At 36.0% G+C, this 461373-nt stretch carries 421 protein-coding genes, 3 tRNA genes and 2 other RNA genes (2 of these 426 running past the window's edge); 217 read left to right on the top strand and 209 right to left on the bottom strand.

The window, feature by feature from the left end; genetic code table 11:
* The 4 genes from lon to K1I41_RS11215 all read left to right on the top strand — a co-directional run.
* Positions 1-467: the 3' portion of an endopeptidase La gene (lon, locus tag K1I41_RS11230; RefSeq protein ID WP_220640435.1), read on the top strand. The gene continues 1984 nt to the left of window position 1, outside the view; 467 of the gene's 2451 nt are visible here — the last part of the coding sequence; its start codon lies beyond the left edge, outside the window; it ends in the stop codon at positions 465-467.
* A gap of 115 nt (positions 468-582) precedes the next feature.
* On the top strand, positions 583-1599 hold the full coding sequence (porQ, locus tag K1I41_RS11225; protein ID WP_220640434.1) for a type IX secretion system protein PorQ: 1017 nt from the start codon (positions 583-585) through the stop codon (positions 1597-1599).
* 69 nt (positions 1600-1668) lie between these two features.
* Positions 1669-2352: a (d)CMP kinase gene (cmk, locus tag K1I41_RS11220; protein ID WP_220640433.1), complete on the top strand. Its 684-nt coding sequence runs from the start codon at positions 1669-1671 to the stop codon at positions 2350-2352.
* An 87-nt stretch (positions 2353-2439) separates the two neighbouring features.
* Positions 2440-3813 (top strand): nucleoside permease, encoded by a 1374-nt coding sequence (locus tag K1I41_RS11215; protein ID WP_220640432.1) that lies wholly within the window; start codon positions 2440-2442, stop codon positions 3811-3813.
* Between the two features lie 88 nt (positions 3814-3901).
* Here K1I41_RS11215 and K1I41_RS11210 read toward each other — a convergent pair whose 3' ends face one another.
* Positions 3902-7207, bottom strand: a complete 3306-nt coding sequence (locus K1I41_RS11210; RefSeq protein WP_220640431.1) for a T9SS type B sorting domain-containing protein — start codon at positions 7205-7207, stop codon at positions 3902-3904.
* Positions 7208-7541: 334 nt separating this feature from the next.
* On the opposite strand from K1I41_RS11210, the gene rpsA reads away from it, so the two are divergent.
* Positions 7542-9308 carry a 30S ribosomal protein S1 gene (gene rpsA, locus K1I41_RS11205; protein ID WP_220641879.1) on the top strand — a complete coding sequence of 589 codons (1767 nt, stop codon included), beginning with the start codon at positions 7542-7544 and terminating at the stop codon, positions 9306-9308.
* 349 nt (positions 9309-9657) lie between these two features.
* Here the strand turns inward: rpsA and K1I41_RS11200 are convergent, their stop codons facing one another.
* Positions 9658-10710, bottom strand: coding sequence for a glutaminyl-peptide cyclotransferase (locus K1I41_RS11200; protein WP_220640430.1), 1053 nt, complete (start codon positions 10708-10710; stop codon positions 9658-9660).
* Positions 10711-10798: 88 nt separating this feature from the next.
* On the opposite strand from K1I41_RS11200, the gene ffs reads away from it, so the two are divergent.
* Positions 10799-10897, top strand: an RNA gene (gene ffs, locus K1I41_RS11195) — signal recognition particle sRNA small type.
* Positions 10898-10953: 56 nt separating this feature from the next.
* Here ffs and K1I41_RS11190 read toward each other — a convergent pair.
* Positions 10954-11904 (bottom strand): bestrophin family protein, encoded by a 951-nt coding sequence (locus K1I41_RS11190; RefSeq protein WP_220640429.1) that lies wholly within the window; start codon positions 11902-11904, stop codon positions 10954-10956.
* 219 nt (positions 11905-12123) lie between these two features.
* Here K1I41_RS11190 and K1I41_RS11185 point away from each other — a divergent pair, with 219 nt between their 5' ends.
* Both K1I41_RS11185 and fsa read left to right on the top strand, forming a co-directional pair.
* Complete coding sequence (locus K1I41_RS11185) at positions 12124-12939, top strand: SDR family oxidoreductase (RefSeq protein WP_220640428.1); 816 nt, start codon at positions 12124-12126, stop codon at positions 12937-12939.
* 44 nt (positions 12940-12983) lie between these two features.
* A complete protein-coding gene (gene fsa, locus K1I41_RS11180) occupies positions 12984-13640 on the top strand; it encodes a fructose-6-phosphate aldolase (RefSeq protein WP_220640427.1) in 657 nt (218 codons plus the stop codon).
* 78 nt (positions 13641-13718) lie between these two features.
* On the opposite strand, the gene K1I41_RS11175 is transcribed toward fsa, so the two are convergent.
* Positions 13719-15539, bottom strand: coding sequence for a chloride channel protein (locus K1I41_RS11175; protein ID WP_220640426.1), 1821 nt, complete (start codon positions 15537-15539; stop codon positions 13719-13721).
* A 116-nt stretch (positions 15540-15655) separates the two neighbouring features.
* Positions 15656-16240 (bottom strand): acyl carrier protein phosphodiesterase, encoded by a 585-nt coding sequence (locus tag K1I41_RS11170; RefSeq protein ID WP_220640425.1) that lies wholly within the window; start codon positions 16238-16240, stop codon positions 15656-15658.
* Between the two features lie 141 nt (positions 16241-16381).
* On the opposite strand from K1I41_RS11170, the gene glmM reads away from it, so the two are divergent.
* Complete coding sequence (gene glmM / locus K1I41_RS11165) at positions 16382-17773, top strand: phosphoglucosamine mutase (protein WP_220640424.1); 1392 nt, start codon at positions 16382-16384, stop codon at positions 17771-17773.
* Positions 17774-17832: 59 nt separating this feature from the next.
* On the opposite strand, the gene K1I41_RS11160 is transcribed toward glmM, so the two are convergent.
* The 7 genes from K1I41_RS11160 to K1I41_RS11130 form a co-directional block, all read right to left on the bottom strand.
* Positions 17833-18573, bottom strand: coding sequence for a YdcF family protein (locus tag K1I41_RS11160; protein ID WP_220640423.1), 741 nt, complete (start codon positions 18571-18573; stop codon positions 17833-17835).
* Positions 18574-18658: 85 nt separating this feature from the next.
* Positions 18659-22594, bottom strand: a complete 3936-nt coding sequence (locus K1I41_RS11155; RefSeq protein WP_220640422.1) for a choice-of-anchor I family protein — start codon at positions 22592-22594, stop codon at positions 18659-18661.
* A gap of 264 nt (positions 22595-22858) precedes the next feature.
* Positions 22859-23611, bottom strand: a complete 753-nt coding sequence (gene tpiA, locus K1I41_RS11150; RefSeq protein ID WP_220640421.1) for a triose-phosphate isomerase — start codon at positions 23609-23611, stop codon at positions 22859-22861.
* Entirely contained in the window at positions 23611-24117 is a 507-nt protein-coding gene (locus K1I41_RS11145; RefSeq protein WP_220640420.1) for a TlpA family protein disulfide reductase, read from the bottom strand. The genes tpiA and K1I41_RS11145 overlap by 1 nt, the downstream gene beginning before the upstream one ends.
* 72 nt (positions 24118-24189) lie before the next feature.
* Positions 24190-25266, bottom strand: a complete 1077-nt coding sequence (locus tag K1I41_RS11140; RefSeq protein ID WP_220640419.1) for an ABC transporter permease — start codon at positions 25264-25266, stop codon at positions 24190-24192.
* Between the two features lie 7 nt (positions 25267-25273).
* Positions 25274-26257, bottom strand: a complete 984-nt coding sequence (locus K1I41_RS11135; RefSeq protein ID WP_220640418.1) for a MauE/DoxX family redox-associated membrane protein — start codon at positions 26255-26257, stop codon at positions 25274-25276.
* A 69-nt stretch (positions 26258-26326) separates the two neighbouring features.
* Complete coding sequence (locus K1I41_RS11130) at positions 26327-26869, bottom strand: DUF1599 domain-containing protein (protein WP_220640417.1); 543 nt, start codon at positions 26867-26869, stop codon at positions 26327-26329.
* Positions 26870-26948: 79 nt separating this feature from the next.
* Here K1I41_RS11130 and folP point away from each other — a divergent pair, with 79 nt between their 5' ends.
* A complete protein-coding gene (gene folP / locus K1I41_RS11125; protein ID WP_220640416.1) occupies positions 26949-27773 on the top strand; it encodes a dihydropteroate synthase in 825 nt (274 codons plus the stop codon).
* A gap of 54 nt (positions 27774-27827) precedes the next feature.
* Here the strand turns inward: folP and rlmH are convergent, their stop codons facing one another.
* From rlmH to rpsF, 6 genes are all read right to left on the bottom strand, one after another.
* Entirely contained in the window at positions 27828-28301 is a 474-nt protein-coding gene (gene rlmH / locus K1I41_RS11120) for a 23S rRNA (pseudouridine(1915)-N(3))-methyltransferase RlmH (protein ID WP_220640415.1), read from the bottom strand.
* Positions 28301-30301, bottom strand: a complete 2001-nt coding sequence (gene ligA / locus K1I41_RS11115; protein WP_220640414.1) for an NAD-dependent DNA ligase LigA — start codon at positions 30299-30301, stop codon at positions 28301-28303. The genes rlmH and ligA overlap by 1 nt, the downstream gene beginning before the upstream one ends.
* Positions 30302-30411: 110 nt before the next feature.
* Positions 30412-30879 (bottom strand): DUF6495 family protein, encoded by a 468-nt coding sequence (locus K1I41_RS11110; RefSeq protein WP_220640413.1) that lies wholly within the window; start codon positions 30877-30879, stop codon positions 30412-30414.
* A 143-nt stretch (positions 30880-31022) separates the two neighbouring features.
* Complete coding sequence (rplI, locus tag K1I41_RS11105) at positions 31023-31466, bottom strand: 50S ribosomal protein L9 (RefSeq protein ID WP_220640412.1); 444 nt, start codon at positions 31464-31466, stop codon at positions 31023-31025.
* 15 nt (positions 31467-31481) lie between these two features.
* On the bottom strand, positions 31482-31778 hold the full coding sequence (gene rpsR, locus K1I41_RS11100) for a 30S ribosomal protein S18 (protein ID WP_188619714.1): 297 nt from the start codon (positions 31776-31778) through the stop codon (positions 31482-31484).
* 3 nt (positions 31779-31781) lie between these two features.
* Complete coding sequence (gene rpsF, locus K1I41_RS11095) at positions 31782-32123, bottom strand: 30S ribosomal protein S6 (protein ID WP_220640411.1); 342 nt, start codon at positions 32121-32123, stop codon at positions 31782-31784.
* A gap of 180 nt (positions 32124-32303) precedes the next feature.
* On the opposite strand from rpsF, the gene K1I41_RS11090 reads away from it, so the two are divergent.
* Complete coding sequence (locus K1I41_RS11090; protein WP_220640410.1) at positions 32304-33011, top strand: LytR/AlgR family response regulator transcription factor; 708 nt, start codon at positions 32304-32306, stop codon at positions 33009-33011.
* Here K1I41_RS11090 and priA read toward each other — a convergent pair.
* The 4 genes from priA to nadC all read right to left on the bottom strand — a co-directional run bounded on the left by priA (position 33005) and on the right by nadC (position 37782).
* A complete protein-coding gene (priA, locus tag K1I41_RS11085; RefSeq protein WP_220640409.1) occupies positions 33005-35452 on the bottom strand; it encodes a replication restart helicase PriA in 2448 nt (815 codons plus the stop codon). The genes K1I41_RS11090 and priA overlap by 7 nt on opposite strands.
* A 96-nt stretch (positions 35453-35548) precedes the next feature.
* On the bottom strand, positions 35549-35977 hold the full coding sequence (locus tag K1I41_RS11080; protein WP_220640408.1) for a DUF2147 domain-containing protein: 429 nt from the start codon (positions 35975-35977) through the stop codon (positions 35549-35551).
* A gap of 21 nt (positions 35978-35998) precedes the next feature.
* Positions 35999-36925: a YihY/virulence factor BrkB family protein gene (locus tag K1I41_RS11075; RefSeq protein WP_220640407.1), complete on the bottom strand. Its 927-nt coding sequence runs from the start codon at positions 36923-36925 to the stop codon at positions 35999-36001.
* Positions 36925-37782 (bottom strand): carboxylating nicotinate-nucleotide diphosphorylase, encoded by an 858-nt coding sequence (gene nadC, locus K1I41_RS11070; RefSeq protein WP_220640406.1) that lies wholly within the window; start codon positions 37780-37782, stop codon positions 36925-36927. The genes K1I41_RS11075 and nadC overlap by 1 nt, the downstream gene beginning before the upstream one ends.
* Positions 37783-37947: 165 nt before the next feature.
* Between nadC and K1I41_RS11065 the strand changes: the two genes are divergently transcribed.
* Positions 37948-38409, top strand: a complete 462-nt coding sequence (locus K1I41_RS11065; RefSeq protein WP_220640405.1) for a hypothetical protein — start codon at positions 37948-37950, stop codon at positions 38407-38409.
* Between the two features lie 92 nt (positions 38410-38501).
* Here K1I41_RS11065 and K1I41_RS11060 read toward each other — a convergent pair whose 3' ends face one another.
* Both K1I41_RS11060 and K1I41_RS11055 read right to left on the bottom strand, forming a co-directional pair.
* Positions 38502-39419, bottom strand: a complete 918-nt coding sequence (locus K1I41_RS11060) for a bifunctional metallophosphatase/5'-nucleotidase (protein WP_220640404.1) — start codon at positions 39417-39419, stop codon at positions 38502-38504.
* Between the two features lie 3 nt (positions 39420-39422).
* On the bottom strand, positions 39423-40214 hold the full coding sequence (locus K1I41_RS11055) for a 5'-nucleotidase C-terminal domain-containing protein (RefSeq protein ID WP_255566927.1): 792 nt from the start codon (positions 40212-40214) through the stop codon (positions 39423-39425).
* 45 nt (positions 40215-40259) lie between these two features.
* Here K1I41_RS11055 and K1I41_RS11050 point away from each other — a divergent pair, with 45 nt between their 5' ends.
* From K1I41_RS11050 to K1I41_RS10985, 14 genes are all read left to right on the top strand, one after another.
* Positions 40260-40769 (top strand): DUF6913 domain-containing protein, encoded by a 510-nt coding sequence (locus tag K1I41_RS11050; protein WP_220640403.1) that lies wholly within the window; start codon positions 40260-40262, stop codon positions 40767-40769.
* Position 40770: 1 nt separating this feature from the next.
* Positions 40771-41652, top strand: a complete 882-nt coding sequence (gene dapA / locus K1I41_RS11045) for a 4-hydroxy-tetrahydrodipicolinate synthase (RefSeq protein WP_220640402.1) — start codon at positions 40771-40773, stop codon at positions 41650-41652.
* 192 nt (positions 41653-41844) lie between these two features.
* Positions 41845-42651 (top strand): outer membrane protein assembly factor BamD, encoded by an 807-nt coding sequence (locus K1I41_RS11040; protein WP_220640401.1) that lies wholly within the window; start codon positions 41845-41847, stop codon positions 42649-42651.
* Positions 42652-42662: 11 nt separating this feature from the next.
* Positions 42663-42980, top strand: a complete 318-nt coding sequence (locus K1I41_RS11035) for a DNA-directed RNA polymerase subunit omega (RefSeq protein WP_220640400.1) — start codon at positions 42663-42665, stop codon at positions 42978-42980.
* Positions 42981-42990: 10 nt separating this feature from the next.
* Positions 42991-44202: a bifunctional phosphopantothenoylcysteine decarboxylase/phosphopantothenate--cysteine ligase CoaBC gene (gene coaBC, locus K1I41_RS11030; RefSeq protein WP_220640399.1), complete on the top strand. Its 1212-nt coding sequence runs from the start codon at positions 42991-42993 to the stop codon at positions 44200-44202.
* Positions 44195-45079, top strand: coding sequence for a type IX secretion system protein PorD (gene porD, locus K1I41_RS11025; protein ID WP_220640398.1), 885 nt, complete (start codon positions 44195-44197; stop codon positions 45077-45079). Before coaBC ends, porD begins: the two co-directional genes overlap by 8 nt.
* 29 nt (positions 45080-45108) lie before the next feature.
* Entirely contained in the window at positions 45109-46761 is a 1653-nt protein-coding gene (gene recN, locus K1I41_RS11020; protein ID WP_220640397.1) for a DNA repair protein RecN, read from the top strand.
* Between the two features lie 54 nt (positions 46762-46815).
* On the top strand, positions 46816-47628 hold the full coding sequence (locus K1I41_RS11015) for an enoyl-ACP reductase FabI (protein ID WP_220640396.1): 813 nt from the start codon (positions 46816-46818) through the stop codon (positions 47626-47628).
* Positions 47629-47909: 281 nt separating this feature from the next.
* Positions 47910-53291, top strand: a complete 5382-nt coding sequence (locus K1I41_RS11010) for an Ig-like domain-containing protein (RefSeq protein ID WP_220640395.1) — start codon at positions 47910-47912, stop codon at positions 53289-53291.
* A gap of 322 nt (positions 53292-53613) precedes the next feature.
* A complete protein-coding gene (locus tag K1I41_RS11005; protein ID WP_220640394.1) occupies positions 53614-58950 on the top strand; it encodes a GEVED domain-containing protein in 5337 nt (1778 codons plus the stop codon).
* Positions 58951-59076: 126 nt separating this feature from the next.
* On the top strand, positions 59077-60075 hold the full coding sequence (locus tag K1I41_RS11000; protein ID WP_220640393.1) for a glycosyltransferase family 2 protein: 999 nt from the start codon (positions 59077-59079) through the stop codon (positions 60073-60075).
* Complete coding sequence (gene coaE / locus K1I41_RS10995; RefSeq protein ID WP_220640392.1) at positions 60072-60659, top strand: dephospho-CoA kinase; 588 nt, start codon at positions 60072-60074, stop codon at positions 60657-60659. The genes K1I41_RS11000 and coaE overlap by 4 nt, the downstream gene beginning before the upstream one ends.
* A gap of 71 nt (positions 60660-60730) precedes the next feature.
* Positions 60731-62275, top strand: coding sequence for a sensor histidine kinase (locus K1I41_RS10990; protein ID WP_220640391.1), 1545 nt, complete (start codon positions 60731-60733; stop codon positions 62273-62275).
* Positions 62276-62279: 4 nt separating this feature from the next.
* Positions 62280-62993: a response regulator transcription factor gene (locus K1I41_RS10985; protein WP_220640390.1), complete on the top strand. Its 714-nt coding sequence runs from the start codon at positions 62280-62282 to the stop codon at positions 62991-62993.
* Between the two features lie 74 nt (positions 62994-63067).
* Here the strand turns inward: K1I41_RS10985 and K1I41_RS10980 are convergent, their stop codons facing one another.
* From K1I41_RS10980 to K1I41_RS10945, 8 genes are all read right to left on the bottom strand, one after another.
* Entirely contained in the window at positions 63068-63814 is a 747-nt protein-coding gene (locus tag K1I41_RS10980; protein WP_220640389.1) for an acyl-[acyl-carrier-protein] thioesterase, read from the bottom strand.
* Positions 63814-64731: a tRNA (adenosine(37)-N6)-dimethylallyltransferase MiaA gene (gene miaA, locus K1I41_RS10975; protein WP_220640388.1), complete on the bottom strand. Its 918-nt coding sequence runs from the start codon at positions 64729-64731 to the stop codon at positions 63814-63816. Before miaA ends, K1I41_RS10980 begins: the two co-directional genes overlap by 1 nt.
* Positions 64732-64736: 5 nt before the next feature.
* The gene (locus tag K1I41_RS10970; RefSeq protein WP_220640387.1) at positions 64737-65543 is read right to left on the bottom strand and encodes an ion transporter; all 807 of its coding nucleotides are present in this window, start codon (positions 65541-65543) and stop codon (positions 64737-64739) included.
* 51 nt (positions 65544-65594) lie between these two features.
* Positions 65595-66959 (bottom strand): exonuclease domain-containing protein, encoded by a 1365-nt coding sequence (locus K1I41_RS10965; protein WP_220640386.1) that lies wholly within the window; start codon positions 66957-66959, stop codon positions 65595-65597.
* Positions 66960-67093: 134 nt separating this feature from the next.
* The gene (locus tag K1I41_RS10960) at positions 67094-67759 is read right to left on the bottom strand and encodes a YggS family pyridoxal phosphate-dependent enzyme (RefSeq protein ID WP_220640385.1); all 666 of its coding nucleotides are present in this window, start codon (positions 67757-67759) and stop codon (positions 67094-67096) included.
* 34 nt (positions 67760-67793) lie between these two features.
* Positions 67794-69020, bottom strand: coding sequence for a DUF1015 domain-containing protein (locus tag K1I41_RS10955; RefSeq protein WP_220640384.1), 1227 nt, complete (start codon positions 69018-69020; stop codon positions 67794-67796).
* 85 nt (positions 69021-69105) lie between these two features.
* Complete coding sequence (locus K1I41_RS10950) at positions 69106-69990, bottom strand: 3-hydroxyacyl-CoA dehydrogenase family protein (protein ID WP_220640383.1); 885 nt, start codon at positions 69988-69990, stop codon at positions 69106-69108.
* 32 nt (positions 69991-70022) lie between these two features.
* The gene (locus K1I41_RS10945; protein WP_220640382.1) at positions 70023-70988 is read right to left on the bottom strand and encodes a Gfo/Idh/MocA family protein; all 966 of its coding nucleotides are present in this window, start codon (positions 70986-70988) and stop codon (positions 70023-70025) included.
* 167 nt (positions 70989-71155) lie between these two features.
* On the opposite strand from K1I41_RS10945, the gene K1I41_RS10940 reads away from it, so the two are divergent.
* Positions 71156-71797, top strand: a complete 642-nt coding sequence (locus K1I41_RS10940; protein WP_220640381.1) for a protein-L-isoaspartate(D-aspartate) O-methyltransferase — start codon at positions 71156-71158, stop codon at positions 71795-71797.
* Between the two features lie 14 nt (positions 71798-71811).
* The gene (locus K1I41_RS10935) at positions 71812-75561 is read left to right on the top strand and encodes a transglutaminase domain-containing protein (protein ID WP_220640380.1); all 3750 of its coding nucleotides are present in this window, start codon (positions 71812-71814) and stop codon (positions 75559-75561) included.
* A gap of 27 nt (positions 75562-75588) precedes the next feature.
* Here K1I41_RS10935 and ytxJ read toward each other — a convergent pair whose 3' ends face one another.
* On the bottom strand, positions 75589-75984 hold the full coding sequence (gene ytxJ / locus K1I41_RS10930) for a bacillithiol system redox-active protein YtxJ (protein ID WP_220640379.1): 396 nt from the start codon (positions 75982-75984) through the stop codon (positions 75589-75591).
* A gap of 128 nt (positions 75985-76112) precedes the next feature.
* Between ytxJ and clpB the strand changes: the two genes are divergently transcribed.
* The 7 genes from clpB (at position 76113) to smpB (ending at position 84194) form a co-directional block, all read left to right on the top strand.
* Positions 76113-78725, top strand: a complete 2613-nt coding sequence (clpB, locus tag K1I41_RS10925; RefSeq protein ID WP_220640378.1) for an ATP-dependent chaperone ClpB — start codon at positions 76113-76115, stop codon at positions 78723-78725.
* A gap of 607 nt (positions 78726-79332) precedes the next feature.
* Positions 79333-79515, top strand: a complete 183-nt coding sequence (locus K1I41_RS10920; protein WP_220640377.1) for a hypothetical protein — start codon at positions 79333-79335, stop codon at positions 79513-79515.
* A gap of 105 nt (positions 79516-79620) precedes the next feature.
* Positions 79621-80058 carry an SRPBCC domain-containing protein gene (locus K1I41_RS10915; protein ID WP_220640376.1) on the top strand — a complete coding sequence of 146 codons (438 nt, stop codon included), beginning with the start codon at positions 79621-79623 and terminating at the stop codon, positions 80056-80058.
* Positions 80058-80912 (top strand): aldose 1-epimerase family protein, encoded by an 855-nt coding sequence (locus K1I41_RS10910; RefSeq protein WP_220640375.1) that lies wholly within the window; start codon positions 80058-80060, stop codon positions 80910-80912. The genes K1I41_RS10915 and K1I41_RS10910 overlap by 1 nt, the downstream gene beginning before the upstream one ends.
* A 76-nt stretch (positions 80913-80988) precedes the next feature.
* A complete protein-coding gene (locus tag K1I41_RS10905; protein WP_220640374.1) occupies positions 80989-82146 on the top strand; it encodes an ABC transporter ATP-binding protein in 1158 nt (385 codons plus the stop codon).
* 11 nt (positions 82147-82157) lie between these two features.
* Complete coding sequence (locus K1I41_RS10900) at positions 82158-83675, top strand: hypothetical protein (protein ID WP_220640373.1); 1518 nt, start codon at positions 82158-82160, stop codon at positions 83673-83675.
* 63 nt (positions 83676-83738) lie between these two features.
* Positions 83739-84194: an SsrA-binding protein SmpB gene (gene smpB / locus K1I41_RS10895; RefSeq protein WP_220640372.1), complete on the top strand. Its 456-nt coding sequence runs from the start codon at positions 83739-83741 to the stop codon at positions 84192-84194.
* A 59-nt stretch (positions 84195-84253) separates the two neighbouring features.
* Here the strand turns inward: smpB and fahA are convergent, their stop codons facing one another.
* Positions 84254-85537, bottom strand: a complete 1284-nt coding sequence (gene fahA, locus K1I41_RS10890; RefSeq protein ID WP_220640371.1) for a fumarylacetoacetase — start codon at positions 85535-85537, stop codon at positions 84254-84256.
* Positions 85538-85646: 109 nt separating this feature from the next.
* On the opposite strand from fahA, the gene glyA reads away from it, so the two are divergent.
* The 3 genes from glyA (at position 85647) to K1I41_RS10875 (ending at position 89078) form a co-directional block, all read left to right on the top strand.
* Positions 85647-86921, top strand: coding sequence for a serine hydroxymethyltransferase (gene glyA, locus K1I41_RS10885; protein ID WP_220640370.1), 1275 nt, complete (start codon positions 85647-85649; stop codon positions 86919-86921).
* Between the two features lie 146 nt (positions 86922-87067).
* A complete protein-coding gene (locus K1I41_RS10880; protein ID WP_220640369.1) occupies positions 87068-87511 on the top strand; it encodes a hypothetical protein in 444 nt (147 codons plus the stop codon).
* Between the two features lie 127 nt (positions 87512-87638).
* The gene (locus tag K1I41_RS10875; protein WP_255566926.1) at positions 87639-89078 is read left to right on the top strand and encodes a sodium:solute symporter family protein; all 1440 of its coding nucleotides are present in this window, start codon (positions 87639-87641) and stop codon (positions 89076-89078) included.
* An 11-nt stretch (positions 89079-89089) separates the two neighbouring features.
* Here the strand turns inward: K1I41_RS10875 and K1I41_RS10870 are convergent, their stop codons facing one another.
* The 6 genes from K1I41_RS10870 to K1I41_RS10845 form a co-directional block, all read right to left on the bottom strand.
* On the bottom strand, positions 89090-89764 hold the full coding sequence (locus K1I41_RS10870) for a response regulator transcription factor (protein WP_220640368.1): 675 nt from the start codon (positions 89762-89764) through the stop codon (positions 89090-89092).
* Positions 89761-90564, bottom strand: a complete 804-nt coding sequence (locus K1I41_RS10865; RefSeq protein WP_220640367.1) for a sensor histidine kinase — start codon at positions 90562-90564, stop codon at positions 89761-89763. Before K1I41_RS10865 ends, K1I41_RS10870 begins: the two co-directional genes overlap by 4 nt.
* Positions 90522-91169: a hypothetical protein gene (locus K1I41_RS10860; RefSeq protein ID WP_220640366.1), complete on the bottom strand. Its 648-nt coding sequence runs from the start codon at positions 91167-91169 to the stop codon at positions 90522-90524. The genes K1I41_RS10865 and K1I41_RS10860 overlap by 43 nt, the downstream gene beginning before the upstream one ends.
* 21 nt (positions 91170-91190) lie before the next feature.
* Entirely contained in the window at positions 91191-91526 is a 336-nt protein-coding gene (locus tag K1I41_RS10855) for a hypothetical protein (RefSeq protein WP_220640365.1), read from the bottom strand.
* A 647-nt stretch (positions 91527-92173) separates the two neighbouring features.
* Positions 92174-93022, bottom strand: coding sequence for a hypothetical protein (locus K1I41_RS10850; RefSeq protein WP_220640364.1), 849 nt, complete (start codon positions 93020-93022; stop codon positions 92174-92176).
* A 182-nt stretch (positions 93023-93204) separates the two neighbouring features.
* Positions 93205-94041, bottom strand: coding sequence for a universal stress protein (locus K1I41_RS10845; RefSeq protein WP_220640363.1), 837 nt, complete (start codon positions 94039-94041; stop codon positions 93205-93207).
* A 200-nt stretch (positions 94042-94241) separates the two neighbouring features.
* Here K1I41_RS10845 and mnmE point away from each other — a divergent pair, with 200 nt between their 5' ends.
* The 8 genes from mnmE to K1I41_RS10805 all read left to right on the top strand — a co-directional run bounded on the left by mnmE (position 94242) and on the right by K1I41_RS10805 (position 107514).
* Positions 94242-95639 carry a tRNA uridine-5-carboxymethylaminomethyl(34) synthesis GTPase MnmE gene (mnmE, locus tag K1I41_RS10840; RefSeq protein WP_220640362.1) on the top strand — a complete coding sequence of 466 codons (1398 nt, stop codon included), beginning with the start codon at positions 94242-94244 and terminating at the stop codon, positions 95637-95639.
* A 25-nt stretch (positions 95640-95664) separates the two neighbouring features.
* The gene (locus tag K1I41_RS10835; RefSeq protein WP_220640361.1) at positions 95665-96993 is read left to right on the top strand and encodes an alpha/beta hydrolase; all 1329 of its coding nucleotides are present in this window, start codon (positions 95665-95667) and stop codon (positions 96991-96993) included.
* A gap of 313 nt (positions 96994-97306) precedes the next feature.
* A complete protein-coding gene (locus K1I41_RS10830) occupies positions 97307-98545 on the top strand; it encodes a HEAT repeat domain-containing protein (protein WP_220640360.1) in 1239 nt (412 codons plus the stop codon).
* A 101-nt stretch (positions 98546-98646) separates the two neighbouring features.
* The gene (locus tag K1I41_RS10825) at positions 98647-100047 is read left to right on the top strand and encodes a glycosyltransferase family 2 protein (RefSeq protein ID WP_309508850.1); all 1401 of its coding nucleotides are present in this window, start codon (positions 98647-98649) and stop codon (positions 100045-100047) included.
* Positions 100040-102925, top strand: a complete 2886-nt coding sequence (locus K1I41_RS10820) for a tetratricopeptide repeat protein (protein ID WP_220640358.1) — start codon at positions 100040-100042, stop codon at positions 102923-102925. The genes K1I41_RS10825 and K1I41_RS10820 overlap by 8 nt, the downstream gene beginning before the upstream one ends.
* A gap of 45 nt (positions 102926-102970) precedes the next feature.
* Entirely contained in the window at positions 102971-105076 is a 2106-nt protein-coding gene (locus K1I41_RS10815) for a DUF4838 domain-containing protein (RefSeq protein WP_220640357.1), read from the top strand.
* Between the two features lie 19 nt (positions 105077-105095).
* Positions 105096-105665, top strand: a complete 570-nt coding sequence (locus K1I41_RS10810) for a DUF1573 domain-containing protein (protein ID WP_220640356.1) — start codon at positions 105096-105098, stop codon at positions 105663-105665.
* A 76-nt stretch (positions 105666-105741) separates the two neighbouring features.
* Positions 105742-107514: a MutS-related protein gene (locus tag K1I41_RS10805; RefSeq protein ID WP_220640355.1), complete on the top strand. Its 1773-nt coding sequence runs from the start codon at positions 105742-105744 to the stop codon at positions 107512-107514.
* A gap of 133 nt (positions 107515-107647) precedes the next feature.
* Here K1I41_RS10805 and dnaN read toward each other — a convergent pair whose 3' ends face one another.
* The 5 genes from dnaN to K1I41_RS10780 form a co-directional block, all read right to left on the bottom strand.
* A complete protein-coding gene (gene dnaN, locus K1I41_RS10800; RefSeq protein WP_220640354.1) occupies positions 107648-108766 on the bottom strand; it encodes a DNA polymerase III subunit beta in 1119 nt (372 codons plus the stop codon).
* Between the two features lie 94 nt (positions 108767-108860).
* Complete coding sequence (gldG, locus tag K1I41_RS10795) at positions 108861-110564, bottom strand: gliding motility-associated ABC transporter substrate-binding protein GldG (protein WP_220640353.1); 1704 nt, start codon at positions 110562-110564, stop codon at positions 108861-108863.
* Positions 110564-111289: a gliding motility-associated ABC transporter permease subunit GldF gene (gene gldF, locus K1I41_RS10790; RefSeq protein WP_220640352.1), complete on the bottom strand. Its 726-nt coding sequence runs from the start codon at positions 111287-111289 to the stop codon at positions 110564-110566. Before gldF ends, gldG begins: the two co-directional genes overlap by 1 nt.
* Before the next feature lie 45 nt (positions 111290-111334).
* Positions 111335-111631: a putative quinol monooxygenase gene (locus K1I41_RS10785; protein WP_220640351.1), complete on the bottom strand. Its 297-nt coding sequence runs from the start codon at positions 111629-111631 to the stop codon at positions 111335-111337.
* A gap of 32 nt (positions 111632-111663) precedes the next feature.
* Positions 111664-112524 carry an SAM hydrolase/SAM-dependent halogenase family protein gene (locus K1I41_RS10780; RefSeq protein ID WP_220640350.1) on the bottom strand — a complete coding sequence of 287 codons (861 nt, stop codon included), beginning with the start codon at positions 112522-112524 and terminating at the stop codon, positions 111664-111666.
* Between the two features lie 104 nt (positions 112525-112628).
* On the opposite strand from K1I41_RS10780, the gene K1I41_RS10775 reads away from it, so the two are divergent.
* From K1I41_RS10775 to K1I41_RS10765, 3 genes are all read left to right on the top strand, one after another.
* Positions 112629-113576, top strand: a complete 948-nt coding sequence (locus K1I41_RS10775; protein WP_220640349.1) for a PhoH family protein — start codon at positions 112629-112631, stop codon at positions 113574-113576.
* Between the two features lie 147 nt (positions 113577-113723).
* A complete protein-coding gene (locus K1I41_RS10770; RefSeq protein WP_220640348.1) occupies positions 113724-114671 on the top strand; it encodes a phosphoribosylaminoimidazolesuccinocarboxamide synthase in 948 nt (315 codons plus the stop codon).
* Between the two features lie 225 nt (positions 114672-114896).
* Positions 114897-115301: an ankyrin repeat domain-containing protein gene (locus K1I41_RS10765; protein ID WP_220640347.1), complete on the top strand. Its 405-nt coding sequence runs from the start codon at positions 114897-114899 to the stop codon at positions 115299-115301.
* An 88-nt stretch (positions 115302-115389) separates the two neighbouring features.
* On the opposite strand, the gene K1I41_RS10760 is transcribed toward K1I41_RS10765, so the two are convergent.
* Entirely contained in the window at positions 115390-116478 is a 1089-nt protein-coding gene (locus tag K1I41_RS10760) for a M42 family metallopeptidase (protein ID WP_220640346.1), read from the bottom strand.
* 83 nt (positions 116479-116561) lie between these two features.
* Here K1I41_RS10760 and K1I41_RS10755 point away from each other — a divergent pair, with 83 nt between their 5' ends.
* The 3 genes from K1I41_RS10755 (at position 116562) to K1I41_RS10745 (ending at position 120001) form a co-directional block, all read left to right on the top strand.
* On the top strand, positions 116562-117221 hold the full coding sequence (locus K1I41_RS10755) for a DUF4294 domain-containing protein (protein ID WP_255566925.1): 660 nt from the start codon (positions 116562-116564) through the stop codon (positions 117219-117221).
* 108 nt (positions 117222-117329) lie between these two features.
* Positions 117330-117695 carry a hypothetical protein gene (locus K1I41_RS10750; protein WP_220640345.1) on the top strand — a complete coding sequence of 122 codons (366 nt, stop codon included), beginning with the start codon at positions 117330-117332 and terminating at the stop codon, positions 117693-117695.
* Positions 117696-117841: 146 nt separating this feature from the next.
* A complete protein-coding gene (locus K1I41_RS10745; RefSeq protein ID WP_220640344.1) occupies positions 117842-120001 on the top strand; it encodes a T9SS type A sorting domain-containing protein in 2160 nt (719 codons plus the stop codon).
* Between the two features lie 115 nt (positions 120002-120116).
* On the opposite strand, the gene K1I41_RS10740 is transcribed toward K1I41_RS10745, so the two are convergent.
* The 3 genes from K1I41_RS10740 to rlmD are packed head-to-tail and all read right to left on the bottom strand — an operon-like array spanning position 120117 to position 122796.
* Positions 120117-120863 carry a DUF6048 family protein gene (locus K1I41_RS10740; RefSeq protein ID WP_255566924.1) on the bottom strand — a complete coding sequence of 249 codons (747 nt, stop codon included), beginning with the start codon at positions 120861-120863 and terminating at the stop codon, positions 120117-120119.
* Entirely contained in the window at positions 120829-121362 is a 534-nt protein-coding gene (locus tag K1I41_RS10735) for a DUF6452 family protein (protein WP_220640343.1), read from the bottom strand. The genes K1I41_RS10740 and K1I41_RS10735 overlap by 35 nt, the downstream gene beginning before the upstream one ends.
* Before the next feature lie 21 nt (positions 121363-121383).
* Positions 121384-122796 (bottom strand): 23S rRNA (uracil(1939)-C(5))-methyltransferase RlmD, encoded by a 1413-nt coding sequence (gene rlmD / locus K1I41_RS10730; protein WP_220640342.1) that lies wholly within the window; start codon positions 122794-122796, stop codon positions 121384-121386.
* A 68-nt stretch (positions 122797-122864) separates the two neighbouring features.
* On the opposite strand from rlmD, the gene K1I41_RS10725 reads away from it, so the two are divergent.
* From K1I41_RS10725 to K1I41_RS10690, 8 genes are all read left to right on the top strand, one after another.
* Complete coding sequence (locus K1I41_RS10725; RefSeq protein WP_220640341.1) at positions 122865-123428, top strand: DUF1697 domain-containing protein; 564 nt, start codon at positions 122865-122867, stop codon at positions 123426-123428.
* Positions 123429-123516: 88 nt separating this feature from the next.
* Positions 123517-123933 carry an OsmC family protein gene (locus K1I41_RS10720; protein WP_220640340.1) on the top strand — a complete coding sequence of 139 codons (417 nt, stop codon included), beginning with the start codon at positions 123517-123519 and terminating at the stop codon, positions 123931-123933.
* A 102-nt stretch (positions 123934-124035) separates the two neighbouring features.
* The gene (locus K1I41_RS10715; RefSeq protein WP_220640339.1) at positions 124036-125001 is read left to right on the top strand and encodes a helix-turn-helix transcriptional regulator; all 966 of its coding nucleotides are present in this window, start codon (positions 124036-124038) and stop codon (positions 124999-125001) included.
* 61 nt (positions 125002-125062) lie between these two features.
* Entirely contained in the window at positions 125063-125560 is a 498-nt protein-coding gene (locus K1I41_RS10710) for a DinB family protein (protein ID WP_220640338.1), read from the top strand.
* Between the two features lie 188 nt (positions 125561-125748).
* Entirely contained in the window at positions 125749-126999 is a 1251-nt protein-coding gene (rocD, locus tag K1I41_RS10705) for an ornithine--oxo-acid transaminase (RefSeq protein ID WP_220640337.1), read from the top strand.
* 25 nt (positions 127000-127024) lie between these two features.
* Positions 127025-127483, top strand: coding sequence for a hypothetical protein (locus K1I41_RS10700; RefSeq protein WP_220640336.1), 459 nt, complete (start codon positions 127025-127027; stop codon positions 127481-127483).
* Between the two features lie 92 nt (positions 127484-127575).
* Positions 127576-127761, top strand: a complete 186-nt coding sequence (locus K1I41_RS10695; RefSeq protein WP_220640335.1) for a hypothetical protein — start codon at positions 127576-127578, stop codon at positions 127759-127761.
* On the top strand, positions 127754-128305 hold the full coding sequence (locus K1I41_RS10690) for a DUF8465 domain-containing protein (protein ID WP_220641874.1): 552 nt from the start codon (positions 127754-127756) through the stop codon (positions 128303-128305). Before K1I41_RS10695 ends, K1I41_RS10690 begins: the two co-directional genes overlap by 8 nt.
* Before the next feature lie 57 nt (positions 128306-128362).
* On the opposite strand, the gene K1I41_RS10685 is transcribed toward K1I41_RS10690, so the two are convergent.
* Entirely contained in the window at positions 128363-129379 is a 1017-nt protein-coding gene (locus tag K1I41_RS10685) for a hypothetical protein (protein ID WP_220640334.1), read from the bottom strand.
* A gap of 113 nt (positions 129380-129492) precedes the next feature.
* Here K1I41_RS10685 and K1I41_RS10680 point away from each other — a divergent pair, with 113 nt between their 5' ends.
* Positions 129493-130641 carry a cysteine desulfurase family protein gene (locus K1I41_RS10680; RefSeq protein ID WP_220640333.1) on the top strand — a complete coding sequence of 383 codons (1149 nt, stop codon included), beginning with the start codon at positions 129493-129495 and terminating at the stop codon, positions 130639-130641.
* A 59-nt stretch (positions 130642-130700) separates the two neighbouring features.
* Entirely contained in the window at positions 130701-131333 is a 633-nt protein-coding gene (locus K1I41_RS10675; RefSeq protein ID WP_220640332.1) for a porin family protein, read from the top strand.
* 74 nt (positions 131334-131407) lie between these two features.
* Here the strand turns inward: K1I41_RS10675 and K1I41_RS10670 are convergent, their stop codons facing one another.
* The 8 genes from K1I41_RS10670 to K1I41_RS10635 all read right to left on the bottom strand — a co-directional run bounded on the left by K1I41_RS10670 (position 131408) and on the right by K1I41_RS10635 (position 140967).
* Entirely contained in the window at positions 131408-132094 is a 687-nt protein-coding gene (locus K1I41_RS10670; RefSeq protein WP_220640331.1) for an OmpW/AlkL family protein, read from the bottom strand.
* Between the two features lie 134 nt (positions 132095-132228).
* Positions 132229-133020 (bottom strand): DUF2207 domain-containing protein, encoded by a 792-nt coding sequence (locus K1I41_RS10665; RefSeq protein ID WP_220640330.1) that lies wholly within the window; start codon positions 133018-133020, stop codon positions 132229-132231.
* On the bottom strand, positions 133017-133547 hold the full coding sequence (locus K1I41_RS10660; RefSeq protein WP_255566923.1) for a glycine-rich domain-containing protein: 531 nt from the start codon (positions 133545-133547) through the stop codon (positions 133017-133019). Before K1I41_RS10660 ends, K1I41_RS10665 begins: the two co-directional genes overlap by 4 nt.
* A gap of 87 nt (positions 133548-133634) precedes the next feature.
* Positions 133635-135023 (bottom strand): dihydrolipoyl dehydrogenase, encoded by a 1389-nt coding sequence (gene lpdA, locus K1I41_RS10655; protein ID WP_220640329.1) that lies wholly within the window; start codon positions 135021-135023, stop codon positions 133635-133637.
* Between the two features lie 73 nt (positions 135024-135096).
* Complete coding sequence (locus tag K1I41_RS10650; protein WP_220640328.1) at positions 135097-137400, bottom strand: AAA family ATPase; 2304 nt, start codon at positions 137398-137400, stop codon at positions 135097-135099.
* Between the two features lie 58 nt (positions 137401-137458).
* The gene (locus tag K1I41_RS10645) at positions 137459-139219 is read right to left on the bottom strand and encodes an ABC transporter ATP-binding protein (protein ID WP_220640327.1); all 1761 of its coding nucleotides are present in this window, start codon (positions 139217-139219) and stop codon (positions 137459-137461) included.
* A 14-nt stretch (positions 139220-139233) separates the two neighbouring features.
* Positions 139234-139968, bottom strand: coding sequence for a tRNA pseudouridine(38-40) synthase TruA (gene truA / locus K1I41_RS10640; protein ID WP_220640326.1), 735 nt, complete (start codon positions 139966-139968; stop codon positions 139234-139236).
* Between the two features lie 84 nt (positions 139969-140052).
* Positions 140053-140967, bottom strand: a complete 915-nt coding sequence (locus K1I41_RS10635; RefSeq protein WP_220640325.1) for a hypothetical protein — start codon at positions 140965-140967, stop codon at positions 140053-140055.
* Between the two features lie 85 nt (positions 140968-141052).
* Between K1I41_RS10635 and K1I41_RS10630 the strand changes: the two genes are divergently transcribed.
* The 3 genes from K1I41_RS10630 (at position 141053) to K1I41_RS10620 (ending at position 142524) form a co-directional block, all read left to right on the top strand.
* A complete protein-coding gene (locus K1I41_RS10630) occupies positions 141053-141553 on the top strand; it encodes a metallophosphoesterase family protein (RefSeq protein ID WP_220640324.1) in 501 nt (166 codons plus the stop codon).
* A gap of 97 nt (positions 141554-141650) precedes the next feature.
* Positions 141651-141929, top strand: a complete 279-nt coding sequence (locus K1I41_RS10625; RefSeq protein WP_220640323.1) for a hypothetical protein — start codon at positions 141651-141653, stop codon at positions 141927-141929.
* Between the two features lie 16 nt (positions 141930-141945).
* Complete coding sequence (locus tag K1I41_RS10620) at positions 141946-142524, top strand: hypothetical protein (RefSeq protein ID WP_220640322.1); 579 nt, start codon at positions 141946-141948, stop codon at positions 142522-142524.
* 43 nt (positions 142525-142567) lie between these two features.
* On the opposite strand, the gene K1I41_RS10615 is transcribed toward K1I41_RS10620, so the two are convergent.
* Together K1I41_RS10615 and K1I41_RS10610 are read right to left on the bottom strand one after the other, a co-directional pair.
* The gene (locus K1I41_RS10615; RefSeq protein WP_220640321.1) at positions 142568-143836 is read right to left on the bottom strand and encodes a DEAD/DEAH box helicase; all 1269 of its coding nucleotides are present in this window, start codon (positions 143834-143836) and stop codon (positions 142568-142570) included.
* Positions 143837-143984: 148 nt separating this feature from the next.
* A complete protein-coding gene (locus K1I41_RS10610) occupies positions 143985-145016 on the bottom strand; it encodes a formimidoylglutamase (RefSeq protein WP_220640320.1) in 1032 nt (343 codons plus the stop codon).
* 103 nt (positions 145017-145119) lie between these two features.
* On the opposite strand from K1I41_RS10610, the gene K1I41_RS10605 reads away from it, so the two are divergent.
* Both K1I41_RS10605 and K1I41_RS10600 read left to right on the top strand, forming a co-directional pair.
* On the top strand, positions 145120-145995 hold the full coding sequence (locus K1I41_RS10605; protein ID WP_220640319.1) for a DUF8428 domain-containing protein: 876 nt from the start codon (positions 145120-145122) through the stop codon (positions 145993-145995).
* A 120-nt stretch (positions 145996-146115) separates the two neighbouring features.
* Positions 146116-146661 (top strand): hypothetical protein, encoded by a 546-nt coding sequence (locus K1I41_RS10600; protein WP_220640318.1) that lies wholly within the window; start codon positions 146116-146118, stop codon positions 146659-146661.
* Positions 146662-146701: 40 nt separating this feature from the next.
* Here the strand turns inward: K1I41_RS10600 and hutI are convergent, their stop codons facing one another.
* Entirely contained in the window at positions 146702-147940 is a 1239-nt protein-coding gene (hutI, locus tag K1I41_RS10595) for an imidazolonepropionase (RefSeq protein WP_220640317.1), read from the bottom strand.
* Positions 147941-148008: 68 nt separating this feature from the next.
* On the opposite strand from hutI, the gene corA reads away from it, so the two are divergent.
* Positions 148009-149091 (top strand): magnesium/cobalt transporter CorA, encoded by a 1083-nt coding sequence (gene corA / locus K1I41_RS10590; protein WP_220640316.1) that lies wholly within the window; start codon positions 148009-148011, stop codon positions 149089-149091.
* Here corA and K1I41_RS10585 read toward each other — a convergent pair.
* On the bottom strand, positions 149088-149585 hold the full coding sequence (locus tag K1I41_RS10585; RefSeq protein ID WP_220640315.1) for a GNAT family N-acetyltransferase: 498 nt from the start codon (positions 149583-149585) through the stop codon (positions 149088-149090). The two genes, corA and K1I41_RS10585, sit on opposite strands and share 4 nt — an antisense overlap.
* A gap of 75 nt (positions 149586-149660) precedes the next feature.
* A complete protein-coding gene (fumC, locus tag K1I41_RS10580; protein ID WP_220640314.1) occupies positions 149661-151058 on the bottom strand; it encodes a class II fumarate hydratase in 1398 nt (465 codons plus the stop codon).
* A gap of 211 nt (positions 151059-151269) precedes the next feature.
* Between fumC and K1I41_RS10575 the strand changes: the two genes are divergently transcribed.
* Positions 151270-151431, top strand: a complete 162-nt coding sequence (locus tag K1I41_RS10575; RefSeq protein WP_220640313.1) for a hypothetical protein — start codon at positions 151270-151272, stop codon at positions 151429-151431.
* A 54-nt stretch (positions 151432-151485) separates the two neighbouring features.
* Here the strand turns inward: K1I41_RS10575 and K1I41_RS10570 are convergent, their stop codons facing one another.
* The 5 genes from K1I41_RS10570 to trhA form a co-directional block, all read right to left on the bottom strand.
* A complete protein-coding gene (locus K1I41_RS10570) occupies positions 151486-151569 on the bottom strand; it encodes a DUF3037 domain-containing protein (protein WP_220641872.1) in 84 nt (27 codons plus the stop codon).
* Between the two features lie 153 nt (positions 151570-151722).
* Positions 151723-153321 carry a L,D-transpeptidase family protein gene (locus K1I41_RS10565; RefSeq protein WP_220640312.1) on the bottom strand — a complete coding sequence of 533 codons (1599 nt, stop codon included), beginning with the start codon at positions 153319-153321 and terminating at the stop codon, positions 151723-151725.
* A gap of 20 nt (positions 153322-153341) precedes the next feature.
* Positions 153342-154403 (bottom strand): agmatine deiminase family protein, encoded by a 1062-nt coding sequence (locus tag K1I41_RS10560; protein ID WP_255566922.1) that lies wholly within the window; start codon positions 154401-154403, stop codon positions 153342-153344.
* Positions 154393-155268, bottom strand: a complete 876-nt coding sequence (locus K1I41_RS10555; RefSeq protein ID WP_220640311.1) for a carbon-nitrogen hydrolase — start codon at positions 155266-155268, stop codon at positions 154393-154395. The genes K1I41_RS10560 and K1I41_RS10555 overlap by 11 nt, the downstream gene beginning before the upstream one ends.
* Before the next feature lie 94 nt (positions 155269-155362).
* The gene (gene trhA / locus K1I41_RS10550; RefSeq protein WP_220640310.1) at positions 155363-155998 is read right to left on the bottom strand and encodes a PAQR family membrane homeostasis protein TrhA; all 636 of its coding nucleotides are present in this window, start codon (positions 155996-155998) and stop codon (positions 155363-155365) included.
* 82 nt (positions 155999-156080) lie between these two features.
* Between trhA and K1I41_RS10545 the strand changes: the two genes are divergently transcribed.
* Complete coding sequence (locus K1I41_RS10545; protein WP_220640309.1) at positions 156081-156974, top strand: aldo/keto reductase; 894 nt, start codon at positions 156081-156083, stop codon at positions 156972-156974.
* Positions 156975-157376: 402 nt separating this feature from the next.
* On the opposite strand, the gene K1I41_RS10540 is transcribed toward K1I41_RS10545, so the two are convergent.
* Positions 157377-157919 carry a GNAT family N-acetyltransferase gene (locus tag K1I41_RS10540; protein WP_220640308.1) on the bottom strand — a complete coding sequence of 181 codons (543 nt, stop codon included), beginning with the start codon at positions 157917-157919 and terminating at the stop codon, positions 157377-157379.
* A 158-nt stretch (positions 157920-158077) separates the two neighbouring features.
* Here K1I41_RS10540 and fabG point away from each other — a divergent pair, with 158 nt between their 5' ends.
* Together fabG and K1I41_RS10530 are read left to right on the top strand one after the other, a co-directional pair.
* On the top strand, positions 158078-158824 hold the full coding sequence (gene fabG, locus K1I41_RS10535; protein WP_220640307.1) for a 3-oxoacyl-[acyl-carrier-protein] reductase: 747 nt from the start codon (positions 158078-158080) through the stop codon (positions 158822-158824).
* Positions 158825-158868: 44 nt separating this feature from the next.
* Complete coding sequence (locus K1I41_RS10530) at positions 158869-160896, top strand: hypothetical protein (RefSeq protein WP_220640306.1); 2028 nt, start codon at positions 158869-158871, stop codon at positions 160894-160896.
* A gap of 8 nt (positions 160897-160904) precedes the next feature.
* Here the strand turns inward: K1I41_RS10530 and K1I41_RS10525 are convergent, their stop codons facing one another.
* Together K1I41_RS10525 and K1I41_RS10520 are read right to left on the bottom strand one after the other, a co-directional pair.
* Positions 160905-161309 carry a glyoxalase gene (locus K1I41_RS10525; RefSeq protein ID WP_220640305.1) on the bottom strand — a complete coding sequence of 135 codons (405 nt, stop codon included), beginning with the start codon at positions 161307-161309 and terminating at the stop codon, positions 160905-160907.
* A gap of 76 nt (positions 161310-161385) precedes the next feature.
* Complete coding sequence (locus K1I41_RS10520) at positions 161386-162681, bottom strand: OmpA family protein (RefSeq protein WP_220640304.1); 1296 nt, start codon at positions 162679-162681, stop codon at positions 161386-161388.
* A 164-nt stretch (positions 162682-162845) separates the two neighbouring features.
* On the opposite strand from K1I41_RS10520, the gene K1I41_RS10515 reads away from it, so the two are divergent.
* Entirely contained in the window at positions 162846-164198 is a 1353-nt protein-coding gene (locus K1I41_RS10515; RefSeq protein WP_220640303.1) for an NAD-dependent succinate-semialdehyde dehydrogenase, read from the top strand.
* Positions 164199-164276: 78 nt separating this feature from the next.
* Here K1I41_RS10515 and K1I41_RS10510 read toward each other — a convergent pair whose 3' ends face one another.
* From K1I41_RS10510 to uvrA (K1I41_RS10495), 4 genes are all read right to left on the bottom strand, one after another.
* Positions 164277-166682, bottom strand: a complete 2406-nt coding sequence (locus tag K1I41_RS10510) for an alpha-ketoacid dehydrogenase subunit alpha/beta (protein WP_220640302.1) — start codon at positions 166680-166682, stop codon at positions 164277-164279.
* Positions 166683-166878: 196 nt separating this feature from the next.
* Positions 166879-169623: a gluzincin family metallopeptidase gene (locus K1I41_RS10505; RefSeq protein WP_309508847.1), complete on the bottom strand. Its 2745-nt coding sequence runs from the start codon at positions 169621-169623 to the stop codon at positions 166879-166881.
* A 223-nt stretch (positions 169624-169846) separates the two neighbouring features.
* On the bottom strand, positions 169847-170572 hold the full coding sequence (locus tag K1I41_RS10500) for an LOG family protein (protein WP_220640301.1): 726 nt from the start codon (positions 170570-170572) through the stop codon (positions 169847-169849).
* Between the two features lie 27 nt (positions 170573-170599).
* Positions 170600-173431: an excinuclease ABC subunit UvrA gene (gene uvrA, locus K1I41_RS10495; RefSeq protein ID WP_220640300.1), complete on the bottom strand. Its 2832-nt coding sequence runs from the start codon at positions 173429-173431 to the stop codon at positions 170600-170602.
* A gap of 142 nt (positions 173432-173573) precedes the next feature.
* Between uvrA (K1I41_RS10495) and K1I41_RS10490 the strand changes: the two genes are divergently transcribed.
* Positions 173574-174611 (top strand): restriction endonuclease, encoded by a 1038-nt coding sequence (locus tag K1I41_RS10490; protein WP_220640299.1) that lies wholly within the window; start codon positions 173574-173576, stop codon positions 174609-174611.
* A gap of 107 nt (positions 174612-174718) precedes the next feature.
* On the top strand, positions 174719-174931 hold the full coding sequence (locus tag K1I41_RS10485; protein WP_220640298.1) for a hypervirulence associated TUDOR domain-containing protein: 213 nt from the start codon (positions 174719-174721) through the stop codon (positions 174929-174931).
* Between the two features lie 70 nt (positions 174932-175001).
* Here the strand turns inward: K1I41_RS10485 and K1I41_RS10480 are convergent.
* The 10 genes from K1I41_RS10480 to K1I41_RS10435 all read right to left on the bottom strand — a co-directional run bounded on the left by K1I41_RS10480 (position 175002) and on the right by K1I41_RS10435 (position 183300).
* A tRNA-Ser gene (locus K1I41_RS10480) sits at positions 175002-175086 on the bottom strand.
* Between the two features lie 147 nt (positions 175087-175233).
* Complete coding sequence (gene ribB / locus K1I41_RS10475) at positions 175234-176376, bottom strand: 3,4-dihydroxy-2-butanone-4-phosphate synthase (protein WP_220640297.1); 1143 nt, start codon at positions 176374-176376, stop codon at positions 175234-175236.
* Positions 176376-177872 carry an LptF/LptG family permease gene (locus K1I41_RS10470; RefSeq protein WP_220640296.1) on the bottom strand — a complete coding sequence of 499 codons (1497 nt, stop codon included), beginning with the start codon at positions 177870-177872 and terminating at the stop codon, positions 176376-176378. Before K1I41_RS10470 ends, ribB begins: the two co-directional genes overlap by 1 nt.
* 7 nt (positions 177873-177879) lie before the next feature.
* Positions 177880-178539, bottom strand: a complete 660-nt coding sequence (lolA1, locus tag K1I41_RS10465) for an outer membrane lipoprotein periplasmic chaperone LolA1 (RefSeq protein WP_309508846.1) — start codon at positions 178537-178539, stop codon at positions 177880-177882.
* Positions 178529-181003 carry a DNA translocase FtsK gene (locus K1I41_RS10460; RefSeq protein ID WP_220640294.1) on the bottom strand — a complete coding sequence of 825 codons (2475 nt, stop codon included), beginning with the start codon at positions 181001-181003 and terminating at the stop codon, positions 178529-178531. Before K1I41_RS10460 ends, lolA1 begins: the two co-directional genes overlap by 11 nt.
* A gap of 34 nt (positions 181004-181037) precedes the next feature.
* Positions 181038-181415, bottom strand: coding sequence for a diacylglycerol kinase family protein (locus tag K1I41_RS10455; RefSeq protein WP_374106911.1), 378 nt, complete (start codon positions 181413-181415; stop codon positions 181038-181040).
* A gap of 9 nt (positions 181416-181424) precedes the next feature.
* Positions 181425-181922 carry a thiol peroxidase gene (gene tpx / locus K1I41_RS10450; protein ID WP_220640293.1) on the bottom strand — a complete coding sequence of 166 codons (498 nt, stop codon included), beginning with the start codon at positions 181920-181922 and terminating at the stop codon, positions 181425-181427.
* A gap of 163 nt (positions 181923-182085) precedes the next feature.
* Positions 182086-182346 carry a DUF6952 family protein gene (locus tag K1I41_RS10445; protein ID WP_220640292.1) on the bottom strand — a complete coding sequence of 87 codons (261 nt, stop codon included), beginning with the start codon at positions 182344-182346 and terminating at the stop codon, positions 182086-182088.
* Complete coding sequence (locus tag K1I41_RS10440; protein WP_220640291.1) at positions 182327-182641, bottom strand: thioredoxin family protein; 315 nt, start codon at positions 182639-182641, stop codon at positions 182327-182329. Before K1I41_RS10440 ends, K1I41_RS10445 begins: the two co-directional genes overlap by 20 nt.
* Before the next feature lie 20 nt (positions 182642-182661).
* Entirely contained in the window at positions 182662-183300 is a 639-nt protein-coding gene (locus tag K1I41_RS10435) for a peroxiredoxin (protein WP_220640290.1), read from the bottom strand.
* 260 nt (positions 183301-183560) lie between these two features.
* Here K1I41_RS10435 and K1I41_RS10430 point away from each other — a divergent pair, with 260 nt between their 5' ends.
* Positions 183561-184724 carry a THUMP domain-containing class I SAM-dependent RNA methyltransferase gene (locus K1I41_RS10430; RefSeq protein WP_255566921.1) on the top strand — a complete coding sequence of 388 codons (1164 nt, stop codon included), beginning with the start codon at positions 183561-183563 and terminating at the stop codon, positions 184722-184724.
* Positions 184725-184773: 49 nt separating this feature from the next.
* Positions 184774-185007, top strand: a complete 234-nt coding sequence (locus tag K1I41_RS10425) for a hypothetical protein (protein WP_220640289.1) — start codon at positions 184774-184776, stop codon at positions 185005-185007.
* A gap of 63 nt (positions 185008-185070) precedes the next feature.
* Here K1I41_RS10425 and K1I41_RS10420 read toward each other — a convergent pair whose 3' ends face one another.
* From K1I41_RS10420 to K1I41_RS10395, 6 genes are all read right to left on the bottom strand, one after another.
* Positions 185071-185250: a hypothetical protein gene (locus tag K1I41_RS10420; RefSeq protein ID WP_220640288.1), complete on the bottom strand. Its 180-nt coding sequence runs from the start codon at positions 185248-185250 to the stop codon at positions 185071-185073.
* Between the two features lie 24 nt (positions 185251-185274).
* Positions 185275-185706, bottom strand: coding sequence for a hypothetical protein (locus K1I41_RS12455; protein WP_255566920.1), 432 nt, complete (start codon positions 185704-185706; stop codon positions 185275-185277).
* Positions 185703-186041: a PadR family transcriptional regulator gene (locus tag K1I41_RS10410; RefSeq protein ID WP_220640287.1), complete on the bottom strand. Its 339-nt coding sequence runs from the start codon at positions 186039-186041 to the stop codon at positions 185703-185705. The genes K1I41_RS12455 and K1I41_RS10410 overlap by 4 nt, the downstream gene beginning before the upstream one ends.
* 305 nt (positions 186042-186346) lie before the next feature.
* A complete protein-coding gene (locus K1I41_RS10405) occupies positions 186347-188518 on the bottom strand; it encodes a S9 family peptidase (protein ID WP_220640286.1) in 2172 nt (723 codons plus the stop codon).
* 211 nt (positions 188519-188729) lie between these two features.
* Positions 188730-189842 carry a DUF6920 family protein gene (locus tag K1I41_RS10400; RefSeq protein WP_220640285.1) on the bottom strand — a complete coding sequence of 371 codons (1113 nt, stop codon included), beginning with the start codon at positions 189840-189842 and terminating at the stop codon, positions 188730-188732.
* A 128-nt stretch (positions 189843-189970) separates the two neighbouring features.
* Positions 189971-191170, bottom strand: a complete 1200-nt coding sequence (locus K1I41_RS10395) for an aminotransferase class I/II-fold pyridoxal phosphate-dependent enzyme (RefSeq protein WP_220640284.1) — start codon at positions 191168-191170, stop codon at positions 189971-189973.
* A 178-nt stretch (positions 191171-191348) separates the two neighbouring features.
* Here K1I41_RS10395 and K1I41_RS10390 point away from each other — a divergent pair, with 178 nt between their 5' ends.
* A complete protein-coding gene (locus K1I41_RS10390; protein WP_220640283.1) occupies positions 191349-191807 on the top strand; it encodes an Lrp/AsnC family transcriptional regulator in 459 nt (152 codons plus the stop codon).
* Positions 191808-191909: 102 nt separating this feature from the next.
* On the opposite strand, the gene K1I41_RS10385 is transcribed toward K1I41_RS10390, so the two are convergent.
* Together K1I41_RS10385 and K1I41_RS10380 are read right to left on the bottom strand one after the other, a co-directional pair.
* A complete protein-coding gene (locus K1I41_RS10385; protein WP_220640282.1) occupies positions 191910-192608 on the bottom strand; it encodes a DUF2490 domain-containing protein in 699 nt (232 codons plus the stop codon).
* Between the two features lie 118 nt (positions 192609-192726).
* Positions 192727-193356, bottom strand: coding sequence for a metal-independent carbonic anhydrase family protein (locus tag K1I41_RS10380; RefSeq protein WP_220640281.1), 630 nt, complete (start codon positions 193354-193356; stop codon positions 192727-192729).
* 343 nt (positions 193357-193699) lie between these two features.
* Between K1I41_RS10380 and lpdA (K1I41_RS10375) the strand changes: the two genes are divergently transcribed.
* The 4 genes from lpdA (K1I41_RS10375) to K1I41_RS10360 all read left to right on the top strand — a co-directional run bounded on the left by lpdA (K1I41_RS10375) (position 193700) and on the right by K1I41_RS10360 (position 199827).
* On the top strand, positions 193700-195106 hold the full coding sequence (lpdA, locus tag K1I41_RS10375) for a dihydrolipoyl dehydrogenase (RefSeq protein WP_220640280.1): 1407 nt from the start codon (positions 193700-193702) through the stop codon (positions 195104-195106).
* 100 nt (positions 195107-195206) lie between these two features.
* Positions 195207-196496, top strand: coding sequence for an anthranilate synthase component I family protein (locus K1I41_RS10370; protein WP_220640279.1), 1290 nt, complete (start codon positions 195207-195209; stop codon positions 196494-196496).
* Between the two features lie 44 nt (positions 196497-196540).
* A complete protein-coding gene (tilS, locus tag K1I41_RS10365; RefSeq protein ID WP_220640278.1) occupies positions 196541-197857 on the top strand; it encodes a tRNA lysidine(34) synthetase TilS in 1317 nt (438 codons plus the stop codon).
* Positions 197854-199827, top strand: coding sequence for a protein-disulfide reductase DsbD family protein (locus tag K1I41_RS10360; RefSeq protein ID WP_220640277.1), 1974 nt, complete (start codon positions 197854-197856; stop codon positions 199825-199827). The genes tilS and K1I41_RS10360 overlap by 4 nt, the downstream gene beginning before the upstream one ends.
* A gap of 62 nt (positions 199828-199889) precedes the next feature.
* On the opposite strand, the gene K1I41_RS10355 is transcribed toward K1I41_RS10360, so the two are convergent.
* The 3 genes from K1I41_RS10355 to K1I41_RS10345 all read right to left on the bottom strand — a co-directional run bounded on the left by K1I41_RS10355 (position 199890) and on the right by K1I41_RS10345 (position 203067).
* Complete coding sequence (locus K1I41_RS10355; protein WP_255566919.1) at positions 199890-201242, bottom strand: CoA-disulfide reductase; 1353 nt, start codon at positions 201240-201242, stop codon at positions 199890-199892.
* A 170-nt stretch (positions 201243-201412) separates the two neighbouring features.
* Positions 201413-202288 carry an anti-sigma factor gene (locus tag K1I41_RS10350; protein WP_309508845.1) on the bottom strand — a complete coding sequence of 292 codons (876 nt, stop codon included), beginning with the start codon at positions 202286-202288 and terminating at the stop codon, positions 201413-201415.
* A 107-nt stretch (positions 202289-202395) separates the two neighbouring features.
* On the bottom strand, positions 202396-203067 hold the full coding sequence (locus K1I41_RS10345; RefSeq protein ID WP_220640276.1) for a Crp/Fnr family transcriptional regulator: 672 nt from the start codon (positions 203065-203067) through the stop codon (positions 202396-202398).
* Positions 203068-203357: 290 nt separating this feature from the next.
* Between K1I41_RS10345 and K1I41_RS10340 the strand changes: the two genes are divergently transcribed.
* The 3 genes from K1I41_RS10340 to K1I41_RS10330 all read left to right on the top strand — a co-directional run bounded on the left by K1I41_RS10340 (position 203358) and on the right by K1I41_RS10330 (position 205999).
* Positions 203358-203813, top strand: a complete 456-nt coding sequence (locus K1I41_RS10340; RefSeq protein ID WP_220640275.1) for a hypothetical protein — start codon at positions 203358-203360, stop codon at positions 203811-203813.
* A gap of 42 nt (positions 203814-203855) precedes the next feature.
* Positions 203856-204350 (top strand): hypothetical protein, encoded by a 495-nt coding sequence (locus K1I41_RS10335; RefSeq protein ID WP_220640274.1) that lies wholly within the window; start codon positions 203856-203858, stop codon positions 204348-204350.
* Between the two features lie 113 nt (positions 204351-204463).
* The gene (locus K1I41_RS10330; RefSeq protein ID WP_220640273.1) at positions 204464-205999 is read left to right on the top strand and encodes a YifB family Mg chelatase-like AAA ATPase; all 1536 of its coding nucleotides are present in this window, start codon (positions 204464-204466) and stop codon (positions 205997-205999) included.
* A 34-nt stretch (positions 206000-206033) separates the two neighbouring features.
* Here K1I41_RS10330 and K1I41_RS10325 read toward each other — a convergent pair whose 3' ends face one another.
* Entirely contained in the window at positions 206034-206213 is a 180-nt protein-coding gene (locus K1I41_RS10325; protein ID WP_220640272.1) for a hypothetical protein, read from the bottom strand.
* A 110-nt stretch (positions 206214-206323) separates the two neighbouring features.
* On the opposite strand from K1I41_RS10325, the gene K1I41_RS10320 reads away from it, so the two are divergent.
* Both K1I41_RS10320 and K1I41_RS10315 read left to right on the top strand, forming a co-directional pair.
* Complete coding sequence (locus K1I41_RS10320) at positions 206324-206551, top strand: helix-turn-helix domain-containing protein (protein ID WP_220640271.1); 228 nt, start codon at positions 206324-206326, stop codon at positions 206549-206551.
* Between the two features lie 27 nt (positions 206552-206578).
* A complete protein-coding gene (locus K1I41_RS10315; RefSeq protein ID WP_220640270.1) occupies positions 206579-206806 on the top strand; it encodes a hypothetical protein in 228 nt (75 codons plus the stop codon).
* A gap of 30 nt (positions 206807-206836) precedes the next feature.
* Here K1I41_RS10315 and ypfJ read toward each other — a convergent pair whose 3' ends face one another.
* From ypfJ to panB, 4 genes are all read right to left on the bottom strand, one after another.
* Positions 206837-207694, bottom strand: coding sequence for a KPN_02809 family neutral zinc metallopeptidase (gene ypfJ, locus K1I41_RS10310; protein WP_220640269.1), 858 nt, complete (start codon positions 207692-207694; stop codon positions 206837-206839).
* Positions 207695-207819: 125 nt separating this feature from the next.
* Positions 207820-209163 carry a hypothetical protein gene (locus tag K1I41_RS10305; protein WP_220640268.1) on the bottom strand — a complete coding sequence of 448 codons (1344 nt, stop codon included), beginning with the start codon at positions 209161-209163 and terminating at the stop codon, positions 207820-207822.
* A gap of 158 nt (positions 209164-209321) precedes the next feature.
* Positions 209322-210011, bottom strand: coding sequence for an RluA family pseudouridine synthase (locus K1I41_RS10300; RefSeq protein ID WP_220640267.1), 690 nt, complete (start codon positions 210009-210011; stop codon positions 209322-209324).
* Positions 210012-210035: 24 nt separating this feature from the next.
* On the bottom strand, positions 210036-210854 hold the full coding sequence (gene panB, locus K1I41_RS10295; RefSeq protein WP_220640266.1) for a 3-methyl-2-oxobutanoate hydroxymethyltransferase: 819 nt from the start codon (positions 210852-210854) through the stop codon (positions 210036-210038).
* 134 nt (positions 210855-210988) lie between these two features.
* Here panB and K1I41_RS10290 point away from each other — a divergent pair, with 134 nt between their 5' ends.
* Positions 210989-211453: a nuclear transport factor 2 family protein gene (locus K1I41_RS10290; RefSeq protein WP_255566918.1), complete on the top strand. Its 465-nt coding sequence runs from the start codon at positions 210989-210991 to the stop codon at positions 211451-211453.
* Between the two features lie 9 nt (positions 211454-211462).
* Here K1I41_RS10290 and K1I41_RS10285 read toward each other — a convergent pair whose 3' ends face one another.
* The 4 genes from K1I41_RS10285 to K1I41_RS10270 form a co-directional block, all read right to left on the bottom strand.
* Positions 211463-212887: an L-serine ammonia-lyase gene (locus K1I41_RS10285; protein WP_220640265.1), complete on the bottom strand. Its 1425-nt coding sequence runs from the start codon at positions 212885-212887 to the stop codon at positions 211463-211465.
* A gap of 165 nt (positions 212888-213052) precedes the next feature.
* Positions 213053-214138, bottom strand: a complete 1086-nt coding sequence (locus K1I41_RS10280; RefSeq protein WP_220640264.1) for an endonuclease — start codon at positions 214136-214138, stop codon at positions 213053-213055.
* A 76-nt stretch (positions 214139-214214) separates the two neighbouring features.
* The gene (locus tag K1I41_RS10275; RefSeq protein ID WP_220640263.1) at positions 214215-215429 is read right to left on the bottom strand and encodes an RsmB/NOP family class I SAM-dependent RNA methyltransferase; all 1215 of its coding nucleotides are present in this window, start codon (positions 215427-215429) and stop codon (positions 214215-214217) included.
* A 53-nt stretch (positions 215430-215482) separates the two neighbouring features.
* Entirely contained in the window at positions 215483-216364 is an 882-nt protein-coding gene (locus tag K1I41_RS10270; RefSeq protein ID WP_220640262.1) for a helix-turn-helix domain-containing protein, read from the bottom strand.
* Positions 216365-216459: 95 nt separating this feature from the next.
* Between K1I41_RS10270 and K1I41_RS10265 the strand changes: the two genes are divergently transcribed.
* The 3 genes from K1I41_RS10265 to K1I41_RS10255 all read left to right on the top strand — a co-directional run bounded on the left by K1I41_RS10265 (position 216460) and on the right by K1I41_RS10255 (position 219285).
* Entirely contained in the window at positions 216460-216825 is a 366-nt protein-coding gene (locus K1I41_RS10265) for a DUF983 domain-containing protein (RefSeq protein ID WP_220640261.1), read from the top strand.
* A gap of 123 nt (positions 216826-216948) precedes the next feature.
* A complete protein-coding gene (locus K1I41_RS10260; protein WP_220640260.1) occupies positions 216949-217995 on the top strand; it encodes a WD40/YVTN/BNR-like repeat-containing protein in 1047 nt (348 codons plus the stop codon).
* A gap of 54 nt (positions 217996-218049) precedes the next feature.
* Entirely contained in the window at positions 218050-219285 is a 1236-nt protein-coding gene (locus K1I41_RS10255) for a DUF2254 domain-containing protein (RefSeq protein WP_220640259.1), read from the top strand.
* Here the strand turns inward: K1I41_RS10255 and K1I41_RS10250 are convergent.
* From K1I41_RS10250 to K1I41_RS10235, 4 genes are all read right to left on the bottom strand, one after another.
* Positions 219282-219629 carry a DUF8439 domain-containing protein gene (locus tag K1I41_RS10250; protein WP_255566917.1) on the bottom strand — a complete coding sequence of 116 codons (348 nt, stop codon included), beginning with the start codon at positions 219627-219629 and terminating at the stop codon, positions 219282-219284. The two genes, K1I41_RS10255 and K1I41_RS10250, sit on opposite strands and share 4 nt — an antisense overlap.
* A 299-nt stretch (positions 219630-219928) precedes the next feature.
* Entirely contained in the window at positions 219929-221014 is a 1086-nt protein-coding gene (gene dnaX / locus K1I41_RS10245) for a DNA polymerase III subunit gamma/tau (protein ID WP_220640258.1), read from the bottom strand.
* Positions 221015-221118: 104 nt separating this feature from the next.
* A complete protein-coding gene (locus K1I41_RS10240) occupies positions 221119-222192 on the bottom strand; it encodes a DNA topoisomerase IB (RefSeq protein ID WP_220640257.1) in 1074 nt (357 codons plus the stop codon).
* Positions 222193-222210: 18 nt separating this feature from the next.
* The gene (locus tag K1I41_RS10235) at positions 222211-222507 is read right to left on the bottom strand and encodes a hypothetical protein (RefSeq protein ID WP_220640256.1); all 297 of its coding nucleotides are present in this window, start codon (positions 222505-222507) and stop codon (positions 222211-222213) included.
* Positions 222508-222730: 223 nt separating this feature from the next.
* Between K1I41_RS10235 and rnpB the strand changes: the two genes are divergently transcribed.
* Positions 222731-223042: RNase P RNA component class A (gene rnpB, locus K1I41_RS10230), an RNA gene on the top strand.
* Here the strand turns inward: rnpB and K1I41_RS10225 are convergent.
* The 3 genes from K1I41_RS10225 to K1I41_RS10215 all read right to left on the bottom strand — a co-directional run bounded on the left by K1I41_RS10225 (position 223039) and on the right by K1I41_RS10215 (position 225282).
* Positions 223039-223797: a BRO-N domain-containing protein gene (locus K1I41_RS10225; protein ID WP_220640255.1), complete on the bottom strand. Its 759-nt coding sequence runs from the start codon at positions 223795-223797 to the stop codon at positions 223039-223041. The genes rnpB and K1I41_RS10225 overlap by 4 nt on opposite strands.
* A 103-nt stretch (positions 223798-223900) precedes the next feature.
* Complete coding sequence (rsmD, locus tag K1I41_RS10220) at positions 223901-224482, bottom strand: 16S rRNA (guanine(966)-N(2))-methyltransferase RsmD (RefSeq protein ID WP_220640254.1); 582 nt, start codon at positions 224480-224482, stop codon at positions 223901-223903.
* On the bottom strand, positions 224479-225282 hold the full coding sequence (locus K1I41_RS10215; protein WP_220640253.1) for a DUF3822 family protein: 804 nt from the start codon (positions 225280-225282) through the stop codon (positions 224479-224481). The genes rsmD and K1I41_RS10215 overlap by 4 nt, the downstream gene beginning before the upstream one ends.
* 110 nt (positions 225283-225392) lie before the next feature.
* Between K1I41_RS10215 and K1I41_RS10210 the strand changes: the two genes are divergently transcribed.
* Positions 225393-226814 (top strand): ATP-dependent DNA helicase, encoded by a 1422-nt coding sequence (locus tag K1I41_RS10210; protein WP_220640252.1) that lies wholly within the window; start codon positions 225393-225395, stop codon positions 226812-226814.
* A 17-nt stretch (positions 226815-226831) separates the two neighbouring features.
* A complete protein-coding gene (gene kdsB, locus K1I41_RS10205) occupies positions 226832-227563 on the top strand; it encodes a 3-deoxy-manno-octulosonate cytidylyltransferase (RefSeq protein WP_220640251.1) in 732 nt (243 codons plus the stop codon).
* Between the two features lie 125 nt (positions 227564-227688).
* Here kdsB and K1I41_RS10200 read toward each other — a convergent pair whose 3' ends face one another.
* Complete coding sequence (locus tag K1I41_RS10200; protein WP_220640250.1) at positions 227689-228351, bottom strand: spermidine synthase; 663 nt, start codon at positions 228349-228351, stop codon at positions 227689-227691.
* A 60-nt stretch (positions 228352-228411) separates the two neighbouring features.
* On the opposite strand from K1I41_RS10200, the gene K1I41_RS10195 reads away from it, so the two are divergent.
* Positions 228412-228963, top strand: coding sequence for a 1-acyl-sn-glycerol-3-phosphate acyltransferase (locus K1I41_RS10195; protein ID WP_309508844.1), 552 nt, complete (start codon positions 228412-228414; stop codon positions 228961-228963).
* 198 nt (positions 228964-229161) lie between these two features.
* Here the strand turns inward: K1I41_RS10195 and K1I41_RS10190 are convergent, their stop codons facing one another.
* Positions 229162-229602: a helix-turn-helix domain-containing protein gene (locus K1I41_RS10190; RefSeq protein ID WP_220640249.1), complete on the bottom strand. Its 441-nt coding sequence runs from the start codon at positions 229600-229602 to the stop codon at positions 229162-229164.
* Between the two features lie 270 nt (positions 229603-229872).
* Here K1I41_RS10190 and K1I41_RS10185 point away from each other — a divergent pair, with 270 nt between their 5' ends.
* From K1I41_RS10185 to K1I41_RS10175, 3 genes are all read left to right on the top strand, one after another.
* Entirely contained in the window at positions 229873-231036 is a 1164-nt protein-coding gene (locus tag K1I41_RS10185; protein ID WP_220640248.1) for a M14 family metallopeptidase, read from the top strand.
* Between the two features lie 61 nt (positions 231037-231097).
* The gene (locus K1I41_RS10180; RefSeq protein WP_220640247.1) at positions 231098-231577 is read left to right on the top strand and encodes an Lrp/AsnC family transcriptional regulator; all 480 of its coding nucleotides are present in this window, start codon (positions 231098-231100) and stop codon (positions 231575-231577) included.
* 134 nt (positions 231578-231711) lie between these two features.
* Positions 231712-232230, top strand: coding sequence for a DinB family protein (locus K1I41_RS10175; protein ID WP_220640246.1), 519 nt, complete (start codon positions 231712-231714; stop codon positions 232228-232230).
* Between the two features lie 48 nt (positions 232231-232278).
* Here the strand turns inward: K1I41_RS10175 and K1I41_RS10170 are convergent, their stop codons facing one another.
* The 4 genes from K1I41_RS10170 to aroB all read right to left on the bottom strand — a co-directional run bounded on the left by K1I41_RS10170 (position 232279) and on the right by aroB (position 236376).
* Positions 232279-232611 carry a hypothetical protein gene (locus K1I41_RS10170; protein WP_220640245.1) on the bottom strand — a complete coding sequence of 111 codons (333 nt, stop codon included), beginning with the start codon at positions 232609-232611 and terminating at the stop codon, positions 232279-232281.
* A gap of 7 nt (positions 232612-232618) precedes the next feature.
* Complete coding sequence (locus K1I41_RS10165; RefSeq protein WP_220640244.1) at positions 232619-233590, bottom strand: deoxyhypusine synthase family protein; 972 nt, start codon at positions 233588-233590, stop codon at positions 232619-232621.
* A gap of 23 nt (positions 233591-233613) precedes the next feature.
* A complete protein-coding gene (locus K1I41_RS10160) occupies positions 233614-235014 on the bottom strand; it encodes a type III PLP-dependent enzyme domain-containing protein (protein WP_220640243.1) in 1401 nt (466 codons plus the stop codon).
* A 294-nt stretch (positions 235015-235308) separates the two neighbouring features.
* Positions 235309-236376, bottom strand: a complete 1068-nt coding sequence (gene aroB / locus K1I41_RS10155) for a 3-dehydroquinate synthase (RefSeq protein WP_220640242.1) — start codon at positions 236374-236376, stop codon at positions 235309-235311.
* 90 nt (positions 236377-236466) lie between these two features.
* Here aroB and K1I41_RS10150 point away from each other — a divergent pair, with 90 nt between their 5' ends.
* From K1I41_RS10150 to K1I41_RS10140, 3 genes are all read left to right on the top strand, one after another.
* Positions 236467-237633 carry a proline dehydrogenase family protein gene (locus K1I41_RS10150; RefSeq protein ID WP_220640241.1) on the top strand — a complete coding sequence of 389 codons (1167 nt, stop codon included), beginning with the start codon at positions 236467-236469 and terminating at the stop codon, positions 237631-237633.
* A 50-nt stretch (positions 237634-237683) separates the two neighbouring features.
* Complete coding sequence (locus K1I41_RS10145) at positions 237684-238067, top strand: DUF4258 domain-containing protein (protein ID WP_220640240.1); 384 nt, start codon at positions 237684-237686, stop codon at positions 238065-238067.
* A gap of 86 nt (positions 238068-238153) precedes the next feature.
* Positions 238154-238228 (top strand) — tRNA-Val (locus K1I41_RS10140).
* 60 nt (positions 238229-238288) lie between these two features.
* Here K1I41_RS10140 and K1I41_RS10135 read toward each other — a convergent pair.
* Complete coding sequence (locus tag K1I41_RS10135) at positions 238289-238873, bottom strand: hypothetical protein (RefSeq protein ID WP_220640239.1); 585 nt, start codon at positions 238871-238873, stop codon at positions 238289-238291.
* Between the two features lie 253 nt (positions 238874-239126).
* Between K1I41_RS10135 and K1I41_RS10130 the strand changes: the two genes are divergently transcribed.
* Positions 239127-240296, top strand: coding sequence for a BamA/TamA family outer membrane protein (locus K1I41_RS10130; protein ID WP_220640238.1), 1170 nt, complete (start codon positions 239127-239129; stop codon positions 240294-240296).
* Between the two features lie 84 nt (positions 240297-240380).
* Here K1I41_RS10130 and K1I41_RS10125 read toward each other — a convergent pair.
* From K1I41_RS10125 to K1I41_RS10110, 4 genes are all read right to left on the bottom strand, one after another.
* Positions 240381-240454 (bottom strand) — tRNA-Arg (locus K1I41_RS10125).
* A 271-nt stretch (positions 240455-240725) separates the two neighbouring features.
* The gene (locus K1I41_RS10120) at positions 240726-242759 is read right to left on the bottom strand and encodes a M56 family metallopeptidase (protein ID WP_220640237.1); all 2034 of its coding nucleotides are present in this window, start codon (positions 242757-242759) and stop codon (positions 240726-240728) included.
* Positions 242760-242764: 5 nt separating this feature from the next.
* Positions 242765-243121 (bottom strand): BlaI/MecI/CopY family transcriptional regulator, encoded by a 357-nt coding sequence (locus K1I41_RS10115; protein WP_220640236.1) that lies wholly within the window; start codon positions 243119-243121, stop codon positions 242765-242767.
* A gap of 111 nt (positions 243122-243232) precedes the next feature.
* Positions 243233-244450 (bottom strand): MFS transporter, encoded by a 1218-nt coding sequence (locus tag K1I41_RS10110; protein WP_220640235.1) that lies wholly within the window; start codon positions 244448-244450, stop codon positions 243233-243235.
* 349 nt (positions 244451-244799) lie between these two features.
* Between K1I41_RS10110 and K1I41_RS12510 the strand changes: the two genes are divergently transcribed.
* Together K1I41_RS12510 and K1I41_RS10105 are read left to right on the top strand one after the other, a co-directional pair.
* The gene (locus K1I41_RS12510; RefSeq protein ID WP_374106917.1) at positions 244800-244856 is read left to right on the top strand and encodes a hypothetical protein; all 57 of its coding nucleotides are present in this window, start codon (positions 244800-244802) and stop codon (positions 244854-244856) included.
* Positions 244837-245340 (top strand): DUF1684 domain-containing protein, encoded by a 504-nt coding sequence (locus K1I41_RS10105; protein ID WP_374106916.1) that lies wholly within the window; start codon positions 244837-244839, stop codon positions 245338-245340. Before K1I41_RS12510 ends, K1I41_RS10105 begins: the two co-directional genes overlap by 20 nt.
* 4 nt (positions 245341-245344) lie before the next feature.
* On the opposite strand, the gene K1I41_RS10100 is transcribed toward K1I41_RS10105, so the two are convergent.
* On the bottom strand, positions 245345-246196 hold the full coding sequence (locus K1I41_RS10100; RefSeq protein ID WP_220640233.1) for an EamA family transporter: 852 nt from the start codon (positions 246194-246196) through the stop codon (positions 245345-245347).
* Positions 246197-246446: 250 nt separating this feature from the next.
* On the opposite strand from K1I41_RS10100, the gene K1I41_RS10095 reads away from it, so the two are divergent.
* On the top strand, positions 246447-248060 hold the full coding sequence (locus tag K1I41_RS10095) for a S8 family serine peptidase (RefSeq protein ID WP_220640232.1): 1614 nt from the start codon (positions 246447-246449) through the stop codon (positions 248058-248060).
* Between the two features lie 19 nt (positions 248061-248079).
* A complete protein-coding gene (locus K1I41_RS10090; RefSeq protein WP_220640231.1) occupies positions 248080-249018 on the top strand; it encodes an NAD(P)H-dependent flavin oxidoreductase in 939 nt (312 codons plus the stop codon).
* A 74-nt stretch (positions 249019-249092) separates the two neighbouring features.
* Here the strand turns inward: K1I41_RS10090 and K1I41_RS10085 are convergent, their stop codons facing one another.
* Together K1I41_RS10085 and lysA are read right to left on the bottom strand one after the other, a co-directional pair.
* The gene (locus tag K1I41_RS10085) at positions 249093-250511 is read right to left on the bottom strand and encodes an alkaline phosphatase (protein ID WP_220640230.1); all 1419 of its coding nucleotides are present in this window, start codon (positions 250509-250511) and stop codon (positions 249093-249095) included.
* Positions 250512-250664: 153 nt separating this feature from the next.
* Complete coding sequence (gene lysA, locus K1I41_RS10080) at positions 250665-251891, bottom strand: diaminopimelate decarboxylase (RefSeq protein WP_220640229.1); 1227 nt, start codon at positions 251889-251891, stop codon at positions 250665-250667.
* A gap of 362 nt (positions 251892-252253) precedes the next feature.
* On the opposite strand from lysA, the gene sucC reads away from it, so the two are divergent.
* Positions 252254-253447, top strand: a complete 1194-nt coding sequence (sucC, locus tag K1I41_RS10075; protein WP_220640228.1) for an ADP-forming succinate--CoA ligase subunit beta — start codon at positions 252254-252256, stop codon at positions 253445-253447.
* A gap of 255 nt (positions 253448-253702) precedes the next feature.
* Here sucC and K1I41_RS10070 read toward each other — a convergent pair whose 3' ends face one another.
* Positions 253703-254122: a DUF1456 family protein gene (locus K1I41_RS10070; protein WP_220640227.1), complete on the bottom strand. Its 420-nt coding sequence runs from the start codon at positions 254120-254122 to the stop codon at positions 253703-253705.
* A 153-nt stretch (positions 254123-254275) separates the two neighbouring features.
* On the opposite strand from K1I41_RS10070, the gene K1I41_RS10065 reads away from it, so the two are divergent.
* On the top strand, positions 254276-254677 hold the full coding sequence (locus K1I41_RS10065; protein WP_220640226.1) for an excinuclease ABC subunit B: 402 nt from the start codon (positions 254276-254278) through the stop codon (positions 254675-254677).
* Here K1I41_RS10065 and K1I41_RS10060 read toward each other — a convergent pair.
* From K1I41_RS10060 to K1I41_RS10050, 3 genes are read right to left on the bottom strand one after another with little or no spacing between them, the layout of a single operon-like run.
* Positions 254674-255594 (bottom strand): mechanosensitive ion channel family protein, encoded by a 921-nt coding sequence (locus K1I41_RS10060; protein ID WP_220640225.1) that lies wholly within the window; start codon positions 255592-255594, stop codon positions 254674-254676. The two genes, K1I41_RS10065 and K1I41_RS10060, sit on opposite strands and share 4 nt — an antisense overlap.
* Positions 255595-255598: 4 nt before the next feature.
* A complete protein-coding gene (locus K1I41_RS10055; protein ID WP_255566916.1) occupies positions 255599-256447 on the bottom strand; it encodes a mechanosensitive ion channel family protein in 849 nt (282 codons plus the stop codon).
* 29 nt (positions 256448-256476) lie between these two features.
* Positions 256477-258351 (bottom strand): mechanosensitive ion channel family protein, encoded by a 1875-nt coding sequence (locus K1I41_RS10050; RefSeq protein ID WP_220640224.1) that lies wholly within the window; start codon positions 258349-258351, stop codon positions 256477-256479.
* A 252-nt stretch (positions 258352-258603) separates the two neighbouring features.
* On the opposite strand from K1I41_RS10050, the gene acs reads away from it, so the two are divergent.
* From acs to K1I41_RS10025, 5 genes are all read left to right on the top strand, one after another.
* Positions 258604-260511 (top strand): acetate--CoA ligase, encoded by a 1908-nt coding sequence (gene acs / locus K1I41_RS10045; protein ID WP_220640223.1) that lies wholly within the window; start codon positions 258604-258606, stop codon positions 260509-260511.
* A gap of 5 nt (positions 260512-260516) precedes the next feature.
* A complete protein-coding gene (locus K1I41_RS10040) occupies positions 260517-260966 on the top strand; it encodes a DinB family protein (protein WP_220640222.1) in 450 nt (149 codons plus the stop codon).
* Positions 260967-261195: 229 nt separating this feature from the next.
* Complete coding sequence (locus K1I41_RS10035; RefSeq protein WP_220640221.1) at positions 261196-262041, top strand: UDP-2,3-diacylglucosamine diphosphatase; 846 nt, start codon at positions 261196-261198, stop codon at positions 262039-262041.
* A gap of 32 nt (positions 262042-262073) precedes the next feature.
* Positions 262074-262874: a hypothetical protein gene (locus K1I41_RS10030; protein ID WP_220640220.1), complete on the top strand. Its 801-nt coding sequence runs from the start codon at positions 262074-262076 to the stop codon at positions 262872-262874.
* Positions 262875-262972: 98 nt separating this feature from the next.
* Complete coding sequence (locus tag K1I41_RS10025; protein WP_220640219.1) at positions 262973-263473, top strand: porin family protein; 501 nt, start codon at positions 262973-262975, stop codon at positions 263471-263473.
* Between the two features lie 70 nt (positions 263474-263543).
* On the opposite strand, the gene ettA is transcribed toward K1I41_RS10025, so the two are convergent.
* Genes ettA through holA form a run of 3 tightly spaced genes read right to left on the bottom strand, consistent with a single transcriptional unit; the run spans position 263544 to position 266517 of the window.
* A complete protein-coding gene (gene ettA / locus K1I41_RS10020) occupies positions 263544-265235 on the bottom strand; it encodes an energy-dependent translational throttle protein EttA (RefSeq protein WP_220640218.1) in 1692 nt (563 codons plus the stop codon).
* Between the two features lie 45 nt (positions 265236-265280).
* Positions 265281-265460 carry a CAL67264 family membrane protein gene (locus tag K1I41_RS10015; RefSeq protein ID WP_220640217.1) on the bottom strand — a complete coding sequence of 60 codons (180 nt, stop codon included), beginning with the start codon at positions 265458-265460 and terminating at the stop codon, positions 265281-265283.
* A gap of 52 nt (positions 265461-265512) precedes the next feature.
* Positions 265513-266517, bottom strand: coding sequence for a DNA polymerase III subunit delta (holA, locus tag K1I41_RS10010; protein ID WP_220640216.1), 1005 nt, complete (start codon positions 266515-266517; stop codon positions 265513-265515).
* Between the two features lie 73 nt (positions 266518-266590).
* Here holA and K1I41_RS10005 point away from each other — a divergent pair, with 73 nt between their 5' ends.
* From K1I41_RS10005 to K1I41_RS09990, 4 genes are all read left to right on the top strand, one after another.
* Positions 266591-267040, top strand: a complete 450-nt coding sequence (locus K1I41_RS10005) for a type I restriction enzyme HsdR N-terminal domain-containing protein (protein WP_220640215.1) — start codon at positions 266591-266593, stop codon at positions 267038-267040.
* Entirely contained in the window at positions 267040-268044 is a 1005-nt protein-coding gene (locus K1I41_RS10000) for a glycosyltransferase family 2 protein (protein ID WP_220640214.1), read from the top strand. Before K1I41_RS10005 ends, K1I41_RS10000 begins: the two co-directional genes overlap by 1 nt.
* A 63-nt stretch (positions 268045-268107) precedes the next feature.
* Complete coding sequence (locus tag K1I41_RS09995; RefSeq protein ID WP_220640213.1) at positions 268108-268944, top strand: OmpA/MotB family protein; 837 nt, start codon at positions 268108-268110, stop codon at positions 268942-268944.
* Between the two features lie 280 nt (positions 268945-269224).
* The gene (locus K1I41_RS09990; protein ID WP_220640212.1) at positions 269225-269695 is read left to right on the top strand and encodes a PAS domain-containing protein; all 471 of its coding nucleotides are present in this window, start codon (positions 269225-269227) and stop codon (positions 269693-269695) included.
* 309 nt (positions 269696-270004) lie between these two features.
* Here the strand turns inward: K1I41_RS09990 and K1I41_RS09985 are convergent, their stop codons facing one another.
* A complete protein-coding gene (locus K1I41_RS09985; RefSeq protein WP_220640211.1) occupies positions 270005-270496 on the bottom strand; it encodes a DNA-deoxyinosine glycosylase in 492 nt (163 codons plus the stop codon).
* Between the two features lie 162 nt (positions 270497-270658).
* Here K1I41_RS09985 and K1I41_RS09980 point away from each other — a divergent pair, with 162 nt between their 5' ends.
* Positions 270659-271192 (top strand): YciE/YciF ferroxidase family protein, encoded by a 534-nt coding sequence (locus tag K1I41_RS09980; RefSeq protein WP_220640210.1) that lies wholly within the window; start codon positions 270659-270661, stop codon positions 271190-271192.
* 89 nt (positions 271193-271281) lie between these two features.
* Here the strand turns inward: K1I41_RS09980 and sucD are convergent, their stop codons facing one another.
* The 10 genes from sucD to rsgA all read right to left on the bottom strand — a co-directional run bounded on the left by sucD (position 271282) and on the right by rsgA (position 280986).
* Positions 271282-272154, bottom strand: coding sequence for a succinate--CoA ligase subunit alpha (sucD, locus tag K1I41_RS09975; protein WP_220640209.1), 873 nt, complete (start codon positions 272152-272154; stop codon positions 271282-271284).
* 92 nt (positions 272155-272246) lie between these two features.
* Complete coding sequence (locus K1I41_RS09970) at positions 272247-273299, bottom strand: hypothetical protein (RefSeq protein WP_220640208.1); 1053 nt, start codon at positions 273297-273299, stop codon at positions 272247-272249.
* 84 nt (positions 273300-273383) lie between these two features.
* Complete coding sequence (locus K1I41_RS09965) at positions 273384-273746, bottom strand: nuclear transport factor 2 family protein (RefSeq protein WP_220640207.1); 363 nt, start codon at positions 273744-273746, stop codon at positions 273384-273386.
* A 7-nt stretch (positions 273747-273753) separates the two neighbouring features.
* Entirely contained in the window at positions 273754-274686 is a 933-nt protein-coding gene (locus tag K1I41_RS09960) for a UDP-3-O-(3-hydroxymyristoyl)glucosamine N-acyltransferase (RefSeq protein WP_220640206.1), read from the bottom strand.
* 70 nt (positions 274687-274756) lie between these two features.
* Positions 274757-275323: an elongation factor P gene (efp, locus tag K1I41_RS09955; protein WP_220640205.1), complete on the bottom strand. Its 567-nt coding sequence runs from the start codon at positions 275321-275323 to the stop codon at positions 274757-274759.
* A gap of 38 nt (positions 275324-275361) precedes the next feature.
* A complete protein-coding gene (lpxA, locus tag K1I41_RS09950; protein ID WP_220640204.1) occupies positions 275362-276150 on the bottom strand; it encodes an acyl-ACP--UDP-N-acetylglucosamine O-acyltransferase in 789 nt (262 codons plus the stop codon).
* 10 nt (positions 276151-276160) lie between these two features.
* Positions 276161-277549, bottom strand: a complete 1389-nt coding sequence (locus K1I41_RS09945) for a bifunctional UDP-3-O-[3-hydroxymyristoyl] N-acetylglucosamine deacetylase/3-hydroxyacyl-ACP dehydratase (RefSeq protein WP_220640203.1) — start codon at positions 277547-277549, stop codon at positions 276161-276163.
* A gap of 11 nt (positions 277550-277560) precedes the next feature.
* The gene (gene lpxD, locus K1I41_RS09940) at positions 277561-278589 is read right to left on the bottom strand and encodes a UDP-3-O-(3-hydroxymyristoyl)glucosamine N-acyltransferase (protein WP_220640202.1); all 1029 of its coding nucleotides are present in this window, start codon (positions 278587-278589) and stop codon (positions 277561-277563) included.
* A gap of 23 nt (positions 278590-278612) precedes the next feature.
* A complete protein-coding gene (locus tag K1I41_RS09935; protein ID WP_220640201.1) occupies positions 278613-279857 on the bottom strand; it encodes an HD domain-containing protein in 1245 nt (414 codons plus the stop codon).
* A 64-nt stretch (positions 279858-279921) separates the two neighbouring features.
* On the bottom strand, positions 279922-280986 hold the full coding sequence (gene rsgA / locus K1I41_RS09930; protein ID WP_220640200.1) for a ribosome small subunit-dependent GTPase A: 1065 nt from the start codon (positions 280984-280986) through the stop codon (positions 279922-279924).
* A 287-nt stretch (positions 280987-281273) separates the two neighbouring features.
* On the opposite strand from rsgA, the gene porX reads away from it, so the two are divergent.
* The 3 genes from porX to K1I41_RS09915 are packed head-to-tail and all read left to right on the top strand — an operon-like array spanning position 281274 to position 284493.
* On the top strand, positions 281274-282824 hold the full coding sequence (porX, locus tag K1I41_RS09925; protein ID WP_220640199.1) for a T9SS response regulator signal transducer PorX: 1551 nt from the start codon (positions 281274-281276) through the stop codon (positions 282822-282824).
* A gap of 14 nt (positions 282825-282838) precedes the next feature.
* The gene (gene tsaE, locus K1I41_RS09920; protein WP_220640198.1) at positions 282839-283246 is read left to right on the top strand and encodes a tRNA (adenosine(37)-N6)-threonylcarbamoyltransferase complex ATPase subunit type 1 TsaE; all 408 of its coding nucleotides are present in this window, start codon (positions 282839-282841) and stop codon (positions 283244-283246) included.
* A 53-nt stretch (positions 283247-283299) separates the two neighbouring features.
* A complete protein-coding gene (locus K1I41_RS09915) occupies positions 283300-284493 on the top strand; it encodes an alanine dehydrogenase (protein WP_220640197.1) in 1194 nt (397 codons plus the stop codon).
* 21 nt (positions 284494-284514) lie between these two features.
* Here the strand turns inward: K1I41_RS09915 and K1I41_RS09910 are convergent, their stop codons facing one another.
* Positions 284515-285741, bottom strand: a complete 1227-nt coding sequence (locus tag K1I41_RS09910; protein WP_220640196.1) for a cation:proton antiporter — start codon at positions 285739-285741, stop codon at positions 284515-284517.
* Between the two features lie 307 nt (positions 285742-286048).
* Between K1I41_RS09910 and K1I41_RS09905 the strand changes: the two genes are divergently transcribed.
* From K1I41_RS09905 to K1I41_RS09880, 6 genes are all read left to right on the top strand, one after another.
* Positions 286049-287395 (top strand): DEAD/DEAH box helicase, encoded by a 1347-nt coding sequence (locus tag K1I41_RS09905; RefSeq protein ID WP_220640195.1) that lies wholly within the window; start codon positions 286049-286051, stop codon positions 287393-287395.
* A gap of 111 nt (positions 287396-287506) precedes the next feature.
* Entirely contained in the window at positions 287507-289435 is a 1929-nt protein-coding gene (locus tag K1I41_RS09900) for a vWA domain-containing protein (protein WP_220640194.1), read from the top strand.
* Positions 289432-290688, top strand: a complete 1257-nt coding sequence (locus K1I41_RS09895; RefSeq protein WP_220640193.1) for a dihydroorotase — start codon at positions 289432-289434, stop codon at positions 290686-290688. The genes K1I41_RS09900 and K1I41_RS09895 overlap by 4 nt, the downstream gene beginning before the upstream one ends.
* Positions 290689-290692: 4 nt before the next feature.
* The gene (locus K1I41_RS09890; RefSeq protein WP_220640192.1) at positions 290693-291145 is read left to right on the top strand and encodes a hypothetical protein; all 453 of its coding nucleotides are present in this window, start codon (positions 290693-290695) and stop codon (positions 291143-291145) included.
* Position 291146: 1 nt separating this feature from the next.
* Positions 291147-291470, top strand: coding sequence for a hypothetical protein (locus K1I41_RS09885; protein ID WP_220640191.1), 324 nt, complete (start codon positions 291147-291149; stop codon positions 291468-291470).
* On the top strand, positions 291470-292120 hold the full coding sequence (locus tag K1I41_RS09880) for an alpha/beta hydrolase (RefSeq protein ID WP_220640190.1): 651 nt from the start codon (positions 291470-291472) through the stop codon (positions 292118-292120). The genes K1I41_RS09885 and K1I41_RS09880 overlap by 1 nt, the downstream gene beginning before the upstream one ends.
* A 41-nt stretch (positions 292121-292161) precedes the next feature.
* On the opposite strand, the gene K1I41_RS09875 is transcribed toward K1I41_RS09880, so the two are convergent.
* The gene (locus tag K1I41_RS09875) at positions 292162-292665 is read right to left on the bottom strand and encodes a hypothetical protein (protein WP_220640189.1); all 504 of its coding nucleotides are present in this window, start codon (positions 292663-292665) and stop codon (positions 292162-292164) included.
* Between the two features lie 7 nt (positions 292666-292672).
* Entirely contained in the window at positions 292673-293437 is a 765-nt protein-coding gene (locus tag K1I41_RS09870; protein ID WP_220640188.1) for an MBL fold metallo-hydrolase, read from the bottom strand.
* 93 nt (positions 293438-293530) lie between these two features.
* On the opposite strand from K1I41_RS09870, the gene K1I41_RS09865 reads away from it, so the two are divergent.
* Together K1I41_RS09865 and K1I41_RS09860 are read left to right on the top strand one after the other, a co-directional pair.
* Positions 293531-294994 carry a TonB-dependent receptor gene (locus K1I41_RS09865; protein ID WP_220641860.1) on the top strand — a complete coding sequence of 488 codons (1464 nt, stop codon included), beginning with the start codon at positions 293531-293533 and terminating at the stop codon, positions 294992-294994.
* 3 nt (positions 294995-294997) lie between these two features.
* A complete protein-coding gene (locus K1I41_RS09860; protein WP_255566915.1) occupies positions 294998-295777 on the top strand; it encodes a 5'-methylthioadenosine/adenosylhomocysteine nucleosidase in 780 nt (259 codons plus the stop codon).
* On the opposite strand, the gene K1I41_RS09855 is transcribed toward K1I41_RS09860, so the two are convergent.
* Positions 295774-296577, bottom strand: a complete 804-nt coding sequence (locus K1I41_RS09855) for a DUF1206 domain-containing protein (protein ID WP_220640187.1) — start codon at positions 296575-296577, stop codon at positions 295774-295776. The two genes, K1I41_RS09860 and K1I41_RS09855, sit on opposite strands and share 4 nt — an antisense overlap.
* Positions 296578-296696: 119 nt before the next feature.
* Positions 296697-297149, bottom strand: a complete 453-nt coding sequence (gene bcp / locus K1I41_RS09850; RefSeq protein ID WP_220640186.1) for a thioredoxin-dependent thiol peroxidase — start codon at positions 297147-297149, stop codon at positions 296697-296699.
* A 34-nt stretch (positions 297150-297183) separates the two neighbouring features.
* Between bcp and K1I41_RS09845 the strand changes: the two genes are divergently transcribed.
* Positions 297184-297843, top strand: a complete 660-nt coding sequence (locus tag K1I41_RS09845) for an endonuclease III domain-containing protein (protein ID WP_220640185.1) — start codon at positions 297184-297186, stop codon at positions 297841-297843.
* 18 nt (positions 297844-297861) lie between these two features.
* Here K1I41_RS09845 and K1I41_RS09840 read toward each other — a convergent pair whose 3' ends face one another.
* The 3 genes from K1I41_RS09840 to K1I41_RS09830 form a co-directional block, all read right to left on the bottom strand.
* Complete coding sequence (locus K1I41_RS09840; protein WP_220640184.1) at positions 297862-298005, bottom strand: hypothetical protein; 144 nt, start codon at positions 298003-298005, stop codon at positions 297862-297864.
* 61 nt (positions 298006-298066) lie between these two features.
* On the bottom strand, positions 298067-298651 hold the full coding sequence (locus K1I41_RS09835) for an RNA polymerase sigma factor (RefSeq protein ID WP_220640183.1): 585 nt from the start codon (positions 298649-298651) through the stop codon (positions 298067-298069).
* A gap of 228 nt (positions 298652-298879) precedes the next feature.
* Entirely contained in the window at positions 298880-299350 is a 471-nt protein-coding gene (locus K1I41_RS09830; protein WP_255566914.1) for a YdeI/OmpD-associated family protein, read from the bottom strand.
* 100 nt (positions 299351-299450) lie between these two features.
* On the opposite strand from K1I41_RS09830, the gene uvrA (K1I41_RS09825) reads away from it, so the two are divergent.
* Genes uvrA (K1I41_RS09825) through K1I41_RS09810 form a run of 4 tightly spaced genes read left to right on the top strand, consistent with a single transcriptional unit; the run spans position 299451 to position 304142 of the window.
* Positions 299451-302240: an excinuclease ABC subunit UvrA gene (uvrA, locus tag K1I41_RS09825; protein WP_220640182.1), complete on the top strand. Its 2790-nt coding sequence runs from the start codon at positions 299451-299453 to the stop codon at positions 302238-302240.
* 18 nt (positions 302241-302258) lie between these two features.
* A complete protein-coding gene (locus tag K1I41_RS09820; RefSeq protein WP_220640181.1) occupies positions 302259-303245 on the top strand; it encodes a hypothetical protein in 987 nt (328 codons plus the stop codon).
* Between the two features lie 23 nt (positions 303246-303268).
* Complete coding sequence (locus K1I41_RS12490) at positions 303269-303910, top strand: J domain-containing protein (protein ID WP_220640180.1); 642 nt, start codon at positions 303269-303271, stop codon at positions 303908-303910.
* Between the two features lie 13 nt (positions 303911-303923).
* Positions 303924-304142 (top strand): ribosomal maturation YjgA family protein, encoded by a 219-nt coding sequence (locus K1I41_RS09810; protein ID WP_220640179.1) that lies wholly within the window; start codon positions 303924-303926, stop codon positions 304140-304142.
* A gap of 130 nt (positions 304143-304272) precedes the next feature.
* Here K1I41_RS09810 and K1I41_RS09805 read toward each other — a convergent pair whose 3' ends face one another.
* The 3 genes from K1I41_RS09805 to K1I41_RS09795 all read right to left on the bottom strand — a co-directional run bounded on the left by K1I41_RS09805 (position 304273) and on the right by K1I41_RS09795 (position 308448).
* Positions 304273-305553 carry a glycosyltransferase family 4 protein gene (locus K1I41_RS09805; protein ID WP_220640178.1) on the bottom strand — a complete coding sequence of 427 codons (1281 nt, stop codon included), beginning with the start codon at positions 305551-305553 and terminating at the stop codon, positions 304273-304275.
* Positions 305554-305568: 15 nt separating this feature from the next.
* Positions 305569-308052, bottom strand: a complete 2484-nt coding sequence (locus tag K1I41_RS09800) for a YfhO family protein (RefSeq protein WP_220640177.1) — start codon at positions 308050-308052, stop codon at positions 305569-305571.
* Between the two features lie 135 nt (positions 308053-308187).
* The gene (locus K1I41_RS09795; RefSeq protein ID WP_220640176.1) at positions 308188-308448 is read right to left on the bottom strand and encodes a DUF4834 family protein; all 261 of its coding nucleotides are present in this window, start codon (positions 308446-308448) and stop codon (positions 308188-308190) included.
* 135 nt (positions 308449-308583) lie between these two features.
* Between K1I41_RS09795 and K1I41_RS09790 the strand changes: the two genes are divergently transcribed.
* Both K1I41_RS09790 and K1I41_RS09785 read left to right on the top strand, forming a co-directional pair.
* A complete protein-coding gene (locus K1I41_RS09790) occupies positions 308584-309579 on the top strand; it encodes a transporter (protein WP_220640175.1) in 996 nt (331 codons plus the stop codon).
* Positions 309580-309586: 7 nt separating this feature from the next.
* The gene (locus K1I41_RS09785; RefSeq protein ID WP_220640174.1) at positions 309587-310705 is read left to right on the top strand and encodes a GTP cyclohydrolase; all 1119 of its coding nucleotides are present in this window, start codon (positions 309587-309589) and stop codon (positions 310703-310705) included.
* A 63-nt stretch (positions 310706-310768) separates the two neighbouring features.
* On the opposite strand, the gene capB is transcribed toward K1I41_RS09785, so the two are convergent.
* Positions 310769-312034 carry a cysteate-C-fatty acyltransferase gene (capB, locus tag K1I41_RS09780; protein ID WP_220640173.1) on the bottom strand — a complete coding sequence of 422 codons (1266 nt, stop codon included), beginning with the start codon at positions 312032-312034 and terminating at the stop codon, positions 310769-310771.
* Positions 312035-312273: 239 nt separating this feature from the next.
* Here capB and K1I41_RS09775 point away from each other — a divergent pair, with 239 nt between their 5' ends.
* The 6 genes from K1I41_RS09775 (at position 312274) to K1I41_RS09750 (ending at position 316777) form a co-directional block, all read left to right on the top strand.
* Positions 312274-312612 (top strand): TM2 domain-containing protein, encoded by a 339-nt coding sequence (locus K1I41_RS09775; protein ID WP_220640172.1) that lies wholly within the window; start codon positions 312274-312276, stop codon positions 312610-312612.
* A gap of 5 nt (positions 312613-312617) precedes the next feature.
* On the top strand, positions 312618-313028 hold the full coding sequence (locus K1I41_RS09770; RefSeq protein WP_220640171.1) for a DUF2752 domain-containing protein: 411 nt from the start codon (positions 312618-312620) through the stop codon (positions 313026-313028).
* The gene (locus K1I41_RS09765; RefSeq protein WP_220640170.1) at positions 313004-313480 is read left to right on the top strand and encodes a hypothetical protein; all 477 of its coding nucleotides are present in this window, start codon (positions 313004-313006) and stop codon (positions 313478-313480) included. Before K1I41_RS09770 ends, K1I41_RS09765 begins: the two co-directional genes overlap by 25 nt.
* A gap of 2 nt (positions 313481-313482) precedes the next feature.
* Complete coding sequence (locus tag K1I41_RS09760; protein ID WP_220640169.1) at positions 313483-314055, top strand: non-canonical purine NTP diphosphatase; 573 nt, start codon at positions 313483-313485, stop codon at positions 314053-314055.
* Between the two features lie 99 nt (positions 314056-314154).
* Entirely contained in the window at positions 314155-315930 is a 1776-nt protein-coding gene (locus tag K1I41_RS09755) for a DEAD/DEAH box helicase (RefSeq protein WP_220640168.1), read from the top strand.
* Positions 315931-316009: 79 nt separating this feature from the next.
* Positions 316010-316777: a carboxypeptidase-like regulatory domain-containing protein gene (locus K1I41_RS09750; protein WP_220640167.1), complete on the top strand. Its 768-nt coding sequence runs from the start codon at positions 316010-316012 to the stop codon at positions 316775-316777.
* Position 316778: 1 nt separating this feature from the next.
* On the opposite strand, the gene K1I41_RS09745 is transcribed toward K1I41_RS09750, so the two are convergent.
* Positions 316779-317441, bottom strand: a complete 663-nt coding sequence (locus tag K1I41_RS09745; protein ID WP_220640166.1) for a TrmH family RNA methyltransferase — start codon at positions 317439-317441, stop codon at positions 316779-316781.
* A gap of 55 nt (positions 317442-317496) precedes the next feature.
* Here K1I41_RS09745 and K1I41_RS09740 point away from each other — a divergent pair, with 55 nt between their 5' ends.
* The 4 genes from K1I41_RS09740 to purB all read left to right on the top strand — a co-directional run bounded on the left by K1I41_RS09740 (position 317497) and on the right by purB (position 320955).
* Positions 317497-318027 (top strand): RNA polymerase sigma factor, encoded by a 531-nt coding sequence (locus tag K1I41_RS09740; protein WP_220640165.1) that lies wholly within the window; start codon positions 317497-317499, stop codon positions 318025-318027.
* Positions 318027-318818, top strand: coding sequence for an anti-sigma factor (locus tag K1I41_RS09735; RefSeq protein WP_220640164.1), 792 nt, complete (start codon positions 318027-318029; stop codon positions 318816-318818). Before K1I41_RS09740 ends, K1I41_RS09735 begins: the two co-directional genes overlap by 1 nt.
* Before the next feature lie 3 nt (positions 318819-318821).
* Positions 318822-319523 (top strand): SIR2 family NAD-dependent protein deacylase, encoded by a 702-nt coding sequence (locus tag K1I41_RS09730; RefSeq protein WP_220640163.1) that lies wholly within the window; start codon positions 318822-318824, stop codon positions 319521-319523.
* A gap of 79 nt (positions 319524-319602) precedes the next feature.
* Positions 319603-320955: an adenylosuccinate lyase gene (gene purB, locus K1I41_RS09725; RefSeq protein WP_220640162.1), complete on the top strand. Its 1353-nt coding sequence runs from the start codon at positions 319603-319605 to the stop codon at positions 320953-320955.
* A 67-nt stretch (positions 320956-321022) separates the two neighbouring features.
* On the opposite strand, the gene guaB is transcribed toward purB, so the two are convergent.
* The 3 genes from guaB to K1I41_RS09710 all read right to left on the bottom strand — a co-directional run bounded on the left by guaB (position 321023) and on the right by K1I41_RS09710 (position 324556).
* Entirely contained in the window at positions 321023-322495 is a 1473-nt protein-coding gene (guaB, locus tag K1I41_RS09720) for an IMP dehydrogenase (RefSeq protein WP_220640161.1), read from the bottom strand.
* A gap of 76 nt (positions 322496-322571) precedes the next feature.
* A complete protein-coding gene (locus K1I41_RS09715; protein ID WP_220640160.1) occupies positions 322572-323435 on the bottom strand; it encodes a hydroxymethylglutaryl-CoA lyase in 864 nt (287 codons plus the stop codon).
* Positions 323436-323515: 80 nt separating this feature from the next.
* Entirely contained in the window at positions 323516-324556 is a 1041-nt protein-coding gene (locus K1I41_RS09710) for a quinone-dependent dihydroorotate dehydrogenase (protein WP_220640159.1), read from the bottom strand.
* A 132-nt stretch (positions 324557-324688) separates the two neighbouring features.
* On the opposite strand from K1I41_RS09710, the gene pepT reads away from it, so the two are divergent.
* Positions 324689-325936: a peptidase T gene (gene pepT / locus K1I41_RS09705; RefSeq protein WP_220640158.1), complete on the top strand. Its 1248-nt coding sequence runs from the start codon at positions 324689-324691 to the stop codon at positions 325934-325936.
* Positions 325937-326147: 211 nt separating this feature from the next.
* Here pepT and yajC read toward each other — a convergent pair whose 3' ends face one another.
* The 4 genes from yajC to K1I41_RS09685 all read right to left on the bottom strand — a co-directional run bounded on the left by yajC (position 326148) and on the right by K1I41_RS09685 (position 329075).
* Positions 326148-326429 (bottom strand): preprotein translocase subunit YajC, encoded by a 282-nt coding sequence (gene yajC, locus K1I41_RS09700; RefSeq protein ID WP_220640157.1) that lies wholly within the window; start codon positions 326427-326429, stop codon positions 326148-326150.
* Positions 326430-326438: 9 nt separating this feature from the next.
* Positions 326439-326918, bottom strand: coding sequence for a DUF1573 domain-containing protein (locus K1I41_RS09695; protein WP_220640156.1), 480 nt, complete (start codon positions 326916-326918; stop codon positions 326439-326441).
* 19 nt (positions 326919-326937) lie between these two features.
* On the bottom strand, positions 326938-327879 hold the full coding sequence (nusB, locus tag K1I41_RS09690; protein ID WP_220640155.1) for a transcription antitermination factor NusB: 942 nt from the start codon (positions 327877-327879) through the stop codon (positions 326938-326940).
* Positions 327880-327971: 92 nt separating this feature from the next.
* A complete protein-coding gene (locus K1I41_RS09685; RefSeq protein WP_220640154.1) occupies positions 327972-329075 on the bottom strand; it encodes a Glu/Leu/Phe/Val dehydrogenase dimerization domain-containing protein in 1104 nt (367 codons plus the stop codon).
* Positions 329076-329270: 195 nt separating this feature from the next.
* Here K1I41_RS09685 and K1I41_RS09680 point away from each other — a divergent pair, with 195 nt between their 5' ends.
* Entirely contained in the window at positions 329271-331028 is a 1758-nt protein-coding gene (locus K1I41_RS09680; RefSeq protein WP_220640153.1) for an ABC transporter ATP-binding protein, read from the top strand.
* Positions 331029-331103: 75 nt separating this feature from the next.
* Positions 331104-331475: a PUR family DNA/RNA-binding protein gene (locus K1I41_RS09675; RefSeq protein WP_220640152.1), complete on the top strand. Its 372-nt coding sequence runs from the start codon at positions 331104-331106 to the stop codon at positions 331473-331475.
* Between the two features lie 33 nt (positions 331476-331508).
* Here the strand turns inward: K1I41_RS09675 and K1I41_RS09670 are convergent, their stop codons facing one another.
* From K1I41_RS09670 to K1I41_RS09660, 3 genes are all read right to left on the bottom strand, one after another.
* Positions 331509-331841 (bottom strand): tRNA-binding protein, encoded by a 333-nt coding sequence (locus K1I41_RS09670; protein ID WP_220640151.1) that lies wholly within the window; start codon positions 331839-331841, stop codon positions 331509-331511.
* 63 nt (positions 331842-331904) lie between these two features.
* The gene (locus tag K1I41_RS09665) at positions 331905-332447 is read right to left on the bottom strand and encodes a hypothetical protein (protein ID WP_220640150.1); all 543 of its coding nucleotides are present in this window, start codon (positions 332445-332447) and stop codon (positions 331905-331907) included.
* Positions 332448-332561: 114 nt separating this feature from the next.
* Positions 332562-333494: a peptidylprolyl isomerase gene (locus tag K1I41_RS09660; protein WP_220640149.1), complete on the bottom strand. Its 933-nt coding sequence runs from the start codon at positions 333492-333494 to the stop codon at positions 332562-332564.
* A 110-nt stretch (positions 333495-333604) separates the two neighbouring features.
* On the opposite strand from K1I41_RS09660, the gene K1I41_RS09655 reads away from it, so the two are divergent.
* The 19 genes from K1I41_RS09655 to K1I41_RS09565 all read left to right on the top strand — a co-directional run bounded on the left by K1I41_RS09655 (position 333605) and on the right by K1I41_RS09565 (position 356377).
* The gene (locus tag K1I41_RS09655) at positions 333605-334411 is read left to right on the top strand and encodes a class I SAM-dependent methyltransferase (RefSeq protein WP_220640148.1); all 807 of its coding nucleotides are present in this window, start codon (positions 333605-333607) and stop codon (positions 334409-334411) included.
* A 36-nt stretch (positions 334412-334447) separates the two neighbouring features.
* Positions 334448-334897 (top strand): DUF1569 domain-containing protein, encoded by a 450-nt coding sequence (locus tag K1I41_RS09650; protein ID WP_220640147.1) that lies wholly within the window; start codon positions 334448-334450, stop codon positions 334895-334897.
* A 69-nt stretch (positions 334898-334966) separates the two neighbouring features.
* Positions 334967-335644, top strand: coding sequence for a tRNA (guanosine(37)-N1)-methyltransferase TrmD (gene trmD / locus K1I41_RS09645; RefSeq protein WP_220640146.1), 678 nt, complete (start codon positions 334967-334969; stop codon positions 335642-335644).
* 288 nt (positions 335645-335932) lie between these two features.
* The gene (rplS, locus tag K1I41_RS09640) at positions 335933-336283 is read left to right on the top strand and encodes a 50S ribosomal protein L19 (protein WP_220640145.1); all 351 of its coding nucleotides are present in this window, start codon (positions 335933-335935) and stop codon (positions 336281-336283) included.
* Between the two features lie 318 nt (positions 336284-336601).
* Positions 336602-338827: an NADP-dependent isocitrate dehydrogenase gene (locus K1I41_RS09635; protein ID WP_220640144.1), complete on the top strand. Its 2226-nt coding sequence runs from the start codon at positions 336602-336604 to the stop codon at positions 338825-338827.
* 100 nt (positions 338828-338927) lie between these two features.
* Positions 338928-339515: a Crp/Fnr family transcriptional regulator gene (locus tag K1I41_RS09630; protein WP_220640143.1), complete on the top strand. Its 588-nt coding sequence runs from the start codon at positions 338928-338930 to the stop codon at positions 339513-339515.
* Positions 339516-339894: 379 nt separating this feature from the next.
* Entirely contained in the window at positions 339895-342234 is a 2340-nt protein-coding gene (locus K1I41_RS09625; RefSeq protein WP_255566913.1) for a TonB-dependent receptor, read from the top strand.
* 68 nt (positions 342235-342302) lie between these two features.
* Complete coding sequence (locus K1I41_RS09620; protein WP_220640141.1) at positions 342303-343133, top strand: DUF4249 family protein; 831 nt, start codon at positions 342303-342305, stop codon at positions 343131-343133.
* A 115-nt stretch (positions 343134-343248) separates the two neighbouring features.
* A complete protein-coding gene (locus K1I41_RS09615) occupies positions 343249-343911 on the top strand; it encodes a thiamine diphosphokinase (RefSeq protein ID WP_220640140.1) in 663 nt (220 codons plus the stop codon).
* 97 nt (positions 343912-344008) lie between these two features.
* A complete protein-coding gene (uvrB, locus tag K1I41_RS09610; protein WP_220640139.1) occupies positions 344009-345994 on the top strand; it encodes an excinuclease ABC subunit UvrB in 1986 nt (661 codons plus the stop codon).
* Between the two features lie 448 nt (positions 345995-346442).
* Positions 346443-347051, top strand: a complete 609-nt coding sequence (locus tag K1I41_RS09605; protein ID WP_220640138.1) for a flavin reductase family protein — start codon at positions 346443-346445, stop codon at positions 347049-347051.
* 4 nt (positions 347052-347055) lie between these two features.
* Positions 347056-349368 (top strand): oxidoreductase, encoded by a 2313-nt coding sequence (locus tag K1I41_RS09600; protein WP_220640137.1) that lies wholly within the window; start codon positions 347056-347058, stop codon positions 349366-349368.
* A 7-nt stretch (positions 349369-349375) separates the two neighbouring features.
* Positions 349376-350326: a tetratricopeptide repeat protein gene (locus K1I41_RS09595; protein WP_220640136.1), complete on the top strand. Its 951-nt coding sequence runs from the start codon at positions 349376-349378 to the stop codon at positions 350324-350326.
* 15 nt (positions 350327-350341) lie between these two features.
* Positions 350342-351958, top strand: coding sequence for an AMP-binding protein (locus K1I41_RS09590; protein WP_220640135.1), 1617 nt, complete (start codon positions 350342-350344; stop codon positions 351956-351958).
* A complete protein-coding gene (locus tag K1I41_RS09585) occupies positions 351958-352386 on the top strand; it encodes an acyl-CoA thioesterase (protein ID WP_220640134.1) in 429 nt (142 codons plus the stop codon). Before K1I41_RS09590 ends, K1I41_RS09585 begins: the two co-directional genes overlap by 1 nt.
* Positions 352387-352481: 95 nt before the next feature.
* Complete coding sequence (locus K1I41_RS09580) at positions 352482-353462, top strand: carbon-nitrogen hydrolase family protein (RefSeq protein ID WP_220640133.1); 981 nt, start codon at positions 352482-352484, stop codon at positions 353460-353462.
* Between the two features lie 31 nt (positions 353463-353493).
* The gene (locus tag K1I41_RS09575; RefSeq protein WP_220640132.1) at positions 353494-354597 is read left to right on the top strand and encodes a cupin domain-containing protein; all 1104 of its coding nucleotides are present in this window, start codon (positions 353494-353496) and stop codon (positions 354595-354597) included.
* Between the two features lie 34 nt (positions 354598-354631).
* Positions 354632-355549, top strand: a complete 918-nt coding sequence (locus K1I41_RS09570; RefSeq protein WP_220640131.1) for a fumarylacetoacetate hydrolase family protein — start codon at positions 354632-354634, stop codon at positions 355547-355549.
* A gap of 75 nt (positions 355550-355624) precedes the next feature.
* Entirely contained in the window at positions 355625-356377 is a 753-nt protein-coding gene (locus tag K1I41_RS09565; RefSeq protein ID WP_309508840.1) for a maleate cis-trans isomerase family protein, read from the top strand.
* 88 nt (positions 356378-356465) lie between these two features.
* Here K1I41_RS09565 and K1I41_RS09560 read toward each other — a convergent pair whose 3' ends face one another.
* From K1I41_RS09560 to K1I41_RS09530, 7 genes are all read right to left on the bottom strand, one after another.
* Positions 356466-356663 carry a hypothetical protein gene (locus K1I41_RS09560; protein WP_220640130.1) on the bottom strand — a complete coding sequence of 66 codons (198 nt, stop codon included), beginning with the start codon at positions 356661-356663 and terminating at the stop codon, positions 356466-356468.
* A 157-nt stretch (positions 356664-356820) separates the two neighbouring features.
* Positions 356821-357858 (bottom strand): o-succinylbenzoate synthase, encoded by a 1038-nt coding sequence (locus K1I41_RS09555; protein WP_220640129.1) that lies wholly within the window; start codon positions 357856-357858, stop codon positions 356821-356823.
* A gap of 38 nt (positions 357859-357896) precedes the next feature.
* Positions 357897-358574 carry a metal-dependent hydrolase gene (locus tag K1I41_RS09550; protein ID WP_220640128.1) on the bottom strand — a complete coding sequence of 226 codons (678 nt, stop codon included), beginning with the start codon at positions 358572-358574 and terminating at the stop codon, positions 357897-357899.
* Between the two features lie 29 nt (positions 358575-358603).
* Positions 358604-359506 carry a 1,4-dihydroxy-2-naphthoate octaprenyltransferase gene (gene menA, locus K1I41_RS09545; RefSeq protein WP_220640127.1) on the bottom strand — a complete coding sequence of 301 codons (903 nt, stop codon included), beginning with the start codon at positions 359504-359506 and terminating at the stop codon, positions 358604-358606.
* Positions 359506-360993: a PH domain-containing protein gene (locus K1I41_RS09540; RefSeq protein WP_220640126.1), complete on the bottom strand. Its 1488-nt coding sequence runs from the start codon at positions 360991-360993 to the stop codon at positions 359506-359508. Before K1I41_RS09540 ends, menA begins: the two co-directional genes overlap by 1 nt.
* Complete coding sequence (locus K1I41_RS09535; protein WP_220640125.1) at positions 360983-361543, bottom strand: PH domain-containing protein; 561 nt, start codon at positions 361541-361543, stop codon at positions 360983-360985. Before K1I41_RS09535 ends, K1I41_RS09540 begins: the two co-directional genes overlap by 11 nt.
* On the bottom strand, positions 361531-362373 hold the full coding sequence (locus K1I41_RS09530) for a 1,4-dihydroxy-2-naphthoyl-CoA synthase (protein ID WP_220640124.1): 843 nt from the start codon (positions 362371-362373) through the stop codon (positions 361531-361533). Before K1I41_RS09530 ends, K1I41_RS09535 begins: the two co-directional genes overlap by 13 nt.
* A gap of 213 nt (positions 362374-362586) precedes the next feature.
* Here K1I41_RS09530 and K1I41_RS09525 point away from each other — a divergent pair, with 213 nt between their 5' ends.
* Positions 362587-363768, top strand: a complete 1182-nt coding sequence (locus tag K1I41_RS09525; RefSeq protein ID WP_220640123.1) for a serine hydrolase domain-containing protein — start codon at positions 362587-362589, stop codon at positions 363766-363768.
* Positions 363769-364006: 238 nt separating this feature from the next.
* Here the strand turns inward: K1I41_RS09525 and K1I41_RS09520 are convergent, their stop codons facing one another.
* From K1I41_RS09520 to K1I41_RS09510, 3 genes are read right to left on the bottom strand one after another with little or no spacing between them, the layout of a single operon-like run.
* Positions 364007-364837 carry a CvfB family protein gene (locus K1I41_RS09520; protein ID WP_220640122.1) on the bottom strand — a complete coding sequence of 277 codons (831 nt, stop codon included), beginning with the start codon at positions 364835-364837 and terminating at the stop codon, positions 364007-364009.
* A 50-nt stretch (positions 364838-364887) separates the two neighbouring features.
* A complete protein-coding gene (gene menD, locus K1I41_RS09515; RefSeq protein WP_220640121.1) occupies positions 364888-366546 on the bottom strand; it encodes a 2-succinyl-5-enolpyruvyl-6-hydroxy-3-cyclohexene-1-carboxylic-acid synthase in 1659 nt (552 codons plus the stop codon).
* A 39-nt stretch (positions 366547-366585) separates the two neighbouring features.
* Positions 366586-367185 (bottom strand): glutathione peroxidase, encoded by a 600-nt coding sequence (locus K1I41_RS09510; protein WP_220640120.1) that lies wholly within the window; start codon positions 367183-367185, stop codon positions 366586-366588.
* Positions 367186-367277: 92 nt separating this feature from the next.
* Between K1I41_RS09510 and K1I41_RS09505 the strand changes: the two genes are divergently transcribed.
* Positions 367278-367595 carry a potassium channel family protein gene (locus K1I41_RS09505; RefSeq protein ID WP_220640119.1) on the top strand — a complete coding sequence of 106 codons (318 nt, stop codon included), beginning with the start codon at positions 367278-367280 and terminating at the stop codon, positions 367593-367595.
* A gap of 48 nt (positions 367596-367643) precedes the next feature.
* On the opposite strand, the gene K1I41_RS09500 is transcribed toward K1I41_RS09505, so the two are convergent.
* Complete coding sequence (locus tag K1I41_RS09500; RefSeq protein ID WP_255566912.1) at positions 367644-370769, bottom strand: cytochrome c biogenesis protein CcsA; 3126 nt, start codon at positions 370767-370769, stop codon at positions 367644-367646.
* Positions 370770-371058: 289 nt separating this feature from the next.
* Between K1I41_RS09500 and K1I41_RS09495 the strand changes: the two genes are divergently transcribed.
* From K1I41_RS09495 to K1I41_RS09455, 9 genes are all read left to right on the top strand, one after another.
* Complete coding sequence (locus tag K1I41_RS09495; RefSeq protein WP_220640118.1) at positions 371059-371655, top strand: hypothetical protein; 597 nt, start codon at positions 371059-371061, stop codon at positions 371653-371655.
* 10 nt (positions 371656-371665) lie between these two features.
* Positions 371666-373600, top strand: a complete 1935-nt coding sequence (locus K1I41_RS09490; protein ID WP_220640117.1) for a M1 family metallopeptidase — start codon at positions 371666-371668, stop codon at positions 373598-373600.
* 62 nt (positions 373601-373662) lie between these two features.
* Entirely contained in the window at positions 373663-374418 is a 756-nt protein-coding gene (locus K1I41_RS09485) for a Rossmann-like and DUF2520 domain-containing protein (protein ID WP_220640116.1), read from the top strand.
* Positions 374411-374938, top strand: coding sequence for a KdsC family phosphatase (locus tag K1I41_RS09480; RefSeq protein WP_220640115.1), 528 nt, complete (start codon positions 374411-374413; stop codon positions 374936-374938). Before K1I41_RS09485 ends, K1I41_RS09480 begins: the two co-directional genes overlap by 8 nt.
* A 51-nt stretch (positions 374939-374989) precedes the next feature.
* Positions 374990-375874 carry a UbiA prenyltransferase family protein gene (locus K1I41_RS09475; RefSeq protein WP_220640114.1) on the top strand — a complete coding sequence of 295 codons (885 nt, stop codon included), beginning with the start codon at positions 374990-374992 and terminating at the stop codon, positions 375872-375874.
* Positions 375867-376460, top strand: a complete 594-nt coding sequence (locus K1I41_RS09470) for a Maf-like protein (RefSeq protein ID WP_220640113.1) — start codon at positions 375867-375869, stop codon at positions 376458-376460. Before K1I41_RS09475 ends, K1I41_RS09470 begins: the two co-directional genes overlap by 8 nt.
* A 2-nt stretch (positions 376461-376462) precedes the next feature.
* Positions 376463-376993, top strand: a complete 531-nt coding sequence (locus K1I41_RS09465) for a mechanosensitive ion channel domain-containing protein (protein ID WP_220640112.1) — start codon at positions 376463-376465, stop codon at positions 376991-376993.
* 27 nt (positions 376994-377020) lie between these two features.
* The gene (locus K1I41_RS09460) at positions 377021-379525 is read left to right on the top strand and encodes a PIG-L family deacetylase (RefSeq protein ID WP_220640111.1); all 2505 of its coding nucleotides are present in this window, start codon (positions 377021-377023) and stop codon (positions 379523-379525) included.
* Positions 379526-379697: 172 nt separating this feature from the next.
* Positions 379698-381398, top strand: a complete 1701-nt coding sequence (locus K1I41_RS09455) for a sodium:solute symporter family protein (protein WP_220640110.1) — start codon at positions 379698-379700, stop codon at positions 381396-381398.
* A gap of 75 nt (positions 381399-381473) precedes the next feature.
* On the opposite strand, the gene K1I41_RS09450 is transcribed toward K1I41_RS09455, so the two are convergent.
* On the bottom strand, positions 381474-382328 hold the full coding sequence (locus tag K1I41_RS09450; protein WP_220640109.1) for a DUF2911 domain-containing protein: 855 nt from the start codon (positions 382326-382328) through the stop codon (positions 381474-381476).
* 149 nt (positions 382329-382477) lie between these two features.
* On the opposite strand from K1I41_RS09450, the gene K1I41_RS09445 reads away from it, so the two are divergent.
* Both K1I41_RS09445 and K1I41_RS09440 read left to right on the top strand, forming a co-directional pair.
* Positions 382478-382942 (top strand): SRPBCC family protein, encoded by a 465-nt coding sequence (locus tag K1I41_RS09445; RefSeq protein ID WP_220640108.1) that lies wholly within the window; start codon positions 382478-382480, stop codon positions 382940-382942.
* Positions 382943-382954: 12 nt separating this feature from the next.
* The gene (locus K1I41_RS09440) at positions 382955-384238 is read left to right on the top strand and encodes a cryptochrome/photolyase family protein (protein WP_220640107.1); all 1284 of its coding nucleotides are present in this window, start codon (positions 382955-382957) and stop codon (positions 384236-384238) included.
* On the opposite strand, the gene K1I41_RS09435 is transcribed toward K1I41_RS09440, so the two are convergent.
* Entirely contained in the window at positions 384239-384904 is a 666-nt protein-coding gene (locus tag K1I41_RS09435) for an HAD family hydrolase (RefSeq protein WP_220640106.1), read from the bottom strand.
* The gene (locus tag K1I41_RS09430) at positions 384901-385560 is read right to left on the bottom strand and encodes an HAD family hydrolase (RefSeq protein WP_220640105.1); all 660 of its coding nucleotides are present in this window, start codon (positions 385558-385560) and stop codon (positions 384901-384903) included. The genes K1I41_RS09435 and K1I41_RS09430 overlap by 4 nt, the downstream gene beginning before the upstream one ends.
* 156 nt (positions 385561-385716) lie before the next feature.
* On the opposite strand from K1I41_RS09430, the gene K1I41_RS09425 reads away from it, so the two are divergent.
* From K1I41_RS09425 to K1I41_RS09415, 3 genes are read left to right on the top strand one after another with little or no spacing between them, the layout of a single operon-like run.
* The gene (locus tag K1I41_RS09425) at positions 385717-386259 is read left to right on the top strand and encodes an RNA polymerase sigma factor (protein WP_220640104.1); all 543 of its coding nucleotides are present in this window, start codon (positions 385717-385719) and stop codon (positions 386257-386259) included.
* 30 nt (positions 386260-386289) lie between these two features.
* Positions 386290-386703, top strand: coding sequence for a hypothetical protein (locus K1I41_RS09420; RefSeq protein WP_220640103.1), 414 nt, complete (start codon positions 386290-386292; stop codon positions 386701-386703).
* A 4-nt stretch (positions 386704-386707) separates the two neighbouring features.
* Positions 386708-387154: a sensor of ECF-type sigma factor gene (locus K1I41_RS09415; RefSeq protein ID WP_220640102.1), complete on the top strand. Its 447-nt coding sequence runs from the start codon at positions 386708-386710 to the stop codon at positions 387152-387154.
* 26 nt (positions 387155-387180) lie between these two features.
* Here K1I41_RS09415 and K1I41_RS09410 read toward each other — a convergent pair whose 3' ends face one another.
* The 11 genes from K1I41_RS09410 to K1I41_RS09360 all read right to left on the bottom strand — a co-directional run bounded on the left by K1I41_RS09410 (position 387181) and on the right by K1I41_RS09360 (position 397172).
* Positions 387181-388071 (bottom strand): Ppx/GppA phosphatase family protein, encoded by an 891-nt coding sequence (locus tag K1I41_RS09410; protein WP_220640101.1) that lies wholly within the window; start codon positions 388069-388071, stop codon positions 387181-387183.
* A 65-nt stretch (positions 388072-388136) separates the two neighbouring features.
* On the bottom strand, positions 388137-390248 hold the full coding sequence (gene ppk1 / locus K1I41_RS09405; protein ID WP_220640100.1) for a polyphosphate kinase 1: 2112 nt from the start codon (positions 390246-390248) through the stop codon (positions 388137-388139).
* Entirely contained in the window at positions 390214-390735 is a 522-nt protein-coding gene (locus tag K1I41_RS09400; protein WP_220640099.1) for a SixA phosphatase family protein, read from the bottom strand. The genes ppk1 and K1I41_RS09400 overlap by 35 nt, the downstream gene beginning before the upstream one ends.
* Before the next feature lie 91 nt (positions 390736-390826).
* Positions 390827-391471, bottom strand: a complete 645-nt coding sequence (pdxH, locus tag K1I41_RS09395; protein ID WP_220640098.1) for a pyridoxamine 5'-phosphate oxidase — start codon at positions 391469-391471, stop codon at positions 390827-390829.
* 51 nt (positions 391472-391522) lie between these two features.
* Positions 391523-392434: a ribonuclease Z gene (locus tag K1I41_RS09390; RefSeq protein ID WP_220640097.1), complete on the bottom strand. Its 912-nt coding sequence runs from the start codon at positions 392432-392434 to the stop codon at positions 391523-391525.
* 45 nt (positions 392435-392479) lie between these two features.
* A complete protein-coding gene (locus K1I41_RS09385) occupies positions 392480-392812 on the bottom strand; it encodes a ribonuclease Z (RefSeq protein WP_220640096.1) in 333 nt (110 codons plus the stop codon).
* A 34-nt stretch (positions 392813-392846) separates the two neighbouring features.
* Positions 392847-393773, bottom strand: coding sequence for an aspartate carbamoyltransferase catalytic subunit (locus K1I41_RS09380; RefSeq protein ID WP_220640095.1), 927 nt, complete (start codon positions 393771-393773; stop codon positions 392847-392849).
* A gap of 22 nt (positions 393774-393795) precedes the next feature.
* Positions 393796-394329 (bottom strand): bifunctional pyr operon transcriptional regulator/uracil phosphoribosyltransferase PyrR, encoded by a 534-nt coding sequence (pyrR, locus tag K1I41_RS09375; RefSeq protein ID WP_220640094.1) that lies wholly within the window; start codon positions 394327-394329, stop codon positions 393796-393798.
* A gap of 148 nt (positions 394330-394477) precedes the next feature.
* Entirely contained in the window at positions 394478-394870 is a 393-nt protein-coding gene (locus tag K1I41_RS09370) for a hypothetical protein (protein WP_220640093.1), read from the bottom strand.
* Between the two features lie 32 nt (positions 394871-394902).
* On the bottom strand, positions 394903-395526 hold the full coding sequence (locus K1I41_RS09365; protein ID WP_220640092.1) for a 2-thiouracil desulfurase family protein: 624 nt from the start codon (positions 395524-395526) through the stop codon (positions 394903-394905).
* A gap of 20 nt (positions 395527-395546) precedes the next feature.
* Positions 395547-397172, bottom strand: a complete 1626-nt coding sequence (locus tag K1I41_RS09360; RefSeq protein ID WP_220640091.1) for an ABC-F family ATP-binding cassette domain-containing protein — start codon at positions 397170-397172, stop codon at positions 395547-395549.
* A gap of 151 nt (positions 397173-397323) precedes the next feature.
* Here K1I41_RS09360 and K1I41_RS09355 point away from each other — a divergent pair, with 151 nt between their 5' ends.
* The gene (locus K1I41_RS09355) at positions 397324-398751 is read left to right on the top strand and encodes a TlpA family protein disulfide reductase (protein WP_220640090.1); all 1428 of its coding nucleotides are present in this window, start codon (positions 397324-397326) and stop codon (positions 398749-398751) included.
* A gap of 55 nt (positions 398752-398806) precedes the next feature.
* Here the strand turns inward: K1I41_RS09355 and K1I41_RS09350 are convergent, their stop codons facing one another.
* Complete coding sequence (locus tag K1I41_RS09350) at positions 398807-399604, bottom strand: sulfite exporter TauE/SafE family protein (protein WP_220640089.1); 798 nt, start codon at positions 399602-399604, stop codon at positions 398807-398809.
* Between the two features lie 530 nt (positions 399605-400134).
* On the opposite strand from K1I41_RS09350, the gene K1I41_RS09345 reads away from it, so the two are divergent.
* From K1I41_RS09345 to K1I41_RS09315, 7 genes are all read left to right on the top strand, one after another.
* Positions 400135-403230, top strand: coding sequence for a choice-of-anchor D domain-containing protein (locus tag K1I41_RS09345; RefSeq protein ID WP_220640088.1), 3096 nt, complete (start codon positions 400135-400137; stop codon positions 403228-403230).
* A 280-nt stretch (positions 403231-403510) separates the two neighbouring features.
* The gene (locus K1I41_RS09340; RefSeq protein WP_220640087.1) at positions 403511-408172 is read left to right on the top strand and encodes a T9SS type B sorting domain-containing protein; all 4662 of its coding nucleotides are present in this window, start codon (positions 403511-403513) and stop codon (positions 408170-408172) included.
* Between the two features lie 235 nt (positions 408173-408407).
* Positions 408408-415163 (top strand): T9SS type B sorting domain-containing protein, encoded by a 6756-nt coding sequence (locus K1I41_RS09335; protein WP_220640086.1) that lies wholly within the window; start codon positions 408408-408410, stop codon positions 415161-415163.
* A gap of 8 nt (positions 415164-415171) precedes the next feature.
* Entirely contained in the window at positions 415172-416200 is a 1029-nt protein-coding gene (locus tag K1I41_RS09330) for an endonuclease (RefSeq protein ID WP_220640085.1), read from the top strand.
* A 215-nt stretch (positions 416201-416415) separates the two neighbouring features.
* Positions 416416-420822: a RemA C-terminal-like gliding motility protein gene (locus K1I41_RS09325; protein ID WP_220640084.1), complete on the top strand. Its 4407-nt coding sequence runs from the start codon at positions 416416-416418 to the stop codon at positions 420820-420822.
* Positions 420823-420928: 106 nt separating this feature from the next.
* Positions 420929-421492: a pseudouridine synthase gene (locus K1I41_RS09320; RefSeq protein WP_220640083.1), complete on the top strand. Its 564-nt coding sequence runs from the start codon at positions 420929-420931 to the stop codon at positions 421490-421492.
* 277 nt (positions 421493-421769) lie between these two features.
* A complete protein-coding gene (locus K1I41_RS09315; RefSeq protein ID WP_220640082.1) occupies positions 421770-422249 on the top strand; it encodes a hypothetical protein in 480 nt (159 codons plus the stop codon).
* A 20-nt stretch (positions 422250-422269) separates the two neighbouring features.
* Here K1I41_RS09315 and K1I41_RS09310 read toward each other — a convergent pair whose 3' ends face one another.
* Positions 422270-423544: an NAD(P)/FAD-dependent oxidoreductase gene (locus K1I41_RS09310; RefSeq protein WP_220640081.1), complete on the bottom strand. Its 1275-nt coding sequence runs from the start codon at positions 423542-423544 to the stop codon at positions 422270-422272.
* Between the two features lie 267 nt (positions 423545-423811).
* Between K1I41_RS09310 and nfi the strand changes: the two genes are divergently transcribed.
* The gene (nfi, locus tag K1I41_RS09305; RefSeq protein WP_255566911.1) at positions 423812-424522 is read left to right on the top strand and encodes a deoxyribonuclease V; all 711 of its coding nucleotides are present in this window, start codon (positions 423812-423814) and stop codon (positions 424520-424522) included.
* A gap of 7 nt (positions 424523-424529) precedes the next feature.
* Here the strand turns inward: nfi and K1I41_RS09300 are convergent, their stop codons facing one another.
* Positions 424530-425045: a DUF6155 family protein gene (locus tag K1I41_RS09300; protein ID WP_220640080.1), complete on the bottom strand. Its 516-nt coding sequence runs from the start codon at positions 425043-425045 to the stop codon at positions 424530-424532.
* 136 nt (positions 425046-425181) lie between these two features.
* Here K1I41_RS09300 and K1I41_RS09295 point away from each other — a divergent pair, with 136 nt between their 5' ends.
* From K1I41_RS09295 to K1I41_RS09285, 3 genes are all read left to right on the top strand, one after another.
* Entirely contained in the window at positions 425182-425562 is a 381-nt protein-coding gene (locus K1I41_RS09295) for a hypothetical protein (RefSeq protein ID WP_220640079.1), read from the top strand.
* A gap of 124 nt (positions 425563-425686) precedes the next feature.
* Positions 425687-425968 carry a DUF3817 domain-containing protein gene (locus tag K1I41_RS09290; protein WP_220640078.1) on the top strand — a complete coding sequence of 94 codons (282 nt, stop codon included), beginning with the start codon at positions 425687-425689 and terminating at the stop codon, positions 425966-425968.
* 9 nt (positions 425969-425977) lie between these two features.
* Positions 425978-427225 (top strand): mechanosensitive ion channel family protein, encoded by a 1248-nt coding sequence (locus K1I41_RS09285; RefSeq protein WP_220640077.1) that lies wholly within the window; start codon positions 425978-425980, stop codon positions 427223-427225.
* On the opposite strand, the gene K1I41_RS09280 is transcribed toward K1I41_RS09285, so the two are convergent.
* Positions 427222-427614 carry an acyl-CoA thioesterase gene (locus K1I41_RS09280; protein ID WP_220640076.1) on the bottom strand — a complete coding sequence of 131 codons (393 nt, stop codon included), beginning with the start codon at positions 427612-427614 and terminating at the stop codon, positions 427222-427224. The genes K1I41_RS09285 and K1I41_RS09280 overlap by 4 nt on opposite strands.
* A gap of 144 nt (positions 427615-427758) precedes the next feature.
* Positions 427759-429735, bottom strand: a complete 1977-nt coding sequence (locus tag K1I41_RS09275; protein ID WP_220641854.1) for an alpha-ketoacid dehydrogenase subunit alpha/beta — start codon at positions 429733-429735, stop codon at positions 427759-427761.
* A gap of 130 nt (positions 429736-429865) precedes the next feature.
* Between K1I41_RS09275 and K1I41_RS09270 the strand changes: the two genes are divergently transcribed.
* The 5 genes from K1I41_RS09270 to K1I41_RS12445 all read left to right on the top strand — a co-directional run bounded on the left by K1I41_RS09270 (position 429866) and on the right by K1I41_RS12445 (position 433158).
* A complete protein-coding gene (locus K1I41_RS09270) occupies positions 429866-430384 on the top strand; it encodes a PIN-like domain-containing protein (protein WP_220640075.1) in 519 nt (172 codons plus the stop codon).
* A gap of 513 nt (positions 430385-430897) precedes the next feature.
* A complete protein-coding gene (locus K1I41_RS09265; protein WP_255566910.1) occupies positions 430898-431965 on the top strand; it encodes an IS1595 family transposase in 1068 nt (355 codons plus the stop codon).
* A 118-nt stretch (positions 431966-432083) separates the two neighbouring features.
* Positions 432084-432632: a hypothetical protein gene (locus K1I41_RS09260; RefSeq protein ID WP_220640074.1), complete on the top strand. Its 549-nt coding sequence runs from the start codon at positions 432084-432086 to the stop codon at positions 432630-432632.
* An 8-nt stretch (positions 432633-432640) separates the two neighbouring features.
* A complete protein-coding gene (locus K1I41_RS09255) occupies positions 432641-432940 on the top strand; it encodes a hypothetical protein (RefSeq protein ID WP_220640073.1) in 300 nt (99 codons plus the stop codon).
* Between the two features lie 83 nt (positions 432941-433023).
* Positions 433024-433158 (top strand): hypothetical protein, encoded by a 135-nt coding sequence (locus K1I41_RS12445; protein ID WP_255566909.1) that lies wholly within the window; start codon positions 433024-433026, stop codon positions 433156-433158.
* Positions 433159-433221: 63 nt separating this feature from the next.
* Here K1I41_RS12445 and K1I41_RS09250 read toward each other — a convergent pair whose 3' ends face one another.
* Both K1I41_RS09250 and K1I41_RS09245 read right to left on the bottom strand, forming a co-directional pair.
* Positions 433222-433641: a DUF6591 domain-containing protein gene (locus K1I41_RS09250; protein WP_220640072.1), complete on the bottom strand. Its 420-nt coding sequence runs from the start codon at positions 433639-433641 to the stop codon at positions 433222-433224.
* A gap of 711 nt (positions 433642-434352) precedes the next feature.
* Positions 434353-434718 carry a hypothetical protein gene (locus K1I41_RS09245; protein ID WP_220640071.1) on the bottom strand — a complete coding sequence of 122 codons (366 nt, stop codon included), beginning with the start codon at positions 434716-434718 and terminating at the stop codon, positions 434353-434355.
* 246 nt (positions 434719-434964) lie between these two features.
* Between K1I41_RS09245 and K1I41_RS09240 the strand changes: the two genes are divergently transcribed.
* Genes K1I41_RS09240 through K1I41_RS09230 form a run of 3 tightly spaced genes read left to right on the top strand, consistent with a single transcriptional unit; the run spans position 434965 to position 437458 of the window.
* Positions 434965-435279 (top strand): hypothetical protein, encoded by a 315-nt coding sequence (locus K1I41_RS09240; RefSeq protein WP_220640070.1) that lies wholly within the window; start codon positions 434965-434967, stop codon positions 435277-435279.
* Positions 435280-435288: 9 nt separating this feature from the next.
* Positions 435289-436368, top strand: a complete 1080-nt coding sequence (locus K1I41_RS09235) for an ImmA/IrrE family metallo-endopeptidase (RefSeq protein WP_220640069.1) — start codon at positions 435289-435291, stop codon at positions 436366-436368.
* Positions 436361-437458: a Shedu anti-phage system protein SduA domain-containing protein gene (locus K1I41_RS09230; RefSeq protein WP_220640068.1), complete on the top strand. Its 1098-nt coding sequence runs from the start codon at positions 436361-436363 to the stop codon at positions 437456-437458. Before K1I41_RS09235 ends, K1I41_RS09230 begins: the two co-directional genes overlap by 8 nt.
* Here K1I41_RS09230 and K1I41_RS09225 read toward each other — a convergent pair.
* Genes K1I41_RS09225 through K1I41_RS09215 form a run of 3 tightly spaced genes read right to left on the bottom strand, consistent with a single transcriptional unit; the run spans position 437455 to position 440150 of the window.
* A complete protein-coding gene (locus K1I41_RS09225) occupies positions 437455-438387 on the bottom strand; it encodes an alpha-glutamyl/putrescinyl thymine pyrophosphorylase clade 3 protein (protein WP_220640067.1) in 933 nt (310 codons plus the stop codon). The genes K1I41_RS09230 and K1I41_RS09225 overlap by 4 nt on opposite strands.
* A complete protein-coding gene (locus K1I41_RS09220; RefSeq protein ID WP_220640066.1) occupies positions 438388-439176 on the bottom strand; it encodes a hypothetical protein in 789 nt (262 codons plus the stop codon). It abuts the gene before it with no gap.
* The gene (locus tag K1I41_RS09215) at positions 439173-440150 is read right to left on the bottom strand and encodes a thymidylate synthase (protein ID WP_220640065.1); all 978 of its coding nucleotides are present in this window, start codon (positions 440148-440150) and stop codon (positions 439173-439175) included. The genes K1I41_RS09220 and K1I41_RS09215 overlap by 4 nt, the downstream gene beginning before the upstream one ends.
* A gap of 268 nt (positions 440151-440418) precedes the next feature.
* Between K1I41_RS09215 and K1I41_RS12535 the strand changes: the two genes are divergently transcribed.
* A complete protein-coding gene (locus K1I41_RS12535; RefSeq protein WP_508349113.1) occupies positions 440419-441426 on the top strand; it encodes a PIN-like domain-containing protein in 1008 nt (335 codons plus the stop codon).
* 110 nt (positions 441427-441536) lie between these two features.
* Here K1I41_RS12535 and K1I41_RS09205 read toward each other — a convergent pair whose 3' ends face one another.
* On the bottom strand, positions 441537-443231 hold the full coding sequence (locus tag K1I41_RS09205) for an alkaline phosphatase D family protein (protein ID WP_220641852.1): 1695 nt from the start codon (positions 443229-443231) through the stop codon (positions 441537-441539).
* 224 nt (positions 443232-443455) lie between these two features.
* On the opposite strand from K1I41_RS09205, the gene K1I41_RS09200 reads away from it, so the two are divergent.
* From K1I41_RS09200 to K1I41_RS09175, 6 genes are all read left to right on the top strand, one after another.
* Positions 443456-444406, top strand: a complete 951-nt coding sequence (locus K1I41_RS09200; RefSeq protein WP_220640063.1) for an isopenicillin N synthase family dioxygenase — start codon at positions 443456-443458, stop codon at positions 444404-444406.
* A gap of 120 nt (positions 444407-444526) precedes the next feature.
* Positions 444527-444949 (top strand): GxxExxY protein, encoded by a 423-nt coding sequence (locus K1I41_RS09195; protein ID WP_220640062.1) that lies wholly within the window; start codon positions 444527-444529, stop codon positions 444947-444949.
* 14 nt (positions 444950-444963) lie between these two features.
* On the top strand, positions 444964-445314 hold the full coding sequence (locus tag K1I41_RS09190; RefSeq protein WP_220640061.1) for a translation initiation factor: 351 nt from the start codon (positions 444964-444966) through the stop codon (positions 445312-445314).
* A 20-nt stretch (positions 445315-445334) separates the two neighbouring features.
* The gene (locus K1I41_RS09185) at positions 445335-446207 is read left to right on the top strand and encodes a nucleoside phosphorylase (RefSeq protein ID WP_220640060.1); all 873 of its coding nucleotides are present in this window, start codon (positions 445335-445337) and stop codon (positions 446205-446207) included.
* Positions 446208-446210: 3 nt separating this feature from the next.
* On the top strand, positions 446211-447056 hold the full coding sequence (locus K1I41_RS09180) for a substrate-binding domain-containing protein (RefSeq protein ID WP_220640059.1): 846 nt from the start codon (positions 446211-446213) through the stop codon (positions 447054-447056).
* Between the two features lie 27 nt (positions 447057-447083).
* Complete coding sequence (locus K1I41_RS09175) at positions 447084-448016, top strand: transglutaminase-like domain-containing protein (protein WP_220640058.1); 933 nt, start codon at positions 447084-447086, stop codon at positions 448014-448016.
* Positions 448017-448724: 708 nt separating this feature from the next.
* Here K1I41_RS09175 and ung read toward each other — a convergent pair.
* Positions 448725-449390, bottom strand: coding sequence for a uracil-DNA glycosylase (gene ung, locus K1I41_RS09170; RefSeq protein ID WP_220640057.1), 666 nt, complete (start codon positions 449388-449390; stop codon positions 448725-448727).
* A gap of 134 nt (positions 449391-449524) precedes the next feature.
* Between ung and K1I41_RS09165 the strand changes: the two genes are divergently transcribed.
* Both K1I41_RS09165 and K1I41_RS09160 read left to right on the top strand, forming a co-directional pair.
* A complete protein-coding gene (locus K1I41_RS09165; RefSeq protein ID WP_220640056.1) occupies positions 449525-451693 on the top strand; it encodes an endonuclease MutS2 in 2169 nt (722 codons plus the stop codon).
* 25 nt (positions 451694-451718) lie between these two features.
* Positions 451719-452132, top strand: a complete 414-nt coding sequence (locus K1I41_RS09160; protein WP_220641851.1) for a thiol-disulfide oxidoreductase DCC family protein — start codon at positions 451719-451721, stop codon at positions 452130-452132.
* 109 nt (positions 452133-452241) lie between these two features.
* On the opposite strand, the gene K1I41_RS09155 is transcribed toward K1I41_RS09160, so the two are convergent.
* The 3 genes from K1I41_RS09155 to aroC all read right to left on the bottom strand — a co-directional run bounded on the left by K1I41_RS09155 (position 452242) and on the right by aroC (position 456098).
* Positions 452242-453753, bottom strand: a complete 1512-nt coding sequence (locus K1I41_RS09155) for a T9SS type A sorting domain-containing protein (RefSeq protein ID WP_220640055.1) — start codon at positions 453751-453753, stop codon at positions 452242-452244.
* 122 nt (positions 453754-453875) lie between these two features.
* Complete coding sequence (locus K1I41_RS09150) at positions 453876-454775, bottom strand: T9SS-dependent choice-of-anchor J family protein (protein ID WP_220640054.1); 900 nt, start codon at positions 454773-454775, stop codon at positions 453876-453878.
* 261 nt (positions 454776-455036) lie between these two features.
* Positions 455037-456098 (bottom strand): chorismate synthase, encoded by a 1062-nt coding sequence (gene aroC / locus K1I41_RS09145; protein WP_220640053.1) that lies wholly within the window; start codon positions 456096-456098, stop codon positions 455037-455039.
* A 281-nt stretch (positions 456099-456379) separates the two neighbouring features.
* On the opposite strand from aroC, the gene K1I41_RS09140 reads away from it, so the two are divergent.
* Positions 456380-457897: a DEAD/DEAH box helicase gene (locus K1I41_RS09140; protein ID WP_220640052.1), complete on the top strand. Its 1518-nt coding sequence runs from the start codon at positions 456380-456382 to the stop codon at positions 457895-457897.
* Between the two features lie 77 nt (positions 457898-457974).
* Here K1I41_RS09140 and nudK read toward each other — a convergent pair whose 3' ends face one another.
* A complete protein-coding gene (gene nudK / locus K1I41_RS09135; RefSeq protein ID WP_220640051.1) occupies positions 457975-458562 on the bottom strand; it encodes a GDP-mannose pyrophosphatase NudK in 588 nt (195 codons plus the stop codon).
* Between the two features lie 65 nt (positions 458563-458627).
* On the bottom strand, positions 458628-459122 hold the full coding sequence (locus K1I41_RS09130) for a GNAT family N-acetyltransferase (protein WP_220640050.1): 495 nt from the start codon (positions 459120-459122) through the stop codon (positions 458628-458630).
* A 143-nt stretch (positions 459123-459265) separates the two neighbouring features.
* Here K1I41_RS09130 and K1I41_RS09125 point away from each other — a divergent pair, with 143 nt between their 5' ends.
* From K1I41_RS09125 to K1I41_RS09115, 3 genes are all read left to right on the top strand, one after another.
* Entirely contained in the window at positions 459266-460426 is a 1161-nt protein-coding gene (locus K1I41_RS09125; RefSeq protein ID WP_220640049.1) for a hypothetical protein, read from the top strand.
* Between the two features lie 194 nt (positions 460427-460620).
* On the top strand, positions 460621-461169 hold the full coding sequence (locus K1I41_RS09120) for a type 1 glutamine amidotransferase domain-containing protein (RefSeq protein WP_220640048.1): 549 nt from the start codon (positions 460621-460623) through the stop codon (positions 461167-461169).
* 90 nt (positions 461170-461259) lie between these two features.
* Positions 461260-461373, top strand: partial view of a dienelactone hydrolase family protein gene (locus K1I41_RS09115; RefSeq protein ID WP_220640047.1) — the start only. 660 nt of this gene lie beyond the right edge of the window; the window shows 114 of its 774 coding nt (coding positions 1-114); its start codon is at positions 461260-461262; the stop codon falls past the right edge of the window.

Below are 461373 nucleotides of genomic sequence, written 5' to 3'. Positions count from 1 at the left end.
GTAACTTAGGTACGGTAATGAAAGAATCTGCAACCATAGCACTCGAATATATTAAAGCCAACGCAGCCTTGTTAGGAATAAGCCCAGAAGTAATATCGAGTTACAACGTACACATACACGTACCCGAAGGCGCAACGCCAAAAGATGGCCCTAGTGCAGGTGTAGCCATGCTAACATCGTTAGTATCGTCATTCACACAAAAAAGAGTTAAAAAACAAATGGCAATGACGGGCGAAATTACCTTAAGAGGTAAAGTACTCCCTGTTGGTGGTATTAAAGAGAAAATACTTGCTGCTAAACGTGCTAATATTAAAGAAGTATTATTGTGTGAAGACAACAAGCGCGATATTGACGAAATTAAACCAGAATATTTGCAAGGGCTTACCTTTCACTACGTAAAAGAAATGAGCGATGTAATTAAGCATGCCGTAACTGACCAACCTGTAAAAAACGCAAAAACATTATAGTATTTTTGCATATATAATAGCATAAAAAACGGCTGAAATTTATTAGCCGTTTTTTTGTATAAAAATAATATCTTCGCAGTTGCGTTATAGTATGCACAAAACGTATGTAACAAGAATGTTCAAAAAAGGTTATCTTTATTTTCTTCTACTCAGTAGTACATTGTCTTTTAGTCAAATAGGAGGTAGAGCAACCTATCAGTTTTTAAGCCTTGTCACCTCCCCACGCCAAGCTGCCCTTGGCGGAAAAACGGTTACTATTTACGATTACGATGTAAACCAAGCCATATATAACCCTGCAACCATTAACCCAGATATGCACAACAGGCTCTCAGTAAATTATGGGAGTTATTTTGGCGAAGTAACCTATGGTACTGCTGCCTATGCCTATACGTACGATAGGCACGTACAAACATTCCATGCGGGTGTAACATACGTAAATTACGGTACTTTTGAAGGTCGTGACGAAGCAGGACTGTTAACAGGCGATTTTACAGGTAGCGAAATAGCACTCTCTTTTGGTTACGCCTACAACATTCCGTGGACGGATATTTACGTAGGAGCAAATGGTAAACTAATATCGTCTACGCTAGAAAGTTATAACTCCTTTGGTGGCGCAATAGACATAGGTGCATTGTATATTGACGAAGATAACGATATTAATATAGCCCTTGCCATACGTAATGTAGGTATGCAATTTACCACCTACGCAGGAGTGCAAGAGCGCTTACCATTAGAAATTATAGCAGGAATATCGCAGGAAGTTGAAAATGTGCCCATACGTTGGCACATAACCCTCGAGAATTTACAACAATGGAATATTGCCTTTTCTAACCCTAACCGTGCAGAACAAAGTATAGATGGTACGGTAGAAGAAGAAAAAGTATCGTTTGTAAATAATGCATTACGCCACCTTATTGTAGGAGCAGAACTTTTTCCAGGGAAAAGTTTTAACCTGAGAGTAGGCTACAACTTTAGGAGAGGTGAGGAGTTAAGGGTAGAGGAGCAACGAAATTTTTCTGGAATATCCGTAGGTATGGGACTACGTTTTAATAACCTGCGTTTTGATTATTCCTATTCCCGATACACATTAGCCGCAAATACCAGTTTGTTTGGACTAACCATAAAACTCTAGTAAAATAGTAGTTTCTTTGTCTACTATTTTACGTTTATCACTACTTTTGTGTATCGATAAATTTAGCACATGAAAAAAATTACTATTGCTATAGATGGTTTTTCTTCCACAGGAAAAAGCACACTCGCCAAACAACTCGCCAAACATTTAGGGTACGCATATGTAGATACGGGTGCCATGTACCGTGCTGTTACGTACTATGCAATGGAAGAGGGGTATATTGACGATAATCATTTTGATGAAAAAGCATTAGTAAACAATTTATCAAATATAAACCTTCGTTTTGTATTTAATGCTGATTTGGGTTTTGCAGAAATGTATTTGAACGGACAAAACGTAGAGAAAGTAATACGTACCCTAGCCGTATCCAGTAAAGTTAGCCGAGTAGCAGCAGTATCTGCCGTAAGGGCTAAATTAGTAGAACAGCAACAGCAAATGGGAGCCAATAAAGGTGTGGTAATGGACGGACGTGATATTGGCACAGTTGTATTTCCTGATGCCGAGTTAAAATTATACATGACGGCTAGTGCACAAACCCGTGCGCAGCGACGCTATGACGAACTTATTGCAAAAGGCGATAAGGTAACTTACGAAGAGGTGTTAAAAAATGTACAAGAACGCGATAGTATTGATTCGACTAGGGCAGACTCACCACTGGTAAAAGCAGACGATGCTATAGCCATAGATAACTCCGAACTGACCATACAAGAACAATTTGATAAAGTACTAACACTTGTAGCTAGTGTAACTTGAACTTTTGCAACTACATTACCTTAAAAATCAAATTTTATTGATAGTTTTACCGCTGTTAATTAAACGTTAATTTAAGTATTGCTTTTTATGGGGATTAAAAACCGCCTCGTTACCATGAGTTTCTTACAATTTTTTGTTTGGGGCGCATGGCTCATAACTATTGCTAATTATTGGTTTGGTACTAAACATTGGGATGGAACCCAATTTGGACTTGTATTTGGTACTATGGGAATTGCCTCTATATTTATGCCCACCCTAACAGGTATAATAGCCGATAAATGGATAAATGCAGAACGGTTATACGGTGTACTCCATTTACTATACGCAGCAGCTCTTTTTTACATTCCTCAGGTAAACGACCCTACTACGTTTATATATGTAATGCTGGTAGCCATGTGTTTTTATATGCCTACCATTGCATTAAGCAATTCTATATCCTATACTGCACTAAAACTAAACAATCTTGACGTTGTTAAGAGCTTTCCGCCCATACGGGTATGGGGTACTATAGGTTTTATTGCTGCCATGTGGATTACCAATTTAACGGATAATAAAGCTACCGAATATCAGTTTTATATTGCAGGTTTAGCGGCTGTTATTTTAGGTTTTTACTCCTTTACATTACCTAAATGTAAGCCGCAGAATACAAAAGCAAATTCCTCTTTAATAGAAGCATTGGGGCTAGAAGCCTTTAAATTATTTGGCGTATATAAAATAGCCTTATTTTTTATATTCTCCATGTTTTTAGGTGCAGCCCTACAGCTTACAAACGCTTATGGCGATGTTTTTTTAGATGAGTTTAAATTTTTCCCCAAATACGCTAGTTCCTTTGTAGTAGAATATTCTACTATAATAATGTCCATATCACAAGTTTCCGAAACCTTATTTATACTTGCCATTCCTTTCTTTCTAAAGCGTTTTGGTATTAAGCAGGTAATGCTTATTAGCATGTTTGCTTGGGTGCTTCGGTTTGCACTTTTTGCCTATGGCGATCCTGTTACAGGATTGTGGATGATTATACTATCGTGTGTTGTATATGGTATGGCATTTGACTTTTTCAATATATCAGGTTCATTATTTATAGAAACGACTACGCCCGCAAAAATACGCTCTTCGGCACAAGGTTTATTTATGATGATGACAAACGGATTTGGTGCTGTAGCTGGTAGTTTTATTTCGGGTTGGATGATTGATAAATATTTTACAAAGTCGTTTACTAGTACGACAGGTTTGGCGGACTTTTTAGAAACAGAATCTTCTAATACCGTAATGCTAAAGTTTATTGAAGAAAGAAATGTTGAAGTAGCTGCTAACGGTAGTTTTACCGATACTATTTTTATGAAAGATTGGCACAGCATCTGGCTAGCTTTTGCTATATATGCATTAGTTATTGCTATTGCTTTTGCTATATTATTTAAGCATAAACACGACCCTAAGGCAGTGGCAACTATTAGTCATTAATTGCACATACTATTTAAAAACACTAGCGGCTAAAGTATACTTTAGCCGCTAGTGTTTTATGGGGATATATATTATTTATTTCTGAATATTAGCGCACCATTGAGAAGTGCCCCTTGTATTCTTTTCCGTTTTGGCGGGTTACTACAAACCAATAGTCGGTAGCAGGAAGTTTTTTGCCATTTAGCGTTCCGTCCCAACCCTCACTACTGGATAGGAATCCAGTGATTGCTTTCCCATAGCGGTCATAAATATACACATGTAAATCAGGCTCTAGTCTGCTAAATTCAATACGCCATGTTTCATTCACACCATCACCATTCGGGGTGAAAAATTTAGGGTAGGTTAGCAGGAAAACATCTTCGGTAGCAATACCACAATCAAATTTATCACGTACGTAAACATCGTACTGCCCAGGCTCTAAACCTGTAAATGTATTGCTCTCCTGATAAATAATGCCATCTAAAGAGTATTCAAAATGGTCTAAATCGGTAGTGTTTTCCAGTATAACGGTTATAATATTATTATTTTCAGTCCAATCTTCAATAGTCACCTCATTTATTTCTGGGGCTTGTGAGTTGGTTACAGTTACTGTTTTTGTTGTTTCGCAGCCTTGTGTATCGGTTACGGTTACAGTATACTCTCCAGTTTCTTCAACTGTAATAGCTCTAGTTTCTTCTTCGGTAGACCATAGGTAACTTTCGTAGCCCGCATCAGCAACTATTCGTACACTCTTGCCTTCGCACGCCGACCATACATCTTGCATTTGTAATTGAGGTAATTCGCGTATAATTATCCTAAATGATGTTGTTGCATAACAATCTTCGGCACTTTCGTTAAACACCACCCGAGCAAAAATTTCGCTCAAACCAATGTTTGCAGTATATTCCATTGGTAGTGGTGCAGCACCCGTCTCGGCATCATTTTCATTACTGTGGTAGGTAAGTGTAACCTCGTCTAAACTTTGTCCGTTAAGTATTGTTTCATCAAAGTCAGCAAGATTATAGTTTTCTATTCCATCACCGCCTTCGTCACAAATATCAATATTATTAGGTGCTGTTGCGTTGACTAATGATGGCAATTCGGCAACATTAAAGGGCAATGTATCAAAGTTACCACAAGGGTCATCAACCCTTAACTCGTATATGGCCGATTCCAACCCTAAAAATATATTGTTGTTGCCATTACCAATGGTAAAGCTAGTGTCACCATTTTTACTAATTATGGTATAGGTAAGCGGTTCTGCACCAATAGCAGTTATTTCTACATCGGCAACGCTACCAGAGCAGGTAAGGCTTTTTATATCGGTTATGTTTAAATCGTCGAAAAACTCAAATTCATATAATATTTCTACACAGTCTTTCTCGTTAACACCATTACCAAATGACTTAAACGATTTAAGAACTCTAAAGTTGCCTGTACTAATTAGGTTAATTGTAGTAGCGTTATTGTTTACCTCTAAACTATTGTTGTTCATGGGTAGCGTACCTTCTTCATAGTTGCCGCCTGCCATTGTTGGATGCCCCCACGTATTGGTATCTGGGTCAATTAATTTTTGAAGCCAAAACTTATTAAATGCCACACCATTACTATTGTGTGCCACATTAAGATCGAATGCGCCACAGTAACGTACTTCGGAAATTTCATTACTTGTTACTTCATATCCTGTTACTGTTCCCGATATAGTCAATTCATCAGTGCAATCAGTATCTGCAGTAAAAGTATATTCGCCAGGGGGTAGGCTGTCCATATATAACGCTCCATCTCCTGCTACAAATTCAAAGGCATTAAACGGAAGCGTTTCGCTAAATGCTGCTGGTGCACTGGTAATAGTTACAGCAGTTAGTGGGAAACCGCTACCAACTCTTATAGAGCCTAAACCTATAGCACAGTCGGGGCGGGCATTGTATGTAATACCTGAAGCGCTAAATTCTGGAATTTCAATTTCTATAGGGTACACATTATCGCATTCGTCAATAACCTCAAATTGGTATATTCCTGGTGGTAACCCGTCCACTTCTACGTTATCATCATCGTTTATATTCCCCGAGAGGTCATAAGGTAATGTTTCAATATATTCGGCGGGTGCTGTAAGAATGTTACCACCTACTAATATAAATCCAGGCAATACTATTTCAGTTGTACCCAAATTATCCTCGCAATCATTATTTCTTGAATTATCTAAGGGCTGTATTTCTTCATCCTCTTCAATCAAAATAGTACCTGTTTCACTACGACCGCAGGCATCTGTAATGGTAAATTCGTAAAACCCAAAGGGTACTGGGGCATCAGAGGCTCCGTATATAACTTGTTCTCCAGCAAACGGTCCTGGATGTTGCGTATTCGCTATTTCAGGGTCAAAATCTTCTGGAAATTCCGTAAATGTTATGGTATAAGGCGCTACGTATTTGGCAACACCTATCAAAATAATTTTACCTCCGCACTCTGCATTATCAAAACCGCCATCTGCTCTAAGTTTTTGCCTAATGAGATTGTTGGGTACAGAATATATTCTGCCACAACCATCAGTAATTTCTAAATCGTAAAAATAGTCGGTATCATAAAAAAAAGGTACTTCTTGTGTTGTTTCATCTTCTACTCCTAATACATCTGTAAATATAATGGGATCGCCTCCATCTGGTGGGAATAATGTATAGGTAATATTTACAGGACCTGGTATTGGAATATCAGGGTTTTGAGGTGTTATAGTGTGGCTTATGGTTATTGTATTACAATCGGGTAACTCGGCATCAGGGAATCCTGTTCCACTTATTACCATTACCGATTCTGTAGAGATTACAGTATGCGCCTTTACAATTCCTTCGCCACAATTATCTATTACTCTTACGGTGTAGGTACCTGCGGGTACACCTTCAAATGTATTCGATTCTTGCGCTGGTGCTGTAACAGGTCCTGTAAGTATCTCGTATGTTTCAGGATTCCCCTGTGTTACAATTATGTTTATAATACCATCGTCGCCACATACAGTACTATCACTAGTTACATTGTAAATTAAGGGTTCTGTTTCATCAGCAATAATAACTTCTTGTTCGTCGCTAACGGTAGTTCCATCAATAGTTTGTGTAGCAACAACAAGGTAAGTACCATCTGTAAGGTTACTAACTATGGGGTTTGTATTATTGTAAATTGCGTTTACGGTATTGGGCAATAAGTATACTATGTACGTAACAGGGGCATCAGGATTTTGGTTACTAACAGATAGCGTTAGCTGCCCGTTACCTAGGCAAGTTTGATTGGTAACATTAACATCGAGCAAAAACTCCTGTGCAACCGTAGTGTGTGAGTACAGTGCAGACCATAGCAATATTGCACATAGTATATATAACTTACGTGCGCATTGCCTTAAAGGACTTAATTCGAAGTCAAATAACGTCATAGCAAAAATTAAGATTAATAACTTAATTTTCAGGTTTTTTTCCAGTATACTAAGGTAGTTAAAATAGTTTAAACAAAAACTATGTTAAATATGTTTATAATTAAAATATAGTTATAAGGCTTTTACCAAATAGCATTTGTGTAATTATTGTAGTAAACGGTTGCCAAAAGGAATTCTATTTGTTTGTTAATCAAAAAAATAATAGTATTTTTGCACTCCTTTTGGCAGGAATGGGTTTCCAAAAGGGTATTTATTTTTTTATGTAAAACACTTCTGTAGTTTTCTTGCTGTATGAAACCCCAAGATGCGCAGAATACAAATTTTATTATCAGCAATGTCTGAAGAAACAAAAACAAAAGAAGAATTTTTAGCAGAGTTTAACTGGCATAACTTTGAAGAAGGTATTGATCCAGTTGATGAAAGTAACCTGAAAGAATTTGAAGATTTAGTTGAAAAAACGTTTATAGATACCGACAGCGATGAGGTAGTAGACGGTACTGTAGTACGCATCACTGATAGAGATGCTATTGTAGATATCAACGCAAAATCGGAAGGTGTTATATCACTTAACGAATTCCGTTACAACCCAAACTTAGCAGTTGGGGATAAAGTAGAAGTACTTATTGATGTTCGTGAAGATAAATCAGGACAGCTTGTACTTTCTCACAAAAAAGCACGTACTATTAAAGCGTGGGATAGAGTTATTAAAGCTAATGAAACAGGAGAAATTGTTAATGGTTTTGTAAAATGCAGAACTAAAGGCGGTATGATTGTAGATGTATTTGGTATTGAGGCTTTCCTTCCAGGTTCGCAAATAGATGTGAAACCAATTAGAGATTACGACCAGTACGTAAATAAAACTATGGAGTTTAAAGTGGTTAAAATTAACCATGAATTTAAAAACGTAGTAGTATCGCACAAAGCACTTATTGAGGCTGATATTGAGATACAGAAGAAAGAAATTATCGGTCAGCTTGAAAAAGGACAGGTACTTGAAGGTGTTGTTAAAAACATTACATCATACGGTGTATTTATTGACCTTGGTGGCGTTGATGGACTTATTCACATTACAGACCTTTCTTGGAGTCGTATTAATCACCCAAGTGAAGTACTTGAACTTGACCAGAAACTTAACGTGGTTATTCTTGATTTTGATGATGAGAAAACAAGAATACAACTTGGACTTAAACAACTTAACCCACACCCATGGGATGCACTTGATGCAAACCTTGCAGTAGGCGATAAAGTAAAAGGTAAAGTAGTGGTTATTGCTGACTACGGTGCGTTTATTGAAGTTGCTGAAGGTGTTGAAGGACTTATCCACGTTTCTGAAATGTCATGGTCTACACACTTACGTTCTGCACAGGACTTTGTGAAAGTAGGTGATGAGGTTGAAGCTCAGATATTAACCCTTGACAGAGAAGATCGTAAGATGTCGTTAGGTATTAAGCAACTTACGCAAGATCCTTGGACAGATATTACATCCAAATATCCTGTAGGTTCTAAACACACAGGTATTGTAAGAAACTTTACAAACTTTGGTATATTCGTAGAACTTGAAGAAGGTATTGATGGTTTAATATACATCTCAGACCTTTCTTGGACTAAGAAGATTAAGCACCCAAGTGAATTTGTAAATGTTGGTGATACATTAGAAGTACTTGTACTTGAATTGGATGTTGACGGACGTAAACTATCGCTTGGTCACAAACAAACTCAGGCTAACCCTTGGGATAAGTACGAAGACTCTTTCGGTGTAGGAACTGTACACAATGGTCCTATTGCTGAGATAGTAGATAAAGGTGCTACAGTAGCATTTAACGATGATATTGTTGCTTTTATTCCAACAAGACACTTAGAGAAAGAAGACGGTAAAAAACTTAAAAAAGGTGAAGTAGCTGACTTTAAAGTGATTGAGTTTAATAAAGAATTTAAAAGAGTAGTGGCATCGCACACGGCTACTTTTAAAGATGAAGAAGAGAAGAATGTTAAGGCTGCACAAGAGTCTAACAGCAATGCTAACAACGCAGAGAAAACCACTCTTGGTGATATTGATGCATTGGCAGCATTAAAAGAAAAAATGGAAAAAGGAGGTAACTAATCCGAATTCATTTTAATATACAAAGCCCTCACATTGTGAGGGCTTTTTTATATTTTTAAATTTGTAAAAACATTCGACTGATATGAAGTATACTTTAAAAAGGTTTTTTCAGTTTTTGATATTAGTAATTGTATGTTACTTTCCTGGATATATATTTTTGAATGTTACTGTGTTTTCAGAAGAAACAAATCATGTATTACGTAATATAATTGTCTTAATACCTTTTATGATAATTTCTTTTATCATTATAAAAGATAGAATTAAAGCTCGATACAATGGAAATGTTGATACACGAGAATAAAAAAAGCCTCCGCAATAGAAAGGCTTTTTTGTTATAGGCATTAAATAATTACTCTTTAATTCTTATCTCAAACATTTTATCCCAGTTTTTGCCTGTTACAAAAATAGTGTTGGTTTTAGGGTTATACGCAATACCATTAAGTACATCTAATTTTGGGTGTTTGGTAACTTTGGTTTTTAAATCAGAGAAATTAATAATACTTTCAACTGCACCCGTAGTAGGGTTTATAACAGCTATGGCATCTTTTTGGTATACATTACCATATATTTTACCATCTATCCATTCCAACTCGTTTACAGCTTTTATTTTGGTATTTTTGGTATATACATTAATATAATCAACCTCCTTCATCGTTTCAGGGTCTAGCTTCCATATTTTTTCAGTACCGTCACTTTGGTATAAATATTCGCCATCGTTAGTAAGCCCCCATCCCTCTATTTTTTTGGAATAGGTAAACTCGTTTATTTTTTCAAATGTATCGGCATCATATACAAAAGCAGTAGTTTCGCGCCACGTAAGTTGGTACACTTTGTTGTTTAGTATGGTAATTCCTTCGCCAAAGTACCTGTCGTCCTGCTTTATTTTTTTATACACTTCGCCCGTTTTGTAGTTTACTTTGCGCAGGGTAGAGCCTTTGTATTGCCCAGTTCCTTCGTATAGCGTATCCCTGTAAAACTCCAAACCCTGTGTATAAGCACTCATATCATGTGGGTAGGTGTTTACTATTTCGTACTCCAATAATTGTGGTGTTATGCTCGATGTTAGCTCTACACGACCTTCAACCTCTACATTATCATTTTCAAAAAACACAAGTGCTTTCAAGTTCTGGTAGCCAAACTTACGGTTGTTTAATGCTACCTTTAGTTTTTCGTTACCCGTTACAGCACCCACGCGGTTATCATTAATATAATAAACAACAGAATCAATTACCTTATTTTTTTCGTTTATTAACGATAAGGTAAGCGCATCTTCGGGCTGATACTGTTGTTTCATAGCCGAAGTATCTAACTTAAATAAATTATTTTTTTGTTTATTATCGTCGCCGCACGAATGTAGTGCTGTTGCCAACGAAATGAAAGCGAACAGTTTAGATATTTTCATAGTATTATTCATAGTTAAGGCAATATACAATTACATTTTCTAACCGCCTATAGCCTTGCAAAAATATAAAAATAATGTATCTTTGCACTGGCAAGTCCTACACGACCAGCTCCTGCAGAATCCTCCAGGGTGGGAACGCAGCAAAGGTATGCGGTTGTAGCGGTGCGATGTAGGTCGCTTGCCTTTTTTTATTTCTTTTTTGTAGCCTAATAGGGGCTTTTTTTGTGCCTATTTGTTACTCATTTACATTAAAAAGCCATCAGGGCTGCCTCCTATAGGTGCACGTAAATTAGTATCGTTAATCATCTCTCTCAAGTCAATTTCTATGGCTCTCGAAATCGAATCGATAGGTACATCATTATAGGAACCCTCAAAAGGATTTTCGGAATAATCGCCAATTTTTTCCATCAAGAAGAATACCCATATCGTAAGCCCCGATAGCGGAATCATTATCCAACATAATTCTATGGGCATTTTGTTTAATATATCTAGCAAGCCAAAAGGTATCATTAACGAAAATATAACCGACAGCCATAATGCTGTAGAGGCATATTGGCGCGGGAAGGGGAAATTTTTAATCCGTTCGCTACGTCCTTGGTCATCATAAAAAGTAGTTAGTAACTGATGAAATTCCATGTGCCTAAAATCATCAAAATAATTCTCATCCCTAAGGGTTTGCAAATCGGTTGCTTGTGCCGCTATAATTTGTGTAGCAACATTAGCTTTACTTATACACTCGTTAAGTTCTTTATCGCTTAAAAAGGGTTGTAATTCACTACTCAGTTCTTTCAAATAGTCGTTATTAGCACTCGGAAAAATTCTTGTAAACTTTTCGGTATCATGTTCCCACTCTCTTGGCAAACGGAGTTGATAGCGCAGTGCCGTTAACCACGCAATGTGTCTGTAAATAATTCTTTTCTTTATGCTAGGAGCATCTTTACCAATTATAAACGAGTGGGTAGCTGCCCCAAACGAGCGGCTGTTGTTTACAATACCACCCCATATTTTTCGGGCTTCCCAAACCCTGTCATAACTAGCATTGTTTTTAAATCCCAAATAAAAAGCAACTGCAATACCAATTACACTTATGGGGCTCCAGGGCAACCCAATATTAATATCGTAATTGTTAATTAAAAATAGATTCAGGAAATATATGGCGGTTGCGTAGAGCATTCCGAGCCAAAAGGGTTTCATAGACCATTTAAAAGTCATTAAAAAACTATAATTCCGTTTTACATACATAGGTAGTTTGTTTTTATAGTATAGCCGTTGCACTTGGCTTTTGAGGGCATAAGATATACAATTTTATAAAAACTACAGTTGTACTACGTATACAATAAACAGATTACGGTTTGTGTAAACCTTTACATATTTATGTATTTTTGACCGATTGTAACAAACGAGCATTTTTATATGATTAATTCTGGCAATAAAATAGTTTTAATAACAGGCGGTTCTTCGGGCATCGGTAAATCGGTAGGTAATTTTTTACACCAAAAAGGCTATACTGTATATGGTACAAGCCGTAACCCCGATAAGGTAACCGATTCTGTTTTTCCACTTATCGCTTTGGATGTTCGCGATGCTGAAAGCATTACTACTGCCGTTGCTACTGTAATAGAGCAATCTGGACGTATAGACGTGCTTATTAACAATGCGGGCGTAGGGATTACAGGACCTTTAGAGGAGTTACCAGATGATGCGATTAAAAATAATTTTGAGACTAATTTGTTTGGACCCATAACGGTTATAAAGGCTGTGTTACCCCACATGCGTACACAAAAACAGGGGCTTATTATAAATGTTACCTCTATAGCGGGGTACATGGGGCTACCATACCGTAGTGTGTATTCTGCCTCAAAAGGAGCATTGGAGTTAATTACCGAAGCATTACGCATGGAGGTTAAGCCCTTTGGTATTAGTATTACTAATGTTGCACCAGGCGATTTTGCAACTAATATTGCTGACAGACGTTACCATGCACCACTTATAAAAGGTTCCCCTTACGAAGTTACTTATGGGAATACGCTTGCTATGATGGACGAGCATGTAGATGGTGGTAGTAACCCAAACGAAATGGCAGAAGCGATATATAAAATAATACAAACACCAAACCCAAAGGTGCATTATAAAGTGGGTGCTTTTATGCAAAAATTTTCGATTGTATTGAAACGCGTTTTACCCGATAAGGTGTACGAAAAACTATTAATGAATCATTATAAATTGTAGTTTTGTACCTAACACAAATACACAACACATTATAAAAAAACGATATGAAATTTTTTATTGATACAGCAAATCTCGATCAGATAAAAGAAGCGCAAGAGTTGGGCGTACTTGATGGGGTAACTACCAATCCTTCATTAATGGCAAAAGAAGGCATTACAGGTAAAGAAAATATCTTGAAGCATTACACCGCTATTTGCGATATTGTAGATGGCGATGTGAGTGCTGAAGTTATTGCTACCGATTTTGAGGGTATGATTAAAGAAGGGGAGGAGCTTGCTGCTTTGCACAACCAAATTGTAGTAAAATTACCTATGATTAAAGATGGCATAAAGGCATGTAAATACTTTAGTGATAAGGGTATTAAAACCAACGTAACATTAGTATTTTCGGCTGGGCAAGCCATTTTAGCTGCTAAAGCAGGAGCTACGTACGTATCGCCATTTATTGGTCGTTTAGATGATATTTCTACTGATGGATTAAACCTTATTGAAGAAATTCGTTACATCTACGATAATTACGCTTATAATACTGAAATTCTTGCGGCATCCGTACGCCATACCATGCACATTGTAAACTGTGCTAAAATTGGTGCCGATGTTATGACGGGACCACTATCGGCCATTACAGGCTTAATAAAACACCCCCTTACAGACTCTGGATTGGCACAATTTATTGCCGACTATCAAAAAGGAAATAACTAGTTATAATATATTACTAGAACATAAAAAAGCCTATCCAATTCGGATAGGCTTTTTTTTATATATCGTTTGTTTATACTTTTATTCAATAACCATTTCTTTTACCCGTTGCCTGTAACTGCTTAGTATTTTATCTTTAAAGATAAAACCATAGTATTTCCCTTCCTTAAGTATCGGTAAATAATCAGTATTAGCAGCATCATACTTATCCATAATCATTTCCAAAGAATCCTGAATGGTCGCTACCTCAGTAGGTACTATCATCATCTCTTCTAGCTTACTGTACTTTATCTTAAACGAGCTAAAAGCAATATGGCGTATGGCATTAAAATCAATAACGCCCAACAATTTATTCTTTTCGTCAACCACCGCAAAAATACTCTGTTTGGTTGTTGACAGTAAGTTAACCACATCCTCAGGTTTTTGCATTGTGGTTACTGTTTTAAATTCGGTGTTAACTATGGCAAGTAAATCAAGGCTTGATAGTATATTCTTATCCTTATTCCCTGTAAATACTTCGCCTTTATCGGCTAAGTGTTTCACATCCATCGAGTGATTTTCGAATTGTTTGGATACCGCAAAACTAATGGATGACACAATCATGAGCGGAACCATAAGGTTATACCCCCCAGTAATTTCGCCAATAAGGAAAATAGCAGTAAGCGGTGCATGGAATAAGCCACTAAGCAAACCCGCCATACCTACTATGGTAAAGCTGCTTACAGGTAAGTTTTTTGCTAAACCTACCATATGCATGGACTTTGCTACAAAAAAACCAAGATACGACCCTACAAATAACGATGGTGCAAAGTTACCGCCGTTACCTCCGCTCGATAGTGTTAAGGCTGCTGCAAAAACTTTTAACAGCATAGTTACCCCTGCAAAGGCGAGTAATACCCAAGCATTTTCTTTAAAGCCCTCTAATAAGGTATTATTAAGCAATTCTTCAGGGTGCGAGTTGGCTAATACTTTAATGCTTTCGTACCCTTCACCAAATAGGGTAGGCGATAGGAATATGAGTGCTGCTAATGGTAGTGCCCCATATAGTCCTTTTTGGTAATCACTCTTTTTAAGTCGAGCAAAAAAGCCTTCTACGCGTTGGAATTGCCTAGTATGGTATACCGATATAAACCCGCAGAGTAAGCCTAATATAATGTAGTAGGGTATATTATGATAATCAAAAGGATGTTGTTGCTTAAACGATAGTAGCACTTCCTCGTTAAGTACTATGGTAGAAACGATTGCGCCTGTAGCAGCCGATATCATAATTGGGATAAAGGCGGTAATAGATACATCGGTAAGTACTACTTCTATAGCAAAAAGTACGCCTGCTATAGGGGCATTAAAGGCTGCGGCAATACCCGCTGCCACGCCACAAGCAAGTAGTAATATCCTGTCCTTTTTAGAGAGTTTGTAGTTTTGTGCAAAGTTAGAGCCAAATGCTGCTCCTGTTATGGTAATGGGCGACTCCAATCCTGCCGAGCCTCCAAGCCCTACGGTTAGCGAGCTGGTTATAATTTGGGCATACATTTGCTTTCGGGGCATAATACCTCCTTTTTTAGCAACAGCATACAGTATGCGCGAACTACCTTTTTCAATTTGTCCTTTTAGTAACTTCCTAACAATAAATATGGTAAGTAGTATACCTATAATAGGGAATATACTGTTTACATAAGGTAGTTTTAAATAATTGTCTATATAATTGGCAAAGTTAAAAACACTATGCGCAAATCCTTTTAGTATAATTACGGCAAGCGATGTGGATATCGCAACCAGTATGGCCGAAACGTAAATAAAGTGCCTTTCTGAAAGCAGACTTTTAATAATAAAAAATAGTGTTTCAATACGGCGCAGGTTATTTCGGAAAAATAATCTAACTTTTGAAACGTTACGATTAAGCATTTTATACTTGTAAAATTTGATTTTTTATAAACAGAGGGCAAAGTTACTTCATTTATAAAAAAATATAGCTCATTTATACGTTTTTTACGCAAATACTAAGCAGGCGCTAGCTCTTTTTATAACGTACGTTTTTTATCCTTCACAAAAGCCCGAACATCTTCAAAAAATAAAGTAAACTCACTTTCAAAATCGGTATAAAATGCCATAAGTTCTTTTACAGCATTTGTCATCCCCGATTTTTGTTTGGTGCGCCCGTCCATTTGCCGTAATATTTCGGCAATACCTGTTGTAGTCGCATAGCTGCCCAACCAATCTTGCTGTATCATGTAGGGCATCATGTTTTTTGTCTTTTCTGTAAGCAGGCTGTAATTATCTCTAAGCAATTGGTAAAATTGTTGTGTAAAATCCTGTAAAGGTTCATCATGATATTTACGCCAGTTTCTTGCTAAAAAATGGTCGTAAATAATATCTACAATAACCCCAGAGTAATGATGATATACAGGGTGTAATCGTTTGGTACTTTGCCTAAAAATAGGGTGTGCATCAGTATAACTATCTATAAAACGATGTAAGATAATTCCTTTTTGTACTTCGGCAGGGAATGAATTAAGTACTTGCCCACGAATACCGTCTGCCATAAAATTACCAATGGTAAGTAACTCATTATTGCCCGATAGGTATATGTGTGCTAAAAAGTTCATAGGTACAATGTAGCAATTAGTTTGTTAGCAACAAAGCTATAATGTAAACTCTATGTTTTCCTACAAAAAAAGTAATATTTACTTAAAACTAGAATTATTGTAACCCTTATATTTGTTATAACCAAAAAACTAAATTTTAATATGACATTAATCAAATCAATATCAGGTATTCGAGGAACTATTGGCGGTAAAACAGGTGATAACCTTACACCTGTGGATGCCGTAAAATTTGCTTCGGCATACGGAACTTGGCTAAAAGAACATGCTGGTAAGGAAAAAATAACGGTAGTTATTGGGCGCGATGCTCGTATATCGGGACCCATGATACACAATCTTGTTATGAACACGCTTGTTGGTTTAGGGATTAACGTAGTTGATTTAGGATTATCTACAACACCTACCGTAGAGGTAGCTGTACCGTTGGAAAAGGCAGATGGTGGTATTATATTAACAGCTAGCCATAACCCAAAACAATGGAACGCTTTAAAGTTACTTAACGAGAAGGGCGAGTTTTTAAGTGGTGCTGATGGTGCTAAAATTTTGGAAATAGCGGAGGCAGAAGCTTTTGATTTTTCTGATGTAGATAGTTTGGGCGAGGTTACTACGAATGATGCCTATATGGATATTCATATTGATGAGGTATTGAATTTACCATTGGTAGATGCTGACCTTGTTAAAAAAGCAGGATTTAAAGTAGTTGTAGATGGTGTTAACTCATCGGGTGGTATAATAATACCAAAACTATTGGAGCAAATGGGTGTTGAGGTTGTAGAATTATACTGTGAACCCAACGGTCATTTTCCACACAATCCTGAGCCATTAAAAGAGCACCTTACCGATATTTGCGATCTTGTGGTAAAAGAGAAAGCACACTTTGGTATTGTAGTGGATCCTGATGTGGATCGTTTGGCATTTATATCAGAAGATGGCGAAATGTTTGGCGAAGAATACACATTGGTAGCTTGTGCCGATTATGTGTTAAGCAAAACACCTGGCAATACGGTATCGAATATGTCATCATCGAGAGCGCTACGCGATATTACTCAAAAACATGGTGGTAGCTATGAGGCTAGTGCCGTAGGTGAGGTTAATGTAGTAACCTTAATGAAGAAAAATAATGCCATAATTGGTGGCGAAGGTAACGGTGGTATTATTTACCCAGAGTTGCATTACGGTCGTGATTCGTTGGTTGGGGTAGCCTTGTTTTTAACCTACCTTGCGGAGAATAACATCAAATCAGTAGCTAATTTAAGAGCTTCGTATCCGCAATATTATATGAGTAAGAATAAAATTGAGTTAACGCCACAAATAGATGTAGATGCGATACTAAAAGGCATGGAAGCTAAATATGCTAATGAAGAAGTATCTACTGTTGATGGTGTAAAAATTGATTTGGCTGAGGAGTGGGTGCACTTGAGAAAATCGAATACGGAGCCAATTATTCGTATTTATACCGAAGCACACACACAACAACAGGCTGATGCCCTTGCACTGCGCGTTATTAACGAAATAAAAGAAATAGCAGGAATATAATATAGTATCTACTTTTCACGTAAATAAAAAATCCCAGAAGCAACTCTGGGATTTTTTATTTATTCTTTAAACCATCTGTAATACAGTATACCTACGTACTCGTGTAGTGCTTTTTCGGTTTGTTTTGCTTTAGATGTTGAAGGCCACCAATTATACAACGCTGTTTCAGGATCTTTCTTTATACTGTAATCAGCAGGTGCTGGTATGGGGTGTAACCCCTGTTTTTTAAATGTTTCCATAGCTCTTGGCATGTGCGAGGCACTTGTAACCAATATAAATTTCTTTTTAGTACCAAAGCGTTTTTTAAAGGCAACAGCCTCGTCCCAAGTAGTGGCAGGCTCGGTAAGCATAATAGTATCTTTAGCCTGCACACCTAGCGTTAACGCTGCTTTTGCCATAACTTCGGCTTGTGATACTTTGCCAATTTTGTTACTATAACCAGAAAATATTAGTGTTGTGCCCTCCATTATAGTATAAATACGTATACCCTCTACCAACCTGCTTAATGCAGGTTCCGATAGTTTGTGAACTTCATTCATATTAGCATCTTTCGTATGCCCACCTCCTAAAACTAGCACAGGCAGAGATTTAGCTATTTGTCTGTTTTTAATGGGGTGGTATTGTTGCTCTAAACCACGCAACATATATACGGGTAGTGGCGATAATGTAAATAAAAACATATTTATAAAACCGAGCATTAAAAAAAAACGGGTTGCTTTTTTACGCTTTAATTTATAGCATAAAAATGCTATTGTTATTATAATCCAGAACAATACTATAGGACTTAAAACTTTGCTCATGGTTGTTTTGTGTTTTGCGAGATTGTAAAAATAAAAAAATCCTGCCCGTTAAGGCAGGATTAAAACTAAAACTGGAAATGAAAAATTACTTAACGATTAATTTTTTCACGATACCTTCGGATGTTTTTATAATGTACATACCCGAAGCCATTTTGGTTGTGTTAATTTTTAATGCTTGTTTTGCTGAGTGTATTAACTTACCATTTAAGTCGTACACATCAACATCTGCAACACGATTGAAGTAAACAATACCATCGTTTGCTGGGTTAGGGAATATTGTAAATGTTTTAGGTGCATATTCAAAATCGGTAGTACTTAAATTAGTAGTATCTACTTCGAATATGGTAAGAGTTCCGCTAACCTCATTAGCAACAATAACGTAGTTTTTATCGTTAGGACTATCGTCGCTACTAATAAAGGTAATGCCTTCTGGTGCGTGGTCACCTTCAAATGCTGTAGTATTTCTAGTATTCTTATAATCTGCAAATACGGGGTTAGCAGGGTCGGTAACATCATATACCATTACACCACCAACGCGCTCCAGACCGATAAATGCAAAGGTACGATTTGAAATAGTTCCTAAAACAACTCCTTCTGGTTCAGGACCTTTAGCACGGCTTCTTCCTTTAAAGTTGTTTTCATCATTATCGGAATTAAAGATGGCACTAAAGTTAGGATGGTTGGCAATATACATTTCAAAATCGTCTCCACTATCAAATACGATGTCTTTAGTATCAGCATTGAATATTGAGAATGAGCGCGAACCTACACAGTAAATCTGGTCAAAGTCTGTATCTCCGTCGCTATCACCGTTAAGGTTGGATACTCTAAAACGACCTGCATTAAAATCTTGCATTAGCATTTCCGCTTGTGGGTATGCTGCTGCATCAAGCATGTAATCGTCGTTGCCAATAGTTGTTCGCTCCTCAAAGTCACCATACTCTTTCTCGTCACCTTCGTTTGCCGTAATTATGTAATTAGTGCCGTTTACATTGTATGTAGCCAAGGCATCAGGAATGTAGTAGGCTTGTACTGGCCAGTTGGCAATAAGTATTTCGCTATTTCTGTCAGATATATCAAAACCGTTACCAGGTGCATTCATATCTTTAGTACCTAACGCCCAAATGTCTACCAATGTGTTGTTGTTTAGGTTAATTACAGCAATGGCGTTGTTTTCTTGTAGTGTTATCCATGCTGTTTCTGAGTTAGCACTTACAGCAACATATTCTGGTTCTAAATCTTGTGATAATGTGCTTGCAGTATATAATTTTCTTACACCATTTGCAATAAGCGTTGCTTCTTGTGCATTGTATGCTGTAAAATCTATTGTAGTAACGTTTGCATTTGTTAGTGAAGCTATATCACCTGTTACATCTATTATGCTTACAGAACCTTCGGGGTCTATCGTATAATCTTCGTTAGGTTGTCCTTCGTTAGCTGTAAGTACTTTAGTACCGTCTGGAGTAAATACAACATTGTCGGGTAATGCTCCTACTGTTACTTGGCTTAGGAATGTACCGTCGGTATCAAAAAATACTACTGAACCATTTAGTTGTTCGTCATCATTTGGCGATGCAACAGCTACTATACCGTTGTGTACTGCTACACTGGTAATACCACCGTAAGCACTCATATCTACAGACATTACTATAGTTGGTGCTTCTGGGTTAGAGAAATCGATAATATCAAGAAATCCTTCATCGGCACTTGTTGTAAATAAACGTTGTGAACCTGCATCGTACGATACAATTTCGCATGTGCTGTTGCCTGTACCCGATGGGTCGAAACTACCAATATAATCAAGCTCAATATCTTGGCTTGGTTGTGGTGCCATACGGTCGTTATCCTTAATGTATATTGTAATTAGTGTTTCGCCAACAATTTCAACAGCGTTATTGTTTTCAAGGCTTAATACAAAGTATTCTGCTTGTTGCTCTTCTTCAGTATCGTCAATAATAGGAATACTAATGATTTGTGTTAAATTACTAGTGCCTGTAAAGTTTAGTGTTGTTGTTGTGTATGTAAAATCGGTATCGTTTGCGGTACTAAATGGCGACGTTTTTAAAACAACATCTACAGATGCTATACTAGGGTTAAGTAGGCTTAGTGTTACATTTATTGTTCCTGCATCTTCATTAACAACCATGTAATCCATATCGAAAGCTATTTCGGTATTGTATCCAAAACTAAACTCATAAGCGCATGCCATTACTAATCCAGCAGTATCTTCAACGTTATTTACCGTAAGTTGGTAATCAGAACCTACTTCGAAAGCTGTTGTATAGTTAAGCGTTACTACGTTACCGTTTACAGTGGCATTATCTAAACCAGCTATACCAGTATAGTTTACTATTGATGTAGCCGATGCCATATTTAGTTCGTTGTTGAATGTTATTTGTATTGTAGTATTGTTAACTACAGTAACTTCTTGTACGGTTGGTGCACTCGGAAAGTTCCATGTTGGCCATGTTTGTGCTGGTGTTCCAGCAGCTGTACCTACCCAGTTAGCAGGGTTGAATATTGCCATTTTAAGGTCAGGAATTAAACCTGCTTGCGTACCATTGTAATAGGCATTTACCGTATTACCCTCTACATTATCTGGAGCGGTAGAAAGGTTAATGGAGCTAACACTATCTGTAAGTCCTAAAGGTAGCATGGACTCATTGCCTCCGCATGACGTATTATCTACTAGCCAAGCGTTAGATGACATTGCCGTAATGTAGTTTGGCATTGCTGCCGAACCTGTGTATATAATAACTTGGTCGCCATTGGAGCTAAGCCCAAAGTCATTACCTGTTACTTCTCCTAAGTTTGATGTTTTTTCTCCTGTTTGTATGGTAATTACAGTTCCAGCAGGTACGCAACTTGTAGCTGTCCACATAAGGGCGTCTTCACATTGTGGTTGTGCATTGCTAGTGTATTTAGAGTCTGTAAGGAATATAAATGTACCTTCAGTAATATCAACAAAAGTAATAATAGCAACCTCATCCTCTGTAGCAGAAGCGTTCATTCTGTAAGCCACTACGGCCATATCGCCAGGAGCAAATGCTGTTTGTAATGCTATAGTATTAAATGTTGCTGCTTGCGTATCTGTTACAGCATTATCGCTCATATCCTCAACAGTGTTACCCAACAACGCAACATAGTACTGTTGGTTGTTCATTAAATTAACTGTTGGCATAATTGTTATAGTATTATTGGCATAGGTAGTTGTAAATGGTACTGCCATACCATCGGCATCATCCAAACGAAGCTCTACTACTGATGCCGCATTAGCATCTGTAATAGGCGTATCATTTATAAGTCGTACAGGCTCGTTAAAAGCAATTTCTAATGTACCATCTACTGCTACAAAATTGGCTTCATTGGCAGGGGTAAGTATAGCAAGTGGTGCTGTAGTATCGTCTACACCGTCCATAAGCGTACCCATTACGGTAAGATTGTCAAATCTGTTATTACCACTGCTTCCTGCTGCGTTTTCGCCACCAAAATCAATCTTAAAGATAAAATCAGCGTTATTTTCTACACCATCAATACCCGAAAAGTCAACAGTTACCAAACCATAATCTTCAGTAGGGAAAAAGGTAGTTGTTGTAAGCCCTGTGTTACTATAGTTATTGCCACCATCTAGGCTATAGCTATAGTACTGCTCTGTAGCGCCCGAACTTGTTCTTCTGGTAGCAAAAGCTACCGTTACGTTTTCGTAACCTGTAGTTGGGAATTCGATTACTAACGAGCGGGTATTACTTGGATTTCTAGGACGTAGCCCGTTTCCTGCGGGTGAACCGTTTTGTGCATTTAAAATATCACCTGATACCTCATCCATATAACCATCTCCAGTACCAGGGTAGGTTATTTGTGGTGTTCCAGCTACTATAGAGTAGTCGGCAGCAACGGTTTCAATTTCATCTGTTACATCATTAAAATTCCAGTAGTGCATTAATTCTTGCGCACTTGATACGAATGTTACCATACAGAAAGCCAGTAACATAAGCATTTTTTTAGTGTAGTTGTTTAACATGGTTATGTAGTTTGTTAATAATAGCCACAAATCTCCATTTTGTACTTTAACTAATTATTAGTTAAAAATAACTACTACATTAACTTACTATTACGTAATGTATATTGAATGTAAAATTCACCGCAACGGCTTTATAATTACATAACTTTACTGCTTATTGTTTGTTTTTATGATATTGATATACTGTTAAGTAATAATAGTAAACAACAAGGGAGCAACTGTAGAGTTGCTCCCTTGTTAGTATGGTATTTATATAATAACTATTTATATGGCATTTACTATAGCAATAAAATCATCTGCTTGTAATGCCGCACCTCCTATTAAACCACCATCTACATCGGGTTTAGAGAATATTTCGTTGGCATTGGCAGGTTTTACACTACCGCCATATAATATGGATGTTGCATTGGCAACGCTTTCGCTGATGTTTTCTTTTAGCAACGTACGTATAAAGGCATGCATTTCCTGCGCTTGCTCTGGCGATGCTGTTTCGCCTGTACCAATTGCCCAAACGGGCTCGTAGGCTAATACAATATTTGACCACTGATTTTCGCTAATATGAAACAAGCCTTCTTTTAACTGCGATGCTACTACATTAAAATGATTTCCAGATTGTCTGTCCGCCAACTCTTCACCAAAGCAAAATATAATAGTAAGGTTGTGTTTTAGTGCTGTATTTACTTTTTCGGCAAGTAAACTATTGGTTTCGCCAAAATAAGCTCTCCTTTCAGAGTGTCCTAAAATTACCGTATTTACATTAATGCTTTTAAGCATTCCTACTGCCACTTCGCCTGTATAGGCACCGCTTTCGGCTTGGTGCATGTTTTGTGCAGCAACAATTACATTACTTCCTGCAGTTTGCTGTACGGCAGCCTGTAGGTTAACAAATGTAGGTGCTACTACTATTTTGGTTGTAGTTTCTGCTGGTTTTTTTGCTAATAACGCCTCTAGCAAATCGGAGGTTTGCTTACTGTCATTATTCATCTTCCAGTTTCCGGCAACAATCTGTTTTCTCATTATTTAAGCTTATTTAAGGTGTTGATTATTTTTTCGTCGTCAGCCTCTTTTGCGTAGTACATAGCTATATTACGCTCTTTATCTACTACAAGGTAACGCGGAATCCAGTCTAACTCTATTGAATTTCTAAAAGCACCATTTTTATACTCATCATGCCCTAAAAAGTAGTGCTCTCCTCTTACATCATATTTATCGATACCCGTTTTCCAAGCATCGGGCGTTTTATCATACGATAAAAACAGGTAAGCCACCTCAGGAAATTGCTCTTGCAATGCTTTTACTTTCGACATTCCTTTAATACAGTCGGGGCACCACGATGCCCATACATCTATAACAATTACTTTTCCTTCGTATTGGTTCAATACATCTTTAAACGACATTTCTGTACCGTCAATGTACGTCATTTTATCCTGTAAGGCTTCTTCGGTAAAACTAGTTGGTTCTTCTTTTTTGGTACATGCTACTATAGTAAGTAGTAACATGGGTAGTAATAGCATTTTGTTCATTATTTTTTAAATTTCGATTAACCTAACAAACTTACACAGTTATTTACTAAACATCGTTATAGTTTTGTGAAATTATTGAAGGCGTATTTTAGGGTCGAGCCAAGCATAAATAACATCTACCAGAATATTAATTAATACAAACGTGGTGGCTATAACTAATACGGCACCCATAATTACGGGTAAATCCAGTGTGTTTAATGCCTCAACAATTTCTTTACCTAAACCGTTCCACCCAAAAATATACTCTACAAAAACAGCTCCTGCCAGCATGGATGCAAACCAACCCGATACGGCTGTAACTACAGGGTTTAATGCATTTTTTAGGGCGTGTTTCCGTATAATACGAATTTCGCTCAGTCCTTTGGCACGTGCTGTACGGATGTAATCCTGCCCCATAACTTCTAACAATGAGTTTCGCATTAGTTGTGTTACCACCCCAATAGGGCGAATGCCGAGTACTATAGCGGGTAGTATTAAATTTTTCCACTGTATATAAATACCTTCGCCAAAATCGTCTACTTCGTATAAGCTACCCGTCATGTTTAGGTTGGTGTATTGATGCAGTAAAAAGCCAAATATCCAAGCAAACAATATTGCCGAAAAAAAAGAGGGCAAACTCATACCCAACGTACTAATTAGGGCAATTGCCCTATCTAGCCAAGTATCTTTATTAAGTGCAGAAATAATACCGAGTAGTATACCCATAATAATAGCAATGGTAATAGCACTAAATGCTAATACTATAGTGTTGGGTAAGGTATCGCCAATTACTTGTGTTACCTTTTTACCACTTTTCTGGAAGCTCTCGCGTAAATAAGGTGTTTTTACTACTGTGGTTGTAGTACCCATTGTAAATAATGGTGCTGCGTTGTATTTTCCTTTTAATAAATAGGTATAATCGCCTTTTGTAGTACTATGGAACGAAATAGGAGATAAGTCGTTTAAATAGTACAAATACTGTGTACTTACGGGTTTATCAAACCCATATTTTTTTTTGATGATAGCTAATTGCTCCGAGTTTTCATTCTGGTCGAGCATCATACGGGCAGGGTCGCCAGGCAGTACCGTAAACAAAAAGAATATAACCGTTACTACTCCAAAAAGTGTGAGTAGTGCGTAGCCTATTTTTTGTAAAAAGTACTTGAGCAAACGAAAATTATTTTATTGCCGAAGCGGGTTTGTTTAACGATTCCATCAACTCATCGGCAACAAACTCCCTTTCGTTAATACCATCCCATTGGTTAACTACGTTACCATTCCAAAGGTAAATAACACCAGGAGTATCGTTTTCGTCGCCTAAAATTTTCCAGAAGTTTACAATATCCAATACCTTATATGGATATTCTGCGCCAGCATATTCAAAAAACTCAGGAATTAAATCGGCTTCCTCATCCATAAATAGTACTCGAATTTCAGGAAAATCTTCATTTTCGCGCTTCATCTTGGTAAGTTGTTTGGCAGTATCTTTACAATGTTCACATCCAGGTGCAAAAATGGCAAGTATTTTTTTATTTTTATCAATATTGGGGAAGTACGCCGAGTAGTCCGATTTTACTGCCGCAGGTCCATCGCCTGTTGTTACCTCTACTTCGTTGCCTTCAATTAGATTGCCTACTACAGTAGTTTGTGGCTGAATTGGGGCAAGCATAAATACCGCTAATATACTGGCAAATGTAACAGTTGTAAGTACCCAGAAGTTTCTTTGGTCGTTGCCTTTTGGTAATAATTTTTGCAAGTACACCAATAATACTATAGCAATTACATTTTTTATAATAGCTTCAATAGGCGTCATAGGTAGTAGGCTACCAAAACAACCGCAGTTACCGCTATTACCACCATTTTGAATGGTTTCTATACTTAGGTGTGCAGTAAACACTAAAAGCATTAGTATGGTAGCTGGTATAACCAGTTTTTTTAAAAAATGGGGTTGTAGCAGTAGTAATCCCAAAGCCAACTCTAACCCGATTAATATTCGTGAAAAATACGGTGCAAAACTTTCCGAGAAGCCCATTACATACAATTGCTTTACCTCGAACGTAGTAATAGCAAAATAGGGTGAAGGATACATTTTGGCTACTGCCGAAATTAAAAATAAAAATGCTACAATTATTCTTAGTAGTACAGGCAAATATTTCTTCATAGCTTGTAGGTTAATCTAAAAGTTTATCAAATATAACGCTTAATAACAGTACAACTTGTTAATGAGTTGTTATTGCCCAAAGCCCATATGGATTAAGGCAAAAACGGCATAATTAATCATATCCTGATAGTTGGCATCAATCCCTTCCGATACTAATGTTTTTCCTTTATTATCTTCAATTTGCTTTACACGAAGTATTTTCTGCAAAATTAAATCGGTTAACGAGCTTACCCGCATATCGCGCCAAGCCTCACCATAATCATGATTTTTAGCTTCCATTAAACTTTTGGTGATTTGTATTTTTTCGTCGTATAGTTGTACAGCCTCATCTGCGTTAAGGTCGGGTTGTATGGCAATACCTCTGTCCAGTTGTATTAAGGCCATTACCGAATAGTTTATTATACCTATAAACTCGCTAGTTTCATCTTCATCTACCTTGCGTATATCGTTCTCTTGTAGGCTACGTATGCGTTGTGCTTTTATAAAAATTTGGTCGGTAAGCGACGGTAAACGCAATATGCGCCATGCACTTCCATAATCTTTCATTTTCTTACCATACAGCTCCCTGCAATGGTTAATTACGCTGTCGTATTCGGCGGATGTATTACTCATTTAAGTACTATCTTTGTGTAAAAATTCAAATGTAGTAAAAAACGCTCCAAACCCAAAGGAGCAATGCAAAATACACCCTATGCTTATTAACTGTAAAGGCAACCTCATCGACCTCGCACAACCCAGAGTAATGGGTGTAGTAAATTGTACACCCGACTCTTTTTACGATGGCGGAAAATATAAGAATGAAAATGATTTTTTGAAGCAAACAGAACGAATGCTAAACGAGGATGCCGATTTTATTGATATTGGTGCGTATTCCTCCCGACCTAATGCTGACTTTGTATCTGTTACTGAAGAATTACAACGTATAGTGCCCGTAGTGGAACTTGTTTTAAAACATTTTCCAGAGGCATTAATCTCTATAGATACTTTTAGGGCTGAAGTTGCAAAAACTTGTATAGATACTGGTGCAGCTATCGTAAACGATATCTCGGCAGGCATGCTCGATGAGAAGATGCTGGAAACCGTAGGAAAACTGCAAGTACCTTATATTATGATGCATATGCGGGGCACCTCACAAACCATGCAAACCCTAACGCAGTATGATGATATTATAAAAGAGATGCTATTTTATTTTTCGGAACGTAGTGCTGCCGCCCAAAAGTGTGGTATAAACGATATTATTATAGACCCTGGTTTTGGTTTTGCTAAAACTTTAGCGCAAAATTACCAAGTAATGCAAAAACTGGAGTTATTTAAAATGACGGAATTACCGATATTGGCAGGCGTATCGCGAAAATCGATGATTTATAAGTTGTTGGAAACGAAGCCAGAAGAAGCCTTAAACGGCACTACGGTGTTAAATACTATTGCGTTAACCAAAGGTGCTAATATACTGCGTGTACACGATGTAAAGGAAGCGGTAGAAGCGATAAAGATTATGATGAATTTTGAGTTTTAAATTTTAAATTAAAAAGTCATAATTCAACATTTAAAACTCAAAATTCAGAATAATTTATTGATGATGATACGGCTCATTCCTTAAAATAGTAAAACCCCTGTATAGCTGCTCTATAAAAAACAAGCGTACCATTTGATGTGAAAACGTCATGGCAGATAATGCTATTTTACCCTGTGCTTTTTGATATACGGCATCCGAAAAACCGTACGGACCACCAATTACAAATACGAGTGTTTTAATGCCCGAATTCATCTTTTTTTGTAATTCTTTAGAGAAGCCCACGCTGCTAAAACTCTTACCATTTTCGTCCAATAGAATAAGTTGGTCAGTAGGGGACAGCTTACCCAAAATAAGCTCACCTTCTTTTTCCTTTTGCTGCGCCTCACTAAGGTTTTTTACATTCTTAATATCAGGAATTATCTCTAAATCAAATTTTACATAAAACGATAAACGCTTCATATAATCATCTATAAGCGTTTGTAAAGCCTTATTATCAGTTTTGCCTACGGCTACGAGTTTTATGTTCATTAGCTGTTTATCATTGCAATAAAATCATCTTCACTTATTATGGGTATCCCTAGTTTTTCGGCTTTCTCTAGCTTGGCAGGTCCCATATTGGCGCCTGCAACCACATAGTTGGTTTTAGAGGATATAGAGCTACCTACTTTACCACCGTTATCTTCTATAGCTTTTTTAAGTTCGTTACGCGATAGTTTTTCAAATACGCCTGATACGACCAATGTTTGACCTGCCAACTTATTACTAACTGTAGTATCTTCTGTTTCCTGTATTTCAAGTTGCACGCCATAGGTTTTAAGCCTGTCAATAAGTTCTCGGTTTTTTTCATTCGCAAAAAAGTCAACAACGCTCTGTGCAATGCGTTCGCCAATTTCATCTACCAGCACCAAATCCATAAGTGTAGCGGTGGCAAGGTTATCAATGTTTTTGTAATGTTTGGCTAACTTTTTGGCTACAGTTTCGCCCACATACCGAATACCCAATGCGTACAATACCCTTTCGAAAGGTATTTCTTTTGATTTTTCGATGCCATTGATGAGGTTCTCTGCCGATTTTTCTGCCATACGCTCCAACGGTATAACTTGCTCCTTTTTAAGTTCGTATAAATCGGCATAATTGGTAATTAAACCATTATTGAAAAGCAAAGCAACTGTTTCGCCTCCCAAACCTTCTATATCCATAGCTTTACGCGAAATATAGTGCTGTATTCTTCCTACTATCTGCGGAGGGCATCCGTAAAAGTTAGGGCAATAGTGTTGCGCTTCGCCTTCTTTTCGTATTAATGCCGTTTCACATTCAGGGCAATGCGTTATGTATTTTGTTTTGGCAGAGTTGGCAGGGCGTTTCTCAAAATTAACCTTAATAATTTTTGGGATTATTTCGCCTCCTTTTTCAACAAATACGGTGTCGCCTTCGCGTACATCCAATTTAGCAATTTGGTCGGCATTATGCAAAGAGGCACGTTTTACTATAGTACCTGCCAATTGTACAGGCTCTAAGTTAGCAACGGGTGTTATAGCACCCGTACGACCTACTTGATACGTTATGGCGTGTAATATTGTGGTGGCTTGCTCGGCTTTAAACTTATAGGCTATTGCCCATCGGGGCGATTTTGCCGTATAGCCCAATTCTTCTTGATGGTTAAGGTTATTTACCTTAACTACTACGCCATCGGTTTCGTAAGGTAATTCGTGTCGGTGTGTATCCCAATAGTCTATAAATTCAAAAACCTCATCTATAGTAGTAGCGAGTTTAGCTTCTTTAGGCACCTTAAAACCCCATTCGCGTGCTTTTTCGAGCCCCTCAAATTGGGAGGTAATAGGTAAATTATCTCCTACCATAGCATACAACAAGCAATCTAACGGACGTTTGGCTACTAATGCGCTATCCTGTAGTTTTAAACTTCCAGACGCTGTATTACGGGGGTTGGAGTAGGGTGTTTCGCCAATTTCAATGAGTTCCTGATTCATTTTAGCGAAACCTTCTAAAGGTAAAATGATTTCGCCTCTAATCTCAAAGCGCTCAGGGTAGTTTCCTTTAAGTTTTAACGGTACAGATCGTATGGTTTTTACATTATTGGTAATCTCGTCCCCTTGGAAACCATCGCCACGTGTAACGGCTTTGGCTAACTTCCCATCCTCATAGGTTAAACTAATGGATGCGCCATCGTATTTTAACTCACAGGTATAAGTAACATTATCTGTACCCAACCCCTTGTGTACGCGTTGTTCCCAATCTTGTAACTCCTCTTTGGAGTAACCGTTATCCAACGAGTACATACGGTGTTCGTGCTGTATCGTTTCGAAATTTTTAGTAATACTACCACCTACACGTTGGGTAGGGGAGTCGGCATCAAAATATTCGGGGTGCTTTGCTTCAAGCTCTTGTAGTTCTTTTAGTTTTTGGTCAAACTCAAAGTCCGTTATAACAGGTGCATCAAGCACGTAATAGTTATGGTTATGCTCACGAAGTTCATCGCGTAATGTAGTTATTTGTTGCAGAATATCCATATACTGGGGTTTGTTGCCTGCTAATTTAGCTAAACTTTATTGAATGTTAAAACGCTAAAAAAGCCAAACTAAGTGTTGGCTTTTTAACTTCTGAATATCTTGGGTTTATACTAAAACATATCTTCGAGCTGCTTGTAAAGTACACCCTCGCTTAGTATTGCACCTTGCTGTACAAGGTTGAATATTTCGGCATTTCGGTCTTCTCCAAATGGTTTTGTACCACGCGATACTTTTACTTCTTCAGCAAATATATTTTCGCTTAACCATTGTAGTCCTTCTGGCGTAAGGAAATCAGCACTTGCAGTGTGGGCATGTATAATAATGCTTTCCATTTTTTCTTTACCCATTTTAAATAAAAAAATGTGGTTTTTGGAGTAATGCTCTAACCACTCGGCTTTATCGAGTACCGCTTCCCATATCATATCGCTAAATACATCAATTTCTTGCTCGGCAACTTCTGGTTTTTCCTCCTTTAGTGTATCCCATTCTGTTTTATCTATTTGTTGTGATGCTAAAAAACGAATAAATTCTGGGTGTAACTCTTCGAGTTGTTCTTTGGTAAGGCGTGTGTATTTCATATTATGTGTTTTTAAGCCACGAATTATACTGATTACTCTAAATTTATTAGTTATAATAGGTGCGATTAAGCAGTTTTAGGCTAAAATTATATATAAAAAAAGCCTTCCCAGTTAAAGGAAGGCTTTTTATATAACACTAATAATTACTCTTGTTCGGCAACAATTTCGTAAGGAAGCTCAACGATAACTTCGCGGTGAAGCCTAACGTTTGCTGTATATTTACCAGTACGTTTTACGATACCACTTGTAATATACTTTTTATCGATACTATGTCCGTTTTTCTCTAATGCTTCAGCAATATTTGCATTGGTTACAGAACCAAATAATTTATCGCCTCCTGCTTTAGCAGTAATTTTTATCTCTAAACCTTTAAGTGCTTCAGCGGTAGTTTTTGCATCGTCTACCATTTTTTGCTCTTTAAAAGCTCTTTGCTTTAAGTTCTCAGCTAGTACTTTTTTAGCTGTAGGAGTTGCCATGTGTGCAAATCCTTGTGGGATTAAAAAGTTACGACCATATCCTGGTTTTACTGTAACAATATCATCTTTAAACCCTAAATTCTGTACGTCTTGTTTAAGTATAAGTTCCATAATATTGCCTCCTTTTTATTTTAATAAATCAGCCACATATGGCATTAATGCTAAATGACGTGCTCTTTTTACGGCTACAGATACTTTTCTTTGGTATTTTAAAGAAGTACCAGTAAGACGGCGAGGAAGTATTTTACCTTGCTCGTTTACAAACTTTAGTAAAAAGTCAGGATCTTTATAATCTATATACTTGATACCTGATTTTTTGAAACGGCAATACTTTTTAGCCTTGTTTGTCTCTATATTTAAAGGTGTAAGATATCTGATATCTCCATCTTTTTTTCCTTTAGCTGACTGCTCTATACTTGCCATAACTTAGTTTGCTTTAGCTTTTAGTTTTTCTCTTCTTCTTTCTGCCCATGAGATAGCGTGCTTATCCAAAGTAACAGTTAAGAAACGCATAATTCTTTCGTCACGTCTAAACTCAGTTTCAAAGCCAACTAAAATATCAGCTGGAGCTTTAAATTCAAATAGGTGGTAAAAACCACTTTTCTTGTGCTGGATTTCGTAAGCTAGTTTTTTTAAGCCCCAATCCTCTTTAGCTACCATCTCGGCCCCTTTTGAAGTAAGATAATCCTCAAATTTACTTACTGTTTCCTTTACCTGGGTTTCAGATAAAACGGGATTCAAGATGAAAACAGTTTCATAGTTGTTCATAATGATATATAATTAATTGTAAAAATTGGCTGCAAAAATAGTGCTTTTTATTTAAATAACAATGCGTAAAATAGATTTTTTGTAGTTATAAAAACGCTTTTTTTTTGTTTATATTTGTAATCATCCCAACCAATAAAGAATACAATTTTACTGAAACCTTTTTACTAACCGACCTGAATAATGAAACTTAACTGTGTAGTTGTTGACGACAGCACCATACATAGAATTACTATTGCCAAATTAGCTAATGAGCATCCTGACCTTGATCTTGTTGGAGATTTCTCTAATGCTTCCGAAACGCGCAAATGTATTCTGAACAAGACTGTCGATTTAATTTTTTTAGATATCGAAATGCCTGTACAAAGCGGCTTTGACTTGCTTGATGGACTAAAAACAAGACCTCAAATTGTTTTTGTCTCGGCTAAGTCAGACTATGCCTTGCGTGCTTTTGATTATGCCGCTATTGATTATTTACATAAACCTATAAAAAAAGATCGTTTTAATAAAGCGGTTGAAAAAGCTATAGAACTGCACCAAATGAAAAAAGAAACTCCTGAAGATGAAGGGGAATTTATTTTTGTGAAGAGCAATCTGAAAAATCTTAAATTATATATTGGGCGCATTAAATGGGTAGAAGCCCTTGGCGATTATATAAAGATTATTACGGAAGATGGTACGCATTTAGTACTATCTACCATGAAAGCTTTTGAAACACAATTACCTAGCGATAATTTTTTACGTGTTCATAAGTCATTCATCATTAATATCTCTAAGGTAGAGCGTTTTAATAGTAGGTTTGCCGAAATAGGAAGTACACAAATTCCGCTTAGCCGAAACCGCAAGGAAGATTTGGCAAAAGCCGTAAACAAAGCATCACAATCTCAATAAGGGTCTACGTTAACCGATATCCTTACAGCCCTATATTGCGCTACAGCCTCAAAACTCTGTAGCGCTTTACTTATTATGCCTTTATTACTTGGTAACGATGTGCCTTGTGGTACTTTTATCATTATAGTGCGTAGGTACTGGTTACGTATTTTACTTATTCTAGGCTCTTCTGGACCGAGTACGGGTACCTCGAGGTTTTGCGATAATACGTTGTACAGCCACATTGCTGCATTTTTGAGTTTCTCGTAATCTTTATGTTTTAGTGTAAGGCGTACCAGCTTATAAAATGGCGGGTATTTAAAATTGTGTCTTTCGTATACCTGCTCTTTGTACATACCATTGTAATCGCTGTTGCTAACTTGTTGTATTACATTATGTAGCGGATTATAAGTTTGTATCATTACCTTGCCTCTAATGTCTTTACGTCCTGCTCGTCCTGCAACTTGTACCATCATTTGGTAAGCGCGCTCAAAAGCTCTAAAATCAGGCTGATAGAGCATGTTATCAGCATTTAATATCCCAACAAGGTGCACATTATCAAAATGAAGCCCTTTGGCAAGCATTTGTGTACCCACCAGTATATCTACTTCTTGGTTTTTAAACGCAGTAATAATTTTCTCGTAACTGTACTTACCACGCGTCGTATCTTGATCCATACGTGCTGCATTTTTATCAGGAAATAGCGTTTTAAGTTCAGCCTCTATTTGTTCTGTACCAAAACCTTTGGTAGACAGGTCTGGCGAGTGGCATTCGTGGCAATGGGTAGGCTTAGCAATGTTATGCCCACAGTAGTGGCAACGCAATTGATTTTTGTATTTGTAATAAGTAAGGCTAACATCGCATTGTGGGCATTGGGGTACGTGTCCGCACGTTATACACTCTACCCAAGGCGAAAATCCTCTACGATTTTGGAATAGTATTACTTGTTTTCCTTCGGATAGTGTTTCGGTTATCGCCGTAATCAGCTCGTCACTAAAATGCCCTGTCATTCGCTTACGTTTGTACTTATCCTTTAAATCTACCAATACAATTTCTGGAGGCATTACATTACCGTAACGCTCTGTAAGTGCTACATAGCCGTACTTATTGTGGGTTGCATTGTAATAACTCTCTATACTTGGGGTTGCAGAGCCTAACAAAACTTTAGCTTTATGGTAGCCTGCTAATACTATGGCAGCATCGCGTGCATGGTATCGTGGTGCGGGGTCGTACTGTTTAAATGTTTGTTCGTGTTCTTCATCTATAATAATGAGCCCTAGTTTTTGGAAGGGTAAGAATAACGCCGAGCGTGCACCAATAATTACCTTTGCTTTATTGGAGCCTTGTAATGTGTGTTGCCATGTTTCAATCCGCTCGTTATTGGTGTATTTTGAGTGGAATACAGCTACTTGGTTGCCAAAATAGGCAGTAAGCCGTACTACCAATTGTGTTGTTAATGCTATTTCGGGGAGTAGGTACAATACTTGCTCTACTTTGTTAATATAGCTTTCAATTAATTTTATGTAAAGTTCTGTTTTACCGCTGGATGTTATGCCGTGTAGTAACGTTACCTGATGATTATTAAAGTTTTTTTCTACGGCATTTAATGCTTCTAGTTGTTTTGTACTTAATGTAAAAGCAGCAGTATTACTTTCAGAGAATTGGATTCTGTCTTCTGCTAGCGTATAACTTTCAAAGATGTTCTTGTCTACTAACGCTTTTATAACACCAGATGATACTCCTGACGTTGCTGCTAGTTTTTTAGTAGTTATTGGTTTTTTAGTTGTAGCCTGTAACTGAAAATAGTGCAGAATAGCATCGCGCTGTTTTTGCGAACGCGATAATTTTTCTAGTAATTCGTTTAACTTTTCAGGAGCCGAATATTCAGGCTGTAGTTTAATATATTGGGTTGTTTTAGGCCTGTATTTTTCTTTGATTTCTTCCTGTAATGCTATAGCATTTACTGATAAAAGTTTGTTTATAATAGGTAGTACCGTTTTTTTGTTCAGAATATCCGATACTTCCTGTATTTTAATGGACGATTGTTTGCGTAAGGCATCATAAATTAGGTATTCGTCATCCGTTAACGTAGCTATTTCATTATACTCTTTTACAGGCGTTATTATGGTTTCGCTTTCTAAAATATACCCTGATGGCATTGCTGATCTGTATACATCGCCAATACTGCACATGTAATACCCTGCTATCCAATGCCAATGTTTTAACTGTATTTCGGTTACTATTGGTTTTTCGTCTAGTATTTGGTGTATTTCTTTGGCTTCGTATAGCTCTGGTGGATTTTGATGCAGCCCTGTAGCCAAAGCAGTATAAATTTTACTACGTCCAAAAGGCACGGCAATACGCATACCAGGCTGTATATAGTTAAATTCAGTTTGTGTAATGGCGTATGTAAATGGCTTGGGTAAGGCTAGTGGTAGTATTACTTCTACAAAATAGGGCATACAGTAGTATTTATTACAAATATAGGCTGCAAAAAGCATAAAAAAAACACCTCATAATTACAGAAGTGTTTTTTGTATATAAGTTTATACTGTTTATTATACGCGTATCCAAGTTTGGCTTCGCCCTATAAACGAGAAACCTAAATAACCTCTAACATCAAGTTTATCTTTGCCATCTAGTTTTATGGTACAACTGTATAGTTTTCCTTTGTTAGGGTCTAGTATATCGCCATCGGTATACTCATCACCATCTTTCTCAAGTCCTTTTATAATAACAAGTCCAAGAATAGGTTTGTTTTTATCGGCACCTTTACATTTGGTACATTTTGCCTCTCTTTTAGCAGGATTTAGTATCTCGACTACCTTACCGTATATTTTGCCATCTTTCTCGTAAATCTCTACAATAGATTTTGCTTCACCTGTTTCATCATCAATAGTTTTCCATTTTCCTGTAACCCCTTGCGCAGCGGCAGAGAGTATTCCAGCGGTAAAAACCAATAGTAGTGTTAGAAAGTATTTTTTCATAATAAAATGTTTTTGATTCTGTTAAATATATAAATTTTTTCGTTTCAATTTATGAATTAATGCGTTTAATTCGAAACCTAAAAGTAAAATAAAGCAGTTAATCCACAGGTATAACATTAATACAAGTAGTGTGCCAATAGAGCCATAAAGCTCATTATATTGTGCAAAACGTACTACGTATATACTAAATAAAAATGAGGTTACGCCAAATAATACAGTAGTTAAAACGGAGCCGTAGCTAAAAAAAGCAGCCTTTCGGGTTTCTCTGGCAGCAAATTTAAATAGTAAAGATGTAGCTGTTAACATCATGAGCATTAAAAACACGTAACGCCCTATTTCTAGCAAGTAAATATCGTCTGTTAAAAAACCATCATGGTCTATAACCTGTATTAATACCTCTAAGGTAATAATGGCAACTACTGTTACAATAAGTAGTACTGTAAATAGGAGCGATAGCCCTATGGCAACCACATATTGCTTAAAATAGGAGCGTTTTACGGTAATATGCAATGACGACTGAAAACCGCTTAGTATAGCATTCATCCCATTAGACATTAGTAATATAGCCAGCAAGATACCTGTAGATAGTAGCCCTTTGTTACTGTTCTCGGTAATATCCTTTATAATATCGGCTATAGCATCAAAGGTGTTTGGGGGTACGTTATCGGCAACAAATTGCAAAAAATCGTCCTGAAAATTATCAAGCGGAATGTAAGGGATAAGGTTTAGTATAAAAAGTGCAAATGGAAATAGCGACATAAAAAAACTAAATGCAATAGCGGCTGCCTTGGTTGAGGTTTCGCCTTTAACCACACCTGTAATATAAAGCTCTAGCATATGGTATAGCGTAAGTCCATCAGACCATGGTAGCTCTATACTTTTACCAAACCGTACAATGTGCTTTACTACGGGTATGCGTTCCAGTTTATGTTCTAATTCCGCACTCATTAAAGCGCTTTTAAGCTAAGATCCATATTGTATACGGAATGGGTTACTGCCCCCGATGAGATATAGTTAACACCACATTCGGCATACCCTCGCATATTACTTTCGTTAATACCACCCGACGATTCAGTAAGGCAGTAATTGCCAATAAGCTCAACCGCTTCACGCGTTTGGTCGTAATTAAAATTGTCCAATAGTATGCGGTAAACACCCTCGTTTTTCATTATCTCCCGTACTTCATCCAAGCTACGTGCCTCTACAATTATTTTTAAGTCACGATTATTCGTTTTCAGGTAATCCAACGTTTTTTGTATGGCGGGTGTAATACCACCTGCAAAATCGATATGATTGTCTTTAAGCATAATCATATCATACAACGCAAAACGGTGATTTTCGCCACCACCAATAGTTACTGCCCACTTTTCGAGTGCGCGTATACCTGGTGTAGTTTTACGGGTGTCGAGTATTTTAGTGTTTGTGCCCTCTAAAATAGCCACGTATTTTTTGGTTTTGGTAGCAATAGCACTCATACGTTGCATGGCGTTAAGTACCAACCGCTCTGCTTTTAGTATGGATTGCGAACTCCCTGAAACATGAAAAGCTACATCGCCGTATTTTACAGCCGAGCCATCTTCTATAAATACGTTTACGGTTAAGTTTGGGTCTACATAGTTAAATACTTGTTTGGCAAAGTTAACACCTGCCAAAATACCTTCATCTTTCACTAAAAGTTTGGCTTTACCCGTTGCATCGGCAGGTATGCAGGCGAGTGAACTGTGGTCGCCATCGCCAACATCTTCGCGTACAGCATTGGTAATTATTATATTGAGTTCTTCCTGAAATTGTTTTTCAGTAATCATGTTTTTCTGGTATTTGTTATTTAATAGCTAAAATAGGGGTTTTTTTGTGAAAACAGGAAGAATTATATCTTATAAAATACCTATTAACGGGTATTTTATTTTCAATTTAATCTATTTATTTTGGCGCTATACAATCAATATATATTAAAAATAAACAATATTTTTATGACCGTTAACAACAATAAAACAATTTTAGCAGTTTGTAATGCTGGAGGTAAAGGGAAAAGCAATACCCTAAGAGCATTTGCAAATTTGCTGTTAAGTACCTATCCAACATATAAGGCAATTTTTCCAATACCAATGGTAGTTCACGCTATAACCGATATTAGAGTTGTAGTTGAAATTAATGGTGTAATAATTGGCGTGGAAAGTCAGGGTGATCCTAATACAGGTTTGCAAGGGAAACTAACTGACTTAGCAATTAATTATAAATGTGACATTATAATATGTACCACTAGAACAAGAGGTGAAACCGTACGTGCTGTTAAACATGTGGCGAATACATATGGTTACGAAACTATTTGGACATCTACTTACCAAATAGTTGATAGAACCAAGCATATTTTAGTTAATGATTTGAAAGCAAAGCACATATTAGAATTGATACAATCTTTACAATTAATTTAGTTTAAGTTTTGTAATCTTTTTAGAAGTTTTATTAATTTTCGCTATTCATAATCAGTATTTTTGAATACCATCAACTTTTAATTGAGATAAGTTTATCCCACATTTATAGTTTTACTCTCAAAGCTCTTTCTGCCTTTCTCAAAATAAAAATCAATTTGCCCAACATTAATACCGTAGCAACCTACTTGGTTTATAAGTACATCGTTACCGTTAGCGTTTTGGGCTATATACGGCTTGCTTAAAAAGGTATGTGTGTGTCCACCAATAATAAGGTCGATATCTTTAGTGTTGCGTGCTATAACTTGGTCTGATACCTTGTCACTTTTTTTACCATAACTAAAGCCAAGGTGCGATAGGCAAATAATTAAATCGCATTTTTCTTCTTCTTTAAGCGTACGGCTCATATCTTGTGCTACGCCTATGGGGTCGTTGTATTGTACTTCCTTATACAAGCGTGGGTCAACCAAGCCCTGCAATTGTATGCCTAGCCCAAAGATGCCTATTTTAATGCCGTCTTTTACAAATGCTTTGTAGGGTTTTACAATACCGTCCAGCACCGAGTTTTTAAAACCGTAGTTTGCCGATACAAAATCGAATTTTGCATGGGGTAGTTGCTTGTAAAAACCTTCTATACCGTTATCAAAATCATGATTACCTAGCGTAGCAAGGTCGTATTGCAGCATACTCATAATTTTAAACTCCAATTCGCCACCGTAGTAGTTAAAATAGGGCGTACCCTGAAAAATATCGCCAGCATCCAGTAATAACGTATTGGGGTTCTCTTTTCTAATGGCATTTACCAATGTTGCCCTACGGGCTGCGCCACCCATATTAGGGTTTCGTGGGTCGTCCATCGGTAAAGGGTCTATATGGCTGTGCGTATCGTTAGTATGGAGTATTGTAATACGCTTTACTGCATTTATTTCGGTAGCAAAACTACTTAATGGTAACCCACTCATGAGTATTGCCGACCCTGCTGCTGTTTTCTGTATAAAATCTCTTCTCTTCATGGCTTACTCAATTATAATGCGCTTGGTATTGTTTATAGGCAGGGTATCTACAGTTTTAAAATAGTCGATATACAAATTTCGCAATTTATAATCCATTTTGTATGATGCTACAGCCTCTTTAAAAAACACCATGTTATCGCCGCCATTAGCAAGATAATCGGACGTAGCTACATAGTATATTTTATCGGCTACAACGGGTTGTCCTTGTACCATTGTTTTTTTAAGGTTATTCTGCTTGTCTAACACAATTTCCATACCTGCTATTGGGTGTGCTTTTTTACCCTTAATAAAGTAAGCGGCTATATCGTTAATTTGTTCCCCTTTTAATGCCAATACAATAAGGTTATTCTCAAAAGGCATTATTTGGTATCCCGTACGTGCTGTAACTTTACCTTGTGGTATGGTAGACCGTATGCCACCATGGTTTAGCAAACAAACATCTACGTGTTTTTTTTCTCTTGCGTAAAGCAACCTGTCAGCAGTTGTAAAAGTAACATCTGCCATAAGGTTACCAATATTGGTTTGCCATTTTCCTTTGCGCTTTGTAAACGTTACGGGAGCCCAAGCCAGCGTACTATCTAGGTCGTTATTAATATGCTTACGGTAGGGGGCTATAAAACTTTCAATTTCATTATCGGTGTTGTAGGCATTATTAACGGGTACTTGTTTCCCGTTAACTTTTGTGTTTACTAACTGTTTTGGTGCACACGAAATAAAAGTGAATAAGCCTAAAAACAAGACTAATAATAGGGCTTTAATGCTATTCTTTTTGAGAGTAATTATTTGTGGTAACACTTATTTGGAGTAGTTTTGTATTCAATCAGTAAAAATACGATGTTTTTGAAGTTTATTAAAAACTTTGGCTTAAAAAAAACCATTAAGAAATCTTTAGCCAAGTATCAACCCATTGCTATGCCTGATACTGTAGTGACTGTAGGTGTACTTACCGATGAGCAGCATTATGGTAATACAAGTACTATTGTAAAAGCAATTGTTAAGCAAGGTATTGCCGAGAAAAATATAGAAGTACTAAGTTATAGAGAAAATATAAGTAGCAAAGAAGTGGTTAAAGACTGTTATTCGCTTGCCGATATAAATGCCAATGGGCGTTTTAAAACAGAGGCTGTAAATGCGTTTGTATACCGTCGTTTTGATATGCTAATTAGTTATTACGATACCGAAGATTTACCATTGGTTTTAGCCACATTAAAATCGAAAGCTAAGTTTAAAGTTGGTTTTTCGGCTGTAGATACACGGCTTAACGATTTTACGATAAATACTCCTACCAAAAAATACGAGCTTTTTGTGAGCGAACTCTTTAAATATATAAAAATCTTAAACAGAAAATAATATGCAGGCAATTACGGGTACAGGCGTTGCTTTAATAACTCCATTTAAAAACGATTTTTCGGTTGATGTTGATGCACTAAAACGCATCGTTAATTTCCAGATAGACAATGGTATCGACTATCTTGTAGTTTTAGGTACCACAGCCGAATCTGCCACGTTAAGTGTACAAGAAAAAGAATTGGTTGTAAAAACAATTATTGAAGCCAATGCAGGCAGGTTGCCTTTAGTGCTTGGTGTAGGCGGTAATAATACTAACGACGTTGTTAATGCGCTAAAAACAACCAACCTTGATGCTTTTACCGCTGTACTCTCAGTTTCGCCCTATTATAACAAACCCACACAAGAGGGGATTTATCAGCACTTTAAAGCTGTAGCTGAGGCTTCTCCACTACCCATTATACTTTATAATGTACCTGGAAGAACGGCAAGCAATATGTTGCCTAAAACAGTAGTACGTTTAGCAAACGATTTTAAGAATATTGTAGCCATTAAAGAAGCAGCAGGCGATATTGTACAGGCTATGAATTTAATACAGCATACTCCTGACGATTTTTTGGTAATATCGGGTGACGATATGATAACATTACCTATGGTACTTGCTGGCGGTGCAGGCGTAATATCGGTAATAGGAGAGGGCTTCCCGAAACAGTTTTCGGATATGGTACGTTTGGGGTTAAATAAAAACGTAACAGATGCATATAAAATACATTACCAACTTGCCGAAGCTATTGATATGATTTTTGAAGAAGGCAATCCTGCAGGAATAAAATCGGTATTTAAATCGCTTGGTTTGTGTGAGGATGTTGTTAGGCTACCTTTAGTACAAGTTAGCAATGGTTTAGCAAAACGTTTAGCCAGTTTTGTGCAGCAAACACAATCGTAACAATCCTTTTGTTGTTTAGGTACAAAACCTACACAATAAAATACATACAATAGTAGTTTATGAAGTGGATTATGCCCCATCTTTAAAAGCCTTGTAATGGCTAAAAAAAAGATTTTGTATTCCATAATTATTAACTAAATTTGCAGTTGCTTTTAAATCAGCGGTAGCTGTGCATAAATTCATATACTTGAAATGGCTCGATACCTATATATAATACTTCTTGCAGTAGTACTATCCTCTTGTAACCAATACCAAAAAGCCTTAAAATCCGATGATATTAAGGTAAAGTATGAGGTGGCAGAGTTAATGTACAATAACGGAAAATACGCTAAAGCTATTCGTTTGTTTGAGCAAATAGCACCTTCTTACAGAGGGAAACCACAAGCAGAAAAGCTGTTTTATATGTACGCATCGTCGTTATACAATGTAAAAACATATTATACAGCAGGTTACCAGTTTGAGTATTTTTCGGCAAACTACCCACGAAGCGAAAAGCTGGAAGAAGCTGCTTTTATGGGAGCAAAAAGTTACTATCAACTATCACCAAGATATTCACTAGACCAAGTGGATACCTACAAGGCATTAGATAAGTTACAACAGTTTATTGATAGGTTCCCGAACTCGCAGTTTATGCCAGAAGCAAACCAATTGGTAAAGGAACTCAACGAAAAGCTAGAGAAAAAAGCATTTGAGATAGCCAAGCAATACAATTATACTGCGGAGTATTTTGGCGATTTTAAAGCCGCTATTGTAGCTCTTGATAATTTTATATTAGATCATCCTGGTACGGTATATAAAGAAGATGCGCTTTACCATAAGCTCGATGCATCGTACAGGTTAGCCATAAATAGTGTACAAGCTAAAAAGCGTGCACGATTGCAAGCTGCAAAGCTAAATTACGAAGCATTAATAAAGTTTAAAGCCGATACGAAATACAAAGATCGTGCTGATGATATGATTAACAACGTGAATAAAGAATTAGAACTACTTTCAAAATAATAAAAGTCAATATGGATTTAAAAAAAGCTCAAGCTCCAGTTAATACAATTACCTACAACAAAACGGATATTGAAGAGCCTACAGGCAACATATACGAAGCTATTACAATTATAGCAAAGCGAGCTAACCAAATTAATGGCGAAATTAAAAAAGAGCTTATCGAGAAGTTAGAAGAATTTGCTACTTATAACGATAGCCTTGAAGAAATATTTGAAAACAAAGAGCAGATAGAAGTATCTAAATTTTACGAAAAATTACCTAAGCCACATGCTTTAGCAGTAGAGGAGTGGTTAAAAGAGAAAATATCTTTCAGAGAATCTAATAAATAGTATATAACAGATGTCGGTTTTAAGCGGTAAAAAAGTTCTTCTTGGTATTTCGGGGGGTATTGCCGCATATAAAACAGCATCTTTAGTTAGGCTTTTTATTAAGGCAGGTGCGCAAGTACAAGTTATTATGACGCCTGCCGCCAAAGATTTTGTTACACCACTCACACTATCTACACTTTCCAAAAAACCTGTGCACTCCTCTTTTTATGACGAAGAGGACGAAAATGCAGTATGGAACAACCATGTAGAACTTGCACTATGGGCAGATATATTTGTAATTGCCCCTGCTACAGCAAATACCTTATCTAAAATGGTATCGGGTAGTGCAAACAACTTATTAATAGCAACCTACTTATCGGCAAAATGCCCTGTTTATTTTGCCCCAGCAATGGATCTCGATATGTATCGTCATCCATCAACGGTTACTGCTTTTAAAAAACTACAAGAATACGGTAATATTATGATACCCGCCGAAACAGGCGAGTTAGCTAGCGGACTTTCTGGTGAAGGGCGTATGGCAGAACCTGAAAACATTATTACCTTTTTAGAGAACGATTTAGCAGCAAAATTACCACTTCGCGGAAAAAAAATACTAATAACTGCAGGTCCTACATACGAGGCTATAGACCCTGTACGTTTTATAGGTAACCATTCCTCAGGTAAAATGGGGTACGATATTGCTTTTGCCGCTGCCAATGCAGGTGCAGCCGTAGTACTAATAAGTGGTCCTACGCATTTGCAAGCCGAGCATAATGGTATACAACTTATACGTGTTACCAATGCACAGCAAATGTACGATGCCTGCCATGAGCATTTTGAAAACACAGATGTTGCCATTGCTGCTGCTGCGGTATCGGACTATCGACCTAAAGTTGTTGCCAATCAGAAAATTAAAAAGTCTGATAACGACCTCGAAATAGTATTAGAGAAAAATAAAGACATATTATTTTCGTTAGGAGAAAAGAAAACAAAGCAATTTTTAATAGGCTTTGCATTAGAAACGGAGAACGAAATAGAACACGCAAAGCAAAAGATAAAGAAAAAAAACTTAGATTTGATTGTTTTAAATTCGTTGAACGATGCAGGAGCAGGCTTTGGAAAACCTACCAATAAAGTTACTTTTATTGATAAGGAGTTTACTATAGAGCCTTTAGAGCTTAAAACAAAAGAAGAAGTTGCTAAGGATATTATTACTAAAATAAAAACGCACTACAATGTATAAATGGTTTGCAATAATGTTGGTATTCCTATCTTTTTCGGTAAAAGGGCAAGAGCTTAATTGCACCGTACAAGTAGATTTTGATAGGATTACAGATGCCAATACACAAATATTTAGAGTGTTAGAAAAATCACTTAACGAGTTTGTAAACAATACCCGATGGACGAATCGTGATTTTGCTCCAGGCGAGCGTATTGAATGCTCTATATTTATAAACGTATCAGCCTACAACTCTAATAACTTTACGGCTACCATGCAGGTGCAATCATCACGACCTGTGTACAATTCGAGCTACTCATCGCCAATGCTTAATTTTAATGATAAAGAAGTAGCATTTAGATATCTTGAAAACGAAAACCTTATATACAACCCTAATAGTTACGACTCTAACCTAGTAGCTTTAATGGCGTACTATGCCAATATTATAATCGGTATGGATGCCGATTCTTTTGCACCAAGCGGGGGTACACCTTACTACCAAGAAGCACAAAATATGGTTAGCCTTGCACAAGGTTCGGGCTATAAAGGGTGGAGCCAGCAAGACGGTAACCAGAACCGCTTTTTTCTGGTAGACGACTTACTTTCTACTACTTTTATACCTTTTAGAGAAGTACTTTATTCGTACCACAGAGAAGCACTAGATGTTATGGCAGATAATCCAAAAGAAGGAAAAGAAAAAGCTATTGAGGCTATTGATACATTAGTGCAACTAAACAAAGTACGCCCTAATGCATTTTTAATGCGTATATTTTTCGATGCCAAGTCCGATGAGGTTGTATCAATGTTCTCGGGAGGTCCTATGATAACTACTACAGGACTGGCAGATAAACTTAGCCGAATATCTCCTATGAATTCTTCTAAATGGAGTGCTATTAAATAGTACCTTTGCGTAAAACAAAGGCACACACTATGCTGCAATCGTTACAAATTAAAAATTTTGCACTGATAGAGCAGTTGCATATCGATTTTTCCGATAAACTCTCTATTATCACAGGAGAAACTGGAGCAGGAAAATCCATACTACTGGGTGCGTTAGGTTTGGTGTTGGGTAACCGTGCCGACCTTACATCGCTAAAAGATAAAACTGCTAAATGTATTATTGAGGCTAGTTTTAAAATAAGCGATTATAATTTAAATGACTTTTTTAACCAAAACGATTTGGATTATGAAGCGACAACCATAATACGTCGCGAAATACTACCCTCTGGTAAATCGCGTGCTTTTGTAAACGATAGCCCCATAACCTTACAAGTATTACAGCAATTAGGTAACCATCTTATCGATATTCACTCGCAGCAACAAACACGCGAGTTATCTGATGAGCAATACCAAATGCAAATTATAGATGCCGTTGCTAGTACGGGGGCTAGTATAGCCACTTATAAAAAACAGCTTACAAAATTAAAATCGTTACAATTAGACTTGGATACTGCCAAACAACAAAAAGCAGATTTAGCAAAAGAGCACGATTATAATACTTTTTTACTGCAAGAACTTATTGATGCTAAGCTGGAGGCAGGGGAGCAGGAAAGTTTGGAGGCTGAACTTGAAAAGCTTAGTAACGTAGAGTTTATAAAAGAATTGTTAGCAAAAGCTATTGGGCTTGCAACCGATGAGCAAATGGGAGCATTACAAAGCCTAAAAGAAATAAAAATAGCACTGCAAAAACTAAGTAGTCTTTCGGCAGAGCATAACTCTTTTTATGATAGAGTTTCGAGTTTACTAATCGAGATGGATGATGTTACGGAAGAAATATCACAAAACTTTGAAACATTGGTAGACGACCCTGCTCGTTTAACACTAATAAACCAGAAATTACAATTGCTGTACACATTACAGAAAAAACATAACGTGGCTACTGTGGCCGAGTTAATAGCCATACAAAATGAACTCGAAAGCAAAGCCGTACAATCTGACGGCATAGATGCCACCATACAAAAATTAGAAGATGCGGTTACCAAAGCTAAAGCAGCTATAGACGAAACAGCGTTATTGATATCAGACAAGCGAAAAGCTGCCATTCCTGTATTAACAAAAAAAATAACCGCCTTATTATCGCAGTTAGGTATGCCCAATGCACGCTTTCAGTTTAATGTAACGCATACAGATAATTATTATATTACGGGTAAGGATAGTATTAGTTTGCTATTCTCGGCTAATAAAGGTACTGATTTTGGGTTGCTTAAAAAAGTAGCTTCGGGTGGGGAGATGTCGCGTATAATGCTATCGGTAAAAGCAGTATTGGCAGACTACTCTAAATTACCTACCATTATATTTGATGAAATTGATACTGGAGTTTCAGGTGAAATATCAAACAAAATGGGTAATATCATGAAAGTTATGAGCAATGGCATGCAAGTATTTGCCATAACACACTTACCTCAAATTGCAGCCAAAGGCAATCAGCATTACAAAGTATTTAAAACAACGCAAGGCGAAACTACAGTATCAGAACTAAAGCTACTATCTGGAGAAGATAGAGTACGAGAAATAGCCGAAATGCTTTCGGGCAAGGATATCTCCGACTCCGCGCTTAATCATGCCAGAGCTTTACTCAATTAAATCAAAAATATCTATATATTTGTTTTATATAAACCACTAGCAAACTAAAAAAATATGCATAACTTATTAAAAGGTAAAAGAGGTATTATAACAGGTGCTCTTGACCAAAATTCGATTGCTTGGAAAGTGGCTGAAAAGGCACACGAACAAGGCGCAACATTTGTATTAACCAATGCACCTATTGCAATGCGTATGGGTGAGATAAAAACATTAGCAGAAAAAACAGGGTCTGAAATTATACCTGCGGATGCTACCAATGTGGAGGAGCTTACAAACCTTTACACAAAAGCACAGGAAATACTAGGCGGCAAAATTGATTTTATACTGCACTCTATAGGTATGAGTGTTAACATTCGTAAAAACATACCGTATACAGAGTCCAACTACGATTATTTTATGAAAGGTATCGATGTATCGGCAATGTCGCTACATAAAATGCTAAGCGTTGCTAAAAAACTAGATGCTATTAACGATGGTGGTAGTGTAGTAGCTTTAACCTATATGGCTGCACAACGTACGTATCCCTTCTATACGGATATGGCAGATATTAAAGCCATGTTAGAGTCTATAGCACGTAGTTTTGGTTACCATTACGGTACAGAGAAAAAAGTACGTATTAATACCGTATCGCAATCGCCTACAAAAACTACTGCGGGTACAGGTATAAAAGGGTTTGGTGATTTTTATGATTTTGCCGATTCTATTGCACCATTAGGTAATGCCGATGCTGAATCGTGTGCGGATTATTGTATTACGCTTTTCTCTGATTTGACAAGAATGGTTACCATGCAAAACCTTTTCCATGACGGAGGGTATTCCTCTACAGGTGTAAGTGCTGATGTAATGGATAGATTATCTAAAGAATAACTATTTAAAATACAGAATTATAACAAAGAGGGGCTTATTTAAGCCCCTCTTTGTTATATACTACTATAGTATTTGCGTTAAAATATGCGTATTCGGAATATGGATAATTATAAAAATTACTATTATTAAAACATCATTAACATAATTTAACGTTTTTATTGTGTTAAAATTATAGATTTTATGATATAAAAATATGTTTTTATCACAAAACCAATGTATTTATGTGATAATAATCATATTAATCCTATTTTTAATCACTCTTAATCAAATTATAAAATTATATGAAAAAAATTACACTATTGATTGGATTGATGCTTTGTGCCGTCACCGTAGGGTATGCGCAGGCAACATTGTATTCCTTTCAGCAATCTAACGGAACTTACGTACCCATTACAGGGGGTACTGTAATTAACTCGTCTACGGATGGTACGCCGAATTTAGATTCGTACACCTCTCCGCAGCAAACGTTTCCTGCACCTTTTCTTTTTGCAGGAACGTCTTATGATAACTTCTATGTAACTAGTAATGGTCAAGTAGGATTAGGTACAAGTTCACCCTCTACTACCAATTATACTGTATTGAGTTCATCTACAGGCGGTAATGTATTTTTAGCTCCGTTTTCGGCAGACCTTGAAGAAGGAGCCAACGGACTTGCCGAAATACGTACCGAAATGGTGGGCGATGAAATGGTTATACAATGGACTAATTTTAGAAGATATGCTAGGGCAGAGTCTTTTAATATGCAGGTAAGGCTAAATACTGTTACTGGTAATATTCAGTTTGTTTACGATGGTACACCCCCTTATGCTGCTTCAAGTTCATACCAGCCACAAGTAGGTATTAAAAGTGCAATAGGTAGTGCATTGGCACTTACAGTAGCCGCTGGTACATCTTGGGATACCCCAACACTTGTAACGGGTTCTGACGTTTCTTCATCTTCCAAAGCAGTTTTTAATGGAGCAGACGGTTTTACTAGTGGTTTAACATATACTTGGCTGCCACCCGCACCGTGTGCAGGTACACCGCTTGCTGGTACTGTAAATGGAGATACCATGCGTTACGTATGTAATGGCAGTACACCATCAGCAATTAGCGTTAGTGATGCTAGCCCATTAGTACCAGGCATATCGTACCAATGGCAAGAATCTTTAAACGGTACAGATTGGACAGATGTAACTGATGGTTCGGGTGCGGATACAGCTAGTTTTACTCCAGCCGAATTCGATGGAACATCGATACAGTACAGAATGAGTGTTACTTGTTCAGGTAGTGCCGAAACGGTATTTACTGATGCAGTAACTATTGACAATCAAATAGCACCTACAACTCAAGTTTCTGATGTTGAAGTTACGAATGTAGGTGTAACTTCGTTAACAATAAACTGGACTAATGGTAATGGTGGCAGACGTTACGTATTACTAAGCACAGTACTTGTAACAGATCCTACTTCGGCTAACGGCGTTGCAGCGTTTGATGATAACAATGAGTACAATGGTGCAGGAGAACAACTGGTTTACGACGGTACAAGTACTTCGGTTACTGTTTCAGGATTAAGCTGTAATACTACGTACTATATAAAAGTATACGAATACAACCGTTGTGGCTCTGACCCTTATGATGTGTACTTTAATACTGATGCAAGCACAAACGATGCTACAGTTACAACAGGTCCTGCTACAGCAGTAGCTCTACCTGTAGAGAATGATTTTGATGGCTTTACAGGGGCTAACCTTAGTACTGTTATTGACGGGTGGTACGAAGCTAGCGTTGACACTGATGATGGTGATGTGCCAGTAGCTGCAAACCCTGCTGGAACAAGCTCAACTTGGAGAAGTGCTACAATACTAGGTGGCAATACTACTGCAAGAATAAACTTATATACAGATAATAGAAACGAGTGGATTATTAGCCCTAAAATAGTACTTACTGAAGATTCTAGGTTGAATTTCCAAGCTGCTATAACCAATTATAACTCATCGAGTGCAGATCCTAATGGCATGCAAGATACTGATGATGAAGTAAATGTATTGATATCTACTGATGAGTGTGGTCAAACATGGACATCGTTATATACTTTTGATGCCACTACAACTACTGATTTAAGTAATACACTTACTGATTTTGAGATATTACTAAATGCGTATACGGGGCAAACAATACAAATAGCTTTCCAAGCTACAGATGGTCCTGATGATGATTCTCCAGATTACGATTTCCACATTGGTAACATCGTAATAGAAGAAGTACCATTATGTGATGTACCAACAGTAAGTACTACGGTTGCCAATATTACCAAAAATAGTGCATCAATATCTTGGCAAGCACCTGCAGTAGGAGTTCCTACAGGATACGAGTATGTAGTTTCGGATACCAATACTACACCAGCAGGTGCAGGTACAGCTACTACCGATTTAAGTGCTGATGTTAGTGGTTTAACGCCATCTACAGATTACTATATATTTGTTAGAACAAACTGTGGAGGATCGTTTAGCGACTGGACAGAAGCGGTTACTTTTGCTACATTATGTGATTATCCAGAAATTGTAACAACTACGCCAGCTACCATTTGCGGTCAGGGTACTGTTAACCTTTTGGCAACTGCCGATGGAGGAACAATATCTTGGTATGCAGATATGATGGGTGGAGATGTTTTGGCAACAGGTGAGTCTTTCACTTCAGAAGAAATTAACGAAACAACTACCTACTATGTAGTAGCAGAAGAAGTGGGTGCACCTACCAGTGGTGGCGCAAGAGCTTCTACAACATCTACATCAAACACTTCAGCCTCTAACTACGGTCTTGTATTCGATGCCTTTTCTTCATTTACACTTAACTCCGTAGATATTTATTTAACAAGTTCAAGTGCTGGAACATTAGAATTGGAGCTTCAAAATAGTGATGGCGATGAGTTATTATCAGCATCTGTTGCAGTTCCTGCAGGTAACAGTTCTAATCCAGTTGTATTTACGGTTAATTTAGGTTGGGATATTCCTGCTGGCGAAGATTTAAGAATTGTAGCTGTTTCAGGACCATCTATGGTAAGAGAATTAGCTTTAGGAGGGTATCCTTACGCAGTAGGTACAGTAGCCTCTGTAACGGATGGGTATGTTAGCGGAATAATTAACACTACGTACTATTACTTCTATAACTGGAACTATAATGGTATATGCGCAGGACCTAGAGTACCAGTAGTTGCTACAGTAACTGATGCACCAGAAATTACAGTATCTGATGACGATTCAATTTGCCCAGGCGAAAGTTCTGAGCTTACTGTAACAAGTGCTAATACAGATTATACTTATAACTGGATGCCAGGTAACCTAGATGGTGCTATACAAACCGTAACACCAACGGTTACTACTACGTATACTGTTACAGCTACCGATGCTGTATCTGGATGTGTAACAGAAGCAGAAGTTACCGTTACTGTTAATCCTTTACCATCTGCAATTGTAATAGACTCTCCAGCCACTGCATGTGTAGATACAGTTTTACCATTAGAAATTACAGGTGGAACACTAGGAGGAGTAGCTACTGTAGGTGACGGAACTAATACAACAGATGATACCGAAGAACTAACAGCATTTAGTAACAGAAGAGAAACCTATAAGAGCCAAACTATTTATACAGCTGCCGATTTAGAGGCTGTGGGCTTAGGAGCAGGTACAATAATAGCCATAGGATATGATATTATTGAAATAGGAGATTCTGCAACGAATGACGATTATACGGTAAAAATGGGAACTACTATACTGGATGAATTCCCAGATGATAACTACCTAGACGAAACTGGCTTTACAACAGTATTCAATCCTGCTACATATACCCATGCAGTTGGTGTAAATACAGTAACATTTGATACTCCATTTGAGTGGGACGGAACTTCTAATATAGTAATAAGTGTATCGCATTCGGGAGATGATGATTTATATAATGCAGAAACGTATTATACAGATCTTGGTAACAATACTACGATATACAACTATGATGATTTAGATGCTACCGATGGTATCGTTTCCACAAAAAGATTAAACGTAACATTTAGTATTTCTGGTTCAACAGATGTAACATGGTTACCTATAGATAACCTATATACAGATGAAGATGCAACAGTAGCTTATACCGAAGGTACACCTGCTACTATGGTATACTTTAAATCAGCTGATATTGCTACAACTACATATACTGTTACAGCTACTTCAGAAGCAGGATGCGCTGTAAGTAATACAGTAGAAGTTACTGTAACAGAAACAGCCGCCCCAACAGTAGATGCCGCCACAGTAACCCTTTGTAATGCAGGAACCGTAGCCGATTTAATGGCAACAGGCGATAACATCCAATGGTACGATGCCGCCACAGACGGTAACCTATTAACGGCTGAAACTGCTTTAGTAGACGGAACAAGTTACTACGCATCACAAACCATAGACGGATGTGAAAGCACAGACAGAACAGAAGTAGCCGTAACCATAAACGTTACCGCTGCCCCAACAGTAGATGCCGCCACAGTAACCCTTTGTAATGCAGGAATCGTAGCCGAGTTAATGGCAACAGGCGATAACATCCAATGGTACGATGCCGCCACAGACGGTAACCTATTAACGGCTGAAACCGCTTTAGTAGACGGAACAAGTTACTACGCATCACAAACCATAGACGGATGTGAAAGCACAGACAGAACAGAAGTAGCCGTAACCATAAACGTTACCGCTGCCCCAACAGTAGATGCCGCCACAGTAACCCTTTGTAACGCAGGAACCGTAGCCGATTTAATGGCAACAGGCGATAACATCCAATGGTACGATGCCGCAACAGACGGTAACTTACTAACGGCTGAAACTGCTTTAGTAGACGGAACAAGTTACTACGCATCACAAACCATAGACGGATGTGAAAGCACAGACAGAACAGAAGTAGCCGTAACCATAAACGTTACCGCTGCCCCAACAGTAGATGCCGCCACAGTAACCCTTTGTAACGCAGGAACCGTAGCCGATTTAATGGCAACAGGCGATAACATCCAATGGTACGATGCCGCAACAGACGGTAACTTACTAACGGCTGAAACTGCTTTAGTAGACGGAACAAGTTACTACGCATCACAAACCATAGACGGATGTGAAAGTACAGATAGAACAGAAGTAGCCGTAACCATAAACGTTACCGCCGCCCCAACAGGTGATGCTAACCAAAGTATTACTGAAAACAGCCCTGCTAACGCAACTATCGAAGATATTGTAGTTACTGGCGATAATGTAATATGGTATGCTACAGAGGCAGATGCTATAGTAGGAGAAAATCCACTACCTATTACAACAGGAATTACAAATGGTACAACATACTATGCTACACAGACCCTTAATGGTTGTGAGAGTGATGCAGTACTTGCAGTAACAATGGAGGTAATATTAAGTAGTAACGATTTTAATCGTAATAAGTTCTCTTTCTATCCAAACCCTGTAAAAGATGTTTTAACTGTATCTTACAATTCAGAAATAACATCTGTAGCAGTATTTAACTTACTCGGACAGCAAGTAATGGCTGAGCAACCTAATACAAGCGAGGTAAAACTGGATATGACTTCACTGTCAGACGGAACATACCTTGTTACTATAACAGCAGGTAATATTGTTGAAACTATTAAAATAGTTAAGAAGCAATAATATAAGCTTATGGTTTGCTGAAAAATCAGCAGCATAAAATAACTTTAAAAGCCCTGAGAATATTCTCAGGGCTTTTTTTATGCTTTTTTTGGAATATCAGTCGATTTTAAATCACTTTTTAAATCACATTAAAAATATATTGTTAACTATAATTTAACATAAAGCGAATTATATGGTATTTTGTTATAAATCTTTCATTAATAACGACTAAAAGTTGATTTTAATTAAAAATTAATTTATAATACTTTTAAATTATGTTAAAATAATTGTTATATGTATAAATTTCATAACTTTATTAACAATAATTTATAACTATTATAATATGAAAAACACTACTTTTTTAAGAAGTGCTTCGGATTATGGGAAAAATTCGAAACGCTGGCTCTTGAGCTATTTAACCCTTTTTACCCTACTTTCCATTACGGCGGTATCTGCACAAGGTACTATTGGTATTGGTTCAGGTAGTGCTACCTCGGCAAACCGAGTGCCCATCTATTCGTGCTATAACTATACTTATAGCCAACAAATTATTCAAGCTTCAGAATTTGCTACTAGTGGCGGTGTAGCTGGAGACATTACTAAAGTAAGCTACTTTTATAACTCTGGAGGTACTAACTTGGCTAACTGGAATGAGTGGACTGTATATTTAGGTCATACTACCAAAACAGAGTTTTCATCAACTACAGATTGGGAAGATTTAGCAAACCTTACAGAAGTTTATTCTGGAGCAATTACTCCAGTGGCGGGTGAGTGGTTTGAAATCACTTTTACAGTTCCATTTAATTACGATGGAACAAGTAACCTAATTATTGCAATAGATGAGAATGTACCAGGATACTCATGTACTGCTAATTTTGGTTCGTACTCTGGTAACTCTAATACTGGACTTTTCTATTTCAGTGATGGTACTAACCCAGACCCTGCTGCCCCGCCAACAGGTACGCTAACTTCAACATTAGCAAGAATTGAATTTGAAGGAGCTGTTGCGTCATGCCTTGCTCCATCTGGTTTAGCAGTAACAACAATGGGTACTAACGATGCTGATATTGCTTGGGATGCTGTTGCAGCAGCAACAGATGGTTACGAGTACTACCATAGCACCTCAAACACTACACCAGTAGAGGCTACAGTGGCTACAGGTACAGCTGCTTCAGGAGATGTATCTGCAAATATCGCAGGGTTAACATCCAATACAACATACTACGTATGGATAAGAAGTAACTGTGGCGCAGGTTCAGTAAGTTCATGGTCAGCATCAACATCATTTACAACATTATGTGATGCTACAGATGTACCTTACATGCAGGATGTAGAATCGGCTACAACACCAGGTGTACCAGCTTGCATTATAACAGAAAATGCAGGATTAGGTAATAACTGGACAACCGTTACCAATCCAGGTTATGGTTTTACAGATACTACTTTTAGATACCAATACAACAGTAGTAACGCTGCAAATGCATGGTTTTACCTACAAGGGCTTAACTTAACAGCAGGAACTTCGTACCGATTATCATATACTTACGGTAACGATTTTACTTTTTATACCGAAAAACTAAGAGTATCTTACGGTACATCGGCTGGTGCAGCAGCAATGCTAACAGAGCTTGCAGATCATCCAGATATTAGTTCCGCTTCGCCAACTACAACTTTTGTAGATTTTACACCAACAACTACGGGTGTATACTATATAGGTTTCAATGCTTATTCTGCAGCAAATCAAAACAGATTATTTGTAGATGACATATCTGTAACATTAACGCCAACGTGTGAGCCTGTTACTGGAGTTGTTGCTACAACAACCTCTTTTACAAGCGGAAACGTGGTTTGGAATGAATCTACAGATTTACCAGCAAACGGTTACGAATATTATATAAGTACTGATGCTACTGAACCAACAGGAGCTACTATTGCTACTGGCGATGTTGCTGCTGGTGTGCTTACAGCAGATTTGACAGGACTTACACAAGATACAGAATATTATGTATGGGTACGCTCGGCATGTTCGGACACTGATCTTAGCCCATGGGCAGGACCATCATCATTCGTTACAAGCTATTGTACACCTGCACCTACTAGTGTAGACAATGATGGTATTATAAATGTAGACATGGGAACTATAAGTAATGCAACAGATGCAGAAGCAGGAAACTATGCAGACTATAGTGCACAATCTACAGATGCATTTGTAGGCGCTACGGTAGACTTTGCTATTACTTATGGTACAGGTTATACGTACGGAACAAAAATATGGATAGACTGGAATGATGATACTGATTTTGATGATGATGGAGAATTAGTATATACAGGACTTTCGGAAAGTGATAACCCAACCATACTTACAGGTTCGTTTGCCATTCCAGCAGATGCAGGTTTAGTAGGTTCGCACAGAGTACGAATAGGTGGAACAGATAATAACAGTGGTGGTACACCATGTTATACAGGTTCTTATGGTAGTTACGAAGATTATTCTATAAACATCGTAATGCCACCAGCACCCGTTATTACTGAGTTTACACCAGCATCATACTGTGCTGCCGATGGCGATATTACCATAACAGGTACAGGTTTAGGTAATGCTACACTCGAAATAGGGGGAGAAGCAATAACAATAGATACCAATACAGATACTGAAATTGTGGCTAACGTAGCAGCAGGAATTTCAGGAACAGTAGCCGTAACAACAGTTGGTGGTACAGATACTACTACAGATGTGTTTGAAGTAACAACACCAGCAACATTAACGTTAAGCGGTACAGAAACCACTATTTGTGATGGAAACGACACAGAACTAGTAACAATTACTGCAGGAGCTGCTGATTTTGATGTGTACGAATGGTCGCCATCCGATAGTGTTACAGGTAATGCAACTGATGGGTACACATTTTCACCATCAGAAACTACTACGTTTACATTAACAGCATCACAATCAGCAGGAAGTTGTGTTGTAATGGTAGATTATATAGTAAATGTAAACCCTGTTCCAGACCCTGTAACCGTTACGCCAGAAACTACCGATGCTTGTTTCGGTGAAGCAATAGCACTTATGGCAGAAGGTGGAACATCTATAATACCAATAGATTATTGTGTTCCAACAGTAGGTAATACAGGTGCATCAGGAGATTACATTGGAAGTTTCTCTTTTGCAGATATCGAAAATAATGATTCTGGTGATGCAGTAACAGATTATACTTATTATAGTGATTTAACAGCTAATGTTGAAGCAGGAGAAACATACGATCTTACAGTCGATGCAGGAGGAATATTCGGACAAGGTTTCCGCATATGGATAGATTATAACATGGACGGTGAGTTTACTACTGATGAAAGCGTTTATGATTCAGGCTCATCAGGTACTGACGAGTTTACAGGTTCGGTTACAATTTCTACTACTGCATTTAACGGACTTACAAGAATGCGTGTAGGATGTAGATATAATGCAGTACCTGCAGATGCCGATGCTTGCGGACATACAGGTTATGGTGAGTGGGAAGATTATAATGTAATGGTTACAGGCGGTCAGAACGCTGTAGATTACGTATGGTCGCCAATAGAAGGGCTTTACGAAGATGCTGAGGCTACTATACCTTATACAGGTACAGGTATGCAAACAGTATATGCAATGCCAATGGCCACAGTAACCTATACTGCTACAGTAACTACAGATCTTGGATGTCCAGCATCTGATACTGCTACACTAAACATTACCTTTACACCAGCTCCAACAGGAGATGCCGAAGCTAACTTTACAACAGCAGCAACAGTTGCTGATTTAGTAGCAATGGGTACCGATATACAATGGTACAACGTTGCAACAGGCGGTACAGCATTAGCTGCAACAGACGATTTATCGTCAGGAATGTACTACGCTACACAAACTCTTGATGGTTGTGAAAGTGGTAACAGACTTGCTGTTATGGTAACAATTCCAGAAATGGATTGGGTAAACCTACAATGGCCTCCGATGATGGAGATTGTAGAAGGAACTACAGGTACAGCCTATGCACAAGGGTATGAGCCAGGTGTTACACCAGGTGCAGGACCAGGTATAGGAGTAAGCGCATGGATAGCCGTTAGTACAGAAGATACTGATCCGTCTACATGGACAAACTGGGTACCGATGGCGTTTAATACGCAAGTTGGTAACAATGATGAGTTTATGGCAGAAATAGGCGAGGGCTTAGAGCCAGGTACATATTACTATGCTTCAAGATTCCAGTACCTACAAGGACCATACAGCTACGGTGGTTATAGTGCCGATGGCGGATCGTTCTGGGACGGTGTTGATTACGTGAGCGGAATGTTAACAGTTACATGTGGTACAATGGCACCAATGGCAGATGCTAACCAAGCAGTTTGTGATGCAGGTACTATTGCAGACCTTGTTGTAATGGGAGAAAACATACAATGGTATGATGCTGAGGTTGACGGCGCAATGCTTGCAGATACCGATGCACTTGTAGATGGAATGACATATTATGCTTCGCAAACAATAGACTGCGAAAGTTTAACAAGAACTGCAGTAACAGTAACTATAAATGTAACTGCTGCTCCTATGGGCGATGCAGAACAAACTTTTGAAGACGGAGCTACAGTAGCAGACCTTATGGCAATGGGAGAAAACATTCAGTGGTATGATGCTGAAGTTGATGGAGCAATGCTTGCGGCTACCGATATGCTTGTAGATGGCATGATGTATTACGCATCGCAAACCATGAACGATTGCGAAAGCCAAGACAGACTTGCTGTTATGGCTACCGTTAACGCACCTGCTATAGACTACGTTAACCTACAATACCCAGGCGAAGTAACTGTTTCAATTGCACAATCAGCAATGATTTATGTGCAGGCTTACGAAGCAGGAGTAACAGAAGGTACAGGACCAGGTTTTGGTGTAACCGCTTGGATAGGGGTTAGCACAGAAAATACAGACCCATCTACTTGGGATACTTGGATACCAACAACATTCAATATCCAATCAGGTAACAATGATGAGTACGTAGCCGAAATAGGAGCAAACCTTGAGCCAGGTACATACTACTATGCATCAAGAGTTCAGCTACACGAAGGTTCATACATGTATGGAGGTTACAACGAGCAAGGTGGTAACACATGGGACGGTGTAATGTACGTAAACGGTGTACTTAATGTACTTTGTGATACACCAGCACCAGATGGAGCAACAGAGCAAATAGTAGCATATGCTGGTGATGCACCAGTTATAGCAAACCTTGATGTAACAGGAACCGACGTTGTTTGGTATCCAACAGCACAAGATGCTATAGATGGTACTAACCCATTAACAAGCGAGTCTGTAGTGGAAGAAGGATCAACTTACTACGCTACACAAACAATAAACGGTTGTACAGGTGTAGTTAGTCTTGCAGTAACTGTAACAGGATTACTATCAGATGGTATTTTCGATATCAATTCGTTCAACTACTATCCAAACCCTGTTAAGGATGTACTTACAATACAACATTCTTCAGACATTACATCTGTATCAGTATTCAACATGTTAGGACAACAAGTTATGGTTAAGCAACCTAACACAACTGATGCAAAACTAGATATGTCGGCACTATCAGATGGAACTTATATAGTAACCATTAACGCTGACAAAACTGTAAAAACAATTAAAGTGGTCAAAAAACAATAGTTGTAATTATTAGTTTAATTATCTGAACCGATGGTGAGAGCCATCGGTTCTTTTTTTATGTATAAGCTATCATTTTGGTAGCTTTTTTTATTGTATAAAGAGTAACTTTGTTTAAAATTATTATAAATGCGCTTTTCGCTAATTATACCCGTTTATAACCGTCCTGATGAGATAGATGAACTGTTAGAGAGTTTAACAAAGCAAACCTATACATCGGAATACGAAGTGGTAATTATAGAAGATGGTTCAACTATCCGATGCGATACTATAGTATCCAAGTATCAAAATACACTATCAATATCCTATTATTACAAAGAAAATTCAGGACCGGGCGACTCCAGAAACTACGGGATGCAACATGCAAATGGAGATTATTTTATAATATTAGATTCCGATTGCATTATACCATCAAATTACCTAAGTAACATAAACCAAAGTTTAACGCACACCTACGTTGATTGTTTTGGAGGTCCAGATGCCGCGCTAGATAGTTTTAGTGATGTACAAAAAGCAATTAATTTTACCATGACCTCTTTTTTAACAACAGGAGGCATAAGAGGAAAATCCGAGAAAATAGAAAAATTTCAGCCCAGGAGCTTTAATATGGGTATCTCTAAAAAAGCATTTCAAGCCTCAGGCGGTTTTGGTAATATACACCCTGGCGAAGACCCCGACCTTTCTATTAGGCTTTGGAAACTGGGCTACCAAACAAAACTCTTTACAAACTGTTACGTGTACCATAAACGAAGAATAGATTGGCAGAAGTTTTACAAACAAGTAAATAAATTTGGTAAAGCCCGTCCAATACTAGATAAATGGCATCCTGAGTATAAAAAAGTAACCTTTTTATTTCCATCATTATTTATACTAGGCTTTGTTTTTGCTATACTCATAGCAGTATTTGGGGTAAAATCGCTACTGTATGCGTATGCTTTTTATTTTACTGTATTATTAGTCCTAGCTACTCTTCAAAACAAAAGTCTTAAAATAGGTATATTAAGCCTAATAGCTACTTGCATACAGTTTTACGGTTACGGTGTGGGGTATATGGCATCGTTTATAAAAGTACATATGCTATCTGCACAACCAGAACAAGCATTTCCAGAATTATTCTTTAAAAAATGAAAACAAAAATTATAGGGCTTACTGGTGGTATTGGTAGCGGTAAAACTACCATAGCAAACTATTTTGCTTCGTTAGGCGTACCCGTGTACATAGCTGACGAAGAAGCTAAAAAAATACTATATATTCCAAGTGTAGTTGCTGCCATAACAACTGCTTTTGGTACTGATGTACTAACAGATGGTATACCCGATAGGAAAAAGTTGGCAGCATTGGTTTTTAATAATCCCGAAAAGTTACAACAGCTCAATACCATTATACACCCAAAAGTAGCAGAACATTTTAACAGTTGGCTTACTAGTAAAAACAACCATTTGTTTGTTATAAAGGAAGCAGCCATTTTGTTTGAAAGTGGCAGCTATAAAAATTGCGATAAAATAATACTAGTAACTGCTCCCAAAGCACTACGTATTCAGCGTGTTATAAGCAGAGATGGTAGCACTGAAGAAGAAGTAGTAAAGCGAATGAATAACCAATGGGATGATGAGAAGAAAAGGCAAATGAGCGATTTTGTTATTGATAATATTGTATTGGACGATGCAAAACAAAAAGCACATGCTATTTATAATACTCTGAAAAATATGTAATATTTTGGGTAGTTGTTAATGTTTGGTTAATATTTTTAAGCGTTAATTGTTAAAATCTTAATTTTGTTTTGATGAACAAGACTAGGTTTCGTTTGCTTGTATTTTTTATGAGCCTATCGTTGATGGGTATTATATTAGTACAGCTATATTGGGTTAATTCTTCGATTAAAAATAACGAAGAACAATTTAAATTTCATATTCAGCAAGTACTTGGTAAAGTAGCCAATAAACTCCAAGAAAACGACGGTTTAAAATTCTTGCGACTCTATAATATCTCTAAAGATAGTTTGGGAGAAGCCCCATCCAGAGAGGATATGTTACCCTACTATTATAATTCTAGAAGAAAAAATATTAAAGGGCAAAATATTATCTATTCTGATAATATGAGCCAACGCGATTATAATCTGTTTTTTGATAGAGATAGGGTAGGAGGGTATTTAGATAGTGATATGGACAATCCTATACCATTAGGCAACAATAGTAATGATACCGATACCGAATCCTCCAGAACCAGAGATATGCAGGTTTGGCAACGTTACCAGTTCCAGTTGTACATTAAAGATTTTAGAGATTTTAACCCATTAGAAACCAGAGTTTCCAAGCCTTGGTTAAATGAGATACTAAGGTCGGAACTTTCTCAAAGCGGTGTAAAAACACCTTTTGAGTTTGCTATTTACAAAAACGGGCTTGCCACAAAACTACGTTCTTCAAAATTTAAATGGGAGCAAGGTATATCTTTCCAACATCCCATTTATACTGATATTGATGGTAAATCGGGTTACAGATTATTAATAACATTTCCTAAAAAGAAAACATTTATATTTTCGTCCATTTTAGGTATAACTTCGTTATCACTAATTTTTACATTAATTATAATCATTGCGTATCTTAGTGCTATTAATCAATTAATAAAGCAAAAACAGATATCTGAAATTAAAACAGACTTTATTAATAACATGACGCACGAGTTTAAAACACCTATTGCTACCATAAACTTGGCATTAGATGCCATTAAAAATCCAAAAATATTTGGTGATCCAGAAAAAGTGCAACGTTATTTAAAAATGATTCGTGACGAGAACAAACGCATGCACTCGCAGGTAGAAAACGTGTTACAGATATCGAAATTAGATAAAAAAGAGTTAGATATAAATAAGGATCAGGCTGATGTTCATGAGATTATAGAAGATGCTATTGAACATGTTAACTTAATTATTGAAGCCCGACAAGGCAAATTAATTCGTAAATTTGAGGCAAGACGTACAACAGCATTGTTAAATGATATGCACTTTACGAATGTTTTAGTTAATATTTTAGATAATGCTATAAAATATTCTCCTGATGAACCCGTTATAGAGATACATACGGAAAATGTAAAAGATTTCATATTAATAAAAATTAAGGACAACGGCTTAGGAATGTCTAAAAATACGCAGAAGCGAATTTTTGAGAAGTTTTACAGAGAACACACAGGCGATTTACACAATGTGAAAGGACATGGTTTGGGTCTTGCTTACGTAAAAAGAGTTATAGAAGACCATAATGCCAATATATACGTAGAAAGTGAAAAAGGAAAAGGTAGTACCTTTATAATAAAAATGCATCTAATAAATTAAAAATATGGAAGAAGTAAACAAAAAGATTCTTTTAGTAGAAGATGATCCAAATTTTGGAGCTGTACTAAAAGATTATCTGTTAATTAATGATTTTGACGTTACGTTGGCAAAAAACGGAATGGAAGGCTTTGAGAAATTTAAAAAAGACAATTTTGATCTTTGTATCCTTGACGTGATGATGCCGTATAAAGATGGTTATACACTTGCAAAGGAGATTAGAGAAAAGAATAAAGAAGTGCCAATTATTTTTCTTACAGCAAAATCCATGAAAGAGGATGTGTTAAAAGGATATAAAGTGGGTGCGGATGATTACCTTAACAAGCCTTTTGACTCTGAAGTATTGCTTATGAAAATTAAAGCAATTATTCAGCGTAAAGCATCGGAAACTAAAACGGATAACACGAAGTTTGAGTTCCAAATAGGTAAATTCCATTTAAACTCTAAACTACGATTTTTAACTTTTGAGAATGAGGAGCCTGTAAAGCTATCGCCAAAAGAAAACGAATTGCTTAAAATGTTGGCATTACACGAAAACGATTTGATGCCCAGAGAGCTTGCACTTACCAAAATTTGGAGAGACGACAATTACTTTACATCAAGAAGTATGGATGTATATATTGCCAAGCTCAGAAAGTACCTAAAACCAGATGAAGATGTAGAGATACTAAACATTCATGGCGAAGGTTTCCGTTTGGTAATAAAAAATAAAGCTTCTTAAGTAAAACACGTAATACGTTACTATAAAAAAACAGCTATTTTATACTCTTTAAACGGCTGTTTTTTTATGTATTATTATTTCCAGTTAAGTGCTAAAGCAAAACTAGGTTTGTCGTTTTTTGTTACTTTAAAAAATGTCGATTTATCTTCATCTTCGGTTGTAGTATGTAATACAACATCATCGTTTAGCTTTAATTCTCGCAGAAAATTCATGTCAAAACTTTTTAGTTGCTGGCGTAATAATAGTTTGTAGTCTACAGCGTCCAAACACCACTCCAAGTACTTTACGTTATTAACATGGAATACAATATCCAAATCAGATAGAGCTACTGTTCTCTCGCTAATAGCTTTTACCTCTTTATTTAAGTCGAGTCTTGCAAAAGGCGTCTCGGTAGCTAATTTCTCAGGATATTTTTCCAAATGGTCGTGGGGTAGTGCCAAGCCTTCAGATTTTCGGAGCTTTGTATTAAAAACTACCCAGTATGTTACTGCACCAATAATTTTTTCGTTATTTAACCACACCTCCAATGCCCTTATGGAGCGCGAACCATGTAAATCGGTTATCCATGTTTTTATGGTAACTACATCCCTCCATTGTGGCATTTTTTCAATCTCTACACGCATTCTGCTTAGTACCCATGCTTGGTTGTGTTGCTGCATTTCGGTAAAACTCATGCCCCCCGTTTCGGAGTGTGCAGCGGCTGTAAGTTGCAATAAATTACAAAGCTCTGTTTGTTTTAGGTAACCATTGGGGTTGCATTGTAAAAAGTTGACTTCCCATTCTACAGAATGAATCGATTTAAAATCGGGTGCTATAGGCATTACAATTGTTCCTTTATATAATTAATAACAATATTGTGTGGCGTTTTAAAATTAAACCATTTTGTAGCTTCGTTACGTTTAAACCACGTTATTTGTCTTTTAGCAAAACGTCGGGTATTCTTTTTTATTTCTTCTATGGCAAAATCAAGCGATTGCTCTCCATCAAAATAGCTAAATAACTCTCGGTAACCTACAGTTTGTAATGCGTTAAGGTGTTTGTGTGGGTATACTGTTTTAGCTTCATCAATAAGCCCCGCATCAACCATTATAGCAACACGTTTATTAATACGGCTGTACATAACTTCGCGTTCCGCCTCCAACCCTACAATTATTGGGGTAAAGTTGCGGCTATTTTTTTTAATGTTTAAGAACGACGAATACGGCTTGCCAGCACTAATACACACCTCTAGGGCACGCATTAAGCGTTGCGGGTTCTCTTTGGCTACGTTTTTATAATGTTCGGGGTCTAATCGTTGTAATTCTTGTTGTAGGTACGATATTCCGTGTAGATTGTATTGTGTTACAAGTTCTTCCCGAACCCCACTTTTAACATCTGGGAAATCGTCAAACCCTTTTAATACGGCATCAATATAAAGCCCAGAGCCACCTACTAGTACTACTGTATCGTGGTTCTTGTACAATTCGTCAAGTAACGCAATAGCATCGCGCTCAAAATCGCCTACAGTATAGGTGTCAAAAATACTAATGTTTTGTACAAAATAATGTTTGGCTGCTTGCAGCTCTTCCTCGCTAGGCACCGCTGTACCAATACGCATCTCTTTAAAAAACTGTCTGCTATCAGCCGAAAGTATAGGGCAATTAAAATGCTGGGCTATTTGTATTGCCATAGCTGTTTTACCTATAGCGGTAGGACCAACAACGGTTATTAGCTGTTTTTTAGAGGAGTTTTTACTCATCTTTATTATTTATTGAGATTGTTACCACAGTTGTAGCAATATTTAGCTTTGTCCTTATGATGGTCGGCATTGCACACGCGACACACTTGTGTACTTTTTTGGGTACTGTCCTGCATAAATTGAGCGGTAACTAAACCTGTAGGAACAGCAATTATACCGTACCCCAATATCATAATTACTGCCGACATGAATTGCCCAAACGGTGTTACGGGGGTAATATCGCCAAAACCAACGGTGGTAAGGGTAACAATAGTCCAGTAAATACTTATGGGTATGTTTACAAATCCGCTTTCAGGTCCTTCAATAATATACATTAAAGTGCCCATAATTACACAGAGTATAATTACACCGAATAAAAATACGGCTATTTTTATCCTGCTTTTGCTCAGGGCTGTTAGTAACTGGTTGGATGCGCCTACAAAATGCATTAGTTTTAATATCCTGAAAACCCTTAACAGGCGTAAAGCCCGTATTGAGAGTAGGAAGCCTAGCCCTGGGAATAACAAATCGACGTATTTGGGTAGTGTAGAAAGTAAGTCGATTACGCCGTAAAAGCTAAAAATATAAGCTGCTGGTTTTTTTACCGATGCAATTCGGGCAATATACTCTATGGTAAAAAATATGGTAACAATCCACTCTATAATATTGAGCTCTTCACCATATACTGCTGCAATACTGGCTACGCTCTCTAGCATTACGGTTACTACACTTATTAATATAAGCAATAGCAATACTACATCAAACAGTTTTCCTGCAGGTGTATCGGCTTCGTATATTATTTCGTGAAGTTTTTTTCTGAAATTTCCAGACATATTTGCTTGTATGTGCTAAAATGCTATTAGCTCCAAAATTACTACAACTTTTTAGAATCGTATTATTTTTAAGGCTCGTTTTCTTCGGATGTAGCCTTGTATGATGTTTTTTATGTCTCTGTTATGCTCCATCGGAACAAGAATATTTTTTAATACATCAGGATTGGTTACTTGATAATTAAGATTAAAGAATGCATAGCCTTTGTAAACGCCTTTTTCTATCAGTACTGCGCTACGTTCATCTACCGCTCTGCCTTTATCAATAATAATCATGTTTTGATGATTAAAACTGTTGTAGTTAATAAACTCAGTAACACGTTTGTTGTACTCTGTTGGTGGTTCGCCACCTGCGCAAGCACCGTAACATTCGCCCATTTTGTACGGAAAGCATGTTGATTTTGCACTACTATCCAATCCACTCAACTTTTGGCACAGCTTGTACTTATCTGTTATTTTAAACAAGATATTTTTTGCCTCGTTAGTACTAGTAAATGATAAAATCTCTTTTTTGCGCCCATCTGTTTTTTTAACCGCAAGGCATAAATACCCATCCTCGTTTTTCTCGGCATATAACGAGCATGGAAAAACAGTTCTTTTTAAAGCGCGGTTTTGCGATGGTTTATTAACTTTAATTTCTTGGCACTCTTTAAGCAAAGCTATAAGCTCGCTACCTGTTTCCTCGTAACTTATGGTAAATACATCGCGTTGCAGCCGTTTTGCTTTTCGGGCTGTACTGGTAAAGTGCTGGTTGAGCCTTTTTTTAATGTTATTACTCTTACCGATGTATATTAGATCGCCATTTTCTTTATACATATAGTACAATCCAGTAATCGACGGAATATCAGTTAATAAATCAAAAAGTTTAGGTTGTATATCGAGTTTTTTATTTGATTTTATGAGGCTTTTTATAATTTCTTTTTCAACATCTTTAGCCAATAGCATTTTAAAGAGTTGTACTGTAGCTAATGCATCACCCGTGGCACGATGCCTGTCGCTCATGGGTATGCCTAGCGCACGAACCAATTTACCTAGACTGTGTGATTTTTGCTCGGGCATTAGTTTTTGCGATAACTCTACGGTACAAAGCGATTGCCTTTCGTACTTATAGCCCAATCGTTCAAACTCGGTACGGAGTATTCTGTAGTCAAACTGTGCATTATGTGCCACAATAATGCAGCCCTCAGTAATTTCTACAATGCGTTTTGCTATATCGTAAAATTTGGGAGCACTTTGCAGCATGGCATTGTTAATGCCTGTAAGTTTTACCACAAAAGGTTGTATGGGTTTTTCGGGGTTAACAAGGCTTATAAATTGGTCTATTACTTCGTGCCCGTCATACTTATAAATGGCAATTTCCGTTATACCCTCCTCATTATATTGTCCTCCTGTGGTTTCTATATCAAGTATTGCATACATACTTTAAAACCCGAAGGTGGAATTTTTATCGTAAAAGTTCAAAATGTTGTTTCTCATAAATCGTTAATATCAAATATACGAATAAAGAGACAATTATTCATAATATGCATGATTTGTACTGTATTTACGACTAATTATTTGCGGCTACCAAAAATACTGCTGCCAATACGCACCATAGTACTACCACAGTTAACAGCTATTTTATAATCTCCGCTCATGCCCATGCTTAAAATTTGGGGTTCAAAGTTTGATGTTGCAGGTTTACAATTTAGCTCATCAAATAATGATTTGAGGTGCAGGAACTCTTTTTTTACTTGCTCTTGGTTGTCGGTAAATGTAGCCATACCCATAAGACCTACAACATTTACATTTTTAAAGCTTTTAAATTCATCTGAATTTATAAGTGCTTCTAACTCATCCGTATCCATACCAAATTTGGTTTCTTCTTCGGCAATGTGCATTTGTAATAGGCAATTAACAACCCTGTTGCATTTTTTGGCTTGCTTATTTATTTCTTTAAGTAATTTAAGGCTATCTACACCATGTATTAAACTTACATAGGGTGCCATGTATTTTACCTTATTGGTTTGTACATGCCCTATCATGTGCCAGGCAATATCTTTTGGCATTTGCTCCCACTTTTCGGTCATTTCCTGTATTTTGTTTTCGCCAAATACACGCTGCCCTGCATTGTAGGCTTCCATAAGGTTGGCTACGGGTTTGGTTTTGGAAACGGCTACAAGGGTAACATTTTCGGGCAATGATGATTTTATAGTATGTAGATTATCTTTTATTGGCATAACTTTTTTTAGTACAGTTGTATGAAGTTTGTAATTATGAATCGGGCGTAATTTCATACACGACTAGTCCGTTTCTTAACTTTGGCTCTATATAGGTGCTTTTGGGTGGCATAATTAAACTATTATCTGCCAAATTTTTGATTTCTGCAATAGTAGGAGGGCAAAGCATAAAACCAACTTCAAACTCACTTTCGTCTACCATTTTTTTAATGTTGGTTATAGGGCGACTACCGGGTATGTATTCAATACGTTCATCATTACGTAAATCTATAATCCCGAGTAGGGGTCGGAGTACTTTATCGTATAATATTCGCGCATCTAGTGCTTCGTAAACGGTACTAAAATTGGTTTCTTTAAGATGTAGGGCATAAAATTCGCCATCGAGGTACATACCAAAACTAAACTTTCTGTCGGGTTTCCATAATTCCTGCTTACGATTTTTAACTGTAAAGTCTTTGCTTAGTGCGTCTAAAAATTCTGTTTTGCTTAGTTTGTTCAGGTCATGAATTATACGGTTGTACTCGTAAATTTTTAAATCGCTTTCGGGTATTAAAAAGCTCATAAAGTGATTTAAATTCTCGTTGCCACTACTTTTTTCTTGTTCGTATAGCATATTGGCTGAAGCCGAGCGATGATGACCATCGGCAATGTAAAGGCTATTAATACCTTTAAATTGTTGTTGTAACCAAGCAATTTCAGCAGGGTCTTTTATACGCCAAAGGGTGTGTTTATCCTTATTGGGCGATGAAAACAGGTACAAAGGACGTTTCTGTTTTCGTTTAACTATCCAATCTTGTAAGGCAGGCTGGTCTGGATAGGTTATGAGTACGGGTTCGGTATTAAACCCTGTTTCGTACAAATAGTCTTTAAAATACTCTACCCGATAGGATAATGTATCTTCATGTTTTTTAATGACGTTATTCCTGTAATCGGCTATAGATGCTCCTGCAATTATGCCTGTGTAGGTATTATGTTTACTTTCTATTTCGTACAGAAATAATACATTTTCTGTTTCCTTTTTTAAAACTTGTGCCTCTTTAAACTCTTCATATTTTAAATGTACTGCTTTAAATCGCGTATTAGTCGATATTTTTTGCAGGTTTACATAAGCTGGATTTAAAATATGTAGAAAAGAAAAGGGGTTGTACTCTAGTTGCGAGGCAAGCTCTGCCGGGCTATACTCATCGTAAGAGCGTGACGTTACTAAACTTACCTTATCGCGGGTAGGTCGTACGGCTTTAAAAGGAACTATTTTTGCCATAGTTGAAATAGCCCTCTAAAGCCGAAAACAGGTTTAGAGGGATTTTTTGTTTTATTAATTTGTACTAGCAAGTAATAATTGCTAATTACTTTTTGTAGGCTACTTTTTCAGCTTTTTTGCTTTCGGAATAATCATAAAAACCTTCGCCAGATTTTACACCAAGTTTGCCTGCCTGTACCATGTTTACCAATAGCGGGCATGGTGCATATTTTGGGTTTTTAAAACCATCGTACATTACGTTTAGTATTGACAGGCATACATCTAAACCAATAAAATCGGCAAGTTGTAAAGGTCCCATTGGGTGTGCCATACCAAGTTTCATAACGGTATCTATTTCATAAACACCTGCTACGCCGTTATATAGTGTTTCTATAGCTTCGTTAATCATTGGCATTAATATTCTGTTTGCCACAAAACCAGGGTAATCGTTAACCTCTACAGGTACTTTGCCCAGTTTTTCTGATAATTCCATAATGGTTTTGGTAACTTCATCAGAGGTATTGTAGCCTCTAATAATTTCTACCAGCTTCATAATAGGTACAGGGTTCATAAAGTGCATCCCAATAACTTTATCTTGCCTTGTAGTAACAGCAGCAATTTGCGTTATGGATATGGATGACGTATTGGTTGCCAAAATGGTTTTTTCGTCGCAAAAATCATTAAGATCTTTAAATATTTTCAGTTTTAAATCTACGTTTTCAGTGGCAGCCTCTACAACAAGGTCAGTATTTAAAACACCATCTTTAATATCGGTATAGGTAATAATATTACCAATAGTATTGTGTTTGTCCTCTTCGGTTATTTTACCCTTAGCTACCATTCTGTCAAGGTTAGCAGCTATAGTAGCCATGCCTTTATCTAACGATTTTTCGGATATATCAATAAGTTTTACGCTAAAGCCGCTTTGTGCAAATGTATGTGCAATACCATTGCCCATAGTACCTGCGCCAATTACTGCTATGTTTTTCATGATGTTGGTATTATTTAGTTTATTGTTTGTTTTTATTCGTTAAAACAGTCTATTATTTGATAAGCAATACGCAAGGCATCGGTACCGTCCTGTAGTGTAACAATAGGGGTAGTGTTGTTGTTTATAGCATCGGCAAACGTTTCCAGTTCATCTAGTATTGCATTGTTTGCCTCAATGTTTGGATTCTCAAAATAAATTTGCTTTTTTATTCCTTCAGCATTTTGTAATACCATATCAAAATCACCTGGTGTTTCGGGTGCATCTTTCATTTTTACTACTTCGCACATTTTATCTAGGAAGTCTACCGATATGTAGGCATCTTTTTGGAAGAAACGCGTTTTACGCATATTTTTTAAGGATATACGACTGGAGGTTAGGTTGGCTACACAACCATTTTCAAACTCAATACGTGCATTGGCAATATCTGGTGTATCGCTAATTACGGATACACCACTGGCATTAATGCTTTTTACTTTGCTTTTTACAACGCTAAGTATTACATCAATATCATGTATCATTAAATCAAGCACTACAGGCACATCAGTACCGCGGGGGTTAAATTCTGCCAAGCGGTGCGTTTCTATAAACATTGGGTTATGTATGTTGTTTTTAGTGGCAATAAAAGCAGGGTTAAACCGCTCTACGTGCCCAACCTGTCCTTGCACATTATGCTTTTTTGCTAGGCTAATTATTTCTTCAGCTTCTGCAACGGTGTTGGATATTGGCTTTTCAAGAAAAACATGTTTCCCAGCCTGTATCACTTCTTTGGCACAATCGTAATGCGAAAGGGTAGGAGTTACAATATCTACAACATCAACAACGGCTATGAGTTCTTGAATTGAATTGAATTTTTTATAACCAAATTCGCTAGCTACTTTATTGGCATTTTCGTCATTTGGATCGTAAAAACCTACCAACTCATATTTTTGCGACTGATTGAGTAAACGCAAGTGTATCTTTCCCAGATGTCCTGCACCCAATACTCCGATTTTAAGCATAAGAAATATATTTTTAACAAAAATAAGATTATTTAACCTGAAAACATAAAAAGTACTTCTAAAAATACTGCTTGTACTAACAGGTTTACAAAACCATTTGAATGTGATTTTTACTACTTGGTATTTGATTTAGTTTGTTATTTTTACCAAAAAAATAATTCTGTACGTTGAAAGATACATCAAAGCATCAGGGGCTTAGAAATCAGCTTGTTAGTGTTTTAGAGCAAAAGGGCATTACCGATAAAAACGTGCTTAATGCTATAAGTAAAATACCAAGACATTTGTTTTTGGACTCTAGCTTTGCCGATTATGCCTACCAAGATAAGGCGTTCCCCATAGGAGCAGGGCAAACCATATCGCAGCCTTACACGGTAGCATTTCAGTCACAGTTATTACAGGTAGAGCGCGACCACAAAGTGCTTGAAATTGGTACAGGGTCTGGTTACCAAACTGCCGTACTTTACATGATGGGTGCTAAAGTATACAGTATAGAGCGCCAGAATGAGCTTTTTAAAACCACATCGTTACTACTACCAAAATTGGGTATACGCCCCAAACACCTTTCGTTTGGCGATGGTTATAAAGGTTTACCCAATTACGCCCCTTTTGATAGTATTATAGTTACAGCAGGTGCACCAACAATACCACAGCCATTAATGGCACAATTAAAAATAGGAGGCAGGTTGGTAATACCTGTGGGCGATGACCCTCAGATTATGACAATGTTAGTCCGTAAAAACGAAACGCAGTTTGAAAAGCACGAGTTTGGCGAGTTTCGTTTTGTACCACTTTTAGAAAATAAAAATTAAATAAAACACGAATAATGAAAAAAATTGTACTGTTACTGTTCCTTATATCAGGTATAGTAAATGCTCAGGATACCAATAAGGTATGGGACTTATTACTTAAAAATGATAGACAAGGGGCAAGACAAGCTTTTGATACAACCTTTAAGAAGCAGAAAGACGATAGTATAGAGCTATTGGTATTGGATGCATTAATAGATAAAGAAATGGGTACCATTTATTTTGATGAAACATTTTTGAAAAAAATGACCAAGATTGAGGAGAGTGAAAATTACCTTTACCCTTTATGGTATGAAGAATATGCTTTGGGAAGCCCTAATAGTGATGGTTTTACGAGTTTATCGTACAAAAAACTTGACTTTGTTGCAGGAGTAGATAAATACAAGTCGTATCCTATAGTAATTTACAATAAAGCGATTTATGATAGAAGACGTCTTGATTTCGATGCATATAAAGAAAGTATTAATAAACTGGACGCGATAACAAAATGGCAATTTTGTGGTGTGTTTGAGAATATGAATGGTAGTGGTCTTGATATTGATTACGAACCAGAGCACTATGCAAAAAATGATAAAATGTTTAACGCTAATAGCAATGGTATTGTAAATTGGTATGTGCCTGCTATTCCGCAAAACGAAGGATATCATTTTTATTACAATGAAGCTGAGTATGGTAATGGGATTATTTACGCACAGTCGTTTATAGAGTCCGATAAAACAAGAGAAGTTGTACTGAATTTAGGAACTAGCGGTCCCATTAAAGTTTTTGTTAATGATATAGAAATTTATACTAACGATAAAGCTGTTACTACAGATTTAAATGCTTTTCATGTAAAGTTTAATTTATTAAAAGGAACAAATAGGCTACTCATAAAATCGGCTACCGATGGTAACAACGATTATTTTTATGCTGCCATAAAAGATGTTAACCAAAACACTATTCCAGCCTTAAAGTATTACGATACGTATAAGCCATATAATAAAGCAACTCTGGAAGCACTTAATGCAAATGAAATTAATCCTTTTTTTGAAGATTATCTTGTTACTAAATTGGCTAAACAACCCGATAGTGTTTTTTACACCTTATTGTTATATAATGCCTATATATACAATCATAAATATGAAAAAGCATACAAGGTTATACAAAAACTTACTGAAAAATACCCTAATAGTTCGCTATTAAAAGTCGAGTTAGTAAGCTACTATACATTAGTAGATGATAGTCAGAAGGTAGAGGAATTAAACGAAACACTTTTATTAAAAGATGAAGATTACTATTATAGTATTGCCACTAAAATTCAGGACGGTAATTGGACTAGAAAAGCTAATATTTCTGAACTTGAAAAATATAGAGATAAAGCTAAAAAACTAAACTCTGAAATATTTGGACAACTATACGACTTTATGATAACAACACGTAATGCCGATATAGATAATGCCATAAAACAGGCAGAGGAAATACTAGATGGTTCCTATGATAATGAAAATTTAGTTTACAATTTTGCTAGCTTATATTCTTCACTTAAAAAAGACAAAGAAAAAACAATTAGTATTTATGAAGATATAGTAAGTAAAAGAGAAGATATTACTGCACAAAATGCACTTATTAACTACTATCAATCTGTAGGACGAAAAGAAGATGTTAAGGCAATGGTTAAAAGTCGTATTAAGCACTATTCATATTTAAATAGTTTTTATGAAGAAATGATAGCCCTCGCAAATCAAGAAAACGATTATGAATTTGCTATAAAAAATGCTGAGATTGGACTTGCCAATTTTCCGTACTCATTTGATTTGATGGAGAAAATGGGTATGGCATACAATGCCTTAAAAGATACCAAAAAAGCAGAAGAGTACTTTAAAAAATCGTTAACCCATTATTCGTCCAATTCCACCTTACGTAAGCGACTTTATGATATTACGAAAGTACCCGACGAGATTGACCAAGTAGTTACTAAAAATATTTACGACCTTATAAAAGAACGTAGAGGTTCTGAAATGAATAGTAATTATGGTGTGAGTATATTACTAGATCAATATATTGTTAATGTGCTGCCCGAGGGAAGTAGAGAAACAAAGTCTGTGCTAGTATACCAAGTTACTGCAGAAAACGGTATAGAGGAGTTGAAGGAATTTAACTTAGCACGAGGAAATAGTCTTAACATAATTAAAGCCGAAATAGTTAAACCTGATGGAAATATAGTACCTGGCGAAAAAAATTATAATACTATTGTGTTTACAAATTTGGCTGTTAACGATGTAGTGTATATAGAATATGAGAATGCCGTTAACGGATATGGTCGTTTTTATAAAGATTTTACAGAAACCTATACTTTTAACGGGGCATACCCAGTTCATCAAGCATTATTTAGTATAATATACCCTGAAAATGTAACATTTGCATACGATGTTATGAATGGTGAAGTACCTAATACAACCCAAAAAATAAACGGGCGCAATTGTATTACTTGGGAAAAGAAAAACATACCAACTATGCCACTCTACGAGAGTTTCTCACCAGAGTATAATGATATAGCAATGCAAATACGTATTAGCAGTATAAAGTCATGGTCTGATATTTCTAATTGGTATGCCGATTTAGTAAAGAAAAATTTAGACATGGATCGTATTGCACTCGAAACGTACGACGAAATTTTTCCCAAAGGCGTAACAAACCTAACAGAAGAAGAAATTGCTTATAAAATATATGAGTATATAGAAAATAATATAACCTATAGCTCTTTAGATTTTAGACAAAGCGGTTATGTGCCTCAAAAACCATCTAAAACCATTAGCACCAAGCTAGGCGATTGTAAAGATGTTTCTACCTTATTTGTAGCAATGGCACAAAAGGCAGGGTTAAAAGCAAACTTGGTTTTAGTGCTAACATCCGATAATGGTACAGAAGGGCTTAAACTCCCCGCAATAAACTTTAACCACTGTATAGTAAAAGTAAACTTTGAGGATAAAGATTATTTTATAGAGCTAACAGATAAGTACCTGCCTTTTAAAACAATGCCCATGAGCCTGTATAATGCAAAAGCATTGGTAGTATCTTTTGATAAAAAAGAAAACGAAAAAAGTAAGGTTATTAACGTACCAGCCAACAACAAACGTCAGAATATAAAAACAACAACAACTACCATAAAAGTAGCGGATGATGTTAAGTACTATACTTCTAGGCACCAAGTTAAAGGATTAGCCAACTCCTATTACAACGAGTTATTTTCTGAAGCTACTACAGCAGATGTAAGAAACAAAGAGTTTGAAGAGAGTATTAATAGTAAACTTAATAAGGTAGTATTGTTACAAGATGCCAAACTTATTGGTAAAAATGATAAGTTTAAAGATGAAATGAACTTTGAAATACAGTTTTCGGTAACCGAAAAGTTACAATCAGTAGGAAGCCTAAAAATAATGGAAATTCCTTACCTCGATAAAGTATATACAAGAGATGTTATTGCAAAAGAAAAGCGAAACTTCGATATCCTGTACACACGCTATGAAGATGCCAACGAATACGATACAGAAGTAATATTAACTATTGAAGAGGGCAAAAAGTTTACAGAAATTCCAGAAAATAAAACACTCTCGTTTAAAAAACATCAGTACAGCATAAAATATGAGCTGGTTAATCCTACCACATTAAAAGTAACCCGAAAGGTACAATTGCCTTGGGATACCATTACAACAGAAGAATATGCTGAATATAAAAAATATGTAGAAGAAGCTATTGCAGCAGAAGAATCGATAGTAGGATTTAAATAATAAAAATACCGAAAAAACCATCTAATTTTAGATGGTTTTTTCTTTTACCACAGCAGCATTAATATCACTATGCGAACGGTGCAATACTACCTTTCCGTTTTTTATCAATAAAATTTGTGGCGACTGGTGCATAATACCAAACCTTTGGGCTATAGCATTACTAACATCTCGGTGTGCCAGCAAATCCAAAAAATAAGCTTTTGCATCATCTTCATTAATGGCGTATTCACGCTCAAAACCCTTTAACGCCATACGGCTTATACTGCACCTAGTACTATGTTTAAATACCAATACGGGCATTGTTTCAGATTCCGCTACAATAGTATCAAGCTGTTGTACGTTGGTTAATTCGTACCATTTTATGCGTGAAGAAGAAGTCTTATCACTGTCATTATTACCGAATATATTACTGAAAAAACTCATAATGCGGGTGTATTGTGACTTTTTGACACTTAAAAGGCTCTAGCTATGAGTCTTACAAGCCAAAAAGTCAGATTTTAAGTATTGGAATAGCTATTGAACAATAGTAATCAAATTTAAAAAATAAACCTATGAATTTTTCTAATTTTACTATAAAATCACAAGAAGCCATACAACGCGCACAACAAATAGCGCAAGGTTATGGGCATCAGCAAATAGAAAACGAGCATATTGTAAAAGCACTACTGGAAGTAGATGAAAACGTTACGCCGTTTATATTAAAAAAACTCAACGTAAACGTAAATCTCTTTCAGCAAGTTTTAGATAGCACCCTACAAAGTTTTGCAAAAGTAGAAGGCGCAGAAATGGGACTATCGCGTGATGCTGGCAATGCACTTAACGAGGCATCCAACATTGCCCGCAAAATGGGCGATGAGTTTGTAACTACCGAGCATTTGCTGTTAGCTATTTTTAATAGTAAAAGTAAATTAGCACAAATACTAAAAGACCAAGGCGTAAATGAAAAAGAGTTAAAAGCAGCTATTGAAGAATTGCGTAAGGGCGAAAAAGTAACATCGGCTAGTGCTGAGGAAACGTATAATTCCTTAAACAAATATGCCAAAAACCTCAATCAGTTAGCAAACGACGGAAAGTTAGACCCTGTTATTGGGCGTGACGAAGAAATTCGTAGAGTATTGCAAATTCTTTCTCGCCGAACTAAAAACAACCCCATGTTAGTAGGGGAACCCGGTGTAGGTAAAACCGCCATAGCTGAGGGATTAGCCCACCGTATTATTCAGGGAGATGTGCCCGAAAATCTTAAAGATAAGATAGTTTATTCCTTAGATATGGGGGCGCTTATAGCAGGTGCAAAATATAAAGGAGAGTTTGAGGAGCGACTAAAATCGGTAGTAAAAGAAGTAACTTCTGCCGATGGCGATATTGTACTGTTTATAGACGAGATACACACACTTGTAGGTGCAGGTGGTGGCGATGGTGCCATGGATGCCGCCAACATACTAAAACCAGCATTGGCGCGCGGCGAACTCCGCGCAATAGGGGCAACAACCTTAGATGAGTACCAGAAATATTTTGAGAAAGACAAAGCTCTTGAAAGACGTTTCCAAAAAGTAATGGTAGATGAGCCTGATACCGAAAGTGCCGTATCGATACTTAGAGGTATAAAAGAAAAATACGAAACACACCACCAAGTGCGTATTAAGGACGATGCCATTATAGCTTCGGTAGCCCTATCGCAACGCTACATTACCACACGTTTTTTACCTGACAAGGCTATTGATTTAATGGATGAGGCAGCTTCTAAAATCAGAATGGAAATTAACTCCAAACCAGAAGAGTTGGATGTACTCGACAGAAAGATAATGCAGCTTGAAATTGAAATAGAAGCTATTAAGCGTGAAAAAGATGAGGTAAAACTCAAATCGTTAGGATTAGAGCTAGCCAATTTAAAAGAAGAACGCAACGAGATATATGCCCGATGGAAAAGCGAAAAAGACATTGTTGATAATATACAGGCTTTAAAAACCGATATTGAACAGTATAAAGCAGAAGCTGAAAAAGCAGAGCGCGAAGGCAATTATGGAAAAGTAGCCGAACTGCGTTATGGTAAGATAAAAGAAGCGCAAGAAAAGCTGGATGCCATGCAACAGCAATTGCAGGAAAACCAAACAGGGCAAAGCCTTATAAAAGAGGAGGTAACTGCCGAAGATATTGCTGAGGTTGTAGCCAAATGGACGGGAATACCCGTAACTAAAATGCTGCAAAGCGAACGCGAAAAACTGTTACAGTTAGAAGATGAATTGCACAAGCGTGTAGTAGGGCAAGAGGAGGCCATAGAAGCCGTGAGTGATGCCGTAAGGCGAAGCCGTGCGGGTTTGCAAGACCAAAATAAGCCTATAGGTTCATTCCTGTTCTTGGGTACTACAGGCGTAGGTAAAACAGAACTTGCTAAAGCATTGGCATCCTACCTGTTTGATGATGAAAATGCCATGACACGTATTGATATGAGTGAGTACCAAGAACGCCATAGCGTTAGCCGATTGGTTGGTGCGCCTCCTGGATATGTAGGGTATGATGAAGGTGGGCAGCTTACCGAAGCCGTAAGGCGTAAACCTTATTCGGTAGTACTATTAGATGAAATTGAGAAGGCACATCCCGATACTTTTAATATACTATTACAAGTACTGGACGAAGGTAGGTTAACAGATAACAAAGGGCGATTGGCTGATTTTAAGAATACGATTATAATAATGACATCCAATATGGGAAGCAGTATTATACAGGAAAAGTTTGAAAATAGTAATGGTAATACAGAATCAGCTATTGAGGCTGCAAAAGTAGAAGTACTCGGATTGCTAAAACAAACAGTGCGCCCTGAATTTATTAATCGTATTGATGATATTGTAATGTTTACACCACTTAGTGCCGATAATATTAAAGAAATAGTCGGCTTACAGTTAAAAGGTGTTACCAAGTTGCTAGCACAGCAAAACATTACGCTAGATGCTACACCCGAAGCCATAACCTACCTTGCTGAAAAAGGTTATGACCCCGATTTTGGTGCACGCCCCGTAAAGCGTGTTATACAGAAACAAGTAATGAACGAATTATCCAAACAAATTCTTTCAGGTAAAATAACTACCGATAGTATTATACTTTTAGATAGTTTTGATGGGCAATTGGTTTTTAGAAATCAGGAAAACATAACTAACCAGAATAGCTAAAAAACGGCTCATAAATAAAAAAAACGCATTAGTAATTACTAATGCGTTTTTTTATTTGTTTGCAAGTGTGCTAACGTACACTTTTATAACGATAGTACTGTTTAATAGTCATTATTCCCCTATAAGTACTCTTTTTACGTTTTATAATTATATATACAACGCCCACTAGTACTAAGCAAGATAGTAATGTTATTAATACCACATTTATAAGGTAATTACTAAAATCGGTATTATTAAATTCAAAGTTATTGGTAACTAAATAACCAGTAACCAGTAATGCTATTAAAGTTAAAAAAGTATATACTATCCTCATAATTGGCAGCTATTAGTTAGTAATGATGATTTCCAATTAGTACGCAATTTCGAGATTTATATTTTTAGATTAAAGTACTTTATAACTAAATAACTTTTAATTAAATAAATTTTTGTAATCTAAAACTTGCAAAAAATTAATAGTAATGAATTTTATAGCAGTATTTCTAAATTGCAAGGCATTTATTTCAATTATAGTCGTCTAAAACTATATTTAAAGTTAAAATTTTGAAAACTATGCAGTAAAATAAACATATTAAACAGAAATTTGTGTACAAACATTAAAACAATCATTATGAATTTAAAAAGAGTTTTTGGAGCACTGTTAACGCTATTAGGTATAGGAGGAATAATTTATGCCGCTGTAGTTTTTGCTAATGGCTCCAGTATAAAAGAAGGTGCAATATACGGAGCAGTAGGACTCGTATTCTTTATATCAGGAATAAGTCTTGTTAAACGGACCAAAGACGAATCGTAGCCACCATAAAAATTCCATTAAAGTAGCGTTAAATACCTATTTATAAAAAATCACTCTTCGTAGCTTTATATCCAATATCCAAATCAATAAAAAAACTAAAGAATCATGTCACAGTCACTTATCGTAGAAAATTCCATAAGAATCGATGCACCTGTAATTAGAGTTTGGGAAGTACTCACAAAATCACATTATGTTCGCCAATGGAAAAATTTGCCAGAAGATTTTGGTGATTTTGAAGTACTACCTGCCACCGTTATAAACCTTCCAGGTTCGTCTACCATGACTATTGTAGAGTTTGAACCCAATAAAAAACTATATTACCATGTAGTATTACCCGAATGGGTAGACCAACAAACCAATATTGGATATACATACAATTTATCTACAGATGAAAATGGGCACACGTGGTTGGGTATACAGGTAGGTGACTTTGCTTTAATTACCGAAGGCAATAAATATTATGATGAAAGTGTTATGTTTGGTAAAACAGCGTCGCAAAAAATTAAAGAGCTTGCGGAAATGCACGACAATACAGTACATTAATGACGTATTCCATAAAAAGCAATTGCCTTACTGCTACATTTAATACAAAAGGTGCCGAGCTAACCTCACTTAAAAATAACAATAATAAAGAGTACATTTGGGAAGCCAATCCGCAGTATTGGGGTAAGCACTCACCTGTACTCTTTCCTATTGTAGGTGTACTTAAAAATAATAGTTATACCTATAATGGTAAAACATATACTTTATCACGGCACGGTTTTGCGCGCGATAAAGTATTTTCTGTTAAAGAACAGCATGATGATACTATAACCTTTGTACTTGCTGCTGACGAAGCTACTAAAGAAAATTACCCGTTTAATTTTGAGTTACAAATAAAGTACACCCTAGCAGCTACTACGCTTTGTATCGATTATATTGTTTCCAATAAAGGTGCTACAACAATGCCATTTTCTATAGGTGGGCATCCTGCTTTTGCACTACCCAATAATTTTAAGGATTATAGTTTACAGTTTGAAAAACAGGAAGATTTGGTTAGTACACAGCTCCAAAATGAGTTATTATCGGGTATTAAAACACCCATTAGTTTGAAAGATAGTATCTTGCCTTTAAATTATAATCTTTTTAAAAACGATGCGTTAATATTTAAGCAGTTACAATCTGAAACAATTACTATTTTAGAAGAAAACAAACCTTTTTTAAAAGTAGCATTTTCAGATTTTCCTCATTTGGGCATTTGGACAAAACCGAACTATCCGTTTTTATGTATAGAGCCGTGGCAAGGTTATGCCGACAGTGTTAACAGTAATGGTAAATTTATAGAAAAAGAGGGTAGTATAGTGTTAGCAGAAAAAGCCACAATACAAAAAGGTTTTAGTATTGAAATTTTGAACTAATTTAACGTTGGCCTATTGTTATTGTATGTAAAACAGCAAACTAAATTGATTATATTTAAAGGATATATGTGCAACAATGAACGAATTTGAGAGACAGTATTTAGAGGTTCAGGATTTACTAAAATTTGAAGATTATAGCCTTGTTTTAAAACGTATTATTGATTTTACTTTAGATACTCAGTCGATAGTATTTTATCGTAAGACCAATGCTTTACTCAACTGGATAGATGCCAACCCTGAGTCAGTAGAATTAAAAAGTAAATTATCCGAGCTGCTCAACGAATTGCACAAAGCGCTTTCCGTTAAACCTATAAGCACTAATGGTAAAATATTGGAGTGCCGTGCTGTTGCAAAAGCTTACCATGGCGGTTCGTTTACGTTGGGTCCAGTAACATTGCACCTCAATGGGGGCGATATTGTAGGGTTAGTAGGCGAGAACGGTAATGGTAAAACTACTTTGTTACGTTTATTAAGTGGTGAACTTCATACTACTTCGGGAGGCGTACATTACCACTTCCCGTACAACGATTTGTACGATTTACGCACCCAATTAGTGTACATACCCCAACGTACTGATACGTGGCGTGGCGCAATGTTTGAGAATTTGGTATTCACGGCATCATCCTACGGCTATAAACCCCACGAGATACAGCTTATTACCGAGTTAATAGTAGCTCGCTTAGGCTTAAGAAAATTCAGAAACCACAGTTGGAAAAGCCTTTCGTCGGGTTATAAAATGCGATTTGAGTTAGCACGTATGCTATTACGAAAGCCCAAGGTGTTATTAATAGATGAGCCGCTGGCTAACTTGGATATATTGGCACAACAGACCATACTGGAGGATTTTAGAGCCATAGCTAAGTCGCCTTTTCGTCCTGTAGGCATTATTTTAAGTTCGCAACAACTATATGAAGTAGAAAAAACGTCCGATCAGGTAATATTTCTTAAAAATGGACAGCAAAAAAATCTTCATAAAAAATTAAATACAGCAACAGAAGCTGAGGTGACACCATTAGTAATTGAGTTTGAAAGTAAATGGAGGCAAGGTGGGCTTAGCGAAGTATTATCGGTAATTAATTTACAATCCATACAATTTAACGGAGGTACTTTTATTGCTACTTTTTCGGAAGAAACTACAGTACACGATTTTATGCAAACTCTCATCAAACATAAAATTGATATTGCTTATTTCAGAGATATATCCAACTCTACACGCCGCTTTTTTGTATCATAATTCTCAAGCCAATGTTCAATAAAATACAACATAAACTATTACTTACTAACCCATTACTTTGGAATATCCGAATTGTTCCTGTACTTACCGTAGCGGTATTATTACATATTATATTCTTTGCTGTAGGATATGTTGATGGTGCTGTAGATTTTACTGAAGTTTACAGTTGGGGTTATGGCAACTCTTCTTTAGCTGTATTTTTTGCTGTAGCATTAGCCATAATTTTAACCATAATTTGGTTGGTATTTTATTTCCGTAATAATGCCTATAAATCATTTTATCCTATAACCAGCTCATCCTTGTTTAAGGAGTGGTTGCTCATTTTTTCAGTTTGTTTGCTAAATTGTGGTTATAGTGTTTCGTACCTGTATGCAAAAGACTTTAAAAAACGGAGTTATTTTAGTGAACAAGAATTTTCAAAACGCTTGGATGTTATTAGTATGGCATCTGTATTTGCAGGTTACAAGTACGAGAATAACGGTAATATCCGAAAAATAATTAATGGTAAAACTGTAGTTGTTACAACCGATACATTTATGTGTAAATACAATAACAGGCAGTATAGTATTAACTCCTTATTAAATAAAAAAATAGAACGGTTTTCGTATCAAAATCGTACGCGTGATTCTCTTAACGATTTTAGAGTGAAAAATTGGCTAATTCAAAATCAGAGAGACTCTGTACGTTGGGTTATGCAAGAGTTTATTAAAATAGCCAATAGTCATAACCTAAAAAGTAATATTACGGCTAATGAATGGCTAAATTTGGTTTATGATTATCCTGAGTTTACCAATTACACTAAAGTTGGAAAAATAGAAAGTTATGAGTATAATCGTAGAGACCATATATACGGCAGGCAAAATACATTACTTGAAACTAATCAGTACAACCAACTAGAGCTTAACACAATTTCAAACGATATAAAGGTAATAGGTAATACAACCTTTGTGTACCCTAAACATTACGTACCACTTATACAAATAGATAAGGCATACAATAACATAGCTAGGGCTTATACTAGCCCCAATATCAATTTACAATCGTTACTATTTAGTATCTATTTTGCATTATCACTATCATTAGCCATATTCTCGTTCAGGGTAACTTCAGGCAGAAGTTGGCTAATTGCTTTGGTTTCAGTAGGTATATTGGCGCTACTAACAGGTGTACTATCTGCTATATTATCATTAGGTAGTTTATATTCGCTTTTCTGGGCATTAATAATAATAGGGGCATTAGTATATTACTATTTCAATACTTATAAATCTCCTTCCAAAAAAAATACAGCTACAGTACTAAATAGTTTACTGTGGCTATTGCCTTGGCTAATACCAGCAATATATGCGTTTTTGACTTCACTAACTTATGTTAACAGGTACGATTCAAATATAAAAGAAGAATACGGCATACTCCACTGGTTGGATGATAATCCAACGCTAGTTTTTTATACAAACGTACTATTGTTTATAGTATTTATGTACTTTTTTACCAATATTATTAAAAGGTGGAAGGGCAAACCTGAGGCTTAATACAATTTTGATGCTATACCCGTTATTGGCACATAAAACAATTTGCGTAACTTTGCACTCCTTATGCAAAAAACAGTAAACATATTAAATAGAAAAGCTAGGTTTGAATACGAAATCCTAGATAAATATACTGCGGGAATTGTATTGGCAGGCTCCGAAATAAAATCCATTCGGATGGGCAAAGCCTCTATAGCCGAAAGTTTTTGCGAATTTCAGGGGCACGAGCTTTTTGCTATTAATACCAATATCGAAATTTACGCGTACAGCCAAAATTTTAGACATGCGCCTAAAACCGAACGTAAACTACTCTTAAATAAAAAAGAACTAAAAAGTTTGCAAAAAAGTGTTCAGAATAAAGGTTTAACCATAATCCCGTTACGTTTGTTTACTAACGAAAAAGGATTGGCAAAATTAGAAATAGGGCTTTGCCGTGGTAAGAAAAATTACGATAAGCGTGAAACTATGAAAGAACGCGATACTAAACGTGATTTGGATAGGATTAAAAAAGCATACAATTAAAATAAAAAAGCCCTTTACAATATAAAGGGCTTTTTCTATATACAGTAATTTTTAAAATATTACCTTTTACTATAGGCGGGTAGTAGTTTACTGCTTACTTCTCCAAAACCAATTCTAACATTATCGTTTTGGCAATAGCCACGCATAATAACAGTATCGTTATCGTTAATAAATTTACGCTCTGTACCATCATCTAGTGTTAGCGGTTGTTTACCACCCCAGCTTAATTCTAACATAGAACCAAAACTATCGGGTGTAGGTCCCGATATGGTACCACTACCCATAAGGTCGCCACTGTTAACACGGCATCCGTTTACAGTATGGTGCGCTAGTTGTTGCGACATACTCCAATACATGTACTTAAAGTTGGAGTTGCAAATAACATTTTCGTTACCACCTTCGGGCTGTAGTGCTACCTGTAATTTTATATCAAAAGCATGCTTTCCTTCTTGCTGTAAGTATTCCAATGGTGTAGGCTCTTGCTCAGGTCCTTCCGTACGAAAAGGTTCTAAGGCATCAAGGGTTACAATCCATGGCGACATTGACGATGCAAAGTTTTTAGCGAGGAATGGACCTAGCGGTACATATTCCCACTTTTGTATATCGCGTGCACTCCAGTCGTTAAACAACACCATACCAAAAATATGCTGCTCTGCTTCATCTACGGGTATTGGTTCGCCCATAATGTTCGAGTCCGTAGTAATAAAGCCCATTTCAAGTTCAAAGTCCACTAATTTTGAAGGACCAAAAATAGGGGTGTCATTTCCAGGAGGCAATGTTTGCCCGTGTGGGCGATGTACTGGAATACCTGATGGTACTATAGTAGACGATCTACCATGATACCCCACAGGTATATGCAACCAGTTAGGCAATAACGCATTTTCTGGGTCGCGGAACATTTTACCAACATTGGTAGCATGCTCTTTACTCGAATAAAAATCTGTATAATCGCCAATAAGTACAGGCAACTGCATTTCTACATCTTCAAGGTTAAATATAACTACCTCTCTGTGCTTAGCATTATCTCTGAGTTTAGGGTTGGTAGCATCAAAAAGCTCAGCAATACGGTTTCGTACCAATCGCCATGTCTTTTTACCGTCCGATATAAAGTCGTTCAATGTATCTTGCATGAACATATCGTCTGTAAGTTCAATACCCTCAAAGTAGTTCATTTGTTGCAAAGCACCAAGGTCTATAGCATAGTCACCTATACGTGTACCTATAGTAACAACATCATCTTTAGTTATAAAAACTCCAAAAGGGATATTCTGTATCGGGAAGTCGCTATTTTCAGGTACTTCCAGCCAACATTTTCTAGTTGGGTCGTTCGCTCTTAGTGGCATATTTTTAGTTTGTTTGTTGTATTAAATCAGTTATCAAATATAGTTTTCCGAATGGTTTTACCCAACCTTTTTTTGTATTTTTGACAGCAAATTAACAAAAAAATATAAAATGCAACGCGACGAACAAATTTTCGACCTGATACTGCAAGAACAGGACAGGCAAATACACGGATTGGAACTAATTGCATCAGAAAATTTTGTTAGCGACCAAGTGTTGGAAGCGGCAGGTTCTGTATTAACCAACAAGTATGCCGAGGGGTATCCTGGTAAGCGGTATTATGGCGGATGTGAAGTAGTGGATGTAATTGAGCAAATAGCTATAGATAGGGCTAAAACGCTTTTTGGTGCTGAGTATGCCAATGTGCAACCCCACTCAGGGTCGCAAGCCAATACAGCCGTTTTTGCAGCTTGTTTAAAACCAGGCGATAAAATACTGGGTTTCGACCTTTCGCACGGTGGGCATTTAACACACGGTTCGCCCGTTAACTTTTCAGGAAAACTATACAATCCTGTTTTTTACGGCGTAGAAAAAGAAACGGGTGTGCTTAATTACGATAAAATACAGGAAATAGCAGAGCAAGAGCAACCGAAAATGATAATTGCAGGAGCATCAGCGTATTCGCGTGATATGGATTTTGAACGCTTTAGAGTAATAGCCGATAGTGTTGGTGCTATTTTGCTTGCCGATATATCGCACCCCTCGGGGCTTATAGCCAAAGGGTTATTAAACGACCCTGTACCACATTGCCATATTATTACCACTACTACACACAAAACCTTACGCGGACCAAGAGGCGGTATGATATTAATGGGTAAAGATTTTGAAAATCCGTTTGGATTAAAGACACCAAAAGGAAATGTACGCATGATGTCGTCCTTATTGGATTCTGGAGTATTTCCAGGCAACCAGGGCGGACCATTAGAGCATATTATTGCAGCTAAAGCAGTAGCCTTCGGCGAAGCATTACAAGATGAGTTTTTTAACTACATGATGCAGGTACAAAAAAATGCTAAAGCTATGGCAGCAGCATTTGTAAAAAGAGGTTATGATATTATATCGGGAGGTACAGATAATCATATGATGCTTATTGACCTTAGAAATAAAAATATTTCAGGTAAAGAAGCTGAAAACGCACTAGTTAAAGCAGAAATAACTGTAAATAAGAACATGGTTCCGTTCGACGATAAATCGCCATTTGTAACATCGGGTATTCGTGTAGGTACCGCAGCCATTACTACTCGTGGTCTTGTAGAAACCGACATGGAAACTATTGTAACCTTAATAGACAGGGTTATTGCTGACCATACTAACGAAGAAGTTATTGAAGCTGTAGCCGATGAAGTAAATGAAATGATGAGCGAAAGACCAATTTTTGTTTTTTAAACAGCAGTTACTTATTATAAAGCTATAGTACTTAACCGTTACGTTTTTATTAATATATTATTGTTTTAGTTTTATGATTTATTTATAAAAATTCACTTTCAGAATTACTAATTTAGTGGTAATCTGAAATTTAAAAACAAGATAGTATGAAAATGAAAATGTATTTGAGTATGTTATTTTTGGTGTTTGGATTCACCCTTCAGGCACAATCGTTTGGTAGTGCTAGCATAAAGGTAGAGGGTACTTTTAATGCCAATAAAGCTATTTATCATGATTGGTTACGATTAGGCAATACGCAAGATGTAACCATGAAATTTCCGCTAACGGCACAGGGTGTAGAAGATGCCATGGACATAACCCAACAAATGTTGGTTAAAAACAGGCTATTTATTGAAAAGCCCGATGTGTACAAAAGTGTTGAAACAGGAAGTAATAAGAGCGACTCGCCACAGGAATTGCACAATGCAATACAACAACAAAAATCGAAAATTAATTTAGCCTGGTATGCCCCAGATGGTTCTACATTACATCTGTTTTTAGGGAAGTACAGCTACGAAGTTACTATATACAAAGCCTACAAACTACAGTAGTAGTTTGGTATAACAAACACACAAATAACCCGTTGCAGTTTACCTGTAACGGGTTATTTACGTATATAGTAGCGTAGGAGTTTAACTTTTATATCTTTGCTGCCGCATATTACCACAAACCCCATTTATGGATATACATTATATAGACCTCATTATTTTTATTGTTTATTTAGTAGCAATGCTCGGCATAGGATTCTACTTTATGAAACAGAATAAATCTAAAGAAGATTATTATGTTGGTGGTAGAGGTATGTCGGCAGGGCATATTGGTTTATCCGTAGTAGCTACCGATGTTGGTGGCGGGTTCTCTATCGGATTAGGCGGTTTGGGCTTTGTAATGGGATTATCGGGTAGTTGGATGCTTTTTACAGGGCTACTTGGCGCATGGATAAGTGCAGTAGTATTGATTCCTAAAATATACCCTATTGCAAAAAAGCACCAGTTTTTAACCTTTCCGCAATCTTTAGCCTTTCGGTATAATGCCAAAGTAGCTTTGGTAGCTGGTTTTATATCGTTAGTTGGTTATATTGGGTTTACAAGTTCGCAAATACTAGCAGGTGCAAAATTAGCATCGGCAACCTTCCCATCCATATCAATATTTAATGCTATACTAATAATGGGGGTTATTGCTATAGTATATACGGCGGTAGGAGGTATTAAAGCGGTTATTTATACCGATACAATACAGTGGATTATTTTAATGGCTGGGCTTATTGGTATTGGTATTCCTATAGGTTACATTCATATTGGGGGTTGGGAAGCTATTAGCAGTACGCTACCCAGCAGTTTTATGTCGCTTACCAATATAACTTTTGTACAGTTTTTTAATTGGATAATTACCATTGTTCCCGTTTGGTTTGTAGGTATGTCATTATACCAACGGATATATGCTTGTAAGGATGAAAAAACGGCTAAAAAGGCATGGCGTATAGCAGGATTATTTGAGTGGCCTATAATGGCATTTATGGGCATTGCACTAGGTTTATTTGCACGTGTAGGATATGAGCAAGGTATGTTTACCGAAATTGGTTATGCACCTGGCGTAGTGATGGATTCTGAACTTGGTTTACCTTTGTTTTTACGGAGTATATTGCCTGTAGGCTTAATGGGATTAATGCTATCGGCTTATTTTTCGGCAATCATGTCTACAGCAGATAGTTGCCTTATGGCAGCATCAGGTAATTTTTCTACTGATATTTTAGGTTTCTTTAAAGGAAAACAAAAGTACGATACTATTAAACACTCCCAGATAATAACATTATTTATAGGCGCAGTAGCTGTTTTAATAGCCACACACATGCAAAATGTGCTGGAGCTTATGTTATACTCCTATGCTTTTATGGTGTCGGGTTTATTAGTGCCTGTGCTGGGTATGTTGTTATTAAAAAAACCATCGTCGCTTGCAGCTATGGCAGCCATGATTGGCGGGGGTACTACTACGTTAGTTTTAATCCTTACTCAGGTAAAGCTCCCTTATGAACTTGATGCTAATTTTTTTGGTATTGTAGTCTCGGCACTAGCATTTGCTGTTTTTCAATCGGTAGGTACCAAACGCGTTACAGCGTAGTGCCAAAGTAATTATTCAGAAAGGTTTTCAACACTCACAAAATCATTTTGGATGGCATATATAATTAAGCCTACCATATTTTTACATTCCGTTTTACGGAGTAAGTTATTGCGGTGCCCCTCTACGGTACGTACACTAAGGTAGAGTTTATCGGCAATTTCTTGCCCACTGTATTGTTTGCATATTAGTTTTAATATCTCTATTTCCCTTTTGGTAAGTTGTTCGCCATCAAAACGGCTTTTTACTTTTTTGTTGGGTGCTATTAGGTATTCCTGCACCACCTTCATAACTTCTTCGTTATAGTAGTAGCCTACTTTTTCTACTTCATTTATTGTAGTTAATAACTCTTTTGGCGTTGTATTTTTCATTACGTACGATACTGCTCCTACATCTATCATGTTAGCAATAAACGATTTTGTATTGTAGCTAGTTAAGGCTATTACCTTAATATCAGGATATTTATTTCGAACAATTTTCGTTGCCTCTACGCCATTAAGGTTAGGCATTTTTAAGTCCATTATTATAATATCAGGTACATCGTTTTGTTGGAGTAGCTTTATGAGCTCTTCTCCATCAGAAGCCTCAAAAATTACCTCTATATTTTCCTCACGTTGTAGCATAAACGCAATGCCTTTTCTAAAAAGTTCCTCGTCGTCAGCCAGTGCTATTTTTATTACATTACTCATAGGTTGCTAAAATTAAAGCTAATGTGAGTTCCTTTATTTATTACAGAATCGATAGTTAATGAACCGTTCAGGAAAAATACTCTACTCTCTATATTTTTCATGCCAAGTCCTTTTTTATTCTTTATATCCTCAGTATCAAACCCCTTTCCGTTATCAATATAATCGCAACGTATTCCATTATTTGTTTCTTTAAATAGTACGGATATTTTAGATGCTTTTCCGTGCCTTACCGAGTTATTGATAAGTTCTTGTACAATACGAAAGATATGCAATTGCTTGTTAGGTTCAATACCCTCAAAAGAAGCTCTATTCTCGTAATCTACAGTAGTAATTTTGTTGCTATTATATTCGTAACACAACTCCTCCAATCCTGCATTCAATCCAAATTTTTCCAGCACAGGGGGGAGTAAATCGTGGGCAATTTTACGGGAATTTTCTAGTGCTTTACCCACTAAATTAATAATATTATCAGTTATTTCTGTAACTTCCTTCTCATTCAAGTCTGGCGTAGTAAGTAAATGACTGTTTAATGAGACAATATTTAGTTTTGAGCTAATATCATCATGCAAATCACGGGCAATACGTTGCCTTTCTTCTTCTTGTACTAATAATGTTGTTTGTAATAACTCTTTTTGGTAGTCGAGTTCTAAGTCTTTTTTTTCAAGTTCTTTTTGTACAATTTTCTTTTTCGAGAAATAAAAGAATAGGAGGAGCACAATACCCATAAAGAGCATTAGGAAAATAACATAAATAATTATTATCCCTGCTTCGTTACTTTCGGGTAAAACGTTACTTTCCATTCCCATAAAATTAATAATTGATACACAATAAACAAAAAAGCATTTAATTTCCAGATGTACATATTAATTTTATCGTTAAACGAAACTATAGAGGTGGCTGATGCAAATATTACGGCACTACTTACAATATAAAGGAATATACCTACTGTAGTATAGTAAAAGGGTAATTTTTTAGATAACATTTCGTACAGGTACAGTACAGCATAAATTACTAGGAGTATAGAAGTTGTTAATACACCCATTGGATTGAAACTGTTGTACAATTCGGGGTATATGCTATATTGTATAGCCAGTGCAATGACAGTAATAATTAGTACAATTTTAATTATTTGGCTTATACGCTTTTTTATGCTGCCAAATGCATAATAAAAAAATAGGCTGAGTAATATAAATCGTACCGAGAAGTAATAATTGGATAAAAAGTGGTTTTTATAACCGTTGTAGGCATAAATTTCCATAAGTGCCTGTATAATGGCAATGCCTATTAAATAGGCTACAAAAAATTTATAGGCTTTGTTATTTTTAGCAAAGCCTATAAAGTATATTACAATGTTTATACAGAGTATGCCGAGACCAACGGAAGACAATACTTTGAGTATATCCATTAAAGTAAGATTTCTTTTTTGTTAATTTAGCGGGCTTGTAACGTCACACGATGGCGGACATGGGCGCGTAAAATCGTATATTTTACCATCACTTCTATCAGGTGTCATATCTATATATGAATCTGTTGTCTCGTCGTACTTTGTACCTACAATCATAAGTTTTTCAACATTATCATCGTCTACACCTATATAAGTTCTAACAGCGTCTACACCTTCTACAAGTACTTGTGTAAGATCTTCTTTAGGAATTAAAAATGCATGTAACTCATGGTGCGAGTTATAGTTTCCTTCTTTTCTTCTCCATCTTCTAGCCCATTTTTGTGCAGTTTGTAGGGTAATAATGTTTCTAAGTCCCATAAAATTGTTGTTGATTATTGTTTTCTAATAATTCGGTCGTTCATACAAACGTAGTAAATTATTATTTAATTTTTTGGACTTTTAATGCAATATCGGTTTAATAACACGTTGTTAATAAGTATAACTGCTAAATAAAGCTGCTTATGTTTTGCAAATCAATAATTTATACAAAACCAAGTAAAATTACCTGGTAAAAAAAGGGGTATATGTACGCTATACTTATTTAAATAAGTTAAATAGCTTTGTGATAATTTAGGTAGTGTATCTATTTTCATGCTATAGCAATAGTAAATAAATACATTAAAAGTAGTATACAAAACACTATATGTTTTGTATTGATTGGAGTTATAATTTGAATAATTACTACAGTGACTTTTTATTTTTTTTAGAATACTATTCAAATTTCCAATCTGTAATGTCTGGTTTGGGGGAAGCAGACGGAGAGAGTGTAATCTTTTAAAGACTACACTCTTCTTTTTTATAGTTGATTATATGGGTTGAATCAATTATATAACGCATAACAATAAGTATACTAGCGTAAAGAGAAAAGCCTTTGTAAAAAAACAAAGACTTCTTGGCATATATAGGTTTTAGATGTAAGACTTATTTATAGTAACGATACTATACGTATGCACTTTTTTGAGATTTTAGTTAAAACTAAAGTCAACTAAATCGGTAAACATAATTTGCCATTTGCTTTTCTTTTTCCAAATACTTTTTCTAATCGATTTTACTGGAGTAAAAGCTTTTCTGGCTGGTGCTTTTGTCACTTCTTCCTCATATACAATGCTTGCAATATCAGTTTCTGGTGCAGCAATAAGTGTATACAATGTGTGCTCAATACCTTTAAAAATACGTCCCGATACCATATAATCAAGTGCTGTTTCACCACCATAAGGCATAGCATTATCTATATTCATAATGTTCCACATTCTCTTTTCCTCAAATTGCTGAAACAGTATAGCTGCGTAGTTTTTAGATGTTTTTTTGGATAGTAAATCAAAGTGCGATCCAACAATCATATACTTTTCCGCTATAATTTCAGAAAAAACTAAATCGTTAAACGTATATATAGTTTTATTGTTAAAGTTTTTAATGGTTTCTACATTAGGTCCTCCATTTGTATCTGAATCATCTTCAATCGGGTCAGATTGTACAATGCTCACCACATGAGATTTTTTTGTTTCGTAGTTGTATATGGAATATATATTATAGTTTACAGCATATCTGTAATTATCTGAAGACTTATAGTCTTTACTATAATTGCTGTACGTTAACAATAAACCATTATCAAAACGATGGATTACTTTAATTTCCTCATTAACCAGGTTGCCCTCCAAATCCAATACAACGTAAAATGCTGTACCATCTTTTTTAGCAAGTGAATAATTATCACCAAAATGGCTAATGCTATTGTACAATGTCTCTTTCGTGTTTCCGTTCTTATCAGTCAGTAATATTGTGTTATTATCTGACAATTGTACTGTAAAGTTCATGCGCTACTCGTATTAATAGTTAATAATAAGTAATAGCACAGCCTGTTAGGGCGTATAATAGTAAATAACTTTTAAAAAATAGTATTATTACGGCATAGTGGGAAAAAAAGGGGGGGGAAGCGGTTTTTATTGGCTAAAAAGCCATGTGTTATACTAATCCATTACATTAAGTTATATGTGTTTTAACTTTTAAAAATCAATATTGGTATTTTGGTATGGTATGCCATTTTTTTGGTAAGGCTACTATGAAACAATCGTTCAAAAAAGTTTCTCTTTTGTTTTAGCATTACTACCATATCCACCTGTTGGTTTTCAATAAAATCCAAAATTGTCTGTTCTACGTGCGACCCAGATATAGTAAAGAAACTCACATCGTTGTTTTTGTACTTCATTTTCCATTCAGTAGCTTTTATACCCACATCTTCAGGGTCGTCATCGTTATGTACATGCAGGCAATATATTTTTGCATTTATTTTCTCTGCTATTTTTAACAAATTTTCAAACGTTGCTACATCTTCTTCCTTATACTGTGTTGTAAACACAATATTTTTTATCTGATGATGGTTTGCTGCTGCTGTCGGGATGCCTAAAACAGGAATTTGGGTGTTTTCTATAATCGTTGCAGCATTCGAGCCTAAAAATATTTCGGCTACACCACTAGCACCAGTAGTTCCCATAACAATTAAATCTACCTCTTCATCAGCACATATCTTCTTAATATTGTAAGTAAGGTCGCCATGTTCCAACATATTGTGCAGCTTTATACCACTCATGTTTCTTTTTTCAGCAGTGTGCCCTAATTTCTTCAATTCGGCATCAAAATTCTTACGCTGATTTTCGGTTACACCATCAAATATATCTTTAGTTGCCTCTGGCATTACAGGCGCATCTATTGTAGGAAAATCATAAACGTGCAACACAATTATCTCCGCTTCAAAAATAGCTGCAAACTTTAATGCATATAAAAACGCTGCATTTGCTGTATTTGAAAAATCGGTAGGAAATAGTATCTTTTTCATAATTCAATTATTTGTTGCTTAAAACTACAAAATTTGCACTACCTTTTTTTAACTATTAGTCACAAATTAACATAACCATAATGTAACTTATCCTACATTTAGTACTAATTAGGAGCTTTAAAATACTTACTCCGTTTTAGGCTCGTGTAATGCCGTACTAAACATTACTTACTATAGTTTATATTTGTAAAAAACTATTTATGATTTTACAGGATACTATAGTGGCACTTGCTACTCCCTCTGGTGCTGGAGCAATTGCTATATTGCGCCTTTCTGGACCTGATGCTATAACTATCGCAGCAGAGGTATTCCGTTCATTCAAGGACAAAGATATTACGTTAGTTAAATCTCACACAATACATTTAGGAAATATCGTTGAAAACAATAAAATATTCGATGAGGTACTATTATCTGTGTTTAAGGCACCTAACTCCTATACAGGTGAGAATATTGTAGAAATTTCCTGCCACGGTTCTGTGTACATACAGCAACAGATTATTCAGCTACTATTACGAAGAGGTTGCCGAATGGCAAATGCCGGTGAGTTTACCATGCGTGCATTTTTAAACGGAAAACTCGATTTATCGCAGGCTGAAGCGGTAGCAGACTTGATTGCTAGCGATAATGAAGCGTCGCACCAAGTAGCCATGCAACAGATGCGTGGAGGCTTCTCCAACGAAATTGCAAAGCTCCGCGAAGAGTTGCTTAATTTTGCATCGCTTATAGAGCTTGAGCTTGATTTTGCGGAAGAGGATGTTGAGTTTGCCGACCGTACGCAGTTTAAAGAGTTATTGAACAGAATTGTATTTGTTTTAAAACGATTAATAGATTCTTTTGCTGTAGGTAACGTTATTAAAAACGGTATTCCTGTTGCTATAGTGGGCGAGCCCAATGTGGGTAAATCTACACTGTTAAATGCTTTATTGAATGAGGAACGTGCTATAGTATCGGACATTGCGGGTACTACCCGCGATACAATTGAAGATGAAATTGTAATAGAAGGAATTGGCTTTAGGTTTATAGATACTGCAGGTATCCGCGAAACGGAAGATGTTGTAGAGCGGATAGGTATTAAAAAAACATTTGAAAAAATAACACAAGCACAAGTAGCTATGTATTTAATAGATAGTTACCAATTGGTTAATGATGCCGAACAAGTATCGAGATTAAAAATTGAGATTGCAAAAATTAAAGAGCGTTTTCCGCTAAAACCACTTATTGTTTTAGCCAATAAGGCAGATAAACTTAGTGAGGCGCAAAAGGAGGTAATACTAGAACAAATTAATGATATCCACCTACTATCCGCTAAGCAGAATAGCGGTGTAGCTGAGTTAAAAGCGCAATTGTTATCGTTTGTAAATACGGGTGCCTTGCGCAATAACGAAACTATTGTTACCAATACCCGCCATTACGACTCGTTACAAAAAGCACTGGAGGAAGTACAAAAAGTACAATTTGGGTTACAATCCGATATTTCTGCCGATTTAATGGCTATAGATATTAGGCAAGCACTCTATTACTTTGGCGAAATAACAGGGCAAGTTACTAACGATGAGTTGCTGGGTAATATTTTTGCAAACTTTTGTATCGGCAAGTAATTAGTACAACTTTAAAATATAAAAGATGAAGTTTACCATTAAAGTACTTCTTATACTACTCTTAAAAGCAATATTTTGCTTGGGGCAAGAAACAGAAAGCAATTGTATACAGAACAACGTTATTAGTTTACAGTCGGATATTTTGGGGCAAGCCCGAAATGTAAAAATTCTACTACCAGAAGGTTATACCCAAAACCAAAAATACCCTGTTTTATACATAACAGATGCTAATTATAATTTTGAGGTAGCCTCATTTTATTTAAGCCAGCTTGCCAAGAGTAATGTTGTACCTAAAAGTATATTGGTTGGAGTAACGCAACAAAATAGGTATGAGGAGTTAGACCCTTTTTGGTCGGAAAAAGGAAAACAGTTTAAAGATTTTCTTTTTAAAGAGTTAGTACCACACATTAGTGCTACTTATAGTACATCGGGATTTAATGCAATAATAGGGCACTCTGATGGGGCAGAGTACAACCATTTGCTCATGATACAAAAAGATAACCCTTTTAGAGGCTTTATAAACATGAGCGAAAATTTGAATACAGACGTTACCCAAGAAATAGCAAACTATTTTAAAACATACAACGGTAAAAAAGTGTTTTGTTTTGTAGCAAGTGCTACCTATGATTCGCCTGACAGAATTGCTGCTGGTAAAGCCATACAACAAGTTTATAGTAGTAACCCAAATAATAAAATAGCTTTCCAAAATAAATTGTACAATGCCGACCACCAAACGATAGTAGCAAAGTCGTTATTGGATGGTATTACTTATATTTTTAAGGATTACAGAGAACTAACACAATATAACGGATTTAAAGATTACGCAGCCAATTATAAAACCAATATTAATAACTGTTATGGTTTTATGCCTGATGCTAACGAGGATGACATAGATTACTTTTTTGGCAAAATATTAGATGATAAAGATGTAACTATGTACGAGTACATTGTAGCCTATGCTACCGAAAATAATATTTTCCAGATTTCATCATACAATAGGTCTTGGCACTATTTTTATATGGGGGAGCACGAGAAATCTGTAGCGCAATGGAATAAAACTATTGATGATATGGAAGATACCTCACCTAAAGTATTTTACTACAATTTTGAGAAGGCTATAATTTCCTATCAAAAACTAAATAACCCTAAAGGAGCCATTACATTTTTGGAGGCATCTAAAAAAATATTACCTCAATATACATTAGAGTTTAATTATTTTATAGCCAAGGTGGCGTTGGAGCATAATATTCAAAAAACCAAAGCAAAAAGAAACATAAAGTATTGCGAGCAAAACTATTATGACAACAAATATTTTAATAAAGAAGATTTAATAAAATTGAAATCTGAACTGTAATAATATGTCGTAATTTACGTTTCTGAGAAATTACTATATAAAGAATATTCTGAATGAGGATATGAACACGAAATAAAACCTTTTATCGAAACAAACCTGCACAAAATCTATACATAAAGTCAAAAAATATAACAAACAGTATTATTTATTGAAATAAATAATTACATTTGCTTCGTAAAATAGAATTATAATAAATAAGTGAAACAATTAAATACTAAAGATATATAATTAAGGATTCAGAAATTGTTAATTACTATTTCGGCTAAACTGGGGGGCCAATTAGTTATGTTAATAAATTTAAAATCATTTAATAATGAACGATTTTCTCGATTATATCGAGCATTTTTGGATATCTTTAAGTTCTTTCCCGTTTGTAATCCAAATTGCAATATTTTTTATATTTTTTAGCTGTACTGCAACATTTACCTTTATGGTTGTTGTATTTGCTGTAAGACGTGAAAAAGCAAGACGTGAAAAAATTGTTCGAGAACTACGTCCCCGTATTTTCTCTTTCCTAAGAAACATATTAATATCTAAAGATGCTTATAGTGAAGATGAAGTGTTGGATATGTTTGTAGAAAATTTTGGTAACCTTACCAAAAAAACCTACATATCATTAATCCCAACCTTAGAAGATGTTGTAAAGCAAGAGAAACACCAATTAGAATCTCATAATTACGATAGTATTATACGAGGGCTCAATATTGATGAGTACTTGGAGAAAAGATTAGATTTCTCTAATACCCGAATCCGTTTAAGAGCTTTCCAATCACTTTCTCGATTGGATCTTACTATTTCCGATTCTAAAATACTCCCTCATACCTACTCTAAAAATGCATCACTCCGTAAAGAGTCTAGGTCATCATACGTAGGGGTAAGTAACAACGAACCCTTTAAGTTTTTTGATCAGGATAACGACCTTAACCAGTGGGACCAGATTAGTTTACTCCAACAATTTGTGCTACACCACAAGGATAACCTACCTAATTTTAGTAAATGGATAAAATATTCTGATGACGAAGAACAAATTAAGTTTTTTATAAAACTTGTTGCTTATTTTGGACAAGATACCTCTGTAGATTCGCTTTCGGAATATTTAGAGCATCCTAGCCACAGCGTGAGGAGAGAGGCAATACTTGCTATTGGTAAAATGCAAGTAAAATCCAAAGAGAATAAACTAATTAAAATGTACTTTACCCAGCCTTTAATTTGCCAAAATGCTATTATAGAAGCTATTTCGTATATCGATTCAGGTAAATCAATAGGTTTCCTTAAAACAGCATACGAAATGGCAAGTAGCCACGATACCAAAAAGCTAATAGCTGAGGTAATTTATCTTTATGGTAAATCGGGTAGGGCTTATTTTGAAGAGCTTTCCAGAACAGAAACAGGTTTTAACCTTTTAATATTAGAGCACGTAAAAAATCCCCTAATACAATCGTCCTTACGTAACCACCACGAATCCAAACAAAAAAAAGAAGGCTACAGTATGGTTGATGTTGATATAAAGACTAAAATCAATCAGGAAAATATACCCCCTATAAACCCCTGATACCAAACATATTTTTCGCACCCCAGTCTAAACCATTGCTATAATCCATGGGATTAACTTACAATTTTTTCGAATATTTCGTTTTCTTTTACGCCTCGTCCATGTTTATATGTTACTTGGTGCTAGGAGTATTCTCTTTTATAAATATTACTCGCTATCGTACCTACAACTCAAGGATAGACGATCAGTTTCTTATAGAGTCGCCCTTAACACCAGGAATATCAGTAGTAGCACCAGCTTATAACGAAGAAAAAACGATTATTGTAAACGTAAAATCGTTACTTACTTTAAACTACCCGCTATATGAGGTAATTATTGTAAACGATGGTAGTAAAGATAAAACACTGGATTTGCTTATTGAAGAGTTTGACCTTGAGGAAACACCCTATGCGTATGTGGAGCGTATTAAAACCAAACCTTTTAAACGCATATTCAAATCGAGCAACCCCAAATACAGCCAGCTAACCGTAGTAGATAAAATGAATGGTGGTACAAAAGCAGATGCCTCTAATGCAGGTATAAACGCTTCGCAATACGATTACTTTTTATGTACCGATGTAGATTGTATTTTGGAGCGTAACACCATGTTACGCATGATAAAACCCGTGCTCAACTCCAAAGTTAAAGTTATTGGTGTAGGGGCTACACTCCGCATGTCCAACAGTTGCGATATTAAAGATGGGGTTATTGAGCGTGTAAAACCACCAAATGCGCTAATACCACGCTTTCAGGAATTAGAGTACTTACGCGCTTACCTTTTTGGTAAAATGGGTTGGAGTTTGGTAAACTGTGTACCTAACGTTTCTGGAGGACTTGGACTTTTTGATAAAGAAGTAGCTGTAAATGCAGGAGGATATGATGGTGAGTCGCATGCTGAGGATATGGACTTAATGTCTAAAATGGCAGCTTACATGATTAATAATCACCAGAAATATAAAATTGAATACATACCCGTATCCTGTTGTTGGACGGAAGGACCACCTAACGTAAAAATATTATCGCGTCAGCGCATACGTTGGGCTACAGGAATGGCACAAATATTTTTTGTACATCGTAAAATACTTTTAAACCCAAGATATAAAAAGCTAGGAATGATAACATTTCCGTTTCAGCTTATTTACGAGTTTCTTGCACCAATTATAGAGTTTATAGGACTCATATATTTTATCTATCTAATATTAAAAGGCGATGTTAACTGGCCAATGGCAGGGTATATATTTTTATACTCCTATTCGTTAGCCGTAATGTTTGGTACGTTGGTAATACTATTGGATAACTTTGTAAAAAGGCAATACAAAACCTCTCGAGAAACCTTTAAACTCTGGATTATGGTTTTCCTTGAACCCTTTATATACCATCCGCTACTAATCTATTTTTCGCTAAGGGGCTACTTTAATTTTTATACCTCCAAAAAAATGGAGTGGGGTACTATGACCCGACAGGGCTATGATAATACAAACAAATCGTCAGGAATAAAAACGGATACCACTACAAATGCATAAGCAAATTTACTCTATATTAAAGTTTACTTTTACCTGTGTGCTTCTTATAAGTATATCGGGTACGGTTTTGGCGCAATCAAAAGATTTTCCTAAAACGTCTGACGATTATTTCGCGAAAGCTAAAATGGAAGTTAAAAACAACGGAAATTTTGAACGCGCTACTAAATACTGCGAAAAAGCCAACGAGCTTGCTCCGCTGGATATGGACATTAAAGAGTACTTGGGTAAGTGCTATATGGAAATTGGGCAACTCGAAAAAGCACGGGTTACCTTACTGGAAGTATTGCAACGAAGCCCGCGCCGTACTGATGCTAGACATTATCTTATTAATATCGAGACGCAAACCAAGCGTTACTCCAGCGCGATATGTTATGCCAACGAATTGTTGGAAATAACGCCTTATAGTAAAACCCTATGGATGCGTAAAATAAACCTCTACAATCTTATGGATAATCAGAGAGAGGCACATAGAGAGGTTAAACGCCTATTCCAGATATTTCCTGAAGATAATGAGATTAAAGCAATGTACAATGATGTACTTAAAGAAGATGCATTAAAAGCCAGTAAGGAAGGCGACCTTAACGGTGCGGTAGACCAATATCAGGCAGCATTAATAGCCACAAAAGATGATCCTGAATTGTACTTGAGCCTCATTAATTTGTACCTAAAACTAGGTAACACCAACGAAGCCCTGAACACAGCAGATATGGGATTGTATCATCTACCAGAAAATAGGGAAATACGCAATAAAAAAATAGGAATATTACAGGAACAACACCGTTACCAAGAAGCAATAGCTATTGTACAAGCGGAGTTGAAAAAAGGACCTTCTACCTATTATAATGATTTATTAATTTACCTAACAGCCGAATCGGCGAGGTATTACAAAAACTCAGACCCCTATGTGCTGTACGGTCAGTTATACGAGAGAGATAAAGGAAATAAAGAGGCACACGATTATTTATTAAATACTGCAATTAGTAAAGGATATTATGCTGATGCACAAGAAATACTAACACAAGATTTAAAAGCCAACCCAAACTCCAAAGAGTTATTGGCAAAACAGTTATTTGTATACGAAAGTGTGGGTAATACCAACGGTGCACGGAATACGCTAGAAAAATTATACAATTTATACCCTAACGATTATGATATTGCTACAAAGTACAATACAATGGCGTACGAGGATGCTAAAGTAGCATTTATAGATAAAAACTATAATGCAGCATTGCCCGTGTTTATCCGTTTGTCCGGCAATCCAGATTACGGGAAATCTTCTAAAAATTATATGTTTGCCATCTACGTTGCTAAGCAATCGTATGATCAAGCTATGGAGCTGATTAATGATATGATACGCCAAAACCCAGGCGAACACCAGTATGTGCTAAAAAAGATAGACCTTTTGGCTGCTATGGGCGATTATTCGGATGCGTATGATTTACTATTAGAGTACAAACAGCGTTACCCTAATGTACCTGAGTATTATTATGCCCTTAAAGATTACTCGATAGTATATATTAAGTATTTAAACGAGCGAGAAGCTTATGATACGACTAAAATGGTTGCCGATACTTTGGTTGAGGAAGACCCTAACGATATGTTAGCGTATAATTATGCTATTGGTGCGCGTATAGCTATGGGGCAATATGAAGAAGCGATGACGATGATACAAAGTGCTCGCAAAAGATTTCCTGACGATAAAAATTTTCGTTTAAAAGAAGCAGGCGTATACTCGCAAATGGGGGAGCATGATAAAGCAGTAGCTGAGTTACGCTCACTAATGGAAGATTACCCGTACAACCCCGATATTAAAGGAGCACTTATAGAGGAAATGTTTGTACAGGCAAAAGAATTCCAGTTGGACGACGAACCTTTTCAAGCTAAAGCAGTATATCACGAAATAGTATTAATACAACCCAATAATGTATTAGCGGCATCAAAATTAATAGATATTTATATTGATAGGCAAGAATATATAGAGGCAATGCTGGTAGCAGATACCGCCTTGTCATTCAAGCCAAACGATACTGATTTATTGTATAAAAAAGGAGTGATATATGAGAAAATGGGCGACTTTGAAAAAGCAAGACTGTATCAGGGTAAATATGTACCGCCACCACATAAGTATGAAGAACATTTAGAGCACTTGCGCTACTTGGAATCGAAACTACTAAAAAACCAGATTAATTTAAGTTATCTAAAAGTAACATCCGATTCTATATTTATCAATACTTCGGTCGCTACTTTAGAGTACTTACTCATTAATAAAAAAGATACTTATGTAGTAAGAGGAAATTACGCAGCACGCCCAACAGGAATAGGGGTGCAGGCGGAAGGCGATTGGTACCATACCTTTAATAATAAAACTAGTTTTAGGGCTAGTGGTGGTATAGCAAACCAGTTTTTTCCAAAAGTTAGTGCGTCGTTCTCTTTTTACCGTCCGTTTAAAAAATACTGGCGCTCGGAGTTTGGAGCGCGATACAACCGTTTGCAAGACGATAGAAACTTTTTAACAGGAATACTCGGGATAGAGCGTGAATTTGAGAGGGTTTGGCTTAATGCACGTGTATTATTTATGACAGATACTGATGATTTTTTCAACAGTATTTTTGTACAAAGTAGGTTTTACGTAAACAACGATAGAGATTACGTAATTGCAATGGCATCGGTAGGTACTGCTCCCGAAGACCAACGATTGGATTTTCAGATTAATACTTTTACTACCTACGTAAACACTATGGTGGGGGCAGGGTATTTCCACTACTTTACACACCGTACCAGTTTTGGTGTTTTGGGTAATTGGTACAATTTTCGCGTTACGCCAGATGCCTATATTAATCAATATAATCTGTTCCTAACTATTAGGACTAAATTTTAACCTTTAGCACACTGTATGATACAAAGGGTTGTAATAGTATGTATTATGCTTGTAAGTATTACTTTTGGTAATGCCCAAACTTTTACGGTATGTAAAAGTGGCGAGATAATGCCTGTTGTAACGGTTACCGATGAAGCATTGCACCCGTTAGCCGAGGACCTTTGTGATTTTTTTGAGCAAACAGTTGGTAAACGTCCTATTATTACAAACAATCCTAATAATAATAAAGTCACTATAGTATTAGATTGGCTTCCTTCAAATAATACCAATAAAAATTCGCTTTTTACTATTACGCACAAAGAGAATACGCTTACTATAAAAGCAGCTACCAAACAAGGGTTTTATAATGCTAACCGATACTTTTTTAGTACCTACACAGGTGTTAATCAATTCTCGTTACCCAAAAAACTAATTAGAGTAACAGAGATAAAAGTCCCCGTTAATCTTAACTACAAACACGTTACTGATTTTGAGTACCGAGAGCCTTATTTTCCTGATAATTTTGATAAAAATTTCCGCAGATGGAATATAACGCATACCCTTGAGGATGTATGGGGTATATGGGGGCATAACATAGGTAAAGTAATACCTGTTACCCCTGCAATGTATGCTATTGTAGATGGAGAAAAATATGAAGAACAGTTCTGTTTTTCCAGTCCAGAGCTCGAAAAAGCCCTTAAAAAATTTATAAATGGCAGCGTAACCGAAAACCCTACCAAAAGCAAATTTATGGTTATGCCTAACGATAATGCTGTGGTATGCCAATGCAACCGCTGTAAAGCTTTAGGCACTACAAAAAGCAATGCTAGCCCAGCCGTATTTACATTACTTAACAAATTGGCAACTCATTTTCCGAAGCAAGATTTTTTTAGTACCGCGTACATTACTACGCAGCAACCACCAGCCTTTAAATTAGCAGATAATGCTGGGGTTATGATAAGTACTATGGCTTTCCCAAAAGGTTTTGTGGTAGCTAACTCTAATAAAGCCGAAAAAATCAGAAATACATTTACATCGTGGCAAAACATTACCAACAAAATTTATTTGTGGGATTATGCTGTAAATTTTGATAATTATTTCGAAATCTATCCAACTGTAAGTATCGCACAGCAAAATTTACAATTTTATAAAAGTCTTGGTGTTACAGGGGTATTTATGCAAGGCAGTGAGGATCGTTATAGTGCGTTTGCTGACTTAAAATGTTATGTTTATGCCAAGCTGTTACAAAATGTAATGGTAGATGTAGATAAGGAAATAGCCTTCTTCTTCAATAATAATTATCCTAGTACCGTTAGTAAGCTACTGTATGGTTATTATAGTAAGGCCGAGGAATTATCGTTAGCATCTAAAAAAAGTATGGATATTTATGGTGGTACGGCTCCTGCCAAAAAGAAGTATTTAAATGAGTCTGATTTCAGTTCGTTTTACAATGCTTTAGTTGCATCGGTAAATAAATTAAGTGTTTCCGAACGTAAAAAAATACAACCACTGTTATTAGCAATTACGTTTCAGCAACTCGAACTATTACGTACATCGCCAAGTCAAAACGATACAGGCTATGGCATTGTAGAAAATAATGTAGCAACTATAAAACCCGACGTTATTAAATTATTACAACGATTAAAGCAATTGCATGCTGCAACGGGTATTGATATATATAACGAATCAGGATTTACGCTATCAGAATATATTAATTACTGGGATACAGAGATAATAAATACAACGTATGAGAATTTGCTATTTGGTAAAGCAGTAGAAGTAAAATCAGAGCTAGACGAAGATTATACCGATATTGGTAGGCTTACCGATGGTGCTATAGCGTTTAACGATTATTATAACAATTGGTTGCTATTTACAGTTTCTCCTATGGTAACTATAGAAGTTAGGGCAAAAGATGTGAAAGATGCTGAGTTAGTAACTATGAACTTTTTAAACGATACAAAGCACAACATATACTTGCCCGAAAGTGTATTGATAACCATTAATGGCAGGGAATATAAAACCAAGATAGATAAAACAGATGCCGTTAAATACAAAGCAGCAGTGCCTATTATACTATTACCAGAAGATAAAACAATAGTAATTACTGTTGCAAAGCAGGAAGCCTATAAAAATAAATCGATAGCTTGTGATGAGCTATTTTTCAACTAAAAATAAATAGCATACACCTATGAAATCATTTTCTAACCTTATTCGAGATAGCTATCGGTTTGCAGTACTGCTTTGTTGTGTAAGTGCTGCCTTAGTAGTGCAAGGGTGTAAAAGCGATAGGGAAAATGCTTTTTTAGATTTAACCACTATGGAAATAGAAGACCCCGTTAGGCACTACTATCCTATAGTACGTGGGTTGGAACAAAATATAGTAGTAAAAGTTACCAATACAGGCAAAAATCCGTTAAAGATCTATAAAGTACTACCATCTTGTGGCTGTACCATTGCCAAGTTCTCTACAAAAGCTGTAGCACCAGGTAACGATGCATTTATACAACTCAAATACGACAGTACTAAGAACGTAGGGAAAGTAGGGGTTTATACCACTATTTTGGCAAATACCAAAGAGCATTCGCATACCATGTACTTTGATATTAATGTAGTACCTGATGCCTTATATACTAAAGATTACGAGGAACTATACCACATTAAGCTAGAGGAAGAAGGCCTAACACAAGAGTTGGTAGAAGGTAAAACCAACCAACGTGGATATATTATAGATTCTACCAACGTACAGAAGTATAAATAACATACCCTATAAATACCAAGCACTAATAGCGTGGTTTTACGGCGCTATTGTATATTTGTTGCTTTATGTTATGTAAATGAAATTCTACACCACTCAAAAAGATACATATACCAGTATCCATAAACGTCTCAAAAAGCAATACAACACCATTAGTATTATCAGGTTTTTTATAGCAACTGCTACTATAGTATTGTTATATTTTGGTTTGCAGTCTGATGATTTTATCAAGTATACATTACCTATTCTAGGTTGCATTGTACTCTTTATCTATTTGATGAAGCTACATGCTACAATTACATATAAAAAGTTAAGAGCAGCTACACTTATAGCTATAAATCAGGATGAGATAAACCATTTGGAGCGTAAAGCAAATAATTACGACGATGGTGCCGAGTATATTGATTTTAAACATCCGTATGCCTACGATTTGGATATATTTGGGCAACATTCGCTTTTCCAACATATCAACCGTACAGAAACCTTTAAAGGCAAGGAAAAACTAGCTACTACGTTACTTAATACGCTACCACAGGAGGAAATACTTCAAAATCAGGAGGCTATAAAAGAGCTTGCCGATAAACCTGAATGGCGGCAGGAAATACAAGCCTTAGGACGTATGAAAAAAGACGGTAAGGCAACGCATAGTAAGTTAATGGCGTGGAGCAACAATTCTAATACTGCAATTAATAAAGCGAGTTCCATCTTAGCCATTATAGTTCCTGTAGTACTTATAGGAAGTTTTATTGCGTATATGATAACAGATAACGATTCGTTTTTAAGTTATTGTACCTACTTGTTCTTATTCAATTTATTTTTAGTTTCGGGTAAAGCCAAGCTATTTAAAAAAGAAATAGGCACCACTACTGCTGTTGGCGAAATACTGCACCAGTATAGCCTCATTATACGTCAAATAGAAGAAGAGGATTTTACTTCAAACAAGTTAAACAACCTCAAACAGAAATTATCGTCTGACGGAAAACCAGCAGGGCAACTAATAAAGAAATTAGCCGTACTATTTTCGCAAATGGATACAGTAAGCAATGTATTTGCAGCCTTACTATTTAATGGGTTGTTCCAGTATCATATCCATATTTTTAATGCCTTACAAAATTGGAAAAAACAACACGCATCTTCCATACCAATATGGCTCGATGTAATTGCAGAAATCGAAACGCTAAATAGCTTTGCTAATTTATATTACAATAATAAAGATTATACTTTTCCAGCACTGAATACCCAACAAAAAATAACATTCAAAGGGCTAGCACACCCGTTGCTTAACCCTGATACTCGTATAGGGAATGATATTGCTTTTAGCCCTAAATTTACTATACTTACAGGCTCTAATATGTCGGGTAAAAGTACATTTTTACGTAGCTTAGGGATTAATATAGTTTTAGCAGGTGTTGGTGCGCCAGTATGTGCTACAGACGCAAATGTGCACCCGTTACCTGTTTTAGTTTCGATGCGCTTGTCCGACTCGTTAAGCGATAGCGAATCGTATTTCTTTGCCGAAATTAAGCGTCTTAAACAAATTATGGATGCGTTGGAAACACAGCAGTCGTTTGTATTGCTTGATGAAATACTACGCGGTACAAATTCCGATGATAAACGTACGGGTACGATTGAAGTAGTTAAAAAGATGATCGCGAAAAATGCAATAGGAGTAATAGCCACCCACGATATTGAAGTGTGTAATACTACTACCGAATATCCTGAACAGCTTGTTAATCGTTGTTTTGAGGCAGAAATAGCAAACGGTAACTTACATTTTGATTATAAACTACGCGACGGTATTTGCCAAAACAAAAGTGCCACATTTTTAATGGAAAAAATTGGGGTTATCTAATTTTAGATGACTATAAAATTAAAAACCCAGTACAACTAAATGTACTGGGCTTTTTATATATAAAAGGTTGATTAAATAGCTTTTTATTGATGCTCCTAAAATCTTACTTCTTTATATTCAAACTAAAATTATTTTAGTTGTTAAGCATTACTGGCATTACTAGCATGGTAACAGTTTCGCCTTCGTCCAACCCATCAACAGGGGTAAGGATACCCGCACGATTAGGTAATGACATTTCGAGCATAATTTCATCGCTATGCAAGTTGTTCAACATTTCGGTAAGAAAGCGTGAATTGAAACCTATTTGCATATCGTCGCCTTGATAATCACACGTTAAACGCTCTTCAGCTTTGTTCGAGTAATCAATATCTTCAGCAGATATATTTAACTCTGTACCTGCAATTTTTAAGCGTATTTGGTGCGTTGTTTTATTCGAGAATATAGCTACCCGACGTACAGAGCTTAAAAACTGTGTACGGCTAATTAATAGTTTGTTTGGATTTTCTTTTGGTATAACTGCTTCGTAATTAGGATATTTACCGTCAATTAATCGGCAGGTTAATACATAATTATCGAAAGAGAAGGTAGCATTTGAGTCGTTATATTCAATTTTAACTTCTGCATCCGATGTTCCCAAAATACCCTTTAATATGGTAAGCGGTTTTTTAGGCATAATAAAATCGGCAACCTGTGATGCTTTTACATCGGTACGTGCATATTTTACTAGTTTGTGAGCATCGGTAGCTACAAATATTAATCCTTCTGGTGAGAATTGGAAAAATACACCCGACATTACAGGGCGTAAATCATCGTTACCTGCTGCAAATATGGTTTTGCTTACTGCTGTAGCTAATACCTCGGCAGGAACTAACGTAGCCGAAGGATCTTCTAACGATACGGCTTTTGGGAATTCTTCGCCATCTGCATACGCCAAAGCATATTTACCTGAATTAGAACTTATTTCTATAGTATTATTATCCTCTACAGTAAAGGTAAGGGGTTGCTCTGGGAATGTTTTTAACGTTTCTAGCAAAAGTTTTGCTGGTACAGCAACACTCCCTTGGCTTTCTGAATCAATTTCTAATGTAGCCGACATAGTAGTCTCTAAATCAGAAGCAGAAACGGTTAACGCATTATTATCTAATTCAAAAAGGAAATTATCTAATATAGGTAATGTATTACTACTATTAATAACGCTACCTAATACTTGTAGTTGTTTTAGTAAATAAGAACTTGATACTATAAATTTCATTTGGTTGGTTTATTTTAAGCGTAAAAAAGGATTTGTTTTACGTTTCACAAATATATCGTAATCCTACCGAATTGTGAAATATTTTTTATTAATACTATTTGGTATATTTTCTTTTTCGTAAGTAAGTAAAAAGTATCCCGAATATAAGTACAATTAATAGGGGTAGTCCTACGGTTATAAACTGTGCTGTAGTATAGTTATCGTATACTTTTTGTTTATCCAATAATGGTAAATCTACATCTTTACTACGGATGTTAATAAGCCCGTTATCGTCTAGTAGGTAGTTAACGCAGTTTATTAAAAACTCTTTATTATCGTACCTGTTTTTCGTCCATTTATCATAACCAAGCTCTAAAGGCTGATAGTTTTTGTCGAGTTGATTTTTTACAATATCGCCATCAGCAATTACAATCATTTTACCCTCATTACCTGTAGTTTTATAGGTTTTATTTTTAAATGGTAAGATTCTGTTTTCGTACATCGAGGTAAATTTACCCTCTAGTAGCACGGCTACGGGGATAAACCCAAAGCCTTCATAATCTTGCGGGGTAGTTTGCTCGGCAACCATACCGAGTTCCACTTCTATAGGGGTGCCTATAGGTTTGGAATATTTGGATGTAGTAAGGAGTACCTTTTTATTAATACCATTTTGTATGGTATCTATAGGGTTGGTAAATTCGAATTTAATACCACCAAGATTTTTTACAATGGGGTGATTGGCACCTTGGTACACCGTAGGGTCGGGGTACACAAATGGCGAGTAACGCCATAGGTATTGTTGGTACTGTGTTCCGCTTCCTTCCGAGCCTGTGGCGAGTTGTATGGGTGTTGCTTGCTCATCTTTAATAATATCGGCATTAATACGGAAACCGTATTTAAAAAACATGTCTGCAAGGTTTAAATCGCGCGGAAATGCGAGTGTAGTACCTGTTTCGTTGTACAGGCTATCCATATCTATTTGTACGGCATCTACCATCCAAAGCGTTTTACCACCATTTACAATGTATTGGTCTAAAACTTCCTTTTCTTCTTCTGTAAAACGTTCCGTAGGTTTTGCAATTACGGCTAAGTCGTATTCTTTTAAATCGGTAAGTGTTTTCTCAGGGTTATCTGCTACCGAATCGAGTGTAAATGGAGCTATATAATAGTTTTCGCGTACTTGCTGTAAAAAGTCTGCCATAAGCAGGTCGTGCATTTCGCCGTTACCTTTTACAATGGCAATTTTTTTCTCTTTGGCTTTTGTTACTTTGTTTAAAGCATCGGCAAAAGCATACTCCAAGTGTTGTACGGAGCTTATTACCTTCTCGGCAGTAGTAGCACCCATTTGGTTTTTTAAGAGCTGGATTTTCGCCCCTTTATCACCGTAAGAGGCTATTGCCCACGGAAAAACCATTTCTTGGGTTTGCTTTCCTTTATCGTCTACTGTTACGCTTACAGGTGTAAGCCCGTTCTGATAAAATTCTTCTATTATCTGTTGGTTACTTTCTTCATCTTCTAGCGGATTTACAAACTGAAATATAATGTTTGGGTTATACGCTTCAAACTCTTGTAGTAATTGTCTTGTTTCGTCTTGTAATCGTTTAAACTCCCCAGGAAATTCTCCTTCCAAAAAAACATCAATGTAGAGCGGTTCTTCTACACTATCTACCAATGATAATGTAGTAGGCGAGAGGGTGTAGCGCTTATCGTGTGTAAGATCAAAACGTTCAAAATAGTAATTACCTACAAAGTTGAGTAGCAGTAATACTATTACAGTTATGATAAGTTGCTTTATGCTATTTTTTTTTCCTGTTTTCATTACCATTTTAGCGATTTAAGTTTGAATACAGTAAACGATAAGAATAGTACGGCAATCGTAACAAAATAAATAATATCGCGCGTATCGAGTACGCCTCGGCTCATACTTTTATAATGCGACTCCATGCCCAATGCTGCTACTAAGCGTGATGCATAGTTAGCATACTCGGCAATGCCCTCAAAACCAAAGTAGAAGAGGAAGCAAAGTAGTATGGCTACTATAAAGGCTACAATTTGATTATCGGATAGGGTAGAGGCAAAGATACCTATGGCGGTATAACCTGCTACTAAAAATAGTAGCCCGAAATACGACCCGATGGTGCTGCCCATATCAATGTTACCTTCGGGATTTCCAAAATCGGAAATAACAAAAACGTACACAAATGTGGGGAGTATGGCGAGTGTAATTACTACTAAAGCACCTAAAAATTTACCGTTTACAATTTGCCATACGCTAAGTGGCTTGGTAAACAAAAGTTCTATTGTGCCTTGCTTTTTTTCGTCAGAAAAACTGCGCATGGTTACAGCGGGGATAAGGAAAATTAATATCCAAGGGGCAAGGGTAAAAAACGGACTAAGGTCGGCAAAGCCACTATTTAAAATATTAAAGTCGCCCTCAAACACCCATAAAAAAAGCCCGTTAAGCAATAAAAATACTGCTATAACAAGGTAGCCTATAGGCGAGCCAAAAAATGATTTTATTTCTCGTAGCAATAAAGCTTTCATGTACTATTATTAAGTCTTAAAAATATTTGTATGCCAGTAATAGTATTAATCTAACGTTACTAATTTATCTACACTCCAAGCTTGTGGCTTATTATTAAAAAGTTGTTTGGTAAATGCCCAAACTTCGTTAAAAAGCTCCGATTTACGGTAGTTTTCCAAATCACTTTCATTTTCCCAATAGCTGTATGTAAAAAATATCGAAGGATTATCCTTGTCCCTATACAATTCTAAAAAACGATTTCCAGGATAGTTTCGTATGTGCTGTTTTACTTCGTGGAAATTATCCAGAAATGCATCAACTTTATCTTCGTGAAAACTCATTTTTACAATTCTTACAAACATAGTATTTTTATATTACTTAAAATTATAGTTATTTAAATGTTTTCTTTCAGATTTTCGGGTGTTGTAAACGTAATACAAACTACATCCCTGTACTTTAACCCCAGTAGCGAGCGTGCCGAGCCTACTGTAGATGGATTGCTGCGGTACAAGGCAATTTCTAAAAAACCAGCCTCGTTAAATAGTGCTAGTTTCTCGCCCTCGTAATCTTTTAATGAAAATGGATTATTCAGTTTAAAATCAGAGTAATTCCTGTTAATACGTTTTATAGTTTTGGTATTAAAAGTTATCTCGTAATCGCGTCCAAGCCCTACCTCCTTAAACAGCTTTTTAGTAATGTTGGTTACACAGTTGCCAAAATGGTCTATATATACCACATAGCCCCTTAAAATAGTCTTATCCTTATTGCCACTAATTGTAGGCTGTAGTTGATGGATGCTTTTAATCTCGGTAATTTCTCTGCCAATAACATTAAGCAATCCGCCTTTAGCCAAATGTATGGCTACTTTTGTAAATACATCCATCTCAGTAGCATCATCCCCAAAACGGCTGTGTATGTTTATTGCTACAATTTTTTGCGGAACAATTTTTTGTGTTAAGATGCTTAAAATGCCGTTATCCGAACATATAAAATAGTGGTCGTTCCATTGCATAGCAATGTGTCGCGACTCGTTTGTTAACTCTGCATCTACACCAATTAAGTGTACAGTGCCTTTCGGGAAATTTCGGTAAGCAGCCTCAACAATATAACTTGCTTCGGGTGTATTAAATAAATCAATATGGTGCGAAATGTCAACAATAGTAGCCTCTCTAAACTCAGAGAGGATTTTCCCTTTAAGGGCACCCACAAAATGGTCCTTCAAGCCAAAGTCGGTTGTTAGGGTAATTATTGACATAAAATTGTGTAAAACTTTTATAATAGTGAGATTAAAATTTCACTAAATTTGAATGCAAAGCTAATAATTATATAGCTATTATCTTTAATTAAAAAACACTGCTTTTGAACGAAAGAATAATCGAACTAGTAGACATTGCCCCGAAAGATTTTTGGGGTACGCGTGACTCTCACCTTGAAACGATTAAAAAATATTATCCTAAACTCAAAATAGTTGCCCGAGGTACTACACTAAAGGCATTTGGAGAAGAGTCTGTACTCGATGAGTTTGAAAAAAGGTTTAAAAGACTAATGCTTCACTTTTCGCGCTACAATAACATTGATGATAATGTTATAGAGCGTGTTATACAAAGTGACCATCAGGTAGAACACATGAGTCCTAGTGATAATATACTGGTACACGGGCTTGGTGGGAAGCTTATAAAAGCCATGACACCCAACCAACAGAAGCTAGTGGATTTAATGGCAAAGAATGATATGGTTTTTGCCGTTGGTCCTGCGGGTACAGGTAAAACCTATACAGGTGTGGCACTTGCCGTTAAAGCATTAAAAGAAAAACGTGTAAAACGTATTATACTTACCCGACCTGCTGTAGAAGCAGGAGAGAACTTAGGTTTTTTACCTGGTGATATGAAGGAAAAGCTAGACCCCTACATGCAGCCTTTGTATGATGCTTTACGCGATATGATTCCGCCCGAAAAACTAGAGGACTATATACTTAAAGGAATTGTACAAATAGCACCATTGGCATTTATGCGCGGGCGTACGTTGGATAATGCTTTTGTAATATTAGATGAAGCCCAAAATACAACCCACTCCCAAATGAAGATGTTTTTAACCCGTATGGGTAAAAGTGCTAAGTTTATGATTACGGGCGACCCTGGGCAGGTAGATTTGCCACGCCGTACCATATCGGGGCTTAAAGAAGCCTTGTTGGTATTAAAAGACGTTCAGGGTATTGGTATGCTCTACTTGGACGATAAAGATGTGGTACGCCACAGGCTTGTTAAAAGGGTTATTGATGCGTATAAGGCTATTGAAAATCATGATTAAAATATAAGTTGAAAGTTTATAAAGTTTAAAAGTTTTAAGGCAGCCATTGGAGGTATATACTTTTAATGGTTTTGCTTTTTTACGTAAAAACAAAATATAGAAAGAAACTTTATTATTTTTGCAGCTTAACTACACTAACATAGCTACATGAATACGATAACGAGTACCGATTTTAATTTCCCAAATCAAAAATCAGTTTACCGCGGTAAGGTAAGAGAAGTATATAATATAAACGACGAACTTTTGGTAATGATAGCTACCGACAGGCTTTCGGCTTTTGATGTTGTTATGCCCAAGGGCATACCTTATAAAGGGCAAATACTAAACCAAATAGCAACCAAGTTTATGCGTTTAACCGAAGATATTGTACCCAACTGGTTAATTGATACTCCCGACCCTAACGTAGCGGTGGGGCACTTATGTGAGCCTTTTAAAGTAGAGATGGTAATACGCGGCTATTTATCGGGGCATGCAGCACGCGAATATGCTGCTGGCAAACGTGTATTGTGCGGTGTTGAACTACCCGAAGGGCTAAAAGAAAATGACAAATTCCCTGCGCCCATAATAACCCCTACCACTAAGGCAGCTAATGGCGAACACGATGCGGATATATCCAGAGAGGAAATTATTACCAATGGTATTGTAACCGAAGAGGATTACAAGGTATTGGAGCAATATACCCGCGATTTATTTCAGCGTGGTACAGAAATAGCCGCTTCGCGCGGATTGATATTGGTAGATACCAAGTACGAATTTGGTCGTACTAAAGATGGTAAAATTGTATTGATAGATGAGATACATACACCCGACTCTTCACGTTATTTTTATGCAGAGGGGTACCAACAACGCCAAAATAGGGGAGATGTACAAAAACAACTTAGCAAAGAGTTTGTTAGACAATGGCTTATTGCTAACGATTTTCAGGGGAAAGAAGGGCAACAAATACCCCATATGGACGATGCTTATATAGCAAGCGTATCCGAACGTTATATAGAATTATATGAGAAAATTACTGGCGAGCAGTTTGCAAAAGCTGATATTGGTGACATACATAACCGAATAGAAAAAAATGTTGTAGCTTTTTTAAATAAGTAATTTAATATAAAAAATAGCTGTAACCGCGCCACTATAGTGGCGCGGTTTTGTTTTTATATGTAAGCATAGTAAGTTTAGATTTGTTAAAGTTATGTTAAAACGATTTTATATAGTAACGATATCCTAGTTGTGGGCGTCTATTATAATGAACGGGTTAATCAGCCGTTGAAAATTAAATTAAATTAGAAATCAATCACAAATCATTAATCATCAAATCATTACATCATGAAAAAAACGATCATTTATTTAAGTCTTGCTCTAGTAGCTTTCGGAAGTACAACATTCGCATCAAATGCCAATAACGTACCAAACAGTAACAACAAAGTAGCTGTTGAAACAGTTGTTAAGTACAACGCATCAACACCATTAGCCATGGCAATTTGCAAGGGCGATGTAACTACCGTTAAAAAGTTTATTGAGTACGGAGCCGATGTAAACGAAAAGTCTAACGGTTTTACACCACTTATGTTAGCGGCACGCTATAATCGTGCTGAAATTGTAAAAATATTAATTGCCAACGGTGCAAAATTAAAAATTACTGACGATAGAGGGTTTACAGCATTAAAACATGCAGAACTTTCTAATGCAAACGAATCGGCAGTAATTTTAAAAGAAGCAATAGAGGCTTAAATTATTATTTCTTTATTAAAATGAGTTTAGTTAGTTAAAAAAAGCACCAGTAATGGTGCTTTTTTGTATTCATCTATCTTGTAAACAATTAATCGAAGTAAGAGAATGTAGCTTCGTTTTCGATGTTTAATAATGTTTCGTAAATCAATTTTATCACATTTTCAACATCATCCCTATGCACCATCTCTACAGTAGTGTGCATATATCGTAATGGTAACGATATAAGTGCCGATGCTACACCGCCGTTACTATAAGCAAAAGCATCTGTATCAGTACCTGTAACACGAGACGATGCTAATCGTTGAAACGGAATTTCGTTTTTAGTAGCCGTATCCAATATTAACTCACGTAAATTATTTTGTACAGCAGGGGCGTAGGTAACAACAGGACCGTTACCAATTTTTGTTTCCCCCTCAATATGCTTATCAATCATAGGTGTAGTGCTATCGTGGCAAACATCGGTAACAATAGCAGCATTAGGTTGTATTGTTTCCGTAATCATTTCCGCACCTCTAAGTCCAACTTCTTCTTGTACAGCATTGGTTATGTACAATCCAAAAGGCAACTTCTTTTTATTTTCGTGTAATAATCTAGCAACTTCAGCAATCATAAACCCTCCAATACGGTTATCTATAGCACGGCATACAAATTTGTTTTCGTTTAGTACCATAAACTCATCAGGGTACGTAATAACACATCCAACATGTACGCCCAAAGCTTCAACCTCCTCTTTGTTGTTACAACCCAAATCAATAAAAATATTCTCTATTTTAGGTACTACATCCTTATCCCCTTTGCGGGTATGTATGGCTGGCCACCCAAATACACCTTTTACAATACCTTTTTTGGTATGGATATTGACACGTTTAGAGGGAGCAATCATGTGGTCGGAGCCACCGTTACGAATAACGTATACAAGCCCATTATCGGTAATATAGTTAACGTACCACGAAATCTCGTCGGAGTGTCCTTCTATAACTATTTTATAAGGAGCATCGGGGTTAATAATCCCCACAGCCGTACCATAAGTGTCAGTAATAAAAGTATCAACGTAAGGTTTTAAATACTCCATCCATATTTTTTGTCCTTCAGACTCAAAACCTGTTGGTGATGGATTATTAAGATATTTTTCTAGAAATGCAATTGAATTATCGTTCAATATTGATTTTGACGCCATATTTTGTTGTATTTTTCTGCTAAAATATAAATTTGAAAACAGAGTTGTGTATAAATGTATATTTTTGAACTAAATTTTTTTCGATGGTAAAAATACGTTTGTTATTCTTTTTCGTGTTAACGTGTATGGTTACAGCAAACGCGCAAGAAGTTGTAACCGATACGGTAAAGAATGTGGTTGAAAATGACTCGATTGTTTTTAACATGCAGATGGAAGAAATTGTAATTTCTAATCTGAAAGATACCATATCCAAAGCCGAGCGAAAACGACTGTATATTTTAAGACGCAGGGTGTTAAAAGTGTACCCTTATGCTAAAATAGCTGCCGAAAGATTAACGCGACTAAATGCTACCATGGCAAAGTTGAAAACCAAGCGTGAAAAGAAAAAATACTCTAAAATTGTAGAAAAATACCTTGAAGATGAGTTTGAGGCACAACTCAAAAAATTATCTCGTAAAGATGGGCAAATACTAGTAAAGTTAATACACAGGCAAACTGGAGAAACTACTTTTGACTTAATAAAAGAATATAAAAGTGGTTGGAAAGCATTTTGGTCCAGCCGAATTGCTAAAATGTTTGATATTAATTTAAAAACGGAGTATAGCCCAGCTACGGTACCCGAAGATTATTTAATTGAAGGTTTTTTACTTAAAGCGTTTAGGGAACATAGGTTACCAGCGCAAGACCCTGCTTTCCCGATAGATTATCCTGCAATAACAGCTCAATGGCGCGAAAAAGAGTAATAATTTGTATGAATTGTTAAGGCTGATTTAACATAGTGTTACCACAATTTTAATGTACTAACTAAAAATAATTTTGAATTTTGCAGCGTTAAAAAACACTATGCAAATATGGAATTAATTACGGTAGCACCTGAGTACAATAACACTAAAAAGAAACTGAAAAATAAAGGGCTCGAACTACTACCACTTCTCGAAACGCGTACTATTGATACAAGCCGTTACGAACCCATGGGGGCATGCTTTTATCATCAATATGAAGATTGTTTTGATGCTTCTGTAATTTGTATCGATCGTGAAAAATTTATAGCGCGTGAGCCATACATCGTAAAAATTATTTTAGAAGATTTTACTGATGAGGAGTATAAACGACTGCATAAAAACTTTAAAATAATTTCAAATCCTGATTATCGTACCTACTACGATTTAAATATTAGTACGGTGTTGCTTCAAAGTGAGGTTACTACTGCTATTTAATTTTAAAATAAATCTCAGTTTTTTAAAGAATAGTAGCAAAAATAGCTAACGTATTCGCTATAATTTTAATATTATCTTATTTTTTTACAGTAGGGTAATTAACCTTACACTTGTTTATAAGTTAATAACCAAACAAATATTAACTTATGAAAAAGATTTTACTCTCCCTATTAACATTCATGCTATTTATAGCAAATATGCAGGCACAGGCAATAGCCTACCAACCTGACGATATTTTACAGTGCGGATTTGAAATTTTTGATTTATCAGCACAGACTCCCGTTGTTTTGGGTAATCAAAACTCAAACGATTTTACTGTTGCTTATTTTACCTCTGAAGAAGATGCGACAGATAACACAAACCCAATTTTAAATCCATCTGAATATATCGGTCAGCAATCCGAAATTATTTATGTAAGAGTAACTAACAATAGTGATGACACTTTTGATACAACCTCGTTTTTAATAGGTTTTGGTGTCGGCTGGGTACCGGCTATGGACGACGTTTATGCTTGCGATGGCTATGCGTTACCACCCTTGCAGTTTGGTAATTATTTTTCGGGTCCTGCTGGTTCAGGTATTATGTACGCAGTTGGCGACTTAATACAAGAAACACAGATGGTGTATGTATATTATGAAGATTTTGGTTGTTTACAAGAAGAAGCTTTTGATGTATATATTGAAAATTTGTTTATAACTGAATTACCACCTCTAGTAGGATGTGTATCGGGAGATGAAAGTACATACGTTTTCGACCTCACTTCTGTGATTCCAATTGTTTTAAATGGCATTGCCGAAGGTGATGTAGCATTTTTTACAACGGAAGAAGACGCACTGATGGGGACAAACCAAATTAATAATCCTCTGCAATATACCAGTACAACTTTAACACAAACAATTTATGTAACGCTGTACGTAAATGATTGTATAGCAGTTGCACCATTAGACTTAATAGTTGATGATAATTGTACTGGAAATACAGTATTGGGTACAATTACATACGATATAGACAATAATGGGTGTAACGCTACAGATATTCTTGCATCAGGTATTTTAGTAAGTTTAGTTAACAATAACGATGTTTATTATACTTACACCAATGCTAATGGTGAGTATTATTTTTATAATGTGCCAGATGGCGATAGCACTATTAGTGTAGCGCAATCTTCTGGTATATCGTATACAAGTGTACCATCATCATATACTATAATAGTATCTGAGGAGCAAGATCCGCTTGATTTTTGTTTAACGGTTTCAAATCCTGTTAACGATGTTGCTGTAACTTTAGTACCTACTACATTAGCAATACCAGGTTTCCTTTCATCTTACGTTATTGTTTACGAAAACATGGGTGTATTACCAGCAAGCGGTGTTGTAAGTTTAACTTTTGATAGTACTATGATGACTTTTGATAGTGCTTTGCCAGCTATGCAGCAAGCAGGAAATACATTAACATTACAGTATGATAACCTAATGCCATTTCAATCAGGATACATTGTAGTTGATTTTCTTGTGATGCAACCGCCTACAGTAAACAGTGGCGATATTTTAGATTTTGCTGCAATTATAGATGCTAATTTAGATGATGATTTTAGCAATAACATATCTGAATTAAGCCAAACAGTAGTAAATAGTTTTGATCCTAACGATATTAGAGTACACGAAGGTGAGTATATAAGCGAAGAACAAGCAGAAGAGTATTTACATTATACCATTCGTTTCCAAAACGAAGGTACAGCCAATGCAACCAATGTTCGTATTGATACGGAGCTTGATGCTAATTTAGACTGGAGTACTTTTGAACCGATAGTAGGTAGCCATAATTATGTTACTGCGCGTAACGGCGAGAACGTATCATTCATATTCAATAATATCGATTTACCATATACCGATATCGATGTACCAGGTAGTCAAGGGTATGTAACCTATAAAATTAAACCAGCCGATGGCGTTACTATTGGCGATGTTATGGAGGCTACAGCAGGTATTTACTTCGATTTTAACGAAGCTATAATTACCAATACGGCTACTACTACTGTACAGGCTACAGCAAGTAGTGCAGCCTTTGCTAGTAATGCCTTTGTAGTGTATCCGAACCCTGCATCGACCAGCGTTACATTAAAAATGGAAAATTTAAATGGTGATGCTATGGTTAATGTTACTGATATATTAGGCAAAACAGTACTTAGTACTACAGCCTCTGGTAATGAGCTAAACTTAGATATTTCGATGCTTAATAGTGGAATGTATTTTATTACACTAGAAGCAGCAGGCAAATCAATTACTAAAAAAATCGTTGTTCAATAAATTTGTTAGTTATTAGTTTTTAGGCCTCCGCAATTGCGGAGGCTTTTTTATAAACTGTTTTAAACAGTGATAAATAAAAAACGAGCTGCAATTTGTAGCTCGTTTTTTAGTATTATTAGTTATCCTCAGTTTTTTTAGTCTTTTTATAAAAGGGTATAAAATAGGAAATACTGTAGTTAAAGCCTGCTCCAAATTTACCTATATAGGTTTTATTGAATCCTGGAATATAAAGGTTATCAAAATTATCAGGTTTTGTGTCGGTTATCATATAATTAAGCCTAAGGCTAAACCCGAGGAACAAATTATCAAAAACCTCTGCCTTTATACCGCCAACAACCTCTACCCAATGGGCAGTAAGCCCGCTATATTCCGTACCCGATTCAACAGTTACAGGATCAAGGTAGCGTATACCATTAGCATCAATAACGCGGTTATCGTATATGGTATACGAGTTTAATGTTTGGCTAAACGAGGCAAAACTATAGCGCATACCTGCGTATATCATATTTTCCATATCCAGCCAATTTTCATAGGCGTTATAGTCAAAACCAATTTTTAGGTAGCTTCCGTTGGTAGTAAAATTCAACTGCCTATCATCTATAGTATAATCTTCATTACCAATTTCTCCTGCTATGTATATCTTTTTAGTTATCCTGTAATCGGCTACAAGTTCCAACCCTCTGTAATCGTCAGTATAAAAACCTTTACTTAGTCGGTGCAAATCAGCACCTACACGTATTCCGTAGCGTTCTGTTTGTACAGGAGTAGCAATGCTATCGTTAGCAGTTTGTGCACTTGCAGCTACTGCAAAAAATAGCGCGCAAAGGTTAATAATAAATTTGCACATGCGCCGATTCTTCATCTTCTACGTTATTTCGGGTTATAATTACATCTTGTATCCAAAGGTTATCAGCGGGTACAGTATCGGTAAGTGTAGGGTTTAAGTTCTCTGTAGTATCATCGTCAAGGTAAAAAAATGTTTTGTACCCACACGCACGCGATACGTATATATCGTTACGAGTATAGTTAAACTCTAAGTAATCGGTATTGTAGTTGCTGGTACCGCCTGTACCTGTAGTAATAAGGGTAAAACCCCATCGTACAGTATTTACATCGGTACGCAAGGGTACTACAATACTGTCGGTAACGCTAGGTCCAATAAGGTTTACCTCGCCATCTACATCCATAAAGTATTGTATGTTGCCTGCTTTACGCTCCGTTTGGTTATCTTGGTTAAGTAATGTAATAATTAAGTTTGGGGTAGTAGCAGTACCATCGGCACATATATCATCTTTTTCGCAACCCCAAAAGCAACATAGGGTAGCTAGTAGTAGTAATAACGAAGCGAATATTTTTCTCATAACAGTAAAGCCTGTTTTTATTTATCGTTTTTCCAAAAGTACAACATTTTCCACATGGTGCGTTTGCGGAAACATATCTACGGGGCGCACACGGGTAACCTTATAGTGTTCGTCTAATAATGCCAAATCGCGTGCCTGTGTAGCCGAGTTGCAACTAACGTATACTATACGTTTGGGTGCTATATTAATTAATTGCGCTACTACATCTTTATGCATACCATCGCGCGGTGGGTCGGTAATAATAACATCAGGTTTACCGTGTGCAGCAATAAACGCATCGTTAAATACTACCTTCATATCACCAACAAAAAACTCACAATTGGTAATGTTATTGCGTTTGGCGTTTTCTTTAGCATCTTCAATCGCTTCGGGTACAGCCTCAACACCAATTACTTTGCCTGCTTTTTTGGCTACAAATTGTGCAATAGTGCCCGTACCTGTATATAAATCATAAACGAGCTCGTTACCTGTAAGTCCTGCAAAATCGCGCGTTATTTTGTATAGCTCGTACGCTTGCGCGGAATTGGTTTGGTAAAACGATTTAGCATTAATGCTAAAGTGTAAGCCTTCCATCTCTTCCAGTATGTAATCCCTACCTTTATAAAGGGTTACGTCTTGGTCGTATATAGTATCGTTAGCCTTTTGGTTTACTACATATTGTAGCGATGTTATTTCTGGGAATTTTGCCTGAAGATGATTTAATAACAGCTCACGCTTTTCTTTATCATCATCATAAAATTGTATCAGTACCATTATTTCGCCAGTAGAGGCTGTACGTAACATTAAGGTACGCAATAAACCAGAATGCTCTCTTGGGTTGAAAAAAGCCAATCCGTTTGCATTAGCAAAATCTCTAACCTCGTTACGTATGGCATTACTAGGGTCTTCCTGTAGGCTACAATGGGTTATATCCAATATTTTATCCCACATTCGAGGGATATGAAAACCAAGAGCATTACTATTCTCAATTTCTTTATCGCTTTGTATTTCCTCTTCCGTCATCCAACGGCTATTAGAGAAAGAGAATTCCATTTTATTACGGTAAAAAAACTGTTTTTCGCTTCCAAGTATGGGTTCAAAATCAGGGAGTTCAATTTTACCAATGCGTTTTAGGTTATTATATACCTCTCTGTTTTTGTAAAACAATTGACGCTCATACGTCATGTTTTGCCATTTACAACCACCGCACGAGCCAAAGTGTTGGCATACAGGTGTTATTCTGTGTTCCGAATACTCGTGAAATTTAGTGGCTTTACCTTCGTAATAGGCTTTACGTTTTTTAAATGTTTGTACATCTACCACATCACCAGGTACCACGTTGGGTATAAAAATAACTTTACCATCGGGGGCTTTAGCTACCGATACACCTCTTGCACCAGCATCCAGTACTTCAATATTTTCAAAAATAATTTCCTCTCTTCTTTTTCTTCCCATGCGGCAAAAATAAGCTATTGCTCATTAAATTTAAATAAATTTGTGGCTAATACTTAAAAACAACTAGTATGCCTGCTTATTTAGCTTTACTTCGTGCCGTTAACGTTAGCGGACACAATATTATAAAAATGGAGCATTTACGAAAACTAATGGCTGCAAATGGTTATAATAATGTGCAAACCTACATACAAAGTGGGAATATTGTTTTTGAGTTGGAGGAAACAGATAAGGCTAAGATAGCCTACGATATAAAATTACTTTTATACAAAGAATACGGTTATGATGTAGTAGTTTATATATACGATGCTGCCGATTTAGAACAGATTATAGCCAATAACCCTTATACTGACGATGTACCAGAGCCATCGGGCAAAAAAAAGTATTTTGTAGTATTCCTTACCCACGAAGTTACACCGCAGGGCTTGGATAAAATGAAAAAATACAATCGTAGTGACGATGCTTTTAAAGCTGTAGGTAAAATAGTGTATTTAAAACTATCGCAAAGTGCAGCAGACTCTAAATTAACCAATGCTTTTATAGAGAATAAATTGGGTAACAATTGCAAGGCTACTATACGCAATTGGAACACCACATTAAAAATGCTGACTATGTTGCAAACAGTAAACGAGTAATTTTTTTGTTAAACTTCATTTAATAGCCTATACATTCCGGTAGCTATTGGCTAATTTTATGCTATTAAAAACAACAAAAACTATATTTATGAAACGAAATGCTACAGCTATTTGGGAAGGCTCTCTTAAACAAGGTGAAGGAAGACTTAGTACAGAAAGTAATGTACTTAACAACACACAATACTCTTTTAAAACCCGTTTTGAAAGCGGTAATGGTACCAACCCCGAAGAGCTTATTGCTGCGGCACACTCAGGATGCTTTACCATGCAACTTACAGCATATTTAAACGAAGCAGGATATGATGTAGCTTCTATCGAAACAAAATGTGATGTTGATTTTCGAGATGGTAGCGTGGTAAGTTCACACCTGTCTGTAATTGCTAGGGTAGATGATATTAATACAGCAACATTCCAGCAACATGTACAAAAGGCAGAAAAAAATTGCCCTATATCCAAACTGCTTAACACTAAAATATCATCTAGCGCAACATTAGTGCAAAACTAACAAGCACTATACTACCATAATAAAAGCCCTACACTGTAGGGCTTTTATTATTTATGACGTTTGCATCTAAAATAGTAAATTTGGAGTGTAAACCATTTGCGTATGAACCGTTTTGATAGGATAACCGCCATGCTAATACAGCTACAATCTAAAAAAGTTGTAAAAGCACAAGACATTGCCAATAGGTTCGATATAAGCCTTCGTACTGTATATCGCGATATTCGTACGTTAGAAGAAGCAGGCGTACCCATATACGGCGAAGCAGGGATTGGTTATTCTTTAGTAGATGGGTATAGGCTGCCTCCAGTAATGTTTACCCCCGAAGAAGCGATGGCTTTTGTAACAGCCGAAAAGCTAATGGAAAAGTTTACAGATATAGCATTGCAAACCAACTTTGCATCGGCGCTGTACAAAGTAAAAGCAGTACTACGGGCTAGCGACAAACAACTTGTAGATAATCTTGAGGGGTATATAGAAGTTACTAAAAAACGCAGTAACAATAATAAATATCCGCAAAACACATTAGATGTACTTATAAAAGCTATTGCCGAACGAAAGGCTGTACAAATGGAATACCGCGCACTTAATAAAGATAGTAATAGCCAACGTTTAATAGAACCCATAGGCGTATTCCACGAAAACGAGCACTGGTACACCGTTGCCTACTGCCACCTCCGTGAAACATACCGACAATTTAGGATAGATAGGGTTAAAAATATACAGCTAACCCAACAAAAGCAACAGCAACGCACCACATTGCGCGAATACAGGGAGCAGGAGCAATTACAACGCGATTGTGTACCCCAAAAAGTTGTTTTACGTATTGATAAAAGGGTTGTACCCTACATACAAGAACAACGCTACCAGTACGGTTTTGTATCGGAAGAGGTTAAAGATGATTATGTTGATATGACATTTACATCGCATTATTTATACGAAGGCTTTGCCCGATGGATAATGATGTTTGCCGATTATGCTGAGGTACTAGAACCAGAGTCGCTCAAGGATAGAATAGCAACACTCGTAGAAAAAATTTCGGAAAAAATGAATTTAGAAAAATCCTACTGACATACTGTTGTCACCAACTGTGTTTTACTTTGTCCTATTAAACAAATAAAACCAATATGTTATGGATTTAATTCATTTATTAAACGAAGAATTACAAAGAGAGAGTGTTGTAACACGCAAAATGCTTGCACAAATTCCAGAAGAACATTTCGAGTGGCAACCGCATCCTAAAAGTATGAAAATGAAAATATTGGCATCGCACATAGCCGAATTACCCGATTGGATTGTTACCACAATACAAACCGATGAACTTGATTTTGCCGTTACCCAATACGAACCAAAAATTGTAGCAAGTACAGGAGAATTACTCGACTTTTTTGAAGAGAAACTAGCCGAAGGTAAAAAAGCACTAGCAGAAGCCGATATAAATACTTTTAACGATGTTTGGGTACTGCGTAAAGGTGATGAAATTTACACCCGCGATACAAAGTACGAAGTACTACGTATGTGCTTGGCTCAAATAATACATCACCGTGCACAACTGGGTGTTTATTTTAGGTTGTTGGATATGCCTGTGCCTGCAACTTACGGACCAAGTGCCGACGATATGAGTTTTTAATACAAATTATTTATTTAATACGCAAAACCTCATCCTGTTAAGAATGAGGTTTTTGTTATGTAATTAACTTAAAATAATCATAAAATAGTTTTATTTTTAGTAATTTGCGTCTGGAAAAAAATAGGATGATTTCTCTCCTATACTAAAGAAGGAATTGATGCTTTAAGAAAAATTAAAATTAAGTTACAATGTCGGTTTTAGAAAAATTAAGTTCGGCTGATGCCATTGCGTTAGAAAATAAATACGGAGCACACAATTATCACCCATTACCAGTAGTACTGAGTAAGGGCGAAGGTGTACATGTTTGGGATGTAGAAGGTAAGCAGTATTATGATTTTCTTTCGGCTTATTCTGCCGTAAATCAAGGACACTGCCATCCAAAAATTGTGGGTGCAATGATTGAGCAATCAAAAACATTAACGCTAACATCAAGAGCATTTTATAACGACCAATTAGGTAAGTACGAAGAGTATGTTACCAAATATTTTGGGTTTGATAAACTGTTACCTATGAATACGGGTGCAGAGGCTGTAGAAACAGCTATAAAAATATGCCGTAAATGGGCATACGAGAAAAAAGGTATTGACGAAAAAGCAGCAAAAATTGTAGTTTGTGCCAATAACTTTCATGGCAGAACAACAACAATAATATCATTCTCTAACGACGAAAATGCTAAAAAGAACTTTGGTCCTTTTACAAGCGGGTTTATTATGATACCGTACGATGATGCAGACGCATTAGAGGAGGTACTAAAAAATGATAAAAACATAGCAGGTTTCTTGGTTGAGCCTATACAGGGCGAAGCAGGGGTATACGTACCAGCGGAAGGATACTTGGCTAAAACCAAAGCAATTTGCGAGGCACACGATGTTTTGTTTATTGCTGATGAGGTACAAACAGGTATTGCCAGAACAGGTAAATTACTAGCCGTACACCACGAAGATGTACAACCCGATATTTTAATACTTGGTAAAGCAATATCTGGAGGTGCATACCCTGTATCGGCAGTATTGGCAGACGACCATATTATGAATGTAATTAAACCAGGGCAGCACGGTTCTACATTTGGGGGTAACCCAGTAGCAGCAGTAGTAGCTATAGCAGCGTTAGAAGTGGTTAAAGACGAACAGTTAGCAGAAAACGCCGAAACTTTAGGGCAATTATTCAGAGCAAAACTCAACGAATACATTACAGAAAGTAATGGTAATATTGCTACACTTGTTAGAGGAAAAGGGTTACTAAACGCCGTTGTTATAAACGATACCGAAGACAGTTCTACCGCTTGGGATATTTGCATGAAATTACGTGATAACGGATTGCTTGCTAAACCAACACATGGTAATATTATCCGTTTTGCACCACCATTGGTAATGAATGAAGAACAATTGCTAGAATGTGTACATATTATAATTAATACACTAAAAGAGTTCGAAAAATAATATTTGACTGATATATAGTTTTATTATGGAGCAAAATTCTTCTTTCGATTCTTTTGAACTACAATTAACAGGTGAAGCAAAGAGCTTTTTAAAAACATCTGCGGGTTGGGCTTTGTTTTTAGCTATTATTGGTTCTATAGTTATATTGTTCTCACTTCTTGGCTCATTAGGCATGTTAATGGCAGGTAGCATGATAGACTCTAAACCTGAAAGTTTAGGAGCAATGGGTATAATGTCAAGTGCTACAATAGGGTTAATGTCGCTTTTATTTACAATAACAATGTTTTTCCCAGTACTCTATTTGTACAAGTTTTCATCGTCGACACGACAAGCAATTAGCCAAAACAATACTATTGGAATGACAAAAGCTTTTAGTGATTTAAAAGGTTATTTTTTGTGGTCTGGCATCCTTACAATTTTTTCTATTGTTACTTATTTAGTACTTATAGTATACGTGGTTTCGGCTGCATCACAATTATCATAAATGTAATATTACTATATTTCTTACAATCCCGCCTTGGCGGGATTTTTTATTGGTAAGTATTATTAGTAGTTTTGATGTTTAATATTACAGTTATGAAAACAATATATATATTACTTATGTTTGGAGTTGCTTTTTTGGCATTATACGAGCAATCCAAGCAAGAGCCTAACACGATTGTAATGATTAGTGCTATTGTTTTATTTATGTTTGGGCTTATGAAATTAATGGCTAAGGTACCAAGCAAACATAACCGCGATAACGAGAATGATGATGTTTAATATAGGTGATACAGTTACGGTGCTGGATGACTCTTTTAACGGAAAAGTAAAAGGGTTTAAAGCCGATATGGTTATTGTGGAAACTGAAGAAGGTTTTGATTTGGAGTTTAACGCCAAAGAACTCATTAAAATATCCGATACATCAGTACTGCAAAATTTTGGTGCACAGAGCATGCAATCCATCCTAAAAGATAAAGAGCTACCTAAAAAGCGAAGCTTTGTAAAACAAAAGAAATCGAAAAAGGATGAGTTTGTACTTGAAGTAGATTTACATATTGAAAAGCTAGTACCGAATAAAAGAGGAATGTCTAACTACGATATTTTAACCCTGCAATCAGACACTGCTAAACGACAGCTTGATTTTGCTATACGCAACAGAATGCCCAAGGTAGTATTTATTCATGGAGTAGGAGAGGGCGTTTTAAAAGCCGAACTTGACTTTTTGCTTGGTAGGTACGATAATGTTACATTTCAGGATGCCGATTATAAAAAATACGGATTAGGAGCTACCGAAGTGTATATAAAACAAAACCCGAACAGATAATAATTAAAAAAAACAGCTTATAAAAAGCTGTTTTTTTTAATTATATCATTTATTCAATTACTCTTCGGTAACATAAGTACCCAATAAAAATCCTCCGTTATTTTGGGCTATTTGTGCATTTTCGGGTGTTAATACATCGTATAACGTAAATGTTTCTCCTGTAGTTAAATCAATACGGGTAAAAACAACATCCTGTAATCGTATTTCATGGAAAAACGTACCTGGATTCAAAGAATCTTCAGTAGTAACAACAATAGCACTCCCAGAGGATGCTCTCCAGCGCTGTTCAATCTCAATAGTAGTATCTAAGTCACATATAGCCGAACTGGTTGCAGCACCAGCGTACACTGTAAATAATAATTCATGTTCTTCTTCCTCTGCCGAAAATTCAATAGCGGGTAAATTACCTATTTCATTTACAAACGTACCCTCGGGGAAATTAAGTATCAGTACATCGTTACCACTAATTTTGTATACCCTGTCTGCCGCTATACCGTTGCAAGCAATAGCTACAGGTACTTCTTCATTCCCAAAATCAAAATTAAAACCAATATCGCTCGTAAACGTACCAAAATCGTTGTTATTAATACGTATATCCTCTTCGCCACTACTAAAGGTAATTTCCTGTAGCGTTATAGCGTGTATGTAGCCCTCTAGCTTCCCATCTACAATATTTTCAATCGTCGATATCAATATAGTCCCATCGCCAGTCCATTCCTCTATCACGTTAGGCGATGTTACAGGCAGTCCATCATCAGTGCAAATTAAATTAGCAGTATTTGCTGCGCCATTATAATTACGGTAAATAATTTTATTTGCGCCTGCTGTAGTAATAGCAACTTCTTTTGGTATTATATCGCCGTTTTCATCAAACTCACTCGGAATATTATACAATTCAGCAGGGTTTATTTCCAAGATAATAGCTTCGGTACCATTAGTTTTATAATACAGGTTGTTTTTTATACAAGTAGATACTGTAGTATTAGGGAAATTAAAATTTTTAAAATCAACATCACCATCATCACAACCCACAATTGCTATAAGTACTGCTACAAGAGCCACTATTTTTTTCATTGTTCATTAAATTTTAAACAAAAATAAGGTTTTTAATGGTGTGCCGAAATGTTTTGCAATTCCGTTTGCGCTAAAATAAGGTTACAATAAACTTTTTAAGTAATTTTGTAGCCATGAAAAAAGTATATCTCGATAATGCGGCTACTAGTGCATTACGCCCAGAAGTTATAACCGAAATTACCAACATATTATCAGAACAATACGGAAATCCTTCCTCTACACATAGTTTTGGCAGGAGTGCAAAAGTAGTATTGGAAACAAGCCGTAAAACCATTGCTGCTTTACTTAACGCAGAACCACGCGAAATTATTTTTACCTCGGGTGGTACAGAGGCTGATAATTGGATTATTCGTAGTGCGGTACAGCATTGTGGCGTAAAACGTATTATTACCGCTAAAACGGAGCACCATGCCGTTTTGTATGCTGCACAAGCTGTTGCCGAGGAGTACAATATTGCTATTGATTATGTTAATGTATTACCTGATGGCACACCCGATACGGAGCATTTGCATCGTTTATTAGCAGCAAAAATACCTACATTAGTAACCCTAATGCACGTAAATAACGAAATAGGTACAAGTACAGATTTACACCAAATAGGTACTATATGTAGGGAATACGATGCTTTGTTCCATTCCGATACAGTACAATCTGTAGGTAAAGCAGACCTTGATTTAACGGCTTTGCCTGTAGATTTTATAGCAGCAAGTGCACATAAGTTTCACGGACCTAAAGGTGTTGGTTTTGCCTACGTACAAAAAAATAGCCGATTAAAAGCCATGTTATATGGTGGCGAACAAGAAAAAGGGATGCGTGCAGGTACTGAGGGTGTACACCAAATTGCAGGTATGGCAAAAGCATTAGAATTATCGTACCAAAACCGAGAAGCAGATAAAGCCCATATAACCAACCTACGTAATTATTTGTTGGAGCAATTAAAATTACACTTCCCAACCTATAAAATAAACGGTACTGTAGCAGGGCAGGAGCACGATGCTAGTACCATTTTCTATCCTATAGCAAACATACAACTACCTTTACCCGAAGACAAAGTACCGATGCTTTTGTTTAATTTAGATATGAAAGGGATAGCCGTATCACGCGGTAGCGCGTGCCAGTCGGGGAGTATAAAACCCTCGCATGTATTGCAAGAAATACTATCGGACGAAGAGCTTTGTAAACCATCATTGCGCGTATCGTTAGCATATTATAACACAAAAGAAGAGATTGATTTACTACTAAGTGCATTGAAAAATAGCTAGACAATAAATTTTTGGTACAGATTATGTAAGTAAGTTTAAAAACGTATACACATAATCAGATGAAAAAAATTATACTTTCATTATTCGCCCTTATAGCATTTACAACTACGTTACAGGCACAGCGTGGTGGCAACGTAGAATTTAGTATTGCAGGTGGGGTTAACTTCTCCAATGTAAATTCATACTTTAATAATGCCGACTTTAATACGGGGTATAACTTTCAAGGTGGTATCGACTTTTATTTTTCGGAATACTGGAGCATTAAAGCGAAAGCGATATACGACAGTAAAGGCTGGGATAACGATTTAATTGTAATTGAAAGTCGTGATAGGGGACGCCCTTCGGGTACATACCTTACCGATTTTGAATTGGATTATATTACCGTACCGCTTATGGCTAATTTTCATTTTGGTTATGATAACAATTGGTATATTAATTTTGGACCTTATGTAGGTTTTTTGTTGGATGCCCGTGCAACTGCTTTTGATACCGATGTTATGCAAGATTTTGAAGATACTGATGTGGGGATTGCCTTTGGTTTAGGTGTAAAAATACCAGTAAACGAATATTTTAAATTTTTTATTGAATTTGATGGACAAAGTGGTTTTACTGATATTTTTGAGCGTAATAACCGCCCAGACGTTAATAACTACAGAGGAGCTATAAACGTGGGACTTAATTTTATGTTATAGAAGTTACAATGCTATCAATAAAAAAGCTCCTTATAAAGGAGCTTTTTGTATTGGTTAGGTGGGGTATTTGTTATTTAAAATCGCATACCTATACCAAAACCTATAATCCAAGGGTTAATATCTACCTCAGCAGGTATACTGAGCCCTTCGGCAAGGTTAGAGGCATCTACGGTAACATCGGTGCTTAAAAACAGTTTTTTAACATCTATATTAATAAAAAATTTATCATTAATTTCTACATCCAATCCTGCCTGTAGTGCAAATCCGAAAGTATCGTCGTATTCTATACCACGTACGGTATTACCTTCATCTTCACTATAAAAAATAGTATAGTTAACACCCGCACCCGCATACGGTCGGAACTTTTCGTCAGGTAAAAAGTGGTATTGTAATGTTAGTGTAGGAGGAAGTAAATATACGCTACCTAAATCTACATCGGTACTTGTAGGACCGCCAACGGCTGAGATATCAGATCCTGTAGTTTTTACGTCGTGTTTTGTTGTGGCTAATATAAGTTCGGCAGCAATATTTTTAGTAAAGAAATACGTAAAATCCAATTCTGGAACAAACGTGGTAGAAATATCAGCATCACCACCAATAATGCCAACAGTAGCACTTTCGTCGGGTACTACAGCTATACCACGAAGGCGCACTTGCCATCTTTTAAAATCGTTAGATGTATCATTTGTATCATCCTGTGCAAATATTGAATTTGTGCTAAATAATCCGATTGCCATTAGAGCAAAAACTATTTTTTTCATGGTTAATGTGTTTTAAATTATACTTCAAATTTAGGTAACACAATCAGCACAAAACCTGACTTAAATCATGGTTTAAAAAATTATTTTTTAATTCTTTTTAATAACTAAGATTAAGTATAAATATGTAGCAGTTATTAATCTCCTCCGCAGCCACCACAACCACCACAGCCAGAACATCCGCTATTACATCCGTGATCACTACAACCGCCAAATCCGCTCCAACTATTCTCTGAATCATTTGATGTATTTTCGAACTCATATTCATCAAAACTACTTCCACAGCCTATGGAAGTAATATGAGGGTAATTTCTATGAAATTCTTCTAATAGATCTTTGTCAACTTCTTTTAGCATGCTCATATCAAACGTCTTTATTAATACAACACATCCTAATATTGAGTTAACAATGGAGTAGGCTTTACTCGGATTATTTACGGTCAACTCAGGTAATTCTTTCTCGAGGTTTTCAATTTCTTTTTTAACTTCTATCTTAACTCTTATTCCTAGGCTTGTTATTGTAGCTTTACCAAAAATTCGTTGAAAAATATTTCTATCAAAATAGTTTTTGATATTCAGACTTTTGTAAATACTGCTTTTATACAGCATTTTATTTTTGGCACTCTGGTAAGTTATTTTTACAAAATTCCGAAATAAAACTTCGCTATTCCTGTTATCAATAAAGGGTTTTATAAATATATCCTCATGTTTTAATGCATTATATTTATGAAAATTAGATCCTTGTTTGATGTAAATAAACATCCATACACCATCTCTATTTGTTATTTTTTTCTCTATTTCGATAACCTGAAGAACCTGTTTTAACAATAAATCTATAAAAGTAACCTTGAGTAACTCTTCTAAAGTGACATCTTCATTTTTAGTTATTAGTAAAACTTCAGCAGGTGTAAGTTGTGTAAGTTGTTTCATCTTTTAAGTAAAAAAGCTGGTTTTTTTAATATCCAATAGCGATGCATGTTTACTCTGAGAAAATTGATTTCTGAAAATCGTATTTTACTACTAGGCCATATATCTTCAGGAGGAGTATATCCAAAAGAATTTATATAGGCTTGTTTAGTTTTTTCGTACCAGTTGGTAAATTTGTCGCCTTCTTGTTTACCCCCTTTGGTAGGACCATGATGTATTTCTCTTTTTAGTGTATGCTTACAAAATTCAAACCAGTAAGATTGTGTATATAATAAATGTAGATGCCATACTTGGTCAACTTGGTCGGAGGGAGTAAGAGGGTGGTTACTAATACAGATAAGAAACATAAATTTTTTATATTCAAAAACTGCCCTTACAGCAAATTCATAAGTCCACCCATTTTCACGAACTAACCTGTCGGTAAAAGTAAATTCAGAGGTAGGGTCATCTATCTCAAAAACACTTATTTTATCCCACAGTACTCTTTGTTCAGCGTTCAGATTTATAGTTGATTCTTTTTGTAGCACCATTTAGCGAGTTTATAATTACTTTAAAATATAAAAACCCGCTTTGAAAGATCAAAGGGGTTTTTATAATTTACTTCAGACATTATTATGCTATAAGTGTATTACCTCACCGTAAGCATCAGCTACAGCTTCCATAACCGCTTCGCTCATGGTTGGGTGCGGGTGTACTGCTTTTAGTATTTCGTGCCCAGTAGTTTCTAACTTACGTGCCACTACAGCTTCGGCAATCATATCGGTAACGCCAGCACCAATCATGTGGCAGCCTAACCATTCGCCATACTTAGCATCAAAAATAACTTTTACAAAACCATCGGGTGTACCCGCTGCTTTTGCTTTACCTGATGCCGAGAATGGGAATTTACCTATTTTAAGCTCATATCCTTTTTCTTTAGCTTGCTTTTCAGTAAGTCCTACCGATGCAATTTCTGGCGTGGCATACGTACAGCCAGGTATATTACCATAGTCTAATGGCTCTACGTGCATCCCTGCTATTTTCTCTACACATAATATACCTTCGGCAGAAGCTACGTGTGCTAGGGCTTGCCCAGGTGCTACGTCGCCAATGGCATAGTAACCAGGTATGTTGGTTTGGTAATAATCGTTTACCATTATCTTGTCTTTATCAGTAGCAATACCTACTTCTTCCAGACCTATATTTTCGATGTTTGATTTTATACCTACTGCCGAAAGTACAATATCGGCCTCCAATACCTCTTCGCCTTTGGCTGTTTTAACCGTAGCTTTAACGCCATCGCCCGAAGTATCTACTTTCTCAACCGACGAATTTGTCATAATTTTTATACCCGCTTTTTTAAGCGAACGCTCAAATTGTTTTGAGATATCGTTATCCTCTACAGGTACAATGTTGGGCATAAACTCTACAATAGTAACATCGGTGCCCATAGCGTTATAAAAGTGTGCAAACTCTACACCTATAGCCCCAGAGCCTACCACTATCATCGATTTTGGTTGTTTCTCCAACGTCATGGCTTTACGGTACCCAATAACCTTTTTACCATCTTGTGGTAGGTTAGGCAACTCGCGCGAACGTGCTCCTGTAGCAATAATAATATGGTCGGCACTAAGTTCTGTTACTTTACCATCGGCATCGGTAACATCTATCTTTTTACCCGGTTTTACTTTACCCGTACCCATTACTACATCAATCTTATTCTTTTTCATTAAAAACTGTACGCCTTTACTCATACCATCGGCTACGCCACGACTACGCTTAACTACAGCATTAAAATCTTTATCAAAATCTTTTACGGTAAGTCCGTAATCAGATGCGTGTTTAAGATAGTCGAAAACCTGTGCACTTTTTAGTAGTGCTTTGGTAGGAATACACCCCCAGTTAAGGCAAACGCCACCAAGGCTTTCTTTCTCTACAATGGCTACTTTTAAGCCTAACTGTGAAGCTCTTATGCCTGTTACATAACCACCAGGACCGCTTCCTAAAACAATAACATCGTATTTCATGAATATGGTTTTTTCTCGTTTATTTTTAAGTTTACGAAATTAGGTATTTATTTGGAAAGAGGGAAATGTTTAATTAGTTTAGATTAAAGCCTGATTTTAACGAATTAAAATGAATTTCATCTTTTTCTAAGATATTGATTAATTCATCTATTGCTTGTGGTAAATTCATTATCAAGCTATCATGTTTTGTAACTTTATCAAGATTTGTAAAATGAGAAAAATGATGTAAAGTTTTTAGTTCACTATATTCAGGGAATAATATTTTTAATCGATTATCAACCTCATCAGTTGAGCTTGGTAATTTCATTAAAGTATAAATTTCTAAAAATCGTCTAATCGCATTAGGTAATAGAATTAATCGCTCATCATTCTCTTTATCTAAAGATGAATGAAAACCGAAAATTAACTCAAACAAGTATAAATATTCTGATTTATGATTTTTAAGACTTTTGGGTAATGGCTTTATTTCAGATGCAGATTTTGACACTTTTTGAATCAAATAATATTCTGAAGTAGGTTGTTGATAACCATCAATTTTCTTTTTTTTGTTTATACGATTTGAATCTTTTAAAAAAGCAAAAAAATCAGAATTATGTGTTGATATAAATAATTGTTTAAAACACTCAACAATCTTTTCACTATTATTTTCGTCGATTCCTTTTCTGAAAAAAAATGAGTTTATTATTGAATAAACTTGTGTAATGTGATTAATATCTAAACTAGATATGGGATCATCTATAAAAATGATATACTCAAAAAGTTCATTTTTTTTGAACAAACTTTGCAAAGTCACCAAAAAGTACGAAAAAGAGATTGCTGTTTTTTCACCTTCACTGAAATTTTGAGCAATGACGTTTCCTCTTTTTAAAATAAACTTTTCGTCTTCACTAACCTCTATTTTAATATCGTCTCTGTTTAGAAATTTATTTATAAAATCATTAAATTCTTTTCTCCCTAATGTAATACTTTTTAGTTCTGATTCTAGGTCATAATTATTTTCTTCAAGCTTTTTTACCAACTTTTCGTATCGCTCTAAACAACGCATTGCAAAATCTTTCTTTTTTTCCTTAATTAGATAATCTTCTTCAATCAGGTAGTCAGCTACATAATGTTTTTTTACTAAAAGCCTAGAATCGTTTTGAATATCTATAAAATTATCGATTAGATCGTTATTGTCGTTTATAATGTTATTTATTGCTAATATTGAGATTTTAAACTCATTTATTATTTCTGATTCGAGTGAGTGTACAGTTATTGACTTGAATATTTTATTAGATTCTTTTTCTTTGAGTTTATCTATCAGCAATTTGAAGTAATCAATAATTTTAGGTATATACTGGTTCAAATTCTCTAATTGTAAATTATAATCTCTTTGGTAAGATTCAAAAAAATCATTTTTACTTTTAGGGAGCTTTATTTCATTAATCTTTTGTATTTCATCTTCGATTTCCAGTATTAAGCTAGAAGTTCTATCTCTTAGCTTTGACACTTCGCTTGATAAATAATCATTTAAGGTCTTTTTTCTTATATTGGATAAATTATTGCCGCAAAACAAGCAATTATTTTCATTTTCATGTAACAGTATACCTTCTTTTAACCAACTTTGAACACTAGTTGAGAAAATTTCAATTATGTTTTCAGGATCTAATTCGTGAGCCAACACATTGTTGACCGAAATAATAATACTATTTAAGTTAATGTCATAATCTATTAGACCAATCTTATCTTTGTTGTTCGAAGCAATAGATACTTTTTTGCAGTAAATTAGTTTTTCGTTGTCTAAAATGTGTTCATTTAAATTTGAAATAACCTCATTCTTAATTTTTTTATAATGACGCTTATCAAAATCAATTAAGCTATTAAAGATATCATTTTTAATTTTTTTAGCTTCATTTGAAAATTTATATTCTTCAAAAGGATAAAAGTTATGAAGAGCATTTAAGTAAATTTCTTTTCTACCACTCTCATTTTCATTTCCATTTATTTTACTGATTGTTAACTTGTTTTTTTGTATTTTTTCTCTTACTAAAATTTTTTCGCCAACGTCAAATGTTATTCCGTTAATTTTATTGTCTAAGTCCCATCGCAAATTTTCTAATATGTAATCTGAATTATAGATTAATATTTTTTCATTAGAAGTGTCTATATTATTTTGATTGATTTCTGTGTTTTCTTCGACAATAATTTTAAATTGGCTGTTTTCGAAGTGTGGGTGAACTTTTTTATCTCTCAAACACTCAAATAGTCTTGACAAAGTTGTTTTTCCTGAGTAATTCCAGCCGTATAGGATATTTTTTTTCTTAAAATTTGAGATTTTTCCCCAGTTGAAGTCTTTATAAACTCCAAAGTCATTAATAGTTTGTATTTTTTTAATCATAAGTAATTAAATTAGTTATTAAACTAATTTATTACTTTTGTCGGATATAAAAAATAATTTACTCTCCAGCCTCCACCGCAAACTGCGAATCGTATAAATTTTTGTAGTAGCCCGTTTCTCGGTCAATAAGTTGTTGATGGGTGCCTTCTTCTACAATTAAGCCTTTGTCCATTACAATAATTTTATCGGCGTTTACAATGGTAGCCAAGCGGTGTGCAATTACTATGGAGGTACGTCCTTGGGTAATTTTTTCGGTTGCAGTTTGTATTAGTTCTTCCGAATAGGTATCTACGGATGATGTTGCTTCGTCCAGTATTAATATACTTGGGTTGCTTACATAGGCTCGTAAAAATGCGATAAGTTGCCGTTGCCCTGAGGATAGCATTACGCCGCGCTCTTTTACATTGTAGTCGTAACCGTTGGGTAGGCTCATAATAAAGTCGTTTACGCCAATATCTTTAGCGGCTTGTATAACGTCTTTGCGCGTAATGTTTGGGTTATTTAGTGTAATGTTGTTGAGTATGCTATCTGCAAACAGGAAAACGTCTTGCAACACAATGGCTATTTGTTTCCGTAAGCTGTTTAGTTGGAATTGGTTGATGTTTGTACCATCTACCATAATGCTACCGCTATCTATCTCGTAAAAACGATTGAGTAAGTTAATTATCGTCGATTTTCCTGCTCCTGTGGCACCTACTATAGCTATGGTTTCGCCTGCTTTTACATTGAGGTTAATGCCTTTAATAACTTCTTCTTCGGGAATGTACCCAAAGCGTACATCTTTAAAAGTAATTTCACCTTTAAAGTGTTTTGCCTGTTTGGTACCCTGTGTTTGTACAAACTCTTCTATTTCGAGTAACTCTAAAACCCTATCGGAGGCTATAATACCCATTTGGAGCTCGTTAAATTTATCGGCTATTTGGCGTAATGGGTTAAATAGCATACTTATAAGCATGGTATAGGCGAAAAGGTCGCCAAAACTTGTAATATTATCGCCATTGATAATATTTAGCCCGCCATACCAAATGATGAATCCTAATGTTATGGATGAAATGGTATCGGCAATAGGGAAGAAGATGGAGTTATAGAGGATGTTGCGTAGCCATGCTTTATTGTGCTTTTTGTTTATTACTTTAAATTTTTCGTATTCAATATCCTCACGGTTAAATAGCTGTACAATTTTCATACCTGTTAGCCTTTCTTGTACAAAGGTGTTTAGGTTGGCTACTTGTGTACGTACTTCTTGGAATGCTCCTTTCATTTTTAACTGAAAAACGCGTATTGCATATAGTAATATAGGCATAGCAAGGAGCACTATTAGTGTTAGTTTCCAGTTCATGTAAAACATAAAGCCGAGTACAACAACCATTTTAAACAGGTCGCTAATAATCATGAACAATCCTTGGCTAAATATTTTGGCTATCGACTCGATATCGAAAACGGTACGGGTTACGAGTTTCCCTACAGGCTCGCTGTCGTAAAACTTCATTTTAAAAGCCGAAATATGGCTGAATAGTTTTTCGCGAATATCTTTTACAATATCCTGCCCTAACCAGTTTGCCCAGTACACAAAATAAAATTGCGATGCTACTTCGCAAAAAAGCACAAACCCCATTAATAGTATGTAATGGAGTAAACCTTCTTTATTGCCCGTGCTTACGTAACTATCTACCGTTTGCTTTAATAAATAGGGGCGTAGTGCTGCAAATAGGGAAAGTAGTATTGCAAATAGTATTACGCTTATGTATCGTTTTTTATAGGGTTTTGCAAAGCGCAATACTTTTTTTAACGATGTAGATTTTATCTTTATGGGTTTCATGTCACTTTTATGGCTTAAAGGTACGGATAATTTACCTTGGTTAGGTACAGCCCGTGCGCAGGAACGGAGAAGCCAGCATTACTCCTGTCTTGGCTTTCAATAACTGCTCTAAAGTCGTCAATATTTTTCTTGCCAATGCCCACCTGTATTAATGTACCTACTATGGCGCGTACCATATTGCGCAAAAAGCGGTCGGCACTTATGGTAAAAACAAGTTGATTCCCGTTCTGTGTCCAATACGCTTCTTTTATAACGCAATTAAAGGTTTTAACATCGGTATGTGTTTTACTAAAACATTTAAAATCGGTGTACTCAAACAACACTTTTGCTACTTCGTTCATTGCACTTACATCCAGAGGGTTACTATTGTACCAACTCCCTTTGTTATTAAAAACATCTTTATAAGTGTGTATGTGGTATTCGTACGTACGGCTTGTTGCATCAAAACGTGCATGTGCTGTACTCGCTACAGGTATAAATTGATAGATAACAATATCATCAGGTAAAAAACCATTCAGTTTATGGATCAACAAATCGGTATCAAATAATTCATCAAAATCAAAATGTGCATACATTTGTTTGGCGTGTACCCCAGTATCAGTACGTCCTGCACCTGTAATATCTACATCTGCTCGTAATATAGTAGATAATGCTTTGTTGAGGGTTTCTTGCACCGAGGGGCTGTGCGGTTGGTATTGCCACCCACAATAGTTTTTTCCGTTGTATGCAAATTCGATAAAGTACCTCAATATAGTGTGCTAAAATGAGCTGTAAAGATACAGTTTTACATTTTTTTAATTGAGGCTATTTAATGCAATTTTAACCTGTAATTACTAACAACCATACATAATATTGATAACAATATACTTAGTACTGATTTTTATGTTATTACGATATTGTTCGATACGGAATATATGAGAATCGAACATATAATTAAAGAGTTTCCCATTTTTTGTGAGCGTAGCAAATTCGGTAAACTCCATAGGAATCTCTACAAGAGTATCACGCATTCCGTATTTTTGTTTTACCTTTTTAAACTCTTCGGTTGACGATATAACATGCTCATTTTTATACTTTGTGGTGTTTGTTTCCTTGTCCAGAATATCTTTCTGTACTTTGATTTCAAAATCATTATCGGATAATGATTTGAAGTTAAAATTACCAGTATCTGTAAGTGCTATGTACTTTGTAACTTCATTAATACGCAAACTACCTTCGTAAGCCTTATTAATGGCTTCTGGCTCCATACCTTCGGTATTAATCAATTCGTATACTAACCCTACATAGCCACCATATACTTTAAAAGTATCTCCGTTGGTATTGGGTAGTATTTTTATGGCATTTTCGTTTATTCGTTCGTCCATTGTTTCATACAGAAACAAGGTGTCTTGCTTGGCTACTATATATTCGTACCCATCGTCTTTACTAACTAACGATGCATTATTTTCTGATAAACCTAGTATTTCACCGTCATAACTATCAATCTCGTAGCCCTTATAGCCTTGAATTACTACTTTAAAATCGGGAAAATGAATATTAGTTTTAGAGATGTCAGTAATAGTATTGGTATAATCTATTTCCTTCTCTTGTTCTTTATATTCAGGTTCATTACTCGTAGTAGCAATAGTTACTTTCCGTGTTTTATTGTCTTCTATTGCAATAGTATCATTATTGTTTTTGCAACTGTTTAATAACCCTATGCCTAATAATATACTTACTAGAATTAATTTTTTTTGTATCGTATTCATAATTGGCAATTTATAAAAAATCTGTGTATGGTTATAGTGTAACAAAGCATTATTTGTGACAACTCAGTTTTATTACTTTTGTGGTATGAAAAAAATTCTATTATTATCTGATACGCATAGCCATATAGACGATACAATTTTAAAATATGTTCGACTTGCTGACGAGGTGTGGCACGCAGGCGATATTGGCGACCTTAAAGTAACGGATGCCATACAAAAAGAGAAACCTTTACGCGCCGTATATGGTAATATTGATAATAACGAAGCACGACAGGAATTCCCATTAAACAACCGTTTTATGTGCGAAGGCGTAGATGTTTGGATAACACATATTGGCGGTTATCCCGGTAAATACAATGTTGCTGTGAGGGATGAAATTAGGGCAAATCCGCCGAAATTATTTATTTGTGGGCATTCGCATATACTTAAAGTGCAATTTGATAAAAAACTAGATGTATTGCATATGAATCCTGGTGCGGCAGGAGTACATGGTTTCCACCAAGTGCGTACCATGCTACGCTTTACTATTGATGGTGATAAAATAGAAAATCTTGAGGCTATAGAGTTGGGGAGAGAAAGGGTTTGATTTTTTCTTTATAATTATAAGCTATTGATTTTCAATATAATAATTTGTTTTTATTGTTTTGTTTTTTAGCTTTGTTGTACTACTAAAAATTACTATTATGAAGTTAAAAAACTTATTTATACTACTCCTGATGTTCTTTGGTATAGACTGTATTCCACAGAGTAAGGTGTGCGGTTGTGGTACGAAAAGTGCAGGGAAAACAATTGAATTTAGTATAGTATCTGATGGTTCTGATTGTTGTTCTGGTCTAGTATTAGCGAATTCTGGATATGCATTTACATGGGAACATGAAGGGCATGGAGTCTATACATTAACTGGAACATATACATATTCCAATGCTAATCAAGCGCAATCCGATTGCTGTGAAAGTGTTTAATTCTAAACCATATAGTATGAAAAAATATATTTATTTAATAGCTATGCTAACCTTTAATGCAGTATGGCTTACAAGTTGCTCTGAAGAAAAAGAAAGTATTCAAACTAATGACAAAAGTATTTCTCTAACTTCTGAGAGATTAAAAGATGGCTCTATTCCACAATATAAATTGATATATGCTGTTTTAGCAGAAAAATCAAAATACAGTTTAAATGAAATTGATACGATGTATCGTGAGGATATAATTACTACTGAGCCTGATTATGATGCTAATTTGAAAAATACGTGGCTTATAATTATCAATGAACGTCTAATTAGTGAAGGAAATGATGATTTGAAACGCTATTATTTAAAAGAGCAGATAGACTTAAAACAAAGTTTAGCCAATATAAAGGGGTTTTATAACCTATTGCTTTCTTCTCGTTCTTTTTTAGATACAAAAGAAATGCGTGAAGTTTCTGTAGCATTCCAACAGAAAAATCAAAATTATATTAAAAACGTAATTCAATGGAAAGATGAAGAAGCTATGAAAGCAAAACTCCAAGAGTTGACATACGAAGCTGCTCTATTTCAGCGATTATTGTCAACAACATAGAATAAAAATTAGTCATTATTGAATGATATAAAAAAACGATGGTTTAGTACCATCGTTTTTTATTCTTTTTAGAAGTAGTCGATTTTCGAGAATTTGATTTTTTAGAGCTATTGTTACGATTATTGGTATTTCTTTTGTCTGGTTTTTGTTCTTCTGCATTTTTACCTGTTTCCTCTTTATGAGGGTAAGGATGCCCATCAATCACCTTAATTTTTAATCGTATAAGTTTCTCTATATCTTTAAGATAGGGTAATTCATCTTTACTACAAAATGAAATAGCAATTCCTTCGTTACCCGCTCTACCTGTACGCCCAATTCGGTGTACATAGGTTTCAGGAATATTCGGTAAATCAAAGTTTATAACGTACGGTAAGTTATCAATATCAATTCCACGCGCTGCAATATCGGTAGCTACCAATACCGCTATTTCCTTATTTTTAAAGGCATCTAGCATTCGTACCCGTGCGTTTTGCGATTTATCGCCGTGTATAGCACCTGCATTAATACCATTCTTTTTTAATGCTTTTACAGCATTGTCCGCACCATGTTTAGTACGTGTAAATACTAGTACATTCGATAGGTTTTCGTTACGAATTAAATGGTATAATAATTTGCGTTTATCGCTTTTCTCTACAAAGTAAATTTGCTGTTTTACACGCTCGGCGGTAGATGATACAGGCGTTACCGAAACATATTTCGGGTTTGTTAAAAAAGTATCGGCAAGCTCGCGTATTGCCATAGGCATAGTAGCCGAAAAGAGTAGCGTTTGCCTATTATCGGGTGTTAGTTTTACTATTTTTTTTACATCGTGAATAAAACCCATGTCTAGCATTTGGTCGGCTTCATCCAATACCAAATGGTGTAAATGGTCAAGGTTTATAAAGCCTTGTTTGTATAAATCCAGTAACCTACCAGGTGTTGCAATAAGTACATCAACTCCTTTTTTAAGTTGGTCGGTTTGTGGTACTTGGTTAACCCCTCCAAATATGGTTAATTGGCGTACGTTGGTGTATTTACCATACGTATCAAAACTTTCGCCAATTTGCAATGCTAATTCGCGCGTTGGTGTAATTATTAATGTACGTATGTATTTTACTTTTTTGGCAGAGCCTACTATACGGTGCAATTGGTTTAATATGGGTATGGCAAAAGCGGCTGTTTTACCTGTACCTGTTTGTGCACAGCCTACTAAGTCAGTATCCTCTAGTATTATGGGTATTGCTTGCGCTTGTATTGGAGTAGGGGCTTCATAACCTTGGTCAGCAAGTGCGTGCTGTATATTTTTCAGTAAATTAAGATCTTCAAATTTCATGTATCAATGAGTATGTTAACTGCTTAGTACTACGTGCCAAGCGCAACAAAGGTAGCCTTTTTATTTTAAGCGTGGTTTTTGTTGATGGCAGTTAAAGTATACACCAACGTAGTTTTATAGCGGAGTGTGGTTGCTGTTGAATGTAGTATTACGATTCTTTCGATTTCATAAAATCGGTAATTAAATAAGCTATAAGTTTACCTGTTACGTGGTTGTTTTTTGCTTCGCCCAACTCTGGCGCACCCTCACATATATGTAAGTATGTGGCATTGCTGTTTTTACCAAAATAATGTAAAAATTGGCGTACCTTTTCTATGCTGAAACCTGATGGCGTAATGGCACTACTAGCAACATTAGGCAACGCATCAAGGTCTATCTCTATCCCAAAGCTTTCGTCTTCTATAAAACCCAGAGCATGTCCCATTTCGTCAGAAAAGTTTTTTTCTTTACGAATGGCAATTTGCTCATACGTATTATATTTTACACGATTGTTGAGTTTTTTTATCTGCTCTAATACACCTTTGGAGTTGTAGTTTTCGTGTAGCCCGAAAATGAAGTATTTTTTTAGAAAGCCTTCTTCAAAAGCATACGAAAAACCATTACCACTATGGCGTCCTTCCAGAATTCTGAAATCGGTATGCGCATCAAAATTAATAGCATTTATAGGTTTGCCTTTTGCTAATGCTGTACCTTTAATATTACCATAGGCATTATTATGACCGCCGCCTATAATAATGGGTATTTTACCAGCTGTAATTATGTTGCAAATAATATGTGAAACTTCTTTATCTATGGCGTGTATAATTGCAGATAATGCTTTTCTGCCTTCGGTAGTACCAACGTCAAGTTTGCTAGCTTTTTCAAGTGCTTCGGCTGTATCAAGATGCCCTAGTAGCAATAGTTTGCTACCCTTACAAAACTTATTATGCTGTACGTTTACAATACTTTTTAATGCCGATTCCCATGCAGAGGAAGCACCAACACGCCCAAAATTAGCTTTAACACCCACATCTTCTGGAATGCCAAACAGTACAAAATCGGCATCGCAGGTGCGTACAAAATCCCACAAATCGGCATCTTTAGGTACAGTAATAATACGCTCGCCAAATTTTATTTCGCCACTACGGTGTGCTGTGTACTTTGTTACATCGGTAGCTGTAAGCTGTATAATAGTTTCCATGTTATTTTTATAGGTCTCAAAAATACTATTTTCCAATAAAGTTTCGTTAAAAACTATGTTGTAATTAAATGTAATATTTAAATTTGTTGAAATTAAATTTGAAATGGAAAAACAAAAGAGTAACACCAGTTTAAAGGCTATAATTGTAATTTTAGCCATACTGCTTGTAGGTAGCTTAACCGTTATGTACAAAATGAGTAGTGATAGTGAGCAGGCAGAGAAGGAACATGTTAGTGAGAAGGAGCAATTTTTGGCTGACTTGGATTCTGCTAAAGCAATGTATGATTCTGAGGTAGCTGAGAATACAGAGCTTAAAGGTGAACTTGAAGCAGAGCGCGCTAAGATAGAAAATCTTATAGAGGAGGTTAAAAAATGGAAGGGTGATGCTGCTGCACTAAAGAACTTTAAAAACCAATACTACAAGCTAAAAGGCGAGATGGATAAGCTTTTGGCCGAAAATGAAATACTTAAACAACAAAATGCTACTTTAACTACAGAGCGTGACAGTACTATGGTTGTACTTGATGAATCGAGACGATACAATGATACATTGGTAAGCCAAAACGAGAACTTGAGTAGAACGGTTGAGAAAGCTGCTAAGCTTACTATTGTTGATTTTAAAGTTGAGCCTTTTAAACAAAGAAGCTCAGGTAAATTAGTTGCTACAGAAAAAGCAAGACGTGTAGATGTACTTAAGATATCGTTTACCATAGCTGCAAACGAGGTAGCACAAGCAGGCAATAAAATGTATTATGTACAGGTTATTGATGGTAAAAATAATGTTTTAGGCGATAAGCAAACCGAAACATTTGGTACCAATACACTAACGTATAGCTTTATTACCAATGCTATTTACCAGAACGAAACGATGCGTGTTACCGAAACACTATCGGGTAAAGATTTTGAGAAAGGTATATACTATGTTAATCTTTTTGATGGCGATAAAATGGTTGCCAGCTCAACATTTACATTACGATAGATATTATTTACAGATATATAAAAAAAGCCTGCAATATATTGCAGGCTTTTTTGTTAAATATTGATAGCTATTTTGTATAATTGTATTAAAGTTTAGGGTTATACGTAAAAAAATATCGCCATGAAAAATTTTGATTTATTTGTAGATGAAATTGTGAATAGTTGGCGTTCAGACAAGTTTGAAGGATTGAATGGTCCGCCCCCAACTAATAATAGAGAAGCGGGAGATAATGCTGAAAACTACATTTCAAGAAAAATAAAAAAATCACTTAAGGGATATTCTTGCAAAAAATCTTTAGGCAGTCAAACCCCAGCTGATATTTTCGCGATAAAAAAAATAGATAGCTACTGGCATATAATGTTAATTCAAGTAAAAAGCTCAATAGATAAAAGTAAAATAGTAATACTTAACTATGATGATAAACAGAAGCTTAATGCGTTTGCTAAATATTTAAAAAGAGAGTTATTAACCTCTGATTTATTTACTCGATACAAAAATAGTAAAATTGTCATTTCCACTGGATATGCTGGGGTTTATTACAATACAAAAACCAATAGGAACTATTTGGTCAAAACAGATTATTTTAATTTATTTAGGCATAAAATTTCACAAGAAGATTTGAAAAAAATTAGGCCTAAAATAATCTTTACGCATAATTTATCTTAACGGAAAATTCTTTGAAATCTTCCGTTAAGATAATACTTGTTTATCTAATAACTTTTCCATTTATAATAACCGTATCAATAAGGTTACTACCAAATGCATATGGCAACTGATAGTAGGACGATAGCGATTTGGTAATTATTAAGTTCGCTTTTTTACCTCTAGTAATACTACCATGGGTTTCTGATAATCCCATGGCGTAAGCACCATTTATAGTAGCAGCATTAATAGCCTCTTCGGGTGTCATTTTCATTTTTATACAAGCAGTAGCCACCACCAAATTCATGTTGCCCGATGGCGTAGTACCTGGGTTAAAATCGGTAGCCAAGGCAAGTGGCAAACCTGCATTTATCATTTTTCTGGCAGGCGTGTAGGGTATACTAATAAAAAAAGAACAGGTGGGTAATGCCACAGGCATCGTTCTGGTGCCTTTTAGTACCTCAATGTCCTCATCAGTTACAATTTCTAGGTGGTCTACACTTAATGCATCATGCTTTACACAAGCAGCAATACCGTTTATAGCAGTAAACTGGTTTACATGAATTTTAGCTTGTAAACCATACTTTTTGCCTGCTTCCATAATACGCTCTGTTTCTTCAACAGAAAAATAGCCTGTTTCGCAAAAAGCATCAATATAATCAGCCAATTGTTCTTCTGCTACTTTGGGCAACATCTCATTAACAATAAGATCAATGTAACCACTATGATTTTCTTTATATTCTGCAGGAAAAGCATGCGCCCCTAAAAAAGTCGCCTTTATGGCTATTGGGTATTCTTGTCGTAATCGTTTAATAACGCGTAGCATCTTCAGTTCAGCATCTACCGTTAAACCGTATCCCGATTTAATTTCTACCGCGCCTGTACCTTGTTGCATCACTTCTTCCAAACGTATTTTCGATTGTTCGTACAAATCGTCCTCACTAGTTTCATTCAGTTTTTTAGCAGAATTTAGTATACCACCACCACGCAAGGCTATTTCCTCATACGATAATCCATTAATACGGTCTACAAACTCACGCTCACGGTTGCCTGCATATACTATGTGTGTATGGCTATCGCACCACGTAGGCAGTACTGTTTTGCCCGTAGCATTTATAACCTCTGCACCAGCTACATTGGGGCAACTATCCATAGTGCCAAAATCGGCAATTATATCATCTTCCAGTAATAACCATGCGTTTTCCAGTAACGGGAGCTCCGCCATAGCTGCTCCAGCAACTTTATCAATTCCTGCATCGCGTATTTGTAGTAGCGTTGCAATATTGGTAATAAGTAATTTCATTATTTAAACTTTTTGTAAAAATAGAATGGATTTTAAAAAACTCCTATATTTATACAAACAAATGTAGCGTGAAAAGAATTAAATATAGAAAAGTCCGTAAAGTACAACCTAATTATTTTGAGTATACAGGCAACCACACTACAGAACCTGTAGCAATGCAACTTTTTGCATACAACGAACATAATTTTACAGAATATGATGCTATAACGCCTGAAACGATAGCTGAGAAATGCGATACCGAAAAATATGCTAACGATGTGCTATGGCTTAATATACATGGGTTGCACGATGTAGAGCTTATTAAATGCATAGGCAAAGCGTTTCAACTGGAGAATTTTATAATTGACGAAATACTCAACACCTCACAACGTACCCGTATGAATGAGTTGGAGGATATTTTGTTTTTTAGTGTAAAATCCATACTACCAGAAGAAGAGTTGGGTACTATGGAAACCGAGCAGATTAGTTTTGTGTTGAAAGGAAATGTGATTATTTCTTTTCAGGAAAAACGAAGTGATTATTTCGATCATATTAGAGAACGCATTCGGACGGGTACAGGGCTTGTTCGGAAACGAAAAAATGATTTTGCTTTGTACTTGATGCTGGATGCTATTATGGAGAACTTTTTTGTAACGATTGAAAAGCAGGAGGAAGAAATTGAAACCATTAGCACAAAAGCTAAAAATAATTACAAAGCGGATATTATTGCCGAAACGGAAAAAGTACGCGAAAATTTAAATTACCTAAAATGGTCGTTATACCCTTTAAAAGAGGCACTGTTTGATTTAAAAGATGTAGAGGCTAACGAGGTGTACGAAGCCATCCGAAAATCGAGTTATGCTTATTTTGGACGATTGCACCAAAAGAGTTTGGAGATGCTTGACCAGATAGAGCACGACCTTACGTCGTTGGAGAGTATTTCTAACTTTCATTATTCGGCGCAAAGCCAACGCATGAATGAGATTATGAAAACGCTTACCATATTCTCGGTTATATTTATGCCGATAACCTTTATAGTAGGGGTATATGGTATGAACTTCGAGAATATGCCTGAACTACGTGCTGCTAATGGTTATTATATTGTAATGGGTGTAATGCTAGTGGTTACCATTGGCATGGTGTTTTATTTTAAGCAAAAAGATTGGTTTTAGGTTAGCGTAAGTTGCATAAACCGTACATCTAGCCATCTGTTAAACTTATAACCTACTTGTTTTAATAGCCCTGCTTTTGTAAAGCCAAGCTTTTCGCAAAAAGCAATACTGTTTTTATTTTCGGCATCTATTAAACCAATCATGGTATGCATACCCTGTGCTTTGGCACATTGTATTAATTGGGTTAATAATAGTTTGCCAATGCCTTTACCTGTATAATTTTCGGAAACATATATTGAGTATTCTACGCAAAACTTATAGCCTTCCTTAGGGTTAAAGTTACCATAGGTAGCATACCCCACAACGGTAGTATTTATTATTGCAACAAGCACAGGGAAGTTGTTTTGCTGCTTTGTTGTAAACCAGTTTTGCATATCCTGTAAAGTACGTGGCTCATAATCATAAATAGCAGTAGTATGCAGTATAGCATGGTTTGTAATAGGTAATATTCCTGTTACATCTGCCATAGTAGCTTGTTGTATTGTAATATTCATTATTAGTGCTTTAACGTAAAATATATAAAGGCTACCTAATTGGGTAGCCTTTTGTATTTCAAAAAATAATTTTCATTATTTTAAATTACCTACCATATCTTCGGGTTTTACCCAAGCATCAAAATCTTCGGCAGATACATACCCCAAACGTACTGCTTCCTCTTTAAGGGTAGTACCATTTTTATGTGCTGTTTGTGCAATTTCTGCGGCTTTATAATACCCAATTTTGGTATTTAATGCTGTTACTAGCATTAACGAATTGTTTACCAATTCTGTTATTCTTTCGTGGTTTGGCTCAATTCCGCTCACGCAATGCGCATCAAACGATACACAAGCATCGCCTATAAGGCGTGCCGAATGTAAAAAGTTGGCTGCCATAACAGGTTTAAATACATTAAGTTCGTAATGACCTTGTGTGCCTCCTACGGTAATAGCAACATCGTTACCCATAACTTGTGTACATACCATAGTAATTGCCTCACATTGTGTGGGGTTTACTTTTCCTGGCATAATAGACGAACCTGGTTCGTTTTCTGGAATTAATATTTCACCAATACTAGAGCGTGGTCCCGATGCTAACATACGAACGTCGTTGGCTATTTTATTTAATGCTACTGCCAATTGTTTTAATGCACCATGGCTTTCTACAATAGCATCGTGAGCTGCTAATGCTTCAAATTTGTTTTCGGCAGTTACAAAAGGTAAACCTGTAAATTCAGCAATATACTCAGCCACTTTTACATCGTATCCTTCGGGTGTATTTAATCCTGTACCTACTGCTGTACCTCCTAATGCTAATTGCGATAGGTGTTCTAACGTATTTTTAAGTGCTTTAAGCCCATAGTTAAGTTGCGCCACGTAACCCGAAAACTCTTGCCCTAAGGTTAGGGGAGTAGCATCCATAAGGTGTGTACGCCCTATTTTTACTACATTCATAAACGCTTTGGATTTTGCTTCTAACGTATCACGAAGTTGCTCTACACCTGGTATAGTAGTTTCTATAACCATTTTATAGGCAGCAATGTGCATTCCTGTTGGAAAGGTATCGTTAGATGATTGCGATTTATTCACATCATCGTTTGCTTTTAGTACAGGTTCACCTTCGCCAATTTTATTGCCTGCTAAAACTTGCGCTCTGTTGGCAACAACCTCGTTTACATTCATGTTGCTTTGTGTACCCGAACCTGTTTGCCATATTACCAACGGAAACTGATCGTTAAGCTTGCCCGCCAGTATTTCGTCACAAACTTGTCCTATAGCATCACGCTTTTCTACAGGTAGCACGCCTAAATCGTGGTTGGCATATGCTGCTGCTTTTTTAAGGTAGGCAAAGCCTTCTACTATTTCTTTAGGCATAGAGGCTGGTGCACCTATTTTAAAATTGTTTCTAGAACGTTCTGTTTGTGCACCCCAGTACTTATCTGCAGGTACTTTTACTTCACCCATGGTGTCTTTTTCAATCCTGTAATCCATTGCTTAGGTTGTTATTTTGTGTTTGTTTAATTAATAAAGTTAGTGGCTAACTATGCTGCAATGTGCCAGCTAGTACAGAAGCCTGTCAAAATTAAGCATTATGGCAGGTTTAAAAAACCATTTTGTTAAATAATTTAAGGTTTTTTGGCATACAGTATTGGTTAAAATAAATATTCCACTTATCTTTGATGCAGATTAAAATTCAACACAGATGGAATTCGGACAATACTTAGGATTTTTGGCTTTCTTAACAATACTTACAATAGGATTTTGGTTAATGATGTTCCTTGTAAGTTTTGTGTTTTATTGGGTAGGCGGTGCAACTGTTGAACTTATAAAAGAACGAAGAAATAACCGAAATACAGAAGAATAAAAAAAAGCAGCTAAAGCTGCTTTTTTTTATGCCTATTCTATACGAAATTAATTTTTACAATACTAAATCGGTAAGTAGCTGATTTGTTTTTTCTTCAAGATTATTAGAAGAACCAGAATGTGGTCGGGAGGTTTGTATTACCGAACTCTGTACTGCGGTAAGCCATACAAATAACTCTTAGCTTCCAACCATACTATTAAACCACCCCCTCGCGCAATGCTATAATATAGCGCGTAACGTTTGCATTACGGAGTTGTGGTGCATTTTTCATTATATTATATTACTATAGTATTACAACCTATCATTGTATAATAGTTTTGCCAGCCTATCGTCACGTTTGTATACGTCATCAAAAAAGGCTACGTTCCCTTCGTCATCTGCCCAAGCGGTAAAATAGGCAATATATACAGGTATTTTATTTTCTATAGTAAATACATTTTCTCTACCCGCATGCATTGCTTTATAAACCTTGTCTTCATCCCAACCACCGTGTTTGCTGGTAATAGCCAAGGCAAGTTCTTTTACTTTTTCCACTCGGATACAACCGTGGCTAAATGCACGTTCTTCTCGGTTAAACAAACTTTTAGAGGGCGTATCGTGCAAATAGATGTTATTTGAATTTGGGAATATAAATTTTACTAATCCCAATGCGTTACTACCTCCAGGTTTTTGCCGTACCCTATCGCCAACCCATTCCATGTTGTGTTTTGCCAGATAATTTTTATCTTTTTTTATTTTAGGTTTAATTTCATTTTCCAAAATGCTGCTGGGTATATTCCAGTAGGGGCTAAAGGCAATATAGCTCATTTCGCCACTAAATATAGTGGTTTCATGAAATTGCTTGCCTACTACTACACGCGATATAAGTGCAGGTTTACCATCCTGAAAATAGTGTAACCTAAACGAGGGTATGTTTACGGCAATATATTCTTTCGCCTTATTGATTTTTGGTGTTACCCATCGGCAACGTTCCATATTTACCGATATGGTTTTAATACGCTTTTCTACGGGTATATTAAGCTCTTTTACTAACGATGGTGTAATTAAACTGTCCAACGTTCTGTTGTGTTTTAGGTCGTACTTATTTACGCCAGCAATTAACTCGTCGTCATAAAGTGTTTTGCCATTATTTTTAGCAAGATACCCCTCTATAAACAAACGTCGTCGTACTTGTGCTATAGCTTCTGCCGAGTCACCTGGTTTTAACGATTTTACTCCGTCATTTAGCGTAATAGTACCCCAACCACCATTTTCGGCTATGGCTCTGTATTTTTTCAACCCTTTTTTAAGTTTGTAGTACTGCTTAAAAAATTCCGATTTATCTTTTTTAATTAATTTAGGGTCGCTCATTAAGGTATCTAAATACGATACGTATGATGTTCGCTCTCTTGGTAAATACCACCCTGTAGATTTACTAGCTTCTTCGTCTAGCCCAGCATACACTTTGTCGGTATAATAAAAATACATCGAACTTACTAAAAGCTCAGTATTAACATCTGGATCTTTTTTAAGCCCACTACTAAATATAGCACTAATACTATCTTTATAGGGTATGCTTAGCGTTATTCCCTCTTCGTTAAGTTGATTTGTTTCGTTATACAGCACCTTAGCAAAAGCTACTAGCCCGTCTTTATCGTGCCATATATAGTTTTTATGTTTTTTATAAACCTCCCTTACATCTGCTTCAAAAACTTTAAATTTTGGATGATTCTTAAAAAACGCTTCAAATTTTGTAGTGTCCATTGGTATAGTATGGTCTTCCAAATCTATAGCCATATCTTCCAATTTTTCCATCTCTTTTTCTTCTTCTGTTTTTTCATCTTTACATGAAACAGTAATGAAGAGAGTACCTAGTAGTACGACAAGTAATATGCGTTGTAATTTTATCATAGTTTTTTTAATTCTTAATTTTAAATAGGTTCTTGTTGGCTCAAGCAGTGAAAACTACCCAGTCCCCATATTATATCTGTAGAGTCGATACCAATAACTTCTCGGTCTTTAAAGCACAATTGTAATATGGCTAATGCCTTATCGTCGTTTACCTCATCTCTAAATGTAGGTACAATAACACATTTGTTAGCAATATAAAAATTAGCATACGATGCTGGTAGCCTTTGCCCATCGTACACTACTGCCTTAGGCATTGGTAGCTCAATTATGTTTAGCGGGCTGCCGTCTTGCAGCTTCATGCCTTGTAATAGTATTAAGTTATCTTGTAGCAATTGGTAGTTGGCATCATTTTTATCATCTTCTATAACAGTAACTACTGTATCTTCATTAACAAAACGTGTAATATCATCAATATGTCCATCCGTATCGTCGCCTACAATACCATCACCCAACCACAGTATATGGTTAACGCCATAATATTCTTTTAAGTAGTTTTCAATTTCCGATTTTGATAGGTGTGGGTTACGGTTTTTATTGAGTAAACAAGCTGTAGTGGTAAGTAACGTACCTTTTCCATTAAATTCTACGCTGCCGCCTTCCATAACAATATCAGGGTGAAAAACGGGTAAGCCTAACGCCTTCCCTATTTTGGTAGGGATAACATCATCCAAATCGTACGGCGGGTATTTATCGCCCCATGCGTTGTAACCCCAATCGACGATTGCTTTTTTACCTGTTTCGTTATTTACAACAAAGGCAGGGCCATGGTCGCGGCACCAAGCATCGTTGGTAGGGTGGAGGTAAAAACTAACATTGCCTAAATTTGCATTGGCAACCAGCGTATTGTATTTTTCCAACTGTTGTAATGCAAATGCCTGCATAGTGGCATCTGCTACATTAATACATACTTTTTGATGGCGTGAAACGTACAATATAAATTCGCAGTACGGCTTGTATATTAAATGTAATTTTCCAGGCCACGATTCTTCTTTATGTGGCCACGATAGCCATAGTGCACGTTGGGGTGCAAACTCGGCAGGGAAATGGAAACCTAATTGTTTTGGGGTATTTTTACTCTCCATCAAGATAGCGTTTTGTTATGGGCTGATAGCTATCAATTCTTCTATCGCGTAGGAAAGGCCAATGCGTACGGTAATGGTCGGTAGCATTGGTATCTACTTCTACAACAGTAGTTTCCTCTTCATCGTGCGAGCTTAAGTGCAGTAACCTTCCGTGCGGATTGGCTACAAAACTACCTCCCCAAAACTTCATGGCTCCATCTTGCTCAAAACCTACACGGTTTACGCTTACTATGTGTACGCCATTGGCAACGGCGTGCGAGCGTTGTATGGTTTGCCATGCATCGTATTGCTCTTTATTTGTAGCTTCGTCTTGTGATGTTGCCCAACCAATAGCAGTAGGGTAAAACATAATTTCGGCTCCCATAAGTGCCGTTATACGGCTTGCTTCGGGGTACCACTGGTCCCAACATATAAGCACGCCAATTTTGGCATATTTGGTTTGGAATACTTTATAACCTAAATCACCTGGTGTAAAGTAAAACTTCTCATAAAAAGCAGGATCATCAGGTATGTGCATTTTGCGGTATTTCCCTAAATAAGTACCATCGGCATCCAGCACGGCTGTTGTATTGTGGTATAAACCTTCGGCACGTTTTTCAAATAACGATGCGATTATAACTACATTAAGTTCTTTTGCAACTTCAGATAACGCGTTGGTAGAGGGACCTGGAATGGCTTCGGCAAGTTTAAAATTCTCGTAATCCTCTACATCACAAAAGTATAATGATGTAAATAACTCCTGTAAACAGACTATTTGTGCTCCTTTTTGTGCAGCGTTGCGTATTGCTGCAATTGCTTTTTCAAGATTTTCTTGTTTGTTTTTAGTACACGACATTTGTACTAAACCTACTTTTACTTTTGCCATAGTAGCTATTTAAGTTTTGTAGCACCAAAAGTAGCTAAAAACTTTTATTTTTATTACTACGATTTTGTTAGCTTTTTCCTAAAAATAATTTGAATTAGGGTATTAAGTATAAAAAAATTCCTAAAAAATGCAATGTGCTGCCTCCTAGTACAAATACGTGCCATATAGCATGGTTATAAGGAATTTTTTCTGTAGCATAAAAGTATATGCCAAAGGTATAGCATAGCCCGCCACCCAATAAGTACCATAGTGCAGGCACGGGGATGTTTGCTAGTAGTGGTTTTATGGCTATAATAACTAACCAACCCATAATGGCGTACAGTGATAAGGACAATTTTTCGGAACGGCGCAATGGCGAAAACTTAAATATAAAGCCCAGTATGGCAAAAGCCCATATTAGCCCAAATAGTACCCAACCCCATGTGCCTTTTAGCCCTAGTAAAGCAAAAGGCGTGTAAGTACCTGCAATAAGTATGTATATACTCAAGTGGTCTATAAGCCTGAAAAGGCGTTTCCATTTTAGTTTTACCATAGCATGGTATAGTGTTGATGCAGTATAGAGTAAAACAAGGCTACCACCAAAAACTGCAGTAGTAATAATGTGTAGTGTAGTACCATTATTTACAGAGAAAACTAACAATAGTACAAGCGCAACAATTGCAAGCACAGCACCTAAGCCGTGTGTTACAGTATTATAAAATTCTTCGCTTTTACGGTTTTTAACTGGCATTGTTTTATTCTTTAAACAAAGGTACAAAACGGATGGTGTACCCTATACGAGGATTGTTTATTTTTATACAAAATTAGTACCCATGCAATATAAAAAGTTGAATAATATAGCGATTAAAATTAGCGAGGTTTCTTTTGGGTGTATGGCGTTAAAAAGCGATATGCCAAATAATGATGTTTTAATCCATAAAGCGATAGATAATGGAGTTACGCTGTTTGATACTGCCGATTTGTATGAGAAAGGTGCTAATGAGCAGTTGTTAGGTAAGGCATTAAAAGGTAAACGGCAGGACGTTGTACTATCTACGAAAGTGGGGAACAAATGGCGTAATGACGGTAGTGGTTGGGATTGGTGCCCTACTAAGGAACACATACTAAGTGCTGTTGACCAGAGTTTAAAGCGATTGCAAACTGATTATATTGATTTGTATTTGCTGCATGGTGGTACTATAAACGACCCTATGGATGATATTATAGAGGCTTTTGAACGTTTGCAGGAGCAGGGTAAAATACTTGCTTACGGTGTATCGTCCATACGTCCGAATGTAATACGAGAATATGTACAACGCTCTGACATTACTGCGGTGATGACACAGTATAGTTTGTTGGACCGACGACCTGAGGAGGCAACATTGAGCCTTTTGAAAGAAAATAGTGTAGGAGTATTAGCAAGAGGCACATTAGCTACAGGGCTGTTGGCAGGCAAACCCCAAAAAGAGTATTTAGGACTTGAAGCCGATGAAGTAAAAAATATAGTTAATAGGGTTAAGACAATGCTATCCGAAAGGAATTTATCAGAAAAGGCATTGCGTTATGTTATAGATAATCCTGCTGTAACTACAGCCGTAGCAGGAATACGAACATTACATCAGTTAGAGGATGCTTTAGCTGCTGCCAATGCAGTATCGCTTACTAATACCGAAATAAAGGCATTAGCGGCTACTTGGCAAGGTAATATTTACAAAGACCACAGGTAATATGTAAAAGGCATAAAAAAAGCCGACATCAAGTCGGCTTTTTATCTCTTACACAAATAGTGGATAATCGTCATCGTTGTAAACATCTTGATCTTCTTCCTGTTCATTCCATTCTGCTTCTGTAGCAAAACCATGAATTTTTATGAAGCCAAGTTGTACAAGCACAGCTGTTAAAAATTCAGTTATCATTTTCATCTCGTTGCAATTTTAGTGGTTACTCTTTGGCTATTATTTTTCTCTTATTTAATAACACTACAAATTTATTGTACAGCACGTTATTGTTGCAACTAATTAGTAAAACTTTAATACAAATTAGGATTATTTAATAATTATCTCATCATTTATTAATGCTAATATTATTTAGTAACTATGATTCTGTTTGTAGGTAATAAACCATTATTTTTACTCAAGATATTTTACCATAGTAATCTTATCTACAGGTATTGTTTCATTAAAAAAGTTTTTAATTGTACCACAGGTTTCAAAACCATATTTTTCGTACAATCGTAGCCCTTTATTATTACTAGCATATACCTCTAGCCAAACAATAGTAACGGGGGTATTTACCATAGCTTTTAAAGCACTTTGCATAATACAACTGCCTATGCCTTTATTTTGCCATGTTGTACCTATACCCATGCCCAATACAGCGGTATGAAATAGCTTTTCCCTTTGGTTACCTGTAATATCAATATTGCCAATTAACTGCCCATTGTACTCAGCAACTAGTAAAAGGCTGTTTTCTTCGGCGGTGTATTTGGCAATTAATTCCGCTTCTTGTGCTACTGTGTTCTTATATTCGTAGTCAAACAATGGTATTGTATTACAATCTTTTAAATACTTTTTTTTAAGCGCAAGCAATTTGGCTGCATCTGCTGTAATACCATTACGAACGGTTATGGTTTTACCTTCTTTAGTAGTATAAGTATCGTGTATTGGTTGCATGGAGAAATTATGGTTATGATATAATAAACGTGGCTATAGTCCCGAATTTAACAACATTATCTGGCTAATACCTCAAAACTAAAAAACATCGGGGAATAATACCGCAAACATTTTATTATATTTGTTGCTTTGTAAAGAAACCAAACTAAACAATATCTATGAAATTATTAGAAGGAAAAACGGCAATTATAACTGGCGCAAGCAGGGGTATAGGTCGTGGTATAGCCTATGTTTTTGCACAGCAGGGGGCTAATGTAGCATTTACATATAGCGCATCTGCCGAAGCAGCAAAAGCATTAGAGGATGAGTTAAACACTATGGGCGTAAAAGCCAAAGGTTACCAAAGTAATGCTGCTGATTTTAACGAGGCACAAAAACTTGTTGATGATGTGGTAGCCGATTTTGGTGCTTTGGATATACTAATAAATAATGCTGGCATTACTAAAGATAACTTATTAATGCGTATTTCTGAAGATGATTTTGATAAAGTTATAGAGGTAAACCTTAAATCGGTTTTTAACATGACCAAAGCTGTGCAGCGTACCATGTTAAAACAACGCCATGGCGCTATTATTAATATGAGCTCTGTGGTAGGAGTTAAAGGTAATGCTGGGCAAACCAACTATGCAGCGTCTAAAGCGGGTGTTATAGGCTTTACAAAATCAGTAGCTTTAGAGCTAGGCTCAAGAAACATTCGTTGTAATGCTATAGCTCCTGGTTTTATAGAAACTGAAATGACCGAAAAGCTTGGTGCTGATGTAATAAAAGGCTGGACCGAAAACATTCCGCTAAAAAGAGGAGGTACTCCAGAAGATGTTGCTAACGCTTGCGTATTTTTAGCATCAGACATGTCTGCTTACGTTACAGGACAAACCCTTAACGTAGATGGCGGAATGCTTACGTAATTTGAAATTTATTTTCCAGAAAACTATTTATACTGATATTAAAAATGACTACAACTACAGTTTTTTTACTTATAGTAGCTGCATTTGTAGCCTTAGCGTTATCGTTTTATCAGTACCTATTTAAAGCCAAAAAGAAAGGTAAGTTGCCTTTCTTTTTGGCTTTTTTACGTTTTGTTACCTACTTTGCTGTTTTTGTACTACTAATAAACCCAATTATAACCCGTAAGGATTACGAAACGGTAAAAACACCACTACCTATATTGGTAGATAACTCGTTATCCATACAAGCACTAGGGCAAGATACCCTTGCTACAACGTTGTACGAAAAGTTAACAACAAACACAGAATTAAAAGAGAAGTACGACGTACAGCTATTTACATTTGCCGATGGATTTGAATCAGGTAAAGTACCTGATTTTAAAGGAAATCAAACGCATATAGACCAAGCTGTACAAAACCTAAAACAATTGTACAGAAATAACAATTACCCTATAGTAATGCTTACCGATGGTAACCAAACACTAGGTAACGATTATGTGTACAGTTTTTCGGAAAGTACTGCTGTTTACCCATTAGTTTTGGGCGATACAACAGTATATACCGATTTAAAAATAAATCAGGTTAACGTAAACAAATACGCCTTACTAAAAAATAAATTCCCTGTAGAGGTTTTTGTGCAATATAGCGGTACAAAACCTGTAGATGCTGTTTTTAAAATTACGAAGGGTAACACCGTTTTGCACAAACAAAATGTATCTTTTTCCAACCAAAAAAGAGCTGAAGCAATTACTGTACTGCTCAACGCCGAAAGGGTAGGGGTACAAACCTACAAAGCTACCATAGTAGTTAACGAGCAGGAAAAAAACACTTATAACAACATTAAAAACTTTGCAGTAGAAGTTATCGATCAACGCTCGGAAGTAGCCATAGTATCAGCCATTACACATCCCGATCTTGGCGCATTAAAGCGTGCAATAACCAATAACAAACAACGTAATGTTACCATACTAAAACCTAACGAGGTAAAATCGTTACAGGACTATAATGTATTACTATTGTACCAACCTGATGGAAGTTTTAAAACGTTACTAGAGCAAAACAAAACCGCAGGTATTAACACGCTTACAATTACAGGGTTAAGTACCGATTTTAATCTGTTAAACCGTTACCAGGACGATATATTGTTTAAAATGACCTCGCAGCAAGAAGATTTTACGGCTGATTTTAATTCCTTGTTCAATTTATTTTCGTTAGACGATATAGGTTTTCAGCAGTTTCCACCTTTAGCACATCCTTTTGGTACCGTTACTGTAAAATCCAATACCGCTAGCTTATTAAATGCTCGTGTACGTAACATAGCTACCGATAACCCTCTGTTTACTTTTTCAGAAAAAGGAGCTTCGCGTAGTGCTTATCTGCTTGGCGAAAATATTTGGAAATGGCGTATAGAAAGCCATTTGCAAAAGAAATCGTTTGAAGATTTTGATGTTTTTATAGATAAAACCATACAATTTTTAGCCTCCAATTCAAAAAGAAAGTCATTAGTGGTTAACCATGAAAATTTCTATAACTCGGGAGAAGTTATTAATGTAACAGCTCAGTTTTTCAATAAAAACTATGAGTTTGACGAGAATGCAAGGCTTAATGTACAGTTAAAAAATAAAGCTACTAATACTACTAAAAATTACGATTTTTTAAAAGGTAATAACGAGTATAAATTAAACCTTGATGGGCTTGATGCTGGCAAATATGCCTTTACCGTTACCGAAAACAATACCAATACTACCTATAGTAGTGCTTTTGAAGTGCTTGATTTTGAAATTGAGAAGCAATTTGTAAATCCAGATTTAAGACGATTAAAACAAGTTGCCCATATCACTAACGGGTTAGTATATTATCCTGACCAAGTAACACAGCTAATAAGCTCCTTAATAGCAAATGAGAATTACAAGCCAGTACAGAAAGCGATAACACAAAAATCGCCCCTTATAGATTGGATTTGGCTTTTAGTTATACTTGCCGCAACACTTGCTTTAGAGTGGTTTATACGCAAGTATAATGGTTTATTGTAGTAGTAGTATTAAACTAAACTAACAGGTTCTAGTAATAAAACCTGATCTTTTAATCGCTCTATAAGCAAATTCATCATGCGTTTATTTAACTGAGAGGAGTTCTTAGTGTATTCGTTAAACTCGTCTATAGTAAACATTGCTATAATCATACCCTTTAAAGCATTTCTAAACTTAATATCTTTTTGTACTGCATTCTCTATAAATAGTAACTTTTTTTCAGTACTTAATTTATAAAAATCGTTTTTATGCTTGTTTATATAGTTTAGAAAAGAGGCAATGAATAAGTCGTTTTGAAATTTTAGTATAGGGCGTAGTGTTCTGTTTTGAAAAATTTCTTCCTCTAATGAGTTTTCATGAATTGTTCCAAGCGTTTCTCCTCGTAAATCAAGAATACCCTTATCTCTTACATCCATTTGTTTTTCTTTTAAAGGTATAAAAAAACCTCTGCTTATGCAGAGGTTTTTAAAAATTTTATTAAGTAGTTATTCTTTACTTAAGAATAAATGTTACTCTTCGTACTACTTTACGAGCGTATTTAGAGCCACTTGCTGCTGCACTTGTATCTTCTCCGTTAGCAACAATATTTAATCTAGAACCATCTATGCCAGCGTCAACTAATATCTGCTTAACGTTTTCAGCTCTTCTGTTAGATAATGCTTGGTTATAGTCGCTATTACCAACTTCATCTGCATAACCAATTACATCAGCTGTTGCACTTGGATTATCGTTAAGGTACTTAATAAGGAAGTTAACACCACCTACAGATTCTTCGTTTGGAATATCTTTATTAAAGTCGAAGTATACATTTACGTAACCACCATTAATAAGCTCTTTAATGTATCCATCTCCGCTACCCGCTTTTCCGCCGTTAACAGCAATAGTTCCATTCTGTATTTCGTTCTTGATTTCGCTGTTTTTGTTCTCTATATACGATTCTAATTCGTCAGGAACACCGTTTTCGTTTCTATCAATACTTCTACCTTTAGTATCTACGGCTACACCAGTAATAGTATTTGGCTCAGAGTCAAGATAATCAGGGATACCATCTTTATCAGTATCATCCATCATAGTTTCCATTTCTCCAAGTCTACTCTCGATATCTTCAAGCTCATCAGATTTTTCATCAATGTACCAGTCAGCATGTTGTTCATGCTTACCTAGGTAAATAGATAAACCAAGTGTTGCATTGTACAAAGTACTATCAAACCCTTGGCGACCTTTTCGGTCATAATCTCTACCATCCCACGTTTTATGTTGCGAGAAGTTGTTTGTCATGGTAAAGTCAGCATTCAGGGCTATTCTGTTAGATATTTTGTACTGTAAGCCCATACCCATAATAATATTACCTAAGCGGTCAGCATCATCGTATAGGTCATTTGTCATTTGAGAAACACCAACACCCATGTGTGCTAGTAAACCAATTCTGTTAGTCCATGTTTCAAATTCTAAAACACGTGCAAGGTTAACGTAACCTTCTAGACCAACACCAATCACTTCAGTTTCAAATTCTCTGTCCGCTCTGTCGCCATCATCATTAAGGACGTCATAGCCTCCATGTATTTTCAAACCAAATTTGTTGTTAAACATGTACCTAAAACCTAAGTCGGCATGAAATAGGTTGCTTGCATTCATGTGGTACCCTTCTGTAAAAGGGTTGGCAGCTTTGTTTACCCCACCATTAATGTCGATAGACCACTTGTTAAAGCCGTTAGCGTCAGTATCCTGCGCTTTGACTCCTGTAGATCCAAGGCAAACTAATAGTAATGGGAGTACAATTTTCTTCATAATAATTGTTTAATTGTTATCGGTATTTGAATTTTGGAGTGATTGTTATAAATGTTTAAATCTTCTACGTGTTTAAATTTCGGCGTAAAAGTAATAATTTTAAATTATTTAATTACAAGTACAATGTATTATATTTATCATATAATCTGAACAAATGTATAATAATGTTTTCAATTACAAATCCTTTTAATCAAACTTTTTTATCTGAATATCAATATTTTACTGATAATCAAGCAATTTCTTACTGCGAAATCAGTAAGAAAACTTTTACTACATGGAGTGTGGCAACACTAGCCAATAGGCTCAAATTTATCAAAAATTTAATATACACTTTATCTAAACACAAAGATGATTTAGCAAAACAGTGTACTTTGGAGATGGGTAAGCCTATTAAACAGGCTGTTGCAGAGGTAGAAAAGTGTATTTCACTTTGTGAGTATTACATGGATAATGCTCCAGATTTTTTATCACGTAAAACTATAAAAACGGATGGGGCAGAAAGTTTTGTTACTTACGAGCCACTTGGTGTTATATTAGGTGTTATGCCTTGGAATTTTCCATACTGGCAAGTATTTCGTTTTGCCATACCCTCCATAATAGCTGGTAATACTGTTGTGGTAAAGCATGCATCCAACGTAGCTGGATGTGCTATACGTATAGAAGAACTATTTACTGAAGCTGGTTTTCCTGATGGCGTGTATAAAAATTTATTAATATCGGGCAAACAAGTAAATACTATTATCGATTTACCTTATGTAAAAGGTGTATCGTTAACGGGAAGTGAAAAAGCGGGCGCGGCAGTAGCTGCTAAAGCAGGTGAGAACATTAAAAAATCGTTGTTAGAGCTTGGAGGCAGCAACGCTTTTATAGTATTAAAAGATGCCGATATTGAAAAAGCTGTAGCAACTGCTGTTACTGCCCGAATGCAAAACACAGGACAAAGTTGTATTGCAGGCAAACGATTTTTGGTTCACAAATCGGTTTACGATACGTTTGTTGATAGGTTTAAAACGGAAGTACAAGATTTAAAATTGGGTAACCCAATGGATGAAGATGTTTATATTGGACCATTAGCTCGAATAGATTTAGCTAAAGAGGTAGAGGAACAAGTAGTAAAATCGGTAGAGATGGGGGCTAAAATAATAATAGGAGGCAAGCGGGACAATGCTTTTTATACCCCAACTATAATGACGAACATTACTACGGAGATGCCTGTATTTAAAGAAGAGGTTTTTGGGCCTGTAGCCCCAATAATTCCTTTTGATACGTTTGAAGAGGCTGTAGCCCTAAGTAATAACTCTGAATTTGGATTGGGTGTTACGGTATTTACCGAAGATATAGAAGGTATTAAGCAAAAACTTCATTTGTTTGAGGAAGGAGCGGTATTTATTAATGCTTTAGTAAAATCAGACCTTGCATTGCCATTTGGAGGCGTTAAAAAGTCGGGTTATGGCAGGGAACTTGCCGAAAATGGAATTAAAGAATTTGTAAACGTAAAAACAGTTTATATTAAATAAGTCTTTAAGTATAAAACAATACAAAAAACAAAAAACCGCTAAATAGCGGCTTTTTGTTTTTATACATTATATATGGCATTAATACAATGCAGGATATTCGTTTGGTTTTGCCTCATGCATAATTTCGTATACTTTTTCGTAAATATCTTCTGCCGAAGGTTTAGAGAAGTAATCGCCATCCGTACCATAAGCAGGGCGGTGTGCTTTTGCACTAAGTGCCTCTGGTTTACTATCCAAATGCTTGTAAGCATTTTGTACATCTACTATTTGTTGTAGGATGTATGCCGAAGCTCCTCCAGGCACATCTTCGTCAATTACCAGTAGTCTGTTCGTTTTTGCCACACTTTTTACTATATCGTGGTTACTATCAAAAGGTAGTAACGATTGTACATCTATAATTTCGGCATCTATACCAACCTCTAAAAGCTCTTTAGCCGCTTGCTCTACAAGGCGTAGGGTAGAGCCGTATGATACTAAAGTAATATCAGTACCTTCTTTAAGTGTTTCAACTACGCCTATAGGTGTTTTAAACTCACCCATATTTACAGGCATTTTTTCTTTAAGTCGGTATCCGTTTAAGCACTCTACTACCAAAGCAGGTTCGTCAGTCTCTAAAAGCGTGTTATAAAAACCAGCAGCTTTGGTCATGTTACGCGGTACAAGTACATGTACACCTCTAAGTGCATTAATAATCATGCCCATTGGCGAACCTGAATGCCATATACCCTCAAGCCTATGTCCGCGTGTACGTATAATTAAAGGTGCTTTTTGCCTACCTGCAGTACGGTACTGTAGTGTAGCCAAGTCATCGCTCATAATTTGTATAGCATACAATAAGTAATCCAAGTATTGTATCTCGGCAATAGGGCGCAATCCGCGCATTGCCATACCAATACCTTGCCCTAATATAGTAGCTTCGCGTATACCCGCATCGCAAACTCTAAAGTCGCCGTACTTTTCCTGCATGCCTTCAAGCCCTTGGTTTACATCGCCAATATTTCCGCAATCTTCACCAAAAACAAGTGCTTCGGGGTGCTTGCTAAAAATAGCATCAAAGTTATCACGCATTACAACACGTCCGTCAACTTCCTCATCACCATCGTTATATTTAGGCAGTACTTCGTTTACACTAAATACATTATTGTCAGATTCTGAAAATAAGTGTGAGCTAAATTTAGGCTGTATTTTTTCAGTATATTCTTTAATCCATTGTGCTATGGTAGCTCTACCGTCTTCTTTTGCTATAAGTCGGAGTACCTTGCGCGCTGTTACGAGTAATTCTTTTCGTATAGGCTCTTTAATTTCAGCAAGTTCGTTAGCGTGCTTGTGTATAAAAACTTTGTTAGCACTATTTTCTGCTACAGCATTAAGTGTTGCAACAAGTTCTTTCTGTTCTTGTTTTACAGGGGCAGTAAATGCTGCCCATGCTGCCTTTTTGCCTGCCTGTACTTCTTTTTTAGCTTCTTTTTCTATTGCCTCAGCTTCTTCCTTAGTTATAATGTTATTTTCTAACATCCACTTTTTCATCTGGGCAATACAATCGTATTCGCTCTCCCAAGCCAAACGCTCTGCATTTTTATAACGCTCGTGCGAGCCTGATGTGGAGTGCCCTTGCGGTTGTGTTAACTCGTAAACATGAATAAGTACAGGTACATGCTCCTTGCGTGCAATAGTAGCTGCTTTTTCGTATGCCGAAACTAACTCGGCGTAATCCCAACCTTTAACTTTAATTATTTCGTAACCTTTTGCGTTATCATCACGCTGAAAGCCTTTAAGTATTTCAGATATATTTTCTTTTGTAGTTTGGTGGCGTGCATGTACCGAGATACCATATTCATCGTCCCAAACACTTATAACCATAGGTACTTGTAGTACGCCTGCGGCATTAATGGTTTCGAAGAACAAGCCTTCGGAGGTACTGGCATTACCAATAGTACCCCAAGCAACTTCGTTACCATTTACAGAGAAGTTGGTATGGTTTTGTACACCTGCTACGTTTCGGTATATTTTAGAGGCTTGTGCCAAACCTAGCAAACGTGGCATTTGACCTGCTGTAGGTGATATATCGGCACTCGAATTTTTTTGTTCGGTTAAGTTTTTCCAATTTCCGTTTTCATCAAGACTGTGCGTTGCAAAGTGCCCGCCCATTTGCCTTCCTGCCGACATTGGGTCGTGCTCTAAATCGCTATGACCATAAAGTCCCGCAAAAAACTGTTGTACATTTAACTGACCTATTGCCATCATAAATGTTTGGTCGCGGTAGTACCCCGATCTAAAATCACCATTTTTAAAGGCTTTAGCCATGGCTAGTTGTGGTACTTCTTTACCATCGCCAAAAATACCAAACTTGGCTTTACCTGTAAGTACTTCCCTGCGCCCCAATAAACTACATTCTCTACTGGTTACGGCAATTTTGTAATCGTTAAGCACTTGGGCTTTAAAATCGTCAAAAGAAAGTGATTTTTTTGTTTCTGTCTCTGTCATAAAAAAACGGATTGTATGTTTACAAATTTAAATAAAAGAATTAAATATTTGTAACGCAGCCGTGAAAAATGATTTCATTTTTGACAATAAACCGTCTTTTTTATGCAATTTTGATATATAATATGTAATAAAACCCTCTTAAAAATATACATATTCTATTTTTTTTGAGTTATTTATGGCTAACCTAATTAATTACCTAGAGCCATTTACGTGTAAATAGGCTTATAAGAGTTTTAGGGTCTATGGTTACCACAAAACGTATTTTTTGGTCGTAATTGCCATTTTCAAGTTCAAAACCGTTGCTAGAGTATACGGGAAAGTAAAGCTCAAAATAATCGGGGAGTAAATTAAGGCGGATTCCGCTATCGTAAACAAACTGTGTACTTTGGTACTGGTTTTTAAATAATCCTACATCGCCATAAACTTCTACCCAATTCCAAATGTTAAAGCTACCGTTTAGGGTAGTCATCCATTGGTTGGCATATCGGGTTTCGAATATTGATTTAAAACCACCTTCTGCCATTACGAATTGTTGACTGAATAATCCGCTATCTTCGGAACGTCCGTAAAAATTATAATCGAACATATAATCGGTAGGGCGATCCAGCCCAAAACTAAAAAACTCAGAGTTGGTACTACGATACATAAATGCACCTGCAAAAAAGCGTAAGTTTATCTGTCGATTATCGTTAAATAGACGCCTGTAATCAATTTCTCCAGATATTTTACCGAACGATTTTGATATTTGTAAATCGGTATTAAGGTTATATACCTTTTTAATCTCCATTTCAAATTTTCTGTATCGTATATCAAATACCGAATAGTTTTCACTTTGTTCGTCGGTAGCTATGTAGTTTGTTCTCTCCCTGTCTACAATTACCTGCCGTACCATAATGGACTGCTTTTTATTCTTTCTAAAATCATCTTCACGTATTCTAAACTGTATGCCTGGTACAAACTTTACATAGCGTGCATTGGGTGCGTAATGGAATGTTGAGCCACTTAAAAAGTAGCGTATGTTATACAGGTTATCGTTTCTTTTATAATCGTTGTAGATGATGGATGCCGAACCTATGAGTTTGCCTGTTTTCATGGAGTAGGTAGGCTCTACATCAAAAATAATAGGTTTTTGGAGTAGTGATTTATTATGAAAGCGAAGCCCTGGCGAAAATCCGTCGTATATATTAAAGTTAAAGCTAGGAACGTAAAATACTTGGTTGTATTTGGGATTTTCTATATCCTGAAAAAAAGTGAATTTAAATGGTTTTTGGTTCGGAAACCAATTGTTTAGGTTTTTCCAGTTGTTTCGTACATTAAATTCAGGTACTTCGTTATTATAGTTAAGTGCAAGGCGGTCGGCGTTGTACGATGCTACAGTTAATGTAGTATCTACAGTTACATTTTCTACCCATTGTTTAAAAACAACACTATCGTTTTTTATGCCGTATAAGGGTATTGGTACATTGGTACCCGTTCGGTTTTTTATTTTAATTCGTAACGAGTCGTTTTTTATTTTTACACGCCCAAATTTATAATCTATGGCATCACGAGTACCTACTACAGTGGTAAAAAACCAGTCGATATTTTTATCGGTTTTATTTTTTAGTAGTTTTTCAAAGTCTTCTCCATCGGTTTGCTGTTTTGTGTTAAGGATGCAGAATTCTTTAATGGCTTGTGGTACAATACTATTACCAAGGTAATTGTCCAGATAGGCAATACTTAGCCCTGCGCGGTATTTTCCTGCTATTTGTTCGTTAAATTTTATGAGTCTGTCTTTAGAATAACCAATGGGTTGATCCAGATTGCTACGCGCCATGAGTAGGTACAAGTAACTGTATTTATCGTTATAATCGAGTTGAAAAAGATTATGCCCTTTTAATATGCCCCAATCCGATAGTTTACCCATCATTTTTTTGTCATGGTCAAACTCCTTAACATATTCCATCATTACATACATCTGTATGGCATCGTATATCCAAGCATCCTTACGCGGGTCGAGCTTTAATGTGTTTTTTAGGTTGGCATACAAGTATGTTTTCAAGAAACGCATTTCGAAAATAAAAGTATCAGGAAACGGGCTCAAGAAGGAGGGAAGCTGATTGAGTCCGTACACGGGGTTACGATTGTAATCCGTTTGTGTAACCATTATTTTTCCGTTGGGATAACGCCCTAGTTTTTCGGCTACAAAGTTGGCAATATTATCTATTAATAATGTTTTCTGGATATCGGAAACCCTATCATCTTCAAGGTTGGTACTTATTTCTGCAACAGCATTACGATATACCTGAAAACTGTTCTTTTTCTCTAATATCAGATTGAAGTTATTAAACTGTTTCCCGATAAGGAAGTACTCTATAGTCGTGCCTTTGTCTATTTTATTACCTACATAAAGGTCTGATGTTACGCTTACATCGCGTGGTACAGTAAGCGTTAACTCATAATCGCTTATACCATTGGCTATGTCATCAACATTTTGGTTGCTGTACCGTATAAACTCACCATTCTCTAAACGGGCAGGTGACAAATACCAGTCTTTGAGTATAAAACTATCATCATTGGTATAACCAAATTCGGTAAACTTAGCACTTGGTATTTTTACAGCGTACCGTATGTAAAAACTAAATTTACTGTTAGGGTATATAGGGTTTTTTAGCTGTACCTGTACAATATCAGGATGATTATCAGGTCGTTCCCAGTTTAAAACTCTATTGTTTTGGTCTATTACAGAAACGATAGTAGTGCTGCCGCGTTCTTCTTTTTTGGATAGATGATAGGCTCTAACAAATTCGTCAGAAAAGCGTTGTGCTAGTGGTGTATTTTTACCCGAATACGCATTGTTCCAATCGTTAAGTACAAAACTATTAAGTGTATCTTTTGATTGGTTATGAAAAGTAATTTCTTGCCTTACCTTTAATATTTTTGCATCATAGTCTACATCCACAAACAACTTGTTACGATGTTGTGCTTGCGTACTGATTGAAAAAATCAGGAATAGGAGTAAAAATGAATTCAATAATTTCAATGCAATTTGTAGTAAAATCTGATAGTTGTAATAATAACTGAATAGGACAATATTTATACCCACTCGTTATTATAAAGATACAATTTCAACCTTTAGGTTGCCTATACAGTATGTTAAAGCTACCCTTGAAGACAGCTTTTGTTTAGAAGTTAGGACTAAGGTTGTATTTTTTGTAAAAACTATCTATTACATCTAGTACCTCGTCCTCTGTATCTACAATTTTAATTAGTTTAAGATCGTTTGGACTTGCGTTTTCGTACTTATTAATAACCGTTTGCTCAATCCAGTCCATCAAGCCTGTCCAAAACTCACGACCTACTAATATTATAGGAAACTTTGCTATTTTTTTAGTTTGTATTAGGGTAATGGCTTCAAAAAGCTCATCCAGAGTACCAAAACCACCAGGCATAACCACAAACCCCTGCGAATATTTTACAAACATTACTTTACGTACAAAAAAGTAATCGAAGTTTAGGTTTTTGTCCCTATCAATATAAGGATTGTAATGCTGCTCAAAAGGTAGCTCTATATTTAACCCTATGGATGGACCGCCACCATGGTGCGCTCCTTTATTACCCGCCTCCATAATACCAGGACCACCACCTGTAATTACGCCATAGCCTGCTTTTGCAATTTTTTCGGCAATTTTTTCAGCTAGTAGGTAGTATTTGTCGTCTGGCTTGGTACGTGCCGAACCAAATATTGAAACACTGGGCCCTATACGCGCCATGCTCTCGAAACCATTTACAAATTCGGACATTATTTTAAATATAGCCCAAGAGTCATTACTCCTTATCTCATTCCAGCTTTTCTGTTTTAAACGCGCTTTAATACGCTCATCTTCATTTTTATATTCTTCTTGTGACATACTGTGTTTTACAATTAAATTAGCGTGCTAAAATAGCTCTTTTTTAAGAAATTGTGCGGTATAACTTTTTTTGTTTTTGGCTACTTCCTCAGGTGTACCTTTAGCCACAAGTTGTCCGCCACCTTTACCGCCTTCGTAACCAATATCAATAATATAATCGGCTAGTTTAATAACATCCATATTATGCTCTATAATTAGTACCGTATTCCCTTTGTTGACCAGTTTATTAATTACCTCCATTAGTACACGTATATCCTCAAAATGAAGCCCTGTAGTAGGCTCGTCTAAAATATAAAAGGTATTGCCTGTATCGCGTTTAGAGAGTTCTGAGGCTAACTTTATACGCTGTGCCTCGCCACCCGATAGGGTTGTGCTTTGCTGCCCAAGTGTTATATACCCTAAGCCTACATCTTGTATGGTTTTTATTTTACGATAGATTTTAGGGATATTTTCAAAGAATACTACCGCTTCGTTAACCGTCATTTTTAATACATCGGATATTGATTTTCCTTTGTATCGGATTTCTAATGTTTCACGATTAAAACGCTTGCCTTGACAGGTTTCGCACTCTACATAAACATCGGGTAAAAAATTCATTTCTATAACCCGTAATCCTGAGCCTTCACACGTTTCGCAACGTCCGCCTTTTACATTAAAGCTAAACCTACCTGGTTTGTAGCCCCGTATCATGGCTTCGGGTGTTTGGGTAAATAGTCTGCGTATTTCGCTAAAAACATCGGTATACGTAGCAGGGTTAGAGCGGGGGGTACGCCCAATTGGCGACTGGTCGATATCGATAACTTTATCAATATGTTCCAGCCCTTCTATTTTTTTGTAAGGTTGTGGTTTTTTTACGCCATTAAAAAAGTGAGCGTTAAGTATTGGGTACAGGGTTTCGTTTATTAAGGTACTTTTACCACTGCCCGATACGCCTGTAACGCATATTAGCTTGCCCAGTGGTAGCTCCACGCTAACATTTTTTAAGTTATTGCCTTTAGCCCCTGTAAGTTTTAACGATTTTCCGTTGCCTTCGCGTCGTTTTTTGGGGACTGCTATCGTTTTTTCGCCATTAAGGTACGATGCTGTTAAGGTATGCTCTTTCAGTAATTCAGCAGGAGTGCCTTTACTTACAATTTTACCGCCAAAACGCCCCGCAGCAGGACCAATATCAATAACATAATCGGCACGCTCAATCATATCCTTGTCGTGCTCTACCACAATAACCGAGTTGCCTATATCGCGCAATTGCTCTAACGAGTGGATTAGTTTTTCGTTATCGCGCTGGTGTAGTCCAATACTAGGTTCGTCTAATATATACAGTACACCTACTAATTGCGAGCCTATTTGTGTAGCCAACCTAATACGCTGTGCTTCACCACCCGATAACGATTTCGAACTCCTATCTAACGCTAAGTAAGTAAGCCCAACATCTACTAAAAAGCTAAGGCGTGCTTTAATCTCTTTTATAATTTCGTGGGCAATGGCTTTTTGTTTTTCGGATAGTTTGCTTTCTAGGTTTTCAAACCAATCGGCAAGGTCGGCTATATCCATATTTGCCAATTCGGCAATATTAAGCCCGTTTACTTTAAAGTATAACGATTCTTTTTTAAGTCGTGTACCCTCGCAGGTGGGGCATTTAACCTCGTCCATAAACTCTTTTGCCCAGCGTTTTATGGAAGCCGAACCACTTTCGTCATATTGATTTTTTATGAAACTAGAGATACCCTCAAAATCAATTTTGTATTCGCGATTAACACCCAGTGTTTTGGATGATACCGTGAATTTTTCCTTACCCCCGTTTAATATCATATCCATTGCCTCGGCAGGAATATCTTCAACTTTGTCCGTTAGCTTAAAGTTAAACTTCTCGCCAATAGCCTCTATTTGCTTAAATATCCATGAGCTTTTATATTCGCCTAATGGTGCAAAGCCCCCTTTTTTAATGGTTAGTTTGGGGTTGGGTATTATTTTATTGAGGTTAATTTCGTTTACCTTGCCCAGTCCGTTGCAATTATCGCAAGCCCCTTTTGGCGAGTTAAACGAAAAATTGTTTGGCTCAGGGTTAGGGTAGGAGATGCCTGATGTTGGACACATCAGGTTACGGCTGTAATAGCGTACATTACCACTTTCCTGCTCTATAACCATTAAAACATCATCACCATGGTACATGGCGGTGTTGATACTTTCGGTAGTTCGTTTATCCGTATCATCAGTAGTATCTACTGCTAGCCTATCTATAACCGTTTCAATATCGTGTGTTTTATAACGGTCAACCTTCATTCCGCTTTCAATATCGCGTATTTCGCCATCAATACGTACTTTAAGAAAACCTTGTTTGGATATTTGTTCGAATAATTCGCGGTAATGCCCTTTTCGGGAACGAATAATGGGCGCTAGTATGGTAATGCGCTTGCCGTTGAATTTTTCTACAATTAAATTTTTAATCTGTTCATCACTATAACTAACCATTTTTTCGCCCGTTTCGTAACTGTAGGCATCAGCAGCACGGGCATAAAGTAGTCGTAAAAAGTCGTAAATTTCAGTGATAGTTCCTACGGTAGAACGCGGGCTTTTACTGGTAGTTTTTTGCTCTATGGCAATAACAGGCGATAATCCGTCTATTTTATCAACATCAGGGCGTTCCAATCCACCTAAAAACTGACGTGCGTATGCCGAGAATGTTTCTATATAACGGCGTTGCCCTTCGGCATAAATAGTATCAAAGGCAAGTGAGGATTTACCCGAACCCGAAAGTCCTGTAATTACCACTAATTTCTCGCGGGGTATGGTAACATCTATATTTTTAAGGTTGTGAGCGCGTGCGCCTAATACCTCTATAACATCTGTAGTATCTAGCATAGTAATTTTTGTGCAAAACGCAAAGGTACTGATTTTTAAGTACATTTTTGGGCTAAGCAAATCGCAATTAATTGTTAAAGAAATGATTATTGTAATTAAGTGTATTAATTATATTTGTGCATAAGACTAAACTAATTCGATTATGATTAAAGATAAAGAGAATTTTAAAATATGGATGGTAAGAGCTGGTAGAGATAGCTATCTTTTAAATGAGTTTCTTGACAATGATATCGTTGCTATAGGATGGAATGATATAGGTGAGATAAAGAAAGGAACATCCAATGAAGCATTGAAGAAGTTATTAAAAAGTTCATATCCAGATGATTCTAATGGAAGATTAGGTCAAAGCACAGGTCAAATTTGGCGTTTGTTTAAAGAGTTTAAAATTGGAGATAAAGTTATAACTTATGATTCAGATGCCCGTGAATATTATATCGGTGAAATCAAGTCAGGTTATAAGTACAGCGACGAATATACTTATAAACATTACAGAGAAGTTGAATGGTATGATGGTTCTATAGAAAGAGATTATTTAAAAGTCAATTCTAAAAATACTTTGGGATCTATTCTAACAATTTTTGAAGTACCAAAAACTATTTGGATAGAATTGAAAGAAGCTCATCCTGGATATATGTCACAAGAGGAGATTGAAGGGCATGAAGAAGCGATGAAGCTATTTGAGGCTCAAGAATTGGAGCAATTAAAGCAAGATGCGATATTTAGGTCGCTAGAGTTTATTAAAGATATAATATCTAGTCTTGATTGGAATGAGTTAGAAGAATTGTGTGCAGGATTAATGAGAGGTATGGGGTATAAAACTAGAATGACCAAAAGAGGAGGTGGAGATTTGGGTAGTGATATTATGGCTTCTCCAGATGGATTACTTATGGTAGAACCAATTATAAAGATAGAAGTAAAACATAAAATTAACAGTAAAGATAAAACCTCAGCTCCCGATTTGAGAAATTTTATCGGTGGGTTAAGAACTTCTGTAAAAGGTATCTATATTTCATCCACAGGATTTACGAAAGAAGCGTATTATGAAGCAGAGCGTGCTAATTTTCAAATTACACTTATAGATTTAGATTTATTAGTAGAATTGATTATAGAATACTATGAAAACTTAGACTCAGAAGTCAAAGCATTAGTTCCATTAAGAAAAATATATTGGCCAGTATAGGTACTAAATAATCTGTTGTTGATTTATAACGATAGCAGACTAACTTTATATGTATTTTAACGAGAGTTAAGGGTTTTACCTTTTATTTTTGTTAAAAACAAACTATTATGGCATACAATGAAAACGACAAAGTAGAATGGAACTGGGGTAACGGTACGGGTACTGGAAAAGTTAAAAAAGTATACACCCAAAAAGTTACAAAAACTATTAAAGGTAGCGAAGTAACCCGCAATGCTAGCAAAGACGACCCTGCTTACCTTATTGAGCAAGAAGACGGCGATGAAGTATTAAAGGGGCACGACGAATTAAAAAAGAAATAGTACCTTACTGTGATATAATAGGTATATAAAAAACAAAGCCTTGTAGTTAACTACAAGGCTTTGTTTTTTGCGGAGGAAGAGGGATTCGAACCCCCGGACCTGTTACAGTCAATAGTTTTCAAGACTACCGCAATCGACCACTCTGCCATTCCTCCAATACGTTTGCAATCATTTGCTGATTGCGGTTGCAAATATAACAACCTTTTATTGTTTTCCAAACACATTTTTTTAAAAAATGTGAAATAGTTAGGGTGTGTTTTTTAACCCTTTCATTAACTGTAATTTAATAAAAAAATAAATTTTTAAAAAGTTACATATTCAGTTATTTCTAGTCCGTAACCTATCATTCCCACACGTTTTGTTTCTCCAGAGTTGGTTACCAATCGTATTTTAGAGATATCAATATCGTGTAATATTTGTGCACCAATACCAAAGTCCTTAGCATCCATTTTAATTTGTGGGGCTTCGCTAACCCCTTTTGTTTGCAATACTTTTAGCTCTTTTAAGCGTGTTAGTAACTCGGTGGGGCGTATTTCTTGGTTTATAAATAGTACGGCTGCTTTATCTTCTTTGTTAATTCGGTTAAAAATCTTTTCCAGTTTACTGTCAGCATTTTTAGTAAGTGTACCCAATATGTCGTTATTTACCTGTGTGGCATTAATACGGGTAAGTATAGGCTCTCCAATATTCCAGCTTCCTTTGGTTAGGGCAATGTGTACTTGTTTATTAGTTGTTTGTTCATAAGCTCTCAAACGAAACGTACCAAAGCGTGTATTAATCTCAAAATCTTCTACTTTATGTATTAGCCTATCGTGCTGCATTCTGTAAGCAACCAAGTCTTCTATAGATACTAATTTTAAGTCAAACTTCTTTGCTACCTCATATAGTTCGGGTAGTCGAGCCATTGTACCATTATCGTTCATTATTTCGCAAATAACACCTGCAGGCTGGAATCCTGCAAGCCTTGCAAAGTCAATAGCGGCCTCTGTATGCCCTGTTCTACGTAGTACACCGCCTTCTTTAGCTATTAGCGGAAATATATGCCCAGGGCGCCCTAACTCGTAAGCTTTTGTTTTAGTATCTACAAGGGCTTCTACTGTTTTTGCTCTGTCCTGTGCCGATATACCTGTTGTTACACCTTTTCCTCTAAGATCTACCGATACGGTAAATGCCGTTTGCATGGCATCGGTATTGTTGTTTACCATAACGTGTAGCTCAAGTTCTTTGCAGCGTTTTTCGGTAAGTGGTGTGCATATAAGCCCTTTACCATGCGTAGCCATAAAGTTTATCATTTCGGGTGTTACTTTATCAGCGGCAGCCAAAAAATCGCCTTCATTTTCACGGTCTTCGTCATCTACTACAATAATTACTTTTCCGTTTCGTATGTCTTCAATAGCTTCTTCTATTGTATTTAGTTGTATTTCGCTTTGTTGTGTAGTTAGCATTATTTCGCTTCTTTAGATTTTGCTTTGAATAGTTTTTGTGCTAATTTTTGTAATGGCAATAAAACATTATCCATGTTAATTAGTCCAATATCATTAGTTGCTCTATACGTTAGTAATATAGCCAGTGGGCTTAGTACGAAGGATGACATCCATGCGCCTAAAAATGGAGGTATACCATTTTCTTGTGCTAGTTTTTTACCAAACGTGTTTATAAAGTGGAAAATTATAAATATTAGTATTGCAAATACAATGGGTAGTCCAAGTCCACCCTTGCGTATAATAGCTCCTAGCGGTGCTCCTATAAAAAACATTAATATGCAGGCGAAGCCAATTACAAATTTCTCGTATAATGAGTGCCAGTGACTATTAATACTTTTTATTTTTTCGCGTACTTGATTTTGCCCTGAACTAATTACAAATTTTGAACTGTTTAGGCTGTTACTGGCAATTTCCAAGAGTCTGTTTTTATCTTCGTTGGTATCAAAAAGTGCTAGTAGTTTATCGGGTACGCTATCCCTTTCCGCTAATGTATTGGCTACCTCTGTAGTATCAACAATTTTTTTGTCCAGAATTGGATTTATAATTTTTGGTTTGGATAAGGTAAGGTTTATCCTGTTTGTAATATTATCGGTAATACTTTGTCGTTCCTTACTGTAGTTGGACTCTAAAGAATCTATTGTATACACTAATTCCTTAAGGTTAAGCATAGTATTTGTATGCGCTATTTGCTCCTTATCCATGTCGTTATTATTTAACATAGTAAGGTCAATATTCATTACTTGCTTTGAGAAACTACTTTTTGCAAAGGGTACTTTTTTGCGCTCGGCAGGTTTTTTTGTAGTAATCTCTTCGTAATAATAACCATCAAAAAGTTCAAGTTGTAGTAGGTTATCGTTTTCGCTACTGCGTAATAATCCTGTTTTAGAGCGTATTACTGTAGTGTTTGTAGCACCAGGCAGGCGTTTGTGTATGGTTACGCCTTCGAGTTTCTCTCCATTTTCGCCCGATTTTTTGTCTACCTTAATATTAAAGTTCCCTATTGCATTAAATTGTCCTTGTACAATTGCCATTGCAGGCTTACGTTGTACTATGTTTTTACGAAGATTGATAAACTTGTAGTGAGCACGTGGTATAACGTTATTTGCAAAAAAGAAAGCTACAATACTTAATGCGAAAATAAATACGGTAAGTGACCTCATGGCTCTTTTTAACGATATTCCAGAGGATTTCATAGCAGCAAACTCGTAATTTTCGGCAAAATTACCAAAAGTCATTATCGAGGCTAATAAAATTGAGAGTGGAAGTACTAGCGGTACAATATTGGGAGAATAAAAAAGCAGAAATTTTACTACTAGCCAAGCATCAAGATCTTTACCTGCAAGTTCGGCAATAAAGAGCCATATACCTTGTAAAATAAAGATAAAGAACAGGATAACAAATACAGTTGCAAATGTTTTAAGAAACGAAGTTAGGATGTAACGGTCTAATATTTTCACCAGAAACTTAGTCTAATCTGTTGATGTAGTAGTTAGGATATTTACTTTCTGTAAAGGTAAAGTGATTTTTTGACAAAGGTTGGTTCGTTTTAAAAGAATTTATTGTAAACGTTGTTTTAGTGCCGTCTTTGTCTATTTTCAACAGGTTATAAATATGCTTAGTCTGTAAATCAATACCAATAAGTACTTCTTTAGTACCATTATTTTTATCTAAAGGCTTCAGTTTTATGTACTGTATTTTTCTTCCCTTAATGTTTTGGCTAATATCCCATATGTACTTATAACCTACATTAAAAAACGAGAACATTTTTGCAGGTGTAAGTTCGTCACTATTCTGATCGTCAAACGTAGATATTGATATTTCCTCATCTTCGGGTACAATATTATATACTTTACTACCATCGTAAATACGGGTAATACCCATAATATTAAGTACATATTGGTCGCCTTTTAAAGCTACATTGCCTTTACTTTCTTGGTACAGGTTTGTATCGGGGTTTGCCACAGTATATTTAAAATCGAGTACGATGTTATCGTAACTTCTTATTTTAAGTGAAACTTGGTCGAGTAAGTTTTTAGCTTTTTCCGAGTTTTGTGCTGTACTCGAAAAAGAAAATGTAAGCATTACCATTAGCAAGCATACACTTTTTTGTATGTTAAACATCATTTTCTTCATTTTTAAAAAATAGTTCCAGAGCTGCCATATCGGGTATTAGTACGCCTCGTGCTTTACTTCCTTCAAATGGTCCTACAATACCTGCTGCTTCTAGTTGATCTATAAGCCTACCTGCACGGTTGTATCCTAATTTTAGCTTACGTTGCAGTAATGATGCCGAGCCTTGTTGTGCGGTTACAATAACTTCGGCAGCTTCTCTAAACATCGCATCTCTTTCGGAAATATCATTATCAAGATTAGTGCCACTTTCTTCGCCTACGTACTCTGGTAGCAAGTAAGCATCGGGGTAGGCTTTTTGCGACCCGATAAACTCTGTTATTTTTTCAACTTCTGGGGTATCTACAAAAGCACATTGTACCCTTGTAATATCGTTACCCTGTGTATAAAGCAAATCACCACGACCAATAAGCTGGTCGGCTCCTTGGCTATCTAAAATGGTTCTCGAATCAATTTTCGATGTTACTCTAAAGGCAATCCTAGCAGGGAAGTTGGCTTTAATAATACCTGTAATTACGTTAACCGATGGGCGTTGTGTTGCAATAATTAAATGAATGCCTATGGCACGTGCAAGCTGTGCCAGCCTTGCAATAGGGGTTTCTACCTCTTTACCTGCCGTCATAATAAGGTCGGCAAATTCATCTACTACCAATACTACATAAGGTAAAAAACGGTGTCCGTTTTCGGGGTTTAGCTTACGCTTTCTAAACTTATCGTTATACTCCTTAATGTTACGCACCATTGCATCTTTTAACAGGTTGTAACGGTCGTCCATTTCAATACATAACGAGTTTAAGGTGTGAATTACTTTAGTGTTATCGGTAATAATAGCATCGCCATCATCGGGTAATTTTGCTAAATAATGGCGTTCTATTTTATTAAATAGTGTAAGTTCTACTTTTTTAGGGTCTACTAATACAAATTTAACTTCGGCAGGGTGTTTTTTGTAGAGTAATGAGGTAAGTACTGCATTTAACCCTACCGATTTACCCTGACCTGTTGCACCCGCCATAAGTAGGTGTGGCATTTTGGCTAAATCGACCACAAAGGTTTCGTTAGATATGGTTTTACCTAAGGCAACGGGTAATTCCATTTCTGCATTTTGGAATTTAGGCGATGCAATAACACTCTTCATGGAAACCATAGTAGGTTTCTTGTTCGGTACTTCTATACCAATTGTACCTTTACCAGGTATAGGTGCTATAATACGAATACCTAATGCCGATAACGAAAGTGCAATATCGTCTTCTAAGTTTTTAATTTTAGAGATGCGTATTCCTGCTTCGGGTATAATCTCATAAAGTGTTACTGTAGGGCCTACCGTGGCTTTAATTTGAGCAATATCAATTTTATAATTGCGCAGTGTTTCTACAATACGGTTTTTATTTTCCTCTAATTCTTCTTGATTAATAGTAATACCACCCGAAGAATAATCTTTTAATAGCTCTATGGATGGGAATTGATAATTAGAGAGGTCTAGAGTAGGGTCGAACTCCCCAAAATCTTCTACTAATTTATCCGATAGGTTTTCTGATACAACTTCTTCTTCTGCCAATTGTTCAATTACAAAACTTTCTTTCGCAGGGGCTTCAGTTTCCTCTACAGAAGGTTCTGTTTTTAATTTAATTTCCGAAGCGTTGGTTATTGTTGGTTTTAAATCATCGGTATTAATTTCAAATTGCGATGGTTTTACGCTTAATGTAATATTATCCAGTTCGTGCTCAGATTCGTCCTTTTTAGGTTCAAAGGCATCATCCATTACCAATTCAGGTACCTCTTCTGCAACTGCAGTAGGAGCGGACTGTGTTTCTGTTGTGGTGGTGTCGGGTGTAGTATTTTCTTTTTCAGCTTCTTCTTTCGCTTCGCGCTTTTTCTCTAAAAACGATTTTATAGCATCGGGCGATACTTTTATGCGCAGTAGTAAAAATACACAAAGCCCGAATATAAGTACGAGCATGGTACCTGTTTTACCCAAATAGTCTTGCATAAAAAGGTTTACCTCAAAACCAATAACACCGCCAAGCTCGGGTAAGTATTGGTTAAAGAACCCAAAAAGTACCGATACAATTATAGTAAGGTATAAATCCCAAAAAAGTGTTTTTTTAAGTTTGGATGCAGGTAAATCTAACACCAAATAAGCTCCTAGTAAGCAAAAGAAGCGTATGAGTATAAACGATGCTACACCAAAACCATGGTATAAAAACAAATTGGCAAGGTAAGCACCAAACTTGCCTAGCCAGTTGTGTACTGTTTCGTTACGATTAATAAGTTCGTTAACTTCACTCTGGTCGTAATTACCATACAGAAAATAAGATACAAACGAAAGGAGTAGGGCTATAGCAAACAGAAAAGAAAATACGCCTAGCAATACTTTGTTACTACGCGATAGTACTAATTTTCTTTTTTTAGGTGCTGGTTTAGCCGTTTTATTTGTTGTAGCTTTTTTGGTTTTTGCCATTTAGAGAACTTTCTTTAACTGTAAAAATATCAATTTAGTTGAATAATAGGAAAACCTTGGGGTAATAAATAATACTACCTACAGCCAATGCGGTAAGTGCTGCAAAAAATACAGCACCCGCAGCAATATCTTTTATAAAACCAATGCGTTCGTGGTATTGCGGGTGAATAAAGTCGGCAATTTTTTCAATGGCTGTATTTACACCTTCTATACCTAGTACTAATCCTATGGCTAGGGTTTGAATAAGCCACTCTGTAGCAGATATGTTAAAGATAAAGCCTGCTAGGGTTACCAGTATGGCTATGGTAAATTGTACCATAATACTATGCTCTGTAGTAACCAATTTATAGGCACCTTTAAAAGCATATACAACGCTTTTAAGCCTACCTTTTACAAACCTTTTATCTTTCATTACTCTAATTTATAGTGCAGCAAGTGCACTCTCGTAGTCAGGTTCATCCTTTATATCGGCAACCTGCTCCGTATATACTATATCTCCTACTTCATTAACTACAATTACAACTCTAGAGTGTAAACCTTCCAGCGATCCGTTAGTAACCGTAAGCCCATAATCGTTACCAAAACTACCATCCCTAAAATCAGATAGAGAAATAACACTCTCTAAACCTTCGGCACCGCAAAAACGATTTTGTGCAAAAGGTAAATCGCGCGATATGCACAATACTTTAGTATTATCTAATGCCGATGCTTTCTCGTTAAATTTTCGTACTGATGCAGCACATGTACCTGTATCTACACTTGGGAATATGTTTAGTACCAATTTATGCCCTTTAAAATCGGTAAGGGATGCTGTGCTAAGGTCTGTCTTTACAAGATTAAAATCAGGTGCTTTAGTGCCTTTTTCAGGTAAGTTGCCTAATGTTTTTACAGGGTTTCCGCCTAAGGTTATATCTGCCATTTGCTATATATTTTAAGTAAGCAAAAGTACAAATTATATTGCATGCAATTTTGGTATAGCTGTACTTTTATATTACAGGGCTGTTTGGTATTATTTATTAGTACAATAATAAAAAAAGGTGCTTCCGTTACCGAAAGCACCTTTTAGCTCAATTATTAAAATTCTAATTCTTATCTATTGCGCCAAGAACGCGCTGCATAAAAGTATTAACCGCATCCTTTTTGCTCATACCATCTTTCATCATCTTGTTAACCTCAAGCGCGCCGTACATATTCGATATTAATTCGCCAATAACATCTAGTTCTTCATCTTTTAACAAAGATACTTCGGTTAACGCCTCTAGCACCTCAATCGTTTCTACTACGTAGTCCTGATCGTTTTCTGCTATAAAATCAGTTAAATGCTTAATTACTGGTAACTTCATCAACTAAATTGCTTAAAATTTCAAGTTTGTTGGTTTGTACTTGGTTAACCAAGTTGCCGTTTTTAAAGGCAGCAAACGTAGGTAGGTTATCTACCTTAGCCAATTTTCGAGATTCTGGAAAGTTCTCAGCATCAGCTATAACAAATGTTACATTCTCATGTGCTGCTGCCATTTTTTTAAATTTAGGCTTCATTATCCTACAGTTACCGCACCATCCAGCAGAGTATTGTACTACTACTGTATCTTCTTGGTTAACAATTTCTGAAAGATTATCTTTTTCAAGTTCCTGTAACATAGTGGTAATTTTTAAAGTTATTAGTTACTGCTTAGGTACGAAGCAACACCTTTTCTGTCGGCAGTCATAGCTTCTTTACCTTCTTCCCAGTTTGCTGGGCAAACCTCACCTTTTTCCTGTACGTGCGTATAGGCATCAATAAGGCGTAGGTACTCGTTTACGTTTCTACCTAATGGCATATCGTTTACACTTTCGTGGAATATTTTACCTGTTTCGTCTATTAAATACGTAGCACGGTACGTAACATTAGAACCAGAGATGATAACAGAGTCGTTATCCTCATCGTAGCTTGACGATTCGATATCTAAAATACCTAAAATGTTCGATAGGTTTCTGGTCGTATCAGCAAGTATTGGGTACGTAACGCCCTCTATACCGCCATTATCTTTAGCAGTGTTTAACCATGCAAAGTGTACCTCGTTGGTATCGCAAGAGGCACCAATTACCATAGTGTTTCTTTTTTCGAACTCACCTAAAGCTTCTTGAAAGGCATGAAGCTCGGTAGGACAAACAAAAGTAAAATCTTTAGGATACCAGAATAACAATACTTTTTTCTTGTTGTTTACAGCTTCTTCGTAAACGTTAATTGAAAGGTTATCTCCCATATCAGAGATAGCATCTACGGTAATGTTTGGGAATTTTTTTCCTACTAATGACATAAGTATTAAGTTTAAATGGTTATTTTTTTCTACACCACAAATGTAGCCAGAATGCGAGTTATATGTAAATGATACTTATCATATTTGTTTATATTACGATAGAAAAAAACTATATAAAAGAAGTTAGTTAATAAGGTTTTAAAATACAAGATGAATTGGTTTTTATTTTACAAATTTTGTTATACTACCGTAATAATGCACCACAACAGATAAATACTAATTATTTACCTTATTTTTGCACAGAATACTGAAAATGGAGCATGGAAAATTTTAAAATGATTGCCAAAACCTTATTTGGTTTTGAAGATTTACTAGCAAAAGAACTGCAAGTACTGGGCGCACAGGAAGTAGAAAAAGGCGTGCGTATGGTGAGCTTTAAAGGCGATAAAGGTTTTATGTACAAAGCTAACCTTGCTTTGCGTACAGCCCTAAAAATATTAAAACCAATTTACTATTTTAGAGCGTATAACGAAAATAGTTTATACAAAGGCATACAGGGGATAAATTGGTCTGATTATATGGATGTAAACCAATCCTTTGTAATAGATGTAACCTTACATTCTGACCATTTTAACCACTCGCAATTTATAGCTTTAAAAACTAAAGATGCTATTGTAGACCAGTTTAGAAATAAGTTTGGCAAACGCCCTAGTATTGATAAAGATTTTCCAGACTTGCGTATTAATGTGCATATTCATAACGATCAATGCTCTGTAGCGTTAGATACTTCGGGGAATTCGTTACACCAACGTGGGTATCGTACCGCTACCAACATAGCCCCAATTAACGAGGTGCTTGCTGCAGGTATGTTATTGCATAGTGGTTGGGACGGACAGGGCGATTTTTTGGATCCCATGTGTGGTAGTGGTACAATACTGGCTGAGGCTGCTATGATAGCCTGTAATATACCACCTAATTTAAACCGAAAGGAATTTGCTTTTGAAAAATGGGCAGATTGGGATAATGACTTGTTTGAAGCAATTATTGACTCGTTAATGAAAAAAGTACGCGAGTTCCATTATACTATAAAAGGGTACGATAAAGCACCATCGGCAGTAGAGAAGGCACGTGATAATATACGAAATGCTAATCTGGACGATTATATTACTATAGCACGCGAAAACTTTTTTGATACCGAGAAAGATACGCAAGGACCTTTACATATTGTATTTAATCCGCCCTATGGCGAACGTTTGGATATTGATATGGAACGTTTTTACAGAGAAATAGGCGATACCTTAAAGCAAGGCTACCCTGGTACTAATGCTTGGTTTATAACGGCAAACCTAGAGGCATTAAAGTTTGTAGGGCTACGTCCGTCCCGAAAAATAAAACTGTTTAATGGTAAATTAGAGTCCAGATTAGTAAAATACGAAATGTACGAAGGGAGTAAGAAAGCTAAATTCCAGCAAACAGCACCTTAAAGTAATATACAATCAATAAAATATTTGCGATAGCAATTACAACATAATTATGAATAAAAAAACAAAAGCAATACTATATAACCTTTTGGGGTTTGCACCTATATTTTTACTGTTATACTTTACCATACCACAGTTTACCGACCTTTCGGGGCTTTGGATTCCAGTAACCGCTTTTATAGTAGGTACGATACTTGCTCCTAAATTTCAGGCTATAAATTACCAAGGGCAAGAAAAAATTTTTATGAAATGGCTTTTTATGAAAGGCGTTAGGGAAATAAAATAATAGATAAAATAGAAAAAGGAGAGCAACATGCTCTCCTTTTTGGTTAACCAACTTAAAAATGTTTTAAACTGCTGCGGCTTTGTACTTTTGGTAAAAATAAGCAGGTAGATAGCCAAAGTTTAGCAATACAAAACCTATTACCAGTAATATGCCCGCCATAGGCCAGTGCATAATTTTAAATAGTACGCTTGTACTTAAAGTAAAAAAGGTAATGAATCCTAATAAATAAACTGTTCGTTTCATGATATGATTGATTTTAATTAATGATTATTCGCATAGTTTTTTTTCTGATGATTTGTAACGGTGATAAAAGAAAGTAGGTAAAAAGAATAGGTTTAGTATTACAAATCCTAATGTTAGTAAAATACCAGCCATTGGCCAATGCATTATTTTAAAAAGAACTGCCGTACTAATTAATGTGGTTGAAATGTAACCACTGATATATACTATTTTTTGAAGTGTACTGTTTTTCTTGGCTGTTATCATTGCAATTGTTTCTTTTTGTATTGTACTCATGGCATGATGCCCGCCAAAAGCTTGTAAACTATTATTATAAGCTTTTTCAAAATCAGTACAATTACCTGTTTCTATTTGTGTACAAATGTGGTCTAATAAATCTTCCTTAAGTTCTTCCGATGTAATACCGTAAAACTCTAAGTTAGTTTTTATGTATTCAACCTGTGTGTCGCTAACTATCATTTTACTAGTTTTTTATCGTTAAAAATAAGAGAGAGCGTACCTATAAAATCATTCAGCTCGTTAGTAATTTCTAACGCGACCTTTTTGCCCGATTGGGTTATTTTATAATATTTCCGTACCCGTTTACCAATATAAACCTTTTCAGTATCCAGCACTTTATCGGCTTCCATCTTATGCAGAATGGGGTAGAGTGCTCCCTCGGAGATATCTATTTTACCCTTGGTAAGCTCTTTTACTTTTTGTGTAATCTCGTAGCCATACATCTTATCGCTCTCACTAATAAGCTTTAAAATAATAGGCTGCAATGTTCCTTTGGTGAGTTCTTTATTATACATAGTACAAATATACATTTTTTTTAAATACATTTAAAAAAAATGTATAATCTTTTGAATCAAAAAAAACAGGGGCTGTAAAAGCCCCTGTGCGCTGTCAAAAAATCACCCCTAACTTTTGACAGCAATTCTAAATCCTAAAAAAGAATTTCCTGATTGATACTAATCAAACCATTGCATTACAAAGTTATTTTTTTTATACGTCTTGTAAATACCCATTAGTGGGTATTTTTCGTTTGATTGGTTACTGCTTTTAGGCATATAAAGTAAAAACGGAGACCTAAGCCTCCGTTTTTTTATTATTCTCTTTATAAATACGTATCAAAATAATCGGCGATTTTCTGATTTAAATGAAAACGGTCTCTGCCGCCCACATTATGCTCGTGGGTAGGGTACAAAAAGTAGTCTATTTGTTTACCTGCTTCAATACACGCCTGTATAAACTCCATACTATGCTGTTGTACCACTACATTGTCTTGTGCGCCATGTATCATTAATAATCGTCCTTCCAGATTTTTAGCTTTATCAATAAGGCTTGTTTTAGCATAACCTTCAGGATTTTCCTGTGGCATATCCATATAACGTTCGCCATACATTATTTCGTAAAACTTCCAGTCAATAACAGGACCACCAGCAACACCTACTTTAAAAGTTTCAGGATATGTCGTCATTAACGAAGTTGTCATAAAACCGCCAAAACTCCAGCCATACACACCAATTTTATCTTTATCTACAAATGATTTCGATTTTAAGAAGTCGATACCCTTTATTTGGTCTGCCATCTCTGTTTGTCCCAACTGTCGGTGTATTACATGTTCAAAATCACGTCCGCGCGCATCGCTACCTCTGTTATCTAATGTAAATACAACATAGCCTTTTTGCGCCATATAATAATCAAATAACGATGCTCCGCCCAACCAACTATTGGTAATGAGCTGTGCATGTGGTCCGCCATACACATATACCATTACAGGGTATTTTTTAGAAGCATCGAAGTCAGCAGGATATATAAGCCTACCGTTTAATGGTGTTTTACCATCGGCAGCCGTTACGGTTACCAATTCCATTTTTGGTAAAACTGTTTTACCTGTATACGGGTTATCGGCACTAAATAGGGGAGTTGTTTTATTATTTTTTAGGTTTATAATACTAACATTATTTGGTGTTGTAGTATTGCTGTAACTATTTAGGGCAAATGTAGCATTACTGTTTAATGCAATATTATGTACACCCGATGGTGTAGTAATTTGCTCTGTTTTACCATTTTTTAAGCTAACCTTATATAACTGTCTGTCCAAACCATTATTTGCTGTACCCATATAAAAAACATTTTTAGCTTTAGTATCAAAACCTAAAAACTCAGTAACAACAACATCATTATAGCCTAGTTTTTCTAGCAATTTTCCATCGGTATTATATAAGTACAATTGCTCATAACCCTCTTTTTCGGTACGGTATAAAAATTCATCATTTTTATTAGGCACAAAGGTTAGGTTGTGTAAAGGCTCTACGTAAGTAGTTGCTTTTTCTTCGAATAGTGTTTTTACAAAGTTTCCTGTAGTAGCATCATATTTGTTTAATTTAAGATGATTTTGCTCTCTGTTTAAAACGCCTACGAAAATAAATTTACCATTGGGCGACCATGTTACTGTAGTAAGAAACTGCTCTTTAGGCCCATCTGTTTTTAATGTCGTTTTTTTATTTGTAGCAACATCATGCACTACTAATGTTACTTCTTCGCTTTTTAACCCTGCCATAGGGTATTTAACGTTTTTATTGGCTGCTATACGTTCGCCAAAGTTTACTAGCGGGTAATTATCTACCATGGTTTCGTCTTTGCGGTAGTATAGTAGTTTATTGCTATCTGGGCTCCACCACATGCCTTTATTAATACCAAATTCTTGGCGGTGGGTATAATCGCTACCATTTACAATACCGGCATCAGCATCGTTAGTAACGGTAACGTTTTTACCATTACCCGAAGTTATAATTATATTATTACCGTTTAATACAGCAACATGTTTATTGTTTGGCGATAAGGCTTGTTGCTCGGCTTCTGGGGTAGTAATTATTGCGTTGGTAACTTGTTTTGTATTTACATCAAAAAATACAGTATATTTCCCGTTTTTTCCAGCTACATCAAACAAAAAAGTATTCTCGTTGCTCCATGTATAACCATACGGGAAAATTTGCATCATAAATTGCTCCTCAGGAAATTTACTGTTTAAAGCCGTCATTAAATCTTGCTTAGTAAGCATGGTACTTTCTTCCCAATTGTTGTTTTCGCTGCGCTGCATTAATGCGCTATATGTACTGTTTAAATACGTTACGGTATTACTATTGGGTTGCCATTGTGGCGATACGAGGCTTTTAACGGCAAATGCTTGGTATTGCCCATAAGTGGCCTCTTGTATGGTAAGGTTGCGTTGTGCAGTTGCTGCTATACTGGTTAGCAGGAATAAGACTAATAGTTTTCTCATTATAAACTGTTTGTTGTTAGATTAGAAAGCGAATTTAACAAAACTGTGTAATCCGCCGAAATATATTTATTGGTATTAGTAGTAAGTAGTAATGATTAGTTACAAAAATACACTTTACTTAGGAAGCATATTTTATATTTTGTAAATTAAATTTAGGAGTATGGCGAGAAAAAGAACTTCTTAATTTTTTCCTTAATGGACGGCTATTCTACTATTCATCAGCTATTGGCATTTTTTGTACATTGTATTTAATGTCTGTTATTTTTACTTTTAACCAAGTCCAACTACTATTCTTTAATTTCCATTCTGCTGTTAACTCCACAGGTATTTTTATACCATTCCGTTCCTCAGTCTTGGTAGCAGTTACTTTCCATTCTGTAGCTTTGGTATCGTTCACATCTTTATAGCGCATTGCTATAAATTTTTTAAAGGTACCATTTTCATCAAAGCAGAAAATGCCCGAGCCTTTAGTTTCCTTATATTTCATGGTTGCTTTGGTAGATTTTTCATCAATTGTTTCCCAAGTAATATAAGGGCTTAATGCGAAAGAAGGAAACCAAACTATTTCTGCCAAATATCGTTGTAATGCTGCCTGATTTATTTTTTCATTATTTTTTGTATTTGCCATTGAAAAGAGTGAAAATAGCTTAATTATCATTTCTCCTTTTCCATTTTCAAATTTATCTCTCCCTACTATATTTAATAATGAGTTCACTTTTAGGTTGACTGACCAATTGAAGGCAGGTGATTTTGTTGTGAAATATTGTTTGGCTTTGCCATTATTCCAGTCTTTTTGCTCTGGTTTCATCAACATTTGTAAGTCTTGTTCTAAATAAATATTATAAATGATTTCTTTTCCAACTGTACCGCTACTTACTAACCATTTTTGGACTATGGTTGGCAAATTCTGAATCATTTGTTTTGTAACGATACTTTTTTCTGTTTCAACAGAATTTTCAAACATTTTTACTGCTTCAGCATTCACTTTTTTCTTAAACATAAAAGCTGAATATGTAAGTAATATTGCTACAAGAACAATTATATTTACGATTGTTCCGAATTTGGCATCACTCCAATAATTCAGGATTAAAAACTGTGAAAGAATTACACCTACAATTCCAGTTATCCACCAATAATTGGAATTGATTAGTATAAGAAAAGAGGAAATAATAAACAAAATACAAGCCAGCAACCACATTATTCCGAATGGTTCAGAAATCGGCTGTGAAATGCCATTAAATTCGTATAGATTAAATGCTTTTAGAAATCCTAATAAATGGATAATTCCGTGTATTCCAATTGTAATTATTAAAGCTATTCGCATTGTTTTTTGTTTGTGGCTAACAATTGAATATAGTTAATTAGTATATAATGCTTTATAAAGCATTATAAATATAATAAAAATCCGTTTCGGGCAGGAAACGGATTTTTAAATACTGTTTTATATATAGCTTAAAGTATTCCAAGCTCTTTAATACAATCTATCATCATAGTATAGGTTCTTTCAATATCGTTATCCAAACCTATAGAGAAACGGATAAGACCATCGGTTAATCCCATTTCTTTTTGCTCATCTTCGGGTATCTCGCTCGATGTTGAGCTACCTGGCGCACTAAATAATGTTTTGTAAAAACCTAAACTTACAGCAAGGTAACCTAAATTGCGGTTTTGCATTAACTCCATAAGTTCATTTGCCTTATCTAACGAGCCTACATCTATGGTAAGCATACCACCAAAGCCGTATTCGGGATTAATCATGCCTTTATACAACTCGTGGCTTGGGTGACTTGTAAGTCCTGGGTAAACGGTTGTAATACCATCTTTTTCAAAACGTTCTGCAAGGTATTGGGCATTATGGCTATGTTGTTTAATTCTGATGTGTAGCGTACGTAAGTTTTTAAGTATGCTCGATGCACGTAGGCTATCCATTGTAGAACCCAATAGCATACTCGCCCCGTCGTTTACATTTCGTAATGAATCGATAAACTCTTGGGTACCACATACAACGCCACCAACAGTATCGCTACTACCGTTAATAAATTTGGTTAAGCTGTGTATTACCACATCGGCACCCATTTTTGCTGGCGATACTGATAGCGGAGAAAATGTATTATCTACTACCAGTTTTAAGTTATGCTTTTTAGCAATTTTAGATAACCCTTCAATATCAGCAACCTCCAATAGTGGGTTACTTACGGTTTCGCAGTATAGCACTTTAGTGTTAGGCGTAATAGCAGCCTCTACTACATCAAGCTTTGTAATATCTACAAAAGCGGTATTAATATTCAATCGGGGTAAAAAGTTCTTCATAAACGCATATGTACCCCCATATATAGTACGGCTAGATACAATATGGTTGCCTGCACCACAAAACTGTAATAATACAGGTGTTATAGCCCCCATACCCGATGCAGCTACATTGGCAGTTTCGGTACCTTCCATAGCAGCAAGTGCTTCACCTAAATATAAATTACTTGGCGATGAGTGGCGTGAGTATAAGTAACATCCTTCGGCATTACCCTCAAAAGTATCAAACATTGTTTTTGCTGATAAAAAGGTATAGGTAGAAGAATCGGAAATGGATGGGTTAACGCCACCGAATTCACCAAAATATTGCAAATCCTGAATATTATCTGCTGGATTGAATTTCATAATAAAAAAGTTTCGAGTTAGTAGTTATTGTTTTTAATATACCAAATTGAATAAAAAATAGCTTAAAAATCAATAGATGGACTTTTACTTAGATAAAAAATCTATACATTTGGTTTTTTACCGATAATTAGTTTAATTATTTATTAATAGGGCTATAAAACGCCGAAAATTTTTCAGTATGAATTTAGATGCTACCGATAAGAAATTATTAATGCTATTGCAGCAGGATAGTAGGCGCACTACTAAGGAGTTATCTTTAAAGTTAAACCTATCGGTTACGGCTGTTTACGAGCGCGTTAAAAAACTAGAACGCGAGGGTATTATTAGTAACTATGTTGCTTTATTGAACCATAAAAAAGTAGAAAAGTCGTTTGGTGTATTTTGTCATATAAAACTCGTACAGCATACTAAGGAATACCTTACTAAATTTGAACATGAGGTAAAAAAACTAGACGAAGTTTTGGAGTGTTACCACGTAAGTGGCGATTATGACTATATTCTTAAAATATACGTTGAGGATATGGAAGCCTACAGAGAGTTTATGGTAACCAAACTAACTACTTTACAACACATAGGCAGTACGCACAGTATATTTATAATAAAAGAGGTTAAGAACACTAATGTAGTGGTAGTATAGCAACACGGGCATAACGCTCGCAACGGTAAGATGCAGCTACTTAAAAACCGATGCTTGTATGGAGGTAAAAACTTCCACTTCTGTTAATTTGTGGTTAAGTAGTTAAAAAGTATGATGCATGCTAAATTGTAACTGACCTTTTTGCCAGTTTACAGTAGTTTGCTCCATCCACCCCAATTGAAACCTGATGTTGTTATTTAATGCATACCCTAGTCCTAAATAAGTACGGTTACGGTCAAAAAACTGGACACTCCGTCCGTCGCCTATTTGACGTTCTCCGTTGATAAAAATTTCATTATAAAAGGCAAAATAAGTAGTGCCCTTGTCTAACGTTGTTCCTTTAAACGGAATATTTACAAAAAGATTATAGCGGTAACGCGTTCTAAAATCTTGCTCTTCAACAAACCGTTGTTCATACCTTATTCGGTGGGTTAGTAAGAGTTTTTTCCATACCGTTTGTCCAAATAATGCTTCCTGATAAATCCTGTTTTCAGAAACTGGTGCATCAATATCAGTTCCGTATCTACCTGTAGTAATATTCGCATAGCCAAGAGTAAACTTCACGCCCGAATCCTTAGGGGTATAAGTAACTCCTGTACGAAGTAATAGTTGTTCTCTATCCCCAAGCCCGCGCCAGTCACGATATTGATAATCCCCCTGTAACCCCCAGTTGGACTCACCAAAGGTAGTATTCCAAAAATACATATACCATGCACCCAGTTGGTCTTCGTCAGGTGCCTGGGCATTAGCTGTTGTACATATTCCTAAGCATAAAATTATCGTTAAAATATAGTTTCTCATAAACTTAAAATTTAAACCCAACTCCATACTCAAAGTTGGGCTTATATAAATAATTCATTTTAATTTGCAATCTAGTTTTTTTTAAGCTTTCAGTAGTTAAAAATAAGAATAGTATTGACTACTTGGACGATTTATAAGGCAGTGATGACTGGTGTGCTACAATTCTTAGCTTGCCCGTTTTATCTTTTACATAAGCAAAGGTATATTCTACTTTAGTTTCACTACCATCTGTTGCCGTAAAAAAGTAATTACCCATAGCTATAGCCATACGACAGCTATTGTTAATGATGCCACTATTGTCAAAAGTCACTTTGGTGTATGGCTTTATGGCAAAACCTTTATCTTCTGGGTATGCATCATTACCCCCTACAAAATACGATAGCGCAGCATCAAAGCTTAGTCTAAACTGATCATCAGAGGCAAGAGTAGGCTTAAATAATACGCTGCTTAAATCGTAGCCATACATTTCCTGAATAAAATCTGCCGCTTCCTTAGAGTAATCACCTTCGTCGGTGTATATCTTTCCAATTCTAACAATACCATTGCCCCATTGTTTCTGGGCTTCTATAACCTCTCGCTCAGTTATACATTCGTCAGAGTACAATAATGGATTATGATCGGCATCTTTGCTTACGCTTGTAGATTTTTTTTCAGATGCTGTTTCACTTCCACTGTTCTGATTTTGGTTGCATGCTACAAATACCATAGCGGCAACAGCTAAAAATAGATAATTTAATGATTTTTTCATTTTGCTTGAATTTATATTAATAACTCAAACAAAACTACTGCTCCATAATCAAAGTATAACGAAAATTAACTCAAATTTAATAGTGTTACTTTTAACTATAAAAGTAATATGGTTGATTTTGCGGTAAAATATTTCAAATTAAATAGTGTAATTGGCTAAAATATTTTTTTATCGTACTAACTTCTTGATTCAATTTTTAGATTGCAATTCAAGCCATTAAACAATTCGTCCGACATAGTTACCATCATGTTTCTAAAAAATTAAAGACTTTTATTGATTAGTGTATTATCATAATCGCTAAATTTGCTATTCAAATTATAACACACACAAAAAACTATATTTTATGAGTTCATTCGACGTAGTCGTTATAGGTTCTGGTCCTGGTGGTTATGTATCAGCCATACGATGTGCACAACTAGGTTTCAATACTGCAATAATCGAGAAATACCCAACACTTGGCGGTACTTGCCTTAACGTAGGGTGTATTCCATCTAAAGCACTTTTAGATTCTTCGCACCATTACCATGATGCTACGAAACACTTTACAGAACACGGTATTGATATTGCCGGAGAAATAAAGGTAAACTTAGAGCAAATGATTGCTCGTAAACAAGGCGTTGTAGACCAAAATGTTAGCGGTGTTAAATATCTTATGGATAAAAATAAGATTACTGTTTTAGAAGGCGTAGGCTCTTTTGAGGATGCTACACACGTAAAAGTAACCAAAAACGACGGTTCGTCTGAAACGATAGAAGCAAAAAACGTAATTATTGCAACAGGATCAAAACCTGCAACGTTGCCTTTTATAGAAATTGACAAAGAAAGAATTATAACATCTACCGAAGCCCTGAAAATGAAAGAAGTACCTAAACATCTTGTAATTATAGGTGGTGGGGTTATTGGTTTAGAGCTTGGGCAGGTATACCTGCGTTTAGGTGCAAAAGTATCGGTAATAGAGTATTTAGACAGAATTATACCTGGTATGGATGCCTCATTATCCAAAGAACTTACCAAAGTGCTTAAAAAACAAGGTATGAAGTTTTATACCAAACATAAAGTAAAATCGGTAGCGCGCAATGGCGACGAGGTTAAAGTAGAAGCCGAAAATGCAAAAGGTGAAACCATTACTTTAGATGGCGATTATGCTTTGGTATCGGTAGGACGACGTGCGTTTACAGAGGGGCTTGATGCTGAAAAAGCAGGAGTTACCATTAATGATAAAGGAATGGTAGAGGTAAACGAACACTTGCAAACTAGTGCATCAAACATATATGCTATAGGCGATGTAGTGCGTGGCGCAATGCTAGCACACAAAGCAGAGGAAGAGGGTGTATTTGTTGCAGAAACCCTTGCAGGACAAAAACCACACATTGATTATAATCTAATACCAGGTGTAGTGTACACATGGCCAGAAGTTGCTGCTGTAGGTAAAACAGAAGAAGAACTTAAAGAGGCAGGTGTTGAATACAAATCGGGAAGTTTCCCTTTCAAAGCCCTAGGGCGCTCGCGTGCCAGTATGGATACTGATGGGTTTGTAAAAATACTTGCTGATGCCAAAACCGATGAAGTATTGGGAGTACACATGATAGGTGCCCGTACTGCCGACCTTATTGCCGAAGCTGTTACAGCTATGGAATTTAGAGCCTCTGCCGAAGATATCTCGAGAATGAGCCATGCACACCCAACATATGCCGAAGGTGTTAAAGAAGCGGCACTTGCAGCTACAGATAACCGACCTATACACATGTAATGTATTGCATATAAAATAGTAAAAACCCATTCTTTTTATAAAGAGTGGGTTTTTTAATGGATGCTATTTATTGTATTTTTGAAAGCCTTAAACACTAAATTTGAGAACAGCAGTAACGTTTACCCTAAACAACCCAGAGAAATTTAAAAAACAGCTCTTGCAATGGGCGCAACAATTTCGGGAAGTGGTATTTTTAGATAGTAACAATTATCATCAGCAGTATACCTCGTACGATGCTGTATTGGCAGCAGATGCACTTACCGCAATACAAACCGATTGCAACAACGCTTTTGAAGAATTAAATAGTTACCAGCAAACTACAAAAGACTGGTTGTTTGGCTACCTATCGTACGATCTTAAAAATGATACCGAGAAGTTACAGTCTGCTAATTTTGATGGTTTACAATTCCCAGATTTATTTTTCTTTCAACCTAAAAAACTATTTTTATTACAAGGGAATCAGTTAGAAATCGCATACCTGAACATGTGCGATGATGAAGTTAATACTGATTTTGAAACCATTAACAATTCCGAATTAGTTATCGATAACGATTCGCTAGGTGCTGTTATAAAACAGAGGGTTAGCAAGCAGGATTATATTGATAAGGTAACGCAAATGCTAGTACACATTCATAAAGGCGACATATACGAGGCTAATTTTTGTATGGAGTTTTATGCTGAAAATACTACAATACAGCCCGTAACAACCTACAATAAGTTAAATGCCATTTCCCAACCGCCTTTTGCAACCTACTTTAAAAATAACCAGCACTATTTACTATCAGCATCGCCAGAGCGTTATTTAAAAAAGGAGGGGAGTACAATAGTATCGCAACCTATTAAAGGCACAGCACGTAGGAGTGAGGATGCTACTGAAGATGAAAGTATAAAACAAGCCCTGACTGTAAACGAAAAAGAGCGTTCTGAAAATATAATGATTGTCGATTTAATACGCAACGATCTTTCGCGTACCGCAGCAAAAAACTCGGTACAGGTTAAAGAGCTTTGCGGAGCCTATACATTTAAGCAAGTGCATCATCTCATATCTACCATAACATCAGAAGTAGCAGAAGAACATACCCCTGTTGATGTGCTAAAAACAACATTCCCGATGGGAAGCATGACGGGTGCACCCAAAATATCGGCAATGGAAATTATCGAAAAACTAGAAGCTACAAAGCGTGGTTTATATAGTGGTGCAGTAGGCTATTTTACACCCAATGGCAATTTTGATTTTAATGTGGTTATACGTAGTATTTTGTATAATAAAGCCAACAAATACGTATCTTTTTCGGTAGGGAGTGCCATAACATCCAAATCTGACCCAGAAAAAGAGTATGAAGAGTGTTTATTAAAAGCAAAAGCCATGCATAACGTGTTAGAAGTGTAACCCACCTAACAAAGTTTATTATTTATTATTTACTACTTTTGAGAATGCTTTTACAGCTCCAAAAACATATTGACCAAAACCTATCTTTTTTAAAAGGTAAAAACCTACTACTCGCCACTAGTGGTGGGGTAGATAGTATGGTAATGGTACACCTATTTAAAGAATTACAATATACTATTACCATTGCACATTGTAATTTTAACCTTAGAGGCGAGGAGAGTGATAATGACGAGAATTTTATTAGGCAATACGCTCAGGATAACAATATCCCTGTTTATGTAACTCGTTTTAATACAGAACGTTTTGCTTCCGATAATAAACTATCAATTCAAGTAGCTGCTAGGCAATTGCGTTACGCATGGTTTCACGAATTATTGCAAGAAAACAAGCTAGATTATATACTTACAGCACATCATTTAGATGATACCATCGAAACTTTTTTAATTAATTTAACCCGTGGTACAGGTATTGAAGGATTTACAGGTATACCTGAGCAAAATGGTAAAATAGTACGTCCGTTACTTCCTTTCTCCAGAGCAGCAATTGTAGCGTATGCCAAAGCAAATACTATTACTTGGCGTGAAGATAGTAGTAACGCGTCAGACAAATACCTTAGGAATAAGCTACGACACGATGTAATACCAACCCTACGGCTATTAAATCCATCCTTTTCCGATTCGTTTCAAGCTACCCTAAATCATCTGCAGCAAGTAAAATCGTTAGCCGAAGATGCCTCGGTACTCATTTATAAAGAAGTTGTAACTGAAGGGGAGGGGCAAAAGATTATTAACATTACCTCGTTACTCCGATTGCCTAATTACAGAGCCTATTTGTACCAATGGTTACAACCCTTTGGTTTTACAGCTTGGGACGATATTTATGCACTGCCAACAGCACAATCGGGCAAGCAGGTTTTTACAGCAGGTTACAGGTTGCTTAAGGATAGAGAAACAGTATTGCTTGAACCAATTAAAAATGAGGATACTCAAGTATATGAAATTACATCAGAACAGGATAAAATTGATTATCCTGTAAAACTAATATTGCAAAATATAAAGGAATATACTACAGTATCAGATAAAAACCAGATATTTATTGATAGTAAATTAATAAAATTTCCTTTATTTGTGAGGAAATGGCAAGAGGGGGACTATTTTTATCCTTTTGGCATGGATGGACAGCGGAAAAAAGTATCGAAATTTTTTAAAGACGAAAAAATGTCTTTATCCGAAAAAGAAAATACTTGGCTTTTATGTTCAGAAAACAATATTATATGGATTATCGGCAGGCGCGCCGATGATAGGTATAAGGTAACCGGAAAAACAACAACAATTTTAAAAATCGCGCAAGTACAATCATGAAAAAACTATCGTATGTAATGCTTACGCTGTTTGCGTTTATAACAGCTAATGCCCAAATATTAGAGCCCGTAAAATGGAACTCTAAAGTTGAAAAAATATCAGATACAGAATATGTACTAACATTTAACGCCGAGATAGAAGAAGACTGGCATTTATACTCTCAGTTTACAGCCGACGGTGGAGGATTACCCCTAGAAGTTACTTTTAATAACAATGAAGGCAATTATAAACCTGTAGGCAAAGCAGAAGAGAGCGAAACGCATACAGCATTTAACGATGTTTTTAAAGTAGATGAAACTTTTTTTGAACGAGAAGCAGAAATTAAACAAACCATAGCAGTTACAAATCCAGACGTTACTGTGGCTCAGGTTGAGTTATTTTATCAGGTTTGTAAAGAGGTGTGCCTGCAAGGCGATAAATTATTTGAATTAAATTTAAAAACACTAACCTCCAAGGAAGTACAGAGTTTTGAAGAAACTACTACTGCTACTGAAAGCAATAATAATAGTGATGATGGCAAAAGCAGTGTAGCCAAGCCTGAAAAAGAGAAAGAAGAGCAAAAAGGTTTAATAGCCATATTTTTTATTGCTTTTTTCTCGGGTTTTGCAGCATTGCTTACCCCTTGTGTATTCCCTATGATACCTATGACGGTTAGTTTTTTTACCAAGCAGAGTAAAACCAAAGCTGCTGGAATAAGAAACGCTATATTTTATGGTATATCCATTATAGTAATATACGTGATATTAGGTTCGTTAGTTACCTTAGTTTTTGGTGCCGATTCATTAAATGCACTTTCTACTAACGTAATATTTAACTTGGTATTTTTCGTGTTGCTAATTGTTTTTGCAACCTCTTTTTTGGGAGGGTTCGAAATTATGTTGCCTAACTCGTGGGCAAATAAAGTGGATAGACAAGCTGATAGAGGTGGTTTTATAGGTATTCTGTTTATGGCATTAGCACTAGCCATAGTTTCTTTCTCTTGTACAGGTCCCATTGTAGGTACATTACTTGTACAGGCAGCCTCTAAAGGAGGGATAGCACCAATAGTAGGGATGTTAGGCTTCTCTACCGCTATAGCACTACCATTTATGTTATTTGCAATGTTTCCAGGGTGGCTTAACAGCTTGCCAAAATCGGGAGGATGGCTTAATACTGTGAAGGTATTCTTAGGCTTCTTAGAGTTAGCTTTTGCATTTAAATTCTTATCGAATGCCGATTTAGTGTTACAAACACACTTATTAGAAAGAGAAGTATTTTTAGCTATTTGGATAGCTGTTTTTGGAATGCTAGCACTATATCTTTTCGGAAAAATTAGATTACCACATGATAGTCCGCTAACTTCAATATCTGTGGGTAGATTATACATGGGACTATTTGTACTTACATTTACAATATATCTTATACCTGGGTTATGGGGAGCACCGTTAAAACTTATTAGTGGTTTCCCGCCACCAGCTAGCTATAGCGAGTCACCATTTGGGTTTGGTGGTGCCACCGTAATGAGCAATAATCAAGATTTACCCGAAGGCGCAAAAATTGGTCCGCATAACATTATATCTTTTGAGGATTACGATGAGGGCTTAGCGTATGCTAAGGAGGTTGACAAGCCTGTATTGATAGATTTTACAGGGTATGCCTGCGTAAACTGCCGTAAAATGGAAGACTACGTATGGTCTGACGAGAGAATACTATCCATACTCAAAAATGACGTTGTATTGATTTCTTTATATGTTGATTATAAAAAAGAATTACCTGAGGATGAACAATATACATCTGAAACCACAGGTAAGAGAATTAAAACCATTGGTAACAAATGGAGCGATTTCCAGATAACCAGATACAAGGCAAATGCACAACCGTATTATGTGTTGATTAATTTGGATGAGGAAAACTTAAATGATCCTGTTGGCTATACACCAGATATTGAAGAATACGAAGCTTGGCTAAAAGAAGGAATAAGTAATTATTAATATGAAAACTAAAAAGCCTTATCATAATGATAAGGCTTTTTCTAGTAGATATAGAAAATAATCTATATTTTTTTAATTAAATACCTCGCTGCTGTTTGCACAGGATCCCACACAGGAGAAAAAGGTGGCGCGTACGATAAATCGAGGTCAATAATATTCTGTAATGTTAACTTAGTAGTTAAGGCAGTAGCCAGTACATCAATACGTTTTGCAGCACCTTCTTTTCCAATAATTTGCCCACCTAATAAGCGTCCTGTTTTCTTTTCAGCTAATAGCTTTACTGTAATATCCTCTGCATCGGGGTAATACCCTGCACGTGTTTTACTCTTAATAGTTCCAGTAACATATTCTATGTTTAGCTTTTTTAATTCTTTTTCGGTTAGTCCCGTACGAGCTACCTCATAATCACATATTTTGGTTACTGCTGTACCTACCACACCAGGAAACGTTATGGGTTCGTTAGCTAGGTTGCTTCCCGCAACAAGTCCCGTTTTATTGGCAATGGTACCCAACGCAATGTGCTTGTAGTTTTGGCTAACAATATCAAAAGTTGCTGTACAATCGCCTGCTGCCCAAACATTAGCAACATTGGTTTGCATTTTGTTATTTACTTTTATTGCGTTTTTAGTACCCAATTCAATACCTGAATTTTCTAAAAAAACAGTATTGGGTAATGTACCCATACCCAGTATTACCATATCGGTACTTATGGTTCTTTTATCCGATTTTACAGCTACTACTTGGTTACTACTAATTTCAAATTCTTTTAAATCTTCTTTTAAATGTAATGTAATCCCTAACTCAATTATAGCTTCGGCTATTTTTTCTGCCATGTCTGGATCTAAAGTACCCATCACTTGCTCTGAGCGATCGATTATAGTCACTTCGAGCCCTCTTATTATAAGTGCTTCCGCCATTTCTAAACCAATATAACCTGCACCTACTATAACAGCTTTTTTAGGATTTTTATCCTCAATATAACGTTCCGTTTTTTCGCCACTTTTTAATGTAGATATACCAAATACGTTTTTAGCGTTTTTCCCCTCTATGTCTGGGCAAATGGCTTTGCCTCCTGTAGCAATAAGTAAATCGTCGTAATTTTGCCAAAACGTAGTATCATTTCCTTTATTAAGTACTTTTATCTTTTTATCTACCGTATTTACTGCTACTACTTCGCACTGCGTACGTACATCTATATCATAATTATCTCTAAACTGCTTTGGTGTGCGTGCAATAAGTTCTTCCATATCAGGCACCATACCCGATATAAAATAGGGTATGCCACAAGCGGAGTAGGAGGTATACTCTGATTTTTCGAAAACTACAATTTCTCGTTCAGGTTGTACGCGCCTTACTTTTGATGCTGCCGACATGCCTGCTGCATCGCCTCCTATTACTACAAGTTTATTTCCCATAATTATTGTTATATTTTAGCAAAAAGCAGTCTAAACAAAAAATAACCTTAAAGGCTATTTAGTCGTATTAAAGTTAGGTAGTAAAATTTTAATAACATAAAAAATAAGGCATAGTTTTATAATAGAAACTATGCCTTATAAACTTAATTAACTTAAAACACATTATTATTTTATCTTGTTACACTTCCTTCAGGTAACGATGCAAGATTTTGTCCGAATGGGTGAGTAGCTGGAGCAGTTTCTTCACCTGCTATACCTACTAAAGGTTTCATTGCAAATGGAGCAGGAGAATCGTCAGGGACAGGTTCTACTGATATTACCACGTTACGATTACGAATGTCTAATGGAAATGTTTCGCCTGCTGGAGCGTTAATAAAGAAGTCTTCTCCAGGAATTGGCGGTCCAGGCTGTTGTGTTTCGCTAAATAGCGAACTACTATCTACAGCACTAAAACTTGTAAATGTACCTGTGCTTAATGGTCCAGAGTCGCCAACTACCCAACCTTCGTACGCCCAGCCTTCTGGTAGCGTAGGTAGGTTAAAGTTAGCTGTTGGGGGCATTCCAGGAGTACCAAACCATACACCATACTGGTCGTTTCCGTTATTCATTCCCATTTCATCGGTAGGGGTTCTTAAAAAGAACATTCCTGATGCACTAGTAAAATCGCCAACGACACCTGTATTTACAGTAGCTGTGTTTCCGGCAAAGTCGCCTGCCATCACTTTAGTGTCCGATGGAGCAGGGTCTGTATCGTTGGCGGGCTCTATAGATAGTACAAATGCCGTAGCATTGCTTAATTGTGTAGCATTTACTCGCATTGTTTGTGGGAATGTAATACTTGTAAGTACACCCGTAGATACTGGATTACCGTCTACAATAATCCATCCTTCGTAGGTAAAACCATTACCTAGTGGCTCTAATCCGTTAAGATCCAATCTTAAATCAGCTAATTCTTCTTGTGGTGTTCCACTGTCGTCGTCGCTGCTGCAGGATACAGCTAAAACGCCTACTGCAAGCGCAGCGAGTGTCATTTTCTTAATCATCATAGTTTTTCTTTTTTTGTAAAATTATATTCCAAATGTATTCTATGATGATACTATTAAATGTTAGCTACCTAACATAAAGTGTTTTTGTGTAAATTTTTAAGAATATTTTAAGATTTTTTCTTTAAAATTCGTAACTCTTTACGGTTAAAATCTATTATTTTTTCCTCTTTTAGCTCATTCATTAATATATTAAGGGTAGGGCGAGAGGTACCAATAAGCGATGCCATATCTTTTTGCGTATACGGGTGCCTTATTATAGTATCGCCTGTAGTTGCAGATTCACTACCATAATCTACAGCCAATTCAGATAAAAACTCCATGAGTCTGGTTTTTGTATCTTTAAATAAAAGCAATTGCAGCCTACGCTCTAATTTTTTAAATCTAAAACCTATAAACTTATATATATTTAAGCTGAAAGATTGATTGTTTTGCATTAACTTGAGCATGGTATCAGCATTTATAGGGCATATAGAAGTTTCATTGTCTATAGATTGTGCAAATTCATCACGCTTTAGCCCCCCAAGTATAGCCGTTTCGCCAAAAAGTTCACCGCGCGTTAGTATTGCTTTTACAATCTCGTCGCCCTCTTCACTATAGTATCCTATTTTTACTTTCCCCTTTTCAATTAAATATACTTTTGATGCAGAATCGTCTTCAAAATAAATATAGTCACGCTTTTTATAACTATCAAAATCATGATTTTTTTTATATGTTTCTAGTTTATGCGGACAAAGTATATTAAACAGGTTTACATCTTCGAAAAACCAAAGTGATTTCATTCCAATTTTATTTTAGTACTCAGTGTTGTATTATAAATACAATATACAATAATCATTCAAAATTTTTGGGTTGTTATAAGTTAAATACAGCCTATAATGACTCTTCTGCCTGAGCATTAATACTACCATAATTATTTTGTAATAAATAATAATTATTAATTATCAGATTAAATATTGCTTGAATTAATAATTATTTAACAAGTACTCGTTCTCGTGTAATTATATTTTTTATAAGTTTGTTTAACTAGCTAGTAAAAATTACAAATAATTACATTTAATCCATTTAAATTATGATAAATCTACTTATCTCCAAAATTGTAGCATTCTTGTTACCGTTAGTATTCTTAACAAATAGCACTATTATTACTCCAACCTCGTTAGCACCCTCGATTGAATCATCATTAAACATTACTAATTATCAAGATAGTTATACCTATAATGCAGAGGCTCATTATGTTAATACATTGAAAGATGGATGCGATACGATGATGATTAGCATATATTCTACCAATAACAATACAGGGCAAAGAAAACTCGTACATTGGGCAGTGGTTAAAGTGGGTATTGGTTGTGGCGATGAAACAGGACAAGTAGTTATAAGCAATACTTATTTCGGAACAAAGTCTTTGCCCGATTATTTGGTTGAAGATAAAAAGCCTGATGGTAAGCCCATTATTCCCTTTTTGAAAGAACACCCAGAGGTTTATAAGGAATACGTTTTACAGAGGGAAAAATTACAACGTTAACATTAATCAACTAATAATATACTCAAAAATACCGTATTAATTATGAAAAAAAGTTCATTATATACAACAATCCAAAAATTAATTTTTATTCCATTTCTGTTTATTCTAGTTTTAAGCATTCTATCTTGCTCTAAAGATGATGTTGCAACTAATAATGAAGGTACTGCAAAAGTAACTGATACTTCCAATAGAGAATTTATTATAAAATCTACAGAGCCAGTATTGGCTGGTACTCCTGACGTGCAGGTTGATATGATAAGCTGGGATAATAATTGTTACAAATACAGAATAATAATAACGCTTACAGGTAAAGATGGACAGCAAAGCATCGGTTTTTCCGCAATTATGCAAACAGGTTCAGGTTGTGAAAACGAAGGTTTAGTTACTCAAAGCTACGAGGGCGATTATAAAGGCGATTTTATTATTAAGGATGAGCTCCCTACAGGAAAACCTGTAAGAACTTATTTTGATAATAATCCATCTGCTTACCAAGATTACGCAATCGAAAGAGATAAAGTAATCGCTAACATTAGATAGTTTTAAGTAAATCAGTTTGAAAAAGGTAGCTATATAGCTACCTTTTTTGTTGTTAATAGTATAACAGTTGTATAAATAATTTTCAGTACTTTCGATTTTATAAAAATTACTACATGCTTATAAAAGTTTTTGGAAGTGCTGTTTTTGGTGTTGAGGCTACAACAATTACTGTAGAAGTTAATATTGATAAAGGCATTGGTTATCATTTGGTTGGATTACCCGATAATGCCGTTAAAGAAAGTAGTTACCGTATTGCAGCTGCTTTAAAGAACAACGGTTACAACCTACCGGGAAAAAAGATTACGATTAACATGGCACCTGCTGACCTCCGTAAAGAAGGCTCTGCTTACGATTTAACTTTGGCCATAGGTATATTGGCTGCTAGCAGCCAGATTAATGCAGATGAAGTTGGTAAATACATTATTATGGGCGAGTTATCGTTAGATGGTAGTTTGCAACCCATAAAAGGGGTATTACCTATTGCCATAAAAGCAAAAGAAGAAGGATTTAAAGGCTTTTTTCTACCAAAACAAAACGTAAAAGAAGCTGCTATAGTAGCAGGATTAGATGTTTATGGTGTAGATAATGTAACAGAAGTTATTAATTTTTTTGATGGTAAAACTACCATTGTACCTACTACAATAAATACAAGAGAGGAGTTTTATAAAACGCTCGACTTTCCTGAATACGACTTTAGCGATGTAAAAGGACAAGAAAGTATAAAACGCTGTATGGAAATAGCTGCTGCTGGCGGACACAATATAATACTTATAGGACCACCCGGTGCAGGTAAAACAATGCTAGCCAAACGTTTGCCTAGCATATTACCACCCATGACGTTACGGGAAGCATTAGAGACAACAAAAATACACAGTGTAGCAGGTAAGCTTAAAAATGTGGGATTGATGAATCAGCGTCCGTTTCGTAGCCCACACCATACCATTAGTAATGTAGCACTTGTAGGTGGAGGTAGTTATCCACAACCTGGAGAAATATCTATGGCGCATAATGGTGTACTATTTTTAGATGAATTGCCTGAGTTTAAGCGTGAGGTACTCGAAGTTATGCGGCAACCGTTAGAAGATAGAGAAGTAACCATAAGCCGCGCTAAGTTTACTATAACCTACCCGTCGTCGTTTATGTTGGTAGCAAGTATGAACCCGAGCCCAGGAGGTTATTTTAACGATCCTGATGCTCCTGTTAGTTCCTCGCCACACGAAATGCAGCGCTACCTAAGTAAGATATCAGGACCATTATTAGACAGAATTGATATCCATATCGAAGTTACGCCTGTGCCTTTTGATAAACTTAGCGATAGCCAAAAAGCCGAAAGTAGTGTTGCTATCCGTAAACGTGTTACCAAAGCACGCGAAATACAAACAGCACGTTTTGAAACCTCTCAAAATGTGCACTACAATGCACAAATGAGTACAAAGCAGTTACGAGAGTTTTGTAAACTAAATACACCTTCGTTACAATTACTAAAAACGGCTATGGAACGATTAAACCTATCGGCGCGTGCTTATGATAGAATATTAAAAGTAAGCCGTACTATTGCTGATTTAGAGGGGTCTGATACTATTGCTTCGCATCATATATCAGAAGCGATACAATACCGTAGTTTGGATAGAGAAGGGTGGCTAGGTTAATTAATTATATTTTCTATTAGTGTGTGTGCTGCTATTATATTAGCAGTAATACTTCTAATGATTTTTTTAGGGTGTCAATTTTTCTTAAAATATATTCTTTAATTAGTCTATCGTCATTATTATCATCTGCAATCTCATTTAAAAACATATTCCAAATTTTTATTTTTTCCTTGACATTATCAACAGCTTCCGCTTTATAGTTTTTCGGGCTCATTATTGTATTGTTTGTAATTTAGAATTGGACTACAAATATATTAAAAACGGTTAAATTTGACTGGATAAAAACGTTACTACTTTTTTATTGTTGGAATGATATATTTGGGTATGACAAGAAAAAAAGAAATTCCCGAAATTGTTGTCCAAGTTGGAAAACGTATAAGAGAAGTAATACACGAAAAAGGATTGAAGGTTAGGCATGTAGCTGCCGATGCTGATTTGGATATTGAAGCATTAAGAAGGTATATTGCTGGTAAGCAAGTTATGGGTATAGACAAGCTAGTTAGAATTGCCAATGCACTAGGTGTTCAGGTAGGGGAGCTATTTAAGGTATAGCAGATAGTAACATATAAAAACAATAAAATGTTTAAAAAAGAACTTGAAGAATTATTTAATACAATGCCACAATTGGTAAAGGATAAGCTAAAACCTGTACTTGATAATATTTTAGAAAGGGCAGGAGAGGTTGATGAATATGGTAGCGAAGATCCTGAATATTATGAGGAGGAAAGAGAGCTTATTATGAAAGATGTGCATAAAGTAAAGTACCTAAACGACCAATGGCGCATTATTGCACAAAGAGACGCTTAAACTGTAATATAAAATACAAATAACAACCTGTTAAAGTGACTCAAACGTATTGCCTTGGTTAATATCGCCAGTTGTAAACCCCTTTTTAAACCAGTACATACGTTGTTCTGAAGTTCCGTGTGTAAAACTATCAGGCACTACATGCCCTTGCGTTCTTTTTTGTATAGCATCATCGCCTACCGCATGTGCGGCACTTAATGCTTCGGCTATATCACCATCTTCCAGTATGTTATTCATTTCATGGTTATAATGTGCCCATAATCCTGCGTAAAAGTCTGCTTGTAATTCTTGAGCTACCGAAAGCTCATTAGCTCTTGTTTTGTTGGTTTGGCTTTGTAATTGTCGTACTTTTTTAGAAGTACCCAATAACGTTTGTACATGGTGCCCCACCTCGTGGGCTATTACATATGCAATTGCAAAATCACCACCCTTAGCACCAAACCGAGATTGTAGTTCATCAAAAAATGATAAGTCCATATACACTTTTTTATCAAGTGGACAATAAAACGGTCCTGATGCAGACGAAGCACCGCCACAGGCAGTTTGTACGCCATCCCGAAACAGCACCAGCACGGGCTCTTCGTACGTCATACCTTGTTCAGCAAAAATTCTGCTCCATACATCTTCTGTATCAGCAACTACGGTACGTACAAAAGCTCCCATCTCTTTATCGTGCTCAGTAAGCTCGATAGGTTCAACTTGTTGCGAACTCTGTTGTAACTGATTGCCTATATCATTTAATATAGTACTACTATCACCGCCACCCATAAAAACGGTTATTAGCGCAATAATAATACCTACAACACCTCCTCCTGCAACAATTTTTTTACCCGAAAAGCCTCTTCTGTCTTCTACGTTTTTACTTTGTCTTCTACCTCTCCATTTCATTTTATAGTGTTTTTTATTTTTATGAAATTAGAAAAATATAGCATAGGTTGTAGTCACTTTATAATCATTTTAGCATTTAAATAAAAAGCAGCCTTTTGCCGACTCTTTGTTTCAGTAATTAAAAATTAGAAACTAGTACGGAAACCAAAGTAAGCATCTGCTTGGTTGGTATCGCCAATTGCTGCAGATAGTATTGAACCCGAGCCTATAAAGAAACCGCCCAGCCTAAAACCGATTCCTGCCGTGAAGCCCGAAACTTCATTATTAGCAATAGGAGCAAAGGCCTCAAAATATTTTGTGGAGAAACGTGGTGTTATGCTTAAAATATTTTGTACCGCAATTTGGTCGTTATCGTTATCTTCATTCATTCTTTGCTGTAGGTAAGCAGTTGCGTACCAGTTATCGTAAATATTTACATCGGCATAGGTAGATAGTACAGCGGGTAACTTTACTTTAAAATCGCTACCTGCTTGTTCCATAGTTAAAAAACCACTAGTTAATAATATGTTTTCAACGTCTTGTATGCTTTTTGCACCTTCAAATTGGTTAAGGTTTAACGATTGATTTCCTTGTATGCTCAGTTCATAGTTGGTAGACTCATTGTTATCGTCTTTAAACGTCATACTTCCCAAGTTGCGTATCGCTAAACCTGCATTAATTCTATATTTTGTAGAGTCTATAGCTTTCCATTGATAATTTATTCCAATATCAGTAGAAAAACCATTGAGTCCGCCTGCAAAAAACTCAGTAAAATTATTGCTATCAGAGAAATCACCTGCTAGAGAACCTGAATATGCAAAGTTAACCGAAGCACTTGCGCCAGTAAGTGTTACATTTCCAGCATTGTTTTCTATGGTACCTTCAAATTTACTCACTCCCATATTGGCATAAGTACCAGGAAATAATAGTTTAAATGTTGCACCAGCACTAATACGATGTTCCTCACTATCGTAAACTTCTCGTGCAATAGAAAGTCCTATTTCACCCCACGATGTCCCCGAAGCTCTCTGGTTTTCACCAGATAGTACTTCGTAAACTTCGCTAATATTATCTATACCACCATTAGTTACTGCATTACCGAGTGTGGTATTAACATCTACGAATGATACTCGTATTTTTGCTGACGATGTTATGCCAAAAGCCCATTTATCAACTTTATAACCAAAAGCAGGACCCAATATTTCAATATCTCCACGAAAATTAAGTGGTTCGCTACCTGCAAAAAGCATTTCTTCAAAATTATCATTACCGCCCACCAAGTCGCCAAACGTCATTTTGTTATTGGCCACGTTAGCACTAAAGTTAAAAACGTTTACTTCGTATTTACTTTCCATGTTAACAAGTTCGGCAGGGTTTAGTTTTGCATTTAAAAGCCCCACTCTTCGTGAGGTGCTAATACCCGAAAAATGCTCTTGAGCAAAAGTAGCTGTACTCAGAATAGAAAATGCTAATAGTACTATTTTTCTCATACTTCTATTTGTAAATAATTATTGAATATTGGTAATAGGGATTAGTGTAAATGTAATAAAAATTAATAATTGTACTAACAAAATTACTAATTGTAACTATAATACTGCTGCAAATTTAGATTATAGCTGATGATACTGAAATACCTATTATTGTGTATTTATATACTATTCCATATAACATCGTCGGGTAGGGGTGCGCTAATGGTAAGCTCTTTTTTAGTAACGGGGTGTATAAAGGTTAATTTACGCGCATGTAAATGAATACCGCCATCGGGGTTGCTTCTGTCAAAACCATATTTTAAATCGCCCTTAATAGGAGAGCCTATAGCCGATAATTGTGCCCTAATTTGATGATGCCTGCCCGTATGCAGGTTAACAGATAGTATGGTGTAATTATTAAGTTCTTTTAGCGTAGTATAATCGAGACTCGCTTTTTTACTGTTAGGTACTTCTTTTGCATGTGCTTTTGAAGTATTGTTTTTAGGGTTGCGTACTAAATAATGCAAAAGTACATCATTATCCTTAGCGGGTTTGTTTTTAACGGCTGCCCAGTATGTTTTTTGCGTTTCTCTGTTTTTAAAAAGATCATTAAGCCGAGTAAGTGCCTTAGATGTGCGAGCAAAAACTACAATACCAGTAGTGGGTCTGTCCAGCCTATGTACCACCCCCAAATAAACAGCTCCAGGCTTATTGTATTTCTCCTTAATATACTCTTTAATTACATCGCTAAGTGGTTTGTCGCCTGTTTTATCGCCCTGTACAATATCGCCTACACGTTTGTTTACAGCAATAATATGGTTATCCTCGTAAAGTACCTGTAGGTTATTTTTATTCGATACAACTTTCATAGATATTCTTACTCCAAAAATCTATTAATATTGTTCGGCTTCGTTCGGGAAATCTTCCGATTTAACGTCGGTAACATATTGTGATATCGCTGTAGTCATACCCTCAAACAAATTCATGTATCGACGTAAAAAACGAGGGTTAAATTCGTTATTCATGCCTAGCATATCGTGTATTACAAGTACCTGGCCATCTACGCCGCTACCAGCACCAATACCAATAACAGGAATAGAAATACTCTCTGATACTCTTTTTGCCAATGCTGCAGGGATTTTCTCTAATACTATCGCAAAACAGCCGATTCTTTCTAACATCTTAGCGTCGTCAATCAGTTTTTGAGCTTCAGCTTCTTCTTTGGCTCTTACTGTATAAGTACCAAATTTATAAATGGATTGTGGCGTTAACCCCAAATGCCCCATAACAGGTATACCTGCATTAAGTATTTTTTTAATAGAGTCTTTTATTTCGCTACCACCCTCCATTTTAACAGCGTGTCCGCCACTCTCCTTCATTATACGTATAGAAGAGCGTAGTGCCTCTTTAGGGTCCGATTGGTAACTACCAAAAGGAAGGTCTACTACTACCAATGCACGCAATGTAGCTCGTACTACAGATGATGCGTGATATATCATTTGGTCGAGTGTAATAGGTAACGTAGTTTCGTGTCCTGCCATTACGTTAGAGGCAGAATCGCCTACTAATATTACATCAACTCCAGCAGTATCTACTATTTTTGCCATAGTATAATCGTATGCGGTAAGCATCGATATTTTTTCGGCGTTCAGTTTCATTTCCGTTAACGACCTTGTAGTAACTCTTTTGTAATCCTTTTTAGCAGTAGACATGACTATTATTTTAGAGCTGTAAAAGTACTAAATTGTAAGAATATTAAATGGCGTACACTTATATTATTAACCCCTTGTGTAACACCTGTAGGTTTACAGCTACTAATAGCATGATATTAAAACCCTTAAGAGTAATGAAAAAGATAGCATTAGTATTTATTTGCTGTATTACATTGGTATTAAACGCCCAAGAAGATAAGGCTATAGAAAGAGATATAAAAGCGACTATTACTACTTTTTTTGAAGGTTTGCATACTGCTGATACGTTAAAAATACAATTGGTTTGTAGTGACGATATTATAATCCAGTCTGTAATTAAACCGCAGGGAGAAAATCAGTTTAAACGAATTGTTACATCTAAAGAAATGTTTTACGAATTGATAAACGCGATACCCAAAGATGCTGAGATTGAAGAACGCCTATTGGACTACAAGATACAGGTAGATGGAGGTATGGCACATGTATGGACTCCGTATGAATTTTATATGCGAAACGAACTTGTACATACAGGTGTAAACTCATTCCAGTTATTTAAAAGCAATAAGGGCTGGAAAATAATTTATTTACTGGATACTCGGCATAAAATAGAGTTGCAGTAATCTAAGTTTTTAACAGTCAGCTATATTAACAGCTACGGCAAGCCCACCTTCGGATGTTTCTTTGTACTTGTTGTTCATATCTCTAGCCGTTTCCCACATTGTATTTATAACCTTATCTAAAGGTACTTTTACATTTTTAGGATCGGTTTCCAAAGCCAATTCGGCAGCGTTAATTGCCTTAATAGCCCCCATTGTGTTACGCTCTATACAAGGTATTTGTACTAGCCCTGCAATTGGGTCGCAAGTAAGCCCTAAATGATGCTCCATTGCAATTTCGGCTGCTATTAGTGCCTGTTCTGGTGTACCACCCATAACCTCGCAAAGTGCTGCTGCTGCCATAGCTGAAGAAACGCCGATTTCTGCTTGGCATCCGCCCATAGCTGCCGATATGGTTGCACCTTTTTTAAAGATGCTGCCTATTACACCTGCAACCATTAAAAATTGTTTAATATGTTTTTCGTCGGCTTCATGGTTTTCTATAACCATATAGTACATTAATACAGCAGGTATAACACCTGCACTACCATTAGTAGGTGCAGTAACTACGCGCCCTAAAGCGGCATTAACCTCGTTTACCGAAAGGGCAAAACACGATACCCATTTTAGTATTTGCCTAAACTTTACCTCAGTTTTGCGTATTACCTGTAGCCATTCTTGTGGCGAGTTGTAAGGTAAATCGCCAATCATTTTTTGGTGCATATCATAAGCACGTCTGCGTACATTTAATCCTCCAGGAAGTATCCCTTCGGTATGGCAACCTGTATACATACATTCCAACATGGTATTCCATACCCGTAGTAACTCGTTGTGTATTTCATCTTCACTTCGAAGCGATTTCTCGTTTTCGTAAACAACTTCCGATATGTTTTTATCTAACGATTTGGTGTACTCTAATAATTCGGCTGCTTTATCTAAAGGGTAGGGGAACGACTCTTTTAAAATTTCATTCTCTTTAGCATTAGTGCGCTCTTCCTTAACTACAAAACCACCACCTATGGAGTAGAATGTGGATGCATATGCAGTACTATCGGTATAGACTGTAAATGTAAACCCGTTAGCATGAAAAGGAAGAAAATCTTTATTGAAAATAATATCATTTTCTGGGCAAAAATCAATCTCTTTTTCGTTACCGAGTATTAACTTTTTAGTGTTAGTAATTGTTGCAATAGTGGCTTCTATGTTTTCTACAGGTACATATTCAGGGTCGGCACCACATAAACCTAACATTACAGCCAAGTCGGTGGCATGTCCCTTGCCTGTAAGCGATAGCGAACCATATAAATCTACTTTTATGCGATTAACGTCATTAAAAATGTCTTTTTCACGAAGCTCGTTTAGCAAACGTTCAGCACCGCGCCAAGGACCTAAAGTATGCGAACTAGAGGGACCCACACCAATTTTAAGCATATCGAAAACAGAGATACATTCGTTCATAACAATACTACCTATTTTTACAAAATTACTTTAAATACAGTTTGCAAATGTAAAGAAATTGCTATTACTATAACGTTTTAGTTGGGAATTTGTTTATACGTATATATTTGTAAAAAGGAAAGCCTCCCGAAAAGGAGGCTCAATATATTTACTAAAACAAAGTTATTAGTTAACTATGATTTTTTGGGTAGCGGTATGCTCACCCGATGTCATTCTTAAAATATAAAAACCTTGCGCTAAATTTTCTAACGTGTAGGTGTCGTTTGCAGCTTCGGGCTTTTGTATGTACTGTATTAACTGACCGTTTAGGTTAATAAGCTGTATCTCTTCAAGCTCTGTTTCGCTGTAAATGGTAATTTCCTGATTGCTTGTTGGGTTGGGGTATACTGATAGTTGTGCGCTAAAGAAATCAGCTGTAGTTGCAGTTGTCCATCTATCTTGTGCTACAGGACCACCCCAAATTTGTGTAGCAAGGTATGGGTTATCTATAAATGGGTTACGGTTACCTTGCCCATACGTATTACTAGCGTTTCCTAAATAAGTGTTTCTGGTATCTTCGTATTCTGTTACAGGGTCTTCTGCATTCCATTGTAATAATAAAAGAGGCATATTAGGGTCACTAGCTATAGTTCCGCCCATAACTGCACTAGTGGGTAGGCATTGGGTATCGTAACGTAAGTACATGTACATTAATATTCTGGCTACATCGCCTTTCCATTCGTCACCAGGGTACCAGCCACTACCTGAATCGCCTGAGTTACCCGAGCCTGATGTAAATAGCTTGTTGCTTCGTTGTCCGTTACGGTCAACATCACAGGCACGTAAATGGTGTGCATCTGCACCAGCACCTACCTGACCTAAATCGGGGTTTCCTAACGATTGTGGAAAAACATGCTCTCTATTCCACTCACAACTTGGGCTTCCGCCGTTGCTATCTCTATCTCGTCTTCTGTGTTGGCTGTCTGTAGATGGCGACGAAGGGCATACATTATCGGTATAGCCATATAATAGTAACACATAATTTGCAAAATCAGGATCACGGTCTACAATCTTTAACGCATTCCATACTTCTGGCGTATACGATAGTTCGTTTACGTGTGTGGTGGTTATTTTATTGGCGAGTGCACTTCTTAATGCGGTACCTGTTTGTTCGAAATTGAAACCGTCGTAGTACGGTGATGCAGGACTACCATCTTGTGCAAAAGCAGCTACAGATAGTATTGCTAATGCAATAGTATAAAGTTTATTCATTTAAAAAAAATTGGGTAGCAAACGTAGTGTATTATTACAAAGTGCTAGCGTTTTTAACATTATAAATATAGTGCTATTATTTTTTACGTTCGAGTAATGCCATATAGAAGCCATCAAAACCTGACTCTGAGGCTAGTATTTTATGGTCTTTGTTTAGTGCAAACTGCTTTCCTGTTTCGGTATTTAAAAAGCGTTCTATCTGTTCCTGATTTTCCGATGGCAATACCGAACATGTTGCATACACCAATTTACCCCCTGGTTTTACAATTTTAGAATAACTATCTAAAACTTCAGCCTGTGTTTTCCTGATGTTGTCTATAAATTCAGGTTGTAGTTTCCACTTACTATCGGGGTTACGCTTTAAAACGCCAAGCCCGCTACAAGGTGCATCAATTAACACTCTATCCGCCTTTTCGTGAAGCCTTTTAATTACTTTAGAACTATCGATAATACGGTATTCAATATTAAAAGCACTATTCCGTTTAGCACGAATTTTTAATTGCTTTAGCTTACTTTCGTACAAGTCCATAGCAATAAGTTGCCCTTTATTTTCCATTAACGATGCCATGTGGAGTGTTTTACCACCAGCACCTGCGCAAGTATCTACCACGCGCATGCCTGGAGCTACATCCAGAAAACGAGCTACTAATTGCGACGATGCATCTTGTACTTCAAATAACCCTTCTTTAAAAGCGTCAGTCATAAATACATTAGAGCGTTCTTTTAATACCAGCGCGTCGGGATATTCGTTAGGCATTTCGGTAGCAACACCCAAATCCATAAGTATAGCACGCAGCTTTTCTCGTGTTGTTTTTAAGGTATTTACCCTAAGTATTACTTTAGCCTGCTCATTTTGCGATGCAAGTTCTTTTTCCCATTTTTCTTTGCCAAGTTCTTTTAAACCAAGCTCATCCATCCAATCGGGTATCGACTCTCTGTATTTTCTAATTCTGGACAGTTCGTCAAAACGACCTTTAATACGGCGTACGGGTGTTTCTTCAAAATATTTCCAGTCGGGTAGGTTATACCCACGCAGTACAGCCCATACCGCAAAAATGCGCCATAGGTTATCACGGTTATACGGTTCTTTAACTTCGGCTATCTCAGCATAAAGGCGTTTCCAGCGTACAATTTCATAAATTGTTTCCGCTACAAACTTTCTGTCGGCACTTCCCCAGCGTTTGTCTTTTTTTAGTGCACGCGCTACCACTTTATCGGCATACTCACCATCGTTAAATATAAAACCTAACGAATCGATAACCGTAAATACTAAATTTCTGTGTAATCTCATTATAAAAAATTGAGGTGCAAAGGTATTGAATTTTATGCAGATAAAACACGGTACTACCCATTGCCGTAACGCCTTAAAAATGCCGATGGTGTTTCGTTAGCTTTCTTTTTAAATAAGCGAGAAAAATAGGCGTAATCTTCATAGCCTAAGGCATATGCAATTTCGTTAAAGTTTTTTTGCTGCAGTACTAATTCCTTTTTGGCCTCTAATAAAACGCGCTCTAATATTACATCGGTTACGGTTTTGCCAATTACAGCTTGTGCAATACGATTTAAATGTTTTGGACTTATATTGAGCATTTGGGCGTAGGCAGAAGGCGATTTTTCCGTTTTGTAATGTTCTTCTACCAGTTGCTCCAATTGCCTGAACTTAACGTAATAGGTGTTTTTATTTTTACCGTCTACAGGGTTTAATTTCAGATAGATGCGTGTACTTTCAATATACACCAAATTGATAAGGCTTATTATTTTCTGTTTTTTTAACGATTCGTCAATTTCATTCTCTTCATAAATCTGAATAAATAATTTTTCAATGGTTACTAGCTCATTGCCCGTAATATACAAACAGGGTAAATTGTGCATGCTGTAAAAAAATGGAAACTGATTTATAGTGTTTTGCGTGTATTGTAAATCGTAAAAGCTTTGTGTGTGTAAAAAAACGTAGCCTGCTACATCGTCGGATAGCTCCCAATGGTGTGTTTGCCCAGGGTTTAAAAAAAATAAACTCCCTGGTGTAACATTGTAAGTACTAAAATCTACCTCGTGTATACCGCTACCGTGTGTAAATAGTATGGCAACATAAAAATTGTGGGAGTGGGGCAGGTAAATATCTTTATGGCTGGTAACAAGGTGGTCTTGCATGGTATTGGTGTAAAAGCCTGCTAAGTTACTTTGTCGTATAAATTGCCCTATATTAAGTACTGCTACTTTTTTCATTACTTTGGTTTATGTCCTAAAAGTACAAATTTATGCGCATATAAGTCATTGCCTCGCAGTTACTGTGCTACGTACCTTTGTAGAAAATTTTAGGTATGTCACAATTTATAGATATTATAAGCGAGAAATGCCCCGTATGTGGTAAGGGGCATGTGTTTGAGAAGAAAGGGAATCCGCTATTATTTAGAATGCCAAAAATGCGAAAAGAATGTAAGGTATGCGCTCATAAATTTGAAAAAGAACCAGGTTTTTTTTATGGTGCTATGTACGTAAGTTATGGTATTACTATACTAGAAATGGCTCCTATATTTTTACTATCACGCTTATTTGTAGATAGCTACGAAGCAACTATAGCTATAATTGCAATAGCAGCATTTTTGTTGAGTACATTTAATTTTAGATTATCTCGGATGATATGGATATATATGTTTGATGGTAATAAACGGCAAGTTCATAATTAATTGTAAAGATTTTTTATATCAGTTCCCCAAATTTTAAAATCTGATTCGTTGTAGGAGTATACTACAATGGGTCGGGTTTTTACTTTTATATATCCTATATTAGTGCTCGAAAAAAGCACAATTATGGCAAAATATATAGTATTACTATTGATATCAATTTTTGTTTCGTGTAAGCAGGAACAAAAAGTACCGCAACCATCTTTTAAAACTGTAAGTGTTGATACCTTATTGCACGATAAAATTAGTATTCGCGCCCTTACTGTGGCTGATAATACAGTATGGTATTCGGGCAGTGGGGGTAAATATGGTTTTGTAACCCTTAACAGTAAAGAAAATTATAGCAATACAATAGTTAACGATACTTTACCAACCGAGTTTAGAGCTATTGCCCATACAACTAGCAGTGTATTTATACTAAACGTAGGTACACCTGCCAGTTTATACAAAATTGATAAGAAAAGTAAAACAATAAAACAGGTATATACCGAAACAGGAGAAAAGGTGTTTTACGATAGTATGGAGTTTTATAACGATATGGATGGTATTGCTATGGGCGACCCAACTTCTGATTGTTTATCGGTTATTATTACGAATGATGGAGGCGAAACATGGACAAAAATTTCTTGCGATGTTTTGCCAAAAACTGCCGATGGTGAAGCTGCTTTTGCTGCTAGCGATACTAATGTAATTGTAAAAGAAGGGAATATTTGGATAGTATCTGGCGGTAAAAAATCGAGAGTTTTTCATTCTACCGATAAAGGAAAAACTTGGGAAGTGTATAATACGCCAATAGAGCAGGGTAGTGCAATGGCAGGTATTTTTTCGGCTGATTTTTACGATGATACAATTGGTTTCGCCGTAGGTGGTAATTACGAAAAACAGGATAAAAACTTGGGCAATAAAATACTAACCACAGATGGTGGTAAAAGCTGGCAATTGGTAGGAGAGGGTGTAGGTTTTGGCTATGCCTCTTGTGTACAATTTGTACCCAATAGCGAGGGTAACGAGTTGGTAACTGCAGGACCTTCGGGAGTTTATTATTCGTACGATAGAGGGAATACTTGGAAAAAAATACACGATGACACTTTATTGCACACATTGCGTTTTGTAGATAATACTACCATTATAGCTGCTGGGCAAAACAAAATAATACGTTTGCAATTAGAGTAATATGGTAATAATAGTATTAACTTAGTATTATTTATTTATAATAACACATACAATTTGAAAAACCTTATTGATAATATTAAATTCTGGATACGTAAAAAATATACCAAAATAGTAAACAGTATTGCTTTTTACCCTGCTTTTATAGCGTTTACTTTTTTAATTGTATCGTTGTTACTAATACGGTTTGATTTTTCTGAAACAGGAGCAGCATTAAAAGACGAATTTTCTTGGCTCACAATAAAAGATGCCGCCACAGCACGTAATATTATTGCTGTAATAGCAGGAGGAATACTCTCGTTAACCGTTTTTAGTTTTTCCATGGTAATGATAGTGCTTAATCAGGCAGCATCGCAAATGTCAAATAGAGTCCTCAATAAACTCATCGGGAATCGTTTTCAACAAGTTGTACTTGGCAATTATATTGGTACTATAATGTTTGCATTATTCTTACTCAGTACCATTCGCGATATTGATTCGGGCATACAAATACCATCAATAAGTACTTATACACTTATATTAACTGCTATTATAGATATATTCCTGTTCATTTACTTTTTACACTATATAACCCAATCCGTAAAATACGAGGTTATTATTCAGCGTATTTATAAAGTTACTAATAGTGCTATGCGCGAGATGTGCCAAGAAGAGTTAAAATTAGATACTAAACCCAAAGAAAATTTTAATTACGAAATCCTTACACCAAAAGCTAGCGTTTATGAAGGGATAGATGTAAAGGAGCTACTAAAACTATGTTGCGAAGAAAATTGTGTTGTGCAACTTCAGTATGGTCCAGGTACATTTTTGTTGAAAGATGTACTCATAATTCGGGTCAATAAACAGTTAAGTGAAGAAACGATAAAAAAGATACAACATGCGTTATTACTAAATACTGACGAAACCATAACAAATAATTTTTTATACGGATTTAGGCAGCTTACCGAAGTTGCCATAAAAGCATTAAGCCCTGGTATAAACGACCCTGGAACAGCATCGTTAGCACTACGGGTACTTTTTCAGTTGTATGCGTATCGTGTTTGCCATTATCCTGATGATGTTATTGAAGACGAGGATAAAAAGCCAAGAATATATATAGAAAATCTTGATTTTGAAACTATCTTTAAAGCAAGTTTACTGCCTATTTGGGATTACGGTAAAAACGACAGGATAATACAACACGAAATTAAAAGCTTAATTGATAATTTTCTATCATTACATCCAAATGAAGTTATGCAGCATTTTATGAAAAGTGTTGATGAAGAAATTGAAAATATAAACAAAAAAAATTAACCAATATCCAAATCAAAGGCTTTACGTAATAACTCTATAGCAGGGTTTATGGCTTTTAAGCGTTCGTATTTTTCCTGAGGGGTAAATGCATGTTTTTTGCTAATTTTTTCGTTTACGTGTGTTTCTATAACAATGTCGTGGTTGTGCAGTTTACCGCGTAAGTAACCCAATAAATCTAGTTTGTTATTATCAAAATCTACCTTAGAGCCTTCGTTGGGCAACTCCAATTGTATGGTAAAACCATCTTTAGCCAAAACAGGGTCGTTAATTTGCATATAGGTAGCCATAATTTTTTTACCACTATCGCTAAGGCGTTGTGCAAATTTATTCCACATTAAAAGCATATCCGTTTCTGTAAAAGCCTCTGTAGGTAGGTCGTCCTTATTGTTACTTATAGCTTTTTGGCTTTCTGCTAACTCACGCTTCTTTTTAATGCTAGATAGCGAAAACGCAGAAACTTTTGGCTTATTATCGCTTTCTGTTTTAGGGAGTTCACTAGGCTTTTGTACTACTTTGGGTTCCTCAATTTTTTGTTGTGGTGCGGTATTATCAGGCTCAGCAGTACGAGGCTTAGTTGTAGCATTTGTTGGTTGACTGATAACAGTACCAGCAGTTGCAGCATTTTTAAAATAATCGGGAGGAATTATAAATGATTCAGCTTTTTTTTTTCTCCATCAAAAGTGATAGAGGCGAGCTGCATGAGGCAAAGTTCAACGAGTAATCGCTGATTTTGGCTATTTTTATATTTCAAATCGCAATCGTTAGCAATGGTAATACCTTCTAACAAAAATTCCTGACTTGCGTTTTGTGCTTGTGAACCATATAGCTGCTGTGCTACTTCGCCAACCTCTAGTAAAACGAGTGTTGCAGGATTTTTACAAACTAACAAATCACGGAAGTGGGAGGCAAGCCCTGCTATAAAATGATGTGCATCAAAACCTTTTGCCAGTATATCATTAAATGATAATAATAACTCAGGGATGTTATTTTGTAGTAGTAAATCGGTTACTTTAATATAGTATTCGTAATCTAATACATTAAGGTTCTCAGTAACCGCTTGGCGCGTTAAGTTGGTACCGCAATAGCTAACTACTCTATCAAATATAGATAGCGCATCGCGCATGGCACCATCTGCTTTTTGCGCTATAATATGCAAAGCATCGTCCTCAAACGTAATACCTTGGCTTTTGGCTACTTCTGCCAAATGCTCTTTAGCATCTTTTACGGTTATTCGCTTAAAATCGAATATTTGGCAGCGCGATAATATGGTGGGGATTATTTTATGCTTCTCTGTGGTAGCCAGTATAAATATAGCATGCTTTGGTGGCTCTTCTAATGTTTTTAAAAAAGCATTAAAGGCGGCTTGCGAGAGCATGTGCACTTCATCTATAATATATACTTTATACTTACCTGTTTGGGGTGGTATGCGTACTTGATCGATAAGATTACGAATATCGTCTACCGAGTTGTTGGATGCTGCATCTAGCTCAAACACATTAAACGTAAAATCTTCGTTAGGGTCGTCGTACCCCTCTTGGTTTATTTTACGTGCTAAAATACGTGCACAAGTAGTTTTACCTACGCCACGAGGTCCTGTAAAGAGTAGGGCTTGTGCTAAATGATTGTTTTCTATAGCGTTTAACAAGGTATTGGTAATAGCTTGCTGCCCCACAACATCTTTAAAGGTTTGTGGGCGGTATTTACGAGCTGATACAATAAATTGTTCCATAGGGCTTAGTGAGTAACAAATATAATAATTGCGAGTGCAATGGCAATGTATTTGTATTTGTAAATGTGTAAAACTTATTAACGGTAATTGTGGTTGTTTAATAATCAGGCAACTACTTCGGCTATGTTTTCTTCGGTTAATAGTTTAAGGAGTGCTTTTTCATCTGCATCAAAATCGTCGTCGTTTTTCCTGTCGGGTTTATAATTCCAAATAGAACCTTTTTCGTACGATGCTATAACGGTAGGGTGTACGTAGTATTTTTTGCATACAGTACGGGTATTGCCTAATTTTTCTGCAACGCTATCTAAAACCTTTACTACTTTCTTTTTGCATTCGGTATCATTACAATACTCACCAATATCTAAAAAAGAACATAGGGCGTTAATACTACCTGCCCAAGCCCTAAAATCTTTAGCGGTAAAATCTTCGCCTGTAATCTCTTTAATGTAGTTGTTTACATCGGTAGAGCCGATACTCTGGTGTTTATTGTTATCATCGTAGTATTGAAAGAGTTCGTAACCTGGCACATCTTTACAACGTTTTACCAAGTTGGCAAGTCTACGGCTCTGTAGTTTTATTTTGTGTTTAACGCCTTTTTTGCCTTTAAATTCAAATTTTACGGTATTGCCTTTAAATTTTACGTGTTTATCTCTAAGTGTGGTAAGCCCAAACGAACCGTATAGTTTTTTATACGCCTCGTTGCCAATACGTATGTTAGTGAGTTCCATTAGTTTTACCACAAGTGCTACTACTTTTTCGTAAGGTAATCCTTGTCGCCTAAGGTCTTTTTCTACTTGTGCCCTAATATCGGGTAGGGCAAGCGCAAAACGCCTAAGACGATAAAATTTGGATTGATTTCGGATTTTAGTCCATTCAGGGTGGTAGCGGTATTGTTTACGCCCTTTGGCATCAATACCCGTAACTTGCAAATGCCCGTTAGAGTACGGTGATATCCAAACGTCCTCCCATGCTGGCGGTATTACGAGTTTTTCTATCCGTTTGCGTATTTTTTTATCTTTAACCGTATTCCCCTCGTGGTCTTTATAGGTAAAACCTTTGCCTTTTCGTTGCCTAGTATAGCCCTCGTCAGATTGTAGGGCATAACGCAAACCAGCAACTTTGGCAGTAATTTCAGGGTCGTTGCCTATTTTTTCGAGCTTTTTTTGTAATCCACTCATTTGTGGTAATATATTATTTTATCGGTTAGCTAAAGTCATATTATGCAACATTGTAGCAGCACTGTTCTCGGTATAGGCACCATGGCTTGCAACAAATACGCCTTTTTCGCCCTCTTCCGACTGTATTCCATACACTGTAGCCTCATCAGCAGGGTCGGTTTCACCCTCATAACGGTATACTTCTTCTATTGTAAACTGTTCGCAGTTTTTAGCAACATGGTCTTCTCGTAAATTAAAATCAGTAGTATATCCTTTTTTAGTCAATTCGGCTAACGCTTTAGATACTGTTGCGTAATGATACATCCGTTTGTCCATAATAGTGCTTTTTAATTATATTGATTTTATACGAATAAAATTACGCTTTTAACATTTTGCCTGCTGCCAACGAAATGTTAAACATACCAGTAGTTGTAAAGTAGAAAGTTATAAGGTCTCAAAGTTTTCAATAACGATTTATAGCCTCAATACTTAGCTCTTGCTTACATTTACTAATTGCTTTTGAGTTTACAAACTTCCAGACTAAAAGCATATCTTTGCTACCGCAGGTCGCCTTATCGCTCCGTTTACGGAGAGGAAAGTCCGGACACCATAGGGCAGCATAGCGGGTAACGCCCGTCACCATGTTTTGGCGTGGGAGGACAAGTGCAGCAGAAAGGATGTACAGGTAATGCTGTAGTGAAATCAGGTAAACTCTATGCGGTGCAATGCCATGTACACCAGCAATTAAGGGCTGCTCGCCCAATGCTGGGGGGTAGGCAGATAGAGCATAATAGTAATGTTATGCCCAGATAAATGATAAGGGTTTCTTTTCTTAGAAATACAGAATCCGGCTTACAGACCTGCTTTTTACATATTTAATAATTTGGGTAAATAATCTAAAGCTACTGGATCTCGATCTTTAAAATATTTTTCTGCATTTTTTGGAATCCAATGGTCATCAATAAACTGAATAAATATAGGCAGAAGACCATTTTTATATTGTCTTGCTTGCACTTCTGATCCATCTTGAAATTCATGATTGTACATTTTAAAATCATTTGCAAATTCAGGGTAGTTTTTCTTCAAATATTTTGAAAAAAGCAAACCTACGCTTACATCTGGTCTTATTTCTTTTCCTGTAAATGCTTTGTTAGGTATTTTGTATCCAATATTTTCGAATCTACCATATAGTCTAATAAATAATTCGCTAATTACTGAAAAGTATCCTTTATCTGTTCTATCCCAATTGTCATTAAACCTAACAACAAAATTTGCTGTCTCTAATCGGTTTATACCATAGCTTCCTGTTTTCCTTATTGAGGGAATAACTTCCTTAGTTATCCATTTTCTAAATTTTTTAGCAGATGGTTTACTACTTCTAAATATAAGTGCATACAAACCACTTTCAGAAATTATTGTCTTATTAGGATTACCAGAAGTACCATCGGTTATAACGATAGTATTTTTCTCATCATCATCAAGCCTTGAAACAGCATCACTTGTATTTTTTATGTCTAGTAGCTTGCATACTTCGCTTGCAACAAACCAAGCTTCCCCTTCTATTTCAATAGTTGTAAGGTTATCAAAATGATCTTCATCTTCATATTTAAAGATTTGTAATTGCATATGAATTTAAATTTTTAGTTAAGATTTTAGTATAAACGTAAATATATAAATTTATATGTTTGTATATAATTAAAAAGGTTCAATAATTTATTTAAAGAACTTATTATTTTATATCAGAATCTTCATTTATTTTATCACTTTCATCTTTATCAAACTCAAAAAACGAAAAAATAGAACCTCCATATTTTTTACTAAACGACCAGTTGGTAACGTGCTCTAGTGTGGTATGTTTGGAATGTTCTATAATAAGCATACCTTCTTCGCTTAGCAAATTATTATCAAAAATTAGTTGTGCTATTTTTTCAAATTCTTGTTGGGTAAAGTTATACGGTGGGTCGGCAACAATAATATCGTAGCGTAGCGTAGCGCGCTCTAAAAACTTATATACATCACTTTTTATAGCCGAGATATTAAAATCAAATTCATTAGCAGTTTGCTTAATGTATTTTACACACCCAAAATCAGCATCTACAGCCGTAATATTCTCAGCCCCACGCGAGGCAAACTCGTAACTAAGGTTACCCGTACCCGAAAATAAATCGAGTACTTTTAGCCCCTCAAAATCATAATAATTATTAAGGATATTAAACAACGCCTCTTTACTCATATCGGTAGTAGGGCGTACAGGTAGGTTTTTAGGTGGGTTTAATCGTCTGCCTTTGTATTTACCCGATATTATTCTCATGCGTTTAGTAGTATAAAATGTTGTGTTGCCTCGTTGCTGTTAATACTATATTTTTCCTGTAAAGCCTCCGTATCGTAAAACGAAATGTTTCTAATGTAGGTATAGGCCAATGTGTAGCAGGGGTTGGTTTGCGATATTTTACCCAGTAAAATTACCTTTACCGTTTCGGGGTTTAGTAATAATTGCTCCATAGTAAACAACACGTAATACAGGAAATCTTCGGGTGTGTTGTACTCAAATGAGTTGTATAACAATAACTTTTGGTTGTGCGCTATAACTATTTCAAAACGTGCATCTTGTATGTGTGCAAAAACTTGTTTCTCATCAATATTTTTAGAGGCATCTAATACCTTATCAACCAGTATGCTGTTAGTGTTTTTATAGTCGAAAGTGCCAAACCTGTCAATTAAATAATTGTTCACATTAACCATAGGTACGTAAACATTATTCATCTCGTAATTTGCTATGGCATCAAAAGCAAAAAAGTCAGTTTCAAATACTTTAGTGTTGTATTGTAGGTAACTCCCCAAATAATTTTCATCAAATAGTGCATTGGGCACAAACGTATTAAAATTATTGTCGTGCAATACTACTACATCATCGTATTCCATTTTTAATTCGGGGTGGGCTACAAACAACTTCCATAATTCATCTTCGATAGGTTCAAATTTAGAGAAGGTACTACTTTGTATCTCCGAAAGCGTATTGTTTAAAGTATCGATAGTACAGAACGACATTCCGTTACTACCGATTTGGAGTACGAGTTTTTTATAATTTTTTGTAGTAATAGCAGTATTCATTAACAAGGTAGGTTACGTACGCAAATTTACATCTTTTTTACTATAAGCCCAGTTACTCCTTAAAATCGTATTATCTTTGGTTTTTTAAACCCTACAATTTACGCTACTGCATGCAATCAGGCTTATTTTATAAAATACTTCGCGAAAATTTCCCGTTTGAACCTACGCTAAAACAGGACATTTTTCTGGAAAAAATAGCCACTTTTATTACGAATACCAATAACGATGAGCTTTTTGTACTAAAAGGCTATGCGGGTACAGGAAAAACAACCGTAATATCTACTATTGTAAACCACCTTCGCGAAGCCGATAAAAAATATGTTTTACTAGCCCCTACAGGTAGGGCAGCAAAAGTAATAGCCAACTATTCGCAAAAACCAGCTTTTACCATACACAAACGTATTTATTTTCCTAAAAAGGGTAGTGGAGGAGCTGTTGGTTTTACCATGCAGCCCAATAAGTTTAAAAACACTATTTTTTTAGTAGATGAAGCTTCGATGATATCCGATACTGCATCAGAATCGAAAATGTACGAAAATGGTTCGTTATTGGATGATTTGATGCAGTATGTATATGCTGGAGAAAATTGTAAGATGATATTAATTGGCGATACTGCGCAGTTACCCCCTGTAAACGCTGATATTAGCCCTGCATTGGATATTGATACTTTGGGAATGCATTACCTAAAAGACGTACAGCAAATAGAGCTGGACGAGGTAATGCGACAGGAAAATAACTCGGGCATACTGTACAATGCCACGGAGCTACGCGAAATATTAAAATCTGCCTTTATAGATACCTTTCAGTTTAAACTAAAAGGATTTAAAGATATTACCCGCCTAGTGGATGGTTATGATATAGAAGATGCCATAAACCAAGCCTACAGTAATTTTAGCATAGAAGATACGGCTTTTATAGTGCGCTCTAACAAGCGCGCCAACCAATACAACCAGCAAATACGCTACAAGATATTGGGCAGAGAAAGCGAACTATCGTCGGGTGATTTTTTGATGGTGGTAAAAAATAATTATTTTTGGCTTAACGAAAAGTCCGAAGCTGGGTTTATAGCCAATGGCGATATTATAGAAGTGCTCGAAATTTTCAGGATTGAAGAGTTTTATGGTTTTAAATTTGCGAAAGTAAAAGTACGAATGGTTGATTACCCGAACCAGATCCCTTTTGAAACTGTTTTGCTACTTGATACCATAAGTAGCGAATCGGCATCGTTAACGTACGAAGAATCGAACCGATTGTATGAAGAAGTGCAAAAAGATTATGAGGATGAACCGAAATATAAAAAGTTTTTAAAAACTAAGAATAACCCGCACTTTAATGCCTTACAAGTAAAGTTTTCTTATGCCATGACGTGTCATAAATCGCAGGGTGGGCAATGGAATACCGTTTTTGTAGAACAACCCTACTTGCCCGATGGTATTAACCGCGATTATATTAGATGGTTGTACACCGCAGTAACACGAGCACAAAATAAGTTATACCTGATTGGTTTTAAAGATGAAAATTTTGAAGAATAGTTAACACAATACCATTTATGAAAATAATAGCCGTTATACCTGCCCGATATGCCAGTACGCGCTTTCCTGCTAAGCTAATGCAAGATTTGGCGGGTAAAACCGTAATCATGCGTACATACGAGGCTGCTGTAAAAACCAATTTATTCAATGACGTTTTTGTAGTAACTGATTCGGATATTATTTTTAAGGAAATAACTACCAATGGTGGTAAAGCTATAATGAGCATAAAAGAGCACGAAAGTGGTAGCGACCGTATTGCGGAAGCGGTAGAACACATGGACGTGGATATTGTGGTAAACGTACAAGGCGATGAACCTTTTATTAATAAAGAGCCTTTAGCGGAACTGCTTGAGGTGTTTAAAACGGATACAGCTCGCGAGATAGATTTAGCATCGTTAATGTTGCACATTACGGATAATGAGGCTATTGAAAATCCCAACAACGTAAAAGTAGTGATAGACCAAAAGCATTTTGCACTCTATTTTTCGCGTTCTGTAATACCATACCCCAGAGATACCAACGCAGGGGTACGCTACTTTAAACACATTGGTATTTATGCGTTTAGAAAGCACGCTCTACTGGATTTTTACAACTTACCCATGCAATCGCTCGAAGCTTCGGAAAAGCTAGAGCAATTACGTTATCTTGAATATGGTAAGAAAATAAAAATGGTAGAAACTGCACATATAGGTATTGGTATAGATACCCCCGAGGATTTGGAACAAGCTAGAAAATTTTGGGCTAAATAAATTGTTATTTTTGCTTTTTAAGCTACCAATCCAACCTTAGTTTGCTATACTTTGTGCCCATATCATAAAAATCACCGTATAATCGTGGGTGGTACATTGTTAATTTTGTATTTTTATTAAGGTAACTATTTTAATTTTTTAATGGTAAAAAGTTCATTATGATCTTCTACTTTAGGGTACATACGTACTGAGTAATCTTCATCAAAGCGAGTACTATATCGTAAATTACGTTCTTTATCCTTTTTATTTAAAGTCATGGTATTAAATAATATAAATCCATTTACGTGTAGTAAATAATTAATTCTGTTTATAAAAAAATCTTCAAATAAAAAGTTGGGCATTACTGTGTCTTGAAAGATATCTATAATTATTAAATCGTATTTTTTCTTTGTTTTCAATACAAATTCAAAAGCATCATCTATAATAATCTCTAGATTTGTAATTTCATTAATACCAAAGTACGTATTGGCTATTTCAATAACATCAGGATCTATTTCTACCCCTGTAATATTGCCTTCAAAATTAACTTCTTCTACTAGCGTTTTTAATACACTACCACCAGCAACCCCAAGAACAAGTACTTCATTAAAACCCCTTATTCTATCATAACCAATGTATTGTAAACCTTTGCGTAGTATGCGCTGCAAACTTCCGTAGGAGTAGTTGGTATTTTTAGAGTCAACCACCAATTGCCCATTATTCCAAGTCACCTCCAGGTTTTTACTAATATCTGATTTTTTTCGGTATATGTTTATCGGAATAAGGAAACTCAGCAGTCGCTTTAGCATTGGCAAATGTTTTTGTGTGGTAAATATATAGTATTTTTACCGCTCGCTTTTTATGCAATTATGAAAAAAATATATCAATTTATCTTCTTTACACTAATGGGTTGGCGCATAAAGGGTTTTATGCATCCCGATGTAAAAAAGTGCATTATAATAGTTGTATCCCATACAAGTTGGACAGATTTTATAGTTGGTGTATTTACAAGAGGCATAATAGGTTTAGAAATGAATTTTGTAGCCAAGAAAGAACTTTTTGTATTTCCGTTTGGTGTTTATTTTAAATGGATGGGAGGAACGCCACTAAACAGACAAAAAACAGAAAACAAAGTAGATGCTATTGCTGCCATTTTTGATGAAAAAGAAGTACTACGGCTTGCAATAGCACCAGAAGGGACCAGAAAAAAGGTAGTACAATGGAAAACAGGCTTTTATTATATTGCACTAAAGGCGAATGTACCAATTGTACCCGTAGCGTTTAACTATGCTAAAAAAGAAGTAAATATAGCAGCCCCATACTACCTTACTGGCAATAAAGGTATTGACTTTACTGCCCTAGAAGCCCATTATAAGGGTGTAAAAGGTTATATATCAGCCAACAGTTACGAACCTAAGTAAAGAACTTAAGAATAGTTTAACGCTAATAATTATGTTTTTACGAGAATAGTTGGTAATTTTAATGTATAAATAATAGTTGAAAACTGATTACATAAACTTAAAAATGATTTTGCTTGTGTTGACTAGCAAATAATTTGTGTTTGTTTTATTGGTTAATAAGCCCCGAAGTTGTCTTTAGCGAGATATTTCGGGGTTTTTTCATGATGAAATATAGTTTTTAAAAGTACCATCCTTATAAAAAATTACAATTCTCTCTATATCGGTATTATTATTACTAATGCCGTCCTTAACAAATGAGTCAGCTTCACTACTGTTGTTGTTTTTATTCCCTTCAACATCAAATAAACTTTCTGCATAAGGTTTATTACTAGTAATTGATGGAGTAGGGGTACTACTATTCTGAGATACTTCTTTTTTAGGAAAACTACCTTTGCCGTTTAACAGCCAATATAAATCTACCTCAGGAAAACAATCTACCAACTTTAAAACAAAATCCAAGCTAGGTTTGTTTCTGCCAGATAACAGATGCGATACGCCAGAGCGTTGCACCCCCAATTTATCTGCAAATACAGAGGCAGACATTGCGTAATATTCCAATATTAACTCAAGTCGTTTTATAAAATCATCAGTGTTTACCATTGTAACATCAATTTGTTTTTACAAATGTAAACAAAGTTAATTCATCTACCAAGAAAAGATAAAATAGCTGCAAAATATTTAAATAAAAACTTCTGATTATAGTATTTAACTATATGATTATTAAATATTTGAATTCAATTTTATTAATTAAGATTTGTTTGTTTAAAAGGTAATCAAAACATGTTTACTTGTGTAATCAAATTAGCTAAAAATGTTGTTTACAAATGTAAAATATATGTTGTTTACTTTTGTAAACTAATTGAGATTACTATGAATTTAGAAGCTTTACACAAAAAATATAAAGAGCAAACAATTACAGGGCGTTACATTACCAATAATCATATAGAGCCATTATTAAGTAACCTCAATTCGTATTTTACAATAGGTGTTTTGGGTAACTCTGTTTTAGGTAAACCTATACACACTATTATTGTAGGTAATGGGAAAACAAAAATCTTGATATGGTCGCAAATGCACGGTAACGAATCAACCTGTACCAAAGCATTGTTTGATATGCTTAATTGGCTAAAAACCGATACCACAGCTACCAATACTATTAAAAATAATTTTACTTTTTATATAATACCAATACTAAACCCTGATGGGGCAACACTATATACGCGCGAAAATGCTAATAAAGTAGATTTAAATCGTGATGCTACTAACCTCTCACAACCAGAGAGTAAACTGTTACGTGATGCTTTTACTGCATTTAAGCCCCATTATTGCTATAATATGCACGACCAACGTACTATTTTTGGTGTAGAAAATACAAATGGTACCCAACCAGCTACGGTTTCTTTTTTAGCACCTGCTTTTAATGCTGAAAGAGCCATAAATAGCCAACGCCAAATAGCAATGAACCTTATTGTAGCGATGAATGATGTGTTGCAAAAACATATACCTGAACAGGTAGGGCGTTATGACGATTCGTATAATGCAAATTGTGTTGGAGATTACTTTCAGACGTTAGGAATACCTACAGTATTATTTGAAGCAGGACACTATCAGAATGATTATCAGCGAGAAGAAACAAGGAGATTTATATTTTTCGCATTAATATCAGGAATTAATGCGATTAACGAAAACGTTATAGTTGTTAACAAAACTAAAAGTTATTTTGATATTCCTCAAAATAAACAGTTATTTTATGATTTCGTTTATAGAAATATCAATGTAGATTATGAAAGTAAAGAAAAAATCGCGATTTTTGCATCTCAATATAAAGAAGTGTTATTTGAGAATTCGATAATATTTCAGGCATTTATTAAAAAAATAGATAATCCAGAAATTGCAATAGGTCATACAGAATATGATGCGAAAAATGGGCTTTATGTAGGGGAAGATGGTAATAATTATCCCATTTTTGATACAAAAGCAAATTTTTTAATACAGCCTGATAGAAAATTCGTTAATGGCACTGAAATAATGTAATAATTTTCAATATAAACAGATAATAAACTAAATATAATTACACAAATAAAAAAACACATTTATGAGTAAATTCCGTTTAGATGAAGTTGATCATCAGATATTAGATATGCTGATTGACAATACTAGAGTTCCGTTTACCGATATTGCCAAAAGGTTATTAATATCAGCAGGAACGGTACACGTAAGGGTAAAAAAAATGGAAGATGCCGGTATTATTACAGGTTCATCGTTAACCCTTGATTATGAAAAATTAGGATACTCCTTCATAGCTTACGTAGGAGTATTTCTTCATAATACATCGCAAACTAAATTTGTATTAGAGCGTATAAACGAAATACCATTTGTTACTGTTGCTCACGTTACTACAGGCAAATTTAATGTATTTTGTAAAATACGTGCTAGAGATACAAAACATGCTAAAGAAGTAATTTTTATGATAGATGATATTGATGGTGTTTACAGAACAGAAACAATGATATCGTTAGAGGAAAGCATTAACGATAAAAAACGCTTAATGCATACTATATTTAAAGATTTATAGTGTACTGTAAATAAAAGTTTACTACCCCCTCATGCAAATAACATGGGGGTTTTTTATTAGTTTTAACAAAAAAGAAATCCGTTCTCTGTAGGAGAGCATTAATATTAGCTAAGAATAGCCCTCTATTTAAGATTATGAAAGTAAGTCAATTAAACAAAAGTGAATACAATCCTTATTTTGATACTTATTTACAGTATGTAGATGATACTTGGACGCTTACTGAAGGTTTAGAGGTTAGTGTACACGAGTTTATAAAGTTTGTGCAAGATATACCTATGGGAAAGCATGATTACCGCTATGCGGAAGGTAAGTGGACTATAAAAGACATTATACAGCACCTTATTGATGCCGAAAGGGTTTTTAGTTATCGGGCGTTGTGCGTTTCGCGTGGCGAAACTACTGAATTGCCAGGATATGATCAAGATGATTATGCTAATGCTGTGGATGCGAATAAGCGTACATTACAATCGTTATTAACCGAAATGTCGGCACTACGCCATGCTACACTACTATTGCTTAAATCGCTTACTGAAGATGCTTTGAGTACTAAAGGAATAGCTTCGGGGCATACAATATCCGCACGTGCTTTAGGGTTTATAATTATAGGGCACGAAAAACACCATATGAAAGTTTTTAAAGAATTATATTTATAAATTAAAAAGCCTCCCATTTGGGAGGCTTTTTATCTATTTCGTTAAAAACTATTCTTCTTCGCTGTCTTCATCATGATCATCTACTTCGTCTTCCTCTTCATTATCAATCTCTAAATCATTCAAGGCACTAATATCGTCTGTAGGTGTAACCTCTACATCATCGTCTTCCTCGTAATTTTCAATTCTATCAGCAAGTTTTGTACTTACTTTTACCAAGTACATGGTATCTTCCGTACGGACTTCTACTGCTTCAATCGATTCATTTTTAGCATTTTTAAATCGGATGATATCAGAATCATCGTAACCGTCGGGGAATTTTTCGACTAATAAGTTTAAAATTTCGTTAGTCAATTTGGCATAATCAACAATAACTCTTTTCATAGCAGTGTTATAAATCTAAAAGGTAAGCAAATATTAGTGGAGCAACTATAGTTGCATCCGATTCAATTATAAATTTAGGGGTATTAATATCCAGTTTTCCCCATGTTATTTTCTCGTTGGGTACAGCACCTGAATATGAGCCGTAACTTGTAGTAGAGTCGGATATTTGACAGAAATAGCTCCAAAAAGGAATATCCGTCATTTCCATATCCTGATATAACATTGGTACTACGCATATTGGGAAATCCCCTGCTATACCGCCACCTATCTGGAAAAAGCCAACGCCATTACTACTGTTCTTAGCATACCAATCGGCAAGGAATGCCATATACTCTATACCCGATTTCATGGTAGATGCTTTAAGTTCACCTTTAATTACGTAGGATGCAAATATGTTACCCATAGTGCTATCTTCCCACCCAGGTACAATTATAGGCAGGTTTTTTTCTGCGGCAGCATACATCCAACTATCTTTTAAGTCGATCTCGTAATACTCTTCCAAAACGCCCGATAGTAGCATTTTATACATAAATTCATGCGGAAAGTAACGTTCGCCATTTGTTTCGGCATCTTTCCATATTTTATGAATGTGGGTTTGTAGCCTACGGAATGCCTCATGCTCTGGTATACAGGTATCAGTAACACGGTTTAGGCCTCTTTCTAATAAATCCCACTCTTCTTGTGGTGTTAAATCCCTGTAATTGGGCACGCGCTCATAGTGCGAGTGTGCTACAAGGTTCATAATATCTTCCTCAAGATTAGCCCCTGTACACGAAATGATTTGTACTTTATCCTGACGAATCATTTCGGCAAAACTCTTTCCAAGCTCGGCAGTACTCATAGCACCTGCAAGGGTTACCATCATTTTTGCACCATTTTCAAGCTGTTTTTCGTAGCCTTTGGCAGCATCTACCAATGCAGCCGCATTAAAGTGCAGGTAGTGTTTTTCTATAAACTGACTAATAGGTCCTTTACTCATGTTGTTATTGTTTATCTTTTAGGCTACTTTTTGTTATATCCTAATATTGTTAATACTTCTTCTGCTCTTTGCTGTTCCGAGAATACTGATGTTACTACATTACCCTCTTCATCGTGCCCAATGAGTATATGTTTGGGTTGCGGAATAAGGCAATGGTGCAAGCCACCGTAACCGCCTATGGTTTCCTGATAGGCACCTGTATTAAAAAAGCCTATGTACAAAGGTTTTTCTTTTTTGTAGGTGGGCAGGTATATAGCATTCATATTCTGCTCGGAGTTATAATAATCATCACTATCACAGGTAAGCCCACCCAATAATACACGTTCGTATGTATCATTCCATCGGTTTATAGCCAACATTATAAAACGCTTGTTAATTGCCCAAGTATCGGGTAGGGTAGTTATAAAAGACGAATCAATCATATTCCACTTTTCCCTGTCGTTTTGCTGTTTTTGGTATAATACCTGATAAACAGCTCCGCCACTTTCGCCTACGGTAAACGAGCCAAACTCAGTATATATATTCGGTACATCAACATCTGCCTCTTCGCAAGCTATTTTTATCTGATTGATTATTTCGTCAATCATATATTGGTAATCGTATTCAAAAGCCAACGAGTTTTTTATGGGGAAACCACCCCCAATGTTAAGGCTATCTAGGCTAGGACATTCTTTTTTAAGGCTTATATATACTTTTAAACATTTTAATAACTCGTTCCAGTAGTAAGCTGTATCTCTAATACCTGTATTGATGAAAAAGTGAAGCATTTTAAGCTCTACATTATCATTTTCGTGTATTTGCTTTCTGTAAAAAGGTACAATATTGCGGTAGCCAATACCCAAACGCGAGGTGTAAAATTCAAATTTAGGTTCCTCTTCGGCAGCAATACGAATACCAATTTTAAATTTACCGTTTATTTCTTCTTGCAGTAAATCTAACTCTTCATAATTATCAATAATAGGAATGGTACGTTTGTGTCCGTTATTAATTAGCCGTGCAATATTGGTTACATATTGGTCACGCTTAAAACCGTTGCAAATAACGTAGGTTTTTTTATTAATTTTTCCCGATTCGAGTAGGTTTTCTACAATGTTAATATCGTACGCTGCCGAAGTTTCTATATGAATGTCATTTTTAAAAGCCTCATTCATAACGTATTCAAAATGAGAGCTTTTTGTGCAATAACAGTAGTAATACTTACCTTTGTAATCATTTTTTTTCATAGCTATCCTAAACCATTCTTTGGCTCTTTGGATGTTGCTAGAAATCTTGGGTAAATAAGTAAATTTTAAAGGTGTACCATATTCTGCCACAAGTTCCATTAAATCAATATCATGAAACTGTAGGTTATCTTTATCAAGTGTAAATTCTTCTTGAGGAAAATCGTAAGTCTGGTTTATTAAGTCAGAGTATTTTGTATTCATTTAGTATAAGTGTTTTTGATAGATTATAAAATTAGCATTCTATGTGATATAATCATTACCTCAAACCCTTAAATTTGCAACAAGTCGTAGTTTTTTATACTGATTACTAGTGTATAGTAGTTGTAATACAACCATAGTACTAAACAGCCATAACACAAGGTGTTTGCAATTGGTTAAAGCCTTGTATTTACTGGTAGTACAGTAGGTTAAAAAACTAATAATTATTTTTTTCATTGTGCCGCAAATGTAAAAAAATATAGTTCGTATTTTAAAAAAAATTCTTAAAAAAAATTGTTAGCCATTATAGTCCTCAAAAGCATTATAAATCAACTTATTTTCTACTGATTGATTTATTGCCGCATTACCAATACCGTTTAATAATACAAACTTAATAGCACCAAATTCATTTTTCTTATCATGTGCTAATATCTTAATTATTGCGGTTATATCAACATCAGTAAAGGTTACTTTTTCAAAAATACGTAATAAAACCTCTTTTATTCTAATATATTCTGCTTCATTAAGCATTTCTTTTGCCATAGATATGTGTGCTTCGAGTATCATGCCAATAGCTATAGCTTCGCCATGCAATAACTTTTCATGCTTATCGCTTTCTAAAAAATACGACTCTATAGCGTGCCCTAGGGTATGCCCGTAATTTAGTTTTTTTCTACTATTTTTTTCAGTAGGATCTTCGGTTACTATTTGGTTTTTTATAGTAACTGATTGTTTAATAGCTTTATCCAAATCCTCATTCAATAAGCTAGTTATAGCTACAACAGTATTCCAATATGCTGCATCTAAAATTAAACCATGTTTAAGCATTTCGGCAAAACCAGCACGAACCTCTCTGGCAGGGAGCGTGCATAAATAAGCGGTATCTATTAAAACACTTACAGGATTATTAATAACCCCAATCTGATTTTTTAGTGTACCTAAATCAACCCCTGTTTTACCTCCTACAGAGGCATCTACCATTGCCAGTAGCGAAGTGGGTACGTTTATAAAATCAATCCCTCTTTTAAATGTTGATGCTACAAAGCCACCCAAATCGGTAACCACGCCACCACCAACATTTATAATTAAACTTTTCCTGTCAGCTTCAAGCTCCGTAAGTGTTTCCCATACTTGTATACAAGTACTTATATTTTTATTCTCTTCACCCGGCTCAAGCTCAATAATTTCAATAGGTACAGTTGTTTCAAGCTGTTGTAAAAATAGTGGTAAACAGTAAGTACCAGTGTTAGAATCGACTATTACGAAGATTTTAGAGTACATTTTGGGTTGTACGCTATCGTAAAGCCATGCATAGCAATCGTTATTAAAATATACGGTATACCCTAATGCTTGTATACACTCCATTTTCAATAGTTTTAAATATTTAGCAAAATAAACTATTTTATATTATTAATTCTTGAACAGTATTTATATTTGCACAAATTTTTTATGGCAATGGATAAAATATTCGATAATACCAAAACAGCATTTGCTATTAAAAGCGATATTGAGTTGAAAAGAGCTTACTTACTCTTTAAAATGATAGCTTCACAATCGCTTGTTCGTATCGGTACAGCATTAACCAATTTTGCGCTAAAAGCACATCTGCCTATAGAGCGACTTATTAGAGCCACGGTATTTGACCATTTTTGTGGCGGAACTACAGAAAATGACTGTATACCTGTTATTGATAAGATGTATACCAAAAAAGTATCGTCTGTGCTTGATTACTCTGTTGAAGGTAAAGAAGCAGAAGCAGAATTTGATAAAACGTTTAAAAAAATACTCAAAACCATTGTTTTTGCTAAGGAGAAAGAAGCTATATCTTTTGCAGTATTTAAACCTACGGGATTTGGACGTTTTAAGCTTTATGAAAAACTAGGAGAAGGAAAAACACTTACTAAGGAAGAAAATGAGGAGTGGAGTAGGGTATTAGAGCGTTTTGAGAAAGTATGTACTGCTGCACGCGATAATAATGTAGCTTTACTTATTGATGCCGAAGAAAGTTGGATGCAGGATGCAGCCGATGAAATTGTAACCAACCTAATGCGAAAATACAATAAAGAAAAAGCAATTGTATTTAACACATTACAAATGTACCGTTGGGACAGGTTGGATTATTTAAAGGAAGTACACGAACTAGCAAAGAAAGAAGGATTTTATATTGGTATGAAGGTAGTACGTGGTGCTTATATGGAAAAAGAGAATGAGCGTGCTGATGAAAAGGGGTATGTTTCGCCAATATGTATCTCTAAAGAAGCTACCGATAAAAATTATGATGCTGCTATAGCTTATATGACAGAGCATATTGACCAAATGGCTATTTTTGCAGGAACACACAACGAGGAGAGTTCGTATAAATTAATGCAACTTGCAGCAGAAAAAAATATTAGTAAGGAAGACCAGCGCATGTGGTTTGGACAACTTTACGGTATGAGTGACAACATTAGCTTTAATCTTGCTGAAAATGGCTATAATGCAGCTAAATACTTGCCGTTTGGTCCTGTTAGAGATGTTATGCCGTACTTAATACGCCGTGCACAGGAAAATACATCAGTAGCGGGACAAACCAGCAGGGAGCTTAATTTAATAAGTGCTGAAAGAAAGAGAAGAAAAATATAATTTGAGTAACAGTCTGCAGATTGTTGTATGCAATAACTAACACAGTATAAATGAAGTTTAAATATCGCTTAGCATATTTTTTGTTTGGAGCATTAATTGGTATCATCTTTTTAATGTTCTTTTTAAACAATAAAAAAGCAGATTTTTGTTACTTACCCAATTGCCGCGTTTTAAAAAACATTCGTAGTAAAGCTATGGTTATATCTCCTACAGCACAACAAAAATTAGATGCCAAATGGGTAACTATGGAAGATGTTAAAACCTGTACCGAAGATGGCGATGTTGACTTTTCGCGCAGTAAGGAAAAGTACAAAGGAGGTACTACATATATAATAGAAGGTAAAAGCACTAAAGATGAGCTTATTGAGGTAGAAATGGTAAATTATGACAATAAAGTACTTTTAAAAGACATTAAAAAATTGGAAAATAATTAATGATATTGCTTGCAAATACAAATGTTAAACGTATATTTGCACTCGCTATAACAAACAGTTTTAAGCTTGTTAAACGTAGCATATAAGGGCGATTAGCTCAGTTGGTTCAGAGCATCTCGTTTACACCGAGAGGGTCGGGGGTTCGAATCCCTCATCGCCCACAAAAAACAAAAAAGCTTCAGTTTTTACTGAAGCTTTTTTTATTTATGCTATGTTTCGAATTAAAAGTTATATCCTAATTTAATACCGCCTCTAAACGCCCATTCGTCAGTATTTTTATTATCAATATCACCCTTACCTGCAATTTCTATTTTCCATTGTGCACCAATAAATGGGTCAACAACAAAATTTCCAAATTTAAACTTGTAACCTATTTCAGGGCTAAAAAACGAAAAATAGCTATATGTTCCATCAAATTCAGTACCCAAAATGGTTTCATTAAAATCTATAGAACCGTACGATAGGTAATTGGCAGTATAAAAACCTTTAAATTCTTTACCTTGTTTTCCATAATAGTTTCTGGTACCATATTCTATAACAAACCCAGTACCATCTACATCAAAATTGTTTACCTCGTAATTCATTGCTCCGTATGAAACATTTAATACTGTAGATTTTTTTTTCTGTGATTTAAAAAAGAATGAACTACCTTCTCTCTCATAGGAAAGACCTATTTGCCCAGGGCTGGAAGCCGTTAAGTTTGCAGATAGTACATTACCCGCTTTAAAATTAGTAGTTGATGTATCGTCCTGCGCAAATGCGATTGATGCAGTAATTATGGCTGCAATTGTAAAAATTTTCTTCATATTTAATGTGTTGTAAGATTGATAAATAATTAATTGACTTTTTACCAACAATAATGCCAAAAAACAGTAAATGAATATTGACTTTTGTGTTTAATTAAGGGCAATAGTTTTAGAGTTATTATTGTATAACGAGATGCTGCTTCATAACTAAAAGTGAATTAAGTGTAATTTAACATATACCAACTGTAAAACACAGTATCTTTAATTTACTTAACAAAATATGTAGTTCTAGTATTAGGCAAAAAATTAATGTATGCTCTTACACTTTTTTAAAAAACAATCGTTATTTATATTTTTATTGCTTTCAGTAATCTGTTCGCACCAATTAAAAGCACAAGATTTTAAAGATGTAAAAGAGTTTTTTACATTTTATCCTAACAGAAAAGCGGTACAAAAAGATTCTACTTTGTATTTAGCTAAATTTATTGCAGCACCAGTGGTAAGTTATTCGCCCGAAACAAATTTTGGCTTTGGTACTGGAGCTAAGTACTTATTTAAATTTAAAGGTAGCGGACCAGAAACCCGAGTTTCAAACATGCCTTTAAGTTTACGATACACTTTAAATAACCAATTTATACTCTATTCGGGCTTTGAAATATTTACTAATCAGGAAAAATGGGTAATAGAGGGGAACTTGCTTTTTCGGAATTACCCGAGGTTGTATTATGGAATAGGTAGAGACTCAAAAAAAGAGGACGAAGAAGAATATGATTATTATCAAGTACTAGTAGAGCCTATATTTTTGAAACAATTGTTTACTAGGTATCTATTTATAGGAGCAGGGTTTCGGTACAATCAAATTTTTAATACTAGGATTGAGGAGGACGGATTATTAAATATTACCAAACCAAATGGTTTTGATGGCTCCAGAGCAATTGGTATTGAAGCAGCTACACTTTATGATAGCCGAAATAACGTTTTAAACGCCCAGAAAGGGTGGTATTTGGAGTTTACGCATGGAGAGTACGGTGAAGCTATAGGGAGTACGCATAACTTTAACTTAACAAAATTTGACTTAAGGCATTACTTTAGTCCCATACCTAATAGTAAAGACGTACTTGCCATTCAAACTTTAGGGCATTTTTCCAGAGGTGATGTACCCTTTAACGAGTTAGCATTGTTTGGTAGTAACCAGATATTAAGAGGCTATAGAGAAGGTAGGTTTGTAGATAGAGATTTACTTGCCGCACAAGCAGAGTATAGAAAACGATTTGGTGAATCGCGATTTGGAGCGGTTGCTTTTGTGGGAGCGGGCGATGTTTATAATAGCGTAGATGATTTTCAGTTTAAGAACTTACGATATAATTTTGGAGCGGGACTACGGTTTATGGTAGATCGTTTGGAAAAACTAAATATACGACTTGATTGGGGTTTTGGGCAATCGTCTAATTACATTTATTTAGGAATTGCAGAGGCTTTTTAATAGCTTATGGGTACAAAGTGTAGGCTTTACAAAACAATAGCTTAAAATAAAAAAAGCGAGTAGTTAAACTACTCGCTTTTTTTGTGACCTCGACAGGATTCAAACCTGTAACCTTCTGAGCCGTAATCAGATGCGCTATTCAGTTGCGCCACGAGGCCTTTTTGCTAATAAAGTCACGATTTATAAGGCGTTCGCTGTACTTGTTTGCGGGTGCAAATATATGCAATAATCTTTAATCTGCAAATCCAAACAGGTCAAATAAAGCAAAATTTCATATCCTATTTTTTATGTGTTTGATTATCAGTATACTTTTCACAACAAAAAAATTAGAATGTATACTACTTAAAAAAGCGGCTTATTAAAGCCGCTTTTATCATAATAAACAACTACCTGTTTATTATGTATCGTGATAACTAACCCACCGTATTATTATTGCCTTTCTTGTTTGGATTTTTCAATTGCTTTTTTACGCTCTTCAAGGGCTCTTTCACGTTCTTCCAAAACTTTCTGACGCTCTACTAAGGCTTTCTCTCGCTCCTCAAAGGCACGTAACCTTTCTGTAGTTGCTTTTTCTACTTTAATACGCATTTTATTAGATCTCGCTTTCATTTCTTCCTGCGCTTCTTTAAGTTTTTGCTCTTGCTTAATTATTAAAGTTCGTTTTTCGTTACTGTCAAAAAAGTCTTCTCTTGCATCTTTTAGTTGCTCTTGTAGTTTTTCCATTTCTATCTTATCAATACCGAAATCCGATAAACTATCTAATAGCTTTATATTATCAAAGTGATTGTCAATATCAATTCCTATACCTTCAAGATTTAGTTCAGATAATGTTTCTATACGAGCAATCTCACCTTCAAGATCTCTTAAATGAATATGGTCAGCTTCAATTAAAATGTCGCTAGTACCATTTCCATTAATTACGCGTATGGTTTCAGATTCTTTTTTTTGTGTAGTTATCTCTATAGCACCTTTTCTGGCTTTTCTACCGTATTTCTTTTTAGCCGCTTTTTTATCAAGAACATTCATTGTGCTTATTTCGATATGTAAAGGCAGTTGTATTGGTTCTCCCTTTTTCTGTTCTACACCATCTATAACAATTAACATATCCTTGCTATTAATATCAACGCCGTTAACAGACCAATTTCCCTTTACTGTTGGAGGAAGTGGTGGTGCTTGGTTAACATTTGTATATTTATATACCTTAGTATGCTTTCTTTCTTTTGTAGTGGGTGTAACATCTCTAAAGCGCACCTGATTTTTGCTTCCCTCACCACTATTAGATATTTCTATAGCAATAGATGGAATAGGCTTGCCCTCATTATTGGGGAATATTTCACGAACAGGGTAGGAGTTTTTAGTATCCTTATCTTTTACAGAAATGTAAATTGAGGTTATTTCTCCGTTGTTATTTCGTTGAATTTTTTTAAAAGCAACATTGGCATCATAACTTTTTTTAAAAATCGATTTAAAGGCTTCAAAATCTTCTTCTTTAGTGTCTTTAGAAACAACAACTGCGGTACTCACTTTTTTACCTTCGGTAACTTTCTTTTCAACTATTGTTTTTGAGATAGGTGTTGGTGATACTTGCGCTTTTATTTCTAGCTGAAACAATACCATAAAAGCAACCAGTATAGGTAGCACTACTGCATACTTCCAGGAGTTTCTGACTTTAGATTCTTGTTTGTTTAACATAACGATTCGTTTTTTGATTAATGATTGATAAAAATGATTGATGATTGCAGTACACTCTGGTTGCACTGTTATTTTTAATAATGTTTTTTGATAGGCTTTTATATCGTCTACTTGTTTGGTAGCTTCGGCATCAGCAATAAATTCAAGATTTTGAGAGATAGCTTTTTTGTAACCCCATACAAAAGGGTTAAACCAAAACACAATACAAAATAATTGACTTATTACCATGTCCAACGAGTGTTTTTGTGCACTGTGTACCTGCTCGTGGCTTAAGATGTTTTGTAACTCTTGTGGCGTTAGTAGCGTAGAGTTGTATACTATGTAGTTAAAGAAGGAGAATGGCGATTGTATTGTACTACAATCAATATACTTAAAGCCGTTTTTATACAACACTTGTTTTCCTTTGAGTATACTTTTTATCGTTTTAATATCTGCAATAAACCGAATGGTAAAAAATAATAAACCTATACAGTATACAATGCCAATAATACTGTACCAATTAATACTTTCGGCTGTATTAGTAGGTACTTGCTGCATAGCCATTAGTTGCTCAATACTTATTTCCTGCATTGGTACTTGTTCGGTTACTTCTACTAAAACAGTACGTGTAAATACAAGTAGTGGAAAAATTGCCGATGTAATTAATCCTGCTAATAAAAACTTACGATTAGCGGTAAAGAACGTTTCTTTTCGGAGTAGGAAATAATAAGCTACATAAAATATAGTAAGTAACCCCGATGCTTTAATTAGATAGATAATTAAACTTTCCATACGTACTATTTTTTTTCGATCATATCTAAAATTTCACGAAGTTCTTCGGCACTAATTTTTTCCTCCTTAGCAAAAAAAGAAATCATGCTTTTATACGAGTTATTAAAGTAATGCTCTATAGCATTATTCATAAACCCTTTACGGTATTCCTCTTTAGTTATTATAGGGTGGTATTGGTGGGTATTACCATAGGCGGTATGCCCAACATAACCTTTTTCTTCTAGGTTGCGTATAATGGTAGATAGTGTGTTGTAGTGTGGTTTATCGGTAACAATAGCCGCTTGTACATCTTTTACAAAAGCCTTTTCCAGCTTCCATAATATGTGCATTATTTCTTCTTCCTTATTGGTTAATTTTTGCATGGTACTTATTATTAATAATACAAATCTATAACTATTTTTTTAGTTTACAAACTATTTTTATAGTTACATAACTAAAACGATAGTTTATTATTGTACTATGCCCAAAAAAATTTAGTTATTTTCTTTAATTAATATTCGTCTTACAACAAATAGGCACAACACACCTAGCATACCTAAAGTACCCATTGCAACCCAAGTAGCATTGTAACCCCAAGCCGAAATAATTGCCATACCGCTTTTTGCACTTAATATGTGCGCAGCACTAAACGACATGGTGTATAATGCCATATAGCGCCCTTCGTGTCCTTTGGGTGCTCTACTCATGGCAAAAGCATTGGAGTAGGGGAAGTAAAACATCTCACCAAAGGTTAAAAACATGAGGGCTAGTAATAGTATACCCATAGTAGTATTAATAACAAGTATATAAAAGCTTATACTTAGTAATAACGACCCCCAGAATATTATTTTTAGTCTGGATATTTTTTTACGCTCAAAATAGCCCACAAAAGGCATCTCTAAAGCAAAAACAATAATTCCGTTTAACGACATTATTAGTCCTGTATGAAATTCGGTAAGCCCATATACATCCTTATGGTATAGTGGTAAGGTACTAAACATCTGAAAGAAAACAACTGCTACTGCAAAGCTATTAAATAGGAAGAGTAAGAAGGCTCCATCATTAAATACAGAGTGTTTTTTAAGTGTTGGGGTAACGTCTTCCTCCTTAGTAGGCTCTTTTTTCTTTTCTTTTACCAAACTTGCAAATAACAAAATAGCAACAATACACGTGGTACCATCTGCCCAAAATAGTCCATTATAACCAACACCAATAATTATTAATCCGCCTATAGCAGGTCCTGCCGCAAAGCCCAAGTTAATGGCAAGCCGCACTAATGCTAATGCTCTTGTACGGTTTTCGGGTTTTGCATACGCTCCCAGCGATACTAGCATGGCAGGGCGAAACATATCGGCAATCGTCATAATACAAAACATAGCCAGGCACATACCATAAAAGGTGGTAACATACTGGAGCGTAAAAAAGAGCAGTCCGCTAGTAAAAAGGCTAAAAACCATTATTTTATAAAACCCTATTTTATCAGATAATTTTCCGCCCAGCCAAGACCCTAAAAATGAACCTGCACCAAAAAACATCATTACTGTACCTACATCGTTATACGAAAAATGTAAATCTTCTTTTAAATATTTAGATAAAAAGGGTAGCACCATAGTACCTGCACGATTAATAAAAGTAATCATGGTAAGTATCCAAATTTCGCGGCTAAAACCCCTAAAATTATTAATGTACCTAGTAAGAAAAAGCTTAAACATGCAACAGAAATGGTTTAATGGTAAAGGTAGTAATTTAGTGTAGTTGGGGTTTGTGTTAATTGTTATTATAATAAAAAACTGTCAAAATTACCATTTATTAAGCAACCACATTTATTTTTATAATACTGCTTAAATTATGTTGCGTATAATGTTGAATTTTAAAGGCTAGATATATAAGTATTTTACTAAGACCAATAAAAAAAAACTACTAAAAAGTTAATTATTAAGTAGTAGTTATAAATTCTTACTTTTGGTATGTTTTAGTTAACATTTTTTAAAAAATAACAATAATGAAATCCATACTAGCAGTAACATTACTTTTATACTCTTTTTTTACGATAGCCCAAGAGTGTACCGAAGCCAATGCAATAACTTTTCAGAAAGAGATAAATGCACAATATGCTAATCCATACGAATCGCCTTTAACAAAAAAGGACAGGGAAAATTTTAAATCACTCGATTTCTATCCTATTGATACGAATTTCTGCGTAGCAGCGAAACTGGTACGTACACCAAACGAAAAACCTTTTGAAATGGCTACTACTACTGACAGAAAGCCCGTATACGTAAAATATGGAGAAGTATACTTTACCATAGCGGGCAAAGAATATAAGTTGGATGTTTTTAGAAATACTATGGCTGCCAAAATGGAAGCGTATAAAAATAGTCTTTTCTTACCCTTTACCGACCTTACTTCTGGGGATGAAAGCTATGCTGGCGGACGTTATATAGACCTTACTATACCAGAAGGCGATACTATAATTATAGATTTTAATACAGCATACAACCCATATTGTACCTATAATCATAAATACTCTTGCCCAATACCACCTGCTCAAAACGATTTACAAGTAGCCATAAAAGCAGGAGTAAAAGCATACAAAAAATAATTGCCTACCAAACAGATAGCGTAATAAATAAAATTGCTGCTAATGCTAGGCATATACCTGCGTAGTTGAGTATAGACATTCGTTCTTTAAAAAGTAGCACACCTGTAATACTCCCTAAAACAATAACGCCAATATTCATACTCGCAAAAACGGTAGAAGGATTATCTGAAAATACTTTGTGGGCTTTTAAGTAAAAAAGAATATTTCCAAAATTAAAAATACCAACTAAAGCTCCAAACAATGCATTTTTAATAGTTAATTTGGTTTTACACGTTAATGCATCGTTTATAACCATTAATGTAGCTGTAATAAAAGCACCACAAAAAACAACAAATAACGATGTGGTGTACAATACCGTAGTGTAAAGTGCTATTTGTTTAAATAAAATATCTACAATACCAAAACCTACTAATACCGCAGCAGGAAATAACCATTTTTTACTTTTTTGGCTATTGGGTTTACTCAATATTAATACAATAGCAGGAAAAGCAATAATAACACCTATAACTTTAAAAAAATTAAAATGCTCCTTAAAAATAAAATAAGCTGCTAATATGGGTATAATTAACGATAATCGTTGGGCTGCATCTGTTTTTACAATACCCATATGCCGTATGGAGGCTGCTAAAAATAAAAATATAGTAGGCATTAAAATACCCAATGCTATATATATTGCCCAAGGGGCGTTAGTATCTAACTTTAAAGGCTCGGGCTTATATATAAAGTAGCACAGCAACAATGCAAATACATAATTCCACATAACAATTTGCATTACGGCAACAGAGTACTTTCGTACAATTTTAAAAATTACTCCTACAGTAACACTACATAGTATACTTAAAATCAGGTATATCATCAGTTAGAAATTATCGGGCAAAAATAACATGTTTTGGTACATAAGCAACAATTACACGGTTGCATCTTTTTTGTATCTTTGATAACGGCTTTATTTTTGTTATACACATCAATTATAAAATTGCTTTAGAATTTCAGCTTTAAAATACGATTAAAAATCTAAAAGTAAATTTAAAATTATTTTATTGAATCGCAACAATTTATAAGCTATAAGTTTTCAGACACTTAAAATCTGACAAAATTGCATAACTATGAAAAAATTTATACTGGCTGTATTGCTGTTAGCATCGGGTACAATACTGGCGCAAGAGGATGCTTGGGTTTATTTTAACGATAAACCAGATACCGAATTTTACTTGGATAACCCGTTAGAAATGCTATCTCAAAAAGCGTTAGACAGGCGTACCAATCAGGGTATTGAACTTGATGAGCTTGATGTGCCTGTACACCAAGATTATATTGATGCAATAACCAATGCTGACGGTATAACAGTTATGGCAAAATCCAAATGGATGAATGCGCTACACATACGCGGTACTCAGGAGGACATAAGTGCCTTGAGTGATTTGGAATTTGTATTGGGTGTTGAATTTGCTAATAAATTGCTCAACACATCGGGTAGGGGAGTACAGCAGCAACAAACTACTGTTACTAACAAGTTTTTACAAACAGAAGTAGATTTTGATTACGGTATATCGTCTAACCAAATAACAATGCTAAGCGGTGAAGATTTACATCAGCAGGGTTATACAGGTGCAGGAATAACCATTGCCGTACTGGATGCTGGTTATCCTGGAGTTGATACTGCAGCACCCTTTCAGCGGTTATTTAATAATAACCTTATATTAGGCACTTACGATTTTATAGAAGACACTGAAAATGCCTATACAGCCGATTCGCATGGTACAATAATTCTTTCTACCATCGGAGGCTATGCCGAGGGCGAATTGGTAGGTACAGCACCCGATGCTTTTTATTATTTGTTTAGAACTGAAGATGCCGAAAGTGAAAACCCTGTAGAAGAATCGTATTGGGTAGAAGCTGCCGAATATGCTGATAGCTTAGGTGTAGATATTATTAATACCTCTCTAGGATATTTTGATTACGATAATCCCAATTATAACTATACTTACGAGGATATTGACGGACAAACTGCATTTATATCGCGTGGTGCCGAAATTGCGTTTTCACGCGGGATGATATGCGTTACATCGGCAGGGAACTCAGGAAATTCAGAAAACCCAAATATTGGTGTACCTGCCGATGCTAGTACAACATTAGCAGTAGGAGCTGTAAATGCAGAGGAAACCAGAAGTCCATTTAGTTCTATAGGACCAACAAGCGACGGACGTATAAAACCAGATGTAATGGCGCGTGGAGTAGCCACAATAGCATCGAACACCGAAGGGGAAATTATACCCGTATCAGGTACTTCACTTTCGGCACCTGTATTATCAGGTATAGTAGCTTGTTTATGGCAAGCCTTACCTGATATGACCAATGCTGAAATTGTTGCACTTATTAAACAAGCCTCAGATCGTTATGATAATCCTGATAACCAATATGGCTACGGTATTCCTAACTTTGCTTTAGCCTTAGCTACAGCATCAACCATTATAAATAATGATAACATTCAATTTAAATTATACCCTAACCCTACAAGTAATACTATAAACATTACACCATTACCCAATGGGCAAGTAGGCAAGCTTTACATATACAACACTATAGGGCAACTTGTTTTACAAGACGAATTATCGGGCAATAAGCTATCCGTATCGTTAACTACATTAGCATCAGGATTGTACAGCTACCAATTGAATGTAAACGGAAAAATACAATTAGGAAAACTTATAAAAAACTAACAACACGCATACTACTTACATGAATAGAATTACACAACTTTTTGGAATAGAATACCCAATAATACAAGCAGGAATGATATGGGCTAGTGGTTATAAATTAGCTAGTGCCGTTAGTAATGCTGGAGGTTTAGGATTAATAGGGGCAGGCTCCATGTATCCTGATGTGTTGCGCGAGCATATACAAAAATGTAAAAAAGCTACCAATAAGCCTTTTGGCGTAAATGTACCCATGCTATATCCTAATATCGAGGAAATTATGGATATTATAGTAAAAGAAGGCGTTAAAATTGTATTTACATCGGCAGGCAACCCAAAAACATGGACACCTTTTTTAAAAGAACATGGTATTACCGTAGTGCATGTAGTGAGTAGCGTAAAGTTTGCTTTAAAATCGCAAGATGCTGGAGTTGATGCTGTTGTTGCCGAAGGTTTTGAAGCTGGTGGGCATAACGGCAGAGAGGAAACTACTACGTTTACCCTTATTCCTATGGTTAAAGAGCAATTACAAATACCCCTTATTGCTGCTGGCGGTATTGCAACAGGGCGAGGCATGCTTGCTGCTATGGTATTAGGGGCTGATGGCGTACAAATAGGTAGCCGTTTTGCTGCTTCGGTAGAATCTTCATCGCATGATAATTTTAAAAAAGCAATTGTTGATGCTAAAGATGGCGATACGCAAGTAACTTTAAAAGAGCTTGCACCTGTACGGCTTATTAAAAATAAGTTTTTTAATGATGTAATGGAGCTCTATACAAAAGCACCAACTGTTGATGACCTTAAAACGCTTTTGGGGCGTGCGCGTGCTAAAAAAGGTATGTTTGAAGGCGACCTTGAAGAGGGAGAACTTGAAATAGGACAAATAGCAGGACTTATTCATGAAATAAAACCTGCTGCTGAAATATTAGAAGAAATTGTCACTGATTTTGAACAGGCTAAGCAAGAGGCTGCTAGCTTATAAAAACAGGAATTTTGCAGTATATAAAAAGATGCCCATTTTATGGGCATCTTTTTTAATATTAAATATAATAATTGTTAGAATTTGTTTTCTACCTCTGCAGCTTCTAGCATCAAGTAGTGTAAATCGGTATTTTTTACAAATGGTTTTAATAAATCGCTACCTGGTCCAAACATAGCCAATTCTACAAAATCGCCCGAGTGGTTCATGCTAATCCACCCTACAGAGTTGTATTTTTTCTGGATTTGTGCATAGGTTTCAAAAGGTACTTTTTTGTAATTGTATAATCCGCCCTGTTTGCCAAATGTACCTGTATAATAACTTAAAATTGTTTTTGCCTCTTCTTCTGTAATTGCTGTTGCATTACTGTGCTCTACAATTTCGCGTACACGTGCCACACTCGATGTAGGCTCTATTTGGTTAAGTACCCACTCGTTAGTTTGCGTATATTTTTGTAGACTATCAAAATTATCGTTAGCCTCTTTACCGTATATTATACCTGGGTTGGCATTACCATGGTCAGTAGTTATTATAACTAAAGTTTCGCCATCTTCTTCGGCGAAATCAATGGCTACTTTTATAGCATCGTCAAAAGCCACTTGGTCATATAATAATGCTCCAATATCGTTAGAGTGTGCACCCCAATCTACTTTACCAGCCTCTACTTGCAGTACAAATCCTTTCTCACCATCTTTCATATGGTTAATAGCTTTATTGGTCATTTCGGCAAGGGTAGGGGTAGTACTCGTTAATTTATCACTACTACGTCTGTCTATACTATATGGCATTGCATCTTCGCCAAAAACACCCAATATAGGTTTGTTATTGGTTGTTTGCATCATTTCTTTTGTAGTACGGGCTATTTGCCACCCTTTATTTTTGTAGGCGGTGTAAAGGTCTTTATTATCATCTCTTTTTTCAGGATTAAAATATTTATCGCCACCACCCATCATAATATCAAAGCCTATTTTTAGGTAATCTTCGGCTATTTGAGGTTGTGAGTTACGACTATCGCTATTAATACAAAAACCTGCTGGTGTAGCATGCGTAATGGGTACTGTAGTAATGCAGCCTACTTTTTTACCCGCAGCTTTAAATTTCTGTAATATAGGTAAGTATTGTTCTCCGTTAGGTCCCACATTAAGAGAGCCATTGTTTACCCTGAAACCAGCACCCCATGCAGAGCATCCTGCTGCCGAATCGGTTACTATAGAGTTTGCCGATGCAGTATCCATTAAGGCACGTGCTACACGTTGGTCTTTATAAAGTTGTATCCAGTTGGAGCTTCTGCCCATTTTTCTGTTTAGGTATAAATCAGCCATATTTAATGTGCCAGAACTCATACCATCAGTCACTAAAAATATAATGTTCTTAGCTTTTTTGTTCTTACCAATACCATCAAAGCCAATGCTTTCAACATCTATTTTAAAGGGGTTAAGTACGGTGGAGCCTATTGCTGCGAGCGAACCATTTCTGAAAAACTTTCTTCTATCCATTACGTATATTCATTATCTGCCAAATATAGTAAACTCTGCCAATACACAATTATTACTAAATGTTATGTGTTGGTTACGGATTTTAGCTCGATTAGAAAATTTACAAGCTACAAAAAGCAGGTATAATGTTAAGAATAAATACTGTTTTTACAACTAAACCGCAGCGTTAAGAACGTCAAAATCCATTACTATTTGTTTACGTACAATATCATCAAACGTTTCACTTTCACGAATTAAATACCCCTGATTTTCGTACCACAATACTTCGGCAGGACGTGTACGAGAATTGTAATTGCTAGCCATAGAAAAACAGTAGGCTCCCGCATTGTAAAAGCATAGTATATCGCCCTCTGTAATTTCGGTAATTCTTCTGTTTCCTGCAAAAGTATCAGTTTCACAAATATAGCCTACTACGCTGTAAAAGCGTTCTTTACCGTTGGGATTGCTTATATTTTGGATATGATGGTATGAGTTGTATAACATTGGGCGTATTAAGTGGTTGAAACCACTATCAACTCCCGCAAACACCGTAGAGGTAGTCTGTTTTACTACATTTACCTTAGCTAAAAAATAGCCCGATTGGCTTACTAAAAATTTACCAGGCTCAAAACATAAGGTTAATTCACTACCATATTCCGTACAAAAGTTATTGAATCGTTTGGTTAGTTTTTTACCCAATTCCTCAATATCTGTTTCTATATCATCCGCTTTATAGGGCACTTTAAAGCCACTACCAAAATCAATAAATTCTAAATTTTTAAATTGTATTGCAGTATTAAATAGTATTTCGGCAGCGTACAAAAATACCTCAATATCCAATATGTCCGATCCTGTATGCATATGAATACCATTAATGCGCATTCCTGTGTTGGATACGATACGGAGTAAATGTGGCATTTGGTGTATTGAGATACCAAATTTACTATCAATATGCCCTACGGATATGTTACTATTACCACCCGCCATAACATGAGGGTTTATGCGTATACACACAGGGGTTTTGGGGTGCTTTGTACCAAATTGCTCTAATATAGAGAGGTTATCTATATTAATTTGTACCCCTAGTGCAGCAACTTCTTCAATTTCTTCCATAGAAACTCCGTTGGGGGTGTAAATAATTTTCTCAGGCGAGTAACCAGCCATTAAGCCCAACTGAACTTCTTGTATAGAAACGGTATCTAAACCCGAACCTAATTGTTTTAATAGCTTTAATACTGATAGGTTACTTAATGCTTTTACAGCATAGTTTATACGAAGGCTATTTACATTTTTAAAAGCTTGTTCGAGTTTATGATACTGCGATTGTATTTTTGTTGCATCATATACATAAATAGGGTTCCCAAATTGTTCGGTTAAGGCTAATAACTGATTTGTTTCCATTACATTGATTTTTTCGCTGCAATAGTACTCCGAAAATGCTACGGAAACAATAAATCAATACCAGTATAACAAAATATAACAAATTGTTACATTTTAAACAATTAAGGTTTAAATTTGTTATTTTATAAAGTAGGGCGAGAGCTATTTGCATACTGCCAATGTACAGTATTGCGGTTAAACAAAGTACATTCCATATTTGAGTCATCAATTATAATAGTTTCTGTACATAACATAGGGTTACGTTGTGCCAATAGCCCATTTTAAAAGTATATTTTTTGCCCTAAAAAATTTAAAAATACTTTCAGCCATTGGATGTATTTTCCTATTTTTGTTCCACTTTTAATAAGATAAATGCATTAACTATGAATTTACACGAATATCAAGGAAAAGAAATACTTGCCAGCCACGGAGTACGTATACAGCGCGGTGTTGTTGCTAACACACCAGAAGAAGCTGTAACGGCTGCTAAACAACTGACAGAAGAAACGGGTACGGGATGGCACGTTATTAAAGCACAGATTCATGCCGGTGGGCGCGGAAAAGGCGGTGGGGTTAAACTTGCCAAAAACCTTGAGCAAGTACAGGAGATTGCAGGGCAAATAATAGGCATGGACCTAATTACGCCACAAACGCCTCCTACAGGTAAAAAAGTACATAGTGTACTTATTGCTGAAGATGTGTACTATCCTGGAGAAAGTGAAACTTCTGAATTTTATATGTCTGTATTGTTAGACAGAAGTAAAGGGCGTAACATGATTATGTATTCTACCGAAGGTGGTATGGATATAGAAGAAGTAGCAGAAAGTACACCCCACCTTATTTTTACTGAGGAGATAGACCCAGCTGTTGGTTTACAAGGTTTCCAGGCAAGAAGAATTGCTTTTAATCTTGGTCTTTCAGGTAATGCATTTAAAGAAATGGTAAAGTTTGTAGATGCACTTTACAAAGCATATATAGGTAGCGACGCTTCGATGTTTGAGATTAACCCCGTATTAAAATCATCAGATAATAAAATAATAGCTGTAGATGCTAAGGTTGATTTGGATGATAATGCATTATACAGACAAAAGAAGTATGCTGAAATGCGTGACATACGCGAAGAAAATCCTATTGAGGTTGAGGCGAAAGAAGTTGGACTTAATTACGTAGACCTTGATGGTACTGTAGGTTGTATGGTAAACGGTGCAGGGCTTGCTATGGCAACCATGGACCTTATTAAATATGCAGGTTTTGAGCCCGCTAACTTCCTTGACGTAGGTGGTACCGCAGATGCTAAACGTGTAGAAACAGCTTTCCGTATTATATTAAAAGATCCTAACGTAAAAGCTATACTTATTAATATATTTGGTGGTATTGTACGTTGTGACCGTGTTGCACAAGGTGTAGTAGATGCTTACAAAAACATGGGCGACTCTATTAACGTACCAATTATTGTTAGGCTACAAGGTACCAATGCTGAAATAGCTAAGGAACTTATTGATAACTCTGGCATGCCTATACTATCGGCTACTTTATTCCAAGAAGCGGCAGACCAAGTTAAGAATGCTTTAAGCTAATTAGACATTACAATTTCTTATATAGGAAATAGATATACAAAAAATCCTGAGTATTATAACTCAGGATTTTTTTATGTATTTAAAAGTATCCTTGGGGGCAGGGAATCTTTTTTATAGGTACTGCAAATATAATAAAAAACTGTTTATTTTTTTTATTTTTGTAAGAAAAGTAATCTTTTTATTGCAGATTTGGTTTGATGGATTTCAGTGTACAAAAAGTAACTTACTTCCTTTTACTATTACTAAGTATTTTTATTACGATTTCCTATCTTTACCGTTATTAAACTTTACCTTTTCTACAACAGGTACAGCTTTTTTAGCATTAAAACCCTTTTTTGGAGCTGTTTTTTTAGCAACTGCAGTTTTTTGTGTAGTAGTTGTTGGCTGCTGTTTGCCTTTCTGCTGTTGTACAGTAGCTTTATTTTTAGCTAAAACTTCTTGCGGATTTTTAGGATTTTCCTTTGTACCACGTAAATGAATAATTAAACCATTTAAAAAATTACGAAGTACTTGGTCGCCACATTCCATGTAGTTAGGGTGATCAGCATTCCTAAAAAATGCACCCAGTTCCGCTTTAGAAATTCTAAAATCTACCAACTGTAGTATCTCTATTATCTGATCGTCACGAAGTTGCAACGCAACCCGTAATTTTTTAAAAATATCGTTGTTGTTCATAGTATTAATTTTTGCAAAGGTAACCATTATTTGCGGTGTAGCTGCATTACATAACAATAGGTAATATAAAAGTATAAAACCAATATTATTAGCGTAAAACCACTTTGTTTTTAAGGTATAAAAGAATAAATTAGCTAAAAATACTATAATTGAATGAATACTTACGAAGAAAAACTAAGCTTGCTCTCTGAAATGATTGCATTTGCACAAATTGATGGGCAGGTTAACGAACGTGAGTACCAACTGCTTAGTATTGTAGCCTCGCAGCTTAGTATTGAGCAAGATGTTTTTGAGGGGCTTTTTGATAATAAAGCCAAAAAAGTTGTTATAAAATCAGAGCACCAAAGGATATTACAGTTTTATAGGTTAGCATTGTTAATGCATGCCGACGGTGTATTACACATAAATGAGCAAATTGCCATTAGAGAAATGGGAATAAATATGGGGCTTAGCCCTTATGCTATGCGAAGTGTATTGGCTGAAATGAAAAAATCGCCTAGTGGATTAATAGATCCTGATGTGTTACTGGCTTTGTTTAGGGCACAACACAATTAACTTTTAGGGGTAAATTCTTTATTTTTAATATTAACATTCAAATCAGAAGGCTCTACCAACTGGAAAGTTGCTGATGCAAATTTAACTTCGCCATTTGTAGCATCTACCTCTTTTAAAATATGAGTAAACATTTTTGTTTTGGTAGCTCTTCGCCTTTTGTAGTCTACAACATAGCGTAAGGTAAACTCTACCCAATTATCATTAGCAACAAGCGATATCATTGGTTCTGTTTGGGCATCTTCAAGCATATATTTTCGCTGGAGTGCTGTCCATTTCTGGTGTGATTCTTCAGATAATGCCCCTGCTACTTCTTTACCTGCTTTTAGCAATATTTCATTAACCTTATCATAATTACTACCATATTGTATTGGCAGCTTTAATTCGTCCCATAAAAAAGGAAAATCTCCCGAGTAGTTAAATACAGGCTCTTTAAATACAAAACTATTAGCTACCAAAACAATCCTGCCATTATACAAATCGCCATCTACCCATTGCCCTGTTTCCATTAAAGTAGTACGCAATACACCAATATCCATAATGTCGCCTTTCATACCGCCTAGCTGTACTCTGTCGCCCGTTTTGTAAAAACCGCCAAACATTATAGCAAGCCATCCCGCAAAAGAGGCTATTACCTCCTGTAGTGCAAAAGCAATACCCGCACCTGCTACACCAAATGCTACGGTTAAACCTCCTAATTTATCGCTAAAAACTATAGTTATTAGCACAATAGTAAGTATATACCCTACAAAACTTCCAAATTTTCGGGCTTTATACCTATTATCACTTTGTTCTATACGCGAAAACAAATTACGCTGTATAAGTTTTATAATAAACCATATTACTCCAACTCCTATTGCAAGAAAAACTATTTTACCTACTATGGGGTCGTATAATAACTCTGTAATTTTATCTTCCATGGTATTATGCTTTATTGTGTATTACTCGTTGTGGGAACGGTATGGTAACATTATGTTGCGCAAATTTCTCAAATATTTTTATACGCAAATCACTTTTGGCATTTTCTACTCTAAAAACATCTTCTACCCAAAATAGTATCGAAAAATTTAAAGAAGACTCTCCAAAATCAATAAAACGGACAAACGGTTCGGGTACTTCCAGTATATTTTCTTCTTCCAAAACGGCTTCCTGTAATAAACGCATTACCAGTTTAATATCAGATGAATAGTCAACGCCTACGGTTACCTCAAAACGCGAAGCAAGTTCGTTGTGTGTCCAGTTAATTAATTCGTTGCGGGTTAGTTGGGTATTGGGTAAAATAATGTATTTATCGTCTCGGGTTAAAATAGTAGTAGTACGTAAATCTATTTTTTGTACTGTACCTACTATACCGTTAACCTCTATAACATCGCCTACCTTAACCGAAGAATCTATAAGAATTATTAATCCCGATATATAATCGCTAAACAAGTTTTGTATACCAAGCCCTAAACCTACTAATAGTGCTGCCGAACCTGCCATGAGTACCGATAGGTTGAAGCCTAATATTTGTAACGACAATACAATTATTATAACGAGTAAAAAGTATTTTACTAAGGTGTATACAGAGTATTTTTTGGCATCGTCAAATCGGTTTGTTCTGTAAACACTGCGTTTAATAATGCGCAATAGCATTGCCGAAAACAACAAAAATATAATCAGAAAAATAATGGAGCTTATTTTAATTTTGGTATCGCCAATAGATAGCAATACAATATCCATAAATTCCTGAATATTTAGTTTTTCTTCTATTTCATCGCTTAACTCTTCCATTTATAATTTTATTCGAATCGTTATTTAGGTTATACTTTTTTGTCAAAATTAATATTAAAAGGCGGGGCTTTATAATCTTTATCCAAATAATTAGCAGGTATCGTTGTCATATTGCCATCACGGGCTGCTCTGTAGTGTGGCGATAGTATTTCTATACCTGCCTCATTACAACAGTCTTGTATATTTTGGTGTAAGTTAGAGTATATAACAGCTTGTTTATTAGCTTCTTTAGTATATGCATTTATTTGGTAGGATACATAAAAATCGTCGAGGCTAGTTTGTAAAACAAATGGCTTAGGCTCTTTTAATAAAAGTGCTGTTCTGTCTGCTGCCTGTAGTAATGCTTCGTGCACATCTTTCCAAGGTACATCATAACCCAATGTAACGGTGGTATACAATATTAATCCTTTATTATCTACCGTGTCGCTGCTATAGTTTATAGTATGGCTACTCATTACCGTAGAGTTGGGTATGGATATAATTTCGTTTTTAATTGTCCGTACACGGGTAACTAATAACGATTTTTCGATAACATCACCCACAACTTCACCAATTTTTACCCGATCGTTAATTTTAAACAATCGCATGTAAGTAAGTACTAAACCTGCTATAACATTGGATAATGACCCCATTGAGCCAAAGGTGAATAAAAAACCTAAAAATACCGATACACCTTTAAAAATAGGGGAGTCGCTACCTGGTAGGTAAGGGAATATAACCACTATCATAAAAGCAATTATAAGTACGCGTATAATTTGATAGGTAGGGTTTGCCCAGTCTTTATAAAAACCGTTTATGTGTAAGCTACCATCTTTTATTTCGTTTTTAAGGAAGCGTGCAAATTTTAGTACGTAGCGAAACACAAATACAATTACAATAATTGTAATTAGGTTGGGTAGATAATCCCAAAAGCCAAAGGCTATTTTTTTAACAGGGGTAAGGATGTAGCTAAATAATGCCTCAGCAAAATGCTGTGTCCAAGGAAAAATACCAAAAACTATAGGTAACGCTATATAAACAAGTATAAGTATTACTAACCATTTTACTAGTGTATTAATGATGAGTAAAACACGTATTTGACGCTTAGCATCAAATAAATTGTAATTTTTTATGGTAATACCTGTAATACGTTTTCCTTCTTGTTCTTCTATCTTTAAAGCCGTCCATTTAAATAACTTATTGGAGTAGCGTATTATAACAAGTAATATTATTAAAACAAGTACGGCAAGCCCAATTTCTTTAGCAAGTGTAACAAAGCTAGTTTCATGCTTGTAGTGTACCACAGCATCGCTAATTTTCTGCTTATAATCTAAAGCTAAAACTTCTTTGGTTGTATCATTCCAAAGTGCATCGTTTTCACAAATACTCATTATAATGCTTTCACCCTTTATAAGGTCAACCGTTGTTTCTGCATCTACTATCACAATAGAGTCGGCAACAAAATTGTAACTCTCGCCTAATACGGCTATACGTTCTGATATGGCTTTAGCCCTGTCTTTGGCAGAAAAACTACCCAATTTACTGTAAAGGGTAAATAAAGTATCGTTAAAAAAGCCTGTAACAGGATAACCTTTTGCTGTAGAGCGCAGTGCCTCTATTTTTGCTTTTTTACTAGCTATACGCTGTTGCTCTCTGCTATTAAGCTCATCAAGTTGTCGTTGTAACTCTTCTTTTTTTACATTATCGGTACTTTGCAACGACTTTAGTTGCGCCTCTAAACCTGCTTTTTTAATAGAATCAGCTATGCGTTGCTGCTCTAACATTACAAGCTTTTCTTTGTATTGGCTAATATCTACAGTATTGGCAGTAACAGTATCAATAGCTGTACTATCTGTTTGAGCAACTACACAGTTAGTAGTAAATAATAGTATAATTAATTTAAGTAAGCGTAAAATGCTTTTCATGTAATAAAGTTTATGAATATACCTAGTGCCTAAATAACATTAGCAACAAGGTAAGCAAAAGTAACGAAATAGTAAATTGTATTTTGTGCCCTTTAAGATATATTTATCTGTAAGGCACTTCAATAATAATGGTTCTTACCAATATTAATAGCCATTAAACAATCTGTATTATATTTATAGCTACCTATAGGATATATATTGTAACATTAATATATTTACGATTATAAAAACTATCAAAAACCTTTAACCAAAATGAGTTATTATCAAGTAGCCAGTTTAGAGCAGTATTTTAAACATTACAATAAATCGTTAAGAGAGCCCAGAAAGTTTTGGGATAAAATTGCTGATGAAAATTTTACTTGGTACCAAAAATGGGATAAGGTTGTAGAATTTGATATGCAGGAAGCCCAAGTTAAGTGGTTTTTAAATGCTAAGGTTAACATTACTAAAAACTGTATTGACAGGCACTTGGCGAAAAGAGGCGATAAAACCGCTATACTTTTTGAGCCTAATAACCCTGATGAAGAAGCACAACATATTACTTATAACCAGTTGTACGATAGCGTTTGCAAAATGGCAAATGTATTGCGCAACCAAGGCATACAAAAAGGGGATAGGGTATGTATATACCTGCCCATGATACCCGAACTTGCTGTAACAGTATTAGCATGTGCCAGAATAGGAGCAATACACTCAGTAGTTTTTGCAGGATTTTCGGCATCGGCTGTTGCCAGCAGAATAAACGATAGTGGTTGCAAAATGGTTGTTACTGCCGATGGTGGCTTTAGAGGCAACAAAACTATTGATTTAAAAGGCATTATTGACGAAGCCTTAGAAAAATGTGATACTGTAGAAAACGTATTGGTTGTGAACAGAACCAACAGTAAAATAAACATGAAGGAAGGTCGTGATAAATGGCTACAACCCTTGCTAGATGAAGCTTTAGCAAATAATGTTGCTGAAATTATGGATGCCGAAGACCCTTTATTTATATTATACACATCAGGCTCTACAGGTAAGCCAAAAGGCATGCTACACACAACGGCAGGGTACATGGTATATTCAGCATACACATTTAAAAATATATTTGCTTACCAAGAAAACGACATTTATTGGTGTACTGCCGATATTGGCTGGATTACGGGGCACTCCTATATTGTATACGGCCCATTGTTAAACGGAGCAACAACAGTATTGTTTGAGGGCATACCATCGTATCCAGACTTTGGTCGTTTTTGGGAAGTGATAGACAAACACAAAGTAACCCAATTTTACACAGCACCTACAGCCATACGTGCATTGGCAAAAGAAAATTGGGAGTGGGTAAACAAATATGATTTATCTACACTAAAAGTAATCGGCTCTGTAGGAGAGCCTATTAACGAGGAGGCTTGGCACTGGTATAACGACCATGTAGGCAAGAAAAAATCGCCTATTGTAGATACGTGGTGGCAAACCGAAACAGGAGGTATTATGATATCACCATTACCATTTATAACACCAACAAAACCAACCTATGCAACGTTACCCTTACCAGGAGTACAACCTGTTTTAATGGACGATAAGCGCAACGAGATAGAAGGTAACCAGGTAGTAGGTAGCCTTTGTATAAAATTCCCGTGGCCAGGTATGGCACGAACCATTTGGGGCGACCACGAGCGTTTTAAAGAAACGTATTTTAGTGCCTATCCAGGTAAATATTTTACTGGAGATGGTGCATTGCGCGATGAAGTAGGCTATTACAGAATTACAGGACGCGTGGATGATGTAGTAATAGTATCGGGGCATAATTTAGGTACCGCACCCATTGAAGATGCTATTGATGAGCACCCAGCAGTAGCAGAATCGGCAATTGTTGGTTTTCCGCACGATGTTAAAGGAAACGCCTTATATGGTTTTATAATCCTTAAAGAAACAGGCGAGGGGCGTGATAGGGATAACCTGAGTAGAGAAATTAATGAGCATATTTCGAGCCATATAGGTCCCATTGCAAAACTAGATAAAATACAATTTGTTTCTGGGCTCCCAAAAACACGTTCGGGCAAAATAATGCGTCGTATACTACGTAAAATAGCCGAAGGTGACTTTGCTAATTTTGGCGATACCAGTACGCTTTTAAACCCCGAAATTGTTGAAGAAATTAAAATAGGAAAACTGTAAATATAATGAAACCATTATTCCAAGAGCTTTTTGAATATTTACATCATTACAATAATAAAGTTATAAACCTGTTTTTGGAGGAAAGATTTATATCAGAAAAGGCAATAGTACTTTTAAATCATACAATAAATGCTCATCAAATTTGGAATGCGCGAATAATGAATAAACCAAATGCTATTGGTGTTTGGGATATTCGTCCAACTACGGTTTTAATAGTACAGAATGAAGAGAACTATAAATCTTCTCTACAAATAATAGACGATTACTCCATAAGTAATATTATAGCATATACAAGTAGTGAAGGAAAAAAGTATAAAAATTCAATACAGGATATCTTGTTTCATATAATTAATCATTCTACTTATCATAGAGGGCAAATTATGGCTGATTATAAAAAAGAGGGAGGCAATCCCATAAGTTCGGACTATATTATTTACAAAAGATTAAACCTGTAAGGATTTAGTTATCGTAAGAAAAACAGTACCAGCATGTAAATATAAAGAGTAAAGATGCACACTAATTATAGTGTGCATTTTGTTTGGGATAAAACATAGTTATTAAAATTTATTATTTTACATAATGTAAATTATATTTCAAATTACAATCATATTAAATACAACTTTTTTATAATCATTATATAAACTGTAGTTTACATAAACCATTTTATTTTGCACAAAACATCTTATGAAAAAAAGAGTTGTTGACCTTGTAGTACTTTCAGACGTACACTTAGGCACTTACGGATGCCACGCTAAAGAACTCTCGGCCTATTTATCTACTATAAAACCCAAAACACTTATACTAAACGGCGACATTATAGATATTTGGCAATTCAGAAAATCATATTTTCCAAAATCGCATCTTAAAGTTGTAAAAAAGCTATTGGATTTTGCTGCTAAAGGTACTGAAGTTTATTACATAACGGGTAATCACGACGAAATGCTCCGTAAATTTAGCGATACATCTATGGGTAACTTTTCTATTGTAGATAAGGTTGTTTTAAATTTACATGGCAAAAAAGCATGGTTTTTTCATGGCGACGTTTTTGATAGTTCGGTAAATCACGCAAAATGGATTGCAAAACTAGGCGGTATTGGTTACGATTATCTCATTTTATTGAATAGGCTTGTAAACTGGGGGCTTGTAAAAATGGGCAAAGAACCCTACTCACTATCCAAAAAGATAAAATCGAGTGTAAAAAAAGCAGTTAAATTCATTTCAGATTTTGAGTCTACAGCTGCAGAACTAGCTATTGAAAATAATTACGATTTTGTTGTTTGTGGTCATATACATGAACCCAAAATAGAAACTATTACAAGTAAAAAAGGTAGTGTTACGTATTTAAACTCAGGCGATTGGATAGAAAACCTTACAGCATTGGAATATAACAAAAAACGTTGGAAAATGTACCAACATTCTAGTGAAGTAGTTGAGAAGGAAGATGTTAATATCGATAAAGAACTTAGTATTGAAAGTCAGTTAATTACTTCTTTACTTTTAAACGAAAATATAAAAACGCTCAAAAATTAGTTATATTAGCCACAAACTAATTTAACTTAAAAATGAGAAATAAAATTTTACTTTTTGGGCTAAGCCTATTCATCGTATCGTGTTCTAGCGATGATTCTAGCGAACCTACAGCCTCTTTAACTGATTTTTTACCCCTTACTGATGGTAATAATTGGACGTATGATGTTACAACAAATACTCCCGAAGGTGGTAATGGTACTGATTATTTGTACATAGCAAATGATACTGTTATTAACGGTACTACCTATAAAAAATTTAAAACCGAAAACCTTGCTCTTGGATTTTATTCCAACTCATTAGCTAATAATGGAGTAAGAAAATCTGACGACCAACTTTTGCTTACAGGAGCTGCAGCAATTAATTTTGCCGAAGAGCTTCCTTTTGCTATAGAGGTTAATGATTTTGTTATATTTAAAGAAAATGCAACCAATAATGAGACTTTAGGCTCATTAACAGGTAGTTTTCAAGAAGAAATTGAAGGATACAACGTTGTATTCCAATACGGTTTAACTTCGGTTGCAAAAGCAGACCTAGCTACTTACACCACTGATGTAGCTACTTATGCCAATGTAAAACCTATAGAAATTAAACTGAGCCTTAATGCTGTAGTAGAAGTTGAATTTTTAGGTACCACCATACCAGTAACCATTATGCCACAGCAGGACGTTGTAGTATCTATGCAATATTATGCTGAAAATATAGGTGTTGTACACGTGATTACAGATTTAGGTTACGAATTGGCCGATTTATCACAATACCCTATAGAAATACCAATTCCAGAATCGGTAGCAATACAGCAACAAGAAGTACTTATAAATTATACAGCAGAGTAATTTTAACAGAATTATAAGTGTTAAGATTTTAACAGTATATTTTCTTACAAAAACTAGCGCCATACTTTTGTACTAATAAAACTATTAAACTAATTATTATGAAAAAAGTATTTCTAGCCGCTATTATGCTAGTGGGTTTATCGATTAGTGCGCAAGCACAGGAAAAAAACGCATTGGGTTTACGTCTTGGAGATAACGACGGTTTTGGTGGAGAGGTGTCGTACCAACGTTACATTAGCTCTGATAATAGATTAGAGTTTGACTTGGGATGGCGTGACTCTAAAAATTATGATGCAATTAAACTTGCTGCGTTGTACCAATGGGTATGGAATATAGATGGTGGTTTTAACTGGTATGCTGGTGTTGGTGGTGGATTAGGAAGTTGGGAGTTTGACGATGGTAGGATTCCTGATGGTTTTGATGACGATAACGACAGTGGTACATTCTTTTTTGCTGCTGGTAATCTTGGTATAGAGTATAATTTTGATATACCAATACAGTTATCGTTGGATATACGACCAGAATTATATTTTGGTGATGATTTTAGAGAAGATGATTTCGGACCAGATATTGCGCTAGGTATTCGTTACAGATTCTAAATAATACATCTTTACATAAAAAAGCGGCTAAATTAGCCGCTTTTTTTATTGCAGTATAAACAACAGAAAATTATCTGATTAATTTTTTATACTTAATACGTTTAGGTGCTATATCGCCTCCCAAACGCTTTCTTCTGTTCTCCTCATATTCAGAGAAACTACCTTCAAAGAAATATACTTCGGAATTCCCCTCAAACGCTAGTATATGCGTACATACTCTATCTAAAAACCATCTATCGTGCGATATTATTACACCACAGCCTGCAAAGTTATCCAAACCTTCCTCTAAAGCTCGCAAAGTATTTACATCAAGGTCGTTAGTAGGCTCATCCAGCAGCAATACGTTACCTTCTTCCTTAAGTGTTATCGCAAGATGTAATCGGTTGCGTTCTCCACCCGAAAGTGCGGCTACTTTTTTGTTTTGCTCACTACCACTAAAGTTAAAACGGCTAAGGTAAGCACGAGAGTTTACTTGCCTTCCTCCCATCATAATAAGTTCCTGCCCGTCGCAAAAGTTTTCCCAAATGGTTTTTTCAGGATCAATATTGGAGTGTGACTGGTCTACATAAGCAATTTTAGCCGTCTCCCCTACTGTAAATTCCCCTTTATCGGGAGTTTCCTCACCCATAATCATTCTAAAAATAGTAGTTTTACCTGCACCGTTAGGACCAATAATTCCTACTATACCTGCTTGTGGCAGGGTAAAGTTTAAATCTTCGTACAACAGTTTATCGCCAAAAGCCTTAGCAACACCCTTTGCTTCAATAACATTAGTACCCAATCGGGGTCCGTTCGGGATGTATATTTCTAGCTTTTCGTCAAGCTGCTTTTGGTCTTCGTTCAACAGTTTATCGTAGTTTTGTAAACGCGCTTTTTGTTTCGTCTGGCGTCCTTTTGCACCTTGTCGTACCCAGTCCAGCTCACGCTCTAGTGTTTTACGGCGTTTAGAGGCTGTTTTCTCTTCCTGCTCCATACGTTTCGATTTCTGGTCGAGCCAAGAAGAGTAATTCCCTTTCCAAGGTATCCCTTCTCCTCTATCCAACTCTAAAATCCACCCTGCAACATTATCAAGAAAATAACGGTCGTGCGTTACTGCTATAACCGTTCCTTTATATTGCTGTAAATGTTGCTCCAGCCATAATACACTCTCGGCATCAAGGTGGTTGGTAGGCTCATCTAATAACAGTACATCAGGCTGTTGCAATAACAATCTACATAACGCTACACGTCTTTTCTCTCCACCCGATAATACGTTAATTGGCGTATCAGGCTCTGGCGTACGTAGGGCATCCATAGCTATTTCCAGCTTAGTATCAAGCTCCCAAGCGTTGGATGCATCTATTTTATCCTGAAGTTCTGCTTGCCTGTCCATAAGCTTTTGCATCTTCTCGGCGTCTTCATACACCTCAGGTAATCCAAAACTATCATTAATTTTATTGAATTCGTCAAGCAGTGCCACCGTTTCGGCAACACCTTCCTTAACAATTTCCATAACCGTTTTACTTTCGTCAAGCTGTGGCTCTTGCTCCAAATAACCTACAGTATAACCAGGAGAGAAAACAACATCGCCTTGGTAGCTTTTTTCTACGCCTGCTATAATTTTTAATAATGTTGATTTACCTGAACCGTTTAACCCTAAAATACCAATTTTAGCTCCATAAAAGAAACTTAAATAGATATCTTTTAAAACCTGTTTATTACTCCCTTGGTAGGCTTTGCTAACGCGGGACATTGAAAATATTACTTTCTTATCGTCTGACATTTAAATAGGTATATATTTGATTTTGTAAATATTGAATTAATCAACCTAAACTCTTCCTTTTAGTGCATTAAATGCCCAAGATATGGCAAAGAAGCCTACACCTACTACAGAGAAACCTATAGTATAATCTTTATATTTAAGTGCCCCGAGTAGTACTAGAGCGGTTCCGATGAGGAAAAGTATAAAGGAAGCCCACCCAAAGATGGAGTTTTTGTTCATTCCCATAATGACGTGTTTCTGAATTAAGTTTAGAAAAACAAATATCGGGATTAATTGTTTAATTAAAAATCTTTACCAACATCTCTTTCAGTAAATCGCCTTGCGGCACTGCATTAGCCCCTACTCCCTTGCTTTTTACATCTATATCCCTAAGTGTAGCTACTATACTACTTACTTTTCGCATAGGGTAATTGCGTATTGCTACGTCATAATCTTTTATAAAGTAAGGATTAATACGCAATAGTTTAGCTGCATTAGCGGGCGTTTTATCTTTAAGACCATGATATTGTAATAATTGCGAGAAAAAACCAAATATTAGCCCTGTAGTTAGTACAAGCGGATTGTCTTTTGCATTTTGCGAAAAGTAATCGGCTATTTTATACGCTTTCAATTGGTTGCGCTCCCCTATTGCTTTACGGAGTTCAAAAACATTATAATCTTTACTAATACCAATATTATCTTCAATAATTTTTGGCGTTATGGTACTACCCTCTGGCAAAATTATAGTGAGTTTATCCAGCTCATTACTAATTTTGCTTAAATCGTTCCCCAAAAACTCCACTAACATAGCTATGGCTTTAGGCTCTATATTGTATTTTTTACCTGATAGTACTCGCTTAATCCAGTCGCCTACTTGGTTTTCATACAGCTTTTTACTTTCAAACACTACACCTACTTTATTAAGCAGTTTTATTATCTTTTTTTGTTTGTTTACCGATTTGTATTTGTAGGCAAAAACCAGTACGGTAGTAGGTTGCGGGTTTTCGGCATACTTTTCTAATTTATCTATAGTACGGGCAAGTTCTTGGGCTTCTTTTACAATTACTACCTGTTTTTCTGCCATCATGGGGTAACGTCGGGCACTCGAAATAATTTCATCAATAGTTACATCTTTACCGTACAATACCGATTGGTTAAAGCCTTTTTCGTCTTCAGTTAAAATACTATTTTCAATATATTCCGTTAACTTATCAATATAATAAGGTTCTTCGCCCATAAAAAAGTAAATAGGTTTTATTACCCCTCCCTTAATTTCGTTAACTATTTTTAAAGCCTCGTCCAATGTATATACCGTATTTACAGATTCTGTTGTATTGTAATTGCAATGCGCTCTTAAAAAATGGTAAATTTGTGTGATGCAAAAATTGAATTTTCCAGAGTACCCATTCCGATTCAAAAATAGTGAAAATAAGACGGCTATTTTTGATGAAATTCGTAAAAAATTTATTGTACTTACTCCCGAAGAATGGGTACGCCAACATACTGTTCGTTTCCTTATAACTGCTATGCAGTACCCAAAATCGTACATAAATGTAGAGAAAGCAATTACTATACATGGTTTAACAAAGCGGTACGATGCTGTTGTGTTCCGACCTGATGGAACAATATTTTTGTTAGTAGAATGTAAAGCACCGAGCGTAGCAATATCGCAAGACACTTTCGACCAGATTGCACGTTATAATATGGTAGCTAAAGCGGAGTACATGATGGTTACCAACGGACTAAATCATTACTTTTGCCAAATGGATTACGAGCAGGAAAAATACGTTTTTTTGCGCGATTTACCCGAATTTAAAAAACAATAATGGTGCGTATAGCTATTGTAATATTAAACTGGAACGGTAAAAAATTACTAGAGGAGTTTTTACCCTTTGTGACAAAATACTCTCCTGAAGCTAAAATATATGTGGCTGATAATGCCTCTACAGACGATTCTGTTGCATTTTTAAAGTCGCACTACCCTACTATAGCGATTATACAAAATAAAACCAACTATGGCTATGCTGGTGGTTACAATAAGGCATTAGAGTATGTAGATGAGGATATTTATGTTTTACTAAACTCTGATGTAGAGGTTACTAAAAATTGGCTAACACCTGTTATAGCTACTTTTAAACAAGACGAAGAAACAGCCATAATACAACCCAAAATACTTGATTACTACAAACGTAACCATTTTGAGTATGCAGGCGCAGCAGGTGGATTTATAGATAAATACGGCTATCCTTTTTGTAGAGGTCGTATTTTTAATACCATAGAGGAAGATAGTAACCAATATGGCGATACTGAAATTTTCTGGGCATCGGGGGCTTGTTTGTTTATCCGAAAGGATGTTTTTTGGGAGCTTGGCGGTTTTGATGAAGACTTTTTTGCACACCAGGAGGAAATAGATTTGTGTTGGCGGGCTTTTAATGCTAATTATACCATTCGTGTTTGCACCAATTCAGTAATTTACCACGTAGGTGGTGCAACATTAAAAAACACCAGTCCCCGCAAAACATTTTTAAATTTTAGGAATTCGCTTTGGATGCTTGTAAAGAACGTACCTTCAAATAAATTGTTTACGGTATTGCTAATGCGATTGATTATTGATGGCGTTGCAGGTATGCATTTTGCCCTAAAAGGACAATTTTCCCACTTTTGGGCTGTACTAAAAGCACACTTCTATTTTTATTTAAAAATGCCCTACTTTTTAAAGAAAAGAACGAGCAAACAGCGCAGCGATTATTACAAAAACCGAAGTATTGTGGTGCGTTATTTTATACTGAATGGTAAAAAGTACATTGATAATTTTAACAATAGTTTATAGCTAATTTAGTTAATACTTTTCTTATAATAACTAATTTTGTGTAAAACTAAAATCTGATATTTTATGAAACGAATCGTTGTAATACTTGCCTTAGCAGGATTAACACTTACTTCTTGTGGTTCTAAGAAGAAGATCGCTGAACTTGAACAGAAAAATAAAGAGATTCAGGATATGCTGAATAGTACCACTTTAAAGTTAAATACTTGCTTGGCGGAAAAAGATGGTATGGCTGCTCGTATTCAGGATTTGAAGAATTCGAACGAAGACCTTATAAAGACAAGAGATGATTTTGCTACCCTATCTACCAAAGGGGCTGAAAATATTGAAAAATCGCTTGAGAGTTTGAAAGAGAAAGATCTGAAAATTTCCAGATTACAAGATGCACTTACCCGAAAAGACTCTGTAACACTAGCGCTAGTAACAAGTATAAAGCGTGCTGTAGGTGTTAACGACCCTGATATTGAAGTGAATGTTGAGAAAGGTGTTGTATACATCTCTATAGCAGATAAATTACTATTTAAAAGCGGTAGATATGAGGTTACTAACGAAGCTAAAAGAGTATTGGGTAAAGTAGCAGCTATAGTTAAGGATAAACCTGATTTTGAATGCATGGTTGAAGGTCATACTGATAATGTGCCAATTAACAACCCTGTATTAGTAGATAATTGGGATTTAAGTGTAAAACGTGCTACATCTATAGTTAGAGTACTGCAAAACGATTATAATATAGAGCCTAGTCGTCTTGTTGCCGCAGGTAGAGGTGAATATGTACCGCTAGAGGAAAATACTACTGCTGAAGGAAGAGCCAGAAACAGAAGAACAAGAATACTTATACTTCCTAAAATTGATCAGTTTTATGATATGATAGAAAAAGAAATGAAAAACCAGACTGGTAAATAAAGTATATAATTATTGTAATGTAATTTTTTAAGGCTACCCACATCGGTAGCCTTTTTTGTGCCCTATATCTTTAAGCGTTGTTATACAAACAATATAAAATGAACATTACCGAATGTATAAATAATTTTAATTTTTTGTTAAAAAATTATATTCTTATATTTTAAAATGTTTAAAAACCATTTTTTTAGTTATAAATAATATATTATGCGTACATTTATTTATTATCAATTAGGCTTAATTATTGTATTGTAACCTAGTATTTCATTAAATAATAGATATAATGGATAGATTTTCTACGTATTTTGATGATTCTGATATTTCCAAAAATCATGATGCTGAACACATATCCATCATTAAGGAAGAATATTTTTCTAGACTTATCGAATTTATACCTGCAATAATATATACTTGTGATGTAGAAGGTAGAATTACGTATTACAACAAAGCTGCTGCTAATTTTTGGGGTGCTAATCCAAAAATTGGTAAAGATTATTACTATACAGGTTGGAAAGCCTTTACTATTGAGGGTGATCCTCTAGAAATTGAGAAAACACCTATAGCAAAAGCATTAAAAGAAGGTAAATCATTTAACGAAGAAATTATAATAGAAAACGTCGAGGGCAAACGGTTTTATGTAGAATGTAGACCTAAACCGTTATTTAACACATCTGGGAAATTAATTGGATTATTGAATTCATGTGTAGATTTTACAAAATATCACATGATAAACAATAAGGAGAAAGAGAAATAATTTTATAAGCACATTGCGCTTTAAAAATGATATAGTACATATAGCTACTTGGTTATTACCGTAATGGCTATTAAACATTTTTAATATAGTTTTAATACAAAATTAAGGTTATATGGCATTAGTTTGCCGAAATTTGTTCTCGTTAACCAAAATAAACTAATTATGAAACGGAATACTTTAAAAAAGCGATTGAAGTACATGTTACGGATGACATTGAGAAACTACAAACAGAAAAGGCTACAAAAATATTTTATGACGTAACCTAAACCTGCTATAATCTATTAAAACATTACTTATAAGTTGCCACTTTTACTTTGTAATTAGTGGCATTATTTTTTGGTTCCAAATGGTTAATTTATCCAAAAAAGTCATTGTTGCATTCGCCCCGCTTGGCGATGGTAAAACGTCATAATGTATATTAAGTTTTCTACCTACATACTTATCATAATATGCTGCTGCCTTTTTACTAGAAAACAATACATACTTAATAGCTGGGTAGTTGGTATGGAATGCATCAAAATCGTTAGGCTTTTCGTTTTTTATATTACTATCCAAACTTCCTTCTCTTTCACAATATTGTAATACATCCCATAAAGCTATTTTATGTAGCCTTAATAACTCTATTCGTTCTTCGTAATTGTAGCTAAAAGGTTTGTCAAATAATGTGTATAATAATTTCCAGAACTGATTTCCTCTATTCCCATAATATTGCTGTAGTTCTAAAGATTTTTCACCAGGCATAGTGCCTAAAATTATAATTAGGGAATTAGGGTAGATTATGGGTAAAAACGAGTTTTTCATGATAAGTATTCGAAGTTTTACATTTGTGTTATACTATATTTAACATAGAAGTTAAACTATTGTTAGCAGCATATAATTTATGATTTTGTTAGTAGCTATAACCTAATGTATTGGATAAATTTGGTATGAATATTAATAATAACTACAACAAAATTAAACATTATGAGTACTGAAACGAAAATTAAAGAAGTAAAAACAAGTTCTGACGCAGCCGAAAGTCTTAGAGGTTTATACGTACATAGTCTTAAAGATATTTACTGGGCAGAGCAATCTTTATCTAAGTCATTACCTGCAATGATTGAAAACGCCACTACCGAAAGTTTAAAAAAGTCGCTTAAGGATCAGGACAGAGAAACTGATGAACAAATTTCGAGATTAGAAAAAGTTTTTAATATCGTAGGTGAAAAGGCCGAAGGTGAGAAGTGTGAAGCTATGGATGGTTTAGTGAAAGAGGCAAAACACATTATGGAGACTACGGAAAAAGGATCTGTTCGTGATGCAGGAATTATTGCTGCCTCGCAAAAAATTAAGCATTATGAAATAGCTACTTATGGTATATTATGTTCTTTTTCTAAAACGCTAGGTTATGATGACGTTGCTGAAATCTTGCATGAATCGTTACGTGAAGAAAAAGCAGCTGACCAGTCACTAACTGATAATGCATATAATGACATAAACTTTGAAGCTACCGAATAATTAAGAGCAAATAGAAACTGCATAATACAAATAAAGGCTACGAAAACGTAGCCTTTATTTGTATGTAATAAATTAGTATTTGTTTTTTATTAACCCAATACTTCTTTTACTTTTTTGCCTATCTCAGCAGGAGAATCTACAACGTGTATACCGTTCTCTCTCATAATACGCTTTTTAGCTTCCGCAGTATCATCAGCACCCCCTACAATTGCACCAGCGTGCCCCATAGTACGTCCTTTAGGTGCTGTTTCTCCAGCAATAAATCCTACAACTGGCTTTTTGTTACCGTCGGCTTTTATCCATTTAGCAGCATCAGCTTCAAGCTGTCCGCCTATCTCGCCTATCATAACAATACACTTTGTTTCTGGGTCGTTCATCAATAGTTCAACAGCCTCTTTTGTAGTAGTACCAATAATTGGGTCGCCACCAATACCAATTGCTGTTGTAATACCTAAACCTTGTTTTACAACTTGGTCGGCAGCTTCGTAAGTTAGTGTACCTGATTTAGATACAATACCAACGCCTCCTTGTTTAAACACAAAACCTGGCATAATACCAACTTTAGCTTCGCCTGGTGTAATTACACCTGGGCAGTTAGGTCCTACAAGGCGACAATCTTTATCTTGAATATAATCATAAGCTTTAATCATATCAGCAACAGGAATACCTTCGGTAATTGTAATAATTACTTTAATTCCAGCTTCTGCAGCTTCCATAATTGCATCTGCGGCAAATGCAGGCGGAACGAATATAATAGTTGTATCTGCACCCACTTTTTCTACGGCTTCGGCAACAGTATTAAAAACAGGACGGTCTAGGTGTGTTGTACCACCCTTTCCTGGTGTTACACCGCCTACTACGTTGGTGCCATATTCAATCATTTGAGTTGCATGAAAGGTACCTTCGCTGCCTGTGAATCCCTGAACAATTATTTTGGAATTTTTATTAACTAAAACACTCATGGATATTTTTTTTTAATTATTTATAATCGCAAGGCAAAAATAGCTTTTTACTTAAAATATATAAAGCTTTTTTTGATATTTATAGTAAAAGTTTATTCAACTTCTTTTATGTTATTGTAGGGGTAACGATATATAATAAAATTGGCATTATCTGCCCCGTATTGTTTTTCGTATTGTTTTTTAAATCTTTTATAATACCATACTTCAGGGTACGAGGTAACATTCATTTCGGTATATGCCCAATGTAGCACCGACAGTCTTGTTTTTCCGTTACAGACACTATTTTTACCTTTTGATAAATATTCCGAGAATTGTTCTGATGTTTTTTTATCATCAAAACAAATGTCCATTTTAAAGGTATTTCCTGAGTATAGGTTGGACGATAAATATTGCTGCCAACATCCTACAAAGCTTAATATTGGTAATATACCCCAAAAAAACAGTATAATCACATTTCTTTTTTTAGTGATTGCAATAAGGTTATATTCTGGTTTTGTTTCTCTTATAAATAGTAAATACAAAAGTAGTATTATACATACATTCCAAGGCCAAACAACGCTGTTATGGTTAACACCCAATGGTCCTAAAAGCAGCAATAGTAATATATGCATACTGATAAGCAGCAAAGCGGGAAGTTTTTTGTTTTTGAGTAAGAGTAAGGAAAGCCCTAAACATATTTCCAAGATTGGTAAAAGCAATCCAGCATAATGTAGTTTTACATTGTTTATAGTTGTATTGGGCAACCCAATAAAGTTATGCAATATTGTACGTTCCCAAATGGAGAATAAAAATGCGCCATTCATTTTATGAAAACCGCTATAAATGTAAGTAGATACTAGTATAAAAAATAGTCCGTTACGAGCTGCTTTTGGGTTGTTTTTGTTTAGAAAACATACTAACAGTATAAAAATATATTGGTACTCCCATGGTTGCCATCGTGCAACATCTAAAACACAGGAAAATAGTTCTGTAATGAGTATTACTAAGAGTAGTTTGTTCTTTTTAGGAAAAAGTAATAAAAGGAATAAACTTGAAATTGAAAGGACGAATAACGTGGTATGTAATGAGGCGGGAATAGTAATTGGTAAATTAAAAGCAGGAACTACAGGATACAGCCTGTTTGCCAACCAAAGGTTTATACTCATGAATTTTGCTATAATCCAAAAAAGAGCAACTATTCTTAAAAGTGAACTGTTTTGTAGCATTAATCATTAGTATATCTTTTGGTGCTACTCTACTTGGCTCATAAGGTAACCTTTGTATAATTTTCTTTCTTTTACTTCCCAAATAGCTACAAAATGCCCCAGTACTACTTCTTCATCTGGGTTTTCAAAAGCATGTACGTAATGGGTGTAGCGTACGCAAACTTTATTGCCATCGGCAATTATATTACCAATATCTAGCCTATAAGAAGAATATGCCTTCTTTAGTCCCGTTACCAGTTCTAAAAGATCATCTTTATCAAGCTCTAAATAGCCTTTAGAGCTACGCCACTCTACAGTTAAATCGTCATGTATAAAACGATTGGTAACTTCGAGATTACTAAAAGCGTCAGATTTATAATATGCCGTTACGAGTTCTTTTGCATCCATATTATTTTTATTCTTTTAGTTTTTCTAGAATTTCAGGTATACGTTTTACATTAAATAGCTGTTTCATTTTTTCTCTGGATTCTTCGGCAGGAGAACCAAAATATATTTTTCCGCTATCGATAGATTTACCTACTCCAGATTGTGCTAGTAATACAGCTTTACTACCAATGGTTATACCACTTGCCAAGCCTACTTGCCCCCAAATGGTTACTTCGTCTTCAATAATTACACAACCTGCTATACCTGTTTGTGCTGCAATAAGGCATTTTTTACCAATAATAGTATCGTGCCCTACGTGCACCTGATTATCTATTTTAGTACCTGCACCAATTGTTGTGTCGCCTGTAACGCCATTGTCTATAGTACAAAGTGCTCCTATGCCCACGTTATCCTCTATTACTACCCTGCCGCCTGACAGTAACTGGTCAAAACCTTCGGGGCGTTTTTTATAATAAAAGGCATCTGCGCCAAGTACAGTACCTGAATGGATAATTACATTGTTGCCAATTACAGCATTATCGTAAATACATACATTGGAGTAAATTCGGCAATTTTTACCAATAGTAACATTATTGCCTATAAAGGCATTGGGTTGTATTATGGTTCCCTCTCCTATTTTAGCCGACGGTGCTATGGTAGCACTTGCTGGCTGAAATGGTTTAAAATAGCTGGTTAACTTGTTAAAATCTCTAAACGGATCGTCCGAAATTAGTAATGCCTTACCTTCTGGGCAATCTACTTTTTTATTAATTAAAACTACTGTAGCTGCCGATTGTAATGCTTTGTCGTAGTATTTTGGATGATCTACAAAAACAATATCGCCTGCTGTTACTACATGAATTTCATTCATGCCGTGTACAGGAAAATATGGACTACCAACGTACGCACTACCAATAATTTTAGCAATGTCCTTTAAAGCATATACATTTGGAAACTTCATACTTAGGTTTGTATGTAATTATTTAAGTTGGTGGTACAATAGGTATTATACCACCAAGATACAAATTATATTATTCCTTTACACGCTCTTGGTAACTACCACTAGCAGTATCTATTTTTATTTTATCGCCTTCGTTAATAAATAACGGTACGTTTACTGATGCTCCTGTTTCTACTTTTGCAGGTTTTGTAGCATTTGTAGCCGTATTTCCTTTAACGCCTGGCTCTGTGTATGTTACTTCGAGCACTACAGAGGCTGGCATATCTACAGAAAGGGGTAAATCAGTTTCAGTATTTACAATAACCATAACTACTTCGCCTTCTTTAAGTAAATCTGGCGCATCAAGAATATCGCGCATTAATGATATTTGCTCGTAGTTTTCGGTATGCATAAAGTGGAAATCGTTTCCTTCGGCATATAAAAACTGATATTTATGTGTTTCTACTCGTACATCTTCAATTTTATGTCCTGCAGAAAATGTATTATCTAATACTTTACCTGTGGTAAGGCTTTTTAGTTTTGTTCGAACAAAGGCTGGACCTTTACCTGGCTTAACGTGTAAAAATTCTATAATTTTATATATGTCGTGGTTGTACTTAATGCATAATCCGTTTCTGATATCTGATGTACTTGCCATAATATTTTAATTTATTTTTTGATTGATTTATCTTCAATTTAATAGTTATTCCCAGAGTACCCCTTCATGATACCACGTGATGAATTACGGATTGCCATAATAATCTCGTCACGCTCTGGGGTAGCTTCCATTTCGCCCTCTATAATTTCGAGTGCTTGGGAAGTGTTGTAATTTTTTTGGTAGAGTATTCTGTAAATATCTTGTATTTCTCTTATTTTCTCCGATGTAAAACCTCTTCTGCGTAATCCTACAGAGTTTATTCCTACATACGAAAGTGGCTCACGTGCCGATTTTACGTAGGGTGGCACATCTTTTCGTACTAACGATCCGCCTGTTACAAAGGCGTGGCTACCAATGGTACAAAACTGGTGTACCGCTGTTAATCCTGCCAATACTACATAATCGCCTACTGTAATATGACCTGCTAGGTTTGTATTGTTTGAGAAGATGCAGTAGTTACCCACAACACAATCGTGTGCAACGTGCGAATATGCCATAATAAGGCAATTGTGACCTATTACGGTTTTTAAACGGTCGGATGTTCCTTTATTAATCGTAACACACTCTCTAATAGTCGTATTATCGCCTATTTCGGCGGTGGTATCTTCGCCTTTATATTTTAAATCTTGTGGTGGTGCGGCAATAACTGCGCCTGGAAATATGCTACAGTTTTTACCAATTCTTGCTCCTTCCATTATAGTAACGTTAGAGCCTATCCAAGTACCCTCTCCTATTTCTACGTTGTTATGTATGGTAGTAAAAGGTTCTATTACTACATTTTTGGCAATTTTTGCTCCTGGATGTACGTATGCTAGCGGTTGATTCATACAATTCTGTTTAGTTGTTTTTGACAATTTGTGCCATCAGTTCGGCTTCGGCAACTAGTTTACCGTTTGCATAAGCGTTTGCTTGCATGTGGCAAATTCCTCGTCGTATCGGAGAAATAAGGGTACACTTAAACACAAGTGTATCGCCAGGTAATACTTTTTGCTTGAATTTTACATTGTCAATTTTCATGAAATATGTAAGGTAATTTTCAGGGTCGGGAACAGAACTCAATATTAGTATCCCTCCTGTTTGTGCCATAGCCTCTACAATAAGTACGCCAGGCATTACGGGTGCTCCTGGAAAGTGACCAACAAAGAAGCCCTCGTTCATGGTAACATTTTTTAATCCTACCACATGATTTTCTGACATTTCGAGTATTTTATCTACCAACAAAAACGGTGGTCGGTGCGGTAGCATACTCATTATTTTGTTCACATCCATTAATGGCTCCTTGTGCAGGTCGTACACCGGAACTTGGTTGCGCTGCTCTATTTTTATGATTTTAGATAATTTTTTGGCAAATTGTGTATTTACAAAGTGCCCTGGTTTATTGGCAATAACTTTACCTTGTATGCGCATACCTACAAGCGCTAAATCGCCCACTACATCTAGTAATTTATGGCGTGCTGCTTCGTTAGGATAATGCAAAGTAAGGTTATCTAGTATACCGTTTGGTTTTATAGCTATACTATCTTTACCAAAGGCTACTTTTAGGTTTTCCATTGTTTCGTCAGATATTTCTTTATCTACGTATACAATAGCATTGTTAAGGTCACCTCCTTTAATAAGTCCGTTATTTAAAAGTGCCTCTAATTCATGTAAAAAGCTAAATGTTCTCGAGTCAGCTATTTCCGTTTTAAAATCGCTAAGTCTTTTTAACGTTGCATTTTGTGTACCTAATACTTTAGTACCAAAATCTACCATGGCAGTAATTTGGTAATCATCCGCAGGCATAACTATAATTTCGCTTCCCGTAACTTCGTCAGTATACGATATTACTTCTTTAACAACATATACCTGTCTTTCAGCATCTTGCTCCTCTATTCCTACTTTCTCTATGGCTTCGACAAAGTATTTGGACGATCCATCCATAATAGGTGGCTCAGAGGCATCAAGTTCTATTATAACATTATCAACATCGCAACCTACAAATGCAGCAAGCACGTGTTCTGATGTTTGTATTTTTACCCCTTTCTTTTCAAGATTAGTGCCACGCTGTGTGTTAACAACATAGCTAGCATCCGCTTCTACAACGGGTTGCCCTTCTAAATCTACCCTTACAAAAGTAAATCCGTTATTAACGGGAGCGGGTTTAAAAGTAATTGTAACTTCTTTACCAGTATGGAGTCCTACTCCTTTTAAAGAAATTTCACTTTTGATGGTGGTTTGTTTAACCATTATCTGATATTTTAGTTTTGTTGTTTCGCTTTTTCTTTAAGTTCGTCAATATCGGCAACTATTTTTGGTAAGTTCCTAAAGTGAACGTATGATTTATTAAAATCATTGTATCCTAGTGCTGGTGTGCCTTGTATAGCCTCTCCATCGGGTATGTTTTTACCTACGCCAGATTGTGCTTGTATACGTACGCCATCGCCAATAGTAATGTGCCCTACAATACCTACTTGCCCTCCTATGATACAGTTTTTACCTATTTTGGTAGAGCCTGCAATACCTGTTTGCGATGCTATTACTGTATTTTCGCCTATAACAACGTTGTGGGCTATTTGTATTTGGTTATCGAGCTTTACTCCTTTTTTAATAATGGTAGAACCTAACGTAGCTCTATCTATTGTAGTGCCCGAGCCTACATCTACATTATCCTCTAGTATTACGTTACCTATTTGTGGTACTTTGCTGTATACACCATCTTCATTAGGTGTAAAGCCAAAGCCATCGGAGCCTATTATTACGCCTGAGTGTATGGTACAGTTGTTACCCATTTCGGTTTCAGAATAAATACGTACTCCCGAAAATAATATGCAATTATCGCCAATAGTTACATTGTCGCCTATAAAACTGTTGGGGTATATTTTTACGTTGTTACCAATCTTTACGTTTTTACCAATGTAAGAGAAGCTACCAAGGTATAAGTTTTCGCCATACACTGTATCATCAGCAATAACGCTTGGTTGCTCTATACCCGATTTCATTAGTTTTACCTGATTATAATATTCAAGTAATTTTGAGAATGATTTATAGGCATCTTCTACCTTTATTAAGGTAGTGGTTATAGGTTCTTCTGGTTCAAACGATTTATTAACAATAGCAATACTGGCTGCTGTAGAATATATGTATTGTTGGTACTTGGGATTGGCTAGAAAAGTAAGCGACCCCTCTGTACCCTCTTCTATTTTAGATAGCTTATGTACTTCGGCATTAGGGTTGCCTACTATATCGCCCTCTAATATTCCCGCTATTTGTTCTGCTGTAAATTTCATTCCGACAAAAATATAAAATTATATTAAATCCCTGCTTTTTCCAAAAGTACTTTCGGAAAACACAAATAATATTTGGTAACAGGCTTGGACAGTGCATTTAAATTCAATTGATCTGATGCTGCTGCTACCTCTTCTACCGTTCCGTCCTTCCTTACTATATGTATGGGTTCGCCAGTTTTATTATATGCTTGGTTTTTTATTTCTCCTTTTAAAACAAAATAGCTTGCTTCCTTTTCTGTTATAGGATAAAGTGTTGCTAATTTTGCCTTTAGCTCCTTTGTTACCACTTTTTTAGGTTTTTCCGAGCTTAATCGTATCTTAGGTAAATCTCTATCAATAATCATTCGGCTAAGTTCGCTTAGCACAAAATCATCATGATATTGCCAATCTTTTATAGCACTAATTATATCAAAATCATCTAATCTCGAAAATGTTTGTAATACATCGTTATTAAAGTCTTCAAAATTAATTTTTTGTTGCATAAAAAATTGTAACGCTGCACTACATGGCAAAGTAATACCTCTTTGTGTTAGCTCCTTTGCACGCTTTAAAATTTTAGTTAAAACCAACTCGGCAGCTACACTTGTTTTGTGTAAGTAGGCTTGCCAATACATTAACCTACGAGCTACCAAGAATTTTTCGACCGAGTAGATACCTTTCTCCTCTATAACCAATACATCATCCTTAACGTTCATCATTTGTAGTAAACGTTCCGAGTTTATGTTGCCTTCAGCCACACCACTGTAAAAACTATCGCGTTTTAAGTAATCCATCCTATCCATATCCAACTGGCTGGATATGAGTTGTAACATGAATTTGCGATGGTACTCGCCTTTAAATATTTGAATAGCTAATGATAGTTTACCATCAAACTCGGCATTAAGTTTATTCATAAAAAACAATGATATTGCCTCATGATTCACGTTCTCTACAATACTATGTTCCATAGCATGCGAAAATGGACCATGCCCAATATCGTGCAATAATATTGCAATGCAAAGCGCATTTTCTTCATCCTCAGTTATCGCCACACCTTTAAACTTAAGTACCTGAATGGTTTTTTGCATAATATGCATACAACCCAATGCGTGATGAAAACGAGTATGGTGCGCACCAGGGTATACCAAGTACGACATTCCCATTTGGGAAATACGACGAAGCCTTTGAAAATAGGTATGTTGAATGAGGTCGTAAACTAATGGATTTGTTATGGATATAAACCCGTATACAGGGTCGTTAAGAATTTTAAGCTTATTAATCTCGCTCACAGTAAAGTTGAATTTTTAACAAATATAGTACTTTGTTTAAGGCTACTTATATTTTAAAGATAATTTAATACTTAGTATCTCCCCTTTGCTTTTTAAAGTTCTTAACCATTTTACCAAACTTCTTGGCCTTCTTTTTGCTCTCTTGTAAATCAGATTCAAAGTGTAGTTTTTCCTTTTCCATTTTTTGAAAATTCTGATAAGCAGCCTCGTCAATAAACCCATCTGTTACCCCTTGCAATACCGCACAACCTTTTTCGTGTATATGTGTGCAATTTTTAAATTTACAGTTTTGGGCATATTCAACAATGGTTTCAAATGTAGTTTCAAGTCCAATTGCAGTATCTGTAATGCCAATTTCTCGCATACCAGGATTATCAATTAAAATGCCACCACTATTTAAAACAATTAGCTCTCGGTGCGTTGTAACATGCTTTCCTTTATTTACGGCGGTGCTTATTTGTGCTGTTTTCATTTGTTGCGAACCTGCCAAGTTGTTTAGTAATGTAGATTTACCAACTCCCGAAGAGCCAAGTAAACAATAGGTTTTACCTTTTTGTATGACGCTTTGTAATGCGTTATAACCATTCTCTTGATTGTTTACAGTAATTACAGGCACTTCCTTAATCCGTTTGTTAATTTGATTGAGAATAAAACTTAACTCTTCATTACTTATTAAATCTACCTTACTAATTACAATTATAGGGTTAACATTTGATGCATTACAAATTGTTAAGTACCGTTCCAATCTGTTCAGGTTAAAATCCCTGTTAGCCGATTGTACTATCAAACCATAATCAATATTTGTTGCAATTATTTGTATGTGGCCTGATTTACCAACTGCCTGCCTTTCAATAATCGACTTTCGAGGATAAATAGCATGTATTAAGGCTTTTGTTTCATCATATTCCGAAAAAGCAACCCAATCGCCTACCGCAGGTAAATCATATCTGTCTTGTACTGTAAATCGTAACTTACCAATCAATTCGCCGTCAAATTCATTATCAGGTGTTTTAATAGTATACCTATCTTTATGTTCTAGTACTATTCTGCCCAGTAAAAACGAATTTAAATTTTGCTCGTTTTTATATTTTTCAAGGGTAGTATTATACCCTAAATCTTCATAAGTCATTATTCTATTTTTAGTTAATTGTGTTGTTAAATTTATAATATAGTAACAACAAATTCCAAGTAAAATAAATTAATTGGATAATAAATTATTACTCCATACACAACTGTTACCAATAATTTCGCGAATATAACATGCTTTTAACTTGCAAATAATTGAATTTAAACAATCAGTATAATAATTCAAAAATCCTTACTATTAAGTAATTACTTTTATACAATATTTAAGATAATAATCGTTAAATACATTTAACTTGCATATTTATTAATGAACGAAAATTCACTCATAATATGAATGAAATAAAGATACTTTGGGTTGACGATGAAATTGACATGTTAAAACCCCACATACTTTTTTTGGAGAAAAAAAACTATAATGTTACTACTGCCAATAATGGGCAGGATGCTATTGAGCTTTTTGGTCAAGAAAATTTTGATATTGTATTTCTCGATGAAAATATGCCTGGACTTACGGGTTTGGAAACATTATCGGAAATTAAAGAGTTAAAATCGTCCGTACCCGTTATTATGATTACTAAGAGTGAGGAAGAGTACATTATGGAAGAAGCTATTGGCTCTAAAATTGCCGATTACCTTATAAAACCAGTAAACCCGAACCAAATACTCCTGAGTTTAAAGAAGAATTTGGACAATTCGCGTTTAGTATCTGAAAAAACAACGCTCGACTACCAAAAAGAATTCCGAAAAATAGCTATGGATATGGCTATGGTAAATTCGTGGGAGGAATGGGTGGATATGTACAAACGATTGGTGTTTTGGGAAATGCAATTGGAAACAATTGAGGACCAAAGTATGGTGGAAATACTAGAGTCGCAAAAACAAGAAGCCAACTCACAATTTAGTAAGTACATCGAGAAAAATTATGCCAATTGGTACAAACCTGATGCCGACAAACCTATATTATCGCATAATGTTTTTCGTGAACTGGTAGTACCCGAAATACAGAAAAAACAACCTATACTTTTTGTAGTTATAGATAACTTGCGTTACGACCAATGGAAAGCTTTCCAGAGTGTGGTTAGCAACCATTACAAACTAGAAAAAGAAGAAGCCTACTACTCTATTTTGCCAACGGCTACCCAATATGCGCGTAATGCTATTTTTTCGGGGCTTACACCATTAGAAATGGAGAAAAAACACCCCGAGTATTGGAAAAACGATGTTGAGGAAGGCGGTAAAAACATGTACGAATCGGAGTTCCTTACAGCACATTTAAAACGACTTGGTCTTGGCATTAAACAAGAATATTATAAAATTACCAACTTTAAAGATGGTAAAAAGCTTGTAGATAACTTTAAAGGGCTTAAAGATAACGACCTAACTACAATTGTGTATAATTTTGTAGATATGCTATCGCACGCTAAAACAGAAATGGAAGTTGTAAAGGAACTGGCAAGTAACGATAAAGCGTACCGATCGCTTACATTAAGTTGGTTTAAAAACTCGCCATTATTAGAAATGATACAACAGGCACAAACTATGGGCTTTAAACTTATACTAACTACCGACCATGGTACTATAAACGTAAAAAACCCTAGTAAGGTAGTAGGTGATAGAAATACGAGTTTAAACCTACGTTACAAAACAGGACGCAGCCTTACCTTTGAGGATAGGGATGTATACCATGTAAAAGATCCAAAAAGTGTGCAATTACCTACTATAAACATGAGTAGTTCGTATATATTTGCTAAAAATGATTTGTTTTTGGCTTACGTAAACAACTTTAACCATTATGTAAGCTATTATCGTAATACCTATCAACACGGAGGCATATCGTTAGAAGAAATGATTATACCCTTTTTAGTATTTAATCCCAAATAAATAGGTTTTTATATATGGAAGTTACATTCGCTTTAGAAGAAATAGATACTGTAGCCAAACAGTTATTGGAAAGTGGATTAAAACAAATAGTAGTTTTTCATGCACCTATGGGCGCAGGAAAAACCACACTTATTAAAGCCATAGCACGTAGTATGGGCGTAAAAGATATTACATCTAGCCCTACATTCTCTTTAGTAAATGAGTACGAAACAGCAGACGGTAATCCGCTTTACCACTTTGATTTATACCGTATTAATAGCGAGGAAGAAGCCTACGACATGGGTATTGACGAATATTTTTATTCTGGAAACATGTGCCTTATAGAATGGCCTGAAAAAACACCTAATTTAATACCTTTAGATCACTCCTCCATAACCATTAAACAGTTATCAGATGGCAAACGGCATGTGACATTGAAATAGTTTTAACATCCGTTTTATTTTTGTAATTTAGAGCCAACTATCACATAACAACCATGCCACTAACTCCTTTTACCAAACAACAGCTACTCCCGCAAGAAGAAAAGCTAGAAGTAAGCAGGCAGCGTAGTGACCTTTTTATTGGTGTACCTAAAGAAACATCGTACCAGGAAAGGAGAATTTGCCTTACGCCCGATGCTGTAAACTCGTTAACAGCCCACGGGCATCGTGTAATGATAGAAGCAGGTGCTGGGGAAAGTTCGAGCTACAGCGATAAAGAGTATAGTGATGCGGGTGCAGAAATAACGTTAGATACAAAAAAAGTATTTAGTTGCCCTGTAATACTTAAAGTAGAGCCACCTACCGAGAAAGAAATTGAAATGATGAAACAGCAAACGCTGTTAATCTCTGCAATTCAACTCAAAACTCAAAAAAAAGAATATTTTGAAGCCCTAGCTGCCAAAAAAATAACGGCAATGGCGTTTGAATTTATTAAGGACGAAGATGGTTCGTACCCTGCGGTAAAACTACTAAGTGAAATTGCAGGAACAGCATCGGTGCTTATTGCTGCAGAGTTAATGATTAATCAGAAAATAGGTAAAGGGCTACTCTTGGGTAATATAACAGGTGTACCACCTACTGAGGTAGTTATTATTGGCGCAGGTACCGTTGCTGAATTTGCTGCCAGAACAGCTATAGGGCTTGGTGCCAACGTTAAGGTTTTTGATAACTCTATAACAAAATTGCGCAGGTTACAAAACAATTTAAACCAACGCATATTTACCTCTACCATACAAGAAAAATCGTTACTAAAAGCACTAATGCGTTGCGATGTGGCTATTGGTGCTATGCGTGGCAAAAACCGTACACCCATTATTGTTAGCGAAACTATGGTAGAGCACATGAAAAATGGTGCCGTAATTATTGATGTTTGTATTGATACGGGAGGTTGTTTTGAAACGTCGGAAATAACTACACATGAAAAGCCGACTTTTATAAAAAATGAAGTAGTACACTATTGTGTGCCCAATATACCCTCACGTTATTCCAAAACAGCTTCTATGTCACTAAGTAACATCATAAGTCCATTCCTGTTACAAATGGCAGAAAACGGTGGTTTAGAGAGTTCTATTCGTTGCAATACAGGTTTTAAAAATGGTATTTATTTTTATCACGGATTACTTACCAATAGATTAATAGCCGATTGGTTTTCGTTATCCTACCGAGATATAAACCTGATTATATTTTAGTTAATAAATCCAATTTAAATCCTAAACTTCTGCATTTTCAGGTTGTTTATTTTCATTGCCATTCTCCTTATCAACTATAAGTTCCTTCTCCTTTTTAGTCGAGAGAGTACCCATCATCATAATTAATGATGTAAGTATTATAACCTGAATAATTAATGAACGGTTAATAAATGGTAAGCGGTCTTCCAACGAAAGTGATAGGAATAACAGTATGGTTATTAATCCTCTAGGTGCTATAAACACTAAAGGTATTAAGTTTGTTCCTGCTATTTTAAGCGCAATAATTCTCAATAAGTAAATACCTCCCGTTATAGCTAAAGAATAGATTAATACTTCGGTATTTAGTACTTCGGTAGCTTCTATTAAAAAACCAAAAAGCAAGAAGAATAGTGCGCGTACTAAAAAAGTTGCCTCTATGGTAATTTCTCTAAATTTATATACTTCACGCCTTAATACTCTTGGTTTTAGGTGCTGTATCCATTTAAAGTGTCGTATACCATTTAAATTATTCAAAAATAGTCCGAAAACCAATATAAATACTAACGATGGTAGTTTGAACTCCTTAGATATTTCGTAAATTAATATCACTAAAAATATTATAGGTACAAATTTTATATGATGCTCCAACCTACTTAGCATAAACGCTAGTATACCTGTAGCAATAAACGAGATTACTATAATAATTAAGAGTTGTATTAAAAACGACCCAAAGGCTGCAAAACCAATGGTTTCGTGCATAGTAATAAAGTTAAAAAATATAACTCCTATAATATCGGATATACTGGTTTCATAAATAACAAATTCCCTATCGGATTTTGTAAAGGCCCGTACACTGGGTATGGCTACAGAGCTACTAATAACAGCTAATGGTATGGCGTTGGCAAGGCATATTTTAAAATCTACACCGCTAAGGTAATTAAACACAAACGCTAATATTAACGCGTAGGTTACAAGCGGTAAAACACCTAACGCTACCGATTTTTTAATAATGGGCAGCCTGCTTTTTGTAAGCTCTAATTCTAAAGCACCTTCAAGTACAATAAGTATAAGCCCAATAGTTCCTAATATAGGTAGTACATTTTTAAGGTCGATAAGATCGATACCAAAAAAATTACAAAGTTGTCGTACAAAAAAACCAAGTAGTAGTAAAAGTAATACAGAGGGTATTTTTGTTTTCGAAGAGGTTAAATCAAATATATAGGCTAGTAGTACAAGTAAACAGAGTACCAATATAATTCCTGCGGTCATGGTGTTAACTTTAAAAGTGACTAATTTATACTTTTATATCTTTAAAATGCAATAAACGCATCGCTTTTTATCATTAATTGGTGTAAAAATTTGCTTTACGCTACTTGTTCTTCGATACAAAAAAGTAGAAATAGACTTATAATTGCTATACTTCAGTAAGTTAGCTTACGTACACAACATTTAATCTGATATTGGCTAATATTGTAAAAAATATAACGTGTTTATTCAACAAGGTAATATTCTAATGCTACAACATAGTCCGTAAAGTCATAACCAATTCGCTATCTTTGCAGAAAATACACAAAGAATGACCACTTTTAACGATTTCGACCTTCCAAAATCATTACAAAAAGCATTAGACGATATGGGGTTTGTAACCCCTACTCCTATTCAGGAGCGTGCCATGCCTGTAATACTATCAGGTCGGGACATGATGGGGATTGCACAAACGGGTACGGGTAAAACATTTGCCTACCTATTACCTATACTAAAACAATGGCGTTTTGTGCAGGCAGACACTCCACGTGTAGTTATTATAGTGCCTACACGAGAGCTTGTGGTACAGGTAACCGAAGAGGTTGAAAAACTAACAGCCTACATGTCGGTACGTGCTTTAGGTATATACGGTGGTGTAAATATTAATACCCAAAAAACAAAAGTTTACGAAGGTGTAGATATACTTGTAGCTACCCCTGGGCGATTGATGGATTTAGCACTAGATAATGTAGTGCGTTTTGATGCTTTACAGAAATTGGTTATTGATGAGTTTGATGAAATATTGAATTTAGGATTTCGCGTACAAGTAACATCAATACTATCGATGATGAAGCAGAAAAGGCAAAACATCCTTTTCTCTGCTACAATGACGGATGATGTGGATGAAATGCTAAACGATTTTTTCGATTTTCCAGAAGAGGTTTCACTAGCGGCATCAGGCACACCGTTAGAAAAAATACAACAATTAGCGTATCATGTCCCTAATTTCCTAACCAAAATAAATCTATTAAAGCATTTATTGCAAGAGGATGGTTACAATAGGGTACTTGTTTTTGTAAATAACAAGCGTGTTGCCGACTTGGTTATGGAAAGCCTTGAAGAGGATTTTGATGGGCAATTTGGCGTTATACACTCCAATAAATCGCAGAATTATCGCTTAAATACTATGGCATCGTTTCAGGAAGGCGAACTAAGAGGTATAGTTACTACCGATGTTATGGCAAGAGGGCTAGATATTACCGATGTTACCCATGTAATAAACATGGAATTTTCTGAAGCTCCAGAGCAGTACATTCACCGTATTGGACGTACAGGTCGTGCCGATAAAACAGGTACTGCAATAAGCCTAATAAGCCCTAAGGAGCAAGAATTACAGATAGAAGCAGAGATACTTATGGAAAAGGAACTGGAATTACTGCCTATTCCAGAAAGTGTTGTTATAGCCGACCGTTTTTTGGATTTTGAAAAAGAAAAACAAAAGGTAAAAATACTACTAAAACGACCTAAGCAAGAAGGTGGCGAGGCTTTTCATGAAAAGAAAGATAAAAACAAAAAAGTAAACTTGGGCGGACCAGGGAAAACCAAGCCCCGTAAAACCAAACCAAGAAATCGTGGCGCAGAAAAAACCAAAGCCGCTAAACGAAAAAAAAAGAGATAACACCTTGAATAGTTGATTGATATAGGCATCTTTTGCTATTTAAAATTTAAGCCTGTTAATAACTTTATAGTTTAGGATAAAAATTAGTATTTTTGACAAACTTTAAAACGAATGCAGTTTAAACATCCAGAAATTCTTTACTTTCTTTTCCTGCTGGTAATTCCAATTCTGGTACATCTATTTCAATTGCGTCGTTTTCAAAAACAGTACTTTACCAATGTACAGTTCTTAAAAGAACTAAAAATGCAAACCCGTAAAAGTGCTGTAATCAAAAAATGGTTATTACTCGCTACCCGACTGTTATTATTAACAGCACTCATTATAGCATTTGCACAACCTTATTTTAATGCAAACGATACCGAGAACAGCAGTAACGAAATGGTTATACTATTGGATAACTCATTTTCCATGCAAGCAAAAGGCAGTAAAGGCGAATTATTAAAACGTGCCGTTCAGGACATACTAGAAAACACGCCCGAAAATCAACAATTTTCACTACTAACCAATACTGGAGCTTTTTGGGATACCGATAGTAAATCGATACAAAAAGAACTCCAAAACATACAATACACAGATGTTCCTTTTCGTCCTGATTTTTTACTCACCAAAGCAGCAACCAAAAAACCCAATACAGGTAAGGATATTATACTAATAACAGATGCTATAGGATTGGATAATAAAACCACAAGCAAACTTACTACCCATAGCCCTATATACACCATAATACCTGAAGCCGAGAATAATAGTAATATTAGTATCGATAGTGTGTATATTGCACAAGCATTGGATAATTTTTACGAAATAAAAGTAAATATGCAAGCCTACGGTACTATTAAAAACGAAGTACCCATTGCATTGTATAACACCGATGAATTGGCAGCGAAAACCGTTGTAAGTTTTGATACGCCAAAACAATCAGTAGTATTTACACTACCAAAGGCAGATTTTCATGGGTATGTAACAGTAACCGATAACAGCCTTACCTACGATAATACCTACTATTTTAGTATCTCGCAACCCGAAAAATCAAATGTATTAAGTATCGGTACTGATGCTAAAAATAAATTCTTATCGAGAATATACACCGATGACGATTTTAATTTTACAGCTTCAGAATTACGAACATTAGATTATAACATTCTGGAAAAGCAAGACGCTATAGTGCTTAATGAATTAACCGAAATACCGCAAGCATTAACAACTACATTAAAATCGTTTTATGATAAAGGCGGTAATATTATTTTAATTCCTGCGCCCGATGGTAGCATCCAAAATTTAAATAGTGTTATTACCAATTTCGGTAACGCTATATACAATACCCAAACTACTACCGAGAGGCAAATTACCCAAATAGCATTCAATCACCCATTATACCGCACCGTTTTCGAGAAGAAAACTAAAAATTTCCAGTACCCTAACGTAAGTAAAAGTTATACCATTTCGGGTAACGGGCTACCCATACTTACTTATGCCGATGGTACACCTTTTGTAACCTCGTTTACCAATACAATTGGTAATGCTTACCTGTTTGCTGCGCCTATAAATACTACAAACAGCAATTTCCAAAACTCGCCACTAATAGTACCCACACTATATAACATGGCGCAAAACAACAATAAAACAGGAGTAAACGCAATAACCATTGGTGCAAGTAAAAGTTTAATTACAGATGTTTTATTAACTAAGGATGAGGTAGTAACCGTTAAAAATAAATATACCGAATTTATACCAATGCAGCAAGTACTAAGCAACAAAGTAAAATTATCTTTTGGCGACTATCCCGAAAAAGCAGGCAATTATTCAGTGTTTAAAGGAGATAATAAAGTGCAAAATATTAGTTTTAATTACACCCGTAACGAAAGTAACTTAGCATTGCAAAATAAAAACATACTACGCGATTTTACCGAAACAAAATCGGTTGCAACGGTGTACGATGCTATACAATCAGAACGAACTGCCGATGAACTTTGGAAATGGTTTGTTATTGGCGGATTACTATTTTTATTGATAGAACTCTTTATTCAAAAATTTGTAAAATGAAGCTACTCGTTAAAAATGCCACCATCATGGATAAAAACAGCTCGTATAACAACAAGACTGTTGATATTAAAATTGAAAATGGTATTATAGCAAAAATAGAGAAGAATATACCTTCAGAATCAGACTTTGAGGTGGTTGAACTTGATAACCTGCATGTGTCGTGTGGGTGGTTTGATAGTAGCGTAAGTTTTGCCGAACCAGGTTATGAAGAAAGAGAAACTATAGCCAACGGGTTAAAAGTAGCGGCGTTAAGCGGTTTTACCAATGTAGCTTTGCAACCCAACGGTAACCCAATAGCAGACACTCAGGCAGACATTCATTTTTTACGAGGTAAAGCCGTAGGAGCTGCAACAAATGTACATCCTATAGGCGCACTCACTAAAAATAGTGAGGGTAACGATATAGCAGAGCTTTTTGATATGCAAAATGCAGGTGCGGTTGCTTTTGGCGATTATAACAAAGCCATTAACAACGCCAACATATTAAAAATTGCATTGCAATATGTACACGATTTTAATGGTTTGGTAATTGCCTATGCACAAGATAGTGCCATAAAAGGCAAAGGCGTAGTACACGAAGGCACTGTTAGTACCCAACTAGGATTAAAAGGCATACCTGCACTTGCAGAGGAACTACAAATAATTCGAAATTTATTTTTGTTAGAATATACAGGGGGTAAAATGCACATTCCTACCCTATCTACAGCAAAATCGGTACAATTAATTCGAGATGCCAAAGCCAAAGGGCTAAATGTAACGTGTAGTGTTGCTGTACACCATTTGGTGCTTACAGATTTTATATTATTTGATTTTGATACCCGCTATAAAGTTACGCCTCCATTAAGAACAGAAACGGATAGAAAAGCACTTATTGATGGTGTTTTGGATGGTACTATAGATGTTATAACGTCTGACCATAACCCTATCGACATCGAAAACAAAAAAATGGAGTTCGATTTGGCTAAAAACGGAACTATTGGTCTGGAAAGTGCTTTTGGGGCATTATTAAATGTTTTACCATTAGAGGTAGTTATTGAAAAACTTACTGCTGGTAAAAGCTTATTTAAAATTGAAGATAATGCTATAACAGAAGGAAATCCAGTATCAATTACGTTGTTCAACCCTGATATTAAATACACGTTTGAAGAAAAAGACATACACTCAAAATCTAAAAACGCAGCTTTATTGGGTATGGAATTAAAAGGCAAAGCGTACGGAATTTTTAGCAACGGGCAATTAGTACTTAATACATAACGTTATGAAAAAATTAGTTGGTGCAGTTATAGCACTCGTAATATTTGCAGCTTGTAATAATGTGGCTGATAAAGCTAAAAACACAGTAAATAAAGGTGGTAAAGCCGTTGGAGAAACAGCAACAGAGTTTATTGATGGTATTTCCGAAGGGGTTAATAAAACTATTGAAAGTAAGATAGAATTATCTGAAAATTTAAAAAACAAGGGGATTAGCATCGGCAAGTATTACCTCGAAAATGATGCTGCCTCTGGAAATAAAAACAAACTTGTAGCTTATATTATTACAGAAAACGATTTTAAAGGAGAGCTTACTTTTAAAGTTTTTGACAAAGAAGATATTGAATTTGGAAGGCAAAAAATTGAAATAGTAAGTAAAGCTGGTGAGGCAAGATATTATGATATTATTTTTGACCCGAGAACTAATATTGACGGGAAAAGCGTTATAAAAATTAATTAAAATGAATTCGATTACCGAAGAAGGAAAAAAAATAGCCATAATAAGCTATGTAACCATATTTGGAGCCGTAATAGCTATGGTAATGAATAATGAAAAGAAGCATCATTTTGCCTCTTTTCACATACGCCAATCTTTAGGTGTAATACTAACATTTTTTGCACTAGGGTATCCTGTAGGTACATTTGATAGTTGGATGGTTACAGGACCATTTTATATTTTCTTCTTTGTACTATGGCTATATGGTTTTTTAGGTGCTTTACAAGGAAAAATGAACCTTATACCATTATTGGGCAATTTATTTCAAAAAATATTTAAAGGATTGTAATGCAGCAAAATTTATCACTATACCACTTAGTAAGGGAACCCAAAGTAAAAAAAGATAAAAATCCATTATTAGTATTATTGCACGGTTACGGGAGTAATGAGGAGGATTTGTTTTCGTTTGCAGCACAACTACCCGATGAATACTTTGTAGTTTCGGCAAGAGCTCCCTATGCCCTACCGCCTTATGGTAACGCATGGTACGCTATAAATTTTGATGCCGATATGAACAAATTTTCGGATAATGAACAGGCAGTAAAATCGCGTGACCTTATTGCAAAGTTTATAGATGAACTTATTGCAAATTACGCCATAGACGGGGATAACATTGCATTGGTAGGATTCAGTCAAGGTAGTATCTTAAGTTATGCCGTTGCATTAACATATCCCGAAAGGGTAAACCGCGTAGTTGCCCTTAGTGGTTATTTAAACACCGATATAATAGAACAGAGCAGTAATACTACTGCTATTAATAAACTTCGTTTTTTTATATCGCACGGTACTGCAGACCAAGTTATACCTGTAGATTGGGCAAGAAAAGCTCCTGAGGCTATAAAAAGTTTAGGAATACCTGCCGAGTACCACGAATATCCTGTTGGGCACGGCGTGGCACCCCAAAATTTTTACGATATGGTAGTATGGCTTAATAAATAAGCTATTTATAGCCATTGTGCCATACTGATAAAATTGACCGATTAGTACATCATGCTATTGGCATGCAATAACGTTTCCATAGTTTCGTAGGTTACCTCGCCATTATCTTCAATAAAATATTTTATAAGTACTTCACCCCAAGCCTTACCGTCAGTAAAGTCGGCAATAATCCATCGGTGATTAACTATCTTAATTTTATTAATTTTAAAAGGCTCTCCATTTATTTTTGGATAGTGTACTAAAGGGTTTCCTTCAGGGCTTTTATTTTGTACATAAACACCATCTCTAATTTTTATAATTAGCTCATCAATACCCTCATTACCAAAATATTTACGTGCATTTAGGTTTTGTTCTAACGAAAAGTAGTCGGCACGCTCCAAATTATCGGTAGTAGTATCTAATTCTGCTTTAAGGGTATCTATTTTTGTAGCAAGGCTATCTATTTTTTCGGTATCGTATTTTTGTTGCTTACTGTAGTACACATAAGTAAATACGTTAATTAATGCTGCAAAAATAAATAGGTATAACAGTAAATTCTTTTTCATAATTATATTAAATCGTTATTTCTAAATTGTCGTATGCCAAAAATACATTTTCTGGTAATTCCTTTTGTACTTCTTCATGAAAGCCCATTAAATGGCTAATGTGTGTTAAATAAGCCCTTTCGGGCTTTACAATATTTATAAAATCCAGAGCGTCTTGTAGGTTAAAATGTGTTGGGTGTGGGGCTAACCTTAGTGCACTAACTACAAGCACTTTTACGCCCTTTATTTTAGCTACTTCTTCGTCTGCTATAGTTTTTACATCAGTCAAGTATGCAAAATCGCCTATTCTGTAGCCCATTATTTCCAATCCACCGTGCAGGGCTATAAAAGGCTGTACCGTTTTGTTACCAAGAGTAAAGGGCTCATTATGTTTAACCTCAATTACGTTTACCGATGGTGCACCTGGGTACTTATTTTCTGTGGTAAAAATATAATCAAAACGTTTTTTTAGGCTATCTAGTACTCTTTTTTGGGCATAAATAGGAACATCGCCTTGTTTGAAGAAAAATGGGCGTATATCGTCTAAACCCGCCGTATGGTCAGCATGTTCATGGGTAAACAATATACCATCCAGTTTTGGGCATTTAGATACTAGCATTTGCTGCCTAAAATCAGGACCACAATCTATTACGTATGAGTAATCGTCCCAATGAATCCAAACAGAAACACGAAGGCGTTTATCCTTACTATCGTTACTAAGGCATACGGGATGATTAGAGCCGATCACGGGGATTCCTTGCGAGGTTCCAGTACCTAAAAACCAAACTTTCAAAATCGTTTATTTTAGTACAAAAATAACACTATTTGTTTTATTAAACTGCCTGAATTTTTAACTTTGCATATATAAAATACGGCTATGAAATCAATCAAGACAAACATAATGCTAAAGGGAGATAAAGTTATAGAGCATATTCCCTCTATAAAAGATAAAGCACTGCGTATAAATCTTAACGAAAACATCTATGGTACGTTTTCTGAGATTGGTGCTGGGCAGGAAACTGTACGTAATTTCTTTAGAGCAGGAGGTTCGTCTGGGACTATTGCAAAAGCAATGTCTGCTTACGATAAAGATTTTAGTGACGCCATATATGGTATGGAGGACGATGGTAGGTATGTTACCGAAAGTAGGCTTAAAAAAATGCTTATGCATGAGGTGCATATTATTGAAGAACGCTTGGACAGGGATAAACACCCGCACAAAATGTTTTTTAGCTATGCTAATACAGTAGCTACCATTGATTTTGCCAAACAATTTAAAGGACACGGCTGGGTAGGTATTAAATACCAAGTAGAACCTGAGGAGGATTACAACGAGATAATACTGCACGTACGTTTTAAAGAAAATGATGCACGCTTACAACAAGAAACCTTGGGTATATTGGGCGTAAATCTTATTTATGGAGCATACTATAAGTACAGTAGCCCAAAAAAATTACTACGTTACCTGTACGACCATTTGGATAAAGACCAGCTTGAGATAGATACTATTAATTTTTCGGGTCCCCGTTTTGCTGATGTAGACAACCGATTAATGAGTTTACAGCTAGTTAAAAACGGAATGACTGATGCGGTTATGTTTAATCCACAGGGTAAAAACGTTTTACCTGCCGCAATTTTATACAAAAAGAATATTCTTGCACTTAGAGGTAGTTTCAGACCTGTTACTAAGGTAAACATTGATATGCTCGAAAAATCGTATGACATGTTTATTAAAGAAAATAGGGTTAATAAAGATAAAACACTGGTTGTTTTTGAAATTACACTATCCAACCTTCGCTCTGAAGGTGAGATTGATGAGCGTGACTTTATGGACAGAGCCAAACTGCTTTGCTCATTAGGGCAAACAGTAATGATATCTAACTTCCAAGAGTACTATAAGGTTGTGGAATATTTCTCTAATTACACCAAAGCTCGTATGGGGCTTGCCATGGGTGTAAATAACCTTATTGATATATTTGATGAAAAATATTACCGCCACTTAAGTGGCGGAATATTAGAGGCTTTTGGTAAGCTGTTTTACAGAGACCTTAAAGTATTTTTATACCCGATGAAGGATGAAAACAACGAGCTCATAACATCCGAAAACATTAAGGTACACCCAAGAATGAAGGAACTTTATAAATTCTTTAAATTTAATGGTAAAGTAATGGATATTGAAGATGTACATGAGGACAACTTAAATATCTTTTCTCGCGAAGTACTTAAAATGATAAGCAAAGGGCAACCAGGCTGGGAAGGTATGTTACCCGAAGGTATTGCCGAATTAATTAAAGAAAATAACCTGTTTGGTTGTAAACCCGATAAAGTACTTGCTGAGCATAAAAAATAAACCTTGCAGAACAAAGTAATTGGTATAATGGGCGCTATGCCCGAAGAAATTGAAGATGTTGTTGCCTTGTTGAGTAACCCTGTTACAAAAATAATTGGAATGCGACGCTACACCTATGGTACTATTAATGGGGTAAAAACTGTTGTTGTATTTTCACGATGGGGTAAAGTTGCCGCTTCGGCTACAGCAGCTACTTTGGTAAATGTTTTTAATATAACAGAACTTATTTTTACAGGTGTTGCAGGAGGTATAAGTCCTGAGCTAAAAATAGGAGATATTGTTATTGGTACCAAGCTAATACAACACGATATTGATGCCCGACCATTAATGCAACAATTTGAAGTACCACTACTAGGCAAAACCTATTTTGATGCACCCACCATTCAATTAAATAAAGCCCAAAAAGCAGTTACTACTCTAATTGATGAATCTGGTATACATAAGGTTATAAATACAACCACCCTATCCAAATTCGACATTAGTACTCCTACTCTACATACAGGTATTATTGCTAGTGGCGATACATTTTTTGCAAGTAATACCAACAAGCAAGCGTTGCTTAAAAAATTACCCGAAGTATTGTGTGTAGAAATGGAAGGTGCTGCTGTGGCACAAGTTTGCTATGAGTATAATATACCATTTACCGTTATTAGAACGATTTCTGATACTGCAGATGACAAGTCGGTAACAGATTTTCCTGAATTTATTGCAAATGTTGCTAGCAAATACACTTTTAGTATTATAACCAGTTTGTACGCCAGCCAATATGTAATTATAATTTAAGCTAAGTCTTCGTACTTCGCTCTTACAAAGCTAAATACTCCGTAGCAAACTAAGCCCAACCCTATTGCTGCCAACAGGTATACGCCATACGGTGCATCACTTATCGAACTCAAAGCTTCTGATGTTCCTCCTGCCTGACTAGCATTGGCACTCATAGCCGCTTTACCAAGAAGCCACGCTAACAACAACCAAACTACACCTCGTGCCATGTAGCCTACTTTACCTGCTACCAATACCACATCTTGGCTTTTTCCAGTTACAGTTTCGTCAACATGCTTTTTAAACTTTTCCGAGTATCCATAATAAATCTGGTATATACCCACGGCAACAAAACCAAGTGCCACCACACCTATTAACCACTGCCCCGCAGGCTCTTGCATAATGGTACGGACTACATCTTGTTTTTTATTACCAGAACTCGATGCGCTATTTAGTACCCTTTTAATTACACTTACCGCTAACAAACCGTAAGATATTCCACTAAAAAGGTATCGGACACTCTTAACCTTATCTTTTTTATCTTCTTTACCGCTATCTTTAAGTGTACGAACAAACTCAATAAATCGCCAAATACTATAACAAACTAGCCCAAGTGCCAGTACCGCAAGTAATATTTGTCCGCCAGTTTGCTTATCTAAAAAGTCCAGTACCCCTTTTTTACTAGCATTATTTACAGACTGACCGTTAATGTTAAAGGTTGCCATAAATGCAATAGCACCTAGCAAGCAATACACTATGCCTTTAGTTATTAAACCTATACGACCTACTATTGCTATGTTATTTTGGGTATTGTTATCCATTATATTACTTTAATTGTTTATTATTCAAAGATACTTCATCAAAACAGTTAATTATATGTAATAACTTATAATACTATGCTAAAGTATTTATAAAAAAATCAGCCACTTGGCTGATTTTTTTAATCTAATATCTGTGCTGCATGTGCTTTTGTTTTTACTTTGGTAATGACTTCATCAATAATACCTTCTTCATCAATTACAAAAGTAGTACGATGGATACCATCATATTCTTTGCCCATAAACTTTTTAGGCCCCCATACGCCAAAAGCATTAATTACAGACTTATCCTCGTCAGCAAGCAACGGAAACGGAAAATTGTACTTTTCCCTAAATTTTCCTTGCTTTGCCTGCGAATCGGCACTAACACCTAAAAGCGCATAGTTATCGGCCTCAAAACGTTCGTAGTTATCGCGTAAATCGCAAGCTTCGGCAGTACAACCTGGTGTACTTGCTTTAGGATAAAAAAATACTACTAGTTTTTTTCCTTTGTAATCTGCAAGTGTATGTTGGTTACCATCTTGGTCTGCTCCCGAAAAATCAGGTGCTTTATCACCTTTTTTTAGTGTTGTCATAATGTTATATTTGTTTTGAATAAAATTAGTGAAAATGACCAAAGCAGAAAAGGTACAATTTGTTATAGATACGTTAAATGATATTTACCCCACCATACCTATACCTTTAGACCATAAAGACCCTTACACCTTACTAATTGCCGTACTAATGTCCGCACAAAGCACCGATGTACGTGTAAACCAGATTACACCCTTACTATTTGAGCGTGCCGATAACCCGTATAGCATGGTAAAATTATCTGTAGAGGAAATACGAGAGATTATAAAGCCTGTCGGATTATCGCCAATGAAATCCAAAGGCATACACGGTTTATCTGAAATATTGATTGAAAAATACAATGGAGAAGTACCTGCAAGTTTTGAGGCATTAGAGGCATTGCCAGCCGTGGGGCACAAAACCGCAAGCGTTGTAATGAGTCAGGCATTTGGTATACCTGCTTTTCCTGTAGATACCCACATTCATAGGCTTATGTACCGTTGGGGTTTTAGCAATGGAAAAAATGTAGTACAAACAGAAAAGGATGCCAAGCGGCTTTTCCCCGAAGCGTTATGGAATAAGCTACACCTGCAAATTATATGGTATGGTCGTGAATATTCGCCTGCTCGCGGATGGAATCTCGAAAAGGATATTATTACTAAAACTATTGGGCGAAAAACGGTATTGAATGATTATTATAAAAAAACCTCTCGTTAATTAGCGAGAGGTTTTGCTTTAATTAGCAATATTTTCGTACGTTCCGTTACTGGTTCGTAATATTAATAATGATTTAGAATAATTCAATAAAAAGTCAATCGTTTCTTTTTTAGGTAACATTTCTGGGGTTGCTAATTTCTTTTTTGAGTAGATTTTTGCCATGTAGTAAGGTTTGTGGTTTATTTATTTCTTACTACAACGCAAAGCAACCTCATATTATTGTTTAATTTGTTAAAACAACATTATTTTTTTCTATTACCTTTCGTAAGTTCATTAAAGCATAACGCATTCTACCCAAAGCCGTATTTATGCTAACACCCGTAATATCTGCAATTTCTTTAAAACTCATGTCCTGATACATACGCATTTGTAATACTTCTTTTTGGTCGTCTGGGAGTTCCTCAATTAAGCGTTTTACATCGTTTTCTACTTGGTTGGTAATAATCCTGCTCTCAATGTTAGGGCTATTATCGCTCATAATGGAGAATATAGAAAACTCCTCTGTTTCACGAAACATCGGCATTTTTTTATTACGCCTAAAATGATCCACAATAAGGTTGTGTGCAATACGCATAACCCAAGGTAAAAATTTACCCTCTTCGTTATAAGCATTACATTTTAGTGTTTTAATTACCTTAATAAAAGTATCCTGAAATATATCATCTGCTATATCTCTATCAGTTACCTTAGAATAGATAAATCCGTAAATTTTAGATTGGTGTCTTTTAATTAAAGAGGCAAGTGCATTTTCGTCTCCACCTATGTAATCTTTAACCAAGACTGCGTCTGGAATTACAACATTAGCCATAGCAACAACTTTTTAGTGTTTTATTGAATTTGTTTTCGATAAATCAGAAACTGAGTTCCTAAAAAGTAGTTTTTTGAATAAGCAATGTTAATTTTAAATTAATTATAAGCCAAATATAACATAATTTTTTTGTTAAAAACAAGGCATAGTTTGAACTTTAACATTTATAATAAAAAAATTAATCTTAAAATTCATAAAAAACAAACAGTTTATAATCTGCCAAAAACGCTACAACTGCTCCCCTTTTTCTACTTTTTTTAAAGTAGCTACAATACGCTGTACTTTGGTATCTTCTTGCTTAGCGGAATATATCCAATCAATAAACGCTTTTTGTTGCCCGTTAGTATAACTACAAAAAGTTTGGTAAGCATTCGGCTCATTTTGCAAGCACAATTTTAATTCTTCGGGAATTTCAATAGGTGTGTCATCTAAATATAGAGTAACTGCTACATAATCGCCTGCTTGCTTTTTTATTTTTTTACGTATTTCAGCTTTAACAGGTAAAAACAATTTGCCATTGCCCATAGGCATAAGGTTATACTGTTTTATTTCGTAATCATCAATACTACCCCGAACACGTAGCATACCAAAAGGTTTAGTGCTATCCTGAGTTATTTCGGGTAGTGCCACATAAGTCCAGCCACCTTTACCCGAAAACTTTTCCAGCAAACACGTTCTATCTACTAAAATATTCAGCATAAATTTAAAATTTTCACTCATTAAATATACCAAATTAGCTCTATCCTCTTAACAAAAAATTCACGTCTAAAAATGTATCTTTGCTGTTTACTGTTTTATTATGATAAAAACCGATTTTTCGAAACTCGAACCCAAGAAAAATATACTTATAAAAGGAGCACAACTCCACAACCTAAAAAATATAGATGTAGCCATACCCCGTAATAAACTGGTGGTAGTTACGGGTTTATCAGGCTCTGGTAAATCGAGCTTAGCGTTCGATACGTTATATGCCGAAGGGCAACGCCGTTATGTAGAAAGTTTATCTAGCTATGCACGCCAATTTTTAGGGCGTTTGGATAAACCCAAAGTAGAATACATTAAAGGTATTGCACCCGCCATTGCTATAGAGCAAAAAGTTAATACCACCAATGCGCGTAGTACCGTAGGCACAAGTACCGAGATTTACGACTATTTAAAACTCCTGTTTGCTCGTGTAGGGCATACCTACTCCCCTATTTCGGGTCGCGAAGTAAAAAAAGATACTGTTACTGATGTTATCACTACTGTTAAGAGTTACGATGAAGGCAGCCGATGGTTGCTAGTATCGCCCGTACATACCGAGAAAGGACGCTCTATAGAAGAAAAATTAGGAGTATTATTACAACAGGGATTTGCACGTATTTTAGTAGATAATAAAACGGTACGCCTTGATGAAATTGCTGATATTAACTTTAAGAATAAAGAAGTACTCCTAGTAGTCGATCGTATTGTAGTTAAAGACGAAGAAGAATTTTACAACCGCCTTGCCGATGCCGTACAAACCGCTTTTTATGAGGGTAAAGGCACATGCTACCTCCAAGACGTTAAAACAAACGAACGAACAGCATTCAGCAATAATTTTGAACTAGATGGTATTACATTTTTAGAGCCAAACGTACATCTGTTTAGTTTTAACAACCCGTATGGTGCTTGCCCTGCCTGCGAGGGTTACGGTAGCATTATAGGGATTGACGAAGACCTTGTTGTACCCAATACTGCACTATCGGTGTACGAAAATGCCATTTACCCTTGGCGTGGCGAGAGTATGGGCTGGTATCGTGACCAATTGGTTAACAATAGCCATAAATTCGATTTTCCGATACATAAACCTTATTTTCAATTGGCTGAAAAAGACAAACAGCTCATTTGGAAAGGAAACAAGTACTTTACAGGACTTGATGCTTTTTTTGCTGAACTAGAGGAGAAAAACTACAAAATCCAAAACCGCGTCATGCTATCGCGTTATCGTGGTAAAACAAAATGCAACATTTGTAACGGTAAACGCCTCAGAAAAGAAACGAACTATGTAAAAATAGCCGATCATACCATATCGGACTTAGTTGATTTACCGATCAAAAATTTAGTTGCTTTCTTTAAAGAGTTAGCACTAAGTGAGTACGACCAACACGTGGCAAAACGCTTGCTAATAGAAATTAATAATAGGCTGCATTTTCTGCAAGAGGTAGGGCTTGACTATCTTACATTAAACCGTAAATCGGCTACACTGTCGGGTGGCGAATCGCAACGTATAAACCTAGCAACCTCATTAGGTAGTAGCCTAGTAGGCTCAATGTACATTTTAGATGAACCAAGTATTGGTTTACATCCAAAAGATACCGAACGCTTAGTAGCAGTGCTTGAAAACTTGCGCAAACTCGGTAATACTGTTATTGTGGTAGAGCATGATGAGGATATTATGAAAGCTGCCGATATGATTATTGATATAGGTCCTGAAGCAGGTACTTTTGGCGGAAAATTAGTAGCACAAGGCACCTATAATGATATTTTACAATCCGATTCGCTTACTGCAAAATACCTTAATGGCGAGCTTGAGATAAGCGTGCCTAAAAAACGTCGGAAATTTAAACGCCATATTGATGTAATTGGCGCTCGTGAAAACAACCTAAAAAATATAGATGTTACATTCCCACTCGATTGCCTTACAGTAATAACGGGCGTTTCGGGGAGTGGTAAAAGCACCCTAGTTAAAAAGATACTCTACCCTGCACTACAAAAAAAATTAGATGCCATAGGCGAAAAAGCAGGGCAGTTTACCGAACTAAAAGGCAGCTATTCGCATATTAAAAATGTAGAGTATGTAGACCAAAACCCTATTGGGCGCAGCTCACGCTCCAACCCTGTAACCTATATAAAGGCGTACGATGATATTCGGGATTTATATTCCAAACAAAAATTATCTAAAGTACGAGGCTACAAAGCAAAACATTTCTCGTTTAATGTAGATGGCGGACGTTGCGAAACCTGCAAAGGCGAGGGCGAAGTAACTATTGAAATGCAGTTTATGGCAGATGTACATTTGGAGTGCGAAACCTGTAACGGCAAACGCTTTAAAAAAGAAGTACTCGAAATACAGTTTGAAGGTAAAAATATAGACGACATATTGAAAATGACGATTGACGATGCCGTTGCATTTTTTGATAAACACAAACAAACCAAAATAACACAGAAACTACAACCATTGCAAGATGTTGGTTTGGGTTACGTACAACTCGGGCAATCCTCCTCTACCCTTTCGGGTGGCGAGGCACAGCGTATAAAACTGGCATCGTTCCTTGTAAAAGGTACCACTAAAGATAAAGTACTTTTTGTGTTTGACGAACCTACAACGGGGCTACACTTCCACGACATAAAAAAACTGTTGGCTTCGTTTGAGGCATTGTTAGAAAAAGGACATTCGATTATTGTAATAGAGCATAACCTTGACCTAATTAAATGTGCCGATTATATTATAGATATCGGTCCCGAAGGTGGCGATAACGGTGGGAATTTAGTAGCGTTTGGTACACCCGAAGAAGTAGCTAAAGATAAGAAATCGGTTACTGGAGAGTATTTAAGAGGGAAGCTGTAAAGCTATAATATTTGATTTATGAAATATTTTACGCATCCAAAAGGAATATTTGAAATACAAATACCATTAGATTGGTATTATAAAAATGAAATTGCTGGTTATGAAAATAAGTCTCCATTTAGCTTTGAATTATTTGAAGAAACCCAAGGATGTTTCCAAATAAGTTGCTACAATTCAAATGAAAAAAAAATAAACCCAGATCTACCTAAACATAACTACAATTCCAGTGAATTAAAATTCATTAAAAATATACTTCCTGATCCTGAGTTTAGCATTTTTTTATGGACTGTAGTAGTAGAAGATTATATTTTTATGGCAAAATATATATGTCAGCCAAATGACATCAATAAGCATATAATTAAAAAGGAACTTATCAAAGTTAAAAAATCTCTCTCTACATTAGTATGTTTAAGTCCAGATAGAAGGGATCACGCTATTGGTTTTGATCGATATGAAAAATTCAATGCATCATTAGCAGCATCTTTTGATTTAAAAAATAAAGCTATAGAAAACTTATCTTTTATTGAGTTAATTATATTAAACTCTAATCATATAGATGCCTATTTACGTTTATGCATAGTACTAAGATTACAAATTATTAATAAAACAGATTTGTTTGAGATTAAATATTTATATCAACAAGTTAATGACAAACCAATAATGGAGAAAAAAATATATGATGAAGCAAAAAAAATGAATATTATTTTAGAGTATCAGCACAAAAAATTATACCAGCTTTATAACCTTAGAAATAAAGTAGTTCATCGATACGTCATTACAGATATCAAAACATTTGAATTGTTAGAAATAGCTTATAAGTATGAACAACTTTGTGAAGATATAAGAATCATTTTAAGTAAGATTGAAACTGAACAGTATGAAAATAAAATTGGCTATCACGCATTGAAAAATCCACATCGAGAAAAGAAACAAGATTTTGTAGATCAACTATTTTCAATGGTAAATGATAAACATTTTTACACAAAATTTAATCGCGATATATAATTAGATCTATTCAAAATATATAGATGGAAGACTACTACGAAATACTAGGTGTCACTTCAAATTCCTCACAGGCTGAGATAAAAAAAGCCTATCGGGCATTAGCAATTCAGTATCATCCTGATAAAAATAATGGCGATAGTTTAAGCGAAGAACGTTTTAAGGCAATAGCCGAAGCCTATATTGTACTGAGTGATATGGTACAACGTGATGCTTACGATTATGCCAAACGCTACCAAGTTAACCCCGATGGTACACCGCAAACCACCCCAGTAACGTTTTTAGGGCTATTTAAAAAAATAAAAACACAAATATTTAACGCAGGCGGGCAAGTAAATCAGGAAGCACTGTTTAAGGTTATGGACGATATTCTTTCGGATGAAAATATTACACTACTTATTCGAGAAGACGATATTCATACCAACAGCCTTATACTAGACGAAATATTAGTATCCTGTATTTTTTTAAGCGATGCGTTAAAAGCAGCAATACATCCTAAATTGGTACAACTTGCTAACGGTGATGCTCGATTCATAAAAAAAATTGCTGTGCTCGATAAAAATGCCTCTACTACAGGTACTACCCAAAGTGCGGATGAGCAACCATCGGTTGTGTTAATTGTACTTTTTGTAATTGTTGTTGTTAGTGTATTGTTCATGATTTTTTAATTCAATACCACTATTGGCGGTAGGTATACTACTTTTTGCGTTTACAGTTGAGGTACTGCAATACTTTAAAATTGTAGAAGTATTGGGGCTTGAACACTCTAAACTGGCACATATACTAATTGGCACTTCGTTTGCGTGGATGGATATGTTAACGTACATAGTAGGATTTGCTATTATACTTATAGTAGAAAAATTAGTAGCGAATAATAACAAAAAAACAACTTTACAATAACTTTGGCACACAACTTGTTATTACATACGTGAATCTCAACTTACTTATGAGGTTCGTTAATAATTGGTTGGTTGGTTTGTTAAGTCCCGTCTTTTCTCCATAATGGAAAGGCGGGATTTCATTTTTTATATTATTTATTGAGTAACTCAGCTAATTTACCTGTTACACTTTTACGTGAATATTGTTGTAAACCAATAGCGTTTACAGATAAGTTGTTTTGTTGGTACGCATCAAAGTAATGTAAAATAGTCTGTTTTATTTTATCTTTTTGGGTATAAGTGCTAAATACGCCTGTATTCGTATTCGTAATAATGCCAGATACATCAGCTCCTTCGGGTCCTATAGCCAATATGGGGCGTTCGGAAGCCATATATTCAAACAACTTACCCGGTATAATACAGCGTGTATCTGGAGAATTGATTTCTATTAATAGCAGCACTTGCGATTTTCGTTGTTCCAATAAGGCTTCGGTATGCGATACATAACCTAAATTGTTTACATAATCGTTCAATTTAAAATCGGCAATAGTATTCAGTACCTCTTGGCTTACTGCACCTATTAATTTTAGCTGAAAATTAGCCTTAAAATCTTGGTTTTCATGTATCAATTCTGATAGCGACTCCCACAATACTTTTGGATTTCGCTCCGAGAGTAACGAACCGATGTGGGCTAGTGTAAATTTCTCGTCTAAAGGTTGCTTAGTTATACCTTCAACATCATAACCATTAGTAATAACGGTAATAGGTTGTTTAGTAATGGCTTCAAACTCTGTTTTGGTGGTTGGGCTAGTAACTATAATATGGTTGGCAGTAGTTAAAACTTCTTTTTCCAATAGCTTGTGCCTGTGGGCAGCACTCTCGGATAATTTTAACTCCTTGTGGTATCCAATAGTCGTCCAAGGATCTCGAAAATCGGCAAACCAGTTAACGTTTAATTCCTTTTTAAGCCCTAACCCAATTAAGTGCAAGCTATGCGGTGGTCCTGTGGTAATAATGGTATCAATACCGTTACTTTGTATGTACTTGGATAGGTAGCTCACAGACGGTGTCACCCAAAGTACACGCGCATCGGGTATAAAAAGGTTACCCCTTACCCATAGCATGAGCTTTTGCAGTAACGATTGTTTCTTTTTGTTGGGTATAATTCCAGCACTTATTTTTTTGGTGCTTTTTTTAGAAAATGCCGAAGCCCAGTTGTACGGCTCTGTAATTTTATGTTTTAGTATAGTAATGTTATTGTCTACTTCGTTTTGTAAACTTTCGTCGAGTAATGGGTAGGTCGGATTTTCGGGTATGTAAACAATAGGTTCAATACCACAGTCGGGTAAGTATTTTACAAACTTTAACCAACGTTGTACCCCAGGTCCTCCTGCAGGTGGCCAATAGTATGTTATGATAAGAACTTTTTTCAATACCTTTTTTATTTACTATTTGAGTTGTTTTGTTTGCTTAGTAGTTATGTAAATGCCTATAATTAGCAATATTACTATTAAAATAAAACTAATTAGTGTAATGGTACCACCTGTTTTTACCACTTGTGGCTCAAACTTAAATTCTATAGTATGTTTACCCGCTGGCAATTGCATAGCGCGTAGTACATAATTGGCTCTAAAATGGGGCGTTAAAGTGCCATTTACATAAGCATTCCAACCATTTGCATAATACATTTCAGAAAATACGGCTAAACCTCCGTTTTTGTTGTTCGATGTATATTTTATGTAATTAGGCTCGTGTTTTTTCAACGTAATAGTAGCAGTACTATTATCGGTAGCAAAAATATTTTTTTGTAACTTAATAGTTAAATCGTTGGCATTTACAATGGCTGTTTTTTTAGTATCTAAATCAATTAACCCCGTAATTTCATCATCGGGTGTAGTTACTTTTTGTATGTTGTTTACAAACCAAGCTGCGCCATTGGCGTACGGATTGGTAATAGGTACACTCTGCCCCTCGCCTGCTTGTAAAATAATATATTTTATGTTGAGTAAATTCAATACAGGGAAACGTTCGCCCAAAGCCATTTCTTCACGATTAATGGTTTGTAGCATATCCTGTATTTGGTTATCAGCAATATATGTGAATAACTGATCCATACGTCTGGGACGAACTGCACTATACCCTCCTACCGAATTATGAAAATACGATGTTCGTCCTTGTAAACGTAATTGCGGCTCGTAAACCCTATAAAATGAAGTGTCTTGTAATATATAATTGTCCGTTGGTGTAGCTTGAAAAGGCTTATCCATTTTACGAGCATTTACAAAATCTTCCTTATTTACGTAATTTCTATCTACAAAATAAAGATCGCCTACCATTAGTAAGCCTACTACTATGGTAGCTACCGTTGCTTTAAGTTTATTCTCTTTAAATGCCCATAAAATTGCGGCTACCAGAAGTATTAAAATACCTGAACGTAGTAAATCGGACACATACATGCTCTCACGCTGCTCTTGCAATGCCTCTACAAACGCAGGTCCTATACTGCCATACATTTCCATCAATCGGGCATCCATAGCACCCGTAAAGTTAAAAGAACCTTTGAATAAGAACAAGCATATTACAAGACCTAGTGCCACTCCTGCCGATAATTGTAATGCTTTCCATTGCTCTTGTTTAGTTGCTTTAAAAAACGATTGTAGCCCCATAATTGCCAGTACAGGGAAACAAAGTTCCAAGATTACTTGGATAGACGATACTGCTCGGAATTTATCGTATAGCGGTACATTATCTATAAAAAACGTGGTAAGCGCAGGGAAGTTTTTACCCCACGATAATAATAACGATAGTATTGCTCCTGCAAGAAAAGCATATTTAACTTTTCGTTTATCAATAAATATACACAGTATTGCTAAAAAGAATACTACTGCACCTACATAAGCGGGTGCTTCAACAATAGGTTGGTCGCCCCAATAGGTAGGTACTGCCGCTACAAAACTTTGTGCTTCTTGTGGGGTAGCACCTTGTTCTAGTATAAACTCATACATTTCAGAGTCTGCGCCTACATTTTCGCTAGAGCCTCCACCAAAAAGCCTTGGTGCTATTAAATTAAAACTCTCGGCTATACCGTAACTATACTCCGTAATGTAGTCGTAATCCATAGCCGAATCAGTAGTATTTTCGGAGCCGTCAGCGTTAATCGTTAATTCACTTTTACCCCTAATACTAAAATCAGTATATTCTGCAGTAGCCATAAGGCTTGTAGCATTGGCGCCTACGGCTAGTAGTACTGCTACAATAAAAGTTCCTGATAACAATCCGAGATGTTTAAAATCTTTCTGCTTAATAATTTGAATCAGATAATAAATACCAATAACTAATAATAACAGCAGTAAATAATACGTCATCTGGAAGTGGTTGGCATTAATCTCCAATGCTGTTGCAAAAATGGTTAGCAATCCGCCCGTAATGTATCGTTTTTTAAATACGAGTAACACCCCTGCTACTACCATAGGCATATAGGCTATGGCATGAGCTTTGGCATTATGCCCTACCCCAAGTATTATAATTAAATAGGTAGAAAAACCAAAGGCTAGTGCCCCAAAAAAAGCTTTTAATGGGTCTACTTTTAGCACACACATTAGTATATAAAACCCAATAAAATATAAAAACAAATAATCGGCTGGGCGTGGTAAAAAGCGTAACTTATAATCCAACTCTTTAATATAATTGTGCGGATATTTTGCTCCTAACTGGTAGGTTGGCATACCACCAAAGGCACTATTTGTCCAATAAGGCTCTTCGTCAGTTGCTGCCCTAAAATCGTTTTGCTCCTTAGCCATACCTGTATATTGCACAATATCGGACTGGTATATTTTTTTGCCTTGTAGTACAGGGTAAAAATAAATAAGTGATATAAGTACAAACCCTAAAAGGGCAAGTAGGTGCGGATAGAGCTTGTTGATATTCTTCATGTAACGATTATCTTTTTTATAAATACAAAAACGCCGTGAAGATACTTAATTTAGCTAAAAGTAGGAACAGGTATGCACTAATAAATAAGGGATTAAAAACAGAAAACTCCTCTAAAAGAGGAGCTTTACTATATGTTAATCAATTTCTTCAAAATCAATATATTCGCCAACTTTTTTATTTTCTTTTGGCTTTTTATCTCGTTTCAAGTTAGCTTGTTGTGTAGTGTAGTTTTGCTGATTGAATTGCTGTTGGTTGTTAAAACTTCGCTGCGCCTTTTTAACCATCTGTTGCATAAGCACAGGGGCTAATAGGCGAAGTAAAAATTTTATCGCATAATATATAAGTATTATTATAACTATTGTACGTAGTACTCCAGTAAAAGATGCCGTTACCATTCTAAATCAAAATTTGCCCAAAAATAAGTAATATACTATTGAAAATTAAATTAGTGTTCTTAAAATAATAATAAAATGTAGTATTTTTGAGGAAATCTTAATGTGGAAAGGTTTGAAATTAAAAATACGCCAAGAATGAACATTTTAAAAATACTTACAGCTTATACCTTAATTTTAAGCTGCACTACACTTAATGCGCAATATACTGACCAAATTAATTCAAACCGACCAGGAATATCAATGGGAGCCTTTGCTGTTGGTAAAACAATTGCACAGGTAGAAACGGGTGTTTATGGTATAATGGAAGAGCACGAAATCCTTAATTACGAAACTATGGGTATGGGGATTGACCTTACCTTACGTTATGGTGCTATTATGGAAGAACTCGAGTTTATTGTTGATATGCAGTACCAGTTCGACCAACAAGAGGACGCTATATACACAACAAACAGAAACGATTTTAAGCAGTTTCTTGTTGGAGCTAAATATTTAATTTATGATCCCGATAAAAATTATAATCCCGAACCAAACTTGTACAGTTGGAAAGCTAACCGCAAATTTAAATGGCGTAGTTTAATACCATCTGTAGCAGTATATGCTGGTGCTAATTTAATTGGGGGCAATAACCCTTACACCTTTCCTGACGACCAAGTAAGTGCCAAAATAATGGGTATTACACAAAATCATTTTGGTAAATGGGTATGGGTAAACAATTTTATAGCCGATAAATTCCCAACAAAATACCCAAGTTTAGGTTTAATATCCACACTTACACGAGGGTTTAACGAAAAATGGTCGGGTTTTGTAGAGTTTCAAGGGTTTAGTAGTGATTACTATGCTGATGGGCTTGGTAGAGTTGGCGCAGCCCACCTGCTAAACGACGTAATGCAGATAGATGCCTCTGTAACAGGTAATTTTAAAAATACACCCTCTATACTATATGCTAGTATTGGTTTTTCTTGGCGTTTTGATGCCAATTATTCCGATGTTCTTTTAGCGGGTAAAGGAGAGCGTGAAGATGAGTATAACGAAGAGCAGAAAAAACTTAAAGAGAAGCGTGATAAAGAGCGCGAAGAACGAAAAAAGAAAAGAAATAAACGCCTTGATGAAGTAGAAACGGAAGGAAATTAATACCTAAATGATAACAGTTAAAGAAGCAAAAACCAAAAAAGAGATAAAACAGTTTATAAAATTTTCTTTTGAACTTTATAAAGATTGCCCGTATTGGATACCTCCGATTATAAGCGACGAAATGGAAAATTTTGACGCTACAAAAAACCCTGCCTTTGCACATGCCGATGCTAAATTTTACTTAGCCTACCGCAACAATAAAATTGTAGGTAAAACTGCTGTAATAATTAATTGGCAGGAGGTAGAAATGCAGCAGAAAAAAAAGGTGCGTTTTGGTTGGTTTGATGTTATAGACGATATAGAAGTTACCAAAGCCCTACTGGAAAAAGTGTATGAGTTTGGAAAAGCAAACAATATGGAATACGTTGAGGGACCCATCGGTTTTTCCAATCTTGATAAAGTAGGTGTACTTACCGATGGTTTCGATAAAATGGGCACAGCCATAACGTGGTACAATTACTCCTATTACTCTGAACATCTTGAAAAACTGGGTTTTGTAAAAGAGAAAGAATACCTAGAAAGCATATTTTCATTTGATAATGTTAATGTAGAGAGTTTTAAAAAAGCCGCCAGACTCATTAAAAAACGATATGAGCTTACACCCCTAAACTTTAAAAGCACTAATGAGGTAATGCCTTACGTAGATAAAATGTTTGATCTTTTTAATGCGAGTTACGATAAACTTTCTTCTTTCGTGGCAGTATCTGAAGTGCAAAAAGAATATTTCAAAAAAAAATATGTAGGTCTTATTAACCCAGAGTACATAAAGTTTGTTCAGGACAAAAATAAAAAACTAGTAGCCTTTAGTATTGTAATGCCCTCTTTTGCAGAGGCGCTTAAAAAAGCCAACGGTAAATTATTCCCATTCGGCTTTCTGCACCTGCTTAAAGCTAAGAAAAACAGTAAAGACGTTGTATTTTACCTAATAGGCATTGACCCTGAGTACCAGAATAAGGGGGTTACTGCAATAATTTTTGAAGAATACCATAAAATATTCTTGAAAAACAAAATTAGAAACTGTATTAGAACACCTGAGCTTGAGGATAATTATGCTATGCAAAACCTTTGGAAGAATTTTAGCCCAGAGGTACACAAACGCAGGCGTACGTACCGTAAAGACCTTTAATAAAAAATCCCGAGCAAATTTTACTCGGGATTTTTTATTTGTATAATATATACTTACTAAAACTTATTCGGCAGAAACATCTACCGTAGTAGCTGCGGCTACTTTTTTATATGTACCATTTTCTAGTTTTTCACGTATAGCTTCGTAAGCCTTAAGTGTAATTTCAATATCTTCCATAGTATGCGTAGCCGTAGGTATCATTCTAAGTAATATAATACCTTTAGGTATTACAGGATACACTACTATAGATAAGAATATAGCATAATTCTCTCTCAAATCGTTAACCATAGCCATAGCCTCTGGTATACTACCCTCTAAATATACAGGTGTTACACATGTATTAGTATCGCCAATATTAAAACCTCTGCTTTTAAGTCCGTTTTGTAACGCATTTACATTTTCCCAAAGTTTAGCTTTTAACTCAGGGCGTGTTCTAAGCATATCAAGACGCTTAAGCGCTCCTTTTACTAGCAGCATTGGTAATGACTTAGCAAACATTTGCGAACGCATATTATACTTTAAAAAGTCAATAACGTCTTTATCTGCTGCAACAAATGCACCTATGCTTGCCATAGATTTTGCAAAAGTAGAGAAGTAAACATCAATACCATCTTGGCAACCTTGCTCCTCTCCTGCTCCAGCACCTGTTTCGCCAAGTGTACCAAAACCATGTGCATCGTCTGCAAATAATCTAAAATTAAATTTCTCTTTAAGCGCTACAATCTCCTTAAGTTTACCTTGTTGTCCTCGCATACCAAAAACCCCTTCGGTAATAACCAATATACCACCGCCTGTTTGCTCTGCCATATTAGTAGCACGCTCTAGGTTTTTCTCAAGGCTATCTATATCGTTATGCTTGTAGGTAAAGCGTTTACCCATGTGTAGTCGAACACCATCTATAATACAAGCGTGCGAATCTACATCATATACTATAATATCGTTTTTGGAAACTAAAGCATCTATTATAGATACCATTCCTTGGTAACCAAAGTTTAATAAATACACTGATTCTTTTTTAACAAAAGCAGCAAGTTCTTGCTCCAATTGCTCGTGTAAAGATGTGTGCCCGCTCATCATTCTTGCTCCCATCGGGTATGCAGCACCATATTCAGCCGCTGCTTCAGCATCTACTTTTCGTATTTCGGGGTGGTTTGCTAAACCAAGGTAATCGTTTATGCTCCAGTTAATAACCTCCTTACCATGAAATTTCATTCGGTTAGCCAAATCGCCTTCAAGTTTAGGAAAAACATAGTAACCCTCTGCTTGCGAAGCCCACTTGCCTAAAGGTCCTTTATTCTTTTGTATCCTTTCAAATAAATCGTTTACCATATATCAAAATTTTCAGTGTCATAAAAACGCATCAAAAGTAGTCAATATATTACTTCTGTCATAATAATTTTTTAACACAATACTATATCGCTATGCGCATTTTATAAAAAAGCGTCATCTAAATTTAAACAAAAAAATACGCTTTGCCTTAGCAGGGTAACTAAAAACACAATTAATTAACAATGTGTTAAATTATTTTTTTAGTTTTACAACATAATAATCAACCAAAAACAAATAAAATGGAGGCACAAAAAGTAGACATGTATTTAATGTCAAATGCTAAGTATTTCAGAAGTCAACAATTAAATTATATCCGCGAAAGGCTATTAAACTTAGATGAATCGAAGTGGACTATGCTACAAAGCATAGAACTTAAAGACCCTACTACTATCATTATCGTTTCTATATTAGCTGGAGGTTTAGGTATCGACCGTTTTCTTATTGGAGATACTGGTATGGGAGTAGGTAAACTGCTAACATGTGGTGGTGCTGGTATTTGGACTATTGTTGACTGGTTTTTGATTATGGATGCTACTCGTGATAAAAACATAGAAAAAATTCAGCAATTTTTAGGATAAATTAAATGACTAGAAACAAGCTATACCTTATTATTGCTTTAGGATTAATAGCTGGTTATAGTTGGCTGGCGTATATTATGTTGCAAGGTCACTCGGAGCATAACCATACGCCAGCTTGTTTATTTAAAAATACTACTGGAGTACCATGCCCCTCTTGCGGCAACACACGTTCCATAATTGCGCTTACAGAAGGTAACATCTCAGAAGCCTTACTTATAAATCCGCTAGGTATAATTGTTGCGAGTATAATGCTTATATTTCCGTTATGGTTATTGTATGATGTGAGTTTGAAGAAAGACACACTCTATAAAAACTATTTAAAGTTTGAAAAAACAATTAAAACAAAACATTTGGCCATAGTACTTGTTGTGTTAGTAATTATTAATTGGATATGGAATATACAGAAGGGGTTGTAAAGGATAAAGAAACTGTAATACATGTACACCCTAACGATTACGAAAAAGCAGGTAATAGCTACCTTATGGCTATAGTAGCTGTAATTGCAGGTATGCCCTTACCCATTATAAACTTAATAGCATCGGGCGTGTATTATTTGGGCAACCTAAAAGCATCTTATTTTGTACGTTGGCACTGCATACAAGCCATACTGGCACAAACTATTATTATTCCTTTTAACAGTATTGCTTGGGGCTGGACGTTATCTGTAATGCTAAATAAAACCGAACCTACCCTTTACTATGGTATTTATTTATTTGCCGTTATATTACTAAACATAATAGAATTTGTAGCTGTTATAAATACAGCATCCAGAGTTAACAAGGGCGAAAATGTACGCTGGATAATTATTGCCCCACTTACCGATAAACTTTGCAGCAAAAAGAATAAATCTCCCTATCCCTTATACTAATCATGAAACTCGTTTTTGCCTCAAACAATAAAAATAAGATACAAGAAATAAAGCACCAACTCCCTAAAGGCATTGAACTATTGAGTTTAGAGGATATTGGCTGTGTTGAAGATATTCCTGAAACTGCTGATACTATTGAGGGTAACGCGATTTTAAAAGCCAATTATGTAACCGAAAAATACGGCTACGATTGTTTTGCTGACGATACAGGTTTAGAGGTAGCTGCCTTAAACGGAGCTCCTGGCGTATACTCTGCACGCTATGCAGGCATGCAAAAAGATGCCAACGACAACATGAATAAGCTACTTAGCGAACTCAGCAATACAGCCAACCGAGATGCCAATTTTAAAACTGTTATTGCACTTAATTATAATAACAAACAGCATTTATTTACAGGTATTGCAAAAGGTAAGATAACTACCGAAAAAGCAGGTACTGAGGGGTTTGGGTACGACCCTATTTTTAAGCCCGAAGGTAAAAACCGTACTTTTGCAGAAATTTCTTTGGACGAAAAAGCACAACTTAGCCATCGTGGTAAAGCGGTAGCACAGCTTATTGCTTTTTTAGAAAAATAACTAGCTGATTTTCAATTTATTTACTCAAAATAAAACTAGCACTGTTATTAGTATATCTCACTAACAAACAGTACCTTTGCCCCTATTTTAAAAACATATATGAATAAATTTGAACAATTAGGATTGAATGAATCGCTTCTGAAGGCGATAAACGATCTAGGATTTGAAAATCCGTCAGAGGTACAGGAAAAGGCGATTCCCCTATTATTGGAAAAAGATACAGATATTGTAGCGTTAGCGCAAACGGGGACAGGGAAAACAGCGGCTTTTGGTTTTCCGCTTATCCAAAAAATAGATCCTAACAACAGGAACACACAGGCACTTATACTATCACCAACGCGTGAACTTTGCCTGCAAATTACAAACGAAATTAAACTATACTCAAAGTATGTAAACGTACATACTGTTGCCGTATACGGGGGTGCTAGCATTACAGAACAAGCCAGAGAGGTAAAAAGAGGAGCGCAAATTATTGTAGCTACACCTGGGCGTATGCAAGATATGATTAACAGAGGGTTGGTAAACATCTCTAAAATTGATTATTGCATATTGGATGAGGCGGATGAGATGCTAAACATGGGCTTTTATGATGATATTGTTTCGATACTATCTACATCACCCGATGAAAAAAGCACTTGGTTATTCTCGGCAACAATGCCACAGGAGGTTGCTCGTATAGCAAAAGAATTTATGAGAAAACCGTTAGAAATAACTGTTGGTCATAAAAATTCAGGCTCATCTACTGTATCGCACGAATTTTACTTAGTAAACGGTCGTAACCGTTATGAGGCATTAAAACGCCTTGCAGATGCTAACCCCGATATATTCTCGGTTATATTTTGCCGTACAAAACGTGATACGCAAGCGGTTGCCGAAAAACTGATTGAAGACGGTTACAATGCTGCTGCTCTACACGGCGATTTATCGCAGGCACAGCGTGACTCGGTAATGAAATCGTTTAGAAACCGACAGATACAAATGCTTGTAGCTACCGATGTTGCTGCAAGGGGTATTGACGTAGATAATATTACACACGTAATTAACTACCAGTTACCTGATGAGATAGAAACCTATAACCACCGTAGTGGTCGTACAGGGCGTGCAGGTAAACTAGGTACCTCTATAGTAATAATTACGAAGAGTGAACTGAGAAAAATTACAACCATAGAGCGCATCATCAAACAAAAGTTTGAGGAAAAAACAATACCATCGGGTATTGAAATTTGCGAAATACAGCTTTTCCACCTTGCTAATAAAATCAAGGATGTAGAAATTGACCACGAAATAGACTCGTACCTACCTGCAATATATGAGGTAATGAAAGACCTTACTAAGGAAGAACTTATCAAAAAAATGGTATCGGTAGAGTTTAACCGATTTATTGAATATTATAAAAACAATAAAGACCTCTCGGCACAACCTGCTGGCGACAGACGCGATAGTTCTCGTCCAGGAAGTAACAGCGGTGCAGTACGCTACTTTATCAACATCGGGTCAAGAGATAATTTTGATTGGATGAGCCTAAAAGATTTCCTTCGTGATACGTTGGGCTTAGGGCGTGATGATGTGTTTAAAGTTGATGTAAAAGAAGGTTTCTCTTTCTTTAATACCGATGCAGAACACATGCAGAGTGTTTTAGATACCTTTAATAGCATGCATCTTGAAGGGCGTAAGATAAATGTTGAGATATCTAAAAATGATGGTGGCAGTAGCCGACGTAGAGACCACAATGGTAGAAACAGCGGTGGTCGTGGAAGCAGAAGTGACTCATTTGGAGGCGGTAGAAGCAACCGAAGAGACAATTCTTTCGAACGTCCAGCACGACGTGGAGAAGGCAGACCAGGCTCTAGAGATAGAAAGCCTAGAAGAAGTTAATGTAAATATTTCAGCATAATTGCATACTAACTACAAAATATCGCGTTTGTTTATTACTTTTACATTACATAAACAGTCAATGAGGTATTTTGTAGTTTTTTTATTTTTAAGTTTTTCGCTATTTAGTTTTGCACAACAGCCAAAAACAGTTTCGGGTATTATCATTAACGATGGTACATTAAGACCTGCGGCAAATGTAAATATAATCAACATTAACACGGTTAAAGGTACACTTACCGATGCTAAGGGTAAATTTACCATAGAGGCTAGCCCTAACGATACATTGCATGTATCTCTAATCGGGTATCAGTCCATAAAAGTACGGGTAACAAACGACTGGGTTAATAACACCACTACTACCAAAATACCATTAACCGAAAGGGCTTATACGCTAGAGGAAGTTGTTATTAATAAATACAACCTTACAGGTTATTTGCAAATAGACTCTAAACTGGCTCCTATTAAAGAGCCTAACTACCGTTATGCTATATCGGGGCTACCACAAGGTTATGAGGGTGGCGAAAACTCACCAAGTGCCTTTAAACGTATTGTAAGTTCAGTATTTAATCCTGCCGACTTATTGCACAACATATTTGGTAAAAAACCTGCCGAAATGCGCCGATTACGCGAAATGAAAAAAGATGATACGGTACGTAATGCTTTGGCATCTAAATTCGATCGTGAAACGTTAGCCGCATTATTGGGTGTTACCAAAGAAGAAATTGCTGATATACTGGAGCGTTGTAACTACTCGGAAGTATTTATAACTACGGCTAACGACTTACAAATTATGGACGCCATAAGTGGTTGTTACGAAGAATATAAAGTATTAAACAGAGGCGATTAGTTTATCCTGCCAAATACTTTTCCGTAACAAAATCAATATCTTTTATTGATTTCCGTGTCCAATCAATACGTTTTTCCAATATTTCCTTATCAGATAACTGCCATGCAATACCCGATTTTCGTAAACGATTGGTAATATCTTGTATAATTATAGCTGCCGAATTGGATATATTCAAACTCTCGGTAAATCCAGCCATAGGGATATGTACAAACCCATCCGCTTGTTGTAATACTGTTTCAGATAATCCATCTTTTTCAGTACCAAAAAACAGTGCTGCAGGTTCGGTAATATCAAATACATCTAAAGGGCTCGAATTTTGATGCGGCGAAGTAGCTATTATTTTGTAACCATGTTCTTTTAAACTCGTTATACAAGTATTAGTCGTATCAAACCTATTAACATCTACCCACTTTTGCGCCCCCATAGCAATTTCCTTATCAATATCTTTACCGTACCGCTCCTCTACCACATTAAGCTCCTGTATACCAAAAACTTCACATGTTCGCATTACAGCACTTGTGTTATGCAACTGAAAAACATCCTCTATAGCCACCGTAAAATGCTTTGTTCTGTTTTGGAGTATCTCTAAAAACCTATTTTTTCTATCAGCAGTAATAAAATTCTCAATATAAGTAAGATAATCCAAGTCTGATGTATTTTTCATTATGAGTACTGATGTTTAAAATGTTTTGCTAATTTAGAGGTGCTAAAATTTAAGTATGACACAGGAAGAATTACTCGAACAAATTTACAAAAAAGACGACAAAGCATTTACCCTACTTTACGATATGTATGCTAAAAGTCTTTACGGTATTATCTTTAACCTAATTAATGATAAAGAAGAGAGTGAAGATATATTACAGGAAGTATTTGTAAAAATATGGAAGAATATTGATAGCTATACTACTAGTAGAGGTAGGTTTTTTACGTGGATATTAAACATTGCACGGAATACGGCTATAGACAGGCTTCGCTCTAAAAGCCGCAATAACAGCAAGAAAAACCTATCTTCAGATAATTTCGTAGATATTCTTGATAACAATACAGCAATAACCTATAAAATTGATGCCATCGGGATAAGAGAATTCATCAAAAAACTAAAGCCAAGGTGTATCCGCATCATGGATCTATTATTCTTTAAAGGCTATACACAACAAGAAGCTTCGGAAGAGCTTCAAATACCTTTAGGAACAGTTAAAACACAAAATAGGAATTGTATTAAGGAACTAAGAACAATACTAGAGGTATAATGGATAGCAAGGAATTAATAGAATCGGGAACGCTAGAACTTTTTGTTTTTGGATTATTATCTGAAAATGAAAATAGCGAAATACAAAAAGTAGCAGAACGTGATACCGAAGTACAAGCAGAAATTCTTGCTATCGAAAAATCAATAATAAACCTATCGTATGGTATATCGCCAAAGCTATCGGCACAAAACTACAACAAGCTATACGCTAAACTAATTAAAGAAAATCAAGATAGCGTAGTACCTATAAACAAACGTAGTAAAACAACCCAATATATTGGTTGGGCAGCAGCTATTATACTTATGTTTGGTATTGGCATTCAGTACCACAAATACAACCAGGTTAGCAAGGAGGTACAGGAAACCAGCATCCAACGCAATAAATTTGAGCAAATGGTAGTTAGTATAAAAAAGCAGCATACACTAACCGAAAGAGCGTTGGCAATTGTTCGTGATACTGACAATACAGAAATTCATCTTGAAGGGCAACAAATTGCGCCAGAATCATTTGCAAAAGTTTACTTAAACAAAAAAAGTAATAAAACGCATGTTGACATAACGGGCTTACCCGCCCCACCAGAAGGTAAAGTATACCAAGTTTGGGCACTTAAACTTAACCCGCTTACCCCTATTAGCATTGGCGTATTGGATAGTGCTATAGCAGATGCCAATAAAGGTGTTTATAAAGTAGATAGCTTTGAAGGTGCAGAAGCATTTGGTATAACGTTAGAGCCTGGGGGCGGTAGCGAAAATCCAACATTGGGACAACTACACACACTAGGAAAAGTGTAATACATGAAAAAGAAACTTGTAGTACTTAGCGGAGCAGGCGTTAGTGCCGAAAGTGGCATAAATACGTTTAGAGATGCAGGTGGTTTGTGGGAAGGGCATGATGTAATGGAAGTCGCATCGTCCGAAGGTTTCCGTAAAAACCCTGCACTTGTTTTGGACTTTTATAATAAAAGACGAAAACAACTGCACGAAGTACACCCCAATAAAGCACATACGCTTATAGCACAACTGGAAGATGTATTTGATGTTACTGTAATTACCCAAAATGTAGATGATTTGCACGAACGTGCTGGCAGCAATAACGTAATACATTTACACGGCGAACTCCTAAAAGCCCGTTGCACACAAAATGAAAATACCATAATACGCTGGACAGCTGATATTACTTTGGGTACACTCCACCCTACTACGCAACAACAACTACGCCCACACATAGTTTGGTTTGGCGAGGCAGTACCTGCCATAACAAAAGCTATGCAAATAGTAAAACAAGCCGATTATATAATTGTAATAGGAACAAGTATGCAGGTATACCCCGCAGCGGGGCTAATAGATTACGCCAAACCAAACGCACCTATTTATTACATAGACCCAAACCCTGCACAATTACCCCATTTAAGTAACCCCGTAGAGGTGTTTCCGTTAAAAGGTAGTGAAGGGATGAAAATTGTAGTAGAAAATTTAATAAAAATCAACGAATTGTAAGCCGTCTGAGTACGTAAATTTCTAAAAAACTCACAACAAAAACGTATATTTGCGCTTACTCATTTACAACACACAACACATGCAAATTTTATCGGAACTAAACGCTATATCGCCTATAGACGGACGTTACAGAAACAAAACCATAGCATTATCCCCTTATTTTTCGGAAGAAGCATTAATACGCTATCGTGTACTCGTAGAAATTGAATATTTCATTATGTTATGCGAGTTACCCTTACCACAACTTAAAAATGTTGATAACAGCCTTTTTGATGCGTTACGCGATATTTATAAAAATTTTACATCGGAAGATGCACAACAGATAAAAGAAATAGAGAAAACAACCAATCACGACGTTAAGGCGGTTGAATATTTCATTAAAAAAGCATTCGATAAACTCGGATTGGATGATTATAAAGAGTTTATCCACTTTGGGTTAACCTCACAAGATATAAACAACACGGCAATACCGCTTTCTACCAAAGAAGCGTTTGAGGATGTTTACATGCCATCGCTCATCAAATTAATTGCAAAACTAAAAGAATTGAGTGTAGAGTGGGCAGATGTACCCATGTTGGCACGTACGCACGGGCAACCTGCATCGCCTACCCGTTTAGGCAAAGAAATAGGCGTATTTGTAGAACGCTTGGAAGAACAATTACGCTTGTTATTTAATGTACCGTTTGCCGCCAAATTTGGTGGTGCTACAGGAAATTTTAATGCGCACGCTATTGCATACCCAAATAACGATTGGAGAAAATTTGGAAATGATTTTGTAGAAGGTAGATTGGGCTTAAAACACTCTTTCCCTACTACGCAAATAGAGCATTACGACCATTTTGCAGCGTTTTTTGATGCTTTAAAGCGTATTAATACAATACTAATTGACCTTGATAGGGATATTTGGACGTATGTATCGATGGATTACTTTAAACAAAAAATTAAAGCGGGCGAGATAGGTTCATCGGCTATGCCACACAAGGTTAACCCTATTGATTTTGAAAACTCTGAGGGCAACTTAGGTATTGCTAATGCTATATTCGAGCACCTATCGGCTAAACTACCCATATCGAGGTTACAGCGCGACCTTACCGATAGTACCGTACTGCGTAACATTGGTGTACCCATGGGGCATACTATTATAGCTTTTGAAGCCACAATAAAAGGGTTAAATAAATTATTACTAAACGAGGGTAAATTTGCTGAAGATTTAGAGAAAAACTGGGCTGTTGTTGCCGAAGCAATACAAACTATACTACGCCGTGAGAGCTACCCCAACCCTTACGAAGCATTAAAAGATTTAACGCGTACCAACCAAGTAATTAATAAAGAAGCAATACATAATTTTATTAATACATTAAAAGTTTCTGACGATGTTAAAAACGAACTTTTACAAATAACACCAAGTAATTATTTGGGAATAAACGCGTAATAAGCGAATAAATAGCATAAAAAAGCAGCCATTTAATGGCTGCTTTTTTTATCTGTATTATATACTATTATCTTGAGTAATTGGGTGACTCGTTAGTAATAGTAACATCGTGTGGATGACTTTCGGATATACCACTAGATGTAATGCGTACAAAACGACCTGATTCTTGCAAGGTAGGGATGTCTTTAGCACCACAGTATCCCATACCAGCACGCAATCCGCCAATAAACTGTAGCATACTTTCAAATAATTCACCTTTATAAGGTACACGTCCTACAATACCTTCAGGAACAAGTTTTTTAACATCATCCTCTACATCTTGGAAATAACGGTCTTTAGAGCCTTCTTTCATAGCCTCTACAGACCCCATGCCTCTATACGATTTAAACTTCCTACCCTCAAAAATTATAGTTTCTCCTGGCGATTCTTTGGTACCTGCTAGTAACGAACCTAACATTACACAGTCGGCTCCCGCTGCTAATGCCTTAGGTATATCGCCTGTATAACGAATACCGCCATCGGCAATTACAGGAACACCTGTACCACGTAGCGCAGCAGCAACTTCGAGTACCGCAGAGAATTGCGGAAACCCTACGCCTGCCACAACACGTGTTGTACATATTGAGCCTGGACCTATACCTACTTTTACGGCATCGGCACCATTATCGGCAAGGTATTGAGCAGCTTCGGGCGTAGCAATATTACCTACAACTACATCCAACTCTGGGAATTTTGCTTTTACTTCTTTAAGTACTTTTACCACACCTTGCGTATGCCCGTGTGCAGTATCTATAATTACAGCATCAACACCCGCATTTACAAGGGCTTCTGCTCTGGTTACTGCATCGGCAGTAACACCTAAGGCAGCAGCCACACGTAGTCTGCCAAATTTATCTTTATTGGCAATAGGTTTTTGGGTTAGTTTGGTAATATCTCTAAAAGTTATAAGTCCAACTAATTTATAATCGTTGTTTACAACAGGTAGTTTTTCAATTTTGTGTTCTTGTAGTATGCTTTCGGCAGCCGCAAGTGTAGTGCCTTCGGCTGCTGTAACTAGCTTTTCAGAAGTCATCACTTCCAATATCGAGCGTTCATCAACTTTTTCAAAACGCAAATCCCGATTGGTTACAATGCCTTTTAGCGTACCGTTTTCATCCACTATAGGAATACCACCTATACTATACTCACGCATAGCGTTTTTAGCATCGCCAACATTAGCTGTTAATGGCAATGTAACAGGATCGATTATCATACCCGATTCTGCTCGTTTTACTTTACGTACTTCATTGGCTTGCTGCTTAATGGTCATGTTTTTGTGCAGCACGCCAATACCACCCTCACGAGCCATAGCAATAGCCATAGCACTTTCGGTAACGGTATCCATTGCAGCAGATACTATAGGAACGTTAAGCGTTATATTTCGTGAAAATTTGGATTGTATGCTTACTTCGCGTGGTAAAACTTCGGAGTAATTAGGAACTAGCAGTACATCATCGTAGGTAAGTCCTTCGCCGATGATTTTAGTTGTGTGTGCTTTCATATGCAATTTGTAGTTAAATTGCATGCAAATATAGTATTTTTAAGTGAGATTTAAAACAGTTTACAATCTGTTAAAATTAATGATACTCCCCGAACAATTTTGTAGCCTCATTATATGAGCTTTCAAAGCTCAACGCGTTTAAATGGGTTGTTGCTTTAGCTGCTGTAAAATACGACAGCATTTTTTCGGTAGGCATATTTCCAGTAAGGTCATCTTTTGCCATGGGGCAACCACCAAACCCTTGTATAGCACCATCAAAACGGGTACATCCTGCTTTATAGGCAGCATCTATTTTTTCGTGCCATTTATCGGGTGTAGTATGCAGGTGTGCTCCAAATTCTATAGTTGGGTATTTAGGTATAAGGTTAGAAAACAGGTAATCGATAACATCGGGGGTAGAACTTCCTACCGTATCGGATAACGAGAGTATGGTTACCCCCATATCAGCTAACTTTTCTGTCCATTCTCCTACAATTTCTACATTCCAAGGGTCGCCATATGGGTTACCAAAGCCCATAGATAGATAAGCAACCACTTCTTTATTGGATTTAGCTGCTATGTTTAGTATTTCTTGCAAGGTAACTAACGATTGTGCTATGGTTTTGTGCGTGTTACGCATCTGGAAGTTTTCTGAAATAGAAAACGGATAGCCTAAGTATTGTATTTCGGGATGCTGTGCAGCAGCCTCTGCACCTCTGGTATTGGCTATTATGGCTAGTAATTTACTGCGTGTTTCAGTTAAATCGAGCTGTGCTAGTACTTCGGCAGTATCTTGCATTTGCGGAATAGCCTTAGGCGAAACAAAACTACCAAAATCAATAGTATCGAAACCAATACGTAGTAACGATTGGATGTAAGCTACTTTTTTTTCGGTTGGGATAAACGGTTTTATACCCTGCATGGCATCACGTGGGCATTCAATAATTTTTACCTGTTTCATAGCCATCAAAGATATAAAATTTAGGCTTTACGAAAACGTTTTCTTTATGTACTTGAATAGTAGATAAAACGCTGATTTTATTAGTTATTTTTATTACGAGCCAATAGTTTTTCGTTAATAGCCTTTACCAGTGCTGGACCTTCGTAAACAAAACCTGTATAGAGTTGAATAAGGCTTGCTCCTGCTTCTAACTTCTCTAGGGCGTCTTCGGGGGTGTGTATACCTCCTACGCCTATTATAGGAAATGCCTTATTACTATTTTCTGATAAAAAACGTATTACTTCTGTAGCACGCTTTCGCAATGGTTTACCACTAAGCCCTCCCATTTCTTTTTTATTTTCAGATTGTAACCCTTCACGCGATATAGTGGTATTGGTGGCTATTACACCTGCTATAGCTGTAGTTTTTGCAATGTCTATAATATCTAACAATTGCTCATTGGTAAGGTCGGGGGCTATTTTTAATAAAATTGGTTTTTGTTTTGGTTTTTCGGCATTTTTGGCTTGCAAGGTTTGCAGTAGCTTGGTTAATGGCTCTTTGTCCTGTAGCTCCCTTAAATTGGGTGTATTGGGCGAACTTACATTAACCACAAAATAGTCTACATAATCGTATAAGGCATCAAAACAAATTTTGTAATCCTCAACAGCATCTTCGTTAGGCGTAACTTTATTTTTACCAATATTCCCCCCTATAAGCACATGATCTTTTCCTTTGGGGTTTGCTTTTAATCTTTCTACTGCTGCCTCTACTCCACCATTATTAAAACCCATTCGGTTAATTAGCGCGCTATCTTCGCGTAAGCGAAATAATCGTTGTTTGGGGTTGCCTTCTTGCGGTTTTGGTGTTAGTGTACCTATTTCTATAAAACCAAACCCACAATTAGCAAGTTCTTTATACAGTACAGCATCTTTATCGAGTCCTGCTGCCAGCCCTACTGGATTTTTAAATTTTAGTCCGAATACTTCCCGTTCCAAACGAGGGTCGTTAACTTCGTATTTTGCTTTTAAAAAATGGGAAGCACCTGGTATTTTATTAATGAATCGGATTGAATCGAACGTAAAATGGTGTACTTTTTCGGGGTCGAAACGAAAAAGTAAAGGGCGTATAACTGATTTGTACATAGTGGTTGTGTTGATAGGTTGTGCAAATTTACTATTAAATTCTGTTTCCACAGAAAAGTTTTAGTGCTACTATAAATATGATACTCTCAAATAAATTGTAAATTTGTGTTCATTATTAATAAAAACGTAAAAATGCAACACATAATAGACCGATTTATCAGCTATGTTACTGTTGATACCGAATCTGATCCAAACTCTGATACAACGCCTAGTACTGAGAAACAATGGAATCTTGCCAACCAATTGGTTGAAGAACTTAAGGCAATTGGTATGGAAGATGTTACTATAGATGAAAACGCTTATATAATGGCTACGTTACCGTCTAATGTAGACCATGATGTACCTGTTGTTGGTTTTGTTTCGCACTTTGATACAACACCCGATTTTACTGGAGCGAATGTAAAACCTAAGATTATAAAAAATTATGATGGTGGTGATATTGTATTGAATGAGGAGCAAAATATTGTACTATCGCCTACATACTTTAAGGATATGCTACAATACAAAGGGCAAACACTTATTACTACCGATGGTACTACGCTTTTAGGTGCTGACGATAAAGCGGGTATTACCGAAATTGTTAGTGCTATGGAATACCTTATTAATAACCCTCAAATTAAACATGGAAAAATTCGTGTAGGATTTACACCCGATGAGGAAATAGGTAGAGGTGCGCATAAGTTTGATGTGGCTAAGTTTGGCGCGGACTGGGGTTATACTATGGATGGTAGCCAAATTGGTGAATTAGAATATGAAAATTTTAATGCTGCTGGTGCAAAAATTACTTTTAAAGGTAAAAGCGTACACCCTGGTTATGCCAAAGGCAAAATGATTAACTCTATGCTGCTAGCTAGTAAATTTGTAGCCGCATTACCTGAAAATGAAGTCCCTGAGCGTACCAGTGGCTACGAAGGATTTTATCATGTAACAAATATTGATGGTAGTATTGAGAAAACAATGGTACAACTTATAATACGCGACCATGATAGGGAGAAGTTTGAGGCTCGTAAAGAAAAAGTAGCGCAAATTGCAGATGCTATTAATGATGAATATATGGAACAATTTGGTGAACCTATTGTTATTGCCGATATTAAAGACCAGTACTACAATATGAAAGAAAAAGTAGTACCTGTGTTTCATATTATTGATATTGCTGAAAGAGCAATGAAGGAACTGGATATTAAACCGCTTATTAAGCCTATTCGTGGTGGTACCGATGGCTGCCAGCTATCGTACATGGGGTTACCATGCCCAAATATATTTGCTGGCGGGCATAATTTTCATGGTAAATATGAATATGTGCCTGTAGAGAGTATGCAAAAAGCCACCGAAGTTATTGTAAAAATTGCTGAACTTACGGCTAAAATATACAATGGGTAAAAGCTAGGAAAGTTTGCACTTGTGGACTGAGGAGCTTGATGTTTTAAAAACCCATAATTAATAAAACAAGGAAACAGGGTTGCCCATGATATTAAATGGTGTAGGACTGAATGATAAATATTGGAAATGGTTTTTATAACTAGTTCAAAAAATAAAAAAGCCTCATTGTAACAATGAGGCTTTTTTATTTTACTGTAGTTTAAATAAACTATTACTTAGCATTAGCTTTATTTAGCTTTTGGCTTAACTCTAACGATATTGCCGAACGCTCTAACTTTAATTTTCCTGCCATTGTTTCTATTACTGTAGTGTCATCAGCAAGGTCAACAACCTTACCGTGAATACCACTTTTAGTAATAATTTTATCGCCTACTTTAAGATCTTTTTCAAATTGTTTTTCCAATTTTGCCCTTTTCTGTTGTGGTCGTATCATTAAAAAATAAACGACAACGAACATTAATATAAAAGGCATAAATGTTTGTAACTGTTCCATATATAGTTTTTATTTTGCTTTTTTAGTAGCAACCTCGCCTTCTTTTGGCGTAACAACAGCCTTAAATTTAAGTACTTGGCTCCCCTCCTCTGTGTTTGCCGATACTGTTACTGTTTTGTTTTGGTTTCCTTTTTTTCCTTTAGAGTTAAACTCTACATTTACTTCGCCTGTTTCGCCTGGTTTTACTGGTGTTTTAGTATAACTTGGTACAGTACATCCGCAACTCGCTTTTGCTTGGCTTACCACTAAATCTGAAGTACCTTCGTTTTTAAACGTAAACGTGTGCGATACAACTTCTCCTTGGTCTATCGTACCAAAGTCGTGCTCTACTTCATCAAACTTCATTACTGCAATTTTACCTGCATCTGCGTGTGCTATCTCAGCTTCTTTCGCCGTTTCTTCGTCAATACGTAGTGCTGCATTTTCTTTACACGATGTTGTAAGTACTAAAGATGCTATGGCGAACATAGCTACTGTTCTTTTTATCATAACTGTAATTTTAAATTGTTTACATTAAACCTCTTCCGGTTTTTACTAGTTTATTGTTGGTTTTATAGTCTTTAATTAAATTATCTAAAATTCCGTTGATAAAAATACTACTTTTTGGTGTCGAATATTCTTTTGCTATCTCAAGATATTCGTTTATAGTAACTTTTACGGGAATAGATGGGAATTTTAAAATTTCGCATATTGCCATTTTTAGCATTATGGCATCTATTTCGGCTATACGTTCCGTATCCCAATTTGGCGTTTTATCTATAAATTCCTTTGCAAGCTCTGTTTCATTTAGTACTGTTTTTCTAAACAAGTTTCTTACAAAATCCTTATCATCAATATCCTTATACAATTTCGGCACATTAAAGGCATCATTATCCTCCTTTATTTGGCGTAACTGTTTTGCTATCATTGTATTTACTAACGGAATATCGTCAACCCAAGTTAATTTATAATCTTCAAGGTAGTCGTATAACTTCTCATTAGGTGCAATAACTTCTGTAAAAAGTGCTGTAATAAAATTTTTATCAACTTCAAAACTATCCTCTTTACTAGCCATATAATTTTTATATACTTCGCTTTCTCTTATATCTTCAAGCAATAATAGTATATAATCATCATTTTGCTTCCAGTTGTTTATTTTTCGGTCGTCTATTGCATTATTTAAAGATTCGTTATCCTCTAGTAACTGCAATACCCTATTAGCAACAAACTTTTTATTCGGATTTCGCTCTTCTGCGGTAGCTAAATGCTTTTTGGATAATTTCTCAACATAATCCTCTTCACTGCGTCTTAGCTCTACTAAAGCAGCAACTATTGTTAAATATAGGTCACGAATGCTCTCTATGCTGTGGAAAAGAAATTTTTCTTCTTTTTCCATATTGTCTGAATCATTTTGATGCATGGCGTATACAGACTGCATCACTTTAACCCGAATATGTCTTCTGTTTAACATTCGTTTCGTTTATAAGAACTTTAAAAATTAAAGAAGCGAAAGAGCAATTCTTTCGCTTCGCAAAATTAAAAATAATATCTTTTTATCGCTACTTATTTAGCGCTTTCTTTTTTTCTGTCGTCAATTCTTTGCTGTGCTAATGTCATAGCTGCTTTTTGGGTTGTTATACCATTAGCTTCAGCGTGCGTAAATATCTCTAATGTAGTGTTATAAATATTTTCTGTTCTGCGCATCGACTCTGCTTTGTCGTAACCTACAATCTCAGCATATACATTAATTATACCTCCTGCGTTTATAAGGAAGTCTGGCGCGTATGATATACCTTTTTCCTGTAATATTTTACCATGTACTTCATCGTTAGCCAACTGGTTGTTAGCAGCACCTGCTATTACTTTAGCTTTTAGCCTTTGTATGGTATCATCATTAACAGTAGCACCCAATGCACACGGAGCATAAATATCTACATCGGCACTGTAAATATCTTTACCTGTATAAATATGTGCACCATATTTAGCGGCTACTTCTTGCATTTTAGCTTCGTTAATATCGGTAATTTCTATATGTGCGCCCTCTTTAGCAAGGTAGCTTATTAATGTTTCGCCAACATGCCCTGTACCCTGCACTAGTACTTTTTTACCATCTAGTTTATCGGTACCAAAACGGTGCATTGCAGCAGCTTTCATTCCCATGTAAACACCGTAGGCTGTTACTGGCGATGGGTTACCTGAACCTCCTTTAGATTCTGAAATTCCTGTAACGTGAGGAGTAATATCACGAATAATATCCATATCGGGTGTAGTAGTACCTACATCCTCAGCAGTAATATATTTACCACTTAACGAGTGGATAAACTCGCCAAATTTAGCCATCATGGCTGGTGTTTTATCCTTTTTTGAATCGCCAATGATAACGGCTTTACCACCGCCTAAATTTAATCCTGAAATTGCAGATTTATAGGTCATTCCCCTCGATAGCCTTAAAACATCATTTAAAGCTTCCCATTCGTTAGCGTAGCTCCACATTCTGGTACCTCCAAGAGCAGGTCCTAAAACGGTATTATGAATACCGATTATTGCTTTTAAACCAGTATCTTTGTCATGACAAAAAACGATTTGCTCGTGGTCATTAAAAGAAGGCTGTCCAAAAACAGGGTCAGATTTTATAAGATCGTTAGCTTTTACAACTTCTGCAATCATGATAAATAATTTTAAATTGAAATTTATTCAAAAATAGGGTACAAAAATACACATATAATTAAAATGTTACAATATAAACGCCTTTTTTTGTGTATTCGTCAATTTTAGGAGTTGTTTGCTCAATGGCTAAAAGCATAAAAATGTTGAGCTGTTTAACATTAAAACACAATAACATATTCATTTATTAACATAATAATGAAAGAACTTCAGTATTTAAACAAATATTTTGTAAAATATAAATTTCGCTTTCTCGTAGGGATAGGTATAACTATAGTAGCGCAAATATTTGCACTATTTACACCTAGTCTTATTGGAGATTCAATAAAGTCAATAGAAGAATTTAGTACCCAAAATACCATCTCTGCCGAAGCAATAAAAAGCGAACTGCTTAATAACATATTACTTATAATTGCAACGACACTTATTGCAGGCATATTAACTTTTTTAATGCGCCAAACATTAATAGTAATGTCGCGCCACGTGGAGTTTGACCTTAAAAATGAGATTTTTAGGCACTACGAAAACCTATCGCAAAGTTTTTATAAACGTAACCGTACGGGCGACTTGATGAACCGAATTAGTGAGGATGTAAATAAAGTGCGCATGTATGTGGGCCCTGCGGTAATGTATACCATGAATACTATAATACGTTTTACTGTAGTAATAACACAAATGTATTTAATATCGCCTAAACTAACTTTATATACCCTACTTCCCCTTCCAATACTATCGTACAGTATTTTTAAAATAAGTAAGGAAATTAATAGGCGTAGTACATTATACCAGCAAAACTTATCGCGACTCTCTACATTTACGCAAGAAATGTTTTCGGGAATACGGGTTATAAAAGCCTATGGGCTGGAGGGGCAAAAACAGGAAGATTTTACAAAGCTATCCCGCGATAGTAAAAAGAAAAACATGAGCCTTGTAAAAATGAATGCTCAGTTTGGACCTTTAATGATATTATTAATAGGATTAAGCAACTTGGTTGTAATATACGTTGGTGGTGTTATGTACATAAATGGCAGTATACCCAATATAGGTATTATTGCACAGTTTATACTTTACATTAATATGCTTACATGGCCAGTAGCATCGTTGGGTTGGATATCCTCTATGGTGCAGGAGGCAGAGGCATCACAAAAAAGGATTAATGAGTTCCTGCATACGGAACCCGATATTAAAAATACACAAACAGCGCCTACACCCGTTAACGGAGCTATTGCTTTTAAAAATGTTTCGTTTACCTATGAGGATACCAATATTACAGCACTTACTAATATTTCGTTTACTGTAAATAAAGGCGAAACCTTAGCAATATTGGGTAAAACAGGCTCAGGTAAATCAACTGTATTATCACTAATTAGTAGGCTTTACGATGTAGAAAAAGGCGAAATAACTGTTGATGGCACTAATGTAAAGCAACTTAACCTTAACGACTTACGCAATAGTATAGGCTTTGTACCACAAGATGCCTTTTTATTTTCTGATAGTATTGGGAATAACATTAAATTTGGTGACGAAGATGCCACTTATGAAGAAATTGTTGCTGTAGCTAAAAAAGCAGTAGTACACGATAATATTGCAGCTTTTAATAAACAATACGAAACCGTTTTGGGCGAACGCGGTATAACACTATCGGGCGGGCAAAAACAAAGGGTATCTATAGCACGCGCCATGATTAAAGATGCACCAATATTGTTACTAGACGACTCACTCTCGGCAGTAGATACCGAAACGGAAGAAGCAATACTAAACAACCTATTGGAGTTTTGTAAGAACAAAACAACCATTATAGTAAGCCACAGGGTATCGTCTGCAAAAAATGCCGATAAGATAATTATACTGGAGGACGGCAAAGTAATGCAACAAGGCACTCATAATGAGTTGGTAAATACAGATGGGTACTATAAAGAGTTGTATTTAAAACAACTATCTGAAAAAGAAATTTAATAAGTTTGTTGCATTATTTAGATTTTTTTTAGATTTTTGATTGCTACGTAAATCATATAAACCAAACCAAGGATTATGAGAGATAATGATATGTTGGAAAAGGAAGAAATCTTTTCTAAAGTGCTGAGAGCAGGAAGAAGAACTTACTTTTTTGATGTAAGGGCTACCAAAGCCAATGATTACTACATTACAATTACAGAAAGTAAAAAGTTTACTGAAGAAGATGGATCTTTTCACTTTAAAAAGCACAAAATATACCTTTATAAGGAAGATTTTACGGCGTTTAGAGAGATTCTTGAGGAAATGACTACTTATGTACTTGACCAAAAAGGTGAAGAGGTGATATCTGAAAGACATCAAAAAGATTTTAGAAAACTCTTTACAGATAAAGATGAGGAAACTGTTACAACGGAGAATTTTACTGACGTAAATTTTGAAGATATATAAATAAAAAACTGCCTTAGGGCAGTTTTTTTATACCTATGCAATTCGTAATCCGTTAGTCACACTACTATCTGGAGCCAACAATACAACATCACCTTCTGCTCCCACTGCGCCTAAAACAAGGCACTCACTCATAAATTTACCTATCTGCTTTTTAGGAAAATTTACAACGGCTACAATTTGCCTGTTTAAAAGCGCATCTTTAGTATAACGTTTGGTTATTTGTGCTGATGATTTTCGGATACCAATATCATCTCCAAAATCTATGATAAGTTGGTAAGCGGGTTTTCTTGCCTCAGGAAAATCATTAACTGCAATAATAGTTCCTACGCGCATTTCCGTTTTTGTAAACTCTTCCCAAGTAAGCATAAAAATGTAATAATTATTGAATTTTAAAATACACCAATAAAAACTTTAGCCAGATACTAAGAACTATTCTTTTTCAAGCACTATATCAATAGGTCTATTCATTTTACGTCCAAATTTTACAGCAGCTTGCTGGCTATCGTTAGAGCATAAAACGTACATATTGTAATTGTATAAAGGTACTATAACCGTTTTAAATGCACCACCGTTTTCATCGCCATCAATATCTTCAACTTTTATGCTAAACCTATCCGCAGGAAACGTATTGGCTACCGAAAGCAGGTAGTTATCTTTCGCAAACGGAAAAAACCAACGTTCCTTTATTGCTTTTTCGCCCTCGGCCAATCTTTTATTATCATCTCCTATTTTATAGTTCGATGTAAACTGTAGGGGGCTATTCCCATTTTTAAAACTATACACGTTATTTACATTAATAACATCAATACCTTTACTGTCTACTATTGTTATTTTTAAGTTTTTAATATTTTCTGTTTTCCCAGCCTCATGTACATCCAAAACAACATACGATGTAAAATCGTAACCGCAATGCATTACTTGTGCATTGGCAGAGAAAACAAAGAGTATAAAAAATAAAGTAAAATATCGCATGGTTTAATAATATTATTGGTAAAAATAAGATTCTAAACAGTTACTTTCAAAAAGTATTCCAATAAAAAAAGCCGCCGAGTGGCGGCTTTTAAATAATATTGTTCGTTTAGAGGTTTATTTAACGTCCATTAACTCTACATCAAAAACAAGTGTAGCATTTGGTGGTATAACCCCACCAGCACCGTTAGCACCATAGGCTAGGTGCGAAGGAATTACAAAACGAGCTTTATCGCCCACTTTTAGTAATGACACACCTTCGTCCCATCCAGGTATTACCTGCCCAACACCCAATTGAAATTCAATAGGTTTTTTTCTTTGGTACGACGAGTCAAAAACCTGCCCATCGTCCAAAGCACCCTTATAGTGTACCGATACTTTTTTACCTTTTTCGGCTTTTGCACCTGTACCCTGCTGGATTATTTGGTAACGCAATCCGCTATCGGTTTTATTAAAACCAGCGGCTAATTTTTCCATTTCAGCTTCAGCTCTCGCTTTCTCCTCTGCCAAACGCTTTTCGCGCGAGCCCTCAAATGTTCTAAAAGCCTCAATAGCATTCCAGTTTTTAGCTTCTTCTCCTTCTCTAACAATCTCAAGCGTTTCTATAGCATCGCCTTGCGCAATACTATCTACAACATCCTGCCCTTCTACCACATGACCAAAAACAGTATGTTTACCATCCAACCAAGACGTTTCTACGTGCGTAATAAAAAACTGTGACCCGTTAGTGCCTGGTCCTGCATTTGCCATAGAGAGTACTCCTGGCTTATCATGTTTTAATTCTGGATGGAATTCATCGTCAAAGTTGTAACCAGGTCCGCCAGTACCGCTGCCCTGTGGGCAACCACCCTGTATCATAAAATCAGGTATAACACGGTGAAATTTTAAACCATCGTAATAGGGAGTTCCTTGTGGCTTTTCGTTATTTTCAAGATTGCCTTCGGCAAGCCCTACAAAATTTCCTACCGTACCTGGTGTTTTATCGTGTGTAAGCTTTACTATTATAGCACCTTTTGTGGTATTGAACTTTGCGTAAATTCCGTTTTCCATTATCGTATTTTTATAATTTTAAAAACGCAAATTTACAAATAATATTCCTACTTATACCTTTAGCACATCATAACAAAAATGTAAATTTGGAGTTACTAACTTATAATAGTATGGAAAACGAAAACAATTACCTATTGGTTAACAAGGCAGCTTGGAACAGTAAAACAGCCGTTCATATTAACTCTGATTTTTACGATATGCCCTCTTTCCTAAAAGGAAAATCGAGCTTAAATAGTATTGAGCTTGAATTGCTAGGCGATGTTAAGGGTAAAAAAATACTACACTTACAATGCCACTTTGGGCAAGATACCTTATCGTTAGCACGAATGGGTGCTATAGTTACGGGAGTAGATTTATCGGACAAGGCTATTGAGAAAGCGCAAGAATTATCGGAAACATTAAACATTGCGGGGCGTTTTATTTGTTGTGATGTATATAGTTTGCCCGAACATCTTGATGAGGAATTTGATATTGTTTTTACAAGCTACGGCACTATAGGCTGGTTACCTGATATGGAAAAATGGGCAAGTATTGTTAGTAGGTATTTAAAACCCAAAGGACAGTTTATTTTTGCCGATTTTCATCCCGTAGTATGGATGTTTGATGATGCCTTTACGGATATTGCGTACAGCTACTTTAACAAACAAACTATTTTTGAAACCATTGCAGGCTCGTACACCGATAATGATGCCGATATTAGTACTGATATTATTTCGTGGAATCATAGCATTGCTGATGTACTTAGTAACCTGCTTAAAAAAGGGTTACAATTAAAAGAGTTTAAGGAATATGATTATAGCCCTTATGACTGTTTGGAGGGTATGGAGGAGTTTGAAACAGGAAAGTTCCGAATTAAAAAAATGGGCAATAAAATACCCATGGTATATGCACTACGTGCAGAAAAAACCTACGAATAATTTACTTATATTTGGGAAAATCAATTTTTAAATAGCATGGAAAGCGTTTTTGACCCTGAGGGAAATAAAAATTTAATAGCACGCATTGAGAAACTAACTCCTATTACCCTATCACAATGGGGGAAAATGACGGTTAGCCAAATGATGGAGCACTGCCAACAACCTATAAAAGTGGCACGTGGTACACTCCTATTAAAACCCACCCTAATGAGTTTTCTTTTTGGGAAAATGATAAAGAAAAAACTCATGGATCCAAAACCTTTTGCACGCGATTTACCTACTGTAAAGCAGTTTAAAATAGAAAACGAACCTGATTTTGAAAACACTAAAAAAGAATTGATTGAACTGGTTAGTATTTTTGCTACAGAAGGGCACGATGCTATAAAAAACACGAAACATCCATTTTTTGGCAATATGACAATGAAAGAATGGGATGTATTACAATGGAAACACCTAGACCATCACTTAAAACAATTTGGGGTTTAAATTAATCAATTTCTTGATGTAGTAACAGAATTGTTACATTTGCACACTAGCAAATTGAAAAATTAACTGATGCGCATTGATATAATTACCGTTTTACCTGAGCTTTTACGAAGCCCCTTTGAGGCTTCGATACTGAAGCGAGCTATTGATAAGGGCTTAGTAGAAGTTCACCTACATAACCTTAGAGATTACAGCACCAACAAGCATAAAAATGTAGACGACTACCAATTTGGCGGTGGTGCTGGTATGGTAATGATGGTTGAGCCTATTGATGCTTGCATATCCAAACTTAAAAGTGAGCGTGAGTACGACGAGGTAATTTACATGACTCCCGACGGCGAAACACTCAATCAGGGTATAGCCAACCAAATGTCACTACTAAAAAACATTATTATACTTTGTGGGCATTATAAAGGGGTAGACCAACGTGTACGCGACCATTTTATAACACGCGAAATATCTATTGGCGATTTTGTGTTATCTGGTGGCGAATTAGCAGCAGCCGTACTATCTGATGCCATTATACGCTTAATACCTGGTGTATTAAGCAACGAAACATCGGCACTTACCGATAGTTTTCAGGATAACTTACTCTCTCCTCCTATTTATACCCGACCATCGGAATATAAAGGTTGGAAAGTGCCCGATGTACTACTAAGTGGTAACTTTGGTAAAATAGACCAATGGCGTGAGGATAAAGCTTTGGAACATACTAAAAACAGGCGCCCTGATTTACTGGAAGATTAGGCTAAATTGCACCAATACAAAAGTAGTTTTAATACTAATATAAACACTTGTACTACCAATTTATAAGCTGTACACGAGTTTAGCGAAATATTAATTAACACTAACGTACTCAAAAACAATACAATATATTTTTAGCGAAAGCCCAAAACAGTTGAAAAAATTAATTAAAAAATTGATTGTTACTAATTTATAGCTTCAAATTTTTCTTTATATTTGCACCCACTTCGGATTAACCTCTGGCGAAACTCGTGAATGTTATTCTGATTCAAACTTAAATAATTAGAAATCATGTCTGATTTAGTAAAATTTGTAGAAGACGAATTTGTAACAAAAAAAGATTTCCCTGAGTTCAATTCGGGAGACACAATTACTGTGTACTACGAAATTAAAGAGGGTGAAAAAACCAGAACACAGTTTTTTAAAGGAGTAGTTATCCAAAAAAGAGGTACTGGTAGTACAGAGACTTTTACCATCCGTAAAATGTCAGGTTCTGTAGGTGTAGAGCGTATTTTTCCTATGAATATGCCAGCTTTACAAAAAATTGAAGTGAACCAAAAAGGTAAAGTACGTAGAGCACGTATCTTCTACTTTAGAAACCTTACAGGTAAAAAAGCAAAAATTAAAGAAAGAAGAAGATAATTTTTCATTCACAATGCTATACAAAAATCCCTCTGCAATGCAGGGGGATTTTTTTGTATTATGGTATTGTTATTAAATAGATAAAATATTACTAATACTCAAATAACCACACCCATTTTTTACCATATTCGCACTGTAAAATATCTTAATATTTTGTTATATTTGCCACCCTTACTGGCAGTAAATTCTTATTATAATGCGTTTAGTTTATTACTAATAAAAATGTACCCTAAGTCCAACTAAGTTACAACAACTACAATATAATTCATTTAATAATCTGCCTGTTTTTTTTAAACAGGAAATTTAAAAAACTGAACAATGTCAAAAGCATCAAAAATCATTTATACGATAACTGATGAAGCCCCAATGTTGGCAACACACTCTTTTCTCCCAATCGTAAAATCTTTTACAGCACCAGCAGGTGTAACAGTAGAAACAAGAGATATTTCGTTAGCAGGAAGAATACTCGCTAATTTTCCTGATAATCTTACTGACGATCAGAAAATAAGCGATGCGTTAAGTGAATTGGGTGAACTTGCTAAGACACCAGAAGCAAATATTATTAAATTACCAAATATCTCGGCATCTGTACCGCAGTTAAAAGAAGCTATTAAAGAGTTACAAGCACAAGGATACGCAATACCTGATTACCCAGAAGAGCCTGAAAATGACAAAGAAAAAGCCACAAAAGCACGTTATGCCAAAGTATTAGGTTCGGCAGTGAACCCTGTATTGCGTGAAGGTAACTCTGACAGAAGAGCTCCTAAAGCAGTTAAAAGATACGCTAAAGCACACCCACATAGAATGGGTGCTTGGTCGTCGGATTCTAAAACACACGTTGCCAGCATGAATGGTGGTGATTTTTATGGTAGCGAAAAATCAGTAGTTGTAAATGAGGCTGATGATGTAAAAATTGAGTTTACAGATAAAGACGGCAATGTAACACTACTAAAAGCGAGTACACCACTTTTGGCTGGCGAAGTTATAGACAGTTCTGTAATGAACATGAAAACTTTAAAAAGCTTTATAGCAGAACAGGTAGAAGAAGCAAAACAGCAAGGCGTATTATTTTCGGTACACCTTAAAGCTACCATGATGAAAATTTCTGACCCTCTTATTTTTGGGGCGTTTGTAGAAGTTTTCTTTAAAGATGTTTTTGAAAAATACAATACCTTATTTGATGAATTAGGTGTAGATACCCGTAATGGTCTTGGTGATGTGTATGCTAAAATAGCAGGTACACCACAGGAAGCAGAGGTTAAAGCAGCTATTGATGCAACTTATAGTAATGGTCCTGATTTGGCAATGGTAAACTCCGATAATGGTATTACCAACCTACACGTACCTTCGGATGTTATTATTGATGCATCTATGCCTGCCATGATACGTACATCGGGGCAAATGTGGAATGCCGAAGGCAACCAACAAGATACGAAAGCTATTATCCCAGACAGAAGTTATGCGGGTGTATACAGTGCAACAATAGATTTTTGTAAAAAGCATGGTGCATTTAATCCTGCTACAATGGGTAGCGTACCTAATGTGGGATTAATGGCACAAAAAGCTGAAGAATATGGGTCGCACGATAAAACGTTCCAACTTACCACAAAGGGTACAGTACGCGTTATTGCTAAAAATGGCACAGTATTAATGGAGCAAAATGTTGAAGAAAGTGATATTTTTAGAATGTGCCAAACTAAAGATGCTCCTATACGCGACTGGGTTAAACTAGCTGTTACCAGAGCACGACTATCGGCTACTCCTGCTATTTTCTGGTTAGACGAAAACAGAGGGCATGATGCACAACTTATTAAAAAAGTAAACACCTATTTAAAAGACCACGATACTACAGGTTTGGATATTCGTATTATGAACCCTGTAGATGCTACCAACTTCACATTAGAGCGTATTATTAAGGGAGAAGACACAATATCAGTAACAGGTAATGTACTAAGAGATTACCTTACCGATTTATTCCCAATACTAGAGGTAGGAACATCGGCAAAAATGCTATCTATAGTACCCTTAATGAATGGTGGCGGATTGTTTGAAACAGGTGCAGGAGGTTCTGCCCCTAAACACGTACAGCAATTTGTAGAGGAAGGCTACCTGCGTTGGGATTCGCTTGGAGAATTCTTAGCACTAGGAGTATCGTTAGAGCATTTAGCACAAGTATTTGGTAACGAAAAAGCTGTAATACTATCGGAAGCGCTAGATGATGCTACATCAAAATTCTTAGAAAATGATAAATCGCCAGCACGTAAAATAGGAAAAATAGACAATAGAGGTTCTCATTTTTACCTTGCTATGTATTGGGCAGAAGCATTGGCACAACAAACTAAAGATGCATCACTTAAAGCTGCATTTGAAAAAGTGGCGCAAGACCTTGCTGATAACGAAGCTAAAATAAACGAAGAGCTTATAGGCTCGCAAGGTAAACCACAAGATATTGGGGGTTATTACCATCCTGATTTTAATAAAACAGATAATGCTATGCGACCAAGTGCTACATTAAATACAGTACTTGCACAACTTATAAAATAATTTATTATTTATCTCGTTTAAAAAAGCAGTCAATAGTATTGACTGCTTTTTTGCGATTTCAAATATGAATCAACTCAAGACTGCTAGTATCCAATAACCCATGTATATTAATCCGAACAATCAATTTAATTGTACCGAAGATAGTGCAACGGTAAAAATAATTGAGCTACTAAAAGGTTCGGGGAACGAGGTAACTATAAATGCTGGAGAGACAATAGTTAAGGAAGGACAATTATGCGATTTTTTCTTTATAGTAGTTTCGGGAACGTTTAGGGCATACCGTTATGTTAACGACCAAGAAATTATTGTTGGATTCTCATTTCCGGGAGATATTGATACGGCACCTTATGCCTTTATAAAAAAACAACATAGTACCGAAACAATAGAGGCCATTACTAAAAGTGAGGTTATTAAAGTGTACCGAAGTACGTTTGATGAGCTAGCAGATAAATACCCTGAAATAAATACTTTTTTATTAAATTTACTGGTACATTATACGGAAATACTGGTAAAAAGGCACCTTGAGTTTAAGGCGTGTACTGCCGAGCATATTTATAACGTACTCCATAGCAGGCAACCCGAAGCAATAAATAAAATACCATTAAAATACGTTGCGTCATACTTAGGTATTTCGCCACAGCGTTTAAGTATTATACGAAATAACTTAAAAATTAAGTGTGAAAATTAAACTAGTTTAATTTTCATTTTTTCCAATTATTCTACTTTTGCTACGTTAACAGTATGCATTACAATTATAGTTGGTAGAAACTATTTACAGTCTATCCAGATTATTATACAGTTCGTCCATCTAAATTAAATAATTGGTACAAATACCCGCTATTATAGCACTTTTCAAAAGTAATAATAAATACTTTTGCACCATTAATTGCCATTTATCAAAATAATAAAAACATAAGTTTAATATTGTTAAATAATAAATTACAAACTACATCGTTAACAACATAGTAACTTTATAAAACAATCAGTAATCATCAAATCTTAATCAAAAAACAAACATTAAAACTATTATGGAATTATTTAAAAAAGAGTGCTTAAGTGTACTCTGTATGTTAATTTTTTCTGTAGCATTTGCACAGGAAGAGTTTACGTTAAGCGGTACCATTTCAGATTCTAAAAGTAACGAAACCCTTATTGGTGCAAATGTTTATATTTTAGAGCTGGAAAAAGTTATTGCTACTAACGAGTATGGATTTTACTCCATATCGTTACCAGAAGGGAGCTATACCGTAGAAATTAGCTATGTTAGTTTTGGTACGATTCGCGAAAATGTAGTTCTGGACAAAGATGTTAGGCAGAATTTTCAACTGAGCCTAGATACTAAAGAGCTAGAAGAAGTTGTAATTAGCGATAATCGTAAAAGGGCAAACATCAGGAAGCCTGAGATGAGTGTTAACCGATTATCGGTAGAAGAAATTAAAAAAATGCCTGTAGTACTGGGAGAGGTCGACGTAATAAAATCGTTATTACAGCTACCCGGTGTTACCAATGCAGGCGAAGGAGCATCGGGCTTTAATGTACGTGGTGGTGGTGCCGACCAAAATTTAATACTATTGGACGAAGCTACTATTTTTAACTCGTCCCACCTATTTGGCTTTTTCTCTGTATTTAATTCTGATGCTATTAAAAACATCAAACTTTATAAAGGTGGTATCCCAGCACGTTTTGGGGGAAGAGTATCTTCTGTTCTAGAAATATATCAAAAAGAAGGGAATAGTAAAGAGTTTCACATGAATGGCGGTATAGGTCTAATATCCAGCAGAGTTATGGCAGAAGGTCCTATTTCTAAAGATAGAGGGTCATTTCTTATTGCTGGAAGAGCCTCGTATGCCCATCTATTTTTAAAACTCGCAAATCAAGAAAATTCAGCCTATTTTTATGACCTTAACACTAAGTTAAGTTATAAACTTAATGAAAATAATAACTTATACCTATCAGGGTATTTTGGTAGAGACCTTTTTGAAATTGATGATTTATTTTCTAACACATACGGTAACACGATAGTTAACTTACGTTGGAATCATTTATTTAGTGATAAATTATTCTCTAACCTCTCTACTATATATAGTGATTATTATTACGGACTCGAACTTGATATTTTAGATTTTAAATGGGATTCTGGAATTAAAAATTATAATTTTAAGTACGACCTAAAGCATTACATATCTAACAATTTTAAACTGAAATATGGTATTAATGCTATTTATTATGACTTTAATCCTGGAAAGATAACACCTACAGGTGGCCTGTCTTCTATAAACGAAAGACAATTAGAAAAGAAATATGCCTTTGAGCCTGCTATATATATTGATGCAGAGCACAGGCTGAACGATAAAATAACAATGAGCTATGGTATTCGTTATAGTATGTTTTATAGACTAGGTGCTCAAACCATGAACTTATACGAAAATAATCAGGCTGTTAATTATAACTCCGATTTAAAAATATACGAAAAAGCAGACCCAATAGGTACTAAAAGATATAGTGGCGGACAAACTATTGCCGATTTTAATAATTTAGAACCACGTGCAACATTTGCTTATGAGTTAAACAACAACCAGTCAATAAAAGCAAGTTATAACCGAATGGTTCAATACCTTAATTTATTATCAAACACCTCATCTCCTACTCCTCTTGATATCTGGACTCCTAGTGGTTTATTTATAGAGCCTCAAATACTTGACCAAGTGGCGTTAGGCTATTTCAGAAATTTTAATGATGATAAATATACCTTTGAAGTAGAAACGTTTTATAAAAAATCTAAAAATAGAATAGATTATATTGACGGAGCAGACTTAATTGCTAATGAAGCTATAGAGCAGGTAGTACTTAATGGTAAAGCTAGGGCTTACGGGCTTGAACTATTGTTACGTAAAAATGAAGGTAAGCTAACAGGATTTATTGCTTATACATTATCGCGTTCAGAACAAAAAACACCAGGGCGCACTGCTGAAGAAGTAGGTATAAACAATGGAAACTGGTATAGAACAGGATATGATAAAACACACGACCTCTCGGTTACAGCTTCTTATGAATTAAACAATAAATGGTCGTTTGGTACTATATTTTCGTTGCAGTCAGGGCGAGCCACTACATATCCTAAAGGGCAATATACATATGGGGATGTAAACATCCCTATTTACGGAGATAGAAATGGAGATCAACTTCCAGCTTATCACCATCTAGATATTTCTGCAACATATATTCCTAAACCTGAAAAGAAAACAGGGTGGCAAGGAGAATGGGTATTTAGTATATACAATTTATACAACCGACAAAATGCTGCTTCTATGACATTTAGACAAAATGAGAATACAGGGGCAAATGAGTCTGTAAAAACTTCTATTTTTGGAATAGTACCTAGTGTAACTTATAATTTTAAATTCTAAATAATATCCCGTCTTATTCGATTGAATATTATAAAAAATCGAACAAAAAGGATTTTAAATATATAATTATGAAAAATATTAAATTTATCTTATTATTTGCGACTACTATACTCTTCATTTCGTGTGAAGAAGTAGTAAATCTTGATTTAGATACCGAAGATCCCAAGCTTGTAATAGATGCCTCTATAGATTGGGTTAAAGGTACACCTGGTAACGAACAAGTTATAAAACTTACAACTTCTACAGGATATTACGAAGAAACAGTACCAACCGTTTCAGGTGCTACGGCTTTTATTACTAACACTGATAACGGATCTGTATTTGACTTTATTGAAACAGTACCAGGTACAGGAGAATATATATGTACTAATTTTGAGCCAATTATAGGTAATAATTTTGAGCTTACTATTATTTATAATAATGAAACATATACAGCTACCGAAAAAATGTACCCTGTGTCTAGTATTGAGAATATAACTCAAAAAGATGACAGTGGCTTTTCTGGAGATGCTATAGAAATTGAAGCCTTTTTTCAAGATGACCCAACAGCAGAAAATTATTACTTATCAAAGTTCAGTACCAATGCAATTCCTTATCCCGAATATACAGCATTAGATGATGAGTTTAGTAATGGTAATTTAATGTCTGTACTATATATAGACGATAACATAAAGAGCGGAGATGATTTAAACATTAAACTATCAGGAATATCTAGAAGATATTATAACTATATGGAACTCGTTATTACTATGATAGAAGGAGGAGCAGGTAGCGGACCATTTCAAACAACACCCGCCCCCATTCGTGGAAACCTTATAAATGAGACTAATGAAAACAACAATCCTTTTGGCTATTTTCAGCTTTCAGAAGTAGATTATGTAGAATATATTATTCAATAAAGAGAACTATTTCAAATACCTTTTTAGCAATATGCGGCTATTATCAATAAATTGGTAATAGCCGTTATAGTATATAAATTTTTATTTATATTATTTTTACATAAACTATATAATTATGTCATCCCACCATATAGTACGCGACGACCAAGAGCCTGCATTAATAATAGCCAACGGTGCAGCGTGCAGTAAAAACCTCATGGATCAGTTATTAGAATGGTCACCATTGGTTATTGTTTTAGACAGTGCCATACAACGCGTAGTCGATTTAGGCATTAAAGTAGATGTACTACTGGGTGATTTCGACCGTAATTTCGACCCTGAAGCCTACCGCGAATTACAATATCCGCTAGAAATAGTACATACGCCCGACCAAAATAAAACAGACCTCGAAAAAGCATTTGATTACCTTATAAATCGCGGATTTCCTGCAGTAAATGTTATTTGGGCTACAGGCAAGCGTGCCGACCATACTATAACCAATATAACTACCATTGTAGGATATCGTGAAAAATTAAAAATTGTGTTGTTGGACGACCATAGCAAAATTTTCCAACTCCCGCAAAAGTTCAACAAATGGTATACCGCTACTACTCCACTTTCGTTAATACCAGTAGGTACAGCAAAAGGTATTACAACCCGAAACCTCAAATACCCGCTCACTAACGAGGCGTTAACCTTAGGGTACCGTACAGGTAGTAGCAATGAGGCGTTAAACGATGGTATTGTAACCATAGAGCATCGTGAAGGAGATTTGTTACTTATGGAATGTTTCGATTAATTTTCTTTTACAATAAAGTATTCGCAAACTGTTATACTACAGCTATTACTACGCGCTAAACTATTCGTTATATTTGTAGAAAAGCACAAACTGCAACATGAAATTCAAAGTAGTATCTGATTATAAACCAACGGGCGACCAGCCTGCTGCTATTAAACAACTTAGTGATGGCATTAACGCTAACGAAAAATTCCAAACCCTTTTAGGCGTTACAGGTTCGGGTAAAACCTTTACTATGGCAAATGTTATAGAAAAAGTAGAAAAACCAACCCTAGTACTAGCACATAACAAAACACTAGCAGCACAATTATACAGCGAATTCAAGCAATTTTTTCCTGATAATGCCGTAGAATACTTTGTATCCTACTACGATTATTACCAACCCGAAGCCTATATACCCGTAAGCGGATTGTACATAGAAAAAGACCTCTCTATAAATGATGAACTAGAGAAAATGCGCCTTAGTACCACCTCTTCTCTACTCTCAGGGCGTCGGGATGTACTAGTAGTAGCCTCAGTATCCTGTTTGTACGGTATTGGTAACCCCGTAGAATTTCAGAAAAACGTAGTTTCTATAGAACGCAACCAAGTAATTAGTCGTACCAAACTACTGCACCGTTTAGTACAAAGTTTATATTCGCGTACCGAAGCCGAATTTCTACCAGGTACATTCCGCATCAAGGGCGATACCGTTGAGGTATTCCCAAGTTATGCCGATGATCCGTTCCGAATTCACTTTTTTGGTGATGAAATTGAAGAAATAGAAGCATTTAATGCCAAAACAGCGCAGGTAATAGAGAAATATGAAAAATTGAATATTTACCCTGCCAATATGTTTGTAACCAGCCCCGATGTACTACAGGGAGCGATATGGGAAATACAACAAGACTTAGTGAAGCAGGTAGATTATTTTAAAGAAATAGGCAAACACCTCGAAGCAAAACGACTGGAAGAGCGTACCAATTTCGACCTCGAAATGATACGCGAGCTAGGCTACTGCTCGGGTATCGAGAATTACTCGCGCTATCTGGACAGAAGGCAACCTGGTACACGACCGTTCTGTTTACTCGATTATTTCCCTGACGATTATTTAATGGTTATCGACGAAAGCCACGTAACCATTAGCCAAGTACACGCCATGTATGGTGGCGACCGCTCGCGTAAAGAGAATTTAGTAGAATATGGCTTCCGCCTGCCTGCTGCTATGGATAACCGCCCTTTAAAGTTTGAGGAATTCGAAGCCATGCAAAATCAGGTAGTATTTGTAAGTGCTACCCCCGCCGATTATGAGTTGCAAAAAAGCGATGGCGTATATGTAGAGCAAGTAATACGCCCTACAGGCTTACTCGACCCCGTAATTGAAGTACGCCCAAGCCTAAACCAGATAGACGACCTTATTGAAGAAATACAGCAGCGTGTAGAACTAGACGAACGTGTGTTAGTAACCACACTAACCAAACGTATGGCAGAAGAGCTTGCCAAATACCTAACCAAAGTAGCCATACGCTGCCGTTACATCCATAGTGATATAGATACGATTGAGCGCGTAGAAATAATGCAAGATTTACGCAAAGGGCTGTTTGATGTACTTATTGGCGTTAACCTATTACGCGAGGGGTTGGATTTACCCGAAGTATCGTTAGTAGCCATATTGGATGCTGATAAGGAAGGTTTTTTGCGTAGTACGCGCTCGTTAACCCAAACCGTAGGGCGTGCCGCCCGTAATGTAAACGGTAAAGCCATAATGTACGCCGATAAAATTACCGATAGCATGCAGCGCACCATAGACGAAACTACTTACAGGCGCGAAAAACAACACAATTATAATACAGCCAATAACATAACCCCCACAGCACTAAACAAAAAAATAGAGAACTCGTTAGGTAAAAACAGTATTACGTATGCTACCGAAGAAGCTCCAAAACACGCTGCCGAACCCGATACGACCTATATGGCAAAAGGCGACATTGAGAAATTAATACGTGAAAAACGTAAAGCAATGGAAAAAGCAGCCAAAGATTTAGATTTTTTACAAGCCGCTAAGTTGAGGGATGATATTAAGGAATTGCAAGGTAAAATATAATAAATGGAAAATATATACATACCGTGAGAATACTTTTGAGCATTATTTTTTTCATAAATTTTGTTTCGCCTATTAGTTAATCAGAAAAATCTAACCCTAAAAAAAAGAGATTAATTAAAAAATAAATTGCTGCATTCCACTACCCTCCACTCGCAATGACAGTCCAAAGCAAAAACCTGAGCTCATCTGCCCAATTCATGTTATTCGTGTTCCATTTGTAATTATTATAATAAAAAATTAATAAAATAGATTGCCACGTTTCGCTACGCTGCACTCGCAATGACAGTTCAAAACAAAAATTTGCGTTCATCCGCCTAACCTGTGTTATCCGCGTTCTACAGTATTTGTAACTTTATTTACATAAAATTTAAAAAAATGTAATTTAGTTGTCGATAAATTAAATTATACCTGATAAAATTTCTTTTATTTGTAATAAACAACATTACCCATGCAACTCGACCCATCCAAAGCCAGTCAGAAAGACGTTTACAAATTACTTACAGGCACCATAATTCCACGTCCTATAGGTTGGGTTTCGAGCATTAGCAAAGACGGTACAACCAACCTTGCACCCTTCTCATTTTTTAATGCGGTAGGCGAAGATCCGCCACATATTATGTTCTCTACGGTACGTACTGGCAATAAAAATAAAGATACACTCAACAACATATTAGCTACCAAGCAGTTTGTGGTTAATCTTGCTACCATGGAGTTGGTAAAAGCGATGAACAATACATCAGCAAATTTACCTCCTAACGAGAGCGAATTTGACTATGCAGGGCTTACACCCGAGCCATCGGTTTTAGTACAACCACCACGCGTAAAAGAAAGCCCCGTAAGTTTTGAGTGCGAACTCGTACACCATTATAGCTTAGAAGATCATAAAAATGGTGGTGCAACGGTAATGATAGGGCGCATTGTCATGTTTCATATAGATGATGCAATACTTTCGGATAATCTTAGAATAAATTTAGACGTTTACAAGCCTGTGGCACGCCTAGCAGGCTCTAACTACGCAGGGTTAGGCGAAATTTTTTCAATAAAAAGACCAATATAACACAATGAAAATAAGAGTAATAGGCGGAGGTCCTGGAGGTTTATATTTTTCGATACTTTTAAAAAAGGCAAAGCCAGAGTATGATATAAGCGTGTACGAACGTAACAAAGCCGACGACTCCTTTGGTTTTGGCGTTGTATTCTCTGATGAAACCTTAAGTGAATTCCTTACCCGCGACCCTGATTCATACGACCTTATTAGGAGTGAATTTGCCTATTGGGACGAGCTTGATGTAGCACGCGATGGCGAAAAAGTGCGTATAACAGGTAACGGTTTTTGTGGTTGTTCGCGTAAAACACTACTACAGTTATTACAACAACGCTGCCGCGATGTAGGCGTTACCCTGCATTTTGAAGCCAATGTTACCGACCTTTCACAATTCTCCGATGCTGATATTATAGTGGCTGCCGATGGTATTAACAGCGGTATACGCGAGCAGTTTACTGAAGACTTTGGTACAGAAGTCGAAATGAAGAGCAACCGATTTGTGTGGATGGGTTCTACCCGACCGCTGGATGCCTTTACCTACTTTTTTAGAAGTACGCCTTACGGTACCTTTGTAGCCCATACGTACCAATATGAGGAAGGCATGAGTACCTGGATATTTGAAACTACCGATGCAACTTGGCAAAAAGCAGGTTTTGATGTTACTGATGAAGCGGCTACCATTGCCAAACTATCCGAACTATTTAAAGAAGAGTTGGACGGGCATGGTTTAATATCTAACCGTTCGCATTGGAGGCAATTCCCTGCCATTACCAATAAAAAATGGCATAAAGACAACATTGTATTACTGGGCGATGCCAAAGCAACAGCCCACTACTCTATCGGGTCGGGTACTAAGCTGGCTATGGAATGTGCCATTGCACTTGCCGATTCGGTTATAAAACACACCAACAATATACCCGCTGTTTTTGAGAATTACGAAAAACTGCGCCGTAACCGTGTAGAAATGATACAGCACGCTGCCAACGTATCGCTCGATTGGTTTGAGCATATGGACAGGCACATGCAACACGATTTTATGAAATTTGCCTTTAGCACCATGACGCGTGCTAAAAAAGTAACGTTTGAAAATTTAGGCTTACGCGATGCTTCATTCACGCAAAAAGTACTGGAAGCTTTTAATAAAAAAGAAGGGAATAACAACTTACATACACCTGCTGCATTTACCCCTTACAAGTTGCGACAAATGGAGCTTGATAACCGTATTGTGATGAGCCCGATGGAGCAATACTCGGCTGAGGAAGGCGTGGTGAACGATTGGCACTTAATGCACTACGGGTCGCGTGCTACAGGTGGTTTAGGATTAATTTTAACCGAAGCTGCAGCCATATCGCTTACTGGTAGAATTACTTTAGGTTGTGCGGGTATATGGTCTAAAAAACAAACTCTTGCATGGAAACGTGTTGTTAATTTTGTGCATCAAAACAGTACCGCTAAAATAGGTATTCAGATAGGGCATTCGGGGCGTAAAGGAGCTATGCAATATTATTGGGATTATAAAAACGAAGCTATTAATAATCCGTGGGAATTAATTTCGGCTTCACCAATTCCGTTTAGCGAAAAAATGGGTACGCCTAAGGAGATGACGATAGCCGATATGGATACCATAACCACCGAGTTTGTTAATGCTACAAAAAATGCCAACAAAGCAGGTTTTGATATGATTGAGCTACAGGCACATCACGGATTTTTATTAGCCTCTTTCCTATCGCCACTTACCAATATTCGTACAGATGAATTCGGCGGAAGCATCCAAAACCGTTTAAAATTCCCATTACGCGTATTTAAGGCTATGCGTGAGGCATTCCCGCAAGAAAAACCAATGTCGGTACGTATTTCGGCATCCGACTGGGCAGAAAATGGCATTACCGAAGACGATGTACTGGCTATTGCAACCGCATTTAAAGAGGCAGGTGCCGATATTATAAACGTTTCTACAGGGTTAACCGTAGCACACGAAAAACCCGCTATTGGCAGGATGTGGCAAACACCATTCTCGGATATGGTTCGTAATGAAGCGAATGTACCTACCATTACGGCAGGGTATATTCAGGATATCGACCAAATTAACACCATATTACTAAATGGGCGTGCTGATTTAGTAGCTCTGGGCAAAACTTTATTGCTCGACCCCTATTTTGTACGCAATGCACAAGCCTACGAAAAATATAAGGCGAATAATATTGAAGAACTCGGCATACCCAAACCGTATATGTCGGCAGTACCACACTTTTACCCTTATATAGCAGGGCAACGCCGTACTATGGAAAATATGAAAAAAGCATTAAAGCCATTAACGCATAAAAAGTAGCAATGCTATGAAAAAAGTATATTTACTATTTGGATTAATTATATCGCTCACCTGTAATGCACAAGATGAGCCAAATGGTAATGAAGATACCGCACTATTTTACAAGGGTATTGGTTTTTATGAAGCGTCTTACGAAGCTTATCACCACAAACTCAAAATACACAGCAAAAATAAAGAAGTTGATAGTTTAAAGATAAGTCGCAAATTTATACTGGAGTCATCGGCAAAACTCAAAGAAAAAATACTAGAGCAAGCACTTGAATATTTTGACGAACTTATTGAGAATTACCCTGAGTCCAAGCTTTATTTTATGGCATTAAATAATAAAGCTGAAATTGAATACGAGCTAGAATATGATGCTGCAAAAGATACTTTTATTGAGATATTAAAAAGTGATGCCAGCGATAATGGACCATACAACGAAGATGGTCTTACGGGAGAAGCTTATGCAAATTACAAAAACAGGGCTTGCCTAAGATTAGCCTATATAGCACACGAATCTGAAAATTACAATGAAGCGATAAAATATTTAAAACTAACTGAAAAATATCCATACTATCATTTTTGCGGCAACGCTTATGCAGAAAACGATATATATATGGCACAACTATATGCCAAAAACTATATAGCATTAGGCAATAACAAAAAAGCATTAGATTATCTTCTACCTCATGTTTTCCCATCTGGATTCGCGGACAATGAAAAACTCGTAAAATTAACAGCCAATACTATTGAAAAAGAATATGGTAGCGAGAATGCGAAAGAAATGTTTGCGACAGCTAAAAAAACTTTAAGATGCAAAAGTAAAAAAGGTTTCCCTCCGTATGTAATAACATTTTTGGGCAGAGAGATAGAAGTTGCAATGCCACCAAATGCGTACTCACATGACCTAGACGAAGAAATGGATAAAATGGTTAAAGTATTAGAAAACTCACTCATCAGCCAATTACTCAAATAAAAATATCGTAGAACTATGAAACATTACGACGATAACTTTGCACACGATAACCTCCCGCCATTGGATTTACAGCCTAATTATATAACTGGGAACAGTGATTTTGAGTTTGCAGAAAACTTAAATTGTGTTGAATATCTGCTTGACAGACACATTAAGGAAGGTAATGGCAATGCAATAGCCATGCAAACATTTGATAGTACTTGGACATATAACGATTTATACGAAAAAGCCAACCAAATAGCAAATGTACTTGTGGATGATTTAAGTTTTGTTTCGGGCAACCGTGTATTAATTCGTTCGGCAAATAACCTTATGTATGTGGCGTGTTGGTTTGGTATCTTAAAAGCGGGTGGCATTGCGGTAGCTACTATGCCCTTGCTCCGTGAAAAAGAACTTACCGTAATAGCAGACAATGCTAAAATATCGCATGCGTTTTGTGATTACAGGCTGGAGGATGAACTCTTAGCTGTAAAATCATCGTACTTAAAACACATTGTTTCGTTTGATGGTACAGAGAAAAATCCTAAAAAATTAGAAACATTAATAGTAAACAAACCAACTACTTTTAAAAATTATCCTGCAAAATCCGATTCGGTTGCAATTATTGGCTTTACATCAGGTACTACAGGCAAACCAAAAATGACGGCGCATTATCATAAAGATATGTTAGCCATATGCGAGGCTTTCCCTAAATATTCCTTGCAACCAAACGCCAAAGATGTGTTTATTGGCAGCCCACCATTGGGTTTCACTTTCGGTTTAGGCGGATTAGTATTATTTCCGTTTTATTACGGAGCATCGAGTTTTTTAATGGAAAAACCGTCTGCCGACGATATGCTTAAAGCCATACAAGACTATAAAATCACAATTTGTTTTACAGCCCCTACAGCGTGGCGCATATTAACCACTAAAGTAGCCGACTACAACATAGCATCGCTTCGTAAATGCGTATCGGCTGGCGAAACGTTGCCCGAAAAAGTTTGGGATGATTGGTATAATGCCACAGGGTTAAAAATCATCGACGGCATTGGTGCTACAGAACTATTGCATATCTTTATTTCGTCTAACGAGGATACCATGCGCAAAGGTGCTACAGGGCTACCCATTCGAGGTTACGAAGCCAAGATTGTAGATGCGCAAGGTAACAACGCCCCCGTTGGAGAAGAAGGACGTTTAGCCGTACGCGGTATTACAGGCTGTAAATACTTGGCAAACGAAGAACGACAACAAAAATATGTAGAAAACGGCTGGAATATTACGGGTGATGTTTTTCGTAAAGATGAAGATGGATATTACTGGTTTGTAGCACGTGGCGATGATATGATTATTTCGTCAGGCTATAACATCTCAGCCATTGAGGTAGAAAATGTATTACTGATGCACGATGCTGTTGAAGAGTGTGCTGTAACAGGCATACCCGACGAAGACAGAGGAATGCTAGTATGCGCGCACATTGTACTGAAAGACAAGAGTAAAGCTAGCGATAGTTTTACTAAAGAGATACAAGACTGGTTTAAGGCATCGGCAGCACCGTACAAATATCCGCGTAAAGTGTGCTATTTAGATGCACTACCAAAAACAGAAACAGGAAAAATACAACGATTTAAACTTAAAAATACAGCACAAGCGTAATGGAAAACGCATTTATAAAAAAAGAAAGTGTACGCTTTCAGCACGTAGATTATGCAGGGATTGTTTTTTATCCCCGCTTTTTAGAAATGCTGAACAATTTGGTAGAGGATTTTTATGCCGAAGCTTTAGATATGCCCTTTAAAAACCTGCACGAAACAGGTGGCATTCCAACAGTAGATTTAAAAGTGCAGTTTAAAAAAGCAGCACGGTTGGGCGATGAATTAACGAAATACCTTTGGATTAAAAACCTTGGAGGCTCCTCTATGCATTGCGGATTTAAATTTGAGCACGAAGATGGCTCTGTTTGCCTTGAGGGCGAAGTAACCTTAGTTCGAGTGGAATTTCTGGACGATAGAAAAGGTATAAAAGCAAGTAGTTTTCCTGATGCTATGCGAACAATACTTAAAAAATATATAGTAAACGAGTAAACAGTATTCCATTGCAGTTTGCATACCAAGTAAGAATATTAATCATAAGCTCAAGAATTTAAAATTCTTAGTTCAAAATTTATAACTACACTATAATGTTAGATTTACCAAAATTTAAAGCGGCTGCTGTACAGGCTTCCTCAGTTTTTCTGGACGTAGATGCCACAGTAGAAAAATCGTGTGCTATAATAGCCGAAGCAGCTAATAACGGTGCTTCGTTAGTTGCCTTCCCTGAGGTGTTTGTAGCAGGCTATCCTTACTGGAACTGGATTATGACGCCCGTACAAGGTAGCAAATGGTACGAAAAGTTATATATAAACTCAATTACGGTACCTGGTCCTGAAACGGACAGACTTTGCGAAGCTGCTAAAGAACATAATTGCCATGTGGTAATTGGTGTAAACGAGCGCGGACAAAGTATGGGCGAACTCTACAATACCAATTTAATTATAGATAACAAAGGAAACTTAATTGGTAAACACCGAAAATTAGTACCTACTTGGGCAGAAAAGTTAACTTGGACGGGTGGCGATGGTTCATCACTTAAAGTGTATAATACCGAAATTGGTCCGATAGGCACATTAGCCTGTGGCGAAAACACCAATACATTAGCCCGTTATACCTTGCTTACACAGGGCGAGCTAATCCATATAGCCAATTATATATCGTTACCCGTTGCCCCACCCGATTACAACATGGCAGAGGCAATAAAAATACGGGCGGCAGCACACTCGTTTGAGGGAAAATTATTTACTATAGTATCATGTTCTACAATTACCAAAGAGATTATAGATGTAATGAAAGAGGATGTACCGAATGCAGAAGAATTGCTTACTCGTAAAAATAGTGCCTTTACTGGTTTTTTGGGTCCTAACGGGGCTACCATAGGCGAGCCACTTATTGACGAAGAAGGTATTGTATATGCCGATATCGATTTATCAAAGTGTATACAACCAAAGCAAATGCACGATATATTAGGGCATTACAACCGCTTTGATATTTTCGATTTAAGGGTAAATACGGCTCCCAAGAAAAACATTACTTTTACAGATAACAACGCATCTGAAGAAATATAAAAATAGTACTAACTACCAAAAACGAACTAGTATGGAAACAAAACACGACGATACCGCATACGGTCGCGCCAGAGTGCAGGACACCCCAGAACTAGAAGCTTATTATAAAAAACTGGACAGTTTAGGTGCAGGAGCATTATGGAAGGTTGCCAACGATATTGAACCTTGGGAACCACGTCCGTCATCGATACCCATGTTATGGAAATATGACGATTTACGAAGTTTAGTGCTAAAATCAGCCGAACTGGTAACACCGGGAGAAGCAGGCAGGCGCGTAGTGTATCTTGTTAACGATAAGCGTAAAGATGTAAGTGCTGCCGTAGGGTGGCTATATACGGGCATACAAGTAACACAACCAGGCGAAAGTACACCAGCACATAAGCACAAAGCTGCCGCGCTCCGTTTTATTATGGAAGGCGAAGGCGGTTATACCGTTGTAGATGGTAACAGAATAACGCTTGAGGTAAACGATTTTGTAATTACCCCAAACAGTACTTGGCACGAGCATGGTGTTGCAGAAGATGGCAAAACCTGTATTTGGCAGGATGGGCTTGATATTCCATTAGTTAATGCTTTAGAGGCAAACGATTATGCTGTGTTAGACGGTAACCAAGAACTTACTGCACCAGAAAATTTTTCGCCATTAGCCTATGGTGGTGTAGGAATTGTGCCTGCCGACCAAGAATGGAATAAGCCTTACTCTCCCCTGTTTAAATATTCTTGGAAAAAAGTATATCCTGCCTTACTAGAAGCTGCTAAAGTACACAAAGGTTCACCTTACGATGGTATTTTAATGCAGTACACCAATCCTGCTACCGGAGGTCATGTAATGCAAACTATGGGTGCCTCTATGCAACTACTGCGTGCCGGCGAACATACCAAAGCACACAAACATACAGGGTCGTTCGTATATCAGTGTGCAAAAGGTAAAGGATATTCCATTATAGGCGGTAAGCGTTTCGATTGGAAAGAGCGCGATATTTTCTGTGTACCCTCATGGGTGTATCACGAACACGTAAATCTTTCAGATACTGAAGATGCCTGCTTGTTCTCGTTTAACGATTTACCCGTTATAACCTCATTAGGCTTATACCAAGAAAAAGCACACCCCGACGGACACCAAACCATTGAATAAAAACAACGAATAACAAAAACTATATAACAACGTAATGAGATTAGTTACTTATAAAATAAACGAAACCGATTCGCAACTGGGTTTTATAAAAGAGGACAGGGTTATTAACGCTGAGCAATTGGGTAAACTAAAAAATAGTGCTTTACCAAATAACATGCTCGATTTTATCGATATGGGCGATGAAGGCATCGAAAAAGCTACAAAGCTAATAAACGATGCTTCAGCAGAAGAATTAAGGCAATGCTCTCTATTATTAGCTGATGCTAAACTTATGGCGCCCATACCCCGACCACGCAAAAACATTATCGGTATCGGGTTAAACTACACCGAGCACGTGGCAGAATCGGCAAGGTCGTTAGATACTTCTAAAGACTTACCACAACAGCCTGTTATCTTCTCAAAACCACCTACAGCCGTTACAGGGCTTGGCGGAAATATTGTGCACAATCAAGACCTTACGAAACAATTAGATTACGAGGTAGAACTTGCTGTAATTATTAGTAAATACGGTAAAAATGTACCCAAAGATAAAGCTATGGACTATGTTTACGGTTATACTGTTATCAACGATGTAAGTGCCAGAGATTGTCGTCGTTCCGGGCAATGGATTGTATCTAAAGGGCAAGATACTTTTGCCCCTATGGGACCTGTATTGGTTACCAAGGACGAAATTGAAGATCCGCACAATTTGAATCTTTCACTAAAATTGAATGGTGAGGAACGACAAAACTCCAACACTAAATTTATGTTATTCAACATTAATGATTTAATTAACGATATAAGTACCGTATTTACTATCGAGTCGGGCGATATTATTGCTACAGGTACACCAGCAGGTGTAGGCGCAGGAAGAACGCCACAGGCGTTTATGTGGCCGGGCGATGTAGTTGAGGCTACTGTAGAGGGTATTGGTACGCTTGTAAATACCGTAGTAGATGCTAAAGAAATTTAGTATTGGTTTGCAGTTAGTCGCAGTTATCACGGTTACATATAGATTAAATAAACAAATTATCAAATAAGCATTATAATGTCTAAGAAATACAGAATAGGGCAAATAGTACCCAGCTCCAATATTACGATGGAAACGGAGATACCCGCATTGTTCCGCTCGCGCGAAACCATAGCGCCTGAGAGGTTTACGTTCCATTCGAGCCGAATGCGCATGAAAAAGGTAACTAAAGAAGAATTGGAAGCTATGGATGCCGAAAGCCTAAAGTGTGCTTTAGAATTATCTGACGCACAGGTAGATGTGATGGGCTATGCCTGCCTAGTAGCTATTATGAGCATGGGGCGCGGTTACCACTGTGTGTCAGAAACCAATTTGTACGAACAAACCGTTAAAAACGATGCCCCTGCCCCTATTGTAACCAGTGCAGGTGCCTTAATTAACGGACTGGATGTTTTAGGCGCTAAAAAAGTAGCGGTTATTACACCCTACATGAAACCGCTTACGCAATTGGTGGTTGATTATATAGAACATCAGGGTTTTGAAGTGGTTGACTCCATAGCATTGGAAATACCTGATAATTTGGAAGTAGCAGCGCAAAACCCGATGAATTTGCTTGATATCTATAAAAGATTAAATTTGGAAGGCGTAGATGTACTGGTAGCTTCTGCCTGTGTACAAATGCCATCGTTAGAAGCTATAGATGCCATAGAAAAAGAAATTGGCATACCAGTAACCTCTGCTGCGGTTTGTACTACATATGAGATGTTAAAAAAGCTAAACTTACATACTAAAATACCTATGGGCGGTGCTTTGCTTAGCGGTAAGTACTAGTATTGTAGTTTTATTATAAATTGAAAAAAGGTTCAAAATGAGGTAATCGCTCACTTTGAACCTTTTTTGGTAATTGTATGCGTGGTGTTTAGTAAAAAGATAATACGTTACTAATATGATTGAGCTTTAGTAAGCTTAAATTTGTTTTCAATATATTTTTAAGTAATTGATTACAAGAAAGCTCCTCATTCTTTTTAGTTTCTTTATCAAACTCGATAGCGGCTTGTTCAAAGGATACCGCGTCACTCGCATTTACACCTCTTTCGTAGTAGATTATACTTTCCATAATAATTGTATTTAGTTTGTTGTTTAGCTCAGGTTAAAATTACAAACTCTAAATGGTTTAATATGCTAATTATTCTATAATAGAATATTAAATAATTGACAATTTAGCTCAGTATAAATTTACGACAATTAGTATTTACAAACTAATAATTTAACACTTACAAATCAACATGCCAAGCCATGTTTTTGTTGTAATGCAATGTACCATTTATAACCTCGAGCGGAGCATCAAAATTATTGGTGTATAATCCTCCTGTACCCAAACCCTGTGGCATTGGGTTATGCTGCATAAATGTCCATTGTGCAATAGCGTTTAAACCTACGTTACTCTCCAACGCCGATGTTACCCACCAACCAATGCCTAATGCTTCGGCAGCGGTTATCCACTCTTGTGTGCCACGAAAACCACCTACTAAACTAGGCTTTAAAATAACGTAATGTGGTTTTATTTTTTCTAGTAATATTCTTTTATTTTCAGTTCCAAACACACCAATGAGTTCTTCATCCAAAGCAATAGGAATTGGAGTGTTCAAACATAGTTCTGTCATACTGTCAGTCTGATTTTTTTGAATAGGCTGCTCAATACTATGTATTTCAAATTCAGATAATTGATTCAACTTAATTAAAGCTTCATTTGCAATGAAAGCACCGTTAGCATCTACACGAATTTCTATAGTTTTAGCATCAAAATTAGCTCTCATAAAAGCCAACAAATCGAGTTCTTTCTGAAAATCTATAGCTCCAATTTTTAATTTTATGCAGTTAAAACCTTGTGCTAGTTTCTCCTTAATTTGTTGCTTCATAAAGGGCTCATCGCCCATCCAGACCAAACCATTTATTGGAATATTTTTAGTGCCTGATGTAAAATCGGAGGGGAATAACAGAAAAGGTGACTGGCTATTTAGTGACCTAAAAGCCATTTCTACACCAAATTGTATGGATGGAAATTCAGTTAATTCGTTCCATAATTGTTCTTCGCCTAGGTGTATGTTTTGACAAACCCAACGTAATTTTTCTTTATAATCAGGTCGGTCGTCAATACTCAAAGTACGTAATATACCACACTCCCCTATCCCACGTTTACCATCGTGTTCGAGTATAATAAACCATGTTTCTTTTTCGGTTAAAACACCGCGAGATGTTCCGCTGGGACGCTTAAAATTGAGTACGTATTTTTTATAATTTGCCGTTAACATAAAATTTAGGTTAAGAGTACCAAAAACAGTAATGCATATTATAGCTCTATTGAGCCTCCAATATCCAACAGCATCAAATCTTTATTATTATCGTAAAACTTCTTTTTGGCAGCTTCGTGGTCTATTTCTATATAACCAAATGTATCATAATGGCATCCTAGTATTTTATCGCATTCTATAAAATCAGAAGCTACAACTGCGTCCTCTACATCCATGGTAAAGTTACTTCCAATAGGCAGTATTGCAAGGTCGAGTTTTGTGCGTAACGGTATTAACTTCATATCATATGTTAAAGCTGTATCGCCCGCTATGTATATGTTTTTACGTTCACCTTCTATAACAAAACCACCAGGGTTACCGCCATAGGTACCGTCTGGAAAAACACTAGAGTGTATAGCGGTAACGTATTTTACAATACCAAAATCAAAATCCCAACTACCACCATGGTTCATAGGGTGCGTGTTAAAACCTTTATTTTCGTAATAATTTGCTATTTCGTAGTTAGATACTATGGTTGCACCTGTATTTTTGGCAATAGCTTCTACATCCAAAACATGATCAGCATGTGCATGGGTAATTAGTATATAGTCTGCTTTAAGCTGATTAATATCAATATGTTTTGCTTTTTCGTTAGCCGTAATGTAAGGATCTACTATTATGTTAGTATCGCCTATTGTTATACCAAGACTGGCGTGTCCGTAAAATGTAATTTTCATATCGTTCTATTTTTGGTTAACTATCTATACTATAATTGTAATGCAATACACAAAAGTACCGAGAGCAAAAAGGTACTTAATGCCACTTTTTTCAACTCAGGGTCTAATGCTTTAGGTATTTTGTTATTTACTACTGTTTTTAAGTGTAACAGTAAAGGTATGTAAGCTATTAAAAATAAGTACTGTTGTACCTGAAATTTTTTGAGTACGGCAAAAACCAATACCAAAAACAAAGCAATTATTAATAACAGGTAATGGTAAACTTTTGCTTTTTCGGCTCCTAGTTTTACTACTAAAGTATTTTTACCCGATATAGCGTCGGATACTTGGTCGCGCATATTGTTTAGATTGAGCACTGCTACACTAAGTAAACCTATAGCTATGGCGGGTAGCACAATAAAGTAATCTAATGTTTTCGAAAATAAAAAATAGCAACCCAATACACTTACTAAGCCAAAGAATAGAAACACAAATAAATCGCCCAACCCCCTGTAACCGTAGGCTGAATTACCTACTGTGTATTTTATGGCTGCGATTATAGCTGCCAAGCCTAAGAAGAAAAACAGCAATGAGTACCCAAAATTTTCTTTACTAAAAGAGAGGTAAATTAGTGTTATGGCAGTAAATAGTGTGAGTATGGCTGTTAGTATAATCCCTTTTTTCATGGCTGCAACGGTTATGGCACCACTTTGTATGGCGCGTTGCGGACCAATTCGGTTTTCGTTATCGGTTCCCTTTACACCATCGCCATAATCGTTAGCAAAGTTAGATAGCACTTGTAGCCCTAAGGTAGTAAGTAATGCAAACGATAGTATCCACCAATTTACCATACCTTGCGAAAAAGCATAAAAGCTCCCCACTAATATTCCTGATACCGAAAGTGGTAAGGTTCGGAGCCGTGCTGCACTTAACCACGCTTTTATTGTTGCCATTACATCCAGTTTTTATTTGTGGTTTCTACCTGATACGTCCAGTAATTAACTAATTGTTTAAGCCGAGTATAATCTGCCAACTCAAAAGCAAGTGCACCGCCTGCGGTATATAGTGTTACGGTACCTATATTGGCTTTTTTATGCCAAAAATATTGCTTTAGTTTTATTGCCTGTATTTTGTGGGGTGCTAAAAACTCGTTATCTACATCCCAAGCACCGCTTTGTTTTATAATGAAATCGTTGTTTACAAATAACCTAGTATTTTTAAACGAGAAATAAATCAAGGCAATAACAAAAAGTACGTATGCCAATACGTAACTACTATAATTATAGAGCATATTATTCTCGAAGTAGGCTAGGAAGAAGAAAATAGATAATGGTATCCCTAAAAAGAATGCTACTTGTACTATTATTTTTCTGATATTGGGTTTTAACGCCACACCACGTTCGGGTACTTTATCTAATAAAAATTGCAGCAATATATCTTTTTCGGATGTACTACACCCTGGAATTTCAATAGCCGATTTTTGCTGTTCTTTACTCGCAGCATCGGAATTTGAGGTTTGCTTGATTTTTATATCCTGTATATCAATCTTTTTCTGAAAATAATTTCGCCTTACCATAACCATTTGTACCCGCTCTGGGCGTATAATGGTATTGCGCGTGTTTAGCAATCCATACGAAAGTAATAAGGCATTTTGTTGTTGCGCAATTTTGTAATCGAAAAATTTAAATATGGTTCGTACGAGGTTAATGAGTAAAATAAGTACAATTATACCTATTACTATAAATGTTGTAAACCGAAGTAGTACTTCGGTTGTAATGTATTCACTAACCGTATACTCATCAAGATATTCTTCTACATTCTGAAAAACTGTTATTGTAAAAGCCAAGAGTAGTGCAAAACTTCGGGCGTAATTAGATGTTATACCTGTTTTTAGGAGGCTCACAAAGCTTATTGCTATAAAAGGCTCTTTCTCATCATTTACAGTACTTTCAGCAATATCAGTACTTATTTTAGTTTTATCCGATTGTAACAAGCGCTCTTTTAAGGCAAGGGCTAAATTGTGCGAAATTGCTTTTATGGCAACTTCCTTTTTGCTACTCCCCGCAGTATCTACTTCTAAGGCGTGTACACCTATAAGCCTTTGTATAAGGGATTGATTTATGTTTACTTGCTGAATTTTATCTAAAGGAATGGCTGTACGCGTTTTATTAAAAATACCTTCTTTAATTACAAACTCGTCGTTATCTTCATCTAAAAAAAAAGTAAAATGGTGGTATTTTAAATAGGCTATTACACCCAACACCAATACTATTATGGTAATGCCTAATGTAAGGTGTAGTTTGTTTATTTCGTTAAAACGAAATGCCCATAGTAGTAATACAGGCCAAAGTGCCCGTACCGATTTTTGCAGCGTATCGGTAAACATTACCACTACACCAACTAACGATTGCCTTTGGGGTGTATTAAAACTAGGCTTCATTAGCTTGCTCCTTTACTATTTTGCCTACTAAAAGCTGCTTTATTTTTTCGGCATGTTCTTTTGCTATACCAGGTATTTCTACATCGCTGCTATTGCCACCTGCTGTAAATACCTCTATCGTGGCAAGCCCTAGCTTACGCGATAGCAAGCCCTCGTGCAATGCAACGTGTTGTATTCTGTTATACGGAATTATTATGGTGCTAACAGCCAATACGCCTCTGCGGTATATAACGTCGTGCGTTCTAAACGCGAAACCACGCTTTTTAAAACTAATTCTAGAAATTATTAACGATACTGCTAGCGTAACTACTATAAAAGCAACTAGTACATACCAATATGGTTGTACATTTTTTATAAAATACAGTGCACAACCCAACCCTATAGCCAATAGCAAATGAACAATACCAACATTAAACAGCATTATTTTATAATAAGCTGACTGTAATGGGGAGAATTCCACCGTTTCGAACTTAGGTAGCGTAAGCGTATCTATAGAACTATTTACATATCCCTCTCTCGTATCGTTACTGTTATTCGTTACGGTATCCATTTAATATTTTTAAAATTGGGCTTTCTTTTTTCTAAAAAGGCATCACGCCCCTCTTTCGCCTCCTCAGTCATATAAGTAAGTCGGGTAGCTTCGCCTGCAAATACTTGTTGCCCTACCATACCATCGTCAGTAGCGTTAAAGGCAAATTTTAGCATTTTTATCGAGGTAGGCGATTTCTCTAGTATTTCCTGTGCCCATTGGTAAGCAGTTTCTTCTAATTGTGCATGTGGTATAACAGCATTAACCATACCCATCTCGTAGGCATCTTGTGCCGAATAATTTCTTCCTAAAAAGAAAATCTCTCTAGCCCGCTTTTGTCCTACCATTTTAGCAAGGTATGCCGAGCCATATCCACCATCAAAACTGGTAACATCAGCATCGGTTTGTTTAAATATAGCATGTTCCTTACTGGCTAATGTAAGGTCGCACACTACATGGAGGCTATGCCCCCCACCTACTGCCCAACCTGGCACTACAGCAATAACTACTTTGGGCATAAACCTAATAAGGCGTTGTACCTCTAATATATTAAGGCGGTGCATACCGTCATCTCCTACATAACCTTGGTCGCCTCGTGCTTTTTGGTCGCCACCACTACAAAAGGAATATACGCCATCTTTAGAGGATGGTCCTTCGGCAGAAAGCAATACTACACCAATAGAAGTATCTTCGCGGGCATCTAAAAAAGCCTCAAAAAGTTCGCTTGTTGTTTTTGGGCGGAATGCATTACGTACATCGGGGCGGTTAAATGCAATACGGGCTACACCATTGGATTTTTTATAGGTTATATCTTCAAATTCTTTTACGGTTTTCCAATTAATTGTACTCATGGTTATTGCTAATTTATTGTAAAAATAAGCCATTTTTCGGATACCTCAATAAAAATAAGCACAATGAAATTTTAGATGGTATAATGCTCTTTTATTCAAAAGATTACTACAAAGTAAGTTCGTTATTTACGCTTTAAATTGTTAAACCTTGAAAAAAAGTCCGTCAGAAAAGACTGAGTTAGTTATATTTGCGACTTTGTATATTATTATATAATGAAGTTTACGAAAATATTACCCTACATATTTATAGTACTTTTATTCTCTTGTAAGGAGGAAAAACCAATGTTTGCCGAGCATATACCTGCGGCAAAGGTTGTAGATACAATGCCTCGATTGTCGCCGCTAAGAACAAAACTTAACAAAGTAAGTACTGCCTATAAAAACCTGAAAATAAGTAAAATTGAACGTTTTGTTAAAAAAACATGGCGCAGGAATGACCTGAGCGGTGGTTTTTTGGTTGCCAAAAATGGAGAAATTTTATACGAAAGCTACGGCGGACTTGCCAATAAAAATACAAAACAAAAAATAGATTCGCGGACGGCATTGCACGTGGCATCGGTTAGTAAAGTGCTTACAGCTACTGTTGTATTGAAACTTATTGATGAGGGCAAACTGCAACTCGACCAAAAAGTAAATACAGTATTAAAAACATTTCCGTATGATAACATAACGGTTAAAATGCTACTTACACACCGTAGCGGTTTACCTAAGTATGAATATTTTACCTACGACGAAAAAATATGGGATGGTAGCATGCTTACCAACAAAGATATTTTGGATTTGATGGCAACGCACAAAATAGATTTGTATTTCCGTCCTGACAGAAAATTTGGCTATTGTAACACCAATTATGCTATGCTAGCACTTGTTATTGAGAAACTTACAGGAATGAATTACAGGGATGCTATGCAGGAGATTTTGTTTAAGCCGTTGGGCATGAACGATACCTATGTTTTTGATTATGATAAGCATAAAGAGTCTGCTAGTATGTCATACAAAGGGAATAATGTACTTTACGATTTTGATTTTTTAGATAATATATACGGCGATAAGAACATTTATTCTACACCGCGCGATTTATTAAAATTTGATCTTGCTACGTATTCTGACGATTTTTTAAGCCCCGAATTAACAGAACAGATTTATAAAGGGTATAGTTACGAAAGACGCGGTATTAAAAACTATGGTTTGGGCATTCGACTAAACGAATGGAAGAGTGGAGAAAAAATGGCTTACCATAATGGTTGGTGGCATGGTAATACTTCGTCCTACATAACCTTAAAAAAGGATACTGTTGCTATTATAGCTTTATCCAACAAGTTTTCTAAAAAACCGTATGGTGTTTACAAGTTAGCTCCCGAGTTTGGCTCGTATCCCATTAAAAAATGGAGATAATTAGTATTTACTGGTTATCAGCTTTTTTACGTTCTATTTCTGCTTTTACCATCTGAATAATACCCTTAACTGAATAGAAGAGAACAACTAGCACTAAAATAGCATAAACGTCTTTCCTTTCTAGCTTCGGAAGTAGCTTAATATTATACTTTTCAGTTAGATAGTTTACTATATATACTAAAAATACAGGTAACACTATCCTAATAACTAATACTTTAAGAAACTCTTTATTACTCATCTACTTTACAAGATAAATACCGTCTTCTTTAATTTCGATTTGTTTTTGTTTGTAAAGGCTGCCAATGGCTTTTTTAAATGTTTTCTTGCTCATTTTTAGCACCGTTTTAATATCTTCTGGATGGCTTTTATCGTTTAAACGCAAAAAACCTCTACTTGCTCTTAACTCATCCAATATTTTTTCGGCATTAGGCTCTACATTTTCGTAGCCTTGTTTTTGCAAACTCACGTCTATTTTATTATCAGTACGAATTTGTTTAATGTAGCCTTTCATTCTGTCGCCAGTACGCAAATCTTCATACACCTCATCCCTGTACATTAACCCTTTATGCTGTTCATTAATAATTACATTAATACCCATATCGGTAATGTGCGAAATAATAAGATCAACCTCCTCGCCTTCTTCAACGGTTAATGCTTCGTTATCCAGAAATTTATTTATTTTACTTGTGCCTACTAGCCTGTTGGTCTTATCATCAAGATACATGTACACCAAGTAGCGCTTTCCTTCTTCCATAGGGCGTGCTTGCTCTCTAAAAGGTACAAACAAGTCTTTTTCCAAACCCCAGTTCATAAATGCACCAAATTTGTTAATGTAACTTACACGTAGTAATGCAAATTCATTTAAATAAATATAGGGCTCTAGTGTAGTGGCTACAAGGCGTTCCTCATGATCGAGGTATACAAAAACAATGAGCTCCTCTCCTATTTCAAATTCTCTTGGTACGTATTTATTAGGTAGTAGTATATCTTCATTACCATCGGTAAGGTAAAGCCCTACTTGGGTATCGCGCGCTATTTTTAAGGTATTGTATTTTCCTAGTTCAATCATGGCTGTATTTTATGGCGGTAAAGGTACAAAGAATGATAGGATAATGGGTATTACACCAACTCCTTAAAATATTGTAATAATATCTTATCGTTATCCAGCGTGGGCGTAAATACTTCCAGTAATTGTGGTTTACCATTGGCTTGTATAAACTTTAATAAAGTAGCTGTTAACGTAGCTTCATCGCTTGCAGTATAATAATCAAAACCATACATTTTTGCCAAATGTTCTGCTGTAAAGCAGTGCGAAGTCTCAAAATAAGTATTAAATACAGGTGTTTCGCTATGCCCTGGTAATATCCTGAAAATACCGCCACCGCCGTTATTGAGTAGTATTATTTTGAAGTTTTTAGGAATGTACGCGTTCCATAACGCATTGCTATCGTAAAGGAAACTAATATCGCCTGTTATAAGTGTTGTTTGTTTTTTACTGGCTAGTGCTGCTCCTATAGCTGTTGAGGTACTCCCATCGATACCACTTGTGCCTCTGTTACAGAATACTTCTATGGTTGGGTTAAGTGTAAAGAGCTGTGCATAGCGTATGGCAGAGCTATTGCTAATTTGCAGTTGTGAGTTACTGGGTAACGCGGGCAATATCATTTCGAACACCTTAAAATCTGAAAACGGTATTTTAGCAAGGTATTCTTTGTGCTTTTTTTCACGCAACGCCTTTAGCGCTTGTGCCGTAGCATTATAATTACTCTCTACAGTTATACTACCGTTGAGCAAGCGTTGCAACAGCTCGTTGGGTTCTGCTTTAAAGTGCCGCGTTAAGGCACCAAAAGTATCGTAAGCCCTCAGGGTATCAATATGCCAATGTTCTTGTGGTTTGTGGTTTCGCAACCATGCTTTTACCCGTTTTGAAACTACCATACCCCCAAACGTAATTAGTATGGTAGGACGGTAGGTTTCAAACTCTTCTTCTGTAAAAGGGGTTATAAAAGTATCAATACTATTAATAAAACTATCGTGATGTAAATTTGATGTCGTTTCGGTCATTACCACTACCGATGGATCGGCAGCGAGTTGATTTATAACGGACTGCTCTATAACATTGGGTTCGTTAACGCCTACTAAAACCAATTTCTTTTTTGCCCAGTTCCATAAAAATACGGCTTCTTCAATATTCTCAAAAAACTTTCTTTTAGGAAGTGGTTGTATCGTTGGTTTTAGCTGTACCGAAAGCTCTGATACGGTATTGTATAACGGTTCTTCAAACGGAGCGTTTATGTGTACAGGTCCTTTACGACGTATAGCAGTTGTAATTGCTTGGCTTATTTTGGTGTCATTTTCTACAGATGCCTCTTCGGTAAGGTTGGCATTGTAGAGTATGTGGTTGGCATAAACGTTTTGCTGCCGTATGGTTTGCCCATCGCCAATATCTATTTTATCTTGAGGTCTATCTGCAGAAATAACTACTAACGGTATCTGGCTGTAAAATGCTTCGGCTACTGCTGGATAGTAATTGAGTAACGCCGAACCTGATGTACACAAAAGGGCAACAGGCTTTTTAGTTTGTTGTGCTATACCCATAGCAAAAAAAGCAGCACATCGCTCGTCGGCTATACTGTAACAGGTAAAATCTGGGTTATTGGCAAAACCAATGGTTAGGGGTGCGTTACGCGAACCTGGCGATATTACGATATGAGTAAGCCTTTGGTCAAGGCAAATTTGTAGTATGCTTTGCGCCAAAGGTATTTTAGGGTAAATCATATTATATGGTTACCTGCCCTGTACACAGGGTTGGTATTTTTATTCTTTAATCCAGTTTACAATCTCAGGATCTGTAGGTAAAGTACGTGGGCTTATTACTTTTGCTAATTCTCCATTTTCGTTAATCAGGTATTTCTGGAAATTCCATTGTACCTCGCTATCTTCAACACCGTTTATGTTCTTCTGCGTTAAAAACTTGAATATAGGTGCCATATCATTACCTTTTACTGATATTTTATCCATCATAGGAAACGTTACGCCGTAGTTTTTTTCGCAAAACGCAGCAATTTCCTCGTTAGTACCAGGCTCTTGCCCTGCAAAGTTATTGGCTGGAAAACCTACAATTACAAAATTGTCGTCTTTATATTCTTTATATAAGGCTTCAAGGTCTTTGTATTGTGGTGTAAGCCCACATTTTGAAGCCGTGTTTACTATCATTAACTTTTTGCCCTTTAAGGTAGCAAAGTCAAAATCTTTACCATAAAGGTCTTTTACTTTAAACTGGTATATGGTTGCTTTCGCCATAGTTTCGGTCTTTTCTGCTATCGCAGTTGTGTTAGTTGCTACTTCGCTTTTTGCAGTATCTTTACAACTCGCAAAAAGTAATAATCCTGATATAAAAAATACTATTTTTTTCATGTTGTTATTTTGTCATAAATTTACGTATTATTTCCAATCTCCCTCGCATTTAGTTTATATTTAACCATTGTTAATCCTACCCTTACACCATTATGATGTTTTTTAATACTATTCTGACTTTTATAAATAATAAAGAGTATCGGGACTTACTTTACACTACTGGTATTGTATTATTTATAGGTACTATAGCCTATCATTTTATAGAGGGTTGGAGTTACGTAGATTCGCTTTATTTCTCGGTAGTTACACTTACAACCATTGGCTTTGGCGATTTTGCGCCACAAACCGACGAAGGTAAACTTTTTACGGTTTTATACATTATTATGGGAATTGGCGTAATACTTACCTTTATAAATACCTTGCAAAACCACTACAATGAAGCAAGAGAGTATAAAAAGAGAAAAAAGTAGCCCTATTTTATAAATAAAGCTACTTTGTTTATAATAAGAAGTACTTTATTACTTTTTTAAATGCTTTTTGTATTGGATAAATGAGAATATACCTAAGATGAACACGCCTAATGCCATCCAGAAGAAATACATTGGTGTGCGTACCTCTCCGCTAGCATAGGAGTGTAACCCTGTAAGGTAGAAGTTTACCCCAAAGTAGGTCATTAATATTGCGGCAAAGGCTAGTACGCTGAAAAAATTGTATATCCATGTGCCACGTAAAGAGGGTACAAAACGCATGTGTATTACAAAAGCATATACCATTATACTAACTAACGCCCATGTTTCTTTCGGGTCCCAGCCCCAGTAACGCCCCCAACTCTCGTTAGCCCATTGCCCACCTAAAAAGTTACCTATAGTAAGCATTACAAGCCCAACGGTTAAAGCCAACTCGTTAATATAAGTAAGCTCTTTAATGTTTAAGTCCATTTTTTGCTTGTTATTCTTGTTGGTAAAAATCATGAGTATCATGGCTACCAAACCGAGTATCATGGCAAGCGTAAACGGACCATAACTCCCCACAATTACAGCTACGTGTATCATTAACCAATACGAGTTTAATACAGGTACAAGGTTACCAATTTCAGGGTCTGTCCAGTTCCAGTGCGCCACCATAAGTACCATAGCGGCTACAAAGGCTGTTGCTGCTACTGTAAGTTGCGATTTTCGACCAAAAGCAAGCCCGAAAAACATGGTTGCCCATGCTACGTAAATAACCGACTCGTAAGCGTTACTCCAAGGCGCATGCCCCGAAATGTACCAACGCGCAATAAGCCCTGCGGTATGCAATACAAACAGTAGCCCTATTATTACATGAAATGTTGTAACGCTTATATGTACCCATTTTTTGGTGTTGAATATTTTTATGATAACAAATAAGAACATTAACAGTCCTGCGTACATGTACCATGAAAATAATTTCTTAAAAATATCGTATTTATTATATAATATTTCTGCTTCTACCTTATCATCACTAGGCATTACTTCTGCTCCGTATTTGTGCTGATACTTTGTAAGTCCCTTTAATAAACTTTCAGAGAGTTCGTAATCGCCATCTTGCGATGCCTTGGAGAGTGATTGTAAATAAAAAGGTAATACATTTTTAATGGTATCTAACGATGTGCCTGTTGTTTCGTTTATTTCAAGATACGATACCCACTTATCGTTTTTATCATCTGGTATCGGAAATACTTTAAGTATTTGCCCTGTTAATGCTGAATAGAACAGATTAATACGCCTATCGATATCCATAAAATCTTTCTGGAACTGATTGGGCACAGGCTCTCTGTAGGCCTCTTCTAAAATGTCCGATAATTTGTACGCTCCTTTTTCATCAAAAAAATCAGCTAACGAGGCATACTTTACTTTTTTATCGATACCTGCAACAGCACGTAAACTATCGTTACCACGTTTAAGATAAATAACGGGTACATTATACCAAGCTTGGTCGAACATTGCCATAGATAAAAACACTTGGTCAGCATTCATACCTTTATACGTATCGCTTTTACTTACTTTACGCAATAACTCTGATGAGAAGGTATTTACAGGCTTCATCCTCCCCCCTGCATCCTGAATTATTAAACGACCAAATTTGGAGGCGTGCTCTTCACTGACTTTATAACGTTGTAATAGAGAATCGAGCTGCTTTTCGGATGTTTTTTGGTGCAGGTGTTGTTGCGAATAGCCATTAAAAGTAAAAAATAGTAGTAAGGCTATTAAAGCTGCTTTTTTGGCTTTCACCTTGTCTAGCTTTCGTTTCAAATCGGCAAAACGGGTATTCTTATCAAACAATATCGCCATTAAGCCAAAATACAATAGGAAATAGCCAATATAGGTAATCCAAGTACCCCAAAAATCGTGATTTACCGATAATACGGTACCCAGCTCGTCAGGGTCAAAAGAGGACTGAAAAAATCGGTACCCTTTATAGTCCAAAACATTATTCATGTAAATTCGGGTATCAAATGTATTATTATCGGCATTATCAATAACCGTTACTTGGCTCTCAAACGAGGCATAGCTTGACTCGGTACCAGGATATTTATCTGCAATAAAATCATTTAATTTTATATCAAAAGGTAATTCGTGTACTTTGCTACCATAAATAAGGGTATACTCTAAATCGCCCATTTTAAACGACTGCGGAATGCCCATTTTACCTTTTCCGCCTAAAAGCGTTACTCGTTTTTGCTCGTTGCCCGATGTTACAATAACCGTTAAAGCACCGTCCTCTCTGGTTTTATAATCTCCATTCGATTTGTATGTAATTTCTCCCTTAATAGCAGGCTCAGGAAATACAAAACGTGAACCTCCTAAGTTGTACAGCGAACGCATCATTAACGGCTGTACAGAATCCTTTACTACTTTCCCCGTTAGTTTGTCTGCCATACGCATAAAATCGCCCTCAAAAGGTGAGCTTATAGTATAGGTATCACCATCGGTAGTAATATTTATAGCCCCATCAGTAGGCTTGTTAAAGGCATACAGCAGGTTATGAATGTTTTGTACCTCGCCTTCTCGTAAATAATGTTCGTGCCTGCCACCATCGCCAGCTTCTACCAATTTTATAAAAAACTGTCCTTCAGGGTTTTCTTTTATTTCCTCTTTGGCACCCATCACAAAATTATCGTAGGTTATCTCGAACGGAATGCCGCCAAATTCATCCGCAATAGTAAAATTATTATTTGCAACGGGCGATAATAATAAAGGTTTTTCAAAGGTTTTGCGTCGCATTTCGCCTTTATAATTACCATCCACTAAAGCAGTAATATAGGTTTTATCCGAATAAAAAACATGCTCGGTTGCTCCTTCTCTAATGGGCATCATACCCTCAAAACTGATGTAACGGGTTATAAACGCACCAGCTATAATAAGTATAAACGAAAGGTGTAGTAAAAGCGTAGCCCATTTTTCCTTTTTATGCAGCTGATAACGCTTAATGTTGTACATAAAGTTTATAACAAAAACGAGCATTATTGCCTCAAACCACCAAGCATTGTATATAAATATACGAGCAGTATCAGTATTGTAAGCATCTTCTACAAACGTACCTATACCCATGGCTAAAGCAAAAACAATAAAAAGGGTGGCTGTTAAACGTGTGGAAGCAAGGAATGATATAATTTTATTCATGAGAATCAGTGCGAAGATTAAATTCTTGCAAAAATACTCAAAAGTTAATTTTCATGCGCTATGTGCAAGGGTAAAAATAACACTAACAGGTGTTAAAGTATACTTATTTTCTCGATACGTTTTACGCTAAAATAATGCTCGCTACTAGGGTTTTTATCTCAGTCGTGACTTTTAAGCAGAACATCTACCAAAATAATGCTTAAAAAAATGCTGTAAAAGCAGTATAACTATACTTTTTCCGTAAATATCCCGATAATGTACTATATATTTGGCTTTTAATTTTCAGGAAATGAAAGGTTTTACCTATGTAATAGTATGCTTGTTTGCTACTGTAATTGCAAACGCTCAGATAGAAGCAAAAACAAAAAATGGTAGAGAAGTAATACTAAATAACAATGGCACATGGATTTATACCGATAGCCTTTGTAACTTTTTTACCAATACTAAGACGTATACCAATGGTAAGGAAGTTATATATGCCAACAAAGCCATAAAAGTAACAGGCGAAAAGGGAAAAACAGGACTGGAAATAATGTTGCTTAAAACATCGCAATCTATAGTAATGAATATTACCATACTAGATGATGATATATGGTGTGTAAATAAAGATACCAAAGCCAATATTGTTTTTACCGATGGTAAAACAATAACCTTACAAAATATGGGCGAAGAGAATTGCGAAGGCAACTTTTCTTGTTTTTTAAGTGAAGTAATGGATAACAAGAAAGAGCTAAAAAAATTAACCAAAAAAATGATACAGAGCATTGCTATATCGTATGCCATTAATAATAGCGAGGCTACTGTAACCAATACTGTAAAAACTATTTTTAGTATAGGCGAGGCATATCGGGTTAAAACGATAGTTACCTGCTTATCGGACAAATAATTACAACATAATGAAATTACAAAAACTAAAAACAGTACTCCTTGTTAGCCTGTTAGGCTATGCAGGTTTTGCACAAGAAGTTGTGCCCAACAATCAATCTAAATTTGACGATATTGGCTACAGGCGCGGTAATGTATACCGCTCGGCATCGGGTGTACCTGGACCGCAATACTGGCAAAATAGTGCCGATTATGAAATTGAGGTAGAACTGGACGATAAAAACGATAGGCTAAAAGGTACGTTAACCATGACGTACTACAATAATAGCCCTGAAAACCTCAACTACATTTGGATGTATTTGGAACAAAACCGTTTTACGGCCAATTCGCGCGGTACCCTCACCAGTCCCGCAGGACCCGACCGCTACGAGGGCGATGTTGACGGCGGTATAACCATTTCCAACCTATTAGCTAAAACAAGTGGTAAAGCATCGTCAAAACACTTAGTATCCGATACCCGCCTACAGGTTTTCTTTAACGAACCACTTAAAGCCAAAGGCGGTAAAGCTACAGTATCGATGAATTTTGAGTTTAAAATACCCGAAGAGGGTATGGACAGAATGGGGCAACTAAAAACAGCCAATGGTACCATATATTCTATTGCACAATGGTATCCGCGTGTTGCCGTATTTGATGACGTTGTAGGCTGGAATACGGAGCCTTACCTTGGTGCTGGAGAATTTTATTTGGAGTATGGCGATTTTGATTATAAAATAACCGTACCGTATAACCATATTGTAGTAGCCTCGGGAGAATTGGTAAACGTTAAAAACGTACTCTCTAAGGAGCTACAAAAACGCTGGGATAAAGCCAAAAATAGCGATAAGACAGTTTACTTAGTACAACCTAACGAAGTAGGAAACACAAAACTTACCCGACCTACGCAGAGCGGAAAAGTAACGTGGCATTACAAAATGGAAAACACACGCGATGTGGCTTTTGCAAGTTCAGCCGCTTTTATATGGGATGCCGCACGTATTAACCTGCCTAATGGCAAAAAAGCATTGGCACAATCGGCATACCCTAAAGAGGTAGGCGGTAATGATGCATGGGGACGTTCTACAGAATACACTAAAGCCTCTGTAGAGCATTACTCTAACAAATGGTTTTCATACCCTTATACGGGTGCCGTTAATGTAGCCTCTAACGTTGGTGGTATGGAGTACCCTGGCTTATCTTTTTGTGGGGCAAACAGTTCGGGAGCTGACCTTTGGGATGTTACCGACCATGAATTTGGACACAACTGGTTCCCTATGATAGTTGGCTCTAACGAGCGTAAGTATGCTTGGATGGATGAGGGCTTTAATACCTTTATTAACTACTACAGTACCGTTGCCTTTAATAATGGTGAGTACACATCGGACATTGCAAAAAGCCTTAACCGTGTACAATGGTTTAAATGGCGCAGGCGCGAAGGTATTGATACGTACCCCGACGTTGCCAAGAGTATGAACCTTGGTTTTACTGCCTACTATAAACCTGCCACAGGTTTAATTATGTTACGCGAATACATATTGGGGCACGAACGTTTTGATAATGCCTTTAAAGCCTACATTAATGCTTGGGCATACAAACACCCGCAACCTTCTGATTTTTATAATTGTATGGAAAATGTAGCTGGCGAAAACCTAAACTGGTTTTGGAGAGGTTGGTTTACGGGTACGGGTAACATAAATATTGGTATTGAAGCCGTACAGCGTAACCCCGACCATACAATAGTTACTTTTGTAAATAAAGGCGAAATACCAATGCCCGTTACGTTTAAAGTTACGTACGAGGATAATTCATCTGAAATAAAAAAACTTCCTGTAGAGATTTGGCAGCGCCAAAACGAATGGGATTATATTATAGATTCGCCTAAAAAAGTAAGGGCTATAGATATTGACCCCGAACGTTTTTTACCCGATATAGATATGACCGATAATACGTGGTTTAAACAAGAGTAAAAAACCAAAGCATTACACCCAGCATTGTTTTATATGCTGGGTTTATTTTATAAATTAGCTGCATGTTAAAAGTGGTAATTATTGGCTCGGGTAATGTGGCACACCACCTAATTACCGTTTTTGAGCAATCTAATAGCGTTCAGTTAGTACAAGCGTATGCTCGTAATGCAGCATCGTTGAGCAATTTGTTACCCGCCTCAAAAATAACTACTAATTTTAATACCATCTTACCTGCCGATGTTTACATTATATCGGTTACAGACGATGCTATAGCTGAGGTAGCGGCACTCCTACCCTTTACCAACCAATTGGTAGTACATACATCGGGCAGTGTTGGTTTGCAGCAACTTAATGCAAAAAACAGGCGTGGCGTGTTTTATCCGTTACAAACCTTCTCTAAAAATAAAGCTGTTGATTTTAAACAAATTCCACTTTGTTTGGAAAGCGAGTTGGAAGCTGATTATGCTATTTTAGAAACACTTGCCAAAGCCGTATCAGACAACGTATATGCTATAAACTCCAAACAAAGGCAATCGTTACACGTAGCTGCCGTTTTTGTAAATAACTTTGTAAACGATTTGTACCGTATTGGTTATGATATTTGCAATGAGAATAATGTACCTTTTGATATATTACGCCCATTAATACACGAAACAGCCAATAAAGTACAAGTATTACAACCTAAAGAAGCACAAACAGGACCTGCAAAGCGCAACGATGTGCGTACGATGGAAAAACATTTAGCTTTCCTAACTGATGAAAAAAAGAAAATAATATATACCTTACTATCCCAATCAATACAAAACAACAATGAGTAAAAGTTATAAGGAAATAATGAACGACATTACCACATTTATTTTTGATGTGGATGGTGTACTTACCGATGGTAAAATACACATAACGCAAACAGGCGAATTGTTACGCACTATGAATGTACGCGATGGTTATGCCCTTAAAACAGCCGTAGATAGCGGATACAATGTATGTATTATTTCGGGCGGGTACAACGAAGGCGTACGACTACGCCTCAGAAACTTAGGTATTACCAACATACATTTGGGTGTATCGGATAAAGTTGAAACGTACGAGGAATTTATAGATGTTTACAATATTAAACCCGAGCAAGTATTGTATATGGGCGACGATTTACCTGATTACTGGGTAATGAAAGAGGTAGGATTACCTGTTTGCCCACAAGATGCAGCACCCGAAATTAAAGCACTAAGCAAATATATATCGCATAAAAACGGTGGTGCAGGTGGCGTTCGTGATGTTATAGAGCAAGTAATGAAGGTACAGGGCAAATGGATGGAAAAATTTGATGCACAATCCGATTAACACTACACACCACAAAAAAACACAGTATAAAAACACATCTTTACATAAACAATGAATTTTTTACAACGTATAGGTTATAGTAACTTATTATTACTTGCTTTTGGTTTACTTATATTCCGTTATGGTTTTTTAGATTTACAAGCAGGGCTACCATTAGCCCTTAAACACGGACACTATATAATTATGGTACTGGCCAGTGTACTAATAGCAGCAGGAGGCTTTTTAATTAATAATTACCACGCTAACGAAGATAAAGCATCCGAAGGTAAAGTATATACCACCTATGCCCTGCTAACAATAACAGGTATTGGTTTAGGATATTACCTTAGCAATTGCATAGGTAAATCTATGGTTGTAATTGTATTTGTAATTGCCGCTGCCATAATTTATTTGTATGCTACTAGCCTAAAACAAATGTTGTTGGTTAGCAACTTTATAGTAGCTACGGCTGTAGCTATGGGCATTATTGTTATTGTAGTGTATAACCTCTACCCTATTATAGTGCCAAGCAATCAAGTATATTTGGCTACCATATTCGACTTAATGCTCGACTACACCTTGTTTATTTTCATTATCACATTTATACTCACACTGGTTTATAACTTGCGTGATACGGATGCCGATTACAACTCAGGAAACACAACACTACCTATAGCTATTGGTAAGGACAGAGCGGTTAAAATTGTATTTGCATTAACCCTAGTCCCATTAGCGTTAATGCTTTATTATGGCGATAAATACCTATCCAATCTTATATGGTCGTTAGGGTACGGTTTACTGTTTATGGTTGCTCCTATCATCTATTTTTTAGTAAAATTATGGACAGCAAAAACAAAACAAGATTTTAATCATTTAATAACAATCTTAAAGTTATTCTTGCTGTTTACTGTAATCTCTATTGCTGTTATAACCTATAATATCAACATCAATGCTTAAAAATATATTAAAAGACTACTCTATTATACTAGCTTCGGGTTCGCCACGCAGGCAACAGTTTATGAAGGAGTTGGGTGTTGATTTTGAAATCCGCTTAAAAGAAGTTGAGGAAATTTATCCCGATACACTCAAGGAAGCTGAAATCACCGATTTTTTAGCACAGCTAAAGGCTGATTCACTCAAAGAAACACTAAGTGATAACGAAATTGTAATTACGAGCGATACTATTGTATGGCACGAAAATAAAGCATTAGGCAAACCTACCGATTATGATGATGCCTTTGCCATGCTGCAATCAATGTCTGGAAAAACACACGAGGTAATTACGTCGGTATGTTTAATGAGTACCACAAAAACAGAGGTATTTAATACTACTACCCGCGTTACATTCCACACTTTAAAAGATGAAGAAATAAAGTACTACCTTGATAATTATAAACCTTTTGACAAAGCAGGCTCGTACGGGATACAAGAATGGATTGGGCTTGTAGCGATTGCCAATATAGAGGGTTCCTACGCTAATGTTGTAGGTATGCCTGTAGATAAAGTATACCACCATTTAACTAATTTTGTTGTAAAAAAATAACAATGCTAAGCAGAGAAGAGATTCATCATTTAATATTAACAGCGGTAGCATTATCAATTTTTATAATCCTACGGGTTTTTATTCGTAAGGTTACAAAACGTTATACCATTAAAGAGCATCTTAACGAGTACCGTGCCCAACTAGTGGGTAAGAGTATTGATATTTTTATGTTCATATTCTTATTACTTGCCATATTTGCAATATGGGGGGTAAACTCCAAGGATCTCTTTGTAGTTATGTCGTCGGTATTTGCCATTATTGGTGTAGGGTTATTTGCACAATGGTCCATACTTAGCAATATAACATCGGGGGTAATATTGTTCTTCTCCTTTCCGTTTAAAATTGGCGACTTCATAAAAATACATGATAAAGATTTCCCTATAGAAGCTCAAATTCAGGATATAAAAGCATTCCACATTCTGTTACGCACCACAGAGGGCGAGGTACTTACCTACCCCAACAATATGCTGCTGCAAAAAGGAATAACAATAGTAGTACCCGAAAAAGAAGAAGAAAAAGAATTTCACGATTAAACGTTGAAACCTTAATTAAAAAAAGCCATGCAAAAAAAGATAGTACTATTATTTGTACTTACATTTTATACTATATGCCAAGCACAACCCCAATTACCTGAAAAACCATCATCGGCAGAAATTTATGCTAAAATAGAGAAGCTGAACTTTTTAGGCTCAGCACTCTATATTGCAGCACACCCAGACGATGAGAATACGCGGTTAATATCTTTCCTATCTAAAAACACAAAAGCACGTACAGGCTATTTATCACTAACGCGAGGTGATGGCGGACAAAACTTAATAGGGCTTGAACTTAGAGAGTTACTAGGCGTAATACGTACACAAGAATTAATAGAGGCGCGTAAAGTAGATGGTGGCGAACAGTTTTTTAGCCGAGCTAACGATTTTGGCTACTCTAAAGTACCTAACGAAACCCTGCAAATATGGGATAAAGAAAAGGTGCTGCATGATATGGTTTGGATAATTAGAAAGTTCCAACCCGATGTTATTGTAAACCGTTTCGACCATCGTTCGCCAGGCACAACACACGGGCATCATACCTCATCAGCCATATTAACGCAAGATGCCTATACATTGGCAAACGACCCCAATTACCAACCCGAGCAATTAAACTACGTAAACACATGGCAACCCAAGCGTGTATTATTCAATACATCGTGGTGGTTTTTTGGTGGTAGAGATAAATTTGAAAAAGCCGATAAATCAAAATACATCAACCTAGCTACAGGAGTGTACTACCCCCTACTTGGTAAATCAAACCAAGAAATAGCAGCACTTAGCCGTAGCAAACATAAATCGCAAGGCTTTGGAGCTACAGGCTCGCGTGGCGAGGACATGGAGTACATGGAATTAATTAAAGGTACTGACTTAGAGGATAAACAAAATCTTTTTGAAGGTATTGATACCTCTTGGAATCGTGTAAAAGGTGGTAAACTAATTGGTAAAGCCATAACAGAAATTATAAAAAACTACGATTTTAAAAGTCCATCAAAATCAGTTCCTGCCCTAGTAAAAGTATATACCCAAATAAATAATCTTGAAGACACCTATTGGAAAACCATAAAATTAGCCGAAATAAAAACAATTATTGCCTCCTGTAGTGGTTTGTACCTAGAAGCATATTCCGAAAGTCAGTCGGTAACACCTGGCGATGCTATTACAATGCACTGGGAAACCATAAACCGAAGTAATGTAGCTATGACGCTGAATAGTATTACCATAGTGCCCGAAAATAAAAGCCTAACTAAAAATATAAAGTTAGCCAATAACAGCAGCCAAAAAGATGTTGTAACAGTTACCATACCCAGCAACGCCGAATATACATCGCCCTATTGGCTTACCGAAGAAGGTACAGCGGGAATGTACACCGTAAATGATTTACAAAAAATTGGAATACCCGATATTATCAGGGAAATGAAGGCTCATTTTACTGTTACCATCGAGGGCACTCCCATTACTTTTGAAAGGTATATAATACATAAGTACAACGACCCTGTTAAAGGCGAAGTATACCAACCACTAGATATTATACCTGTAGTAAGCACACAAATACTAAATAAAGTGCAGCTTTTTAAAGATAATAAGCCACAAATAGTAGCTGTAAAAATAAAAGCGGGTAAAGATAACTGCAAAGGGGAATCGGAATTAGTATTACCTACGGATTGGAAAGTAACACCTGCCTCTATACCTTTTGATATAAAAACTAAAGGGAACAATGTTGTGGTTACGTTTACCGTTACACCCCCCAACTACCCTACCGAGGCTACTGTGAAAAGCATTGCCACTGTTAATGGTGTGGAATACAACCGTGAGCAAACGGTAATTGACTACCCGCATATTGCTACACAACAAGTATTATTACCTTCTACAGCTAAATTTACAAAAGCCGATTTAAAAATTAAAGGTAAAAAAATAGCGTATATTATGGGTGCAGGAGATAATGTACCCGAAAGCCTAAAACAAATGGGGTACGATGTTACCTTACTTACCTGTGAGGAAATTAGTGCTGAAAGATTGAAAGGTTTTGATGCCGTAATTACAGGTATTAGAGCGTACAATGTGCTTGGAGAGGAATTAACGTTGAAACAAAATATTTTGTTTGATTTTGTAAAGAATGGCGGTAACATGGTAGTACAGTACAACACAACTGGAAGAAACTTAGCTGTTAAAGATATTGCACCATATCCGTTACGTATATCACGAGATAGGGTTACGGAGGAAGATGCAGAGGTTACCTTTTTAAACGCAACCCATCCCGTTTTAAACCATCCTAATAAAATAACATCCAACGATTTTAACGGCTGGGTGCAAGAACAAGGGCTATATTACCCTGACCAGTGGGGAGATGAATTTATGCCAATACTATCATCGCACGATACAGGAGAAAGTCCTAAAAACGGAGCACTCATAATAGCACAACACGGTAAAGGGTATTATATTTATACAGGGCTTAGTTTTTTTAGGGAGTTACCGCAAGGTGTCTCTGGAGCGTACCGATTGTTAGCCAACATAATTGCCATGGGCAAATAGCTCCAAAACGTAACAAAATGCCAGTAAGATAGTCTTACTAATGCACAATAACTATAATAAAGCATTATGAACAATAATCCTTCACGATGGAAAAAGAGCTACTCGCTCGTACTGCTATTCAATATAGTTTATATTATAGTGTTTTATTTTTTAATGCAAATATACTCTTGATATGCAGTTAATCGATTGGATTATTCTATCTGCTACGCTACTATTTATTGTTGTATATGGAGCAATAAAAACACGAAAAAGCAAAAATGTTAACGAGTATATACTGGGTGGCAATACTACCCCTTGGTGGACGGTAGGGCTATCGGTAATGGCTACCCAAGCAAGTGCCATTACATTCCTCTCTACACCAGGGCAAGCCTACCACGACGGTATGGGGTTTGTACAGTTTTATTTTGGTTTACCACTGGCTATGGTGGTTATATGCATTACGTTTATCCCTATTTACCACAAACTAAAAGTATATACTGCCTACGAGTTTTTAGAACAGCGTTTTGATGTTAAAACACGTACGCTAGCCTCACTATTATTCCTTATACAGCGTGGTTTAGGTACAGGGCTTACCATATACGCCCCCGCCATAATCATGTCGTCACTATTGGGTTGGAATCTTAATTTAATGAATTTCCTTATCGGTTTAATGGTAATTATTTATACCGTATCGGGTGGTACCAGAGCCGTAAACATTACCCAAAAGCAACAGATGTTTATTATAATGAGCGGGCTTTTTATAACCTTCTACATAATTTTAAGCTACTTACCCGAGGATCTTAGCTTTAGTAATATACTACATATTGCAGGGGCTAACGATAAGATGAATATTGTAGATTTCTCTTTCGATCCCGAGAAACGCTATACCATATGGAGCGGTATTGCAGGTGGTTTCTTTTTAGCCCTAGCCTATTTTGGTACCGACCAATCTCAGGTACAGCGTTACCTGTCAGGTAAATCAATTCGCGAAAGCCAAATGGGCTTAATTATGAATGGTTTACTAAAAGTACCCATGCAGTTTTTTATACTACTTATTGGGGTAATGGTATTTATATTCTTCCAGTTTCATGCTGCGCCACTACATTTTAATCCAAATAATGTAGAAACAATAAACAACTCCAAATACAAAGCGGATTACAATGCCTTAGAAAAAGAGTTGGAAGTAGTAGCTAAAGAAAAGAAAGAGATTAGCATGCTTTATGTAAATCAACTCAATCAGGACTATGAGAATAAAGAACTTCAAAATCGAGTAGTAGCCTTAAATGGTAGAGAAAAAAACCTTAGAGATAAAGCAAAAGGTTTGATAGAAAAAGCCAATAGCAATGCAGAAACCAACGATAAAGACTATGTTTTCCTTTACTTTATACTCAACTTTTTACCCAAAGGCTTGGTTGGTTTATTACTCGCTGTAATCTTCTCGGCAGCTATGTCATCATCAGCATCAGGGTTAAATGCATTAGCCTCTACTACAGCTATCGATTTGTATAAACGAAACGTAAAACAAAAATCAGATGCACACTACGTAAACGCCACAAAGCTATTTACATTAATGTGGGGTACTATTGCCATATTATTTGCCTGTGTTGGTACATTGTTCGAGAACCTTATACAGTTGGTAAACATTGTAGGTTCTATATTTTATGGTACAGTACTGGGTATCTTCTTAATCGCTTTTTACATTAAATACGTTAAGGCGCAAGCCATCTTTTTAGGCGCTTTAATAAGTCAGGCAACCATATTTTACATTTATTATATAGATGTTGTTGGCTTCCTGTGGTTAAACGCTATAGGAGCTGCGTTAACCATTGTAATATCGTTATTACTGCAATCCATTATAAATAAAACCAATAATGCTTCTGCTATAGCAGAATAACAAATGCTTTATCATAAAAACCAAAAAAGCGAGCCATAGTATAGCTCGCTTTTTGTATGAAAATAAGTAGTGAAATTATTTTTTACTCCACTCCTGTATCGAATCTTTATTCATTTTTACATAATCAGCATTATTAGCTTTTTCCGATGCTGCAAGCGATTGCTTAGCAGTTTCAATAGCACCTTTCTTATCACCCATTTTTGCCTGTATCAACGATTTTTGTCTTAAAAAGTAAAAAGGTACATCTTTTCCTTCTGGAGTTTTCTCAATAGCTTGGTTCATCCAAGTTAATGCTTTTTTCAAATCCATATCAGACTGGTAGTAGTAACGTGCTGCACCAAACAAATCGCTAGCCGATGGTCCTGCCAATACAGCCTCAATGCTCTTAGTAGCAATTTTTTCTGTTGGGACTTCAACCTTTAACGACACCATTGTTTTTTCCCATGCAATTTGTAAATGACCATAATTGTTACTAAGGTCGTTCATGGCAATAGTAAGTGTTTCTATACTATTGTTTAAAAACTCAGGCTTTACCGTAGTACGTAAAGCTACCTTCTTCTCATCCCACTGCTGTGGTAAGCCCCAGTTATTTGTATCAGTATAAAATATTATATCCCAACTATCTGCTTTTGGTTGTGTATATAAGGCATATTTACCAGCCGCTAAGGTTTTTCCGTCTATCATTACATCATCCTGAAACGAAATTGTAGTATTGGCATTAGCCCCTGTTCGCCATAAGCGTCCAAAAGGAACAAGCTCTCCGTATACTGCTCTTCCTCTGGCGCTTGGGCGCGAATATTCAATTTTAACATCTGTTAATCCTACGGTTTGCTCTACACTAGCGCTAGGACTCGCTTGTGGCGTTTTTACCTGCGCCGAACCCATTGCAAATGTTAGCAATAACGCTCCTGTAATTAATATTTTCTTCATAATTGCCTTTTATTTTTTTATTTTACAAAGTTACCCTGCGAAATTAATAATTAAACATTTTACAAGTGTTAAATGTATCAGAAAATCTCAGGTGTAATGCTATTCTTGTAGGCTTTGTTTTCTAACTTCACACTTTATTTAACAATATTATGAAGCTATATACAATACACGAAAAGCAAAATTTACCTATTACTTTACAGGAGGCATGGGGCTTTATTTCGGACCCAAAAAACCTAGCTGTTATTACACCAGACAGTATGGGTTTTGAAACGCTATCGGGCGACGACCGTAAAATGTTTGCAGGGCAAATAATTCATTACAACATATCGCCCCTTGCTGGAATTAAAATGCAATGGGTTACCGAAATTACGCATGTAAAGGATATGGAGTTTTTTGTAGATGAGCAACGGTATGGTCCTTATAAATTTTGGCATCATAAACATTTTGTTAAAGAAATTCCTGGCGGTGTAGAAATGGAAGATATTGTACATTATAAATTACCTATGAGTATTTTAGGCGATATGATGCACCCCATTATGGTAAAACCCAAGCTTAAAGAAATTTTTGATTACAGAAGAAAAAAACTAGTTGAGCTTTTTGGCGAAATGAAATAAGATTACAATTTTATGAATGTATTTTGGTTTAGGCGCGATTTGCGTTTGGAGGACAATGTAGGTTTACACAAGGCGTTATCATCTGCGGAAGCGGTATTACCCATTTTTATTTTTGATAAAAATATATTAGATGAATTGCCTAAAGATGATGCAAGAGTTACGTTTATACATAGCTTATTAGAAGATATACATAACGAGTTACGAAAACACCAACGGGATTTAGCCATTTTTTATGATACACCCGAAAACGTATTTAAAAAACTGGTAAAAGAAAACGATATTAAAGCGGTATATACCAACCATGATTATGAACCTTATGCTTTAGAAAGGGATAAGGAAATAGCACAACTTTTAAAAAAGGATGGTATTAATTTTTATACTTTTAAAGACCAAGTTATTTTTGAGAAGGATGAAGTTGTTAAAGATGATGGTAACCCCTATGTGGTATATACACCCTATATGAAGAAATGGCGCGCTGCGTTTAAAGATATAACGCTAGAAACGTATGATGTACCCCTCCAGGCAGATAATTACGTTAAGCATTCCTATCCTTTTTTACATTTAAAAGATATAGGCTTTGAGGAATCGGAAATAAAACCAACAGACTACACAGTATCGAAAAAATTGATAGAAAATTATGAAGATACCCGCAATTTTCCTGCTTTAGACGGAACTTCTAACGTTAGTCCTTACCTGCGCTTTGGTGCGGTTAGCGTTAGGCAACTCATTAAAAAAGCATTAAAAAGTGATAACGCTATATTTATGAATGAGTTGATATGGCGTGAATTTTTTATGCAAATATTGTGGCACTACCCTAAAACGGTTACAAAAAGCTTTCGCGATAAATACGATGCTATTAAATGGCGCAATAACGAGGAAGAGTTTAAAGCATGGTGCGAAGGTAAAACAGGCTACCCAATGGTAGATGCAGGCATGCGTGAACTGAATGCTACGGGGCATATGCACAATAGGATACGTATGGTGGTAGCAAGTTTTTTATGCAAGCATTTACTTATAGATTGGCGATGGGGCGAGGCTTATTTTGCTAAAAAATTGTTCGATTACGAGCAATCTAGTAACGTAGGCAATTGGCAATGGGCAGCAGGCAGCGGTGTAGATGCTGCACCTTATTTCAGGATTTTTAACCCTACCGAGCAAGCCAAAAAATTCGATAAGGAACTGAAATACATTAAAAAATGGGTTCCTGAGTTGGAGGAAATTGATTATAGCCCTATAGTAGACCACAAGGAGGCACGCGAACGTGCGCTTAGAGTATATAAAGAAGCTGTAGCGTAATTATAATGTTATAGGCAATGTTTGAAGTTTATTACTATTTAGTTGTTTAAAACTCGTAATAGTAATATCCGCTTCGGTAGTATCTTGGTCTATAGATAATCCACTTTTATACCCAATGCAGTAAATACCTGCAGCTTTTGCTGCTTTAATACCATTGGTACTGTCTTCTATTACAACACATTCTTCTTTTGTAAAACCCGATTTTGCCACGGCTGCGTTAAATATAGCAGGGTTGGGTTTTGAGAATTCAAAATCTTCACCACTTAGTTTGGCATCAAAATACGGATGCAACCCAAAACGCGTAAACACTTTATCTATTTTTCGGTTTGGTGCCGACGATGCCAATAATAACTTAAAACCATTAGCGTGTAGGTGCTGTATAAATTCTTTTACGTTGGGGAGTAATTTAACCTCGTCACTCGTATCAAATAGTTTATAAAAATAACTGTATTGCTTTTGTAGTAACTGCTCGTGCGTTAACAGAATATCGTATAAATCTTTTAGCTTGGCTACAATGTTTTTATCCGAATTTCCTACAAAGGTTGCATATACACTGTCGGGTACAGTAATACCCAAATCGTTGTATAGTGCTTTATTGGCTTTATATCCTATAGGCTCGGTGTTTACCACTACCCCATCCATATCGAATATCACGCAACGAATCATGCCCCAAGCTTTTTTACAATAGCTGCATTAATCGCATCAAAATCGTTAATAATCATGTCCGCTTCGCCAAGCTCTTGCATTTTCGAGTGTATACTATTGTATCCAACACAATATAAGTTAGCAGCTTTAGCAGCCTTTACACCGTTAGTACTATCTTCTATTACAATACATTCGTTTTTAGAGTTACCCGATAATTCGGCAGCTTTATTAAATATAGCAGGGTGCGGTTTGGATTTTGGGAAATCTTCGCCACTAACAGTATGGGTAAAATAATCGTGCAGTTTAAAGCGATTAAACACACGGCTTATGGTAACTTTTGATGCAGAAGATGCTAATATGAGCTGTATGCCATTACTATGTAAATTCTTTATCAAATTGTGTACACCTGGCAGCATATCCAAATCCTCTTTATTATCAAAAGCATCGTTAAAAAAAGAGCGTTTTTGTTGTACCAAATCGTTAATCTCGCCATCTATACCAAAAATATCTTTTATTTTCTGATATACATTTTTGGTAGAGTTCCCTGTAAACGAGGCATACATCTCGTCAGTAACATCAATATTTAAATGTTTAAAGTGTTCGTGGTAAGCATAGTAATGCACGGGTTCTGTATCTACAATTACCCCATCCATATCAAATATTACGGTTTTTATCATAATAAAATTTAAAGTGGCAAAGGTACAACTAACCTATATAAGCCAAAAATATAAAGCAATTAAGTTAGTGTTAACCCTATTTTTTGCGTTACTGCTAGCCATACATTAAACCTTTTAGGATATCTTTAGTCAAAAGTTATATAGTTTACAACAACTTTGGAGGACGAAAAAGCATTTATAGCGGAATTACTAAACCCTAAAACACGGGAAAATGCGTTTAGACAGCTTGTGGCAGAGTATAGCAGACCGTTGTACAGCCACATCCGTAATATAGTTATAAACCATGATGATGCTGATGACGTGCTACAGAACACATTTATAAAAGTTTTTAAAAACCTTTCTAACTTTAAAGGGCAAAGTAAGTTATTTTCGTGGATGTACCGAATAGCGACTAACGAAGCCATAACATTTATTAATCAGCGGGCTAAAAAATCGGGGATTACTAACGAGGAAGTACAACAAAAAGCAATACAGAGTTTACAAGCTGATGTGTATTTTGAAGGGGATGAATTACAATTACAGTTGCAAAAAGCGGTTGCAAGGTTACCCGAGAAACAACAGCTTGTTTTTAAAATGAAATATTTTGAAGATTTGAAATACGAACAGATATCGGAGATACTGGATACCTCTGTGGGAGCATTAAAAGCATCGTACCACCATGCGGTAAAGAAGATTGAAGAATATGTTAATAGCCTTTAAACCATTTATATAGGATTAAGTCTTACTATTATGAAAAACTTTAAACTGGATAACGAACCTAAAATAAAATCGGGATTTAAAGCACCCGACGAGTATTTTAGTACGCTTACCGATACTGTACTGGAACAACTACCCAAACAAAAGCCTAAGGTAGTACCATTTTACCGTAAACGCCCCGTATGGCTATCGGCAGCGGCAGTATTTATTATGTTTATAGCAATTGGTTTACTTTTGCAAAAAAATACTACTACGGTAGAACCTGATGTTGCTAGTATAGAGAATTATTTAGTATATCAGTATAACGAATACGATTTGTACCAAAGCCTTGATGCAACAGATATACAGGAACTGGAACAAAATATAGCCTCTGGTAACGTAAGTAACGAGGCTATTGAAAATTATATTACGGAACAAAACAATTATGATATTTATTTAATAGAATAACATTATGAGAACAACGTTTTTACTCTACATATTTTTACTTTTTTCGTACGGAGCATACAGCCAAGAGTACAAAGAAAAACGGGAGAAAATACATGCGCTTAAAGTATCGTTTATTACTACCGAGCTTAACCTTACAAGTGATGAGGCTGCTAAGTTTTGGCCCATTTATAACGAATACGAAGAAAGGGAATTTGTTATAAAGCACGAGAAAATGCGCAAAATTGTACACCAGCTTGGTGAAAAGGATATTAACAAATTATCGGATAAGGAGGCTTTATTATACCTAACGCAATTGGAAGATGCTGATGAAGAGTTATTTTTACTAAAACAAAAGCTAGTAAAAGACTTAAAAAAGATTATTAGCCCCGTAAAAATTATAAAGCTGAAAAAAGCTGAAAATGATTTTAATAGAAAGTTACTAAAAAAGTATAGAGCAAAAAGGAGAGATTAAAAAAAGAGGCTGTATAGCCTCTTTTTTTATATCCTGTTATAGTACATTGCCTTAACAATACCGTCTGATAGTCCTATTTTAGGAACGTATATGTTACGCGCCCCACTCCACTTCATCGCGTTAAGATAAATACGAATAGCATGGATAATTACATCGGCACGGTCGGGGTTTAAGCCTAATTGTGATATACGCTCTTCGTACGTTAAGCTATTTAAAAACTGGTATTGTGAGTTAACATAGATGTAGGATAATGGCAAATCTTGTTTTTTACCTGATAATTTAAATAGTTTGTTAATATTGCCTCCCGAACCTAAAAGAATAACATTATCGTACTCGCTGGTTATCATTTTTATCCAACGCTCTATTTCTTGCCATACTACATCGTTTACCATATTGTTAAGCAAACGTACCGTACCGTTTTTAAATGAGCGTGAGGCTACTATTTTACCATTAGCAAATAACGAAAACTCGGTACTACCTCCACCCACATCTACAAACAAATACGTTTGGTCTGGTTTTATAAATTGCCTAAGCTCTGTAGATGCTATTATAGCAGCCTCCTTTTTCCCATCAATAATATCAATATTTATACTTGTTTCTTGCGCTATTAAATCGGCAACTTCCTTACCATTAAAAGCTTCGCGCATTGCCGATGTAGCACATGCCATATATTTTTCTACGCCATGTACCTTCATTAATAATTTATACGCTTTCATGGCGTTTATCATACGCTCAATATTATCTTCGGATATCTCGCCTATGGTAAAAGCATCCTGCCCCAAACGTATAGGCACACGCACTAAAGAGCTTTTACTAAACTGGGTATCTTTTCCTTTCTGCTCTATAATATTTGTTATAAGCAAACGCATGGCGTTGGAACCGATATCGATAGCAGCATATTTTTTTATTGTAATCATTTATTGCAAATACGAGTATAACAGCCTGTTAAAAACCAAACAAACAGGCTATTGTAAAATCTCATTTATAATTGTTCGTAAATAACTTCTAGCTTATTACGATAGTAATTGTATGTTTCGAGCTGTGCTCTGAACACTTTAGCGCTAGTACTTTCTCGATATTGATTGTCTAATGCCTCCGAGTGCAATCGGGCTTTTACATTCCCCTTCCAGCCAATCTCAAAAGTATCTATAAGCTCTTGCTTAATTTCCTCATCGTAAATAGGGCACGTTACCTCAACTCTGGCATCAAGGTTACGCGTCATAAAATCAGCCGACGATATATATACATCGGGCTTACCTGCGTTGGCAAAAATATAAAGCCTTGTGTGTTCCAAATAATTATCTACAATACTTATTGCTTCTATGTTCTCGCTCATATCCTTAACACCTGGTATAAGGCAGCATATTCCTCTAATAATAAGCTGAATTTTTACCCCTTCCCTACTTGCCTCGTACAACTTATCTATCATCTTAAAGTCGGTAAGGCTGTTCATTTTTAACTTGATGTAAGCTTCTTTACCCGCAATAGCATTGAGTATTTCCCTATCTATTAATTTATTAAATCGGGTACGAGAGTATTGGGGCGATACTAATAAGTGTTTGTAGCGGTTGATGCGGTAGTTAACCTCGAAAAAGTCGAATATTTTATTGACTTCCTTCATAATTTGCTGATGGCTTGTAAACAACGTTACATCGGTATATATTTTTGCTGTAGCTTCGTTAAAATTACCTGTAGAGATAAACCCGTATCGTTTTACCTTTTTCTGCTCTACACGCTCTACCACACAAACTTTGCTGTGTACTTTTAGTCCCTTTACACCAAAAATGAGGTTGATGCCTTCGCGTTGCATTGCTTCGGAATACGATATATTGTTAGCTTCGTCAAAACGGGCTTGTAGCTCTATTTGTACCGTTACTTTTTTACCATTTTTAGCAGCATTGATAAGGGAACTTATTATCTGCGAATTTTTTGCGAGCCTATACAGCGTTATTTTTATTGAAATAACCTTTGGGTCTAATGCCGCTTCACGTAAAAATTTAATAACGTATGCAAACGACTGGTAGGGTGCGTATAATAAATAATCTTTCTTTTTTATTTTTTGTACGATGCTTCCTTCTAAACTTAGCCCATTTACGGGTAGCGGATAATTCTTTTTATATACTAAATCATCTTTACCGAGCATCGGGAAATTCATGTAATCCCTACGGTTATGGTACCTTCCTCCTGGAATTATACTATCGGTAGAGTCGATACCCATATGGTTTAGGAAAAAAGCAAGTGTATCTTCTTCTATAGATTGATCGTATACGAAACGAACAGGCTCACCTACACGACGCTCTAAAACCCCTTTGGATATCTTTTCCATAAGGCTCTTGCTTTGGTCGCTATCTATTTCCAACTCTGCATCACGGGTTATTTTAATCATGTGTGCAGCAACTGTTTCGTATTTAAATATACTAAATATGTTATGTAAGTTATAGCGTATAACATCGTCTAACAAAATAATGTGTTTGCTATCGTTGTTAGAGGGTAATACCACGAAACGGTTAATGTTTTTGGGCATTTCTATTATAGCATAACGTACTTGTGTTTTTGCTTTATCAGCCTCGTTATCGCTGTATTTGGAACGGACTACAAGTTTAACAGCAAGGTAACCCGATGTATCGCGCAACAGCGGGAATTCATCCAAATCGTTAAGTATAATAGTAACAAGTTCGGGGCTTACTTTTTGTATAAAAAAGTCCTTTATAAAAATGCCTTGCTCTTTGGTTACCTCCGATTCGTTTATAATGTAAACGTGTTCTTTTTCAAGTGCCGTTTCTATTATACTAAGTATACGAAGGCTTTCGGTTTGCTGATTAATTACAATTTCCGTGATTTCTTTTAGCAACGTATCGGCAGTAGTACCCCCCAAAAGCTTTTCGCCTGTTTTGCCCTCAAGGCTTAACCTACGGATGGCTGCATAGCGTACTCTAAAAAATTCGTCTAGGTTATTAGAAAATATACCCAGAAACCGAAGTCTCTCCAGTAATGGCACATTTTCGTCAGCTGCTTCTTGCAATACTCTGGCATTAAACGCTAGCCAACTTTTTTCTCTGTCAATATATCGGTTTACTGGTGAGTGGTGAATCATATTTCTTTAAATCTCTTGGAAATAATAGCTTTTCTGTTGTTCCTTTTTGTATGTTTTTCCATTCGTTTTCTTGGAATGTTATGTACACAAAACCTGTTGTAGGCACATTGTCTACAACGATGTTTCCAAAGGTATTCACAAAATTAGTAATTGCATCATTATGTCCAAAAAGAATTAAGTTATCATATTGGTTATCGCAAGCTTTAATAGCCTTTTCCAAAGCTATTTCATCAAACGTATACAGCTCATCCTTAAAAATAATGGTATCCTGTGGTATGGATAGTGTTTCGGCAAATATATAGGCTGTGTTTTTAGTACGTTGTGCTGTGCTGCACCACACTATGTACGAGTCGGGTAGGTAATGCTCTATATTAGCTGCCACAAGGTGGGCATCATTAATCCCCCTTTTAGAGAGGGGTCTGTCCTTATCTATCAAAGGAGCATCCCAACTGGACTTTGCGTGACGTATTAGGATTAATTTTTTCATTACCTCGTGTTTTAGATTGTTAATCGAAAACTTAAATATCCTAAAAAAACCAATACAAATTACATTAATAGGGTTTTAATTTGTATTAAATTTATGGTGCAAGCCTTTCTAGCTTCCAATTGTAATCCTCTTGCAGTGCGTAACGCATCCTGTCGTGCAATCTGTTGGCTCTGCCCTGCCAAAATTCTACCGCTATTGGTTTTACAATATAGCCACCCCAATAAGCTGGTCGGGTAAGTTCTTTACTTTCATATTCCTTTTCTAACAACCGAAGTTTTTCGTCTAAATAATCTCGTGAGGGTATTACTTGGCTTTGCGGCGATACTACCGCGCCTAACCTACTGCCTATAGGTCTGCTTTCAAAATAACCGTCTGATAGGTTTGGGGCTATTTTTTCTGCTTTGCCTTTTATAATTACTTGGCGCTCTAGCTCATGCCAAAAAAAAGTGAGGCATACATTAGGGTTTGCTGCTATTGCTTTTCCTTTTTCCGATTCGTAATTGGTATAAAATATAAAACCTTCGTATGTAAATTGTTTTAACAGCACAGTACGTGCTTTTGGGTAACCATCCTGCCCTATTGTAGCTATTGTCATGGCATTTACTTCGGCAGTACTATCAAAAGCCTCTGCTTCAGTAAACCAATCCCTAAAAAGCGTTATCGGGTCCTCGGGTAAACTACCCTCTTTAAGTTCGCTTTTTTCGTACGATTTTCTATAATTACTAAGGTCTTTCATTTTTATTGTTAATTGGGTTATAGCTTATGTACTACTGTACCAAGTTATAAATTATTTATCAAGTTCAAATACTTTACCATCATCAGCAAGTACTACGTTATTAAAAATAGTGGTGGCTTCTTCTTTAAATTTATCGGTATTACCATAGCGCGTAGAAAAATGCCCCAGTATTAACTTTTTGGCATTTGCCTGCTTGGCAATGGTAGCTGCCTGCTTGGCTGTGGTATGCATAGTACGCTCGCACAAATGGGCTTCGGTCTCTAAAAATGTACTTTCATGATAGAGTACATCCACATTGTTTATTATAGGTAGTATTGCTTCGTTATACATAGTGTCAGAACAAAATGCGTAGCTTTTTGGTGCAGGTGGGTCAAAAGTTAATGCCTCGTTCGGTATAGTTCTGCCATCATCCAAAATAATATCATACCCTGATTTTATTTTTTGATAGTAGCACGTTTCTATACCATATTCACGCACTACATCTATATTCAATTTTCTGTCGTTTGGCTTCTCTTTAAATAAAAAACCATTGGTGTATACCCTGTGTTGTAGTGGTATAGTAGTAACGGTAACCCTATCGTCCTCAAATATTATTTCGGGTTCGTTAGATGTTAATTCGTGAAAATATAGGTTATACCCTGTCCAAGAATTGGACAGTTTGAGTTGTAGTAAAATTATTTCTTTTATGCCTTTCGGACCATACACATGCAAATCGTTATGCCTGTTGAGTAGGGAAAATGTAGATATTAAGCCTATAAGTCCGAAAAAATGGTCGCCGTGCAGGTGCGATATGAAAATATGGTTTATTTTAGAAAAACGGAGTTTGTTTTTGCGGAGTTGTACTTGTGTACCCTCGCCACAATCAATAAGAAACATTCGGTTTTTAATTTCCAATACCTGTGCGGTAGGATTAGTCATCGATCGAGGTGTTGCCGCATAACAGCCTAGTATGGTTAAATTCATTCGGTTTTTTTATGGCTTTTACTTAAAAATGGTAAAACAATTTGATTAAAAGCCTAAATCACGCTCTATCTCCTCCATCTCTATAATATCGTGTGCCTCAAGTAATGTGGGTACAACCGTCATCTCATCAGGGGCATCGTTAAAATCAAAATCATTTACTGCAATTACAAACGATTTTTTAGCAATACGATGTTTGTTGGATAAGGTTAGGAAAGACGTTACTTCTTGCAAAGTAACATTTTCGTGTTTTGTAAGATCGATGATTATATTATGCTCTTTAAAAGTATTATAATTAGCTGTTATTTTATCTAAAAAAGCAGCAGTATCGCCTTGTGTATCCTTAATAGTTACCGTATGTCCTTTTTCTTCTACTTTCATTTTTTTTGATATTTATGCTACACTTACTAATATACTATTTTATTTTAGAGGCTAACAAATAGGTAACTGCCATACGTACCGCTACTCCATTTTCTACTTGGTCAAGTATTACCGATTGTTGCGAGTCGGCTACATCACTTGTTATCTCTACCCCTCTGTTTATAGGTCCGGGGTGCATTACTACTATTTCTTTATCCAACGAATCTAAAAGTGCCTTATCTACCCCGTATTGTTGTGCATACTCTCGTGTTGAAGGGAAATAATTAACATCCAGCCGTTCGTTTTGTACACGGAGCATATTGGCAACATCACACCATTCTAGTGCTTTACGCAGGTTCGATTCTACTTTTACATCTAACGATTCTATGTGTTTGGGCATCAATGTTTTTGGTCCGCAAACCTTAACTTCTGCACCTTGCAATTGCAATGCAAAAATATTGGATAGTGCCACACGCGAGTGTAAAATATCGCCTACTATTACTACTTTTTTACCTTTTAGTGTACCTAAGCGCTCACGAATGGTGTACGAGTCTAGTAATGCCTGTGTGGGATGCTCATGGGCACCATCGCCTGCATTAATAATACTAGCACCTACATTTTTGGATAAAAAATGGGCTGCACCAGGATATGAGTGGCGTATAACAACCATATCTACCTTCATGGCTAGGATGTTATTTACCGTATCAATAAGGGTTTCGCCTTTTTTAACGGACGATTGTGCTGCTGAAAAACTAACTACATCGGCAGACAAACGTTTTTGCGCTAACTCAAACGATAGTTTAGTACGCGTACTGTTCTCAAAAAATATATTTGCAATGGTAATATCGCGTAACGAAGGTACTTTTTTTATGGGGCGGTTAATTACTTCTTTAAACTGGTCGGCAGTTTCAAAAATAAGGTCAATATCACTTTCTGTGATATATTTTATGCCAAGCAGATGATTAACACTTAATTCTTTCATTGTTGTAATTGTCTGGTGGTATTTAAGTTAAGTAAACACTATCTTCTCCTTCATTCTCTTTCCAGGTAACCTTTACTTTTTCATTGTTTATGGCATCTACCTGACGTCCCCTATAATCAGGTTGTATGGGCAAGTGTCGGCTAAAACGACGGTCTATTAATACTAATAACTCTATAGAAGCAGGTCGCCCAAACGATTGTATGGCTGTAAGTGCCGAGCGTATGCTGCGCCCTGTATACAACACATCGTCTATAAAAACAATATTTTTGTTTTCTACTAAAAAGTCTATTTGGGTTTTATTGGCTTCTAAAGGTTTATCCGATCGGCGGAAATCGTCTCTAAAAAAAGTAATATCTAAAAAACCAAGCGGTACTTCTGGCACGTTGTATTCTTGCTCCAATAACTGTTTCATGCGCTGGGCTACATAACTTCCTCTAGGTTGTAATCCTATTAATATAGTATCTTTAAAATCGAGATGATTTTCTATTAACTGGCACGCCAAACGATGTAGTATGATATTGACTTCGTGTGAAGTAAGCAATATTTTCTGGCTCATAATGCGATGTTGTGTTTGATTTGTAAAAGTACATAAAAAATAGAATTGTAGAAACTACGAAATGACGAATTAGAAAATATCTTATTTCATTTTTGAATAAAATAGCTCTAAAGTATTATATTCAAGGGAGTATTATGCTTTGTAATGTCTAAAAATCGTTTATAAAGTATACATCTTCAAGGTTTCCATAAAGACTTTTACGAAAGAAAATCTTATTCTCTTCAATTTTTTGAAGCCATATTAGCGACTCTTTAGCACCAACAAAGAATAAATCAAGTGAAAGTGTGTTAATTTTGACAATCTTAAAGCCAGAAGATTTAAATATACTACCTCTAATAAAAACAGTACAATAAACGAATTCATTATCTATTATTATTGGTCCTCCAAATATATATCTTTGATCTACAAAGGCATTGTTTATTTTTAAATCACCTATTACAGGACCGCCCTGAGCAATCTCAGTATTGTTAACAATACTAACAACTATATTATCTTTATTTTTTGTTAGAAAATAATCAACAGGCGTTTCAAAATATTTCATAAATAAAAATAGGTGCTGTACTACTAACTCTATTAATGATTTTTAAAATAATCAAGATACCATTCGTGTTCATCATGATCTATTACATCATTTTGAATGATATGATTTTTATCAATTTTAGAATAAAGAATTTCTAACGATTTATAATCTCTTTGACTGATTATTTTTATTCCGTGTTTGTCTAGCTGAGCGGCGCAAACTCCCATACCAATTTGGTAGATTGGATTTTCTGAAAATCTTGAGCCGTTATAAATTACTTGGCTTCCACAAGCGCCACTAACATCCATTAGTATCGCTAATTCTACATTATTTTGTTGGGCAATTTCCAGCATTTTTAACGATGCTGTTATCATTTTGGCAGTTATATCTTTTCCTGTTTCTGTAATAACTTTTGCCTTACCTTCAAGCACATCGTGCCCATTTCCACCTTCAATGTCGGGTGTTTCTCTAGGTGTACCAAAAACAAAATCTTCAGGACAAAATGGTATTAGCTTAATATTCTCGTAATTAACTAGCTTTAGTACACTTGGGTAAGTTCCGTTACTAGTACCATCCACTCCACAAAGTTGTCCTAACAAACAAGCGCTAGATAATACTCTAAGCGGATTTTCTTTAGTTGGTATCCTAAGGTTTTTTAAATAATCCTTGTCTGTCATAGGCAATTACGATTTTTATGTTACACAGTATACATCTTCTTCCTCATCTCTTTTATCTTATCGTCTTCTAAATATTCATCAAACGTCATGTAACGGTCTATGATACCATTCGGGGTAATTTCCAGTACGCGGTTGGCAACGGTTTGTGCAAACTCGTGGTCGTGTGTGGTAAACAGTACCGAACCTTTAAAGTTTTTTAAGGAGTTATTAAATGCTGTAATACTCTCCAAATCTAGGTGATTGGTTGGTTCATCGAGCATTAGTACATTGGCGCGTAGCATCATCATACGCGATAGCATACAACGTACTTTCTCCCCACCCGATAGTACTCTACCTGTTTTTAGTGCCTCTTCGCCACTAAATATCATTTTACCTAAAAAGCCACGTACATATACCTCGTCGCGCTCTTCCTCTGTGGTAGCCCATTGGCGCAACCAATCTACAAGCGTAAGGTCGTTTTCAAAAAACGAGTGGTTATCCGCTGGTAGATACGATTGTGTTGTGGTAATACCCCAATCAAACTTACCCGTGTCAGGCTCCATATTACCATTTAATATTTCGTAAAAAGCGGTTGTAGCACGAGAATCTTTAGAGAATACAACTACCTTATCGCCTTTTGCCATATTAAGGTCTACACCCTTAAATAATACCTCCCCTTCTACAGAGGCACTAAGGTCTGATATGTTTAATATCTGGTCACCCGCTTCGCGTTCCTGTTCAAATATAATAGCAGGGTAACGTCGGCTAGAGGGTTTAATATCATCTACTTTAAGCTTTTCAATCATTTTTTTACGACTGGTAGCTTGTTTGGATTTTGCTACGTTGGCACTAAAGCGCATAATAAACTCTTGTAGCTCTTTTTTCTTGTCTTCTGCTTTTTTGTTTTGTTGTGCGCGTTGTTTGGCTGCTAATTGGCTGGACTCGTACCAAAACGTATAGTTACCTGAATATTGATTTATTTTTCCAAAGTCAATATCCGATATATGGGTACATACGGCATCTAAAAAGTGACGGTCGTGGGATACTACTATAACTGTATTATCGTAATTAGCTAAAAAGTTCTCTAACCATGCTATAGTTTCAAAATCCAAATCGTTGGTAGGCTCATCCATTATCAACACATCTGGGTTACCAAAAAGTGCTTGTGCCAATAGCACACGTACCTTTAGTTTGCTATCCATATCACCCATTAGGGTGTAATGGAACTCCTCAGTAATACCTAAGTTGGATAATAACGTAGCAGCATCAGAGTCGGCATTCCAACCATTCATCTCTTCAAAAACTACCTGTAACTCTCCTACCCTTTCAGCATCTTTATCCGAAAAATCAGGATTAAGGTATAGCGCATCCATCTCTTTTTTTACTTTATACAGGGTTTTGTTCCCCATCATAACCGTTTCTAACACCGTATATTCGTCAAACATATTGTGGTTCTGGTTCAGTACCGACATTCGTTTGCCTGGCTCCAGAGTTACGTGTCCTGATGTAGGATCGATATCGCCCGCTAGTATTTTAAGAAAAGTAGATTTTCCTGCACCATTGGCACCAATAATTCCGTAGCAGTTACCTTGTGTGAACGAGGTATTTACTTCGTCAAAAAGTATGCGTTTACCAAATTGTACAGATAAATTTGAAACTGTAAGCATGTGTTTTTATTTTTTGGCAAAAATATAAAAAACAACACACTAATATACTACCTAAAATGCTTTATACCCAATAAACTCATTTTAACGGTATTTTAACTATTGTTAAGGGATATAAAAAATATTTTTGTGGTTTGTTGAATATTAGATTTTAATGGGAAATATATTTAAAAAATTATTTTTATTATCGTTGCTGTTTACCCTTATGTCTTGTGATAATGAGGATGATAATTACACTGCTTATTTTGGAGGAGAAGTTATTAGTCCAAGAAGCCCTTACGTTATATTTAGTAAGGATAAGAAGGCTATTGATACAATACCGTTAGACAAAAACAATCGTTTTTTTATAAAATTTGACTCGCTTGCACCTGGTATGTACAGTTTTAGGCATGAGCCCGAGTACCAATATATTTATTTTGATAAAAACGATAGCATAATGGTATCTGTTAACGCTGAAAATTTTGATCAGTCGCTTGCTTTTAGCGGACGTGGTGAGAAAAAGAATAACTTTTTAATGGAGTTATACCTTTTAAATGAGGCTGATAGGATTAATAGCTATAGAGTTTACGAAAAAGATTATAAGGATTTTATTAAAGAAATTGATGCCTCTTACACAAAGCGTGCGGGATTTTATAATAAAAATAAAAAGCAAATTGACTGGAGTGAGGATTTTGATGTATATGCAAAAACACGTTTAAAATTTAGTCAGTACACCAAAAAAGAACATTACCCACATTTGCATAATCGTAGGAGAGATAAAAAAATTAATCTATCATTACCCAATAATTATTATAGCTATAGAGATAGTATTGATTTTAATAATAAAAAACTAACCGCATTTTCTCCGTTTATACGTTATACCAATGCTATGCTAAACAATATGGCAGCAGCAAAAATGCCTAAAGGCAAGTATATTGAAGACAGACCGCTTAGAGAGAACATTATAAAACTAAAGTTAGCCGATTCTATATTCAACGATGAGAAAATTAAAAACGATATACTCAACAATATAGCATTCTCGTACTTGCTTGAGGATCAGAATATACATAATAATAAAAAGTTCTTGGCGCATTACATGGAGTTATCTACAGATAATGATAGTGAGAACGAGATAATGAAAATTGGTAATGCTATAGACGATCTTGAAAGTGGTAACAAGCTACCTGAAGTAGCACTTGTTGATACAAACAATAACTCTTTTGATATTGATAACGATATTGACAAAGAAACTGTTATTTATTTTTGGACTACTTGTTCGCGTTCGCACTTAAAAATGGTAAACAGAAAAGTTACTCGACTAAAAAAGGAATTTCCTAATGTTAATTTTATAGCTATTAATTTGGATGAAGATCCTGAATGGAAAAAAATAGTTACTAAAACCAATTTTGATAAAGCGCTACAACTTCGTGCTACAAGTTTCCAAATACTTAAAGATAAATGGGTAATTACCAAACTAAACCGTACTATTATACTAAATGCCGATGGTACCATAAAAAATGGTTTTACCAATCTTATGCATCAAAACTTTAAAAAAGATTTAGGAGAGAAACTGGCAACAATAGAAATAGCAAATAAGACCTAAATTACTCTGAATAAGATAAAGACGCATAAAAGCAATCCTTACGTGGGTTGCTTTTTTAGTTTAAAAATAATTCTTTTATCAGGATATAAAATGCCATGGTAAGTATAAACCAGCCAAAAGCTACTTTTAATTTAGCACCTGGTATTTTTTTACTTAAATAGGTTCCTATAAAAATACCCGATATTGCTGTTGCTGTAAAAGTAAGTAAGAACACCCAATCAATATCACGCTGAAAAATATCGCCCATAAATCCTGCTAACGATTGTAGGGCAACTATAAATAACGATGTTCCTACTGCTTTTTTAATTGGTATATGTGCTAAAAAAACCAGTGCGGGTATTATTAAAAAGCCTCCTCCTGCACCTACCGCTCCCGAGAGCATACCTGTAAATACACCAAGCAATGCCAAACGTACGTACGAAATGCTTGTTGCAGCATCTGTGCTGGCAGCTTTAGAACGTATCATTCTTACAGATGCTAACAGCATCACAACGGCAAAGAGCAACATTAATGCTAAGGACTTTGATATTGTAAAAGATGCACTAGTATAAAGTACATCTGGAATAGCTGGAATTACAAAAGCTCGTACAAAATAGGCCGATAATAACGATGGTATACCAAAAGCACCTACAATGGTAAAGTACACATTTTTTTGGAACGCATTATTTACGCCCCCCACCAATGCCGATGTACCAACTATAAATAAGGAGTAGGCAGTTGCCAATACGGGCTCTACAGCAAGTACGTATACCAAAATAGGAACGGTAAGTATAGAGCCTCCACTACCTATAAGCCCAAGCGAAACACCAACCAAAATAGCAAGGAGATACCCTATAATATAATTAAATTCCATTTTTTATACTACCCAAATGTATTACAAAGTGTAATTGGTATACTGCACAAACAGTACTATTATTAAAACGTTCGCTAAAATATATAAAATATTACTAGTAACCATTAAAAGCAAGGCAATATAAATCTATACTTATGAGAATTTAACCTAAAATAGATTGTATCTATTTTAGGTTAAGCCTAACAAACAAGCATACATTATGTTTGTAATAAGTGGTTAATTATTAAATTTCTTACAACGAAACAGAATAAATTTTAGTAAAAATTCATCTTTTTACTCATACCACCTTTATAGTTATCAACATATTTTACGCTATAATAACATGAAAATTTAGTTTATAGGTGAATAGTTAAATAATAATATTAAATAATTAAAAATGAGATACTTAATAACATTAAGATAATAAATACTTAGCTAAAAAAATGTTTTTGAACAGGGTAATAAACATAAATTTGAAATCTAAAGTAACAAACCCTGCAGGTACAAAATGCTTTAATTCAACGATTTACCCAACTTAATTTTTAATTATTATGTTTAAAAAAAGATTTTTATTAGCCTTAGCTGTTGCTGGAATAACGGGGCTATCTTTTGGAAACCTAAGTACTACAAAAGACTTGGTTTCTGCTAAAACAACTGCTACTACTGTAGCATGCACAGGTGGCGGATCTGAAAGTTTTACAAACCTTGGCTCAAGCTCTAGTGCTTACACTACAAGAACTTGGATTGGTGATAACAGTGTTGAGTGGGAAGCTACTGATGCTAGAACTGACCAAGACCTTAATGGTGATGCTATAGCTATAAGAACTGGTAGTTTAACAAATACCACTACTATAACAGGTGGTGTAGGTACACTTACATTCAACTACGCACGTGTATTCTCTGGAAACTCTACATTACAAATTTTTGTTAACGGTGTACAGTATGGTGCTGACATTGATGTAACTGAAACTACAATTACTGCTGCTTCGCAGGCTATTAACGTATCTGGTAATATAACTATCGAGATACGTAACAGCGGAAACAGAACTATTATTGACGACCTTTCTTGGGACTGTTCGGATGCTCCTGCTCCAACTCCAGCGCCTGAACTACAACTTGCTGACGCTTGTAGTACGGACCAGGCTTGTGGAGACTACACTATCGATTTCGGTTCTGTAGATGTGAATGAGTATAAGGATGCTGTATTTACCGTTAAAAATAACGGTAACGACGACCTTAATGTAACAGCACTTACAATGAGTAATGCTGATTTTACAATTATATCTCCATCAGTACCATTTACTGTTGGGGCTTCAGAATCTGCTCTAGTATTAGTACGATTTGAGAGTGCTACTGGTGGTGCCAAAGCAGGTACTTTAACAATAGCTAACAACGATGCTGATGAAGCTTCGTGTGTTGTAAACCTAGCAGGTATAGCTGTTGGACCTTGTGTTGCTCCTGCTATTGCTGATGAGATTATCTTATCAAACGCTACTTCATCATCTGTTGATGTTGAAATGCAAAATTCTGTTGCTGATAACTACATTGCTATAATAAGCAATGCTGAACTTCTTTCTGGACCTGTTGATGGCGTAACATACACTGTTGGTGATGCTATAGATACTGGTGTTGTTGCTTACATAGGAGATTCTCCAACATTTACAGTTTCTGATCTTGAAGAAGATTCTGATTATTTTGTAACTGTATATGCATTTAACAGCCTTAACTGTACTGGCGGACCATTATATGCTACAGATGGTGGTTTTGATGAGTTTACTACATTAGTTGCTCCATGTATTGGCGCTAACGAGAATTTTGATAACACTGGTGCTAACCAAAGCAACTATACTACAAGAACTTGGACAGGTAACAACGGTGTTGAGTGGGAAGCTACTGATGCTAGAACTGACCAAGACCTTAACGGTGAAGCTATTGCAATAAGAACAGGTAGCCTTACTAACACTACACCTGTAACTGGTGGTATGGGTACACTTACATTTAACTATGCCCGTGTATTTACTGGGAACTCTACACTTAAAGTATTTGTAAACGGTGTACAGTACGGTGCTGATATTACAGTATCTGACGAAACAGCTACACAATACTCTGTAGCAGTAGATGTATCTGGTGATATAACACTTGAAATTGAAAACAGCGGTAACCGTACAATAGTAGACGATGTACAGTGGGATTGTTATACAGCACCTAACGCTCCAGAAATTCAGTTACTTGATAGCGAACTTTCAAACCAAGAGTGTGGTAACTTTAACTTAGACTTTGGTAATGTTGAAACAGGTGTTGATAACGAACTTACATTTACAATTCAGAACAGAGGTTTACTAGATCTTGAAATTAATGACCTTTTATTAAGCGACGATGTTAACTATACAATAGTTTCTCCAGTATCTACAACATTCGTATTATCCTCTAACGCTACACAAGATGTAACAGTTAGATTTAACAGTGCTACTGAGGCAGCCTACCCAGCTACTTTAACTGTAGAAAGTGATGATGCTGATGAGTCACTTTGTGTTGTAAACCTTAACGCTAACGCTCAAGATGCATGTGTTGCTCCTGATGCTGATGGTACAATGACGCTTTCAAACATTACTGATACTTCTGCTGATGTAGCTATAACAGGTAATGGTACTGCATCTGGATTTATTGCTCTTGTAATTCTTTCAGACAATGGTCTTGGTGTTGCTGGTACTCCTGTAAATGGTACTGCTTATGTAGTAGGAGATGTTCTTGGCGATGCAACTGTTGCTTATGTAGGTACTAGTGCTTCATTCACAATATCAGATCTTGCTGCTTCATCAACAAACCCAATATATGTATATGCGTATAACGATACTAACTGTTTTGGTGGTCCTGTTTACTCTTCTACAAATATCGAAGATGAGATAACTACAAATGCTGCTCCATGTACAGGTGGTAACGAAACGTTTGATAACTTAGGTTCTAGCTCAAGCAGCTACTCTACAAGAACTTGGACAGGTAACGACGGCATTGTTTGGACTGCAAACGATGCAAGAACTGACCGAGACCTTAACGGTGATGCCATAGCTGTAAGAACAGGTACATTAACTAACGTTACAACAATAACAGGTGGTGTAGGTACACTTACATTCAACTACGCTCGTGTATTCTCTGGAAACTCTACACTTAAAGTATTTGTAAATGGTGTGCAGTACGGTGGAGACATCACAGTATCTTCTACATCAGCTACACAATTCTCTGAAGTGATAAACGTAACAGGAGATGTTACTATCGAAATCGAGAACAGTGTTAGAAGAACTATTATTGACGATATACAGTGGGATTGCTACGCTTTAAGTGCAAGACCAGGTTCTCCTATAGCAGAAGAAACTACTACTACTCAAAACAATAACTTTTTCCAAACTACTACTACAAACAAAGATGTAGTATTATATCCTAATCCTAACAACGGAGAATTTCAAATAGAGCTACCTGCTGTAGATGCAGCTGCACAAGTTGAAGTTTTTGATACACTTGGAAAACAGGTTTTAACTAAAAGAGTTGTTGGTTCAGAAACAATAAACCTAGAAAATGCTGGTAAAGGTATTTACATGGTTGTTGTTACTGCTGGTAACAATGTAACTACTAAAAAAGTGGTTATAAAATAAGCAGTATTCCAACTACTTTAAAACAATTAATAAAAGTTCCGGTAGGGTTTCCCTGCCGGAATTTGTTTTTTAAAACACAATTAAACTACCCTTTTTATCAAAACTTTATGTTTTATTAATGTTTTTATTATAACACACTTAACCTTATATAGGTTAATTTTGACGCTAAATTATTATTGTATACCCCATAACCTTTTATTAAAATCGGAGTTTACAAATTCACAAAATTAAAGCGTACTTTGCGCGACATTTTAGCAAAAAAATAACTAAAACCTCATCTATGAAAAAAATCATTACTCGTTTAACCCCCACAGGATTGTTACCAATACTTTGTATGTTTCTGTACCTCAGCACAAATGCACAGGTATACCAACACGATTTTGGTACAACACCCATAACAAGTTATCCGTATACGGCTACTCCAACAATAGTCGATGCTGATATTTTAAACAGTAGCTGGACAAACAATATTGGACTTTGGACAAGCTATACTGGCGAAACAGGACAAGGTTTAGGGCATGGTAATGCAACAGCAGGATCAACACTAACATTAACTTTTGATGTTGCTGCTGGGAAACAACTCGATGTAACATCTTTCAATTTTTGGAGAGTAAGGTCGGCAACAGGAGCACAAAACTGGTCGATGACGATTAATGATATTGCTGTTGGTAACGGTGCCATACCAATAATAGGACTAAGTATAGGCGAAACCAACGTATTAAACCCCGTAGTAGGATTAACAGGAACAGTTAACGTGGTAATTACGTTAAACGATGCATTTGGTGCACCTGGTACGTTTACACTTGATAATTTTGAAATTAACGGAACAATTACAGAACCTTGTACTCCGCCTACAATAACAAGCATAGCACCTACAACGGGGCCTACAGAAACAGTAGTTACCATTATTGGTAGTGGTTTTGAGGCAGGTGCAGGGACAACATCAGTATTTTTTAACGGTGTAGAATCGTCAGGTTTTACCGTAGTATCAGATACCGAAATAAAAGTATTAGCACCACCAATGGCAACATCTGGAGTAATTACAGTTACTACTGACGGTTGCGAAGCGGATACGCCTGTTTACACCTTTTTAAATTCAAACTGCCCTCCTACAGGAGCATTGCCAGAGGTATTTATATCCGAACTTTACGATCATACACCTGGTAGCTATGGTGTTATAGAACTTTACAACCCTACAGATAGTGAAATAGTTTTTGGAGGGCAATACACACTCGAAAGAGCTGGAGATGTAGGCGGTGCCCCAACTGCTACTTTAACATTACCAGGGAGTATTCAAGCAAACTCCACCTATATAGTACGAAGTTATGGTACAGGAGTTATAGGGTGTCCTATACCTTTTGATGCAAGTATTGGTCAAGGTATTAATGCTAACGACGAATTTAAACTGAAAAAGAATGGAGCTATTATTGATATCGCGAGGGCTCCTAACAACACGGGATACACAGTAATTAGAGATGCTGATGCTACCGCACCCAATTCAATATACAATAATAGCGACTGGAGTTTTTCTGGTAATAGTTGTGATGATTTAGGCATGCATAGTGCAGTAATAACATCTACCATATCGACACATCCCTCGAGTGAAAGTATATGTGAGGCAGAAGATGCTTCGTTTACTGTGGAGGTAAGTAATGATACTGGTTTTACCTACCAGTGGAAAACAATTGATGAATTCGGAAACTGGGCAAATATTGTAGACAACGCTCAATTTTCGGGTGCCACAACCAATACACTATCCATAACTAATGCCGATATTGATTTAGATATTACACAATACTACTGCGAAATAACATCTGCTAGTTGTACACTCATTAGCAATGCTGCACAGCTTACTGTTTCGCCCCTACCTATAGCCATTGTAGTAGAAACACAACCTACTTGCTCAGTACCAATAGGCTCTATAGAAGCGACACCTGCTGTAGGTAACGACCTTACGTATAGCCTTGACGGAATTATTTACAGCGCAACGAATACCTTTAGTAATCTCGCACCTGGAGATTATACCATATACGTACAATCATCAGCAGGATGTATTTCTACAATACCTGCAACGATAGATCCAATACCAGACGCACCAGCATTTGCAACTACAACAGTAACACAACCCACCTGTACGGAACCAAACGGAACTATTGAGATTACCGCTCCACTAGGTGCCGATTTAGAATATAGCGTTAACGGCTTGGACTTCCAAGCGGAAACTACATTTACAGTAGCGCCAGGAACATACAATGTTACGGTACAAAATACTGAAGGCTGTGTTTCTACCACCACAAATATTATTATAAACGATGCACCCGACGATCCTGCTGTAGCAACTACAACGGTAACACAACCTACATGTGCAGAGCCAAACGGAACTATCGAGGTTACTGCCCCACTAGGTGCCGATTTGGAGTATAGCATTAACGGTACCGATTTCCAAACTGAAACTGCATTTACAGTAGCATCAGGCACCTATAACATTACAGTACAAAATGCTGATGGGTGTACATCGGTAACTGCAGATATTACAATAGACCCTGTTCCAGATGCACCAGCTATAGCAACAACAACTATAACGCAACCTACATGTACCGAGCCAAATGGTACTATTCAAATAACAGCACCTTTAGGCTTAGAGTATAGTATTAATGGTGTAGACTTCCAAGCAGGAACTAGCTTTACAGTTCCGGCAGGTACGTACAACGTTACTGTTTTAAATACTAACGGATGTACATCAGTAACTGGAGATATAATTATAAATAATGCACCAGATGCTCCTGCTGTAGCAACCACTACCCTAACGCAGCCAACATGTACGGAACCAAATGGAACTATTGAAGTTACTGCTCCACTAGGTGCCAATTTGGAATACAGCATTAACGGTATTGATTTCCAGACTGAAACTACATTTACAGTAGCATCAGGTACCTATAATGTTACGGTACAAAATGCTGATAGTTGTACATCGGTAACTGGAGACATCGTTATTAACCCAGTGCCAAATGCACCAGCCATAGCAACTACTACCCTAACACAACCAACATGTACCGAAACAAACGGAACTATTGAAATAACTGCTCCAATAGGTGCAGCTCTAGAGTACAGTATTAACGGTACAGACTTCCAAACAGGAACTACATTTACTGCTGCTGCAGGTACATATAACATAACTGTAATGAATGCTGATGGATGTACATCGGTAACTGGAGATATTGTTATTGATAGCGCGCCAAATGCACCAGCCATAGCTACAACAACTGTAACACAACCTACGTGTACCGAGCCTAACGGAACTATTGAGGTTACTGCTCCGATAGCCGATGTAATGTTTTATAGTATCAATGGTGTAGACTTCCAATTAGGAACCACATTTACAGTGGCGCCAGGTACATATAACGTTACAGTACAAAACTCAGCAGGATGTACATCAGTAACTGGAAACATCGTTATTAACCCAGTACCAGATGCTCCTGCCGTAGCAACAACAACACTAACACAGCCAACATGTACCGAGCCAAACGGAACTATTGAGATTACTGCTCCAATAGGTGCCGATTTAGAGTACAGTATTAACGGTACAGACTTCCAAGCAGGAACAACGTTTACAGTTCCAGCAGGAACATACAATGTTACCGTAAGAAATGCAAGTGCATGTATATCAGTAACTGGAAATATTGTTATAAACCCTGTTCCAGATGGTCCAGCACCAGCTACTGTAACAGTTACACAAGGTGACTGTACAACACCAAGCGGAACTATAGAGGTTACTACTCCGCTAGGTGCAGATTTAGAGTACAGTATTAACGGTACAGACTTCCAAGCAGCAACAACGTTTACAGTTCCAGCAGGTACATATAATGTTACTGTACGAAATAACGATGGTTGTACCTCTATCTCAGAAGGTATTATTGTAAATCCAGCACCAGGCACACCAGATGTTGCTTCCGTAATAGTAACACAACCAAACTGTACAATACCAGAAGGAATTATAGAAATTACTGCACCATTAGGCAATAACCTACAGTACAGCATAAATGGTATAGATTTCCAGGATGCACCAACATTTACTGTAGCGGAAGGCGTTTATATCGTTACCGTAAGAAATGAGGGGAACTGTATTTCGGAAACAGCAAGTATTGTTATAAACAACGCACCCGATGTACCTGAAATTGCAACTACTACGGTAACACAACCAACATGTACAACAACCAACGGTGTTATAGAGGTTACTGCTCCTATAGGCGCAAACATTAAGTACAGTATTGATGGCACAACATTTCAAGATACAAGATTCTTTACAGTAACATCTGGTACCTATACCATTACAGTAAGAAGCAGTAATGGATGTACATCGGTAACTGATACTATTATTGTAAACGACCTACCTGATACGCCTGTAGCAACAACTATTGAAGGTTGTACAGACACTACTTTCGGTCAGAATTACGTACTAGAAGTAGAAGCTTTAAACAATTCGTTTGATGCTAGTACGGCTTCGTACACATGGTTTAATACAGATAATGAAGAAGTAGGTAGTAACCAGAGCACTTTTAATGTTTCGCAGTACGTACTAAATAACAGTATTAATGCTGGTGACTATCCATTAAACTTTTCGGTAACCATTACTACAGATAAAGGGTGTATTGTTAGCTACAGTTTTGAAGTAGTTACTACATATTGCTCAATACCAAAAGGTATATCGCCAAATAACGATAACAGAAATGATACTTTTGACCTTACGGGGCTTAACGCACAAAAAGTAGTTATATACAACCGCTACGGAAAAGAGATATATAGCCGAAATAATTACAGAAACGAATGGGAAGGTCAGACCAATGATGGTGACGAAGTACCAACGGGAACGTATTTCTATATGATTGAAACCAACAACGATTCACACACGGGTTGGGTATATGTAAACAGAGAAGAAAATTAAAATATATCTAGAAACCTCATATTCATAATTTGTAAGTAAAGTCGCTTTAAAAAGCGGCTTTACTTTTTTTAAATGGTTACGTAATGTTTTATTTACATTAAATTCGATGTTAAATAATGTTTTGGTAATAATTCAAACGCAAATATACAATAGCTTTGTGCTGTTAAAAATGTACTAAATAAATCCAAAAATGCTATTGAAAACCAATATGTTAATTAGAAAAAAAACAATGTTGTTGTTTTTTTTTTCACTAGTAGTTTCGTTAAATGTTTCAGCACAAATCTACCAACACAACTTTGGTAACACCCCTATAACAGCAAACCCATATACAGGAACACCCTCCATACTCAATGCTAATCTCTCAGGTTCGTCATGGACTAACAACACAGGTGCTTGGCTCAATGTAAACGGCTCCTCAAGTAGTATTGCATTAAGTGCAACTTCACCAACAGCTGCTACTTCTATATTTACCGAATTTACACTTACGTTTGATATAGCAGCAGGAAAAGAACTCGAAATTACCTCTTTTAATTTTTGGAGAAGAAGAACACCATCGGCAGCACAAACATGGAGCATGACCATAAATGGTATTGCGGTAGGCAACGGTTCTGCACCCATAACAGGGGCTAATACAGGTACTACTCCCGTACTTAACCCCGTAACTGGACTAACAGGAACAGTAACTGTTATAGTACGCTTTAATAACTCGGCTACAGGAAGCGGTAGCTTGGTAATAGACGATTTTACACTTAATGGTTCCATTACCGATTTAGCACCACCTTGCGCATTAGATGTTACAACCTTTTCCCCTACTACAGGACCCGAAAACACATTAGTAACCTTTACAGGTACAGGGTTTAACGATGCTACTGGCGTTACATTTGATGGTATTACTGCAACATTTGCAGCCTTATCGGATACAGAAATGATTGCCTTAGTTCCCAATGGTGTTACCGCTGGAAACATCGAAGTAACGGGTTCAGGATGTACTGAAACAGTTACAGGTAACTTTAATATTATTACCTCCGAATGTCAAAGCGACATCTACATCTCTGAAATATACGATAATAATGGTGGAAGCTTTGGAGTTATTGAGCTTTATAACCCTTCTGGTAACACAGTAAATTTAGGTGGTCAATACGTTTTAGAAAGATACGGCAATATTGGAGACCCATCACCTAGTACTGGGTACATAGTTACATTAGCAGGGTCTATAGCACCCTACTCTACCTATCTTGTTAGTAGTTCTACCTCATCGCCAACTGGTTGTCCAAATTCATTCGACGATAACATTGGTAATGGTATCAATGCAAATGATGAATTCAAACTCAAAAAAAATGGGGTTATAATAGATGTAGCACGCGCGCCAAACTTTATAGGCTATACTGTAATTAGAAATGCCAATGCTGATGCGCCAACAGCTACTTATAGTTCAGGCGATTGGACAGTTACAAGTAACGACTGTGGCGATTTGGGCTCGCATACGGCAGACCCTAGTAGTGGTAATGTACCCGATATAACACACCCCGCAACAGAAAGTATTTGTGAAAACGAAACAGCAATCTTCTCAGTATCATTAACAGGTACAGGCTACAGTTACCAATGGCGGGTTTTAAATAGCTCAGGAAACTGGATAAATGTAACCAACGATACTAATTATACTGGTGCTACAACTAACACATTAACAATTACAGGAGTTCCGTTTGGTTTTGATGGTAACCAATACTATTGCGAAATTACATCATCTAATTGCGATTTGGTAAGTAATGCAGCACAGCTTAACGTAACCGAAGCACCAACACCTGTTGTAGGTACAGCTACACCATCGAGCTGTACAGCAGATACAGGAACAATAACAATTACGTCGCCCGTAGCATTTGGTATATCGTATAGTATTAATGGCATTGATTACCAATTTGCGAATACATTTAACGATTTACCAGCAGGCGACTATACTGTTACAGCAAGAAATTTATCTAACTGCGTAAGTACGCCTGTTACAATAACGGTAAGCGAAGCTGGAGCACCCGATGTAGCTACCACAACGGTTACGCAACCTACGTGTACCGAACCAAACGGAACTATTACAGTAGATGCCCCCACAGGTACAGGGTTTAGTTATAGTATTAATGGGATAGATTTCCAGACAGATGTTAACTTTACAGGGCTGGCTCCTGCTACCTATAACATAACTACCATGAATGCTATAGGTTGTACCTCTGTAACACCCGATATTGTAATAAACCCATTTGCAGCATTACCCGCAGCAACTACAACAGTTACACAACCTACATGCGATGTTACTACAGGTACTATAGAGGTTACCGCACCACTTGGAGCACAATACACGTATAGTTTAGATGGTATAAGCTATTTTAGTACAACAACTTTTAGTAATCTGGCACCTGGTACATACACTATTACCACACAAGATGGTGGCGGATGTATATCGGTTACAGGAAATATTGTGATAAACAATGTGCCTGACGCTCCTGTATTAGGTACCCTAAATATTACCCAACCTACCTGCGAAGCTGGTGGAAGAATATTTGTGCTTTCTCCGCTTGGTGCAGCATACACCTACAGTATAGATGGTGTAAACTACCAAACCAATCCGATTTTTGAGAATGTTGCAGCAGGAACCTACCAAGTAACAGTGCAAACTTTAGGTTGTATTTCTGCCCCAGAAACAGCAGTAATTAATCAAAATAGTGCTCCAGATTGTATTGAAAATCCTAATTTAACTAACGATTTTCCTCCATCATCAGATGATAATCTGGCAGCAAAAGGGAGTTGGTACACTTCGCATGGTTCACCCACTAGTGGTACTTCATCAATATGGATGTGGTCGTACGCTGGTAACGGAGAAGGTACATATACCTGTTATAATTTCGAATCGGGTAAGGAATATAGAATATGTATTAGCCTTATAAATGAGAATATTCCTGGTACACTTGGCTACGTTAATCCCGATGCAAACTTTTACATTCAGGCAAGTAATGGGGCATTTACGCCAACACCAACGCCTACAGGAAATCAAACTATTGCCAATTGGCACGCTACAGACCAAACCATAACAGATTACACCTATACTTTTACTGCTAACAATAATTATAGTAAACTATGGTTTTTCCCGTACATGTTAGCCCCTGCAATGATAGCAGGCGATGAGTATAAAATACGCCTTCACTCTGTTAAAGTAGAAGAAGTTATTACTAATCCTACCATAAATGTAGTAGGTACTACTGCAACCATTATAGGCACGCCTACTACAGGAGGTAGTTGGCTTTGGGAGCCTGCTGCATTAGTAACATCGCAAAATGCAGATAATTCGGTAGTAATACTTTCAGAAACTTGCTCATCCGAAATAGTTACAGCTACATTTATATCCGATTGCGAAATTTGCTCTACATACACGGTACAAACAACTACCCCAACAGTGCCATTAGCTGCACCTACCGTTACTACAACCCAACCAGATTGTGAGGGTACTGTAGCACAAATAGAAGTTACAGCACCTGCAGGTGCAGGGTTTACCTATAGCATAGGTGGCGCATATCAATCATCACCAATATTTAACGGGCTTGCAGCAGGAAATTATAACGTTACTGTTGAAGATAATTCTGGTTGCATTTCAGAAATTACTGTAGCAACAATTAACACTATACCTAACGCACCAGCAACAGCTACAACAACAGTAACACAACCAACGTGTACCGAGCCAAACGGAACTATTGAAGTTACTTCTCCTACAGGTGCAGGATTAGAATATAGTATTAACGGCATGGATTTCCAAACCAGTACCATATTTACAGTACCAGCAGGAACATATAACATTACTACAAAAAATGCAGACGGATGCACATCGGTTACAGAGAATATTGTTATTAACCCCGCCCCTACTATACCTGCTAATGCTGTGGTAAATTATATTCAGCCTACTTGTACAGAAGCTACGGGGACTATTACTATAAATTCGCCTACAGGTGCAGGACTTACATACAGTATTAATAATGGTGCCGATTATCAGGCATCAAACGTATTCACTGGACAAGCACCTGGTAACTATACGGTACTGGTGCAGAATGCTGATGGGTGTATATCGAACCCTGTTACAGCAACTGTAAACCCTACTCCTACTGTGCCTGCCAATGCTGTAGTAAGCTACATTCAGCCTACTTGTACTGAGCCTACAGGGACTATTACTATAGATTCGCCTACAGGCGAAGGACTTACATACAGCATTAATAATGGTACAGATTATCAGGCATCCAACGTATTTACTGGACAAGCATCTGGTAACTATACGGTGCTTGTACAGAATGCTGATGGGTGTATATCGAACCCTATTACAGCAACTGTAAATCCTGTGCCTACTGCGCCTGCCGATGCTACAGTAAGCTACATTCAGCCTACTTGTACTGAGCCTACGGGAACGATAACTATAGACTCCCCAACAGGTGCAGGACTTATGTATAGTATTAATAACGGAGTTGATTACCAAGCATCTAATGTGTTTTCAGTACTAGCACCTGGAGATTATAGCGTAGTTGTTCAAAATGCTGATGGGTGTACATCAAACGCTGTTACGGCAACTGTAGATGATGCCCCTACACTAGCAGCCGCTACATATACGGTAACACCTTTAGGGTGTAATGATACTACGGGAACAATAACGGTTACATCTACAAACCCTGATTATACCTATAGTATAGGAGGCGCATATCAATCATCGCCAATATTTACAGGTTTAGTGCCTAATAGTTACGTTTTAACTATTCAGGATATTAATGGTTGTACCTCTGCACCCATTGCAGTAACAATTGATGCTGCACCAACACTACCAGCAGATGCTGCAATAACAGTTACACAACCTAACTGTAATAACCCTTTAGGAATAATTACTATTAACGCACCATTGGGTGCAGGTTTAACCTATAGTATAAACGGTGGCGACACCTACCAAAACGTAACTAACTTTGTTAACGTAACACCTGGCAATTATAGCGTATTGGTTAAAAACGCATCAGGTTGTGTGTCCGAAAATCCACAAGCAGTAACTATTAACCCTGCTCCTATTGTACCTGCGGCAGCTACTTATACAAGTACTAACCCAACATGTACATCGGCAGTAGGTTCAATTACTATAACTGCCCCATTAGGAACAAATTTAGAGTACAGTATTAATAACGGTGCTAGTTATAGTAACGCATTAGTATACAACAACCTCACTCCTGACACATATCAGTTAATAGTACGCAACACAGTAGGCGGATGTACATCCAATCCTGTAAATATAACTATTAACCCTTCGCCAAATACACCTGAGGATGCTGTAGTTACAGCAAGCCAACCCGAATGTAATAGTACAGCAGGAGCAGCAACCATAACATTTCCGCTTGGTGTAGGATATACATACAGTATAAATGGTAGCGATTATCAATCGTCAACTACATTCTTCAATCTAGCACCTGGAGATTATCTAGCATACGTAAAAAATGCAGCAGGATGTATTGCCGATACTCCTACCCCATTTACAATAAATGATGCACCAGCAGTACCCGATTTTGCTACAGTTACTATTACTAACCCCGATTGTACCACACCAACGGGAAGCATAGAGGTTACTGCACCACTAGGAGCGGAATTTACTTATAGTATTGATGGCGAAAACTACCAAACAGAAACTACATTTACCGATGTTGTACCAGGTACATATACTATAACCGTACAAAATACAGATGGATGCACATCGTTACCTGTAACCAGAACAGTACAACCACAACCTGATTTACCTACTATTCCAACAGTATCTATTACACAAACAGATTGTGATAGCGATACTGGAAAAATAGTTGTAACAAGTCCGTTTGGTGCTAATTTTAGCTATAGTATAAACGGCGGGGTGGACTATCAGGCAAATACTACCTTTCCCAATGTTACGCCTGGCGATTATACGATAACAGTACGAAATGCAGAAGGATGTACTGCAACTTCTGGAATTGTAACGGTAGATGCTCCACCAGCTCCAGCACCCGACCCTGGTATAAATACAGGTACTACTGCAATTTGCGAAGGAGAAACAACACAGTTGGAAAACGAGGTCGAAAACGGTATATGGTTAAGCAGTAACGAGAATATTGCAACTGTAGATGATACTGGTTTAGTAACAAGCATAAAAGCAGGCACCGTAACAATAAGTTACACGGTAGGTACAGTATGTACAGACGCTGCTACAACAACTGTTACCATAAACCCATTACCTGTACCAACGCTGGAAGAACAGTATTATTTATGCCAAGATACCGAAACAGAAACGTATGAAAGTATTGTACTAAACAGCGGACTATCAATAAGTAACTATAGCTTTATTTGGAAAAAAGAAGATACTGTATTACCTTTCCTATCAGGATTTATAGTAGTAGATGAGCCTGGCACGTACAGTGTAGAAGCTACCAACCTAACAACAGGATGTATTGGTACTACCACTACAACAGTAGGTGTATCTTCTACAGCAATAGCTACGGCAAAAGTAGCTACCGATTTTAATTACCAACAAACTATTACAGTTAATGTAACTGGCGGCTCGGGCGATTATGAGTTTAGCCTCAACGGAGGTGCTTTCCAAGACGAAAATGTATTTACCAACATAACCGAAGGTTTATATACCATAATAGTTAACGATAAAAACGGATGTGAGCCTATAGTACTAGAGGTATACGCTTTAAATTATCCGCGTTTCTTTAGCCCTAACGGTGATGGCACGCACGAAACATGGAATATTAACGGATTAACTGGACAAAATACTGTAATTTATATTTACGACCGATACGGTAAGGCTATTACATCAGTAATACCAGGTCAGCTAGGTTGGGACGGTACATATAACGGTAAACAATTACCAGCTACTGATTACTGGTTTACACTTACGTACGAATCGTCAGATGGAACAAATAAGGAATTTAAAGCACACTTCTCGCTTTTAAGATAAAACTAGAAATGAATAAACTATTAAGTCTTTTACTATTACCATTTTGTTGTTTCGGGCAAGTACCCGAATATTATAACAGTATTAATTTTAGCCTAACAGGCGATGCCTTAAAAGAAGAATTGGCAACGTTAATTACAGCTACACACACCAATAATCTCTCTTATACACCAGAGGTTTGGGAAGCCCTGAAATTGGGTGACCTTGACCCTGAAAATACTGAGAATGTTTTATTGGTGTACGGTTATGATGATACTGATGATGACCCTGATAATGATAGGACTAGAGATAAGGATTTAAGTTGCCATAATACCAGTTGTGAAGGCAAGTGGATTAGAGAACATGTGTACCCAAGATCGTTAGGAAATCCGAATTTAGGATTCAGTGGTGCAGGATCTGATGCACACAGTTTACGCTCAGCAGATTATTTCATGAATAATTTAAGAAGCAATAAACGATTTGCAGAAGGTGCTGGCGATGCGGGTACAGTAAATGGCGGGTACTTTTACCCTGGTGATGAGTGGAAAGGCGATATTGCCCGCATGATGATGTACATGTATGTACGCTATAACTCACAATGTTTACCTACAGTTGTTGGGTCAGGCAGTACAAGTTACAGTAACGATATGCCCGATATTTTTTTGGAATGGAACAGCGAAGACCCTGTGAGCCAGTACGAAATTAACAGAAATGATGTGTTGGATGATATGCAAGGAAACAGAAACCCTTTTATAGATAACCCTTACCTAGCCACTATAATATGGGGAGGTCCTAACGCTAATGATGCATGGCTACTTAGTAGTGACAGTTTTACCACTAAAACACTAATTGTTTACCCCACCATTACTACGGGAACTATTTACGTAAACAACACACAACATAAAAATTTTACCTATACTGTATACAACATGTTAGGGCAACAGGTAAAAAGTAGTGCTGTAGATAACATTATAGACATAACAGAAAATAAATCTGGGATTTACATCTTAAATGTAAGTCATAATAATCAAATAAAATCTTTCCGTATTTTGTTAAAATAGAATATTTCAATCATAAAATAATAAATTCTTTACAATATCATCAAATTTTTAAATTTCGCTATTTTTTAGCGGAATTTTCTTATAATCAAGTAGTTAACATTATAGTAATGGTCTTTTCACATATAAAATACCATTAGTTAATATAAGAGTAGAAACTTTGTAGGCAGCTAAAAAAATGAAGTCCTTAAAGTATCCAAATATTAACTAAATAAACTATGATGAAATTTTTCCCAAAAAAATTACCTGTAATTTTTACTACAGTAATGCTTATGGTTACTTGTGCCATTTGGGCGCAAACGCCCGTGTCGTTACCAGACACAGCTCCTTATACACAAGACTTTAATACAACACCTGGTAGTAACGGTAGTTCTTACCCCTCTGGCTGGACATCCTACAATGGTAACAATCAAGATAGTTCAATGTCAGGAGGTAGCTCAAACAGTAGTTCAGGAAGAAATTACAACTACGGCTCCAGAATTGGTCTTTTAGGTTCTGGTTCTAGTTTCGATCCCGGTAGTATTGTACTAGCACTAGATAATACTACAGGTAAAACCAACTTAACAATATCCTACGATGTAATAAAAATTAGAGAACGAACTAGAGATTGCTCTTTTAATTTACAGATTAGTACAACAAGTGCTACATCGGGATTCACAAATGTTACCGATGGTTCGTATCAATCAGGAAGTATAGCACAAGGTACAATAACAAATTACGATGAAATTAGTATCTCAGGGCTAGATAATACCGCTTCAACAGTATATTTACGATGGTACTATTCCTCTACTGGTTCAGGAAGTCGAGATGGTATTGCACTCGATAATGTTGAAATAAACTGGGGCGATGCTGCTAGCCTACCTGAAGTAACAACAACTGAAATTGTGCTAGCTGATATAACCACCGAAGGCGCTACAGGTGGTGGCGAAGTAACAGTAACTGGTGATGATGATACAATGCGTGGTTTGGTTTGGAATACAGCTACAGCACCAACTGTTGATTTAACTACAAAAACTACCGATGGTACCAGTACTGCAACAGGTACTTTTGTTAGCAATATAACTGGTTTAACAGCAAACACACAATATTACTACAGGGCGTATGCCACCAATACTGCAGGAACAGCCTACGGTACGGAGTACAGCTTTTATACCAGAGCCCTTACGCCAGGAACACCCACAATAGACAATATATTAGCCGATGCTTTTGATATTACATTAGACGAAAATGGTAATAGTAACACAACCGAATACGCAATACGTGTAAACAGTGCATCGTATGTAAATGCATCGGGTGAACTAACAGGAACAGAAGTATGGCAAACAGCAGCCCAATGGGGTATAGTAACCGTAAATAATCTTACGGAAAATACCGAGTATACAGTAGATGTAAAAGCTCGAAATACCGAGGGTACTGAAACAGGTTTTAGTACAACTGCTGAAGCAACAACACTATCGGCAACAGCACCATTTTTTACACTAAATAGTGCATCGTTAGATTTTGGTGATGTATGTATAACCAGTAGTGGCAATGGGTCGTTTACTATTACAGGCGAAAACTTAAATGCAAACTCCAATATAACAGTAGCCGCTCTTAATGGCTATAGTTACTCGCTTACAGATGGAGGAACATACGAAAGTACACTAACCATTACCAACTACAACGGCGGTGCTGTAACGGTATACGTACGCTTTTCGCCCACCGATACTATAAATTACGATGGTAATATTACAATTTCTGGGCAAGGTAGCAGCACTACAACATTAGATGTACCTGCAACAGGTAATGGTATTAATACACCCGGTACAATAACAACAGACACCGCTACAACCATTACAGCAACAACAGCAACCGTAGCTGGGCAAGCAACATCTGGCGGATGTAGTGCCATTTCAGCATACGGTATAGAGTACAGTACTACAGATGGTTTTGCCGAAGGTACAGGTACGCAAATAGCAGGAAATAATATTGCTGATTCTGATTTTTCAGTAGTAATATCAAATCTCCAAGCAGAAACAACATACTATTTTAAAGCCTACTTAACAGATGGTACAGGTACACTATACGGTACACAAGATAGTTTTACAACATTACAACTGGATGCTCCTATAACAACAAGTGCCAGCGAAATTACAACAAGTGGCTTTACGGCAAACTGGGATAGTGTAAATGGTGCCGAAGGTTACTATTTAGATGTAAGTGAATCTGAAGAGTTTGGTACAGGTGTAGTAGCTACCGATTTGTTTTTCTCGGAATATGTAGAAGGAAGTAGTAATAATAAATACCTAGAAATTTTTAATGGTACGGGTGCAGCAGTCGATTTATCAGACTACCAAGTAAGGAAATACAATAATGGTGATAATTTTGATGAAATTTCAGATAGCGAAATCCAAACATTATCGGGTACAATTAACGATGGTGAGGTAATAGTAATCCGAAACAGTTCTGCTGTAATATACGGTGGAGCCAACCAAATAACAGGAGAAATTAGTGTAATGAATTTTAATGGTGATGATGCCATTGCATTATATAAAATAAGTACAGCATCGTTTGTAGACATTATAGGGGCAATAGGATATGATCCTGGTTCAAGCTGGGATTCAGGTGGAGATTTACGAACAAGAGATAGAACTATAAGAAGAAATGCAAGTGTACTGGGCGGTGTAACAACCAATCCTGATACTGGAGGTGCAGCAGATGGTAATTCAAGTATAGGTTTTCCTACATTTGTTACGGAGTGGACGGGATATGAGCAGGATATGGTTTCAGACCTTGGTAGCCATACATTTGATGGAGGGCTTACCCCATCGTTTATTGAGGGCTATAACGGACTAGATGTTGGTAACATAACCTATTACGATATTACAGGATTGAATGACTTTACTACGTACTATTACAGAGTAAGAGCCTATAGTAGTACCAGTACATCAGAGAACTCCAATACAACATCGGTTACTACATTAACTGAAGATGTAATGTGGAATGGTACTGAATGGACTCCTGCTGCTTACCCCAACGGTACTCCGATAGTAGTAGATAATAATATTGATGTTACTATTGATGGCGATTATAATACTACCGATGATGGTGAACTTAATGTCAGATCAGTTACAGTTAACAGCGGCGTATTTACAGTAGCAGAAGGCACATCTATAACCATTGCTAATGCAATTGTTAACAATAGCACTGCCAATAGTTTTATTGTAGAAAATAATGCCAACGTTATTCAGGTTAATAATGCAACAAACACAGGCGATATAAGCGTTTATAAAACCAGTTCACCGCTATACCGCTTAGATTACTCATTATGGTCATCGCCAGTACGTGGTCAGAACTTGCAGGAATTCTCTCCAATGACACTTTCTAACCGTTTTTATAACTACGATGAAACTACAGATTTGTATGCGGCAATAGACCCTAACACAACCAATTTTGGAGAAGGCTTAGGCTACCTTATCCGTATGCCTAACGATCATCCTGAATTTGTAGATGCAGATACTCCTGGTACAGTTTGGACAGGTATGTACCGAGGTACACCACACAATGGTACTATAAACGTAGCAATGTCTACAGCCCTTAACGGATACAACCTAGTAGGTAACCCTTACCCATCGCCAATAAACATCCATAATTTTTACGATGCCAATACAGGTACACTAAACGAATCGTCAGCATTATATTTCTGGAGAAAACGTAACGATTCCAATGCAACTACATATGCAACTGTTACCAAAGCAGCTTATACCGCAAATAGCCAAGCAGGCGGATTTGGCGATACAGGCTCAGGAACATTTACAGGCGATCCTTCAACATGGGTTATCAACTCTGGGCAAGGTTTCATTGTACAAGCTTCGGGTAGCACTCTTACGTTTAACAATAGTATGAGAAACAACGTAAACAACGGACAGTTTTTTAGAATGACGGAAGAAAATAGTACTACTAATGCAATTGATATATCGCGTATTTGGCTGAACATGACAAGCGATCTTGGCGATTTTAGCCAAACGGCAATAGCATATAGCAATGCTACAACCAATGGTATTGATTACGGATGGGATGGTAAAGCACTATTAAGCGATGGTACACTAAACTTCTACTCTACTGCCAACGAAACTAGCTTGGCAATACAGGCAAGAGCAGCATTTACTGATGCAGACGTAGTAGCCTTAGGGTACAACGCTACCGAAGCAGGTACGTATACCATTAGCCTAGACCATACTGACGGATTATTTTTAGACGGACAAGATATATTCCTTACGGATAATGTTACTGGAGAAACGGTAGACCTTTGGGATATTGACTATATGTTTACCACAGAAGCTGGACAAATAAACGACCGTTTTGTAATTACATACAATTACGTAGCACTTAGTAATCCTGATTTTGAATTGGATACTAACAATGTTATTGTATTTGCTAAAAACAATGTAATAACAATTAGTGCTAAAAACCTAGATATAGCCGATGTTACCATTTACGATATACGTGGTAGCGTATTATTTACACAGTCGGGCATCAATGCATCAGAGTTTGTTATTAACAACTTACAGGCACAACAACAGGTACTTATTGTAAACATAACTACAGATAAAGGTACTGTAAGCAAAAAAATCATTTTCCAATAATTCCCTTTTAATTACATCCGCTTTTAAATACCCAAAATCGTCTGGAAAATCAATTTTCCAGGCGATTTTACTTTTAATAGTATCTTTGCTCCTGCAAATACAAACCATGCATCGTCACTTTATACTATACAAACCTTACGGTTACCTTAGCCAGTTTATTAACAACCAAAAGCGTAAAAAAAGGGTATTAGGAGAATTATACGATTTTCCAGAAGGTACTATGGCTATAGGAAGGCTCGACCAGGATTCGGAAGGGCTGTTATTACTTACTACAAACGGTAAGGTTAGTGCAGCAGTACGCAGTAAAAAAGTAGAGAAAGAATACTATTTACAAGTTGATGGAATTATTACACCAGAGGCAATAGAAAAACTTGCAAAAGGCGTAACCATAAGTGTAGAAGGAGAGCTATACACTACCCTACCAAGCAAGGCTTACGTTATTACAACACCTGAATTACCCGAACGCGGTAAAAAAATACGCGACGAAAGGCACGGACCTACTACATGGGTAGCCATAACAGTAACCGAAGGTAAATTTAGGCAAGTACGTAAAATGACGGCTGCTGTAGGCTTTCCTACCCTGCGTTTGGTTAGGGTGCGTATTGGCAATGTAAGCCTAAACAGTATGCAACCAAGTGAGGTATTGGAGGTTAATACGTTTGAGCTGTAAATACACTTTTGCTATTTGTTTGATAAGTAGATACTGTTTATACTTCCGTTATAATAAATCCTGATTTTTGTACAGTGGCTATAACCTCATCTTTAGTTGCACCATCAGAGTGTACAATTAATATTTTATCAGGATTATTTGTAACTGTCATTATCTTTATGCTTCGCAGTACAAAGTTCGTTAACTATTAACAAGAACTTACCAATAATATTCTATTATATGATAACCAAACTGGAGTTTAGTATTCTTTGTAGTTTTGTACTAAAAATAAATCCTTATGAATAATGTTATTACCTATGTTAAGCCTGTACCATTCATGAAAATGCTTTTCGGATCTGCACTCATCCCTTTTGGGCTGTTTGCAATACTTTTCCTAAATATTATCATGGGAGCTATCTTCTTAGTGCTAGGTATTAATTTTGTTGCTACAGAAGGTTCTCAGGTTGATATTACCAGTAAAACGTATAGAAGAACGCAATCTATTTTCGGAATTCATATAGGTAAATGGAAGCCTTGCCCTGAATTTGAATACATATCAGTATTTCGCACTCACGAAAACCAAACGGCAAGGGTTATTACCGCTTCGGCAACAGTAAGAAGCGAAGTAATACTAATAAACATGTTTTACGGAAATAAATACATTACCTTTTATAAAACTACCAACAAAGATGATGCGCTTAAAGTAGCCGAACACTTTAAAGTAGTTTTTAATATTGATATACTTGATGCTACAGAAGCAGAAAAAGTTTGGTTATAAATATTTTAATCATTTATAAATTACTGATCTGTTTTAGGATAACGGTTTTCAGGTCGTATTATCATACGCAATGGCTGATCTTTAGAGAAATAGGCAACCATCCAGTTTAAAAAGGTAGCAAACCTATTGCGGTAGCTTATTAACGACATTAGGTGTACAAACAACCATGCTAACCAAGCAATAAAACCTTTAAAATGGAGCTTTGGTTTTGGTATATCTACCACAGCCTTATTTTTACCAATTATAGCCATAGAGCCTTTGTCTTTGTACTTAAAGGGTTGTAGTGGCTTATTGGCTACCATGTTTTTAAAGTTTTTTGCTAGCCTAAGCCCTTGCTGTATGGCTACCTGTGCAACCTGCGGATGCCCATCGGGGAAAGCCTCGTCTGTAGTTTGTATGCTTGTATCGCCTATAGCGTATATATTATTGGTACCTATTACTTTGTTAAACGCATCGGCTTTCATTCGTTTGCCTCTACCATAACTATCTTCAGGTATACCCTCAAACGTTCTGCAAATTACACCTGCCGCCCAAATTAAATTTTTGGTTTGTATGGTTTCGCCAGTAGATAAATGAACGGTATCATCTTTATAATCGGTAACACGCGAATTTAATTTTACGGCAACACCCAGTTTTTTAAGATTATCCTCTGTATCCTTTTGCGATTTTTTACTCATGGAACCTAATAAAGAATCGGAACCATCTACAAGATAAATTTTGCTAAAACTTTTAGCCAGTTCAGGGTACTCCTTACGCAGTATGCCCGAACGCATTTCGGCAAACATACCCGATACCTCAACCCCTGTAGGTCCTCCCCCTGCTACTACAATACTAAGCAGTTTTTTACGCTCGCTACTGCTGTTGCTTATCGATGCTTTTTCCATACGCTGCAATAACGTATTTCGCATTTCTATAGCATCCGTAAGGGTTTTCATGGGTATTGCGTTCTTCATTACACTTTCAATACCAAAATAATTTGTTTGGGCTCCCGTAGCAAAAACAAGTGTATCGTACTCTAGTTCACCGTTACTCAATATCACTTTGTTTTGTTCTGGTTTAACCGATAGTAATTCCGCCAAACGAAATTGTATGTTTTTTTCACCTCGAAATAATTTCCTAAATGGGTAGCTTATACTCGATGGTTCTAAAAAAGCAGCACCTACCTGATAAATTAGTGGCGGAAAAAAGTTGTAGTTGTTTTTATCTACTAATGTTATATCAAAATTTTTATTATTCGCCAGTTCTTCTGCAAGGTTTATACCTGCAAAACCTCCTCCTATTATTATTATTTTCATTGAATTTGGTATTAGCATACCTACATTTTAAGCATAAGTATAATTAGCTATAAAATTAGCTATTACTAGGATAAGTAACAATTTATAACAGGCTAAGGAGGTTAACTTTATGAAAGATTTGGGAATTACAAATCTGTAAGATTATTTTTATCACATTTCTTTAGCATATCGTATTAAATAAAGCGTATTGCGTTAATTATATCCTAAAAAACATACTGGGTGGTAATGGCATTAAATAGCATAATATATTTATACTGAAAAACATTGATGATGCTTAACTACGACGGAATATCGATTACTGAGGCTACTGCAATTCAGAATGAAATGCGGAAGGATATTATATTGGAAAGTAACCTAACTAATATTAAAACTATAGCTGGCGCCGATATATCGCATAATAAAAATACAACTACTGTATATGCTGGTATTGTGGTACTACAATTTCCCGAAATGGTAGTACAATCGTACTCACTAGTAGCAGCAGAAACTACTGTACCCTACATATCGGGGTATTTGGGTTTTAGAGAAACACCTGCCTTATTAAAAGCATGGGAACAGTTGCCCCAAAAGCCTGATGTTGTAGTGTTGGACGGACAGGGTATTACACACCCAAGGCGTATGGGTATTGCATCGCATTTTGGGTTGTTGGCTAACTGTGCTACTATTGGTTGTGCTAAAAATATGCTGTTTGGTAAATACCCTAACCTCAATTTACAAAAAGGGAGCAATAGCCCTATTTACATTAATAACGATGTTGCGGGTTACGCATTACGCACTAAAGATAGTGTAAAGCCCGTTTTTATATCGCCTGGGCATAAAGTAAGCGTAGCGGATAGTTTAACTGTTATAAGCCAGTGTATTGCGAAACACCGAATACCTGAACCTACGCGTATGGCTCACGAAAAGGTAAATTTATTTAGAACGGGTAAATTAAACACTGGTTTCCATAAAGCCGATGTACAGGGAAGTTTGTTTTAGGTAAATACTATTCAAAATTATCGTATATCCTTTCAAACTCCTTACAATTTTCCCATTCTTGTTCAAAAACAGTGTCATGTATTGCTAAAATACGTGGCTTAAACTCGGCAGCCATACCATTGGCAGTTACGTAATCAGCCACCTGCTTATAATGGTTATACATACTCCTATAAAAAGTAGCGTTACGTATTTCGCGTTTAGCGGTATATTTTTGGGCAATTTCTATATTATACAACATTACATCGGCAATTATATAAGAATCTACTCCTAACGAGATGAAATGCTTAATTTGTTTTTGCGCTACAGAGCGTCGTAGTTTAGCGCGTTTCTTACCCCGTACAGGGAAATATTCATGGAGTATCTTGGTTTTAGCCTCCTGTTCAAGTTTATCTTCCTTAGGATTAAAGATAAAATCGTAGTACGTTTTTACTTCCCCAAACTTTTCGTACAATGTCATTAACTGGGTTTCAAGTTCTTCTTTCGGAAGCGAAGTAAGGTATTTTTTAAGGTCGCGTTTGCTCATAGTATAATGTAGTGTTCAAAAATACAGGATAATTGTATTTAGTACAATAAAATTGGTAAAATGATATTGGAAAAATATATAAAGTAGTATTTTTGCAGTCCCTATTAGCATTTAAAAAACTAAATCAATTTATACTGTGGAAAATCCAAGTGCACAAAAATTAGTCAATAAAATACAGCTTGATTTATTCAAAAATGGTTTTAATGCCGAAGTATTAATTACCGACCTTAAAAAACTACGTGCTTATGCGTTGGAAGAGCAAAATCCTGTAGCTACAAAAGCTATTAGGTTAACGTACGAGCACTTGGAAGCAAATGGTGCATTCCTGATACCAATACCAGATGATGAGCCAATTGAGGAAGATGAGGAGGGTAACGAGGTAGTAGCCGAACCTAAAAGAAGTGCTGAAAATGATATGGAAAGTTTGGATTACCTACTATCGTTATTTACAGACTTAACCAATAAGAATAACATATTGGACCTTAGGGAGTATAACAAAGCATTTATTGCGTTTTAAACCAACATATAAATACACATAATATTTATAAGAGCTGCTTGAATGTAAGGCAGCTTTTGTTTTTTATGATATTCTTTACGTTTTAAAACAGCACTGATTATTACCTTTGCCTAAATTTATTTATATGATACGTTTTTTTAAGATAGTAGCCACACTAGAGGGTATATCGTTACTAGCATTAATTTTTGTAGCCATGCCCTTAAAATATATATGGGAAATGCCCGAAATGGTGCGCATAGTAGGTATGGCGCACGGAGTACTTTTTATAGGGTATATAATAATGGCTATAATGCTTAAAATTGAAGAAAGCTGGGCGTGGAAAAAGTTTCTTATAATCTGTGCGGCATCTGTAATACCGTTTGGAACATTTTATATTGAAAAGAAATATTTTAAATCGAACGCATAATTTATCCGTATGGAATTATTAGATTGGTCGTATACTTTTTTTAAAAATCTTGGATTTACTGATAGTGCTGCGCTATACGGTAAACTAGCCGTTAATTTAATATTTGTAGCTATTATAGCATTTATACTGGATCTCCTATCCAAGAAAATACTAATTGCTGCTTTTGATACGTTTGCGAAAAGAACTAAGACATCATTCGACGATTTTTTAATCGAAAATAAAACATCAAAATATGTAGCACACCTCGTTCCGCTATTGTTTATTTTTTATGCGCTTCCTATAGTACTTAAAGATTTTTTATACTGGGAACACATTTTTGAGAAAGGGGTAAACATATCTATAATATTTCTTACACTATGGATTATAAAAAGTAGTTTAAATGCCGTAAGAGATTATCTTAAAACATTACCTAACTATAGCGATAAGCCAATAGATAGTTACATACAGGTAATAATGATAATATTATGGATTTTTGCCTTAGTTACTATTGTAATGTTGATGTTTGACATTGCGTTAATAAAAATATTAGGAACATTTGGTGCAGTATCGGCAGTAGTACTATTAATATTTAAAGATACCATACTTGGCTTTGTAGCCAGCATACAGGTAAGTGTAAATGACCTAGTACGTATTGGCGACTGGATAACGATGGAAAAATATGGTGCCGATGGTGATGTTATTGAAATTAACCTTGCTACCGTTAAAGTACGCAATTTTGATAATACTACTACAACACTACCTACTTATAGCCTAATATCTGACTCGTTTAGAAACTGGCGTGGCATGACCAACTCGGGAGGACGCCGCATAAAAAGACACGTGCTTATTAAAGCTAATAGCGTACGGTTTGTGAGTAATGAAGAGTTGGAGAAATTCAATCAGATACAACTCATAGCATCTTACATTGACAAAAGACAAGCGGATATAGAAAAGTATAATGCTAGGAATAGTGCTGATAAAAAAGTACGAATAAACGGTCGTAACCTAACTAATTTGGGGTTATTCAGAAAATATATTACTGAATATGTAGAAAGGCACCCTGCTATTAATAAAGACCTTACCATGATGTGCCGCCACTTACAACCTACTGAAAAAGGCATTCCGATAGAGATATATGCTTTTACGTCGGACAAGCGTTGGGTAAACTACGAATATATTATGGCTGATATTTTTGACCATGTGATCGCATCGGTAAAATATTTTGATCTCGAAATTTTCGAACTACCGTCTAATGATATTTTTGTGAGCGAAGACTAATTGTTATTAATACGGTCTTTAACGTACTCTATTTTCGTTTTACCATGTGCAGTAGGTCGCCCCAAACTATCAAGGTTTACCATAGTAATACTATCTACTGTTATTATTGTTTCGCGCGTCATCATATTACGCACTTCCGATTTTAGTACCATAGATGTTTTACCAAAGCGTACTACCTCAATACCAATTTCTACAATATCGCCTTCTTTGGCGGAACTCATAAAGTTAATTTCGGACATGTGTTTGGTAACAACTTTTTGATTTTCGAGCTGTACTACAGAGTATAGTGCGGCTTCCTCATCTATCCAAGCCAATAATTTACCTCCAAATAATGTTCCGTTGGGATTTAAATCTTCGGGTTTAACCCATTTTCTGCTGTGAAATTTCATAATCATATTTTTTGTACTACAAAACTACATATTACTAGTTGTAAACAACAGTAAAACCAAGTGGTTTTCTCTATAGTATTATAAATAAACCCTGCTTTGGTATAAGCAGGGTTTACGTTGTGTTTTATTTGGTAAGGCTTGCTGCTAGTATGCCATAAGCTCTTGCAAAGCAGTTTCAAAGCGTTGCTTTGGTAAATATTGGTCCTCTAATGCTTTGGTAAAGGGTATAGCACTCTCTAGGCTACCTACACGTTGTACTGGAGCATCTAAATACTCAAAACATTGCTCCATAATCATTGCCGAAATATCACTAGCTACACCACCAAAGAGGCTATCTTCTTGTAAAATAATTGCTCTACCCGTCTTTTTAACCGATGTAAAAATGGCTTCGGTATCTAACGGTTGCAACGTTCTTAAATCCAACACATCAGCACTAATATCAGGATGTTTATCCAACGTTTCTAATGCCCAATGTACACCCGCACCAAACGATATAATAGTTACATCTTGCCCATCTCGTAATAACGAGGCTTTACCAAACGGTAATGTGTAATAATCTGTTGGTACATCTTGGTACATACTGCGGTACAGTGCCTTATGCTCAAAAAACATTACAGGGTTAGGGTCGTTAATTGCTGTTGCCAAAAGCCCCTTAGCATCGTAAGGGAAAGCTGGATATACTACTTTTAAGCCTGGTGTTTTGGTAAACCATGCCTCGTTAGTTTGCGAGTGGAATGGTCCTGCCTGTACCCCTGCCCCACAAGGCATGCGCACTACAACATCGGCATTTTCCTGCCAACGGTAATGTACTTTTGCTAAATAGTTAACTATTGGATTAAATCCTGTAGATACAAAATCGCCAAACTGCATTTCTACAACAGCTTTATACCCGTTAATAGATAACCCCATCCCTGCCGATATAATAGCCGATTCGCATATTGGTGTGTTACGTACCCTGTCTTTACCAAAGACCTTTACAAAACCATCGGTAATTTTAAATACTCCGCCATAGTCAGCAATATCCTGCCCCATAATAACAAGGTTATCGTGGCGTTCCATCGATTGTTTTAAACCCTGTGATATAGCATCTATCATTCGTATGTTTTCTGTACTACCGTTATGGTTTACTGCTTCAAAATCGTACGATTTGTATACATCATTTAATTCCTCATCAAGGTTTGCGGCAATAGCAGGCTCAGCAGAAGCTTTTTTATAGTTTTCGTCTATTTCTTTTTTTAGTTCAGCACGTAAAGCTTCATCGTAATCTTCAGTAAGTATACCTTCAGCTTTTAGGTAAGCCCTAAAATTATCTACAGGATCTTTTTTGTGCCACATATCCATAAGCTCCTGAGGCACGTATTTTGTACCACTCGCCTCTTCGTGCCCACGCATACGAAAGGTTTTAAACTCCAATAAAACAGGGCGCGGATTTTTGCGCATCGAAGCTACTAAATCGGTTAGTTGGTTATATACCTCCAAAATATTGTTACCATCTATAATATGGCTTTCAATACCGTAGCCTATACCCTTATCGGCAAGATTTTCGCAGCGGTACTGCTCATTGGTAGGTGTAGATAAGCCGTAACCATTATTCTCTATAATAAACAAAACGGGTAGCTCCCATACGGAGGCTACATTAAGCGCTTCGTGAAAATCACCTTCACTAGTAGCGCCTTCGCCTGTAAATACAGCCGTAACTTTACCGTTTTGCTTTAATTTATTGGCCAGCGCAATACCATCGGCAACACCCAATTGCGGACCAAGGTGCGATATCATGCCTATAATTTTATATTCTTGTGTACCAAAATGGAAAGAACGGTCGCGCCCTTTGGTAAAACCGTTGGCTTTGCCTTGCCATTGCGAGAACAAACGGTATAGCGGAATATTACGTCCTGTAAATACCCCTAAGTTACGGTGCATGGGGAGTATGTACTCGTCGCTATCCAGTACAGCGGTAAGACCTACTGATATGGCTTCCTGCCCGATACCTGAGAACCACTTAGATACTTTACCTTGACGGATAAGTATTAGCATTTTCTCTTCAATTAATCGGGGTTTTAGTATTCTTTTATATAAATCAAGTAGTTGCGCGTCGGTAACTTGTTTTCTGTCGAAATTCATAGCGTATTTTGAGAAATTCATTTTTTTGTGTATCCAAAAGTAAGAAAATAACAGAATTAAGGCATGTTGTTATGAAAATTTATTTCGAAGGATTGTTTATAATATTTTTTTGTAAATTACACTATCCATTATGAAACTAATTATGAAACAAAAGCCAATCGACGACTGCAAGACATTTTCGGAAGATTTTGTTTTTAGAACTAATAATTTCTTTTCAATTCCAGTTTCGCAAAAAGCATTGAGCCAATATTCAAAAAACTTACTTGCTGCATTAAATCTTGAAAATGATATACCAATATTTTTAGACACCAATGTTTTATTAGATTACTATAAAATTTCGTTTACAGAAAGAGATGACATAATTAAATTTTTTGAAAAAAATAAATCTAGAATTTTCATAACAAAACAGATCGAAAAAGAATTTTTGAAACATCGGATAGATCATATTCGATCTTATCTAAACTCTGTTGACGAATTCACGAATGCATATAAAAATATAAAACGCGAAATAGTTGATATTAAATCTGGTATAATTAAAGGTTTTGAGCATTTTACAACGAAAAATCAGATATTAGTTAATGATTATCCAGAACTTTCTAAAGAATTATTAAAGACATGTATATACTTTAATGTACCAAATATAATTTAATTCAATAGAACTTCTTCCAGACTCTCTTCGATTAGGATATTTTTAAAACTGCTCTACAACGAGCAGTTTTTGCTTTTTCATATTATAAGTTAAACAATTATATACTCATTATATCAAAATTACTTTCAAATTTAAAATCCCAGCCATCGGCTGGGATTTTGTTAACATCATTGACCGATAAGCATCAACCATAACAACATTGTTAAGTTTCGAAATTTTAAAATTTTTAATTCATGAGAAATTTCAAATTTCGAAGGTTATTGCAATTCATGCAAAACCAGTTTCGACAGTTCACCATCAGCAAAGCAAATAAGGTTGTCAACTTGTTTTTAAAGTTATATGACTTTTTTGACAGTCTTTAAATGATGTTGCAAAATCCACCTGCCCAAAGGTGGATTTTGCTTTTTAATTTATAAGATAATTAAACAACGTCTATGACAACAGCCAAAACTATAAATATTCTCGATTGACCAATACTAAACAACATTGTTCAGTTCAACCAAAACGTAAGTTATGGTTGAAGCTCCTATACACAAAAAAGTAAGAAAAGAACTAAAAAAAGTAAGAAAAACATTACCTGTTAAGCCAAAATTTATTATATTTAATAAATCAATAATGGCAAAACATCCTGATATAGAATTAGATACGACCGCTGTTTTCAAGTCTATAATTCAAATGCTGGATTCTTTGCCAGATGAAAATACTTGCAGGCAACATTTAGAAAAGTTACGTTGGAATGGACAACCCATTTGCCCGAAGTGTGGTAGTCAAAGAGACAATCACTATAAGTTAAAACAAAAGGGAGAATTTAAAGGTCTATACAAGTGCAAGGATTGTAGAGAAAGATTTACTGTAAGAGTAGGAACAATATTTGAAAGTTCTCACATTCCTCTTAGAAAATGGTTTACTGCTATCTATTTATTCGCTGCCCACAAAAAAGGAATTAGCAGTCTTCAATTACATCGAGATTTGAATGTAACTCAAAAGACAGCTTGGTTTATGTTAAGTCGAATTCGTCATTCCTTTGCTAACAATGTAGAGTTTGAATTTGATGAAATTACTCAGTTAGACGAAACCTATGTAGGCGGAAAGAATAAGAATAGAAGTAAGAAAAAGAAAGTCTCAAATACTCAAGGCCGTAGCCTGAAAACAAAAGTACCAGTATTTGGTATGCTTTCAGGAGGGCTTGTATATGTCAAAGTTGTAAAAAATACCCGATCTAAAGTATTAACTCCTATAATCGAGGCTAAAATTAAAAAAGGTACTGTCGTAGTTACTGATGGATGGAATGCTTACAAAAGATTAAATAAAAGCTATATTCACCACGTTATTAAACACAATGAGGGCATTTACAAGATGGGTGCTTATCATACTAATGGTATTGAAGGTTTTTGGAGCTTATTGAAAAGAGGAACTACAGGTATATATCATGCCGTAAGTCCAAAGCATTTACAACGATATTGTGATGAATATGCTTACCGATACAATACTCGTCACATGAAAGATGGAGAGAGGTTTAATCTTTCTTTAGTTAATTCTGACGAACGAATAAAGTACAAAGATTTAATAGCTTCTAATTGATGTTATATATATTACAAACCTTTAATGGTATGTAATCAAAAAGAAATGATGTATAACTAACATAGAATTGACTTATCTTTACCTAGAATATTAAAGGAAATTAATATACTAGATAAGAATGAAAGAAATTATCGAAATTTATTCCAAAATAATCGTAGCAACATTTGGATTCATTGGACCTTCTTTTACGCTATTAATATCAATATTTATTGAATCAATTGAAAAATCAAGGGCTAAAAATGAACAGCAATTGAAAACTATCGAGTCTCTATATGCAGATTTATATAAAAATCGTGAAGAAAGAGACATGGAAGAAGAGATGAAAAAAATTTTAAAAAAGAATAAAACTCATAAGAAACAGATTATGAAAGAATTAAATCTTTTGAATCCGAGAAGACAAATCAAAAGAGTTTTTATTCCTTTAATTTTATCCATCATTTTTATTGCAATCTATTATTTTGCTCGGACGAAATATTGCAATCTAGAAAATTCTAATTTATCATTGCTTAAAATACTAGTTTTAGCAATAAGTGGAGTATGCTTTGCGTACTGTCTATTTGTACTGTGGCAGATTTTAAATATGGTCATTGAAGCAAAACAAGCTTTAATAAAAGATAGAACTGATAAGGTTGTTAAACAAGAAAATATACTAGAGGATAAAAATTAATAATTATCATGGCATTTAAAGTTATAGAAATATTAAACGGCGAAGATATTAAAGTTAATCCAAATTGGGCTTGGACTAACCCTGAAGGCGTTAAGTTAGTTGGCAATACGATAAAAATCAAAGGATATAAACTCCCAAATTCTAATGAATCTCATTCCGATTATGCAATTGCTAAGCTTAAAAAACTTATAGAAAATAGAGAAGTTGTTTTAAAAAATCCAAGTGTAATTGAAGGGAATTCTTCAATGATATCATGTAATGTCTTTATTGACAATGTTGATGTTTCTCACTATTTCCCAGAATATTAAATAATTTAAGAATTTATAATATCAATCTCTTTCTCTAATACACAGTTCAATTATACATATACTATAACAAAAAATGTATAATTATGAAACCACTTTCTCAACACCTAACAGAAGCTCTAAATGAAGAAAAGACACCAGAAGTTAAGCCTTCAAACGATAAGAGTCTTTTGGATATGGTGATTACTAATGATAAAGAAGATAATACAGAAGAATCTTAGGAGATTGTTTAATTATAAAAGCCATCCCGCAGGGATGGCTTTTTCCTTTTCTTAATCTAATGTCTATTGCATTTCCAAAGCAGCATTAGTCAACTTGTTCTGTAACTCCATGAATTTTGACATCTGTTTAGCTGACAGCTCTCCATTAGCATTTCCTAATTTTTCTGATAGCTTGTTAGCATTTTCCATCATCTCCATATATTGAGGCATTACAGAAGTATCTCCAGCTTTAGATTTCTTCAATAGCACAATATAATTGTCGATGTATTCTTCGTAATTTTTTAAGATGACATCCCAATCTTCCGATTGAGTATTTTCTTCAACAGGTTGTTGAAAATCTGTTTCTTCAAGCATTTCTTCTTGAGTTATTTCTGACTCAAAGGTTTCTTCTTGATTTATGGCATCCTTTTTCTCAGACTTACCTGAACAATTTACCAATAGGATAGTTGACATCAATAGTGTCGCAAATGATATATTTTTCATTCTTTTTTGATTTAAATTTTTAAAATTTGATTTAACGATTCCTTGTAATTGGTAAGTGTTTAAGGAGGTACTTTAGGACGCATTTGTGGTACAAATGCCTTGCACATCACTTCAAGAAATTTCTAAATAAATGTTTAATCTCCGGTGGTTTGAGAATCTTTAGTAAAGTTTCCATGTGGTGTTTGGATTTTGGTTAATACTTGATTTAATAAATAAAACAGGCGTGGACATTGCACCACCCTAAATCCAGGACACCACATCCCTTACAAGTAATGATACAAGCCACGCCTTATCGGCGCACCTATGTACATTATCTACTTGTAAAATCAAGAAGTCAAAGACTTCAGGGTGGTGTTTAGATTTAAGTAATAATGCAATCAAGCACGAATATTTTATAATACAAATTTAATCAAAATGGGTCACATGGGGAAATGCAGGGGAATTGTTATATTAAAAAATAAAAACATCGAATTACATGAACATGAAAACAACTCTCTTAAAAAAACTAATTCTATCATATTTATGGATTGATTATGTGGTATCTTGTCGAAAAATACCTAAATCAATTAAATTGACTACTTACTGGGGAATATGTGTTATAGATGAAAAACATTATGTTTATGATCATCCTAAACAAAATATTCCTTATACGGAAAGCGATTACAATACGTTTTTTAGAGAATGGTTTAGGAATTTAATGTCTCAATAATTTTACATTTGAATAATATTTTCCCATTCTCCAAGAAGCTCTTTTCCAAAATCTTTTTCAGTATTATAGAAAATTTGATTTTCAGCTATATGAGTTATAATGTATCTAAAACGTACTCCCAGTTCGCTTTTTACTAATGAAGATAGATGATTACTATCTCCAGAATATACGATAATTAATGTTGAAGCACAGCAAGGGAAAACATCTGAAACTCCATTTTTTCTAAAAAATTCTAACAAATATTTCGTGGCTTTTTCTTGACTATTATTAAAATGTTTTTCTACATCTTTAACATCATAGGAAAAATGAAATCTAATGTTATTATTGTTTTCCAAAGATTTAGTTAGATAATCTGATAATGGTTTCATATTTACAGTTTTTTATAATCATAATAAAAGGTAATAATCATGCCATAAATTAACTGCGACACCTTGTCATATTTAGTTACATAAAACTATAAGCAAAAATTATTTAGAAATATATTAGAATTGATTCGTGTAATGTAGAAAATATTGATAAGATTTATACTATATAATTTATTAGTAATGAAATGTTAATAATTTTAATATAAGTTATAATATATTTGCATAAAATCATTAACTTTAATTACTTACTTGATACTCTCTTTCGAAAATACAGAAATTAGAAGCATATGCGAGGATGAAAGTGTTGCGATTGAGGTATTAGGACCGGATTTAGCAAGAAAATTACATGCACGTTTAGCTGATTTATTAGCGGTTAAAACAGTTGATATGTTATCCGAAATCAGAGTTGGTTCTCCACAGGAAATTAATGATGGTGGTAATGTCCCTAAATATAAAATTAGTTTATCACCTGAACATATATTAATTTTTTGTGCTATCAATGTACCAGTAGATAAAGTAGACTGGTCTAAGGTCAAAAGAGTAAAAATTTTAGAGATTAGGTAAGTAAGTATCATGAATAATTTAAGTTTTGACCCAAATTGGGTATCTCCTCCGGGTGAAACAATGCTTGACATTTTAGAAGAGCAAAATATTTCACTTTCAACTTTTGCAGACCATATGGATACATCCATAGAATCCATAAATAGTTTAATTAGAGGAAATACTATAATCAATAAATCTTTAGCTTTACAATTAGAAGGCTTTTTTGGAGTATCTAACGATTTTTGGTTAACCAGAGAGGAGCAATATAGATTTATCTGTGAAAAAATACAGTCCGAAAACATTAATTGGCTTAAGCAATTACCAATCAAATTTATGATTAGTAATGGTTGGATTGGGGACGTGGAAGATAAAGTTAAAGCTTGTTTAGATTTTTTTAATGTAACAAGTATAAAAAACTGGAAAACAAAATATTCATCTGAAACACATGGCTTAGCGTTTAGAACTTCACAAACTCTCTCTTCAGATGAAAGTGCTGTTGCGACATGGTTAAGAAGAGGAGAAATAATTGCTCATAGTATTCAATGCAAACCCTGGGATAAAAGCTTATTTGAAAGTTCGCTCGATGATTTAAAAAAACTATCTCGAAATAAAAACCCAAAAGATTTTTTGCCACGTTTAATTTCAAAATGTGCAGAATTTGGAGTAGCTGTTGTTATAGTTCCAACACCTCCTGGGTGTAGGGCAAGCGGAGCAACAAAGTTTATTTCGGACGACAAAGCCTTACTACTTTTGAGTTTTAGATATTTATCAGATGATCAATTTTGGTTTACCTTTTTCCATGAGGCAGGACATTTAATATTACATCAAAAAACTACACATATCGAAATACAAAATGGAAACGTTGATGAGCAAGAACATGAAGCCAACGCATTTGCTGCCGAAGTCTTAGTGCCATATACTTATCATAAAGAACTTATTAATTTGAGAAGCAACCAGCGAAGACTAATTAAGTTGGCAATGGAACTTAATATTGCACCGGGCATAATTGTTGGGCAAATGCAATACTTAGGTATAATAGGGTTTAATTATTTAAATAGTTATAAGAGGAAATACAATTGGGAAGATATTAACTCTGTATATTATGAATAATCTCTCTCAAAAAGTTTCTAATTTTATCGAGCATGGTGCTCACCTTGATGATTTAAATGATTTATTTACATTAGCAATTGGACTAAACAATGATGAGAGTTTAATACAAGTTTCCAGATTGGTTAAAAGTGATTATGGAGGTTATACTTATAAATGGGAATTGAAAAACTCAGCAGCAGTGGCTATCCTAAATTGGGAAGTAAAAGGATTGGATAAATTAAAGGAAATTGTTTTTGAACCCAATTGTTCGTTCGCAAATATTAGTGTAATCACTGGAGTATTAGCTTATGTAGCATCTGGTCAAATAATACAACTTCCAAATTATGCAAAAGGTTTGTATATATGGAGGAGTATGGGATTGAATTCTGAAAAATTTAAAACAAAGGAACTAAGACAACATGCAAAAAAGATTTTAATTGACTGTGTAATTGAAATCGATAAGGAAGAAAAGTTACCCTACTCTGTTATGCATTCTTTAAGTAAACCTTTTTTTACTCCCGAAGCACAAGAGGAAATATTTTCAGCTGGTGTAATGAGATGGTTAAAGTTTAGTAATAAGGGAATAGAAGATTATAATAGTCTTATCTATGATTCTCCGCGTGACGAAATTTATTACCACTTGTTTTTAAAGGAACATGGTTATTTATTAGAACCTTTTTACAGTGAAATATGGTCAAAACCCCGTTTTGGTGAGTCATATCAGCCGGACTTCGTAGTAAAATCTATAGATAATAGCTACACAGTTATTGAAATAGAGAAACCTTACCAAAATATTATAACAAAAAATGGGAATTTATCTAAAGAGGCTATACATGCGCGCAGACAAGCATTAGAATATCGAGAATGGGTTATATTAAATTTACTATATGCAAAGAACAAATTCCCTGATATTTGGCGCCCAACTGCATTAGTTGTAATTGGTTTGGAAACAAATCTCGCAGATGCCCAGAAAGATAGACTAAGACAGGAAAATGAATCAACTCAAGGTATAGTTAAAATTGTTGGTTTCGATTGGCTGTATAGTAGAGCTAAATCAACATTAGAAAATCTTATTGATTACAATTCAAGAGTATCAAAGGTTAATGACTAACCGCCAAAATATATGTATCTTCCCGGATTTTTATTCCAATTACAAATAGCATCTTCTAAAACCTGCATACCAAAATTCAGATTTAAATGGTTTTCCAAATCTTCTAACCATCGATTAAGTTCTCTACGGCTAGGATTTCCTCCAAATAATTTAGTTGCTCCTTCAAATGGGCCAGTTGCTCCCTGCATATATACAGAGTCTGGTTGAATATTTAGAAGCCCCAATTTACCAACCATTGTTAAATAATCAAATTTACCCATTCTACCAAAACTTCTAACATAGTCCATCGATTTATAAATCTTCTTAAAGCCTACTTTTGGATTAGTCTCATTGATAAGTATATTATTAAAAAATGCTTCATGATTTTCTTGTTGGCAAATCCAATCTACATAAGAAACTACAGCTGCGCCAGTGCCGTTATTGTTTATTGCACTTAATGAGGTGTACTTCCTGTGATTTCCAACTTTTCCACGAGCTTTTACATCAGCATTATTAATTCTAAGCCATTCTCGAAATCCTTCTGGATCTTGGCTTACCGTATTCCAATCCCATAAAATTTCATCTCCCAACCCGCTATAAACTGCTTTTACAAGTCCCCATTTACTTTTTTTATTTTTCCCAAAATGAGTAGCGAGAAATACAAGCCAAAATGCTTCATCAATATTACCTTTTTTAATGTAATATGATGCTGCTTTAATGGGATCAAAAGCTGTACTTTGAGGGTCAGAACATGTTTCGGACACCTCTCTATCTCTAATTACTTCTACATATTTAATCCGTTTTATACTATCTACAATTTGCCAAGTAAAGCAATCAAGATTTGCCTGTGCGCTTATACCCGGCAAGTTTCTTCCTTCATAAGAGACCAGTTTCTGTTTAATTGTATCATATAAAGACTTATCCTTTACTCTCTGTTTAATTTGTTTCATTTAAATAATATTATCTGTTAGCCAATCTCTTAATTCTTTTAAAACTTCATTGCTTACACCAAAACTACTTTGTATATTATGATTATATCCTAATACCTTTATTTGCCTATTTAAATTAACATTACCAATTCTATCTATATACCCTGTGTAAGAATAGCCCATTACGTCAGTTGTATTCTTTCTTTTTAATGACCAAGCATCCATTTCTTGCCTCTTCAATTTAGTACAAGTAACCCTTTCAAAGTTGTCAACTACTGTTTGGCCATTTAAGACAATATATTCTATCTCAGAATTTTTAATTAGGTTACCTAAAAAATCACTACCTAATTCTAATAATAAAAATCTTTGTTCAGTTGTAAGTTCTGACCACTTACGTGATGTGGCATAAGGTATTAGGTCTAAATGGCAAGCATTATAAAGTGGAAAATAAAATGATAATGAGGCTCCTGATATTAGATAATCAAGTTTTTTAAACCAATTATCATAAGGATTTCTATTAAAATATTCATTACAGGTTTCAGATATTTTATTGAGATGTTTGTCAGTAATTTCACTCCAATCCATTATTCCTAACGAATCTAAGGTATGAAATCTTCGGTTATCATCTTTGAGTTCTAAACCTTGTGCATCTACAAACTCTCTATTACTCGGGTTTATACCTAAAGTGGCTATTTTTGAATTTGTAATATTACCAAATGAAATAATTGGGCTACCCCAAGTAATAACTTCTAATTCTTCTAAGTTTTTATTGTTAAAGTATTCTACTAAGTTAATAAGCTCTGTTGTCATTCTTCTTTTTTTGCAAATTTAGCAATACTATCTAAAATTTTTTTCTCTATATATTCGGTATATATTGATGAAGAAACTTTACATTTTAGCTCTTCTATTTTATCAATAAGTCCACTCTTATATAAAGAATGTATTTTAATTAATAAAAGTAAGTCATACCAGTATGCTTCAGTATTAACATCATCCAGATTAAAATCCTCACCATTACGAATTTTAGTTTCATAGCTTTTAAGGATTTCTATTTTTTCCCAAGGATTTCCGTCAGGCATAGCAGGCATTTGAAAACTTGTTGACTGATATCCTTCATTTATATAATTTCTCGCCTTCTGATAATCTTTTTCATACAAATGTAAACTGGAAACGGAATGATAATATTCTCCCATATCATATTGCAAAGATTTGGCAACAAGTTCTTGAATCATGGTAAAACAAAATATATCATGAGGTAAACCAACATATGCATCATTAGATCTCATAGATACATATAAATTAAGTTTATTACTTCTAACAGTAAACTGTAAAAAACATGTACATGGGATATCTTTAGAAAGTCTTCTCTTATTTTCTTTACTATCATAAAACATTTCAAGATCTGAAGCATCAAAAAGTGATATAACCGCTCTCCTACTTTGTGGATTTTCTTTTAGTAGCTTAATTACATTTTCAAGTTGATTAAACTTATCATGCATATTAAATATTCGAGGACCATAAGCACCTTGAATAGTTTTGCCATCATCTGAACAGTCTGAATAATACTTTATATAATATTGTATGAACGATAATTCGTTACTACCTGAAAGATACCATAATAATTCCCCCAAAGCACTAAAGGGTTTACCTTTAGTTTCAGTTCTACTTATTCTTGCAAGAGGATTTTTCAATTTTAATAAAACACCAAAAATCTCACTATTTTTGCCTTTTGATGCTGTAACATTTGTAGATATATCTAAAAGAGAATTAAGTATATCATACATTAAATCGTCGAGAGTGTTTTTTTCTATACACAGCATAAGTCAAAGAATTTGTCAAATAAAATTAATATTTTTCATAAAACAATAGGTAAAAATACTTGATTTACAGAATTGCAGTAATACCTATTAGTGGGTATTTTTGAATCAGACGTATAACTGTTTTAAATGTTATTCTTACCTTTCTTTTTAACCTCTAAACTGTACTATCGTTCTAGTTCATTCTCTGAGATAAAGGAATGTTAATCTAAGGAGTTAATTACATCAATTTTACATAATTATTATATTTGGTACATTAAAGTATATACATGTCTTATTAAATTTAAATTTAGAAATATCGACAGCCTTAGTAAATATTTTTGAGAACAATGATTTTGAGAAACGTATAAACGAAAAAGGAGTTGAAATAGATGAAATTCAGAATAATTTAGAAGGAAAGGCTGATATTGAGCGTGATGATCCTCTTTTAGAAATTGTTACTCAATTTAATATTATTGATAACTTATCAACAGAAGAAATTACTTTCTTAAAAAAACAGTTTGATTCTTTAAAAATTGATTACGATAAGTTTAAAAATGAACAAAAAGTTAACTGGAAGTATACATTTCCAGGTTGTGGTGACAAAAAAGATGATCCGTACGGTGATTTCATAATCTATCACGAAATGATTAAATTCCAGTATTCTTCAAAAAAGGATACCATTTTTTTAACCAATGATACTACGAAAAATGACTGGCTTTTGGGAAATAAGCACGATTTAAAACCTTACACACATTATATAATTAATTCTTTTTATCTTTCAAATCAAACTCTTTATATATTAAATGCAAAAGACAAAATAAGAATTAGCTACGATCCTATCTATACTGGAGAAGAGGAAATTTTAGAATTACAAGATGAAGAAAAGCGTATTATAGATGAAAAATTGAATCATGCATTAAATGAAGATCCAAAGCCACAGCCCAAAATTTTATATCAAATTGATTTAGATAAGTTCGAAGAAAAGAGTAATATGAGTAATTTTTACAAAAATATTACTAAAGAAGAGTTCTTAAATGAATTAGTAGAAAGTGAAAAATGGGCGGAGAAATATGGTAGTGGTTTTGTTGGAACTAATAGTTTTGTAATGAAATATTTAGGTGCAAAAGGTTACGACTATAGACATTCTTACACTATAAAGGACGAACTAGTAAAAGAGGAAAAAATAAAAGAATTTTTACACAAACCAGAAAATCCAGAGTTCAATCCTGTAGAAGCTATCAAAATCATTTCCGAAAGTTAGCAATATTCTTCTTTTGCATTTAAACTTTACGATTAAAGAATGTTGAATAGAAAACACCTACTTGATAAAAATAAAGTGGGTATTTAAAATAATAAGCTGTTATCTAAACATTACGAATAGATAACCGTATACCCTACCTCTGTAGCATAATTTTCAGATAAAATAGTACTTACAAACATCCATTCCGATTTTACTTCTGCTTGTGTAAACGTAGTCATCATAAAGCCTCGTCTGGAAGCATCAAAGTACGATAATCCATCAATTAATATGGTTAGCGCTTGCTGGAATCCTGCTATAACACTGGCATCCACATCTCCCAAATACGTTTCAAAACCTGGCGAGCTAACGCTAGAAGTCGCTAACTCAATACCAACCTCTGTACCATCTTGTGCGTATAAGGTATTGTTCCATGCATTGTGGGTATCGCCTGCTAGTGTAACTATTTTTTTACCGCCTAGGGCACTATATATAGCTTCTCTGTCTATTGGGTAACCATCCCAAGCATCTAGGTTATACGGTATTGTAGTTAGTACTCTTGCACGCTCTTCGTTGGTAAGTGTAGGGTCGTTATTTTGCATTCGTACTTTTATTTGCACTAGCTCTCCTAATATCTGGTTAAAGTTTGGGCTTCCAAAAGCAGTTATCATTTCGGCAGGTACGTGCATATTACCCATTAGTACTTGTTGCCCTAACACTTGCCACTTGGCTGTGCTGGCACCAATTTGGTTTATAACCCAGTTGCGTTGTGTAGTACCTAATAACGATCTCGAGGCATCTGTAAGATCAGCTTGGAAAGCAGCACCATCAAATCCAGCAGCAGTATAGTAATTACCAATATTGAGTTGCTTATCGCGCCCAATAATTCTGGTATCTAGCATCATTAAATCAACCAAACCACCAATATTAATAGTTCTGTATATTAACTCGTTATTACTAGAATCTTGTCTTGAAAATGGTAAAAATTCACTATAGGCTTGCAGTGCATTTTGTTTTCTTACTTGGTAGCTTCCTTCGGTAGCTTCGGTATGGTTTTCTGCACCATCTTTATACGCATCGTTTGTTATTTCGTGGTCGTCCCAAACACATATAAAAGGTTTCTTTTGGTGTGCAAGTTGTAAATGAACATCAGACCTATATTGTTTGTAGCGTGTTCTGTAATCGTTTAACGATATGATTTCTCCCGCAGGCTTATGGTCTCTATTCAAAAATGCATTTTCATCAGATGCGCCATATCCTCCTGCTCCATATTCGTAAAAATAGTCACCTAAGTGTACTATAATATCAGCATCCGATTTTGCCATAGCATCGTAAGCCGTAAATAACCCTGCTTGGTAGTTAGAGCATGAGCAAACTGCTAATTTTACTTGGTTGGCGTTTACAGGCAATGTTATCGTTTCACCTGTTACAGACAATGCTTCGTCTGCCACGTTCACAAAACGATAGTATAATTTTTGGTCAGCATCAAGCTCTGTAAGTTCAATAGCAATGGTATTATCGCGTGTACTATCAGTAGTTATAGTTCCCGTACGTACTAGGGTATCAAAAGAAGTATCAGTAGCAACTTCCCATATAATTTCGCTACCTGGCTTATTATAACGTGTCCAGATAATTACCGAAGAGCTACTCGGGTCGAAACTGGCAACACCTTGGTCGAAATTCTTATTGGTATACCCCTCAGGGTTAAAGCTAGCAGCACTATCATCATCACTACTACAGCTAATAAAATTTGGGGCTAAAATAATTCCTCCAGATACAATTAAAGATTTTTTAAGAAAACTCCTTCTACTATTACTTTTTGATTCCATAAGTTTGGGTATAATTTTTCTCAAAAATGGAATTTTTAATACAAGTGACCGTTATAGAATCTTTACCGTTGTATTACTGAATGTGTTTACTTGTTAAATTAAATGTATTATATCAAACCATTCTAAATTGTTAACAACTTAGCTACTTGCTTACAAAAAATAATCCTTAGCTTTGTTTTTATAAGGCTTTACGCCTGTTTTAGTTATTAACAATTTTCACAGCTATGCAAAATATTCCAAGTGTAGATCTGCGTGATTTCCTTTCGGACGACCCGAAACGCAAACAAAAATTTGTAAATGAAATCGGTAAAGCCTATGAAGATATAGGGTTTGTAGCCTTAAAAGGGCATTTTCTTAACGACCAACTGGTTAAAGAACTGTACAGCGAGGTTAAAAACTTTTTTAATTTACCACTGGCCACTAAAGAAAAGTATGAAATTCCTGGCATTGGTGGGCAGCGTGGCTATGTATCGTTTGGTAAGGAGCATGCTAAAGGGCGTAAAGAGGGCGACTTAAAAGAGTTTTGGCACTTTGGACAGTATCTTGAAGAAGGCTCTAAATACGCCGATGAATATCCTGATAATGTAAAAGTAGATGAATTACCAAAATTTAATGCGGTAGGTAAAGAAACTTACAAAATGCTCGAAAAAACGGGTGTTTACGTACTACGTGCTTTGGCGCTATATTTAGGATTGGATGAGTTTTATTTTGACGATTACATAGCCGAAGGTAACAGCATACTCCGCCCTATACACTACCCACCTATTACTACCGAACCTAAAAATGCAGTACGTGCAGCAGCACACGGCGATATTAACCTAATTACACTATTAATGGGTGCACAGGGTAAAGGTTTACAAGTGCAAAACCACAACGGCGAATGGATCGATGCTATAGCGCAACCCGATGAATTGGTTATTAATGTAGGCGATATGCTTAGCAGACATACCAATAATAAACTAAAAAGTACCATACACCGTGTAGTAAATCCGCCAAAGGAATTATGGGGAACATCACGTTACTCCATACCATTTTTTATGCATCCTGTTAGTGAAATGAAGCTGGATTGTTTGGATAATTGTATTGATGAGGAGAATCCTAAAAAATATGACGACATAACAGCAGGCGATTTCCTTTACGAACGCCTGGTAGAGTTAGGGTTAATCAAAAAATAATAATTAACTTTATACCATTAAACAAGGCATTAGGTTATATATAGCCTAATGCTTTTTTGTTTTGTCATTTTTTAGAACACCGATAACACGAATTAAACAGATATTCACTGATTTTATATTATGCTTCATAAACGTTTAACAGGAGAGATACTCAAAGTATTTTATGATGTCTATAACGAGCTTGGTTATGGCTTTCTTGAAAGGGTATATCAAAATACACTATTTATTGAATTAAAACAGCGGGGCTTTGATGTTGCAGCTCAGAAGAAAATATCGGTATATTATAAAGAACATTTGGTAGGCGATTATTTTGCTGACATTATTGTAAATAACAAAATAATTTTAGAATTAAAGGCTGCGAAATGTATTGTTGAAGAATTTGAATATCAATTGATAAATTATCTTAAAAGCACAGACTGCGAAGTTGGACTGTTGCTGAATTTTGGAAAAGAGCCAGAGTTCGCTCGTAAAATTTTTAGTAATGCTAAGAAAAAAATTCATGTGAATTCGCCTGATTCGATTCATCCGCATCCAATTAAATAAATACGATTTGAATTATGGGAAAGAAAATAAACAGCTTGGAAGATCTCGGAGGGTTCGTATTCTCAACTAATGAAGATTTTGAGTATGATACTAACGATGAACAACAAGAGACCTTACCAAATAATGAGCAAAGACTGGAGGCACACCTCGATAAAAAAAACAGAGGGGGTAAAATAGCAACCATTATAAAAGGTTTTGAAGGAACTGAAGATGATTTAAAGGCGCTAGCAAAAAAACTAAAAACCCTTTGTGGTGTAGGAGGCTCGGCAAAAGAGGGAGAAATTATAATACAGGGCAACTTTCGCGATAAAATAATGGATTACCTAACAAAGCAAGGTTACAAAGTAAAACGTGTAGGGAGTTAAATACACACAACACAAAACGAATGAGTATAAAGCAATCAGAACTTATATTAAACCCCGATGGCAGTGTTTATCATCTAAACTTAAAGCCTGAAAATATTGCACACAATATTATTTTTGTGGGCGACCAAAACAGGGTTGAGAAAATAACACAGCATTTTGATAGTATTGAATTTAGTACCCAAAAACGAGAGTTTAAAACACAAACGGGTAGCTATAAAGGCAAAAAGCTAACAGTACTCGCTACAGGTATTGGTCCTGATAATATTGATATTGTATTAAACGAATTGGATGCTCTGGTTAACATAAATCTCGAAACCCGAAAACCAAAATCAGAACTTACATCTTTAAATATTGTACGTGTGGGTACATCAGGCTCATTACAACCTGATATTCCCGTAGATAGCTTTGTGATGTCCGAATACGGGCTTGGACTAGATAATATGTTACGTTCGTACGCAATGGATGGTATTTCGCAACCTGATTTAGAAGACGCTTTTATTAACCACACCCATTGGGATGCACGCAAAGGCAGACCTTATGCTATAAACTGCAGCAAAACTTTAATGGAGTTAATGGACAGCGAAAATATACACAAAGGAATAACGGCAACCTCTGGTGGTTTTTACGGTGCGCAAGGCAGAGTATTACGCCTCGAAATTCAGGATACAAGCTTAAACAGTAAAATGGATAACTTTAACTTTAAAGGAAACAGAATAACCAATTTAGAGATGGAAACAGCAGCCATTTACGGGCTATCGGCTCTGTTAGGGCACAATGCATTATCGTTAAATGCCATTATTGCCAATAGGGCTACGGGTAATTTTAGTACCGACCCGTACAAAGTTGTAAACAACCTAATTGAGTATACTCTAGAACGAATTGTACAGATTTAGTATATGAAAACAATAAAAATAGCTGGCGTACCCGAACACTTTAACCTGCCGTGGCACCTGTGTATAGAAAACGAATCCTTTAAAAATAAGGATATTAATGTTGAATGGAATGATGTTCCAGAAGGTACGGGCAGGTTGTGCCAAATGTTGCGTACTGGCGAAACCGACATTGCCGTAATACTTACCGAAGGTATTATTAAAGATATTGCAGCAGGTAATAACAGTAAAATTGTACAAGTATACGTACAATCGCCATTAATATGGGGTATTCACGTAGCAGCAAACAGCAATTATCAATCCATTTCGGAACTAAAAAATAGAAAAGTAGCCATAAGCCGATATGGTTCAGGCTCACAGCTTATGGCTATTGTAAATGCTAAAAATCAAGGTTGGAACACTGATAACTTGGATTTTGAAGTTATAAATACACTTGATGGTGCTGTAACCGCACTTACTAACGGAACAGCGGACTATTTTATGTGGGAGCGTTTTATGACAAAACCTATTGTAGATGCAGGCATTTTTAGGCGCGTAGGCAACTGCCCTACCCCATGGCCCTGCTTTGTTATTGCCGTACGTAACGAAGTGCTAGAGAAAGATAGCGAGGTTATTGGAACAATTTTAGCTACAATAAATAAAGCTACCAGAGAGTTTAAAAATATACCTAATATTGCAAACACACTTGCAAAGCGTTATAACCAAAAACCAAAGGATATACAGGAATGGCTTACCCTTACAGAATGGTCGCAAAGTAAGTTGGATAAAAATACGTTTGAAACCGTACAAAACCAATTGGTGGATTTAAACATAATTACGCAAAAAACAATCTTTGATACAGCTACAGGATAAATGTGCCGTACTGGCAGCTAAGTAAAAATGACACAAAAGGAAACCACTACTTTTCAGCAATTTAAAGAAAAGCTTCGGATAAAAAAGCCGTGGGATTCCATTATAATACTAGTACTTAATATCCTTATTACTATACCAGTATTTATTATTTTACACCAAAACTTAATAGACCCTGAATGGGCTTTTAATTTAGACAGAATATTTATTGTAGTAGTACTAATTGTAGTAATACAGTTAGTATTACAGTTATTAAAAACCGTTATAATAATTTGTATCTTTTTGTACCTTATAGCGTTGGTATACGGCTCTTTTTTTGGTGAATATGGCTTTAAAGCCGTATTCGAGGATTATCAGGCAATGATATATACCATGTCTGCCAATCCCAACCCACAAGATATAATTATATCCAAACTACTACCTTTCCCGAATAAATCGGAAATTATAGATGCCGTAGAGTATAACAATCCACGTGTTCGGAATTTTGCTTTATCGGCCACTACCAAATATTTTAAAGATGTAAAAGGGTATCGTGAACAACGTAAAATGATACAATGTTTTGCTGTATTTAAAGAAATTAGAGACCGCTGGAATTATGTTAACGATCCTAAAGGACGGGAATACATTGCTTACGCCAGCGAGTCGCTACAGCACTTTTCGGGCGATTGTGATGATCATGCCATACTCATGTCGGCTTGTATACGTGCTATAGGTGGTACACCCCGTATTATACATACAGGAGGGCATTTATACCCCGAAATGTTAGTAGGCAACAAAGCTGACCTTGAAATAGCTATTTATTTAATTAAAGAAGTACTTTTTGTAAACGAAAGCCGTGGAAAAGAAATTCATTACCACATAGACGAACGCGGGCAAATATGGCTCAACCTCGACTATACTGCCACCTACCCTGGTGGTCCTTTTATGTCGGAAGAAATTCTTGGTGCTTTAACTTTGAATTAGATTTTTAGTGTAAACTCAGTTTCATTTAAATGGTAAGAAATCTATTTGAATGATACTGGCAAACTATACCTAAAAGGTCTTGAATACCTTACAGCAAACCAAATACAAACATAGGTATCATTCTGCAAGGTTTATAAAACCTTGTAGATTTTAAATATGAATCCAGCACTATCTAAATGGTAGGGAATATAATCGTTACGGTGCTTACCATAAACACCTATAATGTCTCAAAGATCTCGCAGCAAACCAAATACAAACATAGGTATCATTCTGCAAGGTTTATAAAACCTTGTAGATTTTAAATATGAATCCAGCACTATCTAAATGGTAGAGAATATAATGGTTACGGTGCTTACCATAAACACCTATAATGTCTCAAAGATCTCGCAGCAAACCAAATACAAACATAGGTATCATTCTGCAAGGTTTATAAAACCTTGTAGATTTTAAATATGAATCCAGCACTATCTAAATGGTAGGGAATATAATCGTTACGGTGCTTACCATAAACACCTCTAAGGTCTTAAAGACTTTGTAGGAAAGCAGAAATAATCATATTTAAATATCAAAAATCCAATAATACAACATTTATAAGAAACACCTACAAGGTCTCAAAGACCTCGCAGGAAAGTACGTAAAAATAGAGGTAGTATTATACAAAGTTAATAAAACCTTGTAGATTTTAAATATGAATTCAATAGTATCTAATTACCAAACTATCGGTGTCTTTCCTTTAACTTCAAGTAACCCATTCGCTTTACTAAAATGCTTATTACCAAACCAATGCCCCTTATTAGCACTTAATGGCGACGGGTGCCCCGACTCTAATACATCGTGCTTACTCCTATCCACTTTAGCACCCTTCTTTTTGGCATAACCACCCCAAAGCATAAAAACAATATCATTTTTTTCGTCAGATATTTTTTTAATAACCGCATCGGTAAATGTTTCCCATCCTTTACCTTGGTGGCTCGCTGCCTGCCCCTGCCTAACCGTTAACGTAGCATTAAGTAGCAAAACACCCTGCTCCGCCCAACGCTCTAAATTACCCGACTCTGGAACAGGTTTACCCAAATCGTCTTGTATCTCCCTAAAAATATTAACTAACGATGGTGGTTTAGGTATACCATCGCTAACCGAAAAACATAAACCATTGGCTTGTTTTGGTCCATGGTAAGGGTCTTGCCCCAGTATTACAACTTTTACCTTATCAAAAGGACAATGGTCAAAAGCAGCAAAAATAGTACTGCCTTTCGGGTAACAAGTATGTGTAGTGTATTCTTGCTTTACAAAACTAATAAGGTTTTCAAAATAAGGCTGTTCAAATTCGTCTTTTAGTACCTCTTTCCACGAAGGATGTATAGCAACATTCATAATCTTAAAATTTACCTACAAATATAGTTTTTACAACGTTTTGTAGTAATAAAGCTATCTTAAACTTTACTGCCAAATGTGCAGCTAGTACAAATATGTAGTATTTTTGCATAAAATTTGCTTAGCATACACTAATGATTAGTATTACACAAAAGACATTAAACGATTTAGAATTTAATACAGTGCTCGAAACCGTTGCAGAAGGATGCAACACTGAACTCGGAAAAGAAAAAGCACTACAAATAACACCTTACAAAAATAAGGAGCTTTTAATGCAATCGTTAAAGCAAACATCAGAGTATGTTTCGTCGTTTGATAATAATAATGCACTGCCCAATCATGGTTTTGAGGCGATTAATAACGAGCTAAAGTTTTTAGCGATAGAAGATAGTTACCTTGAGGCACCTGCCTTTAGGAAAATTGCAGCACTATCAGAAACTACCAATACATTACTTAAATTTCTAGAAAAGTTTAACGAATACTATCCCAACCTCTATAAAAGAAGTACAACGGTAGAATATGCTAAAGAGCTTGTAAAAAGCATAGAGCAAGTAGTAGATAAATTTGGAGAGATAAAAGACGATGCGTCGCCAGAATTACAAGCAATTCGTCGAAGCATGAATGAAGTAAAGGTCAGGATAAACCAAAGCTTTACATCGGCATTAAGCCATTATAACGGTTTAGGATATCTGGACGATATAAAGGAAAGCGTTGTCGAAAATCGTCGCGTGCTTGCTGTTTTAGCCATGTACCGTCGTAAAGTAAAAGGATCAATACTCGGTAGTTCAAAAACAGGAAGTATTACGTATATAGAACCTGAAACTACGTTACGCTACTCGCGCGAATTGAGTAATTACGAATATGAGGAAAAAGAAGAGGTAAAAAAAATATTACTACAGCTTAGTGCCATAACACGCCCATACATACCCGTTTTACAAGAATATCAAGAGTTTTTAACTGATGTAGATGTTATTGCTAGCAAAGCAAAGTACGCAAGGCGTATTAATGGGCTTTTACCCAATATAACCGAAGAAAAGAAGTTGTTTTTTAGGGATGCCTTCCACCCTATACTCTACCTAAACAATAAGCAAAAAAAAGAGCCTACCTACCCACAAACTATTGAACTAAGGCAGGATAACAGGATTATAGTAATATCAGGACCCAATGCAGGAGGTAAAAGTATTACACTAAAAACAATAGGATTATTACAACTAATGCTACAATGCGGTTTATTAATACCTGTGCATGAGCGTAGTGAAACCTTTTTGTTTGATAGGATAATGACGGACATTGGTGATAACCAGTCCATAGAGAATCATTTAAGTACCTATAGCTATCGGCTTAAAAACATGAATTACTTTTTAAAGAAGTGTAATGCTAAAACACTTTTTTTAATTGACGAATTTGGTACAGGTTCTGACCCCGAATTGGGCGGTGCATTAGCCGAAACATTCTTGGAGGAGTTTTATAACCGAGAAGCATTTGGCATTATAACAACACACTATAGCAATTTAAAAATGCTAGCCAATGAGTTACCTTATGCTACCAATGCCAACATGTTGTTCGACGAACGATCGTTAGAACCCATGTACAAGTTAATACTAGGGCAAGCAGGTAGCTCGTTTACATTTGAGGTAGCACAAAAAAATGGTATCCCATATGGGCTTATAAATCGGGCTAAAAAGAAAATAGAAAAGGGCAAAGTACGCTTTGATAAAACTATAGCAACACTCCAAAAAGAGCGCTCTAAGTTAGAAAAAACATCGCTCAACCTTAAAGAGGAGGAAATAAAAGCACGTGAGGAGAGCAAAAAAATGGAGAGCATAAATAGTAAAATTCAGCAAAAGCTGGAAAGCTATCAGGAGTTGTACGATGCTAACCAACGCCTAATATATATGGGGCAAAAGTTGGATGATATTAGCGAAAAATACTTCAACAATAAAAATAAGAAGGAGCTTATTGGCGAATTCCTGAAAATGGTTGAAATTGAAAACTCGAAACGTAAAAAGCTAACAGTAAAACAAAAAAAGGTAAAGCAAGTACAGCAACAAAAAATAGTAGCCGAAGTAAAAGAAAAAGTTGAAGTTATACGAGAGGTTAAAAAGGAAAGAAAGAAGAAAGAAAAGCCTATTGAGAAACCTAAAGCTATACTTAAAGTTGGCGATAGGGTACGTATGATTGATGGAAAAGCAGTAGGAACGCTAGATAGTATAGAGCGTAATAAAGCTACTGTTAATTATGGTATATTTACATCTAAAGTGGGTATTGATGCTTTAGAGCTTGTAGAAGCGGTTAAGAAATAAGAATGTCAATTTTTTAGTTATGGAATTGAAAGAATTGCCAAAAGATAAAAAAGTAATACTATTTGATGGCGTGTGCAATTTATGCAATTCGGCAGTACAATACGTTATTAAAAGAGATGATAAGGATATTTTCCGCTTTGTAGCTTTGCAATCGGAAGTAGGACAAGAAATAACTAATCATATCGGTATAGATACTTCTAAAGTAGACTCTATAATATTGTACGAGCCCAATAAAGCGTATTACTATAAGGCGGAAGCTGCTATTAAAATAGCTTCGGAATTGGGCGTTATTTATAAATTAATGCAGTTGTTTTTAATATTACCAAAAGGGATAAATAATCGTGTTTATGATTATGTTGCCAAAAACCGCTACAAATGGTATGGCAAAAAAGAGGCGTGTATGATACCTACTCCAGAAATGAAAGCTAAATTTTTGTAATAATATAAAAAATCCCCTGATAAATCAGGGGATTTTCATTTGTATACAGATACCTCAAAAAAGAAGCCCCGCTTAAAGCGGGGCTTACTTATTATAGTATAAAAACTGATTAGTTTTTAACAATCTTTTTAGTTATAGTACCTCTATCAGAAGCTATGTTCATGATATAAACACCTGAAGCTAAATCAGAGATATTGATTTGTGCTTGTGTAGCACCGTCATATTTCATTGATTTAACTGTACGACCGTTAAGATCTACGATGTTAATAGCACTTAAAAGTGAATTGTTAGCGTTAGCAACATTAATTACGTTTGTAGCAGGGTTAGGATATACTGCAAACTCAGTAGCATCTACATCAACTACATTAGCTGTAGGACCTGAAATACTTACAGTATCCAGAACAAGTGATGCAGCAGTAGCAGCCGTAGGAGAGTTTTGGTGGAAACCTATGTAGTATATTCCATCTTCTGTAGGAGTAAAGCTAACTGTCTGCTCTGAAAAAGTAGCACCGCTAATTTGAAGTGACTGTACAGGAACACCCTGAGCATCTATTGTAGGTGCATTACCAAAAGTAATATCTAAATTCATCATAGCCGTAGCATTAGTACTAGCTATAGATGTAAAGAAGCTTAATGTTACTTCTTGATTAGCTTGTAAACTTAATGCTCTAGAGAACATCCATGCATTGGCAGGACCAGTAGTTAATGCGTTAGTGAATACGAATCCGTCTCCTTGGTGAGCAGGATTTGCACCATTAACTTGTGCATTTGTAAGTACATTCCAAGCTGACTCTACTGTGAAACCATCTAGTCTTCCAGAAGCCGCTTCATCAAAACCATTGGTGTAGTTAGAAGTAGCTGCTAAATATAATCTGTAAGGACCTACCCAAGTACCTTGAGAACCGCCACAGTTTCCTCTTACATACACATCTAATGTACCGTTGTTATCTACTGAAAGACCTGAAAGGCTTAAAGAGTTTGTAGCTGTTGAGAAATCTGTTGCAGCATCATTCACAGGATCAAATCCAAGAGCACCTACTTTTACATCGTAGTTAGCAGGTGTACCAATGGCAGCAGTCCAATCGAAAGCAGCAGAAGAAGCTGTTATTCCAGTAAAATCGTTAACAGCTAAGGTATTAGGGCTTAAACAATCAGCAGCTTCCAAAGCAACAGAAAAATCAAACCCTGTAGAAAGCCAGTTGTTATCCCAAGCAATATAGTACACAACTCCAGCTTCTACAGGTATTGTAAGTGTAGTTCTGAAATCATCACCAGATACGTCATCAGCACCATTGTAACACTGTAGTGCATCACATGTACCTGTAAATACAGAAAGTCTTGTATCTGTACTTGCTGTAGGGTTAGCATCTAATGCAGAAGAGATTGTTAACAATCCGTTAGCTGCTGGCGTATAGCTGTACCAGTTAGCTTGTAATGCTCCTTGTGGGTTTTGGCTATTCATAGTACCTCCAAAACAACTGTTTCCGTAAGTTCCAGTAATCGCTCCAGCAGTTTGAGTACCGTCTGCCGCAATCGCAATTGCATTAGCACAATCAGCTTGAGCATTTGCTGTTAAAAAAGAACCCAAAGTAAGAGCTCCTATTAGTAAATGTTTTTTCATGGTAATAGTTTTTAATTTTTTTCAAAAATAGTAAAAAATTATACCGATGCAATTTTTATTATGTTAATATAAAAAAAAAGCAGGCTTTAAAAGCCTGCTTTTTTACGGAATTAGTAAGAATACTAATTTTTAACTATTTTCTTTGTAGCTGTACCTTTGCTAGATTCTATGTTAAGTACATATACTCCAACAGCAAGATCTGCAATGTTAATTTGTGTTTCTGCAACACCACTAAACGTTACAGTTTTTACAGTACGTCCGTTAATATCTGTAATAGTAGCACTGTCAATTGGTGTACTAGCAGCATTAGTAATGGTTATTACGTCTGTAGCTGGGTTAGGATACACCGTAAATTGAGATAATAGATTATCCTCGATAGAAGCTACATCAGCTGTAACAGTTATATCATCAACAAATAATGCAAATGCATCGTTAGATGTACAATGTACTGCAATATATACTTGTTGATTAGCATATACATCAAGATCATAGGTATATTCCGTCCATTCTACTGGTGCCTCAAGGAAAGTACCTTCTGATATAACTGTAAAATCTTCAACTGCAGTACCTGTAGTAGAAATTGCTACGCTAAATCTTTCTAAACCAAAATCGTCAGTAACTGATTTTGCCCACATTGAAAGCATGTTACCTGCAGATGATAACGTAATTTGCGGAGAAATTAACCAATCATCATTTGGACCTGATGGGTTGGTATCAGGCAAGGCATTAAAACATACAGCCATTTTATTACCTGTATGAGGTTCCCATCCATCAGTAAGGGCAGGGGTTGTTTGTGAAGGATTAAAGACTATGAACGACCCTACATATGTTGCATTTGTAAACTCAACATCCTGAACACCATATGACACAGCCATATCTCCATCAATAAGGCTGTAATCGCCTATGTTTTCAATTATAAAATCGTCATAACTTTCAAAGCTATCTTCAAATAGTGTCACTTGCGCATTAGCAGTAAATAATGAGCCTAATACTAAAGCTCCAGTAAGTAATTGTTTTTTCATTTGATTTATGATTTAAAGTTTTTTGTAAAACTCAAAAATACTAAAAAAATAGTTTAGTACCACTATAATGTTAGCAATAATGGGTGCTAGCAAATAAATTAATAGCTGTATATGTATGAGTTAAGGTAATGAGTTATTTTTTAATTAGTTCAATTATATCATATTATACAACACCTCTTTTGGTATGCTAGCATGGAATAAACTATTGTTCAGATTGTTAAAATCAATAACTTTTATTACACAAATTATGAGTTTCGTGCTTTAGATGTCCGAACGCGCCATAAGGTAATAATCAGCAATCACCAGTGCAGCCATCGCTTCAACTATTGGTATTGCTCTTGGCACAACACAGGCATCGTGTCTACCCCTGCCCTGCATGGTTACAATTTCGCCATTCGTATTTATTGTTTCTTGGGCTTGCATTAAAGTAGCTACGGGTTTAAAGGCAACCCTAAAGTAAATATCCATACCATTACTAATACCACCTTGTATGCCTCCAGATAAGTTTGTTTTTGTAGTGCCATCTGTATTATACAAGTCGTTATGTTCGCTACCTTTCATTTTAGCACCACAAAAGCCACTACCATATTCAAAACCCTTTACAGCATTGATGGATAGCATTGCTTTGCCCAGTTCGGCATGCAGTTTATCAAAAACAGGTTCTCCCAAACCTTTAGGAACATTTTTAAGTACGCAAGTAATAGTACCGCCTACGGTATCGCCTTGTTTTTTAACCTCTTTAATATGTTCCTCCATTTTTTTAGCAGTTGCAATATCGGGGCAACGTACAGCATTTGTTTCTGTTAAACTAAAATCTAAGGCTTGATAGGGTTTATCAATAAAAATTTCACCTACTGATGATACGAATGCATTAATACTAATTTCGGGTAACATTTGCTTGGCAATAGCACCTGCCACTACTCTGCTTACCGTTTCGCGTGCCGAACTTCTGCCACCCCCTCTGTAATCTCGTATTCCATATTTTTGGTCGTACACATAATCGGCATGCGATGGTCGGTACACCTCTTTAATATGCGAATAATCGGCACTTTTTTGGTTTACGTTAGGTATGGTAAAGCCAATTGGTGTCCCTGTAGTTTTGCCCTCAAACAAACCCGATAAAAATTGTACCGCATCAGGCTCTTTACGTTGAGTTACAATAGCCGATTGCCCTGGTCTGCGCCTATTCAATTCATGTTGTATGGCTTCAATGTCTATAGTTACACCTGCAGGACAACCATCTATAATACCCCCCAGTGCTTCGCCATGCGATTCGCCAAAGGTTGTAAGCTTAAATAATGTACCAAATGTATTGCCTGCCATGTTATATTTTTTTTGAAGTTCTACAAATATATGCGTTAATACTGTATTTATAAAGCACGCTTTAACCTTTAAATAATCCTAGCTTTACAATGTATTTTATATTAAAACGTTAATTGCACCTACTCTATTCCTCAAGAAGCAGTATTTGAGTAAATAATGCTAACCTAATTAGCAATTACCTTAACATCTGTAAAAAAATCAATCCATAACTAAGAATTATGATTTTATGAACGTGAATATGTATTTAAAATATATATTTTTGAAAATTATCACATCTCTTTATGCAAATAGAAGAAAACGCCGAGGACAGGAAAGAGCTGTACCACTACCAAAAGGAAGATATTAATGCCATATTTGATAAGTTTGAAGGACGTGCCAACAACTATCATTTACTTTACCAATTGCCTACAGGAGGTGGTAAAACGGTAATATTTTCTGAAATAGCCCGACGCTATATTGAAAAGTACAACCAAAAAGTACTGGTACTAACGCACAGAATAGAGCTTAGCAAGCAAACATCGCAAATGCTGGAAAGCTTTGGCGTGAAAAATAAGGTTATAGATAGCAATATTAAGGATTTGGATGACCATGAAGATTATTCGTGTTATGTAGCCATGGTGGAAACCTTAAATAATCGACTTAAGGATAAAAAATTCGTAATGGATTATGTAGGGCTTGTTATTGTAGATGAGGCACACTATAACTCTTTTAGAAAACTGTTTGCTTATTTTAAGAGTTCCTTTTTTTTAGGGGTTACAGCAACACCTTTAAGCTCTAACATTGATTTACCAATGTACGAAACATACGATGAGCTTATAGTGGGCGAGCCCATACAGTCGTTAATAGATAAAGGGTATCTTGCTAAAGCAGCAATGTATGGTTACGATGTAGAGTTAACATCATTAAAACTTGGTATTAATGGCGATTACACCGTAAGCTCTTCAGACGAACTGTACTCGCGCACGGGCATGCAAGATTTATTACTACAATCGTACGAAAACAGAACTAAAAATAAAAAAACACTGATATTTAATAACGGTATTAATACATCGTTATACGTATACGAAACATTTAAATCTGCAGGATACGATATAAGGCATTTAGATAATAAAACGCCCGAAGAGGAGCGCAGAAACATACTTAGTTGGTTTAAAAACACGCCAAATGCTATTGTAACATCAGTATCCATATTAACTACAGGTTTTGATGAGCCTACGGTAGAAACTATTATACTTAACCGAGCCACACGATCGTTAACCCTATATTTCCAGATGATTGGCAGAGGTTCGCGTAAACTTCCAAACAAAGAAACCTTTACGGTTATTGATTTGGGGAACAATGCGCAGCGGTTTGGTTTATGGAACGACCCTGTGGACTGGCAGTATATTTTTAAACACCCTGAACGGTTTTTAGAGAACATTCGTACAGATACTGATATCGAGAATCAGCACGTATATGTTATGCCCGATGATGTTAGGGAGAAGTTTAAAAATACCGATGATATTAACTTTGATATGGAAGAGGAGTATACACTTGCAATGGATGAAAAACGAAAACCACGAACGGTTATAGAAAAATCCATACGACAGCACGCCATGATGTGCCTAGAAAATACAGAGAGTATACCCGAAGCACGGAAACTAGCTAAAGAACTAGGGCAGGATATTGAATACCGCGTAAAGCAATATGCAAAACTACTGGCAAAAACTACCAAAAATTACAAGCAATGGCTTATAGACGATTATAAGCACAAACTTAATTTAATGATTGGTAAACTCTATATTGAATATTATGCCTAAATCTTTAAAAAAATTGGCATCAAACCGCAGTTTCTAAAAATAAACAAGCAATAGTTATTTACTAAGGTATTAATTATTTACACTAAGCCATGAATTTGGGCATATTGCAACAGAATTATGGTTTTAGCATCTTTAATTTTGCCATTAGTTATCATTGCCTTCGCTTCTTCAAACGGAATTTCTAATACTTCAATGTCTTCCTGCTCATTTTCGGCACCACCACCCTCACTAGTCTTCATAGTGTCAGCATAAGCTGCTACAAAAAAATATAATATCTCGGTAACCGATCCAGGAGACATATATACCTCCATTACTTTTTCAACTTTACTAAGGGTATAGCCTGTTTCCTCCTCTGCTTCAATTCTAATACATTCCTCTGGATTTTTATCATCCAACATTCCTGCACAAGCTTCAATCATCATACCATCGGTATTTCCATTAAACCACGTAGGTATGCGCAATTGCCTAGTAAGTATTACGGTTTTTTTGGTGGTATTGTATAATAAAATTACTGCCCCGTTACCTCGGTTGTATACTTCTCGAGTTTGCTCTTGTATTGTACCATCTTTTAATTGGTATTCAAACTTAACCTTGTTGAGTTCTCCCCAGCTATCCGATAATGTTTCGCTGGAAAGTAATTTTATAGTACTGTTGTTGTTTTGCATAGTTATAATTTAGTGCTGCAAATAAAATTTTGGGTTTATAATGTAATATGGTATAAAACAAATAGCTATCGTAGCTCCTTTTCCATAACGTAATCCTCCATTAAATATCCACTACCAATATCTATATCCTCCACTCCTACTTTTACAAAGCCCGTTTTATTGTAAAAATTAAGAGCTGTATTAAAACGATTTACATTGAGTGTTACAATAGTATTACCCACTTTACTGGCTTCGCGCTCTATAGCTCGTAACAATTGCGCACCAATACCTTTTCCCTGCAAGTTGGGTAACACGTATAACTTATGTATTTTGGTAGTATTTGGTTTGCAATTAAGCTCGTACGATGCAAAACCAAAATACTGTTTATCATCTTTAATCAGCAAAAACTCATGCCCTTTTACTTCGAGCTGTGCTGTAATTGATTTCGGGCTGTACATCATACCAAACATATATTCCAGTTGAGCGGCAGATAATATATCTTTATAGGTTGGCTCCCAAACTTGGTTAGCCAGTTTATTTATTAGAACGACATCTTTTAAGGAGGCTTTAACAATTTCCATATGTATTATTTTTAACTAAAACCCTTGAATTTATTAGTGATACAATGAATTGTAAAGATAATAAAAAAATAGTGGCACAGTAATTGAAAGTTATAGATAGCAAACACAAAAACTGAATTTTAAGGCACTAAAATAACACAACGATGAGAACGAAAATAAACTATATTGCCTTATTTGCTTTACTTTTTGTAAATCAAATTTTTGCACAAGATGTTACTACGGTAACGGCAAATAGTTATGATATTAGTGATAATCTAGATTTAACTGCCGTTGCATCGATATTTGGAGATTCGAGGGATTTAGAAGATTTTGAAAGAAAGCTCAATGACCCTAACATACAGATATCGAACTTAGATTTAAATAATGATAACAGAGTTGACTACTTGCGTGTAATTGAGGTAACCGAAAACAACACCCACTTAATAATACTACAATCGGTACTAGGTATAGATACCTTTCAGGATGTAGCTACTATTGAAGTGGAGCGTGACAGACAAAATAATGTACACGTACAAGTAGTTGGCGATGTGTATATGTATGGACCTAATTATATTTACGAACCCGTTTATGTAAACCGACCGTTAATATACGATGTATTTTGGGTAAGCAGCTACCGCCCTTACTACTCGCCTTGGTATTGGGGCTACTACCCTACCTATTATAGCTATTGGAACCCCTACCCCGTGTACCGATACCGAAACAATTTACACATACATATAAATAACAGAAACAGGTACAATTATGTGTATAACAGACGTAGTAGTCGTGCCATTGCATTGCACAATTCCAGAAGAGCAAATGCTTACGAAAGACAATACCCTGACAGGGCTTTTGCCAGAAGAACAAGCCTTAATAACAGATATGTATTGGAACAAAGCAGAGGCAGCTACAGCGTAGGTACCCGAACAAGTTCGTCACGAAATACATATAACAGTTCTTCCAGAAGTACAAATACCAATGCTACACGAACCAATTCGGTTAGAAATAGCAATATAAACCGTAATAGTGTTAATAGTTCCAGACGTTCTTCAGATAACCAAAATTCGTCTACAACTCGCAACTCATCTTCAAGAAGAAATAGTAATAACACTAGTACCTCACGTTCGTTAAACCGAAATCAAAACGCGAGAAGTTCTTCCTCAAGAAACAGAACAGATACTTCTGGCTCAAGAACAACCACACGACGCAGTACTACACCAACCACTACAAGGTCATCTAACAACGGAACATCGAGATCCTCTAGCAGTACCCGAAGCGGTTCATCCAGAAGTAACCGAAACTCGTCTTCAAGATCAAGAGGATAAAAACATATAACATTCAGCCAAAAAAGCACCGTACTACTACGGTGCTTTTTTATTACTATACTAATCCATCTACATCGCTCAAACCATACATTAACAAACATTAGTAGAACTTTAGTAGAGCATTAAAACATGTTTATCCACTTAGTTAGTAGTTTTGTATTGTAATTATTTACTAACCATAAAAATTTAAAATAATGAGCAAGAAAGTAGCTATTTTAGCAACAAATGGATTTGAAGAAAGTGAATTAAAATCGCCTAAGCAAGAACTAGACAAGCAAGGTTGGACAACACACATTGTAAGTTTAGATCACGGAAGCATTAAATCATGGTCTGGCGAAAACTGGGGAGATTCTTACCCTGTAGATAAAACAGTAGATGAAGTATCTGCATCAGACTATAATGCGCTGTTATTACCAGGTGGTGTAGCCAACCCCGATTTGTTAAGACGAAACGAAAAAGCTGTAAACTTTACAAGAGATTTCTTTAAGCAAAAAAAACCTGTAGCAGCAATTTGCCATGCACCACAATTGTTAATTGAGGCGGAAGTTGTAGCAGGTAGAGAACTTACATCGTTCCCATCAATCAGAAAAGATTTAGAAAATGCAGGAGCAAAATGGGTAGATAAAGAGGTAGTAGTAGACGAAGGTTTTGTAACAAGCCGTAGCCCTGAAGATTTAGATGCCTTTAATGCTAAACTAATTGAGGAAATAAGAGAAGGAAAGCACGAAGAGCAACACGCATAACATTAGTAAATATGCATCCGAATACTAAAAGCCTTTATACATTGTGTATAAAGGCTTTCTTATTTATATTTATCATATTAAAAATACATTATGAAACTAAAAACATTACTACTACTTACACTGCTAACCATGAGTTTACAAACCAATGCACAACTAAAAGCTGTACCATACAACGATGAAAATCAGAAATTAAATGGTTACGGT

It is taken from the genome of Flavobacterium litorale (assembly GCF_019613795.1).
GTDB lineage: Bacteria > Bacteroidota > Bacteroidia > Flavobacteriales > Flavobacteriaceae > Flavobacterium > Flavobacterium litorale.
This window is presented reverse-complemented; position numbering and strand designations above follow the sequence as displayed.

Bases quoted from the DNA above. Each gene is read 5' to 3' on its own strand.
- K1I41_RS09445 (WP_220640108.1), top strand. From the start codon at position 382,478: ATGAAGCTATATACAATACACGAAAAGCAAAATTTACCTATTACTTTA.
- K1I41_RS09560 (WP_220640130.1), bottom strand. From the start codon at position 356,663: ATGGAAAGTATAATCTACTACGAAAGAGGTGTAAATGCGAGTGACGCG.
- K1I41_RS09510 (WP_220640120.1), bottom strand. From the start codon at position 367,185: ATGAAAAAAATAGTATTTTTTATATCAGGATTATTACTTTTTGCGAGT.
- K1I41_RS10485 (WP_220640298.1), top strand. From the start codon at position 174,719: ATGGCATACAATGAAAACGACAAAGTAGAATGGAACTGGGGTAACGGT.
- K1I41_RS10360 (WP_220640277.1), top strand. From the start codon at position 197,854: ATGAAAAAACTATCGTATGTAATGCTTACGCTGTTTGCGTTTATAACA.
- K1I41_RS11175 (WP_220640426.1), bottom strand. From the start codon at position 15,539: ATGCTTAATCGTAACGTTTCAAAAGTTAGATTATTTTTCCGAAATAAC.
- K1I41_RS10260 (WP_220640260.1), top strand. From the start codon at position 216,949: ATGGCAAAATATATAGTATTACTATTGATATCAATTTTTGTTTCGTGT.
- K1I41_RS10710 (WP_220640338.1), top strand. From the start codon at position 125,063: ATGGATTTAATTCATTTATTAAACGAAGAATTACAAAGAGAGAGTGTT.
- capB (WP_220640173.1), bottom strand. From the start codon at position 312,034: ATGGTAAACGATTTATTTGAAAGGATACAAAAGAATAAAGGACCTTTA.
- K1I41_RS11170 (WP_220640425.1), bottom strand. From the start codon at position 16,240: ATGAACTTTTTAGCACACATATACCTATCGGGCAATAATGAGTTACTT.
- K1I41_RS11000 (WP_220640393.1), top strand. From the start codon at position 59,077: ATGCGCTTTTCGCTAATTATACCCGTTTATAACCGTCCTGATGAGATA.
- K1I41_RS09550 (WP_220640128.1), bottom strand. From the start codon at position 358,574: ATGAAAATTACATTTTACGGACACGCCAGTCTTGGTATAACAATAGGC.
- K1I41_RS09495 (WP_220640118.1), top strand. From the start codon at position 371,059: ATGAAAGGTTTTACCTATGTAATAGTATGCTTGTTTGCTACTGTAATT.
- K1I41_RS09400 (WP_220640099.1), bottom strand. From the start codon at position 390,735: ATGAAAAAATTAATCCTAATACGTCACGCAAAGTCCAGTTGGGATGCT.
- K1I41_RS10445 (WP_220640292.1), bottom strand. From the start codon at position 182,346: ATGAAGTTACCAGTAATTAAGCATTTAACTGATTTTATAGCAGAAAAC.
- porD (WP_220640398.1), top strand. From the start codon at position 44,195: ATGTATAAATGGTTTGCAATAATGTTGGTATTCCTATCTTTTTCGGTA.
- K1I41_RS09745 (WP_220640166.1), bottom strand. From the start codon at position 317,441: ATGAAAAATACATCAGACTTGGATTATCTTACTTATATTGAGAATTTT.
- K1I41_RS10645 (WP_220640327.1), bottom strand. From the start codon at position 139,219: ATGAAACCCATAAAGATAAAATCTACATCGTTAAAAAAAGTATTGCGC.
- K1I41_RS09525 (WP_220640123.1), top strand. From the start codon at position 362,587: ATGAAGTTTACGAAAATATTACCCTACATATTTATAGTACTTTTATTC.
- K1I41_RS11035 (WP_220640400.1), top strand. From the start codon at position 42,663: ATGGATTTAAAAAAAGCTCAAGCTCCAGTTAATACAATTACCTACAAC.
- K1I41_RS09165 (WP_220640056.1), top strand. From the start codon at position 449,525: ATGATTAGTATTACACAAAAGACATTAAACGATTTAGAATTTAATACA.
- K1I41_RS10665 (WP_220640330.1), bottom strand. From the start codon at position 133,020: ATGAAACAACTTACACAACTTACACCTGCTGAAGTTTTACTAATAACT.
- cmk (WP_220640433.1), top strand. From the start codon at position 1,669: ATGAAAAAAATTACTATTGCTATAGATGGTTTTTCTTCCACAGGAAAA.
- K1I41_RS09905 (WP_220640195.1), top strand. From the start codon at position 286,049: ATGACCACTTTTAACGATTTCGACCTTCCAAAATCATTACAAAAAGCA.
- K1I41_RS09740 (WP_220640165.1), top strand. From the start codon at position 317,497: ATGACACAGGAAGAATTACTCGAACAAATTTACAAAAAAGACGACAAA.
- K1I41_RS09845 (WP_220640185.1), top strand. From the start codon at position 297,184: ATGACCAAAGCAGAAAAGGTACAATTTGTTATAGATACGTTAAATGAT.
- K1I41_RS10270 (WP_220640262.1), bottom strand. From the start codon at position 216,364: ATGAAAAAAGTAGCAGTACTTAATATAGGGCAATTTATACGACAAAGT.
- rpsF (WP_220640411.1), bottom strand. From the start codon at position 32,123: ATGAACAACTATGAAACTGTTTTCATCTTGAATCCCGTTTTATCTGAA.
- K1I41_RS12445 (WP_255566909.1), top strand. From the start codon at position 433,024: ATGAAACCACTTTCTCAACACCTAACAGAAGCTCTAAATGAAGAAAAG.
- K1I41_RS09280 (WP_220640076.1), bottom strand. From the start codon at position 427,614: ATGAAATTTCACAGCAGAAAATGGGTTAAACCCGAAGATTTAAATCCC.
- rpsA (WP_220641879.1), top strand. From the start codon at position 7,542: ATGTCTGAAGAAACAAAAACAAAAGAAGAATTTTTAGCAGAGTTTAAC.
- K1I41_RS09430 (WP_220640105.1), bottom strand. From the start codon at position 385,560: ATGATAAAAACCGTAATATTTGATATGGATGGGGTAATTGTAGATACA.
- nadC (WP_220640406.1), bottom strand. From the start codon at position 37,782: ATGATTACTGAAAAACAATTTCAGGAAGAACTCAATATAATAATTACC.
- K1I41_RS10340 (WP_220640275.1), top strand. From the start codon at position 203,358: ATGATAAATCTACTTATCTCCAAAATTGTAGCATTCTTGTTACCGTTA.
- K1I41_RS09440 (WP_220640107.1), top strand. From the start codon at position 382,955: ATGAATGTATTTTGGTTTAGGCGCGATTTGCGTTTGGAGGACAATGTA.
- K1I41_RS09620 (WP_220640141.1), top strand. From the start codon at position 342,303: ATGAAAAATATTAAATTTATCTTATTATTTGCGACTACTATACTCTTC.
- K1I41_RS09185 (WP_220640060.1), top strand. From the start codon at position 445,335: ATGAGTATAAAGCAATCAGAACTTATATTAAACCCCGATGGCAGTGTT.
- K1I41_RS09990 (WP_220640212.1), top strand. From the start codon at position 269,225: ATGGATAGATTTTCTACGTATTTTGATGATTCTGATATTTCCAAAAAT.
- K1I41_RS10765 (WP_220640347.1), top strand. From the start codon at position 114,897: ATGAAAAAAACGATCATTTATTTAAGTCTTGCTCTAGTAGCTTTCGGA.
- K1I41_RS11155 (WP_220640422.1), bottom strand. From the start codon at position 22,594: ATGTTAAACAACTACACTAAAAAAATGCTTATGTTACTGGCTTTCTGT.
- K1I41_RS10635 (WP_220640325.1), bottom strand. From the start codon at position 140,967: ATGAATACGATACAAAAAAAATTAATTCTAGTAAGTATATTATTAGGC.
- tpx (WP_220640293.1), bottom strand. From the start codon at position 181,922: ATGGCAGATATAACCTTAGGCGGAAACCCTGTAAAAACATTAGGCAAC.
- K1I41_RS09140 (WP_220640052.1), top strand. From the start codon at position 456,380: ATGCAAATAGAAGAAAACGCCGAGGACAGGAAAGAGCTGTACCACTAC.
- K1I41_RS12455 (WP_255566920.1), bottom strand. From the start codon at position 185,706: ATGATAGTTAGCGACACACAGGTTGAATACATAAAAACTAACTTAGAG.
- K1I41_RS09215 (WP_220640065.1), bottom strand. From the start codon at position 440,150: ATGTATGATATACTTAATTCTCTTTTAGATATATCTACAAATGTTACA.
- K1I41_RS09985 (WP_220640211.1), bottom strand. From the start codon at position 270,496: ATGAAAAACTCGTTTTTACCCATAATCTACCCTAATTCCCTAATTATA.
- K1I41_RS09750 (WP_220640167.1), top strand. From the start codon at position 316,010: ATGAGGTATTTTGTAGTTTTTTTATTTTTAAGTTTTTCGCTATTTAGT.
- K1I41_RS10090 (WP_220640231.1), top strand. From the start codon at position 248,080: ATGAATAGAATTACACAACTTTTTGGAATAGAATACCCAATAATACAA.
- K1I41_RS11040 (WP_220640401.1), top strand. From the start codon at position 41,845: ATGGCTCGATACCTATATATAATACTTCTTGCAGTAGTACTATCCTCT.
- K1I41_RS10115 (WP_220640236.1), bottom strand. From the start codon at position 243,121: ATGCAAAAATTAACCAATAAGGAAGAAGAAATAATGCACATATTATGG.
- K1I41_RS10070 (WP_220640227.1), bottom strand. From the start codon at position 254,122: ATGAACAACAACGATATTTTTAAAAAATTACGGGTTGCGTTGCAACTT.
- ettA (WP_220640218.1), bottom strand. From the start codon at position 265,235: ATGTCAGACGATAAGAAAGTAATATTTTCAATGTCCCGCGTTAGCAAA.
- K1I41_RS11130 (WP_220640417.1), bottom strand. From the start codon at position 26,869: ATGAGTAATACATCCGCCGAATACGACAGCGTAATTAACCATTGCAGG.
- K1I41_RS10235 (WP_220640256.1), bottom strand. From the start codon at position 222,507: ATGGACAAACGGATGTATCATTACGCAACAGTATCTAAAGCGTTAGCC.
- K1I41_RS09350 (WP_220640089.1), bottom strand. From the start codon at position 399,604: ATGGAATTTAATTATATTATAGGGTATCTCCTTGCTATTTTGGTTGGT.
- K1I41_RS09795 (WP_220640176.1), bottom strand. From the start codon at position 308,448: ATGGTAACGGCATCTTTTACTGGAGTACTACGTACAATAGTTATAATA.
- K1I41_RS10345 (WP_220640276.1), bottom strand. From the start codon at position 203,067: ATGAAATCACTTTGGTTTTTCGAAGATGTAAACCTGTTTAATATACTT.
- K1I41_RS10040 (WP_220640222.1), top strand. From the start codon at position 260,517: ATGAAACCATTATTCCAAGAGCTTTTTGAATATTTACATCATTACAAT.
- K1I41_RS09380 (WP_220640095.1), bottom strand. From the start codon at position 393,773: ATGAAAGAATTAAGTGTTAATCATCTGCTTGGCATAAAATATATCACA.
- K1I41_RS09475 (WP_220640114.1), top strand. From the start codon at position 374,990: ATGAATTTTTTACAACGTATAGGTTATAGTAACTTATTATTACTTGCT.
- K1I41_RS10540 (WP_220640308.1), bottom strand. From the start codon at position 157,919: ATGCAACCAATACACGATACTTATACTACTAAAGAAGGTAAAACCATA.
- K1I41_RS09260 (WP_220640074.1), top strand. From the start codon at position 432,084: ATGAAAGAAATTATCGAAATTTATTCCAAAATAATCGTAGCAACATTT.
- K1I41_RS09960 (WP_220640206.1), bottom strand. From the start codon at position 274,686: ATGAAGTTTCCAAATGTATATGCTTTAAAGGACATTGCTAAAATTATT.
- K1I41_RS09900 (WP_220640194.1), top strand. From the start codon at position 287,507: ATGCAGTTTAAACATCCAGAAATTCTTTACTTTCTTTTCCTGCTGGTA.
- K1I41_RS09230 (WP_220640068.1), top strand. From the start codon at position 436,361: ATGAATAATCTCTCTCAAAAAGTTTCTAATTTTATCGAGCATGGTGCT.
- K1I41_RS09910 (WP_220640196.1), bottom strand. From the start codon at position 285,741: ATGACCGCAGGAATTATATTGGTACTCTGTTTACTTGTACTACTAGCC.
- K1I41_RS09235 (WP_220640069.1), top strand. From the start codon at position 435,289: ATGAATAATTTAAGTTTTGACCCAAATTGGGTATCTCCTCCGGGTGAA.
- K1I41_RS09190 (WP_220640061.1), top strand. From the start codon at position 444,964: ATGGGAAAGAAAATAAACAGCTTGGAAGATCTCGGAGGGTTCGTATTC.
- K1I41_RS10250 (WP_255566917.1), bottom strand. From the start codon at position 219,629: ATGCTTTTAATGTGGAATAAATTTGCACAACGCCTTAGCGATAGTGGT.
- tpiA (WP_220640421.1), bottom strand. From the start codon at position 23,611: ATGAGAAAACAGATTGTTGCCGGAAACTGGAAGATGAATAATGACAGT.
- efp (WP_220640205.1), bottom strand. From the start codon at position 275,323: ATGGCAAGTACATCAGATATCAGAAACGGATTATGCATTAAGTACAAC.
- K1I41_RS11200 (WP_220640430.1), bottom strand. From the start codon at position 10,710: ATGAAAATATCTAAACTGTTCGCTTTCATTTCGTTGGCAACAGCACTA.
- K1I41_RS10900 (WP_220640373.1), top strand. From the start codon at position 82,158: ATGTTCAATAAAATACAACATAAACTATTACTTACTAACCCATTACTT.
- K1I41_RS09330 (WP_220640085.1), top strand. From the start codon at position 415,172: ATGAATAAACTATTAAGTCTTTTACTATTACCATTTTGTTGTTTCGGG.
- K1I41_RS09585 (WP_220640134.1), top strand. From the start codon at position 351,958: ATGGAAAACGCATTTATAAAAAAAGAAAGTGTACGCTTTCAGCACGTA.
- K1I41_RS09875 (WP_220640189.1), bottom strand. From the start codon at position 292,665: ATGAAAAAGAATTTACTGTTATACCTATTTATTTTTGCAGCATTAATT.
- K1I41_RS10150 (WP_220640241.1), top strand. From the start codon at position 236,467: ATGGATAAAATATTCGATAATACCAAAACAGCATTTGCTATTAAAAGC.
- K1I41_RS09785 (WP_220640174.1), top strand. From the start codon at position 309,587: ATGATAACAGTTAAAGAAGCAAAAACCAAAAAAGAGATAAAACAGTTT.
- rlmD (WP_220640342.1), bottom strand. From the start codon at position 122,796: ATGGGAAGAAAAAGAAGAGAGGAAATTATTTTTGAAAATATTGAAGTA.
- K1I41_RS10685 (WP_220640334.1), bottom strand. From the start codon at position 129,379: ATGAAAAAAATAGTGGCTCTTGTAGCAGTACTTATAGCAATTGTGGGT.
- K1I41_RS09315 (WP_220640082.1), top strand. From the start codon at position 421,770: ATGAATAATGTTATTACCTATGTTAAGCCTGTACCATTCATGAAAATG.
- K1I41_RS10225 (WP_220640255.1), bottom strand. From the start codon at position 223,797: ATGCAATTACAAATCTTTAAATATGAAGATGAAGATCATTTTGATAAC.
- K1I41_RS10755 (WP_255566925.1), top strand. From the start codon at position 116,562: ATGGTAAAAATACGTTTGTTATTCTTTTTCGTGTTAACGTGTATGGTT.
- K1I41_RS10015 (WP_220640217.1), bottom strand. From the start codon at position 265,460: ATGGGAATGAACAAAAACTCCATCTTTGGGTGGGCTTCCTTTATACTT.
- K1I41_RS09970 (WP_220640208.1), bottom strand. From the start codon at position 273,299: ATGAGTATAAACCTTTGGTTGGCAAACAGGCTGTATCCTGTAGTTCCT.
- K1I41_RS09715 (WP_220640160.1), bottom strand. From the start codon at position 323,435: ATGAAACAGGTAAAAATTATTGAATGCCCACGTGATGCCATGCAGGGT.
- K1I41_RS10810 (WP_220640356.1), top strand. From the start codon at position 105,096: ATGAAATCATTTTCTAACCTTATTCGAGATAGCTATCGGTTTGCAGTA.
- fsa (WP_220640427.1), top strand. From the start codon at position 12,984: ATGAAATTTTTTATTGATACAGCAAATCTCGATCAGATAAAAGAAGCG.
- ppk1 (WP_220640100.1), bottom strand. From the start codon at position 390,248: ATGATTCACCACTCACCAGTAAACCGATATATTGACAGAGAAAAAAGT.
- K1I41_RS10165 (WP_220640244.1), bottom strand. From the start codon at position 233,590: ATGAGTAAAGGACCTATTAGTCAGTTTATAGAAAAACACTACCTGCAC.
- K1I41_RS10575 (WP_220640313.1), top strand. From the start codon at position 151,270: ATGGAATTCGGACAATACTTAGGATTTTTGGCTTTCTTAACAATACTT.
- nudK (WP_220640051.1), bottom strand. From the start codon at position 458,562: ATGCAAAACAACAACAGTACTATAAAATTACTTTCCAGCGAAACATTA.
- mnmE (WP_220640362.1), top strand. From the start codon at position 94,242: ATGATTTTACAGGATACTATAGTGGCACTTGCTACTCCCTCTGGTGCT.
- K1I41_RS10850 (WP_220640364.1), bottom strand. From the start codon at position 93,022: ATGAACTTTACAGTACAATTGTCAGATAATAACACAATATTACTGACT.
- K1I41_RS10855 (WP_220640365.1), bottom strand. From the start codon at position 91,526: ATGGGACTTAGAAACATTATTACCCTACAAACTGCACAAAAATGGGCT.
- K1I41_RS10005 (WP_220640215.1), top strand. From the start codon at position 266,591: ATGCAAAAATTGAATTTTCCAGAGTACCCATTCCGATTCAAAAATAGT.
- pdxH (WP_220640098.1), bottom strand. From the start codon at position 391,471: ATGAAAGACCTTAGTAATTATAGAAAATCGTACGAAAAAAGCGAACTT.
- K1I41_RS11060 (WP_220640404.1), bottom strand. From the start codon at position 39,419: ATGAAGAGAAGAGATTTTATACAGAAAACAGCAGCAGGGTCGGCAATA.
- K1I41_RS10560 (WP_255566922.1), bottom strand. From the start codon at position 154,403: ATGGAGAGTAAAAATACCCCAAAACAATTAGGTTTCCATTTCCCTGCC.
- rpsR (WP_188619714.1), bottom strand. From the start codon at position 31,778: ATGGCAAGTATAGAGCAGTCAGCTAAAGGAAAAAAAGATGGAGATATC.
- K1I41_RS09630 (WP_220640143.1), top strand. From the start codon at position 338,928: ATGTATATTAATCCGAACAATCAATTTAATTGTACCGAAGATAGTGCA.
- K1I41_RS09980 (WP_220640210.1), top strand. From the start codon at position 270,659: ATGAGTACTGAAACGAAAATTAAAGAAGTAAAAACAAGTTCTGACGCA.
- rplS (WP_220640145.1), top strand. From the start codon at position 335,933: ATGTCTGATTTAGTAAAATTTGTAGAAGACGAATTTGTAACAAAAAAA.
- K1I41_RS11135 (WP_220640418.1), bottom strand. From the start codon at position 26,257: ATGAAGAAATATTTGCCTGTACTACTAAGAATAATTGTAGCATTTTTA.
- K1I41_RS09885 (WP_220640191.1), top strand. From the start codon at position 291,147: ATGAATTCGATTACCGAAGAAGGAAAAAAAATAGCCATAATAAGCTAT.
- K1I41_RS09300 (WP_220640080.1), bottom strand. From the start codon at position 425,045: ATGAGCAAACGCGACCTTAAAAAATACCTTACTTCGCTTCCGAAAGAA.
- K1I41_RS10880 (WP_220640369.1), top strand. From the start codon at position 87,068: ATGAAAATGAAAATGTATTTGAGTATGTTATTTTTGGTGTTTGGATTC.
- K1I41_RS09450 (WP_220640109.1), bottom strand. From the start codon at position 382,328: ATGAAGAAAATATTAATTACAGGAGCGTTATTGCTAACATTTGCAATG.
- dapA (WP_220640402.1), top strand. From the start codon at position 40,771: ATGCAGGCAATTACGGGTACAGGCGTTGCTTTAATAACTCCATTTAAA.
- K1I41_RS09275 (WP_220641854.1), bottom strand. From the start codon at position 429,735: ATGAATTTCGACAGAAAACAAGTTACCGACGCGCAACTACTTGATTTA.
- K1I41_RS10870 (WP_220640368.1), bottom strand. From the start codon at position 89,764: ATGAGTAATGTAATAAAAATAGCACTGGCTGACGACGAGGAACTTTTT.
- K1I41_RS09695 (WP_220640156.1), bottom strand. From the start codon at position 326,918: ATGATAAAAAGAACAGTAGCTATGTTCGCCATAGCATCTTTAGTACTT.
- K1I41_RS10135 (WP_220640239.1), bottom strand. From the start codon at position 238,873: ATGAAGAAAATTTTTACAATTGCAGCCATAATTACTGCATCAATCGCA.
- K1I41_RS09390 (WP_220640097.1), bottom strand. From the start codon at position 392,434: ATGAATTTAACCATACTAGGCTGTTATGCGGCAACACCTCGATCGATG.
- K1I41_RS09600 (WP_220640137.1), top strand. From the start codon at position 347,056: ATGAAAATAAGAGTAATAGGCGGAGGTCCTGGAGGTTTATATTTTTCG.
- K1I41_RS10025 (WP_220640219.1), top strand. From the start codon at position 262,973: ATGAAAAAAGTATTTCTAGCCGCTATTATGCTAGTGGGTTTATCGATT.
- K1I41_RS10050 (WP_220640224.1), bottom strand. From the start codon at position 258,351: ATGAAAAGCATTTTACGCTTACTTAAATTAATTATACTATTATTTACT.
- K1I41_RS11185 (WP_220640428.1), top strand. From the start codon at position 12,124: ATGATTAATTCTGGCAATAAAATAGTTTTAATAACAGGCGGTTCTTCG.
- K1I41_RS09490 (WP_220640117.1), top strand. From the start codon at position 371,666: ATGAAATTACAAAAACTAAAAACAGTACTCCTTGTTAGCCTGTTAGGC.
- K1I41_RS09840 (WP_220640184.1), bottom strand. From the start codon at position 298,005: ATGGCAAAAATCTACTCAAAAAAGAAATTAGCAACCCCAGAAATGTTA.
- K1I41_RS11015 (WP_220640396.1), top strand. From the start codon at position 46,816: ATGCATAACTTATTAAAAGGTAAAAGAGGTATTATAACAGGTGCTCTT.
- K1I41_RS10805 (WP_220640355.1), top strand. From the start codon at position 105,742: ATGAAATTCTACACCACTCAAAAAGATACATATACCAGTATCCATAAA.
- K1I41_RS10385 (WP_220640282.1), bottom strand. From the start codon at position 192,608: ATGAGAAACTATATTTTAACGATAATTTTATGCTTAGGAATATGTACA.
- K1I41_RS11075 (WP_220640407.1), bottom strand. From the start codon at position 36,925: ATGAGTGCGGAATTAGAACATAAACTGGAACGCATACCCGTAGTAAAG.
- K1I41_RS09290 (WP_220640078.1), top strand. From the start codon at position 425,687: ATGATACGTTTTTTTAAGATAGTAGCCACACTAGAGGGTATATCGTTA.
- K1I41_RS10615 (WP_220640321.1), bottom strand. From the start codon at position 143,836: ATGAAATTTGAAGATCTTAATTTACTGAAAAATATACAGCACGCACTT.
- K1I41_RS09775 (WP_220640172.1), top strand. From the start codon at position 312,274: ATGGAGGCACAAAAAGTAGACATGTATTTAATGTCAAATGCTAAGTAT.
- K1I41_RS09965 (WP_220640207.1), bottom strand. From the start codon at position 273,746: ATGGATGCAAAAGAACTCGTAACGGCATATTATAAATCTGACGCTTTT.
- K1I41_RS09420 (WP_220640103.1), top strand. From the start codon at position 386,290: ATGAAAAACTTTAAACTGGATAACGAACCTAAAATAAAATCGGGATTT.
- K1I41_RS09790 (WP_220640175.1), top strand. From the start codon at position 308,584: ATGAACATTTTAAAAATACTTACAGCTTATACCTTAATTTTAAGCTGC.
- K1I41_RS09200 (WP_220640063.1), top strand. From the start codon at position 443,456: ATGCAAAATATTCCAAGTGTAGATCTGCGTGATTTCCTTTCGGACGAC.
- K1I41_RS09880 (WP_220640190.1), top strand. From the start codon at position 291,470: ATGCAGCAAAATTTATCACTATACCACTTAGTAAGGGAACCCAAAGTA.
- K1I41_RS10660 (WP_255566923.1), bottom strand. From the start codon at position 133,547: ATGGTGCTACAAAAAGAATCAACTATAAATCTGAACGCTGAACAAAGA.
- K1I41_RS09265 (WP_255566910.1), top strand. From the start codon at position 430,898: ATGGTTGAAGCTCCTATACACAAAAAAGTAAGAAAAGAACTAAAAAAA.
- dnaN (WP_220640354.1), bottom strand. From the start codon at position 108,766: ATGAAATTTATAGTATCAAGTTCTTATTTACTAAAACAACTACAAGTA.
- K1I41_RS10425 (WP_220640289.1), top strand. From the start codon at position 184,774: ATGAATAAAAAAACAAAAGCAATACTATATAACCTTTTGGGGTTTGCA.
- K1I41_RS10035 (WP_220640221.1), top strand. From the start codon at position 261,196: ATGAAAAAAAGAGTTGTTGACCTTGTAGTACTTTCAGACGTACACTTA.
- K1I41_RS11160 (WP_220640423.1), bottom strand. From the start codon at position 18,573: ATGAGCAAAGTTTTAAGTCCTATAGTATTGTTCTGGATTATAATAACA.
- K1I41_RS10440 (WP_220640291.1), bottom strand. From the start codon at position 182,641: ATGTTACAGGAACTTGAAAAAGATAATCTTTCAGAAATTGTTAACCAA.
- rlmH (WP_220640415.1), bottom strand. From the start codon at position 28,301: ATGAACATAAAACTCGTAGCCGTAGGCAAAACTGATAATAAGGCTTTA.
- K1I41_RS09485 (WP_220640116.1), top strand. From the start codon at position 373,663: ATGTTAAAAGTGGTAATTATTGGCTCGGGTAATGTGGCACACCACCTA.
- K1I41_RS10830 (WP_220640360.1), top strand. From the start codon at position 97,307: ATGAACGATTTTCTCGATTATATCGAGCATTTTTGGATATCTTTAAGT.
- aroB (WP_220640242.1), bottom strand. From the start codon at position 236,376: ATGGAGTGTATACAAGCATTAGGGTATACCGTATATTTTAATAACGAT.
- K1I41_RS09530 (WP_220640124.1), bottom strand. From the start codon at position 362,373: ATGAGTACAATTAATTGGAAAACCGTAAAAGAATTTGAAGATATAACC.
- K1I41_RS09360 (WP_220640091.1), bottom strand. From the start codon at position 397,172: ATGCTTACAGTTTCAAATTTATCTGTACAATTTGGTAAACGCATACTT.
- K1I41_RS09570 (WP_220640131.1), top strand. From the start codon at position 354,632: ATGAGATTAGTTACTTATAAAATAAACGAAACCGATTCGCAACTGGGT.
- K1I41_RS10610 (WP_220640320.1), bottom strand. From the start codon at position 145,016: ATGGAAACTATTATACAGCTTACAGCTACCGATGTAACAAAGTACACA.
- K1I41_RS09565 (WP_309508840.1), top strand. From the start codon at position 355,625: ATGTCTAAGAAATACAGAATAGGGCAAATAGTACCCAGCTCCAATATT.
- K1I41_RS09345 (WP_220640088.1), top strand. From the start codon at position 400,135: ATGTTTAAAAAAAGATTTTTATTAGCCTTAGCTGTTGCTGGAATAACG.
- K1I41_RS09195 (WP_220640062.1), top strand. From the start codon at position 444,527: ATGCTTCATAAACGTTTAACAGGAGAGATACTCAAAGTATTTTATGAT.
- K1I41_RS10120 (WP_220640237.1), bottom strand. From the start codon at position 242,759: ATGGAAAGTTTAATTATCTATCTAATTAAAGCATCGGGGTTACTTACT.
- K1I41_RS10565 (WP_220640312.1), bottom strand. From the start codon at position 153,321: ATGATAAAATTACAACGCATATTACTTGTCGTACTACTAGGTACTCTC.
- K1I41_RS11005 (WP_220640394.1), top strand. From the start codon at position 53,614: ATGAAAAACACTACTTTTTTAAGAAGTGCTTCGGATTATGGGAAAAAT.
- K1I41_RS09730 (WP_220640163.1), top strand. From the start codon at position 318,822: ATGAAAAAGAAACTTGTAGTACTTAGCGGAGCAGGCGTTAGTGCCGAA.
- K1I41_RS10835 (WP_220640361.1), top strand. From the start codon at position 95,665: ATGAAGTTTACCATTAAAGTACTTCTTATACTACTCTTAAAAGCAATA.
- K1I41_RS09580 (WP_220640133.1), top strand. From the start codon at position 352,482: ATGTTAGATTTACCAAAATTTAAAGCGGCTGCTGTACAGGCTTCCTCA.
- K1I41_RS10275 (WP_220640263.1), bottom strand. From the start codon at position 215,429: ATGAGATTACACAGAAATTTAGTATTTACGGTTATCGATTCGTTAGGT.
- K1I41_RS10585 (WP_220640315.1), bottom strand. From the start codon at position 149,585: ATGAATATTACAATACAACAAGCTACTATGGCAGATGTAACAGGAATA.
- K1I41_RS09675 (WP_220640152.1), top strand. From the start codon at position 331,104: ATGAGAGATAATGATATGTTGGAAAAGGAAGAAATCTTTTCTAAAGTG.
- K1I41_RS09765 (WP_220640170.1), top strand. From the start codon at position 313,004: ATGGAATATACAGAAGGGGTTGTAAAGGATAAAGAAACTGTAATACAT.
- K1I41_RS10095 (WP_220640232.1), top strand. From the start codon at position 246,447: ATGAAAAAATTTATACTGGCTGTATTGCTGTTAGCATCGGGTACAATA.
- K1I41_RS09460 (WP_220640111.1), top strand. From the start codon at position 377,021: ATGCAAAAAAAGATAGTACTATTATTTGTACTTACATTTTATACTATA.
- K1I41_RS11215 (WP_220640432.1), top strand. From the start codon at position 2,440: ATGGGGATTAAAAACCGCCTCGTTACCATGAGTTTCTTACAATTTTTT.
- K1I41_RS09590 (WP_220640135.1), top strand. From the start codon at position 350,342: ATGAAACATTACGACGATAACTTTGCACACGATAACCTCCCGCCATTG.
- K1I41_RS10325 (WP_220640272.1), bottom strand. From the start codon at position 206,213: ATGAGCCCGAAAAACTATAAAGCGGAAGCTGTTGATAATGTCAAGGAA.
- bcp (WP_220640186.1), bottom strand. From the start codon at position 297,149: ATGACAACACTAAAAAAAGGTGATAAAGCACCTGATTTTTCGGGAGCA.
- K1I41_RS10545 (WP_220640309.1), top strand. From the start codon at position 156,081: ATGCAATATAAAAAGTTGAATAATATAGCGATTAAAATTAGCGAGGTT.
- K1I41_RS10455 (WP_374106911.1), bottom strand. From the start codon at position 181,415: ATGAAAGATAAAAGGTTTGTAAAAGGTAGGCTTAAAAGCGTTGTATAT.
- trmD (WP_220640146.1), top strand. From the start codon at position 334,967: ATGCGCATTGATATAATTACCGTTTTACCTGAGCTTTTACGAAGCCCC.
- K1I41_RS10965 (WP_220640386.1), bottom strand. From the start codon at position 66,959: ATGTATGCAATACTTGATATAGAAACCACAGGAGGACAATATAATGAG.
- K1I41_RS10500 (WP_220640301.1), bottom strand. From the start codon at position 170,572: ATGTCACAAGAAGAATATAAAAATGAAGATGAGCGTATTAAAGCGCGT.
- acs (WP_220640223.1), top strand. From the start codon at position 258,604: ATGAGTTATTATCAAGTAGCCAGTTTAGAGCAGTATTTTAAACATTAC.
- K1I41_RS10160 (WP_220640243.1), bottom strand. From the start codon at position 235,014: ATGAATACAAAATACTCTGACTTAATAAACCAGACTTACGATTTTCCT.
- K1I41_RS09890 (WP_220640192.1), top strand. From the start codon at position 290,693: ATGAAAAAATTAGTTGGTGCAGTTATAGCACTCGTAATATTTGCAGCT.
- K1I41_RS09650 (WP_220640147.1), top strand. From the start codon at position 334,448: ATGGAAAGCGTTTTTGACCCTGAGGGAAATAAAAATTTAATAGCACGC.
- uvrA (WP_220640182.1), top strand. From the start codon at position 299,451: ATGATAAAAACCGATTTTTCGAAACTCGAACCCAAGAAAAATATACTT.
- K1I41_RS09710 (WP_220640159.1), bottom strand. From the start codon at position 324,556: ATGTACAAATCAGTTATACGCCCTTTACTTTTTCGTTTCGACCCCGAA.
- K1I41_RS10060 (WP_220640225.1), bottom strand. From the start codon at position 255,594: ATGGAAGATAAAATTACAGAGTTATTATACGACCCCATAGTAGGTAAA.
- K1I41_RS11080 (WP_220640408.1), bottom strand. From the start codon at position 35,977: ATGAAAAAATACTTTCTAACACTACTATTGGTTTTTACCGCTGGAATA.
- K1I41_RS10845 (WP_220640363.1), bottom strand. From the start codon at position 94,041: ATGAAAAAGATACTATTTCCTACCGATTTTTCAAATACAGCAAATGCA.
- K1I41_RS09615 (WP_220640140.1), top strand. From the start codon at position 343,249: ATGTCATCCCACCATATAGTACGCGACGACCAAGAGCCTGCATTAATA.
- K1I41_RS11110 (WP_220640413.1), bottom strand. From the start codon at position 30,879: ATGAAATACACACGCCTTACCAAAGAACAACTCGAAGAGTTACACCCA.
- porQ (WP_220640434.1), top strand. From the start codon at position 583: ATGTTCAAAAAAGGTTATCTTTATTTTCTTCTACTCAGTAGTACATTG.
- K1I41_RS10650 (WP_220640328.1), bottom strand. From the start codon at position 137,400: ATGATTAAAAAAATACAAACTATTAATGACTTTGGAGTTTATAAAGAC.
- K1I41_RS10265 (WP_220640261.1), top strand. From the start codon at position 216,460: ATGTCACAATTTATAGATATTATAAGCGAGAAATGCCCCGTATGTGGT.
- K1I41_RS10700 (WP_220640336.1), top strand. From the start codon at position 127,025: ATGGAGCAAAATTCTTCTTTCGATTCTTTTGAACTACAATTAACAGGT.
- K1I41_RS09355 (WP_220640090.1), top strand. From the start codon at position 397,324: ATGGGAAATATATTTAAAAAATTATTTTTATTATCGTTGCTGTTTACC.
- K1I41_RS10910 (WP_220640375.1), top strand. From the start codon at position 80,058: ATGACGTATTCCATAAAAAGCAATTGCCTTACTGCTACATTTAATACA.
- K1I41_RS09325 (WP_220640084.1), top strand. From the start codon at position 416,416: ATGATGAAATTTTTCCCAAAAAAATTACCTGTAATTTTTACTACAGTA.
- K1I41_RS10065 (WP_220640226.1), top strand. From the start codon at position 254,276: ATGAATACTTACGAAGAAAAACTAAGCTTGCTCTCTGAAATGATTGCA.
- uvrB (WP_220640139.1), top strand. From the start codon at position 344,009: ATGAAATTCAAAGTAGTATCTGATTATAAACCAACGGGCGACCAGCCT.
- K1I41_RS10785 (WP_220640351.1), bottom strand. From the start codon at position 111,631: ATGTTTGTAAGAATTGTAAAAATGAGTTTTCACGAAGATAAAGTTGAT.
- K1I41_RS10745 (WP_220640344.1), top strand. From the start codon at position 117,842: ATGAAAAAGATTTTACTCTCCCTATTAACATTCATGCTATTTATAGCA.
- K1I41_RS09605 (WP_220640138.1), top strand. From the start codon at position 346,443: ATGCAACTCGACCCATCCAAAGCCAGTCAGAAAGACGTTTACAAATTA.
- lpxD (WP_220640202.1), bottom strand. From the start codon at position 278,589: ATGAAATTTACAGCAGAACAAATAGCGGGAATATTAGAGGGCGATATA.
- dnaX (WP_220640258.1), bottom strand. From the start codon at position 221,014: ATGGAACAATTTATTGTATCAGCTCGTAAATACCGCCCACAAACCTTT.
- K1I41_RS09520 (WP_220640122.1), bottom strand. From the start codon at position 364,837: ATGATTGAACTAGGAAAATACAATACCTTAAAAATAGCGCGCGATACC.
- K1I41_RS10210 (WP_220640252.1), top strand. From the start codon at position 225,393: ATGCAATCAGGCTTATTTTATAAAATACTTCGCGAAAATTTCCCGTTT.
- K1I41_RS10030 (WP_220640220.1), top strand. From the start codon at position 262,074: ATGAGAAATAAAATTTTACTTTTTGGGCTAAGCCTATTCATCGTATCG.
- K1I41_RS10520 (WP_220640304.1), bottom strand. From the start codon at position 162,681: ATGAAGAAAATTGTACTCCCATTACTATTAGTTTGCCTTGGATCTACA.
- menD (WP_220640121.1), bottom strand. From the start codon at position 366,546: ATGATTTACCCTAAAATACCTTTGGCGCAAAGCATACTACAAATTTGC.
- K1I41_RS10690 (WP_220641874.1), top strand. From the start codon at position 127,754: ATGTTTAATATAGGTGATACAGTTACGGTGCTGGATGACTCTTTTAAC.
- ytxJ (WP_220640379.1), bottom strand. From the start codon at position 75,984: ATGAGTTTTTTCAGTAATATATTCGGTAATAATGACAGTGATAAGACT.
- K1I41_RS10680 (WP_220640333.1), top strand. From the start codon at position 129,493: ATGAAAAAAGTATATCTCGATAATGCGGCTACTAGTGCATTACGCCCA.
- K1I41_RS09175 (WP_220640058.1), top strand. From the start codon at position 447,084: ATGACACAAAAGGAAACCACTACTTTTCAGCAATTTAAAGAAAAGCTT.
- K1I41_RS09625 (WP_255566913.1), top strand. From the start codon at position 339,895: ATGTTAATTTTTTCTGTAGCATTTGCACAGGAAGAGTTTACGTTAAGC.
- K1I41_RS10750 (WP_220640345.1), top strand. From the start codon at position 117,330: ATGGAATTAATTACGGTAGCACCTGAGTACAATAACACTAAAAAGAAA.
- K1I41_RS09595 (WP_220640136.1), top strand. From the start codon at position 349,376: ATGAAAAAAGTATATTTACTATTTGGATTAATTATATCGCTCACCTGT.
- K1I41_RS10915 (WP_220640376.1), top strand. From the start codon at position 79,621: ATGTCACAGTCACTTATCGTAGAAAATTCCATAAGAATCGATGCACCT.
- K1I41_RS09915 (WP_220640197.1), top strand. From the start codon at position 283,300: ATGCCACTAACTCCTTTTACCAAACAACAGCTACTCCCGCAAGAAGAA.
- pyrR (WP_220640094.1), bottom strand. From the start codon at position 394,329: ATGAGCCAGAAAATATTGCTTACTTCACACGAAGTCAATATCATACTA.
- K1I41_RS09505 (WP_220640119.1), top strand. From the start codon at position 367,278: ATGATGTTTTTTAATACTATTCTGACTTTTATAAATAATAAAGAGTAT.
- uvrA (WP_220640300.1), bottom strand. From the start codon at position 173,431: ATGCTAGATACTACAGATGTTATAGAGGTATTAGGCGCACGCGCTCAC.
- menA (WP_220640127.1), bottom strand. From the start codon at position 359,506: ATGGCAACAATAAAAGCGTGGTTAAGTGCAGCACGGCTCCGAACCTTA.
- K1I41_RS11190 (WP_220640429.1), bottom strand. From the start codon at position 11,904: ATGAAACCCTTTTGGCTCGGAATGCTCTACGCAACCGCCATATATTTC.
- K1I41_RS11145 (WP_220640420.1), bottom strand. From the start codon at position 24,117: ATGAACAAAATGCTATTACTACCCATGTTACTACTTACTATAGTAGCA.
- K1I41_RS09680 (WP_220640153.1), top strand. From the start codon at position 329,271: ATGAAAGAACTTCAGTATTTAAACAAATATTTTGTAAAATATAAATTT.
- K1I41_RS10110 (WP_220640235.1), bottom strand. From the start codon at position 244,450: ATGTTTAAGCTTTTTCTTACTAGGTACATTAATAATTTTAGGGGTTTT.
- lolA1 (WP_309508846.1), bottom strand. From the start codon at position 178,539: ATGATGTTTAACATACAAAAAAGTGTATGCTTGCTAATGGTAATGCTT.
- K1I41_RS09500 (WP_255566912.1), bottom strand. From the start codon at position 370,769: ATGAATAAAATTATATCATTCCTTGCTTCCACACGTTTAACAGCCACC.
- K1I41_RS09655 (WP_220640148.1), top strand. From the start codon at position 333,605: ATGGAAAACGAAAACAATTACCTATTGGTTAACAAGGCAGCTTGGAAC.
- K1I41_RS09285 (WP_220640077.1), top strand. From the start codon at position 425,978: ATGGAATTATTAGATTGGTCGTATACTTTTTTTAAAAATCTTGGATTT.
- K1I41_RS10280 (WP_220640264.1), bottom strand. From the start codon at position 214,138: ATGAATAAACTTTATACTATTGCATTAGCAATACTATCTGTAGCTGCT.
- K1I41_RS10600 (WP_220640318.1), top strand. From the start codon at position 146,116: ATGAAAAATTTTGATTTATTTGTAGATGAAATTGTGAATAGTTGGCGT.
- hutI (WP_220640317.1), bottom strand. From the start codon at position 147,940: ATGAAATTACTTATTACCAATATTGCAACGCTACTACAAATACGCGAT.
- K1I41_RS10770 (WP_220640348.1), top strand. From the start codon at position 113,724: ATGAATACGATAACGAGTACCGATTTTAATTTCCCAAATCAAAAATCA.
- K1I41_RS10320 (WP_220640271.1), top strand. From the start codon at position 206,324: ATGACAAGAAAAAAAGAAATTCCCGAAATTGTTGTCCAAGTTGGAAAA.
- K1I41_RS09995 (WP_220640213.1), top strand. From the start codon at position 268,108: ATGAAACGAATCGTTGTAATACTTGCCTTAGCAGGATTAACACTTACT.
- K1I41_RS09310 (WP_220640081.1), bottom strand. From the start codon at position 423,544: ATGAAAATAATAATAATAGGAGGAGGTTTTGCAGGTATAAACCTTGCA.
- K1I41_RS10630 (WP_220640324.1), top strand. From the start codon at position 141,053: ATGAAAAAAATTCTATTATTATCTGATACGCATAGCCATATAGACGAT.
- rsgA (WP_220640200.1), bottom strand. From the start codon at position 280,986: ATGACTTATGAAGATTTAGGGTATAATACTACCCTTGAAAAATATAAA.
- K1I41_RS12490 (WP_220640180.1), top strand. From the start codon at position 303,269: ATGGAAGACTACTACGAAATACTAGGTGTCACTTCAAATTCCTCACAG.
- K1I41_RS10865 (WP_220640367.1), bottom strand. From the start codon at position 90,564: ATGGAAAGTAACGTTTTACCCGAAAGTAACGAAGCAGGGATAATAATT.
- K1I41_RS09555 (WP_220640129.1), bottom strand. From the start codon at position 357,858: ATGTTAACGGCAAATTATAAAAAATACGTACTCAATTTTAAGCGTCCC.
- K1I41_RS09800 (WP_220640177.1), bottom strand. From the start codon at position 308,052: ATGAAGAATATCAACAAGCTCTATCCGCACCTACTTGCCCTTTTAGGG.
- K1I41_RS09205 (WP_220641852.1), bottom strand. From the start codon at position 443,231: ATGGAATCAAAAAGTAATAGTAGAAGGAGTTTTCTTAAAAAATCTTTA.
- smpB (WP_220640372.1), top strand. From the start codon at position 83,739: ATGCAAAAAACAGTAAACATATTAAATAGAAAAGCTAGGTTTGAATAC.
- K1I41_RS09685 (WP_220640154.1), bottom strand. From the start codon at position 329,075: ATGATTGCAGAAGTTGTAAAAGCTAACGATCTTATAAAATCTGACCCT.
- K1I41_RS09410 (WP_220640101.1), bottom strand. From the start codon at position 388,071: ATGATTACAATAAAAAAATATGCTGCTATCGATATCGGTTCCAACGCC.
- K1I41_RS09130 (WP_220640050.1), bottom strand. From the start codon at position 459,122: ATGGAAATTGTTAAAGCCTCCTTAAAAGATGTCGTTCTAATAAATAAA.
- K1I41_RS09820 (WP_220640181.1), top strand. From the start codon at position 302,259: ATGAAATATTTTACGCATCCAAAAGGAATATTTGAAATACAAATACCA.
- K1I41_RS10170 (WP_220640245.1), bottom strand. From the start codon at position 232,611: ATGAAAAGAGTTATTGTTGATTATGCCAAATTGACTAACGAAATTTTA.
- K1I41_RS09225 (WP_220640067.1), bottom strand. From the start codon at position 438,387: ATGAAACAAATTAAACAGAGAGTAAAGGATAAGTCTTTATATGATACA.
- K1I41_RS10980 (WP_220640389.1), bottom strand. From the start codon at position 63,814: ATGCCTATAGCACCCGATTTTAAATCGATTCATTCTGTAGAATGGGAA.
- fabG (WP_220640307.1), top strand. From the start codon at position 158,078: ATGAAATTATTAGAAGGAAAAACGGCAATTATAACTGGCGCAAGCAGG.
- K1I41_RS10405 (WP_220640286.1), bottom strand. From the start codon at position 188,518: ATGAGAAAACTATTAGTCTTATTCCTGCTAACCAGTATAGCAGCAACT.
- miaA (WP_220640388.1), bottom strand. From the start codon at position 64,731: ATGAGTAAAAACTCCTCTAAAAAACAGCTAATAACCGTTGTTGGTCCT.
- fumC (WP_220640314.1), bottom strand. From the start codon at position 151,058: ATGGATTACAGGATTGAAAAAGACACCATGGGTGAAGTAAAAGTACCT.
- K1I41_RS10715 (WP_220640339.1), top strand. From the start codon at position 124,036: ATGAACCGTTTTGATAGGATAACCGCCATGCTAATACAGCTACAATCT.
- K1I41_RS10950 (WP_220640383.1), bottom strand. From the start codon at position 69,990: ATGAAAAACATAGCAGTAATTGGCGCAGGTACTATGGGCAATGGTATT.
- purB (WP_220640162.1), top strand. From the start codon at position 319,603: ATGCAAATTTTATCGGAACTAAACGCTATATCGCCTATAGACGGACGT.
- K1I41_RS10390 (WP_220640283.1), top strand. From the start codon at position 191,349: ATGAATTTAGATGCTACCGATAAGAAATTATTAATGCTATTGCAGCAG.
- lpdA (WP_220640280.1), top strand. From the start codon at position 193,700: ATGAGTTCATTCGACGTAGTCGTTATAGGTTCTGGTCCTGGTGGTTAT.
- K1I41_RS09895 (WP_220640193.1), top strand. From the start codon at position 289,432: ATGAAGCTACTCGTTAAAAATGCCACCATCATGGATAAAAACAGCTCG.
- aroC (WP_220640053.1), bottom strand. From the start codon at position 456,098: ATGGCAGGCAATACATTTGGTACATTATTTAAGCTTACAACCTTTGGC.
- pepT (WP_220640158.1), top strand. From the start codon at position 324,689: ATGCAACACATAATAGACCGATTTATCAGCTATGTTACTGTTGATACC.
- K1I41_RS10970 (WP_220640387.1), bottom strand. From the start codon at position 65,543: ATGTCTGGAAATTTCAGAAAAAAACTTCACGAAATAATATACGAAGCC.
- K1I41_RS10240 (WP_220640257.1), bottom strand. From the start codon at position 222,192: ATGAGTGGATTACAAAAAAAGCTCGAAAAAATAGGCAACGACCCTGAA.
- K1I41_RS09455 (WP_220640110.1), top strand. From the start codon at position 379,698: ATGCAGTTAATCGATTGGATTATTCTATCTGCTACGCTACTATTTATT.
- K1I41_RS09340 (WP_220640087.1), top strand. From the start codon at position 403,511: ATGAAAAAAATCATTACTCGTTTAACCCCCACAGGATTGTTACCAATA.
- K1I41_RS10530 (WP_220640306.1), top strand. From the start codon at position 158,869: ATGACTACAACTACAGTTTTTTTACTTATAGTAGCTGCATTTGTAGCC.
- K1I41_RS10620 (WP_220640322.1), top strand. From the start codon at position 141,946: ATGAAAAAATATATTTATTTAATAGCTATGCTAACCTTTAATGCAGTA.
- K1I41_RS10085 (WP_220640230.1), bottom strand. From the start codon at position 250,511: ATGGATAGAAGAAAGTTTTTCAGAAATGGTTCGCTCGCAGCAATAGGC.
- K1I41_RS10055 (WP_255566916.1), bottom strand. From the start codon at position 256,447: ATGGAAGAGTTAAGCGATGAAATAGAAGAAAAACTAAATATTCAGGAA.
- K1I41_RS10190 (WP_220640249.1), bottom strand. From the start codon at position 229,602: ATGGTAAACACTGATGATTTTATAAAACGACTTGAGTTAATATTGGAA.
- sucC (WP_220640228.1), top strand. From the start codon at position 252,254: ATGAATTTACACGAATATCAAGGAAAAGAAATACTTGCCAGCCACGGA.
- K1I41_RS10990 (WP_220640391.1), top strand. From the start codon at position 60,731: ATGAACAAGACTAGGTTTCGTTTGCTTGTATTTTTTATGAGCCTATCG.
- K1I41_RS09250 (WP_220640072.1), bottom strand. From the start codon at position 433,641: ATGAAAAATATATCATTTGCGACACTATTGATGTCAACTATCCTATTG.
- K1I41_RS10525 (WP_220640305.1), bottom strand. From the start codon at position 161,309: ATGGATGTAAGAGATAAGGGTATTCTTGATTTACGAGGAGAAACGCTT.
- K1I41_RS10180 (WP_220640247.1), top strand. From the start codon at position 231,098: ATGAGTAAATTCCGTTTAGATGAAGTTGATCATCAGATATTAGATATG.
- K1I41_RS09245 (WP_220640071.1), bottom strand. From the start codon at position 434,718: ATGAAACCATTATCAGATTATCTAACTAAATCTTTGGAAAACAATAAT.
- K1I41_RS10985 (WP_220640390.1), top strand. From the start codon at position 62,280: ATGGAAGAAGTAAACAAAAAGATTCTTTTAGTAGAAGATGATCCAAAT.
- K1I41_RS11210 (WP_220640431.1), bottom strand. From the start codon at position 7,207: ATGACGTTATTTGACTTCGAATTAAGTCCTTTAAGGCAATGCGCACGT.
- recN (WP_220640397.1), top strand. From the start codon at position 45,109: ATGCTGCAATCGTTACAAATTAAAAATTTTGCACTGATAGAGCAGTTG.
- K1I41_RS11010 (WP_220640395.1), top strand. From the start codon at position 47,910: ATGAAAAAAATTACACTATTGATTGGATTGATGCTTTGTGCCGTCACC.
- K1I41_RS09180 (WP_220640059.1), top strand. From the start codon at position 446,211: ATGAAAACAATAAAAATAGCTGGCGTACCCGAACACTTTAACCTGCCG.
- K1I41_RS10945 (WP_220640382.1), bottom strand. From the start codon at position 70,988: ATGCTTAAAATCGGAGTATTGGGTGCAGGACATCTGGGAAAGATACAC.
- K1I41_RS10760 (WP_220640346.1), bottom strand. From the start codon at position 116,478: ATGGCGTCAAAATCAATATTGAACGATAATTCAATTGCATTTCTAGAA.
- kdsB (WP_220640251.1), top strand. From the start codon at position 226,832: ATGAAAATAATAGCCGTTATACCTGCCCGATATGCCAGTACGCGCTTT.
- lpdA (WP_220640329.1), bottom strand. From the start codon at position 135,023: ATGAAATACGATGTTATTGTTTTAGGAAGCGGTCCTGGTGGTTATGTA.
- K1I41_RS10195 (WP_309508844.1), top strand. From the start codon at position 228,412: ATGAAAAAAATATATCAATTTATCTTCTTTACACTAATGGGTTGGCGC.
- K1I41_RS09660 (WP_220640149.1), bottom strand. From the start codon at position 333,494: ATGGAAAACGGAATTTACGCAAAGTTCAATACCACAAAAGGTGCTATA.
- K1I41_RS09855 (WP_220640187.1), bottom strand. From the start codon at position 296,577: ATGGATAACAATACCCAAAATAACATAGCAATAGTAGGTCGTATAGGT.
- trhA (WP_220640310.1), bottom strand. From the start codon at position 155,998: ATGCCAGTTAAAAACCGTAAAAGCGAAGAATTTTATAATACTGTAACA.
- K1I41_RS10740 (WP_255566924.1), bottom strand. From the start codon at position 120,863: ATGAAGAATCGGCGCATGTGCAAATTTATTATTAACCTTTGCGCGCTA.
- K1I41_RS10875 (WP_255566926.1), top strand. From the start codon at position 87,639: ATGGATATACATTATATAGACCTCATTATTTTTATTGTTTATTTAGTA.
- K1I41_RS10380 (WP_220640281.1), bottom strand. From the start codon at position 193,356: ATGAAAAAATCATTAAATTATCTATTTTTAGCTGTTGCCGCTATGGTA.
- K1I41_RS09155 (WP_220640055.1), bottom strand. From the start codon at position 453,753: ATGAAAAAACATTTACTAATAGGAGCTCTTACTTTGGGTTCTTTTTTA.
- K1I41_RS09635 (WP_220640144.1), top strand. From the start codon at position 336,602: ATGTCAAAAGCATCAAAAATCATTTATACGATAACTGATGAAGCCCCA.
- K1I41_RS09735 (WP_220640164.1), top strand. From the start codon at position 318,027: ATGGATAGCAAGGAATTAATAGAATCGGGAACGCTAGAACTTTTTGTT.
- K1I41_RS09255 (WP_220640073.1), top strand. From the start codon at position 432,641: ATGGCATTTAAAGTTATAGAAATATTAAACGGCGAAGATATTAAAGTT.
- guaB (WP_220640161.1), bottom strand. From the start codon at position 322,495: ATGAAAGCACACACAACTAAAATCATCGGCGAAGGACTTACCTACGAT.
- K1I41_RS09320 (WP_220640083.1), top strand. From the start codon at position 420,929: ATGCATCGTCACTTTATACTATACAAACCTTACGGTTACCTTAGCCAG.
- gldG (WP_220640353.1), bottom strand. From the start codon at position 110,564: ATGAAAACAGGAAAAAAAAATAGCATAAAGCAACTTATCATAACTGTA.
- K1I41_RS10130 (WP_220640238.1), top strand. From the start codon at position 239,127: ATGCTCTTACACTTTTTTAAAAAACAATCGTTATTTATATTTTTATTG.
- K1I41_RS10725 (WP_220640341.1), top strand. From the start codon at position 122,865: ATGCCTGCTTATTTAGCTTTACTTCGTGCCGTTAACGTTAGCGGACAC.
- K1I41_RS09665 (WP_220640150.1), bottom strand. From the start codon at position 332,447: ATGCGATATTTTACTTTATTTTTTATACTCTTTGTTTTCTCTGCCAAT.
- tilS (WP_220640278.1), top strand. From the start codon at position 196,541: ATGCTTTTACAGCTCCAAAAACATATTGACCAAAACCTATCTTTTTTA.
- K1I41_RS09670 (WP_220640151.1), bottom strand. From the start codon at position 331,841: ATGCTTACTTGGGAAGAGTTTACAAAAACGGAAATGCGCGTAGGAACT.
- K1I41_RS10860 (WP_220640366.1), bottom strand. From the start codon at position 91,169: ATGGATATACTCAAAGTATTGTCTTCCGTTGGTCTCGGCATACTCTGT.
- ung (WP_220640057.1), bottom strand. From the start codon at position 449,390: ATGAATGTTGCTATACATCCTTCGTGGAAAGAGGTACTAAAAGACGAA.
- rocD (WP_220640337.1), top strand. From the start codon at position 125,749: ATGTCGGTTTTAGAAAAATTAAGTTCGGCTGATGCCATTGCGTTAGAA.
- K1I41_RS09755 (WP_220640168.1), top strand. From the start codon at position 314,155: ATGAATAAATTTGAACAATTAGGATTGAATGAATCGCTTCTGAAGGCG.
- K1I41_RS11090 (WP_220640410.1), top strand. From the start codon at position 32,304: ATGAAACTTAACTGTGTAGTTGTTGACGACAGCACCATACATAGAATT.
- K1I41_RS09470 (WP_220640113.1), top strand. From the start codon at position 375,867: ATGCTTAAAAATATATTAAAAGACTACTCTATTATACTAGCTTCGGGT.
- clpB (WP_220640378.1), top strand. From the start codon at position 76,113: ATGAATTTTTCTAATTTTACTATAAAATCACAAGAAGCCATACAACGC.
- K1I41_RS09270 (WP_220640075.1), top strand. From the start codon at position 429,866: ATGAAACTAATTATGAAACAAAAGCCAATCGACGACTGCAAGACATTT.
- K1I41_RS10000 (WP_220640214.1), top strand. From the start codon at position 267,040: ATGGTGCGTATAGCTATTGTAATATTAAACTGGAACGGTAAAAAATTA.
- porX (WP_220640199.1), top strand. From the start codon at position 281,274: ATGAATGAAATAAAGATACTTTGGGTTGACGATGAAATTGACATGTTA.
- coaE (WP_220640392.1), top strand. From the start codon at position 60,072: ATGAAAACAAAAATTATAGGGCTTACTGGTGGTATTGGTAGCGGTAAA.
- K1I41_RS09480 (WP_220640115.1), top strand. From the start codon at position 374,411: ATGAGTAAAAGTTATAAGGAAATAATGAACGACATTACCACATTTATT.
- K1I41_RS09220 (WP_220640066.1), bottom strand. From the start codon at position 439,176: ATGACAACAGAGCTTATTAACTTAGTAGAATACTTTAACAATAAAAAC.
- K1I41_RS10955 (WP_220640384.1), bottom strand. From the start codon at position 69,020: ATGGCAAAAATAGTTCCTTTTAAAGCCGTACGACCTACCCGCGATAAG.
- K1I41_RS10300 (WP_220640267.1), bottom strand. From the start codon at position 210,011: ATGAAAGTTGTATCGAATAAAAATAACCTACAGGTACTTTACGAGGAT.
- K1I41_RS09150 (WP_220640054.1), bottom strand. From the start codon at position 454,775: ATGAAAAAACAATTACTTACTGGAGCTTTAGTATTAGGCTCATTATTT.
- K1I41_RS09365 (WP_220640092.1), bottom strand. From the start codon at position 395,526: ATGACAGACAAGGATTATTTAAAAAACCTTAGGATACCAACTAAAGAA.
- K1I41_RS10510 (WP_220640302.1), bottom strand. From the start codon at position 166,682: ATGACAGAGACAGAAACAAAAAAATCACTTTCTTTTGACGATTTTAAA.
- K1I41_RS09125 (WP_220640049.1), top strand. From the start codon at position 459,266: ATGAGAACGAAAATAAACTATATTGCCTTATTTGCTTTACTTTTTGTA.
- K1I41_RS09830 (WP_255566914.1), bottom strand. From the start codon at position 299,350: ATGCTGAATATTTTAGTAGATAGAACGTGTTTGCTGGAAAAGTTTTCG.
- lpxA (WP_220640204.1), bottom strand. From the start codon at position 276,150: ATGAATCAACCGCTAGCATACGTACATCCAGGAGCAAAAATTGCCAAA.
- ribB (WP_220640297.1), bottom strand. From the start codon at position 176,376: ATGCTAACTACACAACAAAGCGAAATACAACTAAATACAATAGAAGAA.
- K1I41_RS10820 (WP_220640358.1), top strand. From the start codon at position 100,040: ATGCATAAGCAAATTTACTCTATATTAAAGTTTACTTTTACCTGTGTG.
- K1I41_RS09435 (WP_220640106.1), bottom strand. From the start codon at position 384,904: ATGATTCGTTGCGTGATATTCGATATGGATGGGGTAGTGGTAAACACC.
- K1I41_RS10420 (WP_220640288.1), bottom strand. From the start codon at position 185,250: ATGAAACGAACAGTTTATTTATTAGGATTCATTACCTTTTTTACTTTA.
- K1I41_RS10355 (WP_255566919.1), bottom strand. From the start codon at position 201,242: ATGGGAAATAAACTTGTAGTAATAGGAGGCGATGCAGCAGGCATGTCG.
- K1I41_RS10100 (WP_220640233.1), bottom strand. From the start codon at position 246,196: ATGATATACCTGATTTTAAGTATACTATGTAGTGTTACTGTAGGAGTA.
- K1I41_RS10780 (WP_220640350.1), bottom strand. From the start codon at position 112,524: ATGTCAATAATTACCCTAACAACCGACTTTGGCTTGAAGGACCATTTT.
- K1I41_RS10905 (WP_220640374.1), top strand. From the start codon at position 80,989: ATGAACGAATTTGAGAGACAGTATTTAGAGGTTCAGGATTTACTAAAA.
- K1I41_RS10395 (WP_220640284.1), bottom strand. From the start codon at position 191,170: ATGAAATTCAATCCAGCAGATAATATTCAGGATTTGCAATATTTTGGT.
- K1I41_RS09540 (WP_220640126.1), bottom strand. From the start codon at position 360,993: ATGAAGCCTAGTTTTAATACACCCCAAAGGCAATCGTTAGTTGGTGTA.
- K1I41_RS10460 (WP_220640294.1), bottom strand. From the start codon at position 181,003: ATGGCAAAAACCAAAAAAGCTACAACAAATAAAACGGCTAAACCAGCA.
- K1I41_RS10410 (WP_220640287.1), bottom strand. From the start codon at position 186,041: ATGTATAATAAAGAACTCACCAAAGGAACATTGCAGCCTATTATTTTA.
- K1I41_RS10435 (WP_220640290.1), bottom strand. From the start codon at position 183,300: ATGTCATTAGTAGGAAAAAAATTCCCAAACATTACCGTAGATGCTATC.
- K1I41_RS09835 (WP_220640183.1), bottom strand. From the start codon at position 298,651: ATGGCTAATGTTGTAATTCCAGACGCAGTCTTGGTTAAAGATTACATA.
- K1I41_RS10400 (WP_220640285.1), bottom strand. From the start codon at position 189,842: ATGCGAATAGCTTTAATAATTACAATTGGAATACACGGAATTATCCAT.
- K1I41_RS09945 (WP_220640203.1), bottom strand. From the start codon at position 277,549: ATGGTTAAACAAACCACCATCAAAAGTGAAATTTCTTTAAAAGGAGTA.
- K1I41_RS10515 (WP_220640303.1), top strand. From the start codon at position 162,846: ATGTTTTCAATTACAAATCCTTTTAATCAAACTTTTTTATCTGAATAT.
- sucD (WP_220640209.1), bottom strand. From the start codon at position 272,154: ATGAGTGTTTTAGTTAATAAAAATTCCAAAATAATTGTTCAGGGATTC.
- K1I41_RS10350 (WP_309508845.1), bottom strand. From the start codon at position 202,288: ATGATGATTAAGAAAATGACACTCGCTGCGCTTGCAGTAGGCGTTTTA.
- K1I41_RS10815 (WP_220640357.1), top strand. From the start codon at position 102,971: ATGCTTGTAAGTATTACTTTTGGTAATGCCCAAACTTTTACGGTATGT.
- nfi (WP_255566911.1), top strand. From the start codon at position 423,812: ATGATGCTTAACTACGACGGAATATCGATTACTGAGGCTACTGCAATT.
- K1I41_RS10960 (WP_220640385.1), bottom strand. From the start codon at position 67,759: ATGCCAATAAAAGATAATCTACATACTATAAAATCATCATTGCCCGAA.
- K1I41_RS10720 (WP_220640340.1), top strand. From the start codon at position 123,517: ATGAAACGAAATGCTACAGCTATTTGGGAAGGCTCTCTTAAACAAGGT.
- priA (WP_220640409.1), bottom strand. From the start codon at position 35,452: ATGCCCTATTTTGTAGAAGTAATACTACCACTAGCCTTACCCAAGCCA.
- glmM (WP_220640424.1), top strand. From the start codon at position 16,382: ATGACATTAATCAAATCAATATCAGGTATTCGAGGAACTATTGGCGGT.
- K1I41_RS10670 (WP_220640331.1), bottom strand. From the start codon at position 132,094: ATGAAAAAAATAGTTTTTGCTCTAATGGCAATCGGATTATTTAGCACA.
- panB (WP_220640266.1), bottom strand. From the start codon at position 210,854: ATGTCTACTGCTAAAAAGGATTACAAAAGAGTTACTACAAGGTCGTTA.
- K1I41_RS10490 (WP_220640299.1), top strand. From the start codon at position 173,574: ATGATTAAAGATAAAGAGAATTTTAAAATATGGATGGTAAGAGCTGGT.
- K1I41_RS09465 (WP_220640112.1), top strand. From the start codon at position 376,463: ATGCTAAGCAGAGAAGAGATTCATCATTTAATATTAACAGCGGTAGCA.
- nusB (WP_220640155.1), bottom strand. From the start codon at position 327,879: ATGTTAAACAGAAGACATATTCGGGTTAAAGTGATGCAGTCTGTATAC.
- K1I41_RS10920 (WP_220640377.1), top strand. From the start codon at position 79,333: ATGAATTTAAAAAGAGTTTTTGGAGCACTGTTAACGCTATTAGGTATA.
- K1I41_RS10185 (WP_220640248.1), top strand. From the start codon at position 229,873: ATGAATTTAGAAGCTTTACACAAAAAATATAAAGAGCAAACAATTACA.
- K1I41_RS09770 (WP_220640171.1), top strand. From the start codon at position 312,618: ATGACTAGAAACAAGCTATACCTTATTATTGCTTTAGGATTAATAGCT.
- K1I41_RS10825 (WP_309508850.1), top strand. From the start codon at position 98,647: ATGTTTATATGTTACTTGGTGCTAGGAGTATTCTCTTTTATAAATATT.
- K1I41_RS10675 (WP_220640332.1), top strand. From the start codon at position 130,701: ATGAAAAAAATTATACTTTCATTATTCGCCCTTATAGCATTTACAACT.
- K1I41_RS09535 (WP_220640125.1), bottom strand. From the start codon at position 361,543: ATGGATACCGTAACGAATAACAGTAACGATACGAGAGAGGGATATGTA.
- K1I41_RS10305 (WP_220640268.1), bottom strand. From the start codon at position 209,163: ATGAGAAAAATAGTACTATTAGCATTTTCTATTCTGAGTACAGCTACT.
- K1I41_RS10175 (WP_220640246.1), top strand. From the start codon at position 231,712: ATGAAAGTAAGTCAATTAAACAAAAGTGAATACAATCCTTATTTTGAT.
- K1I41_RS10625 (WP_220640323.1), top strand. From the start codon at position 141,651: ATGAAGTTAAAAAACTTATTTATACTACTCCTGATGTTCTTTGGTATA.
- glyA (WP_220640370.1), top strand. From the start codon at position 85,647: ATGCAACGCGACGAACAAATTTTCGACCTGATACTGCAAGAACAGGAC.
- K1I41_RS10145 (WP_220640240.1), top strand. From the start codon at position 237,684: ATGAAGTTTAAATATCGCTTAGCATATTTTTTGTTTGGAGCATTAATT.
- tsaE (WP_220640198.1), top strand. From the start codon at position 282,839: ATGGAAGTTACATTCGCTTTAGAAGAAATAGATACTGTAGCCAAACAG.
- K1I41_RS10290 (WP_255566918.1), top strand. From the start codon at position 210,989: ATGAAAAAGATAGCATTAGTATTTATTTGCTGTATTACATTGGTATTA.
- rsmD (WP_220640254.1), bottom strand. From the start codon at position 224,482: ATGAGAATAATATCGGGTAAATACAAAGGCAGACGATTAAACCCACCT.
- K1I41_RS10605 (WP_220640319.1), top strand. From the start codon at position 145,120: ATGGAAAAACAAAAGAGTAACACCAGTTTAAAGGCTATAATTGTAATT.
- K1I41_RS09120 (WP_220640048.1), top strand. From the start codon at position 460,621: ATGAGCAAGAAAGTAGCTATTTTAGCAACAAATGGATTTGAAGAAAGT.
- folP (WP_220640416.1), top strand. From the start codon at position 26,949: ATGCTTATTAACTGTAAAGGCAACCTCATCGACCTCGCACAACCCAGA.
- K1I41_RS11065 (WP_220640405.1), top strand. From the start codon at position 37,948: ATGACCGTTAACAACAATAAAACAATTTTAGCAGTTTGTAATGCTGGA.
- K1I41_RS10335 (WP_220640274.1), top strand. From the start codon at position 203,856: ATGAAAAAAAGTTCATTATATACAACAATCCAAAAATTAATTTTTATT.
- yajC (WP_220640157.1), bottom strand. From the start codon at position 326,429: ATGGAACAGTTACAAACATTTATGCCTTTTATATTAATGTTCGTTGTC.
- coaBC (WP_220640399.1), top strand. From the start codon at position 42,991: ATGTCGGTTTTAAGCGGTAAAAAAGTTCTTCTTGGTATTTCGGGGGGT.
- K1I41_RS09575 (WP_220640132.1), top strand. From the start codon at position 353,494: ATGGAAACAAAACACGACGATACCGCATACGGTCGCGCCAGAGTGCAG.
- K1I41_RS10555 (WP_220640311.1), bottom strand. From the start codon at position 155,268: ATGGCAAAAGTAAAAGTAGGTTTAGTACAAATGTCGTGTACTAAAAAC.
- K1I41_RS09370 (WP_220640093.1), bottom strand. From the start codon at position 394,870: ATGAAATATTTTGAAACGCCTGTTGATTATTTTCTAACAAAAAATAAA.
- K1I41_RS10695 (WP_220640335.1), top strand. From the start codon at position 127,576: ATGAAAACAATATATATATTACTTATGTTTGGAGTTGCTTTTTTGGCA.
- fahA (WP_220640371.1), bottom strand. From the start codon at position 85,537: ATGCCACTAAGAGCGAACGACCCAACTAGAAAATGTTGGCTGGAAGTA.
- K1I41_RS10200 (WP_220640250.1), bottom strand. From the start codon at position 228,351: ATGCTAAAGCGACTGCTGAGTTTCCTTATTCCGATAAACATATACCGA.
- K1I41_RS10315 (WP_220640270.1), top strand. From the start codon at position 206,579: ATGTTTAAAAAAGAACTTGAAGAATTATTTAATACAATGCCACAATTG.
- K1I41_RS10215 (WP_220640253.1), bottom strand. From the start codon at position 225,282: ATGAATACTGCTATTACTACAAAAAATTATAAAAAACTCGTACTCCAA.
- ligA (WP_220640414.1), bottom strand. From the start codon at position 30,301: ATGGATATTCTGCAACAAATAACTACATTACGCGATGAACTTCGTGAG.
- ypfJ (WP_220640269.1), bottom strand. From the start codon at position 207,694: ATGAAATGGAGAGGTAGAAGACAAAGTAAAAACGTAGAAGACAGAAGA.
- K1I41_RS10430 (WP_255566921.1), top strand. From the start codon at position 183,561: ATGGAAAATTTTAAAATGATTGCCAAAACCTTATTTGGTTTTGAAGAT.
- K1I41_RS10935 (WP_220640380.1), top strand. From the start codon at position 71,812: ATGAAAAAAATTGTACTGTTACTGTTCCTTATATCAGGTATAGTAAAT.
- K1I41_RS10330 (WP_220640273.1), top strand. From the start codon at position 204,464: ATGCTTATAAAAGTTTTTGGAAGTGCTGTTTTTGGTGTTGAGGCTACA.
- K1I41_RS10285 (WP_220640265.1), bottom strand. From the start codon at position 212,887: ATGAACGAATGTATCTCTGTTTTCGATATGCTTAAAATTGGTGTGGGT.
- lysA (WP_220640229.1), bottom strand. From the start codon at position 251,891: ATGGAAACAAATCAGTTATTAGCCTTAACCGAACAATTTGGGAACCCT.
- K1I41_RS09415 (WP_220640102.1), top strand. From the start codon at position 386,708: ATGAGAACAACGTTTTTACTCTACATATTTTTACTTTTTTCGTACGGA.
- K1I41_RS10735 (WP_220640343.1), bottom strand. From the start codon at position 121,362: ATGAGAAAAATATTCGCTTCGTTATTACTACTACTAGCTACCCTATGT.
- gldF (WP_220640352.1), bottom strand. From the start codon at position 111,289: ATGAAAGCTTTATTGCTACGAGAAATAAAATCATTTTTTGGCTCGCCT.
- rplI (WP_220640412.1), bottom strand. From the start codon at position 31,466: ATGGAACTTATACTTAAACAAGACGTACAGAATTTAGGGTTTAAAGAT.
- K1I41_RS09385 (WP_220640096.1), bottom strand. From the start codon at position 392,812: ATGAAAGTAGAAGAAAAAGGACATACGGTAACTATTAAGGATACACAA.
- K1I41_RS09760 (WP_220640169.1), top strand. From the start codon at position 313,483: ATGAAACTCGTTTTTGCCTCAAACAATAAAAATAAGATACAAGAAATA.